The 400,691-nt window shown below is 61.6% G+C and carries 346 protein-coding genes, 1 tRNA gene, 1 pseudogene and 4 riboswitches (1 of these 352 only partly in view); of the genes and pseudogenes, 106 read left to right on the top strand and 242 right to left on the bottom strand.

All coding sequences use genetic code 11. The annotated features are described in order from the left end of the window. Positions 1-223: hypothetical protein (locus tag H7688_RS22515; RefSeq protein WP_209006548.1), on the top strand; the 223-nt coding region annotated here is incomplete at its 5' end. On the opposite strand, the gene H7688_RS14670 is transcribed toward H7688_RS22515, so the two are convergent. From H7688_RS14670 to H7688_RS14590, 17 genes are all read right to left on the bottom strand, one after another. Continuing rightward, positions 202-450: a hypothetical protein gene (locus H7688_RS14670; protein WP_183361913.1), complete on the bottom strand. Its 249-nt coding sequence runs from the start codon at positions 448-450 to the stop codon at positions 202-204. The genes H7688_RS22515 and H7688_RS14670 overlap by 22 nt on opposite strands. Positions 451-557: 107 nt before the next feature. After that, positions 558-1,499, bottom strand: coding sequence for a class 1 fructose-bisphosphatase (locus H7688_RS14665; protein ID WP_371873183.1), 942 nt, complete (start codon positions 1,497-1,499; stop codon positions 558-560). Between the two features lie 445 nt (positions 1,500-1,944). Continuing rightward, the gene (gene pruA / locus H7688_RS14660; protein ID WP_183361912.1) at positions 1,945-4,953 is read right to left on the bottom strand and encodes an L-glutamate gamma-semialdehyde dehydrogenase; all 3,009 of its coding nucleotides are present in this window, start codon (positions 4,951-4,953) and stop codon (positions 1,945-1,947) included. Between the two features lie 255 nt (positions 4,954-5,208). Beyond that, complete coding sequence (locus tag H7688_RS14655) at positions 5,209-6,660, bottom strand: sigma-54 interaction domain-containing protein (protein WP_183361911.1); 1,452 nt, start codon at positions 6,658-6,660, stop codon at positions 5,209-5,211. 169 nt (positions 6,661-6,829) lie between these two features. Further along, positions 6,830-7,756 carry an EamA family transporter RarD gene (gene rarD / locus H7688_RS14650; RefSeq protein ID WP_183361910.1) on the bottom strand — a complete coding sequence of 309 codons (927 nt, stop codon included), beginning with the start codon at positions 7,754-7,756 and terminating at the stop codon, positions 6,830-6,832. Positions 7,757-7,764: 8 nt separating this feature from the next. Further along, the gene (locus H7688_RS14645; RefSeq protein ID WP_183361909.1) at positions 7,765-9,126 is read right to left on the bottom strand and encodes a sodium-dependent transporter; all 1,362 of its coding nucleotides are present in this window, start codon (positions 9,124-9,126) and stop codon (positions 7,765-7,767) included. A 214-nt stretch (positions 9,127-9,340) separates the two neighbouring features. Then, positions 9,341-9,826, bottom strand: a complete 486-nt coding sequence (locus H7688_RS14640) for a YbaK/EbsC family protein (RefSeq protein WP_183361908.1) — start codon at positions 9,824-9,826, stop codon at positions 9,341-9,343. Positions 9,827-9,914: 88 nt separating this feature from the next. Further along, positions 9,915-10,811, bottom strand: coding sequence for a DMT family transporter (locus H7688_RS14635; RefSeq protein ID WP_183361907.1), 897 nt, complete (start codon positions 10,809-10,811; stop codon positions 9,915-9,917). A 1-nt stretch (position 10,812) separates the two neighbouring features. After that, positions 10,813-11,517 (bottom strand): ABC transporter ATP-binding protein, encoded by a 705-nt coding sequence (locus H7688_RS14630; RefSeq protein ID WP_183361906.1) that lies wholly within the window; start codon positions 11,515-11,517, stop codon positions 10,813-10,815. Further along, positions 11,510-12,286 carry an ABC transporter ATP-binding protein gene (locus tag H7688_RS14625; RefSeq protein WP_183361904.1) on the bottom strand — a complete coding sequence of 259 codons (777 nt, stop codon included), beginning with the start codon at positions 12,284-12,286 and terminating at the stop codon, positions 11,510-11,512. The genes H7688_RS14630 and H7688_RS14625 overlap by 8 nt, the downstream gene beginning before the upstream one ends. 24 nt (positions 12,287-12,310) lie before the next feature. Next, positions 12,311-13,234: a branched-chain amino acid ABC transporter permease gene (locus H7688_RS14620; RefSeq protein WP_183361902.1), complete on the bottom strand. Its 924-nt coding sequence runs from the start codon at positions 13,232-13,234 to the stop codon at positions 12,311-12,313. A gap of 5 nt (positions 13,235-13,239) precedes the next feature. After that, positions 13,240-14,115 (bottom strand): branched-chain amino acid ABC transporter permease, encoded by an 876-nt coding sequence (locus tag H7688_RS14615; RefSeq protein ID WP_183361900.1) that lies wholly within the window; start codon positions 14,113-14,115, stop codon positions 13,240-13,242. A gap of 610 nt (positions 14,116-14,725) precedes the next feature. Further along, positions 14,726-15,919 (bottom strand): ABC transporter substrate-binding protein, encoded by a 1,194-nt coding sequence (locus H7688_RS14610; protein WP_183361898.1) that lies wholly within the window; start codon positions 15,917-15,919, stop codon positions 14,726-14,728. Between the two features lie 159 nt (positions 15,920-16,078). Continuing rightward, a complete protein-coding gene (locus tag H7688_RS14605) occupies positions 16,079-17,455 on the bottom strand; it encodes a porin (protein ID WP_183361896.1) in 1,377 nt (458 codons plus the stop codon). 145 nt (positions 17,456-17,600) lie between these two features. Beyond that, positions 17,601-18,344: an amino acid ABC transporter ATP-binding protein gene (locus H7688_RS14600; protein WP_443093455.1), complete on the bottom strand. Its 744-nt coding sequence runs from the start codon at positions 18,342-18,344 to the stop codon at positions 17,601-17,603. Further along, positions 18,331-19,116 (bottom strand): amino acid ABC transporter permease, encoded by a 786-nt coding sequence (locus H7688_RS14595; protein WP_183361892.1) that lies wholly within the window; start codon positions 19,114-19,116, stop codon positions 18,331-18,333. The genes H7688_RS14600 and H7688_RS14595 overlap by 14 nt, the downstream gene beginning before the upstream one ends. Before the next feature lie 138 nt (positions 19,117-19,254). Beyond that, on the bottom strand, positions 19,255-19,995 hold the full coding sequence (locus tag H7688_RS14590; RefSeq protein WP_183361890.1) for a basic amino acid ABC transporter substrate-binding protein: 741 nt from the start codon (positions 19,993-19,995) through the stop codon (positions 19,255-19,257). Between the two features lie 195 nt (positions 19,996-20,190). On the opposite strand from H7688_RS14590, the gene H7688_RS14585 reads away from it, so the two are divergent. Further along, the gene (locus H7688_RS14585; RefSeq protein WP_183361889.1) at positions 20,191-21,087 is read left to right on the top strand and encodes a DMT family transporter; all 897 of its coding nucleotides are present in this window, start codon (positions 20,191-20,193) and stop codon (positions 21,085-21,087) included. A 197-nt stretch (positions 21,088-21,284) separates the two neighbouring features. After that, entirely contained in the window at positions 21,285-22,349 is a 1,065-nt protein-coding gene (locus H7688_RS14580; RefSeq protein WP_246329818.1) for a threonine aldolase family protein, read from the top strand. A 113-nt stretch (positions 22,350-22,462) separates the two neighbouring features. On the opposite strand, the gene H7688_RS14575 is transcribed toward H7688_RS14580, so the two are convergent. From H7688_RS14575 to pyrR, 11 genes are all read right to left on the bottom strand, one after another. Then, the gene (locus H7688_RS14575) at positions 22,463-23,629 is read right to left on the bottom strand and encodes a PQQ-dependent sugar dehydrogenase (protein ID WP_183361888.1); all 1,167 of its coding nucleotides are present in this window, start codon (positions 23,627-23,629) and stop codon (positions 22,463-22,465) included. A gap of 215 nt (positions 23,630-23,844) precedes the next feature. Further along, positions 23,845-24,900: a PQQ-dependent sugar dehydrogenase gene (locus H7688_RS14570; protein ID WP_246329817.1), complete on the bottom strand. Its 1,056-nt coding sequence runs from the start codon at positions 24,898-24,900 to the stop codon at positions 23,845-23,847. A 522-nt stretch (positions 24,901-25,422) separates the two neighbouring features. Beyond that, positions 25,423-27,852 carry an ATP-dependent DNA helicase RecG gene (recG, locus tag H7688_RS14565; protein WP_183361886.1) on the bottom strand — a complete coding sequence of 810 codons (2,430 nt, stop codon included), beginning with the start codon at positions 27,850-27,852 and terminating at the stop codon, positions 25,423-25,425. 54 nt (positions 27,853-27,906) lie between these two features. After that, positions 27,907-28,104, bottom strand: a complete 198-nt coding sequence (locus H7688_RS14560) for a DUF1858 domain-containing protein (RefSeq protein ID WP_183361885.1) — start codon at positions 28,102-28,104, stop codon at positions 27,907-27,909. 229 nt (positions 28,105-28,333) lie between these two features. Further along, positions 28,334-28,810 carry a transcription elongation factor GreA gene (gene greA, locus H7688_RS14555; protein WP_183361884.1) on the bottom strand — a complete coding sequence of 159 codons (477 nt, stop codon included), beginning with the start codon at positions 28,808-28,810 and terminating at the stop codon, positions 28,334-28,336. Between the two features lie 109 nt (positions 28,811-28,919). After that, a complete protein-coding gene (gene carB / locus H7688_RS14550) occupies positions 28,920-32,168 on the bottom strand; it encodes a carbamoyl-phosphate synthase large subunit (RefSeq protein WP_183361883.1) in 3,249 nt (1,082 codons plus the stop codon). Between the two features lie 183 nt (positions 32,169-32,351). Then, positions 32,352-33,269: a radical SAM protein gene (locus H7688_RS14545; protein WP_183361882.1), complete on the bottom strand. Its 918-nt coding sequence runs from the start codon at positions 33,267-33,269 to the stop codon at positions 32,352-32,354. Between the two features lie 199 nt (positions 33,270-33,468). Next, positions 33,469-34,593, bottom strand: coding sequence for a glutamine-hydrolyzing carbamoyl-phosphate synthase small subunit (gene carA / locus H7688_RS14540; protein WP_183361881.1), 1,125 nt, complete (start codon positions 34,591-34,593; stop codon positions 33,469-33,471). 61 nt (positions 34,594-34,654) lie between these two features. Further along, positions 34,655-35,932 carry a dihydroorotase gene (locus H7688_RS14535; RefSeq protein WP_183361880.1) on the bottom strand — a complete coding sequence of 426 codons (1,278 nt, stop codon included), beginning with the start codon at positions 35,930-35,932 and terminating at the stop codon, positions 34,655-34,657. 104 nt (positions 35,933-36,036) lie between these two features. Further along, the gene (locus H7688_RS14530; protein WP_183361879.1) at positions 36,037-36,972 is read right to left on the bottom strand and encodes an aspartate carbamoyltransferase catalytic subunit; all 936 of its coding nucleotides are present in this window, start codon (positions 36,970-36,972) and stop codon (positions 36,037-36,039) included. A 196-nt stretch (positions 36,973-37,168) separates the two neighbouring features. Further along, positions 37,169-37,702 (bottom strand): bifunctional pyr operon transcriptional regulator/uracil phosphoribosyltransferase PyrR, encoded by a 534-nt coding sequence (gene pyrR, locus H7688_RS14525; RefSeq protein WP_183361878.1) that lies wholly within the window; start codon positions 37,700-37,702, stop codon positions 37,169-37,171. A gap of 580 nt (positions 37,703-38,282) precedes the next feature. On the opposite strand from pyrR, the gene yhbY reads away from it, so the two are divergent. Then, positions 38,283-38,576 (top strand): ribosome assembly RNA-binding protein YhbY, encoded by a 294-nt coding sequence (gene yhbY, locus H7688_RS14520; protein ID WP_183361877.1) that lies wholly within the window; start codon positions 38,283-38,285, stop codon positions 38,574-38,576. Positions 38,577-38,689: 113 nt separating this feature from the next. Here yhbY and H7688_RS14515 read toward each other — a convergent pair whose 3' ends face one another. Further along, on the bottom strand, positions 38,690-39,838 hold the full coding sequence (locus H7688_RS14515) for a deoxyguanosinetriphosphate triphosphohydrolase (RefSeq protein WP_183361876.1): 1,149 nt from the start codon (positions 39,836-39,838) through the stop codon (positions 38,690-38,692). A gap of 291 nt (positions 39,839-40,129) precedes the next feature. Between H7688_RS14515 and rsmD the strand changes: the two genes are divergently transcribed. The 4 genes from rsmD (at position 40,130) to H7688_RS14495 (ending at position 42,219) form a co-directional block, all read left to right on the top strand. Beyond that, positions 40,130-40,711 carry a 16S rRNA (guanine(966)-N(2))-methyltransferase RsmD gene (gene rsmD, locus H7688_RS14510; RefSeq protein ID WP_183361875.1) on the top strand — a complete coding sequence of 194 codons (582 nt, stop codon included), beginning with the start codon at positions 40,130-40,132 and terminating at the stop codon, positions 40,709-40,711. Continuing rightward, positions 40,702-41,190 (top strand): pantetheine-phosphate adenylyltransferase, encoded by a 489-nt coding sequence (gene coaD, locus H7688_RS14505; RefSeq protein ID WP_183361874.1) that lies wholly within the window; start codon positions 40,702-40,704, stop codon positions 41,188-41,190. The genes rsmD and coaD overlap by 10 nt, the downstream gene beginning before the upstream one ends. A 99-nt stretch (positions 41,191-41,289) precedes the next feature. Then, complete coding sequence (locus H7688_RS14500; protein WP_183361873.1) at positions 41,290-41,484, top strand: DUF1858 domain-containing protein; 195 nt, start codon at positions 41,290-41,292, stop codon at positions 41,482-41,484. 237 nt (positions 41,485-41,721) lie between these two features. Continuing rightward, complete coding sequence (locus H7688_RS14495; protein ID WP_183361872.1) at positions 41,722-42,219, top strand: chemotaxis protein CheW; 498 nt, start codon at positions 41,722-41,724, stop codon at positions 42,217-42,219. Between the two features lie 92 nt (positions 42,220-42,311). Here the strand turns inward: H7688_RS14495 and rocF are convergent, their stop codons facing one another. The 6 genes from rocF to H7688_RS14465 form a co-directional block, all read right to left on the bottom strand. Beyond that, positions 42,312-43,220 (bottom strand): arginase, encoded by a 909-nt coding sequence (gene rocF / locus H7688_RS14490; RefSeq protein ID WP_183361871.1) that lies wholly within the window; start codon positions 43,218-43,220, stop codon positions 42,312-42,314. Positions 43,221-43,254: 34 nt separating this feature from the next. Beyond that, positions 43,255-46,878, bottom strand: a complete 3,624-nt coding sequence (locus tag H7688_RS14485) for a chemotaxis protein CheB (protein ID WP_183361870.1) — start codon at positions 46,876-46,878, stop codon at positions 43,255-43,257. A 34-nt stretch (positions 46,879-46,912) separates the two neighbouring features. Next, on the bottom strand, positions 46,913-48,934 hold the full coding sequence (locus tag H7688_RS14480; protein WP_183361869.1) for a hybrid sensor histidine kinase/response regulator: 2,022 nt from the start codon (positions 48,932-48,934) through the stop codon (positions 46,913-46,915). Positions 48,935-48,969: 35 nt separating this feature from the next. After that, positions 48,970-49,359: an ATP-binding protein gene (locus tag H7688_RS14475; protein WP_183361868.1), complete on the bottom strand. Its 390-nt coding sequence runs from the start codon at positions 49,357-49,359 to the stop codon at positions 48,970-48,972. 430 nt (positions 49,360-49,789) lie between these two features. Next, positions 49,790-50,893, bottom strand: a complete 1,104-nt coding sequence (locus tag H7688_RS14470; RefSeq protein WP_183361867.1) for a putative NPN-dependent ornithine cyclodeaminase — start codon at positions 50,891-50,893, stop codon at positions 49,790-49,792. A 374-nt stretch (positions 50,894-51,267) separates the two neighbouring features. Further along, complete coding sequence (locus H7688_RS14465; RefSeq protein ID WP_183361866.1) at positions 51,268-51,492, bottom strand: hypothetical protein; 225 nt, start codon at positions 51,490-51,492, stop codon at positions 51,268-51,270. 576 nt (positions 51,493-52,068) lie between these two features. On the opposite strand from H7688_RS14465, the gene lepA reads away from it, so the two are divergent. Beyond that, complete coding sequence (gene lepA / locus H7688_RS14460) at positions 52,069-53,868, top strand: translation elongation factor 4 (protein WP_183361865.1); 1,800 nt, start codon at positions 52,069-52,071, stop codon at positions 53,866-53,868. Between the two features lie 53 nt (positions 53,869-53,921). After that, a complete protein-coding gene (lepB, locus tag H7688_RS14455) occupies positions 53,922-54,587 on the top strand; it encodes a signal peptidase I (RefSeq protein WP_183361864.1) in 666 nt (221 codons plus the stop codon). Positions 54,588-54,845: 258 nt separating this feature from the next. Here lepB and H7688_RS14450 read toward each other — a convergent pair whose 3' ends face one another. From H7688_RS14450 to nadB, 7 genes are all read right to left on the bottom strand, one after another. Then, the gene (locus H7688_RS14450) at positions 54,846-56,150 is read right to left on the bottom strand and encodes an aminotransferase class I/II-fold pyridoxal phosphate-dependent enzyme (RefSeq protein ID WP_183361863.1); all 1,305 of its coding nucleotides are present in this window, start codon (positions 56,148-56,150) and stop codon (positions 54,846-54,848) included. Positions 56,151-56,280: 130 nt separating this feature from the next. Further along, positions 56,281-57,480: a cofactor-independent phosphoglycerate mutase gene (locus tag H7688_RS14445; RefSeq protein WP_183361862.1), complete on the bottom strand. Its 1,200-nt coding sequence runs from the start codon at positions 57,478-57,480 to the stop codon at positions 56,281-56,283. A gap of 286 nt (positions 57,481-57,766) precedes the next feature. After that, a complete protein-coding gene (xerD, locus tag H7688_RS14440) occupies positions 57,767-58,645 on the bottom strand; it encodes a site-specific tyrosine recombinase XerD (RefSeq protein WP_183361861.1) in 879 nt (292 codons plus the stop codon). Beyond that, positions 58,645-61,335 carry a [protein-PII] uridylyltransferase gene (gene glnD, locus H7688_RS14435; protein WP_183361860.1) on the bottom strand — a complete coding sequence of 897 codons (2,691 nt, stop codon included), beginning with the start codon at positions 61,333-61,335 and terminating at the stop codon, positions 58,645-58,647. The genes xerD and glnD overlap by 1 nt, the downstream gene beginning before the upstream one ends. Continuing rightward, a complete protein-coding gene (locus H7688_RS14430) occupies positions 61,336-61,545 on the bottom strand; it encodes a hypothetical protein (RefSeq protein ID WP_183361859.1) in 210 nt (69 codons plus the stop codon). Between the two features lie 14 nt (positions 61,546-61,559). Continuing rightward, positions 61,560-61,835, bottom strand: a complete 276-nt coding sequence (locus H7688_RS14425; RefSeq protein ID WP_183361858.1) for a chorismate mutase — start codon at positions 61,833-61,835, stop codon at positions 61,560-61,562. A gap of 8 nt (positions 61,836-61,843) precedes the next feature. Next, positions 61,844-63,439 carry an L-aspartate oxidase gene (gene nadB, locus H7688_RS14420; RefSeq protein WP_183361857.1) on the bottom strand — a complete coding sequence of 532 codons (1,596 nt, stop codon included), beginning with the start codon at positions 63,437-63,439 and terminating at the stop codon, positions 61,844-61,846. Between the two features lie 197 nt (positions 63,440-63,636). On the opposite strand from nadB, the gene H7688_RS14415 reads away from it, so the two are divergent. From H7688_RS14415 to H7688_RS14405, 3 genes are all read left to right on the top strand, one after another. Next, positions 63,637-64,233: a lytic transglycosylase domain-containing protein gene (locus H7688_RS14415; RefSeq protein WP_371873182.1), complete on the top strand. Its 597-nt coding sequence runs from the start codon at positions 63,637-63,639 to the stop codon at positions 64,231-64,233. 41 nt (positions 64,234-64,274) lie between these two features. Continuing rightward, the gene (gene pgsA, locus H7688_RS14410; RefSeq protein WP_371873181.1) at positions 64,275-64,841 is read left to right on the top strand and encodes a CDP-diacylglycerol--glycerol-3-phosphate 3-phosphatidyltransferase; all 567 of its coding nucleotides are present in this window, start codon (positions 64,275-64,277) and stop codon (positions 64,839-64,841) included. A 94-nt stretch (positions 64,842-64,935) separates the two neighbouring features. Further along, positions 64,936-65,010 (top strand) — tRNA-Cys (locus H7688_RS14405). A gap of 215 nt (positions 65,011-65,225) precedes the next feature. Here the strand turns inward: H7688_RS14405 and H7688_RS14400 are convergent. After that, the gene (locus H7688_RS14400) at positions 65,226-65,852 is read right to left on the bottom strand and encodes a TetR/AcrR family transcriptional regulator (RefSeq protein ID WP_183361854.1); all 627 of its coding nucleotides are present in this window, start codon (positions 65,850-65,852) and stop codon (positions 65,226-65,228) included. Between the two features lie 139 nt (positions 65,853-65,991). Between H7688_RS14400 and H7688_RS14395 the strand changes: the two genes are divergently transcribed. The 3 genes from H7688_RS14395 (at position 65,992) to H7688_RS14385 (ending at position 69,843) form a co-directional block, all read left to right on the top strand. Then, entirely contained in the window at positions 65,992-67,974 is a 1,983-nt protein-coding gene (locus tag H7688_RS14395; protein ID WP_281379484.1) for a PAS domain-containing hybrid sensor histidine kinase/response regulator, read from the top strand. Between the two features lie 52 nt (positions 67,975-68,026). Next, positions 68,027-68,647 (top strand): TetR/AcrR family transcriptional regulator, encoded by a 621-nt coding sequence (locus H7688_RS14390; RefSeq protein ID WP_183361853.1) that lies wholly within the window; start codon positions 68,027-68,029, stop codon positions 68,645-68,647. 287 nt (positions 68,648-68,934) lie between these two features. Beyond that, positions 68,935-69,843, top strand: a complete 909-nt coding sequence (locus H7688_RS14385; protein WP_183361852.1) for an MCP four helix bundle domain-containing protein — start codon at positions 68,935-68,937, stop codon at positions 69,841-69,843. 10 nt (positions 69,844-69,853) lie between these two features. Here H7688_RS14385 and extS read toward each other — a convergent pair whose 3' ends face one another. The 8 genes from extS to extH form a co-directional block, all read right to left on the bottom strand. Beyond that, positions 69,854-70,651 (bottom strand): selenite/tellurite reduction operon c-type cytochrome lipoprotein ExtS, encoded by a 798-nt coding sequence (gene extS / locus H7688_RS14380; protein WP_246329815.1) that lies wholly within the window; start codon positions 70,649-70,651, stop codon positions 69,854-69,856. Beyond that, positions 70,627-71,043, bottom strand: a complete 417-nt coding sequence (extQ, locus tag H7688_RS14375; RefSeq protein ID WP_183361851.1) for a selenite/tellurite reduction operon b-type cytochrome membrane protein ExtQ — start codon at positions 71,041-71,043, stop codon at positions 70,627-70,629. Before extQ ends, extS begins: the two co-directional genes overlap by 25 nt. Further along, positions 71,040-71,660, bottom strand: coding sequence for a cytochrome b N-terminal domain-containing protein (locus H7688_RS14370; protein WP_183361850.1), 621 nt, complete (start codon positions 71,658-71,660; stop codon positions 71,040-71,042). Before H7688_RS14370 ends, extQ begins: the two co-directional genes overlap by 4 nt. Before the next feature lie 30 nt (positions 71,661-71,690). After that, positions 71,691-72,083 (bottom strand): QcrA and Rieske domain-containing protein, encoded by a 393-nt coding sequence (locus H7688_RS14365; protein WP_183361849.1) that lies wholly within the window; start codon positions 72,081-72,083, stop codon positions 71,691-71,693. Beyond that, complete coding sequence (gene extO, locus H7688_RS14360) at positions 72,038-73,315, bottom strand: selenite/tellurite reduction operon b-type cytochrome iron-sulfur cluster-binding subunit ExtO (RefSeq protein WP_183361848.1); 1,278 nt, start codon at positions 73,313-73,315, stop codon at positions 72,038-72,040. The genes H7688_RS14365 and extO overlap by 46 nt, the downstream gene beginning before the upstream one ends. Then, a complete protein-coding gene (extM, locus tag H7688_RS14355; RefSeq protein WP_183361847.1) occupies positions 73,269-75,128 on the bottom strand; it encodes a selenite/tellurite reduction operon c-type cytochrome ExtM in 1,860 nt (619 codons plus the stop codon). Before extM ends, extO begins: the two co-directional genes overlap by 47 nt. A gap of 208 nt (positions 75,129-75,336) precedes the next feature. After that, positions 75,337-76,551: a selenite/tellurite reduction operon porin ExtI gene (extI, locus tag H7688_RS14350; protein WP_183361846.1), complete on the bottom strand. Its 1,215-nt coding sequence runs from the start codon at positions 76,549-76,551 to the stop codon at positions 75,337-75,339. A 65-nt stretch (positions 76,552-76,616) separates the two neighbouring features. After that, positions 76,617-77,888, bottom strand: a complete 1,272-nt coding sequence (extH, locus tag H7688_RS14345; RefSeq protein ID WP_183361845.1) for a selenite/tellurite reduction operon rhodanese-like protein ExtH — start codon at positions 77,886-77,888, stop codon at positions 76,617-76,619. A 296-nt stretch (positions 77,889-78,184) separates the two neighbouring features. Here extH and H7688_RS14340 point away from each other — a divergent pair, with 296 nt between their 5' ends. Beyond that, positions 78,185-79,102, top strand: a complete 918-nt coding sequence (locus H7688_RS14340) for a LysR family transcriptional regulator (RefSeq protein WP_183361844.1) — start codon at positions 78,185-78,187, stop codon at positions 79,100-79,102. Positions 79,103-79,188: 86 nt separating this feature from the next. Here the strand turns inward: H7688_RS14340 and H7688_RS14335 are convergent, their stop codons facing one another. Beyond that, entirely contained in the window at positions 79,189-79,683 is a 495-nt protein-coding gene (locus H7688_RS14335) for a cytochrome P460 family protein (RefSeq protein ID WP_183361843.1), read from the bottom strand. Positions 79,684-80,051: 368 nt separating this feature from the next. Here H7688_RS14335 and H7688_RS14330 point away from each other — a divergent pair, with 368 nt between their 5' ends. From H7688_RS14330 to H7688_RS14300, 7 genes and pseudogenes are all read left to right on the top strand, one after another. Continuing rightward, positions 80,052-80,360 carry a rhodanese-like domain-containing protein gene (locus H7688_RS14330; protein ID WP_183361842.1) on the top strand — a complete coding sequence of 103 codons (309 nt, stop codon included), beginning with the start codon at positions 80,052-80,054 and terminating at the stop codon, positions 80,358-80,360. A gap of 15 nt (positions 80,361-80,375) precedes the next feature. Next, positions 80,376-81,050 carry a cation efflux transmembrane domain-containing protein gene (locus H7688_RS14325; protein WP_183361841.1) on the top strand — a complete coding sequence of 225 codons (675 nt, stop codon included), beginning with the start codon at positions 80,376-80,378 and terminating at the stop codon, positions 81,048-81,050. A gap of 71 nt (positions 81,051-81,121) precedes the next feature. Continuing rightward, a pseudogene (locus H7688_RS22675) lies at positions 81,122-81,334 on the top strand (Rdx family protein); the annotation flags it as partial. A 247-nt stretch (positions 81,335-81,581) separates the two neighbouring features. Then, positions 81,582-82,082, top strand: a complete 501-nt coding sequence (locus H7688_RS14315) for a hypothetical protein (RefSeq protein ID WP_183361839.1) — start codon at positions 81,582-81,584, stop codon at positions 82,080-82,082. A 100-nt stretch (positions 82,083-82,182) separates the two neighbouring features. Further along, positions 82,183-82,932 (top strand): energy transducer TonB, encoded by a 750-nt coding sequence (locus H7688_RS14310; protein ID WP_183361838.1) that lies wholly within the window; start codon positions 82,183-82,185, stop codon positions 82,930-82,932. Positions 82,933-82,967: 35 nt separating this feature from the next. Next, a complete protein-coding gene (locus H7688_RS14305; RefSeq protein ID WP_183361837.1) occupies positions 82,968-84,992 on the top strand; it encodes a TonB-dependent receptor domain-containing protein in 2,025 nt (674 codons plus the stop codon). A gap of 167 nt (positions 84,993-85,159) precedes the next feature. Beyond that, positions 85,160-86,437: a rhodanese-like domain-containing protein gene (locus H7688_RS14300; RefSeq protein WP_183361836.1), complete on the top strand. Its 1,278-nt coding sequence runs from the start codon at positions 85,160-85,162 to the stop codon at positions 86,435-86,437. A 107-nt stretch (positions 86,438-86,544) separates the two neighbouring features. Here the strand turns inward: H7688_RS14300 and H7688_RS14295 are convergent, their stop codons facing one another. The 4 genes from H7688_RS14295 to H7688_RS14280 all read right to left on the bottom strand — a co-directional run bounded on the left by H7688_RS14295 (position 86,545) and on the right by H7688_RS14280 (position 90,676). Continuing rightward, a complete protein-coding gene (locus tag H7688_RS14295; RefSeq protein WP_183361835.1) occupies positions 86,545-86,769 on the bottom strand; it encodes a hypothetical protein in 225 nt (74 codons plus the stop codon). Between the two features lie 178 nt (positions 86,770-86,947). Next, positions 86,948-87,916, bottom strand: a complete 969-nt coding sequence (nrfD, locus tag H7688_RS14290) for an NrfD/PsrC family molybdoenzyme membrane anchor subunit (RefSeq protein ID WP_183361834.1) — start codon at positions 87,914-87,916, stop codon at positions 86,948-86,950. A gap of 11 nt (positions 87,917-87,927) precedes the next feature. Beyond that, entirely contained in the window at positions 87,928-88,485 is a 558-nt protein-coding gene (locus tag H7688_RS14285) for a 4Fe-4S dicluster domain-containing protein (protein ID WP_183361833.1), read from the bottom strand. Next, a complete protein-coding gene (locus H7688_RS14280; RefSeq protein WP_183361832.1) occupies positions 88,478-90,676 on the bottom strand; it encodes a molybdopterin-dependent oxidoreductase in 2,199 nt (732 codons plus the stop codon). The genes H7688_RS14285 and H7688_RS14280 overlap by 8 nt, the downstream gene beginning before the upstream one ends. 471 nt (positions 90,677-91,147) lie before the next feature. Between H7688_RS14280 and H7688_RS14275 the strand changes: the two genes are divergently transcribed. Continuing rightward, positions 91,148-92,623 carry an Ada metal-binding domain-containing protein gene (locus H7688_RS14275; RefSeq protein WP_183361831.1) on the top strand — a complete coding sequence of 492 codons (1,476 nt, stop codon included), beginning with the start codon at positions 91,148-91,150 and terminating at the stop codon, positions 92,621-92,623. Then, positions 92,620-93,117, top strand: coding sequence for a methylated-DNA--[protein]-cysteine S-methyltransferase (locus H7688_RS14270; protein WP_183361830.1), 498 nt, complete (start codon positions 92,620-92,622; stop codon positions 93,115-93,117). The genes H7688_RS14275 and H7688_RS14270 overlap by 4 nt, the downstream gene beginning before the upstream one ends. On the opposite strand, the gene H7688_RS14265 is transcribed toward H7688_RS14270, so the two are convergent. The 7 genes from H7688_RS14265 to H7688_RS14235 all read right to left on the bottom strand — a co-directional run bounded on the left by H7688_RS14265 (position 93,114) and on the right by H7688_RS14235 (position 100,518). Continuing rightward, positions 93,114-93,653: a thermonuclease family protein gene (locus tag H7688_RS14265; RefSeq protein WP_246329813.1), complete on the bottom strand. Its 540-nt coding sequence runs from the start codon at positions 93,651-93,653 to the stop codon at positions 93,114-93,116. The two genes, H7688_RS14270 and H7688_RS14265, sit on opposite strands and share 4 nt — an antisense overlap. 104 nt (positions 93,654-93,757) lie before the next feature. Continuing rightward, a complete protein-coding gene (hybB, locus tag H7688_RS14260; protein WP_183361829.1) occupies positions 93,758-95,029 on the bottom strand; it encodes a Ni/Fe-hydrogenase cytochrome b subunit in 1,272 nt (423 codons plus the stop codon). Between the two features lie 208 nt (positions 95,030-95,237). Then, the gene (cysK, locus tag H7688_RS14255) at positions 95,238-96,191 is read right to left on the bottom strand and encodes a cysteine synthase A (protein ID WP_183361828.1); all 954 of its coding nucleotides are present in this window, start codon (positions 96,189-96,191) and stop codon (positions 95,238-95,240) included. 156 nt (positions 96,192-96,347) lie between these two features. Continuing rightward, entirely contained in the window at positions 96,348-97,415 is a 1,068-nt protein-coding gene (locus tag H7688_RS14250; RefSeq protein ID WP_183361827.1) for a sulfate/molybdate ABC transporter ATP-binding protein, read from the bottom strand. Between the two features lie 5 nt (positions 97,416-97,420). Continuing rightward, the gene (cysW, locus tag H7688_RS14245) at positions 97,421-98,284 is read right to left on the bottom strand and encodes a sulfate ABC transporter permease subunit CysW (RefSeq protein WP_183361826.1); all 864 of its coding nucleotides are present in this window, start codon (positions 98,282-98,284) and stop codon (positions 97,421-97,423) included. Positions 98,285-98,532: 248 nt separating this feature from the next. Further along, positions 98,533-99,366 carry a sulfate ABC transporter permease subunit CysT gene (cysT, locus tag H7688_RS14240; protein WP_183361825.1) on the bottom strand — a complete coding sequence of 278 codons (834 nt, stop codon included), beginning with the start codon at positions 99,364-99,366 and terminating at the stop codon, positions 98,533-98,535. Positions 99,367-99,495: 129 nt separating this feature from the next. Further along, positions 99,496-100,518, bottom strand: a complete 1,023-nt coding sequence (locus tag H7688_RS14235; RefSeq protein WP_183361824.1) for a sulfate ABC transporter substrate-binding protein — start codon at positions 100,516-100,518, stop codon at positions 99,496-99,498. A gap of 572 nt (positions 100,519-101,090) precedes the next feature. Here H7688_RS14235 and H7688_RS14230 point away from each other — a divergent pair. From H7688_RS14230 to mnmA, 7 genes are all read left to right on the top strand, one after another. Further along, positions 101,091-102,344, top strand: a complete 1,254-nt coding sequence (locus H7688_RS14230) for an O-acetylhomoserine aminocarboxypropyltransferase/cysteine synthase family protein (RefSeq protein WP_183361823.1) — start codon at positions 101,091-101,093, stop codon at positions 102,342-102,344. 36 nt (positions 102,345-102,380) lie between these two features. Continuing rightward, the gene (gene thiS, locus H7688_RS14225) at positions 102,381-102,596 is read left to right on the top strand and encodes a sulfur carrier protein ThiS (RefSeq protein ID WP_183361822.1); all 216 of its coding nucleotides are present in this window, start codon (positions 102,381-102,383) and stop codon (positions 102,594-102,596) included. Further along, on the top strand, positions 102,593-103,405 hold the full coding sequence (locus H7688_RS14220) for a HesA/MoeB/ThiF family protein (RefSeq protein WP_183361821.1): 813 nt from the start codon (positions 102,593-102,595) through the stop codon (positions 103,403-103,405). The genes thiS and H7688_RS14220 overlap by 4 nt, the downstream gene beginning before the upstream one ends. 1 nt (position 103,406) lies before the next feature. Beyond that, entirely contained in the window at positions 103,407-103,811 is a 405-nt protein-coding gene (locus H7688_RS14215; RefSeq protein WP_183361820.1) for a M67 family metallopeptidase, read from the top strand. A gap of 101 nt (positions 103,812-103,912) precedes the next feature. Continuing rightward, positions 103,913-104,854: a ferredoxin-like domain-containing protein gene (locus H7688_RS14210; protein ID WP_183361819.1), complete on the top strand. Its 942-nt coding sequence runs from the start codon at positions 103,913-103,915 to the stop codon at positions 104,852-104,854. Positions 104,855-104,869: 15 nt separating this feature from the next. Beyond that, complete coding sequence (locus tag H7688_RS14205; RefSeq protein ID WP_183361818.1) at positions 104,870-105,091, top strand: sulfurtransferase TusA family protein; 222 nt, start codon at positions 104,870-104,872, stop codon at positions 105,089-105,091. Positions 105,092-105,136: 45 nt separating this feature from the next. Further along, positions 105,137-106,264 (top strand): tRNA 2-thiouridine(34) synthase MnmA, encoded by a 1,128-nt coding sequence (mnmA, locus tag H7688_RS14200; RefSeq protein WP_281379487.1) that lies wholly within the window; start codon positions 105,137-105,139, stop codon positions 106,262-106,264. A gap of 76 nt (positions 106,265-106,340) precedes the next feature. On the opposite strand, the gene modC is transcribed toward mnmA, so the two are convergent. From modC to H7688_RS14185, 3 genes are all read right to left on the bottom strand, one after another. Further along, positions 106,341-107,396, bottom strand: coding sequence for a molybdenum ABC transporter ATP-binding protein (gene modC, locus H7688_RS14195; RefSeq protein ID WP_183361816.1), 1,056 nt, complete (start codon positions 107,394-107,396; stop codon positions 106,341-106,343). Position 107,397: 1 nt separating this feature from the next. After that, positions 107,398-108,081, bottom strand: coding sequence for a molybdate ABC transporter permease subunit (modB, locus tag H7688_RS14190; protein WP_183361815.1), 684 nt, complete (start codon positions 108,079-108,081; stop codon positions 107,398-107,400). Positions 108,082-108,226: 145 nt separating this feature from the next. Continuing rightward, on the bottom strand, positions 108,227-109,030 hold the full coding sequence (locus H7688_RS14185) for a hypothetical protein (protein ID WP_183361814.1): 804 nt from the start codon (positions 109,028-109,030) through the stop codon (positions 108,227-108,229). Between the two features lie 578 nt (positions 109,031-109,608). On the opposite strand from H7688_RS14185, the gene H7688_RS14180 reads away from it, so the two are divergent. From H7688_RS14180 to H7688_RS14165, 4 genes are all read left to right on the top strand, one after another. Next, positions 109,609-112,197 carry a PAS domain S-box protein gene (locus tag H7688_RS14180; protein ID WP_183361813.1) on the top strand — a complete coding sequence of 863 codons (2,589 nt, stop codon included), beginning with the start codon at positions 109,609-109,611 and terminating at the stop codon, positions 112,195-112,197. A gap of 87 nt (positions 112,198-112,284) precedes the next feature. After that, the gene (locus H7688_RS14175; protein WP_183361812.1) at positions 112,285-112,611 is read left to right on the top strand and encodes a type II toxin-antitoxin system RelB/DinJ family antitoxin; all 327 of its coding nucleotides are present in this window, start codon (positions 112,285-112,287) and stop codon (positions 112,609-112,611) included. A gap of 369 nt (positions 112,612-112,980) precedes the next feature. Continuing rightward, positions 112,981-113,451 (top strand): cache domain-containing protein, encoded by a 471-nt coding sequence (locus H7688_RS14170; protein WP_183361811.1) that lies wholly within the window; start codon positions 112,981-112,983, stop codon positions 113,449-113,451. 88 nt (positions 113,452-113,539) lie between these two features. Beyond that, a complete protein-coding gene (locus tag H7688_RS14165; RefSeq protein WP_246329812.1) occupies positions 113,540-115,117 on the top strand; it encodes a methyl-accepting chemotaxis protein in 1,578 nt (525 codons plus the stop codon). Between the two features lie 428 nt (positions 115,118-115,545). Here the strand turns inward: H7688_RS14165 and H7688_RS14160 are convergent, their stop codons facing one another. Continuing rightward, positions 115,546-116,184, bottom strand: coding sequence for a carbohydrate binding domain-containing protein (locus H7688_RS14160; RefSeq protein ID WP_183361925.1), 639 nt, complete (start codon positions 116,182-116,184; stop codon positions 115,546-115,548). Positions 116,185-116,753: 569 nt separating this feature from the next. Between H7688_RS14160 and H7688_RS14155 the strand changes: the two genes are divergently transcribed. From H7688_RS14155 to H7688_RS14145, 3 genes are all read left to right on the top strand, one after another. Continuing rightward, positions 116,754-118,349: a methyl-accepting chemotaxis protein gene (locus H7688_RS14155; RefSeq protein WP_183361810.1), complete on the top strand. Its 1,596-nt coding sequence runs from the start codon at positions 116,754-116,756 to the stop codon at positions 118,347-118,349. A gap of 1,139 nt (positions 118,350-119,488) precedes the next feature. Further along, positions 119,489-119,866: a hypothetical protein gene (locus H7688_RS14150; RefSeq protein ID WP_183361809.1), complete on the top strand. Its 378-nt coding sequence runs from the start codon at positions 119,489-119,491 to the stop codon at positions 119,864-119,866. Positions 119,867-121,111: 1,245 nt separating this feature from the next. Next, entirely contained in the window at positions 121,112-121,342 is a 231-nt protein-coding gene (locus H7688_RS14145; protein ID WP_183361808.1) for a hypothetical protein, read from the top strand. 88 nt (positions 121,343-121,430) lie between these two features. Here the strand turns inward: H7688_RS14145 and H7688_RS14140 are convergent, their stop codons facing one another. The 23 genes from H7688_RS14140 to H7688_RS14030 all read right to left on the bottom strand — a co-directional run bounded on the left by H7688_RS14140 (position 121,431) and on the right by H7688_RS14030 (position 152,956). Further along, positions 121,431-123,095, bottom strand: a complete 1,665-nt coding sequence (locus H7688_RS14140; protein WP_183361807.1) for an MraY family glycosyltransferase — start codon at positions 123,093-123,095, stop codon at positions 121,431-121,433. A gap of 262 nt (positions 123,096-123,357) precedes the next feature. Next, a complete protein-coding gene (locus tag H7688_RS14135) occupies positions 123,358-124,035 on the bottom strand; it encodes a sugar transferase (RefSeq protein WP_183361806.1) in 678 nt (225 codons plus the stop codon). A gap of 3 nt (positions 124,036-124,038) precedes the next feature. Then, positions 124,039-125,226: a UDP-N-acetylglucosamine 4,6-dehydratase gene (locus H7688_RS14130; RefSeq protein WP_183361805.1), complete on the bottom strand. Its 1,188-nt coding sequence runs from the start codon at positions 125,224-125,226 to the stop codon at positions 124,039-124,041. Positions 125,227-125,293: 67 nt separating this feature from the next. Next, entirely contained in the window at positions 125,294-126,463 is a 1,170-nt protein-coding gene (locus tag H7688_RS14125; protein WP_183361804.1) for a LegC family aminotransferase, read from the bottom strand. 25 nt (positions 126,464-126,488) lie between these two features. Beyond that, entirely contained in the window at positions 126,489-127,133 is a 645-nt protein-coding gene (locus tag H7688_RS14120; RefSeq protein ID WP_183361803.1) for an HAD family hydrolase, read from the bottom strand. 1 nt (position 127,134) lies between these two features. Further along, positions 127,135-128,334, bottom strand: a complete 1,200-nt coding sequence (locus H7688_RS14115; RefSeq protein WP_183361801.1) for a carboxylate--amine ligase — start codon at positions 128,332-128,334, stop codon at positions 127,135-127,137. A 37-nt stretch (positions 128,335-128,371) separates the two neighbouring features. Beyond that, on the bottom strand, positions 128,372-129,544 hold the full coding sequence (locus H7688_RS14110) for a glycosyltransferase family 4 protein (protein WP_183361799.1): 1,173 nt from the start codon (positions 129,542-129,544) through the stop codon (positions 128,372-128,374). 47 nt (positions 129,545-129,591) lie between these two features. Then, positions 129,592-130,773 carry a phosphotransferase gene (locus H7688_RS14105; RefSeq protein ID WP_183361797.1) on the bottom strand — a complete coding sequence of 394 codons (1,182 nt, stop codon included), beginning with the start codon at positions 130,771-130,773 and terminating at the stop codon, positions 129,592-129,594. A gap of 14 nt (positions 130,774-130,787) precedes the next feature. Then, complete coding sequence (locus H7688_RS14100) at positions 130,788-131,456, bottom strand: dTMP kinase (RefSeq protein ID WP_183361796.1); 669 nt, start codon at positions 131,454-131,456, stop codon at positions 130,788-130,790. Beyond that, the gene (locus H7688_RS14095; protein ID WP_183361795.1) at positions 131,453-132,631 is read right to left on the bottom strand and encodes a nucleotidyltransferase family protein; all 1,179 of its coding nucleotides are present in this window, start codon (positions 132,629-132,631) and stop codon (positions 131,453-131,455) included. Before H7688_RS14095 ends, H7688_RS14100 begins: the two co-directional genes overlap by 4 nt. Further along, positions 132,628-133,788: a glycosyltransferase family 4 protein gene (locus H7688_RS14090; RefSeq protein WP_183361794.1), complete on the bottom strand. Its 1,161-nt coding sequence runs from the start codon at positions 133,786-133,788 to the stop codon at positions 132,628-132,630. Before H7688_RS14090 ends, H7688_RS14095 begins: the two co-directional genes overlap by 4 nt. 50 nt (positions 133,789-133,838) lie before the next feature. Continuing rightward, positions 133,839-134,618 carry a glycosyltransferase gene (locus H7688_RS14085; RefSeq protein WP_183361793.1) on the bottom strand — a complete coding sequence of 260 codons (780 nt, stop codon included), beginning with the start codon at positions 134,616-134,618 and terminating at the stop codon, positions 133,839-133,841. Next, positions 134,619-135,680: an O-antigen ligase family protein gene (locus H7688_RS14080; RefSeq protein ID WP_183361792.1), complete on the bottom strand. Its 1,062-nt coding sequence runs from the start codon at positions 135,678-135,680 to the stop codon at positions 134,619-134,621. Positions 135,681-135,859: 179 nt separating this feature from the next. Further along, positions 135,860-137,035 (bottom strand): glycosyltransferase family 4 protein, encoded by a 1,176-nt coding sequence (locus H7688_RS14075; protein WP_183361791.1) that lies wholly within the window; start codon positions 137,033-137,035, stop codon positions 135,860-135,862. Then, on the bottom strand, positions 137,032-138,483 hold the full coding sequence (locus H7688_RS14070) for a lipopolysaccharide biosynthesis protein (RefSeq protein WP_183361790.1): 1,452 nt from the start codon (positions 138,481-138,483) through the stop codon (positions 137,032-137,034). The genes H7688_RS14075 and H7688_RS14070 overlap by 4 nt, the downstream gene beginning before the upstream one ends. Positions 138,484-138,499: 16 nt before the next feature. After that, on the bottom strand, positions 138,500-139,354 hold the full coding sequence (locus H7688_RS14065) for a glycoside hydrolase family 2 TIM barrel-domain containing protein (protein WP_183361789.1): 855 nt from the start codon (positions 139,352-139,354) through the stop codon (positions 138,500-138,502). A gap of 312 nt (positions 139,355-139,666) precedes the next feature. After that, the gene (locus tag H7688_RS14060) at positions 139,667-143,947 is read right to left on the bottom strand and encodes a putative Ig domain-containing protein (RefSeq protein ID WP_183361788.1); all 4,281 of its coding nucleotides are present in this window, start codon (positions 143,945-143,947) and stop codon (positions 139,667-139,669) included. A 239-nt stretch (positions 143,948-144,186) separates the two neighbouring features. Next, positions 144,187-144,909 (bottom strand): FKBP-type peptidyl-prolyl cis-trans isomerase, encoded by a 723-nt coding sequence (locus tag H7688_RS14055; protein ID WP_183361787.1) that lies wholly within the window; start codon positions 144,907-144,909, stop codon positions 144,187-144,189. A gap of 508 nt (positions 144,910-145,417) precedes the next feature. Continuing rightward, positions 145,418-146,365, bottom strand: coding sequence for a DUF6242 domain-containing protein (locus H7688_RS14050; protein WP_183361786.1), 948 nt, complete (start codon positions 146,363-146,365; stop codon positions 145,418-145,420). A 636-nt stretch (positions 146,366-147,001) separates the two neighbouring features. After that, complete coding sequence (locus H7688_RS14045; protein ID WP_183361785.1) at positions 147,002-149,311, bottom strand: GumC family protein; 2,310 nt, start codon at positions 149,309-149,311, stop codon at positions 147,002-147,004. A 143-nt stretch (positions 149,312-149,454) separates the two neighbouring features. Next, positions 149,455-150,507 (bottom strand): polysaccharide biosynthesis/export family protein, encoded by a 1,053-nt coding sequence (locus H7688_RS14040; protein ID WP_183361784.1) that lies wholly within the window; start codon positions 150,505-150,507, stop codon positions 149,455-149,457. Between the two features lie 386 nt (positions 150,508-150,893). Continuing rightward, a complete protein-coding gene (locus tag H7688_RS14035) occupies positions 150,894-151,919 on the bottom strand; it encodes an SDR family oxidoreductase (RefSeq protein WP_183361783.1) in 1,026 nt (341 codons plus the stop codon). A gap of 263 nt (positions 151,920-152,182) precedes the next feature. Continuing rightward, positions 152,183-152,956: a tyrosine-protein phosphatase gene (locus tag H7688_RS14030; protein ID WP_183361782.1), complete on the bottom strand. Its 774-nt coding sequence runs from the start codon at positions 152,954-152,956 to the stop codon at positions 152,183-152,185. Positions 152,957-153,257: 301 nt separating this feature from the next. On the opposite strand from H7688_RS14030, the gene H7688_RS14025 reads away from it, so the two are divergent. From H7688_RS14025 to H7688_RS14010, 4 genes are read left to right on the top strand one after another with little or no spacing between them, the layout of a single operon-like run. Next, positions 153,258-154,232 (top strand): 4Fe-4S dicluster domain-containing protein, encoded by a 975-nt coding sequence (locus H7688_RS14025; RefSeq protein ID WP_183361781.1) that lies wholly within the window; start codon positions 153,258-153,260, stop codon positions 154,230-154,232. Next, positions 154,229-155,080, top strand: a complete 852-nt coding sequence (locus H7688_RS14020; protein WP_183361780.1) for an FAD/NAD(P)-binding protein — start codon at positions 154,229-154,231, stop codon at positions 155,078-155,080. Before H7688_RS14025 ends, H7688_RS14020 begins: the two co-directional genes overlap by 4 nt. Next, entirely contained in the window at positions 155,077-155,835 is a 759-nt protein-coding gene (locus H7688_RS14015; protein ID WP_183361779.1) for an NADH-quinone oxidoreductase subunit B family protein, read from the top strand. The genes H7688_RS14020 and H7688_RS14015 overlap by 4 nt, the downstream gene beginning before the upstream one ends. Further along, a complete protein-coding gene (locus H7688_RS14010; protein ID WP_183361778.1) occupies positions 155,819-157,090 on the top strand; it encodes a Ni/Fe hydrogenase subunit alpha in 1,272 nt (423 codons plus the stop codon). Before H7688_RS14015 ends, H7688_RS14010 begins: the two co-directional genes overlap by 17 nt. Before the next feature lie 878 nt (positions 157,091-157,968). Here H7688_RS14010 and H7688_RS14005 read toward each other — a convergent pair. After that, positions 157,969-158,832, bottom strand: coding sequence for an SDR family oxidoreductase (locus H7688_RS14005; protein ID WP_183361777.1), 864 nt, complete (start codon positions 158,830-158,832; stop codon positions 157,969-157,971). Between the two features lie 159 nt (positions 158,833-158,991). Here H7688_RS14005 and H7688_RS14000 point away from each other — a divergent pair, with 159 nt between their 5' ends. The 4 genes from H7688_RS14000 (at position 158,992) to H7688_RS13985 (ending at position 163,032) form a co-directional block, all read left to right on the top strand. Further along, positions 158,992-159,558, top strand: a complete 567-nt coding sequence (locus tag H7688_RS14000; protein WP_183361776.1) for a tetratricopeptide repeat protein — start codon at positions 158,992-158,994, stop codon at positions 159,556-159,558. 19 nt (positions 159,559-159,577) lie between these two features. Beyond that, positions 159,578-161,017 carry a nicotinate phosphoribosyltransferase gene (locus H7688_RS13995; protein ID WP_183361775.1) on the top strand — a complete coding sequence of 480 codons (1,440 nt, stop codon included), beginning with the start codon at positions 159,578-159,580 and terminating at the stop codon, positions 161,015-161,017. A 26-nt stretch (positions 161,018-161,043) separates the two neighbouring features. Beyond that, positions 161,044-161,682 carry a nicotinamidase gene (locus H7688_RS13990; RefSeq protein ID WP_183361774.1) on the top strand — a complete coding sequence of 213 codons (639 nt, stop codon included), beginning with the start codon at positions 161,044-161,046 and terminating at the stop codon, positions 161,680-161,682. Between the two features lie 282 nt (positions 161,683-161,964). Beyond that, positions 161,965-163,032: a 3-deoxy-7-phosphoheptulonate synthase gene (locus tag H7688_RS13985; RefSeq protein ID WP_183361773.1), complete on the top strand. Its 1,068-nt coding sequence runs from the start codon at positions 161,965-161,967 to the stop codon at positions 163,030-163,032. Positions 163,033-163,212: 180 nt separating this feature from the next. Here the strand turns inward: H7688_RS13985 and serA are convergent, their stop codons facing one another. From serA to trpE, 7 genes are all read right to left on the bottom strand, one after another. Further along, on the bottom strand, positions 163,213-164,811 hold the full coding sequence (gene serA / locus H7688_RS13980; protein ID WP_183361772.1) for a phosphoglycerate dehydrogenase: 1,599 nt from the start codon (positions 164,809-164,811) through the stop codon (positions 163,213-163,215). A gap of 91 nt (positions 164,812-164,902) precedes the next feature. Beyond that, positions 164,903-165,514: a phosphoribosylanthranilate isomerase gene (locus tag H7688_RS13975; protein WP_183361771.1), complete on the bottom strand. Its 612-nt coding sequence runs from the start codon at positions 165,512-165,514 to the stop codon at positions 164,903-164,905. 314 nt (positions 165,515-165,828) lie between these two features. Continuing rightward, positions 165,829-167,184: a TrpB-like pyridoxal phosphate-dependent enzyme gene (locus tag H7688_RS13970; RefSeq protein WP_183361770.1), complete on the bottom strand. Its 1,356-nt coding sequence runs from the start codon at positions 167,182-167,184 to the stop codon at positions 165,829-165,831. A gap of 59 nt (positions 167,185-167,243) precedes the next feature. After that, positions 167,244-168,044 (bottom strand): indole-3-glycerol phosphate synthase TrpC, encoded by an 801-nt coding sequence (gene trpC, locus H7688_RS13965; protein ID WP_183361769.1) that lies wholly within the window; start codon positions 168,042-168,044, stop codon positions 167,244-167,246. Positions 168,045-168,152: 108 nt separating this feature from the next. Beyond that, positions 168,153-169,211 (bottom strand): anthranilate phosphoribosyltransferase, encoded by a 1,059-nt coding sequence (gene trpD / locus H7688_RS13960; protein WP_183361768.1) that lies wholly within the window; start codon positions 169,209-169,211, stop codon positions 168,153-168,155. Between the two features lie 173 nt (positions 169,212-169,384). Continuing rightward, a complete protein-coding gene (locus tag H7688_RS13955; protein ID WP_183361767.1) occupies positions 169,385-169,963 on the bottom strand; it encodes an anthranilate synthase component II in 579 nt (192 codons plus the stop codon). A 19-nt stretch (positions 169,964-169,982) separates the two neighbouring features. Next, positions 169,983-171,458 (bottom strand): anthranilate synthase component I, encoded by a 1,476-nt coding sequence (gene trpE / locus H7688_RS13950; protein WP_183361766.1) that lies wholly within the window; start codon positions 171,456-171,458, stop codon positions 169,983-169,985. Between the two features lie 240 nt (positions 171,459-171,698). Here trpE and H7688_RS13945 point away from each other — a divergent pair, with 240 nt between their 5' ends. Continuing rightward, a complete protein-coding gene (locus H7688_RS13945) occupies positions 171,699-172,742 on the top strand; it encodes a 3'-5' exoribonuclease (protein ID WP_183361765.1) in 1,044 nt (347 codons plus the stop codon). 170 nt (positions 172,743-172,912) lie between these two features. Beyond that, positions 172,913-174,847 (top strand): molecular chaperone HtpG, encoded by a 1,935-nt coding sequence (gene htpG / locus H7688_RS13940; RefSeq protein WP_183361764.1) that lies wholly within the window; start codon positions 172,913-172,915, stop codon positions 174,845-174,847. Between the two features lie 356 nt (positions 174,848-175,203). Here the strand turns inward: htpG and H7688_RS13935 are convergent, their stop codons facing one another. The 7 genes from H7688_RS13935 to H7688_RS13905 form a co-directional block, all read right to left on the bottom strand. Beyond that, complete coding sequence (locus H7688_RS13935) at positions 175,204-178,218, bottom strand: PAS domain-containing protein (protein ID WP_246329811.1); 3,015 nt, start codon at positions 178,216-178,218, stop codon at positions 175,204-175,206. A gap of 224 nt (positions 178,219-178,442) precedes the next feature. Then, positions 178,443-179,327 (bottom strand): response regulator, encoded by an 885-nt coding sequence (locus tag H7688_RS13930; protein WP_183361762.1) that lies wholly within the window; start codon positions 179,325-179,327, stop codon positions 178,443-178,445. Between the two features lie 197 nt (positions 179,328-179,524). Next, entirely contained in the window at positions 179,525-180,160 is a 636-nt protein-coding gene (locus H7688_RS13925) for a TPM domain-containing protein (protein ID WP_183361761.1), read from the bottom strand. An 8-nt stretch (positions 180,161-180,168) separates the two neighbouring features. Next, positions 180,169-181,050, bottom strand: coding sequence for a TPM domain-containing protein (locus tag H7688_RS13920; RefSeq protein ID WP_183361760.1), 882 nt, complete (start codon positions 181,048-181,050; stop codon positions 180,169-180,171). Positions 181,051-181,276: 226 nt separating this feature from the next. Continuing rightward, positions 181,277-181,840 carry a LemA family protein gene (locus H7688_RS13915; RefSeq protein WP_371873186.1) on the bottom strand — a complete coding sequence of 188 codons (564 nt, stop codon included), beginning with the start codon at positions 181,838-181,840 and terminating at the stop codon, positions 181,277-181,279. 122 nt (positions 181,841-181,962) lie between these two features. Beyond that, positions 181,963-183,135, bottom strand: coding sequence for an amylo-alpha-1,6-glucosidase (locus tag H7688_RS13910; RefSeq protein WP_183361758.1), 1,173 nt, complete (start codon positions 183,133-183,135; stop codon positions 181,963-181,965). Positions 183,136-183,345: 210 nt separating this feature from the next. Beyond that, positions 183,346-185,022, bottom strand: coding sequence for a serine hydrolase domain-containing protein (locus tag H7688_RS13905; RefSeq protein ID WP_246329810.1), 1,677 nt, complete (start codon positions 185,020-185,022; stop codon positions 183,346-183,348). 578 nt (positions 185,023-185,600) lie between these two features. Between H7688_RS13905 and H7688_RS13900 the strand changes: the two genes are divergently transcribed. After that, positions 185,601-187,070 carry a lipopolysaccharide biosynthesis protein gene (locus H7688_RS13900; RefSeq protein WP_183361757.1) on the top strand — a complete coding sequence of 490 codons (1,470 nt, stop codon included), beginning with the start codon at positions 185,601-185,603 and terminating at the stop codon, positions 187,068-187,070. 89 nt (positions 187,071-187,159) lie between these two features. Here the strand turns inward: H7688_RS13900 and H7688_RS13895 are convergent, their stop codons facing one another. The 10 genes from H7688_RS13895 to H7688_RS13850 form a co-directional block, all read right to left on the bottom strand. Then, the gene (locus H7688_RS13895; protein ID WP_183361756.1) at positions 187,160-188,020 is read right to left on the bottom strand and encodes a cytochrome C; all 861 of its coding nucleotides are present in this window, start codon (positions 188,018-188,020) and stop codon (positions 187,160-187,162) included. A 90-nt stretch (positions 188,021-188,110) separates the two neighbouring features. Then, positions 188,111-189,010: a cation diffusion facilitator family transporter gene (locus H7688_RS13890; RefSeq protein ID WP_183361755.1), complete on the bottom strand. Its 900-nt coding sequence runs from the start codon at positions 189,008-189,010 to the stop codon at positions 188,111-188,113. 4 nt (positions 189,011-189,014) lie between these two features. After that, positions 189,015-190,724 (bottom strand): single-stranded-DNA-specific exonuclease RecJ, encoded by a 1,710-nt coding sequence (gene recJ, locus H7688_RS13885; RefSeq protein ID WP_183361754.1) that lies wholly within the window; start codon positions 190,722-190,724, stop codon positions 189,015-189,017. 200 nt (positions 190,725-190,924) lie between these two features. After that, entirely contained in the window at positions 190,925-191,482 is a 558-nt protein-coding gene (locus H7688_RS13880; RefSeq protein WP_183361753.1) for a tetratricopeptide repeat protein, read from the bottom strand. 13 nt (positions 191,483-191,495) lie between these two features. After that, the gene (gene secF / locus H7688_RS13875; protein ID WP_183361752.1) at positions 191,496-192,404 is read right to left on the bottom strand and encodes a protein translocase subunit SecF; all 909 of its coding nucleotides are present in this window, start codon (positions 192,402-192,404) and stop codon (positions 191,496-191,498) included. A 15-nt stretch (positions 192,405-192,419) separates the two neighbouring features. Next, positions 192,420-194,021 carry a protein translocase subunit SecD gene (secD, locus tag H7688_RS13870; protein WP_183361751.1) on the bottom strand — a complete coding sequence of 534 codons (1,602 nt, stop codon included), beginning with the start codon at positions 194,019-194,021 and terminating at the stop codon, positions 192,420-192,422. 33 nt (positions 194,022-194,054) lie between these two features. Next, positions 194,055-194,375, bottom strand: a complete 321-nt coding sequence (yajC, locus tag H7688_RS13865) for a preprotein translocase subunit YajC (RefSeq protein WP_183361750.1) — start codon at positions 194,373-194,375, stop codon at positions 194,055-194,057. 124 nt (positions 194,376-194,499) lie between these two features. Continuing rightward, a complete protein-coding gene (gene tgt / locus H7688_RS13860; protein WP_183361749.1) occupies positions 194,500-195,636 on the bottom strand; it encodes a tRNA guanosine(34) transglycosylase Tgt in 1,137 nt (378 codons plus the stop codon). 191 nt (positions 195,637-195,827) lie between these two features. Further along, positions 195,828-196,853 carry a tRNA preQ1(34) S-adenosylmethionine ribosyltransferase-isomerase QueA gene (gene queA / locus H7688_RS13855; RefSeq protein ID WP_183361748.1) on the bottom strand — a complete coding sequence of 342 codons (1,026 nt, stop codon included), beginning with the start codon at positions 196,851-196,853 and terminating at the stop codon, positions 195,828-195,830. Positions 196,854-196,855: 2 nt separating this feature from the next. Next, entirely contained in the window at positions 196,856-197,965 is a 1,110-nt protein-coding gene (locus tag H7688_RS13850) for a SpoIID/LytB domain-containing protein (RefSeq protein ID WP_183361747.1), read from the bottom strand. 331 nt (positions 197,966-198,296) lie between these two features. On the opposite strand from H7688_RS13850, the gene H7688_RS13845 reads away from it, so the two are divergent. The 4 genes from H7688_RS13845 to H7688_RS13830 all read left to right on the top strand — a co-directional run bounded on the left by H7688_RS13845 (position 198,297) and on the right by H7688_RS13830 (position 202,916). Beyond that, positions 198,297-200,354, top strand: a complete 2,058-nt coding sequence (locus tag H7688_RS13845; protein ID WP_183361746.1) for an HD domain-containing phosphohydrolase — start codon at positions 198,297-198,299, stop codon at positions 200,352-200,354. 168 nt (positions 200,355-200,522) lie between these two features. Beyond that, entirely contained in the window at positions 200,523-201,485 is a 963-nt protein-coding gene (locus H7688_RS13840) for an ABC transporter ATP-binding protein (RefSeq protein ID WP_183361745.1), read from the top strand. After that, positions 201,482-202,462 carry an ABC transporter ATP-binding protein gene (locus H7688_RS13835; protein WP_183361744.1) on the top strand — a complete coding sequence of 327 codons (981 nt, stop codon included), beginning with the start codon at positions 201,482-201,484 and terminating at the stop codon, positions 202,460-202,462. Before H7688_RS13840 ends, H7688_RS13835 begins: the two co-directional genes overlap by 4 nt. Before the next feature lie 172 nt (positions 202,463-202,634). Next, positions 202,635-202,916 carry an ArsR/SmtB family transcription factor gene (locus tag H7688_RS13830; protein ID WP_183355192.1) on the top strand — a complete coding sequence of 94 codons (282 nt, stop codon included), beginning with the start codon at positions 202,635-202,637 and terminating at the stop codon, positions 202,914-202,916. A gap of 15 nt (positions 202,917-202,931) precedes the next feature. On the opposite strand, the gene H7688_RS13825 is transcribed toward H7688_RS13830, so the two are convergent. From H7688_RS13825 to H7688_RS13810, 4 genes are read right to left on the bottom strand one after another with little or no spacing between them, the layout of a single operon-like run. Further along, positions 202,932-204,278 (bottom strand): TldD/PmbA family protein, encoded by a 1,347-nt coding sequence (locus tag H7688_RS13825; protein ID WP_183361743.1) that lies wholly within the window; start codon positions 204,276-204,278, stop codon positions 202,932-202,934. 55 nt (positions 204,279-204,333) lie between these two features. After that, entirely contained in the window at positions 204,334-204,783 is a 450-nt protein-coding gene (locus H7688_RS13820) for an N-acetyltransferase (protein ID WP_183361742.1), read from the bottom strand. After that, positions 204,777-206,441 carry a DNA repair protein RecN gene (gene recN / locus H7688_RS13815; protein WP_183361741.1) on the bottom strand — a complete coding sequence of 555 codons (1,665 nt, stop codon included), beginning with the start codon at positions 206,439-206,441 and terminating at the stop codon, positions 204,777-204,779. Before recN ends, H7688_RS13820 begins: the two co-directional genes overlap by 7 nt. After that, on the bottom strand, positions 206,441-207,307 hold the full coding sequence (locus H7688_RS13810) for an NAD(+)/NADH kinase (protein WP_183361740.1): 867 nt from the start codon (positions 207,305-207,307) through the stop codon (positions 206,441-206,443). The genes recN and H7688_RS13810 overlap by 1 nt, the downstream gene beginning before the upstream one ends. Before the next feature lie 194 nt (positions 207,308-207,501). On the opposite strand from H7688_RS13810, the gene H7688_RS13805 reads away from it, so the two are divergent. The 3 genes from H7688_RS13805 to pfkA all read left to right on the top strand — a co-directional run bounded on the left by H7688_RS13805 (position 207,502) and on the right by pfkA (position 212,614). Continuing rightward, positions 207,502-209,952: a glycogen/starch/alpha-glucan phosphorylase gene (locus tag H7688_RS13805; protein WP_443093456.1), complete on the top strand. Its 2,451-nt coding sequence runs from the start codon at positions 207,502-207,504 to the stop codon at positions 209,950-209,952. Further along, complete coding sequence (locus tag H7688_RS13800) at positions 209,952-211,265, top strand: replication-associated recombination protein A (RefSeq protein ID WP_183361738.1); 1,314 nt, start codon at positions 209,952-209,954, stop codon at positions 211,263-211,265. Before H7688_RS13805 ends, H7688_RS13800 begins: the two co-directional genes overlap by 1 nt. Positions 211,266-211,654: 389 nt before the next feature. Continuing rightward, positions 211,655-212,614: a 6-phosphofructokinase gene (gene pfkA, locus H7688_RS13795; RefSeq protein ID WP_183361737.1), complete on the top strand. Its 960-nt coding sequence runs from the start codon at positions 211,655-211,657 to the stop codon at positions 212,612-212,614. Positions 212,615-212,720: 106 nt separating this feature from the next. On the opposite strand, the gene H7688_RS13790 is transcribed toward pfkA, so the two are convergent. The 7 genes from H7688_RS13790 to amrS form a co-directional block, all read right to left on the bottom strand. Further along, positions 212,721-213,101, bottom strand: coding sequence for a VOC family protein (locus H7688_RS13790; protein WP_183361736.1), 381 nt, complete (start codon positions 213,099-213,101; stop codon positions 212,721-212,723). A 223-nt stretch (positions 213,102-213,324) separates the two neighbouring features. Beyond that, positions 213,325-213,744: a tetratricopeptide repeat protein gene (locus tag H7688_RS13785; protein ID WP_246329808.1), complete on the bottom strand. Its 420-nt coding sequence runs from the start codon at positions 213,742-213,744 to the stop codon at positions 213,325-213,327. Between the two features lie 207 nt (positions 213,745-213,951). Further along, the gene (locus tag H7688_RS13780) at positions 213,952-214,569 is read right to left on the bottom strand and encodes an HAD family hydrolase (RefSeq protein WP_183361734.1); all 618 of its coding nucleotides are present in this window, start codon (positions 214,567-214,569) and stop codon (positions 213,952-213,954) included. Positions 214,570-214,596: 27 nt separating this feature from the next. After that, on the bottom strand, positions 214,597-214,902 hold the full coding sequence (locus H7688_RS13775) for an HNH endonuclease (protein ID WP_183361733.1): 306 nt from the start codon (positions 214,900-214,902) through the stop codon (positions 214,597-214,599). A gap of 8 nt (positions 214,903-214,910) precedes the next feature. Further along, entirely contained in the window at positions 214,911-215,348 is a 438-nt protein-coding gene (gene rnhA / locus H7688_RS13770; RefSeq protein ID WP_183361732.1) for a ribonuclease HI, read from the bottom strand. After that, positions 215,345-215,992, bottom strand: a complete 648-nt coding sequence (locus H7688_RS13765) for a lysophospholipid acyltransferase family protein (RefSeq protein WP_183361731.1) — start codon at positions 215,990-215,992, stop codon at positions 215,345-215,347. Before H7688_RS13765 ends, rnhA begins: the two co-directional genes overlap by 4 nt. Before the next feature lie 85 nt (positions 215,993-216,077). Continuing rightward, positions 216,078-217,091, bottom strand: coding sequence for an AmmeMemoRadiSam system radical SAM enzyme (gene amrS, locus H7688_RS13760; RefSeq protein ID WP_183361730.1), 1,014 nt, complete (start codon positions 217,089-217,091; stop codon positions 216,078-216,080). A gap of 605 nt (positions 217,092-217,696) precedes the next feature. Here amrS and H7688_RS13755 point away from each other — a divergent pair. Continuing rightward, positions 217,697-217,852 carry a TFIIB-type zinc ribbon-containing protein gene (locus H7688_RS13755; protein ID WP_183355208.1) on the top strand — a complete coding sequence of 52 codons (156 nt, stop codon included), beginning with the start codon at positions 217,697-217,699 and terminating at the stop codon, positions 217,850-217,852. Positions 217,853-218,199: 347 nt separating this feature from the next. Here H7688_RS13755 and H7688_RS13750 read toward each other — a convergent pair whose 3' ends face one another. From H7688_RS13750 to H7688_RS13715, 8 genes are all read right to left on the bottom strand, one after another. Further along, complete coding sequence (locus tag H7688_RS13750; protein WP_183361729.1) at positions 218,200-219,336, bottom strand: tRNA-queuosine alpha-mannosyltransferase domain-containing protein; 1,137 nt, start codon at positions 219,334-219,336, stop codon at positions 218,200-218,202. A gap of 68 nt (positions 219,337-219,404) precedes the next feature. Continuing rightward, the gene (rodA, locus tag H7688_RS13745) at positions 219,405-220,505 is read right to left on the bottom strand and encodes a rod shape-determining protein RodA (protein WP_183361728.1); all 1,101 of its coding nucleotides are present in this window, start codon (positions 220,503-220,505) and stop codon (positions 219,405-219,407) included. A gap of 70 nt (positions 220,506-220,575) precedes the next feature. Next, positions 220,576-222,486 carry a penicillin-binding protein 2 gene (gene mrdA, locus H7688_RS13740; RefSeq protein WP_183361727.1) on the bottom strand — a complete coding sequence of 637 codons (1,911 nt, stop codon included), beginning with the start codon at positions 222,484-222,486 and terminating at the stop codon, positions 220,576-220,578. After that, positions 222,483-222,968, bottom strand: a complete 486-nt coding sequence (gene mreD, locus H7688_RS13735; RefSeq protein WP_183361923.1) for a rod shape-determining protein MreD — start codon at positions 222,966-222,968, stop codon at positions 222,483-222,485. Before mreD ends, mrdA begins: the two co-directional genes overlap by 4 nt. A gap of 19 nt (positions 222,969-222,987) precedes the next feature. Then, on the bottom strand, positions 222,988-223,812 hold the full coding sequence (gene mreC / locus H7688_RS13730) for a rod shape-determining protein MreC (RefSeq protein ID WP_183361726.1): 825 nt from the start codon (positions 223,810-223,812) through the stop codon (positions 222,988-222,990). A gap of 83 nt (positions 223,813-223,895) precedes the next feature. Beyond that, positions 223,896-224,384, bottom strand: coding sequence for a dTDP-4-dehydrorhamnose 3,5-epimerase family protein (locus H7688_RS13725; RefSeq protein ID WP_183361725.1), 489 nt, complete (start codon positions 224,382-224,384; stop codon positions 223,896-223,898). Then, a complete protein-coding gene (gene rfbA / locus H7688_RS13720; RefSeq protein WP_183361724.1) occupies positions 224,381-225,286 on the bottom strand; it encodes a glucose-1-phosphate thymidylyltransferase RfbA in 906 nt (301 codons plus the stop codon). The genes H7688_RS13725 and rfbA overlap by 4 nt, the downstream gene beginning before the upstream one ends. Before the next feature lie 201 nt (positions 225,287-225,487). After that, a complete protein-coding gene (locus tag H7688_RS13715; protein ID WP_183361723.1) occupies positions 225,488-225,865 on the bottom strand; it encodes a hypothetical protein in 378 nt (125 codons plus the stop codon). Between the two features lie 214 nt (positions 225,866-226,079). On the opposite strand from H7688_RS13715, the gene sfsA reads away from it, so the two are divergent. The 3 genes from sfsA to H7688_RS13700 all read left to right on the top strand — a co-directional run bounded on the left by sfsA (position 226,080) and on the right by H7688_RS13700 (position 227,835). Then, positions 226,080-226,775, top strand: coding sequence for a DNA/RNA nuclease SfsA (gene sfsA / locus H7688_RS13710; RefSeq protein ID WP_183361722.1), 696 nt, complete (start codon positions 226,080-226,082; stop codon positions 226,773-226,775). A gap of 68 nt (positions 226,776-226,843) precedes the next feature. Continuing rightward, a complete protein-coding gene (locus tag H7688_RS13705) occupies positions 226,844-227,281 on the top strand; it encodes a hypothetical protein (RefSeq protein WP_183361721.1) in 438 nt (145 codons plus the stop codon). After that, positions 227,278-227,835: an ATP-binding protein gene (locus tag H7688_RS13700; RefSeq protein WP_183361720.1), complete on the top strand. Its 558-nt coding sequence runs from the start codon at positions 227,278-227,280 to the stop codon at positions 227,833-227,835. Before H7688_RS13705 ends, H7688_RS13700 begins: the two co-directional genes overlap by 4 nt. Before the next feature lie 237 nt (positions 227,836-228,072). Here H7688_RS13700 and H7688_RS13695 read toward each other — a convergent pair whose 3' ends face one another. The 3 genes from H7688_RS13695 to H7688_RS13685 form a co-directional block, all read right to left on the bottom strand. Next, positions 228,073-231,456 carry a DEAD/DEAH box helicase gene (locus H7688_RS13695; protein WP_246329807.1) on the bottom strand — a complete coding sequence of 1,128 codons (3,384 nt, stop codon included), beginning with the start codon at positions 231,454-231,456 and terminating at the stop codon, positions 228,073-228,075. Between the two features lie 349 nt (positions 231,457-231,805). After that, positions 231,806-232,723: an NAD(+) diphosphatase gene (gene nudC / locus H7688_RS13690; protein ID WP_183361719.1), complete on the bottom strand. Its 918-nt coding sequence runs from the start codon at positions 232,721-232,723 to the stop codon at positions 231,806-231,808. A 120-nt stretch (positions 232,724-232,843) separates the two neighbouring features. Beyond that, a complete protein-coding gene (locus tag H7688_RS13685) occupies positions 232,844-232,984 on the bottom strand; it encodes a hypothetical protein (protein ID WP_183361718.1) in 141 nt (46 codons plus the stop codon). 317 nt (positions 232,985-233,301) lie between these two features. Between H7688_RS13685 and H7688_RS13680 the strand changes: the two genes are divergently transcribed. From H7688_RS13680 to H7688_RS13625, 12 genes are all read left to right on the top strand, one after another. Further along, the gene (locus H7688_RS13680; protein ID WP_183361717.1) at positions 233,302-234,333 is read left to right on the top strand and encodes an agmatine deiminase family protein; all 1,032 of its coding nucleotides are present in this window, start codon (positions 233,302-233,304) and stop codon (positions 234,331-234,333) included. Between the two features lie 282 nt (positions 234,334-234,615). Then, the gene (locus tag H7688_RS13675; protein ID WP_183361716.1) at positions 234,616-235,497 is read left to right on the top strand and encodes a carbon-nitrogen hydrolase; all 882 of its coding nucleotides are present in this window, start codon (positions 234,616-234,618) and stop codon (positions 235,495-235,497) included. A 12-nt stretch (positions 235,498-235,509) separates the two neighbouring features. Beyond that, a complete protein-coding gene (locus H7688_RS13670; protein ID WP_183361715.1) occupies positions 235,510-239,661 on the top strand; it encodes a DEAD/DEAH box helicase in 4,152 nt (1,383 codons plus the stop codon). A gap of 238 nt (positions 239,662-239,899) precedes the next feature. Beyond that, positions 239,900-240,307, top strand: coding sequence for a bacteriohemerythrin (locus tag H7688_RS13665; protein WP_183361714.1), 408 nt, complete (start codon positions 239,900-239,902; stop codon positions 240,305-240,307). Positions 240,308-240,583: 276 nt separating this feature from the next. Continuing rightward, positions 240,584-241,270, top strand: coding sequence for a haloacid dehalogenase type II (locus H7688_RS13660; protein WP_183361713.1), 687 nt, complete (start codon positions 240,584-240,586; stop codon positions 241,268-241,270). A gap of 45 nt (positions 241,271-241,315) precedes the next feature. After that, positions 241,316-242,233, top strand: a complete 918-nt coding sequence (locus H7688_RS13655; protein WP_183361712.1) for a DUF6268 family outer membrane beta-barrel protein — start codon at positions 241,316-241,318, stop codon at positions 242,231-242,233. Between the two features lie 31 nt (positions 242,234-242,264). Next, complete coding sequence (locus tag H7688_RS13650) at positions 242,265-243,926, top strand: mucoidy inhibitor MuiA family protein (protein ID WP_183361711.1); 1,662 nt, start codon at positions 242,265-242,267, stop codon at positions 243,924-243,926. Positions 243,927-244,062: 136 nt separating this feature from the next. After that, the gene (locus H7688_RS13645; RefSeq protein ID WP_183361710.1) at positions 244,063-244,476 is read left to right on the top strand and encodes a thioesterase family protein; all 414 of its coding nucleotides are present in this window, start codon (positions 244,063-244,065) and stop codon (positions 244,474-244,476) included. Positions 244,477-244,883: 407 nt separating this feature from the next. Continuing rightward, on the top strand, positions 244,884-247,898 hold the full coding sequence (locus tag H7688_RS13640; RefSeq protein WP_183361709.1) for a BamA/TamA family outer membrane protein: 3,015 nt from the start codon (positions 244,884-244,886) through the stop codon (positions 247,896-247,898). A 50-nt stretch (positions 247,899-247,948) separates the two neighbouring features. Further along, positions 247,949-248,551, top strand: a complete 603-nt coding sequence (locus tag H7688_RS13635; RefSeq protein ID WP_183361708.1) for a short chain dehydrogenase — start codon at positions 247,949-247,951, stop codon at positions 248,549-248,551. Between the two features lie 16 nt (positions 248,552-248,567). Then, positions 248,568-249,056 (top strand): glutathione peroxidase, encoded by a 489-nt coding sequence (locus tag H7688_RS13630; protein WP_183361707.1) that lies wholly within the window; start codon positions 248,568-248,570, stop codon positions 249,054-249,056. Positions 249,057-249,305: 249 nt separating this feature from the next. Continuing rightward, positions 249,306-249,797 carry a PAS domain-containing protein gene (locus H7688_RS13625; protein ID WP_183361706.1) on the top strand — a complete coding sequence of 164 codons (492 nt, stop codon included), beginning with the start codon at positions 249,306-249,308 and terminating at the stop codon, positions 249,795-249,797. A 110-nt stretch (positions 249,798-249,907) separates the two neighbouring features. Here H7688_RS13625 and H7688_RS13620 read toward each other — a convergent pair whose 3' ends face one another. From H7688_RS13620 to H7688_RS13605, 4 genes are all read right to left on the bottom strand, one after another. Beyond that, positions 249,908-251,026 (bottom strand): methyl-accepting chemotaxis protein, encoded by a 1,119-nt coding sequence (locus H7688_RS13620; RefSeq protein WP_183361705.1) that lies wholly within the window; start codon positions 251,024-251,026, stop codon positions 249,908-249,910. 213 nt (positions 251,027-251,239) lie between these two features. After that, entirely contained in the window at positions 251,240-252,256 is a 1,017-nt protein-coding gene (locus H7688_RS13615; RefSeq protein WP_183361704.1) for a diguanylate cyclase domain-containing protein, read from the bottom strand. 241 nt (positions 252,257-252,497) lie between these two features. Then, a complete protein-coding gene (locus tag H7688_RS13610; RefSeq protein WP_183361703.1) occupies positions 252,498-252,713 on the bottom strand; it encodes a DUF1653 domain-containing protein in 216 nt (71 codons plus the stop codon). Positions 252,714-252,780: 67 nt separating this feature from the next. Continuing rightward, positions 252,781-253,740, bottom strand: a complete 960-nt coding sequence (locus H7688_RS13605; protein ID WP_183361702.1) for a homocysteine S-methyltransferase family protein — start codon at positions 253,738-253,740, stop codon at positions 252,781-252,783. A gap of 127 nt (positions 253,741-253,867) precedes the next feature. Here H7688_RS13605 and H7688_RS13600 point away from each other — a divergent pair, with 127 nt between their 5' ends. Continuing rightward, positions 253,868-254,326 (top strand): bacteriohemerythrin, encoded by a 459-nt coding sequence (locus tag H7688_RS13600; RefSeq protein WP_183361701.1) that lies wholly within the window; start codon positions 253,868-253,870, stop codon positions 254,324-254,326. A 156-nt stretch (positions 254,327-254,482) separates the two neighbouring features. Here H7688_RS13600 and hypD read toward each other — a convergent pair whose 3' ends face one another. The 4 genes from hypD to H7688_RS13580 all read right to left on the bottom strand — a co-directional run bounded on the left by hypD (position 254,483) and on the right by H7688_RS13580 (position 259,066). Continuing rightward, positions 254,483-256,843, bottom strand: a complete 2,361-nt coding sequence (gene hypD, locus H7688_RS13595) for a trans-4-hydroxy-L-proline dehydratase (RefSeq protein WP_183361700.1) — start codon at positions 256,841-256,843, stop codon at positions 254,483-254,485. Positions 256,844-256,847: 4 nt separating this feature from the next. Next, entirely contained in the window at positions 256,848-257,735 is an 888-nt protein-coding gene (locus tag H7688_RS13590) for a glycyl-radical enzyme activating protein (RefSeq protein WP_183361699.1), read from the bottom strand. Between the two features lie 164 nt (positions 257,736-257,899). Beyond that, positions 257,900-258,850, bottom strand: coding sequence for an aldo/keto reductase (locus H7688_RS13585; protein ID WP_183361698.1), 951 nt, complete (start codon positions 258,848-258,850; stop codon positions 257,900-257,902). Positions 258,851-258,862: 12 nt separating this feature from the next. After that, positions 258,863-259,066, bottom strand: a complete 204-nt coding sequence (locus H7688_RS13580) for a SlyX family protein (RefSeq protein WP_183361697.1) — start codon at positions 259,064-259,066, stop codon at positions 258,863-258,865. Positions 259,067-259,291: 225 nt separating this feature from the next. Here H7688_RS13580 and H7688_RS13575 point away from each other — a divergent pair, with 225 nt between their 5' ends. After that, positions 259,292-259,960, top strand: coding sequence for a hypothetical protein (locus H7688_RS13575; protein WP_183361696.1), 669 nt, complete (start codon positions 259,292-259,294; stop codon positions 259,958-259,960). Between the two features lie 111 nt (positions 259,961-260,071). Here the strand turns inward: H7688_RS13575 and H7688_RS13570 are convergent, their stop codons facing one another. From H7688_RS13570 to H7688_RS13550, 5 genes are all read right to left on the bottom strand, one after another. Next, positions 260,072-260,848, bottom strand: coding sequence for a TSUP family transporter (locus H7688_RS13570; RefSeq protein ID WP_183361695.1), 777 nt, complete (start codon positions 260,846-260,848; stop codon positions 260,072-260,074). 137 nt (positions 260,849-260,985) lie between these two features. Then, complete coding sequence (gene gmhB, locus H7688_RS13565; protein WP_183361694.1) at positions 260,986-261,570, bottom strand: D-glycero-beta-D-manno-heptose 1,7-bisphosphate 7-phosphatase; 585 nt, start codon at positions 261,568-261,570, stop codon at positions 260,986-260,988. 85 nt (positions 261,571-261,655) lie between these two features. Beyond that, the gene (gene gmhA / locus H7688_RS13560) at positions 261,656-262,228 is read right to left on the bottom strand and encodes a D-sedoheptulose 7-phosphate isomerase (protein WP_183361693.1); all 573 of its coding nucleotides are present in this window, start codon (positions 262,226-262,228) and stop codon (positions 261,656-261,658) included. Positions 262,229-262,285: 57 nt separating this feature from the next. Beyond that, positions 262,286-263,302, bottom strand: a complete 1,017-nt coding sequence (locus tag H7688_RS13555; protein WP_183361692.1) for a glycosyltransferase family 2 protein — start codon at positions 263,300-263,302, stop codon at positions 262,286-262,288. 186 nt (positions 263,303-263,488) lie between these two features. Continuing rightward, on the bottom strand, positions 263,489-264,532 hold the full coding sequence (locus tag H7688_RS13550; RefSeq protein ID WP_183361691.1) for a rod shape-determining protein: 1,044 nt from the start codon (positions 264,530-264,532) through the stop codon (positions 263,489-263,491). A gap of 230 nt (positions 264,533-264,762) precedes the next feature. On the opposite strand from H7688_RS13550, the gene H7688_RS13545 reads away from it, so the two are divergent. The 3 genes from H7688_RS13545 to H7688_RS13535 all read left to right on the top strand — a co-directional run bounded on the left by H7688_RS13545 (position 264,763) and on the right by H7688_RS13535 (position 268,047). Beyond that, positions 264,763-266,340: a peptidylprolyl isomerase gene (locus H7688_RS13545; RefSeq protein ID WP_183361690.1), complete on the top strand. Its 1,578-nt coding sequence runs from the start codon at positions 264,763-264,765 to the stop codon at positions 266,338-266,340. A gap of 114 nt (positions 266,341-266,454) precedes the next feature. Then, a complete protein-coding gene (locus H7688_RS13540) occupies positions 266,455-267,345 on the top strand; it encodes a phosphoribosylaminoimidazolesuccinocarboxamide synthase (RefSeq protein WP_183361689.1) in 891 nt (296 codons plus the stop codon). A gap of 78 nt (positions 267,346-267,423) precedes the next feature. Further along, entirely contained in the window at positions 267,424-268,047 is a 624-nt protein-coding gene (locus H7688_RS13535; protein WP_183361688.1) for a DUF3047 domain-containing protein, read from the top strand. Between the two features lie 3 nt (positions 268,048-268,050). On the opposite strand, the gene H7688_RS13530 is transcribed toward H7688_RS13535, so the two are convergent. Beyond that, the gene (locus H7688_RS13530; protein WP_183361687.1) at positions 268,051-268,413 is read right to left on the bottom strand and encodes a YtxH domain-containing protein; all 363 of its coding nucleotides are present in this window, start codon (positions 268,411-268,413) and stop codon (positions 268,051-268,053) included. Positions 268,414-268,662: 249 nt separating this feature from the next. On the opposite strand from H7688_RS13530, the gene H7688_RS13525 reads away from it, so the two are divergent. Next, on the top strand, positions 268,663-269,766 hold the full coding sequence (locus H7688_RS13525; RefSeq protein WP_183361686.1) for an NAD(P)-binding domain-containing protein: 1,104 nt from the start codon (positions 268,663-268,665) through the stop codon (positions 269,764-269,766). Between the two features lie 239 nt (positions 269,767-270,005). Here the strand turns inward: H7688_RS13525 and H7688_RS13520 are convergent, their stop codons facing one another. Beyond that, a complete protein-coding gene (locus H7688_RS13520) occupies positions 270,006-270,803 on the bottom strand; it encodes a tetratricopeptide repeat protein (protein ID WP_183361685.1) in 798 nt (265 codons plus the stop codon). Between the two features lie 153 nt (positions 270,804-270,956). Here H7688_RS13520 and ptsP point away from each other — a divergent pair, with 153 nt between their 5' ends. Then, a complete protein-coding gene (ptsP, locus tag H7688_RS13515; RefSeq protein WP_183361684.1) occupies positions 270,957-273,305 on the top strand; it encodes a phosphoenolpyruvate--protein phosphotransferase in 2,349 nt (782 codons plus the stop codon). On the opposite strand, the gene H7688_RS13510 is transcribed toward ptsP, so the two are convergent. Next, positions 273,302-273,538 carry a YtxH domain-containing protein gene (locus tag H7688_RS13510; RefSeq protein WP_183361683.1) on the bottom strand — a complete coding sequence of 79 codons (237 nt, stop codon included), beginning with the start codon at positions 273,536-273,538 and terminating at the stop codon, positions 273,302-273,304. The two genes, ptsP and H7688_RS13510, sit on opposite strands and share 4 nt — an antisense overlap. Before the next feature lie 190 nt (positions 273,539-273,728). Between H7688_RS13510 and H7688_RS13505 the strand changes: the two genes are divergently transcribed. Then, complete coding sequence (locus H7688_RS13505) at positions 273,729-274,766, top strand: peptidylprolyl isomerase (RefSeq protein ID WP_183361682.1); 1,038 nt, start codon at positions 273,729-273,731, stop codon at positions 274,764-274,766. A 217-nt stretch (positions 274,767-274,983) separates the two neighbouring features. Here the strand turns inward: H7688_RS13505 and H7688_RS13500 are convergent, their stop codons facing one another. Further along, a complete protein-coding gene (locus H7688_RS13500; protein WP_183361681.1) occupies positions 274,984-275,496 on the bottom strand; it encodes a ferritin in 513 nt (170 codons plus the stop codon). Positions 275,497-275,640: 144 nt separating this feature from the next. Next, complete coding sequence (locus H7688_RS13495) at positions 275,641-276,426, bottom strand: slipin family protein (protein WP_183361680.1); 786 nt, start codon at positions 276,424-276,426, stop codon at positions 275,641-275,643. 134 nt (positions 276,427-276,560) lie between these two features. On the opposite strand from H7688_RS13495, the gene H7688_RS13490 reads away from it, so the two are divergent. After that, positions 276,561-277,940 (top strand): sigma-54-dependent transcriptional regulator, encoded by a 1,380-nt coding sequence (locus tag H7688_RS13490; RefSeq protein ID WP_183361679.1) that lies wholly within the window; start codon positions 276,561-276,563, stop codon positions 277,938-277,940. 91 nt (positions 277,941-278,031) lie between these two features. On the opposite strand, the gene H7688_RS13485 is transcribed toward H7688_RS13490, so the two are convergent. The 3 genes from H7688_RS13485 to H7688_RS22990 are packed head-to-tail and all read right to left on the bottom strand — an operon-like array spanning position 278,032 to position 282,343. After that, a complete protein-coding gene (locus H7688_RS13485) occupies positions 278,032-280,110 on the bottom strand; it encodes a response regulator (RefSeq protein WP_183361678.1) in 2,079 nt (692 codons plus the stop codon). After that, on the bottom strand, positions 280,107-280,565 hold the full coding sequence (locus H7688_RS13480) for a response regulator (RefSeq protein WP_183361677.1): 459 nt from the start codon (positions 280,563-280,565) through the stop codon (positions 280,107-280,109). The genes H7688_RS13485 and H7688_RS13480 overlap by 4 nt, the downstream gene beginning before the upstream one ends. Further along, on the bottom strand, positions 280,562-282,343 hold the full coding sequence (locus H7688_RS22990; protein ID WP_183361676.1) for a sensor histidine kinase: 1,782 nt from the start codon (positions 282,341-282,343) through the stop codon (positions 280,562-280,564). The genes H7688_RS13480 and H7688_RS22990 overlap by 4 nt, the downstream gene beginning before the upstream one ends. 520 nt (positions 282,344-282,863) lie before the next feature. Here H7688_RS22990 and H7688_RS13470 point away from each other — a divergent pair. Beyond that, positions 282,864-283,370 (top strand): chemotaxis protein CheX, encoded by a 507-nt coding sequence (locus H7688_RS13470; protein WP_183361675.1) that lies wholly within the window; start codon positions 282,864-282,866, stop codon positions 283,368-283,370. Between the two features lie 96 nt (positions 283,371-283,466). Continuing rightward, positions 283,467-283,543, top strand: a riboswitch (cyclic di-GMP riboswitch). Between the two features lie 104 nt (positions 283,544-283,647). Then, the gene (locus tag H7688_RS13465) at positions 283,648-284,079 is read left to right on the top strand and encodes a bacteriohemerythrin (RefSeq protein WP_183361674.1); all 432 of its coding nucleotides are present in this window, start codon (positions 283,648-283,650) and stop codon (positions 284,077-284,079) included. Positions 284,080-284,104: 25 nt separating this feature from the next. On the opposite strand, the gene H7688_RS13460 is transcribed toward H7688_RS13465, so the two are convergent. From H7688_RS13460 to H7688_RS13435, 6 genes are all read right to left on the bottom strand, one after another. After that, a complete protein-coding gene (locus tag H7688_RS13460) occupies positions 284,105-284,536 on the bottom strand; it encodes a fibronectin type III domain-containing protein (protein ID WP_183361673.1) in 432 nt (143 codons plus the stop codon). A 61-nt stretch (positions 284,537-284,597) separates the two neighbouring features. Then, a riboswitch (cyclic di-GMP riboswitch) is annotated at positions 284,598-284,673 on the bottom strand. 203 nt (positions 284,674-284,876) lie between these two features. After that, complete coding sequence (mscL, locus tag H7688_RS13455; protein WP_183361672.1) at positions 284,877-285,284, bottom strand: large conductance mechanosensitive channel protein MscL; 408 nt, start codon at positions 285,282-285,284, stop codon at positions 284,877-284,879. Positions 285,285-285,309: 25 nt separating this feature from the next. After that, on the bottom strand, positions 285,310-286,287 hold the full coding sequence (locus H7688_RS13450; protein WP_246329806.1) for an OmpA family protein: 978 nt from the start codon (positions 286,285-286,287) through the stop codon (positions 285,310-285,312). 334 nt (positions 286,288-286,621) lie between these two features. Then, positions 286,622-287,716, bottom strand: coding sequence for an ABC transporter ATP-binding protein (locus H7688_RS13445; RefSeq protein WP_183361670.1), 1,095 nt, complete (start codon positions 287,714-287,716; stop codon positions 286,622-286,624). Further along, positions 287,713-288,411 carry an ABC transporter permease gene (locus H7688_RS13440; RefSeq protein WP_183361669.1) on the bottom strand — a complete coding sequence of 233 codons (699 nt, stop codon included), beginning with the start codon at positions 288,409-288,411 and terminating at the stop codon, positions 287,713-287,715. Before H7688_RS13440 ends, H7688_RS13445 begins: the two co-directional genes overlap by 4 nt. Further along, positions 288,412-289,278, bottom strand: a complete 867-nt coding sequence (locus H7688_RS13435) for an ABC transporter substrate-binding protein (RefSeq protein ID WP_183361668.1) — start codon at positions 289,276-289,278, stop codon at positions 288,412-288,414. It lies immediately after the preceding gene. Positions 289,279-289,606: 328 nt separating this feature from the next. Here H7688_RS13435 and treZ point away from each other — a divergent pair, with 328 nt between their 5' ends. Both treZ and H7688_RS13425 read left to right on the top strand, forming a co-directional pair. Next, positions 289,607-291,493, top strand: coding sequence for a malto-oligosyltrehalose trehalohydrolase (gene treZ, locus H7688_RS13430; protein WP_183361667.1), 1,887 nt, complete (start codon positions 289,607-289,609; stop codon positions 291,491-291,493). Continuing rightward, a complete protein-coding gene (locus H7688_RS13425; protein WP_183361666.1) occupies positions 291,490-293,547 on the top strand; it encodes an amylo-alpha-1,6-glucosidase in 2,058 nt (685 codons plus the stop codon). The genes treZ and H7688_RS13425 overlap by 4 nt, the downstream gene beginning before the upstream one ends. Before the next feature lie 63 nt (positions 293,548-293,610). On the opposite strand, the gene H7688_RS13420 is transcribed toward H7688_RS13425, so the two are convergent. From H7688_RS13420 to H7688_RS13410, 3 genes are all read right to left on the bottom strand, one after another. Further along, the gene (locus H7688_RS13420; protein ID WP_183361665.1) at positions 293,611-294,405 is read right to left on the bottom strand and encodes an MlaA family lipoprotein; all 795 of its coding nucleotides are present in this window, start codon (positions 294,403-294,405) and stop codon (positions 293,611-293,613) included. Positions 294,406-294,415: 10 nt separating this feature from the next. Next, a complete protein-coding gene (locus H7688_RS13415) occupies positions 294,416-295,768 on the bottom strand; it encodes an alpha/beta hydrolase (protein ID WP_183361664.1) in 1,353 nt (450 codons plus the stop codon). Between the two features lie 141 nt (positions 295,769-295,909). Beyond that, positions 295,910-296,230 (bottom strand): BON domain-containing protein, encoded by a 321-nt coding sequence (locus H7688_RS13410; RefSeq protein ID WP_183361663.1) that lies wholly within the window; start codon positions 296,228-296,230, stop codon positions 295,910-295,912. A gap of 165 nt (positions 296,231-296,395) precedes the next feature. Here H7688_RS13410 and H7688_RS13405 point away from each other — a divergent pair, with 165 nt between their 5' ends. Then, on the top strand, positions 296,396-296,815 hold the full coding sequence (locus H7688_RS13405) for a hypothetical protein (protein ID WP_183361662.1): 420 nt from the start codon (positions 296,396-296,398) through the stop codon (positions 296,813-296,815). 176 nt (positions 296,816-296,991) lie between these two features. Here H7688_RS13405 and H7688_RS13400 read toward each other — a convergent pair whose 3' ends face one another. Then, on the bottom strand, positions 296,992-297,735 hold the full coding sequence (locus H7688_RS13400; RefSeq protein ID WP_183361661.1) for a uracil-DNA glycosylase family protein: 744 nt from the start codon (positions 297,733-297,735) through the stop codon (positions 296,992-296,994). A gap of 35 nt (positions 297,736-297,770) precedes the next feature. On the opposite strand from H7688_RS13400, the gene H7688_RS13395 reads away from it, so the two are divergent. Continuing rightward, positions 297,771-298,691 carry a zinc dependent phospholipase C family protein gene (locus H7688_RS13395; protein WP_183361660.1) on the top strand — a complete coding sequence of 307 codons (921 nt, stop codon included), beginning with the start codon at positions 297,771-297,773 and terminating at the stop codon, positions 298,689-298,691. 45 nt (positions 298,692-298,736) lie between these two features. Here H7688_RS13395 and coaBC read toward each other — a convergent pair whose 3' ends face one another. The 15 genes from coaBC to H7688_RS13320 form a co-directional block, all read right to left on the bottom strand. Further along, positions 298,737-299,933, bottom strand: coding sequence for a bifunctional phosphopantothenoylcysteine decarboxylase/phosphopantothenate--cysteine ligase CoaBC (gene coaBC / locus H7688_RS13390; RefSeq protein WP_183361659.1), 1,197 nt, complete (start codon positions 299,931-299,933; stop codon positions 298,737-298,739). Positions 299,934-299,942: 9 nt separating this feature from the next. After that, positions 299,943-300,572, bottom strand: a complete 630-nt coding sequence (locus H7688_RS13385) for an MBL fold metallo-hydrolase (protein WP_183361658.1) — start codon at positions 300,570-300,572, stop codon at positions 299,943-299,945. Positions 300,573-300,605: 33 nt separating this feature from the next. Continuing rightward, positions 300,606-301,769 carry a 3'-5' exoribonuclease YhaM family protein gene (locus H7688_RS13380; RefSeq protein ID WP_183361657.1) on the bottom strand — a complete coding sequence of 388 codons (1,164 nt, stop codon included), beginning with the start codon at positions 301,767-301,769 and terminating at the stop codon, positions 300,606-300,608. A gap of 121 nt (positions 301,770-301,890) precedes the next feature. After that, positions 301,891-303,468 carry an NAD(P)/FAD-dependent oxidoreductase gene (locus tag H7688_RS13375; protein WP_183361656.1) on the bottom strand — a complete coding sequence of 526 codons (1,578 nt, stop codon included), beginning with the start codon at positions 303,466-303,468 and terminating at the stop codon, positions 301,891-301,893. 11 nt (positions 303,469-303,479) lie between these two features. Then, the gene (locus H7688_RS13370) at positions 303,480-303,884 is read right to left on the bottom strand and encodes a response regulator (RefSeq protein ID WP_183361655.1); all 405 of its coding nucleotides are present in this window, start codon (positions 303,882-303,884) and stop codon (positions 303,480-303,482) included. 79 nt (positions 303,885-303,963) lie between these two features. Then, a complete protein-coding gene (locus tag H7688_RS13365) occupies positions 303,964-305,154 on the bottom strand; it encodes a hybrid sensor histidine kinase/response regulator (RefSeq protein WP_183361653.1) in 1,191 nt (396 codons plus the stop codon). Positions 305,155-305,318: 164 nt separating this feature from the next. Continuing rightward, entirely contained in the window at positions 305,319-305,762 is a 444-nt protein-coding gene (locus tag H7688_RS13360; protein WP_183361651.1) for a universal stress protein, read from the bottom strand. A 28-nt stretch (positions 305,763-305,790) separates the two neighbouring features. After that, complete coding sequence (locus H7688_RS13355; RefSeq protein WP_183361649.1) at positions 305,791-306,171, bottom strand: response regulator; 381 nt, start codon at positions 306,169-306,171, stop codon at positions 305,791-305,793. A gap of 111 nt (positions 306,172-306,282) precedes the next feature. Next, the gene (locus H7688_RS13350; protein ID WP_183361647.1) at positions 306,283-307,155 is read right to left on the bottom strand and encodes a helix-turn-helix domain-containing protein; all 873 of its coding nucleotides are present in this window, start codon (positions 307,153-307,155) and stop codon (positions 306,283-306,285) included. 7 nt (positions 307,156-307,162) lie between these two features. Then, a complete protein-coding gene (locus H7688_RS13345) occupies positions 307,163-307,906 on the bottom strand; it encodes a tetratricopeptide repeat protein (RefSeq protein WP_183361645.1) in 744 nt (247 codons plus the stop codon). Between the two features lie 95 nt (positions 307,907-308,001). Continuing rightward, complete coding sequence (locus H7688_RS13340; RefSeq protein WP_183361643.1) at positions 308,002-308,919, bottom strand: PfkB family carbohydrate kinase; 918 nt, start codon at positions 308,917-308,919, stop codon at positions 308,002-308,004. 63 nt (positions 308,920-308,982) lie between these two features. Continuing rightward, on the bottom strand, positions 308,983-309,846 hold the full coding sequence (gene mtnP, locus H7688_RS13335) for an S-methyl-5'-thioadenosine phosphorylase (RefSeq protein WP_183361641.1): 864 nt from the start codon (positions 309,844-309,846) through the stop codon (positions 308,983-308,985). Positions 309,847-309,931: 85 nt separating this feature from the next. Continuing rightward, on the bottom strand, positions 309,932-310,969 hold the full coding sequence (gene rlmN / locus H7688_RS13330) for a dual-specificity RNA methyltransferase RlmN (protein ID WP_183361639.1): 1,038 nt from the start codon (positions 310,967-310,969) through the stop codon (positions 309,932-309,934). Positions 310,970-311,032: 63 nt separating this feature from the next. Beyond that, complete coding sequence (gene ndk / locus H7688_RS13325) at positions 311,033-311,446, bottom strand: nucleoside-diphosphate kinase (RefSeq protein ID WP_183361637.1); 414 nt, start codon at positions 311,444-311,446, stop codon at positions 311,033-311,035. A gap of 155 nt (positions 311,447-311,601) precedes the next feature. Next, a complete protein-coding gene (locus H7688_RS13320) occupies positions 311,602-311,808 on the bottom strand; it encodes a hypothetical protein (RefSeq protein WP_183361635.1) in 207 nt (68 codons plus the stop codon). Positions 311,809-312,386: 578 nt separating this feature from the next. On the opposite strand from H7688_RS13320, the gene amrA reads away from it, so the two are divergent. Beyond that, positions 312,387-312,935 carry an AmmeMemoRadiSam system protein A gene (amrA, locus tag H7688_RS13315; protein ID WP_183361633.1) on the top strand — a complete coding sequence of 183 codons (549 nt, stop codon included), beginning with the start codon at positions 312,387-312,389 and terminating at the stop codon, positions 312,933-312,935. 294 nt (positions 312,936-313,229) lie between these two features. On the opposite strand, the gene H7688_RS13310 is transcribed toward amrA, so the two are convergent. The 3 genes from H7688_RS13310 to H7688_RS13300 form a co-directional block, all read right to left on the bottom strand. Further along, a complete protein-coding gene (locus H7688_RS13310) occupies positions 313,230-314,555 on the bottom strand; it encodes a citrate (Si)-synthase (protein WP_183361631.1) in 1,326 nt (441 codons plus the stop codon). 224 nt (positions 314,556-314,779) lie between these two features. Then, positions 314,780-315,970 (bottom strand): M24 family metallopeptidase, encoded by a 1,191-nt coding sequence (locus H7688_RS13305; protein ID WP_183361629.1) that lies wholly within the window; start codon positions 315,968-315,970, stop codon positions 314,780-314,782. 104 nt (positions 315,971-316,074) lie between these two features. Further along, entirely contained in the window at positions 316,075-317,727 is a 1,653-nt protein-coding gene (locus tag H7688_RS13300; protein WP_183361627.1) for an AMP-binding protein, read from the bottom strand. 660 nt (positions 317,728-318,387) lie between these two features. Between H7688_RS13300 and H7688_RS13295 the strand changes: the two genes are divergently transcribed. From H7688_RS13295 to H7688_RS13275, 5 genes are all read left to right on the top strand, one after another. After that, the gene (locus tag H7688_RS13295; RefSeq protein WP_183361625.1) at positions 318,388-319,068 is read left to right on the top strand and encodes a response regulator; all 681 of its coding nucleotides are present in this window, start codon (positions 318,388-318,390) and stop codon (positions 319,066-319,068) included. Further along, complete coding sequence (gene pnpS / locus H7688_RS13290; RefSeq protein ID WP_183361623.1) at positions 319,065-320,828, top strand: two-component system histidine kinase PnpS; 1,764 nt, start codon at positions 319,065-319,067, stop codon at positions 320,826-320,828. Before H7688_RS13295 ends, pnpS begins: the two co-directional genes overlap by 4 nt. A 551-nt stretch (positions 320,829-321,379) precedes the next feature. Beyond that, positions 321,380-322,717: a hypothetical protein gene (locus tag H7688_RS13285; protein ID WP_183361621.1), complete on the top strand. Its 1,338-nt coding sequence runs from the start codon at positions 321,380-321,382 to the stop codon at positions 322,715-322,717. Beyond that, the gene (locus H7688_RS13280) at positions 322,714-323,190 is read left to right on the top strand and encodes a cytochrome C (protein ID WP_183361619.1); all 477 of its coding nucleotides are present in this window, start codon (positions 322,714-322,716) and stop codon (positions 323,188-323,190) included. The genes H7688_RS13285 and H7688_RS13280 overlap by 4 nt, the downstream gene beginning before the upstream one ends. A gap of 11 nt (positions 323,191-323,201) precedes the next feature. Then, entirely contained in the window at positions 323,202-325,394 is a 2,193-nt protein-coding gene (locus H7688_RS13275) for a CxxxxCH/CxxCH domain c-type cytochrome (protein ID WP_183361617.1), read from the top strand. Positions 325,395-325,667: 273 nt separating this feature from the next. Here the strand turns inward: H7688_RS13275 and can are convergent, their stop codons facing one another. The 4 genes from can to H7688_RS13255 form a co-directional block, all read right to left on the bottom strand. Further along, positions 325,668-326,294, bottom strand: a complete 627-nt coding sequence (gene can / locus H7688_RS13270) for a carbonate dehydratase (RefSeq protein ID WP_183361615.1) — start codon at positions 326,292-326,294, stop codon at positions 325,668-325,670. Between the two features lie 111 nt (positions 326,295-326,405). Beyond that, entirely contained in the window at positions 326,406-327,650 is a 1,245-nt protein-coding gene (locus H7688_RS13265) for an MFS transporter (RefSeq protein WP_183361613.1), read from the bottom strand. Positions 327,651-327,659: 9 nt separating this feature from the next. Beyond that, on the bottom strand, positions 327,660-328,091 hold the full coding sequence (locus H7688_RS13260) for a hypothetical protein (protein WP_183361611.1): 432 nt from the start codon (positions 328,089-328,091) through the stop codon (positions 327,660-327,662). A gap of 40 nt (positions 328,092-328,131) precedes the next feature. Then, a complete protein-coding gene (locus H7688_RS13255; RefSeq protein WP_183361609.1) occupies positions 328,132-328,593 on the bottom strand; it encodes a hypothetical protein in 462 nt (153 codons plus the stop codon). A gap of 202 nt (positions 328,594-328,795) precedes the next feature. Between H7688_RS13255 and H7688_RS13250 the strand changes: the two genes are divergently transcribed. Further along, complete coding sequence (locus tag H7688_RS13250) at positions 328,796-330,424, top strand: methyl-accepting chemotaxis protein (protein ID WP_183361607.1); 1,629 nt, start codon at positions 328,796-328,798, stop codon at positions 330,422-330,424. Positions 330,425-330,554: 130 nt separating this feature from the next. Here H7688_RS13250 and H7688_RS13245 read toward each other — a convergent pair whose 3' ends face one another. The 17 genes from H7688_RS13245 to H7688_RS13165 form a co-directional block, all read right to left on the bottom strand. Next, positions 330,555-331,406: a metal-dependent hydrolase gene (locus tag H7688_RS13245; RefSeq protein ID WP_183361605.1), complete on the bottom strand. Its 852-nt coding sequence runs from the start codon at positions 331,404-331,406 to the stop codon at positions 330,555-330,557. Between the two features lie 224 nt (positions 331,407-331,630). Then, positions 331,631-332,005 (bottom strand): Rid family detoxifying hydrolase, encoded by a 375-nt coding sequence (locus H7688_RS13240; RefSeq protein WP_183361603.1) that lies wholly within the window; start codon positions 332,003-332,005, stop codon positions 331,631-331,633. A 35-nt stretch (positions 332,006-332,040) separates the two neighbouring features. Continuing rightward, on the bottom strand, positions 332,041-332,775 hold the full coding sequence (locus tag H7688_RS13235; RefSeq protein WP_183361601.1) for a suppressor of fused domain protein: 735 nt from the start codon (positions 332,773-332,775) through the stop codon (positions 332,041-332,043). Between the two features lie 380 nt (positions 332,776-333,155). Further along, a complete protein-coding gene (locus H7688_RS13230) occupies positions 333,156-333,497 on the bottom strand; it encodes a hypothetical protein (RefSeq protein ID WP_183361599.1) in 342 nt (113 codons plus the stop codon). Positions 333,498-333,737: 240 nt separating this feature from the next. After that, on the bottom strand, positions 333,738-334,394 hold the full coding sequence (locus H7688_RS13225) for a response regulator (RefSeq protein WP_183361597.1): 657 nt from the start codon (positions 334,392-334,394) through the stop codon (positions 333,738-333,740). Continuing rightward, positions 334,391-335,764, bottom strand: coding sequence for a PAS domain-containing sensor histidine kinase (locus tag H7688_RS13220; RefSeq protein ID WP_183361596.1), 1,374 nt, complete (start codon positions 335,762-335,764; stop codon positions 334,391-334,393). Before H7688_RS13220 ends, H7688_RS13225 begins: the two co-directional genes overlap by 4 nt. A 590-nt stretch (positions 335,765-336,354) precedes the next feature. After that, positions 336,355-337,206, bottom strand: coding sequence for an ABC transporter substrate-binding protein (locus H7688_RS13215; protein WP_183361595.1), 852 nt, complete (start codon positions 337,204-337,206; stop codon positions 336,355-336,357). Between the two features lie 232 nt (positions 337,207-337,438). Further along, positions 337,439-337,831: a hypothetical protein gene (locus H7688_RS13210; protein WP_183361594.1), complete on the bottom strand. Its 393-nt coding sequence runs from the start codon at positions 337,829-337,831 to the stop codon at positions 337,439-337,441. A gap of 22 nt (positions 337,832-337,853) precedes the next feature. After that, positions 337,854-339,287: a fibronectin type III domain-containing protein gene (locus H7688_RS13205; protein ID WP_183361593.1), complete on the bottom strand. Its 1,434-nt coding sequence runs from the start codon at positions 339,285-339,287 to the stop codon at positions 337,854-337,856. 52 nt (positions 339,288-339,339) lie between these two features. Next, a complete protein-coding gene (locus H7688_RS13200) occupies positions 339,340-341,301 on the bottom strand; it encodes a TonB-dependent receptor plug domain-containing protein (protein ID WP_183361592.1) in 1,962 nt (653 codons plus the stop codon). A gap of 76 nt (positions 341,302-341,377) precedes the next feature. Then, positions 341,378-342,613: a fibronectin type III domain-containing protein gene (locus tag H7688_RS13195; protein WP_183361591.1), complete on the bottom strand. Its 1,236-nt coding sequence runs from the start codon at positions 342,611-342,613 to the stop codon at positions 341,378-341,380. 233 nt (positions 342,614-342,846) lie between these two features. Further along, positions 342,847-343,761, bottom strand: a complete 915-nt coding sequence (locus H7688_RS13190) for an energy transducer TonB (RefSeq protein ID WP_183361590.1) — start codon at positions 343,759-343,761, stop codon at positions 342,847-342,849. Next, positions 343,751-344,329: a hypothetical protein gene (locus H7688_RS13185; RefSeq protein ID WP_183361589.1), complete on the bottom strand. Its 579-nt coding sequence runs from the start codon at positions 344,327-344,329 to the stop codon at positions 343,751-343,753. The genes H7688_RS13190 and H7688_RS13185 overlap by 11 nt, the downstream gene beginning before the upstream one ends. Before the next feature lie 21 nt (positions 344,330-344,350). Continuing rightward, positions 344,351-345,154: an energy-coupling factor transporter transmembrane component T family protein gene (locus H7688_RS13180; RefSeq protein ID WP_246329805.1), complete on the bottom strand. Its 804-nt coding sequence runs from the start codon at positions 345,152-345,154 to the stop codon at positions 344,351-344,353. Continuing rightward, entirely contained in the window at positions 345,135-346,526 is a 1,392-nt protein-coding gene (locus tag H7688_RS13175; RefSeq protein WP_183361588.1) for an ABC transporter ATP-binding protein, read from the bottom strand. The genes H7688_RS13180 and H7688_RS13175 overlap by 20 nt, the downstream gene beginning before the upstream one ends. An 82-nt stretch (positions 346,527-346,608) precedes the next feature. After that, a riboswitch (molybdenum cofactor riboswitch) is annotated at positions 346,609-346,728 on the bottom strand. 94 nt (positions 346,729-346,822) lie between these two features. Beyond that, positions 346,823-347,035, bottom strand: coding sequence for a hypothetical protein (locus H7688_RS13170; RefSeq protein ID WP_183361587.1), 213 nt, complete (start codon positions 347,033-347,035; stop codon positions 346,823-346,825). A 2-nt stretch (positions 347,036-347,037) separates the two neighbouring features. Then, positions 347,038-347,769, bottom strand: a complete 732-nt coding sequence (locus tag H7688_RS13165) for a hypothetical protein (RefSeq protein WP_183361586.1) — start codon at positions 347,767-347,769, stop codon at positions 347,038-347,040. 100 nt (positions 347,770-347,869) lie between these two features. Further along, positions 347,870-347,985: riboswitch (molybdenum cofactor riboswitch) on the bottom strand. 209 nt (positions 347,986-348,194) lie between these two features. On the opposite strand from H7688_RS13165, the gene H7688_RS13160 reads away from it, so the two are divergent. The 6 genes from H7688_RS13160 (at position 348,195) to phoU (ending at position 353,477) form a co-directional block, all read left to right on the top strand. Next, positions 348,195-348,638 (top strand): phosphate-starvation-inducible PsiE family protein, encoded by a 444-nt coding sequence (locus H7688_RS13160; protein ID WP_183361585.1) that lies wholly within the window; start codon positions 348,195-348,197, stop codon positions 348,636-348,638. Between the two features lie 110 nt (positions 348,639-348,748). Continuing rightward, positions 348,749-349,777 carry a phosphate ABC transporter substrate-binding protein PstS gene (gene pstS, locus H7688_RS13155; RefSeq protein ID WP_183361584.1) on the top strand — a complete coding sequence of 343 codons (1,029 nt, stop codon included), beginning with the start codon at positions 348,749-348,751 and terminating at the stop codon, positions 349,775-349,777. Between the two features lie 217 nt (positions 349,778-349,994). Further along, the gene (gene pstC, locus H7688_RS13150; RefSeq protein WP_246329804.1) at positions 349,995-350,957 is read left to right on the top strand and encodes a phosphate ABC transporter permease subunit PstC; all 963 of its coding nucleotides are present in this window, start codon (positions 349,995-349,997) and stop codon (positions 350,955-350,957) included. Beyond that, complete coding sequence (gene pstA / locus H7688_RS13145; protein WP_371873184.1) at positions 350,957-351,796, top strand: phosphate ABC transporter permease PstA; 840 nt, start codon at positions 350,957-350,959, stop codon at positions 351,794-351,796. The genes pstC and pstA overlap by 1 nt, the downstream gene beginning before the upstream one ends. A gap of 119 nt (positions 351,797-351,915) precedes the next feature. Continuing rightward, complete coding sequence (gene pstB / locus H7688_RS13140; RefSeq protein WP_183361582.1) at positions 351,916-352,677, top strand: phosphate ABC transporter ATP-binding protein PstB; 762 nt, start codon at positions 351,916-351,918, stop codon at positions 352,675-352,677. A 128-nt stretch (positions 352,678-352,805) separates the two neighbouring features. After that, positions 352,806-353,477, top strand: coding sequence for a phosphate signaling complex protein PhoU (gene phoU, locus H7688_RS13135; RefSeq protein WP_183361581.1), 672 nt, complete (start codon positions 352,806-352,808; stop codon positions 353,475-353,477). A 145-nt stretch (positions 353,478-353,622) separates the two neighbouring features. Here phoU and H7688_RS13130 read toward each other — a convergent pair whose 3' ends face one another. The 3 genes from H7688_RS13130 to H7688_RS13120 form a co-directional block, all read right to left on the bottom strand. Beyond that, on the bottom strand, positions 353,623-353,808 hold the full coding sequence (locus tag H7688_RS13130) for a hypothetical protein (RefSeq protein ID WP_183361580.1): 186 nt from the start codon (positions 353,806-353,808) through the stop codon (positions 353,623-353,625). A 94-nt stretch (positions 353,809-353,902) separates the two neighbouring features. Further along, complete coding sequence (locus H7688_RS13125) at positions 353,903-354,865, bottom strand: D-2-hydroxyacid dehydrogenase (RefSeq protein WP_183361579.1); 963 nt, start codon at positions 354,863-354,865, stop codon at positions 353,903-353,905. Between the two features lie 13 nt (positions 354,866-354,878). Then, on the bottom strand, positions 354,879-355,472 hold the full coding sequence (locus H7688_RS13120) for a DUF502 domain-containing protein (protein ID WP_183361578.1): 594 nt from the start codon (positions 355,470-355,472) through the stop codon (positions 354,879-354,881). Positions 355,473-355,773: 301 nt separating this feature from the next. Here H7688_RS13120 and H7688_RS13115 point away from each other — a divergent pair, with 301 nt between their 5' ends. The 4 genes from H7688_RS13115 (at position 355,774) to mtaB (ending at position 360,438) form a co-directional block, all read left to right on the top strand. Beyond that, a complete protein-coding gene (locus H7688_RS13115; RefSeq protein WP_183361577.1) occupies positions 355,774-357,108 on the top strand; it encodes a S41 family peptidase in 1,335 nt (444 codons plus the stop codon). Continuing rightward, a complete protein-coding gene (miaA, locus tag H7688_RS13110; RefSeq protein WP_183361576.1) occupies positions 357,105-358,061 on the top strand; it encodes a tRNA (adenosine(37)-N6)-dimethylallyltransferase MiaA in 957 nt (318 codons plus the stop codon). Before H7688_RS13115 ends, miaA begins: the two co-directional genes overlap by 4 nt. A gap of 277 nt (positions 358,062-358,338) precedes the next feature. Next, positions 358,339-359,010: a serine O-acetyltransferase gene (cysE, locus tag H7688_RS13105; protein ID WP_183361575.1), complete on the top strand. Its 672-nt coding sequence runs from the start codon at positions 358,339-358,341 to the stop codon at positions 359,008-359,010. A 138-nt stretch (positions 359,011-359,148) separates the two neighbouring features. Continuing rightward, positions 359,149-360,438, top strand: coding sequence for a tRNA (N(6)-L-threonylcarbamoyladenosine(37)-C(2))-methylthiotransferase MtaB (gene mtaB, locus H7688_RS13100; RefSeq protein ID WP_183361574.1), 1,290 nt, complete (start codon positions 359,149-359,151; stop codon positions 360,436-360,438). A gap of 150 nt (positions 360,439-360,588) precedes the next feature. On the opposite strand, the gene H7688_RS13095 is transcribed toward mtaB, so the two are convergent. From H7688_RS13095 to kdsA, 32 genes are all read right to left on the bottom strand, one after another. After that, a complete protein-coding gene (locus H7688_RS13095) occupies positions 360,589-361,812 on the bottom strand; it encodes an ATP-binding protein (RefSeq protein WP_183361573.1) in 1,224 nt (407 codons plus the stop codon). A 243-nt stretch (positions 361,813-362,055) separates the two neighbouring features. After that, positions 362,056-363,315, bottom strand: a complete 1,260-nt coding sequence (locus H7688_RS13090) for a DUF6178 family protein (RefSeq protein ID WP_183361572.1) — start codon at positions 363,313-363,315, stop codon at positions 362,056-362,058. Positions 363,316-363,641: 326 nt separating this feature from the next. After that, positions 363,642-363,923, bottom strand: coding sequence for a YcgN family cysteine cluster protein (locus tag H7688_RS13085; RefSeq protein ID WP_183361571.1), 282 nt, complete (start codon positions 363,921-363,923; stop codon positions 363,642-363,644). A gap of 45 nt (positions 363,924-363,968) precedes the next feature. After that, complete coding sequence (locus H7688_RS13080) at positions 363,969-364,748, bottom strand: hypothetical protein (RefSeq protein WP_183361570.1); 780 nt, start codon at positions 364,746-364,748, stop codon at positions 363,969-363,971. Positions 364,749-364,932: 184 nt separating this feature from the next. Further along, entirely contained in the window at positions 364,933-365,796 is an 864-nt protein-coding gene (locus tag H7688_RS13075) for an ExeA family protein (protein ID WP_183361569.1), read from the bottom strand. A 118-nt stretch (positions 365,797-365,914) separates the two neighbouring features. After that, positions 365,915-367,687, bottom strand: a complete 1,773-nt coding sequence (locus H7688_RS13070; protein WP_246329803.1) for a GTP-binding protein — start codon at positions 367,685-367,687, stop codon at positions 365,915-365,917. Continuing rightward, a complete protein-coding gene (gene cysC / locus H7688_RS13065; protein WP_183361568.1) occupies positions 367,684-368,325 on the bottom strand; it encodes an adenylyl-sulfate kinase in 642 nt (213 codons plus the stop codon). Before cysC ends, H7688_RS13070 begins: the two co-directional genes overlap by 4 nt. A 206-nt stretch (positions 368,326-368,531) precedes the next feature. Next, positions 368,532-370,166: a capsule assembly Wzi family protein gene (locus H7688_RS13060; RefSeq protein WP_183361567.1), complete on the bottom strand. Its 1,635-nt coding sequence runs from the start codon at positions 370,164-370,166 to the stop codon at positions 368,532-368,534. A gap of 103 nt (positions 370,167-370,269) precedes the next feature. Then, complete coding sequence (locus tag H7688_RS13055; RefSeq protein ID WP_183361566.1) at positions 370,270-372,210, bottom strand: polysaccharide biosynthesis protein; 1,941 nt, start codon at positions 372,208-372,210, stop codon at positions 370,270-370,272. 361 nt (positions 372,211-372,571) lie between these two features. Then, complete coding sequence (locus H7688_RS13050; protein WP_183361565.1) at positions 372,572-373,132, bottom strand: sugar transferase; 561 nt, start codon at positions 373,130-373,132, stop codon at positions 372,572-372,574. Beyond that, the gene (locus H7688_RS13045) at positions 373,129-374,130 is read right to left on the bottom strand and encodes a UDP-glucose 4-epimerase family protein (protein ID WP_246329802.1); all 1,002 of its coding nucleotides are present in this window, start codon (positions 374,128-374,130) and stop codon (positions 373,129-373,131) included. The genes H7688_RS13050 and H7688_RS13045 overlap by 4 nt, the downstream gene beginning before the upstream one ends. Before the next feature lie 41 nt (positions 374,131-374,171). Next, complete coding sequence (locus tag H7688_RS13040; RefSeq protein WP_183361563.1) at positions 374,172-375,302, bottom strand: glycosyltransferase family 4 protein; 1,131 nt, start codon at positions 375,300-375,302, stop codon at positions 374,172-374,174. Beyond that, positions 375,299-377,305: an asparagine synthase (glutamine-hydrolyzing) gene (gene asnB / locus H7688_RS13035; protein WP_183361562.1), complete on the bottom strand. Its 2,007-nt coding sequence runs from the start codon at positions 377,303-377,305 to the stop codon at positions 375,299-375,301. Before asnB (H7688_RS13035) ends, H7688_RS13040 begins: the two co-directional genes overlap by 4 nt. A gap of 113 nt (positions 377,306-377,418) precedes the next feature. Continuing rightward, positions 377,419-378,819 (bottom strand): hypothetical protein, encoded by a 1,401-nt coding sequence (locus tag H7688_RS13030; RefSeq protein ID WP_183361561.1) that lies wholly within the window; start codon positions 378,817-378,819, stop codon positions 377,419-377,421. A gap of 16 nt (positions 378,820-378,835) precedes the next feature. Then, positions 378,836-379,561 carry an NTP transferase domain-containing protein gene (locus H7688_RS13025; RefSeq protein ID WP_183361560.1) on the bottom strand — a complete coding sequence of 242 codons (726 nt, stop codon included), beginning with the start codon at positions 379,559-379,561 and terminating at the stop codon, positions 378,836-378,838. After that, entirely contained in the window at positions 379,554-380,474 is a 921-nt protein-coding gene (locus H7688_RS13020) for a glycosyltransferase (RefSeq protein WP_183361559.1), read from the bottom strand. The genes H7688_RS13025 and H7688_RS13020 overlap by 8 nt, the downstream gene beginning before the upstream one ends. 141 nt (positions 380,475-380,615) lie before the next feature. Then, a complete protein-coding gene (locus H7688_RS13015; RefSeq protein WP_183361558.1) occupies positions 380,616-381,299 on the bottom strand; it encodes an HAD family hydrolase in 684 nt (227 codons plus the stop codon). Continuing rightward, the gene (locus H7688_RS13010) at positions 381,277-382,497 is read right to left on the bottom strand and encodes a 2-phospho-L-lactate transferase CofD family protein (protein WP_183361557.1); all 1,221 of its coding nucleotides are present in this window, start codon (positions 382,495-382,497) and stop codon (positions 381,277-381,279) included. Before H7688_RS13010 ends, H7688_RS13015 begins: the two co-directional genes overlap by 23 nt. A 6-nt stretch (positions 382,498-382,503) precedes the next feature. Further along, on the bottom strand, positions 382,504-383,730 hold the full coding sequence (locus H7688_RS13005) for a glycosyltransferase (RefSeq protein WP_183361556.1): 1,227 nt from the start codon (positions 383,728-383,730) through the stop codon (positions 382,504-382,506). A gap of 279 nt (positions 383,731-384,009) precedes the next feature. Further along, positions 384,010-385,926 (bottom strand): asparagine synthase (glutamine-hydrolyzing), encoded by a 1,917-nt coding sequence (gene asnB / locus H7688_RS13000; RefSeq protein ID WP_183361555.1) that lies wholly within the window; start codon positions 385,924-385,926, stop codon positions 384,010-384,012. A gap of 155 nt (positions 385,927-386,081) precedes the next feature. Next, positions 386,082-387,242: a glycosyltransferase gene (locus tag H7688_RS12995; RefSeq protein ID WP_183361554.1), complete on the bottom strand. Its 1,161-nt coding sequence runs from the start codon at positions 387,240-387,242 to the stop codon at positions 386,082-386,084. Beyond that, entirely contained in the window at positions 387,242-388,228 is a 987-nt protein-coding gene (locus H7688_RS12990) for a glycosyltransferase (RefSeq protein WP_183361553.1), read from the bottom strand. Before H7688_RS12990 ends, H7688_RS12995 begins: the two co-directional genes overlap by 1 nt. A gap of 11 nt (positions 388,229-388,239) precedes the next feature. Further along, the gene (locus tag H7688_RS12985; RefSeq protein ID WP_183361552.1) at positions 388,240-389,223 is read right to left on the bottom strand and encodes a glycosyltransferase family 2 protein; all 984 of its coding nucleotides are present in this window, start codon (positions 389,221-389,223) and stop codon (positions 388,240-388,242) included. Between the two features lie 12 nt (positions 389,224-389,235). Beyond that, positions 389,236-390,762, bottom strand: a complete 1,527-nt coding sequence (locus tag H7688_RS12980; RefSeq protein WP_183361551.1) for an O-antigen translocase — start codon at positions 390,760-390,762, stop codon at positions 389,236-389,238. After that, complete coding sequence (locus H7688_RS12975) at positions 390,759-391,349, bottom strand: acyltransferase (protein ID WP_198424496.1); 591 nt, start codon at positions 391,347-391,349, stop codon at positions 390,759-390,761. The genes H7688_RS12980 and H7688_RS12975 overlap by 4 nt, the downstream gene beginning before the upstream one ends. Then, positions 391,336-392,439 (bottom strand): DegT/DnrJ/EryC1/StrS family aminotransferase, encoded by a 1,104-nt coding sequence (locus H7688_RS12970; protein WP_183361550.1) that lies wholly within the window; start codon positions 392,437-392,439, stop codon positions 391,336-391,338. The genes H7688_RS12975 and H7688_RS12970 overlap by 14 nt, the downstream gene beginning before the upstream one ends. Then, complete coding sequence (locus H7688_RS22820; RefSeq protein ID WP_183361549.1) at positions 392,436-393,374, bottom strand: WxcM-like domain-containing protein; 939 nt, start codon at positions 393,372-393,374, stop codon at positions 392,436-392,438. Before H7688_RS22820 ends, H7688_RS12970 begins: the two co-directional genes overlap by 4 nt. A gap of 39 nt (positions 393,375-393,413) precedes the next feature. Continuing rightward, positions 393,414-394,598, bottom strand: coding sequence for a GumC family protein (locus H7688_RS12960; RefSeq protein ID WP_183361548.1), 1,185 nt, complete (start codon positions 394,596-394,598; stop codon positions 393,414-393,416). A 10-nt stretch (positions 394,599-394,608) separates the two neighbouring features. After that, positions 394,609-397,584, bottom strand: coding sequence for an SLBB domain-containing protein (locus H7688_RS12955; RefSeq protein ID WP_246329801.1), 2,976 nt, complete (start codon positions 397,582-397,584; stop codon positions 394,609-394,611). 524 nt (positions 397,585-398,108) lie between these two features. Continuing rightward, positions 398,109-398,624 carry a KdsC family phosphatase gene (locus H7688_RS12950; RefSeq protein WP_183361547.1) on the bottom strand — a complete coding sequence of 172 codons (516 nt, stop codon included), beginning with the start codon at positions 398,622-398,624 and terminating at the stop codon, positions 398,109-398,111. A 147-nt stretch (positions 398,625-398,771) separates the two neighbouring features. Then, on the bottom strand, positions 398,772-399,737 hold the full coding sequence (locus H7688_RS12945) for a KpsF/GutQ family sugar-phosphate isomerase (RefSeq protein ID WP_183361546.1): 966 nt from the start codon (positions 399,735-399,737) through the stop codon (positions 398,772-398,774). A gap of 260 nt (positions 399,738-399,997) precedes the next feature. Further along, positions 399,998-400,691 carry the 3' portion of a 3-deoxy-8-phosphooctulonate synthase gene (gene kdsA, locus H7688_RS12940; protein ID WP_183361545.1) on the bottom strand. The gene runs 125 nt beyond the window's last position, so 694 of the gene's 819 nt are visible here — the last part of the coding sequence; its start codon lies beyond the right edge, outside the window — the gene reads right to left on this strand; it ends in the stop codon at positions 399,998-400,000.

The raw sequence follows: 400,691 nt of genomic DNA, 5'->3' as shown, positions 1-400,691 counted from the left end.
GGCCTTGAAAGCTGAGTTCAAAATCCTTGGGAAGATATTTTCCGAAGAAAAACAAAAACTCCCACCTTCCTTAACATCAGGAATAGTGGGAGTTTTTGTTTCTTTACAGGGTCACCGTTTCAACACTTTAAGCAAGGGCGTTGCCCCGGTGGGGGGCGGTTTTTCTGGTGACGCAGGGCGGAGGTCCGCGGAAAGCTCGGGCTACATGTCATCGTCCTCGTAGCTGTCCTCGTCGAAAGAATCTTCGTCTTCGCCCTCTTCCTCATCGTCGAACTCCTCGCCCAGGTACTGCTGCGGCGAGCGCTCGTCTTCTTCCTTGATTGCCTCAAACCGCTCCAGGACTTCCGGGTTCGTGCAGTAGCGGCCGTCCTTTTGACAGCAGGTGTCCAGATCGCACAGATCGAAGAGCTGGATTTCGCTGCAGAGTCGTTGCGGCTTCTGTGTTTCCATACCTTTCCCCTAAACTAGTTGCTTGTTACCGGTTATGCCACTATCGACAAAACTGCAGGACACCTTTAATAAAAGGTGCCCCGCTCGTTTCCGTCATACTACTCTTTTTACCCCGCGTTGACAAACTTCATCGCCTGCTCCACGTCGGCCTTGCAGCCGATATAGATGGGGGCGCGCTGGTCCAGCGATTCCGGGACGAGGTCCAGGATGGGGATCTGGCCGTTACTTGCCGAACCGCCGGCATGCTCGATGATGAAGGCCATCGGGTTCAGTTCGAACAGGACGCGCAGTTTTCCGTTGGGGGAGCCGTTGAGGGCGGGGTACATGAAGAGCCCCTTCCCTTTCATGAGCACCTGGTTGATATCCGGCACGAAGCCGCCCGAGTAACGCAGCTTGCACCCTTTGGCCTCGAGGTGCTGGATGAACTTTTCGGTGCCCGGGGTGTACTTGTTGCGCAGCCCACCCGGAGCGTAGATGTTCCCTTCCGGCTGCATCCTGATGTTCTCGCGGGTCAGGGTGAACTCCATGAGGTTGTTCATGGTGAACTCGTGGACGCCGTCACCTACCGTGTACACCAGCGAAACGCGCGGTCCGTACAGGATGTACATCGCGCAGACCTGGTTGCGGCCGGGCTGCAAGAGGTCGCACCCTTCGTAGATGGAAACGATGGTGCCGACCGCCAGGTTCACGTCGACCAGCGAGGAGCCGTCCAAGGGATCGTAGGCGACCGAGTAGAGCCCGTCGGCCTGTGCCTGGCACTGGTAGATCTCGTCCATCTCTTCGGAGGCGATGTTGCAGACCACACCCGAGTGGATCAGGCGCTTGCGCATGATGCGGTCGGAGAGGACGTCCAGCGCCAACTGCTCCTCGCCGTACAGGTTGGAGGTACCCGCCACGCCCAGGTCACCGGTGCGCACCGCGTTGATCACGTACTTGCTGGCCTCGGCTATCTCGCAGATAAGGTGAATGAGATTGTCGCTGATATTCTGACCGCGCAGGTGACGACGCAGATCGATCTGAAACTTGGACTGTCCGGGTGCAGTAGACATGATCCCCTCCCATCATTAAATTAAAATTATTTTACCGCCCGTAGAGTATGTCAAATCACCTGACAAATCAAGGAAAAAAAGTCCGAGCATTTCCATGAATTCCCTCTTCAATTGATTTTCATGGGTGCGTCAAGATACCTGGGTACGCAGCTGCGGCATCCGGGGCCCAAACCGGAAAAAACCCGCAGCTACCGCGGGTTGGCTAAGTTTCAGAGATGACGCGCCAAACTACCGGACAGTAGCAGGCGGTGCGCAACGACTCCGTCCCACGTCCGGCAATCGGCGCAAAAAAGAGAGGGTCGTACCAGGCACGACCCTCTCAGATTTATTGCATTTCATTTATGAAAGAACCGCCGCTGGCAGCAGAGCCGGAGGGACGGCGGTCAGCCGTGAACTGGCAAGGTGAAGCGGCACACGCGATGCCGTTCCACCCTGCCGTTTCGTCTTAGGCGACCCAGTCGTCGTCCTCCTCGACCGGGGCGAAGCCGCGGCGCATGGTGTTCTCGGTGACCACGCGCGGATCCATGAAGTGCAAGAGGTAGTCGGGACCGCCCGCCTTGGTGCCGACGCCGGACATCGCGGAGCCGCCGAAGGGCTGACGGCCGACCAGGGCGCCGGTGTTGTTGCGGTTCAGGTACAGGTTGCCGACCCGGAATTCGCGGCGCGCCTGGGCCAGGTGCTCGGGGCTCCTGGAGAAGACGCCGCCGGTCAGGGCGAACTGGGTAGAGTTAGCCCACTCGATCGCCTGGTCGAAGTCTTTCGCGCGCATCACAGCCAGCACCGGTCCGAAGATCTCCTCCTGAGCCAGGCGGTGCTCCGGCTTGATGCCGCCGATGATGGTCATTGGCACAAAGTACCCCTCGGAAGGCACCTTGCTCTCGTAGAGGACGTGCCCTTCCTTCTTGCCGATCTCGACGTACTCGAGGATGGTCTTCATGGCCTTGTCGTCAGCCACGGCACCCATGTAGTTGGCCGGGTCCTCGGAGGGGCCGACCAGGGTTGCCTTGGCCATGGAGGTGAGGCGCTCGATGAACTTGTCGTACACGGCATCCAGGACGATGACGCGGGAGCAGGCCGAGCACTTCTGCCCCTGGAAGCCGAAGGCGGAGTAGAGCACATGCGGTACCGCTTCGTCCAGATCGGCGTCGTCGTCGATGATGATGGCGTTCTTGCCACCCATCTCGCAGACGATCTTCTTGACGTTGCGTTGGCCCGGGTAGACCTTGGCAGCGCGGTCGATGATCCTGAGGCCGATCTCCATGGAACCGGTGAAGGCGATCAGGCTGACATCCGGGCTGTCCACCAGGAAGTCGCCCATTACCGAGCCACGGCCCGGGGTGTAGTTGAAGACGCCAGCGGGGAGACCCGCTTCGCGGAAGATCTCGACCATGTGGTAGCCGATCACCGAGGTAATGCCGGAGGGCTTGAACACCACGCAGTTACCGGCCACGATGGCAGCCGATGCCATCCCCAGGCCGATGGCCAGCGGGAAGTTCCAGGGAGCGATGACCGCGGCCACCCCCTTGGGCTCGTAGAAGTAGTGGTTCAATTCGCCCGGGGCGTTGCCCACGCGCTTGGGCTTACCGAGCTTGATCATTTCACGGGCATAGTACTCGAGGAAGTCGATCGCTTCGGTGACGTCGGCGTAGGCCTGGTCCCACTGCTTGCCGATCTCGAGCACCTGCCAGGCGGAGAGCTCGAACGCGCGGCGGCGCGCGACGGCGGCGGCCTTGATCAGGTACTGGGCGCGGTCGGCAGGAGTGGTGTCGCGCCAGGCCGGGAAGGCGCTCTTGGCGGCGGCGATGGCGTCACCCACTTCCTTGGTGCCTGCCTGGCAGATCACGCCGACCACCTCGGAGGGCTTGGCCGGGTTCACGCTGGGGATGGTGTCGGCGGTCTTCACTTCCTTGCCACCGATGAACAGCGGGTAGTTCTTGCCCAATTGCGCGCGCACCGCGGCGATCTGCTTCGGGAACTCCGCACGGTGGTCGGCGCGGGTGAAGTCGACCATCGCCTCGTTGTAGAACGGCTTGAGCCCCCCCGGGCCCTTCTCTTCCGTTTTCTGCTTGGCGGCGCGTGCCGCCTTCTCGCGCTCTACGGTGAGGTTCGGGTCTTCCAGCAGTTTCTCGATCTGGGCGTCCTCGGCGAAGCTCTGACGCAGGAAGGACTCGTTCGCGGTGTTCTCCAGCAGGCGGCGCACCAGGTAGCCCATGCCCGGGACCATGTCGCCGTACGGGCAGTAGAGGCGGATGCGGCCGGCTACCTTCAGGATCCCCTTGCGCACCGGCTCGGCCATGCCGTAGAGCACCTGGAACTCGTAGCGGTCCTCGGTGACGTTCAGCTCGCGGGCCATTTCCATGACGGCCGAGATGGTGCGGATGTTGTGCGAGGCGCAGGCGAAGTGGCAGATGTCGGCGTTCTCAAGAATCATACGGGCCTGGCGCTCGTAAGCGGCGTCAGACTCGGCCTTGATGGTCCAGACCGGGATCTTCCAGTCGTTCTGCTTGGCCTTGACAGTCTCGTAGTCCCAGTAGGCGCCCTTCACGAGGCGGATGGAGATCTTCACCTTGTTGTCACGGGACCACTTGAGCAGAGCCGGCAGGTCCTGGTCGGTGTCTACCAGGTAGGCCTGCAGTACGATTCCCAGCTGGTCGTAGTTCGGGTACTCAAGCTTGAGCCGTTTGTACACCTCGAGGATGATGTCCTTGTGGCGGTAGGACTCCATGTCGATGCACAGGAAGCCGTCCAGCTCGATGACCTTCTTGGCGATGATGCGTACCCTTTTCAGGATCGCTTCGACGGACCCTTCGAAGTCCTGCGGGTTAGCCAGGCAGAAAAGAGCGGTCGGCTTGATGGCGACGTTGACCTTGGGAGCGTGCCCCCAGTCGAGGTTGGCGTTGCCGTAGTTCCCCAGCGGCTTCCAGTCCTGGTACTGGCTCTTCAGCGAGTCGAGCAGTTCCAGGTAGGTGTTCATGTAGAGGTCTGCCTCGTGCTCGGAAAGGGTTGCCTCGCCAAGGACGTCGACAACAAAGGCGAAGCCGTCTTTACGGAGCTTCTCCATGTTCTTGATGGCTTCCTTGGTGTTCTCGCCGACCACGAACTGGCGGGCCATCTCCTGGATGTTGGTGGTGAGGACCTTGTTGAGCACGGCACCGCCGAAGGAGCCGAGCATGCCGGCCACTTTCGCACCGGTGGAGAGGACCGGCGGCATGTCCTTCTCTTCGCCGAAGTATTCGCGGATGTGGTCGGTGAGGAGCTTGCCGGTGGTCAGAGAGGGGAAAACGTCAACGAACCGGAACATCTGGATCTTGAAGGTTTCGTTCTTCATACTCCAGTCCATCACCTTGCCCATCCAGGCTCCCTTGTTGAAGAGGGACGGCTTCTCGCCGGAGATGGTGGAGAAGAACTCCTTGCCACGTGCTACGACCTTGTTGTTCAATTCACTGTTCATCAAAAGCTCCTTGTCCTATGGTTTGCCACGAGGTGCACTAAATTGATAACCAGGGGATATCTTAGCACAAGGCATGCCACGACGAGGAAGCGGCGACGACAGTTCCCCTCACGGGGCGGTTTCCAGCGATACGTATACGGGATTTCAGCTAGTTAGCGAATCGATGAAATAATGAGGGGTAGACGCGCTCGTGCGCATCTGAAGGGATTACCGGAATTTCCGGGAAAAGGCTATGCATTTGCGCATAACGGCAGTGACTCAGGCTCCCCCGAGGCCGTGCCGCTTCAACTTGCGGGCGACGGTTGACTGGTTCACCCCCAGCGCGTCAGCCATTTTCACCTGACTGCCGTACTTGACCAGGGCCTTTTGCAGTACCGCACGTTCGACACTGTCCAGGGTCTCCTGGAGCGTCATCTCTTCTGGCCAGACCGCGTTGGGGCCCGGGGGGGCACTGCCGCCGGCGGCGATCTCGGCCGGGAGGTCCTTGAGATCGATCAGGTTCCCTTCGGTCATCACCACCAGTCGCTCACAGATATTCATGAGTTGGCGCACGTTGCCCGGATAATCGTAGGAAAGGAGGGCGTCCTGTGCGGCGCGGGTCAGGCGTTTGTGGATGGAGTCGCGCTCGCCGAAGAGGTCCATGTAGTGCCGGATCAGCGGCAGGATACAGTCCTTGCGGTCGCGCAGGGCCGGGACGTGGATCGGGATCACGTTGAGGCGGTAGTACAGATCGAGCCGGAAGCTCCCCTGCTTGACCATCTCCTCGAGGTTACGGTGCGTCGCGGCGAGGATCCTTACGTCCAGGTGCCGCGCCTTGGTCCCGCCCAGGCGGATCACCCGGCCGTTTTCCAGGAAGCGCAACAGCTTCACCTGGGCCGCCGGTGGCAGTTCGGCGATCTCGTCCAGGAACAGGATGCCGCCGTCGGCAAGCTCCAGGTAACCAGGTTTGCCTCCTGACTGCGCGCCGGTAAAGGCCCCCTTCTCGTAGCCGAACAGTTCGGATTCGATGAGGGATTCCGGGATGGCGCCGCAGTTGATCTCGATGAGCGGCTTTTCGGCGCGGCTCGAGTTCTTCTGGATCAAGTCGGCGATGAGCCCCTTCCCTACTCCGGATTCCCCGAGGATCAGCACCGTCGAGTTCACGGCACTCACCTTGAGCGCCTGGCGCAGCGCCTTCAGCATGGCCGGGCTCCGGGCAATGACCCGACGCGACTCCAGGTCCGCCTGGCGCATCTCCAGCATGTGGCTACGGAACTGGTCGCGGATGGCCTCCTGCTCCTCCAGTTCACGCTGCAAGTTGTCGATTTCCGTGATATCCCGCTCGCTCACCACCACGCGGATCACCTGGCCGTTCTCGTCCAACACCGGGGTGCCGGTGGAGATCAACTTGCGCCCTTCCCTATTTTGCAACTGGCTCACCACGGTTCGGGAGGTAAGGGCCTCGAGCGCGGCGGAGCGGTCGATAAAGCCCTGTTCCAGCAACTCCCGCATGTTTTTGCCGACCACCTCGCCGGCGCGGATGTTGTTGATGCGCTCGGAGGCCGGGTTGATACGGATCACCCGTGCCTCGGCGTCGCAGATCCACAGCCCGTCAGAGGAAGAGTCGATGATGGCATCAAGTTCGCGGGTCTGTTCCTGAAAGGCCCGCATCTGACGGGCAAGTTCCTCGACGGTAAGCGAATTTGAGTCGTTGTTCAGCTGATCGGCCATGCGCAAAAACCTCAGGTGAGTTTACCAGCCGCCTCATTATGCACAAATGCATGGGTTATGCAAGAGGGGATAGTTGCAGGCGGGAGAAAAGCGTCGCCGGGTTAACTTGTCGAGCGGGCACGGTGAAACCAGAGGAAAGAGGCGGCAGAACAACCCGACGGATCGACGGTTACACCGCTTTTCCCCTGACGCTGCGGTAGGCGTTGAAGGAGTACAGGGCGAGGCCGCACCAGATGAAGGAAAAGCTCACCAGGTGGGCGTGGGTGAAGGTCTCCCCGTAGGCAAGGACCGCCAGGAGGAAATGCAGGGTCGGCGTGATGTACTGCAGGAATCCGACGGTGGCCAGGCGCAGCCGCTTGGTGGCCCCGATGAAGAGGAGCAGCGGCACTGCGGTGACTACACCGGACAGCGAGATGAGCAGGTCGAGCCGGGAGGAACCCGAGAGAAATGCGGCGCTCCCGCTTTCATGCAACCGGAACAGGTAGGCGAAGGCGATCGGCGCCAACAGCAGGGTTTCGACGGTGAGCCCTACCAGCGGATCGACCTTGAGGGATTTACGGATCAGCCCGTAGAGTCCGAAGGAAGCGGCCAGAAGCAGCGAGATCCAGGGCATCACCCCGAAGGAGACGGCGAGATAGACCACGCCGACGGCCGCCAGCACGATGCTCAGCCACTGCACCCGCACCAGGCGCTCTTTCAGGAAGAGGAAGCCGAGCAGTACGCTCACCAGGGGATTTATGAAGTAGCCGAGACTGGACTGCAGCACCTCGCCCGCGTTGATGGCATAGATGAAAACCAACCAGTTGGCGGCGATGAGCAGGGTGGAGAGGCAGAGGACGGCAAGGGATTTGGGCCTGGCGAACAGTTGCAGCATGTCGCGCCAGGCCCCTTTGCCAAGAACCAGGATGAGTAAAAATGCCAGGGACCAGCAGATGCGGTGCGAGACCATCTCGAGCGGCGCCACGACGTGCACCGATTTGAAGTAGACCGGGAAGAATCCCCAGCAGAGGTAGGCCGCCAATCCGAAAAAAACTCCCTGGCGCTGCGCCGCCTCCCCTCCTGCCCTACTCTCCCCGCTCTCGACAGCCTCTGACACGACACCTCCTAGATGATCTTCAATCCGCGCAGCAGGATGACCAGGATGGTCACCGGTGCCACGTAACGCACAATGAACAGGAATATAGAGATTACGGCCGAATTATGCAAGGCTCCATCGTTGGTCAATACCGCGACGACCTTCTCCTTGCCCCAGACCCATCCGACGAAGATGCAGATGAACAGGCCACCCAGCGGCATCAGCAGGTTCGACGTGATGAAGTCGTAGAGATCGAACATGGTCATCCCGAAGACTTTGAAGTTCGCCAGGAGGCTGTTGGAGAGTGCTGCGGTGGAACCGATCAGCGCGAGGAGCACCACGGTGAGGATGGTGGCCTTGACCCGCGAGACGCCGAAGCGCTGGTGCAGGTAGGCAACCGGGACCTCCATGATGGAGAGCATGGCGCCGGTAGCGGCGATGGCGCCCAGCACGAAGAAGGCTACGACGAAGACGCTACCAAAGGGCATCTGGGAGAAAACCGCCGGAATGGTGATGAAGAGCAGCGAGGGGCCTGCTTCCGGCTTGAAACCGTAGGTAAAGACGGCCGGGAAGATGGCGATGCCGGCCAGGATGGAAACGGTGAGATCGGCGAGCATGACGCGCACGGCGGTCATCGGGATGTTCTGGTCGTCCCTGAAGTAGCTGCCGTAGGTGATCATGGTCCCCATGCCGACGGAGAGCTTGAAGAAGGCAAGCCCCATGGCGGTCAAAACGACAGCGCCGGTGACCTTGGAGAAGTCCGGGTGAAACAGGAAGTTGAGACCTGCGGCAGCACCGGGGAGGGTCAGGTTCCTGATGCCGATGATGACCAGGATCAGGAAGAGCACCGGCATGAGCTTCTTGGTGGTGCTTTCGATCCCTTTGGAAACACCCAGGATGATGATAATGCCCACGTAGACCAGAACCACGCACTGCCACAGGATGGACTGGTACGGGTCGGTGATCAGCCTCTCGAAAGCGGCACCGGTCACCTTGGGGTCACTGGAGAGGATGTTGCCGGAGAGTGCCTTGAAGACGTAGGCTACCACCCAGCCGGCCACTTCGGTGTAAAACGCGAGGATCAGGAAGGCGGAGACGACACCGGCGGCACCGATAAGCGCCCAGGATTCCCGCTTCGGGTAGAGCACACGGAACGTGGTGAGGGCGTCGGACTTGGAGCGCCTCCCCAGCAGCAGCTCGGAAATCATGACCGGGAGTCCGGCCATGAGCGTCGAGAGGAGGTAGATGATGATGAAAGCCGCCCCGCCGTTCAACCCGGTCAAGGCCGGGAACTTCCAGATGTTGCCCAGGCCCACTGCCGAGCCGAGGGTCGCGGCGATGACGCCAAGACCGGTGGTGAAGGTGTCGCGTTTTACCTTGGTAGTTTCCATGTGCAGGTACGTCCTTTTCTAAGGCAGAATGTCTCCTGGTTGGAGAGTGAATAACGTAAACAAAAGTCTGTTCTTATCAAACAAAACACATAAACGGGGGCGCAACGCGGCCCGCTCCCGAGGGACTTGACCGAGTGCCACCAACCTGGAACCAAGAAAGCGTCCCCTGGCGCGTTCCCACCTAGGTGCGTGGGAACCATGAAGGAACAGCCGCCTAGGCTTTTCTGATGGTAACCACCTCTCCGGAGGTGATCTGGCAGAGCTGCTTAGGTGTCAGCGAAAACAGGGCATTGGGAGTACCGGCCGCCGCCCAGATCTCGGCATACTGCAAGAGGTCCTCGTCGATGAAGGTCTTCAGCGGCACGGGATGCCCCACCGGCGGCACCCCACCGATGGCAAAACCGGTCTGCTCGCGGGCGAAGTCGGCGTCCGCCTTCTCGATCTTTTCCCCGACCAACCGGGCCAAGGCCTTCTCGTCCACGCGGTTGGCGCCGCTGGCCACCACGAAAACGGCAGCGCCACTGACCTTTGCGCGAAACACCAGCGACTTGACGATCTGGCCGACGTTGCAGCCAACGGCCTGGGCGGCATCCTGGGCGGTACGGGTACTTTCGGTGAGTTCCTTCACCTGCAGATCAAGCCCGAACCCGGCCAGGGCCTGCTGCACCTTGAGAGCACTGGGGCTAAGAATAGTGGTCATGCATCCCTCCGAAGTAGCGTTTTCCTAAACTGACAACGAAACCTTCTCGAAGCGCCCCCTCCCCCCTTCGGGAGTGGGTAACACGGTCTCAACCGCCGCTGCGCGCCGTTGCCCGGGTGAAGAGATACAACCCGGTGAAGATGAGCGCTCCGCCACCGATCTGGCGCAGCGTCGGGTTCTCCCCGAGAAACACGGCCGCCCAAAGAATCGCCCCCAGCGGTTCGCCGAGGATGCTCACCGAGACCACCGAGGCCTGCACGTAGCGCAGTACCCAGTTGAACACGGTATGCCCAAGGACCGTACAGACCAGGGCAAGCGCCGCGAAGATCAGCCAATCCTGCCCCGGATACGGGTAGAAGGGAAGCTCGGCAACCAGCGCACTCCCGGCAAGGGCAACAGCACTGACACCGTAGGTTACAAAGGTGTACCCGGAAATCTCGACATCGCCGCGCAACCTGCGCCCGAGGAGCATGTACCCTGCCACCATCACCGCCGAGAAGAGCGCCAGCAGATCCCCGAGAAACGCTAGTTCGCCGACCTGGAAGTCGGTAGCGCCGATGACCAGGCTCCCCAGCATGGCGAGAAAGCCGCCCCACAAGGCCACGCGCGGCACCCGTTCCTTGAAGAACAGGAACGAGCCGAGCACCACGAAGAGCGGCTGGGTGGTGACCAGGACCACGGAGCTGGCGATGGAGGTGTATTTGAGGGAGGTGAACCAGGTGACGAAATGCAGGGCCAGGAAGATGCCGCTACCAGCTGCCAGCGCTACCTGACGGCCGGTCATCTTCTTCAGGGCGACCGCGCCGCCGTACAGAGTAAAGGGCGCAAGGATGCAGAAGGTGAAGATCAGCCGGTAGGCCGCAATGATGAGCGGAGGGGCCGTGGCGAGCCGCACGAAGATGGAGGAGAAGGAAACAGCAAAAACCCCTACCAGGATGGCCAGGTAGGGGTTTATCCAGGGTTTGCTTGTCGCTACTGCGGGCACGCTACTCTCCCAGGTACGCCTTTCTTACCTCGGGGCTGCGGGCGAGTTCCTTGGCGTCGCCCTGCATGACAACTTCACCGGTCTCAAGTACGTAGGCGCGGTGCGCGATGGAGAGCGCCATGTTGGCGTTCTGCTCGACCAGGAGGATGGTGGTGCCGCTTTTGTTGATCTCCTGGATGATCTGGAAGATCTGCTCCACCAGCATCGGGGCGAGACCCATGGAGGGCTCGTCCAGAAGCAGCAGTTTCGGACGGCTCATCAGCGCGCGCCCCATAGCAAGCATCTGCTGCTCTCCGCCGGAGAGGGTCTTGGCGGGCTGCTTCTTGCGCTCGTTCAGGCGCGGGAAACGCTGGAAGATTTTCTCGATGTCCGCGGCGATCTCGGCCTTGTCGGACCGGGTATAGGCGCCCATCTCCAGGTTCTCGAGCACGCTCATCTTGGCGAAGACGCGACGCCCTTCAGGGACCTGGGAGATACCTACCTTCACGATATCGTGCGGCGGGGTCTTGGTGATGTCCTTCCCTTCGTAGCTAATCTTGCCGGATACCGAGGGAACGATGTTCGAGATGGTGTTGAGGATGGTGGTCTTGCCGGCGCCGTTGGCACCGATCAGCGCCACGATCTCGCCGGTGTTGATCTCGAAGGAGACATTCTGCAACGCCTTGATGGCGCCGTAGTTCACGTAGACATTTTCAACCTTAAGCATCGGCAGCAGCTCCTTTACCGAGGTAGGCCTCGATGACCTTCGGATTGGCCCGGATTTCTTCCGGAGTCCCTTCCGCGATCTTCACGCCGTAGTCCAGGACGTGGATCCGGTCCGAGATACCCATGACGAATTTCATGTCGTGCTCGACCAGGAAGACGGTGACGCCGGTCTTGCTGATGGCCTGCACCATCTCGGAGAGCACCTGCTTTTCCTGCGGGTTCATGCCGGCAGCCGGCTCGTCCAACAGGATGATCTGCGGTTCGATGGCCAGCGCACGGGCGATCTCGAGGCGGCGCTGCTCGCCGTACGGGAGGTTGCCAGCGAGCTCGTAGGCCTTGTAGGTCAGGTCGACCTGCTTCAGGCACCTGATGGCCAGGTCGTGCAGCTTGCCTTCCTCGCGACGCACCCAGGGCATGAACTTGAGGCAGGCACCGGTCAGGTCCTGGCTGCCACGGGTGTGCGCACCGATCAGCACGTTCTCAAGCACGGTCAGCTGGCTGAACAGCCTGATGTTCTGGAAGGTACGGCCGATGCCGCCGGCGGCAATCAGGTTCGGAGCCTTGCCGGAGATGGTCTCGCCGTTGAAGGTGATGGTCCCCTCGGTCGGCTTGTAGATCCCGGTGATCAGGTTGAACATGGTGCTCTTGCCTGCACCGTTGGGGCCGATCAGCGCGACGATGGTCCCCTTGTCTACCGACAGGTTAACCTTATCGACGGCCACCAGGCCGCCGAAGCGGATGGTGACGTCTTCGAGTTTAAGAATAGACATGCTGGCTCTCGCTATCGTGAAGTATTAAGTAGTAGATTTCTCTTTAAAGGCAACCCCGGCCGGTTTCTTGCCAACCGCGCGCAGCAGGAGGTCCATGACGTTCACCCCGCCCATCAGGCCGTTGGGGCGGAACACCATCAGGAACACCAGGAGGGCGCCGTAGACCAGCATGCGGTACTGGGACATGAAGCGCAGGAACTCGGGGGCGCTGGCGAGCACCGCGGAGCCGAAGACGGTACCCGGGACGCTCCCCAGGCCGCCCAGCACCACCATGCTGAGGATATCCACCGACTTGAGGAAACCGAAGTCGGAAGGGTTGATGTAGCTCAGGAAGTGGGCATAGAGACCACCGCCGACGCCGGCCATGAAGGAGCCCAGCGCGAATGCCTGGATCTTGTAGCGGGTCAGGTTGATCCCCATCGCCTCGGCTGCGATCTCGTCCTCACGGATCGCCTTCAACGCGCGCCCGAAGCGGGAGGTCTGCACGAAGCTGACCAGCACGACGGAGAGAACGGCGACTAGAAAGACCCAGATCGGCACCGGGATATCGGTCTTGGCGTTCTGAACCGTGAGCCCGAGCGCCTTGTTGGACGGCTCGAAGTTCAGGAAGAAGACCTTGACGATCTCGGCGAAGCCCAGGGTGCAGATGGCCAGGTAGTCGCCGGTCAGTCGCAGGATCGGGAAACCGATGATGGCCGCGATCACCGCGGTGATCACCCCGGTAAGGATCAGGTTCGGACCGAAGGCCAGCCCCAACTTGTTGGTGATCAGCGCACTGGCAAAGGCGCCGATGCTCATGAAGGCCGCGTGTCCCAGGGAAAGCTGTCCGGTAAGGCCGACGATCACGTTGAGTCCCAATGCCAGGACGATCGCGATCCCGATGTTCACCAGGATCTGCAGCAGATAGGGGTCAAATCCGGCGAGAAAGCTCTGTAAAATAGCACCCATTGAATCTACACCTTCTTCGTTATTTTTTGTCCCAAGAGGCCGGTAGGCTTCAAGAGGAGCACGAGCACCAGGATCGAGAACGCGATGGCGTCACGGTAGGAAGAGTAGCCGATCGCCACACCGAAGACTTCGGAGACGCCGAGCAAGAGGCCGCCCAGCATCGCGCCGGGGATGGAGCCGATACCGCCCAGAACTGCAGCGGCGAAGGCCTTGAGGCCAGCCATGAGGCCCATGTTGAAGGAGACCGCGTTAAACAGCACGCCTACCAGCACCCCACCGGCGGCTGCCAGGGCGGAGCCGAGGGCGAAGGTAAAGGAGATGACGCGGTTTACGTTGATGCCCATGAGAGCGGAGGTGTTGTAGTCCTCGGAGGTGGCGCGCATTGCTTTGCCGATCTTGGTCTTCTGGACGATGAACTCGAGCGCCAACATGAGCAGCGCGGAGACGCCGATGATGACCAGCTGCAGGGTGGAGACATCGGCGTTGCCGATGTGCAACTGGGTGACCGGGAAGGCGTTGTCCGGGAAGCCTTTGGCATCCGCGCCAAAGACCATGAGGGCCAGCGAGGAGAGGAAGATCGAGACGCCGATGGCGGAAATCAGTGCCGACAGGCGGGAAGACTTGCGCAGCGCCCGGTAGGCAATCAGTTCCACCACCACTCCCAGTACCATGCAGAACACCATGGCACCGATGATGGCGAAAAAGATATTTACCTTGACGACGGATATCAGCAGCAGGCCGATGAAGGCCCCTACCATGAAGATCTCGCCGTGGGCAAAGTTGATCAGCGTGATGATGCCGTAGACCATGGTGTAGCCCAGTGCAATCAGTGAATACACGCTGCCGAGGGCTATTCCATTGATAAGCTGTTGCAGGAACATGTCGACTTCCTTCGGACTATAGGATTTTACAAATCAGAAGACTTCAAGGGATGAAGAGGCGCTCAGAAGATTCATTCCATAAAAGTATTCATTGCATTGCGGAGAAGAAACAATAAAACAAGGATACGTCGCAGCTGTATACCATAAAACACGCTAAGCATGCAAGCTTTTGGTGATTTTGTGTATACAGCACATACTGTACGGTCTGTTTGGAAATAAAACACCGAAACAGCGAACAGCACCCTGCAGCAGAAGACCTCTATAGGTACAGTTGGTGATATCGGTATAACGTCTACAGCCGCGCCACTTTACACTACGAGATGCAGTTTAGTAAAGTTAAACTTTTGATTGGCTTGAAATTTTTCCCTATCAACCTAAAGCATTTCTAAGCAAATCGGTTGCGGATCAAGGGATATAACAATGAAGTTATCTGTACCCTGATTACGCTGTTTCTGATGGTCCACCAGCCGAGAGGAGACTATCGGCAGCAGCCATGCCCAAACAGTGGTTCACCCCCCTCCCCTGCCGTTTTAAAACACCCGCTCCAAAAGCAAAAAAAAAACGGCCCCGCGAGTTGCGGGGCCGTTCGGGTACTGCCAGTGTCAAGCAATTAGTCCATCTTGACGGGTACTTTTGCCTTCAGGACGAACTTGCCGTCCTTCACGTAGAGCAGGCTCAGCGGCGATTTGATCGGCTCGCGGTTAGCCTGCATGCTGATGGTACCGGAAACGCCTGCGAAGCCCTTGGTTTTGGCCAGGGTGTCTTTGAAGGCTTTCGGGTCGATGCTGTTAGCACGCTTCATAGCGTCGGCGAGCAGCATCACGGCGTCGTAGCCCTGGGCGTCGAACAGGCCCGGCAGTTCGCCGTTGTGCTTGGCTTTGAAGCTCTCGATGAACTTGGCGGTCTCCGGGGTAGCCTGCTCGGTGGAGAAGCCCAGAGCGGACATGGAGCCTTCCACTGCCTGGCCGCCCAGTTCGATGAACTTCGGCGAGAAGAGGCCGTCGCCGCCGAACATCGGAGCCTTGAGGCCCTGTTTGCGGGCTTCTTTCATGATCAGAGCGCCTTCGGTGTAGTAACCGGAGAACAGGATGACGTCCGGCTTCTTGCCCTTGATGTTGGTGATCTGGGCGGAGAAGTCCTTGTCGCCGTCTTTGACTTTCTCGTCAGCAACGATGGAGATCTCGGGCACCTTCTTGGCGGCATCGCGGAAGGTCTGGGAGAGACCGACCGAGTAGTCGTTGTTGTCGGAGGTGATGATGGCAACTTTCTTGAACTTAAGGTCTTTCGCGAAGAACTCGATGCAGGCCGGGATGGCGATGGAGTCGAGCAGGGTGTCGCGGAAGATGTAGTCGCCGATCTCGACAACGCCCGGGCCGGTAGCGCCAGCGGAGAGCAGCACCACGCCTGCCTTCTGGGCAACCGGAGCAGCAACCTTGGTGATGCCGGTGGTCGGGTCGCCAACGATGGCTACAACCTTGTCGCGGGATACGAACTTCTGGGTTACCGAAGCGCCTTCCTGCTTGTCGCCACGGTCGTCAGCTTCAACGATCTCGATCTTCTTGCCGAGCACGCCACCGGCTGCGTTGATCTCTTCGGCAGCCATCTTCATGCCTTCCAGGGTCGGCTTGCCGAACATGGCGACGTCGCCGGTAAGGGCGCCCAGGAAGCCGATTTTCACGGTGTCACCAGCCGCAGCGGCCGGAGCGGCAGCCTCTTTCGAAGCCTCTTCCTTCTTCTTGCAGCCGAACACGCCGACTGCCAGCATCGCGACCAGCAGCAATGCACTCATCTTCTTAAAGCTCATGCAGACTACCTCCTCTTGATTGATTGGATCACATGAATTGTCAACGGGGCTAACTAACTACATAAAACCGTTACTGTCAAGCGCAAACAAGCGTTTTGCAGATCCTGTTTACAAAAAACCCGCCTCTCCGGGTGGTGCAGGAGAGGCGGGTCGCGTCAACTAGAATGCGAAGTTGGCGAGGACTTTGACGTCGTACGGGTTGTCTGCGTCAAGACCTTTGAAGTAGTCGCCGAGGAAGAGGTAGCCAGCGCGCACACCGATGGTGGTGTTGGCGTTGAGCTTGTAGTTGGACTCGACGTTAACCTCGGTGCCGAGGTAGTCGCTGGTGCCGCGCTTGTTCACGTTGTTGGCAACGGCGGCGAAGCCGGCGTTGATGCTCGAGGTGATCTTGTCGGTGCAGGCGTGGTCATAGCCGACCGAACCCATGATGACGCCCTGGTTGACGTTGTTGGCGTCATACACGATAGCGGTATCGATGGTCTTGGCGTTCTTGTCGCGGTTCAGCATGATCATTTCGGCATCGTAGAAGCCGCCGCCCTCGGTGCCGCCAGCGCCACCCGGGTTGTAGAAGGCATCTTTGCCGCCGGAGACGTAGAGGAACTCGGAACGCAGGGTGCCGCCGAGCAGGGCCATTTTGCCGCCCAGGTTAAGAGCGTAGCCTTTGGCATCTACAGTTTTGGAGAGATCGCCGAACTGCTTCAGAGCGAAGCCGGTCAGGGTGACCGGGCCGACCACACCTTCGAAGTTAAGGCCGAGGTTATGGATCTTGGCATCGTTATTGGGGACCGCAGTAATGGTCACGTCGGCCGGGTCAAAAATCTTGGTACCGTTGGAGGTATACCCGATCGGAGTAGCATTGGCTGCGACGGTCACCTGGTCGGGGTTGGTGCGGTGGTCGCCGATGTAGTAGTAAGCACCGCCGACTTTGAACTCCTTGTTGACGTTGTACTTGGCGTCGAGGGAGATCATGTCGTAGGCGTTTTTGCCCAGGGTAGCGCCGTTGTCGCCGAAGCGGAAGAAGCCGGCTGCCACGCTGGCGTTAGCATAGTCTTTGGAGAACAGAAGACCGGCCATGTCGGCGTCGAACAGGATCCCTTTGAAGGAGTCGTTGTAGGGCATCATACCGATTTTGGCAGAGAGTGCCGGGTAGTTCAGCTCGAGGAAGACGTTCTTGGTCTCCATCTGCACAGAGTCGGCACCGATTGCACCGCCCTGGTTACGGCCGGTGGAGTAGGAGCTATTGCCCCAGAAGGTGTAGTCGAGTTCGAACTTGGTGTTCAACTTGACCTGGTCGCTCACCTTGGCGGTGTAGCCCAGGCGTGCACGCTGCACGAAGTAGTTCTCGGTCGGAGCGCTCTTCTGGATCCCCTGCAGGGTGTTGCCGCCGTCGTTACCGGCCGCGCTGAAGTTGGACAGGTCGTAGTAGGCGGTGAAGGAGCCGTGGAACTCGTTCTCCAGGGCGAAGGCGGGTACTGCGGCTGCGACGGTCAGCGCACCTGCGGCGGCTGCTACAAGAAGCTTCTTGTTACGTTTCATTCTTTCCTCCTCGTTCAGTGTTGTAGTAAATTGCAAGACTGCATTTGCCAACATACTGCGGGTCCAACTGAAGGGAACAACCACCACCTTTCTTTAAGGAAATAAACCGCACAAAAAAAAGCGCACGCCGTTGTACGCCTGGAAACTACAGGATCTGGCTGAGGAACAACTTGGCCCGGTCGTGGGTGGGCGCCGTAAAGAAATGCTCCGGAGTCCCCTCCTCGACGATGCGGCCGGCATCCATGAAGATGACACGGTCGGCGACCTCGCGGGCAAACCCCATCTCGTGGGTAACCACCGCCATAGTCATCCCTTCCCGGGCAACACCCTTCATAACGTCCAAGACCTCGCCGATCATCTCCGGGTCGAGTGCCGAGGTCGGCTCATCGAACAGGAGCATCTTGGGATCCATGGCGAGCGAGCGGGCAATCGCCACGCGCTGCTGCTGACCTCCGGAGAGTTTCCCCGGATAGGCCTTCGCCTTCTCGGCAAGCCCTACCCTCTCCAGTAGCGCCATGGCGCGCTCCTCGGCCTCCTGCCGCGAGCGCTTGCGCACCACGACCTGGGCCAGGGTCAGGTTCTCCAGCACGGTCTTGTGCGGGAAGAGGTTGAAGGACTGGAACACCATCCCGACCTCTTCGCGGATCTTGGTGATGTCGGTCTTTTGATCGTTGATGTCGATGCCGTCCACCAGAATGCGCCCGCGGTCGATGACCTCGAGCCGGTTGATGGAGCGCAACAGGGTCGATTTTCCCGAACCCGACGGACCGATGATGACGACCTTCTCGCCGTCGAACACGTCGAAGGAGACCCGATCCAGTGCCTTGAAGGAGCCATAGATCTTGACGATCTCGGTGGCCTCTACCATTTTCCGTTTATTTGTTGACACTGACACGCTCCTCCAGTACGCCGATGATCTTCGAGAAGAACAACGTGATGATCAGGTACACCAGCGCAATGACCGTGTAGGTCTCGAAATAGGTAAAGGATTCGGAGGCGAATTCGCGGCCGCGGCGCAGCAGGTCGGCGACGGCGATGATCGACACCAGCGAGGAGTCCTTCAAAAGTGCGATGAACTCGTTACCCACCGGCGGCAGGATCACCTTGACGGCCTGCGGCAAAATGACATGAAGCATGGTCTGACGACCGTTCATGCCGAGCGAGAGAGCGGCCTCGGTCTGCCCCTTGGCGATCGATTCGATGCCCGCGCGCACCACCTCGCCCATGTACGCGCCATAGCACACGGCCATGGCGATAATGGCGGAAAGGATTGCGGGAACCTTCACCACGCGACCGAGCGCGTAGTAAATGTAGAAGATCTGCACGAGGAGCGGGATGCCGCGGATGATCTCGACGTAGAGCGACGCGAGACCGTTGAAGATCCGGTTCTTGGAGATCCTGCCCAGGCCGGTGATGAGGCCGAGCACGATCGCCAGGCAGATCGCCCCGAGGGTCACCTGGAAGGTCACCAGGATGCCGTCGGGAACGAACTTGAGAATGTTGAAGTAGGGGTCGGGTTTGCTGTACGCGAGATAGCCGAGGCCGCCTATGGCTCCGAAAAAGGCGATCCGCCAGGCGGTAAAGAGGCCCAAGTCACTTTTGCGCGGGATGGCTGCGCCGTCTCCCACATCGATAATTTGCTTCTTTGCTTCGTTAGTCATCAGTTTCTATTGCCATCCCCACAGGTTACGATGAATTTCGAGGTATCGATACTGAAACCGGATATACAAGTGCGGTACGGCTCAGTATCGTACTGAACCGCACCGCATTTGATTCACACGGTCAGTCGAAGCTAAGGACTACTTGAGCCATTTCTTCCTGAGCTGCTCGTCGATTTTCTTTTTCTTGACTGCGTCGATCCCTTTGTTGATCAGGGCAACCAGATCCTTGTTGCCTTTCTTCACCACGATGCCATAGGCCTCTTTGGTGAACGGCTTGCCAACGATCTTGAACTTCTGGTTGTACTCTTTTTTCTGCAGAGCGTAGATGATGGCGGTCGGCTCGTCGCAGACCACGCCGGACACGCGGCCAGCAGCCATGTCCTCGAAGGCCAGACCGACTTCGTCATAGGTCTTCAGTTCCACGCCAGCGACTTTCTTGACTTCCAGGGCACCGGTGGTGCCGATCTGGGCGCCGACTTTCTTCCCTTTCAGGTCAGCGACCTTGGACCCCTTCTCGGTTTTGGGAACGATCAGGACCTGGCCAGCGTTGATGTAGGGCTTGGAGAAGTCGTACTTGGCTTTGCGCTCGTCGGTGATGGTGACGGAGGAGATGATGGCGTCGTACTGACCAGCCTCAACGCCGGCGAAGATGCCATCCCAAGCGGTATTCTTGAAGGTCACCTTGAAACCGGCTTCCTTGGCTACTGCGTTCATGAAGTCGATGTCGAAGCCGACGATCTGCTTGTTGGCGTCGACCATCTCCATCGGCGGCCAGGTGGCATCGGTTGCCACGGTCACTTCTTTGGGGGCGGCCAGGGCCCCAGTTGCGAAAATGCCGGTCAGCGCCAGCACAGCTGCCATGATACGGAACGATTTCATGCTTCCCCCTTGCACGTTTTTAGATTAGGCAGAACACACCTGTTTACATTTTGCGGGATACTATTAAAGAAATTTCCTGCAGTTGTCAACTAACTAATCAGAATAGTTCTTGCAACTAAATTTAGAATATGTTAACCATATGGTCACAATTGTGTGAATTCAAGGTCTTGTAACGTCAAATTTAGGTTGTGGCAGATGAAAAAATTTCGGGCTGCGTTGTTTTTGTTGATCACGACATTCTTCTGGGGTGTCGGCTTTACCATTGTGAAGGATGCGATCAATCGGGTTGACGTTTTTATCTTCCTTTCCCAGAGGTTTTTATTAGCATCACTCCTAATGCTTCCTTGGTTTACTTTAAGACTAAATAGATTTAACGTATCAACATTAATCAGCGGCACTGTCCTCGGAACCCTGCTGTTCGGTGCCTATGCCTTCCAAACCGTCGGTCTCAAGTACACCTCTGCTTCCAATGCCGCCTTTCTAACCGGGCTCAATGTGGTACTGGTTCCGGTTTTCGATGCCTTCTTCTTCCGAACGCCGATCGGCCGTAGTATCAAGTGGGGAGTTTCCTTGGCGCTGGTGGGCCTCTTTCTGCTCTGCGGCAACGGCCAGCTCAGTTTCAACGTCGGCGACGTCCTGGGTGCCACCTGCGGTGCCTGTGTCGCGCTCCACGTTATCCTCACCGGCAGGTTCGCCCGTAAGGCCGATAGCGACGTTTACCTGTTGACCACGGTGCAGCTCACCACCGTGGGCCTCTGGAGTTTGGCCTGCGCTGGTGGCAAGGCGCCCCAGGCCTTTGTCTGGTATCCTGAGCTGTTCTGGACCCTGGTAATCTGTGTCGTGATCGCAACCGTCTTCGCCTTTTTGGTACAAACCTCGATGCAACGCTACATCAGCCCTTCCCACACCGCTCTCATCTTTTGCACGGAACCGGTATTCGGCGCAGCCTACGCGTACTTCGCCGCCGGCGAGCGCCTCGGCCCCTACGGATACCTCGGTGCAGCCCTTATCCTGGTAGGGATGATCGTGTCCGAGTTGCTGACGGACGAACCTGCTGGCGCCCCGGAGCTTGCAGCTGTTCCTGAAGGCTAACGCCCCTACCCCGCCACTTTGTACATTCCCCACACCGGAATTTTTCCCTCTTCTTGACCAGACGATGCATGGCGCACGCTCAAGTGATGCTTCAAAGGTGCGCTGGCAAGCATATTTATCCCGCCTAAACAAATGATTGTTAGCCAGGGTCATTCATGCTAATAAAGTTGGGACCACGGCTATGACAGGAGGGATGCGTGAAAGAGAGAGTTAATGCTGCGGGGCAACCGCTGAAGTACCATTTTGCCAGTGACAACTATGCCGGAATCTGCGCCGAAGCATGGCAGGCGATGGAAGAGGCTAATCGCGGTCTGGCCTGTTCCTACGGCGACGACGCCTGGACCGAGAAAGCCTGCGAGCAGATCCGCGAACTTTTCGAGACTGACTGCGAGATCTATTTCGTCTTTAACGGCACCGCCGCAAATTCCCTGGCGCTTGCCTCTATGTGCAAGTCGTACCACTCCATCGTCTGCCACGAAATGGCACACGTGGAAACGGATGAGTGCGGTGCCCCGGAGTTCTTCTCCAACGGCACCAAAATGCTCCTCGTACCGGGACAAAACGGCAAGATCGATCTGGATGCGGTCGAGCACACCATCACCAAGCGCAGCGACATCCACTACCCGAAACCCCGGGTGTTGAGCGTGACCCAGGCAACCGAACTGGGCACCGTGTACAGCGTGGCAGAATTGCAGGCGGTAGGTGAGATGGCGCGCAAGCACGCGCTGCACGTCCACATGGACGGGGCGCGTTTTGGCAATGCAGTCGCCTCGCTGGGGGTGGAACCCAAGGAAATCACCTGGCAGGCTGGTGTTGACGTCCTAACCTTCGGCGGCACCAAGAACGGCTTTGCCGTCGGCGAGGCGGTGGTATTTTTCAACAAGGAATTGGCCTACGAGTTCGACTATCGCTGTAAGCAAGCCGGCCAACTCGCCAGCAAAATGCGGTTTTTGACTGCCCCGTGGATCAACATGCTGCAAAGCGGCGCCTGGCTTCGCAATGCCACCCAGGCCAACAACTGCGCCCGCTTGCTGGAAACCGAGGTGAAGAAGATTCCGGGGGTGAGCATCATGTTCCCCAGCCAGGCGAACTCGGTGTTCCTCGAGATGCCGCCGCAAGCCCTCGAGGCGTTGCGTGCCAAGGGATGGCACTTCTACACCTTTATCGGTGCCGGTGGCGGCAGGTTCATGTGTTCCTGGGACACCAAGGTGGAAGAAGTGGCCGCTCTGGTGCAGGACATCAGGAGTGCGATACTGGGATAGCTGTGAGGCGGCCTTGGATATAATCCTGGCCGCCTCGCTTGTTTCATCCTTCCAAACGAACGTGTGAAAGCTTAAAGAGGAACAAGCCCAGATCTCTGCAAGCGTCCCCGCACTCACGGCGCACTGATCCGGTAAATATCCCCTTTACCGTAGTCTGCGACGTACAGTTCTCCAGACTCGTCTTCACCGAAGGTCGATATAGCAAGCCCGCTTTCCTTGACGAGCCGGGTCTTCCAGGCGCCGTCCTCGCGCTTGAGCCCCCAGATACGTCCGCTGCAGAAATCCCCGTAGAAGTAGGTTCCCTGCAACGCCTTGTGCTTCCCGCGATAGACATAGCCACCGGTAACCGAACAGTCACCTTCACCGTGACGGTACTCGGCAATCGGCATGGTCAGGCCATCTTCCTTACACCCTGGATGCCTGAAACAGCGACTTCCTTCCATGATGCTCCATCCATAATTGGCACCGGCCCCTTTACCTGCCGGCTGATAGTCAATCTCCTCTACGAGATCCTGTCCCACATCGGCGATATAGAGATCCCCGGTGCCGCGGTCGAACGAGAACCGCCACGGGTTGCGCAATCCGTAGGCCCAGATCTCGTTACCGAACGGATTTCCGGCAGGAACGGCATACGGTGCGGTAGCTCCCAAAACATCGATACGCAGCAATTTGCCGAAAAGCGTCTTAGTACTTTGCCCGTTGCGCTTGGGGTCGCCAGAACTGCCGCCATCGCCCATGCCGATGTAGAGCATCTTGTCGGGTCCAAAGACGATCTCGCCTCCGTTGTGGTTTGCGTAGGGTTGTTTGATGGTCAGAAGCCGGGTAAGGCTGTGGGCATCGGCGCGATTGGCATCTCCGCTCATCAGGCCGATACGTGCTAGGACCGTGTTGCCAATCCCTTCCTTGTTGGTGTAGTCGACGAAGAACTGCTTCCGGTGGCCGAAATCGGGCGGGAAGGCCACCCCCAAGAGGCCCTGTTCCCCGCCGTCGCGGGTGACCAGGTGGGAGATATCCAGAAACGGTGGGGAAAGCACTTGGCCGCCGTGCAGGATTCTGATCCGCCCCCCCTGTTCGACGATGAAGAGTCGGCCGCTACCGTCGGCTGCGTTGGTGATGGTGGTTGGATGCCTGAAGCCGCCGGCTACCTTGGTGAGCACCACGGTTTCTGTGCCTTTCGCGGAGGCAGATGAACCAACAATGGGTGATTCGCATGCGCTGAGAAAGCAGCCGATGACAAGAGCTCCCAGTACAGACAGCGTTGTGGGTAGTTCAGCTTTCATGGTCGCACCTCGAAGTAATCTTAAAGTAGTGGAGCAATAGGCCTGGCATAACTCTCCTGCTTTAGGACAGATGTATTGCCTTAACTATCTCTCATCATATCAGGTTTGAGTGTGCCCGACCCTTGCTGATTGTCAAACTCCAGCGCCTCAAACGAAAAAGAGCCAGACATCAAGATGCCTGGCCCTTCCCTATTCTCCCTACTGTCCCCGCAATGTCAGGGGGTAACGACGTGATAGATGCTGCCGCCGTTGTAATCGGCAAGATAAACCTCACCTGTCTCATCCTCGCCGAATGTGGAGATCCCCAGCGTGCTGTCGTTGAGCAACGCAGTGTGCCAGGTAGTACCGGTATGCTGGGCACCCCAGATCCTACCACTGCAGAAATCGCCATAGAGGTAGGTTCCTTGTAACGCAGACGTATTGCCACGGTACACGTATCCGCCGGTGATCGCGCAGTCACCGCTGCCATGCAGGTATTCCACGACCGGCAGGGTAATGCCGGCACTGCTGCAGGAAGGATCGGCAAAACAGCGATCACCCTCCATGATGTTCCAGCCGTAGTTCGCACCACTGCCGGCCCCGGCAGGTTGGAAATTCAGCTCTTCCACGGTATTTTCCCCGACATCCGGGAGATAGAGATCACCGGTACTTCTGTCGAAGGAGAAACGCCAGGGATTGCGCAAACCGTAGCCCCAGATTTCGTTACCGAACGGATTGCCCGCGGGGATTGCATAGGGAGCGGTGCCGGACAGCACATCGAGGCGCAAGATCTTGCCGAGAAGAACCGAACGGTTCTGCCCATTCCCCAGAGGGTCCCCACTACTGCCGCCGTCGCCACTGCCGATGTACAGCAATCCATCCGGGCCGAAGGCGAGTTGGCCCCCATTGTGGTTGGCGAAGGGTTGGGGGAAGGTCAGCACCTGGCTCCTGGTGGCGGGATCTGCGCGGTCAGGGTCGGAACTGAGGGAAAAGCGGGCGATGACCGTGTTACCGAGGCCGTTACGATCGGTGTAGTTGACGTAGAAACTGTTGCGCGTGGGGAATCCTGGAGGAAATGCCAGCCCCAGGAGGCCTTCCTCTCCGCCGGACTGGTTGACAAGGTTGGATATGTCGAGAAACGGCGTGGAGGCCAGCGCCCCATTGCGGATGAACCTGATGGTGCCGCCTTGCTCCACGACGAAGAGACGACCACTGCTATCTCCCGCATTGGTGATAGTAAGCGGCCGGTTCAGGCCAGAGGCTACCTGGACCAAAGAAACGCTGGCAGGCAAGACCGGAGCAGTTACACCTGTCCCACCTGAACTGCCAGTTCCACCTGTTCCGCTGGTGCCACCCGTACCCCCTCCAGTTCCAGTTCCAGTGCCGGATCCGCCGCTGTCGGTCCCGCCCGTTCCGCCGTTACTCGAGACGGTCGTGCCGCCGCCCCCACCACCTCCGCAGGCGACGAGAGTCAGGCAAAGAAACAAAATGCCTATCAATCTAGTTGTGATACACCTGCTATCTCCCCTTTCCTCTTTCATAGTCTCACCTCATAAAGGTCGAGCCTGTAATAATCTCGATTCCTCTCCACTGAACAAAAACCAACTACTGTACAGTTTCCTCCCACAGCGAGAAATTTGTCAATGTGGTACCTACATCAATGGTTATAGTTGCACTTGAAAGAGAGAAAGCAAATAAATTGATAATAGCAGGGAGACTAATTAGTCTGCTATCAGAAATAGAAAGTGAGATGGTTTGTGGAGGTAGTTGCGAGGAGGAAATTATTCAAGAAAGGGTTTCAGTCAATCAGTAAATCATGCGATACCGGCGAGTTCGAGCCGTCCACCCCAGCGTACGATCAGCTCGGAGCGCAACCTTTGGCTTTCGGTACTGGTGAGTTCCGGATCACGTTCAACCACGGCAAACGCCTCGCGACGGGCAAGTTCCAGGACCCCGCCGTCGCGCAGGACGTCGGCAACCTTGAGGTCGGGAAGTCCCGCCTGTCGCGTGCCGAGGAAGTCACCCGGGCCGCGGATACTGAGATCAGCCTCGGCGATGACAAAACCGTCGTTACTCTGAACCATGACGTCGAGGCGCCGCGCCCCGTCTTCGGAGAGGCGGTCTCCGGCAATCAGGATGCAGCGCGAGCGTGCGCTGCCGCGCCCCACCCGGCCACGCAGCTGGTGCAGTTGCGAGAGGCCGAAACGTTCGGCGTGCTCGATAACCATCACAGTGGCGTTGGGGACATCGATGCCGACCTCGATGACCGTGGTGGAAACCAGGATGTCGGTTTCCTGCGCCTTGAAGGCGATCATGACTGCCTCTTTCTCAGCCGAACTCATACGCCCGTGCAGCACCGCCACCTTGAACTCGGGGAAGATCTCCTGCGCCAGGTGCTCCGCCATCTGTACAGCGGCCTTCAGGTCGCTCTTCTCGGTCTCCTCCACCAGCGGGTAGATAACGTAGGCCTGCCTCCCCTTCCCTATCTCTTCGCGGATGGTGGCATACACCTCGCCGCGGCGTTTTTCGCGTACCACTCGCGTTTCGATGGGAGTGCGTCCCGGCGGGAGTTCGTCAATAACCGAAAGCGAGAGATCGCCAAAGACTGTCATGGACAGGGTGCGCGGAATGGGTGTTGCGGTCATGACCAGGATGTCCGGGTTGACACCTTTGCGCTTCAGGAGCGAGCGCTGCACCACGCCGAAACGGTGCTGCTCGTCGATGATGCCGAGGCCCAGCTTTTTGAACTCGACCTTTTCCTGGATAACCGCATGGGTGCCGACCACGATCTGGGTGGCACCGGTGGCAATTTTCTCGAGCGTGTCGTTTTTACCCTTCACGCTGGCGGTCAACAAAGCCACGGAAATCCCCAGCTTCTCGCAGTACCCGTGGATATTCAGGAAGTGCTGTTCCGCCAGAAGTTCGGTCGGGGCCATGATGGCCACCTGGTAGTCATTTTCGACGCAGATGAGGGCAGCCATGAGCGCCACCAGCGTCTTGCCGCACCCCACGTCTCCCTGCACCAGCCGATGCATCGGGTGCGGGGCCATCATGTCTTCCTTGATCTCGGAGAGCACGCGCCTTTGGGCGTTGGTGAGACTGAAAGGAAGCAGCTTGAGCAACTCCTTGGTGTAGCGGTGCGTGACGTTGAAACTGATGCCGTCTTCAACGGCGACGCCGCGCTTCTTCAAGGCCAATCCCAGCTGCAGGAAGAAGAACTCGTCGAAGGCGAGCGAGCGGTGCGCCTCGCCGCGCCCGGCGTTCAACTCTTCAACCAGGCTGTCTGGGTCGGGTGCGTGTGCCTCGCGCAGTGCGACGGGAAGCGAGAGCAGATGGTGGCGCGTCAGGACGTCTTCAGCCAGCGTGGCGGTAAGGAAGCGGCTGTAGTGCTGCACCACGTCGCGCATGATGCGCCGCATCACCTTCTGGCTCACCCCCTCGGTGAGCGGGTACACCGGCAGGATGCGCCCGAAGTTCTCAGGGTCGCGAGCCATCACCTGCGCGAGGTCCTCGCCCTCCCCGGCCCATTCCACCTCGGGATGGTGCATCTCCCGTTGCAGGCCAAACTGGGAGATTTCCCCGATGAAGATGCCGCTGCGTCCGGTGGCCCAGTTCTTCTTCATAAAGGCCGGGTGATAGTGGAACCACTTGAGGATCAGTGACCCCGTCGCGTCGCGCACCACCACTTCGAAGTAGTTGCGCCCACCCTTGCTGACCTGCGGCCCTGCCGAGACCACCGTGGCGAAGAAAGCCTCGGTCCCTCCGGGGCGCAAGCGGGCGATCTCCTTGAGCTGCCGGCGATCCTCGTACCGGTTCGGCAGTACGTAGAGTGCATCCTCGACCGTGGTGATCCCCTTCTTGCTCAAAGCTTCGGCAAGTTTGGGGCCGACCCCCTTGATAAAACGCATCGAGGTCTGCAGCTCTGGACGCCGCAGGGAGGGCGCAGGTGCTCCCGCCGCACCCGTACCAGGAGCCGGAAGTGGACTGGCTCCGCAGGTGCCTGTCCCCTTAGCCGAAGGCACGTCCGGCCTGGCTGCAGTTTGGCGACCAGCCGCCTTTTCAGCAGCGGCAGTCTTTTTATCAGTCGGTTTTTTCGGAGATTGCGGGCGAGACGTGGGTGAAATGCGCAGGGTGCCGTCCACCACCTCGAGACTCAGTTCGTCCCCGGGCTTAAGCGCCAGAGACTCCCTCAGTTCGGCCGGGAGAGTGATGGTCCCGTCTGGGGCAAGCTTGATGGTCGGCATGGGAGGAAAGAAACGGCCGGGTCAGTTGAGAACCGGACCCGGCCATAGTGGGAATTATTCGAAGAGTGCGTTCAGGTCGGTAAGGATCTCGTCGACCTTGATACCGTGGGCGTTGCAGCCCTGCTCCAGGGACTCGTTCTGAGCGCCCATGCAGCCGATGCAGCCGAGGTTGTACTTGGCGAGCACCTTCACGACATCCGGGTGCATCCTCATGACCGAAGCAAACGTCATATCTTTGGTAATCTGGCTCATCTAAAACCTCCTGTTGGTGGTGAAGCGGAAATTATCGAGCCACGGAATCACCAAGAGCACGGAGTAAATCTAAAAGATCTGCTGAAAGAAACATCCTGATGAACAACGGCCAAAAGCAAAGACTTTAGGTGTAACCCTAAAGACATTCTCGGAAGACGTTGCGGGGCCCCACCAGTATGTTGCTCTTCTCCGTGGGCTTGGTGACTCCGTGGCCATACCTGCTGCTATATTACTCGTAGCGGATCTCGAGGATCTCGTACTCTTTCAGACCGGAGGGAACGCTCACCTTCACGGTGTCGTCCAGCTTGTGACCGATCAGCGCCTTGCCTACCGGGGAGGTGCAGGAGATCTTCCCCAACTTGATGTCGGCTTCGTCCTCGCCAACGATCTTGTAGGTGATCTCTTCGTCGGTACCCGTGTCGTACACGGTAACCGTGGCACCGAAAACCACCTTGTCCGGCTTCAGGTTGGACAGGTCCACCACGTAGGCACGTGCCAGTTTGTCGCTCAGTTCGAGGATGCGGCCTTCGATGAACCCCTGACGGTTCTTGGCGGCATCGTATTCGGCGTTCTCGGACAGATCGCCATGCGACCTCGCTTCAGCGATATCCTGAATGACCTTGGGACGCTCCTCTTTGATCAGGCGTCTCAGGTCTTCCTGAAGGGCCTCATAGCTCTCCTTCGTCAACGGAACGGATTGCGACATCGGACTTACTCCTTCTTGAACTTAGTGGGGGGGCCGTGGTGCTGGCCCCCCCAGGATTTTGCATTGAATTATAGGTAAAGATACTGCGGTAATTATCGACTAAAAGCTCTTACTTCAGGTATTCCTGGATCGGTTTCACTTCCAGTTTTGACTGGGACATCGCCACAATACCATCGACTGCGGCGCGAGCGCCAGCTGCTGTTGTGTAGTAGGCAATGTTACTGATCAAGGTGTTCCTGCGGATCGAGAAGGAATCTGCTACAGCCTGTGCACCAAGCGTGGTGTTGATCACCATGCAGATCTCGTTGTTCTTGATGGCATCCACAATGTGCGGACGCCCTTCCGCTACCTTGTTAACAACCTGGACCGGTATCCCTTTTTCCTGAAGATACGTTGCGGTACCGCGAGTTGCAAGCAATTCGAAGCCCTGAGCATACAGTCTTTTTGCTGCGCTGACAATATGTTTTTTGTCAGCGTCTTTCACGCTGATGAAGACTTTTCCGGACACCGGAAGCCGTACACCGGCGCCCGCCTGGGCCTTGGCAAAGGCCTGGGCGAAGGTGGCCCCGATCCCCATGACCTCGCCGGTGGACTTCATTTCGGGTCCCAGGATGGTATCCACGCCGGGGAACTTGGCGAACGGGAAGACAGACTCTTTCACCGAGATGTGCTCGGGCACGATCTCTTCGGTGACGCCGAGTTCGGCCAGGGTCTTGCCGGCCATGACGCGGGCGGCGATCTTGGCGAGCGGCCTGCCGGTCGCCTTGGAGACGAAGGGCGAGGTGCGGGAAGCGCGCGGGTTCACCTCGAGGATGTAGATGTCCTTCCCTTTCACGGCGAACTGCACGTTCATGAGCCCTTTGACGCCCAACTCTAGCGCCATCACCTTGGTCTGGCGGCGGATCTCGTCGATGATCTCCGGGTCGATGGAGTACGGCGGCAGCGAGCAGGCCGAGTCGCCGGAGTGGATGCCGGCTTCCTCGATGTGCTCCATGATCCCGCCGATCACCGCGACCTGGCCGTCGCACAGGGCGTCGACATCGATCTCGATCGCCTCGTCGAGGAACTTGTCGATCAGGATCGGGTGTTCCGGCGAGGCCTGCACTGCGGTGTGCATGTAGCGGCGCAGGTTATCCACGTCGTAGACGATCTCCATGGCCCGGCCGCCGAGAACGTAGGAGGGGCGTACCACCACGGGGTAACCGATGCGCTGGGCGACGGCCTCGGCCTCCTCGAAGGAGCGTGCGGTGCCGTTTTCGGGCTGGCGCAGGTTGAGTTTCTGCAGCATCTCCTGGAAGCGCTCGCGGTCCTCGGCGCGGTCGATCGCGTCGGGCGAGGTGCCGATGATGGGTACCCCGGCCTTCTCAAGCGCCACGGCGAGTTTCAGCGGGGTCTGCCCGCCGAACTGGACGATGACGCCGGTCGGCTTTTCTACTTCGACGATGTTCAGCACGTCCTCGTAGGTGAGCGGTTCGAAGTAGAGGCGGTCCGAGGTGTCGTAGTCGGTGGAGACGGTCTCCGGGTTGCAGTTGACCATGATGGTCTCGTAGCCGTCATCGGCAAGCGCGAACACGCCGTGCACGCAGCAGTAGTCAAATTCGATCCCCTGGCCGATACGGTTCGGGCCGCCACCTAAAATCATGATCTTCTTCTTGTTGGTCGGCTCGGCCTCGCACTCCTCCTCGTAGGTCGAGTAGAGGTACGGGGTGTGCGCCACGAACTCGGCGGCGCAGGTGTCGACCCGCTTGAAGACCGGCTTGATGCCGGCGCCCTGGCGCAGTGCGCGCACCTTCACCTCGGAGAGGTTCCAGAGCTGGCCCAGGTACTTGTCGGAGAAGCCGAAACGCTTGGCGTCCCAGAAGATCTCTTTCTGGCTCTCGTTGCTCTCAGCCTCGATCTGGAGCTGCTTCAGCTCCTCTTCCTTCTCGATGATCTGGCGGATGTTGTGCAGGAACCACTGGTCGATGCCGGTGAGGGCGAAGATCTCGTCCACGGTCATGCCGCAGCGGAAGGCGTCGCCCACGTACCAGACGCGGTCGCAGTTGGGGGTTCTCAGCTTGTCGTTGAGGAGCGCGCGTTCTTTTTCGCTCAGCCCGCGGCGGGTGTCGCCGCCCACGCCGAAGAAGCGGGACTCGAAACCGCAGGAGCCGATTTCCAGCGAGCGGAGCGCCTTCTGGAAGGACTCCTTGAAGGTGCGGCCGATGGACATCACCTCACCCACCGATTTCATCTGGGTGGTGAGCGTCGCGTCGGCTGCCGGGAACTTCTCGAAGGTGAAGCGCGGAATCTTGGTCACCACGTAGTCGATGGTCGGCTCGAAGCAGGCCGGGGTTTCCTTGGTGATGTCGTTGGTGATCTCGTCCAGGGTGTAGCCGACGGCGAGCTTCGCGGCGATCTTCGCGATCGGGAAACCGGTGGCCTTGGAGGCGAGCGCCGAGGAGCGCGAGACGCGCGGGTTCATCTCGATGACCACCAGGCGGCCGTTTTTCGGGTTGATGCCGAACTGGATGTTGGAACCGCCGGTGTCGACGCCGATCTCGCGGATGATCTTAAGCGAGGCGTCGCGCAGGATCTGGTATTCCTTATCGGTCAGCGTCTGGGCAGGTGCGACAGTGATGGAGTCACCGGTATGCACCCCCATCGGGTCGAAGTTCTCGATGGAGCAGATGATCACCACGTTGTCGGCGGTGTCGCGCATCACCTCGAGCTCGTACTCCTTCCAGCCGATCAGCGACTCTTCGACCAGGATCTCGTTGGTCGGCGAGGCGTCGATGCCCGCCATGGACATGCGCTCCCACTCTTCCATGTTGTAGGCGATGCCGCCGCCGGTGCCCCCCAGGGTGAAGGAGGGGCGGATGATCGCCGGGAAGCCGACGTGCTTGATCACCTCCATCGCCTCAGCGTAGTTGTGGGCGAGGCCAGAGCGCGGAATGCCGAGGCCGATCTTCTGCATGGCCTCCTTGAACAGGGTGCGGTCCTCGGCCTTCTTGATGGCCGGCAGCTTGGCGCCGATGAGCTCCACGCCGAACTTCTCCAGCGTGCCGTTCTCGGCCACGGCAACGGCCGTGTTCAGGGCGGTCTGGCCGCCCAGCGTGGGGAGCACCGCGTCCGGGCGTTCCTTCTCGATGATGGCTGCGAGGATTTCCGGCGTCACCGGTTCGATATAGGTGCGGTCTGCGAAGTCCGGGTCCGTCATGATGGTGGCCGGGTTCGAGTTCAAAAGCACCACCTGGTAGCCCTCTTCCTTGAGCGCCTTGCAGGCCTGGGTACCCGAGTAGTCGAACTCGCAGGCCTGCCCGATGACGATCGGACCTGCGCCGATGATGAGGATCTTCTGGATGTCTGTACGTTTGGGCATTCAACTATCTCCTTCAGTAGGGCGGCGAACCGCCTTTAAAAACTTTAAAATGCATTTAGACGCGGAAGTGGCCGGGAACCAAGGCAAAAAAGCCTTATAAAACCGAGTATTTGGGGTAACCATAACTCTTTGTCTGATCCGGCAGTTTTGCCCTGGTTTCCGGAATTTTCCGCGTGCCGATTATCAGGTTTCTTCCGGCTCGTCCTGCACCCAGCCGTTTTCCAGTCCCGCTTCTTCCAGCGCCTCGACGGCTTCCCCGTACTCTTCGTTGGTGACCCGCCGCTCGATGCCGGGGGTCTGGGTCGCCTGGTGGGCCGGGAAGTACTGACTCATCAACGCGATATGGGTCTCGGACCCGAAGTTGTCGGCGATGTAGCGCAGCGTTTCCGGGCTCCCCGCCCTCCCCTCGGGCAGCACCAGGTGGCGGATGATGAGCCCCTTTACCCCGATGCCGTCCTCGTCGCACTCGAGATGACCAACCTGGCGCAGCATCTCGGCGACCGCCAGCCGGTTCGCACCGGTGTAGCCGGGAGCGCCGGAGAGCTGGCGCGCCTGTTCTTCCTCGGTGTACTTCATGTCCGGCAGGTAGATGTCCACCACGCCGTCCAGAAGCTCCAGGGTATCCACCCTCTCGTAGCCGCTCGTGTTCCAGACCAGGGGGATACTGAACCCCATCGGGATCGCCAGGTAGAGCGCCGCGAGAATCTGCGGGGTCAAGTGGGTCGGCGTCACGAAGTTTATGTTGTGCGCCCCGCGCTTTTGCAACCCAACCATCTTCTCGGCCAGTTGCAGCGTGGTGAGCGTGGTGCCGTTGTGCTGCTGGCTGATCGGGAAGTTCTGGCAGAACCGGCACTTCAAGGTGCAGCCCGACAAAAAGATCGTTCCCGAACCGCGGTTGCCCGAGATGGGCGGTTCCTCGCCGCGGTGGATGTTGGCCGAGGCGATGCGCGGCCGGTACCCCGCGCCGCAGATGCCAAGCTTGCCAGCCAGACGGTTCACACCGCAGGCATGCGGGCAGATGTCACAAGACTTAAGCCGGGCATAGGCGGTCTTGACCCGCTTCAGCAACTCGCCGCTTTCGTACAGTTTTTTGAAGTGCATGCTTCCTATGACCTCCCCCTCACCTAAGTGAAGGGGGGCGGGGGGCTACAACATCAGCACACGGTAAAGCCAGGAAATCAAATCAAACCAACCGGATCAGGTCAAGAAGCGGGTTTTGCCCAAGCCTTCTTTTATCGAGCAGTTTTGCTTTGGTTTCCGGCTCCTTCCGTGTGCCATGTCTTTAAACATTCTGAACCTGTTATTTCTTGAACTTCTCCATCATCTCCACGAACCGGTCGAAAAGGTAGTGCGAGTCGTGGGGACCCGGGGAAGCCTCGGGGTGGTGCTGCACCGAGAAGATCGGGAGTTCCTTGTGCCCCATACCCTCCACGGTCTGGTCGTTCAGGTTCTCGTGCCCCAACTTACAGGCGTGGGAGAGCGACAGGATGTCCACCGAGAAGCCGTGGTTCTGGGCGGTGATCTCCACCTTGCGGGTCGCCATGTCCATGACCGGGAGGTTGGAGCCGTGGTTACCGAACTTGAGCTTGATGGTGCGGCCACCCAGGGCAAGGCCCAGGAGCTGGTGCCCGAGGCAGATGCCGAAGATCGGTTTCTTGCCGACGAACTGCTTGATGTTCTCGATGACCTCTTTCATCGGCTCCGGGTCGCCCGGGCCGTTGGAGAGGAAGATGCCGTCCGGGTTCATGGCAAGCGCCGCTTCGGCCGGGAAGGTCGCCGGCACCACGGTGACGTCGCAGCCGGCGGAGACCAGGCAGCGCAGGATGTTCAGCTTGATCCCGAAGTCGTAGGCGACCACCTTGTACTTGAGATCCTTCCGGTCCACCTGCGGGTAACCGCTCTCCAGGTCCCAGAGCCCCTCGGTCCAGTGGTAGGGAGCAGCGCAGGTGACGCCAGTGGCGAGATCGAGGCCCGACATCGAGGGGATGGCGCGCGCCTTCTTGACGAGGCTCTCCGGATCGAAGTCGATGGTGGAGATGATGCCGTTCTGGGCACCCTTGTCGCGCAGGTGACGGGTCAGGGCGCGGGTGTCGATCCCCTGGATCCCCACCACGCCGTGCTCCTTCAGGTAGGCGTCCAGGCTCATGGTGGCGCGCCAGTTGGAGTAGCAATCAAGATACTCCCTGACGATGAAGCCCGAGAGGTAGAGCTGGTTGCTCTCGATATCCTCCGGGTTGATCCCGGTGTTGCCGATCTGCGTATAGGTCATGGTGACCATCTGCCCCTTGTACGAGGGGTCGGTCAGCACTTCCTGGTATCCCGACATGGCGGTGTTGAAGACAACCTCGCCCGAAGTTTCGCCCGTTGCACCGAAGGCCTTTCCCATAAAGATCCGGCCATCTGCCAGAGCAAGTACTGCTTTCATGTAGTTCTCCCGATCGTATATTGCTTGCGCCGCCCCTAGAGAGGCGACTGTCACCTAAATACTAAATCCCTTTGTGTACGACCTGCCCCTTCACGATGGTGTAGGCCGCGGCACCCTTCATCTGCCAGCCGATAAACGGCGAGTTCTTCGACTTGGTCTCCAGCTTCTCGGCCAGCACCGTCCACTGCTTGTTCGGATCGATGACCGTCACGTCGCCGACCGCACCCGGCTTCAAAGTCCCGCGATCGATACCGAGGATCTTCGCGGGGTTGCAAGACATGGCTGCAACCAGTTGCTGAAGGTCGAGCACCCCTTCTTCGACCAGCTTGAGCGAGAGCGGCAGCGAGGTCTCCAGGCCGACGATGCCGTTCATGGCCAGGTTGAACTCGACGTCCTTCTCGTCCAGGTGGTGCGGAGCGTGGTCGGTTGCGATGGCGTCGATGGTCCCGTCGGCAAGAGCTGCCTTCATGGCGGCCTTGTCGGCCTCGCCCCTCAGCGGCGGATTCATCTTGGCGTTGGTGTTGTAGCCGCGCACCGCCTCGTCGGTCAGGGTGAAGTAGTGCGGAGCGGTCTCGCAGGTCACCTGCACCCCGCGCGCCTTGGCGTTGCGGATGATGCGGGCGGAACCCTCGGTGGAGATGTGGGCGATGTGCACCGGGGAACCGGTGAACTCGGCCAGGTACACGTCGCGCGCCACGGCGATGTCTTCGGCAGCCCAGGGGATCCCTTTCAGGCCGAGCTCGGTGGAGACGTACCCTTCGTTCATCACCCCCTCGCCTACCAGCGAGAGGTCCTCGGAGTGGCAGATCACCGCAATGCCCACGCCTTTGGCGTATTCCAGGGCGCGGCGCATCAGTTCGGTGTTGCAGACCGGCTTGCCGTCGTCGGAGACCGCCACGCAGCCGGCTTCCTTCATCTCGCCCATCTCGGCCAGGGTATCTCCCTTGCTCCCCTGGGTGATGGCACCGACCGGGAAGATGTTGACGAGCGCCTCGTTGCGCGCCTTGTTCAGGATGTAGGAGGTGACCGCCTTGTTGTCGATGACCGGCTTGGTGTTCGGCATGCAGGCGAGCGAGGTGAAGCCGCCGGCCGCGGCAGCGCGGCTGCCGGTGGCGATGTCTTCCTTGTACTCGAGGCCGGGATCGCGCAGATGCACGTGCATGTCGATGAGCCCCGGAGTCACGACAAGTCCGGCGGCGTCGATGGTCTCGGTCCCTTCCGGAGCGGCCAAGCCGGTGCCGAGTTCCAGCACCACGCCATCGGCGATGAGAACGTCCATTATTGCATCAATCCCCTGGGAGGGGTCAACCACGCGCCCGCCTTTTATCAACACATTCATCTCGAAGCACCTCGCTAAGAACCGGATAAATCCGTTCTAGGGTCTATGTTCTAGGTTCTAAGTTGAAAAGCACCAAGCCCGATTTACCACGCAGAACTTAGCTTTTAGCCTTCCGCCGGCTCGCCGCCGCAAACGTGGTAGAGCATGGCCATCCTGATGGCGACGCCGTTTGAGACCTGCTTCAGGATATAGGACTGGTCGCAGTCAGCCACGTACGAGGACAACTCGACGCCGCGGTTGATCGGCCCGGGGTGCATGACCATGGCGCCAGGCTTGGCCAGTTTGAGAACCTCGGGGTTCAGGCCGAAGTAACGGGCGTACTCGCGCATGCTGGGAAGCAGCGTCTTCCCCTGGCGCTCCAGCTGGATTCTCAGCATCATCACCACGTCGGCCTGGTCCACCGCCTCGCGCATGTCCTTGCAGACGGTGACGTTACCCAGGCGTTCGATCCCGACCGGCATCATGGTCGGCGGGCCGGCCAGAAAGACCTGGGCGCCCATGGTGGTGAGGCCGTAGATGTTGGAGCGCGCCACCCGGGAGTGGGTAATGTCGCCCACGATGGCGACCTTGAGTCCCGCAAGCTTGCCGTACTTCTGGCGCATGGTGAGCATGTCGAGAAGCCCCTGGGAGGGGTGCTCGTGCGCGCCGTCGCCCGCATTGATCACCGAGCAGGAGACCCGCTTGGCGAGGTATTCGTGGGCGCCCGAGATGGAGTGGCGCATCACGATGATGTCCGGCTTCATGGCCAGGATGTTGTTGGCGGTATCGGAGAGCGTTTCGCCCTTGGTGACCGAGCTCGTCGACGCGGTGATATTGACCGTGTCGCAGGAGAGCCGTTTTGCAGCAATTTCAAAGGAGGTTCGGGTACGGGTGGATGCCTCGTAGAAGAGGTTGACGACCGTTTTGCCGCGCAAGGTCGGAACCTTCTTGATGTCGCGGCGGTTGATTTCGTCAAGGCTGTCTGCCGTATTGAGGAGCAGTTCGATCTCCTCTTTGGTCAGATCCTTGAGGGCAATGATGTCTTTGTGCCTGAACCCCATGGTTCCCCCCTTGAAACTCGTAGTGTCAGCAACAAAACTTCAATTCGAACAGGGATGAATGGGATAAACGGGATAAAACCTTCTCTACGAAGTTTTGGTTATGTCTTTCCCCTAACGTCTTTCGGTTTCAGGGTTTATCCCCTGTATCCCATTCATCCCTGTTAGGTAGTTAATCCCATTCATCCCTGTCAGTGGTTTATTTCTGCAGCAGAACTTCAGTCGGCTTATTATCCCCGTCGAAGACGACCATGATGTTTTCGCTGCGGCTGGTCGGGACGTTGCGCCCTACGAAGTCGGCGCGAATCGGCAGGTCGCGGTGGCCGCGGTCCACCAGCACGGCGAGCTGGATGCAGGAGGGGCGCCCCTGGTCGATGATGGCATCCATGGCGGCGCGAATGGTGCGCCCGGTGAAGAGCACGTCGTCCACCAGGACCACTTTTTTCCCTTCCACCGAGAACGGCAGTTCGGTCTTGCCCACCGGCAGGTGCTCGGCGTGCCCCTTGATGTCGTCGCGGTACATGGTGATGTCCACCGCCCCCACCGGGACCTCGACACCCTCGATCTCGGAGAGACGGCTCCCCAGGTCGTGGGCCAGGTGCACGCCGCCGGTCCTGATGCCGACCAGGACCAGTCCTTCTACACCTTTGTTCTTCTCCAGCACCTCATGGGCAATCCTCGTCAGGGCCCTTTTGACGCCGGTGCCGTCCAGGATTACGGTATTTTCTGCCATGTCGAATCTCCTTAGGCGCTCAAGCGCCATTAGTGGGTCGTAGCGGATCAGTACGAAACTGTTGTTTTTCGATCATTTAGCCGGCCCAGACAAGGGCCCATCCTGCTAATAAAAAGAGCCTCTCCGCGCGTAGGCTGAAAGGCTCTTACAGATAGACTGAGAGTGTGACTTTCTGCACCTTTGCTAACCTCACGGGGCTAATTTAAAAGGCATGCTAAAAATTTCGCTAAAAGTACCATTGCCTCCAGAGAGAGTCAAGGCGAAACTGCACCCTAAAGCACCGAGAAAAATTAGGTTTCCCTAAACATCCAGCCCGGCATGGTCCCGGCGCAACCTGCAGCAAACACTGGGGAGGATGGCCACACCGGTGGGTGAGTAGGTAACGTCCTTTGTCGCGAGCTGACGAGCCATTCCCGCGCATTTCACAGCTCTGAATCGGGCGGTATCGGCGGCCTTACTTGCTATCTGTGCGGCAAGATGCTATACACTCAGGCTGGTTTAAGAAACATAACGAAGGTTTTTGCAGGGGCGGCCATCGAATGGGTCGCACTCGAGCTGCAGAAGTCGCAAAGGAAGAACGATGCTATCGGGAAAACAAAAGAGATTTCTCCGGGCCCTGGGACATGGGCTTAAACCGGTCATCACGGTCGGCAAGAGTGATGTGAGCGAGGCGGTGATCCGCGAGACAAACGAGGCGCTGGAAAGCCATGAACTCATCAAGGTGAAGATCCTGGAGAGCTGCCTGATCGACCGCCACGAGGTGGCCGAGGAGCTCTGCACTGCCGCTGGTGCCGAACTGGCCCAGGTGCTGGGCAGAACGCTGCTGTTGTACCGGGCGGCCAAAGAGCCCAGGCTGGAGCTTCCCAAGAAGTAAACGGGCAAGCGCAGGGTGAGGTAAAAAAGCGGGGGCAAATAGCCCCCGCTTTTTGTTTATCTGGTGCCGTAAGTTCGGGTTCGGGCCGATCCGCGCGGGAAACACCTGCCCCCCTACACCCTCTCGTACGGCTCAAACAACTTCTTGAACTCATCGAGCGCAAACCGGTCGGTCATGCCGGCGATGTAGTCGCAGATTACCCGCTCGCGCCCCTCGCGTTCCATCTTCATCTGGTGCTTCAAGGGGAGCAGCGTGGGGTGCTTCACGTACACATCGAAGAGCTCGGCCAGGTAGCGCTCGGCCTTCACCCGCATGCGCTCGACCTTGTAGTGCCGGTAGAGGTTCTGGAACAGGAAACGTTTCAACTGGGCGTTACGCCTGGCCATCTCCGGGCTGAAGGCGACCACCGGCAGGTTCACCCGGCGCAGGTCCTCCTGGGTCTCTATGTTAAGGGACTCGAGGTTGGCGGCGGTGGTCACCACGAGGTCGGTGATCAACACGCCGATGAGCGCACTCACGGTCTGGCAGACGGCACGGTCGGGATCGATCCCCGGGTACTTGCGCAGGATCCCCTCGTGGACCTCCTCCCACAACTCCACGCTGCGCAGTTGCGCCAGGTTGATGTAGCCGGACTTGAGCCCGTCGTCGATGTCGTGGTTATTGTAGGCGATCTCGTCGGCCAGGTTGATGAGCTGGGCCTCTATGGAGGGGACGACCCCGGGCAGGAACTCGGCGAAGGCGGTCGTGGGGAGATCGTAGGGGGTGGAATGCTTGGCGATCCCCTCGCGCACCTCCCAGGAGAGGTTCAGGCCGTTGAAGTTGGGGTAGCGCTCCTCAAGCTCGTCCACGACGCGCAGCGACTGCAGGTTGTGCTCGAAGCCGCCAAACCCCTCCATGAGCCGGTTCAGCACCTCCTCCCCGGTATGGCCGAAGGGGGTGTGCCCCAGGTCGTGGGCAAGTGCCAGGGTCTCGGTGAGCTCCTCGTTGAGCCCCAGGCGGCGGGCGATCCCCTTCCCAATCTGCGCCACCTCGAGCGAGTGGGTGAGCCGGGTGCGGTAGTAGTCCCCCTCGTGGTTTACGAAGACCTGGGTCTTGTACTCGAGACGGCGAAAGGCGGCACAATGGATGATGCGGTCGCGGTCCCTCTCGAACGCCGGCCGGTTGTCGCGGAACTCCTCCTGGTACTTGCGCCCGCGGGAACTGTCACTGCGGGCCGCATACCCTGCCAGGTCGTTTCGCTCCATCATCTCCCCATCTCTCATCCACTCCCCCTTCCTGAAGAACGAGACGTTTCAGCACGAGTCCAAACGACTGTCGATCGTCATTATCCAGAAAAACACCGGTGAAAAAAGAATCCGCAGCAGCTAAAGACGCTTCTTATCCAGGCTGCGGCGCTAAAGCACATAATATTCCCGCTATTTATATACGGCCCTGATACACTGTCAACTTTAAAGTTGCCATTGACGCCATGGGTGCATCGTGGTAATAGAGCAGGCTACAACGCGAGAAGCATGAAAAGCCGGTAATATCGACCGGATGAAGGAATAGATTCTATGCGGGTGATCGCAGGCTCAGCGCGGGGGCGCAGGCTCACCGCTCCCAAGAACATGCGGGTACGCCCGACCGCCGACCGCGTCAAGGAGGCGCTCTTCAGCATCCTGGTGAGCCGCCTGGGCGAGTTCGACGAGATGCGGGTACTGGACCTTTTTGCCGGCACCGGGAACCTCGGGATCGAGGCGCTGAGCCGCGGCGCAGGCTATGCCGTCTTCGTCGACGCGCACCGCGACTCGGTGCAACTCATCCAGAAAAACCTGGAGCTCACCCGGTTGAACGCTCAGGCCAAGGTGCTGCACCAGGATGCGCCGGCCGCGCTTAGCTGGCTGGCGCGCAGCGAGGCCCCCTTTCACCTGATCATTCTCGACCCTCCCTACCACGAGGGGCTGGCGGTTCGGGTACTGGAGCTGCTGGGCGAATCGCCCTTGGTCGATGCCGGGACCACCGTAGTGGCGGAGTTCGCTGTACAGGAAGAGATCCCCCGCAGCTTCGGCAAGCTGCAGGAGAGCGAGCGCAGGATCTACGGTGATACCGCCCTCTCCTTTCTAACCATCGCAGACCGAGGTGCACAGTGCCCCTGAAACTCGCCGTCTACCCGGGTTCCTTCGACCCGGTCACCTTTGGACACCTGGACATCATCGAGCGCGCCCTGCAGATCTTCGACGGCGTGGTGGTGGCCGTGGCCCGCAACTCCGAGAAGAACTCGCTGTTCAGCGTCCCCGAGCGGCTGACGCTGTTGTCCGAGATCCTCGCCGACAAGCCGAACTGTTACGTGGAGACCTTCGACGGCCTCCTGGTGGACTTTGTCCAGAAACGGGGCGCCTCGGTGGTAATCCGCGGCCTGCGCGCGGTCTCGGACTTCGAGTTCGAGTTCCAGCTGGCCCAGATGAACCGCTCCATCACCAAGCAGGTGGAAACACTGTTCATGATGACCTCGGTCCCCTACAGCTACCTCTCCTCCTCCATCGTGAAGGAGGTGAGCTCGCTGAACGGCCCGGTGGACAAACTGGTCCCGCCGCTGGTCAAGGCGGCGCTCAACGCCAAGTTCAACCGTTCCTAGCGCTCTACTTGCTACGGCAAGCGGCGTCTGTTACTGTTGCAAGCCAGCACGCGCTGAGATGTCGAGTAAACGCAGCCAACCCAGCATCGGGAGGTTCCAGTGATCACCAAGACCATGACCATTTCGGAGATACTCAGGCGTCACCCGGAAACCCTCCCCATCTTCGAACGCTACGGGCTGGACTGTTTCGACTGCCAGATCGCGGACTACGAAGAACTTGAGCACGGGGCCTCGGTTCACAAGGTCGACATCGACACCCTGCTCGCCGAACTGAACCGCAGCATCACCGTCTAAGCACCCAGTACGACGCAGCCCGCTTCTGCGCCCGCGCCGCTCTCCCCACGACGGGGAGACGGTCCGGGCGTTTCTTTTCTCCTCTCCAAAGTGCCTTGCGACAGCCTGTCGCGTTATTCCTCCCGGTAAACCGTCTGCACCCTCATTTTTTTCTCAAGCAGCGCCTCACGTCGTCGATATTCTTACAGAACGTTCCGCGATCGACGAAGCGACAACCGACAGGAGGACCCCAGCGCGATGAGCAATCTGCCAGCAACCCAGAAAACGGATACGGAAACCCACGACGAGATCCAGTTGGTCAGTTTCAGCCTGGACCAGGAGGAATACGGCATCAACGTGCTCTTGGTACGCGAGATAATCCGCATGCTCAACATCACCCGGGTGCCCAATACCCCGCACTACGTCGAGGGGGTCATCAACCTGCGCGGCAAGGTGATCCCGATCATCTCGCTCAGGCGCAAGTTCAACCTTCCGGAGGCGGACTGGGACAAGCGCACCCGCATCATGGTCATGGAGATCATCGGCGAACTGATGGGATTCATCGTGGACGAGGTTTCCGAGGTGATCCGCATCTCGGAGAAGGAGATCCAGCCGCCCCCACCGGCTGCTTCGGCGGGGCTCGAACAAGAGTGCATGGCCGGGGTGATCAACCAGGCCGAGCGCCTGCTGGTACTTCTGGACCTGGACCGGATGCTGAGTGACGAAGAGCGCCGCCTGTTAAGCGGGGTGGCCTAAGGCGGAAAGGTTCCCAAAAGCAAACGAGGGCACCGGTTGACACCGGTGCCCTCGTCATTTCAGGTCCCTGGGCCTGAGCGCCCCCTCTCCCGTTACAAGATCCTGCTGCCGAGCAGCGAGGCCGCCAGTTCGACGGCGATCTTGGCGGTCTGGTTACGCTGGTCCAGGATGGGGTTGATCTCCACGATGTCCAGGGAGGCCAGGCGCCGGGAATCGGCGATGATCTCCATCAAAAGCTGGGCCTCCCGATAGGTGAGACCGCCCGGCGAAGTGGTACCGACCCCGGGGACCTCGAGGGGATCCAGGGCATCCAGGTCGAGGCTTACATGCAGACGGCTCACGTGTTCGAGCCGCTCTACCGCCTCACGGGCCACGGTCCCCATGCCGCGCTCGTCGATCTCGCGCATGGTGTAGGTGGCGATCCCGCTCTCCTTGAGGCGCTGGCGCTCCTGGGGGTCCAGCTCCCGGATCCCGATCATCACCACGTCGCTCACCTGGAGTTTGGGACCGATGCGCCCAAGCTGCACCAGTTCCGGAAACCCCTGCCCCATGAGAGCGGCGAGCACCATGCCGTGGATGTTCCCCGACGGCGAAGTCTGCGGCGTATTGAAGTCGCCATGGGCGTCGATCCAGATCACGCCGACCGGTTCGTGGTGGGTCACCCCGCCGATCGACCCGAGCGCCATGGAATGGTCTCCGCCCATGAACAGCGGCAGGAAGCCGTCCTCTACCGCCCGCCGCCCCGCCTGGTACACCGCATCGCAGACCCGCCGGATGGAAGGGAGGTAGTGCATTTCGCGCTCCCCGCCCAGGACGTCGCGCACCGGCACGTCGAGGTTCCCCTGGTCCTCGACCTGGTACCCCAGACCGCTCAGGCGGTCGGCGATCCCCGCATAGCGCAAGGCACCAGGACCCAAGTCGACGCCGCGCTGGGCCTGCCCCAGGTCGACCGGCACCCCGATGATGCGAACCTTTTTCCCGCTGCCCACCTCGTCCGTCATGCGTCCTCCTGAGCCGCTGCAGCAGCCGAACGCCCTACCCCGCCGAGCCACCCACCGCGCTCATCATCACGGATACCAGCTGCTCCAACTCGAGCGGCTTGGTCACCAGGCCGTCGAACCCTTCCCTGCGGTAGCGCTCACTCTCGTCGCCTACGAAACTGCCGGTCAGCGCCACCACCGGCAGCCGCCCGTCGCTCCCCGCCTCGCGCCGGCGGATCTCCTGCAAGGCCTCCCGCCCGTCCATGACCGGCATCTGGATGTCCATCAGCACCAGGTCGAAGCGCTCCCGCTCGAGCAGTTCGAGGCACTCCTTGCCGTTCGTCGCGCAGCGTACCCGGTGTCCCAACTCCTTCAGGATGGCGCTGCCGATGGTGAGGTTGATGGCGTTGTCCTCGACGAACAGGATGTCGAGGGGGGTGCCGCTCCAGTTGGGGAGCCGCACCTCCACCGGGTCGGCGGCACTGGCGCCGGTACCCGGCGCGCCGCTGCGCAGGGTGGTGATGGCCCGGTTGGCGGCCTGGTTCTGCTCGCGCGCCTTCTCCAGCTCGACCTCGCCCAGGCGACGCTCGTGGATCAGCCCCTCGAGGCGCTGCTGCTTGGCCAGTAGTTCCAGCTCGACCCGCTTGCGCTCGGTGACCTCCTCGTGGGAGACCAGCGCGTAGGTGGCCCCCGCCACGCTGAAGCGGCTCACCCGGCACAGGAACCAGTGCTGCTCGCCGGTATCCCCCTGGGCGTACTCCTTGACGAACTCGGGGAGCGCGCCGTCGATGACGCTCCAGATCCCGACGATGAACTCCTCAACCGAACCGGAGTCCTTGCCGGTGAGCACCCGACAGACCTCGAGGTAGCTCGACCCGGAACCGACTGCGGGTTCGCCGGTGCCCGGTGGCGGGGTGAACCTGGCTTGCCAGGCGCGGTTGGTGATCACCACGCGCCCCTGGGCGTCGATGACGCAGAGGTTCTGATGCAGACCGTCCAGCGTGGAATGGATGAACTGCTCCTGCTGGCGCATTCCCGCTTCGGCCCGGCGCCGCTCCTCGACCTCGCGCTTGAGCTCCTGGGTGCGCTCCTGGATGCGCTGTTCCAGTTGTTCGTTCAACTGCAACACGTCCTGCTCGGCCTTCTTGATGCGGGTGATGTCGGTAAAGGTGATCACCACCCCCTCGATCTGCCCGGTCTCGGTGCGAAACGGCGAGACCCGGTGCAGCACCCAGCGGTCGTCCCGTGCCTGTTCCTCCTTCTCGATGGGGACACCGCTTATCAGCACGCTGTTGATGTCGTCGAGCATCTGGTCCTGCCCCGACAGGTGGTAGGCGATGTGGTCGATGGGACGGCCGATGTCCTGGGGGATCAGCTTGTAGAAACCGGCGACGGCCGGGTTGTACTTGCGGATCCTCAATTGCCGGTCCAGGAAGATGGTGCCCGCCTCGGTGCTGTTCAACAGATTGTCGTGGTCGGTGTTGAGCTGCTTCAGTTCAAAGTTCTTGCGCTCGAACTCGGAGTTCACCGAGTAGAGTTCCTCGTTCACCGAGTGCAGCTCCTCGTTGGTGCTCTGCAGCTCCTCGTTGGAAGCGAGGAGCTCCTCGTTGGTGGCCTGCAGTTCCTCGTTGCTGGTCTGCAGCTCCTCGACGGTTGCCTGCAGGTTCTCGCGGGTGGACTGCAACTCCAGCTTCAGGTCGGCCAGGTACTGCCGGAAATGCTCGCCGGGCTCGAATGCCTCGCCGGCGGCCTCGGCCTGCTCCGGTTCGGGTGGCTCCAGCCTGCGCACCCTGTTGAAGTAGACGTGGTAGTGGCAGGCGCGCGACTTGGGCTCGGGCAAGGGGGTCACCGTGAGGTCCACCAGCTGTTCCTGCCCCCCCAGGCGCACCCTCAGGTTCTGGGCCGCCACCGTCTGCCCCTCCTTCTGGGCTCGCGGTAAAAGCGTGCTGAGCGCCAGGTGCAGGTTCCCGTCGGTCAGGGCCAGGATGTTGTACTCCATGCGCCCCTCGAGCATGCGCAGGTATTCTGACACGTTACCGAAGTAGTGCAGGATCTGGAACTGCTCGTCGACGAGCACCCCGGGGGGGAGGTGCTTGCGCAAAAGCGCGTCGTAGTCGGCGAGCACCTGGCGGTCCAGGCTCACCAGGCGCCCCGCGCCGGGCTGGGAGAGGGCGACCGGGATCCGCCCCTGCGCCTTGTCCAGGCCGGCCAGGTCCATGTCGATGGCCAGTTTCAGGTGCCGGATCTTGCGAAACATCTTGTGCTGGCTTGCCAGGGTCTCGAATTCGCCGGAGAAGCTCCCCAGCCCCTCGCTGCTCCCGAGGAAGAGCACCCCGCTTTTGCGCAGGGCGAAGTGAAAGTGGGAGATCACCTTCTCCTGGACCTCGGGCTGGAAGTAGATCAACAGGTTGCGGCAGCAGACCAGGCTTAGCTTGGTGAAGGGGGGATCGCTCAGAAGGTTGTGCGGTGCGAACACCACCAGCTTGCGCAGGTCCGAGTTGATCCGGAACTGGTCGTGGCCGTCCATCTTGAAAAAGCGCGCCAGCCGCTCGGGGCTCACGTTGGCGAGCTTGCCGCGCTCGTAGATCCCCTGGGAGCCGGCCTCCAGCGAGGATTTGTGCACGTCGGTGGCAAAGACGGTGATCTTCCCCCGGAAGCCGAGGTGCTCGGCATGCTCGGTGAGCAGGATGGCGAGCGAGTAGGCCTCCTCGCCGGTCGCGCAACCGGCGGACCAGACCCTCAGGTCTTCGCCGCGGCGCAGGTTCACGAAGAGCCGCGGCAGCACTTCCTGGTCCAGGTACTGGAAGGCCTGCGGGTCGCGGAAGAACTCGGTGACCCCGATGAGCAGATCCTTGTAGAGCAGGTCGAGCTCGACCTGGTCCCCCGAGAGGATGGAGAGGTAATCGGAGACGTCGCCTATCTGGCGGAAATCCATGCGCCGCCGGATGCGCCGGCTCACGGTGCTGTCCTTGTACTTGGCGAAATCGAGGTTGTAGGTGCGCCGCAACTGGGCGAAGATGCCGGCGAACTCGCCGTCCTCGGCGAATACCTCCAGCTCGCTGTGCGCCAGGTTGCGCACCGCGGCGGCGTTCACCAGGTAATCGAGCAGCACCTTGGGGATGCGCTGGGGTGCCAGGATCAGGTCGCAGGCCCCGGTGGCGATGGCGCTTCGCGGCATGCCGTCGAACTGCGCGGTCTCCGGCGCCTGCACCACGACGAGTCCCCCCTGCTGGTGCACCGAGACCACGCCGTGGGAGCCATCCGACCCGGTACCCGAGAGGACCACGGCGATGGCGCGGCTGCCGACGTCCTCGGCGAGCGAGTTGAAGAAGAGGTCGATGGGGAGCTCGACGTGCTGGCTCTTGGTACGCTCGGTGAGATACAGGGCCTGGTCGCGCACCGTCAGGTGGCTCTTGGGAGGGATCAGGTAGATGCTGTTGGCCTCGAGCTTCACCCCGTCGATGACCCGGTGGATGGACATCTCGGTGTGGCGCGCCAGGAGGTCATCCATCAGGCTCTTGAAGTCCGGTGAGAGATGCTGGATCACCACGAAGGCCATGCCGGAATCGGGAGGCATGTTGTCGAAGAACTGCTCGAGGGCGTTGAGTCCTCCCGCAGAGGCACCGATCCCCACGATGTGGGTCGGCGTCCCTTCTGGCTGAACTGGCGTAGTGGTCATGGTGATCTCCGGTGCTGGAATGGATACCGTTTTACTAAAGGGAGTGCCGAGCCGGGGCCTGGCCGATAAGTTCGCGAACCTTGTCGGTGAGTTCGCGCACCGAGGGGGGCTTGGGCAGGAAGTGGAACTCCCCGGCAATCACCCCCTGCTCGTCGATGAGGGCATCGGTGTAACCGCTGGTGAACAGGAGCGGCACTTCCGGGTCCATGCTGCGGATCGCCTCCCCCGCGCGCCGGCCGTTGAGCCTGGGCATGATGACGTCCAGGATCACCAGGTCGATCTGGCCGCGGTGTACCTTGAAGGTGGCTACCGCATCCTCGCCGTCCACCGCAGGGATGACCCGGTAGCCGCTGCGCTCCAGGATAGAGGTGGTGGTCTGGCGCACCGGGGCGTCGTCCTCGGCCAAGAGGATGGTGCCGCTGCCGGTGCGCAAAACCGGGCCCGGCGCCGGAGCCGCCTCGCCCAGCTGTTCGCCCAGCGGGAGGAAGATGCGGAAGGTGGTGCCGCGCCCCAGTTCGCTGCTGGTGTGGATCACCCCGCCGTGCTGCTTCACGATGCCGTACACCGTGGAGAGCCCCAAGCCGGTCCCCTTCCCTTTTCCCTTGGTGGTGAAGAAGGGGTCGAAGATGCGCTCTTTGGTGCGCACATCCATGCCGCAACCGGTGTCCGAGACGGTGATCCCCACGTAGCGACCCGGGGGGCAGCCGTTCACCTCGGCCTGGGCAGGTTCCAGGGTGACCGGAGCCAGGTAGATGATCAGCATCCCCCCCTCGGGCATGGCGTCCTTGGCGTTCACCACCAGGTTCATGAACACCTGTTCCAGTTGCGAGGAGTCGCCCAGCACCGTGAACTCCCCCTTGGCGCAGGAGACCACCAGCTGGATGTGCTCACCGATCAGGCGGTGCAGGAAGAGGTCCATCTGACTCACCACGCGCCCCACGTCCACCAGCCGGGGATTGACGACCTGCCGGCGGCTGAAGGTCAAGAGGTTGCGGGTGAGCGCGGCGGCCCGCTCGGCCGCTTCTGCAACGGTGCACAGCTCTTGGGCGATCGGGTCCTCTTCCCCCAGCTTGAACTGGAGCAGCGCGCAGGTACCCAGGATGACGGTAAGGATGTTGTTGAAGTCGTGAGCCACACCGCCCGCCAGGGTGCCCAGCGACTCCATCTTCTGGGCATGCAGCAGCTGGGCCTCCAGGCGCCGGTAGTCGCTCAGGTCGCGCACCAGCCGGGTGCTGCCGACAAATTCGCCGTCGGCGTCGAAGCGGGGGAGCACGGTGAACTCCAGGGAGCGTCCCTGCTCTTCCTGGCGGCATTCCAGCTGGACCGGCCCGCGCTTGGCGACCGCATCCTGGACCAGGCAGGACTCGTTCGAACAAAAGCCCTGGTAGAGGCAGGTGGCGCACAGCTGGTCGCCGGGACCGCGCTCGCAGAGTTGGAACCGCTCCCGGGCGGCGCGGTTGGCGCGCAGCAGGCGCCCCTGGGCGTCGTTCAGGGTGATGGCGTCCGGAAAGACGTCGAAGGTCTCCTCCCAGTCGCGGCGCGCCTGCAGGCTCTCGCGCTCGAGTTCCTGCAGGGCACCTAAGTCCCGGCAGAGCAGGAACCCCTGCACCCGGTTCTTGTAGGGGAAGCTCCCCTCCACCACCTCGACCGGAAACAGGGTGCCGTCGCGCTTGCGGTGCACCCGCCGGCCCCGGTGCCCCTGCACCGGAATACCCACGTGCGCCGGCCCGGGGGCGGAACCCGAGGGACCCAGGTGAGTCACCGGCATTCCCAACAGTTCGGGAAAGTCGTAGCCGTAGAGCTGGCGGGCCAGGTCGTTGGTCTCGGTGATGAACTGGGTCTCGCGGTCGAAGATGAACAACGCCTGGTCCAGGTTGCTGAAGAGCAGCAGGTACTTCTCCTCGCTCTCCTGGTAGTGGGCCAGAAGTTCCTGGGAGTGGACCAGTTGGTGGCGCAACTGGATGAGTTCGGCATCCTTGTGGTCGTCGCCGTAGAGGGGGTCAGGGGCGTTGCCGGCCGGTTGGGTACCCACGGAGTGTTGGGGGGAAGAAGTCATGGGCTCCTCGTGAGCGGCCCTGCTACCGGGCAGGTTCATAACCAGAAGTAAAGGGTAAGGGACCCGGCCGTCCCGGGGCAACCGCTCACCTCGATGCGGTCGGCCAGCTGTGCCACGCCGGGGAGCCCCGGTTCTACCGGCTCGTGCACCAGCTGGGCCAGGGCATCCGCCGTACCGGGGTAGCCGCTGTAGACCAGCCGCAGGCCGCTTTGGGCACCGAAACAGCGGAAGACCCGCAGGGTACCGGCGGCGCCGGTAACGACCAGCCGGCGCCCCAGCCCCGCGGTGGCGGTCACCAGGCGGGTCTGGTCGGCGACCTGCAGCCCGAGCCTCAGGGCGAGGCCGCGCACTTTCTGGCGCGCCAGGACCACGTCGGCGAGCGACTCCAGGGGAGCTTCGGCCAGGTGCTGCTGGCTGTCGTTCATAGGAGCCCTCCGGAGCGTGTATCGGGAAGCGCGCAGCCGGAACCTGAACCGGAGGGGGTGCAGCGGAGAAATGCAAGGGAGGGTTGCGGCCGAGCCGGGTGGCATGCCCGGTGCTGAGCACGAGGTACCGTACCAGGGACAGTTGCTGATTCAGCCAGAGAACGGACAGAACTCACGCGAGGAACCTTTTCCAGAATAGAATGGGCTACCTGCTGCAAGAAATACAGTATTTCAATGTCTAAATATGCAGTAAAAGGACTCGGTAGACATTCCTATTCGCGCCCTGACAATAACTAACAAATGTCGGAAAACTTTGCAATGTAAACTTACCCTACCCATGTAGGACGTTATCCCATACTAGTTCTTTATTCCCGGAACTAACTGCTGTCACCTGCCCCGCCCCACCTGCCCCCGGGAAACCCGGATAACCCTACATCTTCAGGTTGTTCCAGAGATTTACCATGAAGTCCTGGGCGTTGGTCAGGATGGCGACCGCCTGTGCCGAGCCCCGGTTGGCGAGTTTGTCGACGCAGAATTCGGTCATGTCCACCACGTAGAAGAAGACCGGCCGCACCGTGCCGTCATCCAGTACCTGGTAGCTCGGGACCATGTTGCCGAAGGCGATGGAGTGCAGCTGGGTCGCCATGGCGATCACCGTGGTGGCCTTTTTGGCGTGCACACGCATGGCGTCCTGGGCCTGGTAGGTATCGCGCACCACCTCGGGTAGCGGCCCGTCGTCGCGGATCGAGCCGGCCAGGACGTATGGTATCCCCTTTTTCTCGCAGGCGTACATGATGCCGTCGCAAAGGGCGAGCTCCTCGATGGCCCGGGTGATGCTCCCGCGCTGGCGCACCTCGTTGATGATATCCAGGTGGTTGTAGTGTCCCATGGGCTGGAAGGCCTGGGTGTAAATGTCCTGGCCCAGCCCGGTCCTGAAGCGAGCCGCCTCCAGGTCGTGGGTGGCCAGCGCGTTGCCGGCCAAAAGGGCATGGCAGAAGCCGGCTTCGATGAGCCCCTGCATGGCGCTTCGGCTGTCCATGTCGAAGGCGACCGCCGGTCCCAGCACCCAGACGATGTAGCCGTGCTCCCGGTCGTGCCTGAGTACCTGGTACAGCTCGTCATAACTGCGGGAGAACGGGGTTTCCCGGGTGCCACGGTTTCTGAAGGAGAACTTGTCGGCTAGGTGTTCGGTGAGCGGCTCGAACCCGGAGATGTGCAGGTAGATCCCCTCTTCGCCGTTTTCGGTGCGCCCCACGACCACCGGGTCCCCGGCCCGGACCCGGCGCGGCTCCACCACCTCGAGTTCCCGGCCGCGCAGCACCATCACCGAGTCCATGCGGCTGTGCCGGGCAAGGATCCACTCGCCGCTCCCCAGGTGCACGTACTCGGGATGGTTCGAGGTGGCATGGTAGTTTTTCGGGAGCACACCGTCCCCGGGAGCGGGAGCCGTCTGGGCCACCGGTGCATGGGCGAGCCCCAGCCGGCTGAAATCCGGTGCGGTATATTCCGGTATCACCTCGTTGATGGCGGACACGGTCCCCTCCTGTACTCTCAGTGCCGACGCAGGTGCCTGCCAGACGGCCCTCACTACTCTAGCACGGCCAAGGCTGGATACAACGGGACTGGTTGTAGCAGCGACTCCTACGCCGGATCAGCGGTGCAGTGTCGGTTCTGACCGACCCCAGGCTTCAAGCAGGGTCAGTACCTGAGGCAGGTCACGCTGTGCGTGCGGTTTCGATGTGGTTGGAGCCACGATGCGGGGGGGGCTTGAGGTAGGCAATGCGCAGGGACGGGTTAGTAACCACCGTCAGGCGACGCGCCGCTTCCCGCTGTGCCGGCCCCCCTGAACCCACCCGGAGTAAGGTCTGGTCCAGGCCCTGCGCGTCGTTTACGGGGTCACCGGTCGAATCACGCGGAGTGGCTCAACACCAGTTCCAGGACCCGCGTCATTTCGACGGCACTGTACGGTTTGGCGAGGAAGCCGCTGAACCGGTAGTGGCTCCAGTCGGCAATGGAGAGATCGCTGGTATACCCGGTGGAGACGATGAGCCGCGCCTGCGGGTCGAGGGTCAAAAGCTGGCGGGCGGCCTCCCTCCCCCCCATCCCTCCCGGAACGGTCAGGTCGAGAATCACTGCCGCGAAAGGCTCGCTCCCCGCCTAGGCCTCCCGGTAGTGGTCCACGGCGGTAGCGCTGTCCGCGCAGGTGGTGACCCGGTAACCGCATTCGGTCAGAAGCCTTCCTGCCAGTTCCCGGATCATCTCCTCATACACGTAGGTTAAACATTATTACAGCCATCTCGGTATCCAATAAGGGTTTGAGATAGAGTGTGTCGCTAAAGTTTCCCCTGCCGAGGCCGAAAAGAGACGACAGAGCGGCGCACGTACCCGGAACCTCCCGCGCCCCCCGGTTATTCTCGATACAGGGGAAGCAAAGCATGCGACTACAGTGGATCATCATAGGCTACGCGATCCTGGTCACCGGGCGCTTTTTCTGGCGCGCGCTGAGGGTAAGTCTGCAGGAATGGCTGTTAAGAACCGAACCCACCCCGAATTCATGGGAGGAAGACCTCCTTTTAGCGCACGGCATGCACGGCCCACACTCCGCGAAAACCACCCCACCAGCCCCCCTGAAGCGGTGAGAAATCCCTTTACTTTAGCCTGTTGCTCCTATATCATTCATTAGTTAACCTCCCCTTGATAAAGGACAATATGGTACTATCGCACATTCGCAACTTCTCCATCATCGCCCATATCGACCATGGTAAATCCACCATCGCCGACCGCCTCCTCGAGTTCACCGGCACGCTGAGCGCCCGGGACAAGCAGGACCAGTTCCTCGACAAGATGGACCTGGAGCGCGAGCGCGGCATCACCATTAAGGCGCAAACCGTCCGACTCAACTACCGCGCCGATGATGGCAAGGATTACGTCCTGAACCTCATCGACACCCCGGGCCATGTTGACTTCACCTACGAGGTCTCCCGTTCGCTGACCGCCTGCGAGGGTGGCCTTTTGGTCGTGGACGCCTCCCAAGGTGTCGAGGCGCAGACGCTTGCCAACGTCTACCTCGCCCTCGACGCCGACCTCGAGGTATTCGTCGTTCTGAACAAGATCGACCTCCCCGCCGCGGAACCCGAACGCGTCAAGCAGGAGATCGAGGAAATCATCGGCCTCGACACGCACGACGCGGTGCTCGCCAGCGCAAAAGAAGGGATCGGCACCAAGGAGATCCTCGAAGAGATCGTGAAAAAGATCCCGCCGCCCAAGGGGGAGCCGGACAAGCCCTTGAAAGCGCTCCTCTTCGATTCGTGGTACGACCAGTACCAGGGGGTCATCATCCTGGTGCGCATCGTGGACGGCACGGTGAAAAAAGGTGACAAGATCCAGCTCATGTCGAACCGGCGCAGCTACGAGGTCCTGAAGGCCGGTGTCTTCGCCCCGGACATGCGCGAGGTCCCGGCCCTTACCGCGGGCGAGGTCGGTTTCATCATCGCCGGCATCCGCGAAGTGGCCGACGCCAAGGTCGGCGACACCGTGACGCTCCTGCACAACCCCTGCGATGCCGCCCTCCCCGGCTACAAGGAAGTGAAGCCGATGGTGTTCTCGGGGCTCTACCCGATTGACACCTCGCAGTACGAGCAGCTGCGCGACGCGCTCGCCAAGCTGAAACTGAACGACTCTTCCTTCTCCTACGATCCCGAGACCTCGCTCGCGCTTGGCTTCGGCTTCCGCTGCGGCTTTTTGGGCCTCTTGCATATGGAGATCATCCAGGAGCGCCTGGAGCGCGAGTTCAACCTGGAGCTCATCACCACCGCACCGACGGTTGTCTACAACGTGCACCGCCCCGACGGCAGCATGACCCAGATCCAGAGCGCGAACCAGCTCCCGCCGGTCCAGGAGATCGGCTACCTGGAGGAGCCCTTCATCCTCGCCTCCATCCACGTCCCCAACGACTTCGTCGGCGGGATCCTGGCCCTGTGCGAGGAAAAGCGCGGGGTGCAGCGCGAGATCAAGTACCTGACCCCGACCCGCGTCATGGTGGTCTACGAACTTCCCTTGAACGAGGTGGTGCTCGACTTCTACGACCGCTTGAAGTCGATCACCAAGGGGTACGCCTCCCTCGATTACGAGATGCTCGACTACCGCCAAAGCGACCTGGTGCGCCTCAACATCATGATCAACGGCGAGGTGGTGGACGCCCTGTCGCTCATCATTCACAAGGACAAGGCCTACTACCGCGGCCGCGAGCTGGTCTCCAAGATGAAGGAGCTCATCCCGCGCCAGATGTTCGAGATCGCCATCCAGGCGGCAGTCGGCGCCAAGGTCATCGCGCGCGAGACCGTGAAGGCCTTGAGGAAAGACGTCCTCGCCAAGTGCTACGGCGGCGATATCACCCGTAAGCGGAAGTTGTTGGAAAAGCAGAAAGAAGGCAAGAAGCGCATGAAGAACGTTGGCAACGTGGAACTCCCCCAAGAGGCGTTCCTGGCAATCCTGAAGGTTGAAGGGTAGCCTACTTTTGGATGGCTTTTGCCTTCCCAACTTACAAAGGGGAACAACTGGTAATGGAAGATTTGAAGAACGTGGCAAACGAAAACGAGACTGAAAAGGCGCCCAAGCCCGTACAGGGGAAGCATATCGTTCGGGAGTACGCGGAATCGATCTGCATAGCGATACTGCTCGCCCTGGTGATCCGTACCTTCATCGTGCAGGCATTCAAGATTCCCTCCGGTTCCATGGAGGACACCCTGGCCATTGGTGACCACATCCTGGTCAACAAGTTCATCTACGGCGCGAAGCTCCCCTTCAGCACCACGCGCATCGTGAAACTGCGCGACCCGCGCCAGGGTGACGTGATCGTTTTCGAGTACCCGGAAGATCCCTCCAAGGATTTCATCAAGCGTGTGGTCGGCGTTCCCGGCGATACCGTCGAGGTGAAGCACAAGCGGGTCTACGTGAACGGCAAGCTCTACGCGAACCCGCACGAGATCCACAAGGAGAGCGAAGAGATCCCCAAGGAGGCCAACCCGCGGGACAACAAGGACGCCGTGGTGGTGCCGCCCAACTCCTACTTCGTGATGGGCGACAATCGTGACCGCTCCTACGACAGCCGTTTCTGGGGCTTCGTAGGGAAGGACGCCATCAAGGGGCTCGCCTTCATCAAGTACTGGTCCTGGGACAAGGACAGGTTCCGCGTCCGCTTCGGCTCCATCGGGAAGCTCATCGACTAGCAGCAGGTTGAGGTTAAGGCTGAGGCTGAGAAGCCTCCGCACGAAAAGGCCCATCGGGAGATCCGATGGGCCTTTTTTGTCACGGGTAACGGCACGCTTCTCTACCAGGCAGCAAGGCACTCGTAGGGGCGAATAACCATTCCCTACAGATCAGCCGGGTGCATGACAGAATGAGTCCCCGAAAGTTCCTCACACGGCATAAAAAAAGCCCCTGGTCCGAGGTCGGACAGGGGCTTTTCCTTTTCTGAGCGCGGGACCTTACGCCAGGTCCTGAACCGCCTTGTAGATGATGTCGAACAGCTCCGGGATGTCCTTCTCGGCGATGCAGGAGAAGGCAATCCTCAGGTCGGTCTTGCTGGTCGAGATGGCACCGACGCCGTACTTGTCCAGCAGGTGCAGACGCAGCTTCTCGGCCTCGACGGTCTTGAGCTTCAGGCACATGAAGTAGCCGGAGTTGAACGGGTAGTAGTCCCAGGCCTTCTCGAACTTGCCGGCATTCAGCACTTCCTTGGTCTTCAGCGCACGACCCTTCATGACCTGGAACTTCTCTTCTTTCTGCTTCAGGAAGTCGGGCGAGCGCAGCGCCTCGATGACGAAGGTCTGCGAGGGGTGCGGACAGTTGGAGATGCGGGCGCGGATGATACCCATGGCCTTTTTCTCCAGCGCGGACATCACCGGTGCGTTCTCGTAGTTGTTGCCGTCGGCGAAGGTGATGAAGCCGGTGCGGAAGCCCCAGACGAACTCTTCCTTGGTGGCGCCATCAAGCTTGATGGCCAGGATGCGCGGGTGCAGGTTGGCCAGTTTGCCGAACAGGGACTCCTTCAGGCTGTCCTCGTAGAAGAGGCCGAAGTAGGCGTCATCGGTGATGGCGACCACGTTGCAGCCCGCTTCTGCCACTTCCTTGATGGCAGCGACCAAGGCGTCTCCCTCGGCAACCGTCGGGGTGTAGCCGCTGGGGTTGTTCGGGAAGTTAAGGAGTACGACCGCTTTCCCCTTCTCTTCCGCGGTGTTCTGCAGGGTGGTCTTGAAGGCGTCGATGTCGTAGCCGCCGGTCACGGTGAAGGTCGGGTGCTTCTTCACGATGGCGCCGCAGCAGGTGGTGAAGGTCAGGTTGTAGTTGCCCCAGAGCATGTCCGGCAGGATCAGGTGATCGCCCTTGTCGATGAACATGTCGGCGACGATGGAGAGACCGTGGGTCAGGGCGTTGGTCACGATCGGGTTGCTGAAGTGCTTGCCGACCTGGCTCGGGTTCTCGCGCAGCTGCTTCTCCCTCCAGAGGCTCCTGAGTTCCGGCTTGCCCGCCGGCGGCGCGTAGGGGTAGATGTCCTTGGGATCGAAGGCGGACAGCTTGTCCTGGATGCAGGAGAGGTACATCGGGCCGCCGTTTTCGGTAGCGATGCCGATGGTGGCGTTGAATTTGTGGGCCTTTTCCTTGGCTTCCGCCGACTGGGTCAGAATACCCTTGGGGAAGAAGAGGTTTTTACCGAGATCGGACAGCATTTCCAGCACGTGCGGGCTGTGCTGGGCAAGAGCCTCGTTCAGTTCTGCGGCCAACGGGTTCATGTAGTTCCTCCTGGTGAAGTGGTTGTTTATTGCGAAGGTTAGTACCTAGATCGACAGGCTTTTAATTGAAAACGCCATTTAAACGTGTCGTAGACAACTTGTCAACGGTAATATGGGACGGCGGGGACGGCTACCTCCCGAGCAGTTGCTCCATGAGGCGGAACCCTTCGGCGACATGAACGCCGGTGGCCTTGGCGGAGATCTCGTCGTAGCCGGCAACCCCTCCCTTCTCAACTTGTTCGCCGCTGTAGATGATGAACGGTACCGGGTCCGAGGTGTGGGTCATGAGCGCAAGCGGCGTCGGGTGGTCCGGGGCACAGAGCACGCGGTACTCGCCGTACTGTTTGATCCCTTCCAGCACCGGCCCCACGATCAGCTCGTCGAAGAGTTCGATGGCCTTGAGCTTGTCGGCAAGCTTCCCGGAGTGCGAGGCCTCGTCGGGCGCCTCCACGTGCACGAACACGAAGTCACGCTCTTTCAAGGCTTCAACTGCAGCAGAGGCCTTGCCTTGGAAGTTGGTATCCAGGTAGCCGGTGGCACCGGGAACCTCGATGACATCGAGCCCTGCGTAGACGCCGATCCCCTTGATGAGGTCGACGGCGGAGATCACCGCGCCGGTCAGCCCGAACTTGTCCCGGTAGTTCTCCATGGCGGGCGCCTTGCCGAGCCCCCAGGGCCAGATCGAGTTGGCAGGGGTTTCGCCGGCCGCGATGCGCCGCTTGAACTGCGGGTGGTTGTTGAAGATGAGCTGCGAGCTGTTCATGAGGTCGATGAGCTTTTCGGCCCCCTCCCCTTTCGGGAAGTGCACGATGACGTCCTGGCCGGTGATGTCGTGCGGCGGGGTTGCCTTTATCTGGGTGTTGCCGCCGTGCCAGACCAGGAGGTGCCGGTAGCTCACCCCGGGGTGGAAGGAGAACTCCTCGTTACCCAGTTGGCGCTGCAGCTCTTCCACCAGTTCGCGGCCGTCGGCGGTGGAGATGTGGCCGGCGGAGTAGTCGTTCATGGTGAGTCGACCGGCGCGGGCGTCCAGGTGCACCAGGTTGATCCGGAAGGCGACGTCGTCAGGTCCCAGCGAGACACCCATGCTGGCAGCTTCCAGCGGGGAGCGCCCCGTGTAGCAGTCCACCGGGTTGTAGCCGAACATCGAGAGGTTGGCGACGTCGGAGCCCGGCGGGTAGCCCGGGGGAACCGTCTGCGCCAGGCCGAGCGTGCCGCGGCGTGCCATGAAGTCCATATTCGGGGTTTTTGCCGCTTGCAGCGGAGTTTTCCCGTCCAGAGTTTTGATCGGCTGGTCCGACATGCCGTCGCCCAGCAGTACAACGTACTTCATGAATCGGGTCCTCTTGTCCTGGTAAGTTATGGGTAAGCGTGGATAGCTTTATGAGTTTTTAGTCACCCGGGTTGGTATAGCATGAAAAAGAGCAGTAACACAAGAAACGGTGCCGAAAAAGGTGGCTGTCGGGTGAAGAATAATCTGACCCGGCATGCCTGCCGTTACCTGCGCCCCCAACCGATACCGATCTCCCCCCCGCCGTGGGGCGGAAGGTCATTTGTCCCTAGTCCCTAGTCCCTAGCCCCTAGCCCCTAGCCCCTAGCCCCTAGCCCCTGCCTCACACCTACCCTCGCGGGTGGAACTCCCCATGCAACCGCTTGAGTCTCTCCCTGGTCACGTGGGTGTAGATCTGGGTCGAGGAGAGATCGGCGTGACCCAGCATGATCTGCACGCTGCGCAGGTCCGCGCCGTTCTCCAGAAGATGGGTGGCAAAGGAGTGGCGCAGGGTGTGCGGGGATATCGCCGCGTTGATGCCGGCCTGCAGGGCGCGCTTCTTGATGATGTTCCAGAAGGCCTGGCGGGTCATCCCCTCCCCCAACCGGCTCACGAACAGGTTGGCGCTCCCCTTGCCGCGCAAAAGCTCCTCGCGCGCCTCCTCGAGGTAACAGCGGACCGCTTGGCAGGCGCTCTCACCAATCGGGACCAGCCGTTCCTTGCTCCCCTTCCCCAGGGTCATCAGGTACCCGGCCGAAAGGTTCACTTCGGAAAACAACAGCCCCACCAGTTCGGAGACCCTGAGCCCCGTGGCGTAGAGCAGCTCGAGCATGGCGGTGTCGCGCAACTCGATGGCTCCGGGCCCCCGGGCGGCGGCGAGGAGCGCTTCGACCTGCCGGTTATTCAACACGGCGGGGAGCTTGTGCACCCCCTTGGGCGCCTCGATGATGGAGCTGGGATTAAGCTCGCTGTACCCCTCGACCACCAGGAAGCGGTGCAGCATGCGCAGGGCGGAAAGGGCGCGGGCCCGAGAGCGCGGCGCCATCCCCTGGTTCTTCAGGTGGGCCAGGTAACCCGCCACGTCGCTGGGGCGGATCTGATCGGGCGTGCGGTTACCGAGATAGGAAAGGTAGCGGGCGAGGTCGCGGCTGTAGGCGGCCACGGTGTTGGCCGCGGCCCCCTTCTCCACCAGGAGGTAGTTTAAAAAAAGGTCGAGGTACTGATCCACTAGTTGTCGATGGCTGCCAAGAGCTCCCGGCGGATCTCGTTGAGCTTCTCTTCATCGCTGATCTTCTGCCCGAAGATGTTCTTCACGTAGAAGACGTCGGCCACCTGGTCGACCTTGGTGGAGATCTTGGAGACGCCGATGTAGAGCCCGAGCCGGGTCAGGGTACTGGTGATCGCATAGAGCAGCCCCACCTTGTCGTGGGCGTAGATGTCGATGACGGTGTAATCGCCGGAAACCTCGTTGTCGATCTCCACCCGTGCCGGCATGGTCGGCTTCGCCTTCTCGGAGAGGATGCTGGGGCGGTGCCGTTTTGCGACCAAGGCATCCACCTTGACCTCGCCTCTGAGCACCTGGCGCAGGTCGGACTCCAGGCGCGACCAGCGCCCCTCGTCGGTGATCACGAAACCCTGCGGAGAGTTGACCTGCAGGATGTCCAGCACCTTGCCGTTTTTGTTGGTGTGGATCTGGGCACCCAGGATGTTCATGCCGTTGGCGGCCATCACCCCGGTGATCATGGAGAAGAGCCCCGGGATATCGTAGGTGCAGATGGTGCAGTTGGTGTACCCCTTGTCCACCTCGTGACCGAGTTTGACCTCCAGGGTATGTTCGCTGGAGAGGCCGAGCAGGATCCTCATGTGACCGGCGATGATCTCCGGAGCATAGGAGAGCAGGTGCCTCGTGGAGAGCGCCTGCAGCTCGTCCTTGATCGGCTGGGCGGGAAAGTCGCTAATGAGCAGGTCGTAGACCGCGCGCTTGACGCGGCGCACCCGGTCGCCGGAGGCCTCCAGCTTGAAGTCGCCGCGCTCCAGTACCTGGAAGGCCTTCTCGTAGAGCTCCTGCAACAAAAGCCCCTTCCACTCGGTCCAGACGTCCGGCCCGACCGCCTTGATGTCGGAATAGGTCAAGAGGTAGAGCATCTTCAGGTTTTCGCTCTTCTCCATCTGGCGGGCGAACTGGATGATCATCCCTTCGTCGTGCAGGTCGCGGCGCTGGGCGATGTGGGCCATCAGGAGGTGCTGGCGCACCAGGAACTGCAGGCGCTCGCTGTCCTCCTTGGTGAGCCCCATGCGCCGCGCGATGGTCTTGCTGAGCTCGGCGCCGAGTTCCGCGTGGCCGCCCCCGCCCCCCTTGCCGATATCGTGCAGCATGACCGCCAAAAGGAGCAGCCAGCGCTTGTCGATCTCCTTGGCAAGCTGGGTCAACAGCGGCAGGTCGTCCTTGTGCTCCCCCTGCCAGAGCTTGGTGATCTCCTCTACGGCAAAAAGGGTATGGGTGTCGACGGTGTAGATGTGGTAGGCGTCGTGCTGGACCTTGCAGTTGATCCGCTCGAACTCGGGGATGTAGCGGTTCAAAAAGCCCAGGTGATGCATCTGCTGCAGCGTTTCATAGACGCTCTTGTCGGACTGCAGGATGTTGCAGAAGGAGGTGTGGGCTTCCTTGGAGCGGCGGAACTTGTCGTTGACCAGGTCCAGGTTGTCGCGGACCAGCCCCTTGGTGGAAACGGAGATCTCCACCCCCTGTTTCTGGGCGAACTCGAAGATCCGCATGAGCCGGATGGGATCCTTCTGGATCACCGCCTCGTCGGGAACCACCAGTTCCCCCTTCATGACGTAAAACCCCTCGCCGACCGGCCGCCGGGTGAAGTAGCCCAGGAACTTGCGGGCCCCCTCCTCGCGCTGGCTGCACTTGGTGATCAAGACCGAAGCGAAATGCTCGACCCGGTTGGCGTGCAGGTAGAAGTCCTGCATGAACTGCTCGACGGCGAGCACCTTGCCGCGGTCCTCGTAGCCGAAGAAGCGCGCCAGCGAGATCTGGGCGTCGAAGGTGAGTTGGTCGTTCTTGCGGCCGGCCAGGTAGTGCAACTCGTTCCTGATGCGCCACAGGTAGTTGAGCGACGAGTAGTAGATGGCGATGTCCTCCTCGGAGAGCACCCCCTTGATGACCAGCTCGCGCGGTTCGTCCACCTTGTACTTCACCTTGGCGACCCACATCGCGGTATGCAGGTCGCGCAGACACCCCTCCCCTTCCTTGAGGTTCGGTTCCAGGATGTAGACGCTCGAGCCGTACTTTTCGCGCCGTTTCTTCAGCTCGGTTATCTTCTCCGCGATGAAGGCGTCACTTCTCTTGGCGAGCACCTGGCTCACCATCACCTTCTTCAGCTCGGCGAAGAGGTTCTCGCTGCCGTGCAGGAGCCTGGCATCCAAAAGGGCCGTCTTTACCGTCACGTCGCCGTTGGCCATCTCGACGCAGTCGGGAATGGTGCGCACCGAGTAGCCCACGTCCAGACGGAGGTCCCACAGGAAGTAGAGCAGGCGGTTCGCCACCTCCTCGACCCGCTTGGAATCCTTCCCCTTGTAGAGGAACATGAGGTCCAGGTCCGAGTACGGGTTCAACTCGCCGCGCCCGTAACCGCCTACCGCGACGAGGGCCAGTTCGCCCGTTTTCCCGTTGATCTGGAAGTCGTCGGAGAGCGCCGTGAAGAGTCGCACCACCAGGGCGTCGGTCATCGCGGTGATGGCCTGCACCACGTGGATGCCGTCGTCCCCCTCCCGGTGGCTGCGCTTCATCTCCTCGCGGTAGTGCTCGAGGAACTCGCGTGCAGCGGCCAGGTAAGCGCCGCGTTTCTCTTCGAAGCTTTTGCCGTCACCTTTGAGCGACTCGCTGAGGTACCCGTTGATGTTGAGCCGCATTCACTCTTCCTTTGCGATCCTTACCACCTGCAACACGCCGGAGAACTTCTCGATGTCGGCCACGTCCAGGCTCTCGGTATCGCCGATCACCCCGATGATGACCCGGTTGGCGCCCGTAGATTGATGGATGTCGAAACCCCGGTCGATGAGGTAGGCCTTGATCTCTTCCTGGTCCACCATATCGGCCGTCTTGCGCATGACAATCAGCACGTAACTATCCTCCTTTAGTGATCGCCGCGGGTCATGATGCGCTCCAGGCGGCGCGACTCGTCGATGACCCTCTCGAAGAGTCTCACGATGGCCTGGTCGTCCAGTGGCCCTCCGTTTTCCGAGGCCATGCGCTGGAAGATGCGCTTTTCGCGGGTCGGGTCGTACACCGGCAGATCGAGCCCCTTCTTGATCTCCCCGATCTTAAGTGCGAGCGAAGCGCGTTCGTTGAAGATGCGCAACAATTCGGAGTCCAACCGGTCGATCTCTGCCCTGATCTCGTCGATGGTCATGAAAACCTCTAGAACCCTTTCTTTAAGTAGGTGTCGCGACGCCAATTGACATCATCCACACCCGGGTGATCGATGTTGTAGTTGAGGCCGCGCGACTCCTTCCTCAACTGCGCACAGGATACGATCAGCTTCGCGACGGTAGCGATGTTCCTCAACTCGATGAGGTCGCTGGTCACGATGAAGTTCCAGTAGTACTCCTCGATCTCGCGCTGGATCAGGTCAATGCGGTGCATGGCGCGCTCCAGCCGCTTGTCGGTGCGCACGATCCCCACGTAGTTCCACATGAAGCGCCGGATCTCGTCCCAGTTCTGGGAGACCACCACCATCTCGTCGGAGTTGGTCGCCGTGCCGCAGTCCCAGTCCGGGGTTTCCGGGGTGTCAAAACTCGCGCTCTTCAGCACCTCGATGGAGTGCTTGAAGGCGCGACCGGCGTAGACCGCCGCCTCTAAAAGCGAGTTGGAGGCCAGGCGGTTCCCGCCGTGCAGGCCGGTGAAGGCGACCTCGCCGATGGCGTAGAGATGCTTCACGTCGGTCTCGGCGTCGTCGTTGACCGCCACCCCGCCGCAGAGGTAGTGGGCCGCCGGCACCACCGGGATCATATCGCGGGTCATGTCGATGCCGAACTCGAGGCAGGTCTGGTAGATATTGGGGAAGCGCTGGGTGATGTACTCGGCGCCCCGGTGCCGGATGTCCAGGTAGACGCAGTCGTCGCCGTGGGTCTTCATCTCGTTGTCGATGGCGCGGGCCACGATGTCGCGCGGCGCCAGGTCTTTCAGGTGATGGTAGCGCTCCATGAAGGCGGTGCCGTCGCGCCGTCTGAGGATGGCCCCCTCGCCGCGCACCGCCTCCGAGATCAGGAAGCTGCGGGCGGTCGGGTGGTACAGGGTCGTCGGGTGGAACTGCATGAATTCCATGTTGGCGACCGTGGCCCCGGCGCGGTAAGCCATGGCGACGCCGTCGCCGGTCGCCACGTCCGGGTTGCAGGTGTAGAGGTACACCTTGCCAGCGCCCCCCGAGGCGAGCAGCGTGATGCGCGCGTTAAAGGTCTTCACCTTCTCCGCGTCGATGTCCAGCACGTGGGCACCCAGGCAGCGGTTCTCCTTGAGCGGCTTTTTGAGAACCTTTGCCTCGGTGATCAGGTCGATGGCGATGTGATTTTCGTAGATGGTGATGTTGGGGTGCTTCCGAACCGCCGCCACCAGGGCGCGCTCGATCTCGCGGCCGGTGACGTCCTCGGCGTGCAGGATGCGCCGGGCACTGTGACCACCCTCACGGGTCAGGTCGTAGCCCCCCTCGTTCATGGTGAACTGGACCCCCCACTCGATCAGGTTCCTGATCACCTGGGGACCTTCCTCGACCACCATGCGCACCACGTCTTCGTGGCAGATACCGGCTCCGGCCACCAGGGTATCCTGCACGTGGGCATCGAAGGTATCTTCATCCGAGGAGACCGTGGCGATCCCGCCCTGGGCGTAGTTGGTTGCCGATTCGGCTATCTCACGTTTGGTGACCACGGCGACGCTGCCGTGGGCTGCAGCCTGCAGGGCGAAGGAGAGCCCGGCAATACCACTACCGATCACCAGAAAATCGCTTTCAAGCTTCATGCATCCCCCGATCTAAACCGTATACATAACGGTTGTGGCGTTCAGAAAATTGGCAAATTATTGATCTCCCCCGGATTTTTGTCAAGGCATTTCGGGCCAAACTGACACAATAGGCCTTGAATAAATCCGGCAATTCGTCTATATGTCTTCAGGGCGTCACTGCTTTTTGCCCGATGCCAAAGGAAGGTTTTTGCAACTTGAGAGCACACCTCGTCACCCACGTGCTGATACTGGCGCTGCTGACGTTTTCAGTACAAGCGCACGCCGATATTTACCGCTATGAGGATCCCGACGGGACCCTTCATTTCACCGATGCCCCCACGGACAAGCGGTTCAAAGTGTTCATGCGGGACATCAAGAAGGACAAGAAGTTACGGACCGCCTTCAAGCTCCCCGGCTACGCCCGTGACCCGGCGCAGTTCGAGCCGATCATCCTGGCCTGCTCCCGCGAGTTCGGGGTGGACAGCTCGCTCGTGAAGGCGGTGATCCACGCCGAGTCGGGGTACAACCCGACTGCCGTCTCCTCCAAGGGTGCCCAGGGTCTCATGCAGCTCATGCCGAGTACCGCGAAGGGGCTCAAGGTCGCCGACAGCATGGATCCCGGGGACAACATCCGGGGCGGCGTACGCTACCTCCGTTTTCTATTGGACACCTTCAAGGGGAATGAGTCCCTGGCGCTCGCCGCCTACAACTCGGGACTTTCCAAGGTGGCCAAATACGGCGGCATCCCCCCCTACCCCGAAACCCAGCAGTACGTAGCGAAGGTGCTGAGCTACCGAAATAACTACCGTTAAAGGCCTACTATTCCATGTCGAATCCGGCACCACCGCAAGTCATGAACCTGCCCAACATCCTCACCATGGGGAGGATCGCGGCCATACCCCTTCTCTGCCTCCTGCTCCTCTCACCGGAGCGCACCCCCTGTTTCTGGGCGGCTGCCCTCTTCGCCGCCGCTTCGGTCACCGACTGGCTCGATGGCTACCTGGCCCGCCGCATGGGGATCGTCACCGTCTTCGGGAAGTTCCTGGATCCCATTGCCGACAAGCTCATCGTCATGGCGGCGCTCATCATGATCCTCCCCTTCGACCGGGTCCCGGCCTGGATGGTGCTGGTAATCCTTGGGCGCGAGATGATCATCACCGGTCTGCGCGGCATCGCCTCCACCGAGGGGATCGTGATTCCCGCTTCGAATCTCGGCAAGTTCAAGACCATCTTCCAGCTGGTTGCCATCATCGGTCTTCTCTTGCACTACGACTACCGCTGGTTCTTTTCCGTGGACCATCCTCTGCTAGTAGTGAACATGCACAACGTCGGGATGTTCTACCTCTGGATCGCCACCATCATAACTATCTGGTCCGGCGTCGATTACCTGTACAAGTTCATGCGGGTGATCGTGAAGTAGGTTGGTACGCGGCGGGGTTTGCGGCAGATAGTCAAATTTTGAGGTTGACAGCTGCTCCGAATCGGGTTATAAACGCGGCTCCACTGAAGGAAACGGCGGCATGGCCAAGTGGTAAGGCAAAGGACTGCAAATCCTTTATTCCCCGGTTCGAATCCGGGTGCCGCCTCCAAAAATATAAGGGCTTACAGGTGATTCCTGTAAGCCCTTTTGTTTTGCCGTATCCCCTGCTGCGGCATCTACTGCCAGGCGTATCCGGCGCCTAGAGCCCCCTCGCCAAGCCCAGTGCTGGAGCGTCCTCCCCCTGCCCTGTCGATCCGATCCAAGACTAACGCGCCCTACCCGAATCCCCCTGATAGTCAGAGCTTGATATGAAGCCGGAACTGATCAGTCGTCCTTTCCACGCACCGGCGCCGCACCGTACCCTCCCATGAAAACCTCGACGGCCCGCCTGGTCCCCTCCCGGATCACCTCGTTACTCAACACCTCCGGCGAGTCTAACAGCAGCAGGTGGCGAAACTCCGTCTCCAGGAGACTGATCAGGTGGCTTGCAGCGATCAGCGGATCCGCCGGACGGAGCCGGCCCGCCGCCATCAACGGCTCAAGAAACTGGGCTATCAGCTGTTGGGACCGCAAAGCCCCCTGCTCGTACAGTTCGTGCACCGCCTTGGAATGCTTCGCCTGGGCGATCATCATGTGCCGCGTCACCACGATCTTGGGCGAGTAGATCAGGGCGATGAACCGCTCCCCGTAGCACCGCAGAGCCTCACCGACATCTTCAACCTGCTCCTCGAACGGTTGATGCACGGCTTCGTACTCAGCAGCAACCGACTCAATCACCACCGCGATGAACAGCTCCTGTTTCGAGGGGAAATAGTTATAGACGGTGGTCCGGGACCCTCCCACCCTGGTGCAGATCTCCGCCATGGAAGCCCTCTCGAAACCGACCGCGTTAAAGACCTTCCCCGCCTCTTCTATAATGGCCCGTCGCTTGGCGTCCGTCTTTACCCTCATTGCGGCTCATCCTCCCACCGAAATTTTGTTTGCATTTTTATATCAAGGTGGTTTAGTTTTGTCGAGCTTAAATCAATAACGTAACATACGTTACTCTTAAGCAGATTTCACGGGAACCAAGCGGAAACGGGTACACCAGATGAATGCGATTACCATAGCCCCCCTACTCCTCGGCCTGGCGGCTTTCGGCGTTGTGCGTTACGCAGCAAAAGTAAAAAAACCCAGCCTGGAACGGGCCAGGGGGCTCGAAACGATCTTTGAGAACGCCTCAGATGCTGCGATCATGAACGACATCTCGGGCTTCGTCAGGACTGCGAACAAGGCCTTTTGCAGGCTTACCGGTTACCTGCCGGCGAAGCTCATCGAGCGCTCGATCTTTGAACTTGCCCACGGTTGTACCCCTGAAGAGCTCGCGCGGCGCTGGCGCACCGCCGACCACGGTGAGTCCATTGTCAGTGCTTTCCAAGTGCGGCTCCAGGATGGCAGCACTATCCCCATCGAAATGGTGTCCACCCCGCTTCGGCAGGCCGGCGAGCCACTGATCCACTCCGTGTTCCGGGATCTGTCCAACCGCCAAAAGATGGGCCACGGCCCGGGCGCCTGGTCTTTTGCTGACGACCTGATCAATATCATGCCCATCCCGGTCTTTTATAAGAACACCCAGGGACTGTACATCGGATGCAACCGGGCCTACGAGGAGTTCAAAGGCATCACCCGGCAGGAAATGGTCGGGAAAACCGTGTACGAAATGGCACCTCCCGAGATCGCCAGGAAATATGACGAGATGGACCGTGCCTTACTGCAGACCAGGGGCATTCAGATTTACGACTGGGTGATGCCGGATGCCAAGGGGATCGAACGTAGTGTGATCTTTCACAAGACCGTGTTCACCCAGGCCAGCGGAGAAATCGGGGGAATCATCGGCGTCATGCTCGACGTCACCGAGCGCAAGCAAGCCATGGCGGAACGCATAAAGCACGAGCAACAGATCCAGCAGGTGCAGAAACTGGAAAGCCTGGGCGTTCTTGCCGGCGGCATCGCGCATGACTTCAACAACATCCTGATGGCGATCATAGGTAACGCCGACCTGGCCCAGGCACGCCTCCCCATCGAGTCGCCGGTCCGGCACAACCTGCAGAAAATCCACGCGGCAGCCTTTCGGGCGGCGGACCTGTCACGCCAGATGCTGGCCTACTCCGGCAGAGGGAAGTTCGTGTTGGAGCTTCTTGACTTAAACCGCCTCATCGAAGAGATGATCCACATGCTCGAAGTATCCATCTCTAAGAAGGCGGTCTTACGTTTCAACCAGTTCAACCCGCTGCCGATGTTCGAGGGCGACGCCACCCAGATCAGCCAGATCATCATGAATCTGGTGATCAACGCCTCGGAGGCTATCGGAGAAAAAAGCGGCGTAATTGCGATTACCACGGGATGCATGGACTGCACCCGCCAGTACCTCCAGGACCTTTGCCTCGATCAGAGTATCCCGGAAGGCCTCTGCGTGTACCTGGAGGTCGCCGATACCGGCTGCGGCATGGACGAGGAGACCAAGGCAAAGATCTTCGACCCTTTCTTTACCACCAAGTTCACCGGGAGAGGCCTGGGGATGTCCGCCGTGTTGGGGATCATCCGGGGACATAACGGGGGGATCAAGATCTACAGCGAGCAAGGCAAGGGGAGCAGCTTCAAAGTCATCTTCCCGGCCAGTTCCAAGCAGCTGGAACTTCTTGACCGGGCCCAGATGTCCAGCACCTGGACTGCCACCGGTAAAGTACTGCTGGTAGACGATGAGGAATCCGTCCGGGCCATCGGCTCAGACATGCTGAGGGAGCTCGGGTTCGAGGTGGTGACGGCCTGCGACGGCAAGGATGCGCTGCTTCGTTTCCAGGAACAGCCGGGTTTCAGGTTCGTCATCCTCGACCTCACCATGCCGCACATGGACGGCGAACAGTGCTACCGCGAGCTGCAGCAACTGAAACCGGGGACGCGGGTGATCATGTCCAGTGGCTTCAACGAACACGAAGTTTCGCAACGGTTCATCGGCAAGGGGCTGGCCGGTTTCATCCAGAAGCCCTATACCCTCACGGCCCTGAAGGAAATCGTCAGCAAAAGCTGCATGTGAAACGGGATTTAGCCGCGGTTTCATCGATACATCTCGCGTAAAGGAGGGCGCAATGGCTCCCCAGACAACCAAGGAAATGCTCCTCGCCGCGGCGACCGAAATGTTTGCGGAGTACGGCTACAACCAGGTGAGTGTCCGGGACATCTGCCGGAAATGCAATACGAGCATCTCGATGATCACCTACCATTTCGGTGGCAAAGAAGGGTTGTACCAGAAGGTTTTACGAAAGCAGTTTTCCTGTTATTCAGCGATCCGACGACTGGCGGCAGACAAGTCAAGCCCACTGGTACGGCTGGAAAAGTACGTCATCTGGGCACTCGACAGGCACAGGACCTCCCCGCATTTCTCGAAAATCTACCTGAGAGAGCTGATGTCGCCCAGCGGGTATTATGAAACCCACCTGAAACCCCTCGTCCTGAAATCAAAACAGTGCCTGATGAAAATTCTCGATGACGGGATGAGGCAGGGGGACATAACTGACAAAATCGACCCTGAGGCCATGGCGCACATCATTTCCACGACGATTAACTGCATAGGTATTTACTCGGACATCCATTCCCAGCAGAGCCCGGTGCTTGGAAGTAGAGATCCTATAGATGCCAGGGATATCCTCGCCCTGCTTAGACCGGGAATCAAGGCGAGGACCTGCACGGAACCTTGTCATAGCACCTGATCCCCACCAGGTAGGTACAGTTATTTCCCACCCGCCCTCCATTTCCCCCTAACACTTCTACGAATTTCTTCGCCCACAGCGACTGATTCACCTTAAGCCCACCCTCCCGTAACCGATCAAAAGCCCATAATTTGACGATGCCCACCTCAGGTAACTGCCGCAAATTCGACCAAGGGAACATACCTCGCGCAGTACAACGGCAGTCCAACCCAATCGTTTTGCATCGCGTGACCGTACAGGCAACGGACACCTGCTGCTTATACGGCAAATTCAACGGAGGGATGCGCATGAACTTCTGGGGCGATCTAAAAGTAAGAACGAAGATGATGACACTGGTAATGATAAGTTGCTTGGGACTGGTACTGGTTGGCAGCATCGGGATGATCAACCTCTCGAGGATGAACCAGGAGGAGCAGACCCTGAGTGACGGCATAACCCAGACTGCCGTGCTGCAGGATTTGAAAAACGAATTCTTGACCATGCGGCTGGATCTGGTCTACCTCCTGTCCTTGAAAGATACCGCCAAGGCAAAAGAAAAAACCGAGGATTTCGAAAGCCGCGCAGCTGCGGTCCGAAAAGGCGTCCAATTCTACGAAAAATGCGATATCGAGCCTTCGGAGCGCCGCAAGATACAAGATTTTCGTGCGCTCTTTGAGAAGTACGTCGACCAGGGAAAGATACTGGCCGAAAAGGCAGCTGCGATCCAGCGCGCCGTGAGTGCAGAGGCGCTCGATGAAGCTGTCAGTTTTGCCACCGGACAGCTCGCACCGCTCTACCAAAAGCCTGCGAAGTTGGTTGCAGAGCTGGTGGATGCCCACCTGAAAGAAGGTGTCGATGTTCGCAAGGCCAGCGCAGCGGATTTTCAGCACACGCGAAGGATCATGCTCGCCATCATCCTCTTTGTGGCGCTTGGCACCTTCGTTGGTGGCTTTCTCATCACCAATTCGGTGGTGGGTCCACTTAAAGAGGTCTTCGCCACCCTGCGCAGAGTTGCCGACGGGTTCCTTGGCGCCCGGTGTACGGTAGTGAGCAAAGAAAAACGAGTCCCCTCTCCCCTTGCGGGAGAGGGGCAGGGTGAGGGGGAAGTCGCCTACTCCGAGCTCATGGCAGCTTCACCCACCCTCCTGCCCCCTCCCGTCAAGGGAGGGGGGATGCTACCTTCCCGGAATTGCGGGATGAACCTATGTAAAGCCTAAAACAGTGCCCTCACCTGCCGGGTTGCATTTCTGCCAGCAGCCGCTCGATTTCATCCTTCTTCACTAGAAGCGGCTGCATCTGGGTGACCGGCCGGTGAGCACGCGGATTTTCCAGCCATTTTCTGAGGGAATCCGGCGTCCAGCGCTCTCCTTGCTGCCAGGTCTTCGGATAGAACTTGCTCAAGAGCCCGGAGAGGTTTGGGCCGATATTTCCTCTCCCCAAGCCGCCCCATGTTGCGGTCAGTGCCTTATGGCAAGGGCCGCACTGTTTTTGAAAAACACTCTGCTCGCCCCGTTTCCGCTCGAAGTGCACTAGCTGGGGTGCTTCTTTCCCTCCCCTATCCCCTTTCCGCGCGCCGGCGAGAATGGCGACCACGAGGTCATCGACCTGCTGCTCGGGGACCTGGAAATCCGGCATGAAAAAGGCGGGGCTCCGGATGGCCCGCACCAGTTGCCCGGTGGTCGCCGATTTTCCCAGCCGGTCCAGATCGCCTGCCAGATGGTTCCCTTTTCCGGCAAGGGTGTGGCAGCGGCGGCAGGCGAAGAGTTCCAGGAGCTTTTCGCCGCGCACCAGCGGTGGCGAACCGGCCAGGGCGGACCAGGCGTACCTGCCGCGTACCAGGTCGCGGTGCGCGATGGAGAGGCGGTCGGAGCGCCCATCACCCCGATGGCACGTTTCACAGCTGCCGAGGTGGGTGTAGTGCGCCCTGTGGCACCTAAGACAACTGGGCCGGGCAGCCTCCACCGCAGCGGGGACCAGGACCAGCAGCGCGCCTATCAGGCCTAAAACGGCAGAACGAAAGCCCAATTCTCACCTCTGAAGTACCCGGCGATGACCGTCAGGAGCAGCACGGCGGCGAAGGTGACCAGGGAAGCGACAGCAATGCGAAGGTGCCCCGTACCGAGCCAGGAGGCCTGGTCGCTCTTTTGCTGACCGGGGAGCCACGGGAGCAGGATCATCCCGAGCGCCACAGCGAGGACGGCGTAGATGAGGTACTTCGAATAGCTCACCACTTCCTGGATCCAGAGTAAAAACCAGGCTGACTTGACAGGGTTCGGGACGCGCGCCAGGTCCGCCGGTTCCTGCAGTGGCGCCGGCCAAAGGGCGGCCAGGACCAGCAACAGGATAGTTGCGAGCAGCCAGGCGATCTTGATGATCCGGAAGAAGTACGGGGAGCTTTTCAAGTAGCCGCGGGTCATAGGTAGGGAAGTACCCCCTTATTTTTCCGGATCCGGTAAAAATGCAGGAAGCTCAGCCCCAGCACGGACAGTGGGACCAGCATGATGTGCAGCGCGTAGAAACGCAACAGCGACATGGGATGCCCTATGCCGTCGGGCACCAGGATGCCGCGTAAAAGGGGCCCAAAGGGAAAGGTAGCCAGAAGCTCCATCCCGGTCTGGGTCGCCCAGAGCGCCAGCTGGTCCATGGGGAGCAGGTATCCGGTGTAGGCCTCGAAGACGCAGAGCAGCAACAGCAGGCAACCGATGACCCAGTTCAGCTGGCGCGGTTTCTGGTAGGCGCCGGTTAAAACCACGCGCAGGGTGTGCAGCATGAGCAGGACGAGGAGCAGGTGGGAGCAGAGCCGGTGCAGGCTGCGCAGGTAGCGCCCGCCCCAGACCGAGCTTTCCAATAGAAGAATCGAACCGTAGGCCTTCTCGGGTCCGGGCTGGTAATAGAAGAGCAACAGCATCCCGGAGCAAAGGAGCAAAAGGAAGGCGCTGAAGGCGAGGCCGCCCAGACAGAAGGTATAGGAGATGGTGAGGTTGCGCTTTAAAACGACCCGCGGAAAGAGATGGCTGAGAAATTCGTTGAGCAAGAAACCTCCGGTTGGATCCCGCTTCGGGCCTTACACCAGCACGTGGAAAAAATCACCACGGTCTTCCACCACCAGCCGCTGCAGCGCTCGGTCGGCCGGCCCCTTGAGGACGCGCCCCTCGCGATCGAAACTGCTGCCGTGACAGGGGCAGACGATGTCCCCCGGCGTCACCGCGACGGTGCACCCCAGGTGGGTACAGACGAGGCTCAGCGCATAGACGCGCTCCCCGTCCCTCATGAGGGCCACCCGCTCCTCGCGGTAAACCAGTGCCCCCTGGGGCGGCAGATCCGCCTTGGCCACCTTGAGCAGTTCCCGTTTCTGCCGCAACGCTGGGCTCAGGTAGCGCCCCAGGGCAGCGGCTCCCGCCAGGGCCGCGATCAGGGTGACGAGGAAGCCTCGACGTGTGTGATCAGTTGTTGCCATTTTTCCAGGTACGCCCTCTGGTATTCCTTGGTTCTGGCCGTTACCCGCTGGTAGCGCGCCATGGGGAGAAAGTCCCCGTTCACCACCCGCTGCCCGGAGCGCTCCCAAAAGGACGCCAGGGTCATCCCGTCAGCCTGCAGCTGGTAGATCCGGTCCTGTGGCGGTTCGAGCAGGTAGCGGCGCGGGGTATCGTGACACCCTTCGCACATGACCGTGCCCCGCCGGATGGTGTGCGGGAAAAAGGCCTTCCACTGCGCGGCCAGCAGGCGGTTTTCCAGGAGGTCAGCACTCCCCCTGGACCACGAGCCGACCGGGCGGTCATTGAGGATCTCGGAAAAATAGAGCAGGAACTGGGGACGGATCGGGCTCACCTTGCCGGCGGCATTGATCCCCAGGGGCGGCGCGTCCTGCTTGCGCAGGTAGGCACTCTTCACGTAGTTCCCAGCGTTCTCCTTGACCTCGAAATCCTCCTGGATGCTGCTGTCGGTGAAACGGAGCCAGAAGGTGCCGTACTCCTGGGCGGCCCAGGCGGAGTGGCAGGCGTAGCATTCCATCTTCTCGAGATGCGCCGCGATCCGGTGCTCCACCACCTTGGTGTTGACCCGGTGGCAGTCGAGGCACCCCTTGGAGGACTTTGCACCGGCGACGAGGCTCGCCATGCTGTGGCAGGCGGCACAGCTAAGACCGGCCTCGGCATGGACGTCGGGGGTCATCTTCAGGAAGCTCTGCCCGTAGGCCTGCTCACCGCGCTGGTAGCGCAGGCTGTCCTCGCGCGGCGCCATGCCGTAGTAGTCGGTCCCGACGAAGTAGCCGCGGTGGCAGGCAAAGCAGCTGCGGTCGCTGGCCCGCGCCACCCGGTGACCGCTGCCGCCGTGGCAGTCGGTGCAGCCGGCGAGGTGGCAGGAGCCGCAGCGGTTTTCGAAGAAACCGGCGTCGAACCTGCCGATGCTTCCCTCCACGAAGCGCCGCTCCTTGTCCCTGGTCCCCATGGCGTGCTCGAAGAGCCGAGCGTACCCCTTGTGGCAACCGGCGCAGCCGACGGCACCTCCGGCGGCCGCAGCGGGGTTTGCCAGCGTGGCGCTCTCGCTCAGGTGGCAGGAGAGGCAGGAAAGCCGCGCGTGCACCCCCTCGAGGGTCACCCGGTGGCAGACCTTGCAGTTCTCCCCGGCCCGGCTTGGCGTCGCGCTAAGGGCGAGCCAGCAGGCGGCGATGCACAGCATCATCCAACGCACGATAGTTAAGTTCCTTTCGATAGATCGGGTCACTCGCCGTGCCGTGGCAGACCAGGCAGGTATTGACCGCCAGGGTGCGCCGCACCTCGCGCCCGTTCAGGGGGCGCGAGTTTTCCCGGGTGATTGCCGAATAGGCCCGCACCCTGCCGTCCTGCAGGGTGAGAAAGCCGTCCAGCGGCTTGTCGGCCGACTGCTCGCAGATGAGCGTCCCGTAGATGTCGCCGCCGGCAACCACGTGCTGACCGAAGCCGAGGAAGGCGGGGTTGCCGTGACACTCCACGCACCCCACCGCCCTCTTCCCGGTGTTGTGCGAGAAGAACGGGGCGAAGCGCAGTTGCTGCTTTCCTTTGAAGCGGGCCACGTACTCGTTCTTGGACAGGGTCCCGTCAGGTTCCACCACCGTGACGAAGGTCTGGCAGCCGGGGGTCACGGTGGAGACCTTGCCGCGCTGGTTCAGGGCCAGCGGGAAGGGGTAGAGCATCCGGTAGTCCTCGGTCTCGCTGAAACGCCCCGGGGTCTCGCGCCCCTTGATGAAGTCCATACCCTTGACCGTCTTGTCGTAGCGGGTGTGGCAGCCGTAGCACTGCACCACCGTGCGCGAGTGGCAGGCGTAGCACTCCAGGCGACCATGCCCGACGATGCTATGCTCGGCGGTGCCGGTGATCACCTTGCTCTTGAACAGCTTGCCGCTACGCTTGCCCAAAACGTACACGGTGCCGTCCTTATAGAAGACGTTGGAATAGCTGCGTCCCTTGGCGGTCAGCACCAGCTTCATCCCCGGCCGCATCTGCATCCGGTAGTTCTTGGACTCCCTGAGCGCCTCGTCGTTTTCGCGAACCACCTCGCGGTAGCGCGGCGGCCGGGCCCCCCCGTGGCAGTCCTCGCAAGCGATCTCGGTCTGCAGGTTCATGTTCTGGTAGGCGTAGCCGTCCCCCATCAGGTCCCGGGAGGTATGGCAGTCGATGCAGTCCATGCCGGCGGCGGCGTGGACGTCCGGGGCGATGTGCACCGCGTTGCGCAGGCCGCTTAGGAGCACGGGACCCGGCGAGCCGTGGCGGGTCGGCACCAGCGAGTTGTTACCGTCGTAGAGCCCCTGGTAGGAGAGCGCGATGCGGCCGCTGCGGTTGTGGCAGCGTGCGCAGACCTGGTTCCCCGGCAAGGGCTCCAGGGCGTGACTCGCCGAGTAGGGGCTCTTGCCCCTCATGGTGGGATCCTTCCCCTGGTAGCTCGCCTCGTCGTTGAAGGGAAAATGGCAGGCGGCGCACCCGGAGCCGTGGCTTGAGGCGTAGACGTCGCCGGTCCCCTGCCCCACGTGGCACTGCGAGCAGAACTTCCGGTAGAGCTCACCCGAGAGGTTGTCGAGTTCGGCCACCGGTTTGAGGGCGAGCTTGTTCCCCTTCGGATCGTAGACCACCCCCCCCCTGCTGCTGTAGAGCTTTTCGTCCCACCCCTCCCAGGTGAGCTGGGTGTTTTTGATCATCCCCGTCGCGGTGTACATCAGGTTCGCCTGCATCCGCCCCAGTTGGTAGCGGTGGCAGGCGCCGCAGGTCTTCTCCCAGTGCTCGGGGCTCGCCGGGTTCTTCGGGCCGAACATCCCCTGGTGGGCAACGGCGGCCTCGCCCGCCTTCGGGTTCCCGCCGTGACAGGAGATGCAGCCGGGATGGCTCGCCGAGACCCGCTCGATCCGGCTGTGGCAGCGCTCGCACCCCGTTGTATCGGTACCCCGGACCTGGCAGCCGGACAGGGACAGTGCCAGCACGACTCCCAGCCAGAGTAATAACGCGCGGTTCTTGATGAGGTTCGCTGGACGCATGGTCTCCGGGACTGTCTTGAGGTGCGGCTACTATAGTAAAAAACTTCACGTTAACCAAGCTCTTTCATTCACATTCCGGAATATATACAGACAAAAAAGTGGCCGACGGCGGGCTCCGTCGGCCATGACATGGAAGGAGGTGATACAGGGAGCTTCAATTCCTGTACCTGCTGCAATTAAAAAGTACCGGCACCCTGCCGGACCTGGATCAGAAGATGAGCTGCAATTGGGCGATGAAGGTGTTGAAGTCCTTGCTTCTCAGGTTGCTCCCCTGCAGGCCGCTCGCGGTCGCTTCCTTGTCGAAGTCGGTATGGCTGAACTCGGCGGTAAGCTTCAGGTTCTGGCCCCGCAGGTAGTAGTTGGCGCCGATACCGTACCAGTCGACCTGCTGGTCGTAGATGTTGTTCAACTGGGCGAAGCGCCACTTCTCGAAACGGCCGAAGAACTGCAGCGGCAGGTTCGGCAGCAGGTAGCCCCCTTTCACGTACCAGCCGTTTTTCTGGCCGTTCAACCCAACGGAGAGGAGATCCGGGTTGTTCCCCTTGTAGGCGTCGTCAAGGTCGACGTCCTCGTAGGCCGCCGAGGCGGTGACGGTGCCCATGCCGGCTACCGGGTATTCGAAGTAGCCGTCCACCGTCCAACCGCGGTAATCGCTCTTGCCGGTCCGTGCCACGGTGTCCGCATAGGCGACGTTCGGCTCGAACTGGTAGGCGCCACCTACCGTCAGCACCTTCTTCTCGCCCAGGTAGGTCCCCTTGTAGCCGTACTCCTTTTCCGGATCGAGCAGGGTTACGTGAGCGCGCGCCGAGTAGCGGAAGTCGCTGGCCGGAGCGGTGTTGCCGGAGACCGCCTTGCGCCCTTCCATGACATCCACCCGGTACTGGAAGATGTCCTGGAAAAGGTTCCCCCAGACCGCCACGCCGGTGTCGCGGGTGGTGACATAGGGGGCGCGGATGAAGAGCGAGCGATCCAGGGTAAGCGGCATCTCGCAGGCTTCCAGGTTCTCGCGGTTGAAGTTGTACTTGAACTTGCCGACGTTGACCTTGAAGCTGTCGTTAAGGTTGAAGCGCATCACCGCGTCCAGCAACTGGAACTCCGCCCCTTGGTTGGTGTCCGCGACCCCCAGGGTGTTGATGTTCTGGTCTTCGGCGAACTCGGTCTGCACGTACAGGCTGAAGTTCTCGCCCCAGCGCCCCATGAGGGCCAGGCGGTTGCGCCGGAAGTTGAAGTTGGTGGTGGTATCGTCGTTGTTGGCGCCCGAACCCGTGTCGCGCACCGTCATCTGGAACTGCCCCTTGTAATCGAGCTGCAGCACCCCTTTGTCATCGGGGCCGAAGGTCATCTGGGGACCCGCTATCGCAGTACCCGACAGCAGCACAAGCGCAGCCGCCGACAGGGTCATGGTCTTTATCAATCCGCTCATAGTGCCAACTCCTTTTGATAGGAAAAGATCGCGTCCTTTGCTGGACTGGTGCATTCAGACCGGGGTCAGCAGCCGCCGCCGGAAGTCCCCGAAGAGCTCCCGGAACCGCCGCTGGTCGAGCCGCCACTCGTGGTGCCGGTGCTGATGTACTGGGTGTCCTCGACCTTGATCTGGTTGGCCCGCGGATCGGTTACCGACGAGAAGAGTGCGTTGGATACCGGGTCGAGCGCCAAGGTGCCGGCGGCGAGGGTCCCGGTGGTCCTGTTAATCGCGGTGGTCGGCGTCACCACGTCGACGCGCCAGATGGCCGAGACGTTGTTGGCGGTCACATAGGCGGACCACTGGTTCCAGGAACCGTCGTACAGGGTGACCGGCCAGCCGACCACGCCGTCCAGCACCAGGAAGAGCGTCGAGGCGCGCATACCGGAGGCGCAGTAGACGTAGTTCATGGTGCGGGCCTGGGTGATCCCCTGGGCGTTCAGCCGGGTTACCAGGTCGCTGCTCGCCGGGAACACCTTGGTCTTCGTGGTGACGCCGCCCGGGAAGTCGGCATAGCGGTTGAAGTCGTCCACGATGGCGTTGGCGACGTAGGTGGCGGGGCTGCCGCCGCGCAGGTCGACGATCGAGACGTTGGTCGTGCTGATGGTCCCCTTGTTGATGTCGTCGACGAGCTTGATCATGTCGCCCACCGGGGCCCTGAGCGACGAGTTGAGCCCGGTAGTGCGCACGCTGTAGCTGGAGCGGGTAACCGCGGGGACGTCGGTCACCAGGGTGTTGCCGGCATCTTCCCAGGCGTTGTCGCCGCCGTTTAACACCTTCAGGCGGTCTTTCGAGAAGCCCCAGTAGCGGAAGGTGAAGTAGGCCCGGGCGGTGTTCAGGAAGCTCCCCCCCTTGCTGACCGAGAAGACCACGGTGGTCTTACTGTCGATACCGGTGCGCTGGATGATGTCGTCCATCACCGAACCGGTCGGGACCATGGTGGAGATCGGTGCGACCCCTTCGAGGCGGGTCATGGTGAGATCCACGTTGTTGGTGGAGTCAAGCAAAAGCGATCCCGGGATGTGGGACGTCGCATAGGCCGCCGGACTGGTTACCTCCAGCACCACGACCTTGTCAACCGGGGAGCTGTTCTGGTTGATGAAGCCGTTGTCGCTCCAGGTTTTCAGGGTGGCCGCATCGATCAGGGCCGTGGGAGTCTGCTTGGTTACCGACACCGGTTGGGTCGGGGTGTCATACCCTTTGGTGCCGCAGCCGTACAAGGCAAGTACCGCAACGGTGAGCACGGTGAGCAGTCCGGCCATAAGCCACCTGCTCGCGACCTTCGTTCTTTCCGACATAACGCCTCCTCAAAACAATGTAGTGAACAAGTTCCTGCGCTGCAGCGGATGAGAATTCCTGGCGTCGCACCTCCTTCTGGGTCGCACACCGCACCGGGCCCGCGAGCCTGACCTCTCCTGGCACTGCAAGAGGTCCCCCCGATACCGGATCGGTGGTTCGATCAGCTCCTCATTAGGATGTTCTCTGGGCTTTTTTAATTGCAATCTTACAAAGTTTTTGACATAAGCAATAAATGAATAATTTGCATAATTGGAATGCTAAATCCGCATGAGGAACTGCAGCAGGGGGCGTCAGCGTGGATCTTCTACTTCTGAAAACCTTCTTGAAGGTTGCGGCACTTGGCAACATCACCAAGGCGTCAAGCGTACTGTTCGTCACCCAATCGGCGGTCTCGCGCCGCATCAAGCAGCTGGAAGAGGTCATCGGCCACCCTCTTTTGGAGCGTAACGGCAGCGCACTCACCCCCACCCCGGCCGGCCGTCTCCTGATCGAGAAAGGGCGCAAGATGCTGGACCTGGAGCAGGAGTTCCTGCGCGGTCTGGATCCCGCCAAGGCCAAGCGCAAGATCTCCTTCTGTTCCACCCCCTCCGTCGGCGTCGACCGGCTCCCCAAGGCTCTGGCCTCCTTTACCTCCGCACACGCCGAAACCGTCGATCTCAACTGCGTCTTCGCCATGCCTGAGGTTGCCCTGGCGGGGATCGACAACCGCCGCTTCGACCTCGCGCTCATCGAGCACTGCGACGAGATCGACCTCATGGGGCGCATCTGCTACCCGCTCCCCGACGACGAGGTGGTCTTCATCAGTGCGCCTGACCTGGGCATCCCCTCCGGCCAGACCCCGCTCGACGCGCTGCGTGGCCAGCGTCTCTACCTGAAAACCGAGAACGGCTGCGCCCGGCGCTTCATCGACAAGAACCTCCGGTTGTCGGGGCGCGACTGGTCCGAATTCTCCGGCATCGTGTACTTCGACGACTTCTCCTTCATCGTCGGCGAAGTGGCGGCCGGCAAGGGGATCAGCTTCGTCTCGAAGGCGCTGGTCAAACGCGAGCTTGCCTCCGGAGAACTTCGCTGCCACTACATCGAGAACTTCCTGCACCAGCGCCCGCGTACCATGATCCTGGCCCACCAGGAGCTCAGCGAACAGCACCGCGCCCTGCTCAAATCCCTGTTCGCCGAGTTCGGCCTGGAGCCCCCGAACGGGGCCGGCGCGTAACCACAGCGCCTCCGGACGCAAAAAAGCCCGCAATCTGCGGGCTTTTTTTATTTCACACTGCAACAGGGTTCGGGTGCGGGAGGTGCCTAAGGAACGGACGGCAGGGAGGTGAACAGGTAGTCCTTGGCGGCGACCGGCGTGTGGCAGCCAAAGCACTCGGCCACGAAGCCGGGATCCTTGCCATATGGTTTCAGGTCCTTGCCGACGAAGCGGGCGAAGCCCCAACCGCCGGTGGCCGCGTACTTCTTGGCATCCTTCACCATGAACTCCACCTGGACGAACTCGCCAGGCTCCGTGGCCACCGGGAAGGCCGGGTGTTTCACCGCTTTCCAGGCCACCTTGGCGAGGACGCTGCCATCGGGGAGCGGGTTCTTCCCGGCACGCATCCCTGCCAGGGCAACCTCGTTTCCGGTAATCAGCCGAATGTGCCCCTTATCCTCCCGGTAAGAGGGAGCGACCGCCTTCCAGGACATGTAGTCCGGGTACAACGCGATCCCGTTGGGAGCAACCGGCAGATTGGCGGCAGGCGCCCATCCTGCCAGCAGCACCAGGGCTAGTACAGTCAGTAACGCTTTCGGCATAGCATCCTCCTTGTTCTGGGCAAATGTCATGGTGGAGTGTTCTCTCAAAGTCAGGCCGGTTTACTTTAGCAGAGAATATGTGAACCGCAATGAGAGGATGCCAAAGTTTCGCCTATGACAGTAACTGTTATCTTTCGCCCAATCAGGCTTATACTGTTGCACGTGTTGATTCAGGAATCCGCGACGGGAAGATGAATGAAGTCCTCCCATTGTCTCGCACCCCTGGGTTGGCACCGGCAGCTTCCGGCACTTTTGGTTCGGGAGATTAACCATTGACATATAATTATTTGCATGTATGTTGTGGCCTGACGCGGCCAGCTGCTGCCCCTGCAGGCGGTCGCCCGAAAGCTCGCCCACGAGGAGTAGCCATGCACGCAAAAGAACTGGCAGGGAAACTAAAAACCGGCAGCGCCCCCGTCGTCATCGATGTCCGGACCGGGTTCGAATTCGACCGCGGTCACATCCCCGGCGCCCTCCATGCCCCCACCTGGAAGATCCTGCTCTTCATGGCCAAGCTCCCCTCCGACAAGAACACCGCGCTGGTCATCACCTGCGAGCACGGCCCGCGGGCCCAGATCGCCAAGGGGATACTCGGTACGCTCGGGTACCGCAACCTCGATCTTTTGGAGGGACACATGCACGGCTGGCGCAAGGCGGGTCTGCCGACCGAGAAGTGACACGGGGAGTACCGCATGTTCTGTAACAAAATGCTGGAATTGCAGCGGCTCTACCGCCAGGCGAGCCTGCTGGCACTGATCACCATCTACTACAACCTTGGAGAAGGGGTCGTCTCGGTCTGGTTCGGTGCCGGGGACGAGACCATCGCCCTGTTCGGTTTCGGGGTCGACTCCTTTGTCGAGGTGATCTCGGGTGTCGGCATCTGGCACCTGGTGCGCCGGTTGGGGCGTGGCGAGACGGCCGACCGCGACACCTTCGAGCGCCAGGCCCTGCGTGTCACCGGCGGCGCCTTCTACCTGCTCACCGCCGGTCTGCTGGCGACCGCCGTACTATCCCTGCTCCAGGGACACCAGCCCCAGACCACGCGCTGGGGGATCATCGTCTCGCTGGTCTCCATCGTCTCCATGCAGGTGCTCATCCACTTCAAGACGAAGGTCGGAACGGCCCTCAATTCCCCCGCCATCCTGGCCGACGCGGCCTGCACCCGCACCTGCCTGCGCCTTTCGGTGGTGCTCCTTCTCGCGAGCCTCGGCTACCAGTTGACCGGCATCGGCTCCCTGGACGCCATCGGCTCCCTGGTCATCGCCGTCTTTTCCTTCCTGGAAGGACGCGAGGCATTCCAGAAGGCGCGCGGCCTGGGGTGCGGTTGTTCCTGCGCCTGCGGCACCGGTTTGAAGAGCGAGCACTGACCCGACCTAGCGGAGGAGCCATGCTGCTGAGAATCGAGTTCTGTAACCTCTGAGCGCAGTACACCGAGACGGCGGCCGGTCTGGCTCGCCTCATCGAGGGAAAGGGATGGCAGGTAGCGGTGCAGTTGGACCGGGAAGGACCGCGTGGCGAGTTCGCGGTGTACCTCGACGAGGAGCGGATCTTTTCCCGCATCGTGGCAGGCAGGATGCCGGTGCTCGACGACATAGCCCCCCTCGTGCAGCTGCGTCTGACACCGGCAGCGCCAGTCCCCGACACTATCTGAGCGCTCCATACTGTCACAGCTGAGGGCAGCCTTACTCTGCAACACGCAGCTTACAATAAGTAACACCTAAAAAGCATCACCTCATAAGTCAAAGCACATAAAAAACACTATACAAACAAAAAAAACCTGCTAGGCTATGTGGCAATCTGCACCAGAAGAGACATTGAGCCCGATACCTTAGTGTCTAACCCTCAGGCGATAGTGCCTGAACAGGCTTTCGAGCCTGATGCAATGAGCTCACGTGCCTATGTCGGTGTCATCCCGCCCCACCTTCAAGCTCTCGCTGCGCACCGTCATCGCCCTGCCGATGCTGCTGATCTACCTGTGTCTCTCGCTGAGCCCCCTGCTCTCCCCTACCCTGCGCTCCAAGGTGGTGCTGCACGCCTTGACCGGAGAATGTACCGGATCCTGCGACACCTGCGGTTGCTCGCCAGAAAGCAGCGCCCGCGGCACCTGCTGCTGTGCCAAGAAGCGCCAACTGGCGAAGCTGCAGCTCAACGACAACATCCCTGAATGCTGTAAGAAAGCGGCCCCGGCCGCCGGCCCCACGATAATTTCCTGCGCCTGCCCCTGCGGCAAGACCACCTCGCTGCTTGCTTCTGCTGCCAAGGCAGGCGAGGTGCTCCCCTTCTACTTCCGGCCGAGTTTTATCCTTCCCCCCTCGGACACCAAGCACCTCGAAGTGCCCCGCGTGCCGGTTTCCCGCCTCCCCGAACCTCCCGACCCACCCCCCGACGACCTGAGCTGACCCACCACAACCAGACCCACGATGTGCGCGCACGGCCCGGGCTGCAATGCCCAAGCTGCGCCCGTACTCGCCCAAAGATTCGCCATGCAGGAGGTTGCCCATGTATCACCTGACCAAATGCTGCGGCTTGTCTTTCACGTTGCACCTGGTCCTGGCCCTGGCATTGATCCTGGCCGTCTCGCGGCAGGGAACTCCGGTTCACCCGATCACCGTCTCGCTCGAGTACCTTGATCTGCCGGATTTACCGCGTCCCAAGACGGCACCTACGGCGGAGCGGCCGGAGCTGCGTCCACCGGTCCCCGTCAGGACGAGCGCCCCGGTGCCGGTCAGGGAACCGGTTTCGGCTCCGGTGCAGGCCAGGGTCCCGGTGTCACAGACGCCCGTGTTGACGCCGGTACCGACCCAGGTCCTGCCGCTGGCAGCGGAACGTGTCCCGGTACCGGGCGCTGCGCGCGAGACTCAGCGCCTGACGCCGGCTGCCGCCTCAGTCGCCAGTGCCGCGGTGCCGAGCTCACTGCCAGTCGCGCCCCCGTCGCCGGCACCGGCTGCCAGCCGGGAAACGGCACAGCAGCGCTACGTGAAAGAGCATTTCGCCTACATTCGAGACCTTGTCACCCGGAGACTCGCCTATCCACCCCTGGCGCGCCGCATGAACTGGAGCGGCAAGACGGTGGTGAGCTTCATTATCCAGGAGGACGGCAGCATCACCGGCCTGAAGGTCGCCGAGAGCTCGCGCCACACGATCCTGGATCAAAGCGCCCTGGACACGGTGCGCTCGGTAGCGCCGTTTCCCAAACCGCCGGTGCGCGCCGAAATCGTGCTGCCGGTGCATTTTGCGCTGCACCCCTAAATCATTTTTCAAGGAGCTGTCCTGTCATGAAAACTATGTCCAGATATCCCCTGTCAGCGCTCGTCATCGGCCTGGCACTGTACGCCCCCCAGGCCCGCGCCGAGAGCCAGATCCTCGACGAGATCACGGTGCGCGGCCAGAAGCAGTCACCCATCGAAGAAAACCTCTCGATCCGCGAAGTGCGCGAAAGCCCGGCACGAGACCTCGGCGAAGCCCTGAAACAGGTCGAGGGTGTCAGCTACGTGCACAAGGGAGCCATTGCCAACGACGTGGTGTTGCGCGGCTTCCAGAGGGACAACATCAACGTCCTGGTGGACGGGGTGCGCCTGCACGGCGCCTGCCCTTCCCGGATGGACCCGCCCTCGTTCCACCTCGATTTCGCCGAAGTCGAGCAGGTCTCCATCACCAAGGGCCCCTACGACCTCAGTAACCCCGGCGGCCTGGGCGGCATGATCGACGCCCAGACCAAGCGCCCCGGCACCGGCTTGGGTGCCGACCTGAACCTCAGCTACGGCAGCTGGAACAGCCTGAACGCCGCCGCTACCGGCTCCTACGCCACCGAAAAGTACGACCTGCTGTTGGGCTACGCCTACAAGTACTCCGACGTTCCCGAGTCCGGTGACGGCAGGCGCTTGACCGAGATCTACCCCGCCACCAGCCCGAACCGCTACCGCCCCGGCTCGGTGGACTCCAAGGCCTACGAGATCAACACCGGATGGCTCAAGGTCGGCGTCAACCCGACCTCCAACGCGCGCAGCGAGCTCTCCTACAGCTACCAGGACGCCGACCACGTCCTCTACCCGTACCTCAAGATGGACGCCGACTACGACCGGACCCACCTCCTGAACTGGAACTACCGGATCGAGAAGGTCTCCCCCCTGGTGCGCGAATTGAAGCTGCAGGCCTACTGGGACAAGGTGAACCACCTGATGGACGACCGGGAGCGTGCCAGTTCCCTCACCACCTCGCGCTTTTACTCCATGCAGACCGACGCCCGCACCCAGGTCTACGGGGTAAAGCTGCAAGGGACCCTTGCCACCGGCCCGGGCTCGCTGAAAACCGGGGTCGATTACTACAACCGCAACTGGGACGCCGAGAACCGCCGCGCCGGCTACTTCGCCTACCGTAACCTTGCCATGGTTCCCGATGCGAGCGTCGACAACCTGGGGCTCTTCGGGGAGTACCAGCTCCCCCTGGGCGAGAGGCTGCGGCTTACCGGCGGCCTGCGCGGCGACCTCACCTGGGTGGAGGCCGACAAGAGCAACACCCGGGTAGCCGCCGGGACTACCCGGGACTTCACCAACCTGAACGCGAATCTGCAGCTCAACTACACCCCCGTGCAGGGGCTCGACCTTTTCGTCGGCATCGCGCGCGGCACGCGGACCCCGGACCAGCAGGAGCTCTTTCTCGACGTACCGCTGGCAGGCGCCCCCACGCTCAATTCACCGTACTGGCACGGCAACTCCGGGTTGAAGTCGACCGTGAACCACCAGGCCGACCTCGGCGCCAAGTACGCCACCGACCGTTTCTACCTGAACGCCTCGCTCTTCTACTCGGACCTCCAGGACTACATCAACTTCTACCAGGTCCCCGGCCTGTTCGAGAAGAGCTACCAGAACGTCCATGCCACCATGTGGGGCGCCGAACTGGGAAGCCAGCTCGCCCTGGACTACAACATCTTTTTGAGGGGAACGCTCTCCTACGTCGAGGGGCAAAACGAGACCGGCAACCGGCCGCTCTCCGAGATACCGCCGCTTAAAGGGACCCTGTCGGTGCGCTACGACGACGGACACCTGTTCGTCGAGGCTCTGGAAAACCTGACCCGCGAACAGGACCGGGTCGATACCGGGCTGCTCGAGCAGCGCACCTCGGGGTGGGCCACCACCGACCTCAAGGCGGGCTACACCATCGAGCGTTTCACCGTCAGCGTCGGGGTGAGTAACCTTTTGGACAAGCAGTACTTCAGCCATCTCTCCTACGCCCGGGATCCCTTCCAAAGCGGCGTGCGGGTTCCGGAAAACGGCAGGAACATCTACGGCTCGCTCAGCTACCGTTTCTGATTCGCTGCTATGCAGCTTGTGGAATATATGATATAGAGGATGCCCATGACGTAGCTTCCCCTTCCGCGGCGGGGGCGACAGCACGAGTCGCTCCCGCCGCAGTTGACCGCAGGCTCCGATTTTTCGGTTCCGGCGGGAAATTATCAGGTGAACAGGAGGTTGACAGCATGAGCAGATCGGCAGGAAGGGTGGCACGGCTTGCGCTCGTTGCGTTTTTGTGCGGCGGCAGTATCGCCTGGGCCGGCGAGATGTTGAGTGTTACGGGACCGGTGAGGGCTCTGGCCAACAAGTCGAAGACCATCGCACTGGATCAGGCCAACAAGAAGGCGCTGGTCCTGCGGTTCGACGACAAGACCAGCTTCGTCAACGCTGCAGGTACCAAGGACATCCTCCCCGGCGAGAACGTCTCCATCGATTACCAGCGCGATGGTGACGACCTCGTGGCGACCAGGATCACCAAGATGATCCCGAAGCTCCCGGAGGGGGTCCAGGAAGTGCCGCTCAAGGAGATGGAAGCGCTCCTGGAGCGCCCGGCCCCTGACGCTGTCATCATCGATGCGCGGCCGGTCACGAAGTACGCCAGTGGGCACCTGCCGCACGCGATCTCCATCCCGCTCCCCACCCTCGAACTGGAGGGGACCAAGCTGCTGCCGGCGGTTAAGGAGACCCCGTTGATCTTTTACTGTGGCGGCGTTTCCTGCGGCCTGAGCCACAAATCGGCACAGATCGCCCACAGTCTCGGTTACCTTAACGTGAGCGTCTTCACTGCAGGTGAACCGGGGTGGAAGAAGGCCGAGCACTACACCATCCCCAGCGCCGCATTCCTCAGCGACGGTAACGCGGTGATCATCGACCTGCGCGATGCGAAAGCGGTAGCGGCTGGCCACATTCCCGGGGCGATAAACGTCCCCCTGGCCCAGCTGGAGCAGTGGGAAAATCGTTTCCCGAGCACCAAAAGCGCGCAGCTGGTTTTCTATGGCACCGCTGAAAAAGACGTGGAAGCCGCAGTTTCCACGGCGCGCGACTGGGGTTACTCCAACGTGACCGGTTTCCCCGGCGGGATCGAGGAGTGGCGCAAGGCAGGTTTCCAGCTCCAGGGCGGCTCGACCCCGGACCGCATCGTGTACCGCAAAAAGCTCGGCCCCAACGAACTCGGCTCCAACGACTTCTTAAAGGGGCTCCCCGCCGGTACCGTCCTGGTCGATGTGCGGACTCCCGAGGAGTTCAAAAAGGAGCGGCTGCCCAACGCGATCAACATTCCCACCGAGCAGATAGCCAAGCGCTTTGCCGAACTCCCCAAGGGGAAACCGGTGGTCTTCTACTGCAACACCGGCACCCGCGCCGAAATGGCCTACGACATGGTGCAGGGCAAGGAGTACGCGGTGAAATTCCTGAACGCCAACGTCGAGTTCAAGGAAGACGGCAGCTACAAGGTGAGCGAGTAAGAGCGGCCCGGCTGCGCGCCACGCCCGCCAACGAAAAAAGGCACCCCGTTTCAGGGGTGCCTTTCTTTTTGGCTCCAGTGCAGCCAGATCTGGGTAGTCGCAAGCGACTAGCAGCCGGCCATCTCTTTCTTCTTCTTGGCAGGTTTCCCCTCTTTCTTGGCGTCAGCTGCCTCGTCCTTCTTCTCTTTCTTGGCCTTCTTGGCTTTCTTTTCCGGCTTGGCCTCGGTGGTCTCCTTCTTCTCCGCCGCCGGCTTGGTCTCTTCAGCAAAAGCCAGACCGGACAGGCTCAGCGCCACCAGTGCCGCTACCAACAGGGTTGCCATACGCTTCATCGGATACTCCTCCTTACATGGAATAACGACCCGTGTGGGCCGGAAAAACTTTAGAAGCAATTGACGATGGATAATTGACGACTGACCCGCACAAGCAACTGGCAACGGACGGCTCACCCGGAAAGTCACTGACCCTAGGACAGGTACGGTGGAGGCCGACCGTCCAGTTGGCCGACTCCTAGCTCAGGCGGCTTAATTGGCCGGCGTAGACGAAGGAAAGCCGGATGATGAGACCACCCAAGAGCACCATCAGGGCACTCAGGTTCATCCGCATCAGCTCCTGCCCGGTCAATTCGTCGCCATGGTCCTCACGCACCTCCAGGAACTTGAGCACCACGGCGATGGGAAAGATCACCACCAGGAGCAACAGCCCCAGACCGTACCAGAAATAGTCGTGGCTCAGGGTGAAAAAGGGCATGATCGAGTCACGGTGCGCACCCGAAGAGGTGTACTGGCCGTAGAAGAACAAGGGGAGCATCACCATCTCGGCCAGGATGAGCCAGATATCCACCTTGGTGAAGAAGAGCTTCACCTTCTTCTGATCGGCAATCATGATCATGAAGGCAGCCCCGGCGGAAAGCGCGGAGGTCAAAAACAGGATCGGCAGGATCGCAGAGTTCCACAAGGGGCGTGCCACGAAGGAGCTCAGCAGCACCCCGGTGTAGACACCGATGAAGATCCCCATCCCGAAATTGGCGGCGGCAAGCTGCAGGCGCCAGGCACTCAACCACTCCGAGAGCCGGATCAGGACCGGGAGCCGCAACTGCGGGCGGCGCTCCTCGGGAAAGGCGGCCAGAGCATAGAGGATGCTCACCGGGTAGAAGACCAGGAGCCCCCAGGAACCCCAGGACATGGGGGAAAGGGGCTGCACCGTCAGGTAGAACCAGAAGACGTTCAGCTTGCGCTCCAGGTCAAGGAAGATGAAGAGCATCCCGATACTCAGGATGAACGGCACCAAAAGCCCGGCAGTCGATGCGGCTCGTTCACCGGTTGCCAACGCGCCACCCTTGCGCACGTGCAGTACCGAGGTCATCACCGCAAGCCCCGCCGAAAGCCCTCCCAAGAACAGGTACAAAGAGACCCGCCAGTCCCAGACGTGCAGGTGGGGAGAAACCAGCGCATTCACTCCGGTAACCGTGATTTCCATTGAGGAGCCTCCTATTCCGGCTTGCCGAATTTCTTGATGTAGAAGACCCGCGGATTGGTACCCGCGCTGGCCAGGAGCACGTCGTGGTGGTTGTCGCGCAGCGCGGCGCTTACCGCACTGGCCGGGTCCTCCAGGTCGCCGAAGATGCGCGACTTCCCGATGCAGGTGGAGACGCAGGCCGGCTGCTTACCCTCGGCGATACGCTGCGAGCAGAAGGTGCACTTGTCGGCGAAGCCCTTCTCCTCGTTGATGTAACGGGCATCGTAGGGGCAGGAGGCGACGCACGCCTTGCACCCCACGCAGCGGTTCTTTTTCAGAAGCACCATCCCGTCCGGGGACTTGTACGAGGCACCGGTCGGGCAGTTGTAGACGCAGGGGGGATTGTCGCAGTGGTTGCAAAGTTCGGAACGCAATTCCATGCGCAGCTTGGGGAACTCCCCCTCGACCTGTTCCACCACCCGGGTGCGGAACTGTCCGGGCGGAACCTCGTTCTCCTTCTTGCAGGCGACCACGCAGGCCATGCAGGCAACACAGCGCCTCTGATCGACCACCATGGCGTACTTAGGCATGGACGCCCTCCTTTTCCACGCGCACGAAGTTGACGTGCATCCCGGTGCTGCCACAGATCGGATCCACCGCGTACCTGGTGATCATCCCCTGGTCGTCGGCCCCCTTGGCAAAGGCGCGCGAGAGGCTCTTGCTGGCGGCACCGAAACCGTGCACCACGTAGACGCAGTCGGTGCGGATGCGCTGGGTGACCTTCGCCTTGATCCGGTTCGAGCGCACCCCGTCCTGGTTTACCAGCACCACGTATTCGCCGTTTATGACGCCGAGGTCCTTCGCTTTCCCGCTGTTGATCCAGACCTCGTTCTCCGGGTAGAGTTCGTGCAGTTCCGGGTTGTTCGCGGTGCGGCTGAAGGTATGCACCGGGCTGCGCCCGTAGACCAGGCGGAATTCCCCTTGCCGTGGCACCGGATGCCTGGTGTAGCGCGGCACCGGATCGAACCCTTTCTCCTTGAGCTCCTTGCTGTACAGCTCGATCTTGCCGGAGCCGGTCTTGAACTCGGCCGGTGCCTCCGCGGTAATGTAGGGGTTGGCACTGTTGGGAATCGTGATGGTGCCGACCTTCTTGAGCTCCTGGTAGTTGACGCCCCACAGCGCGCACTGGGCCTGGATCTTCTCCTCCAGGTTCTGCCAGGGGAAGTAGTCCGCCAGGTCGAGCCGGTTGGCGATCTGCTTGGCGATCCACCACCCCGGTTTCGAGTCGTAAAGCGGCTGAACCACCGGCTGGCGCAGCGAAATGCTGAGCGAGCGCCCCTTCCCCACCGCCAAAGCATCGTGACGCTCCAGGTAGCTGCACTCCGGGAGGATGACGTCGGCCATCATCGCCGTGTCGGTCGGCATCACGTCGACCACCACCAGGAGGTCCAGCTTGTTGATCGCCTCGATAGTCTCCTTCTGGTTGGGCATCGCCTTCATCAGGTTGGTGCCCGTAACGATCCACCCCTTGATGGGATAAGGTGTGCCGGAAATAGTGGCGCGGCGGATCTCCTGGGTGACCCCTTCAGCCCCGGCAAAGGGGAAGTTCCCCAGGTTGAGCGGCGCCTTGGCCGGCTCGGGGAACGGCTTCGATTCGGGTTTGGGGAGCGAGGTGCGGGTGGCCAGGAAATACCCCCCTTCCCTCCCCCAGCTCCCCAACAGCGCCGCCAGGATACCGATGGCGCGGGAGCGCTGCACGTCGTCGCCATACCAGGTGGCGTGGCGCCCGGGATGGAGACAGACATTGGGGGCGTTGTGGCCGAGCAGACGCGCCGTCTCCACGATACTTTCGGCCGACAGGTCGGTCTCGTGCGCGGCCCATTCGGGGGTGCAGTCGGCAACGGCCGCGGCGAGTTCGGTAAAGCCGTTGGCGTAGGCGTCGAGGTACGCCTTGTCGTAGAGCTGTTCCTTGATGATCACGTGGATCCAGGCGAGCATGAGGGCCAGGTCGGTGGCGGGACGGATCGGGAGCCAGCTGTGCGCCTTGCCGGCCGCGATGGAGAAGCGGGGATCGACCACGATCAGCTTGGTCCCCATGGCAAGGGCATCGGCGAAGTCCTGCACCTGGGAGTTGTGCATGTTCTCGCCCAGGTGCGAGCCGAAGAGGACCAGCACCTTGGAGCGGGTCAGGTCGACGCGCTCGGGAGACCCGATCCCCTCGCCGAAGGTGAGTTCGAGCCCTACGTCGCGGGGGCCGCGGCACTGGGCAAAGGAGGGCATCCCGACGTTGGGGGAGCCGTAGGCGGAAAGCAGCGGCAGGAAATGATCGGTCGGCGTGCCGTGGGTGAAGAGCGCCACGGATTCGGGGCCGAACTCGGACTTGATGTGCTTCATTTTTGAGGCGATCAGGTCGAGGGCCTCGTCCCAGGTCGCCTTGCGGTACTTCTGCTCCCCACGGGCACCGGTACGGATCAGCGGCGTCTTCAGGCGGTTGGGATCATAGAGGAGCCCCGCTCCGGCGTTGCCGCGGGCGCAGAGCTTGCCGCGCGCACCCGGATGGGCCGGGTTCCCCTCCAGTTTTACCACGCGGCCGTTGAGGACCTTGGCAACCGCTCCGCACTTCCAGAAGCAGATCTCGCAAAAGGTAGGGACGTAGCTCGCCTTGAGCATCCCCTGTTCTTCGGCCCAGAGCAGGAACTTCTCGGGAAGCGCGGCGTAGGCGGCCAGACTGCACCCCGCTGCACCGCTGGCCTTCAGAAAGGTCCGACGCGAGAATTTCACGGTGATCCTCCTTTACGAGCTGAACTGACAGTTGCTCCAACACCACCACATGGCTCCTACCGGACCCTTCGAGCCCACACGGCGCCTCGAGTTAGCAGAGACTCAGGCAAGGACATGCCACCAGCGATATATCACACCGACCGGGATATATCAATATTTAAATACGTGAAGATGGTTAGCTAAGTTACTAAGGACAGTAGGTTTTTTCCAGAACCAGAACAAGTAACTGGTCAAGAACACAAGCATTTCCGCACAATTCGTGTGCCTTTTACAGTGGAACCGAAACAGTTTTTTACACAAACGGATGGAATTTAAATATCCCTCCTGTCCCCAGCCCCAGCCCCAGCGCCCAGCGCCCAGCCCCCAGCGCCCAGCCCCCAGCCCCCAGCCCCCAGCCCCTAGCCCCTGCCCTCCCTCGATGAAGTCCGAAAATGGCTGGCGGCTGAGGAGGAAATCCCGTATGCTGCGGTCATGGATGAACTTTTCGCAACAGCACTGCACCAAGCGCTCACTGCACGGGACCCCCGCCACGACGGGCGTTTCTACTACGGGGTCACCACGACCGGCATCTACTGTCGCCCGGTCTGCCCGGCACGCCCCAAACCGGAGCACGTGCGCTTTTTCAAGAGCAAGGCCGAGGCGGAACGGGCCGGCTACCGCCCGTGCCTGAGATGCCGGCCTGACCTCTCCCCCAGTTGCAGCCAGTGGCAGGGAACCGCAGCGGTGGTCGCCCGGGCGCTTACCATCATGGAACGCGAAGCGACTGAGAGCGACTCTCTGGGAGTTCTCGCGGAGCGCCTTGGGATCAGCGACCGTCACCTTCGGCGGCTTTTCCGCGAGCACCTGGGTGCCTCACCGATCGAAGTAGCCATCTCGCGCCGCTTGCACCTGGCCCGCCAGCTCTTGAGCCAGACCTCGCTGAGCGTCACCGACATCGCCCTCGCCTCCGGTTTCAATTCGCTCAGGCGCTTCAACGACGCCTTTACCGGAACCTACCAGCGGACTCCCAGCGAATTCCGTAAAGCCTCGCCCCAGCAACCGGGATGTCCCGAAACCATCACCCTGCACCTCCCCTATCTCCCCCCTTACGACTGGAACACCCTGCTGCGCTACTACGCACGCCACGAGGTCTTCGGCACGGATGTCGTGGAGGACGGCTGGTACCTGCGCCAACTAGGTACGCCACAGGGACCGAGCCTGGTCAGGGTCCGGCACCTGCCGGAAAAGGCCTGTCTCGAGGTATCCCTCACCTTGCACAGCTTCTCCGACCTGCGCCCCACGGTGGCCGCGGTGCGAGACGCCTTCGACCTGGACCACAACCCGCTCCTGATCGTTCCCGGCTCAGCTGAGGCATCGGTTCCGGCCCTCGCAGCACTTGCCGGAGGTATCCGCATTCCTGGTGCCTTCGATCCACTGGAGATCGCGGTTTCCGTGATCCTCGGGCAGCTGGTCTCGACGGTCCAGGGGCGACGCAACCTGCAGAAATTGGTGGAGCGCTTCGGAACGCCGGTGCCGAACCCGCTGCATCCCCGGTTGACGCACCGGTTCCCAACGGCCGAGATACTGGCCCGCGAGGACCTGAGCGTTCTCGGTTTCACCAAGGTACGCGCTGCGGCCATCAACGAGCTGGCCCGCGCGTTCCTCGAGGGGCGCCTCACCCTCTCGCGCAGCTGCGATCTCGCCGCGACGCGCCAGGCGCTGGCCCGGATCCGGGGGATCGGCCCCTGGACGGTAGAGATGATCGCGCTACGCTGCCTGGGCGACCCCGACGCCTTCCCGGCCACCGACCTGGTGCTGGCACGGGCACTGGCAGCCTCCCCGTTTCGTCCTGATGAGCTGCGTCCCTGGCGCGGTTATTTCGCCCTCGCCCTCTGGAAAGCCCAGACAGCCGGCGACGCACACGATACCACCTCGCCGGCCAGCGGGCCGGAAAGGAGTCTGACATGAACCTCTATCGCACCACCTGGCTGAGCCCGGTCGGACCGCTGCACCTTTTGGCCGACGACGACCACCTTCTCTGCCTGGCATTCGACCAGAACCTGGAAGCGATCCTGCTGCGCCTGAACGGTTCACTGGCGCGCCTGGAGGAGAACCCGATATTGACACTGGCGTGCGGGGAGTTGACTGAATACTTCGCGGGGAGTCGTACGACCTTCACGGTGCCGATAGCGCCGAAGGGGACCGAGTTCCAACTCAGGGCCTGGGAGGCACTACGCCGGATACCCTACGGGACGACCGTAAGCTACCAGGCCCAGGCCCGGGAAGTCGGTACGGCAGGTGCAGTACGCGCAACCGGCAGCGCCAACGGGCGCAACCCGATCGCCATCATCGTCCCCTGCCACCGCGTGGTGCGCAGCGACGGGGGCATCGGGGGGTACGCCGGGGGGATTTCGGTCAAGGTACAGCTGCTCGAATTGGAGGCTTGCTCGAGAAAGAGCTAGGGGGAGTAGTGACGGGGGTTGATGCGCAGCTTGGGCTGGTACTCCCAGGGAGGCTGCGGAGATTCCTGGCTCCAGAGGCCGAGCTTGCGGGTCCGGGCACGGCGTTCGGCGAAGAGATAGGCATGGAAATCATTACGGGTGATCAGCTTCTTGTAGGCCCAGGCCCACCCTTCGGTGACCATTTCCAGGTTGATGTTGCGCCCTTCCAGGTAGACCACCGCGAGGGCGTACTGGCGCTGTTCCCGGTCCTGCTGCAGGGCCACGGTACGCCGGATGTCGATCTTCACCTGCTGGTGCAGCACCTTGAGTGAAAGGGCCCGGAAGGCTTCATCGGCGTAGGGCTGGCCGGGTTTGGACCACCCGGTGAACTTGTCGACCTTGCCGGTTTGGGGGGCGGCGATACCGTAGAGACGGACCTTGATCTCGTTTCCGTAGGAGTTGACCGTAATGAGGTCCCCCTCGGAGATACCGACCACCAGACCTTCCAGGACGGAAGTGGGAGGAGCCTCAGGCTGGGCGAAAACCGGAACGGCCACGGCGAGAACAAGGCAGAGAAGAAGAATTGTCCGACAAAACCCCAATATCAAAAACCCCTCCACCTGAATGCCACCCGCATAGAAACGAGGCCCATCCTAACAAATCACCTGCGGCAATGCAATGCTTCACGCGCCTGCCGTTCGATCTCGCGCTGAGCTGCGGGATACTCGGGAAACTCCGGCAACATCTTGATCAGCAACTGGTACCCGAGCACCTCGAGGGAAACGATCCCCACCGGGATCATCACCTCGGCGAAGGACGGGAAGTAGTGCCATCCGGCCCCGGGATCGAAACCGATCAGGTAGACGTTGAAACGGTAGAGCCCGCCACCCAAAAGGATGAGTGCCGCGGAGATGAAGAGCCAGCGCGGCGAACGCCGGTATTCGCCACTGAACAGCGGAGCCGCCCCCACCAGGAGCAGGAAAAACTCGGCCAGGAAGAATCCCGAGTAGAAATCCCCGTGAAAGACTGCCGAGACCTGGTCGCGCTGTACCAGGTCCCCGACGCGAATCATCAACCAGATGCCGGTGAGCCAGGGTACCAGGCGTGCCAGTTGGGCCAACTCGTCGGTGTCGTAGTCGCGCTCGAGCACCAGGGAGGCGACCAGCGATTCGAGGACCACCATCCCGTACCCCAGGTAGATGCAGTTGATCAGGAACAACAGCGGCAGAAAGGCGGTGTGCCAGATGGGATGCAGCTTGGTGGATGCGATCAGCATCAAGGAGCCGAGCGCCGACTGGTGGATGGTCGGCAGGATGATCCCCACCGCCACCACGCCGATCAGCAGGTGGTTCAGCCGGACCAGCGCCCGGCCGGGGACTGCGGGGTGCTCGGACCGCTCGATCAGCACGCGGGACAACAGGCGGTGCCACAGGCTCTCGCGATTGCCCTGTTCCAGCAGTTGGAGCAGGCCGGGGAAGTATTCGAGGCATTGTGCCACCAGAAAACCGAGCATACCGATGGCCAACTGGAACAGCGCCGAGGTCGGCTGCGAATGCGTCGGCACGAAGAAACCGTAGGCGTTCCAGGGGCGGCCGATGTCGACGATGACCGAACTGGCGGCGAGGCAGGAACCGAAGAGACTGATCAAAATTGCGGACTTGATGAGCGGATGGAAGCGCCAGCTGTTGCGGATGTAGAGCAGTACGGCAACCGCGTAGCCTCCACAGGTGATAGCGGTACCGATGGCGACGTCGTAGGCGACCCAGATCCCCCAAGGGTAGCCGTCGCTTAGGTTCGAGACGGCACCGATGCCCTTGGTGAAGCGGACACCCATGAAGTACAGGCCGAGCAGCGCCAGGCAGAGCAGCACGAAAAACGGCCTGGTCAGGATGCGCCTGTTCCTCCGGGAATTTCCCTTGTTCCGCCCCAGCATGAATCCTCCTTGACTCCGGCGCATATTACCCGCGGAAAGGACATACTGTCAACACTACCTGTCAGGAAATCACCGAAATAACTCGGCTGCACTCCCCTCCCCCGCCGGAGCCGCAGGTTAACCGGTCTACGCCGTATCCTGTCCGGGAACCGAAAAAAAAAGCCCCGGCAGTGCCAGGGCTTTTTGCGCATCAGTTTACCGCCTCGGTTCAGGCTTCGTCGAACAGCGCCGTGGAGAGGTAGCGCTCGGCCAGGTCGGGGAGGATCACCACGATGGTCTTGCCGGCGAACTCAGGCAGGTTCGCGAGGCGCACCGCGGCGGCCGCTGCAGCACCGCTGGAGATCCCCACCAGGAGCCCCTCCTCGCGGGTCAGGCGACGGGCGAACTCGAGGGCTTCGTTGCTGTCGACCTGTTCGACGCGATCCACCAGCGAGAGGTCGAGGGTATCCGGGATGAAGCCGGCGCCGATCCCCTGGATCTTGTGCGGGCCGGGCTTCAGTTCCTGGCCGGCCAGCTTCTGGGTGATCACCGGGCTCTCCTTCGGCTCGACGGCGACCGCGATGATCTGTTTCCCCTTTTCCTTTTTGAGGTAGCGGGCGATGCCACTGATGGTGCCGCCGGTGCCGACCCCGGAAACGATGACGTCGACCGCGCCCTCGGTGTCGTTCCAGATCTCGGGACCGGTGGTTTTCTCGTGGATGGCCGGGTTAGCCGGGTTCTTGAACTGCTGCGGTAGGAAGTAGCGCTGCGGGTCGGAGGCGACAATCTCCTCGGCCTTGGCAACGGCCCCTTTCATGCCGGCGGAGCCCGGAGTCAGGATGAGCTGCGCACCCAGGGCAGCCAACACCCGACGCCGCTCGATGCTCATGGTCTCGGGCATGGTCAGGGTGAGCTTATAGCCGCGTGCCGCGGCCACGTAGGCCAGCGCGATGCCGGTGTTGCCGCTGGTCGGCTCGACGATCTCGACCCCGGGTTTCAACACGCCGCGCGCCTCGGCATCCCAGATCATGTTGGCACCGATGCGGCACTTAACCGAGTAGGCAGGATTGCGCCCTTCGATCTTGGCGAGCACCGTCGCCTGGGCTCCCTTGGTGACGTGGTTCAGTTTCACCAGCGGGGTGTTGCCGATAGATTGGGAATTGTCTTCGAAAATGCGGGACATGGCGTGTTCTCCTTTCAGATGTGGGTCTCAACCGCGCAAATAGCGAGCCTGGTCGGCAGTTTTAACGAGAGATGTTCTGTATCTTTATATTTATCCTGTGGAGTTGTCAAGTAGAATTAGGTTTTTACTTGACCTGTCTACTGTGTTTTACAATTTCTAGATCTGATAGTCCTCCGTAAAGACCCGGACCTTGCGCGGACGCGCATAGACCCGCTCTCCCACGCTGAGGCTCAACCGGTCGGCAACGTCCCGCGCAAGATCCACCTCGATGCCGTGGCCATCGGTCAAGGCCAGGTTCACCCGCACCAGCGGGCCCACCGAAAGTACGTAACGTACCTCGGCCTCCAGGGCACTCACGTCCAGGGCATCGCGCTCGATCTCGATGTCGTGCGAGCGGACGTAGCCCACCGCCGGTGCATTTCTGGCCGCGGCATGTTCCGGCGTGGCCAGTTCCAATCCCGCAACCCGCGCCTTGCCTTCGTGTACCCTCCCCTGGAACAGGTTCACGTTCCCCAGGAAATCGAAGACAAAAGGGGTGGCTGGATGATCGTACACCTCGGATGGTGTCCCCTGTTGTTCGATGCGTCCCTGGTTCATTACCACGATCCGATCGGCAACTTCGAGCGCCTCCTCTTGATCGTGGGTGACGAAGACGCTGGTGACGTGGATCTCGTCGTGCAGACGCCTGAGCCAGCGTCGAAGCTCCAGGCGCACTTTGGCATCGAGAGCGCCAAACGGCTCGTCCAGCAGAAGTACCTGGGGCTCCACCGCCAAGGCGCGGGCCAACGCGACCCTTTGGCGCTGCCCCCCCGAAAGTTGTGCCGGGTAGCGATCCGCCAGCTGTTCCAGCTGGATCAGCTTCAAGAGGTTGAACACCTTGTCCCTGATGTCCAGTTTCGAGGGGCGCGTTTTCTTCGGCTTTACCGTGAGCCCGAAGGCAATGTTGTCATAGACCGTCATGTGGCGAAACAGTGCGTAGTGCTGAAACACGAAGCCCACCTTGCGTTCCTGGACCTGGCGCGCCGTCGCCTCCTCGCCATTAAAGAGGATGTGGCCGCTGTCCGGGGTTTCCAGGCCGGCGATGATGCGCAGCAGCGAGGTCTTGCCGGATCCGGAAGGACCCAAAAGCGCCACCAGTTCACCGGAGGGCACCGTGAGACTCACCTGGTCTAGAGCGGTGAAACTCCCGAAATTCTTGCTGATACCAACGATATCGATGCTCATGTCTTTTACCTTTCGGAGCCCGGCGTGACCAGGGTTTGGTTAATCTTCCACTCGGCAACCGACTTGACCGCCAGGGTCACCAGGGCCAGAAGTGCGAGGAGCGAGGCGACGGCAAAGGCCGCAGCGTAGCTGTACTCGTTGTAAAGGATCTCGACCTGCAGTGGGATGGTATTGGTCGCACCGCGCACGTGGCCGGAGACCACCGAGACGGCGCCGAACTCCCCCATGGCGCGGGCGTTACAGAGGATCACGCCGTAGAGCACCCCCCACTTGATGTTGGGAAAGGTGACCCGGAAAAAGGTCTGCAATCCGCCGGCACCCAGGGTGAGCGCCGCCTCCTCCTCGTCGCGCCCCTGCGATTCCATGAGGGGGATCAGCTCACGGGCCACAAAGGGAAAGGTCACGAAGACGGTTGCCAGCACGATTCCGGGGACCGCGAAGATGATCTTGATATCGTGGGCCTGCAGCCAGGGTCCCAGCCACCCCTGCAGGCCGAAGATCAGCACGTAGATGAGGCCCGAGACCACCGGCGACACCGAGAACGGGAGGTCGATCAGGGTGACCAGGAAGCTCTTGCCGGGGAAACTGAACTTGGCGATGGCCCAAGCTGCGATGATGCCAAAAAGGAGGTTCACCGGCACGCAGAGGACAGCGGTTATCAGGGTTAGCCGGATGGCGGACAGGGTATCCGGTTCCTTCAGGGCAGCCAGGTAAGCGTCCCACCCTTTCTCCAGCGCCTGGGCGAACACGGCTCCCAGCGGCAGCAGCAGAAACAGCGCGATGAATCCCAGCGCCACCGCCGTCAGCAGCACCCGCACCCAGGCCGGTTCAGAGACATTCGAGCCGTTCTTGCCGTTCGTTCTGTTCATGTTCGCAGCTACGTTCATAAAAACCTCGCATAAACCAATTGGCGATTGACAGTTATTTAACTGGCTGAAAATTGACGGTGGACATTTGACAGTTAACAGCAGAAAAGACTGGTTTGACCGGTGCGGTGCATATCTTTAATCAAAGGTGTCATGCTTCTCGTTGTCAATCGTCAACTGTCCATTGTCAATTGTCTTGTGGCGTTCTTCTCATCGTCAATTGTCAATTGTCAATCGTCCATTGTGTTCCGTCAATTGTCTGCAAACCTGCGGCTCCACTTCTGCAGCATATTGATGGACAGCAGCAGTAAGAAGGAGACCAGCAGCATGACAGTCGCAATTGCCGTGGCACCGGCGTAATCGTACTGCTCCAGCTTGGTGATGATCAAAAGCGGCGTGATCTCGGATTCCATCGGCATATTACCGGCGATGAAGATGATCGAGCCGTATTCGCCGACCGCGCGGGCAAAGGCAAGCGCAAACCCGGTCAGGATTGCCGGCAACATTGTCGGGAACAACACTCGGTAAAAGGTCTGCCAGCGGCTGGCTCCCAGGCAACTCGCAGCCTCCTCGATCTCCTGGTCCAACTCTTCAAGAACCGGTTGCACCGTGCGCACCACGAAAGGAAGGCCGATGAAGATCATGGCAACCATGATCCCCACGGGAGTAAATGCCACCTTGATGCCGAGTGGCTCCAGACGGGAGCCGAGCCAGCCGTTGGCCGAGTAGATGCTCGCCAGGGTGATGCCGGCGACAGCGGTTGGAAGGGCAAAGGGGAGATCGACCAAAGCATCGATTAGCTTTTTGCCGGGGAACCGGTAGCGGACCAGCACCCAGGCCACCAAGACGCCGAACACCCCATTCACCGCCGCGGCAACCAGCGCCGAGCCGAAGGTCACCCGGTAGGAAGCGAGCACCCGAGGTGCTGCCACGGCGGTGACAAACTGATCCCAGCTCAAGGTCGCCGTTTTGAAAAAGAGCGCCGACAGGGGAATCAGCACGACGACACTCAAATAAAAGATGGTGTAGCCGAGCGACGGCCCGAAACCAGGCAGTACCGCATGTTTTCTTCGAAACAGTCCCATAGTCCTTCCTCTAACAACACGCGCCCGTTCCAGCGCCCCCGTCTACTATTCAATAGCCTTCAATCGTCTCGCATCATTTCGTCGTCATTCAACTGCTTCACGGCATTTCATCGTCAACTGTCAATTGCTTCACCTCTTCAATTGCTTCACAAAGATCTGATCAAAGATGCCACCATCGGCGAAGTGGTGCTTTTGGGCCTTGGACCAACCGCCAAAAATGTCGTCGATGGTCACCAGGTTCAGCTTGGCAAACCGCTCGGCATACTTGGCAGCCACCTTCTTGTCGAACGGACGGTAGTAGTGCCGGGCCGCAATTTCCTGTCCCTCGGCTGAATAGAGGAATTTCAAGTACTCCTCCGCCGCCTTGCGCGTCCCCTTCCTGTCCACCACCTTGTCGACCAGCGCCACGGGAGGTTCGGCAAGGATGCTGATCGAGGGAACCACGATCTGGAAGCGATCCTTACCCAGTTCGTTCACCGCGAGGTAGGCTTCATTCTCCCAGGCAATCAGCACATCCCCCATGCCGCGCTGTACGAAGGTCGTGGTTGCCCCGCGTGCCCCGGAATCCAGTACCGGCACATTGCCGTAGAGTCGGGTAACAAACTCCCTGGCGCGGGCATCATTCCCACCCTGCTGCCTCAGGGCGTAGGCCCACGCCGCCAGGTAGTTCCAGCGTGCACCGCCGGAGGTTTTCGGGTTGGGAGTGATCACCTTCACCCCGGGGCGCACCAGGTCGTTCCAGTCGTGGATCCGTTGCGGATTCCCCTTGCGAACCAGGAAGACGATGGTCGAGGTGTACGGAGCACTGTTGCCGGGCAAGCGCCGCTGCCAGTGTTCCGGAAGCAGCCGAGCCTTCATCCGGATCTCGTCAACGTCATAGGCCAGGGCCAGCGTCACCACATCTGCCTCGAGCCCATCGATGACTGCCCTCGCCTGCTTTCCCGACCCGCCATGCGACTGCTTGATCACCAGCGTCTGGGAGGTTTTCTGTTTCCACTGTTTGGAAAAGGACTTGTTGATCTCCTGGTACAGCTCGCGCGTCGGATCGTACGAGACGTTCAGCAGTTCCATCTGCGCCCCAGCCATGGCTGGCAACAGGACCAGCAACGCTACCACGGTGATTGTCCTGATAAGTGCTACCCCTTTATTCATCAGCAGCCCCTTGACGTTCGCTAGTCTATAGTTTTTATAGTCTGAAGCTTCAAAAAAATTAGCGTCTTCCAACGATGAGAGAGTATACCGGATTTTTCGAGGTATACCGCGTCCCGCCTACCTTTGTGCAACCCTCCATTTTTACAAGGATTATCGTACAGCCACCTTGAAGATCAAGGTTGTGAGCCCGACCCTGACTTCTCTTTACCCATTAGCCGACAGACTTTGTGGGCTAACAACTAACATTACACCATTTACGTGTCAAGTTTATTTTTTACTTTCACGACCTTTAAAGTAGGCTTTACCGCATCATCCCTTATATGCCAGTATCTTAGAGGCCGGTACCGGTTATCTCCCCTCGGATACCAATTACCAGCAGGACAGCAATCATGTAGGTACTCTCAGGAGGCCTTTGCACACCACATCAATGTGTTTTAGCTTTTTATTTCTTGACAATATTACTCATTGTATCTAATCTCAGCCCCATTCCAGGTCCAGACGAGGCTGTTTGACTGACAGAGACACGCTGCATCGACTGGTAGTTGGCTGCTGAATGCTTAACAGGAGGGGTTGTGGCAGAAACCAGAAGTGCAGTTAAGTTGGACACCTTGCTGGTCCATGGAGGGAGCGTCCCCGGTCCGGCCGGCGCCACCAAGGCCGCCATCGTGCAGGCCTCCGCATTTGCCTATCAAAGTGCCGAGGAACTGGAAGACATTTTCAAGGGACGGGCTATCGGCCAGGTTTACACCAGGATCGGGAACCCGACGTTGGAGAGTTTGGAGAAGCGGCTCACTGCAGTGGAGGGCGGCATCGGCGGCATCGTCACCTCCTCCGGAATGGCAGCCATCTCAACTGCCGTACTCGCCATCGTCAGAAGCGGCGACGAAATTCTTTCCTCCTCGTCGCTGTTTGGCGGGACCTACTCCCTTTTCAAGGACACCTTTGAGAACTACGGCATCCTTTCGCGCTTCGTAGATCCCGTCGATCTGGACGCGGTGGCAGCCGCGGTCAACGAAAAGACCCGCCTGATCTTCGTGGAAACCATCGGCAACCCGAAGCTCGACGTCCCCGATATCGCCGCCCTCGCCGCTATCGCACGGCGTCACGGCATCCCGCTCATGGTGGACGCCACCGTCTCGACCCCCTACCTGGCGCGGATGAAGGAGTTTGGCGCCGATATCGTCATCCACTCCACCAGCAAATACATAAACGGCACCGCCAACTCCATCGGCGGGGCGATCATCGACTGCGGCAGTTTCGACTGGAACAGCGACAAGTTCCCGCACTTCGCGCAGTTCTACCGCAAGTACCGCAACTTCGCCTTCACCGCCCGCACCCGGAAGCTGATCCACAAGGATATAGGCGCCTGCGCCGCACCGCTCAACGCCTTCCTGCACGGCGAGGGACTCGACACCCTGGGGCTCCGGATGGAGCGCCACTGCACCAGCGCCCTGAAACTCGCACGGTTCCTCAAAGGTCATGAAAAGGTGCAGTGGGTGAACTATCCCGGTCTTCCCGACTCCCCCTTTCACGAGGTGGCGGCGCGCCAGTTCCAGGGGCGCTTCGGCGGTCTCCTCACCTTCGGGCTGGCCGACAAGGCCGCGGCATTCAGGGTCATCAACGCCCTGCAGTTGGCCAAGAACCTCGCCAACATCGGCGACACCAAGACGCTGGTGATCCACCCGGCGAGCACCATCTGTGCGGATTACGACGCGCCGACCAAGGCCCTCATGGGAGTAAGCGAGGAACAGGTTCGCGTGTCGGTGGGGATTGAAGACATCGAGGACATCCTGGAAGACTTTGCCGCGGCACTCGCTAAGGCTTAATTTACTGCACGAGCACCAGACGAATCAGGAGAAGACATGAACCTTACCGTGAACGGAAAAGCAGCGAGCGTCGCCGAGACAGCGACCCTCTCGGTGAACGGGTTGCTGGACGCTTTGAACGTGGCCCAGAAAGAGTACGTAACCGTCGAAGTAAACGGCGACATCGTCGAACGCGAGCTTTTCTCGACAACCACCGTGAAGGACGGCGACACCGTCGAGTTCCTCTACTTCATGGGCGGGGGCGCCCAATGAAGCTGACCGAGGACCAGATCACCCGCTACTCGCGTCACATCCTGCTCAAGGAGGTGGGGGGCAAAGGGCAGCAAAAGCTGTTGAACGGCCGCGTGCTCATCATCGGCGCCGGCGGACTGGGCGCTCCGATCGCCCTCTACCTCGCGGCAGCCGGCGTCGGCACCATCGGCATAGCGGACGCGGACAACGTGGATCTCTCCAACCTGCAGCGCCAGGTGATCCACTTCACCCCGGATATCGGCAAGCCCAAGGTACTCTCGGCCCGCGAAAAGATGATCGCCATCAACCCGGAGCTCAACGTCGTCACCTACGACACCTGGGTCACCGCCGAGAACATCGCCGGGATGATCGCCGAGTACGACTTCGTCATCGACGGCACCGACAACTTCGCCGCCAAGTTCCTGATCAACGACGCCTGCGTCCTGGCCGGCAAACCCTACTCCCACGGCGGGATCCTCCAGTTCGACGGCCAGACCATGACGGTGCTGCCGGGTCAATCCCCCTGTTACCGCTGCATCTTCCCGGAACCGCCCCCCAAGGACGCCATCCCGACCTGTTCGCAGGCTGGCGTCATCGGGGTGCTGCCGGGTGTCCTGGGCACCCTGCAGGCGACCGAGGCGATCAAGTACCTGTTGGGAGCCGGCGACCTCTTGACCGGGCGCCTGCTTACCTACAGCGCGCTGCGCATGAAGTTCCGGGAGATCCCGATCAAGCAGAGCGCCAAGTGCCCGATCTGCGGCGAGCACCCCAGCATCAGCGAACTTAAGGACGAGGTCGACGCCCTGACCGTGTGCGACCTGGGGCACTGACATGCTGACCATACCAGAAGCGATCCACCGCGCGGTCCTCGAGCACGCGCGTCAGGGGTTTCCCCTGGAAGTCTGCGGCATCCTGGGTGGAACCGATGGCTGCGTCAAGAGCCACTTCCCGATGACCAATACCGATGCCAGCAACGAACACTTCACCATGGAACCCAGGGAACAGTTCTCCGTGGTGAAGGCGCTGCGCGCCGAGGGTCAGGAGATGGTCGCCATCTACCACTCGCACCCGGAGTCTCCGGCCCGCCCCTCCGAGGAGGACATCCGGCTGGCGTTCACCCCCAACGTCTACCACCTGATCGTGTCGCTTTTGGACCGGGAGCAACCGGTCGCCAAGGCCTTCTCCATCAGTGACGGGGTGGTCGAAGCGGCGGAAATCACTATCGCTGCGGGGTAAGTTGGGAAACGCTGAGGTGACGCCAAAACCAGGGGGACCGGCACCTGCGAGCCAGTCCCCCCAGAAATGACCATTATCTTTCATGACCAGGAGGGCACCACGTGGCCAACCCGAAAATCGATCTGAAAAACCTGAAAGCCGGCGGCTTCATCAAGGAGCGCGGCAAGGACCTCTTCACGGTCCGCCTGCGCGTCCCGGGCGGCCGGCTCGCGGTGGACCGGCTGGCGAAAATCGCCGAGGTCGCCCAGAAGTACGGCAAGGGGTACGTGCACCTGTCGGTGCGCCAGTCCATCGAGCTCATCAACATCAACTTCGCCGACTTCGACCAGGTGGTCGCCGAACTGGGCGAGGAGCAGCAGAAGGTTGCCTCCTGCGGCGCCCGGGTGCGCGTCCCTACCGCCTGCGGCGGCTGCGAGTACAACCCCAACGGCCTGGTGGACACCCAGGCCTCGGCCCTCGAGGTGGACGCGAAGCTCTTCGGCACCGCCACCGGCCACCACAAGTTCAAGGTCTGCTTTGCCGGCTGCCCCTTCGACTGCCCCAAGTCGGCCATCAACGACGTCGGTTTCCAGGGTGCCATCTGGCCCACGCTCGACGCCGATGCCTGCATCAGCTGCGGTCTGTGCGCCAAGTCCTGCACCGAGGGGGCGCTCGCCATGGGCGAGGACGGCAAACCGGTGTTCAGCGCAGAAAACTGCATCTACTGCGGCGACTGCGTCAAGGTCTGCCCCACCTCGGCCTGGCAGGTGGCCAAGCGCGGCTACTCGGTGCGCATCGGCGGCAAGTGGGGGCGCCGCCCCCTGATCGGCACCCTCTACGCGACCTTCCTCCCCGAGGAGAAGGCGGTAGATTTCATCGCCACCGTACTCGCCTGGTACCAGGAGAAGGCCGAAGGCGCGGGCCGGGTCCGCCTGGGCGACATCATCCACAAGGAGGGGACCGCGTCCCTGCTCGAGAGGCTGCGCGTGGATTTCCCGGAGTACATCCTGGCGAGCACCATCCCGCCGCAGATCGTCGACACCCAACTCCCGCTCAAGGGGTAAGGATAAGGAGAACAGATGGAAACGGTAGACCTGCGTGGGGTGACCTGCCCTACCAATTTTGTGAAGGCAAAGCTGGCGCTGGAGGACATCGAGGTGGGAGAGACGGTGGAGTTCCTGCTGGATGACGGCGAACCGGTGAAAAACGTGCCGAGAAGCCTCAAGGCCGACGGGCACAAGCTCCTCGGTCTGAAAGAAACTGACGGCTACTACGTGTTGACCCTGGAAAAGGGAGAGTAGCCCCTCCCCTTTCCCGAACGGCTGTTCCCTTGGGTCCAGGTGACCCTGAAGGCGGCGGCAGCAGCGAAGGAAGCAGTAGCCATGTCAGTCACAGCTGAAAAAAAGCGGGTTCTGGTAGCCATGAGCGGCGGCGTCGACTCCTCGGTCAGCGCCGCGCTTTTAAAAGAACAGGGACACGAGGTGATGGGGGTGTCGCTGCAGCTCTACGAGCGCCCCGAGTCGGCACCGACCGGCGGGCGCACCTGCTGCTCGCTTACCGACGTGCTGGACGCGGCCCGGGTCGCCAAGCGTCTCGGCATCCCCTTCGAGGTGATCGATCTTCGCCAGCGCTTCAAGGAACTGGTGATGGACAACTTTGTCGAGGAATACCGCGCCGGCCGCACCCCCAACCCCTGCGCCCGTTGCAACGAGAGGATCAAGTTCGGCATCCTCTTCGAGATGCTCGCCGGGCTGGGCGCCGACCTCCTGGCCACCGGCCACTACGCCCGCATCGAGCGGGATCCCCGGGGAATCTTTCAGCTCAGAAAGGGGCTCGACCCCGGCAAGGACCAGACCTACTTCCTCTTCGGGATGCAGCAGGAGCACCTGGCCCGCACCATCTTCCCGGTGGGTCACCTGGAGAAACCCCGGGTGCGCGAACTGGCCGAGCGTTTCAACCTCCCCACCGCCCGCAAGCAGGAAAGCCAGGAGATCTGCTTCATCCCCGACGACGACTACGTCCGCTTCCTGGAAGATAACGGGATTCCCGCGCGTGCCGGAGAGATCGTGGACGCCGCCGGCACCCGCCTGGGGAGCCACGACGGCATCCACCACTTCACGGTGGGGCAGCGCCGCGGCCTGGGGATCGCCTGGCGCGAGCCGCTCTACGTCACCTCGCTCGACGCCGGGACGGCCCGCGTCACGGTCGGAGCGCGCCCGGAACTCCTGCGCAGCTCCCTTCTTGCCGACCAGTGCACCTGGACTGCCGGCCCGTTGTCCGGCGTCTTCGAGGGGAGTTGCGCCATCCGCTACCGGCAGAAGCCCTTCCCCTGCACGGCAGAGCTTTTGGCGGACGGCCGGCTCAAGGTCGAGTTCCGGGAACCCCAGCACTCGGTGACCCCGGGTCAAGCCGTGGTACTCTACGACGGCGACCGCGTAGTCGGCGGAGCCTGGATCCTCCCGGGTGCACCCTAGCCTCGGTGTTGCGTAAGCCTCGGCCCGGTGGCCTTTGCGAAGGCTCGCCCCGGTTGACCGTAGCCTTTAAAGAGATTCAACCCAGCCGCCTAAACGAGGCGGCCTTGACCACCGCGTAGATCTCGCTGCGCGCCTGGATGGCCAATTCGTCGGCCGCCTGCACCACCACCTCGGCCACCAGTTTGCGGCCGCCGCAGCCAAGTTCCACCCCGACCTTGTTCCCCGAGGGAAAGGTGTCCAGCACGGTGCACTTCAAGAGGTTCCGCGCGCTGATCGCCTCGGGGTGCTTCTTGAAGAGGATGATGTCCCGCGAGGAAAGCTCGAAGACGGCACGCGGGGCATCGTCCCCCGCGGAAACGAAGAGTTCCGTATCACCCCACCGGTAGGCGTACAGCCCCCCCAGCCTCCGCTTCAACTCCACGTCCAGGAGATTTATGTACCCCACCTGACTCTGCCCCATGCGCTGCCGGGCGAGCTGTTCCGGCGTCATCTGGCCGGTAATGCGCCCCCCCGCCACCGCCAGCACCTTTTCCGTCATGAGGCGGACCTCGATGAGCGAGTGCGAGATGAACAGGTAGGGGATGCGAAACTCCTCGCTGGCGCTCTTCAGGTAGGTGATGATCTGAAACTTGAGCGAGTCGTCCAGCGCCGAGAGCGGCTCGTCCATCAAGAGCAGCCGGGGGTTGGCGAGGATGGCACGCCCCAGGGCCACCCGCTGGCGCTCACCGCCGGAGAGCCGGTTCACCCCTCGCTTCAAAAGCTCCTCCAGCCTCAGCACGCCGATCAGGGTCTTGAAGTCGATGCTGCGGTTTTCCGGGGCACAGCGCCGGTAGCCGTAGAGCAGGTTCGCCTCCACGTCGAGGTGCGGGAAAAGACAGGCGTTCTGGAACACGATCCCCACCCGGCGCCGCTGCGGCGGGAGGTCGATGCGCCGGCTCGAGCTGTAAAGGCACTCGCCGTCCAGCCAGATCTCCCCGGCGTCGGGCTGGGCCAGCCCCGCCAAGAGACTCACCAGGGTCGACTTGCCGCTGCCGGACTGGCCGAAAACGCCGATCGCCTCGCCGCTCGTCGTGAAGTCGGTTTCAAGGTCGAAGGCACCGAAGCGCTTGGTTACCGCCATCCTGAGTTCCATCTCAATCCCTCCGGGAAAGTCTGCTCCCCAGCGCCTCGTGGCAGAAGAGGACCAGGACGGAGAGCGCCACGGCCACCAGGCAGAGTGCCAGCGCGGCACGCTCGCTGCCGGGGGAACTCGCGTAGTCGTAGATGGCCAGGGGAATGGTCTGGGTGACACCGGGGATGTTGCCGGCGATGATGATGGTGGCGCCGAACTCCCCCAGGCTGCGGGCCAGCATGAGCGAGGACCCCGCCAGGATGCCGCGCACCGAAAGCGGCAGGATCACGGTGAACAGGGTGTCGATGCCGCCTGCCCCCAGGGTGCGGGAGGCCTGGATCAACTGCGGGTCGATCCCCTCCATGCCGATCCGGATCGAGCGCACCAAAAGCGGAAAGCCGACCACCGCCGAAGCGAGCACCGCCGCCTTCCAGGTAAAGATGAGCCTCAGGCCAAAAAGGTCGCACAGGGGCGCCAGGAAACCGTTTCTCCCCAGGGAGATCAGGAGCAGGTAGCCGATCACCACCGGCGGCAGGGTGAGCGGCAGGTTGACCAGCACCTCGAGGATGACCTTCCCCCGAAAGGTGCGATAGGTGAGCAGGTAGGCATAGAGAAAGCCCAGGGGAAGGCTCAGCGCGGTGGCTACCACGGCGACCTTGATGGAAAGCGCAATGGCGCCGAAATCTGCAGGGGTGAGTGTCAGCATCGAGGAAGATCCGCCTTTGCCTGGCAAAGCGTTGTCCGTGCCGGTCGGCAGGAAACTCGTTGATATCACAATCGGAGCAGAAACACAAAAAAACCGGCACCACGAAAGCGGGATGCCGGTTCTTTTTTCGGAGTCAGCCGGTGAATCAGAAGCTGTAGGCCAGTTTCAGGGAGAAAAGGTGCGCCTCGGAGTCGGGCTGGAAGGCCTGGTTGTTCTGGATCACGGCACCGGGATTGCCGGCCAGCCGGGAGGTCGGGACCTTGTCGGATTCGCCGAAGCGCATCCCTTCGTATTCGACACTCAGCGCGAACGCCCCCCGTTTCACCCCCGCCTCGGCAAACGCGGAGGGGAGCGACTTGGGCTCGGTCACCACGTCGCTGTACCCTGCAGAGGCCAGGCTCACGTGGTTCCTCGTGTACAGCGGCATCAAGAGCCCGGCCTTGGCGAATACCGTGCTCTCCCCGATGGCGACGTCGGAGCCTACCCCCACCTTGGCGTAAATGGTGTTCCAATCCTCCCCGGAGCGGGTGCGGATCCAGAACTTGTGCCCCATCCCCACGAAGGGTTCGACGGAGAAGCCGGCAGGCAACGGGAGCCGGATCCCCAGGGAGCCCTCCTCGCGGGTCCCGAGGTAGGAAGTATCGGAATCTATCTTGGTGGTATTGGTGAGATCGTGACCGTCGTAGTTCAGATTGCCACCCCAGACCTCTGCCAGTTCGGCAAGCTTCAGCCCAGCGACCTCCCCCTGGTGCGCGACACCAGCCCCGAACATAGCGCCGGTCTCCTTGACGAAGCTGGCACCGTTCAGCTTCTCGTCCCAGGTAAAATAGCCGGACTTGAGATACACCGAAACCTCCCCGGCCTGCGCCACCGTGGATCCACCTATCAGCACCAGGAAAAGTGCTACGGCAAAAAGCAGCGAACTGAAGCGTGTATCGGAAGCGTTCATGACTGTCCCCCTTGTCGGCAGTTACCCGGGGGACTTCAACTTCCACTCCAATTCCGAACATTTTCCTGCAAAGAGCGCTAACCCAGTGTGATGCCGGTCCTTTTCACCTCCGTAGCGGGGTTGTCTTGAAAACCTCTATCAGAACCCTCCTGCCGTCTGCCTGCACACCCGCCGCCCCTCGCCGCGGCCCTACCATACGAAATTCCAGAGACTTACCCCCGCTCGTCCCAATCCGGGCCACCGCCAGATTTTGCACAGAGCGCCCCACGCACCAGGCCATGGACGCACCTTAAAATGGTTGACAAGGTATTGGCGCATCTATATCTTTGCATTAGTTAATATGCCACTGTTTATGTATGTTGTGTAACTGAGAGGTTACTGTACTGGCAGAGGCAGGGTCTTGAGGCAACCAGAGAGAGTTGCCGCCAGGGGGATTGTTACCGTTATGAGAGAAGCGCCACCGATGGGAACACCGTCGACATATGCGCCTGCACGCAGACTACTGCCGCATCGCATCGGGACCGGTACGCCTTTTCTCCCGTGTTCCCCTGCTGAGGTGTGTTCTTTGGAGGGGCACCATGGGTAAAGGGGTGATGTCCAGGCTGCTGGCGCTCTCCATCGGTGCGCAGATCAGCCTCATGGCCCTGATTCTGGTTCTGCCGACAGCCGGCATCATCCTCGTCTCGGGTCTCAGACTCCGCGAAGCCGCCATGAACGCCGCCGCGCAAGAAATTCGCAGCATCACCAACGTCATCGCCAACGAGCAGCAGCAGGCCGCCGATTCCGCCGAACAGCTTTTGAAGACCCTCGCGCAACTCCCGGATATCCGAAGGCACCGGGGCGAGAAGACCCGAGCGATCCTGCGCGATATCCTCAGCACCAACCCTGCCTACCTGAACATCTCCGCGCTGGACCTGGACGGTACCGTCTGGGCCTCGGCCATCACCAACCAGCAGGTCTCGGTAGCCGACCGGCGCTACTTCCGCAACGCCCTGGCCAGCGGGCAGTTCTCCTCGGGTGAGTACATCGTAAGCCGGATGGCAGGGCGCCCCACCCTCAACCTGTGCTACCCCTACCAGGATGCCACCGGGACCCTTTTGGGTGCCCTCACCATCGCCTTCGACCTGGACCGGTTGGCTCACGCGGTGCCCCAGCCACAGGGAGACTCCTGCCGCTACGTCCTTTTGGATCACCGCGGTGTCGTTCTGGCACGCAGCTATCCCCCCGAGGGGAAGCTCGGCACCTCCGACCCGCCGGGAGCCCTGGCGCGCATGCAGGGGACCGAGGACCAGGGGTTCTTCATCGCCACGGGTGCCGACCATGCCGAGCGCGCCTTTTCCTACCGGCGGCTCACCCTGAAGGGAGAGTCCCGTCCCTACCTCTATGTCCGCACCGGCGTCCCGGTAGCGACCACCCTCGCCCAGGTGAACGCCATGCTGGGACGCAACCTGATCCTGTTCATCTCAAGCCTCACCTGCGCCCTGGGGGTGGCCTGGCTCATCGGCAAGCACTCCATTGTGAACCGGGTCGCGGTACTGCGTGCCGCGTCGCAACGCCTGGCCGATGGCGACCTGAAGGTCCGGGTTTCCAATCTGCTGGTCGGGGGGGACCTGGGGCAGCTGGGGAGGAGCTTCGACGAGATGGCGCAACAACTCGAGGCGCGCGAACGGGAGCGGGACCTGGCCGAGCAGGCGCAGCGCCGCTCCGAGAACCGCTACCGGTCATTATTCGAGAACTCCCTGTTCGGGATGGTGGCGGTGGGGCCCGACAACCGGTTTGTCCGGGTCAACGATACCTTTTGCCAGCTCCTGGGCTACCAGGCCGACGAACTGGTCGGCGTGATGGATTTTCTCCAGGTCACCCACCCCGACGACCTACCGCTCAGCCAGCAGATGCATTCGGCCATGGTGTGCGGAGAGGTGCCGCGCTACACCCTCGAGAAGCGCTACCTCACCAAGGGGGGGGACGTGGTGCACGTGGTTCTCTTCGTCGAGCGGATCCCCAGCGAGCCGGGACACTGGGACGGCAATACCGCCTGCATCCTCGACATCACCGAGCGCAAGGAGAACCAGGAACGCATGCGGCTCTTCTTCGAGCGCCAGGTGGTGGGGATGGCGATCACCGGCCCCGACAAACGCTGGCTCCAGACCAACGCCAGGCTGCAGCACCTCTTGGGGTACAGCGCCCAGGAACTCTCCGAGAAGTCCTGGGAGGATCTCACCCACCCCGACGACCTGGAGAAGAGCCGGGAATACTTCGACCTGATGCTTACCGGGGAGATCGACGAGTACGTGATCGAAAAGCGCTACCTGCGCCGCGACGGGTCCACCTTGTTTTTCATCATGTCCATCGGCTGCGTGCGCCGCTACGACGGCAGCGTCGACTACGTCCTGGCGCTCTACGACGACATCACCGACCGCACCAGGGCCGAACAGGAGATCCTGCTGTTGCAGTCCTGCCTCGAGCAGCGCGTCCAGGAGCGCACCGCGCAGCTCGAGCGGGCGGTCGCCGAGCAGGAGGCCTTCAGCTACTCGGTCTCCCACGACCTCAGGAGCCCGTTGCGCCATATCAACAGCTACCTCGCCCTGTTGCAGGAGGAGTCCGGCCAGCAGCTCCCCGAGGCGGCGCTCGACTTCCTGCGGCGCTCGCGCCAGGCGAGCATCAAGATGGGGCACCTGATCGACGACCTTTTGGAGCTTTCCCGGGTAAGCCGCTCCAAGCTCGTGAAGCAGACCGTGAACCTCAGCGCACTGGCAGCGGACATAACAGCGTCGCTGCGCGAGAGCGACCCGGCGCGCCGGGTCGAGGTCGAGATCACCCCCGGCATCAAGGCGCTGGGAGACAAGATCCTCTTGGGGCAGGTGCTGGAGAACCTTTTGGGGAATGCCTGGAAGTACACCGCGCGCCGCGAGGGGGCCAGGCTCAGCTTCGGCACCACCCTGACAGGCTCCGGCCGCACCTTCTACGTCCGGGACAACGGTGCCGGTTTCGACATGGCCTACCGCGACAAGCTCTTCGGGGCCTTCCAGCGCCTGCACGGCGAGGAGTACGAAGGGACCGGCATCGGGCTTGCCACCGTGAAGCGGATCATCGACCGCCACGGCGGCGAGGTCTGGGCCGAGGCCGCCCCGGAGGCCGGTGCCACCTTCTACTTCACCCTCCCCTGATGGGCGCACAGGTGATTCAACCTTCCAGCCAATGGTAACTACTTGCTGTAGCCTTAGTGTGCTACAATCGGTCAGCGGAGGTGTGAGATGAAAGAGGCGATTGTTCGTTCAAGAATCGATGCGGCTAAAAAGGTGGAAGTTGAGGCAATTCTTGGTGCACTGGGTTTATCGACAAGTGACGCAATCCGGTTGTTCATCAACCAGGTCATCCTGGAAAAGGGGCTTCCTTTCAAAGTAAAACTTCCCGAGGAGGCTTCCGAAGCTCATGACGCGTGGTTCAGGCGACAAGTGGAGAGCGCTGTCGCCAAAGCGGACGATCCGGAGACCGTCTTTACTCCACACGGTGACGTGATGAAACGCTTCAACAGTGAGCAAGGGGACAGGCGCACCAAGAAGAAGGGGATTGTTTCTTGAATGTCGAATGGCTCCCCCGTCTATCGAGTAGTTCACGGCAGGTACCAGGTCCTCAGAATACCTCACTCTTCGCTCAATTGGCCCACCACGTTTAAATAGCTGCGTCATCCATTCAATTTCCATACTCGTTTCCTACCGGCTTCCCAGGTTTTTCGGGCAGCTACGGCCGTTCTGTTGCTAGCTCTTGCCGGCAGCACCCGGTCATGCCCTCCTTGCTTCCCACACTCGCCGCGTAGGATTGGATCTCCTTTCGATTTTCCTTAGTTTCTGTAGGAGTGTAAGATTTATCCTAAAGCACTTTACCCCTTCTGCCGAATTGCAACTCAACAAAGGCACCCGGTGCCGGCACATTCAACAAGGGGGTTTCACATGCGTTATCTGATTCTGCTTTTCACTCTCCTGGTCTTCTCCGCTTCCACCGTCCTCGCGAGCGAGGCGCCCACCAAGGCAGACGCCAAGGCCATGGTCAAACAGGCCGTAAGCTTCTACAAGGCCAACGGTAAGGAGAAATTCTTCTCCGAGGTACGCGGCTCCACCGGCAAGTTCCACTTCCAGGAAGGGACCAAGAAAGGGCTCTACATCTTCGTCTACGACGAGAAAGGTACCGTGTTGGCCCACGGGGTGCGTCTCGAGCTGACCGGCAAAAACCGCTGGAACGACAAGGACCCGGACGGCAAGCACTGGGTGCGCGACTGGACCGAACTGGTGCAGAAAAGCGGCAGCGGCTGGACCACCTACAAGGAATACAACCCCGCCGACAAGAACAAGATTCTGGACAAATCCTCCTTCGTCGAACTGGTCGATGGCATGGTCATCGGCTGCGGCATCTACGGCAAGTAGCCCGCAGGCCCCCGAAGCCCTCAGCTTCGGGGGCCCCGGTGCCGGGTGAGCAAGGCTCGCAGCCTGCCGAGGAACAAAGGAGAAGCCCGTGAAGATAAACCACAAGATAACGTTGTGTATCGTTGCCATTTCGGTGGTGCTGACCGTCGCGCTCACCATCAGCTCCATTCTCGAGGTACGCACCCTGGGGTCCCGCTCCCTCAAGGACAAGGGATCCAGCCTCGCCATGATGACCGCCGAGGTGCTCAAGCCCGCAGTACAGTACAGCGTCAAGGAAGATGCCGAAAAGGTGCTCGGCCAGTTGGTGGGAACCGATGCCGATGTCAGTGCCGTGGCGGTGGTGGTCCAGCCGCCTAAAGGGGACCTGGCCGTCATTGCGCAGAAATCCGCCAAGGGGTACGAGTCCCTCAAGCTGGATCCCCAGCTAAAACGCCTGGCGGCTCACCCGCCGGCCCAGAAGACGGACACCGCCTATCTCGAAACGGGCTCCCTGAGCTACCTGGCCGTCAAGGTGGATGTGACCGCCAACGACCAGCTGCAGAACGCCTACCTGCTATTGGCGGTGAACGACACCCGCATCTCGCAGGTCCTCGCACGCAATGTGGGGGTCATGGTGGGGTTGGGACTGATCCTTTTGGTGGTCGGCGCTCTGGCCGCGCTGGTGGCCTCCAAGGCGCTCACCAAACCGCTCAAGGAGGCAGTCAGCGTGGCTCACGCACTTTCCGAGGGTGACCTGCGCATCCAGGTGGTAGCCAAGAGCAGCGACGAAGTCGGCCAGTTGATGGTAGCCATGGCGGAGATGGTGACGAACCTGCGCCTGGTGATCTCCCAGACCGTGCAGATCTCCAACGAGATTGCCGAGGCGTCCTGCCAGTTGCACGGCACCTCGGCCCAGATCGCCCAGGGTGCCGAGAGCGTGGCGAGCCAGACCGAAGTGGTCGCCACGGCCAGCGAAGAGATGTCCGCCACCAGTTCCGAGATTGCCAGCAACTGCACCTTGGCGGCCGACGCTTCCCAGAACTCCACCAACGCAGCGAGCGCGGGGGCACGCGTGGTTCAGGAGACCATCGCCGGCATGAGCATCATCGCCGAGCGGGTCACCCAGACCTCCCAGACCATCCAGGCTCTCGGTTCGCGCTCCCAGCAGATCGGCGAGATCGTGGGGACCATCGAGGACATCGCGGACCAGACCAACCTGCTCGCCTTGAACGCTGCCATCGAGGCGGCCCGTGCCGGCGAGCAAGGGCGTGGTTTTGCCGTGGTTGCCGACGAGGTGCGGGCCTTGGCCGAGCGCACCACCAAGGCGACCCGCGAGATCAGCGAGATGATCCGGGCCATCCAGAACGAAACCGCCGAGGCGGTGAAAGCCATGGAGGACGGAGTGCGCGAGGTGGAACGCGGAGCCGTTTCCTCGCAGCGTTCCGGCCAGGCCCTGGACGACATCCTGAGCAAGATCAACGAAGTTGCCAACCAGATCCACCAGATTGCCACCGCCGCCGAGGAGCAGACCGCGACCACCTGCGAGGTGACCACCAAGGTGCAGCAGATTACCGATGTAGTGGCCCAGACCGCAACCGGCGCCGTAGCCACCGCCGAAGCGGCCGCCCAGCTCTCGCGGCAGGCCCAGGATCTCCAGGGCCTGGTAAAGCGCTTCCAGCTCCCCTAGCCTGTCGTTGCAGCGACGGAGATCAAAAAAAAGAGGCGGCCCCACAGCGGGGTCGCCTCTTTTTTCCTTTGAGTCCCCAACATTCAGTCCACGAAGCGCCACAGCCCGTCGCACGTCCCCCACGTCGCACAAGGGGGAACAGGGCCCAGGCTGCCAGGCGACACACGCCAACAGGGCCAGGCTGCCACGTGACACCCGCCACGCCTGGACGAAAGTCAAAGAGAACCTGATTAACGTCCATGTCCCGCTCGCCCCAAAGCCCCCTCCCCTTCAAGGGGAGGGTCGGGGTGGGGATGGGTCAAACACAGGCACGGCGTATATCCAACCCCGTCATCCCCAGGTGAGAGGCGCACTCGCAGAATGGCAGAGAAAAAAAGAGGCGGCCCCGCTAGTGGGGTCGCCTCTTGTCATTCATTCCGGTGCCGGTGTCACCTTTCCCGGCGCCTCTTAGTATAGACCGCCAGGGCCAGGACACCCGAACCCAAGAGCAGCATGGAGCCAGGTTCCGGGACCGGTGCGGGAGCCGGGGGGGGCGGCGGGGTCAAGTCGCAGACCGATACCTCGTCCAGGTACTCGTACCCCGGGTCATCCCGGAAGGAGAACTCCAGCAGCGAGGTGGTGGAGGTCGCGGTGATCTCGTACACGTACTCGATCCAGGCGGGGGAAGTGTTCCTGGTGTTGCGACGGGTCAGCAGGTGCTCACCCTCGAAACTCGCGGTGAACAGGTTGGCGGCAGGCGCGGACCGGTGAAAAGGATTGAATTTGTCGCTCTTAGGTTCCAGGAACCAGAAGGAAATCTGATAGGTATCGCCGACGATGGTGTTCAGAACCTGGGAAAGCGTTCCGTTCGACCCCACCGGCCCGAGGGCCGCCGCGAAGTTGCCGTCGTGCAGCACCGTCGATTCGACCACGGTAGCGCCGGAGTTCCCGGAGTGCGTCCAACCGGCAAAACTGCCGTTTTCGAAACCGCCGTTGGTAACCAGGTTGGGGAGCGCCAGAGACGCAGGGACGCCGAGCGCTAAAAGCCAGGCCATCGTCATTACCAGGATTATCAGATGTTTTCGCATAAATACTCCGCTGCCACCCGATCTGCTGCGTTATCACCTGACATAAATAAAGCAATATACTTGCCAGAGTTTTTTAACTGTGAATTCAGTAAGTTCCAGCACAGTGTGTCATCGGCGTCACACCGATAAATGTAAAGGAATCCGTCAACTGTCGGGATTATTTACAGTGTCGCCGCTCCAGAAAAACGCGGCACCCCCTCCCCTTTAGCCACAGGGATCGAACCTTTCACACCTATCGTAGCTTTCGACTGCCCCATCATGACCGGGGCAGCACCATCCGGGTTCCCTCCCTCGACAAAGGCGGCCAAACTCGTACGACTCTCACCTACAACGCCTTGCGCGACGGACGGAGGAAGCCGGCTCTTCCCCTGAGGCAACCTTTACTCATTAATCATTCCGGAAAGACCGAAAAAAAGGGTACTTTTGTGTATTTTTGACTCAAGATTACCGCAGAGAAACCGATAGCCTCATTGAAGCACGACGTAGAAACCGCTCGATCTCCGGAAGACGGCTTCAGCGAGCCTCCGCTTCAGCTCGCAATGAAGGCGCCCCCACGAAAGGAAGCAGAAATGAACATAAGCAAGAAGATCTTCACTGCCAACGTCGCCATCGTCCTCGCCGCAACCTTCGTCACCTCGACCATCACCCTGCATGTGACCAAGCGGGAAATAGCGCGCCAAGTGAACAACTCGCTTACCTCGCGCAGCAAGGCGTTCCGTGAGCTGGTGGGGAGCAAGGGGCCCATCCGGGTCGTGAACGGCAAACTGATGGCCGGCGATCTCCCCCTGCAAGGGAACAACGACCTGGCCGACAAGATGAAGGAGCTCTTCGGCGGCGAGGCGACAATATTTCAGAAAGACGTGCGGGTCGCAACCACCATCAAGAAGGGGGACGGCAGCCGTGCCGTCGGGACCACCCTGCAGGGCCCGGCCTACGAGCCGGTGATCACCCGCGGCGTCCCCTATTCCGGCGAGGCTCCCATTCTGGGTACGCCGCACTTCACGAGCTACCTCCCCCTCAAGGACGACAAGAACGAGGTCATCGGCGTGTTGTTCGTGGGCGAGAAGAAGTCGGAATACCTGGCCGTGTTCGACAGCATGGAGAACTGGGCCATGTTCATCTCCTTTGTCCTGGCCGGGGTACTCTCCCTGGTCGCCTACCTGGTGTTGCAAAGGGCACTGGTGCCGCTGCGCAAGCTGATCGCGACCCTGGAGAACGTGGCCGAGGGTGACGGTGACCTCACCCACCGTCTCGAGGTGAGCCCCGACGAAATCGGGGTAGCGAGCCGGCTCTTCAACGTGTTTATCGAGCGGGTTCAGGCGATCGTGGTCAGCGTGGCGCACAGCAGCGACCAGGTGGCCATTGCCAGCGGTGAGCTCAAGTCGAGCGCCGGCCGGGTGGCCCAGACCACCGAGGACGTCGCCGAGCAGACCGTGACCGTCTCGACGGCCGGCGAAGAGATGGCCGCCACCTCGTCAGACATCTCCCTTTCCTGCCAGCGCGCGGTGAGCAGCGCCGAGCACGCCTGCGAGCTGGCGAGCCTGGGTGTGACCGACGTGGAGCGCAGCATCCGCGACATGCAGCGCATCAACGGCAAGGTCGACGCCACCTACCAGAGCATCTCCGGGTTGGGAGCCAAGTCCGAGGAGATCGGTGCCATCATCGGCACCATCCAGGACATCGCCGACCAGACCAACCTGCTCGCCCTGAACGCCGCCATCGAGGCGGCGCGCGCCGGCGAACAGGGACGCGGCTTCGCCGTGGTGGCCGACGAGGTGCGCCGGCTGGCCGAGCGTACCACCGAGGCGACCAAGGAGGTCGAGGCCACCATCCGCTTCATCCAGGCCGAGACCGCGCGATCCGTAGTCATCATGCAGGAGAGCGCCGAGGGTGTGCATCGCGGCACCGCAGATGCCGAGAAATCCGGCGCGAGCCTCAAGGAGATCCTGAACCAGATCAATTCCGTGACCATGCAGATCGGGCAGATCGCCACCGCGGCCGAGGAGCAGAGTGCGACCAGTCGCGAGATCAGCAACAACGTGCACCAGATCACCGGCAGCATGCAGGGTGCCGCCCAGGCGAACCGCGAGTCCATGGCGGCCGTCGACCGTTTGAACCAGCTGGCAGGGAGCCTCAGGGAGCAGATCAGCAAGTTTCATTTCTAGCAGTTCAACCAGTACCAGCCCCGGTGCGCCGGGGCCAAGGGGGAGCCGGCACCAGCCGCCTCCCCCTTTTTTATACCCAAAACAGCTAACCACAGTGGACACAGAGCTTCACAGAGGACAAACGGCGGAGGAAACCGCTAAACCTTAGCTGGCTAACGCCAGTCATCCGCTCGAAGAAACTCCCCCTCCCATTCAAGGGGAGGGCCAGGGTGGGGATGGGCAAAGCATCCAGCCTCAGCTGCTCCCACATAGCTTGGCAAACCTAACCCGCTCACCAACAAAGGTTCGCAAAGGAAAACCACCGGCGGTGGAAACAGCTAGAACCTTAGCTGATTAACGCCAGCCATCCGCTCGAAAAGACTCCCCCTCCCCTTCAAGGGGAGGGCCAGGGTGGGATGGGCAAAGCTTCCAGCCTCAGCTGCTCCCACATAGCCTGGCAAACCTAACCCGCTCACCACAGAGGTTCGCAAAGGAAGAGCAACGGCGGAGTAAACCGCTGAAACCTTGGCTGATTAACGCCAGTCATCCGCTCGAAGAAACTCCCCCTCCCCTTCAAGGGGAGGGGCGGGGTGGGGATGGGGCAAAGGTTCGAGCCTCAGCTGCTCCCACATAGCTTGGCAAACCTAACCCGCTCACCACAGAGGTTCGCAGAGGAAGACCAACAGCGAGGAAAGACTCCCTCAAGACTGGTCTCCGCCTTGTACCGCTAGCATTAGGGCCGGAACCCGTTGTGGTGGTTTCGTCTCCTTTCCTCTCCTTTCCTCTCTGCCGGCGACCGCTCCAGAGCAGCGCCTTTCTTCGTGCCCTTGGTCGCTCCGTGGCAAATCCCACTTTTTATGTTTCCCCGCCTTTGATTTTCCTCTGGGGTGACAGCGTGGAGCACCCTTGATCACGCTGTTCAAACCTTGCATGTTAATTATTTCCAACCATATAGCCAATCGTGTGGTGAAAAGATGTTCAGGCAAGGTGCAACAGAGGGTAGAACAGACATCGTGTCCCATCTGGGCAGAAAACAGTAAAGGATAAACAAAACCGCGGCACTACGACGCTCTGGCATGCCTTACGGGGGAATTGGCACCGTTATTGGATTAGGCGTTTCCAACGATACAAATTCACACCCACCTAAAAGGAGGTACGTCATGGACGCGTACAAGTTTGACACAACCGGGACCGACGCAAAAATTCTCGCCAACAGCAACGTCTTTTTAACGACCTTGTTCACCCTGGGTATCTTCAAAAACAGCTGGCGCGACGAACTCGGATCGCAGAGCGCGTTGCAAAATGCTTACGACGGGTACCGCCGTTCCTTCGAAGGGGGTATCACGGGCAACCGAATCGACATAGCGTCTCGCAAGGAGGCGCGCAAGGCGCTCAACGTCATGATCCAGAAGATCCTCTCCTACCTGGCGATCTTTGCCGACCAAAGCGATATCCAGTTGTTGCTGAATACCGGCGTGGTAACCAAAAAGTCCAAGACCCGTGCGCGTAGAACCCTGAAGCCCGCTCCGGCCACCTAGCCGCAGGAACCTTGCCTCCCCCTGCCCCACCTGCCCTCGTAGTTTCTTGCTCCATGCCTCTCTCTCCGGCAGTTCCACCCCTTGATTAGGGGACTGGACTGCCGGATCTTTTTCGTCCCGGCTTTGAACCCCGCCCTTCCCCGAGCTACTTCTTTAATCTTCCCGATTTAAGCTATTCATGACCTGCTTATTCTTAAGTAAGGGGTGCGTTAACTAATGTGAGGGTCACGTTAAGCTAAGTGGCCTCGATGTTAGCTTAAAAAAGCGCTTCACAGCCGAGCGTGAGGTGCAGATAAGCCGATGCGAGCCTCGTTGCTCCAAATCGTCCCCTGATTCAGCATAAAAAACCGGAGAATAAGCATTTTCACCCCACGATATTTCTTCCGATCCCCTCACTTAGTGAAAAACCAGGTCGGTTTTGCTTACCCAACGCGACTCCTCCCTCAAATGAAAGGCGCGTATTGCTTAAACACGGTCGCAGTTAGCTTAACTACGATCTTACTTAGCTTAACTGCCACCACACTTAGCTTATCTTCCCCTGCGTTAGCTTAGCTAAGCCCCTGCGAAACGAAACTCCACCCCGTGCGAGCTTACGCAGGCGTCACCTTGGCTAATTTCACGCCGGGTAGCTTACCTACGGGCGAAGCTAGGTTAAGGACGCCCCCTTTCAGCTTACCCGGGAGAATCTTAGTTTAAGGACGACCTCGTGCAGCCTACCAGCGCCGATTTTAGCTTGATGACGATCACGTATAGCTTTTACCGGCGAGGGGTTCAGCTTAACAATAGGACCAACAAGCATAACCTTGAGGATTTCTGCCTGAACACCTCGGCAACAGCCTGGTCGCGGGTTTTATGAAATGGCCTGGAGGAGGTTTGGTGAGAACGTGGAGATCTTCGTAGAAAAACAGGGGCGGGTTCTCTCAGGTCCCTGGACGGAACCCCAGCGCACCGGCCGAAAAACTAATTGTCAGCGATCGCTGTTCAACATCTAAACACTGCGCAAGTTCCGAACAGCCCATTTCACTCCATTCGGAGTCTCGGCATACCCTACCGTGCCAGATTTAATTCGCGTTATTCTACAGTTAGGAAATTCCTGAATAAGGCGCCAAAGAGGTGCGCATTTTGAATGGGTGGTTATACTTGCTCCAAAAGGGGGCGAGTGACGTGGATCTAAAAAAACTGTTCAAGTTTTTCCACGCCGGGCCGAAGAAGGACCGGGACAATCACAATCCAAGGAGCCACCCCATGAAGGATACGACGACCATCGCACCGACCACCGCTTCGGCACTAAACCTCAGCATGGCGAACCTGCCGATCTGGTGCCTGTTGATCCTGGCGAGCCTGCTTGCGCTGGCCGGGGGTATCGCTACCTCGGTCCTCTTCTTCGGGCTGTTGCTACTCTTCTCGCTGCTGCTCATGAGCAGTCGTCATCTGAGCGCACGTACGGTGCTGATCTCGGTCCCTCCTGGGGATTAGACTCCGCAACCACGACAGTACCACGAAAAGAAAAACGGCAAGGCCTCTATGGCCTTGCCGTTTTTCTTTTGTGCAGGATTTGAACAGCCTACAGAAAACTTTTCACCGCCAAGGAAAACAGGCTCAATATGGTCGCGGCAAGGATTTTCCGGTTGCGCCGAGCCTCGAGGAGCACCACCATCTTGAGCCCCAGGAAGAGAATCATCGACTTCCCGGCCACACTCAGAAGGTGCACCGGCGCAATGAACGAGGTAGGCAGCAGGGGAATGGTGACTGCGATAAACAGGATGAAGTACTCCAACGGCGAGTCCATCAGGAACTTGGTCTTTTTCCGCAGCATGAGCAGAATGAGCACGCAGACCAGGACCATGGCAAACAGGAAGTTCGAGACGAACGTCACCGGGACATCGAGCAGCTCGACCTCGCGCCCGCTGTTTTCCACCACGTAAATGAGAAAGGCTCCGTTGAAGTAGATGAGGATCTGCAGGAAGAAGTTTCCCTGATCAGCCGTCTGCAGGAAAAGAACCACGGTCGCAACGATCAGGAGCCAGGCCACCGAGGAATTGGCAAGATTGGAGGGACCGGTGATGATGAAAAGCGGCAGCAACAGGATAACGAGAATCAGGTAGCGTACCGTAAGCAGGAAGTAATGGGAGTACTTTACCATCCAGCGGTAGGAGAAGGCATTTATCAAGGCGTGGTCGTCGCGCAGGAACCGGTGGTCTTTCCCTTCCAGGAGCTTGGCGAGGGCCCAGTTGGCCAGGCAGAAGAACACCAGGAGCAGGACCAGGTTGATCAGTTGCACACGGTCCGGCAGCAGGCGGAACATGACGGCGTAGGTCGCCAGGAAATAGCTCAACCCGTAGACCAGGATCACCGTCGTCTTGTGTCCTAGGCCCAGGTCCATGAAGCGGTGGTGGATGTGAGAGCGGTCCGGGCTGAACATCTTCTTGCCGTTGACCAGTCGCTTCCCCATGACGAACAGGGTATCGAATACCGGCACGGCCAGGATGATCAAGGGGGTCAGTTCCGACCCCACCCCCGACATATAGTTGTGCTGCACCAGGTGCACCGACAGTACGGCGAGGCAGTAGCCAAGAAAGAGGCTTCCGCCGTCCCCCATGAAAATGCGGGCCGGGTAGCTGTTGAACTTCAAGAACCCCACCACCGCACCAAGCAGCGCCGCACTCACGCCGACCATCATGTTATCCCCTGCGATGTACGACAGGAATCCAAAGGCCGCCGCGGCAATGGCGGTAACTCCTCCGGCCAGGCCATCGAGCCCGTCCAGGAGGTTGATGGAGTTGATCACCCCCACGATGACAAAGATGGTGAAAGGTATTGAAAAGAAGCCGAGGAGGATCTCCCCGTTGCCAAAAAGGTCGCCGATGCTGGTGACGCGGATGTCACCGACAACGGTAACGATGAGGGCAGCCATCACCTCGCCGAGGAATTTCTTTTCCGCGGTAATCTGCTCCAGATCGTCAGTGAGGCCAGTGAGGAAGACGACGAGGCCGCCAGCCAGGAACCCCCGCATCCCGCGGTCAATCTCGGTGAAGAGAATGACCCCCAGAAGGAGCGCAAAGAAAATAGCAATCCCCCCCAGACGCGGCACGGCCCCAGTGTGGGTCTTCCGCTCGTTGATCTCGTCGAAGATACCAATGGAGACGGCAAGACGCGAGATGTTGGGGATCAAAACGAGCGAGGTAAATAATGACGTGAGAAATATGTAAAAGACGTAGATGGATGGCATTTCATACCAAGGTGCTGCACGATCGGTAGAGGCTGGTTTTGGTGCATTATAATGTCAGCACACTGAGAATACCATATTTTTCTAGGTCAACTGACAAATCATTTAACTCGTTCACATGTATTGAGAGAAGATGGGATTGTCCTGACTGGCGCGGTAGGAGATAACTGTCAAAGCAACGCGGTTGGTACGACAGTGGCTGGCGGGCAGGTGTCTCCTGACCATTAGAATGGAGACGGACAAAGCGGTAGCTCGCAGGTGCGGCCTATTCTGTTGCCAACAGACATTTTAGTTCAGAGGGAGGGTCCGGTAAGTCCTTGAGAATTTTTTGAAAGAGATTGCTGGACGGCGCCAACACAGCAGCAACCGTCAACGCAATGAGGAGCAGATCAAGAAAAACTGTTTGTCTCTCGATGTACCACTGTTCAAGAGCACCCTTGTATGGGGTGATGTCTTCTTTAAAGCACCGCAAGTATCCCTTCGGGCTCTTGGTAAGGATAGCTTCCTCGTCGCGGAAGACGATGGATCCGATACCCGAGAGACCCGGGCGTACCCGGCTAAGGTCCGCACGCACCTCGGGCGCGTACATGGCAAACTGGGAAGGAACCAGAGGACGGGGACCAATGATGCTCATATCCCCAATTGCGATATTGAGGAGTTGGGGCAACTCGTTGATCTTCGTGGCACGAAGAAACCGTCCAAAAGGAAGAATGCGCGGGTCACCTTCGGTGGTGAAGAGCCCTTTTCCCAAGTTCGGACTGTCCTTCAACATCGTGGCAAACTTGTAGAGCCCAAAGGGCTTGCCGCCCAAGCCGATCCGCTCCTGGCGGTAGAAGATCTCGCCCTCCCCGGTGCAACGCAGGATGATCATAACCGGGATGAACAGAGGTGAGAGGACCAAAAGTGCAGCCAGCGAACAAGCAAGATCGACTAATCGTTTCATGGTTTACATCCGTCCGTCGAGGTATTTCCCCGTCTCTTTGTGGCCAAACTCAGGGATCATGACAGTGAAGAGTTGCACCATCTCTTCCTTGGTCCACATCCCGCGTTTTTTTAGAAGTGCAATCTTCTCTACGAAAAGGTCAAGCAACGCCGGATCGAAAAGCGCCTCGTTCTTCACGATTCCGATAGACTGGAAGCGCTGTAGGTCGAGATGCTCATCAGCCATGAAAAACTCCTCAAAATCCTTTTCGCCAGTGGTATCGCTGTCGAAAAAGTAGCAAGGCCACTTTCCTTGCACGGAAAGCTCGGTGACGCGTTCGCGTGCCTCGTCCTCGGTCGAACAAAGGAAAGGGGTATAGCCTCTTTGTTCCAGGTACTTCACAGCGATTTCCGCGAAGGTTATCAGGTGCAGCCGTTCGCTCAGTTTTGGGAAAAAAATGTCCCGGTTCTCCCCCAGCAAACAGGAGAGCAGGCAAAGCTCACCAGACTCTTCTGGAGTAACGAAGTAGCGCTTCACGTCCTGTGGGGCCGACAACGGCTGGCGCTTCATGATGCGCTGATTGAAGCCATGCAGAAGGCTGCCATCCGAGAAAGCAACGTTGGCAAACCGCGCCGTGGAAACCGGGATTTCCAGGCTGCGCCTCATCAGGAACATCTCCATGATCCGTTTCGAGGCACCCATCATGTTAACGGGATTGGCAGCCTTGTCGGTGGAGACGCAGAAATATTTTTTGGCTCCCATGCGGATAGCCTGCTGCAGTGAGGTATCGGTGTTGAAGATATTCACATTCACAAGGCGCATCAGAGTGAAGGGGTCCTTCTCGCTCCGCACGTGCTTGAGAGCAGAGAGGTTCAGGACGTAATCGTAGCTATTTTGGGTGGCGAGAAAGGCCTCAAATTCCGGGGACCCCGAGTCCAGAGCGAGGGTTTGGAAGTCTCCGGGGATATATCCAAGGGAACTGCGCACATCCCGGACAAGTTCCACCATGTTGTTTTCGCTGATATCAACGACATGCAGCCGCTGCGGACTCCGTCTGAAGATCTGCTTGACCACCTCTTGGCCGATGGATCCGGCGCCGCCGAGGATAAGGAAGGAAGATTGTTGTACGAGTGAAGTAAGCTCGGCTTCGTGGCTGGCGATATCTTGAACGAAAAGCTCCTCACGTCTGCCGATAAGATCTAGGATGTCCATGTTCCCTCTCCGGTAAGGCCCCGCATGGCGCGGTACCCGATAGCAAGTTTTGGTCCCCTCTCCCCCGTCAGGCTCCGGCAAGGTAGGCGCTGCTCGGAATGTTCACCAAGCGACGCTCCAGACTTTCAGCAACAAAGAGATCCATTCGAGGATTCTTGGAAAACATCGGGAGCCGGTGCATCAGAGTCCAGGCCGGTCGGGTCATCAAGCCGCGTTCGTTGGTCTGCTCCAAGAGGCAATCCCGCAACTCGGCGCGCTCTTCCTCGAGAACCAGGGCGTTAAGCCAGTAATTGCTGGTCGCGAAGCCGGGCTCCGTGAAAAACCTGACACCATTGATCCCAGCGAACTGTTCCTGGTACTTGGCGGCCAGCACTCGCTTACGAGCGAGGAATCCGGGGACCTGTTCGAGCTGGGCACAACCAAGGGCAGCGTTAAGCGCGGGCATCCGGTAGTTGAAGCCGACCCGGTCGTGGTTGAACTCCCAGCGGTGCGGCACCTTCGCCGTGGTAGTGACGTGCTTGGCGAGCCGGCCGAGTTCCTCGTCGTTGGTCAGAATAGCCCCGCCGCCTCCGGTGGTGATGATCTTGTTGCCGTTGAAACTAAGAGCTGCGCAGGCCCCGAAGCTGCCGGTGTGAACGCCTTTGTAGTAGGAGCCGAGAGATTCTGCTGCGTCTTCGATGAGCACCAACTGGAACTCTTCGCACAGCTGCACCAAAGGATCGAGGTCGACCGGGTGCCCGAAACTGTGCATGGGGACGACGGCGCGGATACGTGCACCAGTCTTCCTGTTGCGACAGACGCCACCCTGCACTTGGGCAATCTCTTCAAGGTAGGTTCTGAGCCGGAACGGGTCCAGCCCCAGGGTCTCCTCACTCACATCGACGAAATGCGAGGTGGCGCCGCAGTACCAGACGGCGTTCGCGGTGGCGATAAAGGTGAAGGTCGGTACCATCACCTCATCGCCCGGCTCCACACCCGCCAGGTGCAGGCAGGCATGCAGGGCGGCCGTACCGTTGACCGTGACGATCGCCTTCTTCACACCAGTGAACTCCGCAAGCATCTCCTCGAACCGGTCGACGTAGGCCCCGACGGAGGAGACGAAATTGGAGTCGATACAATCGGCGAGGTAAGCCTTCTCGTTTCCGGAGAACTCTGGGATATGAAGCGGTACGAAGTTGGCCGGGTTCTCAAGAACTGCGGCCAGAGCGGCTACGATAGTATCAACAAGGGGATTCATGCGGGGACTCCGGCAATTTCAAAATTCAGGGGCTGATCACGAAGTTACCTTCGGGGTCCGCCTGGCGCATCTTCTGCGCGTGGTCCGCTGAGCAATACCACACCCGGTCGCGGGCCAATAGCATGACCGGCAAATCGGTTATTGAATCAGACCAGGCAGCAGCAACTTCCCTATCGCCTGTGCTATGAAGGTAGTTACGAACCGCTTCAGCCTTTGCCTCCCCAAAGCAGGAAGAACCGATGGTTCGCCCGGTAAAGATGCCGTTTCGGCACTCGAACTCGGTAGCAATAACGGTCAGGCCATATTCGGCAAAAAGCGGCCGGAGTGCGAAGCCAGGAGAGGCGCTGGCGAGAATGACCTCGCCCCCCGCCTCCCGGTGCTGCTCAATGGTCTTTATCAGTTCCGGCCTAAAAAGCGCACGGACCCTGCTCGCGAAACGATCCAAGGCAGAAGAGAGCTGCTGTTCTGTTGTACCACGAATGGCCTCCCCGATGCAGCGCAGCTTGCATGACTGAATGGCATCAGTTGACCTGCCAGCAATGAGCGGGGCCAACTGAGCGGCGACCACCGGAGTTTTCCAAGGGCGGGCACGCAGAAGTTCAGCAACCAGGAACCTGGTAGTGTCCCGCGAAGTTATCGTTCCGTCAAAATCAAAAATAAGGCGCTGCATCCTAACCAACCATTCCTTTTTCTGCTGGATTAAGGCTGCGCGAGGCGACAAAACGGCTCCCATAGTGAAGTATTTCACCCACAAAGGCAAGGGGATCATCGAGAAAAAGATCGTCAAATGCGTCTGTTTTACCGGAGCACACTGTACTCAATGCTTGTAGCGGCTTTCCTTGGAGCGTCTGCGTCGCTGCTAGCATAAGATCACCAAGAAACCAGCGACCTCGCCAGTGCATGAGAACCCTGTCGTCTTGGTGGTACTTCAGCGCAGCATCCGGTCCCTCTGTAGCGCAGAGCCAAGCCAAGTAGGGGAATTCGGCCCCTGCGCTGATGGCGAGAGGGATGGAACCCCACAGTCGCGGGTTAACCTCTATGAACCATATCTTTCCGGTTATTGGGCAAACCTTGTACTCGACCATGGCAAGTCCGTGCCAGCCAATTTTGCCGAGCAGCGCCGCGGTGAATTGAACCAACTGTTCGTTATGAGCCGACTCCCTGAAGGTGCTGGTACCACCGGTGGCAATTTTTTCACGAAGTCTGCGGTGGCAGAAAAAGGTGATCGGCTGACCGTGCCAGTAAAGCGCAGAGCAGCCCCACCCCTCTCCGTAGATACGCTCCTCGACCTGTGGGTACCGGGAAGGTTCCAGGTCGTACTCCCGGATCAGCCTCTGGACGGTCCGTTGAGCTTCCTCAGGAGTCTCGGCATAGAAGACGCCCTTGGCCGAGTTGCCGGTCAGCAGCTTGATCACAGTTTTTCCGATGCCGGCAGCTTTGATTGAGCCGGCAAGTTCGGCCGGATCCAGGTAACTAATGCGTGCGGCGGTGCTGAGGCCTGCGGAGTCGGCGAGGTCGTAGGAGCGAGCCTTGTTGTTGAAAATGGCGCAGTGCCGGGCATCCGGGAGCAGCGAGCCGAGCACACCCGGGAACCGCTCCCGGTGGCGCGCCAGAACCTCTGTCTCGTTGTGCGATGGCATCAACAGGCGGACGTTCAACTCTTTGCAGTGCCCAGCGATGGCATCTACAAAGGCTTCTTCATCCTCGTAGTGCGAGGGGTAGTTCACGAAACCGCTTTTTAACCGGGAACTTTGACACATGCCGAAGCGGTGGCTGTCCGAGACGGTGACTCTGAGACCATGCGCGGCAAGATTCCTCAGCGCAGCATAAGAGGAACGCACCCAACCATACGTTATCAAAACATCATTCATAGTCTGTCTCGGTAAAACTTGGCAAGAAGTTCATTCGTCATTGAGGCCGTTGCAAACCGGAAAAGTGAATCCTGAAAAAGTTTTCAAGGCTTTCCTTCACCCGATCTAGATCTAGTTCAGACTCAAAAAAGGTTGCTACGTTCCGCCTCAGGAATTGGCTATCTCCCTCAGTCAAATTTGCCACAGCCTTCGCAAGGGATGCGACGTCACCAGAATTATAGTTGAATCCTAGTCCCTGCTCAGCCACGAGTGTCTCAAGGTCCCCGGTCATGGAGTTCAAAATTGGAAGCCCTGCTGCAAAATAGGAATTGGCCTTATAAGAGAATGCTGCGCTGGTATTCTTATATCCGTTAAACCCAGCGTCACACTGAGCAAAAATCTCTGACAACAGAGACGGGTCATAGACCGGACCGAAATATTTATGGGGTAACTGGTGTTCTTGCAGCCGAGTAATCAGCCACTCACGTCGGTCCCCATCACCGACGATAAATAGCCTCATTGAACCTTTTTTTTCAATCATCACGTCCAAAAGTGTTTCGAAGTCGTAGACATGGCCTATGTTACCAATGTAGGCAAGCGTTAGCAGATCACCGCCCAACCGCTTCCCCTTGGGAAGCCCCTCGCAGCCGATATACACTCTCGCCGCACAGGAAGCGGGAGCTCTGAAAAAAGGAAGAGAGTCCGCAAGAAACCGGTCGGAGACCGAAAGAAGCAGATCGGCCTTAGACACGGCACCGATGAAAAATGTTTTCCAAAGCCGGAACAAAGGTCCAAGCAGCTTGCGATGTACTTCCTTGAAGGGCAAAACATCAGGCCAGATGTCTACCACATCCACTATTCGTAGTTGCTGCCGGTGTGACCTGAATACCAGCCACGCAATGAGATTGAGTGGCAAAGAAGCATAGATGACATCGTACGTGTGACGCGATCTGACTGAAAAAAGCCAAGCTCTAATTGAAAAGCAGAAATGGGAAACGAACCTCGCGATACTTACGTTATGGTAATAAGGCAAGGTCGGAAGACGGTGTAAAAAGCGGGAATCCTTGTACTCGAGGGGGAGCGATCTCCGCTTGGTAAGATGGTCAAAGTCGGTAGTGACAATATCAACATCACCGAACTTGGCCAGGACCTCGGCAACGATACGGGGACGATTGGCGCTGGATTCATGGTAGAACGGTGCTAGCACCAGGATTTTAAGGCCTGAAATCATTTCTGCCCTCATCGGGTGTCCGGCTATAGAGCATGGTTGAAAAACATTTAGTGAAGCAGTTCCAGGACCGGCAGCAGGTTGTCCATGAACAGCCTCAAGCCTTGTTCAAGTGAGGTAAAGTTACGATTGTCGTTCTCCAGCAATTTCCCCTCGAGTTCTTCAAGAAGAAATAAAGCAAGGTTTGCCGGGCGTTTTGAGCCATCCTTCCAGTCTGTGGGCGGCCAACCTGCCAGTATCCCATCATCTGGTAGCATCCCGTCTAGAGCCTGCTTCACCCTCAGGGGCAAACCTATGGGCTGGCGGGTTCGTAACCCCAGAACCAAGGCATCGTAGCCGGCCTGCCGTCGGCAGGTATATTCCCAATCAATCAACCAAGGCCCTCCCTCTCCAACTAGGATGTTGGCCGGTTGGAAATCACCGTGCGCCTGAGTTGTGGCGATTATGCCGTGCCCCCCTACTTTGGCGAAGAGTCGCGGTAAGGCGTTGGCTAGGAGATCCCGTGTCGAGCCATCCAAGAGGGTGTTCTTTTTTATAAGCCCTGCGATCCTGTCCATTAATTCTGTTCTATACCAGTCCCTGGGGCAGAGTTCCTGGGTTTCTGTGTACATGGTAAACAAGGGATCCATCACCTGTTGAATAGCACGAGCAGCTATCTGTCGATTCCGCAACCGGTTAATCGGGGTACCCAAAATGAGTCTTTCGCTGTACCAGCCATTGTCAGCATCGGACTCTAGGATGTCTGGGATCGGCAAGTAACTGAAGCGGTGACGAACGGCCAGTTCATTGGTCAGAAAGACTGTAGGTGCTCCACATTTAGCCACTACAAAACAACGATTCAGGCCGTAATCCAGCAGCCTTAGGTGGTGATTCCCACCAATGATGATCATCTGCTCAGCATTGGCAAGAGGCGGTTCGATTTCGACGATAGCAGTAGCCAGCAGTCGCGAGGAGAGCCGATTCGTCGCCAGCAACGAGTAGACATAGTTAAGCGGCGTACGCCAAGGGCGTGTGGACCTAGAAAACTCATATCGAGCGGGCAACAGCGGTTCTTTTTCGACATCAGGCCTGAAAATGATATTGAGGTACGGATTACACAGCCACTTCTGTCCCGCAGCTTCTTGTCGAATGTCTCGTGAGCACCAAGTGACGTGATGCACCCTCCCCTGCCGAACCGTGAAAAAGTGTGTAAGGGTGCTTTCGAGGATGGAACCAAATGGTTCACGTTGCATTAGGTCACTAATTCTCATTGTTCACCGGCAAAGACTGTCTGGCGAATCTCATCCGAGATATCTTCAATGGAGCGTAGACAGTTGATTGTCCTCCAGGCCTCGTTCTGCTTCAGTTTATGATAGAGGGTAAGCCGCTGAAGCAGGGTTTCTTCGGAGTCCGGAAAAGGCTCGAACTTCTGTCGCGAGCGAACGAGAGAGTCCTCGACCGGAATGAGTAGCAGAAAGGAGTGATCTGGAGATGGAGTCACCCACGTTACAAACTTCCAGAGCAGCCACTCCTGAAACCTGGAATTCGGGAAGTTAAGCGTGAAATCGATCCAGGTGTCGTACAGGTACCTGTCGGCTATCACAACTCGTCCAGACAAGCGAAGCCAGCGAACGTAAATGCCATAGAGCAGCGCCAGGTCGGCCAGGGCAAGGATGAGCCAAACGGTCTGAACCCATCCCTTGCCCAAGGTCTTGGACCGCGCTTCGGTTCTCCCGGTCGGGATAACTTTTTTCCCAAGAACCCTCCGTGCAAAAACTTTGGCCGCGTGGAAAACCGGGGTATAACCTCCCCGGGACCATAGGCACACCGGTCTTTTACCTCTCTCGGAGAGAGTGGAAGAGAGGTTCGCAATCTGAGTAGACTTGCCGGCACCGTCGATACCTGAGAAAACTATGAGGGTTGGAAATTTTTTCATCTGGTGTGCCCCCCCCTGAGGTAGTGCTTGAAGAGAAACTTAGCTCGCGAACCGCCCGGAGTCAGGCCGCAACAGGATAAAAGATGCTCGCGTGTCGGGATCACCGATTTTGCAAGGGAGGCTAGATCATCGTGCAACAGAAGATTGAAAAGGATAAATGACGATTTGTGGAATTGCCTTTTCTGCGGTGCGAGTAGATCTCCCTTACTCAGAATCTTCGCAAGCACGACTCCCTTAACGCGTCCAGGAGCAAGCGCTGTGAGAACCACTTGCGGTACCGGACTCCCCAAAATAACCTGAGGAATCAACAGTGAGAGATAGACGACAGTTTTCAATTTTAATGCAGTCGCCATCACGATGAAATTATCCCAGTTCACTTCTTCGCCCACACACCGAAGGTACCAGTCAACGTCAAGGTGGAGTCTGATCCCTGGATTGCGCAGGTAGCTGTGAGCAGCATTGTGTACGCACAACTGAAGCAAGAAGTCCTCGCGCCCGAGGATCCGTACGCCACCCGGATGCGGGCCAAGAGATCTTTGTAGCAACATGGCAAAGTCAGGCTCATTGCCGGAGAATAACCACCTTCTGGCCACAAAGGTAGTCTGTATGTTGAGGCTCAATGATAATCCAGTGGCGATATCACGCTTATATTGCACCCGACCACTGCTCATATTAAAACCTGTCGAATTATCTGCATCAAAAGCAGTCAGGCAACGGTAACCGCGCTGAACCAAGATTTCGTGAGCGCGACGTAGGTCCGAGATGGCCAGCAATAGATCAAAGTCTCCGAAACTGTAGTTTGTGGAGACAGGATGTACACCAAAGGCTAGGCCGCCATTCTCCAAAACAATCAACGAAACGGTTTCTTCTTGAAAAACAAGGGAAAGGCCGTGTAACTCGTTCAGGTACAGATTAAGTTTCGCACCCTGTTCTTCCATGGCAGTACGTTGTGCTGTCGTGACAAGGTTGCCTGATATCCTCAACAGGCTCTCAGCGAGTAGAGGCGCCAGCTTGTTTTTTTGGGCGATCTCCCAAAAATCTGTTATCGACATTGCACTGTCGGCTATAGCCGGATCTTTGCGAAGCGGCCGATTGAAAAGCGGCAGAAAAGGTGATAGCTCCTTTCGGACGATCTGGGAAATGAGAGTTCTGATTGCCTGGGTGTGTTTACTCATACACAGCGATCGCAAGACATATCTGCAGTCAGGAGAGAATGGTATTGTTGTGCTGCTTTTTGCCATGAGAACTGGGAGCTCTGTTCAAGTCCTGATGAAATCAGTTGTCTGCGTCTGTCCTCGTTATTAAGTATGTTTGCAATAGCCTCAGCCATGTCCTCAACATTAAACGGATCGAAGTACTCAGCGGCACTGCCACAAATTTCGGGGAGCGCACTGAAACGAGATACGGCGCACGGGACTCCACAGGCCATTGCCTCCAGTGGTGTAAACCCGAACGAATCGTATAAGGACGCATATACGTATGCGCGCGCCCGTTGATATACCGCAGGGAGCAGTTTGTTATCCAACTTATCAAATAGATGCACGTACTCAGAAATCCCTGCAGTTTCTATGAGCTGTTGAATCCGTTTTTCTTCACTCGCCCACACCGGACTTCCAATCAATACGAGATGTTCATTGATCTTGCCCTGACTTCGCAACAGCGCGTACGCCTTGACCACCCGATAGTAGTTCTTGTGTGGGTTCCTAGTCGAGACAGATAAAATAAAGGAAGATGGAAGATTTTTGGGCTCTTCATCTCCGGCATCAGCCAAAAGCTGCGACGTCCGGCAGTGAAACTTACTAACATCAATGCCATGGTAAATAACACGTGTTTTTCTGAAGACCTTGCCGTTGCCACGTGCTAATTCCCCCTTCTCGCAATAAGACATGGCAACGGGAACGCTTGCCCATTTCAAGGCAAGGCTTTTGAGAAGGCGCCAGTAGCCCAGCTTCAACATGCTATCACCGGCAAGTTTTGGCAGCAGCAAGGTGAGCGTTTCGTGGAATACGGCTATGGACTTTCGCGCCAAGGGATAAATGAGTGGAGGGAGGGTGTCATCCGCCTGAAAATAGCAGTCGCACCGATGTTGAGCGTACAAAAGAGGTACCCGAAGATGTTCGTAAAATAGCCTCCGGACGCCTATAACATTCTCAGAATGCAGAACGGTGACATTGGATGGCAATGGAACAGGGAAATAGGTTGCCTCCGATTCAGGTAAGATGACCAGGATCTGGAGTTCAGAGTCGAGTGCAGCCAAGGCGGGTACAAGATTTGTGACAAAGACCCTTGAACCGCCACGACGAGCGCTAAGTGCATTGAGCAATACTTTCAAGATAGATTACCTTAAACTGTGGAACCACTTAACACGGCAGCCTCCCTGAGTCATCGCTGCCCGTCTGAATAGAGTTGCAGAAGATCTCCTCCTTGGTTCCGACCTGACCTGACCAACCGGGAATACAGAGAGGAAATATGAAAAACGACCCGACACATTCCCCTATCGTTATTTTTAATGCAAAAGTTCCTTTCAATCAGATGTCGGTCACGACTTCTATCAGCCAAGGACGCTCCATATTTCAAAAAAATGGAGGCGTCAACAGGAAGATATCTAAAACGTGCCTGGGTTAAGGCCATTCTCTGAAAAAGATCACGATCACCGATTATTCTGAACGTTTCGTGATTGAAGCCGCCCACCTCTTCGTAGAGTTCCCTTGTGTACATCGAACTTGGTTGCACGAAAGGCATTACCCCGTTTTTAAGAAGGAATTTTCCGAAGTGCTTCCCGTGAAAACGTTGCAATCGTCGTTCATTCTTAAAGTAAAGTATCGAATCTCCGTAAACGAAATCGCAACGTTCAGAGGTAATCTCGGCATACATAGCTATATAGCCGTCGGATAACGGACGGTCATCAGCATTCACATAGGTGATGTATTTCCCCTTTGCACATTTGAAACCCTCGTCTATGGCCCCATACATGCCGTTGTTTTTCGACTGGCTGAGTAGCCGAATATTTGTTCGATGATTATCCAGAATTTCCAGTGTACCGTCTGTCGATCCTCCATCAACAATGATGTGTTCATGTTCAAAAGGCAGTTTGGAAATGGCCCTGATGTTTTCTTCGATGTACTCGGCTGAGTTCAAAACAGGAGTGATTATACTGAGCATTCAATTACCACCGTTCCGATAAGCTAGAACACAGGGTTCTGTGCCATGCGCAAGGATTTCAAGTCTTGAGATAACGCCGAAAAAGAAGCTGTTAAGAGCGAAAAAAATCGGCGAAGCCTGGATGACGGGCTCAAAAAAATAACTGGCTAGCGTTGACGCCCAAATTACGAAAATAAAAAGGGTCACGAGGTTCGGTAAGTTGCTCCGGAATACAGTGAAAACTGACCTGCAGTGGGCTAGATAGAATCCAAGCAGGAGAAGAAATGGAACGATTCCGGCGTCATAAGAAACATCAAGCCACAAATTGTGGGCATACTTCAGTTTTCCAAGGTCCGCAGTTCTGCCCCCGAATACATTAAATAATCCACCGGACAGCATGGTGAACCAGGCAGAGTAGCGCGGGTTGTCGAACTTTTCCTCCTTGAAGCGGTTCATGATGGAAAAGTCCTGAATATAGTCTTGAAAATAGTAGTATACCGTCGCGCTGATCAAGAAAAGAGACAGGGCATAAAAAACGGTCCGATAGTTCTTCCGGTCAGTGAAAATGTAATAAACAAAAGCTAGAATAATGACAAAGGCCATCGTCACGAGAGGCATCCTGTTCTGCAGAATCAAATTAACATAGATTCCAACAAGACTAAAAATGCCGCAAAAAAACATCAACTTATATTTGTCTGTTTTTGAAGATTCCTTGAATCCGAGCAGCGTAACTGACAGAAGGCAGCACGCTGGAGCTGTCATTGTACCGAAAATTGTTGTGGTGATTTTGCCAGCATCTAGCCAATACCCGGGAATCTCGCGGTCGAATGTTTCAAATGAGCTATAGTAATCAAGTGAAGTCTGAGTACTGAGCAGAGAAAAAATGGTAGGGCCCATTATCATGGCAAGGAAAACCCAGCATAAACCATGTGGCCATGATGCGATGGTATCGTCTCCCGAATTAAACCCAATGAGGTAAGCAAGATTTATAGCCAGCACACACTGAATAGCAGGGAAAGGTTCAATAAAACCGTGAACTAGCAAGATTGTATAGTAGCTGATTGAAAACAGTGACAGTACCAAAAACTTTTTATCACCAAAGACAAGGCCTCTTTTTCGAACGCAAATTTGTGCAAAAAGTGAAAACCCGAACAAAAACAAGACCAAGTATGAGTACAGAGGCACACTCAGCCCAAACAAGGCTAATACGGAACAAAGTAATATCGTAGCTATAAAACTGTTAGAGAAAAGCCCTGTATTCTTCACCTTACCCCCAACAGTAACTCCAGCCTTGCTTTGTTGGCTTCATAGCCAAGATCCTTCTCGTAAAGTTTATAAGCACGCGCCGCAATACTCTCTCCGAGTTCGGGATTCTCAATAAGTGCAACTAGCGAATCAACAAAACTTTGGACAGAATTCGCGATGAGGATACTTTGACCGTTTTCAAAAGGAAGTCCTTCGGCTCCGATTGTGGTACTCACTACAGGAACACCACAGGCGACACTTTCAACAACCTTTGTACGAGTACCACTCCCGTCAAAGATTGGCACTACCGAAGCTATAGCTCCTTTTACATAGGGAATGGTCGAATCGACCTCCCCTGTCATGATTACACCAGGAGAACCGGTTGCCAAATCCCGCAACGCAGTTGCCTGTGGCGTGTCCTGTCGCGGTGGCGCCCCTACTATGTACAGTAAAAGTTCAGGATAGCGAAGTTTGAGACGAGGCCATACCGATTGGACAAAATAGACAACACCCTGATAGTTTTGGAAAGCACCAAGACTCCCTACAATGCACAAATAGGGACTTGGCGCTTCTAATTTTGGCACCGCACCGAAGTCGTTGATTCTGAAATTTGGAACGACAGACAGTCGCCCTTCGGGTATGAAATGCCGGTAGTACATGCAGTCTTTTTCGCTTATCGCTACAACCTTGTCAGCCAGTCTGAAGAAGTACCGTTCGTGGAACCGGTTCAAAGCCAGGAAGGGCAGTCGCACGATCCTCTGAAACGCGGAAAAGGACTTTAGCCACTCCATCTGGTAAAGATAGGATTCAACATTGTGGGTTGACATAACGACAGGAATCTCTTTCCGTCGTATCATCGGGATCAGGTGCCCAAGGAACCCAAATTCAAGCCATACCACGTCGGGTGTTACCAGATCTATAAGTTGGTTTATGGCCTTTCGTTCTGAGGCATAAGGCATCAACCGACGCCACAGGTTAGCAAAGCTCTTGAGTAACTTGGGACGCTGCAGTCGCACATGGTGTAATTCACATTTGATGTCGAGTTCGCAGCTAGACGGTTCGACGGCCTCAAGCGAGACACAGTGCAATTGCACGGATCCCTCTAGGCACCTGAGTAGATTGAAGATGCGGACCCTGTGACCGGCATTCTGCCTGAAAGGAATTTGCTCTGATATGAAGAGTACTTTTTTCAATGTACTGGTCTTTTTTTGACAGCGCTTGAGTAGCGTACAAATAACGCAAGCGCAAGAGACAGAAACGCAACGGTAATCGTAACAACGTATATATGAAGGTTTTTAGCCACAAGTGTTAAAATAACGACAGGGAGACTGAATACAAAAGACTTGGCTATCTGGAGCAACCCGGCATAGAGGGAGTTGCCGGAAATTTTGATCAGCCAACCTACTTTAACCGCCATACACAAAGAACCTGCTCCACTGATGAGTGCAATTAGCGCATACGCGCCATCCAGTTGTTTTGCTACAAAAAATGAGGCAACCATGAGCAGCAGAAAGGAAATCTGAAAGACAAGTTCAACACCTTGCTTTTGCAGGACACTAACCAACATCGAAAGTGGGGTTGAGATGAATACAAGAAACATCCAGGGCAGTAAAATCTGTCCGTAAACGCCGGCGTCACCCCACTTTGGCCCAAAGCAGATTGCGAAAAGTTCCGGTGCAACAAGTCCTAGGACAAGAAAAACTGGAACACTGTACTGCACCATCTCCCCAAAAACGTTTCGCGTAATTTCGTCAACCTTACCATCTCGGTGCGCCTGGGCTGTGGAATTGAAGAAGACCTGTGAGATGGATTGCCCCAGAAGCCGCAATGGAATCTGCAAGACCCGGTACCCTAAGGCGTAGTAGCCAGTAACATGACTTCCATAGAGGTAATTCAAAATAAAAACTGGTGCCTGCGAATTTACGGCATTTACTAGGCTTGACCAAGAAGCGTACAAAGGAAATTTTCGATACTGGTAGCCTACCGATCTCAGCTTATCCAGACTAACGGAGCGGTACAGCCTCTTTTCGTCGTTCCAGGCGAACCGGGCCAGCACACCTGCACCAAGCACCTGCCCAAAAACCTGCCCCAATATCAGGCCGAAAGGACCTGATTTGAAAAAACTCAACCCTACCTGGATACCAACCTGACCAAAACCTTGGCTCACTTTAGTTTTCGAGGTAAGCGAATAGTTGTTTTTTCGTATGGCCCAGTAACTAAAAACCTGATATATGCCGGTACCCAGAAGAGTTAAGGGAAATAGCCATTGAAATCCGCGCAACATCGGGGCATGCATAAGTTCAAAGAACTGTTGCCCGAAAAGAATGAGGCCAACCGAAACCCCTACGGAGAGGACGGCAACAATTCCGAGGGCCAAGATAACGACATTAAACGCAGACTCATCGTCTTTAGGAAGTGGTATGGCGAGTTCGTAATGCAGGGAGGCGATCACGGAGATAACGGAGATCACCGCGACATAGGAGGCCTGAACGCCAAAATCATCCGGTGAGTAAAGCCGGGTTAGCACGGGGGAGCTTATGATGACAAGCCCCTGCCCAAGCAGAGTTCCACCAGCCATGACCAGTACATTTTTCAGGAATAAATTGTTGTTGGTTATCCGGTTTAGGATTTTCCTCAACATTACGATGAAGGCTTGTCTACTTGTTGACAACCTGTGGAACCTTCCTTACGGCCTGCCACAGATTGGGATCGTCCACCGGTAGGTTCCATCTTTTGTAGGTCGGATTGTCTTTGGCGGCGTACAAACTGTACACCAAAATACCATCTACTTTTTCATCAATAGCCATTTTCAGCATAGCATTAAATTCCTCAGGAGTAGGTTTTCTATAAGGAGGAACAACGTCCGAGTCCTTCGGCTGAAGATCAAAAGCACCAAGGACAGACCACACCCGCTTCCTCAGTTTAAGCTTATTCAGATCAGACTTAAGCTTTTTGAGAACAGTGGCTACCACTTCAGGTTTTTCATAGTCGCCTCTACGAGTGAGCTTTAAATAAGGGTCAACACCGATTATGTCAAAGTACGAAAGGTAATTACCCCATCTGGTCGAGTCGTAAACTACGGTCATAATTGGGTGACTGGTATCAACAGAGCGGATGATATTTACCATCTCCTTGATCTTTGCAGGAGAGATCCTTTGGCCGTCAGGTTCGTCGACCGGATACCACGCATAGATTGCTGGATGAGATTTAAGCTCTGTCACCTTGGACCTTAACAAATTCAGGAAAGCTTTCCATTGGGTCTCGTCAGAGGCCATTGATGCGGATACGTTGAAGTTGACCAAGCACTTGAGGCCGTAAGTCTGTGCCTTGTTAAGCGAAGCAATATCGTAACCCGAGTAGATGAGACCGAAGCCGTTACTCTTAGTTATCTGCATGAACTCGTCGGCACTGTCGGCAACCGTCAGTCCGTACATGCCGACATTTACAGCATGAGCGTTTACTACCGTACCGAAGACGAAGGCTGTGCAAATAGCAAGAACGATCCTTCTCATAACCCCTCCCTAGGTCCCCCTCCGACTGATTGCCGGCCTGACCCATTACGGCTACAAATCCCGACATTGCAGCAGTCAAGCTTCAACGTCCAATCAACACAAAAACCCTATCAGCAGCAGACACAGAGCGCCATTTGGAACTTAGGCAGTCTTAACATGTTGCCCCAATTTAGTCAACATAACTGCCGCACATTTGAAGCTTTTTGTGTTGTAAGACAACCTACCTCAACAGCCAAAAAAAACCCCCGGCCTGAAACTGCACCGGGGGGGATTATCTTCAACAAAAGTTACAATTAGCGAATCATTATCTCATTATTGAGCAGTAACACTAACAACGTTGGAGAAACTGGTCGAGAAGAGCACCGTGTTATAGGTGCGTACCCTGTAGAAATAGACCGTTCCTGCGATAACCGACTTGTCGGTGTAGGTACTGAGGGTAGGCCCAAAAGCCTGTACCTTGGTCAATCCAGTCGTGAACGTGTTGTTGGTTGCTCGCTGAATCTCGACACCAACAGCGTTGTTCGCAGTGTTAGTCCAGGTCAGGAGTACCTGCCCAGTCGAAGGAGTTGCTGCCAAGCCAGTAGGTGCAGCCGGAGCAGTTTGGTTGACCTTCAGATTCAACGTAGTGCTGGCTGTCGCCTGCGGCAATGCACTATCATTCACGGTTATGCTGACGGCAAAGGTGGCCGAAGTTGCGGCAAGGGGCACGACGTTAGCAGGAGTTCCGCTGATTACACCCGTAGAAGCGTTGATCGACAGACCTGAGGGCAGCCCGGTTGCAGACCAAGTATAGGGTGCCAAACCAGCTACCGCAGTGACGGCCTGACTGTAGGGGGTATTAACACCTGCGTCAGCAAGGGCGGCGGTGGTAATTCCAAGTGCCGCTGAAGTGGTTACCGTTACGGTGTTGGAGAAAGAGGACACCAACACGGTGTTGTAGGTTCTGACCCTGTAGTAGTAAATTTTTCCAGGAGTAACCGTGGTGTCAGTGTAGGTGGATAATGTCGGGCCATAGACCTGTACTTTGGTAAGTCCCGAGGTGAAGGTGCTGTTGGTAGCCCGCTGGATCTCTACACCTAAAGCATTGTTCGCATTGTTCACCCAGTTAAGGGTCACCTTGACCTGCGTAGCAGAAGCCGTAAGAGAGGTAGGGGCCGCAGGTGCGGTCTGGTTAATCTTCAGGGTGAAGTTTTTAATCACCGAGGTCGAGACTGCATCCGTTACCGTCACCGATACAGAATAGTTCTGGCTGGTAAGGGAAGGAGTAATATTGCCCGGTGTGCCGCTGATAACACCCGTGGTGGAGTTAATGCTGAGACCACTGGGCAGGCCGGTTGCCGACCAGCTGTAGCCAGGAATACCACCAAAAGCAACGACACCAAAGTTATAAGGGGTGTTGACCCCACCTGCGGGCAGACTCGTCGTAGAGACAGTAAGCGGTGCAACCGTAATGCTGGCAGTACCGTTGCCGCCTGCGCTGACTGCGATGACGTTGTACCGATAGATGCCACCAGCTGCAGCGGTGGTGTCGGTAAAGGTGGTTGCATTGGCAAGTGCAGTGCCGATCTGCGCGAAGCTGCCGCCAGTAAGGCCGGTTGCACGCTGGATGATGTAGCTGTACTCGTTGATTGCCGCGTCAGTCCACTTCAGCTGAACCTGCGCGCCGATGTAGCTGTAGGTGAGGTTGGTCGGTGCAGCAGCAGCCGGCTCGGTGACCTTGAAGATGAACGGACGCATGAAGTCGTTCTCTTCGTGGCCCAGGATGTGGCAATGCCACACGTACTCCCAACCGAAGTCGGTCATGACGTTCTTCACGGCCTGTGCCGCAGGGAAGGCGTTACCGGTCAAGGGATCCAGGTTGCTGAAGCCCATGGTGGAGTTCACCGGCTGGGTCGGGTCGAGCAGACGCTGGCTGGTCGGCAGGCCGAAACCAGGCAAGGTCGGCTTCTTGGCGCGCACGATGACGACGATGTCTTCCAGCGGGTTCATCCTGACGGTCTCTTTCCAACCTACTTCAAAGTCTGCCGGCGGCTTCACGGTGCCGTCCCAACCAATGCGGTTTACTACCTGCACGTTGACCAGGTGGAAGTGTACCGGGTGGGTGTCAACGCCGTTGTGGGTGATCTTCCATACCTGGGTCTCGCCGTCACCGATGCTCTCGGTAGCCGGATCGATGTAGCCCAACGGTACGGTGGTCTGGATGTTAGCACCGGTGAAGGGGATCTCGACACCCAGGGTAGCGTTCATACGGCCACGCGGGTCGAAGAGTTCCTGGATCGCTTTGTTGAGTACCGGTACCTGGGCGACCTGACCCGGGTTGACGGTTACCATGGAGGTGGAGTTTTCCGGATAGTAGCTGAAGGTGTCGGCGGCCACGAAGTTGAAGGTGTGCTGGTTCGCGGAACCGGTGAAGATCTTAGCGTACTGCCCTTTGGTGGTGTTGGTCCCCAATGCTGCGTTGAATGCAGGCTCAGCCACGATCGGCTTGGGCTGGGTAGCGGCAAAGACTGCCGGCAGTGCCGCGGTGAGGGCTGCCTCGTCGTACGGGGTGCCGTTAACACCCGGGGTGCCGCTCACGTTGATCTGCATCAGGGTACGGGTATTCGGGCCATAACCGGCCAGGGTGGTGAACCAGCCGCCATTCGCGGTCTGATCCGGATCGTCGGTGTAGTAATCGATACGAGCGTCAAACGCCGGTACCGGAGCTGCCATGTCGTTGTACAGGATGAGGGTCTGACCAGCGTACTGCGAGAAGTCCACCACCACGTCGGCACGCTCGGCCGGAGCCAGGTACAGGGCGTGGTCGAGGACGTTCAGTACAGTCACGCTGCGACGCATGTACTCGTAGTTGGTCGGGTTGGCCGGAATGACGGACACCTGCGGGGCAAGACCCGCCTCGGTGCCGATGTGCAGCATCTTCGGACCGGCAGCGCGCGGATCGGGTACGCCGCCGTCACGACCGTCGGTGGGCCAGGTGGCCGGCCAGCAAGCGGTGCCAGCAGGAACCAGCACGCCGCCGATGGTTTCGTCGATAGCGGATACCTGCAGACCGGTTGCCGGGTTGACCGGATCGGTAGACTTGCAGGCACGCGGGACGGAGGTCGAGGTCGGCGGCGCGGAGGGCACCATGCGCACCTCGGTATTGGTCCGGTTGTCGTCGGTCACGACGGTCGGATCAGCCACGAACAGGCTCAGGTTGAACATGCGGTCGTTGCTCGCGTTCAGGACGCGGAAACGGTACGCTGTCGGATCGACGTTCAGGACCGGATAGGCGGAACCGTTGATGATCGGGGTGTCGCCGAAGGCCTCCGGAGTGGTGGTTACGTCGCCGTAGGCACCGGTGGGGAGGTCGAGGCTGACCGGGAAGATGGGCCAGAACCAGGGACCGTAATCCCAACGGCCAACCGGGTTGGTGCCGTCAAAGGAAGTCGGATCCTGGTTGGTCTCGTACACGTGCGGGAACCACAGGTCGCCCGGCTGACCCCAGTGCGTGGTATCCCACAGGGCATCCTGGGTTGCGATGTCGGTCGGCACGAAGGTACGCTCCTGGATAACCAGGGGGATCTGGGTGGTCGGCAGCGGCAAGGTGTGCTCGCCGGTCCCGGCGGGATCGGTCAACAGGTAACCGGCAGCCTCACCGGCATAGACGTTGAGACGGGTAAGGCCGGCTACGTGGTCGTGGTAGAACATGAGACGCGCGCTGTCACCGTTAGGGTAGTACAGGGTGCCGGAACCCGGACCCGGATCGGGCATATCCGGGACATTGACGAAGGAGGCGCCCTGGGTGTAGGGGGTGTTCTCGCCGGCCGGGGTTATCCACTGGTGCGGGGTACCGTCGGAGATCCAGGGGTTGTCGCCGCCGTGCAGGTGGATCTCGGCGCGGTTTTCGGTGTAGCTGTTGATACCGTCGGGGCCGATGCCGGCACCCATAAGGGTCTTGTCAACCGGAAGGAACAGGTCGCCGTTACGCTGACCGGTGGTCGCGTTGAAGCCACCGGTAGGGAGCAGGTTGGAGTACTTGATGCGCACCGCTACGTTGCGGGTAGCAACGATGATCGGTCCCAGGTAGTGCGGGTTGTCGACCGCGTAGACCAGCTGCCCCTTGTTATCCTTGATCGGGGTTTTGTCGGGGTAAAAGAGCTGGATGTGGGCGCTCTTGCCGGCAGCCAAAAGACCCGGGGTCTCAAGCTGCACGTAGCCACGCAGGGTGGTCGGCTTGGGCAGGTCGCGGTGCATCTGCTCGGTGTACTCAACGATGCCGATCTCGTAGTAATCGTCGTTGGTGGTCACACCGTTGCCGTTCACCCACTTCTCGGCTACCGCCACGGGGAGGTACTGGCCGAGCGTGTTGGCGTTCGCGGAGCCGAGCCCGGGCAGGGTATCGACGAACTTCCTCATGTACTGGGCGCTTTTGCCGGTGGCGTCGGGGATGCTGACACTGTTGGCGTAGTAGGTCGGGACGACCTTGGTGGATCCGCTGCTGTACGTGCTGTAGCCGATACCGGCCCCGGCATGGGCCAGGTGGGCGCCCAAGGGGATCGAGGCTAACAGCAGCAGCAGACGCATGAGGTTAAACATACTGCGTCTTTTCATGATGGGTCTCCTTTTATTGCAACTTGCATTACACGGTTGCTGCGATGACGTTCCAAAAAACGGTGCTCTACGATCACACCTCCTTTTCTGAAATTGTTTTTCCGTCACTATCACAGTATTCAATTACGACATAACTACGACATTTCAGTTAATTCACACACTGCTGTAGATGAAAGCGGCTCTGGGCTCAGCCGCCAATAGGCGAAGTTAAGAGGAAGCTTCTGCGCTACCTATAACGGTTACTTGGAGTTTCCAGTAACCTCTTTTCTGTGTGGATTTACGGCAGTGAGCTCAACGTCGAAGAGCAAGGTCTCGTTGGGACCGATCTCCTTGCCCGCCCCGCGCGCCCCGTAAGCGAGGTGCGGGGGGATGAAGAGCTGCCACTTGGAACCGACAGGCATGTTTCTGAGCGCCTCGCGCCACCCGGGGATGGTGGATTTCATGGCGAGAAGGGCCGGTTTTCCCTCCTGGGAGGCATCGAATTCGGTACCGTCCAGAAGCGTGCCGCGGTAGTTCACTTCGATCATGTCCTGATCCAGCGGCTTGGCACCAGACCCCGCACGCAGGATACGGTACTGAAGACCCGAGGGGAGTGCTACCACGCCTTCTTTCGCCTTGTTTGCCGCCAGGAAGGCCTCGCCTCGTTTCTTGTTGTCCTCGCCACGCTCTTTCCTGCTTACCTGCTGCTTGCGCCGCACGTCGGTCTGCAGGTCGGTCATGGTCTTTTTCAGAACCTTTTCGGGGATCAGGATTTTTTCTCCGGACAGGCCATCCTTCATCCCCTTCATGATCATCTCGAGGTTGATGTCAACGCCTTGCTTCTTCAGATTGCGAGCAGTCTCGACACCGATACTGTAATTGAGAACATCTGACTTGCTGCTCAGCTGAGCAGCCTCCTCCGCCTGCACACTGGCAGTGGAAATGACCAACATTGCACAAATCAGGGTAATCTTCAGTCGCATTGCGTCTCCTTTCGGGGTGGATGGGTGTGCTTTCTTTACTGAGTCAGTACTCAGCGTCCGTCGCACGTCATTGCCTTAACAAGATCTGTACCATATCGCTCAATTACCGGTAATTGCCGGTATTACTGAGATTACCAGGCACCCGGGCAGTATCGCTAAGCCAGCGGGGGTGCGAAATATTACCAACCTGGTGGTTGTTTCAGTGCTAAGTAGCCTTTTTTACATGATTTAACATTTTGGTAGGTTTTTCACTCGAAGGGAATTTCGGGCACCGATCGCCAGTGCACTCCTAAGCATCACAAAAATAAGAAAAGAACCGGTTCCATTGTGACACATTTCACATAAATTAAAAGTAAATATGTATCAATTTGTCGACTAATCTCACCAGCGTTGCCGGCTACCTCTTCTCCATGACATAAACGGCGAGTTTCAGTATGTTTATGTTCCTCTACAACAAAAAAGGCCTGGTCAAATGACCAGGCCCTCTTCCACCTCTATGAGTTAAAGCTTATATTCCAACAGTAATGACGGTTCCTGAACCAACGGCCGCCCCGTAGAGCCAGTCACTGCCGGAGTTCGTTCCTGCCGCCCAGGAAACACCATTGACAGAGGTAAGGATAGTTCCCCCCTCACCAAGAGCCAGGAATTCATTGCCGTCGAACGCCACACACATCAGGGCCTGATCTACGCCAGAAGCAACCCCCTGCCAGGTAAGACCGTCAGCGGAGATACGCACCGTGCCCCCCTCGCCCACCGCCACGAAGAGGCCGTTGGCGTAGCAAACCGAAAAGAGCCAGGTAGTAACACCGGAGTTGACTGCGGACCAGGTGCTGCCGTCGCTCGAAGCAAAAAGTGCCCCACCCTCTCCCGTCGCCAGGAAGCGGTCCTTGCACCAAGAAACACTGTAGATCCAGTTGCTGGTCGGGGAAGTAGCCGCGGTCCAGGTGACCCCGTCGCTCGAGTTCAGGATGGTACCGTTGGTACCGGTTACCACGAACCGCCCGTTGCCGTAGGCTGCGCCATAGAGCATCTCGCTGTTTCCCGAGTCGACCTTCTGCCAGGTGCTTGCATTGGAGGAGACCAGGATGCTGCCATCGGCGCCGACGGCGAGGAATTTGCCCTGCCCGTAAGTCACCCCGTAGAGCGCCGCATCGCTGCCGGAACTGGCCGCGGTCCAGGTCAGCTGATCTGAGGTCATCAGGACCTTGCCGGCATCGCCAACGGCCACGTGGTAGCCATTGCCGAAGCAGACCGCGTTGAGCAGTTCACCCTGCTTGATGCTGAGCTTTGCTGAAACGTGTGTCGAGGGAGGTGTGCTTCCCTGGGAGGAACTTACTGCGGTCGGAGCACCCGCGCCACCGCCACCGCCGCACCCGGGAAGCAGAGCCAGGGAGAGTGCCAGGACGGCAACCAAAGTGGTACGCGAAGTCTTGTTGATCCGATGTATGTTGAGCATGTTCGTTGCCTCCCGTGTGAGCGACCTGCTGACCACACGGTTACAACGTCAATGCCAGAGTTTGAATTTCATTAAAACAGCATTCAATGCTTTGTATCTACGTCACTTTTACCAGGATCACGTTTGATAGTGAAAATGGTTTTCCGGCTGGTAATGTGCAGCCACTGACCAGTCACTGTGGGAGGATTGAACTGCGGGTACCCGTGAGGAAAGCTGAGAGGCCCCAATCATGAGGAGTTTACCGGGGGCGTTCGCCGTGCGGAGAGAGTGAACCAGACGGATGACTACTATGAGCCTGAACAGCAGTGGGCAGGATGCAGCGCATATCGGGATAACCGGCAGCTAAGTTGTCGGCTGTCGACCGGACTTCAGGTCTAAATAGGGTGATAAAGGCGAATCCCCCTGTCCCCCCTTTTCCAAAGGGGGGGACGTGAGGGCACCTTTGCCGATTATGGGCGGCGAAATCTGACCATCCGCAGAAGATTCTGAATGGGGGACCAGAGGTTCGTCGTGAGCGCGGGAATGGCGTTGAGGGAGGAGTGCAGGGCGAAGGGGAATCGGAAAGGCAAAAAAACGCCGGGATACCTGTTAGGTACCTCGGCGTTTTCAGGAATCGTCACTGAGTGTTCGAGCTGGCTACTTCTTGCCGAATTTCCACCACGGCTTGGGAGCCTCGTCTTCCAGTCCGTAACCGTAGCCATAGCCGTAACCATAGCCGTAGCCGTAACCGGCCGCCCGGCTGGAACGGTCGGAGACCACGAGTCCGGCGACCGGTGCCGAAACCGCAATGAGGGTATCCCTGGTGCGCTGGGCAGCTTTGACCGGCACCCGCCCGACCTCAACCACCATGACGACCAGGTCGGCAAGCCTGGTAAGCAGCGGTGCGTCGGTCACGGCAAGGACCGGTGGGGCGTCGATGACGACATGGGTGTACTTCTCGCGCATCTGCTGAATGAAACGCCCCATGGCCTCGGACCCAAGGAGTTCGGAAGGGTTGGGGGGGACAATCCCGGCCGTCACGATGTCGAGTCCCTCGACGGCGGTGCGCTGCACCACCCGTTTGGCCTCGAGGTCGCCGGCCAGCAGACCGGTGAGCCCCTCGCCGCGCTCCAGCCCGAACTTTTCGTGCAGCGTGGAGCGGCGCAGGTCGCAGTCGATGATCAGTACGGGAACCCCGGTCTGGGCCAGGGTGATGGCGAGGTTGGAAGCGACGGTCGACTTCCCCTCCCCGGAGAAGGTACTGGTTACCAGGAGTACCTTGTTGTCCTTGTTGACGGCACAGAAGTGCAGCGCGGTGCGCAGCGAGCGGAAGGCCTCGGAGGCCGGTGCCTTCGGCAGATTGTGGGCGATGAGGGCAGCCTGCCCCCCTTCCTTGTCCTGGATGAAGGGGATGACCGACAAAAGCGGCAAGGCAAGCGTCTTGCGGGCGGCTTCGGGGTCCTTCAGCGTGTCGTCCAGGTATTCGCGGAAGAAGCAGAGCCCCATGCCGCACATAAGGCCGACCACGACTCCCAGGAGGAGGTTCTTGGCCTTCTTCGGGGTGACCGGCCTCTCGGCTGCAATTGCGGGGTCCACCACGCTGATGTTGTTGATGGTGGAAGCCTTGGCGATCCGGGCCTCCTCGTGCTTTTGCAACAGGAAGGTGTAGATGCTCGCGTTAACCTTGGTCACCCGCATCAGGCGCGCCAGGTCCCGCTCGGCGGCGGGGAGCTTTTTGAGCTGCGCATCGCTCTGGGCGATCTGCGCCGCCAGCGCCCGTTCCTGAGCCTGGGCGTTTTTGATGGTGGTTTCGTAGGTGCTCTGGATCTTGCGCTCGGTCTCGTCAATCTGCGCCTGGATCGCCTGCACCGCGGGGTGGTTCTCGGTACTCTCGGAAAGCCGCGACTTCTTGAGCACCTGCAGGTCGGCAAGTTTTCCGGCCAGACCGGCGAGGACCGGGTCGTCGCGCAACACCGAGGGAGCATAGGCAACTCCCCTGCGCCGGGCATCCTTCAAGGAGGCGAGCGCGAACTCGGCCTGCTTGCGCTGCAGTCCAGCCTCGGCCTTCTGCTTTTCCACGTCGATCAGGTTCTGAATGAGGGCCTGCCCCTCGGTGTCCAGGTCGATGACGCCGGTGGCACTCTTGTACCCTTCCAGGTTCTTCTCAGCGCGCTCCAGCTCGTCCTTGGTCCCCTTCAACTGGTCCTGGACGAAAGACACCGTGCGGGTCGCCTCTTCGGCCCGCAGCGCCACCCCCTGGTCCAGGTAAGTCTGCACCAGGGTGTTCACCACGTCGCGCGCCCTCAGCGGATCCCGGCTTCTATAGGAGATCGACATGACGTTGGTCTTCTTTCCGACCTCGCCAACTTTGATCGCCCTCATCAGTCCTTCGACGGTTTCGTAAAACGGGTGCAGGGTAAGGCGGAAGGAGTCACCCTTGCTTCCCTGGATGTCCCGGATCAGCAGCGTGATCCCCTTGCCGTGCAAGAGGACGCCGTTCGACCCGGTCCCCAACAGGTTGCCGTCGGCATCGTGCACCGTGTAGGCGCCGCCCCCCTGGAGCTCGACCCGATAGCTGCGGTCCTCGGAGCGTGGTGCCTGCGCGGCGAACTCCACCAGCTTGAAGCTGACCCCCTCGGAGCGCTTGTCGACACCCCAGTCGAGGTGCATTGCCGACACGACCTTCTCGGCGTTACTGCGCGACTTGAGGATCTCGATCTCGGAGTCGATCGGGGTGGCGTTGTTGAGCAAAAGGTCGCCCATCTGCCCCACCTTCCCCTTGTCGTCTTTCACGAACAGGGTTGCCGTCGATTCGTAGGTAGGGGGTACCAGGAAGGTATAGAGTGCCACTGCCGACAAAACGGCCAGGAAGGTGACGAAAAAGGTGGTTCTGCGCCGGATGATGACCTGAAGGTAATCCTGAAGATGGATCTCTTCCTGCTGAGGCATGGGCAACTGCTGATTCATGACAAGTCCTGGTAGATAGTGTGTGATTCGAACTGCAACAGTTACGCGAAATTTGCGCTGTCAGGCATCTCGATGAGCGCCGGCAGGAGAGACTCCTACCCGCCGCCTCGCTGAGCACCTTTTCGACAGGAGAACCGGATACTTTACTGGCTCAAGAACTTGATGGAGACAAACGGCTGCAAAATGGCACTTACGGTCTGCAGCGAGGGGAGGATGTCGGCGATCACGTCGTTCCAGGTGCCAAAGCCGCTCTTGGGCACGTAGACGATGTCCCCGTCCACAAGCGGCATGGGGAGGGCCTCGCCGCGCAGCACCAGGTCGTAATCGACCACCAGCAGCTCGCCCCGGGTGGCCGAGAGCGATCGGATGATGCGCACGTGGTGGAAGTCGAAGCCGGCATCGCGCAGTTCGGCGCTCGCTATGGCCTGCGCCAGGTTCATCCCCCCCGGCGGTATGGCAACCGACCCGGGCTTCTTGACGGCACCGAAGATGAACACCAGCTGGTTGCGGCTGTCGGGGATGTAGATGCTGTCCCCACCCTTGAGCCAGATGTTTTGCCGCGCGTCGCCGTGGGTGAGCAGACCGTAGAAATCGACCGGGACCACCTTCCCCTCCCGGGTCAGCCGCGCACCTTTAAGGTTCGCGCTGGCATCGAAGCCGTTGCCCAGCGCAAGCCCCTGCAAAAGCGTAAGCGGGCGGTCCATGTAGTAGGTCCCGGAGGCGCGGAACTGCCCGAGCAGGTAGAGCGGCAGGCTCTTGTACTCGGCGACCTCGACAATCACCCAGGGGTCCTGCAGGTACTTTTTCAGAAGCCCGGTCAGCTTCTGCTCCACCTGGGCCAGGGTGAGCCCGGCAACCTGGACGGGGCCGAGCATCGGGACGTGCAGCATGCCGGCGCCGTCGACCCGGCTCCCCTGCACCTTGCCGCTGGTGGTAGGGCTCACCACGGTGAACTCGGGGCGACCGCTCACGTTCAAGAGGAGCACGTCCCCTACCCCCACCTGGTAGTTCGTGGAGGGGGGCGCTTCGGCAGAAAGCGCTCCGGTAACCGCGACTTCTTCGCGGGAAACCACCGGCGAATGGATCTCGCGCTTGGTCCCCGGGGCCAGGTCGGAATAGGTTGCGCATCCCGAAAGGGTAAGAGTCAACGTGGAAACTGCCAAGGCCAAGGTGCAGAGAAAGGGACGAAGCTTCATCGAATACCATCCTGACAAAGAGCGCGCCGACTTTCGTCATTGCGCAATAAGAACATGAAAAGCTTGGGTGGCGGGGCGTGTCGACTTTCAAGGTAAGTCACTGTTACAGCCGACGCTATCTGAGGAAACTTTTAACATTTGGAATGACTTAAGTCAATGATTTACCACTATTTTAATCTTAACCAACATTAACACCACTATAAGACAACGTAGTAGTGACAGAGATGCTTCACTCCGATCTACGTAAATAAAGAGCCCGACAGGGTTTTTGTCGGGCTCATTCACGGCGTTGACAGTTGGCGTCTCGTCTTGTTCAGGATCCAGAAAGGCAACATCCTCACAGGCGCTGACACAACCTGCCAGAATTCCTACAATATTTTGCCCGATTAACGGAGTTTGCGGTACCAGTCGAGCGCGACATCCAGTCCCTGGCCGATAGTGTGGGTGGGGCAGTAGCCAAGGAGCGTGCACGCCTTGTCGATATCGGCCTGCGAGTGCATGACGTCGCCGGCCCGGAAGTTCCGGTAGATCGGGGCAAACTGCTCAAGGTGCGGGTAATGGGAAGCGAGGCGGCTGCGCAACAGCTCAAAGAGCTGGGTCAGGCTGGTCCGGTCGTTGAGGGCGACGTTGTAGGCACGGTTCACGGCATCCGGGTTCTGGCCGGTCGCCGCCAGGAGGTTCACCTGCACCACGTTTTCCACGAAACAGAAATCGCGGCTGGTCTCGCCGGTGCCGTTTATGTAGACCGGTTCCCCCGCGATCATGGCGGCCACCCACTTGGGGATCACCGCGGCGTAGGGGCCGTCGGGGTCCTGGCGGGGCCCGAAGACGTTGAAGTAGCGCAGCCCGACGCACTCGAGGCCGTAGTGGCTGGCAACCTGGTGCGCGTAGAGTTCGCAGACGTGCTTGGAGACGGCGTAGGGGGAGAGCGAACGCCCGATGTGCTCCTCGACCTTGGGGAGCGCCGGGTGATCGCCGTACACCGCGGAGCTCGAGGCGTAGACGAAGCGGCGCACCTTGGCGTCGCGGGCCGCCAGCATCATGTTGAGCGTGCCGGTGACGTTGTTATCGTTAGTGTTGTACGGGTTGTCGATGGAGCGCGGCACCGACCCCAGGGCCGCCTGGTGCAGCACGTAGTCGGCCCCTTGAGAGGCTGCGGCGCAGGCAGCCGGATCCCTGATGTCCCCTTCGATGAACCGGAAGCGGGACCAGACGTCCTCGCCCACCAGGATACGTACCTCGTCGAGGTTCGCGCGACTGCCGGTAGAGAAGTTATCCAGCCCCACGACCCGCTGGTCCAGGCGCAACAGGTGCTCGAGAAGGTTTGACCCGATGAAGCCCGCCACCCCGGTTACCAGCCAGCAGCGCGGTTCCGCTCTCAGCTGCCGCTTGAGATCTTCGTATGCTGTCACGCCTTTCCTCCTGTCGTAGGTAAGTTCTTGTCGAGCCGATCCACCAGCGGAAAACGAATCCCCCCTGCCCCCGTTTTTCAAAGGATCTTTCGGGAATTTCGGGGATAACGTGGGTAGGGGTGAATCATCATTCGCCCCGACAGAAACGCTCCGGACCTTGATGGCTAGCTGATCTCGTTCCCGACACGGAGCAGGGGAGCGAGCGAGGCTAATCTCCTCTGCTCCCGCTCTTTCAGAGCGAACTCGGGTTCGGCCGCAACGCGTCAGTCGTACACCAGTTCACCGGTCAGGAGCTGGCGGGCGGCGGTTTCGCCGACGGTTGCCCTCACGGTGTCGAGCCCGCTCTCCAGGATGGCCGCAAGCCCCTGCGAGGTGTGGGCATCGCTTCCCAGGCAGGAGTAGATGCCGTTTTTCAAAAGGATGATGGATCTCTGGCGCACCACGGCGCCGTACACTCCCGCAAAACTCCCGATGTTACCCTGGAACTTGCATCCTGACTGCTTGAGATCCAGGACCAGGGATCCCTCCAGGCTCGTTTCCTTGCGCATCCCGAAAACGGAGCCCAGGGCACCGAAGAGACCGGCGTCCTGGCGGGGAGGAGCGAAGGCTGCGCAGCGCTCGGGATGGGCGAAGAGCGGCAGCACCCCCTGCCTGCGCAGTTGCACTACCATGGCCGGCACCAGGTCGCCCGGGGCCCTGAACGGGATCTCGACCAAGAGGTAGCGCGAGCCCCCGACGGTTAAGGCGGCGGGAACCAGGTCCAACAGGTATTCGTCGAAGTAGTGCTCCGTCCCGGCCACCAGGCGAACCGGGATGCCGGCGTCGGAGATCTCCTCCTGCAGGGCAGCCACGCCGCTGCGCACCCCGTCGGGCCGGTTTTCGAAGCCGCCGGTGATGAGGTGCGGCGTACAGTGCACCGTACCGAAGCCGTAACTCGCCAGGGTGCGTGCCATCTCGAGCGAGTCGATGCTGTCGACGGCACCGTCGTCGATTCCGGGAACCAGGTGGCTGTGAAAATCTACGAAGCAGGTATCCATGGATCAGGTTCTCGAGGTTATGGGTGGCAAGCGACGAACCAATGGCACAAGGGGCGGCCACAATCGTTCCGGGAACTGTGCACCGGTTGCCGCGCTGGGACAAGATCCGAACCTGGAAGGTTAATGACTTTTCCTCAGCCGCTTCTTCTTAAGTAACATGTTGCCCACATCAAGTCAAACGCCGCGACTTAAGCCCGGGTATTACCTGAGACCGGGCCAGATCCATCCGACGTTGCTCACTGGTGCTGCTGTTGCCAACCCAGGCGCGACAGGTATACTACAATCGGCCCAGGAGATGCTCATGGAGAACAGCGCGTATCTGGCACAGGAGAGTTTGCAGCAGTTTCTCGACACCCTCGGTGGCTTCGGCACCCTGCACGCCCCGACCTGGTCCGAGAGCGGCGTCTCGCTCTTTGCACCGGTGCGCTCGCTGGATGAGATCGACCTCGGCTATCGACGCACCCAGATCCCTCCCAAGAAGTACCTCTTCCCGTTTCGCGACACCTTCCTCGAATACCGCGAGGGGCACTACCGCTTTCCTGACGGCACGAGCCCTGCCACCGTGCTTTTCGGCGTGCACGCCTGCGACCTGGAGGCGATCGCCTACCTGGACCTGGTCTTTCTGAGCGAACCGCGGGATCCCAGGTACGCCGAACGGCGCGCGAAACTCCTTCTGGTCGGCATCTCCTGCACCCCCGACGAGTACTGTTTCTGCAGCGAACCGCAAGGCTCGGCACGCTGCGACCTGTTCCTGGAGGCACGCGAGGGAGGCTTCCGGGTACATGCCGGGACTGCGGCCGGTGCGGCGATGCTCGGGGCCGCGTCTGAACTTTTGCAGGAGGCGGATGCCGCCCCCTCGGGCAGAGCCCCTTCCTGCCTGATCCCCGCCCAAGACCCCGCACGGGCCTATTCCCGTGACCCGCTCTGGGATGAGTTCGCCCGCAGGTGTGTCGGCTGCGGCGCCTGTTCGGCCTGCTGCCCCACCTGCTACTGCTTCGACGTCCGGGAGACTCCGGGATTATCCGGGGACGGCTCCCGGGTAAGAGAGTGGGATAACTGCCTCTTTCCAAGCCACGGCGCCGTCGCCGGAGGGAACTTCCGCCCCACCCGACTGGATCGCCTGAGATACCGGTTCCTGCACAAGTACTGCGGCTTCTCGCCCCTGGAGGGGAGATCCTCCTGCGTGGGGTGCGGCCGTTGCAAAGAGCTCTGCCCGGTGGACATCGACCTGCGCGAACTGGTCGCGATGCCCAGGGGCGAAACGGAGCAGCCATGACGGCCCAAGCGCTTGAGCCCTACCTCCCGTTCGCGGCGACGCTCGTGGAGCGCCGGGAGCTCTCGCCGGACACGGCGCTGTTCCGGGTGGCCCCCGAGCCGGCTGCGCGTAGCGCCTTATCCGGGTTCCTGCCGGGGCAGTTCATGCAACTCTCCGTCCCGGGTGCGGGCGAAGTCCCCATTTCTCCCGCTGATCTCCCCGGCGCTGATGGTACCCTCGAACTCTGCGTGCGCCGCGTCGGGCAGGTGACCACCCTGCTGCACCAGGCGCGTCCCGGTCAGCCGCTCGGCCTGCGGGGGCCCTTCGGCACCGGCTTTCCCGTGGAGGAGATGACCGGCTGTCCGGTGGTGCTCCTGGCCGGTGGACTGGGGATCGCCCCGCTGCGCTCGCTCCTGCTGCACCTGGTGCGCAACCGGGAGCGCTACGGCGAGGTGACCCTCATGTACGGGGCGCGGGAGCCGGCGCTCATGCTGTTTCGCGAGGAACTGGTCGGGCTTGCGGCAGCGCACGGGCTGAGGCTCTACCTCACCGTCGACTTCGCGCCCGAGCAGGCGGCTGGCGAGTACGCCTGCGCGGTGGGACTGCTCCCCGACCTCCTCAAGGGGTTTCGTTTCGACGCGGGTCAAAGCTATACCGCGGTCTGCGGCCCTCCCCCGCTCTACCGCTGCCTGATCGGGGAGTTGACCGCAGCAGGTGTCGCCCCCGACCGGGTGCTTTTGAGCCTGGAGCGCAGGATGCGCTGCGGCATCGGGCGCTGCTGCCACTGCGCCATCGGGACCAAGCTCTGCTGCACCGACGGCCCGGTCTTTCGCCTAAGCGAGCTCGCCGGCATCCCGGAGGCGTTATGAACAAGCCGAGCCTTGCCATTGCCGGGCTCACCGCCTGCTCGGGGTGCCAGCTCACCCTGCTTAACTGCGAGGGGGAACTACAGGAGATCCTGGAGCGGTTCCAGGTCGCCTATTTCCCGATGGGGCAGAGCGACCCGGACCGGCAGGCGCGCTACGACCTGGCGCTCGTGGAAGGAGCGGTTTCCACGCCCGGGGACTTGGCCACCCTCTTCCACTTCAGAAACGCAAGCCGCCTCCTGGTCGCCTTCGGCACCTGTGCCCTTTTCGGTGGGATCGCCGCCCAGCACAACCGCACGACCCCGCGCCCCAAGCTGCTCGAGGCGGTCTACGGAAATGGAGAGTCCCGGCCGGAAAGCTTCCCCCCAGCCCCGTTCAAAAACTTCGTCAGCGTCGACGCCGGCATCACCGGCTGCCCCCCCGAGAAAGGCGAACTTCTGCAGCTTCTGGGAGCCGTGCTCGCCGGCACCCTCCCCGCCTTCCCGCATTACCCGGTCTGCCTCGAGTGCCGCAGCCGCGAAACCCTCTGCCTGCTTCTGGAAAGAAACCAGCTCTGCCTGGGGCCCGTCATCCAGGCGGGATGCAACGCCCGCTGCCCGGCTACCGGAATCCCCTGCGAGGGGTGTCGCGGGCCGGTCGCTGAGGCAAACGTGGCCCAGGAGCTGGAACTCTTGCTGGAGCGCGGTTTTTCCAGGGAAGAGATCGAGCGCCGGATGAGCCGTTTCACCGTGGAGTGGGATTATGGGCAGCGTCGTTGAGGTGAACCCGCTCAGCCGGGTGGAGGGGCACGGGAGTGTCAAGGTGTACCTTGAGGGGGGACGCGCCGAACGGGTGGAGCTCTGCCTGACGGAGTCGCCCCGGCTCTTCGAGGCTCTGCTCCGGGGTCGCAGTTACGCGGAGGTTCCCGAGATCGTCTGCCGCATCTGCTCGCTCTGCTCGACCGTCCACAAGGTGGCTGCACTTCGTGCGGTGGAAGATGCCTTTAAGCTCACGGTTTCGCGGACCACGCAACTCACCAGGGAACTCATCCTGCACGGCGGGCAGCTGCAAAGCCATGCCTTGCACCTTTACTGCCTGCTGCTTCCCGACCTTTTGGAGGTGAAGGGGGTGGCCGACCTGGCACGAGAGGCACCGGATCTTCTCAAGACCGGCCTCAAGCTGAAACAGGTAGGGAACCTGATCCAGGAGGAGTTGGGCGGCAGGTTGATCCACCCGGTGAACATCACCCTGGGCGGGCTGGGACGGCGGACCTCGCGGGACACCCTGCAGCGGCTGGCGGATGGGATCGAGGAAATCCTGCCAAGCTGCCTCCAGGCCCTCCAGCTGTTCCGGCGCAGCCTCCCCTTCCCTCCCCTGCCGACGCCGCACTATCTGGCCCTTGCCACCGCCCCCCACAGCTTCACCGGGGAAGAGTTCCAGCTGGACGCCCTGCCGGGAATGCCGGTCAGTCGCTACCGGGAAGTGGTCTCGGAGTGGACCGTCCCACACTCCCACGCGAAAAGCGCCCGGGTGGCCGGGATGGTCCCGACCGTGGGGGCACTGGCCCGCCTGAATCTCTCCCAAGCGGCGCTCCCCGGGGAGGAACCGTTACGGGAGGCGCTCGTCGAGGTTCAGGGACAGGACATCCGGGCCAACGCGCTGGCCCAGGCCATCGAACTCTGCCGCTCCGCACTGGCCGCCCGTCTGCTCGTCGAGGAACTTTTAGAGCACGACCCGGCAGACACCGGGAGGCCGCCCCATCTTACCCCCGCGGCGGGAAGCGGAACCGCCGCCTACGAAGCGCCCCGGGGCGTCCTGATCCACAGCTACAGCTTCGACGCCTCGGGTAGCTGCACGGCCGCCGACGTGATCACCCCGACCTCGTTGAACCACCTGGCACTGGAGGAAAATCTCTGGGCGCTGGCTCAAGCCCTGGACGGAAGTGAACCGGCTCTCCTGACCGGCTCGCTCGAGCGCCTGGTACGCTGTTTTGACCCCTGTATTTCCTGCGCCGTGCATCTGGTTCAGCTCTAAGTTTCGAAGGTCACTGAGGAATAGCCAAACGGAGTGCCACGAGGCAGAAAAATTACGCTAAAACAAAGGGATACGGCAGGAAAAAAATTGAATTGGCGCGCTTGACAGCAAAACGGAGGTTGCTAGACTTGGGCTGGCAACGCAAGGCAATTGCGAAGCAAGCTCTGGAATACTCGTTGCGTGCGGTTGAGTTCCCTGACTACCTTATCGAACCATGTCATCCCGGGTACAGCCGTGGTGAGCAGGCCCCCGCGCAGCAGGGGGAAGCCTAAAACGCCTTCTCGGGGTATATTGCGACAGCGGTCAGCAAACCCAAACCCAGCGTGTACGGTATTCCGGAGCACCAAAGAAATTGGCGTTAGAGGCAACGCGGAAAGCGACTTTTCTCATCCGCCAGGCGGCCAGCACCACCGCTTGAAAAAGGGGAGCAGCACCGGTCCGGCAGCAACCCTGGTCGACTTCGAGCAGGATCCCCGCCCTCCGGAACAACTCCACCGACGGATTAGCAGAAAGTGCCCTCCTAACGCCAATCCCACCTAAAGGTCCATGACGCCCGTCATGGACCTTTTTTAGTTTTCCCCCGCTCATTACTGTCAACAGATTGGCGCATGTCAAAAACATCCTGAAAAGTGGATAACTTATGGAGGGGGTGGCGACGAAACCACGCTGGTAGCGGATCGTCTTCCACAAATGCTGTGGATAACCATGTGGAAAGGAGCCTATCGAGGCTCGTTCAGCGAGGTATTTTCCGCCGAAATTGGCATTTTGCACAAAAAATGGGCAGCAAATCGTGACTGCTCCGGAAGGGGAGCTTCGGGGGCGGGCCTGCCCGAAAAGGGTTCAGGTTGCCGGGAATGGACCGTGCCCGCCCCCTCGCCTTAACGGTGCTCCGGTTGCGCTTTGCTGAGGCCGGAAGCCAGGTCTGGGTAGCGCAGGGTAACGCCGAGTTCCCGCAGCATGCGGCTGTTGTCGAGGATGCGCGCCTCCGAGAAGTAGGTCAGCATCAAGGGGGTCATGATCTTCCGGGCCTCGTCCCAGTCTACCTGGGGCGGCCTGGGCAGACCCAGGAAATCGGCGGCACGGTTGAAGTAGTCGGCCATGGTCGTGGGGTGGCCATCGCTTACGTTGTAGATCGCGCCGTCCGTGCCGCGCTCCAGGGCAGCCAGGCAGATGCGGGCCAGGTCCTCGGCGTGGATCCGGTTGGTGGGGCGACAGAGGTCTTCGCGCAGGACCGGCAGCTGGTTTTGCAGCTGCGTGAAGGGAAGGCGGTCCGGGGCATAGATCGCCCCCACGCGCAGAACGACCACCGGTACCCCGTGCGCCCTCCCCCAGGAAAGCGCCTGCTCTTCGCCGTCCAGGCGCCGTTTGCCCCGGCTGGTCTGGGGCTGGGCCGGGCTCTCCTCGGTGACCACCTCACCCTGGCAGTCTCCGTACACGGCACTGGTGCTCAGGTAGACCAGTTTCGCCGGCTCCCCCCCCGGATGGATGGACGCGAGGAAGTTGCGCATCCGCGTCTCGTGGTTCCCCCCTCCCGGCGGCGGCGCCAGGTAGATGATCCCCGCCCCTGGTACCGGCAGGCCGGCAAGCGAAGCCGGATCGTCCAGGTCCGCCGTGTTGAGCTCGCCCCCCTCCATGCTGGTCCCCTTGCGGTTCAACGCATCGATCCGAACCCCGTCCTCTTTGGCAAGCGTCGCGATGCGCTGCCCCACATAACCGAACCCAATGATGAAAAGATGTTCCACATGCCACCTCTTTAGTCACTTTTGTTGCGGCAAACCTGCGTGCGCCGCCCACCTATCTAGCAGAAACTTCTAGCGACTGCCAGCAAAAACCCACCGAAGGACCGCGTAGAAATTGCAATTCGACATGTTACAGTTAAACGGTTGACGAGGAGGACCCTGATGAGGCACTCTACTTGCACTCACCTGATGGTGCTTTTGTTGGCAGGCCTGGCGGGGAGCATCGCCGAAGAAGTGCACCCGCAGCCCCTACCGCTTGGCCAGGAAGAGTACCTGGATGCCGAGGACTGGTTCCTGTCCGGGCTCGCGCTGAACAGCGCCGGCCGTTACCAGGATGCCGCCCTCGCCTTCGCGCGCAGCCTGGACATCAATCCGGAAAGTGCGGCGGCCTGGCTCAACCTGGGGACCGTGGAGGCCCTGAACGGCGATTTCCAGCAGGCCATCAAGGACCTGAAAAAGGCGCTGAGTCTCGCGCCGAAACTCTCCCTGGGCTACTCGAACCTCGCCGAGGTGTACTTCCGGGTGCAACAGTACCCCGAGGCCGCCGAGGCCTACCGCTCACTCCTCGAACTCACCCCTGAGGACAGCAACGGGCACTACAAGCTGGGCCTGTGCTATCTCTACCTGGGGGAGGCGGGCAAGGCGCAGGGCGAGTACCTGGCGTTGAAACTTCTCGACCCGGACCTGGCGGGGAAGCTGATCCGGGCCATAAACCAGCGCGGCACCTAGCCGTGGAGTACAACCTACCATGCATATCAGCCCCCTGCTCACCGATCTCTACGAACTCACCATGCTGGCTGGATACCTCGAGCGAGGGATGCATGAGCGTCCCGCGGTATTCGACCTCTTCTTCCGGAGCAACCCCTACCAGGGTGGGTACGCGGTATTCGCCGGGCTGGAAACCGCCCTGGAATACCTGGAGGAGCTGCGCTTCACGGCGACCGACCTCGAGTACCTGGAGAGCCTGAACCTCTTTTCCCCCGCGTTTCTCGCCTACCTGGAGAGCTTCCGCTTCAGGGGACGCGTCAGCGCACCGCCGGAAGGGAGCGTGGTTTTTGCCCGCGAGCCCCTTTTGACCGTGGAAGGGGGGCTCGCCGAAGCGCAGTTCGTGGAGACGGCGCTACTCAACGTGATCAACTTCCAGACCCTGGTGGCCAGCAAGGGGGCGCGCATCAACCACGCGGCCGGCGGCGCCCAGGTCATGGAGTTCGGCCTGCGCCGCGCCCAGGGGCCCGACGGGGGGTTGAGCGTGGCCCGCGCCGCCTACATCGGAGGGGTGCGCAGCACGAGTAACGTCCAGGCGGGCCAGGTGTTCGGCATCCCGGTGAAGGGAACCCACGCCCACAGCTGGATCATGGCCTTTGCCGACGAGCTCACCGCCTTTCGCCGCTATGCCGAGGTGTTCCCCCAGGGGTGCATCCTGCTCATCGACACCTACGACACCCTGAAAAGCGGGCTTCCCAACGCGCTCACCGTGGCGGCGGAGTTGCGCGAGCGTGGCCACGAGCTCTTCGGGGTGCGCATCGACTCCGGGGACCTGGCCTACCTCTCGCGGCAGGTGCGCGCGGCCTTCGACGAGGCCGGTTTCCCCGGGGTGAAGGTGGTTGCCTCCAACGAACTTGACGAGCACGTGATCGAGTCGATCCGGGCCGAAGGCGGGCGGGTGGACATCTACGGCGTGGGGACCCGGCTCGCCACCTGCGCCGGCGAAGGGGGTGGCGCCCTTGGAGGGGTCTACAAGCTGGTACAGGTCGACCACTCCCCCAAGCTGAAACTCACCAGCGATGTCTCCAAGGCGACCCTTCCCGACCACAAGACCGTGCTGCGGGTCGTGGACCGCCAGGGGAACTTCATCCAGGACGTCATCACGCTGCGCGGCGAGGCACTCTCCCCCGGCGACCTGGTCTACGATCCCGGCAACCCGCTGCAGCAGGTGCGCATCCCGGATGCGGCGAACTTCGTGGAGTTGCGCAGTCTCGTCATGGAAGGAGGCCGGCGCTGCCGACCGCCGGAAACCCTCGATGCCGCGGCGGACCGCTCCCAGGAGCAACTCTCCCGGTTGCCGGCAGGCTGCCTGCGCCTCATCAACCCGCACACCTACAAGGTTTCCATCAGTGCGGGGCTGAACCAGCTGAGGCTCAGCCTGATCACCGAGGTCAAAGACAAATTCAAGACGAGGCACACGTGAGACCACGATCCGCAAAGGAGACCGATATGCAGCGCAGAGCGGCCCTACTTATCGTCGATGTCCAGCTCGATTTCTGTCCGGGGGGGTCCTTGGCCGTAGCCGAGGGAGATGCCGTGGTCCCCGTGCTGAACCGCTACATCTCGCTTTTTTGGAAGCGGGGCACCCCCATCTTCGCCTCGCGGGACTGGCACCCGGCACAGAGCGCCCATTTCAAGGAAAACGGCGGCAGCTGGCCGGTGCACTGCGTCCAGGACACCCCGGGGGCCGAGTTTCACCCCAAGCTCCTGCTCCCCGAGGGGACCATCGTCATCTCCAAGGGGCTCACCCGCTGGGACGAAGGGTACTCCGCCCTGCAGGGGTTGACCGAGAACGGTACCCCCTTCCCGATGCTGCTGCGCCACATGGGGCTGGACCGGCTCTACGTGGGGGGGCTGGCTACCGACTACTGCGTGAAGGAGAGCGTCCTCGAGGGGCTCAAGGAAGGGTTCGCGGTGACGCTTCTGGCCGACGCGGTGCGTGCGGTAGATCTTACCGCCGGTGACGGCGCCCGTGCCGTCGACGAGATGCGCGCAGCCGGCGCCAGCCTGGTGACCCTGGATACGGTAACGGAGCTGCTCACGAGCGACGCCGGCGGTCCCCACCACCGGCGGGCCTTGCGTTCCTGAACGCGCCCCCGGGTCGTTGCTGCAGCTAACCCGTCGGTCCCAATGCTTCCCCTCCCCTTGTCGGGTGGGGGGACGCCGAGGTAAGGTCGGAACCTCCTTCTGGCACCCTCCCCGCAAGAGGAGCGCCCCGCCACCCTCAGCTAACCTGCGGTTTTCTTTCCAGTCATACAAAAATATGCTCCCCTCAAAATAACGTTGAGGCGGGGCATTTTTTTTTGACAGCAGGTTGGAAACAGGCTAGATTACGGCACATTAAAAATTGTTCCGCCGAGGAGCCCCAGCATGATCAAGACGAACAACCTTAAGATCAAGAGCATCACCCCCATCATCGCGCCTACCGACCTGAGGCAGGTGTTCCCCATCTCCGACGAGTCGAGCGCCTGCGTGAGCGCAAGCCGCGCCGCGATCATCCGGATCCTGCGTGGCGAGGACCGGCGCCTGATGGTGGTGGTCGGGCCCTGCTCGATCCACGATCCCAAGGGGGCCCTGGAGTATGCCGAGAAACTGGCGGCCCTGTCGCGCGAGGTCTCCGAGGAGCTCTTGCTGATCATGCGGGTTTACTTCGAGAAGCCGCGCACCACGGTCGGATGGAAAGGGCTCATCAACGACCCGGACATGAACGGGAGCCACCTGATCTCCAAGGGGCTCGGGATTGCCCGTAGCCTCTTGTGCAAGATCACCGAGATGGGGCTTCCGGTCGCCACCGAGATGCTCGATCCCATCACCCCCGAGTACCTGGCCGACCTGCTCTCCTGGGGAGCCATCGGCGCCCGCACCACCGAGTCCCAGACCCACCGCGAGATGGCAAGCGGACTCTCCTTCCCGATCGGGTTCAAAAACGGCACCGACGGGAACCTGCAGATCGCCTTCGACGCCATGAAAGCGGCGCTGCATTCGCACAGCTTTTTGGGTGTGAATCGCGACGGCCTTACCTCCATCGTGCAGACCACCGGGAACCCGGACGTACACATCGTGTTGCGTGGCGGCAACAAGCGCCCCAACTACTACCCGGAAGACATTACCAAGGCCGAGCAGATGCTCGTCAAGGCCGGACTGCTGCCGACCATGATGGTGGACTGCAGCCACGGCAATTCCGAGAAAAAGTTCGAGCTGCAGCCCCAGGTGCTGAAGAGCGTGGTGGACCAGATCGAGGCCGGCAACCGGAGCATCTCGGGGGTCATGATCGAGAGCTACCTGAAGGAAGGGAACCAGCCGCTTCCCAAGGACCTCTCCACCCTGGAGTACGGGGTTTCCATCACGGACAGCTGCATCAACTGGGAGACCACGGAGGCGACGCTGCGCGAGGCGTACGCAAGGCTCAAGGCGTGCGGCGGCAGGCGGGCTTCGTAGGCTGCGACTGTAGCGGCTGAGGTTTTATAAAGGACAAGAAGGACTGCAGGTACGGAGGGGATTTCAGGGACACCAGGGACCTGGGCCCTGATTGCTGAGAACGAGAACAGAGCAGAACAGAACGAGAAAGGCCCCGACAGTTGCTGTCGGGGCCTTCTTTTTCGGCAATGACGTGAGGTTTTACTTCGCGGTCACCAGGTAGAGCTGCTTGATGAAGGTGGCGTCGGTTGCGGCCTTCACCTTCTCGAGCACCTCGGGTGCCACCTGGGAATCCAGGGAGAGGATAACCATGGCCTCCCCCTTCTTCTCGCGACGACCGAGGTTCATGGAGGCGATGTTGATTTCGTGCTCGCCCAGGATGGTGCCGATCTTGCCGATGATGCCCGGACGATCGCCGTAGGCCATGAGCAGCATGTGCTCCTCGGGACGGAAGTCCATCTGGTAGTCGCGCAGCTTGACGATGCGCGGGATTCCCTCGAACAGGGTACCGGAGATGAGCCGCTTCTCGCCGGACCCCTCGATGGTCAGGGTGATCATGTTGGAGAAGGCCTCGGACTGGCTGCTCTTCACCTCTTCCACGACGATCCCCATCCGGTCGGCGACCAGCTGGGCGTTCACCATGTTGACCTCCTGCTCGACGCGACGGTTCAAAAGGGCCGCCAGGCCGGAGACGGTGATCGGGGTGCAGTCGTGCTGGGCCAGGTTCCCCGAGTAGGAGAAGGTGATCTTGTTCAGGTTGGTTTCCACCAGCTGGATGGCGAAGTCCGCCAGCGCGTTCATGAGGTTCAGGTAGGGACGCATCTGATCCATGAGCGAGGCGTCGAAACGCGGGATGTTGAGGGCGTTGTCGACCGGCTGCTCGTTGAGGTAATGGATGATCTCGCGGGAGACGTCCACCGCCACGTTCACCTGGGCCTCGAAGGTGTTGGCACCCAGGTGCGGGGTTACCACCATCTTCTCGTGGCCGATCAGCTTCTTGAGGATCTCGCTGTCGGGGGGTTCCTGGCTCCAGACGTCGAAGGCGGCACCGGCCACTTTGCCGGAGTCGAGCGCCTCGAGCATCGCTTCTTCGTTGATGATGCCGCCGCGCGCCGCGTTGATGACGATCACCCCCTCCTTCATGGCGGCCAGTTCCTTCTTGCCGATCATGTTGCGGGTCTCATCGGTGAGCGGGGTGTGCACGGTGATGATGTCGCAGGTCTTGACGACCTCCTCAAGGGTCACCAGGCGAACGCCCAGGTCGTGCGCCCTTTTCTCGGCGATGTAGGGGTCGCAGGCGATCACGTCGCACTCGAAGGCCTTCAGGCGGGTGGCCACCCGGCCGCCGACCTTGCCCAGGCCGATGACGCCGGCCTTGCGCCCTTTCAGCTCGTAGCCGGTGAAGGGAGCGCGCTTCCAGGCGCCGCCTTTGAGCGAGGAGTTCGCCTTGGTGACGTTGCGGCAAAACGAGAGCAAGAGCGCCATGGCGTGCTCGGCCGCGGAGTTGGTGTTGCCGAAGGGGGCGTTGACCACGATGACCCCCTTGGAGGAGGCGTAATCCACGTCGACGTTGTCCACGCCGACACCGGCGCGGGCCACCATCTTCAGCTTGGTCGCGGCGTCGAGCAGGGGCTTGTCGACCGTGGTGCCGCTACGGGTGATGATAACGTCGTAATCGCCAATGATAGAGTAGAGCTCTTCCTTCTTAAGTCCCAGCCGCACATCCAGCTGCACGCGTGGATCCTGCTGCAAAAGCGCCAGTCCTTCCTGAGCCACCTCATCGGTTACGATAATCTTCATTGCCACTCCTTTTGGGTTTTGAGTTCACTTTGTGCCGGGCGTTGTGGGGTGCTGGGGCAACCAGCGCCGGCGGTTTCAGCATCGTTTTGGGTCACCGGGTCTTGGCGTTGCGGACAAAGGCCCTCACCTTCTCGGGATCCTTGCGCCCCGGCGCCGCCTCGACTCCACTGGAGACGTCGACCGCGTACGGGGAGACGGAGGAAACGGCCAGGGCCACGTTGTCGGGGGTAAGACCACCCGCCAGGATTATCGGGCCGTGCCCTTTGGCGGCGCTGGCCAGGTCCCAGTCGAAGCGTTCGCCGGTGCCGCCGTATGAGTTGGGAGAGTAAGCGTCGAGCAGGTAGCCGGCGACCCGGTAGTCGCTCAGGGCGGCGAGGCTTTCCGCGCCGCGCACCCTGAATGCCTTCATCACGCGCCTGGTCACCGCATCACAGTAGGAGGGGCTCTCCTCACCGTGCAACTGGATCAGGTCCAGTCGGCAGCGCTCGGCGGTGGCATTGACATATTCCAGAGGAGCGTTGACGAAGAGACCGACCACCTGCACAAAGGGAGGAAGTCCTGATACGATAGTCGCCGCCTGCTCGGAAGTGACGCAGCGCGGCGATTTTTCGAAGAAGACCAGGCCCAGGGCATCGGCCCCGGACTGAACTGCCATGAGGGCATCGTCAAGCGTTGTTATACCGCAAATCTTAACTTTTGTCATCGCCGTATACCCTTAAAATTGCTCAACATGCACCGGGCGCCTTGAGAGAATCGCCGTCGTACTTCCGGAACCTCATCCTGTCAGACACAGGCTCCCCCTCGCCTTTTGGGAGAGGGTCGGGTGAGGGCTCCGGTACCGGTAAGGACCTCGCAGCGAGGAAAAAACCCGCCTTCGTGGCAGCCTCCCCCACCCCCCTGCCCCCTCCCGCAAGGGGCGGGGGTGAGTTGAGGCGAGCCGGTAGAGCTTACTCGAGAGCAAGCCCAAGGGGACAGGCACCTGCGGAGCCAGTCCCCTGCCGGTCAGCCGGGATTAAGCTACAGCGAGACCTTGGGGAGCCGCTCCAGGGCTTCGCGGATCTTCTCCTCGGGGTACTCGAAGTCCTCGAGGTTGCCGGAGAGGAAGGAGTCGTAGGCACCCATGTCGAGCTGGCCATGGCCGGAGAGCCCGAAGAGGATGGTCTTCTCTTTCCCCTCCTCCTTGGCCAGCACCGCCTCGTCGATGGCGGCGCGCACCGCGTGGGACGATTCGGGTGCCGGGACGATCCCCTCGCAGCGCGAGAAGAGCAGCGCTCCCTCGAAGCAGGCGGTCTGACGGTAGGCCTTCGCCTCGATCTCACCGGCGTGGTAGAGCTGAGAGACCAGCGCTGAGTCGCCGTGGTAGCGCAGCCCGCCGGCATGGATCCCCGGAGGCATGAAGTCGTGCCCCAAGGTGTACATCATGGTAATGGGGGCAAGCTTCGCGGTGTCGCCGAAATCGAAGGCGTAAACCCCCTTGGTGAGCGTCGGACAGGAGGCCGGCTCGACGGCGAGGCAGCGCACCTTCTTGCCGTTGGCACGATCGGCCAGGAACGGGAACGAAAGGCCGGCAAAGTTGGAACCGCCGCCGCAGCAGGCAATGACCACGTCGGGATAGGCGCCGGCCAAGGCCATCTGCTCCTTGGCCTCCAGGCCGATCACCGTCTGGTGCAGGCAGACGTGGTTCAAGACGCTCCCTAGGGCGTAGTTGGTGTCCTCGTGGGTGGCGGCGTCCTCCACCGCTTCGGAGATGGCGATGCCGAGGCTTCCCAGGTTGTCCGGGTCGTGTGCCAGGATCGTGCGTCCCGCGTTGGTGAACTCGGACGGCGACGGGTGCACGGTGGCCCCCCAGAGCTGCATCATGCTCTTGCGGTAGGGTTTCTGGGTGCAGGAGACCTTCACCATGTAGATGGTGCACTCGAGGCCGAACATCGAGCAGGCGAGTGCCAGCGAACTCCCCCACTGCCCCGCGCCGGTCTCGGTAGCCAGTCGACGGATGCCGGCCTGCTTGTTGTAGTAGGCCTGGGGAATGGCGCTGTTCGGCTTGTGCGAACCGGCCGGGGAGACACCCTCGTACTTGTAGAAGATCTTCGCCGGGGTGCCGAGCGCCTCTTCCAGGCGCCGGGCCCGGAAAAGCGGCGAGGGACGCCACAGTTTGTAAATTTCGCGAACCGGGTCGGGGATGTCGATCCAGCGCTGGCTGGACATCTCCTGCTCGATGAGCGACATCGGGAAGATGACACTCATGTCTTCAGGCGTCACCGGCTTCATGGTCTGCGGGTTGATCACCGGGAACAGCGGCCCCGGCATGTCGGGGATGATGTTGTACCACTGCTTCGGGATGCGGGACTCGTCAAGTATGTACTTGGTGTTCATAGGCCACTCCTTTTCAGCATTGATAGCACAGCAAAGATCCAGGGGAAGCAGGCGCCTCCCTACCCCAGCAACTCCTGGAGTTTGGCGCCGATGTCGGGCTCGCGCATGAGCGATTCACCGATCAGGAAGGCGTGCACCCGCTGTCCGCTCAGGCGCTCGATTTCCTGTCGGGTGGTGATGCCGCTTTCGGCAACCACCAGGCGCCCCGGCGGGACCAGCTTGGCCAGCCGCTCCGAGGTTTCGATGTCCACCACAAAGCTCCTGAGGTCGCGGTTGTTGATGCCGATCAGGTTGCAGTCGGTCAGCAGCGCGACTTCCATTTCTGCCTCGTCGTGCACCTCGAGAAGCACATCGAGCGACAGTTCCCGCGCCAGGGCGCTGAACTCGCGCAACTGCGAGAGCTCCAGCATCGCCGCGATGAGCAGGATGGCGTCGGCGCCGGCCGCACGGGCCTGGTAGATCTGGTAGGGGTCGAAGATGAAGTCCTTGCGCAGCAAGGGGAGGCTCACCTGTTCGCGGATCAGCGCCAAGTACCCGAGGTGCCCCAGGAAGAAGTGCTCGTCGGTGAGTACGGAGAGGCAGGTGGCGCCGTTGTCCTGGTAGGTCAATGCGACCTCCAGCGGATCGAAGTCGGGCCGGATCACCCCTTTGGAGGGGGACCCTTTTTTCACCTCGGCGATGATCGGGGTCCAACCGGAGCCGCAGGCGTTGACGATGGCCGCTTCGAAGCCGCGCGGCTGGTCTTCGAGGTCGGCGATACGCGCCTGCACCTCGGCTAGCGGCATGTCGGCCTTGGTGCGAGCCAGTTCACCGGTCTTGTAGTCGACGATCTTCTTGAGGATATCGGGTATTTCACTCATGGAACATTTTCCTTAATAGTATCAGCGTAAGGACCTTAAGGACCTAAGGGACCTGATAGCCTGGTACCCGAATTTTGGCAGGGTCCGGGCCTCTTGCTTCTGAAGGCCTTACTCTACCTCGTTGGTCAGCGCTACCAGATTCTCCAACTGCGCCGCGGCACGGCCACTGTCGATGGCGTCGACGGCCATCTTAAGCCCCTGGCTGGCATCGGCAGCCTTGCCGGCCGCTACCAGGGCAAAGGCGGCGTTCAACAGCACGATGCGCCGCTTCGGCCCATCGACGCCGGCCAGAACGTCCTTCACGATGGTCGCATTCCCCTTGGCATCGCCACCGTAGAGGTCGGATGGCGTGCAAGAGGCCAGGCCGAAGTCCTCAGGCTTGATCACCCGCAGTGCAACACCTTCCGTAGTCACCTCGGCAAGGCGCGTCGGCCCCACCAGGGTGATCTCGTCCATGCCGTCGGACCCGTGCACCACGAAGCCACGCTTGCAGCCGAGTTTGTGCAGCACGTGCCCCAGTTTCTCGACCAGGTCCTCGCGGTAGACGCCGAGCACCTGGCAGTCCGCACCGGCGGGGTTGGTGAGCGGTCCCAGGATGTTGAAAATGGTGCGGATGCCGATCTCCCGGCGCGGCCCGATGGCATGTTTCATGGCACCGTGCAGGGCGGGCGCGAAGAGGAAGCCGATGCCGATCTCGGCGATGCTGCGCTCGACGGCTTCCGGAGTGATGTTCAGATTGACCCCGAGCGCCTCGAGAACGTCGGCACTGCCGCACGACGATGAGACGGCGCGGTTGCCGTGCTTGGCCACCTTGACGCCGCAGGCGGAAACTACGAAAGCGACCGTAGTGGAGATGTTGAAGCTGTTGGTGCCGCTGCCTCCGGTACCGCAGGTATCCAGGATCGTTTCCCGGTCGATGTTGATGTCGTCGCGGTCGATGTCGAGGACACTCTTGCCGACCCGAATGGGAAGGGCCCGCTCGCGCATGACCCGCGCGGCACCGGTGATCTCGTCGACGGTCTCACCCTTCATGCGCAGCGCCGTGATGAAGGCGGCGATCTGGGCCGGGGTGGCAGCACCGGACATGATCTGGTCCATCACCTCGATCATCTCGGGTTCGCTCAGATTCTCCCGCTCGACTACCCGCGCTATGGCCTTGCGTATCATTTCTGCTCCTCTTAAAGGCAGGGACTAGGGACTAGGGGCTGGGGACCAGGGAAAACCTGAACGGTCGCTTATCCTCAGACACCTTTTGTTCCCCTCGTCCCTACTATCAAATTCCCAGTCCCTGTCTCATCTCCTCGTCCCTAATCCCCAGTCCCTAGTCCCTGCCTCATCCCCTAGTCCCTGCCTTTGGACATATCCAGGAAGTTCTGCAGCATCTCGCGCCCGCCTTCGGTGAGGATCGACTCGGGGTGAAACTGGACGCCCCAGATCGGGAGGGTCTTGTGCTGCATCCCCATGATCTCCCCCTCGGCGACCCAGGCGGTCACTTCCAACTCCGCAGGAAGCGTCTCGCGTTCGACGATGAGCGAATGGTAGCGGGTCGCCTGGAAGGGGTTGGGGAGTCCGGCAAAGAGTCCCTTGCCATCGTGCAGGATCGGCGAGGTCTTGCCGTGCATGAGGGTCGCGCTCTTGATGACCTTGCCGCCGAAGGCGTAGCCGATGGACTGGTGCCCGAGACAGACGCCGAGAATGGGGATCTTGCCGGCAAAGTGACGGATCACCTCGACCGAGATGCCGGCCTCTTCGGGAGAACAGGGCCCCGGCGAGACCACGATGCGCTCCGGATTGAGCGCCTCGATCTCCTCGATGGTGATCTTGTCGTTGCGGAAAACTTTTACCTCTTCACCCAGCTCGCCCAGGTACTGCACGATGTTGTAGGTGAAAGAGTCGTAGTTATCTATCATCAGAAGCATTGCGTACCCCTCTTCGCCTCTAGTCCAATCCTTTTTCAGCCATCTCGATGGCCTTTACCACCGCCCTGGCCTTGTTCACCGTCTCCATATACTCGGCGGCGGGATCGGAGTCGGCAACGATGCCGGCTCCCGCCTGCAGATGAACCTTGCCGTCCTTCACCACCAGGGTCCGGATGGCGATCGCCATGTCCATGTTGCCGGAGAAGGAGAAGTAACCGACGGCACCGCCGTAGACCTCGCGACGCACCCCCTCGAGCTCTTCGATGATCTCCATGGCCCGCACCTTCGGGGCGCCGGAAAGGGTCCCCGCCGGGAAGGTCGCCCGCACCACGTCGAAGGCGTCCTGCCCCGGTGCAAGTTCCCCCTGCACGTTGGAAACGATGTGCATCACGTGGGAGTAGCGCTCGACCACCATCAGCTCGGAAACCTTGACGCTGCCGATCTCGCAGACCCGACCCAGGTCGTTTCTCCCCAGGTCGACCAGCATGACGTGCTCGGCCCTTTCCTTGGGATCGGCCAGGAGCTCGTCGGCAAGGGCCGCGTCGGCCGCTGCGGTCTTGCCACGCGGCCGGGTGCCGGCGATGGGACGCAGCTCCACGCGGTCCCCTTCCTTGCGCACCATGACCTCCGGAGAGGCCCCGACGACGACGGTGTCGTCCAGGCGCAGGAAGAACATGTACGGCGAGGGGTTCAGGGTTCGCAGCACGCGGTAGATGTCGAAGGGGTCGACGGTGAGCTCGCCGGAGAAGCGCTGCGAGAGGACCACCTGGATGATGTCCCCGCTGCGCACGTATTCCTTGGCCCGGGTCACCGAGGATTCGAAATCCTCGCGGCGCACGTTGGAGGTGAGGTTGACCTTCCCCGAGGCGGGTCGCCGTTCTTCGGCCGCCAGCGGCGCCTTCAAGCGGGCGATCAGACCGTCGATCTTGGCCACCGCATCGGCGTAGGCCTGCTCGGGAGTCAGCGAGCCGTCCAGGTGGGCGTTCGATACCACCTTAATCTTCTGGCTCAAACTGTCGAAGATCACCATAGTGTCGGTGATGATGAAGTAGGCGTCGTAGGCGTCGATCTCGCGGCGGTTCTGATCGGGAAGCTTCTCGAAGTGACGTACCGCGTCGTAGCCCAAGTACCCTACCGCGCCACCGAAGAAGCGGGGGATACCGGGGACTTCCACGGGGGTGTAGCGCGCCATGTACTCGCGCACGAAGTCAAGCGGGGAGACCTCCTCGACACGACGCACCGTTCCGGCTTCGACGACCTCGACCCAGTTGTCCTTGCCGCGGATAACGACCGCCGGCGACGACCCCAGAAAGGTGTAGCGCCCCCATTTCTCGCCACCCTCGATACTCTCGAGCAAAAAGCCGAAACGGCCGTCGTCGATCTTCTTGAAGGCGCCTACCGGGGTGTCGAGATCGGCGAGGATCTCGCGGTACACCGGAATCAGATTACCTGCGCTGGAAAGGGACTTAAATGTCGGGAAGTCTGGATGATACATGGGACTCCTTGGTTGGCGGCCGGGGTTGCTTCGGGAGGGAGCCATTCCCTGGTCAAGAAAGGAAATAGACCAACTTTAGTAGCATAGGCGGCTTAAAGAGTCAAGGAAACTGGGGGTTTCAGCCCATTTCCGGGTCAAGAAAGGGACGAAGTTTACCTCAGCTTGACTTTTGTTGCGGCATGATAAATAGTGACCGACGACGGCACACATTAAACGATCCAGCACTACAGAGAGACAGCCTTGCCACTGCTGACAGAGTTAAAAACCTGCTTCGGAAAGTTCGCGCTCAGCGTCGTCGAGTGGATCGTCGCCTTCAAGCGTTCCACGGAACGTTTGCTGCCGGGAACCTGGCGCATCAAGCCGGAAGGGAATATCGCGCTCGAGCGGCTCATCGGCCGTTTCCCCCGCTACCTTGCCGCTCCCCAGGGGGGGGTCGTCTGCGGCGAGGGGTGGTACCCGGTGGTCTGGGACCTCTGCACGGCGATCGAGGCGCTGGAGCACCTGGGGATGCCGCGGGTGGCCGGGGTGCACGCCGAGGAGCGCCTGGGGGGGCTTTTCCTGCGCGCCGCATCCAGTTCGTTCATCGTCACCGAGCTTACCCGGGAAGCCGAACTGAAGGCTGCCGCTACCTGCGAGACCTGTGGCAAGCCGGGATCCCTGAAGGTCGGGCACGGCTTCGCCAAGACGCTCTGCAGCGAACATGGCAGTGCCAGGCAGCGCCCCCGCCAACGCAGGTCGAGCAGCACCGGCCTTAACGCCACCCCGAAGCTCATCTTCCTGGACACGGAATTCACCGATCTCGACTACCCGCAGCTGATCAGCATCGGCCTGGTCTCGGACACCGGCGAGCGTTTTTACGCCGAGCTCAGTAACGGCTGGAGCCGGGAAGGGTGCTCGGCGTTCGTGCGCGAGCACATCCTCCCGCAGCTCACCGCCGGCGAATTCCTCCAAGAGCGCTACTTCGCCGGGTGCCGCCTGGCCGACTGGATCGTGGAATTCGGGGGGCCGGTACGGGTGGTAACCGACGCCCCCGGTTACGACTGGGTGCTCATGCTTGACCTGTTGGAGGGGAACCTGCCGGACAACCTCTGCCCTGAGGCGCTCGCCTTTTACTGCGAGAGTTTCCCCGCGTTGGTTCCGCTGCTGCAGGAGGCCCGCCAGAAGGCGTTCGCCAGCGCGCCGGCGCACCACGCGCTGAACGACGCCGAGGCGCTGAGGGAGGCCTGGGAGGTGATGACGGTCAACCTGCACCCGGCCATTTTGGATCAGTACCTGCGGATGTAACTCCCCTCCCCTTTTTTCAGCGACACCGGCGCGCCCGGCAGCTGCTGGAACCTCATCTCCCGGCACCACTCCCCCGCTCACTTTTTCTTCCCGCCCCTCTTGAAAAACCTCTCCCCAGTGATTAGCTTCCCCTCCGGCTTACTACAACCTCACAAAGGAGACCATACCGAATGGGCAAAACCACCAAGAAGTTCGAGACCGAGGTCCAGCAGCTTTTGGACCTGGTGATCCACTCCCTCTACTCCAACAAGGAGATCTTTCTCAGGGAGCTGATTTCCAACGCCTCCGACGCCATCGACAAGGTGCGCTTCGAGTCTCACTCCAACATGGAACTTCTCGAGGGGAACGCCGAGTGGAAGATCAAGCTCCACGCCGACAAGGAAGCCGGCACCCTCACCATCAGCGATAACGGCATTGGCATGAGCATGGACGAGGTCGCCGAGAACATCGGTACCATCGCCAAGTCGGGCACCAAGAACTTCATGGCGAGCCTCAAGGAGAAAAACCTGGCCGACAACCCGGAGCTGATCGGCCAGTTCGGCGTCGGCTTCTACGCCTCCTTCATGGTGGCCGACAAGGTTACCCTCACCACCCGCAAGGCCGGCGAGAAGCAGTTCGGCTGCCGCTGGGAGTCAACCGGCGACGGCAGCTACACCATCGAGGAGTGCGAGAAAGAGACCCGCGGCACCGACATCGTCTTGCACCTTAAGGACGAGATGAAGGAGTTCATCGAGGAGTGGCGCATCCGCGCCATCGTGAAGAAGTACTCCGACTACGTGCAGTACCCGGTCGTCATGGACATCACCCGCTCCGAGCCGGTGAAGGACCAGGACGGCAACGTGATCGAGGGTGGCGGCACCATCGACAAAACCACGGAAGAGACCCTGAACTCGATGAAGGCGATCTGGACCCGCCCGAAGAGCGAGATCACCGAGGAGGAGTACGAGGAGTTCTACAAGCACATCTCGCACGACTACGACAAGCCGCTTTCCACCATTCACTACTCCGCCGAAGGTGTGAGCGAATTCAAGGCGATCGCCTACATCCCCTCGCACAAGCCCTACGACCTGTTCCTGCGCGACCACAAAAAGGGGGTGCACCTCTACGTCAAGCGGGTCTACATCACCGACAACTGCGAGGCGCTTTTGCCCGACTACCTGCGCTTCATCAAGGGTGTGGTGGATTCCAGCGACCTGCCGCTCAACGTCTCCCGTGAGATCCTCCAGGAAGACGTGCAGATCAAGCGCATCCAAAAGAGCCTGGTCGGCAAGATCCTCTCTACCCTGGCAGAGATGAAGGAGAAGGACTTCGACACCTATCTCAAGTTCTACCAGGAGTTCGGCCCGGTCCTCAAAGAAGGGGTCCACTTCGACTTCGCAAACCGCGAGAAGATCCAGGACCTGCTCCTGTACGAGAGCTCCAAGACCGAGAACGGCAAATACGTTTCCCTCAAAGAGTACGTCGAGCGCATGCCCGAGGCACAGAAGGAGATCTACTTCATCACCGGCATGTCGCGCGCCGCGGTGGAGAACTCCCCCTACATGGAGGTCTTCCGCAAGAAGGACTTCGAGGTCCTCTACATGACCGACCCGGTCGACGAGTGGGTGGTGCAGGCGATCCACCAGTACCAGGAGAAGCACCTGAAGGCGATCGACCGCGGCGACCTGGAACTGGAGAGCGAAGAGGAGAAGCAGGAGGCCGAAGCCAAGAAGGAGGAGGCGAAGAAAGAGTACGCCGGGGTGATCTCCTTCATCCAGGAGACCCTGAAGGAGCAGGTGAAAGAGGTGCGCCTCTCCTCGCGCCTCACCGAGAGCGCCTGCTGCCTGGTAGCCGAGGAGATGGGTCTCAACGCCAACATGGAGAAGATCCTCAAGTCGATGAACCAGGAGGTCCCCGAGGCCAAGCGCATCCTCGAGCTCAACCCGGATCACCAGATCATGCAGGTGATGACCACCATGTACGACCAGGACAAGGCGAACCCGAAACTGGCCGACTACTGCGAGCTCCTCTTCGACCAGGCACTTTTGACCGAAGGGACCCCGATCAAGAACCCGCTGCGCTTCGCCAAGCTGGTGAGCGAGCTGATGGTGGCCGGCGGCAGGTAAGCCGGTACGATCCGCAGCAAAAAAATAAGGGCGGTTCCCTCACGGGGAGCCGCCCTTGTGCGTTTGTTGCCGGAGATGAATCTGGCTCTGGTACACAAAGATACGGTCCGACCCTCGTTCCCTCCTTTCCGAGCGAAGGAGGGAACGAGGGGATTTAGCACATGGCAATGTGGAGTTGGAAGCTACCTGGGTCAAATCCCCTCTGTCTCCCCTTCGCAAAGGGGAGGACGTGACGCCACCTGTGTTGCCTGGATTTTCCGGTACGGCGAATCCTTACTCGCCCCACCATCCCTCGATGCCATAGACGCGTCCGGGAAAGTGCCCCCGGCCTCCCTGAACCGTCACACAGGCTTCCCCTAGCCCGCCAGCACCTCGCTCAGCTTGCGGCTCATCTCAGTTACCTTGTACGGCTTCTGGATCACACCGGCCAACCCCTGACCCTGGAACTTCTGGGCGACCTCCTGCTCGTGATATCCGCTGGAGATCACCACCCGTACCCCGGGATCTATGCGCCTGAGCTCCTGGAAGGTCTGCTCGCCGTCCAGGGTCGGCATGGTAAGGTCCAGCAACACGCAGACGATGGTTTCCCGGTTTTCTGCATAGACCCGCAGCGCTTCCTGCCCGTCACACGCCGTCAGCACCTGGAAGCCGAGCGCCATGAGCATCTCCCGCCCGAGCTTGCGAATGGTCTCCTCGTCGTCCACCAACAGTACCGTCCCCCTCCCCTGCCAGAGCGTGGCCGGTGCCATGGTTACGGCAGGACGCTCCGCTTCCGCACCTTGTGCAACCGGGAGGAGCACGGTGAAGGTGGTCCCGCTTCCCGGCACGCTGCGCAGCTTGATCGCACCGTGGTGCCCGCGCACGATACCGAGAACGGCAGCCATGCCGAGGCCGCGGCCGGTGAACTTGGTGGTGAAAAAGGGGTCGAAGATCTTGGAGACGATCTCGGGCCTGATGCCGCACCCGCTGTCCGAGACGTCGATGCTCACGTAGGCTCCTTCCGGGAGCTGGTCATCGACACAGGAGTCGCCGAGATAGGCGCGGTCGCACTGCTTGAGCCCCGTTGCCACGACGATAAGACCGCGGTCCTCTCCGATGGCTTCGGAGGCGTTCAGGACCAGGTTCAGGATCACCTGGCGCAACTGCGTGGCGTCGCCGTTGACGGCGGGGAGCCGCTCGGCGAACTGGTAGCGCAACACGACCTTCTTGGAGATGGAGACCTCGAGCATGTGGGCCATCTCCTCGACGACGGAGTTCACCTCGAGCCGCTCGATCACGAAGCGCCCTTTTCCCGAGTAGGCGAGCATCTGCTTGGCCAGCTCGGCGGCGCGTCCGGCAGCCACCTCGATCTGGCGCAGGTTCTCCCGGGCCGGTGACTCGGCGGGGATGCGCATCTGGGCCAGGTCGGCATTGCCCAGCACCACCATGAGGATGTTGTTGAAGTCGTGGGCGATGCCGCCGGCCAGGACACCCAGGCTCTCCAGCTTCTGGACGTGGAGCATCTGGGCCTCGATCACCTTGTTCTCCTGCTCCAGCCGTTTCTTTTCGGAGATATCGATCCCGACGAACATCAGGTGGGGTTTTCCGGCGACATCGCAGCGGGACAGGAAGCAGTCCATAAGGACCCGCTTGTTGAACGAGGAGCGGATGGTGGCCTCGAGGTGTTGGGTCGGGCCGTGCTCCAGGACGGATTCGGCCACCCGGTCGAGGCCGACCGCCTGCCAGGAGGAGAGCTGGCGGAAACTCTGCCGGCAGAGTTCGTCGATACTGCCGCCGATCAGGGTTGCCGCCGCCTGGTTCGCCATGACACAGCGGCCGCTTTCCCCATCGTAGACCAAGATGGCGGCAGGCGATGCCTTCAGGAGGGACTCGGAGAAGGCGAGCGCCTGGTTGCGGGCATCCTCCGCAGCGCGCCGGGCGGTGATATCCTCGGTGACGCCGAGCACCCCGTAAACGGCGCCGCGCTCGTCGCACAGGGGAACCTTGGTCGTATCCATCCAGTGCACGCCACGGCCGGGTTGGGACATCCTTTCGACATGGTGGTACCGGGGGCGGCTTGTTTCCATGACCTCCCGGTCCGCCGCACGATACCCCTCAGACTCGGTCTCGCTCCAGGCGAGGTCGAAGTCGGTTTTGCCCAGCACCGCCTCCGGATTGGCCAGTCCGGCCAACTCGGCAAACCGCGCGTTGCACCCCAGGTAGACGCTGTGGCGATCCTTCCAGAACACCGACTGGGGGATGGTATCGATCACCTGCGCCAGCATGTTGCGTCCTTCCCGTAACCGCTGTTCGGCCAGTTCGCGTTCGCGCAACTCGTCGGTAAGCTGCTGGTTCGCCTGGTACAGCTCCGCCGTGCGTTGCACCACGCGGTGTTCGAGTTCCTGCTTCGATTGCAAGAGCGCCGCTTCGGCCTCGCGGTCCCGCACCCAGCGCTGGTAAACCAGCCGCGAGACCAGGACACTCGCCGCGAGAAAAAGCAGGACCAGCACGGAGAGCTTGAAAACATCGCGCCACCACTGCGCCAGGAAGTCTCTGGCGGCCAAGCCGACGATGATATAGAGGGGATGCTGGGCGACCTTGTGAAAGGTCACCATCTTGGCGACGTTGTCCCAACCGGTTGGGGTGTAGAAGGTCCCGGAGGCCTGGCCCGCGCTGACCAGCCGGTTCAGCTCCGGAGACATCACCCGTTTGCCGACGATGCTGCCGAAATCGCCCGACCAGGGGTGGCGCACGATGGTCCCCATGTCGGCGTCACGCAGGCTGATGCCGCCACCGATACCTATCTGCATGCTGGAGAAGATCTTCAGGATTTCTTCGAGGGGGAGCGTGCCACAGACGATGCCGGCAAAGGAGCCATCGGGGGCGGAGATGCGCCGGGCCAGGATGAGCGCCCACCTGCCGGTGAAGCGGCCTACCACCGGCTTGGAGATAACCAGACCCAGTTTGGGGTTGTCACGCAGCTGCTTGAAGTAGTCGCGGTCCGCGAGGCTGACATCGGGGGCGGCGTCCTCGGTCCCGTAGTGCACGACCCCGCGGGCATCGGCCGCCCGCATGCTCCCCATCTCGGCAAGGCGCCCCTTTTGACGCACCATGAAGGCGTTCAGGCTGGCGGCGTCCAGCCCACCCTGGGCGCGCTGCCGGTAGATCTCGTCGATGACGGAGAGCACGGCGAGATCGGCCTGGTCGATGAGACGCGCGAGGCTCGATTCCAGGGCCAGGGAGAGGTTCTGGGTCTGCACCGCGACACGCTCGCAGTACTGGGCCCGACTTTGCTGCAGCGAAAAGGCGGCCAGGGCGACCACGCACAGGTCGACGAGCAGTACCAGCGCAACCAGGCGGTACCGAAATCTTTTGGTGCTTCTCTTGTCCAATATATCCGGCATCATCGCGTGGTGCGGGTCCTCGTTAAAAGGCCTCAGCGGGGTGGATCACAGGCAGTATTGCCGCGCGAAAAGAGTTCCGGGCTCCTCATCGGCGCGGCCAGAATCATCGTAAGGAATGGTGGGCACCCAAGCGATCGGGCGCCGCCAGCGATTACCGGAACAGGCATCGGCACCCTGGCCGAACACCTGAGGGGTGGCAGGCCGAACGGGGCCTAAGCTATCTTGCCGTAGAGGCTTTCGCTGCTTTGGAAGGCGCGCTGCACGCGGGTCAGGAGACCGATCTCTTTCACCGGCTTCAGGACGAAGTCGAAGAACCCCTTCTCCAGGGCCTCCTTCTCTTCATCCGGAGTGGCAGCTGCAGTCATCAGGATGACCGGCATGAAGCGGAATTCGGGGATATTGCGGATGGCGAACAGGAACTCGTACCCGCCCAACTTGGGCATGACCTTGTCGGTGATGACCAGCTTCGGTTTCAAGGTGAAGATTTTGCTGAAGGCATCCATGCCGTCGACGGCGGTCTCCACCGTGTACCCCTTGCGGGACAGAGTCTTGGCCACCATCTCGCGTACCAGGAGATCGTCCTCCACCAGCAGGATGGTTTTCAGGTTCGGCTCACCCATCACCTGCCCCAGGTAGTGACGGGCGATGGCCCGGTTGATCTCCGAGCGGGTCGCAACGTAGAGGATGATCTTCAGGTTGTTCTGGGCGGCGATTTCCTGCAGGGCCCCGTCGATGGTCGGATCGGCTACCGCAACAGCCAGCCGGTCGCCATCCATCTTGAGCGGGAAGATGGTGTTCTTGACGGCGATTTCCAGGGAGATGAGACGCAGCAGGTTGGCGGGATAGGAGAACTTGGCGAAGTCGGCGATCTTGCGGCAGCGGTACTGGGTGGCGAGCGCCTCGGCCAGTTCGTCGGGGGTGATCAACCCGATAACCTCGAGGAGTTCGCCCAGGCGGATGCTCTTCTGCCGGGCGTGTGCGATCAGGCGCTGCACCGAAACCTCGGTGAGCAGGCCGCGCTCCACGAAGATCTGTCCCAGCGGTTTGCGCGGTTGCCCCTGGTTCGCTACGGAAATGGTGGTAATTTCGGCGCTCATGCCTCTCTCCTGCTGCAACCCGGCCGCCTCACTGCGCCGGCTACCAGACGCATCGGCAGAAAACGAAAATAATGAACCGACAAATTCCTGACGCGGCGATTTTTTATAATGAGAGGGATCGCGACGCAAGTCAAGCAAATTGCTGATCACAGGTAAGACAGACGCAGGATGTCAGGAAACACGATTCATTTCGGGTATCACGAGGTGATCGGGGCATCGGGGAGTTCGTTCCGGTCATCGGACCGGCGCGGGAAGTGCTGAGCAAGCTGCTCTCCGCAAGCGGTCACCACGGTGCAGAGGCTTTCCGCAGCGCGCCCGTCCCGGATGCCGCTCGCCAGTTGGTCGGCAAGGCTTTGCCAGGAACCGGGGGGAATCTTGCGGTCGATGCCGCGGTCACCGAGTATCCAGACCTTGTGTTCCAGAAGGGAGATGAAGATGAGGATGCCGGTCTCCTCGCGGGTCCGGTAGAGTCCGTGCTCGTAGAAGGCCCGCAGAGCCCGCTCGCGCACCGCCTCTTGCTGCCGGCGACCTCCCACAAAGGAGAGCTTCAGCCGTGGCGCCAGGCGGAACACCCCCAGCATGGGGAAGAACAGCAGACAGACCACCGGGATGTAGGTCCAGATGGTGACGTGGTGCGTCCAGACGCTGATGGCGATGGCGACAAAACCGGAGAGCAGCAGCGCCCCCAAGAACTCCGCCTCGCGGTAGCGGTCGCTTTCCTGCACCACCATGGTGGCGATCTCGCCGGAGGAGTGCGACTCGGCACGTGCCACCGCCTGCTCGATCCGCTTCATTTCCTCGTCGCTGAAAAAGGGAGTCTGTGCCGCTGCCATGGCGCCTCCTACCAGTCGCCGGAGGCGCCGCCGCCCCCGAAGCTGCCGCCCCCGCCGGAGAACCCTCCGCCGCCGCCACCGAAACCGCCACCGAAACCGCCCCCGAACCCGCCACCGCCGAAGCCGCCGAAGAAGGGGCCGCCGAAACCGCCCCTGCCACCGGTACCGAAGAGGAAGGAGAGGAAGAGCCCGGCAAAGAAGCCGAGGGCTGCCAGGCCGGCCAGGGCCAGGAGGGGCAATCCCGCAAAGGAGAGCAAGGCGGCCATGGGGAGCCCGATGGCCCCGGCGAGCCCGCCGAGTAGCCGCGAGATCCCGCCCAGGAAGACGCTGGCGACCAGGACGAACACGAGCAGGGTGAAGATGGGGTTCGCCCCACGCTTGCCGTGGCGCAGATCGCGGGGCTGCTCGGCCTGGTACTCGCCGCGCACGGTGGCCATGATGGCATGCACGCCGGCCAGCGTACCCCCGTCGAAGTCGCCCCGTTTGAAGGCGGGGGAGATCTCGTTGCGCACGATGCGTCCCGAGACGAGGTCGGTGAGTTTCCCCTCCAGTCCCCGCCCCACTTCGATGCGTACCTTGCGTTCCTGGGCCGCTACCAACAGCAGGGCACCGTTATCCTTCCCCTTCTGACCGATCTGCCACTGTTCCACTACCTTGATGGAGTACTCCTCCAGGTTCTCCCCTTGTAGCGAGGGAATGGTGAGCACCACGATCTGGGTGGAATCGGAGGACTCGAAGGCGCTGAGTTCCTGTTCCAGTTGGGTGGTGGCCTGGGGCGACAGCAGTTGCGCGTAGTCGTTCACGTGGGCGCGCAGCTGCGGCACCTGCGCCGCCTGAACCGGCAGCACCAGGAGCAGCAGGACTATGGGGAGGAGCAGAAACTTCCTCATGACGGATCCTTTAACGGCCGTTCTACGTGGTAAGTTGGCAGGTTGCATCCGGCTTTTTACCGTGATTTCCGCGTCATCCGGGTCTAAAAGCTTAGAGGCGGCACGCTGAAAAGGCCGGAAACCCAAGCAAAAAATCCGGGTTGTGTATTAACCGAGGCTTTGTGCCGTACCCGGTTTATTTGCCTTGGTTTCCGCGTCATCCGCGTGCCAGATTGTTTCTGTTGGTTTAGAACTTCACCTTCGGCGCCTGCTTGGCACCCTCTTCCGCCTTGAACGGCTCTTTGCGCGACAGGTGCAAGAGCAGTGAGTTGGTGAGCGAGTTCGGGAAGGTCCGGATGCTCACGTTGAAGTCCTGGACCGCCTGGTTGTAACGCACCCGCGCCACGTTGATCCGGTTCTCGGTCCCCTCCAGCTGGTTTTGCAGATCCATGAAGTTCTGGTTGGCCTTCAGGTCCGGATAGCGTTCCACGACGACCATGAGCCGGGAGAGCGCCCCGGATAGTTGGGACTGGGCCTGCTGGAACTGCTGCAAGGCCTGCGGGCTGTTGATGGCGTCCTTGCCGGCCTGGACGGAGCCGACCTTGGCACGGGCCTCGGTCACCGCGGTCAGCGTCTCCTGCTCGTGCTTGGCATACCCCTTCACCACCTCGACGAGGTTGGGAATCAGATCGGCACGGCGCTGGTAGGCAGCCTCGACATCCCCCCACGAAGCCAACACCGCTTCTTCCTTGGCCTGCATGGTGTTGTATCCGCAGCCGGAAATGCCGACCGCCAGGAATATTCCGAGCATAAGTCCTGCAACTTTTCTGGTCAGATTGATCATCGGTTTCCCTCCTGATAGTTCACGACTGAGCTAATGATAATCATGCTAACGCCCAATGTCATCCCCTTAGTCCTACAAATCGTCAAACTTCAGAAGAAATAGTTGGAACGATCAGCCAGTGACCGGTAGGCCAGGAGAAAAAGTGCGGCGTTCCAGGACTGACGCACCATCCCCTGGGGCGTTCCCGTCTGTCCCTGCAGCCACTCGTTGAACTCCCAGTCGTTGAGGCGATTCACCTCGGCCAAACGCTCCAGTTCCAGCCAGGCAAGCTTCTCGCGCCCCAGGCGCCCGAGCAGCATGACCCAGAAACCGCCCACGAAGGGCCAGATGCCGCCGTTGTGGTACTGCCAGGGGAGGTTTTGCCGGTGCCGCTGCATGTAGAGACGCCACAACGGGTGGCTCGGCTCGATGGGGAAGCCTACCACCCTGAGCGGATGCGGCTCGTTGACCTTGAGCGCCAGCAGCGCATTGACCGACCTCCCCGCCTCGGACGGCTCGCTCACCCGCACCAGGTGGGCAAGCACATTGCCAAAGACGTCGAGTTCCTCGCCCCAGCTGGAGAAGTTCACGAAGCTCAGGTAGAACGGGGTCGGTTTGCAGCGCTTGCGGATGTAGTGCATGAGCAGCCGGACCCGGCGCTGCTCGGGGACGGCGTTGCCGAAGGGGAGAAAGAGGAGGTTCAGGTAGTCGCGGGTCTGCTGCCTGGCAGGGAGGTCGTAGAGCCTTTTGACCCAGTACCAGAGGACCTTGGTGTAGAGTACGAAACCCGAGCGGGGCATGATGTCGGCCCAGTCGCTCGCCTCGTTTTGCTGCAAAAGATACCAGCGCTGGTGTTCCTGGCACCTGAGCCAGTCCAGCGCCTTGACGGCCTTGGGGGTGAGTTCGGGGCCGAGCCGACTCGGGTACATGCGCTCCACAACGTGCAGTGCGATGAGCCACCAGAGCGTCGCGTCGATACAGCCGGTGTACCAGAAATCCGCCTCGTCGAGATCCGGCTTCACGAACTTGGGGATCTGGCCGTTGTCGGCCTGGTGCCGGGCCAGTGTCAAAAGCCCTTCCCGCGCGCACTCGATCAGGTCCGGCTCGCCCGAGGCGGCCATCCCGAGCGCACAGATCGAGGCATCCCGACCGAAGATGCTGGTATAGGCGCGCCCGGCAGCCTTGGGGTTGGGCGCAGAGGCGAGCACCCCCTGGGGCGTTGCGTTGTCGCGCAGCACCCTCAGCGACCTGCGGTAACACTCTTCCAGCACCTCGCTGCTCATAGCCCCACCCACTCTTGGCCTCGCCATGCTCATCCACAACGGGACACTCTATCACAGAGGGGGAAGCTCGGCGAGCGCAGGGCCGCAGATCCTGCCGACACGGGAATCGATACGCGTTGAGCCAGGATTCCCTCGCCGCAAAAAGAAAAGGCAGCTGCTGCAAAGAGCACCTGCCTTGGATGGCATTGTATTACAACGAGAACTGAGTTTTCAGGCGCGACGGCCGCCCTTCTTTTTCTTGGCGGCGTTCGCCGACTTTCCGGTGGCGGTGCGGGAGGAGGCCGTCCTGGCGGTACGAGCGGCGGCGGTCTTGGCGGTGCGGGAGGCACGGCTCACGGCGGCACTGCGCACGCCGCGCCGGCCGCTGCGGGCCAGGATCCGGTCACTCTTGCAGGCGCGCTTGCCGCGTGCCAGGTGTTTGCCGCCCCGGCCGGACCAGGAGGCCGTCTTCACCAGGCGCGGCGTCGACTGCATGGCGCGGGTCACCTCGTGCAGCACGTCGGTGCTCAGGCTGGCCAGCTGGAGCGCGCCCCCCCCGCCGGCCCGATAGGTGGCGGCAGCCATCGTGGAGACGTCGCGGCGCAACTGGTTGAAGGCATGGGTGTTGTGGTAATCGATCCGGTTGGTCAGGAGGATCACGAAGAGGTCCTGCTTGGGATCGATCCAGATCGAGGAGCCGCTGTAGCCGGTGTGACCGAAGGAGCCCGCGGAAAAGAGGCTGCCGCGCGGTGCGGAGTACGGCGAGCTGATGTCCCAGCCCAGCCCGCGCAGGACCGCACCGTTGTTGGCGAGGTACGGCGAGGTCATCTGGGTCACTACCTGCTCGGAGAGGATGCGGCGCTCGTCCAGCATGCCGCCATTAAGCATCATCCGGGCGAATCTGGACAGGTCCAGGGCGGTGCTGAAGAGCCCCGCATGGCCGGCGACTCCGCCCAGCCGGCGTGCATTGGGATCCTGCACGTTACCGACTCCCCCGCCCCAGGTCGGCGCGATGCTGGCCGCGAGGGTCTTCGGGGGGAGGAACATGGTGTTGGTTGCGTTGAGCGGGCCGTAGATCTGCTCCTGGCAGAACTGGTTGAGCGGCTCGCCGGAGACCCGGTGTACCAGTTCGCCCAACAGGATGAAGTTGATGTCGGCGTAGTGGAACCGGCTGTTGGGGCGGGCGCGCAACTTCTGGGCCGCCGCCTTGTGGACGGCGCTCTCCATCGGCTGGTCCGGGCTCACCCCCACGTCGTCGAGACCGGAGGTGTGGGTGAGCAGGCTCAGCACGGTGAGCTCCTCGTGCCCTGGGTTGGCGAACTCGGGGAACCAGCGCGAGATGGGATCGGCAAGTGCGATTTTTCCCTGATCCAACAGTTTCATCACGGCCGGAGCGGTGGCGATCACCTTGGTGAGCGAGGCCAGGTCGAAGATGGTACGGTCGTCGATGGCAGGGGCTCCGGAGGCGCCGGAGATCCGGCCGCGTGCCACGCTGGAGAGGACGCCGCTGCGGTTGCCGACCAGGGCAACGCCGCCGTCGATGAGGCGATAGGCGATGGCGCGTTCCAGGAGCCGCTCGATGCTGAAAGGGAGGCTTCCGGCGGCAGGGGCGTCGCCACTCTTGCCAGCACCGGGAAGGCTGGAGTTGTCGAAATACAGGACGTCGGAGGCGCCGCCGGTGGCATTGCCCTCGGCTTCGGCGTCCGCCAGGGTTGGCACCCTGCTGCCGTCGATGGTGACCGAGACGGCCTCGTCGGTGTGATCGATGATGACGGCGCTGCCGGATTCGGTCCGCCCGTGGCTCAAGGAATGAGCCGGCACCGTACGATCCAGGGTGGCCACCTGTGCCGTGTCCGTTGCAGAGCCCGAGGCAAAGCAATAGGAGCCGACCAGCAACTGGCACAACACGAGAGTAATTGAAGTAAGGCGCACGAAGTACCTATGAGATTCGGAGAACAAACAGTGGTCGGAACCCTCGAACGAGGGATGGAAGCAGCGAAAAGAGTTGCAGCTAACGGTACGGCCAGTAACGTGACACTGGGGTAAGTATCGGCACCATACCGGAAAAGTGAAGAAGTTTCTGTGACCAGCATCACCAATAACGGCGAAGTGGCGTAGTCAGTAAGTGGGCGGGTTGACCTGTCGTGAAGCAGTCGACGGACAGCCGATCTGCCAAACGCCTCGTAGTGTAACGGAACTTCCCTTAAAAGTGCAAGCGAAGAAAACTAATGAAGTACCCGGTAGGTGCGGGAGAAGCGCGCAATTGCGCGCCCGCCGCCGAAACTCCGCAGGCTGGGCCCCGCCCTCCCCGCCGGGAAAAAACCGTGAGGAGGCAACCCGGCAGCCGGTGCCCCCGCAAGGTGAGCCACCCCGTTGACGTTAGCATGTTTTAATATACCCTTAACCGGGGCCAACGAAGCGCTCCCGCCCTACCCGGCCATGGTAACCATCTTGCGGACCGCACGGTGCCGCCAACGGAAACAGACGTGAAAACAACCGACAAACATCTCGCCGTCAAGGGGATCGGGTACGCCACCGCGGCAAAGCTGATCACCTACCTCTTCTCCGCAGCATCCAGCGTGGTCCTGGGCAGGTGCCTGGTCGCGCACGATTACGGGATCGCCAGCTTCGCGTTCATGTTTGTGGCCTTCATGGAGAAGTTCGCTGACATCGGCATCGGCAGCGCCATCATCCAGCGCAACCGGCTCGACGACGAGATCATCGATACCGCCTTCACCCTCAAGTTCGTGATCGGCAGCGCGATCGCCCTGGTCACCATCTTTGCCTCGGGGGTCGTCGAATACCTGATGCCCAACGGCAACGCCTCCCGTGCCGTCCAGATGCTCGCCCTCTCCTTTTTGTTCAACAACATCTACTTCCTCCCCAACGCCCTCTTGAGCCGGGACATGGACTTCAAGAGGATCTCGCTGGCCGAAACCGGCGTCAACTTCGTCAACTCTGCGGTCGCCATCACCATGGCGCTGCTTGGTTTCGGCTACTGGAGCATCATCGTGGCCTACCTGGCCTCGAGCTTTTTGGGGGCGTTGGTGCAGAGTCTGATGAGGCCGGTACGGATCACCTTCCGGATGAACCTGGTCGTCGCGAAGGAGTTGGTGAACTTCGGGGGCTACCTTTTCCTCACCGGGCTCTTCGCCTTCCTCATTGCCAACCTGGCCAACTTCATCATCGGCTCGGTCAAGGGTGCCGCCGAGCTCGGCTACTTCACCATTGCCTTCACCTGGGGATCCATGATCTGTCTCATCATGTATTCCATCGTCCTCAGGGTGACCTTCCCGCTCATGTCGAAGCTGCAGAGCGACCTGGCGGAGCTGAAAAGCTCCTACCTGAAGACGGTCGAGTACTCGGGTCACGCCATCGTACTCGCCAACTGCGTGCTCTTCGTGGTCTCCCGGGAGTTCCTGGTCCTCGTGCTCGGTCACGGCAGCGGGAAATGGCTCCCCGCCCTGGCCGCGCTGAGGATCATCTGCGCCTACGGCATCATCCGCGGGCTTTTGGAACCGGTGGGGCAGGTTATGGTCGCGCTGGGGGCGACCCGGGTCCTCTTCAAGGCGAACCTGATAGCCTGCCTGGTCGGCTTGATCACCATCTATCCTGCGCTCAAGTATTTCGGCATCGAGGGGGTCGCCTGGTCGGTTACGGTTGCCTACCTCTCCCAGTACCTCACCTTCTACCGGTTCCTGAAGCTCAACCTGAAGATCGGCCCGGCCGAACTCTGGAGTGCGGTAAAACCCTCCTTCGTGGCCGCAGTACCGGTGTTCCTCCTGTTCCTCGCCTTCTCGGGCAGCTACGCTTCCACCATCCCCCTTTTGGCGGGGAAGGCGCTGCTCGCGGTGGTCATCTACCTGGTGACGCTCGGGCTGGTTACCCGCTGGGAGATCCTCCAGGTGGTGCGGGAATACCTGGTGGAACGAAAAAAGCTCAGCCAACCTACCTGAGCCCCCGGCTCCCCGATACAAAAAAAGGGCGGCCCCGTTATGGGCCGCCCTTCTCGTTGTTACGGCGAGGTCACTACCTCAAGCCGCCCCTACTTCTTCATCGCAGGGAGGTCATGCACGTCGAGGTGGCAGGTGAGGCATTTCGGGAAGCGATCCAGGATGTTCTTCGGATGCGGAGCCTTGTGGCACTCGGTGCACTGCGGGATGTAGCCGTGCTTGTCCTTGTGGCAGGTAGCGCAGTTCACCTTGGCGTGGCGGCTCGGCGTCGCTTTCCACTTGTTGAAGATCTGGGTGTGGCAGGAACCGCAGGTCGCTGCCGGCTCGTTGCTCTGGTAGGTGACCTGTTTCGGGCGGTGCACCGGGTGGCACTTCAAGCAGGTGGAGTACTCCTGGCCCTGGTAGTGCGGCTTGTGGCACTCGGCGCAGGACGGCTTGTAGCCGTGCTTGGTGTGGTGGCACTTGTCGCAGGAGAAGGTGCCGTGCTTGCTCGGGAACTTGACGAGCTCGTCCTTCTGAGCCGCATGGCAGGTGGCGCAGGAGTTGGTCAGGCGCGGGGTGGTCACCACGACGCGCGGGGTGTGCGGGTTGGTGTGGCAGGAGGAGCAGTCCTTGTTGGCCGGGCCGTGGATGTCCGTGTGGCAGGAGGCGCACTTGGGCATCAGCTCGTCGTAGTTCCCCTTCTTCGGGTTGTAGGCGTGGAATGCCTTGTGGCAGTCCTGGCAGGCGAAACGGTGCTTGCCCCCCTTCTCCTTCAGGTTTCCGAACTGGGCATTGTGGCACTGGGCGCACTGCGCAGCGGTGAGCGGAGCCGGAGCCGTCGCGTACATCTCGGTATTCACCGGGATATCGACCGTGGCAACCTTGGCCGCAAAGGACGTGGCAGCAACCAGCATCAGGGCCACCACTAACAGGGACAGACGCCCCAGCGCGAGACACTCTTTCTTCTTCATCTCTCCTCCAGGTTAATGACAGAATTCATTGCAACTCGATCGACCTTAATACTACCTAACCCAAGCTTCTGTCAAGAGAGATGTGTAAACTTAGAGACGATTCAGGTCTTCGTGTGGTTCGTCGGAGGGATTGATGTGGATCATCACGTCCCCCACGTTCAGGAAGCGCTCGAAGATGCGCTCTTTGACGCGGGTGGCGATGTCGTGGGAACGCCTCACGGTCATCTCGGGATCCATGTCGAGCTTCAGATCGACGATGAGGAACTGTCCGGAACGCCGCGCCCTGATCTCGTGCACCCGGTCCACCCCCTCGGTCGCCGCGGCGAGTGCGGCGATCTCGGCCACCTCTTCGGTCGCAGGTTGGCCGTCCATCAGTTCGTGCGCCGAAATCTTGAAGCCCTGGAAACCGATGTGGAGGATGAAGAACGAGGTGAGCCCGGCGGCGATGGGGTCCATGATCCCGATGCCGAAGAAGGCGCACCCAACCCCCACCAGGGTGGCGATGGAGGTGAGGGCGTCCTTGCGGTGGTCCTTGGCGATGGCGAGCAGCGCGGGACTCCCCAGGGCACCCCCGACCCGTATGGAGTAGCGGTAGAGCCCCTCCTTGATCACGATGGTCAGGGCGGCGGCGAGGACCGCCATGAACCGGGGGGGCTGGTACTCGGCGTGCAGGATGGTGTCGGCCGCTCCGTAGAGAATCCAGAGGCCGGTAGCGCAGATGATGACCGCGACGAATACCGCCGCGAGGCTCTCCACCTTGCCGTGCCCGTAGGGGTGATCGGCGTCGAACGGTTTGCGCCCCATCTTGAGGGCGATCAGGGTGAGCAGGATCCCGACGAAGTCGCAGGCGCTCTCCACCCCGTCGGCGAAGACCGCCTCGGAATTCCCGAAGTGGCCCGCGGCAAGCTTTAACACCATGAGCCAGGCGTTGATCCAGAAGCCGATCTTGATGACCCGGTCCGCCCTATTGAAACGCTCCCCTCTCTGCACGAATTTATCCCTCCAGGCGCAGGTCCTTGATCGTGAGCTGCAGCGAGCTCTTCCCGTTCCACACGTTGATCCCCGGCGTGCACAAGAGATCCACCCGTCCCCCGGCGACCTCTTTTTCGGCAAGGCCGAAGCCGATGGCGTCGAAGCTCCGTCCGCCCAGGCTGATCTGGAGCTTCAGGTGTCCCCCCTTGAGCACCCGGCTCGAGGTGACCGTGGCCCCCTTGAGCAGGAAGAGCGGCTCCGGGTTTCCCATGCCGAAGGGCTTCATCCGGTCCACCTCCTCGACCAGCGCCTCGCTGACATCGGCGGCACGGAGCTCCGCATCGTAGGCGAGAGAGGGGGTCAGGGCATCCGCGTCGAGTACGCTCGAGGCCGCCTCGTCGAACTTGAGGGCGAAGCGCTCCAGCTCTTCCTCGAGGATGGAGAGCCCGGCGGCGTGACTGTGGCCGCCAAAACGCACGAGATGATCGGCACAGCCCTTGATGGCGTCGAGCAGGTGGAACTTCGAGATGCTGCGCCCCGAGCCGCGCCCGTTGCCGTCCTCGAAGGCGAACAGGATGACCGGGCGGTGGAAGAGCTCGACGATGCGCGAGGCGACGATCCCGATCACCCCGGGGTGCCAGAGCTGCGACCCGAGGACGATACTTTTGCGCCCCCGGCAGGCCCCCTCTTCCAGCATGGCGCGGGCTTCCTCAAGCGTCGCCCGCTCCAGTGCCTGGCGCTCCGCATTGGCGTCGTCGAGCTCGCGGGCGATCTGGCGGGCCCGGTCGGGGTCGGAGGTAAGCAGCAGTTCGAGCCCGAGCGCGGCATCTTCCAGCCGGCCCGCCGCGTTGATGCGCGGAGCCAGCCGGAAGCCGACCGCACCGCAGCCGACCTCGCCGGTCACCCCGGCAACATCCTTCAGCGCGTCGATGCCGGGACGTTTCGAGGAGCTGAGCTGCTTCAGGCCATAGCTTGCCAGGACCCGGTTCACCCCCAGGAGGGGGACCACGTCGGCGATGGTGCCGAGGGCCACCAGGTCGAGGTAGTCGCGCAAGTCGGGCTCGGGGGTGGGGAGGCGCCCCTCGGCGCGCAGCCGGGACCTGAGGGCGATCAGCAGGTGGAAGGCCACGCCGACCCCGGCGAGCGACTTGAAGGGGTAGCGGCAGCCGGGCAAGAGCGGGTTTATGATGGCGCAGGCGTCGGGGAGTTCCTCGGGGGGCGAGTGGTGGTCGGTGACGATGAGGTCGAGCCCCAGCTCCCGGCAAAGGCGCGCCTCGGCCACGGCGGTGATGCCGCAGTCGACGGTGATGAGGACCGCCGCACCGCGCTCCAGGGCGGCCTGGACCCCCTGCTCGGAGAGCCCGTACCCTTCGGTGAGCCGCTTCGGGATATAGTGGCAGCAGTCGAGACCGATGGCCCGGAAAAAGGAGATGAGGAGCGCCGTCGAGGTGACGCCGTCCACGTCGTAGTCGCCGTGCACGCAGACCCGCTCGCCGCGCGTAAGGGCAAGAAAGAGCCGCTCGACGCTTTCCGGAATGCCGCTTAGCAGCAGCGGGTCGTGCAGGCTGGCAAGGGTGGGGTTCAGGTAGTTGTGGGCGGCAGCGGGGTCGTCCAGGCCGCGGTTCGCGATGAGCCGGGCGGTAAGGGGCGCGATGCCCGCCTGGCAGAGCGCCTGAAGGGCAGTAGGTTCCGCGCGGCGCTCGCGCCAGGTGCGTTCGGTGACAGGTTGCATCAAGCCCTCGACATCATTTGGAAAGTAAGGCAACGAGGCCCCTAACGGCCGGGCCCGGAGCAAATAATACCACCTCGGGCCCAAGTTCCTAAGGGAAAAGTGGTTTCCGCACCGCCCGCTTGCGCCACAAAAAAAGAGAACCCGCCAAAGCGGGTTCTCCAGGTCACTGCGTGTATCCCTGACGGCTTGCTGCCTCGCAGCTATTTCCCCTTGGGCATGGAGGCGAGGTCCGACTTGATCTGCTGTGCGGTCGGGCTGGTGGAATCGAACTGGAGATACTTGGTCCAGATCTCCCGCGCCTTATCCAGCTGTTTCAGATCCTGGAAGTAAACGACCCCCAGGTTGTAGAGGCTCTGCAGGTGCTTGGGATCGATCTGCTGGGCCTTCTCGAAGTTGGCGATCGCCTTGTCGTACCAGCCGACCTTGCGGTACATGATCCCCTGGTCGGTAAGCACGTTCACGTTGCGCGGCTCGAGCTCGATCACCTTGGTGTAGGCGTTGATCGCCTTCTGGGCCTGGTCGGTATCGAAGTAGTCGTTACCGAGCTGGGTCCAGACCTGGGCGTTCTTGGGATCGCGGGCCACGATCTTCTCGGCCTCCGCGATGCGCCGCTGGTAGTCGGTCGGGGTACCGGCACCCTGCGGTACGGCGACGTTGGCGGGCAGTTCTTTGTTGCCGGCGATATTGAAGATCAGGTATCCGCCCAGCAGACCCACGATCAGTGCAACCACTACGGTGAGGACATTCTCCTTGCTCAAATTGAAGCCTCCTTTATGCCTTTACTTCAGCAGGAATTTTTTCCCAGAGAGCCACGATGGGGCTCGCGACGAAGATCGAGGAGTAGGTACCGACCACCACGCCGACCACGAGGGCGAAGGCGAAATCGTGGATCACCTCGCCGCCGAAGGCGTACAGCGAGCAGGAGGCGAGGAAGGTGGTGAGCGAGGTCACGATGGTACGCGAAAGCACCTCGTTGATGGAACGGTTGAAGATCGGGATGACCGGATCCTTCAGGCTCTTGTGCAGGTTCTCCCTGATACGGTCGAAGACGACGACGGTATCGGTGAGCGAGTAACCGGCAATGGTGAGCACGGCGGTGACCAGCAAGAGGTTCACCTCCTTGTGCATCACGTAGAAGACCGCGATGATCGCCAGCACGTCGTGCAGGGTGGCGAGCACCGCCCCCACGCCGAACTTGAAGTCGAAGCGCCAGGCGATGTAGAGCACGATCCCCAGGAGCGAGAGGGCAACCGCCATCAGGGTATCGCTCTTCAGCTTTTCACCGATGGAGGGACCGATCTCGGTGGAGCTTTCCACCACGAAGGGGTTGGAGGCGAACTCTTTCTTCAGGGCCTCCTGGACGTGGTCGGCGACCTTCTCGGAGCCGGTGGAGCTTTTGCGCATCTTGATCAACAGCTTGTTGCCGTCCTTGATCTCCTGCAGGTCGACTTCCTTGATCCCCTCGCGGGCCAGCGCGTCGCGCGCCGCCTGGGTGGTGACTGGCTGGTTGAACTTGAGCTGCATCGAGGTACCGCCGGAGAAGTCGATTCCCAGGTTGGCGGCGCCGCGGCTGATCTGGACGATGCCGATGATCCCGATGATGGCTATGATGCCGGAGATGATGAACGAGAGCTTCCTCATCCCGATGAAATCTATGTTGGTTTTTCCCAGAAGTTCCATTGTCTCCCCCCTCCCTTAAATGCTGAGTCTCTTCACGTGGACGCGATCAAGGAAGGCATCGAAGAGCACCCTCGTAGCCAACAGCGACGTGAACAGGTTGATGATGATACCAAGGCTCAAGGAGACGGCGAAGCCCTTGACCGGACCGGTGCCGAACTGGAACAGCACGGCCGCGGTGATGAGCGCCGTCACGTGCGAGTCCATGATGGTCAAAAACGCCTTGTCGTAGCCGGCGTCCAGTGCGGCGTGCGGTGTCTTGCCGAGTCTCAGCTCCTCGCGGATCCTCTCGAAGATGAGCACGTTGGAGTCGACGGACATACCGACCAGGAGGACGATAGCGGCGATGCCGGGGAGGGTAAGGGTTGCGCCGAGGGCAGCCAGGGCACCCATCAGGTAGACGATGTTCAGCACCATGCCGAGGTTCGCCACCATGCCGGAGAGCTTGTAGTAGATCGCCATGAAGATGACGACCAGCACCACGCCGATGAGACCGGCCACGAGACCCTTCTTGATGGAATCGGCACCCAGGGAAGGACCGACGGTGACGTTCTGCAGGATCTTGACCGGAGCCGGCAGCGATCCGGCACGCAGTACGATGGCGAGGTCAGAGGACTCCTTCTCGGTGAAGGAACCGGAGATCTGGGCCGAACCGCCCGAGATCCTCTCCCGGATCACCGGGGCGGAGTAGACGTTGCTGTCCAGGACGATGGCGAAGCGCTTGCCGACGTTGGCGGCGGTCACCTGGTCGAAGAGACGGGCGCCGGTCGAGTTGAACTCGATGGCGACGTAGGGCTGGTTGTACTGGGAGTCGATGCGCACCTGGGCGTCGGTCAAAAGATCGCCGGTGATCATCGCCTTCTTCTTGGTGACGATCGGGGTCTCGGAGACGGCGCCGGTCTGCGGGTCGGTGCGCTTCTCGAAGAGCAGCTCGTCGTCCTCGGGGATGTTGCCGGCGCTCGCGGTGGCGGCGTTCACGTTCTCGTCCACCAGCTTGAACTCGAGTCGGGCGGTCTTGCCGATCAACTCGATGGCGCGCTTGGGATCCTTGATGCCGGGGAGCTGCACCACGATGTGGTTGATCCCCTCGCGGGCGATGATCGGCTCGGAGACGCCGAACTGGTCGATCCTGTTGCGGATGGTCTCCAGGGCCTGGGCGACGGCGCGGTCCTTACGCACCTGGGCCTCTTTCTCGTTGACCCTCAGCTGCAGGTTCACGAAGCCACCCTCGTCGAACAGCGGGAGGGTCTCGAGGTCCGGGTACTTCTTCTTGACCAGCTTGACCACCTCGTCGGCCGAGGAGCGATCGTACAGGGTGAGCTGCACCTTGTCGCCACCCAGCTTGCCGATCTTCTTGAAGCGCAGGTTCTTCTGGGTAAGCGAGTCCTCAAGATCGGTGGCGATCAGGTCCAGCGAACCTTCCACGGCCTTCTGGGTCTCTACCTCCATCACCAGATGAGTACCCCCCTGAAGGTCGAGACCCAGGTGGATCTTGTCCTTGGGAAGCACACCGCCCCACCAGGAGGGGAGCGACGAAACCAGCGTCGGCGTCAGGTAGACCGCCGAGGCGACAATGAACAGTATAATCAGTGTGATGCGCCAGGTATAACCCTTGCTCATAAGAAGCTCCTTTTCAGGGATAAAAAATCGAAACTAGTCCTGCTTTACCGAGGCGATGAACCCCTTGTTGTACTTGACGTTGACACCAGGTGCGATCTCCAGGGTCACCGACTGGTCGTCAATGGAGGTGATCTTGCCGTGCATGCCGCCGGCGGTCACGACCTGGTCCCCCTTCTTGAGGGCCTCGAGCAGGGCGCGGTGCTCCTTCGCCTTTTTCTGCTGGGGGCGGATGAGCAGGAAGTAAAAGATGGCGAACATCAAGATGAGGGGGATCATCCCCTGGAACTGGGCCATCATGCCACCGCCGGCAGCACCGGCTGCGGGGGCCCCTTCTGCAAACGCCAAACTGAACATGGTGTTACCTCCTGTTGTGGTTTCCCTGATATTGCATGTAAAGCTCTATCGCGATCCGGCTTGCAGCTGCCGGTTTGCGTTTTCAGGTGCTGTCGCGGGCAAAGACGTCCGCCCTACCCCGTCCCTACCCCTTTGAGAATACCGGCTCCGCCATCGCCCGCCGGGCGTAGAACTCCTTGCGGAACTGGGCGAAGCGCCCCTCGGCGATGGCCCGCCGCACCTCACCCATCAGGTTCAGGTAAAAGTGCAGGTTGTGCCAGGTGTTCAGCCGGGATGCCAGGATCTCCTGGCTGCGGTACAGGTGCCGCAGGTACGCCCGCGAGTAGTTGCGGCAGACGTAGCAGTCGCAGGCCGGGTCGATCGGCCCCTCGTCCTCGGCGAAGATCGCGGACTTGATGTTGATCCTGCCGGTCGAGGTGAAGAGCGCGCCGTTACGGGCGTTCCGGGTCGGCATCACGCAGTCGAACATGTCGAAGCCGGCGTTTATCCCTTCGATGAGATCCTCGGGGGCCCCGATCCCCATGATGTAACGCGGGCTGCTCTCGGGGAGGATGTCGGAGCAGGCCTGCATCATGTCGTACATGATCTCGCGTTCCTCGCCCACGGAGAGCCCACCGAGCGCGTAGCCGTCGAAGCCGATGTCGATGATCTGCCGGGCACTCTCGCGCCGGAGTTCGGGATGCATCCCCCCCTGCACGATGCCGAAGAGCGCCTGGTCCGGGCGGCGGTGCGCCTCCTTGCAGCGCCTGGCCCACCGAGTGGTGAGCTCGAGCGACTTCTTCACGTAGTCGTACTCGGCGGGGTACGGCGGGCACTCGTCGAAGCACATGGCGATGTCCGAGCCGAGCGCCTCCTGGATGGCCACCGAGACCTCGGGGGAGATGAAGTGCTTGGAGCCGTCGATGTGGGAGCGGAACTGCACCCCCTCTTCGCTTATCTTGCGCAACTCCCCCAGGGAGAAGACCTGAAACCCGCCCGAGTCGGTGAGGATGGGCCGGTCCCAGTGCATGAAGCGGTGCAGCCCTCCAAGACGTGCCACCAGGTCATGCCCCGGGCGCAGGTAGAGGTGGTAGGTGTTCGCCAGGATGATCTGGGAGCCTACCTCGACCAGTTCCTCCGGGGTCATCGCCTTCACCGTCGCCTGGGTGCCGACCGGCATGAAGATCGGGGTCTCGATCTTGCCGTGCGTGGTTGTCAGAGAACCTAACCGGGCTTGGGATCCCGGATCTTTCGCGATAAGTTCGAACGTGAGAGCTGCCAAACACACTTCCCGTGCTGCGTAGTTGTTGGTAACACCGAGCTGCCGTTTCTGGCGGCACAGGGCCGCACTATATAACGGGCGGCTCACACAGTGTCAATGCTGTAGACATAATTGATTCGCGCCAGGCCGCGCCGTGCCCTCACCTGTCGTTTCAGGACTCCGGCTCCATCGGCCGTTAAGCTACCTTCTTGTCAGCCGATGAACATGGCGTCGCCGTAGCTGAAGAACCGGAAGCGGCGCTGAACCGCCTCGCGGTAGGCTTCGAGCATCCGTTCCTTGCCGGCAAAGGCGCACACTAACATAAACAGGGTCGATTTGGGGAGATGAAAATTCGTTATCAGTGCATCGACCACCCGGAAACGGTAACCGGGGAGGATAAAGATATCCGCCTCGCGCTCCCCCGCCGCAAGCTCTCCCGAGGCCGCGGCATGCTCCAGGGCCCTCAAAGCGGTGGTCCCCAGGGCGATGACCCGCCCCCCCTGCTCCCGGGTGCGCCGGATCGCCTCGGCGGTCTGTTCCGGGATACGGTACCACTCGCGGTGCATGGTGTGCTGCGAGAGGTCCTCGACCCGGACCGGCATGAAGGTTCCAAGCCCCACGTGCAGGGTGAGCGACTCGATCCCGGCCCCGGCGGCACGGATCTCCTCAAGAAGCCCGGGGGTGAAGTGCAGCCCAGCGGTAGGGGCCGCCACGGCACCTTTCTCCCGGGCGAACACCGTCTGGTATCGCTCGCGGTCCTCGCCCTGCGGTTCGCGCTTGATGTAGGGGGGGAGCGGCAGGCGCCCCACCTGGTCGAGCCAGCCCCAGAAGTCCTGGTGGCCGGTGAACTGGACCCGCCATTCGCCGTCGCCACGCTCCAGGACGGTCGCCAGCACCCCCTCCTCCATCAGGATCCGGCAGCCGGCGCCGGGGCTCTTGGAGGCCTTCACCAGGCAGCTCCAGGTTTCCCCGTCCCCCGGCACCCGGCGCACCAGGAAGATCTCCACGGCCCCTCCGGTCTCCTTGCGACCGAAGAGCCGGGCCGGGATGACCCGGGTATCGTTGACGACCAAAAGGTCCCCCGGGCGGATCAGGGAGGCAATGCCCGCGATCCCCAACTCGCTCAGGGCGCCGCTCACGCGGTCCAGGGCCAAAAGCCGCGAGGCGTCGCGGCGCTCCGCCGGATGCTGGGCGATGAGCTCGGGGGGAAGTTCGTAGTCGAAATCGGAAAGCAGCATGGTCAGCGAGCGTCCCCTTTGCTGAGCGTCACGCCGGGGTAGTAGTAGGAGAGGATCTCGCGATAGCTGAAGCCGTCACCGGCGCGCTGCTTGGCGCCCCACTGACACAGGCCGACTCCGTGACCGCTCCCTACCCCGCTCACCACGACGTCGTCACCGAAGCTCCTGATCTCGAAATTGGTGCTCTTCACCGCGCCGTAGCCAAGCGCCTTGCGGAAGGCTACCCCCGGTACCGCGATGCGCCCCCGCGCCGCGTAGACCGCCACGTCCTGGACCCGGCCGCTGTCGTTGCGGCTGCCGACCCGCAGCTCCTTGAGTCCGGCTACCTGGAAACCGGCCGCACGTAAAGCCCCCTCGACCTTTTTCAGGGTCAGGTTGAGCTCCCAGCGCACCGGGTTGGCCTGTTGGCAGTATTGGCAGGGAACGCCGCGCAGGTAGGGGATCGAAAGACCCCAGACCCGCTCCGAGGACTCGGTGTGGCCGGCGCAATTGGAGTGGTAGAAGGCCTGGATCACCTTCCCGTCGTAGGTCAAAAGTTCACCGGCGGTTTCCGCGACCCCGCGGGCCGCCCGGCTGTCCTCGAGGTCGCACCCTTCGTAGACCTGGTCCATCACGGTCGATTCGAGCTGGTACGGGGCGCCCCGGCGGGCCTGTTTCTGGTACACGGCATAGGTGCGGGCGATCACCGCCTGGGCCTTGATCGCCTCCATGGGCCATGCCGAAGAGATCTCGCAGTTGATGAGTCCCACCAGGTACTCTTCCAGGGGGAGTTCGTTCACCACCAAAAGACCGCGCTCGCCCGGGGTCACCTCGAGAAGGCCACGGTACCCCTTGCCGTTCACGGTGACCCGCGCCGGCGCCGAGGCGATGAGCCCCGGAAGACTCCTGCCGTTGACCAGGATGCCGTCCCGGACCCGCTTCACTTCGAGGGGCATCTCGAGCCTGAGCGGATACCCCTTGGTGTCGGTCAAAAGGATCCCGGTGCCGTCGATGCGCAGGGTCTCGGCGCCCTTAACCAGGGCGACCCTGATAGTCTCAGGACGCAGCGCCGCTGAACTTACCGCAGCGACCAGACACATAACCACTATGAGTAACAACCTGAAACAGTTCATCGATCCCGCGAGCACCAGTTCCCTTCCCTAAAGCCTCAACTATAAACCATGGAACACCGTGCAAAGTCAATAATTTTATCATTCTAACTTCGCGCAAATCCGTGTATTATTGGCAAGTCTATTGCTTCAGCTCTCATTAGAATATCGCCGACTGCCACTGCGCACACCCCCGAATCGGGGCCCGCTGCGGCATAAAACCCACGCCACAGCGTGACGGCGGCCACCACCGTTCTCTGGGTTGCTGTCAAATGGCGGAGCGAGCGCCCGCCAGGCTCCGCCATTGCGCAGAAGCCTCTGGCCAAATCACGTACATCTTCGCCCCGGAAGGTCTATGCTTAATTCGCTGAAAATAAAAATCCTCACCCTGGTCACCCTGATCATGATGCTGATCATCGGCACCGTCGCCTTCCTGAACTTCCGCCACCAGAAGGAAATGCTGCACGAGATCGCCAACCGCAACACCCAGGTGCTCATCGAGACCATCAAGAGCTCCATCGGCAACGCCATGCTTTCCGGCCATGCCGAGGAGATCGGCAGCGTCTTCGCCCGCATCCGGACCCGGGAATTCGTGAAGTCACTGCGCATCCTGGACGCCAACGGCAAGATCCTGGTCTCCGCCTCCCGAAACGAGGTGGGCAAACAGGTCCCCGGCTTTGGCCCCGAACAGGCGCCCGGCACCAAGGGGACCCTGGGCGAGGATGGCTCGTTCGTCTCCTTTGCCCGGATCTCCAATGCCCCCGCCTGCTTCAAGTGTCACGCTGCCGGACAGGATACCCTCGGATTCCTGGAGATACGGCTCTCCCTCGACTACCTGCAGGAGTACATCGCCCACGAGCGCGACACCGCGGTCTTCTCGAGCCTGCTTTTGGTAACCCTCATCTTCTGCACCATCGGTATCTTCCTCATCGTCTACGTGGACAAGCCGATCCACCGGCTTATCGCCTTCATGAGGGACGTGGAGCGCGGGGACTTCGAACAGAAAATCGAGCTTTCCTCAAGCTACGAGATGCGCACCCTGGGCGAGAGTTTCAACCGGATGGTGCAGCGGGTGAAGGCCCTCATGCAGTCGACCGTGGCCCACGAGCGTGAACTGGCGCGGGCCCAGGAGAAACTTAACCACCACCGCGAAACCCACCAGATGAACGGTCGGCTCGAGGAGCAGATCCGCGAGATCGAGACCCTGAACGTGACCCTCGAGGAGCGCATCGAGGAGATCGAGGAGGCGAACTACAAGATCGCCGACCTGGCCGGCGAGCTCGAGGACAAGAACACCAACCTGGAAAAGGCGGTTGCCAAGCTCTCCACCCTGTACAAGCTGGGGCTCGCCATCAACTCCACCATCGAGGTGGAGAGCCTCTACCACCTGGTGGTCCAGACCACCATGGAGACCCTGCAGGCCCAGATCGGCTACATCATGCTCTACGACGCCGAGGTGGGCGAGCTCAAGGTGACCAACCTGATCGGCACCGGCAACGACGCCCAGCTCCAGGAGGCGCGCATCCAGATGAAGGAGTCGGGCGTCTCCACCTGGGTGATCAGAAACGGCCGCCCGCTGCTCATCGCCGACATGGAGCAGGCCCCAGAGTTCGACCGGTTGAGCGTCCTGGGCTACGAGAGAAAGACCCTGATCTGCGCACCTTTGCAGGTGAAAGACGAGATCATCGGCACCCTCACCGTGGTCAACAAGCAGAACAACAGTACCTATAACCACGAAGAGCTCGAGCTCCTGAGCACCATCGCCGCGCAGGCCTCCATCGCCATCAAGAACGCCAAGCTCTACGACGAGCAGCAGAAGACCTACCTGAATACCATCCAGGCGCTGGTCTCCGCCATCGAGGCAAGCGACTCCTACACCCGGGGACACTCCGAGCGGGTGACCCGGCTCTCGCTCGCCCTGGCCCGCCGGCTCGACCTGCCGCAAAACCGCCTCAAGGTGATCGAGCGTGCCGCCATCCTGCACGACATCGGCAAGATCGGCATCGACCTGTCGCTTCTGCACAAGGAGGAGCAGCTGACCAGCGCCGACGTGGCCGAACTGCAGCTGCACCCGACCATCGGCATGAAGATCCTCGAGCCGATCGAGTTCCTCTACGACGTGCGGCTGTGCATCGGTCAGCACCACGAACGCTACGACGGGCTGGGCTACCCGAACAACCTAGCCGCCGAGGAACTCCTGCTGGAGTCGCGCATCCTCGCCATCGCGGACTCCTTCGACGCCATGACCTCGGATCGCCCCTACCGCAAGGCGCTGGACGTCGAGGTGGCCATCCAGGAGCTCTCGGAGAATGCCGGTACCCAGTTCGACCCGGAACTGGTCCCCATCTTCATCGACCTTTTAATGACCCCCAATTTCCTGCCGCACCGCGTGCTGGAGGCGGCAGAGGCCTGAGAATCGTCTTAAGTCCCCAGAAACCGTAACGATTGCCCCTGTCGGCAATACATGGTATAAAAGGCAGGTCCATTCCGGCCCGCGCCCAGGCGACGGGCCGGCTCACGTTGGGCCGGCCGGGTCTGCCAGGCAGCCGGGCCCGCAACAGAGCATGCTTCGGGAGATTTCGTGGCAGCACTACTGGAAATAACGGGACTGAGCACCCGCTTCAAGCTGCCGGGAGGCGAGCTGAGGGCGGTCGAGGGGGTCGACCTTACCCTGGAGCCGGGAGAAACCCTGGCACTGGTGGGGGAATCGGGGTGCGGCAAGAGCATGACCGCCGCCTCCATCATGCGCCTGGTGCCGCCGCCGGGACGCATCGTCTCGGGGAGCATCCGCTTCAAGGGGGAGGACCTGCTCCAGCTCCCCGAGGACCAGATGCGCAACGTGCGCGGCAACCGGATCGCCATGGTCTTCCAGGATCCGATGACCTCCCTGAACCCGGTGTTCACCATAGGGAACCAGATCGCCGAGGGGCTGCGCCTGCACCGCGGCTTGTCCAAGAAACTGGCCGAGGACGAAGCGGTTGAGATGCTCTCCCTGGTCGGGATCCCGGCCCCGCGCGAGCGCCTCAAGGATTACCCGCACCAGCTCTCCGGCGGGATGCGCCAGCGGGTCATGATCGCCATGGCCCTTACCTGCCGCCCGGAGCTGGTGATCGCCGACGAGCCGACCACCGCCTTGGACGTCACCATCCAGGCCCAGATCCTCGAGCTTTTGGACCGGCTCAAGGAGGAGACCGGGATGGGGCTCATCCTGATCACCCACAACCTGGGGATCGTCGCCGAGCGCGCGCACCGCACCGCCATCATGTACGCGGGGGAGATTGTGGAATCGGCCCCGACGGACGAACTGTTCGGCAACCCGCTGCACCCCTACACGCGCGGGCTCTTGGCCTCGCTGCCGGAAAATGCCCAGCCCGGCGAGCGGCTGGCGACCATCGCGGGGAGCGTGCCGGACCTGAAAATGGCTCTTGCCGGCTGCCCCTTCAGGGAGCGCTGCCCGATCTGCGAGGAGGTCTGCGCGACCCATCACCCCGGAATGAAGGAGGCAGGCCCCGGACACCTGGTCCGCTGCCTGATGGTGCCATGAAGCCCCTTTTGAACGCTCAAAACCTGGTCAAGCAGTTCCCGGTACAGGCCGGCCCGTTCGAACCCAGGCGCATCCTCACCGCCGTCGCGGGGATCGACCTGGAGCTCTACCCGGGCGAGACCCTGGGGCTTGCCGGCGAGTCCGGCTGCGGCAAGTCGACGGTGGCGCGCCTTTTGACCGGGCTTATGCCTGCCAGCTCAGGGTCGATCAGCTTCGACGGCCGGGAGCTGGGCTCCCTGGACGCCCCCGGCCTCGTCCGTTTCCGCAAGGAAGTCCAGATGATTTTCCAGGACCCCTTCTCCTCGCTCAACCCGAGGATGCGGGTGGAGGAGATCATCGGCGAGCCGCTGGCGATCCACGGCATCGGGACGCCGGCCGAGCGGCGCGACCGGGTGGCGACCCTGGCGACCCGGGTGGGGCTCTCGCCGGACCACCTCAAGCGCTTTCCCCACGAATTCTCCGGCGGGCAGCGCCAAAGAATCGGCATCGCCCGTGCCCTCGCCGTCTCGCCCCGGCTCATCATCGCAGACGAGCCGGTCTCGGCGCTGGACCTCTCGATCCAGGCCCAGATCATCAACCTTCTGCAGGATCTCAAGGCCGAACTCGACCTCGGCTTTTTGTTCATCACCCACGACCTCTCGGTGCTTCGGCACCTAAGCGACCGGGTCGCCATCATGTACCTGGGGCGCATCGTCGAGACCGGCAGCCGCGAGGCAGTGCTCGACCGGTTCCTGCACCCCTACACCGAGGTGCTCTTGAGCGCGATCCCCCGGATCGACGGCGCCAAGGAGCACCGGGTCATCGCCCGGGGCGAGCTCCCCTCCCCGCTGGCACCCCCCTCGGGCTGCCCGTTCCACACCCGCTGCCCCTATGCGCAGCCGGTATGCGCCAGCGAGCCCCCGCCCCTGGAGGAGAAGGAACCGGGGCACGCGGCGGCCTGTCATTTTAGTAAAGATATCTATCGCTCGAAACGATAGCTTTTCGATTGACAAGATAGCTTTCGTACTACATATAGATAATCAAGAACTACGGGAGATGGCAGCGACCCGTTCCGGGGCCGCGACCCCGAAGCCGGCAGGAAGAGCAGACCGCCTTCTTCCGGCACCGTGCCTTAGGCGCCAGGATCATATCGAAGCGGAGGAAAGAAAGTTGGCATTTGACAAGACGAAGGATTTCACCAAGGAAGCGGAGATGCTCAAGGTGCTCGGGCACCCGATCCGGCTTAAGATAGTGGCGGGACTCTGCACCAAGGAGTGCAACGTAAAGCACATCTGGGAGTGCCTGGGGTTGCCGCAGGCCACGGTATCGCAGCACCTGGCGCTTTTGAAGAACAAGGGGATCATCGAAGGGACCCGGGACGGGGTCGAGGTGCACTACGCGGTGGTGAGCCCCTTCGCCCGCAGGCTCATCGAGATCCTGGACCAGCCGTAAGGAGCTGAAGCGGCCTCAGGAGCCGCTGACATCGAGCTCGCCGATCCTGAGCGAAGGCGAGCCGACCGTACCGAAGAAGCGCAGGTCGTTCCCCACCAGTTCTACGTTATTGAAGAGCTCGAAGAGGTTGCCGGCGATGGCGATCCCCTTGACCGGGTGCACGGGCTCCCCACCCTCCAGGTAGTATCCGGCAGCACCCACCGAAAAATCCCCCGAAATGGCGTTGGCGGTATGCATGCCGAGCACCTCGGTGATCAGGACACCACGGCCGATTCCCGCACGCAGTTCCTCAGGGGTACTCGTCCCGTTTTCCAGGTGCAGGTTGTGCACGGCAAGCCGTGGTGGGCCCTTCACCCCGCCGCGTACCGAGTTGCCGGTAGAGGTGGCCCCCAGCCGGCTTCCCCAGTAGCTGTCGTAGAGAAAGCCCTGCAGTACCCCCGAGGTCACCAGCGGGGTATCCTGCTGCGGCACCCCTTCGCCATCACACGGGGCGCTCCCCGGACCGTTTTCCAGGAGCCCGTTGTCGCGCACGCTGACGATACCCGAGAAGATCCGCTCGCCGGTGCGGCCGGCCAGCCCCGACTTCCCCTTGTGCACATTTTCCCCGAGGAAAGAGCCCGAGAGCACATCCAGCAGTTGCGCGGCCACGTGCCGGTCGAGCACTACCGGGCAGCGCATGGTGGCAAGCGAGCGTGCACCCAGCAGGGCCACGGCCTTGCCGGCGGCGCCGGCCGCCACCAGTTCCGGGTCGACACCGTCGAAGCGGTGCGAGAAACCGTAATCCCACCCCATCTGGGCGCCGCCGTCGGCTTCGGCGACCGCCGAGGCGCTCAGGCTCAGCTGGCTTCCCTGGTACTGTGCCGCGATCCCCAGCGAGTTCTGGATCAGCACCTGGTAGACCGACTCGCTGTAGCTGCACTTGCGCACCCGCTTCACCCGCGAGTCCTGGGCGAGCACCCGGCGTTCCAGTTCGAGCGCCCGCTCCACCTTGTCCTCATCCGGAGTCGCGGCGAAGGCGGGATCGTACAGCCCGGGGAGAACCGGGTAGCCGCCAGGTGCCGGCGCCGGAAGCACGCAGGAAGGGTCCGGGGTCTGCATGGTAGCGGCGACCACGGCGCCTTCCACCATGCGTTCCAGGGCAGTTTTCTCGAGCGAGGTGGAAAAGGAGAACCCCAGCCCCGGGCCGATCTTGACCCTTACCGCGACACCGAGGGGTTCGGCGCAGCGGAAGGCATCAACCTGGCCGTTTCTCGCCTCGACCGAAAGGTCCCGGGAGCGGGTCAGCATCACCTCGAAGGCATCGGGCTTCTTGGCCTCGAGTAGCGCGGCTACCTGGCTGGCGTAGGGGGTAAGGTCGGTCATGGTGCCTCTTCGTTGGGTTCAACGTGATCGGACCGGTGGGACAATCGGGGATCGCCTACAGGTCCAGGATCATGGCAATTTCGTCGCAGTCGGGAAACTTCACGCACTTGATGCAGTCGCCCCAGACCTTGTGCGGCAACTCCGACTTGTCCACCACCTTAAAGCCGAATTTGGCGAAGAAATCCGGTTTGTAGGTCAGGCAAAAAAGGCGTTTCAGGCCGATCTCGCGGGCCTCCTCGAGGCAGGCTCCCACCACCTTGGAGCCGATACCGCGGCGGCCGGCATCCTCGGCGACCGCCACCGAGCGCACCTCGGCCAGGTCTTCCCAGACGATGTGCAGGGCGGAGGCGCCGAGCACCCGCCCCTCTTCTTCCCAGATGTAGAAATCGCGTATGGCATCGTAGAGTTCGGAAAGCGAGCGGGAAAGCATCTCGCCGCGGCTCGCGTAGTTGGTGAGCAGTTTCTGGATATCTTTTACGTCGCTGATCTTGGCCTTTCTCAACATGTCGCTGCCTCCTGAATCAATTCCCGGGCGTGCTCCAGGGTCTTCTCGGTAATCTTCGCTCCGCCCAACATCCGCGCCACTTCTGCCACCCTCCCCTCGCCTTCCAGGCGCTGGACGCAGGTGGAGGTGCGGCCGTCGCTGACCGCCTTTTCGACCCGCAGGTGCTGGTCCGCGAAAGCGGCCACCTGGGGGAGATGGGTGATGGCCAGCACCTGCTGTGCTCCGGCCACCTTCTTCAGTTTCACGCCGACCAGTGCCGAGGTGGCCCCGCCGATACCGGTGTCGACCTCGTCGAAGATCAGCGTCGGCACCTCGCTCTCCGGGTGGAGCTGCTTCAGGGCCAGCATGAGCCGGGAGAGCTCTCCGCCGGAAGCTACCTTGGCCAAGGGGCGGGGGGGCTCGCCGGGGTTGGGCGAGAAGAGGAACTCGGCCCGCTCGAAACCGTAGGCACGCGGCTCCGCCAGGGGCTCGAAGCTCGTCTCGAACACGGCGTGCTTCATGGCAAGCTCGGCAAGCTCGCGCTCCATCCCTTCCTTGAGGCCGGCCGCACCTTTGCGTCGTGCATCGGTCAGCCGCTTCCCGAGCCGGGTCAGTTCGTCCTTCAGGGACGCGATCTCCGCCGTCAGGTGGTCGCGGGTCTCTTCCCGCCCGGTAAGCCCGGCGAGTTCGGCTGCGATCCCTTCCTGGTAGCTGAGGATCTCGGCGATGTCTGCGCCGTACTTGCGCTTCAGCTTGTTGATGGCATCGATCCGGTCGTCCAGCTGCTCCAGTCGCCCGGGATCCGCCTCCACCCCCGCCGCGTAGTCGCGCAGGGTAAGCGAGGCGTCTTCCAACTGTGCGTAGGCCCCCTCGAGGTTATCGCAGACCGGAGCGAGGTTGCGGTCGATGGCGCTCACCTCGGCAATGCTGCCGATCACCCGGCGCAGCCTCCCCAAGAGAGCGGCATCGTCGCCGTAGAGGGCGTCGAAGGCCTGCTGGCTCGCGGAGAGGAGCTTCTCGCCGTGCGCCAGGCGCCCGCGCTCTTCGGCAAGCTCTTCCTCTTCCCCGAGGTACAGCTTGGCAGCGACGATCTCCTCGTTCTGGAAGGAGAGCAGGTCCAGGCGGCGCGCAGCCTCGCGCTCCCCCTGCTCCAGCGCCTCGAGTTCCCCCCTCGCCTTCTGGTACGCCTCGAAACGCGCCTGGAACTCCTCGCGCATCTTGAGCGAACCGGCAAAACCGTCCAAAAGGCGCAGGTGCTGGTCGATCTTCAAGAGTGTCTGGGAATCGTGCTGGCCGTAGATGTTGATGAGGCCGCGGGAGATTTCGGCGAGCATGGCAGTGGTTGCCAGTCCGCCGGAGATGAAGACGCGGTTCTTGCCGCCGCGGGAGACCACCCGGCGCACCAGGAGTTCACCGTCGCACTCGATGCCGCTTTCGGCGAGGCTTTTGGCCAGTGCGGGGCGCTCGGTCAGGTCGAAGAGCGCCTCAACCGAGGCCTCCTCGGCACCGGAACGGATCAGCTCGGAGCTCGCCCGGCCGCCCAGGATCAGGTTCACCGCGTCGATGATGATCGATTTACCGGCACCGGTTTCGCCGGTAAGGATATTGAGGCCGGGCTGGAACTCCACGTGCAGCTTGTCGATGATGGCGAGATTGCTTATCTGCAGTTCTCTCAGCACTACCGCTCCCCCCACTTGAGCTTGGCCCGGAGCACGGAAAAGTAGTCCTTGCTGCGCGACTGGACCAGGCGGGCCACGTGGTCGGACTTCCTGATGTGCACCTGGTCGCCACAGATGAGCTTGACACCGACCTGACCGTCCAGGGTCAGGAACACCGCCTCGTCCTCCTGCGCGTCGATGCGGATGGCGATGCTCGCCTCGGCACCCACCACGAGCGGGCGGTTGGTCAGGGTGTGCGGGCAGATCGGGGTGATCGAGATGCAGTTAAGCCCCGGGTGGATGATGGGGCCGTTCGCGGAGAGCGAGTAGCCGGTCGAGCCGGTAGGAGTGCAGACGATCAGGCCGTCGGCCTTGAAGGTGGTCAGGTGACGCCCGTCCACCGAGGTCTCCATGTCGACGATGCGCGCGAGCGCCCCCTTGTTGATGACGGCGTCGTTCAAGACGCGGTGGCGCTCGATCTGCTCGCCGCCCCGTAGCACCTGGGCCAAAAGCATCATGCGCTGGCTCACCTCGAAGTCGCCAGCCAGGCAGCGCTCCATGGCAGGGTACATCTCGTCCAGGGTGATCTCGGTGAGAAAGCCGAGGCTCCCCAGGTTCACCCCCAGGATGGGGACCTCCCGCGAGCCGACCATGCGGCAGGCGGCGATCAGCGTCCCGTCGCCCCCAAGGACCACCACCAGGTCGGCGCCGGTGGCAACCTCGGAGCTCTCGGCGCTCTCGGCGAGACCCGGATGCCTGAGCTGTTTGGAGAGGTGTTCCTCTACCCGGGGGACGATTTCGCGCTGGGTCAGCCAGTCGATCAGTTCCTCGGCAACGCCCAGACAACGGGGGTCGTGCACTTTCGCTATGATGGCGATTTTTTTCATCAGACCCCCTTTACTTGTATTGTAATCTAGGATTTACTAGCATATAAGTTGTACCATGTCCAATGGAAACTAGATCTGGCGCGGCTCCGCGGGGAGGGGTTCCAGCCTGGGAAATCGGGCTCGGAACAGGGTGACTAATGAGTGAACCGGTGATAGAAGAATCAAACGGCATCGTCGAACAGCTCGATCAGGAAATGGCCATCATCAAATCCTTCCTGGAGCACCTCGAATACACCCTCGGCAAGGACAAATACTCCGCAACCAGGTACGACGGTTTCAACGCTTTGGCCTACGCGGTCCGCGACCACCTGGTGGAGCGCTGGCTGGACACCCAGCAGGCCTACTACAATTCCGACGACAAGAGGGTCTACTACATCTCCATGGAATTCCTGATGGGGCGCGCCCTGGGTAACAGCCTCATCAACCTCGGGATGTACGAGGACTTCCAGGAGGCGGTCACCTCGCTGGGTTACGATTTCGAGGCGATCCTCGCCGAGGAGCAGGACGCCGGGCTCGGTAACGGGGGCTTGGGGCGTCTCGCCGCCTGCTTCCTCGACTCCATGGCCACCATGTCGATCCCCGCCTACGGCTACGGCATCCGCTACGAGTACGGCATCTTCCGCCAGCACCTGGTGGACGGCGCCCAGCTCGAGATCCCCGACAACTGGCTGCGCTACCGAAACCCCTGGGAGTTGGACCGCCAGGAGCACCTGCACACCGTGAAGTTCTACGGCCGGGTCATCACCACCATCAACTCGCAGGGACAGCTGGTGCGCGAGTGGGTTGATACCGAGGACGTCATGGCGATGGCCTACGACACCCCGATCCCCGGCTACCAGACCCACTCGGTCAACACGCTCAGGCTCTGGAGCGCCAAGTCGAGCCGCGAGTTCGACCTCAAGTTCTTCAACGAGGGGAACTACATCCGCGCGGTGGAAAAGAAGATGCAGTCCGAGACCATCTCGAAGGTCCTCTACCCCGCCGACAACGTCATCGAGGGGAAGGAGCTCCGCTTCAAGCAGGAGTACTTCCTCGCCTCGGCGACGGTGCACGACGTCTTGTACCGCTTCAAGAAAAAGCACAACGACCTGAAGCTCCTCCCGGACAAGGTCGCCATCCAGTTGAACGACACCCACCCGGCCCTCGCGATCCCCGAACTGATGCGGGTGCTCATCGACCTGAACGGCATGAGCTTCGACGAGGCCTGGGAGATCACCCGCAAGGTTTTCGGCTACACCAACCACACCATCCTCCCCGAGGCTTTGGAGCAGTGGCCGGTCTGGTTCTTCGAGCAGATCCTGCCGCGCCACCTGCAGATCGTCTACGACATCAACGACCGCTTCATCAAGGACATCCAAGCCCGCTTCCCGGACGACCCGGAGCGCATCGCCCGCATGTCCATCGTCGAGGAGCACTGGGAGCGCAAGATCCGCATGGCGCACCTGGCCATCGTGGGGAGCCACTCGGTGAACGGCGTGGCCGCCCTGCACACCGAGATCCTGAAACACGAACTGTTCCGCGACTTTTTCGAGATGTACCCGGAGCGCTTCAACAACAAGACCAACGGCATCACCCAGCGGCGCTGGCTCAAGATGTCCAACCCGCTACTCTCCGGCTTGATCGACGAGTACATCGGCGACGCCTGGACCCGCGACCTCTACGAACTGGAGAAGCTGCGCGCGGTGGCGGGGGACCCGGAATTCGCCGGGCGCTGGAAAGAGGTGAAGCGCGCCAACAAGGAAGCGCTCTGCGCCTACATCCTGAAACACAGCGGCATCGTGGTCGATCCGGACTCCATGTTCGACGTGCAGGTGAAACGGATCCACGAGTACAAGCGCCAGCTTTTGAACGTCCTGCACATCATCACCCTCTTCAACCGGATCAAGGACAACCCGCAGGCCCGCGTGGTGCCGCGTACCTTCATCTTTGCCGGCAAGGCGGCCCCCTCCTACGCCATCGCGAAGCTGATCATCCGGCTGATCACCTCGGTTGCCGAGGTGGTGAACCGCGACCCGGACGTCGCCGGGCGGATCAAGGTGGTCTTCCTGGCAAACTACGGCGTGTCGCTGGCCGAGAAGATCTTCCCCGCCTCGGACCTCTCCGAACAGATCTCCACCGCTGGGACCGAGGCCTCGGGGACCGGCAACATGAAGTTCGCCCTGAACGGCGCGCTCACCATCGGCACCCTGGACGGCGCCAACATCGAGATCATGGAAGAGGTCGGCCGGGACAACATCTTCATCTTCGGTCTCACCGCCGCCGAAGTTGCCGAACTGAAAGGGCGCGGCTACAACCCGAAGGAATACTACAACAGCAACCTGGAGCTCAGACGCGTTTTGGACATGATATCTTCCGGCTTCTTCTCACCCGGAACCCCCGAACTGTTTCACCCCATCACGGATTCCCTTTTGAACCTGGGCGACCACTACATGCTCCTGGCCGACTACGCCTCGTACCTTACCTGCCAGGAGCAGGTAGGCGAAGTCTTCCTGAACCAGGACGAGTGGACCCGCCGCGCCATCCTGAACACTGCCGGCATGGGGAAATTCTCCAGCGACCGGACCATAGAAGAGTACGCCCGGGAGATCTGGGGCATCAAGCCGCTGGACATCCGCCCGGGTGCCGTCGAGTTGCAGAGGCACTGATGACCGATCTCTTCAGCGCCGCCCACACCGAAGTCGCCCCCCTTGCGGAGCGCATGCGACCGCGCTCGCTTGCCGAATACCTGGGACAGGAGCACCTGCTCGGCCCCGGCAAGATGCTGCGCCGCCTCATTGAAACCGACCGGCTCACCTCGCTCATTTTCTGGGGTCCTCCCGGTTCCGGCAAAACCACCCTGGGACGCGTCATCGCCAACGCCACCGAGAGCCACTTCATCTTCTTCTCCGCCATCATGTCCGGCATCAAGGAGATCCGCGAGGTGGTGAAAGAGGCCGAGGACACCCTCAAGTACCGCGGCAAGCGGACCATCCTTTTCGTCGACGAGATCCACCGTTTCAACAAGTCGCAGCAGGACGCCTTCCTCCCCTATGTGGAGCGTGGCACCTTCACCATGATCGGCGCCACGACGGAAAACCCCTCCTTTGAGGTGATCGCGCCGCTTTTGTCGCGCTGCAAGGTGCTGGTACTGAACCCCTTGGACGACGAGGTCGTGGTACAGATCCTGGAGCAGGCGCTTACCGACGCCGAGCGCGGCCTGGGCGAACTCCAGCTGAGCGCGACACCGGAGGCCCTGCAGCAGGTGGCGGCCTTGGCCGGCGGCGACGCGCGCGTGGCGCTCAACACCCTGGAGACCGCGTCGCGCCTGGCGCTCGAGGCGACCATCACCCCGGAAACCGTGCAGGAGGCGGTGCAGAAGAAGGCGCTCCTTTACGACAAGGGGGGCGAGGAACACTACAACGTGATCTCCGCCTTCATCAAGTCGATGCGCGGCTCGGATCCGGATGCCGCACTCTACTGGCTCGCGCGCATGATCGAGTCCGGCGAGGATCCCATCTTCATCCTGCGCCGCATGGTGATCTTCGCCTCAGAGGACGTCGGCAACGCCGATCCCCGCGCCCTGCAGATGGCGGTGTCGGCCCTGCAAGCCTTCCAACTGGTCGGCATGCCCGAGGGGCGCATCATCCTGGGGCAGGCCGTGACCTACCTGGCAACGGCGCCCAAGTCGAACGCCTCGTACCTGGGGATCAACCAGGCACTTTCCGAGGTGAGAAAGAGCGGGGCTCTGCCAGTCCCGATGCAGATCCGAAACGCACCGACAAAGCTCATGAAGAACCTCGGCTACGGGCAGGGGTACCTCTATCCTCACGACTACGACGACGGGAAGGCGGCGCAGGACTACCTCCCCGACCAGTTACAGGGACGACGCTTCTACGAGCCGAAGGCCAGCGGCTACGAAAAAAGCATCAAGGAGCGCATGGAATGGCTCAAGGCGGAGAAGGAGAAGGCGGGGCGCTGATCGGCTGACCGCCTTCCCCCGCCATCCCCGTTTCCGAAGCAAAGGCGAAGGCAGGTTCGGCCCCCGTTATCAGGCCCAGCGCACGGAAGTCGCCAATCTCCAGGCGCCTGTCACCTTGTTGCCTCGCTGCCGCGCTCTTTTCTGCCGCACCACCTGACCAGCCCTTCCCAGAACGTCCCCATCCTGCCACGCTAACCGTCGCCCTTCAGGCCGCCCCCACCGCCAACCTTACACCCTTCTAATCATCTTGAATCATTGGACATTTTTGCGCCAGTTCCCGCCCGGGACTGTTGTAATACAAGGACTCCATGATATATTCAATCTGGCCCTGAAGGGGAACGACCTACGGGTGCACCATTTGGTGCCCCTACACCATATCTGGAGCAGACATGAAGAAAATCGGGATCATCACCAGCGGCGGCGACTGTTCGGGCATGAATGCCGCCATAAGAAGTGCCACCCGTACCGCACTGAGTCACGGGGTGCAGGTTATCGGGTTCCGTAAAGGGTATGTCGGCCTCTTGAAGGGGGAATACCTCGAGATGGGGACCAAGGACGTGGCGGGCATCCTGCACCGCGGCGGTACCTTTCTCCAGTCGGCACGCAGCGAAGAGTTCAGGACGGTTCTGGGACGGGAAAAGGCCGTGCGCCACCTCGAAGAGTTGGGCGTCGACGGGTTGGTGGTCATCGGCGGGGACGGCTCCCTGAACGGGGCGCTTGCCCTGCACCGGATGGGCGTGCCGGTGGTCGGCATTCCGGCCAGCATCGACAACGACATCGCCTTCACCGACATGGCCCTGGGCGTGGACACCGCGCTCAACAACATCATCTACGCCGTCGACTGCATCAAGGACACGGCAAGCTCCCACGACCGCGCCTTCGTCATCGAGGTGATGGGGCGAAACTCCGGTTACCTGGCCGGCACCGCGGCGATCGCCACCGGCGCCGAGTATGCTATCGTACCGGAAATCGAGTGCGACATCACCGACCTGTGCAACCAGTTGCGGCAGCGCTACGAGGAAGGACGCAGCAATGCCATCATCATCCTCGCCGAAGGAGCCGGACGGGCCCAGAACATCGCCGACACCATCAAGGACGCCATCGGCTTCGAGACCAGGGTGACCGTCCTCGGTCACTACCAGCGCGGCGGTGCGCCGTCGGTATTCGACCGGCTTCTGGGGAGCCGTTTCGGGCACGCAGCGGTCGAGTTGCTGCTCTCCGGAGACAAGGGAAAGATGGTCGGGCTCTGCTGCAACGCGATCGTGCCGACCCTCTTGGAAACGGTGGTGGTGAGTGAGAAGCGGCCCCAGGACGACCTGCACGGCATGTCGCAAATCCTCGGTATTTAATAGATAGCTTCAAGCTGCACCGTGAACCGGTTGCAGGAGCGGAAATCAAAAAAGGCGCGGACCGAAGGTACGCGCCTTTTCGTTTTTCCTCGATACCACCTGCTGCTCAGCTGCGGCTGTAGGCGATGGCGGTTATGGTGTGCCCCAGCGGGTCCCGGATCACGCAGTAGCGGCCGATCTTAGGGATGTTGGTCGGTTCCACAAGTATCGTGCCGCCGTATTCGGGCACCCGGGCAGCTGTCTCGTCGACATCGGTCACCGTTACGTAGATCCCCCACCCAAGCCGCGGGTCTTCCGGTTCGCTGGTCGCCACCATGCCACCCACGTCCTTGCCATCCACCTTGATCAACGTGTAGGCTCCCTCCCCTACCCACGGCTCGGTATTCCAGCCAAAAAGCCTGCTGTAAAAGGCTTCCGCCGCATGAACATCGGTGGTGGTCAACTCGAACCAGCTGAAGGCACCCTGCACCCGGAAATGATCCCCCATGATCCCCCATGATCCGCCCTCCTTACGACAAATATCTTCTAATTATATTTTATTTATATTAACTAGCAAGGGGGCAGTTAGGCTAGGGAAGGAACTGCAGTTATATTGGAGGTTTCGACTGGCAGGACGGAGGGGATCGCAGGGCTACCGGGGAAAGAAGCGGCAGCGGGGGCTAACTCATGGGAAAGGCAGCGAGGATCAGCTTTGGAGAGAGGCAGGAAGCTCAGCGCAATTTGAGGCGATCCAGCACCAGCCCCACCACCCGGTTCAAGGCATGGTTGCGAGGGAGAAAGGAAAACACCGGGGGCTTTCGGGTACCGATCTTTTCCAGAAGTGACAGGATCTCGGCGTTCCCGCCGCAGTTCATCCCCTCGCGCAGGGCCTGCAAGGCCTCCACCTTTTTCCCGGCTACCAGGTGGACCCTGGCGAGATTGAGAAAGTGGATCGGATTTTCAGGCTCCTGCTGGAGCGCGCTTCCACACAGTTCTACCCCTTTCCTCACCTGGCCCCGCTCCTTGGCGACGCAGTAACCGAGATAAGAGTACCAGCAGGCGTTGTCGAAGATCTTCAGGGCACGCTCCAGGAAGGCGAGCGCCGAGGAGGTCTCACCGGCGTCCAAAGCAGCGACGGCTCGATCATACAACTTTACAGCCTCTTCGGAGTTGACCTGCATTGCCATCCCCCTTGCACCACGACTCCCCTCGGTGAGTTCCCTGCACAACCTGCTGCTCGGCGCACTTCCAAGGCCGCACAGCTTTTTACCGTTTCTGATAATAGGGCATCTTATGAAACGATTTCAATCCTTATTTAAGGCAGAAGATCAACTGCGCGGAAAACTCAAGAGCGCCCTTTAAAGAAGGGACAGAAGGTCAGTGTGACGGTCGATGCGCGCCAGGGCGGCCATGTCACCACGGTAGGCGACAAACGGGACACCAGCAGCCTCGGCCGCCTGACGGTCCACCTCGGAATCCCCCACAAAAAGGGCCTGAGCCGGGGAGATGCCGTAGTGGTCGAGCACCTTGAAAAGCGGCTCAGGGTGCGGCTTCGGGTTGGTGACCTTGGCGGCGGTCATGACGCAGCTGAAAAAGCCGTTGAGTCCGAAGGATTCGAGGAGCAGGTCCATGGAGTTTGCCCGGTTGGTGCAGACGGCAAGTTCCACACGCCCCTTGAGGGCGCTGAGCGTTTCGTGCAACCCCTCTTCCACCACCATGAGCGGAAAGAGCTTGCGGTAGTCCAGGGAGGCGGAAAACTGGCGCACCTCCGTTAGCCGCGGGTCGCCCTTGAACAGGTAGGCGAGCACATCCTTGTTGCAGTAGGTGTGCAGCACCCTCATGGTCTCTCGGTCGTTGCGGTCCAAGGGGGGCATGCCGAAGTGGTCCATCACCTGAACATAAAAGTTGAGATTAGCCTCGAAGGAGTCGAAGAGCACACCATCGCAGTCGTAGATTACAGCCTTGATATCGTTCAAACCAGTTGTTCTCCAGGAGCAGCGCTGCTAGCTCTCCTCCGTCCCGGCATGGGCGGTAAGATACTCTTCCCATTCGATGGGAAGCATGTGTTTCTTGCGATTGTTGCAGTCCTTGCAGCAGGGGACCACGTTGCCCCGGCTGCTGCTGCCGCCTCGGATCACCGGGACGATGTGGTCCATGGAGAGTTCATCCGGTGGGAAGCTGCCGCGGCAGTAGTGGCAGATCCCCTTGGCGACCCTGTTTTTCCACCACTGGCTCTTGCGCAGCTCGCGCGCCTTGTTGCGCTCGCGCTTGATCTCCTCCTCGCTCACGGTGACGATGAAGTAATCCACCCCGCCCCCTAGCTGTTCCGGAAGTTGACGATAGCGGCCCGGGCCAATTCGTCGCAGCGCTCGTTTTCCGGGTGGCCGTTGTGGCCACGCACCCAGACCCAGCGCACCTTGTGCACCTTGGTCAGCGCCACCAGACGCTCCCAGAGGTCGCGGTTCACTACCGGCTCCTTCTTGCTGTTCACCCAGCCCCGTTTCTGCCACCCCGAAAGCCACTCGGTCATCCCCTTGACCAGGTACTGAGAGTCCGTGGTCACGACCACCTCGCAGGGGCGGTTCAGCGCCTCCAGGCCCGCGATGGCGGCACTCATCTCCATCCGGTTGTTGGTGGTGGCCCCGTCAGCCCCGGAGATTTCCTTCACCTTGTCGCCGCAGCGCAGGATGCTGCCATACCCGCCGACACCGGGATTACCGCTGCAGGCCCCATCACAAAAGATCTCGACGATCATGACGGAATCCTCCCCAGGTCGGGAAGCATGGCGGCAATGGCGTCCATGACCCGGTCGACGATCAACTGGTGGGTTTCCTTGCAATCCGGCAAGGCAAAGAGGTCCGCGAAATCCAGCGGCGCGCCAAAACTCACCGCCCCGTGCGCTCCCAGGCTCGGGAAACGCCAGCGGTTGATGCCGGTGAGCGCGGTGGGGATGACCACCGGACGGGTGTCGTAGATGATCTTGCCGACGCCGCGGTTCCCTTTCCCCAGCACACCATCCTTGTGGCGGGTTCCTTCGGGGAAGAGCATCACCTTTTGATCGAGCAACAGGTCGTTTATGTGCTTGCCCGCCCGCACGTCGCGACCGCGCTTCACCGGGAAAGCTCCCCAGGAGCCGTACAAGGTCCCCAAGAACCAGTTCTTAAAGAGTTCCTCCTTGGCAGGAGCCCAAAGCATCTGTAGCGGATTGCGCCGGATCACGGCCCAGGGGAGAAAAACGGTATCGTAGGCGGAGATGTGATTGGAGGCGATGAGCACCCCACCGCTGGCGGGGATCTGCTCCCCACCTTTCACGGTGAACCGGTTCAGGCCGGACGCATAACAGCCAATTACCCAAATAGAAAACGTCACCCAGAAGCGACGCACAAAAGAGACCTTCAAAGCTACCCCTCTAAGGCAGGATTTTTACCGCAAGTCAGCTGAATCTATACCATGAACTCGCGATGCGGGGCAACCGTTTACATCCTCATTTCCAGATTCCGTCCACAGGGGTGCCACAGCCGGGACACTTGCCGCGGTCCAGCAGGTTCTTTTCGATGAGGTAACCATAGCGCCTGATCAGCAGTCCTCCGCAGGCCGGGCAGACGGTATTTTCGCCCCCCTCGCCGGGAACGTTTCCCTCGTACACGTAGCGCAGCCCGGCTTCCTGGCCGAAGCGCCGGGCAGTACGCAGCGTGCTCACCGGGGTACGCGGCTCGTCGGTAAGCTGGAACGTCGGATAGAACTGGCTGACATGCCACGGAGTCTGCGGCCCGAGTTCCTTGGCTATGAACTCGGCAATGCCCCGCAACTCGGCCTCGGAATCGTTTCGATGCGGAATAATGAGGGTGGTGAGCTCCAGCCAGATCCCCAGTCGATGGTATTCGCGGATGCAGTCGAGCACCTGGTCGAGCGAAGCGCCGACCACCTTGCGGTAGAACTCCGGGGAAAACCCCTTGAGGTCGATGTTGGCAGCGTCCAGGTACGGTGCAATGGTGACCAGCGCGTCGCTGGTTATGTACCCGTTGGTCACAAAAACGTTCTTGAGCCCAGCGGCGTGCGCCAGCTTTGCGGTTTCGTAGGCGTACTCAAAGAAGATGGTTGGCTCGGTGTAGGTGTAGGCAATGGAGTTGCACCCCGCCTCGATGGCCCGTTCCACGATGGTCTCCGGGGCCACAAAGCTTCCCGAGTTTTCGACCCGGGCAGGCTCCGGCTGCGAGATGCTGAAATTCTGGCAGTGCAGGCAGCGAAAATTGCAGCCCACCGTGGCAACCGAATAGCAGCGGCTGCCGGGGAGCAGATGAAAGAGCGGTTTTTTTTCGATGGGATCGATATTCTCGGCCACCGCCCGACCGTACACCAGGGAGTAGAGTACCCCTTCCCGGTTCTCCCGCACCAAGCAATGACCACGTTTCCCCGGTTCGATGAGACAGTAAAAACGGCAGAGCCCGCAACGGACCCGGCCGGCATCGAGCTTTTCGTAAAACATCGCTTCCTTCATGGCACGACCTCCCAGCATGATCGCTTTAGGTAGAACAGCAAAGAGGCCGGTGTCCCGGCACAGGAAAGGCTCCAGGGGGATGACTCATTCCGGGCAGCCCCGGGTTTCAAACAGCACTGGAAACAGGCGTGACCGGCGAGTCGAGCAGGAATGCTGGGGGGCTCCTCTTTGCAGGATACCAGGTTGAGGAGCACGAGGGTAAAGCGGTTAAGGACCCGAAATTGTGATGAACTGGGCCTAACATTCCCTGACTGAAGATACCATTGGGTAAACAGAAATTCAAACCAATGTTTCGGTTTAGCCAGACAAAAAATAATTTTGCAGGCATCCTCCGCACCCCCGCCTTCGCCGGCGATTTCTCAAAAATAAAAATACTCGTGTTCTATTATTCGCATTCCTATGAATAACAATTACTTGCACAGAAGCTACCGGCAAGAGGTCACCGGCAGACTCCAGGTGTTATAAAATAGAAGCTCAAAAACACTACCTCACAAATCTCGTAAACAGCTGTTTTATGACACTTTTCGGTAAAAATTACACTTGCACCTGTAATTCCCGTTCTATATATTTAACCTACCATTACCCCTGTGACAGGAGAAAAAAACATGCATTGCCCGAAATGTAACAGCAAGAAAGGTATCGAAATCGACATGCACTCCGACGGCTACGCCAAAGACCTCCTCGAGTGCACCTCGTGCGGAACTATCTGGCTGGAGAAGTACAACGAAATCATTACCATCAACGAGCAGGCTGCTGCCTAACCGGGAAAAGGGGCGCCCCCGGGCGCCCCTCCTCTACACTTTGAATTCCTCTTTCCCAGGAAGCCCCCACTGCACCCTCTGCACCCTTCCCCCGATACACCGTCAGCTGACTGCTTGCCCCGCACCTCGCCATTTCTTCATTGTTCAGCGCCTTGCACGATACGGCCCCTCCTACTTATTAGTTTCTAAAACAAAGCGTCACGCTGCTGAAAGTATGACCTTCCCCGAAAGGAGTCCCTAGAATCGTTCAGCTTCCTGCGAAGAGGCTTACGCGCACAAAAAAACGCTTTTAACGCCCTTGAACGAGTGGGTGTAAAGGCCGTGAAGGATCGTCGAAGCGGAGGGTACTACCAGGCAGGTACTTCAGGGATACTGCGCGGATTTGCAGCGAGTGCTTCCAGGAAGGAGTCGTAAACCGGGGCGAGATTGCTCCAATCGTAGCGAGATACAAAGGCAGCAGACCCGGCAGGTGCCTGCGTTCTAGAGTCAAGCATCGCGCGCAAACGAGCCACGAGGTTCTCCTCCCTTCCGTACACCACTTGCTCGCGCAACGTTTCTGCGACGTGTTCGGGATAGGCAAGACGCTCGGGGAGCAGGGCCTGACAGCCGCAATACATCGCCTGCACCACGCTCGCCCCGAAAAACTCCTGGCGCGAGGTAACCGGCAGGATATCGGCACGCCAGAGCCACTGTGCGTACTGCGCAAAGCTCTCCAGGTAGCCCCACTGCACGACCCGGGTCTCTAGCCGCTTGCGCGCTTCCTCAAAGATGGCGGGCGAACGACCGAAGGACTCGCCGAGGACCGCCACCTGGAAGTCATGCCCCTCTTCAGCCAAGAGGTAGAGTGCGGCAAAGAACTCTTCGGGGTTCTTGTCGTACTCCCAGCGATGATTCCAAAGGATGAGCGGTACGCCAGAGCCGGCCTCTGCAGGGCGGTGCCTGTCCAACTTTCCCAGGTCAAGCCCCAGGGGCAGGACCCGACTCTTGCGACTCAGCTCCTGCACGGACTGCGGCTCGTTGTGGTCGGGAAAGGCGTGCAGGAAACCGGGGAGCGCCCCCAGGAAGCTGTCGCGGTGATAGCGCGAGTTGAAAAGCACCGCATCGGCTGCCAAAGCACTGGTGTAGTTGATGAAAGCGTAGTGCAGGTCCCGTTTGCTGCCAGGATCGGGATCGCCGGGGGACCAGGGATAGGTGAGCTGGTTTTCGTGGAAGTAGATGGCACAGGGGCAGTTCCCGGCTACCCTCCGGGTAAGTCCCAGAAAGGTTCCCAGGTCGAGCATATCCGTCGCCAGGATGAGGTCGGGACGTAAGCCCGAGGCGAGAAAGCGGTTGGCCAGGGTGACGGCGCCGCCGTGCATGCGCCACTTCCAATTGCGCCCGGGCAGGGTGAATAGCTCCACCTCGTGCCGACTGTGGTTGGCGTACTCCTGGAGCCAGGCAGCATGCGAGCCGGTGCAGTAGGGCTCGACGAGGGCGATGCGCATCGGGGATCCTTGTGGAGGTGCGGATCAGGCGGCAGGGAGCGGGTGCGCCCCTTCCCTCCTGAGACCGGCTAAAACATGAAACGCCGCATGCTGATGTTGAGCAGGATGCCGACCCCGACCATCGAGGTTACCATCGAGGTCCCGCCGTAGGAAAAGAAGGGAAGCGGTACCCCTACCACCGGAAACAGCCCGATCACCATCCCCATGTTGATGACGATGTGCCAGAAGAGCATCGCGGAGACGCCGACCGCCATCAGCGAGCCGAAACGGTCGTTACAGCGCTTGGCGATACCGAGCCCCCAGAAGATCAGGAACAGGTACAGGGTAAGCATGACCAGGCAGCCCACGAAGCCCCACTCCTCTGCGAAGACCGAGAAGGCGAAGTCGGTGTGCTGCTCGGGGAGAAAGCGCAGCTGCGACTGGGTACCGTGCATGAACCCCTTGCCGAAGGTACCGCCCGAACCAACCGCGATCTTGCTCTGGATGATGTGGTAGCCGCTCCCCTGGGGATCGAGGTCGGGGTTCAAAAAGTTGTAGATGCGCTTTTTCTGGTAGTCGTGCAGGGCAAAGCGCCACCCCAGGAAGATGGTCGGAATGGCGGCAGCAGCCATGGTGGCAAGCGCCGACCAGCGCACCCCGACGAAGAGCAGCATGGTGCCGGCGATGAGCGAGACCAGGATGGCGGTCCCCAGGTCAGGCTGTTTCATGATGAGGAGCGCCGGGGCGCCCAGAAGCGCCAGCGGGTAGAGCAGGTCCCTCAGGGTGAGTCCCTGGAAGACGGGGTAGCGACTGAAAAACCGCGCGAAGGTCATGATGATGACGATCTTCATTGGCTCGGAGGGCTGGACGGTGAAAAAGCCAAGGTGGATCCACCGAGTGGCCCCCATGGAGGTCTTGCCGGCCACCAGTACCAGGACCAAGAGAATCAGCACTGCCCCGTAGAGCCAGTAGGCGAAGTCCTCCAGCATATGGTAGTCGATACTGCAGACGGTGAGGCAGAGCAGGATACCGGCCACGGTCCAGTAGATCTGCTTCAAAAAGTACGGCGTACCGATCTCCCGGTACGACGAGGAAGCGCTGTAGATGTTGATCACCCCAAACCCGGTGATGAGCAGCACCAGGGCCAGAAGGGTCCAGTCGAAGTTGGTGAAAAGCCTGCGGTCAAACATGAAATCCCCAGGAATCGGGTGCCAGGCACCGCGCTGTGGTCAGGGCCCGCCGCAAAGACGGGCTGTGTCGCTATTCGGTTTCTTCCTCTGCCGCCGGTGTCGTTCCGGAATTGCCGGCATCCCCTGCCTGCTCTCCCTTGGCTTCCTGCTTGGAAACCGGCTTCTTGATGACACCTTTCCCCTCGAAGTAGGCGCGCAGAAGTTTCCCGGCAATGGGGGCCGCGGCGGAGCCGCCGTGTTCGCCGTGCTCGACGATGACAGCCACGGCGATCTCGGGTTTCTCGAGCGGAGCAAAGGCCACGAAGAGCGCGTGATCCCGGAACTGGTAGGGGACCTCGCCCTTGCTGTCGCGCATCTTGACGACCTGCGAAGATCCGGTCTTGCCGGCCACCTTCACCTCGGCAAGCCGGGCCATACCGCCGGTGCCGTGCGGCTCGTTGACCACTGCGAAGAGCCCCTCCTTGATGAGCTTGAAGGTCGAGGGCTTGATGTTGGCCCGCCCTACCTGCTGCGCCGGAAACTCCTTGATCGGCTTGCCGTCCAGGTCGACGATGCGCTTCACCAGGTGCGGCTGGTAGATCACCCCGTCGTTGGCGACGGTGGCGATCATCGAAGCGAGTTGTACCGGGGTGGCCAGCACGTAGCCCTGGCCGATCCCGACCGAGAGCGTCTCGCCGGAGAACCACTTGGTGCCAAAGCGCTTTCTCTTCCACTCCTCGGTGGGGATCACGCCCCCCTTCTCGTTGTCCAGCCCGATCCCCATCGGGGCACCCAGGCCGAACTTCTTGGCGTAGGCGGCGATCCGGTTCACCCCGAGCCTTTCGGCGAGTTTGTAGAAGTAGACGTCGCAGGACTCCCTCAAGGCCTTTCTCAGCTCGACGTGGCCGTGCCCCTTCTTGTCCCAGCACTTGAAGGTCGCGTTGCCGAACTTGTAGTAGCCCGGGCAGTCCACCGAGCTGTGGGCGTCGATGAGCCCCTCCTCGATCCCGGCGATGGCCGTGATGATCTTGAAGGTGGAGCCCGGCGGGTACATACCCTTGAGCGCCTTGTTTTCCAGCGGGTGGCGCTTGTCCTCGAGGTACTCCTTCCACTTGTCGGGGGGGAGCCGCCCGGTGAAGAGCGCCGGGTCGAAGCCGGGATTGCTGGCAAAGGCGAGCACCTCGCCGGTGTTGACGTCGATGGCGACCGCCGCACCCGCCTTGTCGCCAAAGGCCTGCTCGGCGATCTTCTGCATATCGAGGTCAATGGTGAGCATGACGGAGTTCCCCACCGTGGAGGCGGTCTCCTCGACGGTGCGCAGGAAGCGGCCGCGTGCGTCCACCTCTATCTGGCGCCCGCCGTCGGTGCCGTGCAGGAAGGTTTCCCAGCTCTTCTCGATGCCGCTTTTACCGGTGTAGTCCCCGGCGTTGTAGTCCTTGTAGCGCTCGTTCCCGAGTTCCTCCTCGGAAACCTCGCCCAGGTACCCCAAAAGATGCGAGGCGAGTTCGCCGTTGGGGTAGGCGCGCACCGGCTTCATCTCGATGTTCACGCCGGAGAGGGAGAGGCGGTTTTCCTCGAGGTACTCCATCTGGTCGCGGCTTATGTTGGAGGCGACCACCAGCGGGTAGTACTTCGCCCTCCCCTGCCCCTTGTTCCACTTGTCCTGGATCTCCTTGGGATCGAGCTTCAAAAGCCGGGCGAGACTGGAGACCAGCTGTTCGCGGTCCTTGACGTCCTTGGGGATCACCGCAACCGAGAACGAGGGGGTGTTGGAAACCAGTACCTTGCCGTTGCGGTCCAGGATGGCACCGCGCGGTGCGGCTACCGGGACGAAGCGCAGCCGGTTGTTCTCGGACTGGTCCAGGAGGTTATCGGTGTCGATCATCTGCAGGTACCAGAGCCGGGACAAGAGCAGGAAGAACATGGCGAAGGCGCCAAAGGAGATCCAGATGATGCGGCGGGAACCGTCGCCGTCGGGGATGATGCCGCTGTGTGCTTTCATCGCGCCTCCTCAACGGCAGCGCGCCGAAACATGAAGAACAGCGAGGCGGCGAGCGCGTTCACCAGCGCCTGGGGAACCAGGACCGGCAACAGCGAGGCGTAGACCCCTTTGGAGACTGAGAAGATCACCAGCATGACCAGGTTCAACAGCGCGCAGAAGAAGGTCCCCAGAAAGACCACCAGGACCAGGAGTGCACGGTTGTCGGTGTAGAGCCGGTCGGCGACCTGGGAGAGGAGTGTGTAGAGACAGAGGTAGCTGAAGGCGTGCAGCCCGAGGTAGATACCGCTGAAACTGTCCTGCAGAAGACCCAGGGAAAAAGCCGCCAGCGCCGCAAAACGGTGCTGCAGCTTGAGTCCCAGGTACACCACCAGGATAATGAGCAGGTTAGGTTGGAAAGGGTCCTGCAGGTAGCGTGGCAGCAGAGTCATCTGCAGCAGCAACGCGGCCAGGACCAGGCCGACAATCTTGAGGTAACGCATCAGCTTTTACCGCCTGTGGGGTCTAGTCATGAGGTTGTTTAAGCAGCACCAGCATCTCTTCGAGTCTGCCGATGTTCACCGTGGGGCGCACCTCGATGGTCTGAAATACGCCGTACTCCCCCTTCTTCACCATGGTCACCTCGCCGATCGGCACCCCTTTCGGGAACACCCCGCCGATACCGGAGCAGATGACCGCATCCCCCACTTTAACATCTTCATCTTTAACCGTGAACTCCATTGAGCAGCGGCCGCCCCCCATGCCGCGCACTACGCCGCGCGCCCGGGAGCGCTGCACCATGGCGGCGATCGCCGAGGCGTGGTCGGTCAAGAGCAGCACCCGCGAGCTGTGCGGCGCCACCTTCACCAACCGTCCCACGGCGCCCCCCGCGGCCAGCACCGGCATCCCCTCGGCGAGGCCGTCGGCACTGCCGCGATCGACCACCAGGGTCTTGAACCAGGCAGAGGAGTCCTCGCCGATCACCGAGACCGCAACCGATGGCGTCTCCTGGGTCCCCTTCAGGCTCAACAGGGCCTGCAGCCGGGCGTTGGCCACCACCGCCTCGTTCCCGGCCAGGATACGCTCGTTGAGGCGCTTCACGCTCTTTCTCAGGGCGATGTTTTCCTGGCGCACCTGGACCAGGTCGAGGTAGTCACGCCAGATCCCCTCCACGAAGTTGTCCGCGGAGGCCACCGCGTTGGCGAACGGGGCGGTCACGGCCATCACCGAGCGTTCCACCGGGTTGGCGTGTTCCTTGTTGCGCAGGTTGAGTGCGTAGATCAAAAAGGCGGTCACCAGGAAGGTGGCGGTGATCAGGAAGCGTTTGTAGCGCAGTAGCAGCTCTTTCATTCGGTCTCAAAAATGGCTTAGGGGGCCGCCGAGCCCCCTATGAAAATATCCTCGCAAGTACTGTGGATCCGTGGACTGGCGCCCTACTCCAGACGAAACGGGGAATCCGCCTCGTCCTCGTGCCGGATCTCGTCGACCTTCTCGTGCTTCCCCGATCCCGCGTAGAGCCGGTTCGGTCCGTTGAAGACGATACCGTTTTCGTGGCTCACGTTCTTGTAGGCGTGCACCACCCCCGGCGGCACGATCAGCATGGTCGGGGCGTCGACCCCGGCAAAGAAGAACTGTTTGACGCCGAAGGTCGGCGAATCCTCGCGGGCGTCCCAGAGGTACACCTTGAAGTTGGCCGGGCCGATAAAGCAGAAGTAGTCGGTCTGGTCCACGTGCTCGTGAGGACCGCGGGCCACACCGGGCTGGGTCATCGAGATGTAAGCCATGGTCGGCAGGTGCTCCGGCGCCAGCTCATCGGAGCGGAACAGTTCGGAAAGCCAGCCACGCTCGTCGAGAAACTTGGTCAAAGGGCGAGTCATCACGTCGTGGATGCGCCCCTTCTGGTAGGTTACGGGTTTGCTCATGCTCGGGTCCCTCCCCCGCAGAGTTCGGTCTCGTTATAGACCCGCTGCAGGTAGTCACGGTAGGATGATTTCGGGGTGTTGGCAATGACGGCTGCCATGCCCTTGCAGTCCAGGTACCCCATACGCAGGGCGATTTCTTCGAGGCAGGCGATCTTGAGCCCCTGACGGGCCTCCAGTGTGCCGATGAAGTGCGAGGCCTCCAGCAGGCTTTGGTGGGTGCCGGTGTCCAGCCAGGCGATGCCGCGTCCCAGCTTCTGCACCGAGAGTTCGCCGCGCCTGAGGTATTCGAGGTTCACGTCGGTGATCTCCAGTTCGCCGCGAGGCGAGGGCTTAAGCGCCTTGGCGATCTCGACCACCTTGCCGTCGTACAGATAGAGCCCGGGAACCGCGTAGTTCGACCTGGGGCTTGCGGGTTTTTCTTCGATGCTCAGCACCTTGCCGTCGTTGTCAAAGTCGACCACGCCGTAGCGCTCCGGATCCTGCACGTAGTAGCCGAAGATCTTGGCGCCCTGCTCGAACTGGGCGATCAACCGGTCGAGCTCCATCTTCCCGTAGAATATGTTGTCGCCCAAAATCAGGCAGACCGGCTGCCCGGCCAGGAACTCCTCGCCGATCACAAAGGCCTGGGCGATCCCTTTCGGTTCGGGCTGTACCGCGTAGCTCAGCTTGATGCCCCAGCGGGAGCCGTCACCCAACAGGGCCTGAAAGCGCGGCGTGTCCTGGGGGGTGGAAATAATCAGGATATCCGAGATGCCGGCCATCATCAGGGTGGCCAGCGGGTAGTAGATCATCGGCTTGTCGTACACCGGCTGCAACTGCTTGCTCGCCACCATGGTGAGTGGATAGAGCCTGCTTCCGGCCCCACCTGCGAGCAATATTCCCTTCTTGATACCTGCCACCATAATCGCCGCTCCAGACGCTAAAAATCACATTAAGAAACTATTTTTTCTACCATAGGGTTGCATCCGGAGTCAAACAGTAAACAGGGAATCTACCGGGTAAAGATCCCCTTCCCATGCGGATTGCGCCAACGGGACCGGGGAATAGGCGGGAAAAGCCGGTCTGGCCCCGGGAACGAGCGGCTGAGGCAGCGGACGCGACGGTCAGGAAATCAGGCGTTCCTTGAGCTTCTCGTCGATGAAACTCTCTTCGATCGCCTCGCGTGCCCAGGATTCCTTGCAGCGGGCCAGCACCAGCGCGGCACCTTCGGCGACCGCGGGGATGTCGCTCCAAAGGGCGTTGCGGATTGCGCGCAACCGGTGCGTGTCGCTTTCGCGGGAGCCGGCCAAGGTACGGCAGGGATCGCACAAAAGCGCCAGGTTCTCCTCGGCGGGTTCGTCGTCCGGGCGGTATTCCCAAAGCTTCAGGCCGTCGTTTCCCGCGCACCACTCGCAGCGAAAGCCGGCACGCTTGCCGACGTTTTTCCCGAAACGCTGCACCGCCTCGAGGTGTTCCTGGTGCACCTGCTGTCCCTTTGCCATGCATCCCTCCTCAGACCAGCGCGCCCCTGCCGGCCACAGCCACCCAGTTTAGCAGATTTGACAGCTACATCAACGATTTTCATGGGTAAGGCCGATCCCGGTCCGGTAACGAGTTTTGGCTGGACAATACCCCTAACACTATGATTCCATGGGCGCCCGGGTGCAGCACCTCGTCAAGGGGGGCGACACCTTGAACAGTCAACCGGGAGGATTCATGAAGTTACCGCAGCCGCTCGTCTCCGGCACCCTGATACGCCGCTACCATCGTTTCCTGGCCGACGTCGAGCTGGAGGACGGCAGCGTCATCACCGCGCACACCCCGAATACCGGGAGCATGATGGGGTGCGCCATCCCGGGGAGCCGCGTCGCCCTGTCGCTGAGCCCCAACACCGCCCGCAAGTACCGGCACAGCTGGGAACTCGTCGAGGCCAACGGCATCTGGATCGGCATCAACACCCAGCTTCCCAACCTCCTGGCCCGCGAAGCCATCGAAAACGGCACAATCTCGGAACTCTCCGGCTACCAGTCGATCCGCGGCGAGGTCGCCTACGGCGAGGGGAGCCGCATCGACCTTTTCCTTTCCGGCCCGCAGGGGTACTGCTACGTCGAGGTGAAGAACGTGACCCTGGTGGAGCAGGGGCGCGCCCTCTTTCCGGATGCGGTGAGCGCCCGGGGGCAAAAACACCTGAGAGAACTCATGGAGATGGTGCGCCAGGGGCATCGTGCGGTGAATCTCTTCGTGGTGCAACGTGCGGACGGCGACTCGCTGGCACCGGCAGATCACATCGACCCGGTCTACGGGAAGCTGTTGCGCGAGGCGGCGCGCTCCGGGGTGGAGCTGCTCGCCTACCGGGCGGCGGTAAGTCCTGTGGAGATCCGCCTGGAGCGCCGGCTCGCGGTCGAGCTCTAGGAGCAGCTCCACGTTGACAAGGTAGCAGTTGGGCGCTACAGTTGAGCGTATTTTTTTCCGGAGGTCACATGAGAATCCCCAGGTTCACCGTCTACGCCAAGGAGAGCGGGGTCGAGATCTCGGCGACCGAGAAACGCCAGACTGGAAAACCGGACGAGGGGCGTATCGCGCTGCGTTTCTTCCGGCTGGCCAGCGGCAGCCACCAGATCCGCTTCGTGGTAGAGCCCTGGGAGGCCTTCGAGCTGCATCGCAAGATCCTGGCGGTGCACGCCACTCCGGGCAAAGAGGGGCTGACCCACAAGTTCGACGGCAGCGAAGGTGAAACCGTTACCAAACTTTTTGTCGAGGGGTACGAGCGAAACGGCAAGAAGGGGTACGCATTCTCCATCCAGCGTGCCGAGGAGAGCATCAACGTGGCGGCGCCGCAGGGGGAGTTCCTGTTCGCGGCGGAGTTTTTGAGGCAGCTTTCAGTGGCCCAATCCTGGGTTGAGCAGGCGGAACGATGACAGCGACGGTATCAGCGGCAGCAAAAGGCACCAACCTCGGCACAACACACGGCATCTCCCGGATCGCCCACCCTCTTCCCTGCAGCAAGACCCTTCATCTGAGCATCGACAGCAAGCTAAGCGACGTCGCCCTGGTCGGCCACGCCGTGCGCGGGGTATGTGCCTGTTCCCCCTTGAGCGAGGAGGCCTACGGCGAGATGGAAGTCTGTGTCGTCGAGGCCGTGAACAACGCGATCACCCATGCCTACCGGCGCCAGGACGGCTTCAAGGTGGAAACCGCCATCACCCTGCACCCAGACCGGATCGCCTTCGAGGTCAGCGATTTCGGGACCTCGATCATCGACTTCGCCCCGCGTACCCTGGAATTCGACCCCGAAGACATCGGCTCACTTCCCGAGAACGGCATGGGGCTCTTCATCATCGAGACCATCATGGACGAGGTGAGCTACCGCACCGAAGACGGCCGCAACACCCTCTCCTTCTGCCGGTACTTCACCCAATCGAGCGCTCAGCCCGTCCCGTCAAGAGCCCCCGACCTCCAGGTCACGCAGTAAGCCGCCGGAAACGTCCGCCCTCCCCTGTCACCCCACTCTGGTTCCCCGTCCAGGCGCCCCAACCAAGCCAGTTGAAATAGCCCAGCAGGTCCCGCTCCCGGAGTTTTTCGAAAGTTTTTTCCGTGCCTGCAGTACAGGAAAAACCGTGTTCAGATGAGCTGTTGCCCACCCTCCTCTCAAGCGTTTCTTTCAGGGGCTCATCGTCAATCGTCAACTGTCAATCGTCCCTTGTCTTTCTCAGGTTCCCAGCAAGAACTCGAAGTCTTCCCGTCCCAGAGACTGTCCGGCGTCGCTTTCCGCGTCTTCCAGAAGAGCCCGGTACAGTTTCAGCTTCCGCTTTTTGAGCTCCATCATCTTCTCTTCGATGCTGTGGCGCATCAGGAGTCGGGTGATAGTCACCTGGCGCTGCTGGCCGATGCGGTGCGCCCGGTCCGAGGCCTGGTTTTCCACCGCGGGGTTCCACCAGGGATCCAGGTGAAAGACGTAGGAAGCGCGGGTCAGGTTGAGTCCCCGCCCGCCCGCCTTGAGACTCAGCAGAAAGACCGCCGGCTCGGCCGAATCCTGGAAGTTCTCCACCAGCGCCTTTCTGCGCGACACCGGGGTGGAGCCGTCCAGCCGAAAGTTCTGGATCCGCTCACCGTTGAGCGCCTCCTGCACCAGGTCGAGAAACGAGGTGAACTGCGAGAAGACCAGGACGCTGTGCCCTTCGGCGAAGAGTTCCTGCACCTGCTCGATGAGAAACTCGATCTTCGGCGAGGCGTCGTGCGCATCGGTCAACATGAGGCGGGAAGAGAGACAGATCTGGCGCAGCTTGAGAATGGCGGTAAGCGCGATGATGCGGGCCTGCCCCGGCGCCTTCGAGGCGTAGGCCTCGGCGACGGTGGCCTTCACCTGCGCCACGGTGCGGGCGTAGAGCGCCTTCTGGCGAGGGCTCATCTCGAGGTAGAGATCGGTCTCCACCTTGGGCGGGAGCTCGGCCGCGATCATGTCCTTGGTCCGCCGCAGGATAAAGGGACGGGTGCGCCGTACCAGGAGGTCCAAAAAGGCGCTCCCCTCGCGCCCCATGCCGCGACGGAACAGCTCGTAGTTCCCGAGGAGCCCCGGCAGCGCCAGATCCATCACCGAGTAGTACTCACCCAGATGGTTCTCTACCGGGGTACCGGTGAGGGTGACCTTGAAACGCCCCTTGAGCCGGCGTACCGCCCCGGTGGTCTCGGCGTGGATGTTCTTCACCGCCTGCGCCTCGTCGAAAACGACGACGTGGAAGTTCAACTTGGCGAGCTGCTCGACGTCGCGCTGGATCACGCCGTAGCTGGTCAGCACCAGGTCGAAGCCGTGGAATTCAGCCTTCCTCCCCTGCCCCCGGTACACTCCTACCTTGAAGCCTGGATAGAACCGGGCGATCTCGCTCTCCCAGTTGAAAATGAGGCTCGGGGGGACCACGACCAGGTGCGGCACATCTCCTGACACCTCGGACGGGATGATCCCTTCCTTCAAACCGGCCATGAGGGCAATGGCCTGGATGGTCTTGCCAAGCCCCATGTCGTCGGCCAGGCAGGCGCCGAAGCGGTGCTGGTAGAGAAAGGCGAGCCAGCTGTACCCTTCGACCTGGTAGTTGCGCAGGGTTGCCTTGAGCCCAGCAGGGACCGCAGTCCGCTCGATGCTCTGGAAGTTAAGCAGGCTGTCGATGATCCGCTCTTCCTGGGGGGCGAGAAGGACACGCACGCCGCTGCGCCTGAGCACGATCCAGTCGAGGATCTGCAGCCGGGGCACCCGCACCACTTCGCGCTTGGCGTGACCTGCAAAGAGCGTGAGGGCGCGGCTGCTCTCTTCGTCCAAAAGCACCATCTGCTCGCCCTTGCGGAACAGGCCGCCCCCCTTGACCGCCTCCTGGAACTCGCGTTCGTCGACCAATTCCCCCTCGAAGCGGATCTCGGGTCGCAGTTCGAACCAGTCGATGGAGCTGCGGGTGGCGTCCAGGGTGAAGGACCAGGTCACCGTCTCCAGCTCCTCGCCGCCGATGGCCAGACCGAAACTGCCCGCCACGCACTGCTCGCGCAGCCGGGAGAGCCCCTTCAGGAAGGTCTTGCGGTCCAGGTACATCTCGCCGGGTTCGGTCGCACCACTGAAGATCTCGGCACCGAAGAGCTGATAGGGGATCTCGAGCAGTTGGGCCTGGCGTACCCCGTCCACGGCAAGCCCCAGCCAGCCAACCTCGGAGAGCTGCAGCAGGGTATGCGGCTCCCCGGCGGTCTCCCAGAAACCGTTCACGATCTGGCGTGCCTCGGCTCGTACCCCGCGTTTGGAGAACTCGGGGGTATCGAGGGCAAGCCGCGCGATCCGCTCGCGCTCGGATCGGGTGTGCCCGGCCAGCGCGCTGAAGCAGGCGTCGAAGATGGCGGCCACCCTCTTCTTGGCCCGCAGCGGCTGGGGATGGTGCTGCCGTCCCGCGGCAGGGAAGAACCAGAAGAGCTCCCGGGAGAGCGGGAACCTGACCTCTTCGGCAACCCCTTCGGCCATCAGGTGCACCGTGTCGCCCAACTCCTCGATGTTCAGGCGGTACAGGGGGTGGAAGCTGCGCAGCTGGCAGCGTGCGCCGTCGCGGGTCAGCACCGCCCGTTTCAAGAAGGCGGAGAGTTCGGCATCTTTCAGGGTGAACTGCAACCGGTTGAAATCCTCGGCACTGGCAATAAAGCCCTGCGGGTCGTCGGTGCAGGAACTCTCCGGAAGCGCCGCGAGTGCCCCGGAAAGCCTCTGGTAGTAGCGCTCGTGCCCGGCCTCGGCGAGCTTCTGGATGCGGCCCTGGCGCAGGTCGAAGTAGTAGTGCTCGGACACGAAGGACTCGTCGTCGAAGAGAGTGCCGTCGTCGAGGCTCTGCGAACCGCGCAGTTCTCCGCGGCGCAGGTCGAGGTGCACCAGCACCGAACGCAGCGCCGTGCTGTCCAGACGCAAGGGGACGAGCCCCTGGTCGCCCGCATAGCAGATCGGGTAGCGCCCCTGGAAGCGGGTCACGAACTCCTCGATGCAGCGCCCCCCCAGAGCCGGAGAGGACAACAGGCGCAGAAAATCCTTGAGCGAGGCGGGAAGTCCGCTGTCGGCAAGCGTCACCGGTACCCCTTCCTGGAACAGGCGCAGCTGGACCTCCCCGGCACAGCGCTCCACGATGAGGGCGTACGGGGCGTTCAGATCCGCCTTGACGACGGGGCTCTCGGTGGCAGGTGCGACCTGGGTCAGTTCGCGGCGGATCCCGTCCAGGTACTTGGAGGGGAGCTGCAGCATGGGAAACGAGGTGGGGGATACCGCCTTTTTCAGGGTTGCGAGGGAGGCGACCAGGTGGGGACAGCGCCCCTCGGGGCTCCAGACGCCGCAGTCGCAGGAACCGGATAGTTCCCCCTGCTCCAGCGAGAACGAGACGTTGAAATCGTTGTGGACGGCGAAGGTGAGGTTGAGCACGGCGCCGTCTTCGCTCCAGGCAAGCCGGGAGATGGGGCGCTGTTTGCAGAGTTCGAAGCCGTTGAAGAGCTGTCCCTTGGCCGCCAGAGCGTACACGGCCGAGGCGGGCATCTCCAGGAGATGCCGCAAAAGCGCGCTGCTCTTTCTATTAGGCGTGAGTTCTCCCAAGGGTCACCTCGTCAACGAACCGCCTATGCTATCAAAAAGCTGTCCTCATTACAACAGGCCCTGTCGTCGATTCCGGTACAGTGCCTGCGGGGTCACCCGTGGCGGGATACAGGCCCGGCTCAGCTGCCGTTTCAGCCGGTCGTGGCGCGTGGTTGCCAAGGGTTCAATGAGAGGAAAAGAGAAATGAAGAAGGTGCGGGTGGTGCGGCGAGGCCCTGAAAATAAAAAGAGGGACGGCGCGTACCGTCCCCAAAAAGGAGACCCTGGAGATTTCGAGGTGATTTCTCTGTGGGTTACTTAAAGGTATCGGCCCCGGCTGCGGCAACTTTAGAAATATTTTGTAAGGTACCTCAAGGAGGTGCCGACCCGCACACTGGCGCACCGGATCCCGGGATTCGGCACTCCGGGGTGGGCGGGGCCGCGGGCTCGCCGCAGCCAAGGGCGAAACTATCGATGATCCAGCGGGCGATGCTGCGCTCCGGCGGCAGCGAGTCGGGCATCCTGTCGGCAGTGAACCACTGCGCGTCTTCCAGTTCGTCGCCATCCACGGTGATCTCCCCGGAGGCGTAGTCGGCCACAAAGCCGGCCATCATCTGGCTCGGGAAGGGCCAGTTCTGGCTCCCCACGTAGCGGATGTTACTGACACTCAGGCCGGTTTCTTCGAACACCTCGCGCTCCACGCACTCTTCGAGCGACTCGCCAAAATCGAGAAAGCCGGCCACCAGGCTGTAACGCCCCTGGGGCCATTCCGGCTTGCGGGCCAAGAGGAACTTCTCGCCGCGCCTGATCAGCACGATGACGCAGGGGTGGATATGGGGGAAGTGTTCGTGGCCGCAGCCGGTACAGCGCTTGCCCCAGGTGAGCCGGATGCGCTTCATGGTGGCGCCGCACTTCGAGCAGTGCCGGCTCATGCGCTCCCAGTAAAGGATCTGGCGCGCCAGGCCGTAGAGGGTCATCAGGTCGAACGGGAGCTCGGCGGAGGAGACTGCCTGGAATTCGGGGGTGAGCACCTGGTCGGGTGCCACGGTCATCAACCGGACCGGCTCGCCGTCCCACTCGCCAAAGAGCAGCGGCGTCCCCTGCATGGTAAAGCTGGCGGGGAGGTCGCCCCGATAGAGGGCGCCGTTGTCGAGGATCAGCGCATCCCCCTGCAGAAAGACCCAGTACCCCGCGGCAGTCTCGTCCAACTCGCCGGGTTTGCGCTGGGTGAAGCGTTTTTTGATGATCTCGCCGTTGAAGGGGAGATGGACAGCGTCGGGAAATGCCATATGCAACTCCTGTCGGTGCGTTTCGGGTAGTAGGCCATCATACAGAAACGGACGAGGGAATCAATGCCATTTCGGGGCTGCCGGCGGCGAGCCAGTGAGATGCATTACGGCAGGTGAGGGTCAGTAGTCGAACGATCCCTTGCGCTCGGCGAGGTATCTCGCCTTGTTCAGCGCTCCCGCCCGACATTCCAGCAGGAAACCTTCCAGCACCTTGAGCAGCTCGTTGGTTAACGTTTCGATTTCCCTCAGTTCCTCGTCCATAGCACACCCTCCCACCGGGTCCCGGGCGGCGGTTCCGTCGAGGCCGCCACATACCCACCTCATGAAATAGACCACATGTTGTCATATATCGGCAGGGCTGGATGGTACTTTAGAGTTTTTTCAGGGAAGTTCGCCACCTTGGGGACCACTGATTGCCCCCCCTTTTAGCTTGCATTGCCAAGCCTCGATATGCTAACTCTTTTTCCTTTAAGCAGGCCAGCGCAGCACACCGGAAAAGTATTTGATTCTGCGGTGCTAGGCGCAGGCCGCGGGTGGCCCCGGGTCACCGTCGAAACCTTACCTTGCAGGAGAACCGTGTGAACAGTGAACGTCGATTGCCGGCGGAGTGGGAACCCCAGGACGGGGTGCTTTTGGCCTGGCCGCATGAGGAGAGCGACTGGCACCCCTACCTGGAGCTGGTGGAGCCGGTATTTGTCGAGATTGTGAAAGAGATCAGCCGCTTCGAGCAGGCGGTGATCGCCGCCCCCGACCCGGAACGGGTACGTGGACTTCTGGAAGCAGCCCAGGCGAACCTGGAACGGGTTCGGGTCTTCCAGGTGGAGACCAACGACACCTGGGCCCGGGACTTCGGCCCGATTGCCGTTGAGGAGGGCGCAGCCCCTCGGCTCCTCAACTTCGGCTTCAACGGCTGGGGGCTCAAGTTCCCCTCGGACCTCGACAACCGGATCAACAAGAAGCTGCAATTCCACTCGGTCTGGAAGGCGCCACTGGAAACCGTCGGGCTCATCCTCGAGGGGGGGAGTATCGAAAGCGACGGCAGGGGGACCATCCTCACCACCGAGGAGTGCCTGTTAAACGACAACCGCAACCCGCACCTGACCCGCGAAGAGCTGGAGCAGGAGCTGCACGGCCTGTTCGGTAGCGATCGCTTCCTCTGGCTTGCCAACGGCTACCTGGCCGGCGACGATACCGATTCCCACGTCGACACCCTGGCGAGGCTCTGCCCGGACGACACCATCGCCTACGTCCGCTGCGACGACCCCGATGACGAGCACTACCGTGCGCTCGCGGCGATGGAGGCCGAGATCGCCGTCTTCCGCACCAGGGACGGCAGACCGTACCGGATGATCCCCCTCCCCTGGCCCCTGGCCCGCTTCGACGAGGAAGGAACACGGCTTCCGGCCACCTACGCGAACTTCCTGGTGATAAACGGCGCGGTACTGGTGCCGACCTACCAGGACCCGAACGACCAGGCGGCTTTACAGGCGATCGGCCAGGCCTTCCCGGGGCGGGAGATCGTGGGGATCGACTGCCTGCCGCTCATCCTGCAGCACGGCTCCCTGCACTGCGTCACCATGCAGCTCCCCAAGGGAACCCTGATCAGGTAGGCTGGGAGACAGGAGGTCCGGGAACCACAGCCCCCCTACCTCGACGGGAGGGGGCCGGGAGGTGGGTGAAGCTGCCACCGGCAATGAAGTGACACTTTCCCCCTTCACCCTGTCCCTCTCCCGCAGGGGGAGAGGGGACCAGCCGGGCGGCTTCCCGAATTTTCGGAGGAACCACAAAGCCAGCCGGCGGGGCCGATCGAACACATCTGCACGGGCTTACGCCCTTATACCGGTTGCGCGCTGCAACAAACGCGAAAGCCGGCAGTTAGCACGGAGGTATTCATGAACAAGTTAAAGGTTGCCCTGGTACAGCAGAGCCTGCGTTCAAGCCGCGAGGAGACCATCGCCGCGACGGTCGCCGCGATCCGCGAGGCCGCAAACCAGGGGGCTCAGCTCGTCGCGCTGCAGGAGCTGCATACTGGCAGCTACTTCTGCCAGACCGAGGACACCGAGTGCTTCGAGATGGCCGAAAGCATCCCCGGTCCCTCCACCGAGCTCTTCGGAGCCCTCGCCCGCGAACTCGGTATCGTGCTGGTGACCTCGCTCTTCGAGCGCCGCGCTCCCGGCCTGTACCACAACACCGCAGTCATCATGGACCGCGACGGCAGCATCGCCGGCAAGTACCGCAAGATGCACATCCCGGACGACCCCGCCTTCTACGAGAAGTTCTACTTCACCCCGGGCGACCTCGGCTTCGAACCGGTGCAGACCTCGCTCGGCAAGCTGGGGGTGCTGGTCTGCTGGGACCAGTGGTACCCCGAGGCCGCGCGCCTGATGGCGCTCGCCGGGGCAGAACTCCTCATCTACCCGACCGCCATCGGTTGGGACCCGCGCGACAGCGACGCGGAAAAACAGCGCCAGCAGGATGCCTGGATCACCATCCAGCGCGCCCACGCGGTCGCCAACGGGATTCCGGTCCTCTCGGTGAACCGGGTCGGTTTCGAGGCGGACCCAAGCGGCGTGGGAGCCGGCATCCAGTTCTGGGGCTCGAGCTTCGTGGCCGGGCCGCAGGGTGAATTCCTGGCGCACGCCGGCCAGGAAGAGGAACTCCTGGTGGTCGAGGTGGACCGCAGGCGCAGCGAGGACGTGCGCCGCATCTGGCCCTTCCTGCGCGACCGCCGCATCGACGCCTACCAGGATCTGGTGCGCCGCTACCGCGACTAAACGGGGATCCCTGTGCCCTCTCCTTTCGCCCCCTCTGCCGCGCTGCTGGCTAGGCTTGCCGGCCTCGAGCCCGCCGAGCGTGTCCTCGTGCAGCTCCTGTCGGTTGCCTACGCGCCGATCTCCAAGAACGTCCTTTTGAACCTCGCCCGGCGCTTCAACCCGAGGCTGCCGGGCGACCTGAAGCTCAACGCCGTGAGCCTTGGGGAACTCTTAGAGGGGCTGAGCCAGGCAAAGCTCGTCGAGGTGTCCCGCGAGGGGGTGCGCTGCAACCGGCAGATCGCGCACCAGGCGACCCTGAGTGCCGTGCGCAGCGGCAGCTTCGAGGGGATGGTCCTCGCGGTGCAGATCGAGGTCCCCATGGTGAGCGAGTGGGGGAGCAGCTACTACCGGGCTCCCCAGCACGCCCTGCGCGACATCAGGATCGGCTTTTACCGCCAGGATCCCAACTTCGTCTTCGAGAAACTGGCCCGTTTCGAGCGCCAGTTTCCCTACGAAGCCCTTACCTGCCACCCCTTCGTCCTGATCTGCAGCTTCCCCTTCGATGCGCAGTGGTTCGCCACCCTCCCCCGCCAGCTCTTCGACCCAGCCCTAGCCGAGATCCTCAACTACGCCCTCACCACCTTTGTACCGGTACGCGAGGCGTTCGAGGTCCTGGAACGGCGTGTGGACCAGGGTGAACTCCCCCAGGCGCTCCACGACCTCTACTGCAGGGAACTCATGCTGCGCGGCCGCCCCGATGAGGCGAGATCCGCGGCCCGGGCCGGCGTCTCCTCGCGCGAGGTTGCCGTCCTGGCCTGGGAGGCGCTGACCCGAAACGCCCTGGACGAGGCCCTGACCGGCTTCGAGCAGGCACTTGCCCTGTTTCGCAAGGAAACCGGCAAGCGCAGGACCTTCTTCAGCGACCTCTCCGGCCCGCTCTACCTGGTCACCCTCATCGCCTCCGGCGACCCCTCCCTCTTGGAGCGCGCCGACGAGTTCTGTTCGTTGGTGCTCGCCAAACGGGACTGGCCCCTCCAGGACCTCTACCGGATGCTCAGCCTGGTGGTCGAGGAGCGCCGCGGTGCGCGGGGAGCCGGTGCCCTCTTGGAAACACTGATCCCGCGGCTTTCCAACTCGCCGCTCGTGGGGCTCTTCGCGGCGCTCACCCTGTCCTGGAGCGGCGCTACGGTGAACGAGGTGCAGGCCACGCTGGTTGCCGATCTCTCGCAGCCGGCGCGCGAGGCAGGGTACCTCTGGCTTGCGGACGAGTTCGAGCTGGCGGCCCGGGCCTGCGGCCACGCCCCGGCTGAGGCGGAAGCGCTGCACCTGCGCTACCGGGAGGCCGGACGCATCCCCCTGATCGAGGCGATCCACCGCACCGAGTTCTGGGAGCACGCGCTGAAGGCGCTCGGCAGCCTGAACCGTCCCGAGGAGGCGCGCGGAGCGGAGCCCACCACCTCGCGCCTGATCTGGCACTTCCAGGACCACGGCCGCTACGTAGAGCTACAGCCGCGCGAGCAGAAGCTTTCCCCCACCGGCAAGTGGAGTGCCGGCAAAAATATCGCGCTGCGCAGGCTCGCCGGAGAGCATCCCGAACTCGATTTCCTGAGCGAGCAGGACCTGCAGGTCTGCCGCTTTATCAAGAAGGAACGCGAATCGGGATACTACGGCCGCGAGGTCTACCGTCTCGACCTGGACCGCGCCCTGCCGCTTTTGACCGGACACCCGCAGGTCTACCTCGATGCCGCGGCCGCGGTACGCCTGGAGCTCGTCGCTGGAGAGCCCGAGCTGCAGCTGCTAAACGAGGGTGACCACCTGGTGATGTCCCTCTCCCCCCCATTCGAGGCCGACCAGCGCATCTACCTGCAGAAGGAGAGCCCAACAAGGATCAAGGTGTTCCAGATCAAGGAGGAACACCGCAAGATCGCGACCATCGTGGGGAACGGCCTCAAGATCCCGGCGCACGCACGCGAGAAGACGCTCGAGGCGATCAAGTCGCTCTCCGGCATCCTCACGGTGCACTCGGACATCGGCTCCAGCGAGGCGGAACTGCTGGTGGGGGATCCCACTCCCTGCTTCCACCTGCTCCCCTACCAGGAGGGGGTGAAACTCGAGCAGCTGGTCCGTCCGTTCGGTGAGGCCGGCCCGTATCTTAAGCCGGGAACCGGTGGCGAGACCATCATGGCCGTTCTCGAGGGGCAGCGGGTGCAGGCGCGCCGCGACCTGCGGCTGGAACTGCGCCGGGGCGCCGAGGCGCTCGCCGCCCTGCCGGTCCTCGCTGAGCGCGAAGAGGAGGACGGCCAGTGGCTGCTGCCCGCACCGGAGAGCGCCCTCGAACTCCTGGTGCAGTTGCAGGCGCTGGGCGAGAGCATCCGGGTCGCCTGGCCCCAGGGGGCGCGCTTCACGGTACGCGAGCAGGTGGGGATCCGGCAGGCCAAGGTGAACATCAGGCAGGCGAAGGACTGGTTCGAGCTGGAGGGGACGCTCACGGTGAACGAGGGGCTCACCCTCGACCTGCAGGAGCTCGTGAAGCTCATGAAGGATTCCAGCGGCCGTTTCGTCGCCGTAGGCGATAACGAGTACCTGGCGCTCTCCGCCGAACTCAGAAAGCGCCTCGAGGAGCTTGCGAACTACGCGGAGCCCCACGGCAAGGGATTCCGTTTCCATCCGCTGGCGGCCGGCATCTTCGAAGATCTCACCCGGGAGGCCGGTGAGTGCAGCACGGACCAGCACTGGAAGGACCAGCTCAAGCGGCTGCGCGGTGTGCAAAGCTTTGAGCCGGTGCTCCCGAGCACGCTGCAGGCTGAGTTGCGCGGCTACCAGGAGGAGGGTTTCCGCTGGCTGAACCGGCTGGCCCACTGGGGGGTCGGAGCCTGCCTGGCCGACGACATGGGGCTCGGCAAGACGGTGCAGACCCTGGCGCAGCTCCTCAGCATGGCGAGCCAGGGTCCGTCCCTGGTGGTGGCGCCGACCTCGGTCTGCCTGAACTGGGAGAGCGAGGCCGCCCGGTTCGCCCCCACCCTCAAGGTGACCATCTTCGGCCCCGGGGATCGTGCCCGGACCTTGCAGCGCCTCAAGCCCTTCGACCTGGTTATCTGCAGTTACGGACTCTTGCAGCAGGAGGCCGAGCTCCTGGCGGCGGTTTCCTGGCAGGGGATCGTGCTCGACGAGGCGCAGGCGATCAAGAACCTCGCTACCAAAAGGAGCCAGGCGGCCATGGGGCTCAGCGGCGCCTTCAAGATGGTGGCTACCGGCACCCCGATCGAAAACCACCTGGGCGAGCTGTGGAACGTGTTCCGCTTCATCAACCCGGGGCTGCTCGGCTCGCTCAAGCAGTTCAACGTGAAGTACGCCGCCCCCATCGAGAAAGGTGAGGAGAAGAAGGCACGGGGGAGGCTCAAAAAGCTGATCCAGCCCTTCATCCTGCGCCGCACCAAGAACCAGGTGCTGGAGGAGCTCCCCTCGCGCACCGAGATCACCATCAAGGTGGAGCAAAGCGCAGAGGAGGCGGCATTCTACGAGGCGCTGCGGCGCAGTGCGCTGGAGAACCTGGCGGGGGTCGGCAAGGTGGAGGGGAAGGCCGAACTCCACATGAAGATACTGGCCGAGATCATGCGGTTGCGCCGGGCCTGCTGCAACCCGCGCCTGGTGCTGCCGGAAAGCCCGGTCCCCAGCAGCAAGCTCGCCGCCTTCACCGAGATCGTGGAGGAACTCAGGGAAAACCGGCACAAGGCGCTGGTGTTCAGCCAGTTCGTCGGGCACCTGGCCATCATCCGGGAGAACCTCGACCGGGCCGGCATTCCCTACCAGTACCTGGACGGCAGTACCCCGGCGCGCCAGCGCAAAGAGCGGGTCGATGCCTTCCAGGCCGGCGAGGGGGAACTCTTCCTGATCAGCTTGAAGGCGGGGGGTGTCGGCCTCAACCTCACCGCAGCCGATTACGTGATCCACATGGACCCCTGGTGGAACCCGGCAGTCGAGGACCAGGCCTCGGACCGGGCGCACCGGATCGGCCAGCAGCGTCCGGTGACCATCTACCGGCTGGTTGCCAAGGGGACCATCGAGGAGAAGATCGTCGGGCTGCACCAGCACAAGCGCGGCCTGGCCGACAGCCTCCTCGAGGAAAGCGATCTGAGCGGCAAGGTGAGTGCCGACGAACTCCTGGAACTTTTGCGCCAGGGATAACAGGCGGCGTTATAAAACCGCGCAACCAGCGGCGGAAACCCCTCAAGAAAATGACCATGCTCCCGAAGAGACAGGTGACTGATCCGTAAGATCGGCGCCCGTCTCTTTTTTTTGTATCGACGGGCCTGGGAGTCGGGCAGATTCCGACACACATGATACACTAGCGGCTGGGCCGCAGTTCCTAACGCACCTTTCGTGACACCGTAGCGTGGGGGCACGTCATAAGGAGACCGAGACCATGGCAGAAATCGAATGGAGTTCCGACCTGAGCGTCGGCATAGAAACGATCGACGAGCAACACCTCAAGCTGATCGAACTGCTGCAGGGGCTGGAAGATGCAGTGCGTATCGGCAAGGATGCCGGACTCATCGAGGACACCATCACCAACCTCTTCAACTACGCCAAGGTTCACTTTGCAACGGAAGAGGATCTGCTGAAAAAGCACAAGTATCCGGAAGAGAAACTGCACCAGATGGAACACAACAAGTTCATCACCAAGGCCTTCGAGTTCAGGGAGAACTTCGATGCGCGCAAGCCGGGGCTGAACATTGAAGTGGTGAATTTCCTCTCCAGTTGGATCCTGAGCCACATCCAGATCACCGACCAGCGCTATACCCGGTACCTGAAGAAGCACGGCCACTCCTGACACCCCTTTCCGCCTCACTCCACCGCCCCACGATGCAGACGCAGATACCTGTTCGTGGGGCGTCGCTGTTTCTCCCCTTGGCACCACCCGGCAACACCACCCCCTCCATTCTCTGAGTGCACGTTTTTAAACTTGTAATCATGCAGCGTCACAGGTAGAACTGGCCATCGGCCGCTTGCCTGTGAGGTGCCTTCAGTTACAATTGTGCGATCCTGCTTCCTTATAGGAAGCCATGGTGATCGATCTTCCTGAAGCAGTACCAGAGGAGAAAGTCCAATGACTGTCACACTCGCCTTTGATGTCTACGGCACACTCATCGATACCCACGGAGTGGTGGTCATGTTGCAGCAGTACCTGGGTGACCGGGCTGCGGAGTTTTCGCGCTGCTGGCGCGACAAACAGCTCGAGTACTCCTTCAGGCGCGCCGTGATGCAGAACTACCAGACCTTTGCGGTCTGCACGAGCCAAGCCCTCGACTACACCCTGACCTGTTACAAGGTGGCACTGAGCCCGCAGCAGAAGCAGGAACTCCTGGAGGCCTACCAGGTGCTCCCCGCCTTCAGCGACGTCGAACAGGGGCTGCGCCTGGCGCAACAGCAGGGCTATAGGCTCTACGCCTTTTCCAACGGCAGCCGCGAGGCGGTGGAAAAACTCCTGACGACTGCCAAAATCCGCGACTTCTTCCTCGACGTGGTCAGCGTGGACGAAATCAAGTCCTTCAAGCCGAACCCCGGCGTCTACTGTCACTTCCTGCGCCGGGCCGGGAGTATCGGCGCCGAGACCTGGCTCATCTCGTCAAACCCCTTCGACGTGCTCGGTGCCGATTCGGCCGGGCTGCGCACCGCCTGGCTGCAACGCTCGCCGGACGCGCTCTTCGACCCGTGGGGGAGCGAACCGACCGTCACCATCACCACGCTCGCCGAGTTGGCCTCCGCCGTGGAGCGCCAGCCGCGGTCGGGGTGACTCCACTTAGATCCTGAACCGCCTTCTTTGGAGGTACTGCTCCGCATGAATCGCACCCCCCTCTTTATCGTGTTGTTCCTGACACTTCTCTGCTACGTCGAGCCCAGCCGTGCCGAGGAGGACTCTCCCGCCCAATCGGCCGGCGAGCTGATGACGGTTCCCGCACCCCGGCCAGTCCCGCGCCCCTGGGAGTTGAACATCGATACCGGCTGGTGGCCCAAAAGCGACAGCAGGGACGCCGGCGGCCAGGTGGGACTCGGCGAGTTTCGCGTCAAACTCGGCCGCTCCATCAAGATTGAGCGCCGGTTCCGGTTCACCCCGGAATTGAGCTACACCCAGGTCGAGGTGAGCGCACCTGCTGCTGCCCGCCTACCGGGGAGCCTGTACAGCACGACGCTGGGGCTGCGCCTCGATCACCAGCTCGACCAGAGCCTCGGCTACTCTGCCTTTATCGCTCCAAGCATCGCCGGCGACTACCGCGCCATCGGCAGCGACGATGTGCGGGTGCGTCTCGGTGTGATCGGGCGGTTTGTCTCGTCGCAGCGCCTCACCCTGCTTGCCGGACTCCTCTACACCCCGGGTTACCACGTCCTTCCGGTGCTGCCGATTATCGGCCTGGTGTACCGCCCCGACGAGCGCTGGACCATCAGCATCGCAGCACCGCGCCCCTCGGTGAGCTACGCCGTAACGCCGGAGCTGAAGCTTAACCTGAACGGGGAATACAACGGAACCGAGTACCAGCTGCACCAGGACAGCCTGGGGGCACGGGTGGTGCGCTACCGCGACTTTCGGTTCACCGGCGGCGCCGAGTGGAACCTGGCCGACCGGCTGACCGGCGAAGTGGCCGCGGGGTACGCCTTCTACCGCAAGTTTCTCTTCTATGAGCAGATTGGCGCAGGGCACCCGGACCTCTCGATCGATAACGGCCCCTTCGCCCGGGCCTCGTTGAACCTGCGCTGGTAATTGATATGAACCGTCACTGGAGGGTCTCACCATGCAGCTCCGCCCGTTTTTGATCTCCCTGCTGATCACACTTCTCGCCGCCTCCGCCGCGACTGGCGAGCCAGTCCCCGTCGTTTCCCAGATACGATCCGTCACCGTCTATGCGGACCAGGCGCAGGTAACCCGGACGGGAACCGTCAACCTGAAGGCCGGTCTCAACCTGGTGAGCATCGACAACCTGCCGCTGTTACTGAACCAGGATTCGCTGCGGGTATCCGGAAAGGGGAGCGCAGGGGCACGTATCGCCGGTCTCACCGTGAAGCCGGTCTTCCTCGAGCAGCTGCAGGAAAAGCACATCCAGGAGCTGGAGGAGCAGATCGAGGGGGGGCAGCACAAGCTTGCCGCGCTCGACGCCCGGCACAAGGGGCTCGCTGCCCAGAAGGCCTTTCTCGAGTCGATCCGGGTCGGCTGGGGCGAGCGGATCTCCAAGGAGCTTGGTCAGGGGAAGCCGACGACCGGAGAACTGGGTGATGCTGCCAAGTTCGTGGGTGAGGGTGTCGGCAAGGTGGAAGAGAGCATCTACGAAACCGAGGCCGCCAAGAGGCCGCTGCAAAGCCGCATCAACGCGCTCAGGCAGGAGCTGGAGCAGGCCAAGGGGAACCGCAGCAAGGAGGTGCGCAGCGTCGAGGTCGCGATCGAAGCGGAACGTCAGATGAGCTTCGATCTCGAGCTGAGCTACCTGGTTGCCGGAGCGCACTGGGTCCCGACCTACGACCTGCGCCTCAATGCCGAGGGGACGGCCGCGGAGCTCACCTACCGGGCCCAGGTCTGGCAGCAGACGGGAGAAGCCTGGCCCAAGGTCCGGCTCGCGCTCTCCAGCGCGCGTCCCGAGGCAGGCGGCGCCCCCCCGGAGCTCTTCCCGTGGCACGTCGGATTCTACCAGCCCCCCATGCCGCTGACCCCGCGCCGGGCTGCCAAGGCAACGGGAGCGTTTGCCCTCGGTGCGGCGCCGGCCCCCGAGGCGCAGGCATTGGATGTTCTTGAGGGCGCCGCTCCCAGCTCGGTTTCGGCACGCCCGGTGGAGGCTGAACTCGCCGAGGGGCAGACCTCGGTCCTTTTCAGCGTACCTCAGCCGGTGGACATTCCCGCCGACGGCAGCCGCACCGGCAGCGTCATCGCCGTCGCCACGCTTCCGGTGAACGCCGAATACCAGAGCGTACCCAAACTCGCACCGCGGGTCTTCCTGAAGTCCGAGGTGACCAACGCCTCGAGCTACCCGCTCTTGGCCGGCGAGGTGAATATCTTCAACGACGCGGTATTCACCGGGAAGAGCTTCCTGAAGACGATTGCCGCCGGGGAGAAGTTCGATCTCTACTTCGGCGCCGACGAGCGGGTGAAGGTGAAGCGCGAGGTCGCCCGGGTCAGCAAGCAGGGAGGCCTTTTGGGCGGCAACCGGATCAGTTACCGGGTCAGCGTCGAGCTGGACAACTTCAAGAAGCAACCGATCCGTCTGTCGCTGGTGGACCAGTTGCCGTTGGCGGGGAGCGAAGAGATCAAGGTAAAGCTGGAGGAGGAAAAGCCCGCGCCGGACGAGCGCAAGCCAGACGGCACCCTGACCTGGAAGCTCAACCTGGCCCCTGGCGAGAAGAAGAAGCTGAGCTACGACATCGTGATCGAGTACCCCAAAGGGCGCACACTCACAGGTGCTGAGTAACGGGAGATTGTTAGACAATGCTGGACGGTGCTGTACACTAACTGGGCCTCCGATGGGGAGCATCAGGAAGGTTGCCGCACACCGTCACAGGGGCTGTAGTAGAGAAAGAAAGGTCGCTTGAGTCAGGGAGGTCGACATGAAAGACACTCTTGCCGCTGGCATTACCCATACCCACACATTCCGCGTCCCGGTTGAGAAGACCGTGCCGCGGCTCTATCCCGAGTCCGCACTGTTCCGGGAGATGCCGGAAGTCTTCGCCACCGGCTACCTGGTCGGGTTCATCGAGTGGGCCTGCATGGAGGCGTTGCAACCGTTTCTCGACGAGGGGGAACGCTCCGTGGGCACCATGATCAACGTGAGTCATTCCGCGGCGACGCCGCCGGGGATGGAGGTCACCGCGCAGGTGCGTTTGGTGGAGGTCACCGGGAAACGAACCTTGTGGGAGATCGAAGTCCACGACGAAAAGGACCTGATCAGCAAGGGGAGCCACGAGCGCTTCACCATCAACAGGGAACAGTTCAAGGAACGCCTGAAAAAGAAACTGGGATAAACGAAATAACCAGACTAACAGGGATGAATGAGATGAATGGGATAAATCAAAATCTTTAAAACAACAGGGATGAAAGGGATAAATGGGATAGATGCAAATCCTTAAACGCAACAGGGATAAAAACGACAGGTGGGATACATCCAAATCTTTAAACTCAACAATAATGAATGGTATTAATGTTGTAGATACAGCGCACGTTGCTGGAATCTGTTGGCTTCATGTTACCTATTGCAATTTAGTACTGTTTTTTTGTATTTTCATCCCTTGCATCCCATTCACCCCTGTTAGTATATGTTTTATCCCTTGTATCCAATTCATCCCTGTTAGTTTAGGTTTTTATCCCGTTTATCCCCTTCATCCCTGTTCGTTATAGTTTTATATATTTCTCCCTGTTCGCGAAGGAGCCTATGAGATCATCTGTTATCGCTGTTCTGGCTGCACTGGTGTTGGTATGCCTGGCCTCTGTTTCCCACGCCGCGCACCTCGATACCTCATTTGTCTTTTCCACCATTGAGACTCCCAACTTCTCGGTCCACTACCACCAGGGCCTGGAACCGGTCGCCAAAAAAGCTGCCCGCATCGCCGAAGAGGTGCGCAATTCGCTCGGCGACCAGTTCGGCTGGCGCCCGGTCGAGAAAACTCAACTGGTGCTGATCGACAACTCCGACTTCACCAACGGACTCACCACCGCCCTCCCCTACAACGCCATCCTGATCCAGGTGGTGCCGCCGGCCCTGGACTCGACGATCGGCGAGTACGACGACTGGCTCAAGGTCCTGATCACCCACGAGTACACCCACATCGTGAACCTGGACCCCTCGCGCGGCTTCTGGCGCACCACCCGCGGCATCTTCGGCAAGCCGATCCCCGGGGCCGATCCCCTTTCCGAGCTGGTCTTCTTCCTCTCGGCTCCTCCCAACATCTTCCTCCCCCGCTGGTGGCACGAAGGTATGGCGACCTGGGCCGAAACGGAGTTCAACGGCCAGGGACGCGGCACCGGCAGCTACTACGACATGGTCTTCCGCATGGCGGTGGCGCAGAACACGCTCCCCCGGGTGGACCAGGTAAACGGCGACGTCCCCTTCTGGCCCTCCGGAAACCTGCGCTACCTGTACGGCTACCGGTTCCAGAAATTTATGGCTGACCGCTACGGCAAGGATGCCCTCGGCGTCCTGAACCTGAGCCACGCCGGCCGCTTCCCCTACTTCATCAACGGTGCGCCGCGCCAGTTCTTCGGCCGGAGCTACGACCAGCTCTACAACGACATGCTGCTCGACCTGCGTGCGGAACAACAGAAAAAGATCGCGACGCTCTCCAGCAAGCCGTTCACCCCCACGATCATCCTCAGCAACCGGGGGGAGCGACTCACCAACCCGAGGTTCTCCCCCGACGGCAGCCGGCTCGCCTACACCCGGCGCGACCCGCATGACCACACCACGGTGGTCATTACCGACCGCAGCGGAACAAACCAGCTCGCCGAGTTCCGGCGCCTCCCCTCGGACGGCTCTCTGAGCTGGTCGCGGGACGGATCCAGGCTCTACTTCACCCAGGCCGAGATCAACCGCGGCTTCGATGTCTACCAGGACCTCTACCGGTACGAGGTAGCCCTGGACCGGGTGACCCGGCTCACCCGCGGCGAGCGGCTCTCGGGGGTGGACGTAAGCCCCGACGGTAGCCGGTTCGTGGCGGTGACAAGCGACCGCGGCAGCCAGAACCTGGTCCTCTTGGAGCGCGACCTGAAACCGCGCCAGCTCACCAGCTACCGCGAGGAGCGCGTCTCCAACCCGCGCTGGTCCCCCGATGGCTCAAGCGTCTGCTATGCCCTGCGCGACAATGCCGGCCACAGCTCGCTGCACCTCTACCGTGTGGCCAGCGGCGAGGACACCACCCTGTTCAGCGCCCCCTTCAGCGTCGACCAGCCGAGCTGGGCTCCCGACGGCTCCTTCATCGCCTACGTCTCAGACGAAACCGGGGTCTTCAACCTCTTCGCCTTCCGGCTCAGCGACCGGAAGAGCTACCAGGTGAGCCATCTCCTGGGCGGTGCGCTCCAGCCGGACCTCGCCCCCGACGGCAAGGCCGCGGTGTTCTCAAGCTACCAGAGTCGCGGCTTCCTGATTGCTGAGCTCGCCCTCGATCCCGCCAGCTTCAGCACCGAGCGCGGCCCTGCCCTGCCGCTTACCCGCAAACGCCCTGTCGACCTGGCCGATCCGGCAACCGCCCCATCGGGGAACCCGCAGGAACCAGCAGCCCCGGCGGCACCCGCGGCAACGCCCCACGCGCCGAGCGCTGCGGCTGCGGCCGCCGCTGCGTCGCTGACTCCCGAGCCGGCCCTTCCGGCGATGAACGGCACGCCCTACCGCGCCTGGCCCACGCTGCTGCCCCATTTCTGGCTCCCCCGGTTGACCGGTGACGGCTCCGATACACCGGTCCTCGGTGTCTTCACCGCGGGTGCCGACGTGCTCGGCTACCAGTCCTATGCCCTGAGCGCCGATTACAGCTTTGGCAGGGATCGTGGCTATTTCGACCTTATCTACCGCAACGACTACTGCTACCCGACCTATTCGCTACTTGCCCACGTGCAGCCGGTCCTCTACGACAACCTGCAGCAGCGCGGCGACTACTGGGAACTCGACCAGGGGTTCACCGCCCAAGTCTCCTACCCGATCAACTTTCTGGAATCGCGCTACCTCTTAACCGGCGGCTACCAGTTCGAGGATCAGAGCGCATTGACCACCCTGAGTCTGTCCGGGAGGTTCAACGGCCTCACCATCTTCCGGGGCAGGCGCACCAACCTGTTCGCCGAGGTAAGCTTCGACAATGCCCTGAGCTACCCCTACTCGATCTCTGCCGAGGAAGGGCGCACCGTCTCGCTCACCTACCGCCGCTTCGCCGAGGCCTTCGGGGGCGATCTCGACTACTCCCAACTCGAGGCACGCTACCAGGAGTTCCTGCGGCTCCCCTTCGGCGGTGACCGGCACCAGGTGCTCTACCTGCGCCTCTCCGGTGGCCTTGCGGACCTGAGCCAGAAGTACGGGCAGCAGGCGTTCCAGATCGGCGGCATCCCCTCCGACCTGAACCCCTACCCGGTGCGCGGCTACCCGTCCCGCTCGCAGACCGGCAAGTTCGTGACCACCGGTACCCTGGAATACCGGGCTCCCCTCTTCTACCCGATGGCCGGACCCGGCACCGGGCCGGTGTTCGCCGAGAAGCTGCACGGTGCGCTCTTCGTGGACGCGGGCGAGGTCTGGGACGACCAGAACCACTTCGACAGCGACCGGCTCAAGGTCGGCATCGGTGCCGAGGCACGCCTCGATGTCACCCTGGGCTACTGGCTCAAGATAACGCCGGCCCTCGGCGTCGCACATGGATTCCGCGCCGGAGGGGAAAACCAAGTATACTTTACGATATACGTCAACCTGTAGGGCGACCCAACTGTCAAAGCCGTCGCCCTCAAACAGAGGAGGATAAGGCTATGAGAGTAATCGTTGTGGGAGCGACCGGAACCATCGGCAAGGCAGTCGTCAAGCTCCTGAGCGCCGAACACGAAGTAGTGAAGGTTGCCTCGAAAAGCGGTGACTTCCGCGCCGACATCACCAACAGGGAATCGCTGCAGAACCTGTTCAAAGAGGTAGGACCGTTCGAGGCGCTGATCTGCGCAGCAGGCGTGGCGCGCTTTGCACCGCTCAACGAACTGAGCGACGCCGACTTCCAGCTCGGTCTCGACAGCAAACTCATGGGCCAGGTGAACCTGGTACGGGTCGCCTTGAACCACATCAAGGACCAAGGCTCCATCACCCTGACCAGCGGCATCCTGAGCCAGCAGCCGATGCCGGGAAGCAGTTCGATCAGCATGATCAACGCCGGCATCGAGGGGTTCGTCCGGGCAGCGGCACTCGAGATGCCGCGCGGCATCCGCATCAACGTGGTGAGCCCACCCTGGGTGAAGGAAACCCTGCTGGCGCTGGGGATGGATACGGCAATCGGTATGCCGTCGGAACGGGTCGCCGAGGCCTATCGCTCCAGCATATCCGGCGCGCGCAGCGGCATCGTCATCAACGCGAGAGACTTCGCCTGATCGGGAGGCAGTTTTCATGCAGGAATCGCAGAGCATTTACGATATGGAAGTCACCACCCTCGAAGGCGAACGCCAGACCCTGGAGCCGTACCGCGGCAAGGTACTGCTCATCGTCAACGTGGCGAGCAAGTGCGGCTTCACACCGCAGTACGCGGGACTGGAGGCGCTCTACCGCAGCTACCACGACCGGGGCCTGGCGGTGCTCGGCTTCCCCTGTGACCAGTTCGGACACCAGGAACCGGGGAACGCCGAGGAGATCCGCTCCTTCTGCTCGCTAACCTACCAGGTAAGCTTCCCGATGTTTGCGAAGGTGGAGGTGAACGGGCCGGAGACCCACCCGCTCTACCGGCTGCTCAAGTCGGCACAGAAAGGTCTTCTGGGAAGCGAAGCTATCAAGTGGAATTTCACCAAGTTCCTGGTGAACCGTACCGGAGAGGTAGTGCAGCGCTACGCCCCGACTACCACACCGGAAAGCATCGCGCAGGATGTTGAGCCCCTGCTCTAGAGTTCAGGTGACCACGCAGGGGCGAACATTATTTTTCTTGCATTGAGTTTATGACTGATCTAATCTCAAACATTAAGACTCGTCTTACATAGTCTTCAGGTTTGTACTCATCGGCAAAAGAGAGACAGCAAAGCCACCAGGGCTTCTCGTCACAGTGCCGCACTGTCCACGGCACAGTGATTTCTCTACAACAGATCAGCGAGGTCATCGCGTAACATGAAACAGATTTGTGCGTGGTGCGGTAAGAAGTTGAGCGAAACCGATAGCTCGGGTAAAGGCATCTCCTATGGCATCTGTCTTCCCTGTGCCAATGCAGTCATCATCAACATACCCAACGATCTCCGGAAATTCCTGGACCAGATTTCCATACCGGTACTGCTGGTGAGTTACGAGGGGATCGTGAAGACGGCAAACGACAAGGCCCTGAACCTGCTCGGCAAGGATGCCACCCAGTTTGCCGGGCACCGGACAGGCGAAGTCTTCGAGTGTGCCTATTCACGGCTACCAGGCGGTTGCGGCAACACCTACCACTGCTCCGGCTGCGTAATCAGGCGCTCCATCCTGGAGACGCACGCGACGGGAACGCCACAGGTCCGGGTGCCTGCCACCCTCAAACAGAACTCGCCGGACCACCCCCAAGAGGTCCGCTTCCTCATCTCTACCGAGAAGTTCAGCGACTACGTACTGTTGAAGATTCATGGAGACGAGCCGATTTCCGGTCCCACGCTCGCCTGCCAGTAAGGCCGTTGCAGTAAGTAGCGCCTCCAGATATTCCGGGGCAGCTCATCAAAAAAAAGACGGCACATCCTGACTGGATGCGTCGTCTTGTCATTTCCGCTTTGTCGGTCGTATTAACTGCGGGAGATCTGCTCCAGGTTGCTGGCGATGATCGAAGCGGTGGCGGCCTGTTCTTCGGAAGCGGTCGCGATCTGGGAGATGACGGTCTCGATCAATTCGATGGAGCCCACGATATTGGTGAGCGCGGTATCGGCCTGGTGCGACAGGCTTTCGCCGATTTCCGCCTCTGCTTTCCCCTTCTCGATCGATTCCACCGCAAGTCCGGTTTCCTTCTGGATTTCGTTCACCATCAGGCGGATCTCCTTGGTGGAGGCGACGGTGCGGTCAGCCAGGCTGCGCACCTCGTCGGCCACGACCGCAAAGCCCCGTCCCTGCTCGCCGGCGCGTGCCGCCTCGATGGCCGCGTTGAGAGCAAGGAGGTTGGTCTGGTCGGCGATGTCGTTGATCACGCTGACAAACTCGCCGATCTTCTCGGACTTGGCCCCGAGGCTTCTGACGATCACCGCCGAACTGCGCACGATCTCCGCCACCTTCTGCATCTCAAGGACCGCCTGGCTCACCACCTGCTGCCCTTCCCGTGCGCTGTTGGCGACGGTGCTTGCCGAATCCGAGGCGTTGGTGGTGTTGTGGGCGACCTCGTTGACGGTGGCGCTCATCTCTTCCATGGCCGTCGCGATCTGGGCCACCTGGGACTCCAGGTACTCCTTGCGCTGCTTCTGCTCCTCCGTCATCGCCTGGATGAGCTTTTCCGCAGTGATGTCGCTCCAGCAGGCCATGTAGCAGATCACCTTGTTCGGGTTGAGCTGGTCCCAGATGGGATATGCAGTGGTGCGCAGGGTAAGTTCCCCAATGGGAATCTCGGCACGGTGCGGCATGTCGTTGCGTGGCGCAGCAAAGATCTTTCTGATGCGGCCCGGATCCTTGTGGAACTGGTGGATTGAATTGCCGGCCGCCTGGGCTACGTCAGCCCCGCGCAACCCGGAGTTGAGCTCCCCGCGGTGCTGGCCGAACAGTTCCTTGGCGCGGCTGTTCATGTAGAAAATCTTGTTCTCGGGCGTGGTATCGCACAGCATCACGATGTTGTCGACGTTGTCGAACATCTGCAGGTACTTTGCAACCTCAGCTTTTTTGTCTTCCAACTCCTGCCAGTTGAACCCTCCGAAAAGTCCCATCGCTTTCTCCTTGATCGGTTTGGATGGTCTCTCAGCTAAAAGAGGCCGCGGTCTCTCAGGAGGCCTGCTCCGGAATCCAGCGTCCCTGATGCAGGATACCTCCTACAAACACTTTTCGGCATCATTAAACGAAACTTGAGCGTTTCCTGCAGGGGTCATCGTGACGCAGATCAAAACTGCTCTGACACAGCAGGACTGACAGTGCATACCCCGTCAGGAAACCAGAAAAGAATCTGCCCGAACCGCCAATTCGCTCCCCGGTGTCGCTCCACTGCGGCTTAGGCGCCGAGCTGCGTCACTGGAGGCCGGATCGGGGCTAAAGAACTGGAAGCTGCTGCGTCCGAGCTGCTTGCTGCGGTACCTCGCGGTATCCGCCTTGAGGAGCTGCTGCTCCTTGGTCTCACCGTCCTCGGGAAACAGGCTGATGCCAATACTGGCACCCAGCGCGCAGACATGCCCCTGCAGGTCGAAGGGTTCGCGGAGAGCCAGGGCGATGCGTTGGGCTATCTTGGCAGCGTCCTGGCGGTCGGCGATCCTGGAAAGGAGCACCAGGAACTTGTCTCCCTCCAGCCGCGCGACCGTATCGGTCTCCCGCAGACACAACCTCAAGCGCACCGCGACCTCCTTGAGGACCAGATCCCCGAAGTAGTGACCGAGCTGCTCGTTCACCTCCCTGAAACGGTCCAGGTCGATGAACAGCAGGGCAAACCTCGCGGCGTCCCGCTTCCCCTGCAGAATGAGCTGGTTCAGACGGTCGAAGAAGAAACTGCGGCTCGGCAGCGCAGTCAACTCGTCGTAGTTCGCCATCCGCTCCAGGCGCTGTTCCGCGGCCTTGCGCTCAGTAATGTCGCGGAAGAGGATCTGGAAGCCGTCCTGGCCGAAGGGGAGCGCCGTAATCTCGACGTCGACCGGTAGCCCGTCCAGGCGGAGAAACTTCTCCTCCATCCAGGGGACCTCGACGTTACGCTCCTCAAGAAGCCTCAACCGTTCCAGGAACACCTGGTGGTAGTGCGGGTGGACAAAGTCGAGGATCTCCCTCCCCACCAGCTCCTGTTCGGACGCTGCACCAAGGATCCTGACTCCGGCGGCGTTCACGAACTCAAAGCACCCGTCTCGATAGAGCGAAATGCCGAATGGTGAGAGATCTACGAGGTTTTGGTAGGGGTCTTCCAGGGAGCGGGAACCCGGCACGAGAACGTTCGGATCCCTGCGCGCATTCTCTTGAAGCATCTGATTCTCCAACTGTGGGACTGCTGCAGGCGGGGTAATGCCGGGCCTTGCTCGATCGTGAAGACCCGCCGTCCATGTATGCTTTTCATCGGCAGATTCTGTCAGAGCTTGAGCGGATCTGGTCGGGAAAAACCTTAGAAAACCTTACAGATGGTCGATTGGGATGGGGTTTGTCTGGGGGGAGGTTGAACGCAGAACGGGGTACTGCGAGGAGACAAGGAGGGTCAGCACGCCCCCTGTTTCAGTCGGGGGCGCAGAATTGGAATCTCGCGACGGCACGTCCTTCAACGAGCACCGTTTCGAGGAACATCTCGAGGGGACGGACCCAGAGCTCCTGGTTTCCGTAGAGCTGGCGGTAGACCACCATCGGTTCTTCAGTCTCGCTGTGGCGAGCGACGCCGATCACCTGGTAAAAATTCCCTTTGTAGTGCCGATACCGGCCGGGTTGTACGAACATGTACTTTGATCCTTATCGTTGTTGGTCTGAGTACTCCCCATCAAGCACCCAATCGGCAAGGCAGACCTCAGCTCACCCCATCCTCTTCGACCAGGTGGCGCGCCAGGCTTTCGATGTGCCGTTCGTCGGTGCCGCAACAGCCGCCCAGCACCTGCATCCCCAGTTCCCGACGCAGCGCGGCGACGGAGCGCCCGAACACCTCCGGATCCTCCTCGATAAGTTCTTCACTGTTGTCGAGTTCTTCCGGAGACAGTGCTGCCGTGTTCGCCAAGAGGCCAACAACCCGCGTACGTACCAGATCCGACGAGTTCCGGGGATCGAGGAGGGCTGGGCGGAAAACGCTTGCATGGGTGCAGTTGACCAGGTAGGCCAGCGGTTTCTGCGGCGAGGCGGCGTCTATCGAGCGGATCGCCTCGGTGAGCGGTGTGCCGTCCAAAAGGGTCCCCGTGGGGCGCGCCACGAAACTCACGATGTAGGGGAGCCCGGTTGCCGCCATTGCCTGCGCCAGTCCGGTCGCCTCGCTCAGCGCCGGCAGTGTCGAGGCGAGCAGGAAATCCACGCCGGATGCCGACAACCGCGCAGCCTGCCAGCCGTGGAAATCGCGTGCATCTGCCGTCGAGAGCGCCTCCTCGGGGCGGTAGGCATCACCGGAGCAGCTCAAGAGCCCGCAGATATAAACGCGAGCTCCGAACGCGCCGTACCCTTTCCTCAACTGGTCCAGAAACCTGAAGTTGTCGCCGTTCACATCCCGGTCAGCCAGGCCGGCCGCGGCGATCCGCTCGCGGGAGGCACGCCAGGTGGGGGTGGAGAGCAAAAGCGGCAGGTCGAAGCGACGTGCGATCTCCAGGTACCCGCCACAGATCGCTGCCAGAGCCTGTCTCCCCGGTTCGAGGTACACGAGGTGGGAGTTCACCAGGTACGGATCGAGCTCGATGGCGGGATCGCGCCTGAGCCGCTCTATCACCGCACCTTCCCCCAGTATGCACTTCCCCTGGTGCAGCATCTCGCTGAAACTCGCTGCCGGCATACAACCTCCGATTCAGAAAGAAATTGTAAGAACGATTGCGCCGAAGTCTCTGAAAACTATTGCTTAATTATTAGAAACTCGCGCCGAAAAGTCCTTCGAAGCAGCAAGTTCAGTCACGGAGGCACCTATGTCTGCCATTGCATGGAACAATTCGTTCGCTTTAGGCTTACCCGAAATCGACGAGCATCACCGGCACCTCTTGGACCTGTTCGCCAAGACCTACCAGCTCTTCCTGGAAAAGAGAGACAAGGCGGAACTGGAAGAGGTTATCGACGAACTGATCAACTATGCGACCTACCATTTCGCCGTGGAAGAACGGCTGATGGCAGAGTACCGCTACCCGCAACGCTCGGAGCACCAGCGCCTCCATGCGTCCTTCATCGACAGGATCACCACGCAGCAGATAGATTTCTACTCGGGGAGAACCACCCTCGCCCTCGAGTTGGTGGTCATGCTGCGCGACTGGATCGTCAGCCACATCCTCCAAGCAGACCGCGCCTTCGCGGATCAGATCCAGGTGAGGGAAGACGCCCCTGCAGCAGAGGACGGTTCCCCGAAAACCGCCGGCGTGGTCCTCACCCTGTAACACAGACGGACCAACCTTGAACCACGTGTAGGGGCGAATAATCATTCGCCGGCGCGTAACCTGCCGTCACCGCCTAACACCCTGCTCCGGCCTCCGGCCGCCTCTCCCGTCCGGGAGAGGTGGGATATTTATCCCAACCTCAGCGTCCCAGCCTTCTTAAAGCGCGGTGTGCTCGGTCCTTTCGATGATCTCGTTTTGCAGCGCGGTGCTCAGGTCGCAGAAGTAGTCGCTGTACCCGGCGACCCTGACGATCAGGTCGCGGTGTTCGCTGGGGCGCTCCTGCGCCCTGCGCAGCGTCTGGACGTTGACCACGTTGAACTGCACGTGGTGCCCGTCCATCTTGAAGTAGCTGCGCACCAATCCCGCCAACGCATCGATCCCCCCCTCCCCTGCCAGCATCCCCGGCGAGAACTTCAGGTTGAGAAGCGTACCGCCACTGCGGATGTGGTCCATCTTCCCTGCGGAGCGGATCACCGCCGTCGGCCCGTTGCGGTCGGCCCCCTGCACCGGCGAAATCCCTTCGGAGAGCGGCGTGCCGCTTAAGCGCCCGTCCGAGGTGGCGCCGGTCACCGAGCCGAAGTAGACGTGGCAGGTGGTCGGCAGCATCTCGATGCGGTAGACCCCCTCCTTGGTGTTGGGCTTGCCGTCCACCTCGTTGAAGAAGGCGTCGAAAACGCGGCGCATGATGTCGTCGGCGTAGTCGTCGTCGTTACCGTACTTGTGGGTCTTGTGCAAAAGACGCTGGCGCAGCGGCTCGTCGCTGGCAAAGTTGCGGTCCAGTACCGCGGCCAACTCGGAGAGGGAGAACTGCCCCTCGTCGTAGACCAGCTGGGCGATTGCCGACAGTGCATCGGTGATGCTGCCGATCCCGACCCCCTGGATGAAGCTGTTGTTGTAGCGCGCGCCGCCGGCGTTGTAGTCGATGCCGCGGCTGATGCAGTCGTCGGTGAGTACCGACAGAAACGGCGCCGGCATAAGCCGCGTGTAGATCATCTCGATGAGCCGGTTCCCGCGGATCTTGATGCCGATAAAGTGCGCAAGCTGCTGCCGGAAGGCCTCGAAGAGCTGGTCGAAGCTGGTGAAGCTGGCGGGATCCCCGGTGTGCGGCCCCAGCTGCTCGCCGCTTGCCGGATCGAGACCGTCGTGCAGGGCCAATTCCAGAAGCTTCACCAGGTTGAAGTAGCCGGTGAGGATGTAGGCCTCTTTTCCGAAGGCACCGACCTCGACGCAGCCGCTGCAGCCGCCGGCGCGGGCGTCCACCAGGGTTTTTCCCTGGCGCAGCTGTTCCTCGACGACACTGTCGGCGTTGAAGATGGAGGGGAAACCGTACCCCTTGCGCACCACCCTCAGGGTATGTTTCAGGAAGGCGTCGGGCGACTTGCGGGAGAGCTGGATGTTGCTCGAGGGCTGCAACAGGTGCATCTCGTCGATGATATCCAACAACAGGTGCGAGACCTCGTTACTGCCGTCGGAGCCGTCGGGTAAGAGGCCACCCAGGTTGATGTTGGCAAAATCGGTGTAGGTGCCGCTCTCGGCGGCAGTAACGCCTACCTTGGGCGGCGATGGATGGTTGTTGAACTTGACGAAGAAGCACTCCAAAAGCTCGCGAGCCCCCTCGCGGGAAAGCGTCCCCTCGGCAAGCCCGCGCTCGAAGAACGAGATGAGGTGCTGGTCCAGGTGCCCCGGGCTGAAGGCGTCCCAGCCGTTCAACTCGGTGATCACGGCGAGGTGGCAGAACCAGTAGGACTGCAGCGCCTCCCAGAAATCGGTCGGGGCATGGGCCGGCACCCAGCGGCAGTTAGCGGCTATCTTCATAAGCTCCCGCTTGCGCACCGGATCGCTCGTGGCCGCCGCGGTACTCTCGGCGAGCTTCGCGTGACGCTCGGCAAAGAGGACCACCGCATCGCAGGAGATGTCCATCGCCTTCAACTCTTCGGCCTTGTCGTAGGCCAGCGGATCGTTCTCGAAATCGAGGTCGGCCAGGCTGCGGGCGATGTCCTTTTTGAAATCGAGCATCCCCTTCTGGTAGATCTTGTCGTCCAAAACGGTATGCCCCGGAGCGCGCTGTTCCATGAACTCGGTGAAGATACCGAGCCGATAGGCCTGGTGCCACTCCGCCGGGAGCGCTTCGAAGATCTTCTCCCTGAGCGAGCGGCCGCTCCAGTACGGGATGACGGTATCGGCGTAGGCGGCCAGGCAGGCGTCGTCCACGCGGTAGCTCGTCTTGGGGCGCGAGTTGAGGATCTTCAGGTCTTCCACCGAGTGGCAGGTAAGTTCGGGATAGGTAGGCACCAGCTTGGGAGCGGGCCCGCGCTCTCCGACGATGAGCTCCCCCTCTCCCAGGTAGATGGTCTTTTTCTCGCAGAGGTAGTAAAACGACTTGGCCCTGAGGACCGGAACCGACCAGCGTCCCTCGTTTTCCCGGTAGAATTCCGTCAGCAGGATTGCGCGCTCGGCAGAGATCGCCGGTTCCGCGGCCAGGCTTTCCTCGCGCAGTCGACTGGTTCTTCCTGTCATCGTATTACCCTCCGATACTCGTGGTACAGCCGTGATCCCTAAAGATCCGGGCGAAGTTCTCCAGTTCTTCCGGTGCCGGCGGCGTCACGCCGGTCCGCGCCTTGATGGGCAGTTCCTTGCCATAACGCTCCGGTTTCCCGGCCCAGGTTTCGTGGTAGGGAAGCAGCCAGACCTGGCGCACCGCGTGGCGCCCGGCCACGGCCCGGGCCAGCCGCTCCATCTCCTCGTTGTCGTCGTTAAATCCGGGGACTACCGGTATCCGGATCCAGATGTTGTGGTGCACCGTGCTCAGCCGCTCCAGGTTTTCCAGGATCTGGCGGTTGTCCACGCCGGTCCCCTCGAGGTGCCGGGCGGGATCGATGCATTTGAGATCGTAGAGGAAGAGATCGACCAGCGGGGCGACCTCGAGAAGCGCATCGCTGCAGCACAGGCCGGCGGTGTCGACGCAGGTGTGGATCTCGTGGGAGCGGAAAGCGGCGAGCAGCGCCTTGAGGAAATGCGGCTGGGAGAGCGGTTCGCCGCCCGAGAAGGTGACCCCGCCGCCCGAGTCCTCGAAGAACATCCGGTCCCGCAGCACCTGCGAGACCACGTCGTCCACCGTCATGGTGCTCCCCACCACGCTGCGCGCCCCGGTTGGACAGGTCGAGGAGCAGTCGCCGCACAGGACGCACTGTTCCCTCGGCTTGAGCCCTTCGTGGCAGGCAAGCAGGCAGGCATCGCAGGCGATGCAGTATGAGGAGGAAATGGCGATTTCGGGATGGGGATCCTGGCTCTCGGGGTTGTGGCACCACCAACAGCGTGCAGGACAGCCTTTTAAAAAGACGGTGGTCCTGATGCCGGGACCGTCGTGCAGGGAGTAGCGCTGCAGGTTGAACACCGTACCGGTTGCCACTGGAGTTGCCTGACTGCCGTAGACCAAGGGACACCTATCGTGGGAAGCGTAAGTCGGTTAAAGGCGTTACGTCGATTAAAGGCGTTGGGTGGTTGAGTCGTCGGGTCTGGGTCCGCTGCTCCCCTTAACGACCCAACGGTTTATTTCGTTGTTCCCGCGTCTCCCTACACCACGCGGATCATGAATTCGGGGCAGGCGGCGCCGCAGTAGCCGCACAGGATGCAGGTCTCGTCGTCCACCTCGGCATGCCCGTCCACCATGGCGAGCGCGTTGTTGGTGCAGGCAGGGACGCAGGCTCCACACCCTTTGCAGAACGCCTGCATGATCTGCAGCTTGCGGCGCCTCCCTTCGAGCTTTTCCCAAAGCCGCTCGTCGGCCTCGCCACGTTCGAAGAGCGCCAGGTTGCCGTCGATCTCGGCCTCGGAGAGCATGCCGAGCGCGATGCCGTGCACCCCCTGAAGCCCCAGCACGTAGCGGATACTCTCGCGGGCCGAAGAGATCAGGTTGCCGCCCGCCAGGGCCTTCATGGCATAGACCCCCTTGCCTGCCGCCGCGCAGGCGGCAATGGCGTCGGCCATCTCGGCGGCGGATCCGTCGATGATCCCCATGCCGGTTCGGTTGATGAGCGGGTGCACCACCTCGATCTCGGGGTGCGTCACCGATTTGCGGAGGGCGCTTACGAAGTGCGAGGAGAGGCCGACGTGGCCGATCTTCCCCTCCCCTTTCAGCTTGACGAGTTCCTCGATTACCTCGCCGCGCTCCACGAAGGGATCGGCGACCCGGGCCCCGTGCAGGTGCACGATGTCCAGGCGCTCGCGCCCCAGCTCGCTCAGTGCACGCTCCACGTGGGCGCGGGTGGCGGCAGCAGTGTTCGCATGGCTCTTGGTGGCGATGCAGACGTCACCGGAAAAGCCGTCGAGCGCCGCGCGGATGTGCCCGTAGGTCTGGTACAGTTCGGCGCTGTCCAGGAGGTTCACCCCCCGTTCCAGGGCGTAGCGGATCAGTCGTCCCCCCTCCTGCGGGCTCACGTTCGCCTGCAGCGGCCCCAAGGGGAGGGTCCCATACACCAACGGGTTGACCGACAATCCGGTTTTACCCAGGATGACACGCTTCATCAAGGATCCTTTCTAGTAGTGCGGCGGGGGTTCTTCTTCGGAGAGCGGCCTGAGCTCGGAGGACTGCAGGCCACGCAGGTGTTCCTTGATGACTTTCACGTCCAGCATCAGCCGGTCGATACTGTTCTGCTGAGCGGTCACCACCTCGTTGAGCTGTTCTATGACATGCCCCTGGTGCATGATCAGCATCTCCATATCTGTCAGGCGCTGCTCCATCTAGTATCTCCTCGACGCCCACCCGAATCTTCTCGGAGGGCATCTGTCATTGGGTGGTGGTGCACCGGCAACCCTTGAGAAACCTGTCTCACCGGGGCCTAAGGAGCAAAGTCTAACCTGAATCTCACCGATAGCCAAGACAAAAAAACTTCAAAAAGAGAATGCATTCTGCTAAGTTCCCAGTACCGGCACCGCTGAGAGGTCCGGACAGGAGGATGCACCACAATGCCGGATACACCTAAGTCGAGTGGCGAGCGCCACATCGAGCAGATCATGGAACAACTCGAGCCGGGTTCGGACCGCTATGTCGTGCTGGACAAGGCCAAACAGTTCAAATCGTCCTGGGTTGAGCTGGGTGAAAAGCTCTTGCAGGTGAACAGCAAGTCCCGCTTCCGCGAGTGGGGGTACGGCAGTTTCGAGGAGTACTGCGTGCAGGAGATCCGGATCAAGCGCGGTACGGCGGAGAAACTCACCATGGCCTACCGCTTCATGGAAAAGGAGGAGCCGCAGCTTCTGGCGCCGCGCCAGGAGCTGAAGCCGCTCCCCGACTACCGTTCGGTCGACCTGTTGCGCCAGGCCAAGGAGGAAAAGGGGTTCACGGAGGAGGAGTACGGCGAGCTCAGAAAGAGCATCGTGGAGGAGGAGCGCAGCCACCCGACGGTCCTGAAAAAGTTTAAGGAAGTGGCGGCACTGCGCGAAGAGCCGAACCCGCTGGCCCCCCTCAAGGCGACGCTCTCGGCAGCGCGCCGGCTGGAGTCGGCGCTGCGCTCGCTCGACGAGGTGCCCGGAGGGTTCCTCCCCCAGCTGGGCGAGCTGATCACCCACCTGGAAAACCAGGTGGAAGCGGCAGGAAGCGACCCGCAGGGTGAAGCGGGAAACCTGAGGGAGATCTAGCAGAAAACCTGGGAATTACCGGTGAAGAGCGCGCCGATCCCCCTCCTGTCGAGGGAGGGGGAGGACTTTGGTCCTTTTACTGGTAGTTGTCGTAGAAGACTTATAGTCGTCCTACTTGTAGTTGTCGTAGAAGAGTTTCGCCGTCACCGCCAGAACCGAGCAGATGAAGACGGGCCGGACGAAGCTGGTCCCCTTCTTGATCACCAGCCGCGCCCCGATCCGGGCTCCCACCGCCTGCCCCGCCCCCATCACCAGCCCCGCCCACAAAAGGACGTGCCCGCCCCAGACGAACACCACCAGCGAGACGATGTTGCTGACGAAGTTGAAGAGCTTGGTATAGCCGGTCCCCTTGCGCATGTCGAAGCCGAGCCCGAGCATGATGGAGACCACCCAGAAGGAACCGGTCCCCGGTCCGAGGAAACCGTCGTAGAAGCCGAGCGTCAGTCCGGCCAGGAGATAGAACCAGAGCCTGGGCAGTCGCGGATGCACCTCTTCGGCTCCAAGCCGGGGGGTGAAGATGGTGTAGCAGAGAATGCCGAGGAGCAGAAACGGGATGAACTTTTTCAGGAATCCGGGATCGATCTGCTGCACGGTGTAGGAGCCGAGGATCGCCCCCACGGTGGTCCAGACGACACCGGGGCGGGCGTCCCTCAGGTTCACGGTCCCGGCTTTTACGAAGTGGAACATGGCACTCGCCGAGCCGAAACTGGCCTGCAGCTTGTTGGTGCCGAGGGCATACTGCGGTGGCAAACCGAGCCCCAAAAGAACCGGGATCGTGATGAGTCCGCCGCCACCGGCAATGGAGTCGATGAGTCCGGCGATCGCACCGGTCAGAAAGAGGATGGGGAACAAGACGGGAGAAATGGCTACTGTTGCAGCTGACGTCATGGCACTTCCTTGTACGTGGTACCACCTGCCGGCAACGCATCGTGCAGCCAGGTGGGTGAAGCGGTCCTTGCGAAAAAAAGAATCCCCCTGAAAGCCAGGGGGATTCCGGGTTCGTTATGCCTGGAGCTGAAAATCGGTTAGCCGGGGATGTCGGTCCCCCGACCGTCGAGCTTCAAGATGGCCTCCGCAGCAGCGAGCAGGTCCGGAAAGACTGCCACCCCCGCGGGGAGTTTCGCCACCTCCTTGTTCCCGTAGCCGGTCAGCACCAGTATCGAGGTGCATCCGGCGGCAATGCCCGCCTCGATGTCGCCCAGTTTGTCGCCGATCATGAAGGAGGCGGCCAGGTCGATGTCCAGATCCTCCGCTGCCTGTTCCAGCATACCGGGGAGCGGCTTGCGGCAGCCGCACTCGGTACGGTAATCGCCGGTACCGTGTTCCGGGTGGTGCGGGCAGAAGTAGCAGGCATCCAGCGACGCTCCGAAGCTGGCAAGGTCCTGGTGCATGTGCTCGTGGATGCTCTCGAGGGCGGCCTCGTCGTAGTAGCCCCGAGCGATACCCGACTGGTTGGTCACCACCACCAGGAGATAGCCCGCCTCCTTGAGACATTTCAGGGCCCAGGGGACACCCGGGATAAACTGAAAATCATCCACCTGGCTTAAGTACTCGACCTCGACGTTGATGGTACCGTCGCGATCCAGAAATACCGCCCTGTTCTTTGCCATCCGGTAAACCTGCTGCGCCTTAAAAACTACTCGGACGCCGGTTATGCCGGTAATGCACCGGCCGTTGAAAAGCTCGTACTACCAGCTACTTCCCGAAGAGCCGCCGCTCGACCAGATCGCACATAATATGGATGATGGTGATGTGGCCTTCCTGGATACGCGGTGTGTCGCAACTCGGCACGATGAGCGAGAGTTCGGCTACCTCCTTGATGCTGCCACCGTCCTTGCCGAGCAGCGCAACGGTGCGGCAACCGTAGCGGGCCGCAGTCTCGAGCGCCTGTTGCACGTTGGGGGAGTTGCCGCTGGTGGAGATGCCAAAGACAACGTCGCCGGCCTGGGCGTGGGCCTCCACCTGCCGCGCGAAGACCCGATCGAAGCCGTAGTCGTTGCCAAGGGCGGTAAGCGCCGAGGTGTCGGTAGAAAGGGCGACAGCGGGTAAAGCCTTGCGCTCGAGCAGGAAACGCCCGACCATCTCTGCCGCAAAGTGCTGGGCGTCAGCAGCGGAACCGCCGTTACCCATGACCAGCAGCTTCTTCCCGTCACGGAAAGCGGCGCAGAGCAGTTCGACCGCCTCTTCCATCTTCGGCAACAGCTCACGCTCGATGGCGGCCATCACCTCAACATGTTTCTGCAACTGAACCCGGATTTCCTCTTTCAACCTGCCTCCTACGGGACCTCGGGTCCCTTTTCCTGGTGCTGCACACTGCCTCGCCTGTTACGGGTACCCTGCCCTGATCCGTTCGGTAAGTTCGGTGAAGGGGAGATAGGGGATCTCCCAGGGGAACGGTATCCCGTCCACCGCGGCGATGGCGCGGATACCGGGATGCTCCACCGTGAGGTGCTCGTAGACCTTGCGCCTGCCGGACTCGGTAGCGATAAGCGGCAGTCCTATCAGTTTGATGTTCTCGTGCAGGTAGCCGAAGCGCTCCTGCTTGGCCGCCTTGTAGAGCGCCGCGGGGAGCAGCACGAAATAGCTGTCGCCATGGCGCGCCCCCTTCAGGAGCCAGTCGAACTTCTGGTGCAGCAGCGAGAGGTCGACCCCCTTGGGAACGTGCAGCACGTAGCTGTGCCCTACGCCCCAGCGTTCCCGGAAGACCTCCTGGCTGTGGTGGAGGATCTCCTCACGGCGCCGCTCGGAGCCAAGTTGCACCTCCTCCTGGCAGGTCACCGACGGTCCCGGCACCAGCCAGGTGTAGTACCCCTTGGCACAGGCGCGGCGCGTAAAGTCCTTGAGGCACAAGGCAGCGCCATCCAGGGTTTCGTCTAAACCGCCGATCTCCCTGAACAACTCACGCCGGATCACCATGGCCGAGAAGCACCCCGAGACGATCTCCAGCGGTTCGGCGTACTCGGTGGCACGCGGGGACTGCTGCGGCACCAGGATCCCCGCATCGGGGTGCGCCGCGGCAAAGTTCAACAGCGGTTCGAGCCAGCCGGCGCTCACCAGGGAAGTGCTCTTCAAAAGCGCGATGTAGGGCGCTTCGGAGCGTTCCAGCCCGCGGTTGGCCGCACGCACGAAGCCGATGTTGCTGTCGTCGCGCATCAAAAGAGCCCGCTCGTCCAGACTGTCGGCGATCTCCTGCAACAGGCGTTCGGTCTCCCGCTCGCTGCCGCAATCCATCATGACGAAGCGGGCTTCGGGCGTGAAGTTGATCAGGTTGACCAGGCAGTTACGGGTATCGGCGGGCTTGTTCCAGACCGGGACAACTATGTCTATGGTGGCAGCTGGCATGATGGGCCCTCAGAGTGCCAAAACCGGTATGGGAAAACGGAAAAGAAAGGACACCCGCCGGCAAGGCAAAGTGTCCTCAGCTCTATCGAGGTACCTTGAAGTATCAAGCCCCCCTGGACCTAGGCCCCGGGCAGCGGCTGGGTCTCGGGTTTCGCTCTACCTCAACCTTAACCTCAACCTTCCTTTCTAGGTGCTGACGGCTACGTTACGCAGCAGGGTCAGCTCGTCCAGCACCTTCCCGGAACCGAGAACGACGCAGGAGAGCGGGTCTTCAGCGGTGACCACCGGAAGGCCGGTCTCTTCGCGCAAAAGGGTGTCCAGGTTGCGCAAAAGCGCGCCGCCACCGGCCAGGACGATCCCCTTGTCCACCAGGTCGGCGGCCAGTTCGGGCGGGGTGCGCTCCAGGCAGTTGCGCACGGCGTCGACGATGGCGGTCACCGGCTCGGAGAGCGCCTCGCGGATCTCGTTGGAATCGATCTCGGTGGTCTTGGGGATCCCGGAAACCAGGTCGCGCCCCTTCACCTCCATGTGCAGCACCTCGGTGCCCGGGTACGCCTCGCCGATCTCGATCTTGATCAGTTCGGCCATGCGGTCGCCGATCAGCAGGTTGTACTTGCGCTTTATGTACTGGACGATCGCCTCGTCCATCTTGTCGCCGCCCACGCGCACGCTCTTGGTGTACACGATGCCGGCCAGGGAGATCACGGCCACCTCGGTGGTGCCGCCGCCGATGTCGACGATCATGTTGCCGGAGGCCTCGGTGATGGGGAGGCCGGCGCCGATCGCGGCCGCCATCGGCTCCTCGATCAGGTACACCTCGCGGGCACCGGCACTCTCGGCCGATTCCTTGACGGCGCGCTTTTCCACCTGGGTGATCCCTGAAGGGACGCAGATGACGATCCGCGGGCGCACCAGGGTCTTTCTGTTGTGCACCTTGTGGATGAAGTAGCGCAGCATCTCTTCGGTGATGTCGAAGTCGGCGATGACCCCGTCCTTCATGGGACGGATGGCGGTAATGGTACCCGGGGTGCGGCCCAGCATCTTCTTGGCCTCCATCCCGACGGCAAGCACCTTCTGCTGCCCGTTTTGCATCTTCTGGACCGCGACCACCGAAGGCTCGCGCACCACGATCCCCTTACCTTTCAGGTAAACGAGGGTATTTGCCGTGCCAAGGTCAATGGCCAGGTCGTTAGAAAACATGCCGAAAAGGGCATCGAAAATCTTGAGCATCGTTGACTCCTTTGAGTATCTTCCGGGCACTCACCCGATAAAGGACGAAATATAGCAAAAACTCCGCACCCTTGCAACAAAGAAAACCCCATCTGACGCGGAGACTCCTACACGCCGCGTGCCAGCCTAACCTCAATCTTCTCTTGCTTTTACCGATCAGTTCCCTTATTATTCGCAACTATTCTTTAATGGTCCCGTCCATACTTTCGGTCTAAAGGAGTCGAACTGCAATGCTGGGTATAATGAGAAAGTATCAACAGTCCATCTTGATCAAACTGGTCTTCGGCATCATCGTGCTCTCCTTCATCGGCACGATTTTCCTGGTCTGGGGTCGAGGCAGTGACAAGGCGGGCGGACCGGTCGGCTACGCAGCAAAAGTCGACGGCACCAAGATCAGTCTCGACGAGTTCCAGAAGACCTACTACCGCACCCGCGGCATCTATGAGCAGATTTACGGCCGCTCCCTCACCCCCGAACTTGAGAAGACCATGGGGATCAAGAAGATGGCCGTCGACACCCTGGTCGATGCCGTCCTGATCCGCAAGGCCGCCAAGGACATGGGGATGAAGGTCTCCAAGGACGAGGTTGCCGCGGAGATAGCCAAGATCCCGGCCTTCCAGAAAAACGGCGCCTTCGACTTCCAGCAGTACCAGCAGACCCTTAAGATGAACCGGATGACCCCGGAGCAGTTCGAGGACGCCCAGCAAGAAGAGCTCCTGATCCAGAAGACCCGCAACAAGATCAAGGACCAGGCGACGGTCTCCGACCAGGAGATCCTCCAGGCCTTCAAAAAGCAAAACGACAAGCTCGACCTGCAGTACGTCTCCTTCTCCCCCGCCGAGGTCAAGGGCGAGGTGAAGCTGACCGACAAAGACCTGGAGGGCTACCTGCAGGAGCACCAGAACGAATTCAAGACCCCCGAGCAGATCTCCATCGCCTATGCCGTAGTCTCCCCGGCACAGTTCGCAGCCAAGGCGAGCGTCACCCCGGAAGAGGCGCAGGGCTACTATCAGAAGAACATCGACCGTTACCAGGGCAAGGGCGGCATCCTCCCGTTTGCCGAGGTGAAAGACCAGGCAACCGCCGACGCACTGAAGGCCAAGGCCGCCAAGGAGGCCTACGAGAAGGCCGCCGACGCTGCCAACAAGTTCCGCACCCAGGGCGATATCGATGCCGCGGCAGCCGCCGTGGGCGCCAAGGTCGAGAAGACCGGCCTCTTTACCCTGCAAGCCCCCCCCGCACAGCTGGCCGGCGAGAAGGACCTGGTGCCCCGGGCTTTTGCCCTGAAGCAGAACGAGCTCGGCAGCCCGGTGGAAACCCCGAAAGGGATCTACCTGGTGAAGGTGACCGAACGCAAGCCCGCCGCCGTTCCGCCGCTGGCCCAGATCAAGGGTGCCGTGGAGCAGAAGGTGCGTGAGGTGAAGGCTTCCGAACTCGCCAAGAAGAAGGCCGAGGAAGCCCTGACCCAGCTCGCCAAGGGGGGTGCGAACCTGAAGGAGACCGGCAACTTCGGCTATGCGGCCACCGGCGTGGTTCCCAACCTGGGCACCTCGCAGGAGCTCATGGAAGCCGCCTTTACCCTGAGCAACGCAGCACCGGTTGCCAAGCAGCCCTTCAAGATCGGCGACCGCTGGTACGCCGTGAAACTCAAGTCCCGTATCGATGCACCGACCGCAGACCTCGCCAAGCAGTCCGGGACCATCAAGCAGAGCCTGCTCCCCAAGAAGCAGCAGGAGGCACTTGATACCTGGCTCAAGGGGCTCAGGGCCAAGGCGAAGATCGAGATCAACCCGGCACTGGTCGATTAAGCCGGCATTTTCTTACCCCACAAAACGGAAGTCACAGCAAGGTGAAGGGTGCCCAGGCATCCTTCACCTTTCACTTTTAGGCCCAGCCACGATGGACGCAAAAGGAGACACAGCATGACGACACCGGTACTCACCACCGATTTTCCTGGACTGAAACTCGCCGCCCGCGGCAAGGTGCGCGACATCTACGACCTGGGCGAGCAACTGCTCATCGTCACCACGGACCGAATTTCCGCCTTCGACGTCATCATGAACGAGGGGATTCCCAACAAGGGGTTCGTGCTCACCCAGATCTCGGCCTTCTGGTTCCGCCAGATGGAAGGGATCATCAAGAACCACATCATCTCGACTGACGTGAAGGACTTCCCGGCCGAGTGCCAGCCCTACGCGGACGTCCTGGCCGGCCGCTCCATGCTGGTCAAGAAGGCTCAGCCGCTGGCCGCCGAGTGCATCGTGCGCGGCTACATCTCCGGTTCGGGCTGGAAGGACTACCAGAAGACCGGCGCCATCTGCGGCATCACCCTTCCGGCAGGCCTCAAGGAGTCCGACCGTCTCCCCGAGCCGATCTTCACCCCCTCGACCAAGGCCGAACTCGGCACCCACGACGAAAACATCTCCTTCGAGCAGATGTGCGAGATCTGCGGCAAAGAGATCACCGAAAAGGTGCGCGCGGTAACCCTCGCGATCTACCAGAAGGCGCGCGACATCGCCGACACCAAGGGGATCATCATCGCGGACACCAAGTTCGAGTACGGCATCTACGAGGGCGAGCTCATCATCATCGACGAGTGCATGACCCCGGATTCCAGCCGCTTCTGGCCCAAGGACAGCTACCAGCCGGGCGGCCCCCAGCCCTCCTTCGACAAGCAGTTCCTGCGCGACTACCTGGAGACCCTGGACTGGGACAAGACCGCCCCGGCCCCGCCGCTGCCGGCCGAGATCGTTCAGAAGACCGGCGAGAAGTACATGGAGGCCCTGGTCAAACTGACCGGCAAAGGGATCTAACACCCTCTCCGCACGTCCTAAAAGCCCCGCTTTAACCGGCGGGGCTTTTTTTTAAACACCGTCCGCCGCGGAGGCACCATGCTCAACAACCTGATCCTGGCAGTCGCCATCCTCGCCGCCAGCGCCAGCCCCGTCTCCGAGATCGCCGTCGGGCGCTTCAGCCAGGGGGAACTCTCCGGATGGACCGACCAGCCTTTCAAGGGGAAGACCAGCTACACCCTGGACAACGGGTACCTCAAGGCCCACAGCGTGAACGCCGGCTCCGGTCTCATCAAGAAGTTCAGCGCAGACACCAAACAGCTGCAGAAACTCTCCTGGAGCTGGAAGATCGATCACACCCTGCAGCGCGAAGACATCGCCACCAAGAAGGGGGACGACTTCGCCGCGCGCATCTACGTGGTGTTCCCGCGCACCTTCTTCTGGCGCATGCGGGCCATCAACTACGTCTGGGCGCACAAACTCCCCAAGGGGGGCGAGGCGCCCAGCCCGTACACGGCGAACTCGCGGATTATCGCGGTGGAAAGCGGGGATGAAAAGGCGGGAAGCTGGGTTCACGAGGAGCGGAACATCTACGAGGACTACCGGAGGATCTTTGGGGAAGAGCCCCCCCTCTTGGGGGGGGTTGCCATCATGACCGACACCGACGACACCCACGATGAAGCCACCGCCTGGTACGGTGACATCACCCTGAGCGCGCCCTGACACCTACCCTATCATCTTGGAGAGCCGGGAGCGCTCCCGCTCGAGGCGGTGCTCGCCGTCCTGGATCGCCTTCAGGAGCCCTTTCTTGGCGCTGTAGGCCATGTCTTTGCCCTTATCCAGTATCTCCGAGGCGCGCTCGCCAACCGCTTCGGCCATGTCCGTCACCTGCTCGGTGAAGTCCTCAACGGCGTCCATGGCATTCTGGGTTTTACGACGCGCCTTCTTGGCCATGCGGGCCACGTCCTTGCGGGTCTTGTCGCCGCTTTGCGGGGCATACAGAAGCGCTACCCCTGCTCCGATCAGGCCGCCTACCACGAGCATGAGCGCACCGACCATTGCACTGCTGCTTTCCTCTCTCTCCGACATGGCGGATCCTCCTTTCTCATTGTTGGGGGTGAAATTTCCTGCCCACCAATAGTACCGTATGTCCACTTTTTGCCAAGTCGGGGTTTTTCCTCACTACCGATTGAACCAGGCGGTTTTTCGCGGTACTGCCAGGCAGGACCGGGAGTGCCGGCTCGCAGGCAGCCGGCCCGGGCTTTTAATGATTTGAATCCCCCGGCTATCCGTGTATAGTTAAGTCGTTGGTATCTCTCATAGTCCCCGAGGTTTTCCATGATGATATACGACGTACTGATTGTAGGTGGCGGCCCCGGTGGTGTAGCCGCGGCGTACCTCTGTCACAAGCGGGGCCTTTCGCACATATTGATCGAATCGGGCAAGGCGATCTTCCAGGGCATAGCCAACACCTATCCCGAAGGGAAGAACGTCTACCCCTCCAAACCCAAGGACAACCCCGAACCGTTCCTGGTCGAAGAGCTGCGGCCACCCGACAAGCCGGTGGCGGTTGAGAAATACATCCAGTACGTGCAGCACTTCGTCCAGCACGAGGGGCTCAACGTGCAGACCGAAACCCAGTTCGAGGGGATCGAGGAGAGCCGCGATTTCCTCAAGGTAAGCACCTCGCGCGGGGTCTACCAGGCGCGCAAGGTCCTGCTCGCCTTCGGCAGCAACATCCCCCGCGAGCTCTCGGTCTACGGCGACGCCAAGATGGTGGCCAAGACGCTGGACGATCCCAAGAAGTACCTGGGAGTGCGCACCCTGGTGATCGGCGGCGGCAACTCGGCGGCGGACGTGATCATCTCGATTCTCAAGGAGAAGCGTAACGCCGGCGACAAGGAACCGATCTACTGGGCTCACGTGGCCGAGACCTTCGACGTGAACAAGGAAACCGCCCAGCGGCTGGGCGAGGAGATCCTCCTGGGCGGCAACATCCGGCTCATGCCGGGGGCGACCCCGAGGATCGGCGAGGTGGACGACGAGGGGGTGGATCGCCTGGTGATCCGGGTGAGCGAGGACAAACTCCCCGGCGGGATCGAGCGCTACAACGCGATGAGCTTCCCGATGAAGAACGTGATCGCCTGCATCGGCAGCCAGGGGCCGGTCTCCATCTTCGACAGCATCGGTGTGCAGACCATCGCCTGCGCCGAGGGTGTCTGCCAGGTGGCCAAGGAAGGCGACCGGTTGCTGCTGCTCACCGCCGACTTCGAGTCGACCAGAAAGGGTGTCTACGTGATCGGCGGGGCCATCTCCCCTTCGTACATGCGCATCAGCAAGGGGGCCATCCAGGAAGAAAGGCACCCCAACCTGATCTACACGGCGATCAACGACGCCCACCATGTCATCGACGCCATCACCTCGAAACTGCAGAAGGGGTAAACCACCGGCTACGGCAGGAGAACGCGGAGGCGGGTTGTTGGGTAACGCGGATTAGCCGTAAGCTGCAGATAACGACCGCGACAAAAAAGGGATGACGCTGAACCGGCAGCACGAGCTGTTGACGGTCGGCGTCATCCCTTTTGTTTTCTGGTCTTTCCTTTTGAGGCTGCTTATTTCTGACTTCGGATCCGCGGGAATCCAGTAGGCCCCGCGTCATCCGCGTTTTGGTGAAGCCAGGCTTACTGGTTTTTCATCTCTTCCTTGAGCCCTTCGATCACCGCCTTCACTTCGGCGATCATCTCCTGGGCCTGCGGAGAGCGTTCTTTTTTCAGGTACTGCTCGAAGTAGCCGATGGCATCTGCCATGCGCTCCTGGTCGATACAGATGTTCCCCAGGGTGAGGTAGCTCATGGTGAACTCCGGGTCGAGCCGGATCGCCTCGAGGGTCTCACGCTCGGCGGACTCCAGATCCTCCATGTCGTAGTAGAGTTCGCCGAGGTTGAACCGCGCGGTGGCGTCGGTCGGGTCGATCTCGATCCCCTTCTGATAGGCGGCGATCGCCTTCTCGTTGTCCCCCAGCCCGTAGTAGAGATCCCCCATGGCGTTCAGGGCGAAGACGTTCTTCGGATCGATCTTCAGGGCCTGTTCGAAGGACTTGAGCGCCTCCTCGGCACGTTCCATGGCGTTGTAGACGAGTCCCATGCTGACATAGCCGTCGCACTCCTCGGGTTTGAGCTCGGTCACCTTGCGGTAGCAGGCGAGCGCGTCCTTGTGCTTGCCCGACTCGAAGTAGACGTCACCCAGCGCGGTGAAGCCGTCGAGGTCGTTGGGAGCCAGTTCCAGCCCCTTTTTCAGTGCGGCGATGGCATCGTCGGTCTTCCCCAGTTCGGAAAGCGCCTCGCCCAAGTAGAAGTACCCTTCGGCGTTTTCGGGCTCGAGCGCCATGCACTGCCTGAACATTTCGGCAGCCTTGGCATAGGCTCCCGACTCGAGCTGTGCAATACCCGTTGCCATGGTCTCGTCAAAACTTGTTTTCATGCCCACCTCCGCCTTGCCTCATTATCATTGGCGCACACTATAACAGAGAAGTGCGCTGTTTGCCAACAGTTAGCGGTTAAAATATGATTAAAATACTTCACATTCCGGCTACGTCATCTATACTGCCAGAATCATACTACAAGGGGTGCACCCATGCCGGAGGAAACCGGTGCGCAACTGGGACTGAGGACGCTGGAAGATATCAGCGCGCTCATCCTGCAGTCGCACGACCTTCAGGAAACCCTCGCCAATATAGTGAACCTGGTGGCAAAGAGAATGGCCACCGACGTCTGTTCCATCTACCTTCTGGAAGCAGACGGCGAAACACTGAGACTGCATGCCACGCGCGGCCTGTCGCGCCTGTCGGTCGGCATCACCATGAAGATCTCCGAAGGCCTCACCGGCCTGGCCGTCGAGACCCGGGGGGTGGTTGCTACCGACAACGCACCGCTGCATCCCCGCTACAAGTACTTCCGCCAGACCAAGGAGGAGAAGGTCCTCTCCTTCCTGGGTGTCCCCTTCTTCGAACGCAACAACCCGATCGGCGTCATCGTCGTCCAAAACCGCGAGGCACGCACCTTCACCCCCACCGAGGTAAGCGCCCTCTCCACCATCGCCTGGCAGATCTCCTCCATCGTGTCGAACGCGAAGCTCCTCGATTCGGTGCGCAAGAAGGAAGAGGAGCGCGCCTTCTACGCGGCCGAGGTAGAGCGTCTCAAACAGTCCGGGGTGCTCAAGGACGCGGCCCCGGTCAAGCAGACCAGCACCAAGCAGGCCATGCTGAGCGGCATCGGCATCGCCGCCGGTTTTGCAGCCGGCAAGGTCACCATACTGAACCGGGGCACCAGCGCGGAGCCGGTGGTGGAGCGGGCCCGTCCCCGCGCCGAGGAGCACAAGCGCCTCAAGATCGCGCTGGAGAAGGCACGCATCCAGACCATCTACCTGGAGAAACGGGTGGGCGAGATGCTCTCCGAGGCCGATGCCGCCATCTTCCACAGCCACCTGATGATCCTCGAGGACCGCGGCTTCATCGGCAAGATCGGCTCGTTGATCGACGAGGGGCTCGGGGCGCAGCGCGCGGTCACCGAGGTGGTCGGCCAGTACGTGACGGCATTCTCGCAGATGGCCGACCCCTACCTGCGCGAACGCTCCGCGGACATGGAGGACATCGGCCGCCGCCTGGTGGACGCCCTGAACGGCCACCAACGCAGCCCGGACAAGATGCCGGGGAACCGCATCATCATCGCCCGGGAACTGCTCCCTTCCGACCTCGCCACCATGGATCCCGGCAAGGTGCTCGGCATCGCCACCGAAAAGGGGAACCTGAACGCCCATGCCGCCATCATGGCGCGGGCCTTGGGCATACCGGCCGTCTTCGGCGTCGAGGGGCTCCTCAAACAGGTGGGGGTGCGCAGCTTCGTCATCGTGGACGGCACCTCGGGGTGCGTCTACCTGAACCCCGACGAGAGCGTGAAGCTCGAGTACCAGCGCCTGCAGGGCGAGTTCGACCAGAAGCAGCGCGCCCTGGAGGGGATCCGCGAGCTCCCCGCCGAGACTCCGGACGGCTGCCGGGTGAAGCTTTTGGCCAACATCGGCCTGTTAAGCGATGTCCAGGTCGCGCACCTGCACGGCGCCGAGGGTGTGGGCCTGTACCGCACCGAGTTCCCCTTCATGACCCGGCGAAACTTCCCGGACCGCCAGGTGCAGGCAACGGTGTACCAGAAGGTCCTGGAAGGGTTCCCCGGCATGCCGGTCACCATCCGGACCCTGGACATAGGGGGCGACAAGGGACTTTCCTACTTTCCGCACCCCAAAGAGGACAACCCGTTTTTAGGATGGCGCTCGATCCGGGTATCCCTGGAGCGCCAGGACATCTTCCGCGAGCAGTTGGCGGGGATCCTCCTTGCCTCGCCGTACGGCAGTTGCAACCTGATGTTCCCGCTCATCTCGGGAGTTGACGAGGTGCGCACCATCAAGGGGATCCTCGAGGAGGTGAAAGAGGAGCTCAGGCGCGACGGCAAGCCGTTTGACCAGGAGGTCAAGGTGGGGATCATGGTGGAACTCCCTGCGGCCGTCCTGGTGGCGGACCTGCTGGCCAAGGAGGTGGACTACTTCAGCATCGGCACCAACGACCTGATCCAGTACACCCTGGCCTGCGACCGGAACAACCAGAAGATCAGGAAGTGGTACGATCCCTACCACCCGGCGGTCCTCAAGGCGATCAAGCGGGTGGCCGACGCCGCGGCGCACGCGGGGATACCCGCGACACTGTGCGGGGAGATGGCCGCCGAGCCGATCAACGCTATTTTGCTCATGGGAATGGGGGTGCGCAGCTTCAGCCTTTCGGCGCCCTGCCTGCCGCAGGTAAAAGAAGCGATCCGCCGCATCCCGCTGTCACGGGCGCAACGGATCGCTGATCGGGTTCTCGCCATGGAGACTGCCCAGGCGATCAGGGTGTATCTGGAGGGGGTGCAACAAGAGCTGGGAGCGGAAGGCTGCTAGATCCAGCAGTCACCACCGTCGTACCCCATGGAGTCGCCGCCGTTCTTCTTGCCGCGTAGCTTGGAGCTGCACTCCTTGAGCTTCTCCAGTGCGTCCTCTTTGGCCTCGCCCAGCTTTTCGCGGACCTCGCGCCCGGTCTTCGGAGTGAAGAGCAGTGCAGCACCCGCAGCTACTGCGGCACCTGCGATGAACGCCAAAATTGCCGCCTGTTCGTTTCCGCATTTCTTCGACATGTGGGGCTCCTTGTTATAATGAAGAGTGTCAGCTCAAAAAGTTTGCTGTATTCTTTACCATATTCTTTCCCGCATTAAAACCCCCCTGTTGATTTTTGTCCGTCATTCCACCGGTTCTCAGCCATTTGTGCTTTGATTGCCCCTCAAACGGTGCTATCATCCCCCAAAATTTTCCTTGAAGGAGACGTGCATGTCCTTGAGAAAGACGGTTGTACCTCTTTATGCCGCACTGTGTCTTGCCCTGTCCGCCGCAGCCGCGTTTGCCCAGGATGCCCCCGCTCCGGCCGCCGAACCGGCCAAAACCGTAGCCGCTCCTGCCGCCAAGGCAGAGACCAAATCACCCAGCGATCCCGTGGCCCGCGTTAACGGCACCACCATCACCCGGCTCGAGCTGGACCGCGCCATGAAGGTCATGCTGGCCCAGAACCAGGTAGATGCGGCACAGCTCACTCCCGAGCAGTTGAAACAGGGCCAGGATGTTGCCCTGGACCAGCTGATCGCCGCGGAACTCCTGCTCCAGGAAGCCTCCAAGCACGCCGTGAAGGATCTCGACAAGCTGGTCGACGACAAGATCGCCGTGAACCGCGCCAAGTTTTCCAGCGATGCCGACTTCCAGAAGGCCCTCTCCACGGTGGACATGTCGGTAAACGACATGAAGGATTTTACCCGTAAGGACATCGTCATCAGCAGCTTCATCGAGAGCCAGTACGCCGCCAAGGTGGTGGTCAGCGACGCCGATGCCAAGAAGTTCTACGACGAGAACCTCGAGAAGTACTTCAGCAAGCCGGAGTCCGCGCGGGCCAGCCACATCCTGATCGGTGTCGACGACAAGGCTTCCGCCGAGGACCGCAAGAAGGCCAAGGAGAAGGCGCAGGCCCTGCTGAAGCGCGTGAAGGATGGCGAGGATTTTGCCACCGTCGCCAAGGCCGAATCGAGCTGCCCGAGCGCCAGCCAGGGCGGAGACCTCGGGACCTTCGGGCACGGCCAGATGGTGGCCCCTTTCGAAGAGGCAGCCTTCGCCCTGAAACCGGGACAGATCAGCGACGTGGTGGAGACCCAGTTCGGCTACCACATCATCAAGCTCACCGAAAAGCAGGAAGGCGGCAAGGAGAGCTTCGAATCGGTGAAGGAGAAGATCACCGAGTTCCTCAAACGCGAAAAGACGCAGAAGAGCGTGGTCGACCTGGTAAGCAAGCTCAGGGAAACCGGCAAGATCGAGAAACTGTAGCCGCACGCCCTCCCCTGCCGGACCTCATCGGCGCCGGGGCACGGCAACTCAAGCGCAGATTAATAAGAACGATAATTAACGCCAATCTTTGCTCGCAAAACATCCCCTCCCTTGAAGGGGGAGGGACCTACTGGCGGAAGATCAAAGCTCATCAGGAAAAGAAAAGGGCCCGGTTACCACCGGGCCCTTTTCGTATCTAATTTCTCGGCGCTTCCCCTTAGGCTGCGGTCGGCGGCGGCACGAAGACCCGCGTCGCCATTTCGGCATCCAGCATGAGCAGCCCCTGCCCGTTGTCCCCGATCAGCTTCAGCTTCCCGATGAGGTCGCGGTCGTTCTCCTCTTCCTCCACCTGTTCGGTAACGAACCACTGCAGGAAGATGTAGGTGGCGTGGTCCTTCTCGGTCAGCGCGAGATCGGTGAGGTCGTTGATGGATGAGGTGATGAACTGCTCATGGGTCAGGGTCTTCTCCATCATCTCCAGAAGGTTCTTGAACTCGACCGGAGGCGCGGCAATGGCGCCCAGTTCCACATGTTCGCCGCGGCTGTTTATGAAGTTGAAGAACTTCATGGCATGAACCGTCTCCTCCTGATACTGCACCATGAACCAGTTGGCAGCACCCTTGAGGCCGAGCGTGCCTGCATAGGAGGACATGGAAAGGTACAGGTAGGCGGAATAGATTTCATTGTTCAGCTGCTTGTTCAGTGCGTCCTTGAGCTTCTTGGTGAGCATCGTGATATTCCCCCTTGTGATTGCATGACGACATGCACGGATCTACCATCCGTTTCTGCGTTCTGTTTTCTAAGTATCTCTTCCGAGACTGCCGGCACTTACGGGTATCCCGCGATCGCCTAAGACCTGCCCCGCGTCTGACGGCTATTTCTCCGGCGCTTTCTTTCTCGGCAGCTCCCCTTCCAGGAACATCTTGATCATGTCGATCGGCACCGGGAAGATGGTCGTGGAATTCTTCTCGGCGGCAATCTCGGTCAGGGTCTGCAGGTAGCGCAGCTGCAGCGACATCGGCTCCGCCCCCATGATCTGCGCAGCCTGGGCCAGTTTTTCCGAGGCCTGCAGTTCGCCTTCGGCGTGGATCACCTTGGCCCGGCGCTCGCGCTCGGCCTCGGCCTGGCGTGCGATTGCGCGCTGCATCTCCTGCGGCAGGTCGATATTTTTCACCTCGACCAGGGTGACCTTCACACCCCAGGGCTCGGTCTGCCGATCGAGGATCTCCTGCAGTTCCCGGTTGATCTTCTCCCGGTTGGCCAGAAGTTCGTCCAGGTCGACCTGCCCCAGGACGCTCCTCAAGGTGGTCTGGGAGAGCTGGCTCGTCGCGTAGAGGAAGTTCTCCACCTCGACCACCGCCCGCACGGCATCCACCACCCTGAAGTAGATCACCGCGGAGACCTTGACCGTCACGTTGTCGTGGGTGATCACGTCCTGCGACGGGACGTCCATGGCGACGATACGCAGCGAGACCCGGACCAGTCGGTCGACACCGGGGATGATGAAGATGAGCCCCGGACCGCGCACCGATTTGACGCGACCCAGTCGGAACAACACGCCGCGCTCGTATTCCGGCAGCACCCGAACTGCGTTGGCGAGCAGCAGGACCAGCAGACCGGCCAGGACAAGAAAGGGAAACAGTCCGAAGACGTCCAGCATGAGGCCTCCTCAGGGGCTGCGCCAGATTCAGAGCCCGGACAAGTATACACGCAAAGCTGCCGCCGTCAATTTGATACCTTGCCAAAACAGCGCATCCATGTTATCAACAAAATCTAACAATAGGACCGCCTGATATGAAACCAGCCACCAAAATCCTCCTCATAGAAGACGACCCGGGCAGCCGCGACGCCCTGATGGCCCTTTTGAAGGGGAGCGGTTTTGCCATGACCGAGAGCTCGAGCGGCAAGGAAGGACTGCAGCTTTTAACCGGCGAGCGTTTCGACATCGTCATCTGCGACCTCTTCCTCCCCGACATGAGCGGCATCGAGATTCTCACCCAGGTGAAGGTCGACTCGCCGCGTACCGAGGTCATCCTGATCACCGGTCACGCCTCCGCCGAAACCGCCGTCAAGGCGATGAAGGAAGGGGCCTACGACTACATCACCAAGCCCCTCAACTTCGACGAGTTGCGCATCATCATCGACAAGGCCGTCGAGAAGGGGCAGCTCTTAAGCGAGAACGTCTACCTCAAGAAGCAGTTGCAGGACAAGTACGAGTTCTCCAACATCATCGGGAACTCGCAGGCCATGCAGGCGCTCTTCTCCCGGATGAAGCGGATCATCAAGACCGACTCCACGGTGCTCATCCTGGGGGAATCCGGCACCGGCAAGGAACTGGTGGCGAAGGCGATCCACTTCAACGGCAACCGCAAGGACCGCCCCTTCATCGCCGTGAACTGCTCCGCGATCCCGGAAAACCTCCTGGAGAGCGAACTGTTCGGGCACGTGAAGGGTGCCTTCACCGGGGCCATCAAGGAGAAGGTGGGGAAATTCGAGGCCGCCCACCTGGGAACCATCTTCCTCGACGAGATCGGCACCCTCCCCATGCACCTGCAGACCAAGCTGTTGCGCGTGTTGCAGGAGCAGGAGATCGAGCGGGTCGGCTCGAACCGCCAGATCAAGCTGGACGTCCGGGTCATCTCGGCCACCAACGTGAACCTCGAGGAGGAGGTGAAACGCGGCAACTTCCGCGAGGACCTCTTCTACCGCCTCAACGTGATTCCGCTGTTGCTCCCCCCCTTGCGCGAGCGCATCGAGGACATCCTGCCGCTCACCCGCCACTTCCTGGAGAAAAACTGCCGCGCCATGCAGCGCCCCATCATGCACCTGGAGAAGGAGGCGCTCGAGGCACTCGAAGCGTATCCCTGGAACGGCAACGTGCGCGAACTCGAGAACATCATGGAGCGCGTGGTGGCGCTTACCGAAGGGGATACCATCACGCTGCGCGACCTCCCCGGCAACATCGTGAAGGCGTACCTCGAGCGTGCCGGTTCCCCGACCAGCGTCACCCCCCAGGGGATCGACATGGTGCAGACCATCAACGACATCGAGAAGAAGATGATCAGCGAGGCCCTGCAGTTGTCCGGGGGAGTGAAGGCGCGCGCCGCCCTCATGCTGAGCATCAACCGCACCACCCTGGTAGAGAAGATGCGCCGGCTGGGGATGCCGTTGTAACAGGATTTTTTTCCGGTCTCCGGCCTGACTGCGAAAAAAAAGGGGGCCTCAAACCGAGGTCCCCTTTGCTTTTTTCTTTAGGAATCAGATATCAAGTGTCCTGACGAAACGCCTTCAAGGTCTCGCTGATGACCTGCAGGCATTCCTTGAAGTCGATCGGCTTCGAGAGGTAGGCGTCCATGCCGGCCTGCAGGCAACGGGCCTCGTCCTCCTTCAGGGCGTGGGCGGTCATGGCGACGATCGGGATGTGCCCGCCGCGCTCGCGCTCCCGTGCGCGAATGGCGGCGGTCGCCTCGAAACCGTTCAGGCGGGGCATCTGCACATCCATCAGGATCAACTGGTAGGGCTCCGCTTCCCACAACTCCACCACCCTCTCCCCATTCTCTGCAAAGACGACCTGGTACCCGGAACGTTCCAGCATGGCCACCAGGACCTGGCGGATTACCTGGTCGTCCTCGGCCACCAACAGCCTCAGCTTGCCGACAGTCGCGGCCGGTGCCACGGGTGCCGGGGAGGCCGCCGGTGCCGCCGCAGCCAGCGCATCCTCGGAACCGGTCGCCGCGCCGAAGGGAATCCGGCAGGTGAAGGTGCTCCCCTCCCCTTCCACGCTCACAAAGGAGATGGCCCCCCCCATCCGCTCCACGATTTCCTTGCTGATGGCAAGCCCCAGACCGGTCCCGCCGTACCTGCGCGAATGCGACTCGTCCACCTGGCTGAAGACCAGGAACAGCAGGTCCTCCTTGTTGCTCGGGATGCCGATACCGGTGTCGGTGACCACGAAGTGGATCTCGTGCCTGCCGTCGCCACGCTCCGCTCCCGCAGTCACCCTGAGCCCCACCCGGCCCCGTTCGGTGAACTTCACCGCGTTACCCACCAGGTTGGTCAATACCTGGTTCAACCGGATCTGGTCGCCCACGAGCATCCCGGGCACCGCGTCGCCCACGGAAAACTCCAGCGTGAGCCCCTTATTGCGGGCCACGGGGAGCAGCAGGTTGAAGGTGTTCTCCACGCAGGTAAGCACGGAAAAGGGCTTCTCCTCCAGGGTGAGCTTGCCCATCTCGATCTTGGTGAGGTCGAGGATATCGTTGAGGATGCGCACCAGCGCCCGCGCCGAACTGTGCGCGGTTTCGATGTAGCTGCGCTGTTCGGGGTTGAGCTGCCCGGAGAGCGCCAGGTCCAGCATGCCGAGTACCCCGGCCATCGGGGTGCGCAGTTCGTGGCTCATGTTGGCCAGGAACTGGCTCTTGGTCCGGGCAGCGGTCTCGGCCACCTCCTTGGCCTCCCTGAGTCCCTGTTCGAAGATCTTGCGCTCGGTGATGTCGTGGGCGATGTGCACCGAGCCGAGATGCTCGCCGTCCTCGTCGAGAAGCGGCGTCGTGGTGACCAGGAAGTCGCCGCCGAACCTTTCCAGGTGTAACTCGGCCGCGTGACTCAAGCCGTCTTCCAGGCTCAGGGAGTGCGGACAGCTCATGGGCGGGCATTGGGAGCCGTGCACCACCTCGTGACACGCAAGCCCCACGCACTCCTCGGGGGTGCGCCCCAGGCGGCCGGCCATGGCATCGTTTACCCGAAGCACGCGGTGCTGGTGGTCCAGGATGGCAATGAGATCCGGGACGCTCGCAAAGGTGCGCTCCCACTGTTCCTTGATGCGCCGCATGGCGTCTTCGGCACGCTGCCGCTCGGCGATCTCCACCCTGAGTGCCTCGTTGGCAGTGGTGAGTTCGACGGTGCGCTCGGCGATACGTTCCTCGAGGCTGTTGTTGAGCTCGAGCAGCGCGTTTTCGGTGCGGCCGCGCTCGATGGCGTAGCGCACCGCGCGCAATAGGACATCGCTCCCCGCCTCCCCCTTGACCAGGTAGTCCTGCGCCCCTTCGCGAATCGCCTCGAGGCCGACCCTTTCGTCCTGGTTGCCGGTAAGGACGATGATGGGCAGCTTGGCCGCCTGAAAGCGCATGGCACGGAAGGTCTCCATGCCGCTGCTGTCGGGTAGTCCCAGGTCGAGGAGCACGATGTCGAAGTACTCGCGGCTCACCCGGTCCAGCGCCTCGAAGAGACGCCCAACGCAGACCACCTCCCACTGCGTGGCCCCCTGCTCCGGCAACTGGAACAGCAAGAGATCCGCGTCCCCCGGGTTGTCCTCGACCAGAAGCACCCGCAGCGATTCCTTCATCGTCTGTCCCCGTTGGGCGGCAGCACCACGATGCTCAGCCAGAAGTTCTCGATCGAGCGCACCACGTTCAAGAACTGGTTGAGGTCGATCGGTTTGGTGATGTAACAGTTGGCGTGCAGGTTATAGGAGCGGTAGACGTCCTCCTCGGCCTGCGAGGTGGTCAGGATCACCACGGGGATGCTCCTGAGCTCGGGGTCGGACTTGATCTCGGAGAGGACCTCGCGGCCGTCCTTGCGTGGCAGGTTCAGGTCGAGCAGGATGAGATCCGGGCGCGGGGCGTCCTGGTAACCCGCCTGGCGGCGCAGAAAGGCCATGGCCTTCTCGCCGTCGTCCACGACGTGCAGGTTGTTGGAGAGCTTGCCGCTGTCCAGCGCCTCGCGCGCCAGGTCGGCGTCCCCGGGATTGTCCTCGACGAGCAGTATGGTGATCGGTTTTACCAGGTGGTTGGGCGTCATGGTGCCTCCCGTTTCGGCAGGGTGAAATAAAAGGTGGAGCCCCTGCCCGGCTCCGATTTGAACCAGATCCGGCCGCCGTGGCGTTCCACGATCCGCTTGCAGATGGCAAGCCCGATTCCGGTTCCCGGATACTCCTGGCGCGAGTGCAGCCTCTGGAAGATGACGAAGACCTTTTCCGCGTACTGGGCCTCGACGCCGATGCCGTTATCCCGCACCGCAAAGCGCCATTCGTCCCCCAGGTCCCGCGCCGCCACCTCGATGCGCGGGGCAACCGGACCGCGGAACTTGAGGGCGTTGCCCACCAGGTTCTGGAACAGCTGGACCAGTTGGGTCGGGTCTGCGGGGACCTGCGGGAGCAACTCGCAGTGGATCTCCGCCCCGCTCTCCTCGATGGCCGTATCCAGGTTACGCAACGCCTCGTCCAGCGCCGCCTGAGAGTCGCTCAGCTCGAACTCCTTGCCGCGGGTGCTGACCCGGGAATAGGCCAACAGGTCGTTGATGAGCCGCTGCATGCGCACGGCACCGTCGACGGCGTAGTCGATGAACTTGTGCGCCTTCTCGTCGAGCTCCCCCTGGTAGCGCTGGGCCAGGAGCTGGGTGTAGCTCGAGACCATCCTGAGCGGCTCCTGCAGGTCGTGGGAGGCCACGTAGGCGAACTGCTCCAGCTCGCGGTTGGAACGCTCCAGTTCGTCGAGCGAGTGGTTCAGTTCGGCCTGGCGTATCTGCAAGAGGTCCGAGGCCTGCACCAGGGCCTGTGCCACCGCCTCGCTCTCCCGGACGCCGAAGGTGTCGAAATGGGTCACCTGTTCGCCGCGGCCGATGGCGAGTGCCGGATCCACCAGGGCCTGGATCCCCTGGGTGATGCGGCGGGCAAACCCGAGGGCGAGGGTGATGCCGAAGAGCGAGATCAGGGTGGAGCCTGCCACGGCCCAGCCGGTCCACTGGTAGATGGCATCCATCACCACCGACTTCGGCACCCCCACCACCACGTTCCAGCGCGAGAAGGTGGAACGGCAGAAACTCACCATCGCCTTGTGCCCCTCGACGTTGACGTACTCTGCGCTCCCCTCCTTGAGGTGCGCCAGCTTCTGGTGCAGGACGTTGGCGCGTTTGCCGACGAAGCGCTCCGGGTTGCGCGAGCGGGCCACCACCACGTTCTTGCTGTCCAGGATGACGGAGTACCAGTTCGCGGGGAGCTCATGCTGGCGCAGCACGGCATCCAGGCGGTCCGAGGGGAAGGTCATGGCCAGATCGTAGGCCACCTTCCCCTGGTCGAGCACCGGGACGTCGATACTAACCAGGGCTCTTTTGGTGACGGCCCCCATGAAGAGATCGCTGATGATGGGCTTGCCGTCCTGGAAGATGCGGCGCACGGTATCCGGGTTGTTGCGCTTGGGAAGCTTGGTTCCATAGGGGCGGGCGGAATTCACCAGCTGCTGGCCGGTGGCGTCGGCCACGATGATGTCGGCCCCGGGGAAGGCCTTGAGCAATTCTTTGACCTGGAGATGGACCGCATGAAAATCGCCGGTATCGAAGCTGGGAGAGGTGGACAGGGCCACCAGGGCGGACTGCACCGAGGAGAGATCGCGGTCTACCACCATGGCGAGCGCCCGCGCCGACTCCTGCATGGTGCGGCTCACCTCGTCGCGCTTCACGGTGTAGGCGTGGTAGACCAGGAGGCCGGAAACCAGCCATACCGGCAACACGGCGGCCAACACCAGGCAGGCCAGCTGGTAGCGGATGGTCGACGATCTTTTGAAACCCGGTAAAGGAATCATGTCGCGCTCGTTACTGGTTCCAGCACTCTCGGCAGAATTAGAGATGCCTGGGTTTAGCCGGCTCCCTGGAACCTGCCCCAGGCCAGAAAACCGAGCTCTGAGACACGTATCGGCAGGTTGACTCGGTACATGAAGACTTCTTGCCGGAGCATAGGGTAAGAGAGGTCGCACAGTGAAATACACGCTTCACTGACAAGTTTAGAAGCAACTATAGTAAAAACTCTGCTTCGGCCTCTCAGTTTACCATGTAGCGCTGGTGGAATACTGACAACAAGGGGCTGATTGTCGAGATAGTACTGGTTTGTCCGCAGTATTTCAAGCGTAGAGACAGTCGGTCAGCATTTGTTTGAGCCAACTCAAGCGCATGTGGCACACGACACCGTGAGAGGGAAGTACGCTGGTTGGCCGGCACCGCCATCACGGAGAAATAACTTTTCCCTTTAGAACTGGCCGGTTCAACCGATGTATAAGGTAAGAAAGAACTGTCAGCGGCTTGTACTGGGCAGCAGGAGGGGCACGAATGCCAATCAACCAAGAGGTTCTCGCTCAGCTCAATACCACTCAGACCGAGCTGGTAAGCCTGCTGGCACAAGACGTCCGGGAGATTTTCAGCATGATGGTCGGCATGGAGCTCCCCCTGTGCGATTCGCTTACCTTGGCCGATGCACGGTTCAAGGGGTGCGTGAGCGCAATGATTCTGCTGAGCGGAAGTTACCAGGGGGTGGTCAGCTTTCATGCCACGCCCCGGGCGGCAATGGACATCGCGGGGCAGATGCTCGGCATGGAGTTGACCGAGGTCGACGCCGACGTGACCGACGCCGTGGGTGAGATCGCCAATATGGTCGGGGGATCCTTCAAACACCACTTCGTCAACGATGGCCACGAAGTGCGCCTCCTGCCGCCGACGGTCATCGAGCGCAACGAAAAATTCCGCCCTCCCGGCAGCAACGACGACCTTTTGGCGCTGCTCTTCGAGGCGGGGCAGGAACACGTCCTGGTTACCGTGCACCTGGAGACCTGGAACTGAGATTCGTTTCGGGCAACTGGAACTACCAAAAAGTTACATTGACATAGCCAGGTGCTTGCGCTATCGTTCCTGCACATAATCTGGTCCGACGCAGATACACGACAATACTAAACCATCCGCGAGGATGGGACGGAAAGCCTACAGGGTCTCACCGAGACAGCCGGGTCGCCGAAATATCAACCGATATTGGCGACCTGGCTTTTTTTGTGCTTTTTATCCTTAGGGATTGCAGCAACTGTTGAGTTCATTGTCAATACTGCACCACCGGAGAAGTCGTATGCCGATTATTGAATGGAATGCAGGTTTCATGCTGGGCATTGGCGAGATCGACCAGCATCACAAGCAGCTGGTTCAACTGCTCAACGACACGTACGACGAGTTCCGTGCCGGGGCGCGGATCGGCCTGCCGGTGATCGAACAGTTGATCGACCACGCCGAACGGATCTTCACCCTTGAAGAACAGCTGATGCGTGAGGTCTGCTATCCGCAGTTGGGCGAACACCTGAACGAGCACGAAGGGTTCACCAGCAGGATCGGGGGGTTCAAGGCCAACTACACCAACAGCGAAGGGACTTCGATCGAACTGCTCTGGTTTCTGTGCAACTGGGTCACCCACCACCTGCGCGAGACCGACGCCGAGCTTGCCCAGTTCATCGAGGTGCACAAGATCCAGAAACGCCTCAGGAAGCCGGTCCAGCCGCGGCGTTGATCCTCCCCGCGGCTGGTCGGTGTCTCTAGTTGATGGTCTTATAGAGCTCGTTGGAGCGCGGACTTTCGTACCCCGTAGCATCGTAGGTGGTGACGCAGAAGTAGTAGGTTCCCGGCGCCAGGCCGCTCACCGTGTATCCCTGTACCAACCCGACATCGAGTACCGTGCCGTAGGAACCCGGGGCGCTGCCGTAGTAGACCTTGAAACCTGCCGCCCCCTCCTGCGGCGGGTTCCAGGACAGCTTGGCAACGCCGCTTTGCTGCGTCGCACCGCCAGCCGCCGGTGCGGTAGCGGTTGAGCTGGTACCCGTTGCGGAACCGTTCGAAGCACCGGTGCTCACCGAACTGGTAACCTCCCCCGAACCACTGGCAGTAGCCCCCCCGCCCCCGCCGCATCCCTGACAGGCAAGTGCAAGAATAAGCGCCGTTCCTGCCAACATCATGCTCCTTTTACTCATAGCAACCCCCTTCACTTGATTTTGAAACGCAAAAAAGCCGGGTCGGAGTATCGTCAGATAACTCGGCGACCCGGCTGTCTCGGTGAGACCCGTGGGCTTTCCGTCCCACCCTCGCGGATGGTTTAGTATTGTCGTCTATCTCAGGCCCGGCAATGTTGCCTGACAGTACCCCAAATGCCGCCTTCAGTCAGTGACCACCGTCACCGGAAGCCTCATTGCCAAAAAAGACCAAACTGGTCCATTATTATCAAAAAAACTGCGCCTAATTGACAGAAACATCATCAATCAGGCGCAGCTGTGTCAGCAAACGAAAACCAGGTTCAGTTGTACAGCTACCTTCCTAGGACTGCTGCGTACCGCAGGCCTTGCACCTGCGCGCCTCAAGCGGGATGTTCTCCAGGCACTCGGGACAACTCTTGCTCGGAGGAGGCGGCGCGGCAGGTTTGAGCAGCATCTTGGTGACCAGGAAGACCACGAAGGCGATCAGGGCGAAGTCGATAAGGGTCCCCAAAAGATGCCCGTAGGCGATGGCGCTCTCGGAGACCTTCCCCTTGGCGTCCACCACCGTGCGCAGCACCAGTTTGGCCTCGCGCCAGTCTCCGGCCGGCAGCAGGATCCCGATGACCGGCATGAGCAGATCATCGACGATCCCCGACACTACCTTGCCGGTGGCCGCACCGATGATGACACCTACCGCGAGGGCAAGTGCGTTCGACTTGGTGAGGAATGCCTTGAATTCCTGCAGCATGAACGATCCTCCCTACCCGACGGGGCTAGTCGCAGATGAAGTTGGCTTCGATACGCCGGTTCTGCGCCTTGCCTTCGGCGGTCTTGTTGGTGGCGCGGGGCCTGGTGGGGCCGTACCCTTTGGCCTGCAGACGCTCGGGAGCAACCCCGAAGTTCTTGATCAGGTAGTTGCGCACGCTGTCGGCGCGGCGCTGGGAGAGCTTCATGTTGCTTGCCTGGTCGCCCACACTGTCGGTATGCCCTTCGATGACACCGTGCGCCTTGGGGAACTCGGCGAGGAAATCCGCCAGCTTCTTGAGCTCGGCGTGGTACTTCGCTTTGATGTCGAACTTGTTGGTGTCGAACTGGACATCGACGACGGTCGGGCTGCACAACTTGGGAGCCGGAACCACGACAGGAGCGGGCTGGGTTACCGCAATCTCGGTCGTGCTGACGGCGCTACCGCCGGCACCGCTGCAGCTCAGCTCGTAACGGGTCGCTTCCGCAGGGGTGATCTTCAGGGAGCCGCTGGTCTCGACCGCGCCGATTCCCGGAGCTATCTGGCAACGAGTGGCGTTCTGGGAGTTCCAGGTGAGGGTCGCCGACTCGCCTTTCACGATGCTGGCCGGTGCGACACTGAGCGTGTCGGTAGGTGCCGGGGCGGGAGGCGGGGCTACGGGAGCCGGTGCCACCGGGGCCGGTTTCGGTGCGGGGGGCTCGACCGGCGGGGGAACAACCTTGGGAGCCTGCGGCGGGCAAAGCGCCTGTGCCTTGGCGGTCGCCTCATTGGCAAGGGCGACACCCTCTTCGGTGTGGCAGGCCCGGTAGACATCGTAGGCCTTGTCACGGGCGGCCTCGGCGGCCTTGAACTCTGCAGGGCAGGTCTGATTCTTGCCAGCCTGACGGGCAGCTTCTACCGCACGGTCAGCCTGCTGCAGTTCCTGCCTGATGTAGAGTCCGGGGATGTTGCCGCGTTGCGTATTGATCTCGTAGCTCGCACAACCACTAAGAGAAACGGCAGACACTACTAAGAAAATTACGGGCAAAGCTTTTCCTGTTTTAGACATTCTTTTCCTCCTATGACATTGAATCAAGCAATAACACCACGATAAACATACTATTAGAAATCCCCTAGTCAAGTACAAACGAGCACTTCAACTAATCTTCAGCATATAGCTTGTCTGTTAATATGCCCTGCCTAATCCATCATCCTCGTAGCAAGATACTGTAAGCTGAAAGCAGAGACAAAAAAAGGCGGCTTCGGAAAAGAAGTCGCCTCATCGGGCGTCGATGTGGTGAGGTCAAGGAAGGTGGCAGAGGCCCGGTGCGGAGCGTGGCAGCTGGCGCGACCTGCCGTTCTTACCGTTTGGTTATGGGGTGTACCGAGCTCGCCTTGAAGGAGGCGAAGACCGTCCCCCCCTGGACCAGCCCGAGTTTTGCGAAGGATTCGCGGGTCACGTAGGAGGTAAGCGGGAAACCGCAGTCCAGCCTGAGGCGCAAAAGCGGCCCCAGGGAGGCGGTCTCCACGATACGCGCCTTAAAGACGTTGCGCGCGCTGCTGGAGTACGGCGGGTCGATGCTCACCGTCACGTTTTCGGGGCGGATGCAGCAGTAGGCCTGCTCGCCCGGCGCCTGTTCGCCGACGGCGTCCAGTTCCAGATCCCCCACCTTGAGGGTCATCTGCTGTTCGCGGTTCACCAGCACCACCCCCTCGAGGATGGTCTCCATGCCGACGAAGTTCGCGACGAACTCGTTGACCGGGGCGTTCATCACCGCAGCCGGAGTGCCGTCCTGCACGATGGAACCGCCGTTTAGCACCACCACCCGGTTCGAGAGTCTCAGTGCCTCGGACTGGTCGTGGGTCACCAGAATAGCCGCAATCCCCCGCTCCCGGATCACCCGGTCCATGTCATCGGTAAGCGACTGACGGGTCGGCGGGTCAAGGTTGGCGAACGGCTCATCGAAGAAGATGAGTTCCGGTTCCACCGCAAAGGCGCGTGCGAGGCTCACCCGACGCGCCTCGCCGCCGGAGAGTTTGCGCGCCGAGCGCTTGGCCATCTCCGCCAGCTTGAAGCGCTCCAGGTAGGCGTAGACGCGCTCCTTCAGTTCCTGCCCCCCTACCCCGCGGATCTTGAGCCCGCTCGCCACGTTCTCGTAGACCGTGGCATCGAAGAGCAGCGGTTCCTGCAGCACCATGGCTATCCTGCGCCGGAAGGCGAGTTGCGCGGCGGCCGAGTCGACCGGCGTACCGCGGTAGCTCAGCGAGCATCCCTTTCCCGCCTCGACAAGCCCCATGATGGCAAGCAGCAGGGTAGTTTTTCCCGCACCGTTGGGGCCGATCAACGAGACGAAGTCGTTCTCCCCGAGCGAGAACGACGGTATGTCGAGGATCGCGGCACCGCCACGCCGCACGGTGAGCCCGGAGAGTTCCAATACCTGTGCCGGAGTGGTCATCGTGGCCTCTCCCGCTGCTGGATCAGGGTCAATAGGTAATTGATCAGGAAACAGAAGAGTAAAAGGATCACCGAGAGGGCGATGGCGATATCGAAGTTGCCGCGCCCGGTCTCCATGACGGTCGCGGTGGTGAGCACCCGGGTGTAACCCTTGACGTTGCCCCCCACCATGATCGAGGCGCCCACCTCGGAGATCACCCCGCCGAACCCGGCCATCACCCCGGCCATGAGCGGCAGTCGGGCCTCCTTGATCAGCATCCAGACCAGCTGGGTGCGCGTGGCTCCCAGGGCGAGTATCTGCAGCCTCAGGTTAGCCGGGAGGTTCTGCATGGCGGCGATGGTGATCCCCATGACGATCGGGGTAGCGATCACCGACTGGGCGATGACGATGGCGCTCGGGGTATAGAGGAGTTCCAGGAAACCAAGGGGGCCGTTACGCCAGAGCAGGATGGAGACAAAGAGCCCCACCACCACGGGGGGAAGCCCCATCCCGGTATTGACCAGGCTCACCAGCACCTTGCGGCCGGGGAAGCTGGTGAGCGCGATCAGGGTTCCCAGCCCGATGCCGAGCACCAGGCTTATGAGCGTGGCGAGGCCGGACACCTTGAGCGAGAGCCAGGCGATCCCCAAGACCTCCCGGTCCAGGGTGAACAGGAGCCGGAAGGCCTGGAGTATGCCGTCGAAAATCAGATCCATCTACAGCCCCAGCGACTCCGGTTTCTTGCCGGCATCCGGGAAGAACAGCGGCGCGCCGAACTCCTTGGTGCCGAAGCTGCCGACGATGCCCTGGGTCGCGGGGGCCACCATGAAGTCGCCAAACGCCCTGGCGCCGGCGTGGTTCACCTTGGGCCACTTGGCCGGGTTCACCTCGATCACGTGGTAGATGTTGAGGAGTTTCGGCTCGCCGGCGACCAGGATCTCGAGACCCAGGTGCCGCTTCTTGTTGAGTGCCAGGTAGGTGCCGCGGTCGGCAAGCAGGTAGCCGTGCTTTTCGGCGGCGACGTTGAGGGTCTCGCCCATCCCCAGGCCGGTCTGCTGGAACCACTTCTGCCCCTCGGGCGCGATGCCTGCCGCCTTCCAGAGCCCCTTCTCCTTGGCGTGGGTGCCGGAGTTGTCACCGCGGGAGAGGAACAGCGCGCCGGCCTGGGCGATCTTCTTGAACGCCTCGGCCGCGGTTTTCAAGCCGCGGATCTTGGCGGGGTCGTTGGCCGGTCCCAGGATCAGGAAGTCGTTGTGCATCACGAGCCTGCGGTTCACGCCGAAGCCCTGCGCCATGAAGGTCTTCTCGGCCTCCGGCGAATGCACCAAGAGTACGTCAGCCTCCCCTTTCTCCCCCATCTTCATCGCCTGCCCGGAACCAACCGAAATGGTCTTCACGAAGTAGCCGGTCTGTTTCTCGAACATCGGCACCAGGACGTCCAAGAGGCCGGAATCCTGGGTGCTGGTGGTGGTGGCCAGAATCAGGTTCTTCTGTGCCGGTGCGGCACCTGCCGGCGACAAGATCAACAGCGTCAGCATCAGGCAGGTCATAAGGCCGGTTGCCAGCTTCAAAATGCGGTTCATGGTACGTCCTCCTCGATCGATGGAAATTGCCGCGCGAGGTCGGCTCGGGCGACAGGTAAGCAGCCACTCGTTATATCACATACGTTACAGCGAGTGGTCTAAAAAGTGAGTGAGTTGACCCTACCTGAAGTCGTTGGCAGAAGCCGACCTCGGTAGTGAGATCGAAGTCTGCAGCGACGGCCGGCACGTGCGCGCGTCGTGACTGCTGGACAGCTTCCCCTTACTAACCCCTTGTTTTCCCGCTCCTGCTCCCTGGCCCGCTCCGGTTTAAAAGCCCGCAGAGTATGCTATCTTAGATCAGTCCAATTAAAGAGAGGAGGAAACACCGATGGCTGAGCCGCAAAGAAGACTACCTATTGGAGCAGAACCGGTGGAGGGCGGGGTGAGTTTCCGGGTCTGGGCTCCCGACCACCAGAAGGTCGAGGCTGTCGTACATAACGCAGGTGACGAGAACCCCTACGAATCAGCCTATGAGCTGGAGAGCGAGGGGAACGGCTATTTCTCGGGGATCTGCCCCAAGGCTTCGGCAGGGTCTCTGTACCGCTACCGGATCGACGACGGCGAGGCCTTCCCCGACCCGGCCTCGCGTTACCAGCCCGACGGTCCCCACGGCCCGTCCCGGGTGGAGGGGTCCCGGTTCGAGTGGACCGACCAGGACTGGCGCGGCATAGGGCGCGAGGGGCACGTCATCTACGAGATGCATATCGGCACCTACACCAAACCGGGGACCTGGAGTGCGGCTGCCGAGCAGCTGCCGGCCCTGGTGGAGCTCGGCATCACCGTGGTCGAGGTCATGCCGGTGGCCGATTTCCCGGGGAGGTTCGGCTGGGGGTACGACGGGGTAAACCACTTCGCCCCGTGCCGGCTCTACGGCGAGCCGGACGACTTCCGGCGCTTCGTGGACCGGGCCCACGGTCTGGGGCTCGGGGTGCTGCTCGACGTGGTCTACAACCATTTCGGCCCCGAGGGGAACTACCTCGAGCGCTTCTCCACCTATTACTACGGTCCGAAGTCCAACGAATGGGGGCGGGCCATCAACTTCGACTCCGAGAATTCCCAGCCGGTACGCGAGTTCTTCATTGCCAATGCCGCATACTGGATCGAGGAGTTCCACCTGGACGGGCTGCGATTCGACGCGACGCACGCCATCAAGGACGAGTCGCAGGTGCACATCCTCGGCCTGATCACCGAACGCGCCCGCCAGGTTGCCGGCAACCGGTCGCTTTTGCTGGTGGCCGAGAACGAGAGCCAGGAAACGGCCTGCCTGCGCCCCAAGGAGGAACGCGGTTTCGGCATGGACGCGGTCTGGAACGACGACTTCCACCACTGCGCCCACGTGGCCCTCACCGGCTACCACGACGCCTACTACTCCGAGTACTACGGTTCGCCACAGGAGCTGGTTTCCACCGCGAAGTGGGGTTACCTGTACCAGGGGCAGCGCTTCTTCTGGCAGGGAAAACGCCGCGGATCCCCGACGATTGGCATCAGCCCGAGCTGTTTCATCAACTACACCCAAAACCACGACCAGATCGGCAACTCGGCCTGGGGGATCCGGCTGCACAAGCTCACCAACCCCGCGTCCCTTCGGGCCATCACCACCCTGCTCATGCTCGCCCCCCAGACCCCGATGCTCTTCCAGGGACAGGAGTTCTCGGCATCGAGTCCCTTTCTGTACTTCTCGGATCTCAATCCGGAGACCTCCCGGCAGGTCCACGACGGGCGCATCGATTTTCTCAAGCAGTTCACCAACATCGACTCCCCCGAGGTGATCAGCACCATCGACAAGCCCTACGAGCTCGACACCTTCGTGCAGTCCAGGCTGGATCTCTCGCAGCGCGAGCGGCACTTCAAGGTGTACAGCCTGTACCGCGACCTGATCAGGCTGCGCCGGGAGGACCCGGTGTTCCGCAAGGGGTACCTCTGCCGCATCGAAGGGGCGGTGCTGGGACAGTTCGGCTTCCTGCTGCGCTACTTCCTGGGCGACGAACAGCGCCTCATCATTGTGAACCTGGGGCGCGAGATGCACCTGGCACCGATGCCCGAACCGCTTCTGGCACCTCCCCTTGGGTGTCGCTGGGAACCCTTGTGGTCCAGCGAGAAGGTCGAGTACGGCGGGTCGGGGACCCCGGCGCACCTTGAGACCGAGCGGTTCTGGCGGGTGCAGGGGAATGCCGCGGTGGTACTGCAGCCAGTACCCGAAGGAGATGAGTCATGATAACGGTGACCCGCGAAGTTACGATCGAGGCTCCCGACGAGGCGACCCGTACCCGGCAGCTCTTGGAGCGGGAGTGGCTGGTGACCAACGGCCTGGGCGGCTACGCCTCGGGTACCGTGTGTGGCGCCCCGACCCGGCGCTACCACGGCCTCCTGGTGGCAGCCTTCCCCTCACCCTTGGGGCGCACCCTGGTACTGAACCGGCTCACCGAGGTGGTCCGTTTCGAGGACGGCCGCACCGTCCATTTCGGAGGTGATCAGAAGGAGGGGGGCACGCTGGACTTCCGGGGGCTCGAGTACCTGGTCGGGTTCCGGCTGGAGGATGGGCTCCCGGTCTGGCGCTACCAGATGCAGGGGGCGCTCATCGAAAAGCGCCTGGTGCTGGTGCACGACCAGAACACCGTGCACCTGATCTACCGGCTCATCTCCGGCGCGCCGCGGGTGCGCCTCAAGTTGCAGCCGTCGATCCATTTCAGGCCCCACGACGCGCCGGTAAACCTGAAGCTCGAGGAGCCCTACATCTTCTCGGCAGTGGAAAACAGCTACCAGATCTCGGCCGGGGCGCACCAGCCGCACCTGCGCCTGGTGATTTCCGGCGGCCGGGGCACCTTCACACTGGAAGAGAAGACCGTCTCCAACGTCTTCTATGCCGTTGAGCATGCCCGCGGCTACGAAGACCTGGGAAGCCTCTGGAGCCCGGGATATTTCGCCGTCGACTTGGCCGAGGGGGAGGATGCCTCCCTGAGAGCCTCGACCGAGAGCTGGGAGACCATCCGCGCCCTTCCCCCGGCGGATGCCCTTGCCATGGAGCGGGAGCGCCGCGCCATGATGGTTGCGGCCGCCGCCCCCCCGATGCGCAAAGGTATCCCCGCCGAATTGGTGCTGGCGGCGAACCAGTTCATCATCACCCCGGCCGGGCGTTTCGAGGACCGGGTGCGCGCCCACGCCCGCGGCGACGAGATCCGCACGGTGATCGCCGGATACCACTGGTTCACCGACTGGGGGCGCGACACCATGATCTCCCTGGAAGGGCTCACCCTGGTGACCGGACGGCACACCGAGGCCGGCTGGATCCTGCGCACCTTCGCGCAGTACGTACAAGACGGGTTGATCCCCAACCTGTTCCCCGAGGGGCACAACGAAGGGCTCTACCACACCGCCGACGCCACCCTCTGGTTCTTCCACGCCCTGGGGCGCTACCTCGACTACACCGACGACCGCACAACCTTGCGCCTCATGCTCCCCCAGATGCGCGAGATCGTGGAGCGCCACCTCGCCGGCACCAGCTTCGGGATCGGAGTGGACCCGGAGGACGGGTTGTTGCGCCAGGGAGCCGCAGGCTACCAGCTCACCTGGATGGACGCCAAGGTGGGGAACTGGGTGGTAACCCCGCGGCGCGGCAAGGCGGTGGAGATCAACGCGCTCTGGTACAACGCGCTCAAGCTCCTTGCTAGGTGGCTTGCCGACGAGGGGGACCAGGAGGCTGCCGAGCGCCTGGAACGCCAGGCGGAGCGCACCTTCGCCTCCTTCAACAGGCGGTTCTGGTACGAGGCGGGGGGCTACCTGTACGACGTGGTGGACGGCGAGTCCGGCGCGGACCCCTCCTTACGCCCGAACCAGCTTTTCGCCGTTGCCCTCCCCTACCCGGTGCTCGCCCCGGAACGCTGGGAGCCGGTCCTGGAGACCGTTCGTCAGCGACTTTTGACCCCCTTCGGGCTGCGCACCCTGGCCCCGGGACATCCCGACTACAAGACCAGCTACCACGGGGACCTTTTGGCGCGTGACGCCGCCTACCACCAGGGGACCGTCTGGCCCTGGCTGATCGGCCCCTTCGTCGACGCCTGGCTCAAGGTGCACCCCGATCAGCACCGGGTGGCGCGCGGCTACCTGGAGAGCATCGCGGCACAATTGAACGAACAGTGCATCGGCACCATCGGCGAGATCTCCGACGCCGATTACCCGCACACCCCGCGCGGCTGCGTGGCCCAGGCCTGGAGTGTCGCGGAGCTATTGCGCTGCTGGCTTAAGACCGACCCGGAGACCTCCGGTTCCTAAAGGCACAAAAAAGGGGATGGCTTTTTGCCATCCCCTTGGAACTTCCCACTCCCGCCGACCTCCCTACTGCGGACCCGACTGGTCCTTCCCCGCTTTGCCCGATTCAATTTCCCGCTTCTCGTGGTAGATGAACCTGACCAGGTAGTACTCGAAGGGGAACCCGCTCTCGTAGTAGCGGAAACTCTGCTGGTGCCTGGTATCGACCGCGTTCAGTGTCTCGATTCCGGCAGTTACCGCAAACTCGTTGTCTGCCCCACGGAACGGGTCGACGAGCGTATAGATCCCGTAGGTGATGCCGCTGTCCACCAGGAGTCCGCCGGTGTCGCGCACCGAGGAGGGTCCGAAGATGGGGAGCACCAGGTACGGGCCGGAATCTACGCCCCAGTAGCCGAGGGTTTTCCCGAAATCCTGGTAGTTCCGCTCGAGTCCGAGCTTGCTTGCCGGATCGAACAGCCCTCCCAACCCGATGGTGCTGTTGGTAACAAAGCGCCCCAAGGTCTTGACGGAATCCTTCCCCTTGAGCTGAAAGGCGCTGTTGGTGAAATTGCGGACCTCGGCGATGTTGTTGTAGAAGTTCGAGATGCGGTCCTGCAGGAACACCGGGGTGACGAATTCGTAACCGCGCACGGCCGGCAGGAAAAGGTATTTGTCGAAGTAGTAATCGAACTTGTACATGTGCCGGTTGAAACTCTCCCAGGGGTCGTGCACCACGGCGAACGGCTCGTCCTTGAGCTCGGCTATGCTGTGGCGCGGAGGGAGCTCGCTGCGGGTGTGGGCCCCGGAGCCGGCACAGGCGGTGAGCGTCGCCAGGACGCAGACGGTCAGGATCGCGCAGCACGTTATTCTGAGGTTTCTCACGAGCCCCCTCCTACTTGAAGAAATCGACCATGTAGGCCAGGTTTTCCTTGTACTCCAGGTTACCCAGGTGGCCGCCGCGCGGGTAGAACTTGGCCCGCTCGCCGAAGATCCCCTTCAGGTAGTCGCGGTCCTCGGCGGTGAGGATGAAGTCGTTGTCGTTTGCCATGACCCCGAACTGGGGGGAGGACTTCAGGTACCCTTCGATGCTGCGCAGGTCGAAATAGGAAATCACCTGTTCCCTGGTCACCCCCGGGTGGCTCTCCTGGTAGTACGGGAAGAAGTACTCGTTGAAGTAGTCGAAGAAACTCAGGTGGCTGGAGACCATCAGGTAGTCGAAGAGCGAGTCGCCCACCTTGAGCACCTTGTTCTTGGGGACCACGTAGCCGCTGTTGGTCATCACATCGGAGGCGAAGATCATCCCGGCCAGGTTGATCCGGAAGGTAAGACCGATGAGCCCCGCCGCCTCGTCCGGAGAAAAGATCTTCTCCTGGTACACCGCGTAGAGGAAGTTGTTGTCGATGCCGACGAAATTCCCGTAGTTGTAGAACTCGCTGAACTTGTAGAGCATGCGGTTGAAGAAGGCACCCAGCTTGCCCGAGCCTCCCGGAATCTGGCCCAGGAGTTCCTCGATGCGCGCCGCGGAGTGAAACACGCTCACCGCGGGATCGATCAGGAGCACCTTTTTGAAGTTGAACACCTTCCGTTCCCGGTCCAGGCGCGCCACGAAGGCGGCCTCGGTCCCGCCCAGGCTGTAGCCCCCCAGATTGAACGAGGTCACCTCGATGTCACCCTTGACCTTGTTCCAGGCGACCTCCATGGCCCGGTAGAGGTCCTCCGAGTCCTGGTAGAGATCGCCCGGAATCCGGGTGCGCGAACCGGAGATGACGAAGTTGGCATTGGTGGGAGACGGCAGGGTGATGACGTGGAACCCCGCCTGGTAGAGCGCCTTGAGCATGGTGATCTGGACGGTGGCTCGGTCGCTCGCGCCGGTCCCCGCGATCAGGAAGACCAGCGGTGCCGGCTTTTTCTGGTAGGCGAAGGTGCAGCGCAGGCCGTCGTCGTAGAAGAAAATCGGAGGACGTTCACGGTCCGGGAAGATGTCGAGTACCAGGTTGCGCACCCGCATCTTGGTGGGGAGTTCCGGCTTGAGGTTTCCCGGCGTCCCCAGGATGGTGGCCTCGTAGGCACCAGGGATCGGGTAGCCGTACTCGCCGGCAGCCCAGAGTTTGAGGGGGGCGCAGAAAAGGCTCGCGAGTAGCAGACCAAGAACGAGGCGGCCAGAGGCTGCGGGAACCCGTTCTGCAGCGCGGGGCCTGGGAGAAAAGGTGTCGGGTAACCCGTGTGCCGTAGTGCTTCGTTGCATGGTGCTCCCTCGATGTTGGTGGTTGCCCGCTACCCGGGTCCCGTGCCGGAAAGGGCGTGGTACCGGCCAAAAAAAGGGCGTAGCTGGCTACGCCCTGTGTCCGGATCCAGAATCCGCGGCGTGCCGCGGCTTGGCAACAGGCTATTGCCCCTTCACGATCAGATCGTTGTGTACCTCGGTGACACCCTGTACGCCGCGGGCCAACTCCTCGGCCCTGCTCGCGTTGGCGGTGGAATTGACAAAGCCGCTCAACTGTACCACTCCCTGGTAGGTTTTCACGTTGATCTGGAGTCCCTTCAAAGCCATGTCATTCACAATGGCAGCTTTTACCTTACTGGTGACCACAGAGTCATCAACATACTGGCCGGTACTCTCATGGCTCTGCGTTGTGCTGCACCCTTGGAACGCGACAAAGATTGCCAGAACAGCCAGAAGTCGTGCGAAGCCGAAGATTGTACGCATGGTTTCTCTCCTCTCCTGCATAGTTGGGATCTGAAGCAGATTAAAGATAACCAATATACCTCTTGTGTCAAGCAGTACCTACTGGCCCGTTGAATTGCGGTTTTTCGCCAGTATACTGGCAACGGCATCGGACAGCCTGACTACAACAGCACCAGGAGGAGCGATATGAGAAAGCTGATGGTGGCACTCAGTGTGGCACTGCTCATCGGTAGCACCGGTTGGGCAGCGGGGATCGATCTCCCCCTCTGCAAGCCGGGCTCGTCTGTGAGCTACTTTCCCGACGGCAAGGTGCAAAGTTGTCCCATGAGCGACGACACGGTGATCGACAGCGTTAACTGTGCCCAGTACATGCCGGCAACGGTCTATCAAAACGGCAAGCTGCGCAGCTGCACGACGCGCGACTATTTCGTGTACAACAACGTCACCTGCAACCAGTACACGGTGGTCAGCTTCTATCCCACCGGCAAGCTGGAAACCTGCACGCTGTTCGACCAGGCGACCTTCGGGGAACGGGTCTGTGCCGAGTACCAACCGATCTTTCTCTACGAGAACGGAAACCTCAAGGCATGCGGGACACCACCCTGATTGGGGGAAGGAGCAGCGGGACTACGTAAGAGAGGAAGAGCGGCTCGGGGTGGAGTTGAGAATGTGGCTGGTCGGTTAGTAAGGACGCGGGGACGAAATAGGAAAGGGACGGGATGCCAGGTTTGGTTCGGTTGGAGAAGCCGGACCGGCGGACCGGGGCCTCGGCGGGATGCGCCTTAGCGCGAGTTCTCCGCCAGGCGCTTCATCACCTGCTGCATCTCGTTCCAGACCTGCCGTTTCAGCGAGACGTCGACGACCAGGTCCTCGGCGTGCAGCGTCGGCATGAGCGGGATGCCACCCAGGTTGTGGAACCGCCCGCGCAGCTTGGCCAGGGGATCGCGGGTACCGAGTGCTACCTGGGCCGCCGGTTCGCCGAAGGCCACCACCGCCTCGGGCGCCACGGCCGCTATCCGATGCAAAAGCTCCTTGCGCAGCGGCCCCAACTCCCCCGGCGAAGCGGCAGTAAAGGTGATGAGGCACACCTGGTCGCGCTCAAAGCCCATCGCCTTGACGATATTGGCCAGTAGCTCGCCGGCCTCCCCCTGGAACCCGTCGCCGGTCGTCACCACCAGCAGTCGGGTCTGCGGGTCGCCAGTTACGGAGCACAATTCGGCGGCGGCTTCGGCCGGGTGCTCGGAAGCGGCAACGGCACCCGCCGCAGTCGGCGTCGCGGCAGTTCCTACCTCAGCCAACGCATTCGGTACCGGGGCAGGCGGCAGACTTTCAGCGGGAGTCTGGACCCTGGAGAGTTCGACAGTCTCTGCGGCGGGAGCGGATTGGGACTTCGGGCTCACCAAGGGGGCAGCCGAGACCTCGCCGTACTCAAGTGCGTCCACGCCGGTGTCACGGAGCTCCTCGAGGTACCCCTTGAGTGCCTGCAGCAGAAACTCCCTCTCGTCCACACCGTGTGCCTGATCCATTTGCAAACCCCTTTACTTTTCGGCAGCCATTCACTATGCTTTTCGGCATGTTTATACTTCTCAGCGCCGCCCTGTTACTCGTCCTTGCTGTTCCCGACCATGCCTTCGCCTGGGGTGCCGGTATCCACCTGCAGCTCGGAATGCACGTGCTGTCCCACCTGGAGGCCCTCGAGCCGAGCGTCGCCGCCGTTATCCGCAGCCACCCTTACGACTTCCTCTACGGCACCATCGCAGCCGACATCACCATCGGGAAAAAATTCACCCACTACCTGCAGCACTGCCACCGCTGGAGGATAGGTCACAAGGTCCTCGACAAGGCCGGCGATCAGTCGCAGATGGCCTGCGCCTACGGCTACTTAAGCCATCTGGCGGCGGATTGCATCGCGCATAACTACTTCGTCCCGTTCAAGGTGATGCGCAGTTTCTCGTCGCTCACCTTGAAGCACGCCTACTGGGAAATGCGTTTCGAGAACTACGTGGACAAGGAGATCTGGGAGACCGGCAAGAAGGTCTCGCGGGAGCACTTCAGCAAGAACGACCAGCTGTTGCGCAGGGTCCTCTCGGACACCATCTTCTCCTTCACCACCAACAAGCGGATCTTCAACTCGATCCTTCTGGTAAGCCGCATGGAGAAGTGGCAAAGCCTCCTGCAGACCCTGTCCGATTCCTCCCGCTACGCCCTGGAGGACAGCGACCGTGACGAGTACATGCAACTGGCGCAGGAAGCGGTCTTCGACTTTCTCAACAACGGGACCGAGTCGCGCTACTTCCACGCCGACCCCACCGGGGAGAAGGCCCTCGCGGTAGCGGAGGCGGTGCGCAAGAACCTGCGGCTGCTCTACCGCAGCGGCAAGCTCACCAAGGCCCAGGCCTACGCCGAACTCGAAGAGATCAAGGTAAAACTGAGGGAAGCCATCTGCCAGCCGGAGCTGTTGGGGCAGATTCTGTCGAGCTGAGTATCCCTGCATCGTTGCAGGTCACCTCGCCCTCCCCTCTTCCCCTTAACCTGCCTTTCTCAGCTGCTCGACCCGGTCCAGGATGATTCCGGCCAGCTCCTGCTTGCCGGTAAGCGGCACATCCTCGATACGGCCGTCCGCGAAGAGGAGCTTCGCGATGTTGGTGTCGACGTTGAAGCCGGCGCCTTCCTGCGAAACATCGTTGGCGACGATGAGATCGAGGTTCTTCCTGGCAAGCTTCGCCTTTGCGTTCGCCACCAGGTCGTCGGTTTCCGCCGCGAACCCCACCAGCAGCTGCTTCCCTTTCAAACGCCCCACCTCGCCCAGTATGTCGGGATTCTTCTCCAGTTCGATAGCGAGTTCCTCGGCTACCTTCTTCACCTTCTGCCCGGCACGGGCCTTGGGGCGGTAGTCGGCAACCGCGGCGGCCTTGATCACGACATCGGTCGTTTCCAGCCGCGCCAGTACCGCCTCGCGCATCGCGGCCGCACTCTGCACCCGCACGACCTCGACCCCATAGGGGGGCACGATGGCGCAGGGACCGGTTACCAGGGTCACCTCGGCGCCGCGCAGGCGGGCCTGCCGGGCGATGGCGTACCCCATCTTCCCCGAGGAGTGGTTGGAGATGAAGCGAACCGGGTCGATCTCTTCCTGCGTCGGCCCTGCCGTCACCAGGATGCGGGTCTTGGCGAGCTTCTTCGGGGTGAGAGCGGCCAGGGCCTCCTCGAACAGGTGCTCCGGCTCGGGGAGTTTCCCTTCCCCTTCGTAGCCGCAGGCGAGCATCCCGCTGGCGGGGGGGACGATCAGGTAACCGTGCCGCTTGAGCTTTTCCTCGTTCTCCCGGTAGATCGGGTTCTGGTACATGTGCACGTTCATGGCCGGCGCGAGAAGCACCGGGGCCCTGGTCGCCATCACGGTGGTGGTCAGGAGGTCGTCGGCGATGCCGTTCGCTACCTTGCCGATGAAGTTCGCGGTGGCAGGCGCGATGATAAACAGGTCGGCACGCTCGGCGAGCGAGATGTGGCCGATCTGCTGCTCGGAGATCAGGTTGAAGAGCTCGAGATGCACGGGGTTCCCCGAGAGGGTCTGGAAGGTGAGCGGCGTCACGAACTCGGTGGCTCCCCGGGTCATCACCACGTGCACCGCGGTCCCCGCCTTGGTCAAAAGGCGCAAGAGCTCCACCGCCTTGTACACCGCGATTCCCCCGGTCACCCCGAGGACGATGGTCTTGCCTCGCAGCATGGCTCCCCCCTACTCGTTGAGGTACGGGTTGTAGCGCCGCTCCTGCCCGATGGTGCTGGAAGGACCATGTCCCGGCCAGACCACGACGGCGTCGTCGAGCGGCAGCAGTTTCTCGTTGATGGAGCGGATCAGCTGTTCGTGAGATCCGCCGGGGAGGTCGGTACGCCCGACGGAATCGGCAAAGAGGGTATCGCCGGTGATCACCACCCCTTCGTGTCTCAAGAAGAGGCAGCACCCCCCCTGGGTATGCCCCGGGGTATGCAGCACCTCGATGGTCCTCGTACCGTAGCTAAGCTGCATGCCGTCGGTCAGGTAGCGGTCCGGAAGCGGCGAGTTTTCCACCACCAGCCCGTAGTTCTGGGCAGAGCGCGCCGCCATCTCGAGCAGCCGCACGTCGCTTTGGTGGATCAGGAATTCCGCACCGGTTGCCTCCTTGACCTGCCGGTTGCCGCCGACATGGTCGAAGTGACCGTGGGTGTTGATGAGGTACTTGATCTTGAGCCCGAGGCGGTTCACCGCGGCGAGCACCATGTCGCTGTCCGCACCGGGGTCGACCACCACCCCTTCCTTGCTCTTTTTGTCTCCCAGGATGAAACAGTTAACGCCCAAGGGGCCTACTACGATTGTTTCCAGAAGCATCTAATCCTCCTTCACGGGGTCCGGGGGACCCGATCAAAACAGGTCGAAATCGTCTTTCAAAGCGGCGAACGGGTTGTTGCTGAAGTTCTTGCGCTCGCCGCGAGACTGTTGGGGACGCGCAGCCGGCTGGTTCCCGGCAGGCCCCTGTGGCGTGTGCACTCCGGGCTCGGCCACGGCAGGTTCGGGACAGGGCGCCGGTTCTGCCGGTTCCGACTCCTCGGGGCACTCCTCCTGGACCGCAACCGGAAGGCAGTTCTCCTTGAAGAAGTAGCGGTCGTAGAGCCGGTGGTAGGAGGTCCAGCGTGACGGGTTGTCCGGCTCCTTCTTGATGTGGGTCCTGATCCCGTTGATCTTGGAGTCCAGGTCGTCCAGGTAGTTGAGGATGGTGGCCTCGACGGTCTTCGGGCGCTTCGGCGAGCCGTACTCGTACTGGCCGTGGTGCGACAACAGCATGTGCTTTAAAAGCATTCCGAGCTCGAAGGGGAACCCCGGCAGCGCGGCGATGCGCTCCTGCAGCATCTCGACCCCGATGGTGATGTGCCCGATCAATTTCCCCTCGTCCGAGTAGTCGAAGGCGCGCAGGTAGGTCATCTCGCGCACCTTGCCGATGTCGTGCAGGAGCGCTCCGGCGATCAGAAGGTCCCGGTTCAACCCCACATAGAGCGGCATGATGGCATCGACCAGCTTGGCGACCGACAGGGAGTGCTCCAAAAGCCCGCCCAGGTAGACGTGGTGCATCCCCTTGGCGGCAGGGGCGACGCGGTACTGGGCCAGCAGTTCGGCATCGGAGAAGAAGGCGCTCAACAGGCGCTTCAGCTCGGGGTCGCCCAAGGAGTCGATCAGCGTCCAGAGCTCCTCGACCATCTGGTTGATGTCGCGTTCGGTCTCGGGGAGGAAGTCGGCGAGTTCCACCGACTCTTCGGGGACCAGCTTCAGCTCCGAGAGGATGAGCTGCATCTTCCCAAGGTAGACCGACGCCTTGGCGCGCACCGCCAGGAAATCATTCTTGTCGAACAGCTCGGCGATCTGGTCGGCGTTGTCCCAGACCTTGGCATCCACCTCGCCGGTCTTGTCCATGAGCTTCAGGGTAAGGTAGGGCTTGCCGTTCTTCGCCATGGCCATGATCTTGTCCTTGACCAGGTAGACCGACTCGACGACGTCGCGGTCCTTGATGTCGGCAATATATTTCTTTTTCAAAGGAAGCTCCTTGTAATTATCATGTGGGGCGGCGGGCGTCACTTCTCATTGTAACAGCAACTGTTCCCACCGCTCAATGGCTGCGCGCCTTTCTCTTCGTGAAACAGGCGCGGGTGCTGGGTCAGGGGACTTCCTGCCCCAAGCTGGCTGCGATGGCGTCGGCCACCCGGATGCCGTCCAGGGCGGCACTCATGATACCGCCGGCGTACCCGGCCCCTTCCCCGGTCGGGTAGAGCCCGCGGTGGCTGAGCGACTGGAGGTCGTCGCCGCGCGGGATGCGCACCGGGGACGAGGTCCTGGTCTCCACCCCGATGAGCGTCGCCTCGGCGCTGATGAAGCCGCGCATCCGGTTCTCGAAATCCCGGATCCCCTCGCGCAGGGTCGCCGATACCTGCGCCGGGAAGAGTTCGGCGAGTTCGCTTTCGGTGCAGCCGGGCCGGTAACTGCTGGTTAGCGCCCCGGTTCCCTGCCCCAGGAAGGCGAGAAGGTTCTGCGCGGGAGCCCGGTAACCGCCGGCGCCGGCGGCAAAGGCCCGCCGCTCCAGGAGACGCTGAAACTCCACGCCGGCAAGCGGTTCCGCGCTGCCGAAATCCGCGCGTCCCACCGTGGCGACCAGGGCGCTGTTCGCGTAGGGGGAATTGCGCCGGTAGCCGCTCATGCCGTTCACCACCACCCCGCCGGGCTCGCTGGCGGCGGCGACCACCACCCCGCCCGGACACATGCAGAAGGAGTAGGCGGAGCGTCCGGTCGCGCGGTTGTTGTAGGTAAGGGCGTATTCCGCGGGGGGGAGCGCCGGGTGCGGGTTGCGCCCGTACTGGATCTCGTCGATCAGCTTTTGTGGGTGCTCCACCCTGAGCCCCACGGCAAAGGGCTTCTGCTCGATCCCCACCCCAGCCTCGAGGAGCATCGCGTAGGTGTCGCGGGCGCTGTGGCCGGGAGCCAGCACCAGGAACTCGCAGGGAGACTCCTCGCGGCCGTTGACCTGGACGCCGGCCACCCGCCCCTTGCGGAGGGCGACCCCGCTCAAAAGGCTCTCGAAGCGGATCTCGAACCCCGCCGCCCCGAGCCGCTCCCTGATGCCGCGCACCACGGCGCGCAACCGGTCGGTGCCGATGTGCGGCTTGGCGGCGTAGAGGATCTCCTCCGGTGCCCCGAAGCGCACCAGCTGTTCCAGGACGTAGCGGGTGTTGGGGTCCTTGACCCGGCAGGTGAGTTTTCCGTCCGAAAAGGTCCCGGCGCCACCCTCGCCGAACTGCACGTTGCTCTCCGGGTCGAGCTCGCCCAGGCGCCAGAAGCGCGCCACGTCGCGGGAGCGCTCGTCGACCGGGCGGCCGCGCTCCAGGATGGTCGCGCTGAGCCCGTATTCGGCCAGGCGCAGCGCGGCAAAGAGCCCGGCCGGCCCCATGCCGACGATGACGATCCCGGCCCGGGGGCTAAGGCGCGGAAAACGCGGTGCAGCTTGCGGCTCCAGCCGGGTCAGGTCCCCCCCGGTTTTCACCTTCTGCTCGTGTTTCACCGAGAACTGCACCGTGTAGACCAGCTTGATGCGCCCCTTCTTGCGGGCGTCCACCCCTTTGCGCACCAGGGAAAGCGAAGTGATCTCGGACTCGGGGACGCGGGCGGCCCGGGCGATCAGGGGACGCAGCAGGGCTTCCTCGTCACCGGGGTTCAAGGTGAGGTTACGCAACAGAAATGGCATGAGGGTATCCGTCAGGCGGCGCCGGCGCCGCGGCGCTTCCGATCCAGGAGCTGCTCGACGATGATGACGATGTCCAGGGGCTTGGTGGATTTGGGGATGTGCACCTTGGCGCCCATCTCGGGCTCCTGGTGTTCGTGCGGGGCTCCCTGGAACATCGAGGTAAGCAGGACGATGACCGGGTCGCGGTCTCCCGCCAGCCGGGAGATCTCCAGGCAGGTGCTGACCCCGCCCATGCGGGGCATGACGAGGTCCGAGATCACCGCGTCGGGGAGGTGCTCACTGAAAGCCTGCACCCCGGCCAGACCGTCCGGCGCAGTGACCACCTCGAAACCGGCGTCGCGGAAGGCGTCGGAGAGGACTTTCAGGAAGAATTTATCGTCGTCGACGAGGAGAATTTTTCCCCGATGATCAGTCATTTCGACCTCTAAGCCGCTAAAGATGGGCCATCATACAAAAATGCGGTCGAAAAGAAAAGGGGAAACGCCCTCACATGAACTACTGAGGGGTAAGCGGTAGACGCACCGAAAAGGTGGTACCCGAGGAGTCGCTCTTCTCCACCTCGATCTTTCCCTTGTAGGTCTTTACGATGCGCAGCACCACCGAGAGCCCCAGTCCGGTACCGCGGCTGTTGGTGGTGAAAAAGGGGTCGAAGATGTTGGGGAGGTTCTCGGGAGGGATTCCCGGACCGGTGTCCGAGACCCGCATGTTGATGTACTGCTCGTCCTGGTCCAGCTGTACCCCGAGGGTCCCCTCCTCTTCCATGACGTGGATCGAGTTCAAAAAGAGGTTGGTGAAGATCTGCTCGATCTCCATGGGGTCGGCCTTGATGGCGGGGGGGATGCTCTTGAAGTCGGTGATCACCTTGATCTTCTTCTGGCGCAGCTGCGGCGTGAAGGCCTCCAGGGTGTTCTCGAGGATACGGTCCACCCGCACCTCGCTGATCTCGAAGCGCGGACGCTTGGCGGCGTCTAGGAGTTTTCTCAGGATGCCGTCGATCCGGTCCACCTCTTTGAGGATCTTGTCCACGTAATCCAGGCGCTCGGGGTCCTCGAGGCCGCTTCGGATGAGCTGCACGAAGAGCGCGATGGAGTTGAGCGGGTTACGGATCTCGTGGGCCATGCCGGCGGAAAGGTAGCCCAGGGTGGCGAGCTTCTCGGACTGCACGATCTCGGCCTGGGCGCGGCGCAGCGCCTCGCTCTTCTCCTGCACCCGCGCCTCGAGGTCACGGTTCCACTGGGCGATCTCGGCCAGAAGGCGCTCGCGCTCGCTCAGAAGGGCGCGGTTTTGCAGCTCGACGGCGCGCAGCTTCAAGACGCTCTCGATGCGCTCCACCATGTCCTGGTTGTTGAAGGGCTTCAGGATGTAGTCGGAGGCGCCGGCCTTCATGAGCTCGACGGCGATCTCCTCGCTCCCCTTCCCCGTGAACATGATGACGTAGGTCTCGGGGAAACGCCGGCGGATCTCCTTCAAGGCGGTGAGGCCGTCCATGTCCGGCATCATGTAGTCGAGCAGCACCAGTTCGGGACGCTCGGCCTCGATAGTCGCCAGGCCTTCGCGGGCGTTCAGCGCGGTGAAGATCTGGTAGCCGCGGTTTTTCAGGATGATGGCGGTCAGGTCGAGGATGACCTTCTCGTCGTCGACGATCAGCACCCTGCCGCGCGACTGTTTCTCTAGGCTCATGGTCATTATGTGGTTCTCTCCTGGGTTCGGAGTATCCGGAACGTTTCAGTAGTCCTACTATGCAAGAAGGTGTAAGTCAAGCGTTCATCGAACGGGACGATTCCACCCAGGTTCGGCAAAAAAAAGGGGCAGCTCTATGCCGCCCCTTGAACCTTTTCCTGCCTTTCACCTTAGGGGAGTCTGACAGTCACCACCGGGCAGAGCGCCTTGCGTACCACGCGCTCGGCAGTCGAGCCGAACAGGAGGTGGTCGATACCGCTTCTCCCCTGGGTCCCCAGCACAATGAAGGCAACCTGGTGCGTCTCGGAGTACTTGAGGATCTCCTCGAAGGGGATCCCGGTGGCGATGACCGACTCGTAGTTGGCGAACTCGGCTAGGTGGCTTTTGCAGAACTTCTCCATCATCTGCTGCGCCCCCTCTTCGATCTCCTTTTCCAGGTTCTCGAAGGAGACGTGCGGGACGTAGAAGCCGCGCAGGTCCACCGGCTCGTTGATCACGTGCAAAACGGTGAGCCGGCTGCCAAACTTCTGGGCCAGTTCCAGGGCGTACCTGAAGGCGTGTTCGGAACTTTCGGAAAAATCGGTGGCAAAGAGAATCTTGTCGAAGCTGCGCATCTGAACTTCCCCCTTTCGCGGGCCGTGGTCAGTGGCTCGTTTCCTTGAATATCTTTTTCAGGATTGACTTCAACTCGTCTATCTTCACCGGCTTGTTGATGTACTCGAAGGCGCCCAGGTTCATCGCTTCGATGTACGATTCGACACCGCCGTAGGCCGTGATCATGATGACATTGCTGCGGGGGTAGCTGCGGTTCAACTCTTTTAAAAAGGTGATGCCATTCATCTCCGGCATGTTGATGTCGGTGACGATAAGGTTCACCTCCTGTTCTCGCAGGTAGTTGAGGGCTTCGAAACCGTTTGCCACACTATCGACGTGAAAACCCTCCTTGGCAAGCAGGCGGGACAGTCCAATACGTGCGTTTTCTTCGTCATCCACAACCAGTATACGTTTGGGCTGCTTTGGCAAGTGTGACTCCGGCCTTTGTAGTAATTTTGAACTGTTTGATTCTAGCACCGGCAGTTCACCTGTCAAGCTACCGCCCCGTTTCATAGAGCACCCCTTATGACAGCTCGACAGCTACTCGACCTTGAGTTCCACGTGGGCAGGCTTGCCCGGTTCTCCCAATTTAAGGGGGCGTCCGTTGAAGTCACCCTCGGCAGCGGCACCGTCACCCAGGTCGACCACGAAGGAGCGTTTCCCCTTCCACTCGATGATGTCGCCGGCCTTCAGGTCGTAGCGCTGCGAGATGCTGTCGTCGATGGTGATGCTGAGCCAGCTGTCCTGGTTGAACTTGAGCCGCAGGACGCCGCCGTCGCGACGCGCAGGGGTGCCGGCAGCGGTTGCGGCCGGTGCCGGTGCGGGCTGGGGAGTCTGGGCCTGGGCCGGCGTCTGGGGGGCTGCCGGGGTCCCCGGAGCGGAAAGGTGTGCAGAGCTGCGGGGGGGTGTCACCGGAGCGGCTGCCGGTGCCGGAGCGGGTGCGGGTGCCGCTGGAGCCGGGGCGGTCTTCACCACCTGCGGTGCCGGCTTTTCGTCGGAGTCCCTGAAGAAGAAGGCGGCCAAGATCACCAGGCCGAGCAGCACGACCGGCACCACCCAGCGCCCACCCCCCTCGAGGCGGGTACGCTCCACCACGCGGCTCGGGCGTTCCGGCGCCGGCTTGGCCTCCACCTGCGCCTGGGGACGCGCGGCGGGAAGTCCCTGTTCGTAGCGACGCACCACCTCGTCGCCGGAGAGACCGAGGAACTGGGCGTAGAGCCTCAAAAATCCCTTGATGTAGGCCTGGTTGGGGAGTTTGTCGAACTGCCCCTGTTCGATGGCGACCAGGTAGCTCTTGCCGATCTTGGTGGTCCTGGAGGCCTCATCCAACTGGAGGCCACGCGACTCGCGCACGCCGCGCAGGTACTCCCCTACCGGGAGTTCTGCGACCTGTTCTGCATCTGGCTCGGACACGTTCGCCTCACTTCAGCAGGTCCAGGTACTCCCTGGAGAGCTGCCCGATCTCGGAATCTGGAGCTATGCGGATCACTTCCTTGAAGGAGTGCTTGGCGCCGGCGCTGTCCTTGAGCTTCACCTGGGCCAGCGCCAGGTAGTAGTGCGCGTTGGCGTAGGAAGCGTTCAGCTGCAGGGACTTGCGGTACTCAGCGACGGCAAGGTCGGGCTTGTCCATCGCGAAGTAGACCCGCCCCAGGTACACCCTGACGCGCGGATCGAGCGGGTTTTTCCCCACCGCCCCGCGCAACAGGGCAAGCGACTGCTGGTAGTCACCCTTTCCCAGGTAGGCGAGCCCGAGGTTGATCGAGGCGTTGTCCTGTCCCTGGTAGAAGATGTCGTCCTGCACCTTCTTGAACTGGACAATGGCGTCGTCCCAGCGCTTCATCTCGAGGTAGTTGACCCCGAGGTTATTGCGCGCCTCGGAATAGTCCGCCTTCAGATCGATGGCACGCAGGTACTTTACCTCGGCAAGATCGTAGCGCCCCTTGCGGAAGTAGGTGAGCCCCAGATCGTTCAGGAGGGCCGGATCCTTCGGGGTGAGCTTCTCCGCCTCACTGTATTCCACGAGTGCGGCGGTGAAGTTGTTCTCCGCGTAGAAGGACTGCCCCATCTGATAATGATAGAGCGATTTGTTCCTGACGGCCTGATTGACAGTGCAACCGGAGGCTGAAAGCAAACAGACGACGATGAAGATGAATAAACGGGGCATGGCGCCTCACCTGAAAGATTCCCGCAAGTTCCCGTCAAAAACTAACAGATCGGCAAAGTATTGTCAATGAAACCGCCGGAGTCCGTTTGCCGCTGCTACAGCTCGGAAACACCTTCGAAGTGGGTCATCCGCTTGAAGCTGCGGTAGCGCGCCTCGATCTCCGGGTAGCTCAGGGTCTTCAGGCGATCCAGACTGAAGGCCTCGACGTTGAAGGAGGCCATCACGCTGCCGAAGACCACCGCCTGGCGGATCCCCTCATCGGTCACGTTGCCGGTGTTGGCGAGGTAGCCCATGAAGCCGCCGGCAAAGGTGTCGCCTGCGCCGGTCGGGTCGAAGACCTCCTCGAGCGGGAAGGCGGGAGCCGCGAAGACGGTGCTGCCGTTGAACATCAGGACGCCGTACTCGCCGCGCTTGACGATCAGGTTCTTGGCACCCATGTCGAGGATCTTTCTGGCGGCCCTGACCAGGTTCACCTCGCCGGAGAGCTGGCGCGCCTCACCTTCGTTGATGATGAAGAAATCGACCCGGCTGATCACCTTCTTGAGCGCCTCGGGCTTGGAGGAGATCCAGAAGTTCATGGTGTCGCAGGCGACGACCTTGGGTCTTTTGACCTGGTTCAGCACCTCCATCTGCAGTTCGGGATCGATGTTAGCAAGGATCAGGTACTCGGCGTCCACGTACTGCTCCGGGATCACCGGTTTGAAGCTCGCGAAGACGTTCAGGTGGGTCTCCAGGGTCTGAGCCTCGTTGAGGTCGTAGCCGTAGCGCCCCTTCCAGTGGAAGGTTTCACCCGGGACCTTGGAGAGCCCGGTCAGGTCGATGTTGCGGGAGGTGAGGAAATCGGTGTGCTCCTGGGGAAAATCCTCCCCCACCACCCCCACCAGGTTTACGTCGGTGAAAAAGCTCGCCGAGGTGGCGAAGTAGGTCGCGGAGCCGCCCAGAACGCGCTCGCGCACGCCGAAGGGGGTTTCCACGGAGTCCAGTGCTACGGAACCGACGACGAGTATGCTCATGTATCCTCCCGGAAAGACAGGTTCAGGTTTAAGGTTCTGGTTGCGAAAGGGCAAGGCCCGCGGCTACTTCAGGTACTTGCCGAGCAAGAGGTCCAGGTTTTCCCTGGTCTCCACCGGAATGACCGAGGTGTCGCTGATAACGGCGTACTGCAGCGACGAGGCGCAGGGGCAGCTGCGTTCGGCCGGGATCTGCCCCACCACCTGCTTGATGATCTGCTTCGCCATGGCGACGTTTGCCTTGATGATGGCGATGATCGCCTCCACCGAGACGTCCTCGTGGGCCTGGTGCCAGCAGTCGTAGTCGGTGGAGAGCGCGATCACCCCGTAGCAGAGCTCCGCCTCGCGGGCGAGTTTCGCCTCGGTTAAGTTGGTCATGCCGATGATCGAGGCCCCGAAGGAGCGGTACAGGTGACTCTCGGCCCGGGTCGAGAAGGCCGGTCCTTCCATGCAGACGTAGGTGCCGCCCTTGTGCACCGTGGCCCCGGCCGCCTGGGCCGCCTGGTAGAGCTTCTCGGAGAGTTCGGCACAGACCGGGTCAGCGAACTGCACGTGCCCCACGATGCCGTTACCGAAGAAGGTGTCCTTGCGGTGCCCGCGGGTGCGATCGATGAACTGGTCCGGGATCACGATGTGCCCGGGGACGATCTCCTCCTGCAGGCTCCCCACCGCGGAGACCGAGATAATCCGGGTGACCCCGAGCTTCTTCATCCCGTAGATGTTGGCGCGGTAGTTCACCTCGCTCGGGGTGAAGCGGTGCCCCTTGCCGTGCCGGGGGAGAAACACCATGGGGACCCCGTCCAGCATCCCGGTGATGTACTCGTCGCTGGGCCTGCCGAAGGGGGTGTCGACCGTTACCTGCTTGATATCGGTCATACCCTCCATTTCATAAAGCCCGCTGCCGCCGATGACGCCGATTACCTCTGCCATGCCAAGCCTCCTGAATCAGGTAATAAAATAGATAGTAGTAAGCGTTTGCCGTGCGATCGACACTGCGACCGCGCCGCGTCCCCGGTTACTCCCCCTGCCCGACAAGCTCGTCGAGGCGTCCCTTCAACTGCCCGCAGGCAGCCGAGATGTCCGAGCCGCGGCTCGAGCGGGTGATCACCGTGACGTTTTTGTCCAAGAGGTACTTGTGGAAGCGGTCGATGGAGTCCTGGGTGGGACTTTTGAAGCTGCACCCCTCGTGCTCGTTGAAGGGGATCAGGTTCACCTTGGACGGTATGTTGCTGATGAGCCGCACCAGGCGCTTGGCATCGTCCAGCGTGTCGTTCAGGTCCTGGATCATGACGTACTCGATGGTGATCCAGCGCCGGGAGGGGAGCGGAAATGCCTTGCAGGCTGCCAGGAGCTCCTGGAGGGGATAGCGGCGGTTCACCGGCATGATCTGCGAGCGTACCTCGTCGGTGGTCGCGTTGAGGGAGACCGCGAGGTTCACGGTGACCGCGCGGCCAAGCTCCGCCATCTGCGGCACGAGACCGGAGGTGGAGACCGTCACCTTGCGGGTCGAAAACTGGAAGCCGTCCGGGTCGGTCAGGATCTCGACCGCCGGGATCACGGCGTCCAGGTTCGCCAGCGGCTCACCCATCCCCATGAAGACGATGTTTCTGACCGGATCGTCACGCTTCACGGCGCAGACCTGGTTCACGATCTCGGCGGTGGTCAGGTTCCGGGTCAGGCCGAAACAGCCGGTGAGGCAGAAGGCGCACCCCATGGCACAGCCGACCTGGCTCGAGATGCACAGCGTGTTGCGCCCCTCGTCGGGGATCAGCACGCTCTCCACGCTCATGCCGTCGGAGAGCCTGAACAGGTACTTCTTGGTACCGTCGTCGGAGGCCTCGACCACCTCGGGGACCAGGTTCGAGATGCAGGCCGTCTCTTCCAGGTGCGTCCGGAATTCCTTGGAGACGTTGGTCATCTCCGCGAAACTGGTCGCGTCCATCTGGTAGAGCCACTTGAAGATCTGCTTGGCCCTGAAGCGTTCCTTGCCCAACCCGGCGATGTAGCTCTCCAGGTCCTTCAGGGTGAAATTCTTGATGTCTATTTTTTCCATGCCTTGAATATAGAAAAGGCCCTCCGCGAAGAAGGGCCTTTGGTACCTCGTTACGTGCCGGTCTTAGACCAGTTCGAGCTGGCTGAAGAAGTAGGGAATTTCGTACGCGGCCGATTCCGGGGAGTCGGAGCCGTGCACGGTGTTTTCCTCGATGCTCACGCCCAGTTCCTTGCGGATGGTGCCCGCGTCGGCGTTGGCCGGGTTGGTGGCGCCCATCAGGCTGCGCCAGTCGGCGATGGCGTTATCCTTCTCGAGCGCCAGCACGATCACCGGGCTGCGGGACATGAAGCTGCACAGGTCGCCGAAAAAGGGACGTTCCTTGTGCACGTAGTAGAAACCTTCAGCCTCGCACTTGGAGAGGTGGATCTTCTTCATGCCCACGATGTTGAAACCGGCCTCTTCGATCATGGCCAGTACCTTGCCGCTAACCTTACGCTCCACTGCATCGGGCTTGATGATTGCGAATGTTCTTTCCATTCTTTGCCTCCAGGCTCAAATATAAATGTAAACGACCGCTTTATGTAGCATCTCGCCTTGCTTACTGTCAAGGCAAAACAGGAAGTTCCGTCCACGAAAAAAGCCCACAGATCGCTCTGTGGGCTTTTTTTGAATCAGGGCATGCCTGCTTCGAATTACTTCTTCTCAGCCGGTGCAGCCGGAGCAGCCGGGGCAGCCGGAGCAGCTTTAGCAGAAGACATCGGAGCCTGAGCCGGAGCAGCCGGTGCAGCCGGAGCAGCCTGCTCAGCAGCCGGAGCCGGAGCTTCTTCTTTCTTTTTGCAGCCAGCAGCGAATGCGGTAGCCAGTGCCAAGCAGAGAGCCAGAGAGATCAGTTTTTTCATTGATGTTTTCCTCTTTTCCTTTGGAATTTACCATTACTGCGCACAGCGCATTTGGTTTTTGTGACGTAACAAAGGGCGAATATACTAGCTTTCGAGATAAAGTCAATACTTTTTAAAGATATTTCCTGCTTTTCTTTCGCTAAAAATCTCCCATCCCCCACCCCCGGCAGGATTTTGTTAGCTGTGACGCGCAATTGCGCGGATCATTGCCTGGCGTGGGGAAAGTCCTCCCAAGCCTTGCTGTATACGGCGCGGCGCTGTGCGACCTGCAACCTAGCCAGCAGCATCAGTTTTTCGTCTTCACCGGGAGTCCGGATCCGGGTGTTTCTGGCATGTGTTTCGCTTTATGAAGTGTCGAGAGTTCACCGACCGACCGGGAGAAAAGGTTGCGTAAAAGGGGTCGCATCCGTGTGTCCAACCTCCAGTTCATTAATTCCCAGCCAGAATGGTGCACTGATGTAGGCGATTTCCGGCCGATCACATCCTGCTTTCCCTCTTGTAAACGGATCGCAAATATATTACCTTTGGTCCATTAAAGAACCACTACCCATTAGAATGGCACCGATCAGGGGGAGCTTGTGAGCCAATCACTGAGTACTGAAGATCGTAAACTTTTACTGGAGCTGGCACGTGAGGCTGTAACGAGCACCGTGCGTTCCGGAAGACTCGCCAGCCGCGAGATCAGCGCGAACGCACTGCAGGTGCAGCAGGGGTGCTTTGTAACCATTAAACAGCACGGGGCGCTGCGCGGTTGCATCGGCAATTTCACCTCCGAAAAGCCCCTGTACCAACTCGTGCAGGAGATGGCCGCCTCGGCCGCCATCCACGATCCGCGCTTCTACCCGATGAAAGAGGAGGACCTGGGGGCCTTCGACCTGGAGATCTCGGTCCTCTCCCCCCTGGCAAAGATCGAAAACCCCGAGGAGGTTGAGGTGGGCCGGCACGGGCTGTACCTGGAAAAGAACTTCTCGCGCGGCGTCTTACTCCCCCAGGTGGCCGTCGAACACGGCTGGGACCGGGAAACCTTCCTGAGCAAGACCGCCCTCAAGGCCGGACTCAAGCAGGACGACTGGAAAGAAGGCGCCGACATCTACGTCTTCACCGCCGAGGTTTTCGGCGAGAAATAGCGCAAGGCGTCGCACGGGGTCGAGGAGCACCCCTCACGGTAGGTACCTCATATATGTCTGCCCCCAAAGCCCAGGGACGAGTCCTCGGGCTTTTTTCTTTTTCAAGGCGCCGATTCCGGCAACTGAGCGAGCCGGGGTCGGCGCCTCCCCTCCCCTCCCCTGCCCCCCACGCTCCCACCGTTTCTTCAGCCAGGCGCAACGGCGGGACCGTGTCGAGCGCCAGATACGCCGTGCAGAACAAAAAAAGGGGGACGCCAATAGCGTCCCCCTTTTGTCAGGCCGAGGCCCAACTTCTTACATCTTGCGACCGCCTTCGGCAGCCCACTTCTCGAGCATGTCGGTGGTGACGGACTTCGGACGCTCGATGGCGTAGCCAAGACCGCGGTCCCAGGTGATGTTCGCCATGCAGCCCAGTGCGCGACCCACGCCGAAGAGGACGGTGTAGAAGTCCCACTCCTTGACGCCGTAGTACCACTGGATGACGCCGGACTGTGCGTCGACGTTCGGCCAGGGGTTCTTGGTCTTGCCGTGCTCGGTGAGGACGCCCGGGGCGGTCTCGAAGATCATGGCGACCAGCTTGAACAGCGGGTCTTCCTTGAGGCCCGGGGTCTTCAGGCAGAACTCGCGCTGAGCGGTGTAGCGCGGGTCGGTCTTACGCAGAACGGCGTGGCCGTAGCCCGGAACGACCTGCCCTGCGTTGAGGGTATCCCAGAGAGCCTTGGTGACGTTCTCTTTGGTCGGCTCGGCGCCGTTGAGTTTCTTCTGGAAGTCCATGATCCAGCCGAGCACTTCCTGGTTGGCAAGGCCGTGCAGCGGGCCGGCGAGGCCGTTGAGGCCTGCGGCGTAGGCGTAGTACGGGTCGGAAAGCGCGGAGTGCACCAGGTGGGTGGTGTGGGCCGAGACGTTGCCGGACTCGTGGTCGGAGTGCAGGATGAAGTACATCCTGGCCACATCCTTGTACTGCTCGCTCTGGCCGATCATGTGGGCGAAGTTGGCGCCCATGTCGAGGTTCTGGTCGATGGCAACCTGCTTGTCGCCGCGATACTTAAGGTTGTAGATGAAGGCTGCGACGACCGGGATACGGGCAACGATGTCGCTGGCATCTTCGTAGACGTATTCCCAGGCATCCATCTTGTTGAACTTGCCGGAGTTGTAGAAGCCGCAGAACTTGGACTCTTTCTGCATGGTCATGATGGCGACCGAGAGCATCACCATCGGGTGGCTGTCCCTGGGGAGAGCGCGCAGAGCCGTGAAGACATACTCGGGAACCTGCTGGCGAACCTTGAACTCAGCTTCCACCGCCTTGACCTGATCCGGGGTCGGGACGTCGCCGGTAAGCAGGAAGTACCAGAAGCTCTCGACGGTCGGATACTCGGAGCCGGCAGCTTTCGGGAGCGCCTCGAAGGTCTCGGGAATGGTCTTACCCCTGAAGCGGATACCTTCCTGCGGGTCGAGATAGGAGATGTCGGTCACCAGGCAGCGGATGTCGCGGGCGCCGCCGATGCACTGGCCGATGTCGACCTTGTCGATTACCACGGAGCCGAACTCCTTGGTCAGACGGGTAACGCGGGGGCGGTGAGCTTGAATCTTCTCCTGCAGTTTCTCTTTCAATTGACTCATCTCGGTTCTCCTTTTCGGTTGGGGGTTAAGTGCTAACTGAAGAAATTAGGATCTTTAACTGCCACCCTCTTCGACACCGTGCCGGGCCGACTCCCGTTGTGCGACCGGTTGCGTTCAAGGAAGTATACTGTATACACAGATTTTTCAAATGTATACCATTGCCTCGAACCAATTTCAATATAAAAAAATCGCGTTTTACCCTTTTGTTTACAATTTCTTCATTTTTAAAGGATTACGAGATCCTGGCTCGAGAAGGTGAGCCGTTTTATGCCTTGTTCGGAGAGGTAGAAAGTATCCTCTATGCCAACGGCGCCCTCTCCCGGAAAGACCAGCTTCGGTTCCAGGGCAAAAACCATCCCTACCTCGAGGCGCTCCTGAGCAAAACCGCGGGCGATGAAAGGATACTCGTCGATCTCGATGCCGACCCCGTGGCCGATGAAGGGGACCTGGCACTCCGCCATACCCATGAAGTTTTCCGCGTACCCGAGGCGGCAGGCCTCCAAGCAGCCGGCCTCGTAGATCTCGCTCCAAGTGGCTCCCTCCCCGGCACGGGCGATCATCAACTCCTGGAGGCGCAGCATGTCGTCGTAGCCCTGCCGCATCCGGTCCGAGAGTTCACCAACCGCGAAGACGCGCGCCTGGTCCACCAGGTAGCCGTCCAGGTAGCTCGCGAAGTCGACGATGACCGGCTCGCCCCGCCCTACCCGGTTGAAACCGGCCCCCTGGCCGAACGCCGGAGTGAGCCCCATCCCACCCAGGGGGGTGTTGGAGAAGGCGGGAGCCGCCGCGTCGGGGCCGGCCAGCACGTGGTTCCAGGCCACTTCTCCGTTGAAGGCGCGCATCCTGAGGTACCCCTGGTGCCCCTCGAGCCGGGCCACGCGCTCCAGTTCGGCGGCAAGCTCCACCTCGCTCACCCCCTCCCTGATCACCTCGGTGCTGCGCCGGTACACCTTGTCGGCCTGCAGCGCCGCATCCTGCAGGATGTGGATCTCGTAGTGGCTCTTCACCGCGCGCACCCGGCGGATCAGCGGGCTCGCATCGACGAAGCGGGCGTTGGGGTACAGGGAGCGGTACTTCTCGTAGAGGTTTACCGGCAGGACGTCGAGCTCCAGCCCGATTCGGGAGGGGGCCTGGTGGCCGTAGCCGGCCACGATGCCGGGGAGTTCATTGGGGGAGGTGAAGGGAATCAGCTCGGCAAGCGCGCTCTCCATCCGGGCCCGCAGGAAGCTGCGCTTGACCAGGTAGAGCGGGACGCCGCTGGCGGGTACGTAGAGGTTGCCGGTCTGGGTGGTGCCGGTGAAGTAGAAGAGATCCGCGTTCTGCAGGATGATGACGGCGTCGAGGCCGGCCTTGGTCATCTCGAGCTGCAGCCTGCGGTAGCGGTATTCCAGTTCGTTTTTCGGGGTAAGACGCACAATCCCTCCTGCCCCTCTTCCTCATGAGTTCCGGAAGAGGAGCAGGAAAGATAGCGCGAAACGTGAGGGACGTCAATATGACGTATACGGGATGCGCCGTGGGGTCAGGCGCCTTCCCCTTCCAGCTGCAGTTCCCGGATCGCCATCTCGCGCAGCTTGAACTTCTGGATCTTTCCGGAGGCGGTCATCGGGTAGCAATCGACGAAGCGGACGTAGCGCGGGATCTTGTAGTTGGCGATCTTGCCGCGGCAGAACGCCTTCACCTCTTCCTCGTCCATCTCCACACCCTTCTTGAGCACGATGGCGGCCATGACCTGCTCGCCCCACTTGCGGTCGGGTACGCCGTAGACCTGGACGTCCGAGATCTTCTGGTGGGTGTAGAGGAACTCCTCGATCTCGCGGGGGTAGATGTTCTCGCCGCCGCGGATGATCATGTTCTTGATGCGGCCGGTGATCTTGCAGTAACCGTTTTCGTCCATGACGGCGAGGTCGCCGGTGTGCAGCCACCCCTCGGCGTCGATGGCCTTGGCGGTCTCCTCGGGCATCTTGTAGTACCCCTTCATGACCAGGTAGCCGCGGGTGCAGAGTTCCCCCTGCTTCCCCGGCGGCAGTTCGGCGCCGGTCTCGATGTCCACGATCTTAAGCTCTACGTTGGGGAGCACGCGCCCAACGGTTGCGACCTTCAGCTCGATGGGGTCGTCGGTGCGGGTCTGGGTGATCACCGGGGAGGACTCGGTCTGCCCGTAGGCGATGGTGATCTCCGAGGCGTGCATGTCGCGGATCACCCGGCGCATCACCTCGATGGGGCAGTTGGAGCCGGCCATGATCCCGGTGCGCAGGGAGGTAAGGTCGAAGCGGGAGAACTCGGGGTGCTCCAGTTCGGCGATGAACATGGTGGGGACGCCGTGCACCGCGGTGCAGCGCTCCTGCTCGATGGCCTGCAAAACCTTCAGGGGGTCGAAGATCTCCACCGGTACCATGGTGGAGCCGTGGGTGACGCAGGCCATGACCCCCAGGACGCAGCCGAAGCAGTGGAAGAAGGGGACCGGGATGCAGAGCCGGTCCTTCTCGGTGAAGCGCATGCACTCGCCGATGTTGAAGCCGTTGTTCACCACGTTGAAGTGGGTCAGCATGACACCCTTGGGGAACCCGGTGGTGCCGGAGGTGTACTGCATGTTGATGACGTCGTCCTTGTCGAGGCTCGCCTCGACCTCGGCAAGCCTCGAGTCCGGCACGCTCCTCCCCAACTCGACCACCTGTTCGAAACCGAACATCCCGGGATGCCCCCCTTCCCCAAGGAAGATGACGTTCTTCAGGCACGGGAGCTTCGTGCTTTCGAGGGTTCCCGGGGTGCTCTGGGCGAGTTCCGGCACCACCTCGTTCAGGGTAGCAACGTAATCGGTATCCTTGAAGGACTGCACGAGGAAGAGCGTGTTGGAATCGGACTGCTTGAGGATGTACTCGAGCTCCGCGGATTTGTAGTTGGTGTTGACGGTAACGAGGACCGCACCGATCTTCGCGGTGGCAAACTGCAGCACCACCCACTCCGGCACGTTGTAGGCCCAGATGGAGAGGTGGTCTCCCTTTTTGATGCCCAGGGCCAGGAGTCCTTTGGCTACCTGGCGGCAGCGCTCGTTGAACTCCCGGTAACTGTAACGGAGCCCGCGTTCGACATAGACCAGCGCCTCGTGATCGGGAAAGCGCGCGGCGACGTCGTCCAGCAGAGCACCGACAGTAAAATCAAGTTGTTGCGACATGGGCACCCTCCTTGTTTCAATTCATCAAACATTTCATCGGTGGTAATTAACTTGTTGAAAATAAAGGAGTTTACCACTTACCATAGCCCCCAGGGCATGTCAAGAATTATGGCAGCCGGCACCCGCGAACCGAAAAGCTGCAAAACCGTTGTGAAACAGGAAGCTTGTCTTCTTCACTAAGGTACTTTATAAAGCGGGTCAGGGAAAAGAGGCCGTGCCGGCCCTCAGGGAGGGGCGATTGCCCAACTCCTGCCGTCGCCTTACTCCCGCTCGGCCCTGCCACATTAAAAGGGCATCGCCTTTTGCCGATAGGTGGTGTGAGGCGAACCGGTCCGGCACAAACGTAAACACGATCCGGCCAGAAAATGCTTGACAGATTTTCTCGCGGAGAATCGGCACCTTCCGGTAACTAATTGTTTTTAAAGCTTTTACCCGTCACCAGGCGCCGTTTTTCCCCTGATTAAATTTTAGGCAATCTGCTAATCCGCCCAATCTGAAAGCGCTTTTGAATTCGATTCACATCTTTTCCACAACGCTTTCCACAGCGCGTGTGGATCGGAGCAAAACCAGACACATTTCCGCCTATTTTCAGATTGTTACCAGAACACCCACAGTGAATCGGCAGAAACCGGGAGCGATCCCGGTCCGAGGGGGCACCCGGTGCAGACCGTACTTATTATCGAAGACGAAAGAGACCTGGCGGAACTGGTCTCGTTCCACCTGGAACAGGAGGGTTTCCGCAGCATCATCGCGAGCGACGGGGCCACCGGCCTGAGCGAGGCGAAGCGCCTGCACCCGGACCTGGTGCTCCTCGACCTGATGCTGCCGGGCATGATGGGAACCGAGATCTGCCGCATTTTGAAGGGCTCCGAACAGACCGCCGGCATCCCGGTCATCATGCTGACCGCCAAGGGGGAGGAGATCGACCGGGTGGTCGGGTTCGAGATGGGGGCCGACGACTACGTGGTGAAACCGTTTTCCACCCGCGAGCTGATGCTGAGGGTGCGCGCCGTGCTGCGCCGCAAGGGGGACGCAAGCCCCGCCAGCACGGTGATCACCCTGGGCGAACTGTCGATCGACACCCTGCGCCATCTGGTCACCGTGGCCGGCGCGGAGGTGGTGCTCACCTCCACCGAGTACAAGCTGCTCATGAACCTCGCCGAGCGGGTAGGCAGGGTGCAAAGCCGCGAGATCCTCCTGCAGAACGTCTGGGGCTACAACTATTTCGGCGACACCCGCACCGTGGACACCCACCTGACCCGGCTGCGCACCAAGCTGGGGCCCGCGGGCGACCTGATCCGGACGGTGCGCGGCTTCGGCTACAAGCTGGAGTTGTCATGAAGGGGACCTTCCGGCTCAAGCTGATGGCCTCCTACCTCTTCCTGGTGCTCTTTCTGGGCGCCGGGCTCTACGTCTACCTCTCCATCACCCTGGAAAGATCGCTCGTCTCCGGGATCCGGGACCACCTGAAAGACCAGGCCCAGGTAGCGGCGCTCATGGCTGCCAAGGAGATCCAGGACCCGCGCCGCGATGCGCCGCAGCTGACCCAGGCGGTAGCCCGGGTGGTGCGGGCCCGGGTAACGGTGATCGCCCCGGACGGGCAGGTGCTGGGGGATTCCCAGGTGCAGCCTGCCGAGCTCCCGCTTTTGGAGAACCATGCGAACCGCCCCGAGGTGCGCGATGCGCTCGCCGAGGGATCCGGCAGCGCCATCCGCTACTCTGCCACCCTGCACACCGACATGCTCTACCTGGCGGTCCCCTTCGCCAACCACGGCGTGATCCGCCTGGCGCTGCCGCTCTCCGAGGTGGAGAAGACCCGGCACGGCCTGAAGCAGAGCCTGGCTGCGGCGTTCGCGGTTGCCGTTTTCCTCTCGCTCATCCTGAGCTACCTGTTGTCGCACCTCACCTCGCGCACCCTGCGCGGAATCGCCGCAACCGCGGGACGCATCGGGCGGGGCGAGCCGGGGGTGCGCTTCCCGGTACAGAGTGCGGACGAACTGGGGGAACTGGCCCAGGTCATGAACGAGATGGCCCAGCGCATCGAGACCCAGATGGAGCGGATCTCCTCCGAGAAGAACCGCCTGGATGCGATTCTCTCCGGCATGGGCGAAGGGGTCATGGTGACCGACGCCGAGGCGGTGATTACCCTGGTGAATCCCGCCTTTGGCGCCCTGTTCGGCAGCGACGCCTCGGTGCAGGGGCGCAAGCTCATCGAGATCAGCCGGCATCCCGACCTCTACGCGGCCTGCCGCGAGGTCCTCAGCGAGCGCCGGGAACGGCACCAGGAGATCACGCTCTCCGGCGGCAAGAGCACCCGGGTGCACTGGGTCCCCCTCGTCAACGCCGGCGAACTCAGAGGGGTGGTTGCGGTCTTCCACGATATCAGCGCTCTGAAGAGGGTGGAAAAGATCCGCCGCGACTTCGTGGCCAACGTCTCCCACGAACTGCGCACACCGGTTACCGTCATCAAGGGGTACGCGGAGACCCTGTTAACCGGTGCGCTTGCCGACGACCCCCAGCGCAGCCAGCACTTCCTCACCATCATCGACAACCATGCCAGCCGGCTTTCCACCCTGATCGCCGACCTTTTGGCGCTCTCGGAACTGGAAAGCGGCGACAACCTCCTGAAGCTGGAGAGCGTGCGACTGGAGAGCGCCGTGCGGCAGTCGCTGCAGCTTCTCGAACTAAAAGCCGAGGAGAAGGCGCTGGTGATGCGCTGCGAGGGGCTGGGCCAGGTGCTGCCGGTCTTTGCCGACCGCAAGCGCCTGGACCAGGTGCTGATGAACCTGCTGGACAACGCGATCAAGTACAGCAAAATCGGCGGCACCGTGACCGTTTCGGCGCGCGAGGTAGAAGACCAGGTCCAGATCGAGGTGCGCGACACCGGCATCGGCATCCCGGAAAGCGACCTGCCGCGCCTTTTCGAGCGTTTCTACCGCGTGGACGAAGCCCGCAGCCGCGAACGCGGCGGCACGGGGCTTGGGCTCTCCATCGTGAAACACATCGTGCAGGCCCACGGCGGCAGCGTCGCGGTGACCAGCACCCTGGGCGAAGGGGCGACCTTCTCCTTCACCCTTCCCACGGCAGAAAGGCTCCCCTGACCCAGAAATGTCCCGGCGGGAATGCCCGTCGGGATCCCCTCCCCTGCAGCTCCCGCCTTGGTCTTCGCACTACCTCATTCGACGCTGTTCTCTTTCTTGACAGCTCTTCCCAACCTCCCCACTGTCAGGAGCGTTGCACCCGCCAGGGTCTGCCACCTGATACGTTTTTCTGCTTCGCCATAATGCCGAGCCACAACCAACAGGGCCCTTTCCTTGAGACAGCTGTCGTATCCGTTTCTCTGGATCGGCAGGAAACAAAAAAAGTAAGAAAATCTTTCAATGATTGACAGCAAATCTGGAAAGAGTATACTAGTATGCGATAACTTTAGTCCTATTGTAACAGCGCGTTTTTTCGTGACTGTCACTCATAAGTCCCGTCAATCAGCCAAGACGATCGTTATAGAGATAGCTGGCCCAAACCAAGGTTTTCCCCCACTAGCCAAGAGATGTACCGAGCACGCAGTGCCAGGTTTCGTACTGTGCCTCGGATTATGTTGACAGTGCTGCACTGTTTTTTGTCTGTCTTACTTTCCCACAATAGGAGCGCATGTATGAAAAGGACCCTGTGTCGCGTCTTTTCAGCCGTCTCACTCCTTGGTCTGCCCGCCCTGGCCGGAGCGGCGGAGACCTCGGTAGATTCCACCACGATCTTGAGGATCGAGCAGCGCGACAACGGAGCGCACAAGGACACCCTGCTCCCGGCCACGGAGTTCTTAAGCCTGGACGCCACCCGGCTTGCCGACGGCAACCTCTCCTTCCACTTCTACGGCTGGGGGAGGGTCGACCTGGTCGACAAGAGCTTCAACGAAGACCGGGCCGCCGGCAGCCTCAGCTACGGGTACCTGCAGTACCGGTTCAAGCAGGCCAACGGCGACATCCGCCTGGGACGCCAGTTCATCCACGACGGGATCAACAACGAGCAGATCGACGGTCTGAGCCTGCACAGCGACCTCCCCTACGGGTTCGGGATCTCGGCCTTCGGCGGCGCCAACGTGCACACGACTCACATCTTCGGGGAGAACAGCGACGGCAAGGGTGACGGCATCGGCGGCGGGCGGATCAACTACCGCTACGGCGGCATGCTCGAACTGGGTGCCTCGGCGGTCTACGAGAGCAAGGCGCCGACGCTTCTCCAGCACACCAACGGCAACCACCGCCTGGTCGGCGGAGACGTCTGGTTCAGCCCGCACAAGGTGCTCGAGGTCCTGGGGCACACCACCTATAACACCGAAACAAGCCACATTGCCGAGCACAGCTACCTGCTCAACCTGAAGCCGGTACAGCGCCTGGTACTGTCGGGCGAGTTCAACGAGCAAAACGATCGCAGCTACCAGTACTCCTGGGCCATGTTCTCGGGTACTACCTCTCCGGCCGCGCACGGGCCGCTGGCAAGCTCCGGCAACACCTCGCGCAACTACGGCGGGCGTGCCTCCTACCAGGTCGCCAAGCTGGTGGAACTCTCCGGCGACTACAAGCACTACCAGCGCGCCATCGGCCACGCCAACCGCTACGGCGGCGACCTCAAGATGGGCTTCTCCGACAACCAGATACGTGCCGGTGCAAGCTACCACTACCTCGACGCCGGTCCCGGTTTCGCCATCACCCCGAACCCGTCGGGCTCCTACCACGAGATGCGGGCCTGGGGGATGTACGACTCCAAGAGCTTCACCGGCGCCGTGGACTTCATAAACTACCTGTTCAAGGAGCGGGTCTTCAACGAGAAGCAGGCCTGGGAAGTCGTCGGTTCGCTGGGCTACCACCTCACCCCGCAGCTTTTCCTCTCCGGCGACGTAAGCTACGGGCGTAACCCCGACTTCAGCGAAGAAACCCGGGGGCTGATCCGCCTCACCTACAACACCACATTCTCCACCGCAGGAGGGAAAAAATGACCACGATGAAAGCACTCAGCACCGCCCTCGCCCTGGCGGCAAGCGCACTCACCATTGCCGCCTGCGCCCAGATGAAGGCCCTCCCCTCCCTGCCAGAGTCCCACCCCGAGGCGCTTGCCGTGGGGCAGCAGGTGGAATGTTCGGAATGCCACGAGGATCAGCAGAAGGGAACCCTCAAGAACATCAACGCGTTCAGCCACACCCGGGCGTTTGTCAAGAACCACCGTTTCTACGCCGCCACCGACACGAGGCTTTGCGAGACCTGCCACAAGGTCTCCTTCTGCGCCGACTGCCACACCAACCAGGTGGAGATGAAGCCGTCGGTCAAGTGGGGCAACCGCCCGGACCGCGAGATGCCCCACCGCGGCGATTACCTCACCCTGCACAAGATCGAGGGGAAGGTCGACCCGGCAAGCTGCTACCGCTGCCACGGCAGGGGTAACAACGAGCGCTGCGTACAGTGTCACCACTAGGGGGAAGGACTATGAAACGCCTGTTGTTGGCAGTAGTGGTGTTGGCGGCGCTCAGCGCCTGCAGTAAGGCTACCCAGGAGGGAGTGGTGATCGACAGCTCCGGCCACCACGCGGCGGGCTGGACCACGGTGACCGGCGGCGCCCATCCGGCGGCGTACCTCGCCAACCGGACCCTGTGCACCCAGTGCCACGGCGACCCGCTCGACCCGAACGGGACCGGCGGGATCAGCGGCGTGAGTTGCTTCTCCGCCAGTTTTGCAGGGCTCACCTGCCATCCCCAGGGACCCAGCGGGCACCCGCAGGGGTTCGCCTCGGCAGATTCACACGGTCCGCGGGTAAAAGCGGTCGCCGGCGGCGCCAACGGCATGGCCTTCTGCAAGAGCTGCCACGGGTCCGACTACCGCGGCTCCGGTGCGGCGGTAAGCTGCATCGCCTGTCACCAATTGGCCCACCCCGGCACCAACGCACCGCACTCGCCGGCCCCCTGGCGTGGCAGTGCACGCACCCATACCAACGTCGACCCCAGTAACGCCGCGGCCTGCGCCCAGTGCCACACCGCCGGCGCGAACCTCTCCCCGGCGTCGGTCACGCTGACGAGCTACCAAAGCGGCACCCCGGGGTGCTTCAACGGGACGCTGTGCCATGCCCAGGTCGGTCACTCCGATACCTCGACCTTCCCAAGCCCCACCCTCCCCTGGACCAACCCGGCGAACCACGGGGCACGGGCGCGCTACCAGCCCAACCAGAACAACGGGCTTATCAACTGCGAGACCTGCCACGGCAGCAACCTGACCGGCGGCACCGCCCAGGTCGGATGCCTGAGCACCACCGGCTGCCACGGTGTCGCCGCGCCGCATCCGGCCAAGGCCGACTGGACACTCGCTGCGGGGCCCCTGAGCCACGTGCGGGTAGACCAAGTGGATCCTGCCCTAACCAACGTCGGCACCAGCAACGCGCCGGTCTGCAGCACCTGTCACAACTCGAGCGCGAGCAACCTGAGCGCCCCGTACCTGGCGCGTTTCGCAGCGTCGCCAGCCGGCTCCTTCAAGGCGGGGACTCCCGGCTGCTTCAACGCGACCATGTGCCACGGCGACCCGCGCAGCGACTGCAGCGTCTGCCACGGCGCCTCGAACGTCGGTAACAGCGTCCCCTTCAACTCCACGGCCGGCGCCACCGCCCCGACCGACGCCAAGGTGGGCGCCCACGTGAAGCACCTGAAGGCCTCCACCCAGGCTGCGCCGTTTGTCACGGCCATCGCCTCGGATGTCGCCTGCAGCCAGTGCCACAGCGTGCCCGGTTCGCCGGCCATCTCCGGCACGCATCGCGACGGCACGGTCGAGTTCAGCTTCGGGAGCCTCGCCACCGCGGCCGGAACCCTGACGCCGGCCCTCACCCGCAACGGCTCCGGTGCGCTTTCCTGCGCCAATACCTACTGCCACGGCGCGACCCTTGTCGGCGGCAGCAACACCGCGCCGACCTGGAACGACACCGGCTACCTGAGCGCCTCGGGATGCGGCACCTGCCACGGCTTCCCGCCGGCCATCTCGGCCCACACCGGCGTCACCTCCGCCACGGCCTGCTCGGGATGCCATCCGCACGTGAACGCCACCAACAACGGCTTCAGCGATCCGACCAAACACATTAACGGGACGATCGAGGCCTCGGGCGGCACCGCACACTCCTTCCCGTACGCTGGAGCCCTGCACCGCCCCGGCGGCACCGGGACGGTAACCGCCAACAGCCGCTCCCCGTACACCAACTGCAGCGCCTGCCACGACACCACCACGACCGGCGGGACCTATCCCGTAACCGCAGGGGTGAGACCCTTGTGCTCGGCCTGCCACCTCAACATGACCAACTTCCTGGGTACCAGCCCCGGTTGTGCAGACTGCCACGGCGACTCTACCGGCCGACCCAACGGGACCAGTTTCCCCAACCGCGGAGGCAGGCACAGTGACCACACCTTCGCCTCCTGCAACTTCTGCCACTTCGGCGGCGGAACCGGCACGCTTACCCATGGCAACTCGAACCGGATCAAAAAAGCGGTGCAGAACGTGGTCATCGGCAAGAACACGGCGCTCTACCTCAACACCGACACCATCGTGATCACCCAAAATCCGACCACCGGAGCGGTGACCTGTACCGGTCTCTGCCACAACCCCCTCAACACCAGCAACTCGAAAAACCACAGTAACTCCTGGTAGCGCACCTTCACCAGGCTGGACACGACAAAGGGCCAAGCAGCAACTGCTTGGCCCTTTTCTTTGGGGAGGTTCCTGAAGGGCAGCTCTCGCATGAGGGAGAGACGCCCCACAGTAGAGTTCTGCCATCGGGGACAGCGAAGATTAATGGTGCCCCTTTTTTTCCTCCGTGGCAACGTCCTCACCCTGACCCTCTCCCGGGCGAGGGAGTGACCGCAGAGTTTACCACCTTCCATCCTCTGGCCAACTAACCCACCAGCACTACCTCAACCTATCCTACCGGCTCTCGATCTTCGCCAGGTCCTCGCTCGACGAGATGCAGACATCCATGTCCTTCAAAAGCCCGTCGACGATCCCGTAGATCCAGCCGTGGATGGTCACCTGCTGGCCGCGCCGCCAGGCCTCACGCACGATGGTAGTGTTCCCCACGTTTTTCACCTGTTCGACCACGTTGAGCTCGCACAGGCGGTCCACCCGCTCCTCGACTGTGGAGAAGCGGTTCAACTCGTGGGCCTGGCGCTGGTCCAGGTCGCGGATCAGGCGCAGCCAGTTGTCGATCAGCCCGTGCGGCCTGCTGTCGAGGGCGGCGCGCACCCCGCCGCAACCGTAGTGACCGCAGACGATGATGTGCTTGATCTTCAGGATGTCCACCGCGTACTGCAACACCGACAGGCAGTTCATGTCCGAGTGGATCACCAGGTTGGCGACGTTGCGGTGCACGAAGAGCTCGCCCGGCAAAAGCCCGATGATCTCGTTGGCGGGAACCCGGCTGTCCGAGCAGCCGATCCAGAGAAACTCGGGATTTTGCTGCTTGGCGAGCTTGGTGAAGAATTCCGGGTCGCTCTGGGAGATTTCGGCGGCCCATTTCTTGTTGTTCTCGAAAAGAGGCGGGAGTGCTTTCATAGGTATCCTTCCTGGTTCTCGAAAGTGGTGTGATGGAGAGGGTCACGCGCCGGTACCAGCCCAGAACCACCGGCCCTGCCGCGTTGTGCAGCGGCTCCTGGTGCGGATATCTCAGAGGTACTCTTCGAAGTAGTCGAGGTCCTTGTGGAAGGTCTCCTCGAGCCGGTACCAGGAGATCACGGCGACGGCCAGGCACACCGCCCCGACGGCGATGGCGCCCGCGGTAAGTCCCAATTGGCCCCGTGCCCACTGAAACGAGAGGGTAATGGGGACCACCATGCCGCGCACGAAGTTGGGGACCGTGGTGGCGACCGTTGCCCTCAGGTTGGTGCCGAACTGCTCCGCCGCCACGGTGACGAAGATAGCCCAGTAGCCGCTGGCGAAACCGAGGAACCCGCAGATGGCGTAGAAGGAGGCGGGCGAAACTCCCGAGGCCAGGAAGTAGCCGACGCACCCTGCCAGGGTGAGCCCCAGGAAGATGAGGATCACCTTTTTCCGGCTCTTGAGGAGCTGGCTCAACAGCCCGCTGGCAACGTCGCCAAAGACCAGCCCCAGGTAGCAGTACATCACGGCGTTTCCCGCCGAGACGGCTCCGGTCACCTGGAGCGCCTTGGCGAACTCGGGGGAGAAGGTGATCAGGATCCCGACCACGAACCAGGTGGGGACCCCGATCAGGATCGAATCGAGATAGCGCCCAAAGCGCCTGCGCTCGGTAAACAGGGCAAGGAAGTTCCCCTTGGAGACCTCCTTTTGTTCCATGTTTCTGAACATCCCGGATTCGGCCACCGAGATGCGCAGGATCAGGAGCAAAAGCCCGAGCACGCCGCCGATGATGAAGGCGCGCCGCCAGTCGAAGTGGGCGGCGACGGCGTTGGCCAGGATGGCGCCCGAAACACCTACGGAGGCGACCATCATGGTACCGTAGCCGCGCGCGTCCTTGTGCAGCACCTCGGCTACCAGGGTGATGCCGGCACCGAGTTCACCGGCAAGCCCCACCCCCGCCAGGAAGCGCAGCAGGGAGTAGGCCGGCAGCGTATCGACCAGGCCGTTGGCGAGGTTCGCAATCGAGTAGAGGAAGATCGACCCGAACATGATCTTCAAACGTCCCCGGCGGTCGCCCAAAACACCCCAGAGGATCCCCCCGACCAGCATCCCCACCATCTGCATGTTGAGCAGGAACACCCCCCGGTCGATGAGCTGCTGCCCTGAGAGCCCCAGGGATTTCAGGCTCGGTACCCGCACGATGCTGAAGAGCACCAGGTCGTAAATATCCACGAAGTACCCCAGTGCGGCGACGATCACCGGCAGGCTGAAGAGTGCCTGCCAGCGCGAGCCGTTTTCCGCGACAGTCGCCATCGCCCCCCCCTAGCCCGTCTTGCGCGGCGCCGTGCAGCGCTTCAGCTTCTTCACCTGGACGCGGTCGAGATTCTTCGGGCCGAAGCTGAGCGTCTTGGCGTTGTGGGCGTTCGTGTAGACCACGTCGCTGAAACCGTGGCTGAAGGCGTACTTGTTCACCCCACCCGGCAGCACCTTGCGGTAGACCATGTTCCCCTTGGCGAGCGCCTCCTGGGAGGGTTTCCCCAGGTTGGTGAAGGACTCCACGTGCAGCACCTCGCAGTTATCGCCGCGGGCGACGAACTTTAGTTGCCACCCCTTCAGGATGGAGTGGTCGAAGGTCTCCTGGAGTTCGTGCGCGGCAGCCACGCATTGCTGGGCCTGCTCCGCGGCCTGGGCCGGCTGGGCGGCGAGCCCGGCCAAAAGGATCACGGCAGCTGCACTGTTGCGAAATCTGAACATCGCGTCTCCTTTTCAGTCCTCATGTGCACCAGGGAGCGATCTACTTGTCGTGCCCCTTCCCCTTACCTTTGCCGTGCCCCTTACCATGCCCCTTGCCGGGGTGATCATCGGAGCCGGCATCTCCGGTCAGCGCGAAGTCGCCGCGTTTGAGCCGGTGGAATTCGGCGGAGCCGGGCTTGATCCCCAGGCTCTTGGCGATGACGCCCCACCCCTTGCCGCGGTTTTTCTGATAGACCTGCACCACGGAGTCGGCAGGCTGGTGTGCCATCTGACCGAGCTGGAAGACCATGAAGGCGTCCGCCGGCTCGCGCACCGTGCCGATGACCGCCTGCACCTGGGCCTGGGGCACGCCGAACTGCACCCCGACTTTGGCGGAGAAACCGCTCAGGTCGGCACGTGCCTGGATGTTCAGGTTCTTGAGAAAACTGTCCAACCCTCCCTGCGCGAACGCCGAAGCGTAGCACAGCACCAACACCACGATTGCACCTATGAGCTTTCTCACCGCTGTCTCCTCCTTCCGGGCATTTCGGCTCTCTGCGAGCCGTCACATGAGGTCCTATTGATACAACAGCTCATGATAAATTTCAATTGGGGAAGCTCCCCTCAACGCGGTCAGCGCGCCGACTGCCAGAAAAGGTTCAAGCCCCGACAGCGGCAACCCGATAGGCAAGAAAACGAACACCCTGCAAACCGGAGACGACACGATGTTCACCAAGCTCAAACTTTCCCACAAGCTCCTCGGCGCGATGCTGGTCCTCAACCTGGTTACCGCCGCCGCGTTCACGGTGTACACCTACTCCGGCCAAAAAGAGACCATCCTCAGGAGCATCGACGCCCGCCTGCTGGCCTGCGCCGAAGGGGTCCGGTTGAGCGCCGACGGGATGCACGGCAGATTGGCCGGCGCGACACCGCTTTCCCCCGCCGAGCACCAGGCCTTCCAGGACGGTCTCTCGCGCTACGCCGACACGGTCGGGGTCAAGTACCTCTACACCGTTCAACAAAAAGGGGGGAAGATCGTCTTCACCTCGTCGAGCTACACCAAGGAGGAGAAGGAAAAAGGGACCGCCACCAAGCTCTACGACCCCTATGACGACGCGAGCGCCGGGCTCAAGGCCGCCCTGGCCGACCACCGGCTGCACTACGACGAGTACCGCGACAAGTGGGGCAACTTCCGCTCCATCTTCCTGCCGGCCCAGACCCCCTCGGGCCAGGAGTACCTGATCGGAGCCGACATCTCGACGGACGAGATCGCCAAGGTACTGAACCAGAGCCTGCGCAACTGCCTGCTCATCGCCCTGGCGGTCTTCGTGCTCAGCATGTCGGCCGTGCTCGTCCTGATCAGGTCGCTCAAGAAGGTGGTCGGAACCATCGCCCAAGGGATCAACCGGATCGCCGCCGGGCACCTGGACACCGTGATCCGCTACCAGGGCGCCGACGAGTTCGGAGAACTGGCAGCCGACATGAACGAAATGGCGAGCAAGCTGCGGATGGTGATCGGCGACGTGAAGCACTCGGCGCAGCGCATGACCTCGGCCTCGGCCCACTTCCGGGAGACCTCGGGGCAGATGGCTTCCGGGGCGAACCTCGTATCGGACCAGGTGCAGTCGCTGGCGGCGGCCGGCGAAGAGTTGGCCAGCACCTCGACGGAGATCGCCCAAAGCTGCAGCAACGTGGCCGAGGTGGCCCACCAGGCGAGCGGCACCGCGGCAACCGGGGCAGCCGTCGTGGCCAACGCCATAGCTGCCATGAACCGGATCGCGGACCGGGTGCAGGCATCGGCCCAAACGGTGGAAGGACTCGGGATGCGCTCCGACCAGATCGGCGAGATCGTGAACACCATCGAGGACATCGCCGACCAGACCAACCTGCTCGCTCTCAACGCGGCCATCGAGGCGGCACGCGCCGGGGAACAGGGACGCGGCTTCGCCGTGGTGGCGGACGAGGTGCGCGCCCTGGCCGAACGCACCACGAAGGCCACCCGGGAGATCTCGCAGATGATCAAGCTGATCCAGGACGAGACAAGGGATGCGGTCGGCTCCATGGAAGCAGGGGTTGCCGAGGTGCAAAACGGCACCCAGGAGGCCACCAAATCTGGGGATGCCTTGCGCGAGATCATCGAGCGGATCGACGAGGTGACCCAGCAGATCAACCAGGTGGCGCTCGCCGCCAAGGAGCAGACTGCCACGACCCGCGAGATCTCGGCGAACCTGGTGCAGATCACCGACGTGGTGCAGAACAGCTCCTCCAGTGCCAGCCAGTCGGCCCACGAGGCGGATCAGTTAAGCACCAACGCCGGAGAACTGGAAAAAATGGTGGGGCAGTTCTCCTTGTAAGTAACCGAGGCGATGCCTCAGGGCGCAGCCCTCCCCCAATCCTCACCCACAGCGCGCCGGCATTCCCGGCGCGTCCCCCCTCTCCTCCCGAGCTATGGCCGGAACAAGATGCCGCCTCTCCCGTCGCCGGCTACCGTCCGGACAATAGCAGCGTTTCCCCGACCTTCATCTCCCGAACCACCGGACGCGGGCCGTCAAAAGGAAGCTCCGCCAAGGCAGCGCCGAACTCCTTGGGCGTCCCGGTCAAGAGCGGGTTGCTGCCGAAATGCATCGGTACCACCTCGGCCGGATGCACCAGTTTCACGGCGAGGGCGGCGCGGGACGGCCCCATGGTGAAGTGCCCGCCGATGCAGGCGAGCATCAGGTCGATCCTGTTCAGGTTGCCGATCATCGACATGTCCCAGAAGACGTCGGTATCGCCGGTGTGGTAGATGGTCGGGCCCCCCTTCACGCTGATCACGAAGCCGACCGGCGTCCCGGCGTAGACCACCTTGCCGGCCACGGGATTCCCGGCGACCGCCTCGAGGGTCGAACTGTGCACGGCCTGCACCAGGAGGATCTTCACCTCGCCATCCAAAAGGTTCAGCTCGCCGCCGGGGAACCCCAGGTTAGTGCGTTCGGCGAGCTTCTCGGGGAAGCCGCCGTACTGCACCAGCGCGCGCCCCAGGTCGTAGTTCGCCACCAGCTTCGCCCCGGTCTTCTTGGCGATCTCCACGGCATTGCCGACATGGTCGCCGTGACCATGGGTGATCAGGATGAAGTCCACCTTGTTCAAAGCTGCCAGGTCCTGGGCGCCGTTCTTGTTCACCGGGTTCACGATCCAGGGATCGATGAGCAGCACCTTGCCGGAAGGTGTGGTGAGTTTGAAGGCCGATTGCCCGTACCAGGTAAGGGCTGTCCCGGTTTCGGCAAATCCCAGGGAAGGAGCCGCAAAGAGCAGAGCGAGGGAGAAAAGAAGTGCCAGGCGCAGCGCGCGTATCATGGTCATCCTCCTGGTGGGATAAAGGGGAGCGCCCCCCGTGTCGTGTCACAGGAATTCGGTGCGAGACAGAAAAGCGCGCTGATTATACCCAGAGAAGGGTCTATCTCATAGAGAATTCTTAAGAGAAACTACTTTGGGAGAAGCGTACAGAGGAGGCAGGGGGGAAAACCTGGGGGAGCAAAAAGGAACACACAGGGAAGGCGGCTCCGCCCTCCCCTGCCGGTTTACCTGCGTGCGATCATTTCCATCTCGATCCGGGCTCCCAGCGGCAGGGACGCCACGCCGATGGTGGTGCGGGCCGGGTACGGTTTTGCGAACTGCCGCTCGTAGACGGCGTTCATGGCGGCGAAATCGGTCATGTCCACCAGAAACACGTTCACCTTGACCACCTGGTCGGGGCTCAGCCCGCCTGCCTTCAGCACCGCAAAGAGGTTGGCGAAGCACTGCTCGGCCTGCCGGGCGATATCCCCCTCGACCAGGTTTCCGGTGGCGGGATCGATGGGGGTCTGACCGGAGAGGTAGACGGTGTCGCCGCTCTCGACGGCATGGGAGTACGGTCCGACGGCAACCGCGCTGTCGGCCTGGATCGCTTTTCTCATGCTGCTCCTTTCAGGGTGCACAATGGTGCCCGAGGTCAGGCGGTGTTCCTGCGCTGCGGATCGATGATGTCGGAGACCTGCGAGTGGGCCAACCGCTCCAGCAGCTCCGTGGTGCCGCAGGAGCGCCTGAGTTCCATCTCTTCCTGGTAGAGCGGGACCACGGTGAAGAAGCGGATCTCCTTCTCGGCATCGATGCGCAGGGCCTCGAACTTCTCGGGAACGCACAATAGGATGATCGAGCCGCAGAGCTTGGTATTGTCGGCGTAGGGCTCGACGGGGTTACCGTTGGGGATGGCGTGCCCCCACCCCAGCCAGGCTTGATGGCTGTGCGGAAGCCGGGCGAGCTGCTTCAACAGGCGCAGGGGCCAGTACCAGTTTTCGTCCTTGAGCGACTCGTTATCGAAGCGCCAGTAAGCCGGCAGGGTGATCATCAGTTCGGCGTACCTGGGGTCGTCCGAGCCGCTCAACGTACTCATCGGGAGATCGCTCATCCCTGAGGTGATCAGACGCCAGAACGGGAACTCCTCGGTCGGCCCGACCTGCAGGACGTCGATATGGATGGTATCGGAAACGATCTCGTGGAAGATGGTTTCCACCTCCCCCAAGGTACTCTCGACGTGGGCTGAGATCTGCTCCAGGCACTGCTCAATCGCCGGAGGCCCGGAGGAGTTCCTCCTGGCGCCCCGCGAGATGGCTCGGCCCGTGGAAATCACGCACTTTTTGTCAACTTCCACCACGCCGCCCCCCGCAGCACTCGCGACATATGCCATGTAGCTATTCTCCATTACCCACTCGGGCGGGCGGCCGGTAACGAACTCCACCCAAAACCGGCATTACCAGGTAGCCGCCGGACGCGCTCCGGTCCCGGAATTATGCCTTGCCCAAGGCTACAAGTGAACGCGCGGCACGGCAATAGCTATTTCCCTGATTTGCCGGCAAAAAGAAACTCTCAATCCGGGGCTTCGGAGCCGGTATCCGACCGTTCCGCCCGGGTGGCGGACCGTCCATCGTTACTCTTCGGCGTGAAGGTGCAGTTACCTTAAAGAAGTCGTGGATTACGGCGGCGGGGCTTGCAGGAAGGCGGGAGGGCCGGCACAAGGGCGGCAGGTACGGTGAGAGATGCTACGCTGAGCCGCGTGAGCGAAGCTCATCATCCCGGGTCTTTGCCCAGCAGGGAACCGGAATCGGCTCCTGCGGCAATACCAGGTTGCCGCTCCACAAGGGATCTCAGGCGGGCCACCGACTCGATCAGGTCGTCGATCGCCTGGCCAAGCTCCGGCGCCTTGCCCAGCCTCGAGAAGGCCCCGTACAGGGCGAGAAACCAATCCTCGCTCTCGGCGTTGCTGATCAGGGAGGCAGCGACGTCTTCATCCAACAGGAGCCGTTTCAACTGGATGATCACGATCTCCAGACGGATCTTGTGCAAGCCGTGGTGCCGCAGCTTGGCCAGCTCCGCAAGGCACATGTTCAACAGGTGGTAGTGCAACAACATGGGACAACCCCCTCGAGCCCTGGCGCATCAGATGTGGCACACGCTCCAGGATGCACGTGGTAATTTCCGGCGGCACCCGGCACAAGGGGGGCTGCCGGGCCTGTTTCAGCCAGCTCACATTATCGACGATTCCAGCGGTCTCTCAATACGGTCATTTCCCGTGGAGATTGCCCGGACAGGCGCCCCGGAAAGGCACCGCGAGGGCACCCGGATAGCGGATGCCGACCTCAGCCGAATCCGTCAATCGGCATCGACGATCCCTTCCCTGATGGCGTAGCGCACCAGGTTCGCCATGTTGACGATGTTGAGCTTCTTCATCAGGTTGAGACGGTAACTCTCCACGGTCTTGGCGGAGATCCCCAGGCGGGCGGCAACTTCCTTGGTGCAATTCCCTTCCGCGAGCAGGCGCAGCACCTCGTTTTCCCGGCGGGAGAGTTGGTTGTCGGTCTTGCTGGGCACCGGCAACGGCTCGGCCGCAGGGTTGGTGATCAGTTCGATGAGAGAGGAGCTGATGGTGGGGCTTAGGTAGTGTTTGCCGCAGACCACATCGTGAATCGCCTGGATCAGGTCGGTATGGGTACAGCTTTTGGAGAGAAAGCCGCTGGCTCCCGCCACCAGGGCGGCCGAAACGTACTCCTTGGTGGTATGCATGGAAAGGATGATGACCCGGGTCGCCGGGCTTTGCGAGGTGATCCCGCGTGCCGCCTCGATCCCGGTAAGGGTCGGCATGGAGATATCAAGGATTGCCACGTTGGGGACCAGGGAAACGGCGAGTTCGACTGCATCGGCACCGTCGTCGGTCTCGGCAATGACCTCCAGGTCTTCCTCCTGGCTCAGCAGATTTTTCAGGCCGGTCCGGAAGATGTTGTGGTCGTCGGCGAGCAACAGGCTGATCATAGGGTCTCCTTGGCGGATTGCTTGGCGAGCCAGAGGGTTATCTCGGTTGTTGTCCCGGCGCCCGCTTTGGATTTTACGGTAAGGGTTCCGCCGAGGTAGTTGACCCGCTGCCGGATGCTGGGGAGACCGAAACCCTCCTGGTACCGCTCCGGATCAAACCCTTTGCCGTCGTCCTGCAGGTTCAAAATCAGGCGTTGCTCGTCCTGGTACAGCAGACAGGTCACCTGGGAGGCCTGGGCGTGCTTGCCCGCGTTGATCAACAGTTCGCGACAGAACTGGTACATCGCCACGGCGATCTCCTCGCCGAGCGGCTTCTTGTCACGGGCCCAGGTGTTGAAAATGAAATGGTAGCCGAACTTCTGCTCCAGTTTCTCTCCCAGAAACCCGATGGCCGATTCCAGCCCCAGGTCGTAGAGCAGCGGTGAGCTCAGGTCGAAACAGAGATCGCGCAGATCCTGGATCGAATACTCCAGGATCGATTTCAGTTCCTGCAGCACAGGATGATCGGCGATCTCCCCCTTCAAGAGAACCGTCTCCAGGTTCAGTTTCCCGAGGGCGAGCCCCTGCACCACCTGGTCGTGCAGCGCCTGCGCGATGCGGCGCCGCTCCCGTTCTTCGGAGAGGTTCAGCTCCTCGGTGAGTTTTTTCAGCTCCTCGACCGACTGTTCCAGCTGCTGGCGCAACTGCCGCTCGTGGGTCACCTCGCGGTTGTTCCCCTTGAGCCCCAGGATGCCCTGGTCCGGACCGGTGACCAGCTGCCCTTCGTACCGCATCCAGAGGACGCTGCCGTCGCGGTGCACGATCCGGTACTCGCGCGGCAGCGGTTCCGGCCGGTACTGCACGAGGTCGGACGGAAAAAAAGGGGGCGTATCCTCGGGGTGGACGATGCGCACGAAGAGCTCGGGATCAGCCAGGAATTCCTCTGCCGGGTAGCCGGTAAGGGCCTGGCAGGCAGGCGACACGTAGATGAACCTGCCGTCGGGACCGACCCAGAACTCCCAGGCAAGCGCGTGGTCGGCAGCAGTCTCGAAGGTCGGGCTGGCGCGCAGCGAGCTCACATCGGTCAGGGTCACCAGGCAGATGTTGCCGGGATCACGTACCTGCGCCTGCAGCTGCACCTGGAGCGGCTGTTGCGCCGCGGTGCACAGGACGAGCTCGCAGGTAACCGGCGCCCCTGGTTCCGCGAAAATTTGCCTGATCAGGGCGAGAAACAGCGGTCGGCACTCTTCGAGGACGAAGTCGCTGAAAGGAACCTGGACCAGGTGCAGGCGATGCACCCCCAACAGCTCGGCGGTCGCATAGCTGCTCTTGAGGACCTTCCCCTCGGTATCGAGAACCAGGTAGCTGATCGGGACGTGGTGGCACAGCATGGCGTAGTCTTCCAGCGTAGTCTCCCGGGGTTACCGGAGCCACGCAAGGCAGCGTTCTTCTCTTGAGCTCAGCTGACCGAATCCGGAGCCGGTACCTTTGCTTCCCGGCTGCGCAGGCGCAGCTTACGGCGGCCTCAGACACGGTTCTGCGACGCTCCCGGACAGGTCCCCTCAGCCAGGAAAACCGGTGCCACTTGGCCTAACCAAGCACCTTTACCCGACCCGGCCGTGAGACCCCATGGCGTCTTCGAGCCTTTGTAGCCTGTTCTGCATTCTTTTACCAGTGATTTCGTTACCTTGGCAAAAAAACGGCGCAACCATCCGCCAACTATGCACCAGTTAGGGCCAATCTCTTATACAGAGAATTCCTTAGAACACCGGTAAATCCCTGTAGCGGCTTACACAGGGGACGCGTCACCACATGAAAATTGCACAGTTCCAGGCGGGGTGCAGAAATAATGTCCTTAGGTAGCGGGAGAGACAAACCAAAAAGCCGCATCCTGTCGCTGGGACAGGATACGGCTTTTTTTGCGTTGCAGTTCTCGCAGGCAAGGTGCGAGTCCTCAATCAATATCAACGGTCACCAGGCATCACCGATGGGTGGCATGCCACTGCCTGGAGTCCGGAAAGAACAGTGGAGCACCGTATTTTTCCCTACCGAATTCGGCTATGATCCGCTGCCCCTTCGCGGGGTCGGTCAACCAGGCCACAAACTGCAGAGCCTCCGCGTGATGAACCGCGGGGAATTTCTTCGGACTCACGGGAATGAGCGAGATGCGGTTCAGGAGGACCTCGTCGCCCTCCACCAGCACCACCAGTTTGATGGCGTCTCTGAGGGAGAGGTAGGTCGCCCGGTCGATGACCGTATAGGCCTGGCGTTGGTCGGTATAGCGCAGGGTCGGGACGTTTCCTTCGTTTCCCTTCTCGTAGACGGTGTACCAGGGCGAGGCGGGAGTAACGCCGGTCCCTTTCCAGAGTTCCAGTTCCGCCACGTGGGTTCCGGACTTGTCGCCGCGGCTCACGAAGAGCGCCTGGCAGGAGGCCAGCTGCTTCAGGGCGTCCTTGGCGCTCTTCATCCCCTTGATGCCTGCCGGATCGTCGACCGGCCCAACGATGACGAAATCGTTGTACATGAGGGGCACCCGCTCCGTACCAAAACCTTCCTTTACGAAGGCTTCTTCGAGCGATTTGGCGTGAACCAGCGCCAGGTCCACGCTCCCCTTTTTGGCGATCTGCAGGGCCTCGCCGGTACCGGCTCCGACGTGGCGCACCCTGATGCCCGTCTCCTTCTCGAAGGCCTCCTCCAGTGCCGGGACGATGCCGGCATCGATGGGGCCGATGGTGCTCGCCATGAGCAGGAACCCCTGATCGGCCCGGGCCTGCGGGGCCCCAAGCGCCACGGCCAACAGTACTAACGCGACTCCCGTCAGCAGCAGTTTCATAGCAACCCTCCTTTTTTACCTACCTGATGAACGCCAATCATCGGCTCGCAAGATTTCCCCCTCCCCTTCAAGGGGAGGGCTGGGGTGGGGATGGGGCAAACCATGGCACGGAGTCGATCCCCTCCCCCTCCTGTCCTCTCTTGAAGGGGGAGGGACCCACTGGCGAAAAGATCAGCGCTCATCACCGTGGCTGAGGTCAGGGGCCCCTCTGCCGAGCCTCACGCCCTACCCTTCAGTCAACCCGCTCGCCGTGAAGCACCGACCAGTGGCGCAGATTTCCCGGCAGGTTACTGCCGAGGAAACCGCAGAGCAAGACCGCGGTGAGCACCGGCAGCACCCAGTCGTGCTGGAAATGCACCAGGGCCAAGAGCCCCACGTGCGTGAACGCCAGCAGTCCGCGCACCTGGTAGGACCAGTGTCGGCTCTGGCAGATGCCGGAGAGGACGAGGCTTCCGCCCGTGACGATGGCCAGGGTGTGCCAGACACCGAGGCGTTCGAAGGGGATTCCCAGCACCATACCGCCGAAGAGGACGCTGGAAGTACCGACGTGCCAGTAGCGCAGCACGAGGTCGATGGTTTTGGATAGTTTGGACCGCTTTTTCTTGCGCGGGGCTTCGCTTTCCATGGCGACCCTCTCTCTTTTGTCGTTAGTTGTTCCGTTTCACGGAGATGCTCAGGTACCCAGCCCCGCCAGCCCCGGTGCCGGTGGCCACCACCAGATCCTTCGCATAGGAAAACTGGCCGTGAAACGTGGTATCTGCGCCGGAGGTGACTTTACCCTGTGCGTCGAGTCCCAGGGCGAAGGGGGCCGGTGCCGTGGTGCTCCCCTCCGAGGTAAGGTACCCGGTAAACGAGGCGTTGCCGACGCTTCCCACGGTCTCGGTTGCCAAGGCCCACCCCGGGTTCGTTCCGCCGAGGGCGGCGAGGTAGGTGTAACTTCCGGCAAGATCGGCAAGCTGGTAGCTCGTCGCGGTGAGGGCAACGGTGGGCGGATGCACCAGCTGGATGATCCGCAAAAGGTAGGCACCCTGGTTGTCGGTCGCCGTCCCCACGATGGTCATCTTGTCCGCAGACATCACCGCATCGGTCAAAAGAGCCGCCGGCTGCGGGGTGACACCTGCCTTGGGGGCCTCCGAGACCAGGCCGTCGGCGCTGATGGTCATGCCGACCACCTTGGAACCGGCACCGGGAAGCAGCTTAGCGCTCTGCGCCGCGATCGCGCTGTAGGTTTCGGCCTGATCGCGACCGACCTGGAAGGCACCCCACTCCCACTCGCCGACCGCGCCGCTGGAGAGCTGGTGATAGACCATGAGCAGCGGCCCGGCTCCGGACTGGCCGGTCCCTTGAATATCGGTGGAGGCGAAGCTGATCCCCGGCACCACCTTCTGCAGCACCACGGTGAGCTGCCCCGACGTGGTTGTGCCGGCGCCGACCAAAAGGTCGCGGTAGATGTTCTCGGAGAGGGTGCCGTGGAAACCGGCAGCCGCGCCATCCTGCGAGACGATCCCGTCGGGAAGGATGCTCATGGTGCTGAAAAGCTCGGCTGGGGCCGTCGTGCCTCCTGCACTGTCGAGATAGGAGCCGACCGTCACCACGCCCAAGGCGTCGATCGTCACGCTGCCGCGCATCCATTTCGCTCCGGCGCCCGAGACCAGGGCGTTGAAGCGCCAGGTTCCCACCAGGTCGGTCGACAGGAAGATCCCGGCTGGTGACGGCGTGGCGGATACCTCGTTGGATAGCGGGCTGGAGCCTTTGGAGTTGTGGGCAACCACGCGGAAGTAGTAGGGAGTGCCGTTTTGCAGCCCCGTCACATCGGCGAAGGATCCGCCAAGGTTCAGCATGCTGCTGCTGGATGTGGACACGCCGGGCGAGCTTGCGAAATACACGTCGTAGCCGGTAGCGTTGGACAGCTGACTCCAGCTCACGCGGACTACCCCGTTCCCCGCGGTAGCAACCACGGTGGCGGGGGGAGCCGGGACGCCGGGATCGAAACGCCAGGGAGAGGCGCCGCAGCCTCCAAGACCCAGGGCGAGCAGTACCAGGATAAGTATCTGGGCGATGATTTTTCCGCCGTGCTTCATCGGGATGTTCCTCCAGGGGTGGTACCTGCCGCTGCATTTCGGCAGCGCGTGTTTAGAGACGGAACTCCACGCCGCCGTAGACGAACCTGCCCGGCTGGGGGAAGCCGTAGCTGGTCTCGTAGTTCTGATCGAAGAGGTTGTCGGCCCCGACGTAGAGGTTCGCCCTGCCGCCCCAGACCTGCTGGTTCAGCTTGAGGTTCACCAGGGTGTAGTCGTTCAGTTTCGCCTTCTGCACGGGTTGCACGTTGTTCTTGGTGTAGAGGTACTGGTTACCGACGTAGCGCACCGAGGCATAGGGGGCAAAACCGCAGGCGAAGTCGTACTTCCCCTCCAAAACGATCACGTGCTCCGGGGTGTACTGCTGCTCCTCCCGGCCGGTCCGCGAACGGTCCTCGGAGTGCAGGAACGAATAGCTGCCGCGCAGCAGGAGGTTCTTCACGGCGCCGTTGGCGACGGCGAGCTCCGCCCCGGTAAAGCGCACCTCGGGGAGGTTCACCTTCCTGCCGACCACCTGGTCGTTCTGCACCAGGTTCTCGGCCGTGGTGTAGAAACCGGTGAGTGCAGCCGTGGTCTCCCGGGGGAGTTTCTGCTCGACTCCCGCTTCGTAGGTGTGGGAGCGTTCCGGCAAGAGCTGTTTGTTGCCGTTGTTGAAGGTATCGTAGAGGTCCCCAAGAGACGGGAAGCGCACGTTGCGCTTGAAGGAGGCCTTCAGGCGCGTCGCCGCAGTGAAATCGTAGCTGGCCCCGAAGAGGGCGCTGTAATCATCGAGGGTCGCCTCGCTTCTGGCCTGCCAGTAGTGACCGTACCCGGCAACCAGGTTGAGCCCGGACAGCGGCGAGAACTCGTACTCGATCCCCGCGGAGTAGACCTGTTGTTCGTGGTGCTCGTCGGTTGCCGTCCCGGTGACGGTGTAGGTGTCCCAGGCGTCGTCTTCGACCGAGAGCGCCAGGGCGAGCGAACCGGCGCGCCCGAAATCGTACTTGGGCTGCAGCGTGACACCGCTGATGGTCGACTTCACCTTTTGCTGCAGGTTCGTGGTGGCGTAATCAGACTGGCTGTACTGGTTCTGCAGCTCGTCATGGTGGGTGAACCAGGCCCAGCCCCTCAGGTTGAGGTGCTGGGTGGCGGCGGACTCGACCGCAAGCTGGACGGAGGCGGTCGAATAGTCGGGAATGCGCTGGTACTTCGGGGTGCTGGCAAAGAGGTCGGCGTCATCCCTGATGGTACCGGCCGGCTTGCCGTAGCTCCCCTGGGCGTAGTTGACCGTGAGCCCCAGGGCGAGGTCCTGGTTCGGGGTGAACCCGACGGTCCCCAAGAGGCTGTTGCGTTCGCGGTCGCTGTTTTTCCGGTAACCGGAGCCCTGCTCCCCAGTCGGCCGGAAGGCGCCGGAAAGCGGGAAGGCATCCACCTTTTGGGCATTACCGCTGAAGAAGTAGTTGAAGCGCTCGGTGGCACCGGACACGGCGGCCTTTGCCTGGTACGGCTCGTGATCGCCCACCTCGACGCCGACCATCCCCTGGGTGCGCTGCCCCCCCTTTTTAGTGATGATGTTGATGACGCCACCCAATCCTCCCTGCCCGTAGAGGATCGAACTGGCGCCGGAAGTCATTTTGATCTCGGCGATGTTTTCCGTGGAGATCGTCGTCGGGTCGAACTGCTGGTCGAACGCCGAGTTCATCGGGATGCCGTCCAACAGCAGCACCACGTGCCGGGTCTTGAAGCCCCTGATATCGATGCGCGGCACCCCTTCCCCGCCGTTACGGATGTTGACGCCGAGCAAGAGGGCGATGGCTTCGTCAAGGGTTCGGGCACCGCGGGCCTCGATATCCTTGGCGGTTACCGTGCGCACCGTTTCGGTTGCCTGGACCCCTTCGCCAGGCGCGGAAACCACGATCTCCCCCAGGTTGTAGCGCTCTGAGGTCGAGTCTGCGGGCTGCGCGGCTAAGGCGGAGTGGCCTGCCAGAGGAAGGGCGCAGAGTATGGTGAGCGCCGGCCAGATAGTTCTTTGCTTCATGTCGTTGCACCAATGACAGAACCGGTGCTGCAGGGTGAGGGAGAGTCGTCCCTGAGCACCGGTGGGTGGAGGTTGATTACTGGATCAGGGCTGCCTTCGGATTGTTCTGTGGTGCGCCTTCGCCTGCGGAGTTGGAGGCGGTGACGACAAACCAGTAGTTAAGACCGGAAGTGAGACCGGTCACGACCGAGGGCGAAGTAGCGTTGGTAATGGCGTTGTTAGTAGCTTTGACGGTCGTGCCGGAAATCAGGGGAGACGCAGGTGCCTGCAGATAGTAAATGGTGTAGGACGTTGCGTTGGCAACGGAACCCCAGGTGATGGTTGCCTGTCCGACACCAGCAGAGGCATTGAGGGCGGAAGGGTTGGTCGGGATCTGGACCTGCGTTGCGGGGGTGGCCGTCTTGATGGTCGAAAGCTGGCTCTCGCCACCGAGGTTCTGCGCGGTAACCGCAAAATAGTAAGCGGTTCCGTTAGTAAGTCCGGTAACGGCCTGTCCGTTAGCAGCGCCGGTAATTTTGTTGACTCCGTTACTGGTAGTGGTGAAGGTCGAGGATGTCGAGTAGTAGATGTTGTACGACGTGGCGGCACTATCGTTCGTCCAGGAAACAGTCACCTGGGTGTCGCCTCCCGACAGCGACAGGCCCGTCGGTTTTGCAGGAACTGCCGGTACCGGCATCGCGCTGACTTCGTTGGAAACCGGGCTTTCACCGCCACCGTTTATCGCGGTCACCACGAAGTAGTAGGTGGTACCGTTGAGAAGGCCGGTAACCGTGCTCGGGCCGGCGACATTCAGCACCTTGTCCACAGCAGCGGTAGTCACGTTAGGGGTGGTGCTGTAGTAGATGTTGTAACCAGTGGCGTTGCTCACCGTGGCCCAGTTCACGGCGACCTGCAGGTTACCGGCAGTGGCGGTCACCCCGGCCAGGGCTGCGGGTGCCGGCGGTTCGGGGGTCGCGCTTACTTCGTTGGACACCGTGCTCTCGCCACCGGCATTCACGGCGGTCACCACGAAATGGTAGGTGGTGCCGTTGGTGAGACCGGTGACGTTGTAGGGAGTGGTCGCGTTGACCACTTTGGAGCCGGTCGACGTGGAGACGCTGGCAGAGGTGCTGTAGTAGATGTTGTAGCTGGTTGCGTTACTTACCGGTGTCCAGGTTACCGTCGCCTGCTGGTCGCCGGCCCCGGCAGTTACGCCCGTGAGGGCTGCAGGTGCCGGGGTATTGCTCGAGCTGCCGCAACCGGCGAGCGCCAGTACCAGCATGGCCAAGCAGAGCCCCGCCAGAATTCCATTCCATTTTTGCAGGTGCTTCATGGTTCCTCCTAAAGATAGGCAGGTTAAGGTTGAGGTTAAGGAGAAAAAAACAGCCCCTCGATTAGCCTGCCGTTGGTTACAGTTACATATCCCCTCTCCCCTTGCGGGAGAGGGTTAGGGTGAGGGGGGAATTGCCACAGAGGTAACAGGCCAGTATTCTCGATGGCGGATCCCTCCACCCCCTCCTGCAAGGGGAGGAGGCGAGGGGGTCTGTGCCACCAGCTATGACAACCTCACCTGCCGTCGCTCAACGAGAAGCTCAGGGTGACGGTAAAGCTTTCCTGGGGAGCGCCGAACTCCTCCGGGAGCGGCGGAAAGGTTCCCACCTCGGTAATGGCCCGGGTCGCCGCGGCATCCAGAAAGGGGTGACCGCAGGAGCTCACCGAATCGACCTGCTTCAAAGAGCCGTCGCGGGCCAGGACCAGCCGCCGGTCACATCTCCCCTCCCTCCCCAGCTTGCGCGCCGCCACCGGGTACTTCTTGTGCGCCTCGATGAGTGCCTTGATCCGTCCCTGGTAGGATCCGCGCCGGACAGCTCCGGAGTTTCCTGCTCCGCCACCCCCCGCCTGGGCCCCCTGCCCTGCCCCGGCCTTTGACGCTGCTCCGGAGGCACCAGCGCCGGCAGCTCCGGGACCTGCGGCGTGTGGAGCTCCCAAAGCAGCTTGTTGCGGTGTCGCAGCGGCGTGCGGTTCTGTCCGTGTGGTTGACGAGCCGGGCACCGTTCCGGCAGTAGCCGCGGATACGCCTTTACTTGCCGGCAGAGGGTCTGCCAGCGCCGCGGCAACCGGCGCAGCCGCTGGCGACAGGATGCCCTTGCGATCCGTGGCTGCCGCCATCGGCCTGGCCGGCGCGACAACCACCGGCAGTATCGCCGTTTGCTTAGCCGCTGCCTCAGCAGCCGGCGGACGCGTGGCAACCCCAACAAAGGAGGTACTCCCGACACCAGGCAGCGGCAACGAGGAAAGGTCGACCTGCACTGCAACCGCGAGCGGGTCCTTGTGGAGCACCGAGTCCTCCGGGGCTCCCTTGGGAACCTGCTGCATAGACCAACGCACCCCGGTCACCGCAAGGAGCAGCACCAGGTGCAGCGCCAGTGAAACGAGCAGCGGTCCGCCGAAGCGCGGCATGCCGTGCAGGTCATGCGTCAAGGCTGCCTTCCGTGCCGTCGTCGATGAGACCATTGAGCCGCAAACGGCGGATGATCGCCGGGACGGCAAGTGAACCGAGTCCTCCCCACAACCCGCTGAAACCGGCGGAGATGAGGGCTTTGCCGATGATGATCTCCTCCTCCATTCCTATCAGGTATTCGACACCGGTGCTCACTCCGGCGCGGGTAATCGAGGCGAAAACGCCGACCGCCAGGCAACCGAGCACGCTGGTGACGAAGCCCGGCGCCAGGAAACCGGCGAGGTCCACCAGCACCGCGGGGAGCAGGAACTTCACCAGCACGATGGGGCCGCTTACCCCCATGCCGAGGAGCACGCTGGTCAGACTGGTGAGGAGGCCAACCAAGGTGACGGATCCCAGCTTGGGCACGAAGCCGCGTGCCAGGAGCAAAAAGAACATGGTGAAGAACATCACGTGCCCCGGCATGTGCAGGTGCAGTCTCAACCCTGCCCTGGTGAGCACGATAAAGGTGGCGCAAAAGCACAACAGCACGGCCTCCCTGAGCGTGAAGCGGCGCCAGAGAAAGATTGGTTCGGACCTGGTTTCCATACTGACTGGTTCTCCTTGCTGCTATGAGCTAACCGTTGAATTCGATGCTGCTGTTCTTATTGTCGGGGCCGAAGGTTCACCTTGCTGCGCTGTTCCGGTGTCACCCGCCCTTCGGATCAGTTGGTCGGCCGAGAAAAAGGTCCGCTCGGGGTACATCCCGAAGCCGCGGGACTCCGCCGAGCGCGCTACCTCGTCCGCCGTCTTCAAGGCCCTGACCATGAGCGGTAAGATCAGGCAGTTGAAGAGGTCCGGCCAGTTGCGCGGGTTAAGCTTCTGGCGCGGCAGGAGCCGGGCGCCCCGCAGGCGCTGTGCGGCGGTGATGTCGGCGATCTCCCGGAAAAAGAACGGCACGAAGCGCACGCTGACGAACACCAGGAAAGAGACCCGGTACGGGAGCACGCGCCTGAGCCCCCGCATCACCTCGGAACTGCGCGTGGTGCGCAGGAACACCGCCCCCGGCAGGTAAAAAAGGATGATCTGGGTCGAGATCCGGATACCGGGCCAGAGCCCCTTGGCCGGGCCGTGCACCAGGCAGTACAGGGGAATGACCAGGGCCGCCTGGAACATGAAGAGCCTGATGTCGCGCCACAGATCTGCCAGGGTAAGCCGCGCAGCAAGGTAGTAGCAGAGCGTGACCAACACCAGCGCCCCCAGGGTTGCCGGGGTGCGCCCGCCGGCAGCCGAGGCGCTTAAAAGCATCCCGATGCCAAGCTTCATACCCGCGCTCAGCCGGTGCACCGGCGAATCGTGGGCCACGAACTGGCAGCCATACTCGCAGCTGCGCAAGGTCCGGCGCAGCCCCCCTTTACCAGGAGCGCTCGCCAAGGGCTCCTCCGGAAAGGATCAGGCTGCGGTCGGCCCAACGCGGGTCGGGGAGTTCGTCGTGCGAAACGATGAGCACCGTGGTTCCCAGCCGACCCGGCAACTCGCCCAGGATATCGAGCAGCGCCAGGCGCTGGGGAAAATCGAGCCCTGCGAAGGGTTCGTCGAGGAGCAAGAGTTCAGGACGCGGCGCCAGCACGGCCGCAAGGGCCACACGGTGCTGTTCGCCGAAACTCAGGGTGAGCGGCGCGCGCTCGACCAGGTGCGCGATCCGGCAGATCTCCAGGGCCTCGGCGACCCGCAGCTCCCACTCGGGGCGCGTAAGCCCCAGCCGCTGCAGGGTGAAGGCCACCTCTTCCCGTACCGTCTCCCCGAAAAGCTGCCGCGCCGGATTCTGGAAGAGCACCCCGACCTTCCCCGGGAGCTGTTCGGGCTGCGGATTTTTCAGTCCGCAGAGCATCACCTCGCCGCGGTCCGGGCGCTCCAGCCCCGACAGGCAGCGCAACAGGGTCGATTTCCCGGCACCGTTGTGGCCAAAGAGATGCAGCCTCTCGCCGCGGGGAACCGTCAGGCTCACCCCGTTGAGCACCGTCCCGGTTTCCGGGTAGGCGAGCTCTATTCCGGCCACCTCGAGAGAACTCCCCGCCGCCGCCCAGCAGCAGGCCACGGGCTCGGTGCGACGGTTGCGAAAGTACTCGACACCCGGAGCACTCTTTTGCTCGGCAATCAGCGAACCGAGCTCCAGCATCAGGTAGCGGTCGATCAGCCCGGCAAAGGGACGCGGATCGTGCTCTGCGATGATCAGGGTGTACCCCAGGCGTTTCAACCGGGTCAGGATGCCGGCCAGTTCCGCTTTACCCACGGCATCGAGCTGGGACGTCGGCTCATCCAAAAGCAGAAGTTTAGGCTGCATGGCCAGCACCGAGGCGATGGCCACCCGCTGTTTCTGTCCCGCCGAAAACCGTTCCGGGTTGCGCCCGAGATGATCCTCCATGCCGACCGCGGCGAGCGCCTCCAGGACCCGTGGACCGATCTCCTCAGGGGGGACGCAGAGGTTTTCCGGTCCAAAGGCGACCTCCTCGGCCACGCTGGTGCAGATCAGTTGCGATTCGGCATTCTGGAACACCATGCCGGCGGGACAGGACCCGCTCCCTGCGCCCATCCCTCGGGCGATGCTCACCCGTCCGGACAATCGACCACCCCGCAAAAGCCCCATGACGGCACTAAGGAGCGTGGACTTACCGCAGCCGGAATGCCCGGTGAGGCAGATGCACTCCCCCGCGCTGACCGTACAGCAGATCTCGTTCAGTGCGGGCTGCGCGGCTCCGGGGTAGCGGTAGCTTAGGCGATCGATATCGAGCAGCAGGTCATTCAAACGCAGAAATCCTTTATCTATCGCGAGTTAGGGCACAAAAAAGGGGCCGCCCTTTTTAAGTACAAGGGAGCCCCTCACCGGCCGCGGCCGGTTGGTCTCTCCTTTTCAAAAGGAAGGCGCTGCCGTTTCCGGCAGGACCCGTTAGCTGCGCGCCGTGGAGGACGACCTCGGTAGGCGGGACAGCTCGGAGATGCACAACTATTTGAAAAGCCAACAGGGTTACAGGGGATCAAGGGGATACAAGGGACCTGGCGAAACCTTGATGTGTGATGGGGTTGCTACCCCCTTAATCCCTTCTAGCCCTGTTGGAAGCGCCACTGGCAGGTGAACGAAGCGGCACTCCAGCGCCGATAACGGCAGTTGTAGCAGGAGCGTTCTTCGTCGGCGATCACCTCTTCATCGACGTCGAGCAGAAACCCGGGACAGTCGAGCGCCGCGAGGGCCGCGGCCGCCCAGTTCTCCTTGCCGGGGAGAAATTCCCTCGTACCGTTTTCCAGGGTGCGCCACATCGCTAGTAATCCTTCAGCTGCCTGCGGTGCAGGGTCTGCCAGGCAACATCGGCGGACTCTGCGGCAGACACCAGCAAGACGGACGCACCGCCGATCAGCACGGTTTTCGGCTTCTCGCCCAAGCGCACCAGGTCCCGCGCGCTTACCTGGACACCGGTGACGCAGCGCACCTCGTCCACGTTCGGGTGTGCCAGCAGTTCGGTGACCGATACCGTTTCGCGCGCAAACGTGAGACTCCCCTTCATCCTGCCGTCGTTGCCCCACAGGCGCAGTCCCGCCCCGGCCAGGGCGCCGATGATCCCCTGCCCGGTCCCGCCGTGCTCCGAAAGATGCACACCGAGCCGTTCGGCAAGCTGGTAAGCCTCCGGCATGGCGATCACCTCCCGTTTGGCGCGACGCCCGAACTCGACCAGCTCCGGGGTGTGCCTGAGGCCCGGCAGGCTCACCACGCAGAGCCCCGGATCGGAGCCCTCGGCAGACTCCCGCCTGAGGAACTCCCCGGCAAAGCCGATGACCTGCTCCCAAGCCCCCTCGTCGATCTCCGCCGCGAAGCACATGGCGCTGTTGTGCGAGGTGTAGGGGATATCGGGATGTACCAGCAGCTGGTGCCGGGTGACCAGGCTGGCAGTCCCCCACCCTTTTTCGGTCAGCCCCTCGGCGATGAGCGAGGCGATCTCACCCGTGCCGCGGCTTTCGAGGTTATCGGTATCATCGATGGAAATCACGATCTGCATGGCAGCTCCAGCTAGCGTTGTATAGCCAAGGAAATAACGATGGTGAAAAAAAAGGCCTCTTTTCGCATAGAAAGAGGCCTTTCAGCGGTCGACGCAAATCGAGCGCTTACAAGGCTCCCCTTTCCAAAAGAGAGGCACCGCCGTTTCCAGCTGCACCCATAGGCTTTGCACCGTGGGCGTACCGGTAGGTGACAAAGCTCGGAGAGGCGTTAATTTTTGCGCTTGGATACCACAGTCTCGGCGAAGACGCCAGCACTATTTCAAGAAAGGTTATTAATGTCGCGCAACGGGGAGCACCGTTATTCAGACATAGAGATTATTGACTGAAAGCCCCCCAATGCCAGTACATCTAAAGATCATACGATCTTAACAGGACTGTAACACGCACCGGATATGCTTCGCCTGACTATATAAGGAGGATAGCAATGTGGGGAACTGACGCTGAAAGCTTCGATGCACGCCTGAACCTGTTTTTCGAAAAGAGCGCCCGGGGGCTGTTAAGCCTGCTGATCATCGCCATACTGTTGGCGATACTCTCGGGGGTGATCTACACCTTCTACGACCTGAGACTGATACTGCAGCTTTCCTTTCACGCCGCCTTCAAGGCGCTCCTGGTGGATATCCTGACCGTGCTGGCGGTGGTCGAGATCCTGCGCACCGCGCTCGCCTACTTCAGCGAGGGGCGGGTGAAGGTGACCTACATCATCGACACGGTGATGGTGACCGTGCTCACCGAGGTGATGGCCTTCTGGTACAAGGAGATGCCCTGGCAAAGCCTCGCCATGGTGATCCTGCTCACCCTGTCGCTTGCCCTGGTGCGGGTGGTGGCGGTGCGCTACTCGCCGCGCAGCCACCGGGCCGAGCTGTAGCGCTTTGCTCTACTTGCGCGGCCGTATTCACCAAAACTTACACAAACCGTAACAGCTTTGTAACAAAGGACAGGCATCTTGTTACACAGATTACACAAAAGGAGAACGAGATGATGTTCGCACTACGCAAATCGATACTGACTGTAGCGGTCCTGGCTGCACTGGCACTGGCGGGTAACGCTTCGGCGGAGACCCTGATCAACGGCGCGGGTGCCACTTTCCCGTACCCGCTCTACTCCAAGTGGTTCGCCGAGTATGCCAAGATCGACAAGAGCGTGAAATTCAACTACCAGTCCATCGGCTCCGGCGGCGGGATCAAGCAGATCACCGCTCAGACCGTTGACTTTGGCGCCTCGGACAAGTTTCTCAGCGACGAGGAACTCAAGGCGGCCCCGGGCAAGCTGCTGCACCTCCCGACCGTGATGGGTGCGGTGGTGGTTACCTACAACGTGCCGGGGGTAGGCAAAGGGCTCAAGCTCTCCCCGGAGACCCTGGCCCAGATCTACGAAGGGAAGATCACCTCCTGGAGCGACCCGAAGCTCATGCACGACAACGCGGGGCTCAAGCTTCCCAACAAGCCGATCATCGTGGTGCACCGCTCCGACGGCTCCGGCACGACCAGCATCTTCACCGATTACCTGACGGCAGTGAGCCCGGAGTGGGCCAAGAAGGTCGGCAAGGGTACCTCGGTCAAGTGGCCGGTCGGGTTGGGCGGCAAGGGTAATGAAGGTGTTGCCGGCCAGATCAAGACCACCCCGTACACCATCGGCTACGTGGAACTCGCCTACGCCTTCGAGAACAAACTCCCCTACGCCTCGCTGAAAAACAGCGCCGGCAGCTTCGTCGAGCCCTCCATCGCCTCGACCACGGCAGCGGCACGCGGAGCGGCCAAGTCGATGCCGGCCGATTTCCGGATCTCGCTGGTGAACCAGCCCGGCAAGGACGCCTACCCCATCGTCGGTTTCACCTGGTTGTTGGTCTACCAGGACCAGAAGGACAAGGCCAAAGGGAAGAAACTGGTGGACTTCCTGAAGTGGGAATTGCACCAGGGACAGAAGATGGCGGACAAACTTCTCTATGCCCCGCTCCCCGCCAACGTCGCCAAGATGGTCGAGAAGACGGTGCTGAGCATCAGGTGAGGCAGGGATGAGGCAGGGGCTAGGGACTGGGGACTACAGGATGCATCGGAGAGGCCCGCTCACCCAACCTTAGACCCTGCAACTTAGAAGGTAGAACTTCGATTCAAGAGGATTTCACGTGGAAACCACGGACGTATCGACATCGGGCTCTGTACCAGGGTCGTACCCTGCCGCAGGTCCGAAGATTCCAGCTTCCCAGCCGGAAACGGAGCAGACCTTGCCAGCCACCCAAACCACGGCGCCCCCCGGACCGGCAGATAAGCGCATCAGCGGCGACCTGATCTTCAGGCTGGTAACCACCGTTTTCGCTTTCAGCATCCTGATCATCCTGGCGCTCATGCTCGCCGAGATGACCTCGGAGAGCCTGCCGGCAATCCGGCAGTTCGGCCGCAAGTTCCTCACCAGCAGCGAGTGGGATGCGGTGCAGGGGAACTTCGGCGCCCTCCCCTACCTCTACGGGTCGGTGATCTCCTCGGTCCTGGCGCTGGCACTGGCGACACCGCTCAGCATCGGAGCCGCCATCTTCATTACCGAGATCTGCCCGAAGAAGGTAGGCACCTGGATCGCCCCCCTGGTTGAGTTGCTGGCGGCGATCCCCTCGGTCATCTACGGTCTGTGGGGAGTCCTCGTCATGGCCCCCTGGCTGCAGTCCACGGTGCAGCCCTTCCTCATCGAGCACTTCGGGTTTCTCCCCTTCTTCCAGGGTGCGCCCTACGGTGTCAGCATGCTCGCCGCGGTGTTCATCCTGATGATCATGGTGGTGCCGATCATCACCTCGATCACCCGGGAGGTCTTGCTCACCGTCCCCTTGAGCCAGAAGGAGGCGGCCATAGCGCTCGGCGCCACCCACTGGGAAACCATCAGGATGGCGGTCCTCCCCTACGGCAGGTCGGGGATCCTGGGCGCAGCGATCCTGGGGCTGGGACGCGCGGTGGGTGAAACCATGGCGGTCACCATGGTGATCGGCAACTCGCCCCAGATCTCGCTGTCGCTTATGTCGCCGGCCTACACCATGCCGAGCGTCATCGCCAACGAGTTCGCCGAGGCAACCTCCAAACTGCACAGCGCGGCGCTCATGGAGATCGGTCTTATCCTTTTGCTGGTCACCCTGGTGATCAACGCGCTGGCAAGGCTCCTGATCTGGAGCGTCACCCGCAGCGCAGGCGGAGGTGCGGCATGATGAAGAGCGTCTTTCTGCGCAACGCCAAGAACTACCTGATGACCGGGCTCATGCTGACCGCGACGCTCGCGGTACTGATCCCCCTGGGGCTCATTTTCTTCCACATCATGAAGATGGGGATGAGCTCGGTCAATCTCGACTTTTTCACCCAGATCCCCAAACCGACCGGCGAAACCGGCGGCGGCATGGCCAACGGAATGCTGGGCTCGCTGATGATGATCGCCATGGCCTCGCTGATCGGCCTGCCGGTTGGCATCTTCGGCGCCATCTACCTGGCGGAATTCGGCGGTTCGAAGGTATCCACCGCGATCCGCTTCGCTGCCGACGTCCTCTCCGGGACCCCGTCGATCATCACCGGCATGGTGGCCTACACGCTCCTGGTGGTGCCGATGAAAGGCTTTTCCGCGCTGGCGGGATCCGTGGCGCTGGCCATGATCATGATCCCGATCGTCTTGCGCACCACCGAGGAGCAGCTGAAGCTCGTGCCGGGGTCCCTGCGCGAGGCCTCGCTGGCCCTGGGGGTGCCGATGTGGCGCACCACCTTGAAGGTGACCCTGCGCAGCGCACTCTCCGGCGTGATGACCGGGGTGCTTCTGGCGATAGCCCGCGTGGCGGGCGAGACCGCACCGCTGCTCTTCACCGCCTTGGGGAACCAGTTCTGGGGCAAGGACCTCACCCAACCGATGGCCGCCCTGCCGCTGCAAATCTTCAGCTTCGCCATCGCCCCCTACGAGGACTGGCACCGGCTGGCCTGGGCGGGAGCCCTGGTACTGGTGGTCGTGATGTTCGGGCTGAGCCTCACGGCGCGCTACTTCGGCAGGACCAGGACCGGGGAATAGTGGTTTGCCACGGGTCACGGTCATCTAAGGTACGACAGACCGGGGATCGTGACTGAACGCTTACACAGGGAAAACGAGACGGCAGGCCTGAGCGTCATTTACTGCGTTACGAGGGAAACATGAACAACATCAAGGTACATCTGGACAACCTCAACATACACTTCGGCAAGACCCACGCGGTGAAGGACATCAGCATGGACTTCCCCGAGAACAGCGTGACCGCCATCATCGGACCTTCCGGGTGCGGCAAGTCGACCATGCTGCGCTCCTTGAACCGGATGCATGACCTGGTCCCTTCGGCGCGGGTTTCCGGCAAGGTGCTTTTGGACAGCGACGACGTCTACGGCAGGGGAATCGACCCGGTCGCCATCCGGCGCCGCGTAGGGATGGTGTTCCAGAAGCCGAACCCCTTCCCGGCCATGTCGATCTACGACAACGTGGTAGCCGGCTACAAGCTGAACAGCCGCATGGTTCGCAGTGAGGCCGACGAGATCGTGGAGAGCTGTTTAAAGCGCGTCGCGCTGTGGGACGAGGTGAAGGACCGGCTCAAGGCCAACGCCATGACCCTCTCGGGCGGTCAGCAGCAGCGTCTGTGCATCGCCCGCACCATCGCCGTGAAGCCCGAAGTGATCCTGATGGATGAGCCGGCCTCGGCACTGGACCCTATCTCCACGTTGAAGATCGAGGAGCTGATCGAGGAACTCAAGGAGCGCTACACCATCATCATCGTCACCCACAACATGCAGCAAGCCGCCCGCGTCTCTGACTACACGGCGTTCTTGTACATGGGTGACCTGATCGAGTGCGGCGAGACCAAGAAGATCTTCACCACTCCGGAGCAGAAGCAGACCGAGGACTACATTACCGGCCGCTTCGGCTAGGGCATCAGGCGAGTCTCATCGCTCCGGTCAGTCGGATCGGTCGGACTTGAGTTGACGACAACAGGCCCGGCACCCCCCGAGGGTGCAACCGGCACACCTTTTCTATTAATCACGCAGGAGAGAATGTAATGGAAAGAGAACACTTCAGCAGGCAGTTCGACGCGGAGCTGAACGACATACGGGAAAAGCTCCTGGAGATGGGGGGCAAGGTTGAACTGATGATCGCAAACGCCCTGCTGGCACTGGTCGAGCGCAACACCGAACTGGCGGTGCAGACCATCGCCTTCGACCACGAGATCAACCGACTCGAGATGGAGATCGACGAGAAGTGCCTCGAGGTGCTGGCCCGCCGCCAACCCGCGGCGCGCGACCTGCGCTTCATCACCCTGGCGCTTAAGATCGTGACCGACCTGGAGCGGATCGGCGACCAGTGCGCCAACATCGCCAAAAGGGTCAAGGAGCTGAACCTCGAGCCGGCACTCAAGCCGTACATCGACCTCCCCCGCATGGCCCAGGCCGCCTCGACCATGGTGAAAGAGGCGCTCGACGCCTTCGTGCGCGGCGACGAGAACCTGGCCATCAAGGTCTGCCAGGACGACCAGGTGGTGGACGATTTAAACGAGCAGATCCAGCGCGAGCTGTTGACCTTCATGATGTCCGACCCGAGTGCCATCACCCGCGCCATGCGCATCAACTACATCTCCAAATGCCTGGAGCGCATCGCCGACCACGCCACCAACGTGGCCGAGATGGTGATCTTCATGGTCAAGGGAAAAGACATAAGACATACCATAGCTTAGGGATCGTTTCCTCAAGTTGAACATCAGCTGGATATGAGAGGGGTTCACTACGGTGCGCCCCTTTTTCATTGGTAGCAGCGCCACGAAAAAAGGCGAACCAAGGTTCGCCCGAAACAGATGCCGAATCAGCCAACACAGGCCGTCCCTAAAAAAATGCCTGGCGCAGCTGCGGGATGCGCTCGCTGCACTGATGGCCGTTGACCGGAAACTCCTTCTTGCAGCAGCCGCAGTAGACCGTACCGCCGACCGTGCTGGTCCAGGGGGTCAGGTTCCTCGAATCACACCACTCACAGTACCACACGTAAAACTCTCCCATTGCCATGGTTCTCATGCGCTTTCTCCTTTTCTCGTTGTCGCATGGGAGCATAGCGCAGCTTTGTCACAGCGAGGTGGCGGCGGTATGGAGTTTTTGGAAATTCTTTCCGCTAGATGCCGTTCACCACGTTTTGCGGAGCGCCTGCCAGGAAGGCTGCGATGTTCTCCGCAGTGGTGGCCATGAGCCGGCTCCGGGCAGCCAGGGTGGCCCAGGCGATGTGCGGCGTGATCAGGCAGTTCTTGAGCCCCAATAGCGGGCTGTCGGACGGGATCGGTTCCCGGGCGGTCACGTCGAGTGCGGCCCCCGCGATGGTACCTGCCTGCAGCGCCTGCACCAGGTCGGGCTCCCGGACCAGCGGCCCGCGTGCCGTGTTGATAAGGAGCGCATGCGGCTTCATAAGCCCCAACCGCCCCGCGTGCACCATACCCTCGTTCTCAGCGGTGAGGGGACAGTGCAGACTCACCACGTCGGCCTGCCGGAACAGCTCGTCAAGTTCCAGCCAGCGGACCGGGATGCCCGGCAACTCCATCCGGCTTCTCGGGTTGTAGGCGAGGATCTCCATCCCCAGGGCGTGCGCCACGGCGGCGACCCGCGCCCCGATGCGCCCCAGCCCGACGATCCCCAGCTTCTGGCCGCACAGCTCGGCAAGCGGCTCGGTCATTAGGGTGAAGTCGCGCGATTTGGACCACTCGCCGCGCTGGACCACCGCGTCGTAGAGTGCCACCCGGTTAGTGAGCTCCAGCAAAAGCGCGATGGTATGCTGGGCCACCGAAAAGCTGCCGTACTCCGGAACGTTGACCACCGGAATTCCACGCTGCCGCGCCGCCTCGATGTCGATCACGTTGAACCCGGTGGCCAGCACACAGATCAGCTTGAGTTCGGGAAGTGCCGAGATGGTTTCGGCACGTAACGGGGTCTTGTTGGTGAGCAGAATCTGGGCGCCACGCGAGCGCTCCACGATAAGATCGGCCGGGGTGCGGTCGTACACGGTGAACTTGCCGAAGGCGGCCACCTGGTCCCAGGGATTGTCGCCCGGGTTCAGGGTATAGCCGTCCAGTACCACGAGGTTCATAGCCACTCCTTAGTTAATGCACCACGGCCCCGCCCGAGACCACGAACTTGACCGCCTCCTCGACGGTCATGCCGCTGTCGTAGACCTCGGACTCGCGGAAGAACAGGGCAAACCCGGAGGTCGGGTTGGGCATGGTCGGGACGTACACCACAACGAGTCGCTCGCCGTCGCGCTCGACCTCACCGGTCACGAAACCGACCGCGCGCACCCCTACCCGGGGCCACTCGACGAAGACGGCCCGGCGGTAGGAGGTCTTCCCCTCCTTGAACACCTGGGTGAGCTGCTTGCTCGAGTTGTAGATCGACTTGACCAGCGGGATGCGCGAAAGCAGTTCGTCCCACCACTTGAGGAGCCGGGTCCCCATGACGTTGGTAGCCAGGATGCCGGAAAGGTAGATGACGATGGCGCCGGTCAGCATCCCTAAGCCCGGAACATGGTACTCGCGGTGCACCACGAAGTTGCTGAAGATGGAGTCGAGGTAGCTTCCCAGGATGCCGTCGGCGAAGTTGAAGAGGAACTTCAGGATGAAGAGGGTGATCCCCACCGGCACCACCACGAAAAGCCCGGTAATGAATTTACTCTTTAAATGTCTGACCAGGTTTTCCATGGCACCTCCCTGCGCTAGACCTGCCTTATCCTACAAAGCCCGCGTGAAGTCAACAGATTACCGCACTACTAAGAGCGGCTGCCCACGCGAATCCGGGGCTTTTGGTGCCAGGCAACACCCTTTGCCATGGTGACCTGATAGTGCAACAGGAGACTCATCTATGCTCAGTGGCCGGCACCGATTCCGCTTCAGTTTCTCCCACATTCTCGGGGCGATAGCAGTTGACAATACGGTCGCCAGAATTTAGAGTGCTAATTTGCCCGTGCTGCCTCCTGACACTCCACCAGATAGGTTCCCTGATATGTTCAAGACTCGCATAATCCTCACTGCTGTCATACTCCTTGCCCTGGTCGGCGTGCTGCTGGCCAACATGGTCCAACGCATGGCGCACTTCCAACAGAGTGACGCCGCTTACCTGCGCCTGTTCAAGGAAGTCGTGGCGTTCACCAAGCAGAGCTACGTGGAGAAGGTGGACGACAAGAAGCTTATGACCGGCGCCATCAACGGGATGCTGGCGGCGCTCGATCCGCACAGCACCTACATGCCGGTGACCAGCTACAACGAGATGAAGGTGCACATGGCCGGAGAGTTCGGCGGTCTGGGGATCCAGCTGGGTACCAAGGACGGCAAGCTCATGGTCGAGGCCCCGATCGAGGACACCCCTGCCTTCAGGGCGGGGATCCAGTCCGGCGACCACATCTGGACCATCGACGGCAAGCCGACCCAGGGGGTCTCGATAAACGACTGCGTGAGCCGGATGCGCGGCACCCCCGGCACCAGCGTGACCCTCGGGATCCTGCGCGAAGGGACCAAGGAGCCGCTCTCCTTCAAGCTGGTGCGGGCCATCATCAAGACCAAGAGCGTGAAGGCGAAGCTTCTGGAGCCGGGCTACGCCTACCTGGGCATCTCCGAGTTCCAGGAACGCACCGGCGAAGACTTCGAGCGCGCCCTGCAGACGCTCGCCGCGGACAACGGGGGGCCGCTCAAGGGGCTCATCCTCGACCTGCGTTACAATCCCGGCGGTCTCCTGGATCAGGCTATCCGGGTCACCAACCGCTTCGTCGGCGAAGGTCTCAGCAACGGGCTCATCGTCTCCACCAAGGGGCGCAGCGCCGGGTCGGACCGCCAGATGCTGGCGAACATCGGCGAGAAGGAGCCGCACTACCCCATCGTCGTCCTGATCAACGGCGGCAGCGCCAGTGCCTCGGAGATCGTGGCTGGCGCACTGCAGGACCACAAGCGTGCGGTAATCATGGGGACCCAGAGCTTCGGCAAGGGGAGCGTCCAGTCGCTGATCACCCTGCCGAACGGCGACGGCCTCAAGCTCACCACGGCGCGTTACTACACCCCGAGCGGCCGTTCCATCCAGGCCAAGGGGATCACCCCGGACATCACCGTCGAGTTCGCCAAGAAGCCTGCGCAGCCCGATAAGAAAAAGATGCCGGAGATCCGCGAGCAGGATCTCGACGGTCACATGCAGCAGGTAGGCGCTCCGAAAGAGGCCCCGGCTGCTTCCGAGCCGCCTGCCGCGCCGCTGGATCCCAAGGCGCAGGAGCAGCTCAGCAAGGACAACCAACTGGCCCGCGCCCTCGACCTCCTCAAGGGGGTCAACCTGCTGAAGGCCGGACTTAAGTGAGCAAATTCCCCGCAGCTTCGGGGCGTCCCAACGGGCGCCCCAACCTGCTCGTCGTCCTCGGCCCCACTGCCTCAGGCAAGACCAGCCTCGGGGTCGGGTTGGCCCGCAGGCTGGGCGGCGAGATCATCTCCGCCGATTCACGCCAGGTTTTTCGCGGCATGGACCTGGGTACCGGCAAGGACCTGCACGAGTACGAAGAGGTCCCCTACCACCTGATCGACGTCGCCCCTCCCGGCACCGAGTTCAATCTCTTCCAGTTCCAACGCCTCTTCCTGGCAGCCTTCCGCGACATAGCCGCACGGGGTCGCCTGCCGATCCTGGTGGGCGGTACCGGAATGTACCTCGATTCGGTGCTGCGCGGTTACTGGCTGGCCGAGGTTCCCGAGAACCCCGGGTTGCGCCGGGAGCTCGAGTCGCTCTCCATGGAAGAACTCGTCGAGCGCCTGAAGCGCGCCAACCCGCGGCTGCACAACACCACCGATCTCACCGAGCGCAGCCGGTTGGTGCGTGCCCTGGAGATCGCCTCTGCCGAGGCTGACGGGGTGCGCCCCCCGCCGGCCCCTGAGCTGGTACCGGTTACTCTCGGGCTGCGCTGGGATCGCGCGGAACTGCGCGAGCGGATTACCCGGCGCCTCAAGGAGCGGCTGGACGCGGGGATGATCGAGGAGGCACGGGCGCTGGTCGAGGCGGGGGTTCCCTACGAGAGCCTGGACTACTACGGGCTGGAGTACCGTTACCTGGCGCGTCACCTGAAGGGAGAGCTCTCCCGCAATGACCTGTTCCAAAAACTCAACAGTGCGATCCACGACTTCGCCAAGAAGCAGGAGCACTGGTTTCGGCGCATGCAGGGCCACGGCACCGAAATCCACTGGATCGACGGCTCCGGTGCACCCCTGGATGAGGCGCTAAAGTACCTGGCGGATTTCGAGATGAGGCCTTTGGGGCAAAACTGAAAACTTTTACCACAGAGGACCACAGAGGGAAAAACGAGGAACACCGGGGAAGGCAAAAACCTTAAAAGTTCGTCCTCATCCCCCCCGGGGACCTCTGAATTTTCCCTCTGAGTCCACTGTGTTCAAGAGTTTGCTCAGTGATTCTTCCTGAACCTGCTTCGCATGATACAGAATCCGGCCACTTAATAATTGACGAAAACGGTAGGGTTATGCTACCACAAAACCAGCGGTCGCTTTGCGGTACCGTGGTAGTTACCACCATAAAGGGAGGGAAGCCATGTTTGCCAGGTTCAAATCAGACATCCAGGCAGTCTTTGACAGAGACCCCGCAGCCAGAAGCACGCTCGAGGTGATCTTCTGTTATCCCGGCCTGCACGCTGTCTGGTTCCACCGGGTGTCTCACTGGCTTTGGAAGCGGGAGTTCTTTTTCCTGGGGCGCCTGGTCTCGCACATGGCCCGGTTCCTGACGGGGATCGAGATTCACCCTGGCGCCACCATCGGCAAGGGGTTCTTCATCGACCACGGCATGGGGGTCGTCATCGGGGAGACCGCCGAGATCGGCGACAACGTCACCCTGTACCACGGCGTCACCCTGGGCGGCGTGAGCTGGGAAAAGATCAAGCGTCACCCCACCCTGCAGGACAACGTGGTGATCGGCTCGGGGGCCAAGATCCTCGGCCCGTTCACCGTGGGCAAGGACTCCAAGGTCGGTTCCAACTCGGTGGTGGTGAAGGAAGTCCCGCCCAACTCGACCGTGGTCGGCATCCCGGGTCGCGTGGTAATGGCGACCGAGAAGCCGCAGGAGCGCCTCGACCTGGAGCACGGCAAGATGCCGGACCCGGAAGCCAAGGCGATCTCCTGCCTGTTCGACCAGATCCGCGAACTGGAGCGCAAGTACAACGCCCTGGCCTCGGAACACGAGCAACTCAAGAAGAGTCTCAAGGGCTGATCTATCTAGCGGCGCGCTTCAGGGTGAACCTGTAGCGCGCCTTTCTCCTCGCACCAGCAGGCTCCGCACAGCTCACCTCACCTCGTGGAAACCCCAAGCGGTTGCACCCAAGGTAATCAAAAGAACGGTTCTCTCTGCATGAAAAAAGTCGCCATCACCACACTTGGTTGCAAGATCAACCAATTCGAATCTGCCGCCATGACCGAGGCCTTGGGCCAGGAAGGTTTCTGCATCGTCCCCTTCGGCGAGACGGCGGACATCTATGTCATCAACAGCTGCACCGTGACCGCCAAGACCGACGCCGAGTCGCGACGTCTGATCAGGCGTGCCGGCCGCCAGAACCCTGACGCGAAGGTCGTGGTAACCGGTTGCTACGCCCAGATGTCCAGCAGCGAGATTCTGGAGTTGCCGGGTGTGCACCTGGTGCTGGGCAACAGCGAGAAGCGCGACATCGTGTCGCTGCTCAAAGAGGTGGAGGAGACGCCCAAGGCGGTGGTTTCCGACATCATGCAGGTGCGCAGCGGCGAGAGTGCCCCGCTGGAGAGCTTCGCCGAGCATACCCGGGCCTTCCTCCAGGTACAAAACGGCTGCGACGCGCGGTGCGCCTACTGCATCGTTCCGTATGCCCGGGGTGCCAGCCGCAGCGTCTCCCCCGAGGAGGCATTGGAAGGGATGGCGGGCTTCGTGGCGCAGGGTTTCAAGGAGGTCGTACTTACCGGCATCCACCTGGGAGGCTACGGGCTCGATCTCAACCCGTCCACCGATCTCCTGAGCCTGCTCAAGATGGCAGAGGAGCGCATCCCGGTGCCGCGCCTGCGGGTCGGCTCCATCGAACCGACCGAAGTACCACCCGAGATGATCGCGTTTCTGGCGCAGTCGCAGAAGGTCTGCCCGCACCTGCACCTGCCGCTGCAAAGCGGCAGCGACGGCGTGCTCGACAGGATGAACCGGGGCTACACGACCGCCCTGTTCCGCGAGGTTGCCGAGGCGCTGGTAGGGGCCGTTCCCGGCATCTGCCTGGGTACCGATATCATCGCCGGCTTCCCCGGAGAGACCGACGCGGAATTCGAGGAAACCTATCGTTTCCTCGAAGAGGTTCCCCTCGCCTACCTGCACGTCTTCCCCTACTCGCAGCGCCCCGGAACCCCCGCGGCGACCATGCCGGGCCAGGTGCACTCAAAGACCGTCAAGGAGCGCGCCGAGGCGCTACGCCGACTCTCCGAGGCGAAGAGCGCCGCGTACGCCCAGAGCTTCGTGGGACAGACTCTGCAGGTCCTGGTACAAAAGGATGCCGACGGCAAAAAGGGACTCGCCCGCAACTACCTGCCGGTCCTGGTGAACGGGGGGAGCGATCTGGTAAATCGAGAAGTGAGCGTGCTCATTACCGAGGCAAAGGGCGGTGAGCTGGTGGGGAATTTGGTGGAGTAATCGTCAGGTTAGCCAGACTCTCTCAATCAATGATTTAAGTACAGTAACGACCTCGATACGGTTCGTTACAGATCTACGCGGGTTCTCTTTCTTGTCTTCCTCAGTGTTCCTCGCTTGTTTCTCAGTGTCATCTTTGGCGAGTCTTGCGCCTCAAACAGTAAAGGTGAAGGCGGCTCCCTGACCGGGTTCCGCCTCGGCCTTGATCTTGCCGCCATGCCGGTTGATGATCCTGCGCACGATGGCAAGCCCCACTCCCCTACCCTGGAATTCCTCCTGGCTGTGCAGGCGCTGGAACGGCGTGAAGAGCTTATCTGCGTAGGTCATATCGAACCCGACCCCGTTGTCACGCACCACGAAGGCGAGGCGATCGTCCCACTCGGTGGCGGAGAATTCGATGACCGCGTCGGAGCGATCCGTGGTGAACTTCCAGGCGTTGTTAAGCAGGTGCTCCAGCACCACCTTGATCAACGGTGCGTCGGCACGTACCACCAGCCCGTCGGCGATCCGGAACTCGACGGAGCGCTCCGGGTGGGCCTGCACCAGTTGCGCCGCGATGGCACGCACCAGCGAGCTCAGGTCCACGTTTTCGCGCTGCAGCTTGCCGCGTGCGAACCGTGACAGCTCCAGGATCGCGTCGATCATCTCCAGCATGCGCCGGCTTGATTTCTTGATCCGCTCCAGGTAGTCGCGCCCGGTATGGTTCAGCTTGGCGGCGTACTCCTCGATGAGCGCCTGGCTGAACCCTTCCAGGTGGCGCAACGGCGCGCGCATGTCGTGCGATACGGAGTAGCTCAGCTGCTCGAGTTCCTGGTTGGCCGCTTCCAGCTGTATAGTCCGCTCCACCACCCGGCGTTCCAGTTCGCTGTTCAGGCGCAACAGGCTCTCGTTCTCCTCGCTGAGCACCCGCACCTTTTCCTCCAGCTTTCCGGCTACCAGTTCGCCGTAATCCCTGAGAAACTTTTCCTCGTCCAGCGGCTGTTCCGGCTCCGGTGGCATCCCGTTCGCCGTGATCGAGGCCAGCACCCGTCCCACCTCTTCCCAAAGCTCTTCGGGCTCTTTGGGCTTCTCGATGAAGGCCTGCGCGCCAAGCGTACGCGCCAGTTCTGCCTCCTTGCTGCCGGTGTAGACCGCAGAATAGAAAATGAAGGGGATGTCCTTGAGTTCACTGAGGGTTTTCATCTGATGCAGGAAGTGAAACCCGTCCAGAACGGGCATCAGACAGTCGGAGAGAATGAGGTCGGGCTTTTCCTTGACCGCCACCTCGAGTCCTTGCCGGCCGTTGCCCGCTTCGCAGACCTGCCAGCCATGCCACTCGAAGTTGTAACGGATGACCTTGCGATCGTTGCGAGAATCATCGACGAGCAGCACCTTCATCACTACCCCCTGGCACTTCGGTTCTTCTCAAAGAGAGGCTGCCGGCACGACAAAGGCGGATGCGGGAGAGGCAAAGCCAACAAATGATATCAACGGCAGGTAAGTTTGCAAGAATTCGACAGAGTTGCCGCAGCCGACACGAGGTTGTGGAGGATGTTCCAGCCTCTGGGCTCTGTGACCGGCAAAAAAAAGAGCCCCGGCTGGTTGAACCGGGGCTCGAAAGTACTTGGTGTGCTGACTTGCTTAGCCTGCGAACTGCGCCAGCAGGGATGCCACCTTCCTGACATCGTCCAGGGTGGCAAATTCGCGATATCCATCGATACCGTCGGCATCCATCCCGCGATAGAAACGGGGCCGTTTCGATTTGAGGCCGGCCAGCAGCTTTCCGGATGCGTAATCCGCGGTCTGGGTGTGCTGCGCGGCAAACTTAAGCTCCATCACGATGCTGAAACCGAGTTGGAACAGGTGTTTCAAAGGCTCGCCGGTCAGCACTTCCGCTGCCTTCATTTCGTCACTGCCGCAGAGCTTTTCCAAGGCGATGTTCAGATAGCCGCAGACCCGGTACAGGATACCGAGCATGTTTTCCTGTTCTCCAAGGCTGCTTCCTTCGACAACCAGGGCGCTGTTCACCAGGTAGTTGAGCTCCTGCCAGACTGGCTCGGAACCGGCGCGGGCCAAGGCACGGAACAGCAGGGTGTCCTCTTCGGTAATGGGTATCAGCGCGTGACATTCCCCTGCCGAAACCTGTGCCTCCTTACCCCCCTCCAGCTGGAAGCTGGCAGGATTGATCCGGGCGTAGATGGAGAGTGCCTCGTCGAACGGCGGGAACCCCAGGTCCTCGAGACGTCCCGTACGAAAGCGCTGGCACTGTTCCTCAAGCTCGAGATCGACGTCCCCTTTGATTCCTTCCATGAGCGCCACGTAGAGCGGGTTGTCCAGCCTGTAGATCATGCCCAAGAAGCTGCCGATCACCTGGCTGTGCTTGGGGTTCTTGAAAGAAAGCATAAAGACGTCGTCAAAGGTGTGGTCGTAGTCCCCAAGGCGCTCCTCGTCATCAGCCAGGTCGCCGATGCCACCGCCGACGGTCAGCTCACGGCTGAGTAACAGGTGCAGGAATTCGAAATCGAGCTGTTTGAGCAGGGCGTGGATGCTCGGCTCGCCACCTTCCATGAAATAGGCCAGCCAGTGGCACGCCTTATCCTCGGAGAAGCTGTAGCCGTCCCACAACTCCATGTCCAAAATGAAGACCCGCTGTTCAGCGGAGGAATGCTGCAACAGCTCGAGCGTATCGGCCTCCCCTACTTCCTTCACCAGCCAAAAAAACTCCTGGGGATCCAGTGCCTGGATGAGCCGTTTGGCATCCGCATCTTCTAGCATCAGGTCCAGGCGCTGTTTCGCACCGACCGTCTTCAGGTAGCTGTTCTTCTCGGCAAGAGTGAGAGCCGCGAAACGCTTGTGAGAGAGTTCTTCTGTTACTGCAACGTCTTTTCCTGCTTTGGCCAAAATTTCACCTCGTGTAGTTTACCTGCGCATGCTGCTGTAATGAGTGGTCTTAATTTTTCAACTGATTAGCGCCAATTTCCCGCTCGTAAAGAATCCCCTTGGGCAAACACTGGCCCGGAGCCTTTCCCCATCCCCCTCCTGTCCTCCCCCTTGAAGGGGGAGGGACGCACTGGCGGAAGATCAAAGCTAATCAGGATTATTATGGAAACCCTGTGAGCTGTGAGCTGTGAGCTGTGAGCTGTGAGCTATGAGCTATGAGCTATGAGCTATGAGCTATGAGGAGACAAGGTAATAAGCCGGTCTCTCCGTGTCAATTGCGGAGAGGATTATTCTTCCTTCTGGCGGCGCAGAGCTTTCTTGTAGCCACAACTGCGGTGCAACCACTTAAGGTCCTTGACCAGCTCCGGAGTCAGCTGAACGCAGTCCGGGCAGATCTTGAAACGCTTTTCGTAGATCTTGCACTGCCTGGTGTCGATATCGAGATAGCGGCAAGGTGTCGAGGTGAAAAAGATGCGCCCGTCTTCGTCCTCTATCTTCTCAAAGCAGCAGAGGCCACACTGCTCGCAGATGGCCTCCCATTGTTCCTTATCCAATTCTTCGAATGCCATGCAATCTCCGCTTGATGGGCTGCTGTGCCTAAGGCACCTGAAGCCCTACTTCCCCTCATCCACCGGAACCTCGAAGGCGCCGTTGCTTCCCTGGAAGCGGACCCGGTCCTGGCGAATTTCCAAGATCTTGTAACCGTCTACGGTGGCGCCTTGCAGAACCCCGCGACCGTTCACCACGGCGAAACTCGACTCGCCATTGCCCTGCCAGGCAACTCCCGAAACCTTCAGTTCGGCATGACCGGATACGGCAGCCGGTGCTTGAGCGGCGGCCACCGGTGCGGCCGAGGGCGCAACCGGTACTGCCTGCACCGCCGCTGGTTGCTGGACGGCCGCTTGCTGATGTTTCTGTACCGAGGTCTTGGTGCCCTGCCCTCCCTTGATAGCACCTGGTACGGCAGCAACCGCCTTGCCGGCCGGTGCAGCGCTACCAGCGGCTTTGACCGGTGCAGCGGCTACAGGAGCTGCAGCACTGTTGCCAGTAACGGGAACCGGAGAAACGACTGGAGCCGCGACTACCGGCGCGGGAGCGGCCGGTGCGGTACCTGCGGGAGCAGACGCCGGGGAAGCTGGGCTGGCGGCCGGTGCCGGTGCAGACACTGCAGGTGGCGTCGGGACCGAGGCGGTCTGCGGAGCGCTGTGCCGGCTGAAGCCGCCCATCGCTACAAAGGTGAGTAGCGCAGCAACCGCGGCTCCACCGATAACCGCACTGGGCAGGATCCAGACCGGCCGAGCTCGCCGGGCGCGGATCATGTCGTGCTCGGCAGCTATCCGTTTCCCGCTGTTACTTTCTTCAGCTTTTTCGAGAGCCTTCAGTATCGAACTCATAGCACTCCTTTAACGAGCGATCGGGCTTTGCGAAAAGTCATCAGGGAATTTCGGGATAACGGGCAGGTAGGGGCGAATGATCATTCGCTCCTACCACGTCAATACCCCCTGGACCGATGGTACCCCTACAGCCAGTTCTGCATCCCGGGTGCCCTGAAGAACCTTTGCAAAGGGAAGACTGTTTTTACCGCCAAAAGCCGAGCAGGCGTCCCACCACTCCTCGTGCGTTCGCTAACGCACCTCGCCCCCTGATCTCGCTGATGGCCTGGGCTGCCATTTTCCCCGTGATAACCCGGTCTTCTTCGGTGAAACCGATCAAGAGCGCGCGGTCGCAGGCGATGTTGACCAGGCGGGGGACGCCGCCGGAGAAGCGGAATATCCGTTTCAGCGCCCCCTTGGTGAACTCCGCGGCCCGGAAGCGCCCCGCCAACTCCATCCGGTGGTCGATGTAGCGGCACATGCTTTCGAATTCCATGGGGAGCAGGTGGTAGCGCACGGTGATGCGTTGGTTCAGCTGGCGCAGCTCTTCGCGAGCCAGCACGGCCAGCAGCTCCGGCTGCCCGGCGAGAACGATCTGGATCAGTTTGTCCGTCTCGGTCTCCAGGTTCGAGATGAGCCGGATCTGCTCCAGCACCTCCGGGGCCAGGTTCTGGGCCTCGTCCATGACCAGCACCACGCTGCGCCCGGCAGCTTTTTGCTCCAACAGGAAGCTGTTCAGCACCTGCAAAAGTTCCGCCCGGCTGCCGCTTTCCCAGGGGAGGCCGAACTCCTTGTTGATGCTCGCCAAAAGCTCCAGCGAGGAAAGGCACGGATTGAAGATGAGCGCGGTGCGGTGCCCCTCGGAGTCGAGCCTGCTCAGAAAGGTGCGCAAAAGCGTGGTCTTTCCGGTACCCACTTCGCCGGTCAACTCGATGAAACCTGCCCGGTTCTCGACCGCGTAGATCAGATGGGCAAAGGCCTCCCGATGCTGGACGCTCATGAAGAGGAAGCGGGGGTTCGGCGTTATGGTGAAGGGGCTTTCCCTGAATCCGTAAAAGGTACAGTACATGGTGGGCACGGTCCTTGGGCGGGGCTATTACCATCCGAGCGGTGAACTATAGCGCGAATCTGCCGGGAAATAAAGGAGAAAGGACGATTCACCGGGTCGCAGACAACCGACAGAGCGGTCAGGAGAGGATGGCGAGTTCCGTCATCTTCTGAAGGATGCACTCCACGGCGGGAGTGAGATCGTTCATGGTCACCAGCCCCAGGTCGGTCTGCTCGGGGAGTTCCTCCTCGCACGAGGAAATATGGACGGTGAGGACCGGGTGGGGGTGCACCAGGGTACGGATGATCTGGTGCTCGGAGACGCTGAAGGTATTGGTGGTGGAAACCACGATGAGTCCGGCGCGCAGCAGCACCTGGGCCACCTCGCCGAAGCGGCGCACCATCTCCGCGCCGTTCCAGTCGCTCAGGTCGCTGCACAGCCCCATCTGCAGGTTCTTGCCATCCAGGAGGTACACCTGGCGGCCGTCGCTGAACAGACGCCGCTCCAGCAGCCGGGCCAGCCGGGCCTTGCCGCTGCCGCGCTCCCCGGTAAAGAGGATGATCCCCGGGTGGTGGCCGTTTCGTTCGCCGCGCTCGGCAAGCCCCACCTCCCCTGCGCGCCACTGCAGGTCCCGCAGCCGTGCCTCGCGCCGGAAGGGTTCCTGGGCATCCTTGAGCGGTTCCATCACGATGCCGCCGCCCCAGATGTCGCAGCCGTCCACGATGACGAAACGCCCGGTGACGTCGATATCGGCAAAACGGTCCAAGGCAAGGGGCTTGCGGGTTTTGATCACCACCTGGGCCACGTCGTTTTTTTCCAGGTGCTCGCTGCGCGTGATCCGGGCCAGGCTCACCGCATCGGTTACCGAGAGGATCTCCTCAAGCTCCATCTCCACCTCTGCCGTGGTGAGCCGCAGCCGATAGGTGGAGCCGCGTCGGAGAGGGTTACTGCCCATCCAGAAGACGTTGGCCCGAAACCGGGTACAGACTTCCGGTGGTGTCTCCTGGCGGGAGACGATCTCACCGCGTTCGATGAAGATCTGTTCGTTTAGGGTAAAGCCGGTGCAGCGGCCGGCGCCGGCCGTTTGTGGCGGCTCGGCGTTGAAGGCTTCGATGCTGCGCACCACCGAACTCTTGTTGGAGGGCGAAAAGACCACGGTATCGCCCACACGCAGTTCGCCGGTTTCCACCCGTCCGGCAATGATGCGTCGTGCGTCGAACTTGTAGACGTCCTGCACGGGGAAACGCAGGGGTTGATCGCTACGGACTGGCAGCTTGCCGAAGGCAGCCAGGCTCTCGAGAAGCGTCGGTCCGTGGTACCAGGGCATCGCGGAGCTGGCGCAGGCGACGTTGTCCCCCTCTCGGGCACTGGCCGGGATGATGTGGGCAGGCTCCAGGTGCAATTCCCGGAGAAAGCGCTGGTATGACCTGGCGATTTCCTCGAAGGCGGCCTGCCGGTACTGGACCAGGTCCATCTTGTTGACGACCACCGTCAACTGCCGGATGCCCAAGAGGCTCAACAGGTAACCGTGGCGCCGGGACTGTTCCTGAACACCTTCCAGGGCATCGATGATAAGGACGGCAGCCTCGGCCCGGGCGGCTCCCGAGACCATATTCTTCAGGAACTCCTTGTGCCCCGGGGCGTCCAGGATCAGGTACTGGCGGTTATGCCACCTGAAGAAGGTACGCGCTGTGTCGATGGTAATCCCCTGCTCCTGTTCCTCGAGAAAGGCATCGAAGAGAAAGGCGTACTCGAAGGGTTTCCCCTGCCGGATGCAGATCTGGCGCACCTTTTCCAGGTGCCCGTCCGGCAGCGACCCGGTGTCGGCGTAGAGTCGGCCAAGAAGCGTGGATTTGCCGTGGTCCACGTGCCCGACGAACACCACCTGCAGACGCTCGCTCGCCTCCGTCACGCGGCCACCCCGGGGAGCGCCAAACTGCGCTTGCGCCAGCAGGCGGAGTGCTGCCTCAAGTGGGAGATGATCCGCGCGACGCACTCTTCAACCCCGTGAAGACCGGTGTTGATGGTGATTTCTGGAGCGAGCGGTGCTTCGTAGGGGCTGTCGATGCCGGTGAATTGGGGGAGCTCCCCGGCGCGGGCCTTGCGGTAGAGCCCTTTGGGATCGCGCTGTTCGCAGATCTCCAGCGGGCAGTCGAGGAAGATTTCGATGAAATCGTCGTTTCCGAAGAGTGCGCGGACCCGGTCACGGTCTTCGCGATAGGGAGAGATGAGTGCGGTGAGGACGACGACCCCGGCATCGACGAACAGGCGGGAGACCTCGCCGACGCGCCTGATGTTCTCGCGCCGGTCAGCCTCGGAGAACCCCAGGTCGCCGTTGAGGCCATGGCGCACGTTGTCGCCGTCTAACAGGTAGGTGTACCACCCCTGCTGGAAGAGTTGCTCCTCGACCAGGTGGGCCAGGGTCGATTTTCCCGAGCCGGAGAGCCCGGTGAACCAAAGTACCAGGGAGCCGTGACCGTTGCGGCGTTGGTAATCTTCCCGGGTGAGCTGGCGCTCGTGCCACGTCACATTGCTGCTGCGGGTCTCCATGATCCCCTCCCCTGCCTAATCTGTTTGCGATGACAGCAAACAGCAGGACACAGATTAGCCAAAGCTAACAATATAGCCAAGGATCCGGGAAAATAAAGAGGAGGAGTCAATAAAAGTGACAGCGGGAAAGCAGGAGGAGTATCTGAAAAGAGCAGGTACCTTGATTGTGTGAATGGGCGGCAATCCCAGATAAAGCCGCCGCCGGTTCAATACCTATAACGCAGTTCGGCACGCAGCAGTTGATTGCTGCGGAAGACACCGGAGCGGAGTTCGAAGTTGTCGATCCACTCCCGGCCGTACATGACGAGCGCACTCAACTCGCCTTTGACCGGAAAACTCCAGAAGCCGCGCACGGCGTACTTCCGCTCGACCGCCTGCACCACCCCGTTGGGATCGAAGCTGCCACTAGGGTTGACGGTGATCCGACCGTAATCGCCGCGCGAGGTGCGGAAGGCTTCCAGTGCCAGGTTATTGCGGACCGAGAACCAGTGGCTGTAACGCAGGAAGAATTCCTGGGTACCGCCACCCTGGGAATGGCCGATAGGGAGGTTGTAGCGCAGGTAGCCTTCGGGGAAGGTGGAATTGGTGTAGAGAATCTGGTTGCCGCGCAGATACTCGAAGCGCAGGTCGTCCTTGCCGCTGGCGGAAAGCCTGGGGATGTAAAAGCCGGCGAGGTAGCTCTCGACGATGGGCCAGAAGGCGGCGGAATCTTCACCGGAGTACTCGCCGTAGATCTCGGCGTTGCGCAGCCAGGGAATCCGGTAGCGCAGGTCGATGCCGGCCACCGAGTTCGAGTTGTCCGAGCTGGTCCCGCCGACCAGGCCGCGCAGCGTATCGGCCGGACCATTGGGGACACCGGGACCGCCGGCCTGGCGTCCCAGGTTGATGCCGAACTCGAAGTTCTCGGTCGGTTTCATGGAGAGCTTGAAGCCGATGAAAAAGGGCTGGCGACGGGCCGTTCCGGTGGTCGTCTTCTCGAAACGGGAGAAGATCAGGTCGTACTTGAGATCCCACAGGTAGCGGGTCTTGACCGGCTCGGGGCTGGAGAGCTTCACCTCATCAAAATTTTTTGCGTTGTTGGTGAGGGTAAGGGTGCCGCGGTAGCCGGGTCCGAGCCAGTTCTCGTCGCGCCCCAACTCCAGCTCCAGCCCCTTGCCGCCCAGCTTCAGGTACCCCTTGTTGAGCCTCAGGCGCGTGTCGTCGTCCTTCTCGGACCAAAGGAGCATCGGCTCGACCAGCAGTGCGGTCTGGGCACCGTAGTACGCCTCGCCGCTCGCGCGCAGGTCGAGATTGCTCCCCGAGTGGTAGATCACCCCTTCGTTGTTCTCGAAGAGCGGTGTTCCCTCGCTGCCGCGCTGCTGCGTCGGGGAGGGATACGGAGTCGGTGGCCTGAGTCCCGAGCCGATGCCGAAGACACCCTCGTTGCCGGGGTCGTTGACGGCGCGGAAGAAACTGCGCGGCTGGCCGTCCAGGTAGACGTAGCGCAGCTTGGCGGTGCCCATGGCGGTATCGAAGCGGGGGGCCTGCTGCTCATTGGCGTACAGCTCGGCCTCGCGGGGCAGGAGTTCCCGCAAACGGAGCACGAGTTCTCCCGCTAGTTCGGGGTAAGTCCCGGAGGCGAGGTTGGCCTCGGCCTCCTTCAAGAGCCTGGCAGCCTCGCTGCGTGAAAAAGGGCGGATACCGCGGAAATCGGAGGTTATCAAACCGTAGCCGGAGAGTTTTTCCAGGTAGAGGTAGATCGGGCTGTCCAGGGGGACGTTGGGAGAAGAAAGCGCGAAGGCACTGCCGGCAAATAAGAGGCAAAAAATTGCGATGATGGCGAGGCGAAGCGTCAGAGTCATAGGTATCCAGGGCAGAGCAGGGATAGTTTACGCTGGGTACTTCTTATATAACAACCTCCCATTTTTTAACAGGGATATATGGGATGTAATCAACCTGCAGGCCTCATGCTTGCTCTTTCGGGGTGGCAACCCGCAGGTTCCTAACGAAAGCGGGTTTCTGTGGCGGGAAGAGGTCCGGGCGCACCCGCTGGAAGGCTGGCGGCGGTGCCACGTCGAACTCGTAGCGCGGCGCGAACTCGGGCACGATCGCCTTGAGCGCATCCACCAGCGCGGCGATGTTCCCACCGCGTGCTATCGCAAAGAGTTCCTCCAGGCACTGGCTCACCTGCTTCAACTCGGTCTCCACCGGTGCCATCACCCGGATCTTGCGGTGGGTGGTCGGCCGCATCCCCTCGCCGTTGATCAGTAGCTCCTCGAAGAGCTTCTCCCCGGGCTTGAGACCCGTGAAGGTGATGTCGATGTCCTTGTAGGGAACAAGGCCTGAGAGACGGATCAGCTCCTCGGCCAAGGCGAGGATGCGCACGGGCTCTCCCATGTCCAGCACGAAGATCTCGCCCCCCTTGCCGATGCAGCCGGCCTGCAGGACGAGTTGGGACGCCTCGGGGATGGTCATGAAGTAGCGCACCACGTTACGATCGGTGACGGTGACCGGACCACCGGACCTGATCTGCTCCTTGAAGAGCGGAATCACACTACCGTTGGATCCCAGGACATTACCGAAACGCACCGTGGTGAATTTGGTCTTGCTGACCGCCGCCAGCCCCTGAACGTAGACCTCGGCGCTGCGCTTGGTGGCACCCATGATGTTGGTGGGGTTCACGGCCTTGTCGGTGGAGACCATCACGAAGTTGCGCACCCGGTATCTGTGGGCCGCATCGGCCACCACCTTGCTCCCGAGTACGTTGTTCAGGACGGCCTCCGTCGGGTTGTACTCCATCATGGCGACATGTTTGTACGCCGCGGCGTGAAAGACCACCTCGGGGAAAAAATCGTCGAACAGGGTCTCCACCTTCTCCTGGTTCTTCACGTCCCCCACCACCGGAATGATGCGCAGGTCTGGGTAGCTCGCCGCCAGCTCCTTCTCGATATAGAACAGCGGAGTCTCGGCATGATCGAAGAGGATCAGCTTCGCCGGCTTGAAGAGCGCCACCTGGCGGCAGATCTCGGAGCCGATGCTCCCTGCCGCTCCGGTTACCAGCACCTTCTTGTCGGTGAGGTAGTTGCGAATGGCGCTTTGATCCAGGACGACCGGCTCACGCCCCAAAAGATCCTCGATCTCCACGTCCTTGATCTGGGATACCGACACCTTGCCGTCGATGATCGCGGTAATGGCCGGCAGGGTCTTGAACCGGGCCCGGGCCCGTTGGCAGCTCGCGATAACCCGACGCATCAGGGCTCCGTCGCCCGAGGGGATGGCGAAGATCACCTCCTCGACCCGGTGGATCCGCACCAGGGCGCGCAACCGGTTGGTGCCCCCCAGTACCCGCACACCGGAGAGACGCAGCCCTCGCTTGGCGGGATCGTCGTCGACGAAACCGACGACGTTGTAGGGGGAGCTGGTCTGCTTGCGGATCTCGCGCAGCAGCAGGTTGCCGGCATCCCCTGCCCCGATGATGAGGGTGCGCTTCCCTTTGCGCAGCGAGGGGATCACCCGGGTCTCGCGGTAGATGCGCCAGACCAGACGGCTGCCGGCCACCGCGGCAAAAAGCAGGAACCAATCGAGGAAATAGATGGAACGCGGCAGGGCGAACGGTCCGCGCAGGAGCACCAGCAGGAAACTGGCCGCCAGCGACGACACCGTCACCACCTTGAAGATCTGGTAACCGTCCTGCAGCGAGGCGTAGCGCCAGATGCTGCGGTACATGCCTGAGGCGATAAAGAGTGCCGGTTTGACCAGCAACACGACCGCAAGCCCCTGGGCGAGACTATGCAGCTGCTCGGGGGGAATAGCGAAATCGAAGCGCAACAGGAATGCCCCTGCCAGCGCCACCGCCATCAACGCGATATCCAGGATAAAGACCAGGAACCTTCTGGCATGAAACATAGGAATCCCCCACCAGCACCGTCTTAATTTATGAGTTTATTTGTGTGTGTTTTTTAATTTGTCAAATATAACATTCACAACTGAATTAGCAACTTGTCTTGCTGACTCCTCCACGACGTGGCCCACCGGCCGAGAAGGTGCAAATGTCAATACTTATAAGGGCTTGAAAGCAGGAGTGAGATCAGCGGAGCAGCTAAGAGGAGGGAAAATCACCCACCATCGATGAAGGGCGAATCTTGAGACACGGCGAGTACACGCAATGAGACAACGGAGGAGTAGCTCAATCATTAGAACTTAGGGTATGACAGAGAGTACGGACGAGGGATCGACCGGAAACCTCGCAGCCCGAGGATACCTAAGGTCAGTGCTGTACCCCTTCGCGACGCAGCACCTTCACGAAGGTGAGCACCAGCACGTAGAGATCGAAGAGCGGGGTCCGGTGCTGGAGGTAGTAGGTGTCGAAGTCGACCTTGATCGGAATGGGGAGCTCGTCGCGGCCGTTTATCTGCGCCCAGCCGGTGAGCCCGGGGGTGAGCCGGTGCACCCCGCGCTCGGTGCGTAGCGCGATCAGGTCGTCCTGGTTGTAGAGAGCCGGCCGTGGTCCTACGAAGCTCATGTCCCCCTTGAGGATGCTGTAGAGTTGGGGGAGTTCATCGAGGCTCGTCTTGCGCAGGAACTTACCGACCGGCGTCAGGTAGCGTTCGGGGTTGTCGAGCAGATGGGTCGCCACCGCGGGGGTATCGGTGCGCATGGTGCGGAACTTGGGCATCCGGTAGAGCACGTTGTGCCGCCCCACCCGCTGCGACCAGTAGAGGACCGGCCCGGGCGAGGTGATTCTCACCAAGAGCGCCACCGCGGGCAAGACGGGAAGACAGAACGGCAGCGCCACCAGGGCGAGCGCCAGGTCGAACAGTCGTTTCATGGCTCCTCCTTGCGCGCCTCGCGGTACCAGCGGGCCGTGGCCTGCAGGGCGTCGGCAACCGTCACGGGTGGCCGCCAGCCGAGGCGCTCCCTGATGAGGGTACTGTCGACGGCCAACGAACCGGTGAGGCGCTGCAGCGCCGCTCCCTTGCCGGTGAGCCGGCCAGCCAACCGCAAGAGCGTCTTGGGAAAGGGAACAAGCCGGACCGGCACCCCGAGGGAATCTGCCGCCCGGCGCAACAGCTGCGGCGTGGAGAGATCCTCGCCGTCGCTCACCAGGAACGTGCCGCCGGCGGCCTTCGGGTGGCGCAGGCATACCAAAAGCGCGTCCACTAGGTTGTCGAGGTAAATCAGGCTGCGCCGGTTCTCGATCCCTGAAAATGGGAGCGGGAAGCCGCACTCGAGAGCCCGGAACATCCGGTAGAAGTTGGCCCGCACGCCGGGTCCGTAGACAAGCGGTGGCCGCAGCACCACCACCTCGAGCCCGGTCTCCGCCGCCACCCGTGACAAGGCCTGTTCAGCCTCCCATTTGCTGACCCCGTAGGGGTCGAGCGGCGCGGGTGACGTCAGTTCGCGGTACGGGTCCGCCCCACCCTCTCCGTGCACCTTCACCGAGCTCGCAAAGACCAGGCGACGTACCCCGGCGCGAGCGGCTTCCCGTGCCAGCCGCTCGGTCCCTTGCAGGTTCACCTCCCGGTATGCCGTCAGCGGGTCGGCTGCCGCATCCTTCAGCTGGTGTACCCGCGCCGCCAGGTGCACGACCGCCTCAACCCCGGAAAGCGCCTCGCTCCACGGCGTATCCGGTCCCAGCGGGGGGAGCGTTACCGGCTGCACCCCGGCGGGGAGCTGGGTGTTTCCCCCCTCGCGCAGGGCAGCCCGGACCCGGTACCCCTCGGCGAGCAGTCTCCTGCACAGGGCCCGCCCCACAAATCCCGTAGCGCCGGTGACCAGGATCACATTGCACGGAGCCGCCCCCGGGGAAGGTTCTGCCTGCGTCACCGTCCGGCCCTGCCTCTGTTTTTTTGGGGACCGACCGCGTTTCATAGCAAACCTCTGTACACGGCCAACGTCTCCGCGAGGACCTTTTCCACCGAGAACTCCTGCTCGGCGAGTGCCCGTCCCCGGTGGGCCATGGAGCGGCGCAACTCGTCCTCCCTCGCCAACCGCTCGATTGCCTCGGCCAAGGCCCTGCCGTCACGCACCGGGACCACGAGGCCGGTCAGGCCATGCTGCACGATCTCCCGGCAGCCGGGAACGTCACTGGTGACGATGGCGCGCCCGCAGGCTGCTGCCTCGATGAGCACCTTGGGGAGCCCTTCTCGATAGGAGGGTAGGCAGACGATGTGAGCCTGGGCGAAGACGTCGGCGATCTCGCTGGAATGCCCGAGCCACTGCACCACCCCCTCCCGGTGCCACTGGGTGAGCTGGTCTACCGGGACGCTGGCGCGGTTGCCGGGGTCGTGGTCCCCGATCAAGAGGCACTGCACTGGAACGCTGCGGCGTTTGAGCTCCCGCGCCGCTTCGACGAAGTCCCCTACCCCCTTGTCCCAGAGCATCCGGGAAACCAGGACGGCCCGGATCTCACCCGGAGGTTCGGGCGCGGGGCAGAACTCGGCCAGATCGACCCCCGAGCCGCGGATCACCACCACCTCTTCGGGCGGGACCACCTTCGCGTCGATGAAGAGGCGCGGGTCGTCGTGGTTCTGCATGATGAGCCGGTGCCGGCGTTGCCGGAACGCGAGGCGCAGTCCGGCCATGATCAGCGTGCGCAAGAGGCGGGCCCGCCCGTGCCGGGCGATGAAAACGAAACCCAGGCCGGTAAGCGCGTTCACCACCGCATGAGTCCGCGCCAGTCGCGCACCGAGGCTTCCGTAGAAGACCGCCTTGAGCGCCACGTTGTGCAGGATGGCAGGCTGGAGCCGGCCTAGCAGTCGGTAGATCCGCCAAAAGGTGGCGAGCTCCTGGACCGGATGCACCCCGCTTCTGGTCATGGGGATTTCGTGGAAGACGAATCCCTCTGCCTCGAGCCTCGCCACGGCCGGCGAGCGCGGTCCGGCAACGTGGACCCGGTAGCCGGCATTTTGGGCGGCGCGGGCCAGCGGCAGCCGGTGCGAGAGGAAGAACTCCAGCTGGTTCACGAAGTAGAGGACGGTATGGGCCGCGGCGCTCACCGGTGCAGCTCCGCAGCCTCTGGCGCACTCGCCCCCTGCGCCTCCAGCCAGGCCTGGAACATGAGGACGTTCCAGAGGGGATACTGCCAGTCGTAGCCTCCCGAAAGGTGCTCGCGCCACTTGGACTCGATCGGGGCCGGATTCAGGTACCCTTCGTGCTCCAGGCGGCGCGCGTTCAATAGCTCCTCGGCCCAGGGGCGCAAGGGCCCCCTGAGCCAGTGTTCCAGCGGGACGGCGAAACCGGCCTTCGGGCGCTCGACGAGTTCCCTCGGGACGTAGCGGTAGAGCACCTGGCGCAAGAGCCACTTTCCCTGGGCGCCGCGCAGTTTCAGGGAGAGCGGCAGCTGCCAGGCGAACTCGACCACTCGGTGGTCAAGAAACGGCGTACGCGACTCGAGCCCGGCCCCCATGCTGGCCCGGTCCACCTTGACCAGGATGTCCCCCGGCAGGTAGCTGAGCGCGTCGAGGTACATCATCTGCTCGGCCAGGGAGCCGCGAGAGAGGCCGGCGCGGGGATCGTCGACGAGAGCAGCATGCTCGTCCCCCCCTTGGACCAGCCCGCTTGGATCGTGCCAATGCGAGACCAGGCGGCGGTACATCCCCAGGGGATCGTCCGCGTCGAGGACCGACGCCAGCTTGTGCAGTTTCCCCCCCGGGTTGGTCTGCCTCAGGCGCTCAGGAAGCGTCGCCCCCAGCTGCGTAAAGAGCCGGTCCCAGGCAGCGGGGCTCAACGAGGTCGCCAGGCGGGCGGCCAGCCGGCGCAGCGGCTTGGGGAACAGGGCGATGCGGTCCCAGATCGCCTCGACCCAGAGATAGCGGTTGTAGCCACCGAAGAGTTCGTCGCCACCGTCCCCGGAGAGGCTCACCGTGACGTGACGCCTGGTGAGCCGGGACAAGAGGTGCGTGGGGATCTGAGAGGCATCGGCAAAGGGCTCGTCGTAGAGTTCGGGGAGTCGGGGGATCAGCTCCAGGGCGTCGCGCGAGGTAACCATAAGCTCGTTGTGCCGGGTCCCCAGGTGTCGAGCCACCTCGCTCGCGTAGGCGGCCTCGTTGTACCCTTGGTCTTCGAACCCGATGGTGAAGGTGCGCACCGGGCTACCCGACTGGGCCTGCATGAGTGCCACCACCGTCGAGGAGTCGACGCCGCCGGAAAGAAAGGCCCCCAACGGTACGTCGGCCACCATCTGCTGCCGCACGGCCCGGCGCAGCAGGGTATCCAGACGCTCAACCGCCTGCTCAGTGCTGCCGCGGAAAAGATTACGCGATCCAGCTTCGACGACCTGGAGAAGCGACCAGTAGGGGTGCGGTTCGGGGATTTGGCGCGTGGCATCCGGGCGGCAGTCCAGCACCAGGAGGTTTCCCGGCACGAGGGAGTGGATGTCGGAGTAGATGGACTGCGGAGCCGGCAGATAGCCAAAGCGCAGGAAGGCGCTGAGGGAGCTGCGGGAGACCTCCCCCTGCCAGGCCGGGTGCGCCCGCAGGGCCTTCAGCTGGGAACCGAACAGGAAGTGCTCACCCTGAAAGCCGTAGTAAAGCGGCTTCTCGCCCAGCCGGTCGCGTCCCAGGTAGAGTCGGCGCTCGCGGCGGTCCCAGAGGGCGAAGGCGAACATGCCGACCGCCTTGGCGAGGGTCCGGGTGACACCCCAGACCGCGAAGCCCGCCAGCAGCACCTCGGTGTCCGAATGCCCACGCCACCGGGAATCGCCCGTAGCCGGGACCACCTCGAGCTCCCGGCGCAGCTCGGCAAAATTGTAGATCTCGCCGTTGAAGGTGATCACGTAGCGGCCGCAGGCCGAATGCATCGGCTGGTGCCCCTCCTGGGAGAGGTCGAGGATGGCGAGCCTCGTGTGCCCCAGCGCGACCCCGGCCTCGGCATCGCACCAGTGGCCGCGGCCGTCCGGCCCGCGCTCCTCGAGGGTGCCCACCATGGCCGCGACCCTACGGATAAGCTCTGCCGGTGCAGAGGAACGGCTGAAATCGAGACATCCGGCAATACCGCACATACGCTCACCATACCGGTTGGGGCCCCTATGGGGGGCGGAATCGGGGAGGATGGAGTTGGACTGCCACATCAGTGAGGGAAAGCTGTTTCTGCCAGGTACGGCGTGGACTACGGTTACGACGAGAGGTCGGGGGATGGACCGGGTGACGCTCCCGCGTCGGGGCCCGCCAGGTACGCCGCTCGGGCGGAGGCGGATTGCAGCCGGGCGTGCGGAACCTTCCTGCGCCGGGCGAGGTACATGAGGAGCCCCAGCAAAAGCGGCAACACCTGGAGCTTGTAGCGCACCCCGACGCCGAAATTGGCCGAGGATACGATGCCATTCAAGAGGGCCCAGATCACCAGGAAGAGCAGGCACCACTGCACCAGCGGCTCCTTGAGGTCCCGCAGGCGGCTGCGCTTCAGGGAGAGGAGCAAAAGGCCGAGGAGAAGCGCGCTCTCCAGACCGGCCAGCAGGCCAAACGGGTTCATGATCTCCCCCGGCAAGGGACGAAACAGCGCAGTGAAGGCCGCCTTGGGAAGAAAGGCGAGTACCGCACGGGGGTTGGTCAGGTCGACATCCAGTTCCTGGGTAGAACCGCCCGCCGTGCTGACGAACCCCTTGGTGGTCGAGTCGGCCACGGTGAGAAGGTCGGTGATCGCCTCGATCTTGAAGCGTTGCAAAAAGGGTCCGGCACTAACCACCAGTGCTGCCGCAACAAATACGGTGAACACGCTTTTGGCGGCGAAGCCGCGCACCCCCCGGAGAACCAGCAGGCACAAGGGGACCAGCATGATGATCCCCAGCCACTGCCGGATGAAGACGGCAGCCGCCACACCAGCGGCAATGGCCACGAGGTAGCGCGCCTGCCGGCGCCGGGTCCACCCCACCACCCCGAAGCTGTAGAGCGCAATTCCCATGAAGACCAGCGGGTCCTTCCCCAGGATCGAAGACCAGAAGAGTATCCCCGGGAAGAAGCAGAGCAGGTAGAAGATCCGACGTTCCTCGCGCCCCAGGAAGAGGACCCCGGCGCGGTAGAAAAAGTAGATCCCGACCAGCCCCAGCATGGCGAAACTCACCTTCATGGCGTGATAGGAATCCGGGATCAAAAGGTTGTGCATGCGGGCCAGGTTGATCAGGTTCGCAGTGCCGTCGGTGAAGCTGTAGGCGGAGAACTGGAAATCCCCCCGCGACTCGTCGAAGTACATGTAGGCGTCAAGACCATACCGGTTCTCGTAGGCCAGCATCGCCCCCAGGGCCACGGCTACCTTGGCGCACCACCCGATGAGCAGCAGCCGCTTGTCCTGCCCGCCGACCGGCCAGAACAGGATGCCGAGACCGAGCACCCCGGCCCAGACGAGCGCCTTCAGGTAGTCCGCGGAGAGTTCGGGCTGGGGGATGTCGTGGCCGCAGCCGCGCACCAGCTCCAGAAATAGCGGCACCGCCAGGACGCACCCCGAAACGAGGAACGCTGCGAGCACCAGGGGAAACGGCACTTCGCGCAGCACGGAAATTGGGGTATGGTCAGGTTTACTCATGACTTAAGGTAACAGTTCAAAGATATGCCTGGATGTCTCTGAGAGAGTTGAGGGACACCAGATCCAGATCGTGGGCAACCGGCAGTCCTTCCACCCGGAAACCGAGCCGGGAGAGGTGGCCGATCAGGTAGAGGAAGCCGTGCTCGCCGGTCTTCTTGCCGTACTTGCCGGGAAGCTCCCGGGGCAACAGGTCGAGCACCGGTGCGGTCCGCATCAGGAAGAGCCCGATGTCCCGCTCGCCCGGCCCCGGTTCCAGTCCGGCCTCCCGGGTCTCGATGACGTCGGTGATGGTCCCCTCTGCGTCACGTCGCACCACGGTGTAGGCGGTATCCACGAGCTTGGTGACCAGGGTGAAGTCGTTGCCGTCCTCCCGGTGCGCCTGGACCAGGGCCCGCACCGTCTCCGGCTGCACCATGGGGATGTCACCCCAGATCAAGAGGAGCTGCCGAGCCTCCGGAAAGGCCGGGGAGTCGCGGAAGCGCAGCACGGCATCCCCCATCCCCAGCGGCTCGGGCTGCAGCACCAGGTGTGCCTTCAGGCCGTGGGCGGACAGACACTCGGCAATCTGGTCCCGCCCCGATGGACTTACCACGACCGTGGGAGAGGGATCGATCTCCCGCATCAGGTTCAGGATGCGCACCAGGATGGGCTCGCCCAGGATCGGAAAGAGCGTTTTCGGGTACGGCAAACCGGCCCGTGACCCGGTTCCCGCCGCAGCTATCAAGACCTTGATATCAGCCATGGAAATCCTTTCCCACTTCGCCCCGTAGCCCACGGGCCACCGCCCGATAGAGCGCCGGCGCCTGCCGCCCGACCAGGTAGGAGAGCGCCTCCCCTACCCCGTTGCGCCAGGCGGTGCGCCCAAGGGCCGCGGCGACCGTGAGCAGGTTGCGCTGCAGGGGGCGGTTCAGGTAGCGTCGGTTGATGACCAGCGTATTTTTCACGTAGTAGTAGATCTTCTGCGCGGTATAGGGTCTGCCGCTCACATCCGGGTGATAGTGACGGGCGCCCAGAACCGAACAGACCTCCCCCGCCTCCCTGAGCCGGAAAAAGTAATCCACCTCCTCGCCGAAGATGAAATAGTCCCGGTTCACGTTTCCCACCCTCCGGATTGCAGCGCAGGAGATAAGGGCTCCGTTGAAAAAGTGGGCGAAGGGATAGGTCTCTCCCTTGGCGTAGCGGGCCAGGTCGTTCACGGTGTAGAGCTTACGCCGGGGTGCGAAGAGCACCGGGAGCCCGGTGCGGTCCAGGACCGGATGGGGAAATACGAAGCGTTCCGGGTCGTCCTCGCGGACCACCAGCGAGGCGGCACAGGCTACCCCGGGGCGCAGCACCTCTTCGAGTCGGGCCAGCGCCTGGCGGTCCGGAAAGCCGTCGTCGTCCATGAGCCAGACGGCGTCGAACCCTTCGTCGAGGGCCACCGAGATCCCCCGGTGCCAGCCGCCGGCCGAGCCGAGGTTCTCTTGGGTGAGGCAGCGCACCCCGCGGATGGCCAGCATCGATTCGGTGCCGTCGGTACTCGCGTTGTTGATGACCAGGGTCTGGTCCGGTCGGCGCGCCTGCAGGTTCAGGTGGTCCAGGCAGCGCTCCAGCAGCGCACGGCGGTTGTGGGTCACCACCACGGTCAGGATTTTCAGGTTTGCGGTTTGGGCCACGTCAGCCTCCGTTGGAAAAGTTCTGAGGGCCGGTGATGTTCACCGTGGTGATTGCGGTGCCCCGCGATCTACCTGCCCGGCCCTCGGCCGCCTCTCCCCGCGGGAGAGGTTGGGCGAATGATTATTCGCCCCTGCACCGTCTCACGGCTGCCACCGGTACCCGGCGGCCGGTGTCTGTTCCGGGGGGAGCCCCAGGATGAAGCTGTAGTCGAAGGGGGGCCTCACATCCACGGCCGTGATCCCGGCCCGTGCGGCCGCCTGCAGTCCCGCGTCGGAGTCCTCGAAGACCAGCGCCCGCCCTGGTGCCACCCCGGTGAGCTGCAGCACCTTGAGATACCCCTCGGGATCGGGCTTGGCGGCAGTCACGTCGTCGGCACAGATAAGCGGGTCGAACCACCTGGAAAACCCGAGCTTTTCAAGTGACTGGGTCACGGTTCCCCGGGACCCGGAACTGTAGAGCGCCAACCGGTAGCGCGGCCGGACCCAGGAGAGAAAATCAGCCACTCCCGGCAGCGGAACCAGCCGCTCTTCGATAAGCCGGCGCACCCGCCACTGTTTCTCGACACTCAACTTCTCAAGCCCCTCGGAATCCAGCCGCACCCCGTTTTGGCGCACCACTTTTTCCATTGCGTCGCGGGTCTTCATCCCGGCGATGGCGGGGTAATCCACCCGGACCCCCAAGGGGGCCAGCACCTGGTTGAAGGCCTGCGCGTGCAGCGGACTCGTGTCGGCCAAGGTGCCGTCGAAATCGAAGATGAGCAGGCTCCGGTCCTGCAGGAGCTGCAAGGCGCCGAGCGCCCCTTCAGCAGAAATCGAGCGCGCCATCGTAGAGTCCCAGTACGGTCTGCACCACCTTGGGTCCGTCATGCTTCCCCAGGTCGGCGGCTGATTCGAAGGTGTCGACGAGGTAGCGCACCGGGAGCTCGCGGAAGGAATCCTCGTCGAAGACCACGTAGGTGTCGTCTGCTTTCAGGTGCGTCTTGTTGACCAGCACCGCGTCGAAAAGCTCCTGCATGGTGTAGCTCCGCTTGTCGGAAAGCCCCAGGTAACGGAAAGCTCCCACCAGGTAATCGGAGGCCTTGTAGGTGGGGGTCTCGTAATCGGCCCCGATGTTGGTGATGAAAATCTTCAGCGCGGTTTTGTTGTCGGCGATGGTCGAAGCAAGCCCGGTGGAGAGGTAGGTCGGATACAGGGAGGAATGCTGGGTCCCCGCCGAGTAGATGATGATGTCGGCGTGCTGCAGGGCGTGCTTCACTCCCTGGGATACCGCCACGAAGCTGTGGTTGCGCGCCAGGTAGTAGCGCTTCTCCTCGAGGCTCAGCATCTCGAAGAAATCCGGGTTGAGGGTCGCGTCCAGAAGGTAGATCCGCTCGATGAGTACGTTGGAGCGGAGTTCCACGATATCGGCCTCGCTGTAGAGCATCTCGCCGTTTTCTCTGAGCGCCACCAGTTTCTTGTCCTCGATGCTGGTGGGGAGCACGGTTCCCTTCAGTTTGAAGAGCCGGTCGATATAGCGCGTGGCGGTCTCGATGTTGCGGTCCATGGCGAGAAAAGCCCCGGCATAGATGCAGTTCATCACCGAGCAGTCCGAGAAGTCGAAGCGCTCGCAGCGCGCCTTCTCGCTCACCTCGAGGCCGCTTAAAAACTCGCGCACGAAGTAGCGCAGGGCGTTCGACACCTTCTGGCTCTCGAAACGGACCCCTGCGAGGAAATCGTTCACCCCCGCTCCGAACTCCTCCAGTTCCTTCATGACCTCGGCACGGGAGACACCGACCGGGTAGCGGTAACGGAACAGGTGCAGGTTGGCCTGGTAGTCGGGATCGTTTTCCGGAAGCATGAGCTCCTGGACCTTGCGGATGTCCGAGGGGCCGAGCATCCCGAAGAAGCGCCGGATCTCCCCGGTGGACTTCCCGTCGTCGTAGGCGTTGACCACCGAGGTGACGTTGAGCCCCTGCTGTTTCAGCAGCGCCGGGATGATTGCCGCCGCCCCGCGCCCTCCGTTGATGACCACCACGTTCAGCATGATTTTCTACTCCTGGACAGGGTGATGTGCCAGTAACTCCCGGTAGACCTCGGTGTAGCGCCGTACCCCCTCTTCGAGGGAAAATTCCCGGCTGCGGGAGCGGATATCGAGCGGCGGTCCTGCCTTGCGGGCGAGCACCGCCTGTAGTGCAGCCAGCAGGGTTTCCTCGTGGAAATCGCTCACCACCGCGGAGCCGTTAACCTCAAGGTCGATGATCTGGTCCAGATCCCCCACGTGGGTGTTTGCGATGACCGGCACGTTGCAGGCGAAGAGCTCGGCAAGCTTCGTCGGTGAGCAGCCGGCCTTGGAGAGACTAGGCCTGATGAACACCACGGAGAGGTCAGCCAGGGCCAGGTAGGCCGGCACCTCGCTGCGATCCGCCGAGACGAACCGGATCCGCTCGAAAGAAATCCCCTGCTCCCGGCAGCCGGCCTCCACGAGCTCGCGCCCGTTGTTGGAGACGAAGAGAAAGCAGGCATCGGGTCTAAGCTTGAGCAGCTGGCGAAACAGCGTGAGCATCTGGTCCAAAAGGTAGTCGGGACCCAGGCTCCCCAGGTAGAGCAGCACGCAGCGCCCCGGTTCCAGGCCGGCCTGGCGGCGCGCTTTCTCGCGGTCCTGCGCCGTCACCCGGGAAAGGTCGAAGTGGTCGAAGTCGGCGCAGCAGGGAATCACCTGGAAGCGCGCCTGGGGTACCGCCTCGGTGGTCAGGTACCAGTCGATGAGCAGCGAACGGGCCCGCGCAGTGAGGCACACTATCTTGTCCGCACAGCGCACCAGGTCCGGCTCGAGCGACTTAATGTAGCGATAGGGAAGTTTGAACCTGCGGGTATCCAGCCGTGTATCGGGCCAGAAGTCCCTGAAATCGAAGACCAGCTTTACTGAGAATTTTTTGATTAAATATTTCCCAATGATAGTAGCAGGGAAGCAACGACAATGCAATATGTGAATCCGTTCATTTTTTATCATCTCAGCAGCTGCGCGGTAAAGACGCACCAGTTCGCCTATGAAAGAGAATAACGAGAAGCGATTGGAGTACCTGACAGTGGTCCAGGAAATCCCGGCGGCCAGAAAGATAGCGTGGTACTGTGCTGACAGTTCCTCCCGCCCCGGCTTCTCGGCACTGAGTACGTGGATCCGGAACCCCTGCCCCGCAAGCCCCAAGAGGTAGGGAGCGATCTGCGAGCGCCCGATGTGGTCGGTGATGCCGTCATGAGTCAGGTACAGCACAGTCATCTTCCCCTCCCCCCTGTTATTACCGCGCCCCTATCCAATATGGATGGAGTAACGGAACCTGCTGCGTCCAGCCAGCCGCTCTTAGTTCATTGTCCAAAGGCCGAGCCGTGCAGGCTACGCGCCTTACGGCGCACCGGGCGAATGATTATTCCCCCTACAAGTGCCTTCGCAGCCTCCGCGCAAGGTAGAACGGAAAAGTTAAAACCTGGAACTTGGAACTTTGCATGCAGTTGTTCGAAGCCTCATGACCGCAGTTCACTGTCAATCGTCAATTGTCAATTATCCATTGTCTTCCAACCACGCCTGGAACATGAGCACCGGCCAGAGTTCGAAGGTCCGGTCGCGGGCGCCGGAGAGGTGCTCCTGCCAGGTACGGCGGATTGGTCCGGGCACCAGCAGCCCGCTGCGCTGCAGCGCCGCCTCGCTGAGCAGGCTCTCTCCCCATTCCTTGAGCGGCCCCTTAAGCCAGAGCCCCACCGGGATGCCGAAGCCGCATTTGGGACGCTCCACCAGGTTGCGCGGCACGTGCTGGTAAAGTACCTGGCGCAAGAGCCACTTCCCTTGTCCCTCGCGCCACTTGAAATGCCGCGGCAGGCGCCAGGAAAGTTCAATCACCTCGGGATCCAGCAGCGGGATCCGGGTCTCCAGGCTCACGGCCATGGCAGCACGGTCCACCTTCACCAGGATGTCGTCCGGCAGGTAGCGCTGAAAATCGAGCAGCATCAGGTGCTCCAGGGTCTCCGGGTGCGCCTCCCAGAGTTCCCGGTTCGCCAGCGGCAGGGCCGGCAGCGCGGCCTGGCCGGTGGCTGCTTCCGCCCAGCGGTCATAGCAGGTCAGCAGCTCGTTCAACTCGGGGACCGAACCGGCGGCCGCCAGGCGGGCCAGGCGCCTGAGGCGGTCCAGGTCCAAGCTCCCCGTAAGACGGCCCAGAGCCCTCTCGGCAAGCGGGAGCGCCTGTTCAATGCCACGAAAGGCTGCACGGCGCAGCGACCCCGGAACGCGCGAAATCCTGCGCCAGTGCCGCTCGATCAGGGCGTAGCGCCGGTAGCCTCCGAAGAGCTCGTCGCCACCGTCGCCGGAAAGCGAGACCGTGACGTGGCGCCGGGCCAGTTGGGCCAGCAAAAAGGTGGGGATCTGCGATGAGTCGGCAAACGGCTCGTCGTAGAACTGCGGCAGCTTGGGGATCACCTCCAGCGCCTCGCGGTCGGTGACGTAGAGTTCGGTATGGTCGGTTCCCAGGTGGCTCGCTACGGCGCGTGCTTGGGCCGCCTCGTCGTACCCCTTTTCGTAAAAGCCGATGGTGAAGGTCTTGACCGGTCGCGGGCTCTGCGCCTGCATGAGGGCCACCACGGTGGATGAATCGATCCCGCCCGAAAGAAAGGCTCCCAGCGGGACATCAGAAACCATCTGCCGCTTGACCGCGCGGGAGAGTGCCGCGCCGAGGGCCTGCCGCGCCTCGAGATCGCCACCGGTAAAAGGCTCGGCACGCTGCAGGTTTTCCAGAAGCGACCAGTAGGGGACGATCCGTTCGCTGCCGCTGCTGCCCCCCGAGCTGAGCGTCAAGAGGCTTCCGGCGGGAAGCTTCGATATCCCCGGGTGGATGCAGTGTGGTGCCGGCAGGTAGGTGTAGCGCAACAGAAGGTGCAGGGAATGTGGGTCCACCCCACCCTTCCAATCCGGGTGCCGGCGCAGCGCCTTCAGCTCCGAGCCGAACAGGAAGCTGCCGCCGCACCAGCCGTAGTAGAGCGGCTTCTCGCCGGCCCGGTCCCGCGCCAGGTACAGGGTGTCGCGCTGCCGGTCCCACAGGGCGAAGGCGAACATCCCGATAAAGCGGGTCAGCGCCGCGGCCACTCCCCACTCCTCGAACGCGGCCAGCATCACCTCGGTGTCCGAGTGCCCGCGGAAGCGGCGCCCCAACTCGCCCAACTCCCGCTGCAACTCCTGAAAGTTGTAGACCTCCCCGTTGAAGGCGAGGACGTAGCGGCCGCTTGCGGCATGCATGGGCTGGTGACCCGCGCTGGAGAGGTCCAGGATCGCCAGGCGCCGGTGCGCCAGCCCCACCCCCTTCTCTGCGTCGTACCAGATCCCGCCGTCGTCCGGTCCCCGGTGCCTGAGCGTCTCGGCCATCGCGCTCAGGGTCTCGCTGAAGCGTCCCATCTTCCCATTAGGAGCCAGATACCCCGCAATGCCGCACATGTGGTCTCCTTGATGGGTCTCCCGGCTACGAGGGGAAGCCCGTCTGGATATTGTTGCCAAGCAACATCTGCTGCGGCCTTGCGCTCCACCCTTTGCGAAGGGGGGACAGAGGGGATTTGCCTTACGGCTGGATGAATATCGAGCTGGCGGCTCTTTCACCCCTGCCCTCTCCCGGAGGGCGAGGGAGAGCTTGCGTACTCCGGGAGCAACAGTTCGAGGTAGCGCTCCGCCGCCTGGTCGATGCCGAAGTCAGCTGCCCGGGCTCGCAGAGGCGCCGGGTCGTGCCGCTCGGATAGTGCCGCCAGGATCGCCTCGGCCAACGCTTCGGGATCCCCCACCGGAACCAACCGCCCGAAACGACCATCGCAGAGGATCTCCCGGGGGCCGCAGGGGCAGTCGGTACTCACCACCGGAGTCCCCGCCTGAAGCGCCTCGATGATCACGGTCGGAAGCCCTTCGCCGCGCGAAGAGAGCACGTGCAGTTCGGCCCGCAGGTAGAACGGCGCGGGGTCGGGGACCTGGCCGTGCCAGAAAACCGCACCGCTTAAGCCAAACTCGGCCGTCAGCGCCTCCAACAGACCCCGGCACTCCCCTTCCCCGAGCACGAGCAGACGCGCGTCGCAACGCTCACGCACCCGGAGCAGCGCCCGCAAGAGGGTCGGATAGTCCTTGATGTCGGTCAGCGTACCCACCGCAAGGAGGCGCCGGTGTTTCCCTTCCCACCACCCCCGCGGGAGTACCGCGTCGGGGAGTGCGGCAGGCACGGCAACGGCAACCGGATTGTAGATGGTCTCGATCAGCTGCGGCGCTACGCCGGCAAGGGATGCCAGGTCGTCTGCGGCACCCCGGGACACCGTGACGGCGCCGCTCGCCCGGGGGAGCGTGAACCGCATGCTCAGGCGAAATGCCAGGCGCCGCAGGGGATTTTCTAAAAGCGGCGAGGTGGACCAGGTGGTGTGTTCCGCTACCACCACCCGGGTCCCCGCTCCCGAGAGAAAGCCCGCCCAGATACCGATCAGGCTCAAGGGCCACATGCAGGCGAGCAACGCCGCCGGACGTCGGCGGCGCAGGTAGGCGATGAGCGGGACCAGGACCTGCCGGATGCGCTGCGCCCCCAGGTCGACCAGGTGTACCCCGGGGTCGAGCCTGTTCAGCAGCGGCCCCTGACAGGACATCAGCACCAGGTCAACCTCGAAGCCCCTAGCCCGATACGCATTCGCCAGGTTCACCGCAACCCGCTCGGCGCCGCCACACCCGAGATCCGGGAGGAGCAGTGCCAGGGGGCGGGCGGGGTCTGCACCACGTCCCGCTCCCATCAGGCAGCTCTCCCGTAACGAAAGCGATAGTACGCGGCAAAGAGCGGCAGGAAGCGGAACTTGAGGTAGTGCTTGAAAAGCGGCTTGACCTGGGCTCCCTTGAAGGCCCACTTCACCAGGTGCGCCTCGTGGGCCAGTCCGTAGCTACCCGCAAAATCGAGAATCGCCTCGGCGTCGGCAAGCGTCCCCTCGCAGAGGTGGCGCAGCCTGCGCTCGGCCGGCAGCAGTGCCACGGTGTCGATGAGCCGCTGACAGGCATCGGGTAAGGTGCGCTGGGCAAGGCGCGCACAGCGGGTGCGCAGGTACTCCTCCGGCCCCACCTCCCGGTGCCGCGAAAGCCCGCCCTCCACCCGGTAGCGCAGCAGACGCCGGTTCACGTAGGCCACGCAACCGCCGACCAGCAGCGCCCGGTACGGGAAGACCCGGTCCTCATGGATCACGCTGGCCAGCACGGGGGGGAAATCGATCACCAGGTTCCGGGTCAGGGCGCAAGTCGCCCCCAGCACCCCCACCCTCCCCTGCGCCATCCTCTCCAGGGTATGAGGGCCCGGGTAGACCTTCTCGCATGGCAGCGGGCTCGGCCGCGAATCGGCGCCGACCGGCTCAAAGTCGGAGTAGAGCACCGCGGGAGGAGATCCCAGGCCGACCCAGCACTCGGCCAGGGCTTGGGTCCGCTCCGGCAGCGCTACATCGTCGCCGGCCGCCACCACGACCAGCTCTCCGAGCGCCTCGTTCACCAGGTCCTGCAGGTGCCCGGTGAGGCCGCGGTTCACGGGAGAACGGCGTACCCGTACCTGGTGCGGCCCCCGGTACTCAGCAGCGAGCTCACGGAGCACCTCGAAGGTCCGGTCGGTGGAGCAGTCGTCCGAGATGATGATCTCCAGCGGGGTGTAGGTCTGGTCGAAGGCCGCCTGCACGGCTTCGCGTACCAGCTGTTCCTGGTTGTAGGCGAGTACCACGAAGGTCACCAAGGGAGACTGGTCCATATCCACATCCTTCACGGGTGTTCGCCCCCGACGGCGCTGGCATCCGGGGAGCGGCGAAATCCAGGTAGTGTCGGCGCACAGGTAGCCGTGAGCAGGGCGAGCTTCGCCAAGGACTTGGGGCGACGGAGAAGCTGGCGTGACAGTGCCCCGCGGTGCACCAGTTGTGCTAGAAAACCAGCGATCTTGGCCCGGGTCGCCGCCGGGCCGAGTGCCGCACGACGCTGGTAGAGCCACCAGGCCTGCCAGATGGCGTTCGCCGTCACTTCCTCAAGCGGAGCCCCGGGCAGTTCACGACAGAAGTCGATGAGCCAGAGCGCCGCATCGAGCGAACTCAACATGCGCGGGTGAACGTTGATGGTCACCGAGGCGGGATTCACCCGGTAGTAGTAGCGGCTCTTGCACGCGCTCACCCGTTGCGCCTGCCTGAACACCAGCCGGGTCAAGAGTTCGTCGGCGGTGTGACAGGATTCCCGGAACTCCCCGTAGGCCTTCAGATACAGCGAGCGGCGCGATACCCCGAAACTGTGGATGCGCCAGTTTCCCAGGGTGAGCAGCAGCGCTTCGTGCCCCGTTACCGGAAAGCGCTCCGGCAGGTTTTCCAGCATGGCCCAGCTGCGCTCTCCGTCGAAGCGCCAGAGTTCCCAGATGCAGATGTCGGCATGCGCCGCCTGGGCGCCTCGGTAGGCATCGGCCAAGGCCCCCGGTTCCAGGAGATCGTCGGTATCCACGAAGGCGACCCATTTCTGGGTGGCGGCATGGACACCGTCGCGGCGCGCCTCGATCGCCCCGCCGTTTATCTCCCGGGCCAGCACCCGGACGTTCGGGTAGCGTAGCCCTAACTCCCGGGCCATCTGTAAGGAGCCGTCGGTCGAACAGTCGTCGACGATGAGGATTTCGGCGGGCGGCGTACCGGCCTCCACGGCACTCAGGCAGGCTTCCAGGTAGCACGCGGCGTTGAAACTGGGGATTATCACCGATACCGGAACGTTGCGCATATGGGGGTACCTTCAGGCCGAACGGGGAAGCAGCCGGAATTTTTCCAGGATCCGGCGCACCCCCAGGTCGGACATTCGCGAGATGAGCCGGAAGCAGACCAGGAAGACCGTCCCGGTCACCAGCAGGCTCAACAGCCAGCCGACCGGCTCGTTATCGTTAAAACTGCAGTTGGCAAAGAGCAGCCCCAGGGTGACCGTGCCGACCAGGGCGAACTGTCGAGTACGCTGGTCCCATGCCCCCCCGAGGCAGCGCCGGGTGAGCCAGAGCATGAGGCTTACGTGGAACAGGTAGAGCAGCACGAAGGCAACCCCGGCGCCGTCGAGGCCCCAGAGCCTGGTGCAGCCGTAGACGAGCCCCACCTGCAGGACATCGACGGCTATCTCGGAACCGAGGTAGCTGCGCCCCTGCCCCTTGGCGAGCAGCACGTAACCGAGGGGCCAGGAGAGCACCCGCCCCAGCATGCTCAGGATGAACCAGCGCAGGAGTTGGGTCGCGCCGGAGAAACTCGCGGAGTAGAAGAGCCTGAGCACCAGGGGGGCGGCGACCAGGAGCAGCGAGAGTGCCGGCAGCGCCAGTAAAAGGGCCACCTGGCACTGTTCGTTCACCATCTCCACGATCCTCTTGTCGTCGTGGGCCGCCGCGCTAAGTCGCGGGTAATAGTCGGTCCCCAGCGCGGAGAGTACGAAGCCGATCAGGATCCCCGAGAGGCTCAGGGCTGCCTGGTAGATGCCGAAACCGGCCATCCCGAAGGCCCGGCTCAAGAGGACCTGGATCAGGTAGGTTGCCGCACTTCCCGCGAGCCCCGCCCCCATGAAGCTCGCCCCGAGCAGCACCAGGCGGCGTGCCTCGCCGCAACTCTCGCGCCAGGGGAGCTCGATCCTGGGAAGCGGCACGCGGCGCGCGTAGTACCAGGAGATGGCCAGGTTCGCCGCGGCGAACAGCAAAAGGCTCGGGACAATCCCGTCGGTCCCCCAGAAGTAGTAACAGGGGAGACTCAGCGCCGTCCCTGCCAGGGAGCCGAGCACGCTGATACGCGCCAGGTCGGCGATGCGCCGGGTTCCCGTTAACAGCGATCCCTGCGCCGCAGCGAGAGACCCGGCCCAAAGGGTAAGGCCCAGGGCCGCGACGGAGCCCGCGTAGCGCGGGGTGCCGAAGCTCACTCGGGAAAGCGGCAGGCTGAAGGCGGCAAGTGCCAGGAAGCCAACGAGTCCGGTGAGCCAGGCCACCCGGCGCAGGGTGATCACGGTGCGGGCAAGTTTCAGCTCATCGTCGCCGGCAGCAGCCTCGGCGACCTGGCGCACCCCGCTGTTGCCGATCCCGAGCCCGGTCAGGGTGCCGACCAGGGTGATCAGCTGGGCAAAGAGGCCCAAGAGGCCGACGCCGCTTGGGCCCAAAAGGAGCGCCACCGCCTTGGTGCGCACCATGCCGATCAGGATGTTGAACAAGGACGCCGCGCCGATCAGCGAGGAGGACTTCAGGATCTCCCTGAAACGCCCGGCAGCCGGCGCCGGGCCGGTGGCAGCCTCCGGAGCAGTCACAGCTGTTTCAGGACCCGGGCCGGGTTCCCCCCCGCCACCACCCGGGCGGGGAGGCTGCGGGTCACCAGGGAGCCGTTGGCTATCACCGAGTCGCGCCCCACGGTAACGCCGCGCAGGATCTTTACGTTGGAGCCGATGAATACGTTGTCCTCCACTACCACGGGGGCCGCCTCGTCGGGGGAACTCACCCGCCGGCGCTCGGGCTCCAGGCCGTGGAAGTTGCTGTCAAAGATCTCCACGAAGGTGCCGATCAGGACGTTTTTGCCGATGGTGATGCTTTTGTGCTCGCTGATGGCGACGAAGTTGTTGTTGATCCAGGTGCCGTCGCCGATGCTGATGCGCGCGTCGGGGTTACGCGCCTCGAGGTAGGCGTAACCGTTGAAGAAGTAGGGAGAGGGGAAGACCCCGATCTTCACCCTCCCCTCGAAACAGACCTCCCCCCGCCCCACCGACTGCAAGGGCTGCAGGAGCTCGGGGAACCCAAGCATCCTGCAGTCCGAGAGCAGGCGGTACTTGAGGATGCGTGGTGCCTGGGCCGCGGCCACCAGCCCTGCCACCAGGCGCGCCCTCAACCTATTCCAGGGCACGCCGCACCTCGGCGACCACGTGGTCCTGGTCGGCCTCGCTCAGGTGCGGTCCCATCGGGAGACTCAGCACCTGGTCCGCCAGTTCCTCCGAGATGGGGAAGTTGCCGCGCTGGTAGCCGAGCGCCGCGTAGGCGGGCTGCAGGTGCGGCGGCACCGGGTAGTGGATCAGGGTGCCGACCCCGGCTTCGGCGAGTTTCTTCTGCAACTGCTCGCGCTTTGCCGTACGCACCACGAACAGGTGCCAGACCGGCTCGGCCCAGGTGGGAACGCTCGGGAGCACGAGCCCGGGCACGCCGGCGAGCTTTTCCAGGTAGCGGCGGGCCAGCTTGCGGCGCCGCTCGTTCCAGTCGTCGAGCTTCGCCAGCTTCACGCGCAGGAGAGCCGCCTGCAGCTCGTCCAGGCGCGAGTTGAAGCCCAGGGATTCGTTGTGGTACTTCACGTGCGAGCCGTAGTTGCGTAGCACCTTGACGCGCCGGGCGAGTTCCGGGTCGTTGGTGGTGACCGCGCCGCCGTCCCCGCAGGCCCCGAGATTCTTGCCGGGGTAGAAACTGAAACCGGCGGCGTCGCCAAGCGAGCCGGCGCGGCGCCCGTGGTAGCGGGCACCGTGGGCCTGGGCGCTGTCCTCGATGACCTTCAGCTTGTGGCGCCTTGCCACGGCGAGGATCGGGTCGATGTCGGTGGTCTGGCCGTAGAGGTGCACCGCCAGGATCGCCTTGGTGCGGGGGGTGATCGCCGCCTCGACACGCGCCGGATCCATGTTGTTGGTGGCCGGGTCGGGCTCCACCGGCACCGGTTTGGCGCCGGTATGGGTGATGGCGAGCCAGCTCGCGATGTAGGTGTTGGTGGGGACCAGCACCTCGTCGCCGGGCCCCAGGTCGAGGGCGCGCAGGATCAGGTGCAGGGCCTCCAGGCCGTTCCCCACACCGACGGCGTGTTCGGTGCCGCAGTAGGCGGCAAACTCCGTCTCGAAGGCCTCCAGTTCATGGCCCATGATGTGGTAGCCGGACTCCATGACTTTCCGGTAGGCGGTGTCGAGTTCGTTTTTGAGTTCTACGTAGGGGCTTTTGAGATCGAGAAAGGGTACGTTCATGGTTGGGTCACCTCGGTGAGGTACTCATCGTAGTCACGGATGTAGTCCTCTGCGTTGTAGATGTCGGAAGCAAGCACGAGTAGTACGGCATCGGGAGAGTACTTGTACTGCACCGCCCAGACCAAAGGCGGGATGTGCAGTCCGGCGCCGGGGGTATCCAGCAGGTATTCCTCGCGGAGCCTGCCGTTGTCCACCAGCACCGAACAGGAGCCCTTGACGCAGACCAAAAACTGGTGCAGTCCGCGGTGGGCGTGTTCGCCGCGTACCTCGCGGCTTTTTACGTCGTAGACCAGGAAATAGCGCTTCGGGGTAAAGGGGAGGTACTGGTCGATCTCGGCGAAGGAGAGGCTGCCGCGCAGGTCGGGGATGATCGGCAGGTGCACGAACTGGACTCCGGGAATCGCCGAGTTCCCGAAGGGTCCGGTGTTGCGCCGGGTGGCGACGGCGTCCTTCTGGCGCGCGGGGATCGCCGAGACGTAACCGGTGATGCGCGCCGGGCTCCCCACCACGATGGCGTTGGGTGGGACGTTGCGGGTCACCACTGCGCCGGCCCCGACCATCGCCTTGCGCCCGATGGTGATCCCCGGCAAGAGCGTCGCGTTGGCACCGATGGAGGCCCCCTGTTGCACCACGGTGCGGGCGAAGCTTTCCGGAAACTGCTTGCTGCGCGGGAAATTGTCGTTGGTGAAGGTGGCGTTGGGGCCGATGAAGACGTCGTCCTCGATGCGGGTGCCGTCCCAGAGCTGCACGCCGCACTTCAGGGTGACCCGGTCCCCCACCACCACGTCGTTTTCCAGGAAGACGTGATCGCAGATGTTGCAGTCCGCGCCCACCTGGGCACCCGGGAGGATGTGGGCGAAGGCCCAGACCCGGGTGTTGGCGCCGATCCGCTCGCTCTCCACCAGCGCCTGCGGATGTGCGAAGTACTGCTTCATGGTTCCTCCGTTTGAAAGGTTCACGCGGGTTGGGTGAAGCTACTTGAAACTCAGCGCCTGATGCTTGAGATGCTGGAGCGCCTCGCGCTCCTCGTGGGGGAGGCGTTCCAGGAACTCGAGTCCCAGGACCAAGAGGACCGAACCGAGAAACGCCACCAGGGTGCTCATCAAAACCAGGACCGAACGCCGGGGCCGGCTGCGCAGGTCCGGTACCACCGCCTCGTCCAGGATCTGCAGGGACGAGGAATCCTTCGCATAGTTCAACTTGGCGAGTTCGTACTGCTTGGAGAGCTGCTCGAAGATCGCCTCCTGCACCTTCAGCTCGCGCAGCTTCCTGGCGTACTCGAGCCCCACCTGTGGGACGCTCCCGATGGCCGGAACCGGTTCTCCACCCGAGCTGCTGCCGGCAGCGCGGGAGAGCTCGGCCCTGAGTCGGTTCACCCCGGCCTGCAGCGCCTGCACATCGGGGCTCGCGTCGGTCTGCGAGTGGCGCAGGACGGCAAGCTGCACCTCCTTGTTGGCGATCTCGGCCTTGAGCCGTACCACCCCGGAGACCGAGGCACCTGCCTGGGCCTCCAGGCGCACGATCTTGCTCTGCTGCGAGAAGTTCTTCAGGTCGTCTTCCGCTCGTTTCAGGTCCTGCTTCACCACCTCGAGCCGCTTCTCCAGAAAGAGCTTCTCCGAACCCGCCTTGGAGATGTTCAGGCGCACCAGGGTCCGCCCCAGCTCGTCGGCGTAGGTGTTGGCGAGCTGGGCGGAGAGCCTTGCCTCCGGCGCTTCGGCGGTGATGGCGATGATGCCGTCTTTCCCCACCTGCGCCTTCACCGAGTGTTCCAGCCGCGCCCAGGCCTGTTTCACCGAACCGACACCGTAGACCCGGGTGAGTCCGAGTCGCTGGATTACCGATTCGCCGACCGAGCGGCTCTTCAGGATCCCCAGGTAGAGTTCGCTGTCGATGCCGCCGCGCCCGGCGCCGGCCAGCATGGCGAGGCCGCCCATCTGGCTCAGCATCGAGCTGATCCCCCCCGTCTCCTTCTGAGGCGGGAGCACCTTCACCGTCGCGCTGTAGACGCTGGGGAGCGTCAGGCTGTAGAGCGCCGAGAGGAGAGCGGTGGCAAGGCAGATCGCCGCGATCAGTTTCTTACGCCTGGTCACCACCCTCAGGTAGCCGAGCACCTGGAGCAGCAGCTTCTCTTCGCCTGGCTGGATCGGCTGTTCGCTCATGACCGGCACCTTAGAACTTGAGCCCGGCGGCCACCAGGACGCCCGCGGTCACCGCTATGTTCCCGAGCACCTGGGCGATGTCCTTGATGTCCCTAAGCCAGGCGGTCTTCTCGTACTGGCGCGGCACGATGACGGTGTCGCCCGAGTCGAGGTGCTTGCGCCAGAACGAGTTGAAGAAGAGGAAGTGCCCGGAGTTCTTGCGGCTTATCACCGATCCGTTCACCTTGACCACGTAGACCTCGCTTAAGTCGGCGTCCCCGGTGGCGCCACCTACCTGGTCCAGGTACCACTCGACGCTCTTCTCCCGCTGGCTCACGATGGAGTTCTGGTTGTAGACGTCGCCGATCACGTTGACCGTGCCGGGATCGCTGGGGACCGTGAGCCGGTCGCCCCCCTGCAGCTCTACGTCGTAGACGCTCCCCTTAAGATCCTCGAGCGAAGCTATCTCGATGAGCACCCGCCCCTCGGCCCTCTTGGTCTTCAGGACCTCGACGCTCTGCATCAGGGTCTCCAGGGTGGTCTTGGTGGAGGCGACCTCTTCGGGGGAGGCCGCGGTCTGGGTGATCTTGGTCTGCAGCTTAATGATGTCCTCCTGGGCCTTGCTGAGCGCCTCGTCCATGCGCTGCTGCTGCAGGCGGCGGGCGATCTCGCGGGTAAACTTGGCACCTTTCAGGTAGGCGAGATCGGTGAAGCCACCAGCCCGCTCGATAACCGAGCTTAAGCGCTCCCCCTTGAAGATCGGGTAGACTCCGGGGAAGCGGAACTCCCCCTTCAAAAGGACGTAGCGTTCGGTCGACTCGGACCAGTTCGGAATGCGCCTGACCGAGAGCTCGTCGAAAGGCTGCAGCTTGATGTTTTCCGCCCCGCCGGCCAGCGCCTTTTCCAGGTCGACCTGGATCGAGTAGGAACTCACCGAATCGCCGCTGCGCTTAAGCCGCGTGACCTCGGCGTTTTTCAGGTAGGCGTCCATCTTCACGTTGCCGCCGGCCATCAGCAGGTCGCGCACCGTCATGTTCTGGAAGTAGCGCTTCTGCCCGGGGCGCTGCACCTCGCCGTTGATGCGCACGAAGGGGAGCTCCTCCATCTCCTTGCGCGAGAAGACCCGCACCCGGTCGAACTCCTTCAGCTCGAGATCGTTGCCCGGATCCTGGGCGAGCGCCTTGCTGAGGTCGAAGAAGATCACCTCGGGGTGCTGGTCCGGCGGGCAGAGCCGGATAATCTGCCCGGCCTGGCCGTAGTACTCGGGGAGCAGGTTGTCTTTGGAAAGGAGCGCGCTCACCCGCATCCCGGGCTTCAAGGCGACGTCACCGGGGCGCAGCACATGGCCGGAGAGCCTCACGTAACCGTGCAGCACGCCGTCGATGGGGAGCACCTGCACCACGTCGTGATCCTGGACCGCGAAGCTGCCGGCCTGCTGGTCGATGTCGCGGTTCCCGTTCAGGTCGAGGTTTATGTCGGTGACCATCTTCTTGTCGTGGGCCTGGACCCGGTAGACCTGGACCCGCTGCAGGTAGCCGCTTGGGTTGATGCCGCCGGCCAGGTCGAGAAGCTCCTTCAGGGTCCGCTCCCCCTTGAGCTCGTAGATCGCCGGGCGCCGCACGTTCCCCGCCACCCCGGCCACCGGCCCGATCACCGGGACCAGCACCGTGTCGCCGGGCTGCAGGCGGATGTCCTTTCCCTTATCCCCCTTCAGGAAGAACTGGTAGAGGTCGACCGTTTCCACCACCTCCCCGCCGCGGTTGATCTGGATGCTGCGCAGGCTGCCGCTCTTGGTCGGTCCGCCCGCCAGCACCAGGGCGCTTAAAACCGTGGAAAGCGAGTTCACGTTGTAGTCGCCGGGGCGCTGCACCTCGCCCACCACGTAGACCTTGATGGAGCGCAACCGCCCCATGTTCACGTTGAGGTTGAAGTTCTTGTAGACCTTCCCGATCGCCGCCCGGAGCAGGATGGGCAGCTGGTCGAAGCGCTCGCCGGCCACCTTTACGGCGCCCACCCGGGGGAGCGTGATTTCACCGGCGCGGTTCACCTCGATGTTGTAGACCCCGTCAAAGCTTCCCCAGACGGTGAGTACCAGCCGGTCGCCGACGTTGACGCGGTAGTCCGGCCCGACCGGGATATCGGTAAGTGGCGAGAACTTCGGGTATTCCTGGCGAAAGAAGCTGTAGCCGAACTGGGTGAGTGCACCGGTTCCGTAGGGCTGCGACTTGGCCTTTTCGGCCGTGACCGGGGTTTCGCTGAGCGTACGCTCGATGCTGGAGAGCCCCCGCAGCGGGTCCCGCCGCGTCAGTTTTTTGAGGGCTTTCAGGTCCCCCGCAGCAGGCTTCTCCTTGGCGGTGTCAGGCGTCTTTTGTTGCGGAGCTTGCACCGGAGTCGCTTGGGTCGCGTCTTTCTTCTCCTTGGAGAGACTCAGCGGGCCGCGCGGCTGGTAATCGTCGTCCAGGTACGGCATGGGGAGGAAGTCCTCCTGGTCCATGGGGAGTTGGGAGGGCTGGAAATAGTTGCGCGAGCCGTTGGACCCGAGGAACTGCCCCTGGCTCCCAAACTGGCCGGTCCCCGGAAGGCCCGACTGGGCCTGGCCAACCGGGTACTGCTGCCCCTGCTGCGGCAGAGTCTGGCCGATCCCCTGCGGCAGTTGACCACCGAAAGACTGCTGCCCCTGGAGGTACTGCTGATAGAGCTGGTAGTCCTGTTGGAACTGCTGGTACGGGTTCGGCATCTGGCCCGACAGGTCAAGCGAATCCGAAGGGGAGAGGTCAGCCTGGGCATCGTACCCTTCGCCTTCCGATTCCGAGGGATAGGCAGAGCCGTACCCCTGGTCCGAACCGGGAGGCTGGTTGCCGGCGTCCGGAGAGCCTTCCAGGCCGGATCCGCCCTGCCGCTGGTTTTGGTAGGGGAAGAGCGCTCCCTGGTCGACAGAAGGATCTTCCGTGAAACTGCTCAGGAGATTTGCTGCCCAGGACACCGAGGCCGAAAGCAGAAAGGTCAAGACAATGAACGAAGTGAGATGTCTCTTCATGCTGTGTACGATCCCCAATAGACCACCAGACACCCCAGGGCATCCGCAACGTTTACCCTGCAGGCGACTCACTCCATAGAGCGGCAACCTATACAATTTGGTTTTTCAAATGTAAAGTATTTAACCTACCTTTTTCACAACTGCTGCTGCCTCAGTGGGATGAAATCGGTGTGGCCTCATGCCCTTGCACCGCAAACCACGTATTGGTGCCATTTTAACCACAGGCGCTTTCGACAAGGACTCACAAATCGCACATATCCTCAGTAGCCGGAACGAGGCTACATTAGCCTTTGTAAATTATCGGGTATTAATTTTGCCTCATTGTCTATAACACGTACTGAGACTAATGCAAGTGGCGGAGGTGAATTTCTGCTGAGTGTGGTCAGGCGGGTGAGAGAATTGCGGACGGGGCTATGAGTGAAGGGAGTCGGTTTAGAGACAGAGGGAAAAAAAAGGGGCCCTGCAGAGGGCCCCGGTTGATTGGCTGGATTTTCTTAGAGGTAGTAGCGGGAGGTTATGCTGTCCCAGGTCCCCTGCCCTTTCAGGATCAGGTCGCAGACCTCGCGGACCGCCCCCCAGCCGCCCCGGTTTTTTGAGACGAAATGGGCGAAGGGAAGCACCTCGGCCACCGCATCGGCAGGAGCGGCGGCAAAGCCGACACGCCTCAGGAGCGGAATGTCGATGACGTCGTCACCCATGAAGGCAACCTGCTCGTCGGTGAGCCCGGTGGTCTCCAGCATCTGCCGGTAGGGCACCAACTTGTCCAGGGATTTCTGGAAGACCTGGGCGATCCCCAGTTCCACCGCACGATTGGCCACCACCTGGGACTCGCGTCCCGAGATGATGCCGATCTCGATGCCGGAGCGCTGCAGCATCTTGATGCCGTGGCCGTCTTTTACGTTGAAAAACTTGCTCTCCACGCCATTGGAATCGAAGATGATGCGCCCATCGGTCATCACCCCGTCCACGTCCAGGATCAGCAGCTTGATCTTCTTGAGTCTCTCTTCCACGTGGTTCTCCATTTTAGGTGCCGTTAGGTGTGCAACAACTCGGGCGCGGGGCATCGACACCTGCAAGGCAAATCCCCCCTCAAAGGGGGGCCCGGTGCCCCAGAGGGCGGCGGGTGGCAACCTTCCTGGCTCTTCCCGGAAGCGGTGCTAGGCGATGCCTGCCTTCAGGAGGTCGTGCAGGTGCACGATTCCGACCGGTTTGGCGGTGTCGGCGCCGTCGAAAACGAACAGCGAGGTGATGGAGTACTGCTCCATCTGCTGCAGCGCACGGGCGGCCAGCTCGTCGCGGGAGATCCGCTTGGGCTTACCCGCCATGAGCGCCGAGGCCGGCAGGTTGATGATGTCGAGCCCGCGTCCCAAGGCGCGGCGCAGGTCGCCATCGGTGATCACCCCGATGAGCGCACCGTCGGCATCGGTCACCCCGGTAATACCCAGCCCCTTTGAGGTGATGGTGAAGAGCGCCTCGCCCATCAGGGTCTCGGAGCCGACCAGGGGGAGCGAATCGCCGGTGTGCATGATGTCTTCCACCTTCAGGAGCAAACGACGTCCCAGGGTTCCGCCCGGGTGGAACATGGCGAAGTCTTCCGCCTTGAAACCGCGCTGCACCAAAAGCGCCACGGCGAGCGCGTCGCCCATGGCCAGGGTGACCGTGGTCGAGGCAGTGGGGGCGAGCCCCAGCGGGCAGGCCTCCTCCTTGACCGAGATGTCCAGGAAGACGTCGCCGCTTTTGGCCAGCGAAGAGTTGGGGTTGCCGGCGACAGCAATGAGCGAAGCCCCCAGGCGCTTGATGATGGGAAGGATGCGCACCACCTCATCGGTCTCGCCCGAGTTGGAGATGGCGATCACCACGTCACCGCGCATGATCATGCCCAGGTCGCCGTGGATCCCTTCGGCCGGGTGCAGGAAGAAGGCCGGGGTGCCGGTGGAGGCCATGGTGGAGGCGATTTTCTGCCCGATCAGGCCGGATTTACCCATACCGGTGACCACGACGCGGCCGCTGGCGTTCAGGATCATCTGCACCGCGCGCTCGAATTCTCCGTTGATGGAGGCTGCCAGGTTCTTAAGTGCCTCGGCTTCGACCTCGATCACCCGTTTTGCTTCAGCTAGGATCATAACGTTTCCATTCTGTAGATAGATGTAATAACGACAGCGGGGACTGGCTCCGCAGGTGCCTGTCCCCTTTGCTAAACCTCCCTCCCCCCTGGCGGGGGAGGGTCGGGGTGAGGGGGAAGCCAAAAGAACTGACCAGGTCACTTCGTGGCAGCTTCACCTACCCCCCAACCCCCTCCCGTCAAGGGAGGGGGGAGTGGCAACAAGTCGGGACTAGGCAAGGGCGATTACTATGTGCCCCTACAGCCCCTCGGTTGATGTACCTACTTCACGATGGCGTCGATCGCCTTCAGTTTCTTCAACAGCACGGCCAGGTCGTTCAGTCGTACCGAGTTCGGGCCGTCGCACAGGGCCATCTCGGGCTCTTCGTGGACCTCCAGGAAGACGCCGTCGATGCCGGTCGCAACCGCTGCGCTCGCCAGGAACTCGACGTACTCGCGCTGGCCACCGGAAGAAGTCCCCTGCCCGCCCGGCAACTGGACGCTGTGGGTGGCATCGAAGATCACCGGGCAGCCGGTGGAGCGCATGATCGGGAAGCTCCTCATGTCGACCACCAGGTTGTTGTAGCCGAAGCTCGCACCGCGCTCGGTAAGGATGATGTTCTCGTTGTCGCAGGATTCCAGCTTGCCGACAACGTTCTTCATATCCCAGGGAGCGAGGAACTGCCCCTTCTTGACGTTGATGACCCGGCCGGTCTTGGCTGCTGCTGCCAACAAATCGGTCTGGCGGCAGAGGAACGCCGGAATCTGCAGCACGTCGAGGACGTCCGCCGCGGGAGCGACCTGCTCGATGGAGTGGATGTCCGAGAGAACCGGGACCCCCAAAGCCTCCTTCACCTTGGCCAGGATGCGCAGACCTTCGTGGAGACCGGGACCGCGGAAGGCGGTTACCGAGGTGCGGTTCGCCTTGTCGTAGGATGCCTTGAAGATGAGCGGGATCCCGACGCCGTTGCAGATG

The sequence above is a fragment of the Geomonas limicola genome, assembly GCF_014193675.1.
Lineage (GTDB): Bacteria > Desulfobacterota > Desulfuromonadia > Geobacterales > Geobacteraceae > Geomonas > Geomonas limicola.
The sequence above is the reverse complement of the archived record's forward strand: the minus strand, read 5'-3'. Positions and strand labels throughout refer to the sequence as shown.

Excerpts from the sequence above, each read along its gene's own strand:
- H7688_RS14100 (WP_183361796.1), bottom strand. The coding sequence starts at position 131,456 with ATGAAAAAATTTCCAACCCTCATAGTTTTCTCAGGTATCGACGGTGCC.
- H7688_RS13975 (WP_183361771.1), bottom strand. The coding sequence starts at position 165,514 with ATGACAAAAGTTAAGATTTGCGGTATAACAACGCTTGACGATGCCCTC.
- H7688_RS13205 (WP_183361593.1), bottom strand. The coding sequence starts at position 339,287 with ATGAAGCACGGCGGAAAAATCATCGCCCAGATACTTATCCTGGTACTG.
- H7688_RS14365 (WP_183361849.1), bottom strand. The coding sequence starts at position 72,083 with ATGGCAACAACTGATCACACACGTCGAGGCTTCCTCGTCACCCTGATC.
- mreC (WP_183361726.1), bottom strand. The coding sequence starts at position 223,812 with ATGAAAGAGCTGCTACTGCGCTACAAACGCTTCCTGATCACCGCCACC.
- phoU (WP_183361581.1), top strand. The coding sequence starts at position 352,806 with ATGGAAAGAGAACACTTCAGCAGGCAGTTCGACGCGGAGCTGAACGAC.
- H7688_RS13545 (WP_183361690.1), top strand. The coding sequence starts at position 264,763 with ATGCTGGGTATAATGAGAAAGTATCAACAGTCCATCTTGATCAAACTG.
- H7688_RS14160 (WP_183361925.1), bottom strand. The coding sequence starts at position 116,184 with ATGCGAAAACATCTGATAATCCTGGTAATGACGATGGCCTGGCTTTTA.
- carA (WP_183361881.1), bottom strand. The coding sequence starts at position 34,593 with ATGAAAGCAGTACTTGCTCTGGCAGATGGCCGGATCTTTATGGGAAAG.
- H7688_RS13620 (WP_183361705.1), bottom strand. The coding sequence starts at position 251,026 with ATGGGACTTTTCGGAGGGTTCAACTGGCAGGAGTTGGAAGACAAAAAA.
- H7688_RS13095 (WP_183361573.1), bottom strand. The coding sequence starts at position 361,812 with ATGAAGGTGCTGCTCGTCGATGATTCTCGCAACGATCGCAAGGTCATC.
- H7688_RS14535 (WP_183361880.1), bottom strand. The coding sequence starts at position 35,932 with ATGAATGTGTTGATAAAAGGCGGGCGCGTGGTTGACCCCTCCCAGGGG.
- H7688_RS14115 (WP_183361801.1), bottom strand. The coding sequence starts at position 128,334 with ATGAATGATGTTTTGATAACGTATGGTTGGGTGCGTTCCTCTTATGCT.
- H7688_RS13340 (WP_183361643.1), bottom strand. The coding sequence starts at position 308,919 with ATGAGCATACTCGTCGTCGGTTCCGTAGCACTGGACTCCGTGGAAACC.
- H7688_RS13540 (WP_183361689.1), top strand. The coding sequence starts at position 266,455 with ATGACGACACCGGTACTCACCACCGATTTTCCTGGACTGAAACTCGCC.
- H7688_RS13725 (WP_183361725.1), bottom strand. The coding sequence starts at position 224,384 with ATGAGCAAACCCGTAACCTACCAGAAGGGGCGCATCCACGACGTGATG.
- H7688_RS12990 (WP_183361553.1), bottom strand. The coding sequence starts at position 388,228 with ATGGACCAGTCTCCCTTGGTGACCTTCGTGGTACTCGCCTACAACCAG.
- pstA (WP_371873184.1), top strand. The coding sequence starts at position 350,957 with ATGAAGAGCGTCTTTCTGCGCAACGCCAAGAACTACCTGATGACCGGG.
- hypD (WP_183361700.1), bottom strand. The coding sequence starts at position 256,843 with ATGACAGGAAGAACCAGTCGACTGCGCGAGGAAAGCCTGGCCGCGGAA.
- H7688_RS14560 (WP_183361885.1), bottom strand. The coding sequence starts at position 28,104 with ATGAGCCAGATTACCAAAGATATGACGTTTGCTTCGGTCATGAGGATG.
- H7688_RS13410 (WP_183361663.1), bottom strand. The coding sequence starts at position 296,230 with ATGCGTACAATCTTCGGCTTCGCACGACTTCTGGCTGTTCTGGCAATC.
- H7688_RS14495 (WP_183361872.1), top strand. The coding sequence starts at position 41,722 with ATGAGCAATCTGCCAGCAACCCAGAAAACGGATACGGAAACCCACGAC.
- H7688_RS14315 (WP_183361839.1), top strand. The coding sequence starts at position 81,582 with ATGTCGGTGTCATCCCGCCCCACCTTCAAGCTCTCGCTGCGCACCGTC.
- H7688_RS14285 (WP_183361833.1), bottom strand. The coding sequence starts at position 88,485 with ATGCCTAAGTACGCCATGGTGGTCGATCAGAGGCGCTGTGTTGCCTGC.
- H7688_RS13365 (WP_183361653.1), bottom strand. The coding sequence starts at position 305,154 with ATGACCATGAGCCTAGAGAAACAGTCGCGCGGCAGGGTGCTGATCGTC.
- H7688_RS13895 (WP_183361756.1), bottom strand. The coding sequence starts at position 188,020 with ATGAAGAAGAAAGAGTGTCTCGCGCTGGGGCGTCTGTCCCTGTTAGTG.
- H7688_RS13075 (WP_183361569.1), bottom strand. The coding sequence starts at position 365,796 with ATGTACTGTACCTTTTACGGATTCAGGGAAAGCCCCTTCACCATAACG.
- H7688_RS14595 (WP_183361892.1), bottom strand. The coding sequence starts at position 19,116 with ATGACTAACGAAGCAAAGAAGCAAATTATCGATGTGGGAGACGGCGCA.
- H7688_RS14630 (WP_183361906.1), bottom strand. The coding sequence starts at position 11,517 with ATGCTTAAGGTTGAAAATGTCTACGTGAACTACGGCGCCATCAAGGCG.
- H7688_RS13235 (WP_183361601.1), bottom strand. The coding sequence starts at position 332,775 with ATGGCATATGTCGCGAGTGCTGCGGGGGGCGGCGTGGTGGAAGTTGAC.
- H7688_RS13300 (WP_183361627.1), bottom strand. The coding sequence starts at position 317,727 with ATGTCGCAACAACTTGATTTTACTGTCGGTGCTCTGCTGGACGACGTC.
- cysW (WP_183361826.1), bottom strand. The coding sequence starts at position 98,284 with ATGAACAGAACGAACGGCAAGAACGGCTCGAATGTCTCTGAACCGGCC.
- H7688_RS13385 (WP_183361658.1), bottom strand. The coding sequence starts at position 300,572 with ATGCTTCTGGAAACAATCGTAGTAGGCCCCTTGGGCGTTAACTGTTTC.
- cysK (WP_183361828.1), bottom strand. The coding sequence starts at position 96,191 with ATGTCCCGCATTTTCGAAGACAATTCCCAATCTATCGGCAACACCCCG.
- H7688_RS14450 (WP_183361863.1), bottom strand. The coding sequence starts at position 56,150 with ATGAACCCGTTGGCCGCAGAACTGAACGAGGCTCTTGCCCAGCACAGC.
- H7688_RS13820 (WP_183361742.1), bottom strand. The coding sequence starts at position 204,783 with ATGTTGAGAAAGGCCAAGATCAGCGACGTAAAAGATATCCAGAAACTG.
- H7688_RS13275 (WP_183361617.1), top strand. The coding sequence starts at position 323,202 with ATGAAACGCCTGTTGTTGGCAGTAGTGGTGTTGGCGGCGCTCAGCGCC.
- H7688_RS14585 (WP_183361889.1), top strand. The coding sequence starts at position 20,191 with ATGAAAAAATTTCGGGCTGCGTTGTTTTTGTTGATCACGACATTCTTC.
- coaBC (WP_183361659.1), bottom strand. The coding sequence starts at position 299,933 with ATGCTGCGAGGCAAGACCATCGTCCTCGGGGTGACCGGGGGAATCGCG.
- mscL (WP_183361672.1), bottom strand. The coding sequence starts at position 285,284 with ATGCTGCAGGAATTCAAGGCATTCCTCACCAAGTCGAACGCACTTGCC.
- carB (WP_183361883.1), bottom strand. The coding sequence starts at position 32,168 with ATGCCCAAACGTACAGACATCCAGAAGATCCTCATCATCGGCGCAGGT.
- H7688_RS13495 (WP_183361680.1), bottom strand. The coding sequence starts at position 276,426 with ATGCTGGACGTCTTCGGACTGTTTCCCTTTCTTGTCCTGGCCGGTCTG.
- H7688_RS13215 (WP_183361595.1), bottom strand. The coding sequence starts at position 337,206 with ATGAAACTGCTGCTGACGGGAGTCGCGTTAGTACTGTTGGCCGTGGCG.
- H7688_RS13220 (WP_183361596.1), bottom strand. The coding sequence starts at position 335,764 with ATGCTGTGCCACCACGTCCCGATCAGCTACCTGGTTCTCGATACCGAG.
- H7688_RS14665 (WP_371873183.1), bottom strand. The coding sequence starts at position 1,499 with ATGTCTACTGCACCCGGACAGTCCAAGTTTCAGATCGATCTGCGTCGT.
- H7688_RS13265 (WP_183361613.1), bottom strand. The coding sequence starts at position 327,650 with ATGGCGACTGTCGCGGAAAACGGCTCGCGCTGGCAGGCACTCTTCAGC.
- H7688_RS13115 (WP_183361577.1), top strand. The coding sequence starts at position 355,774 with ATGTTCAAGACTCGCATAATCCTCACTGCTGTCATACTCCTTGCCCTG.
- htpG (WP_183361764.1), top strand. The coding sequence starts at position 172,913 with ATGGGCAAAACCACCAAGAAGTTCGAGACCGAGGTCCAGCAGCTTTTG.
- H7688_RS14385 (WP_183361852.1), top strand. The coding sequence starts at position 68,935 with ATGAACTTCTGGGGCGATCTAAAAGTAAGAACGAAGATGATGACACTG.
- H7688_RS14610 (WP_183361898.1), bottom strand. The coding sequence starts at position 15,919 with ATGAGCTTTAAGAAGATGAGTGCATTGCTGCTGGTCGCGATGCTGGCA.
- hybB (WP_183361829.1), bottom strand. The coding sequence starts at position 95,029 with ATGCTGGGGCGGAACAAGGGAAATTCCCGGAGGAACAGGCGCATCCTG.
- H7688_RS13675 (WP_183361716.1), top strand. The coding sequence starts at position 234,616 with ATGAACAAGTTAAAGGTTGCCCTGGTACAGCAGAGCCTGCGTTCAAGC.
- H7688_RS13995 (WP_183361775.1), top strand. The coding sequence starts at position 159,578 with ATGCATATCAGCCCCCTGCTCACCGATCTCTACGAACTCACCATGCTG.
- H7688_RS14330 (WP_183361842.1), top strand. The coding sequence starts at position 80,052 with ATGCACGCAAAAGAACTGGCAGGGAAACTAAAAACCGGCAGCGCCCCC.
- H7688_RS14335 (WP_183361843.1), bottom strand. The coding sequence starts at position 79,683 with ATGCCGAAAGCGTTACTGACTGTACTAGCCCTGGTGCTGCTGGCAGGA.
- H7688_RS14045 (WP_183361785.1), bottom strand. The coding sequence starts at position 149,311 with ATGAATCAGCAGTTGCCCATGCCTCAGCAGGAAGAGATCCATCTTCAG.
- H7688_RS13585 (WP_183361698.1), bottom strand. The coding sequence starts at position 258,850 with ATGAAGCGTGTCATCCTGGGTAAAACCGGATTGTCGGTCAACCCGTTG.
- H7688_RS13405 (WP_183361662.1), top strand. The coding sequence starts at position 296,396 with ATGAGAAAGCTGATGGTGGCACTCAGTGTGGCACTGCTCATCGGTAGC.
- H7688_RS13485 (WP_183361678.1), bottom strand. The coding sequence starts at position 280,110 with ATGAAGGAATCGCTGCGGGTGCTTCTGGTCGAGGACAACCCGGGGGAC.
- H7688_RS13580 (WP_183361697.1), bottom strand. The coding sequence starts at position 259,066 with ATGGAGCAGCGCCTGACAGATATGGAGATGCTGATCATGCACCAGGGG.
- H7688_RS14310 (WP_183361838.1), top strand. The coding sequence starts at position 82,183 with ATGTATCACCTGACCAAATGCTGCGGCTTGTCTTTCACGTTGCACCTG.
- pnpS (WP_183361623.1), top strand. The coding sequence starts at position 319,065 with ATGAAGGGGACCTTCCGGCTCAAGCTGATGGCCTCCTACCTCTTCCTG.
- H7688_RS13640 (WP_183361709.1), top strand. The coding sequence starts at position 244,884 with ATGAGATCATCTGTTATCGCTGTTCTGGCTGCACTGGTGTTGGTATGC.
- extI (WP_183361846.1), bottom strand. The coding sequence starts at position 76,551 with ATGAGCGGATTGATAAAGACCATGACCCTGTCGGCGGCTGCGCTTGTG.
- H7688_RS13810 (WP_183361740.1), bottom strand. The coding sequence starts at position 207,307 with ATGAAAAAAATCGCCATCATAGCGAAAGTGCACGACCCCCGTTGTCTG.
- H7688_RS12960 (WP_183361548.1), bottom strand. The coding sequence starts at position 394,598 with ATGAGCGAACAGCCGATCCAGCCAGGCGAAGAGAAGCTGCTGCTCCAG.
- H7688_RS13505 (WP_183361682.1), top strand. The coding sequence starts at position 273,729 with ATGTCCTTGAGAAAGACGGTTGTACCTCTTTATGCCGCACTGTGTCTT.
- H7688_RS13285 (WP_183361621.1), top strand. The coding sequence starts at position 321,380 with ATGAAAAGGACCCTGTGTCGCGTCTTTTCAGCCGTCTCACTCCTTGGT.
- H7688_RS13030 (WP_183361561.1), bottom strand. The coding sequence starts at position 378,819 with ATGAGTAAACCTGACCATACCCCAATTTCCGTGCTGCGCGAAGTGCCG.
- H7688_RS14105 (WP_183361797.1), bottom strand. The coding sequence starts at position 130,773 with ATGCAACGTGAACCATTTGGTTCCATCCTCGAAAGCACCCTTACACAC.
- cysT (WP_183361825.1), bottom strand. The coding sequence starts at position 99,366 with ATGGGACTGTTTCGAAGAAAACATGCGGTACTGCCTGGTTTCGGGCCG.
- H7688_RS14425 (WP_183361858.1), bottom strand. The coding sequence starts at position 61,835 with ATGACCATCGACGAGATCAGGGCAGAGATCGACCGGTTGGACTCCGAA.
- H7688_RS13015 (WP_183361558.1), bottom strand. The coding sequence starts at position 381,299 with ATGGCGCGCTCGATTTCTGCTGAAGGGGCGCTCGGCGCCTTGCAGCTC.
- H7688_RS13705 (WP_183361721.1), top strand. The coding sequence starts at position 226,844 with ATGAGAATCCCCAGGTTCACCGTCTACGCCAAGGAGAGCGGGGTCGAG.
- H7688_RS14015 (WP_183361779.1), top strand. The coding sequence starts at position 155,077 with ATGAACAAGCCGAGCCTTGCCATTGCCGGGCTCACCGCCTGCTCGGGG.
- H7688_RS13435 (WP_183361668.1), bottom strand. The coding sequence starts at position 289,278 with ATGAACCGCATTTTGAAGCTGGCAACCGGCCTTATGACCTGCCTGATG.
- H7688_RS13610 (WP_183361703.1), bottom strand. The coding sequence starts at position 252,713 with ATGTTCGTACAACCCGGCCGGTATCGGCACTACAAAGGGAATTTTTAC.
- H7688_RS14480 (WP_183361869.1), bottom strand. The coding sequence starts at position 48,934 with ATGACTTCTTCCCCCCAACACTCCGTGGGTACCCAACCGGCCGGCAAC.
- modC (WP_183361816.1), bottom strand. The coding sequence starts at position 107,396 with ATGGAACTCAGGATGGCGGTAACCAAGCGCTTCGGTGCCTTCGACCTT.
- H7688_RS14205 (WP_183361818.1), top strand. The coding sequence starts at position 104,870 with ATGGAAACGGTAGACCTGCGTGGGGTGACCTGCCCTACCAATTTTGTG.
- glnD (WP_183361860.1), bottom strand. The coding sequence starts at position 61,335 with ATGCGGCTCAACATCAACGGGTACCTCAGCGAGTCGCTCAAAGGTGAC.
- H7688_RS13480 (WP_183361677.1), bottom strand. The coding sequence starts at position 280,565 with ATGACGCCCAACCACCTGGTAAAACCGATCACCATACTGCTCGTCGAG.
- H7688_RS14575 (WP_183361888.1), bottom strand. The coding sequence starts at position 23,629 with ATGAAAGCTGAACTACCCACAACGCTGTCTGTACTGGGAGCTCTTGTC.
- H7688_RS14040 (WP_183361784.1), bottom strand. The coding sequence starts at position 150,507 with ATGAAGCTTCGTCCCTTTCTCTGCACCTTGGCCTTGGCAGTTTCCACG.
- H7688_RS13535 (WP_183361688.1), top strand. The coding sequence starts at position 267,424 with ATGCTCAACAACCTGATCCTGGCAGTCGCCATCCTCGCCGCCAGCGCC.
- pgsA (WP_371873181.1), top strand. The coding sequence starts at position 64,275 with ATGAACCTGCCCAACATCCTCACCATGGGGAGGATCGCGGCCATACCC.
- H7688_RS14640 (WP_183361908.1), bottom strand. The coding sequence starts at position 9,826 with ATGACCACTATTCTTAGCCCCAGTGCTCTCAAGGTGCAGCAGGCCCTG.
- recJ (WP_183361754.1), bottom strand. The coding sequence starts at position 190,724 with ATGCAACCTGTCACCGAACGCACCTGGCGCGAGCGCCGCGCGGAACCT.
- H7688_RS13600 (WP_183361701.1), top strand. The coding sequence starts at position 253,868 with ATGTCTGCCATTGCATGGAACAATTCGTTCGCTTTAGGCTTACCCGAA.
- H7688_RS14085 (WP_183361793.1), bottom strand. The coding sequence starts at position 134,618 with ATGCTCAGTATAATCACTCCTGTTTTGAACTCAGCCGAGTACATCGAA.
- H7688_RS13490 (WP_183361679.1), top strand. The coding sequence starts at position 276,561 with ATGAAACCAGCCACCAAAATCCTCCTCATAGAAGACGACCCGGGCAGC.
- H7688_RS13055 (WP_183361566.1), bottom strand. The coding sequence starts at position 372,210 with ATGTTTCATGCCAGAAGGTTCCTGGTCTTTATCCTGGATATCGCGTTG.
- H7688_RS13665 (WP_183361714.1), top strand. The coding sequence starts at position 239,900 with ATGGCAGAAATCGAATGGAGTTCCGACCTGAGCGTCGGCATAGAAACG.
- cysC (WP_183361568.1), bottom strand. The coding sequence starts at position 368,325 with ATGGAGACCCGCAGCAGCAATGTGACGTGGCACGAGCGCCAGCTCACC.
- rnhA (WP_183361732.1), bottom strand. The coding sequence starts at position 215,348 with ATGATCGTCGAGATCTTTTGTGATGGGGCCTGCAGCGGTAATCCCGGT.
- H7688_RS14475 (WP_183361868.1), bottom strand. The coding sequence starts at position 49,359 with ATGAACGACAGCCAGCAGCACCTGGCCGAAGCTCCCCTGGAGTCGCTC.
- H7688_RS13575 (WP_183361696.1), top strand. The coding sequence starts at position 259,292 with ATGCCGGATACACCTAAGTCGAGTGGCGAGCGCCACATCGAGCAGATC.
- H7688_RS14215 (WP_183361820.1), top strand. The coding sequence starts at position 103,407 with ATGCTGACCATACCAGAAGCGATCCACCGCGCGGTCCTCGAGCACGCG.
- H7688_RS13085 (WP_183361571.1), bottom strand. The coding sequence starts at position 363,923 with ATGGCATTCGAAGAATTGGATAAGGAACAATGGGAGGCCATCTGCGAG.
- H7688_RS14515 (WP_183361876.1), bottom strand. The coding sequence starts at position 39,838 with ATGAGAGATGGGGAGATGATGGAGCGAAACGACCTGGCAGGGTATGCG.
- H7688_RS13845 (WP_183361746.1), top strand. The coding sequence starts at position 198,297 with ATGCTTAATTCGCTGAAAATAAAAATCCTCACCCTGGTCACCCTGATC.
- H7688_RS13200 (WP_183361592.1), bottom strand. The coding sequence starts at position 341,301 with ATGAAGCAAAGAACTATCTGGCCGGCGCTCACCATACTCTGCGCCCTT.
- H7688_RS13460 (WP_183361673.1), bottom strand. The coding sequence starts at position 284,536 with ATGAGTAAAAGGAGCATGATGTTGGCAGGAACGGCGCTTATTCTTGCA.
- H7688_RS13005 (WP_183361556.1), bottom strand. The coding sequence starts at position 383,730 with ATGACTGTGCTGTACCTGACTCATGACGGCATCACCGACCACATCGGG.
- H7688_RS13825 (WP_183361743.1), bottom strand. The coding sequence starts at position 204,278 with ATGACCGACCTTACCCCCTACGCCAGCCAGGTAGCCGCGCTACTCGAG.
- H7688_RS14485 (WP_183361870.1), bottom strand. The coding sequence starts at position 46,878 with ATGACCACTACGCCAGTTCAGCCAGAAGGGACGCCGACCCACATCGTG.
- H7688_RS13195 (WP_183361591.1), bottom strand. The coding sequence starts at position 342,613 with ATGAAGCACCTGCAAAAATGGAATGGAATTCTGGCGGGGCTCTGCTTG.
- H7688_RS14065 (WP_183361789.1), bottom strand. The coding sequence starts at position 139,354 with ATGAGAAGGATCGTTCTTGCTATTTGCACAGCCTTCGTCTTCGGTACG.
- H7688_RS14645 (WP_183361909.1), bottom strand. The coding sequence starts at position 9,126 with ATGGAAACTACCAAGGTAAAACGCGACACCTTCACCACCGGTCTTGGC.
- lepB (WP_183361864.1), top strand. The coding sequence starts at position 53,922 with ATGGAAGATTTGAAGAACGTGGCAAACGAAAACGAGACTGAAAAGGCG.
- rsmD (WP_183361875.1), top strand. The coding sequence starts at position 40,130 with ATGCGGGTGATCGCAGGCTCAGCGCGGGGGCGCAGGCTCACCGCTCCC.
- H7688_RS13615 (WP_183361704.1), bottom strand. The coding sequence starts at position 252,256 with ATGCTTCAAGAGAATGCGCGCAGGGATCCGAACGTTCTCGTGCCGGGT.
- H7688_RS13250 (WP_183361607.1), top strand. The coding sequence starts at position 328,796 with ATGTTCACCAAGCTCAAACTTTCCCACAAGCTCCTCGGCGCGATGCTG.
- H7688_RS13635 (WP_183361708.1), top strand. The coding sequence starts at position 247,949 with ATGAGAGTAATCGTTGTGGGAGCGACCGGAACCATCGGCAAGGCAGTC.
- thiS (WP_183361822.1), top strand. The coding sequence starts at position 102,381 with ATGAACCTTACCGTGAACGGAAAAGCAGCGAGCGTCGCCGAGACAGCG.
- H7688_RS14615 (WP_183361900.1), bottom strand. The coding sequence starts at position 14,115 with ATGTTCCTGCAACAGCTTATCAATGGAATAGCCCTCGGCAGCGTGTAT.
- extH (WP_183361845.1), bottom strand. The coding sequence starts at position 77,888 with ATGTCGGAAAGAACGAAGGTCGCGAGCAGGTGGCTTATGGCCGGACTG.
- H7688_RS14620 (WP_183361902.1), bottom strand. The coding sequence starts at position 13,234 with ATGGGTGCTATTTTACAGAGCTTTCTCGCCGGATTTGACCCCTATCTG.
- H7688_RS13715 (WP_183361723.1), bottom strand. The coding sequence starts at position 225,865 with ATGGCAAAGGGACAGCAGGTGCACCAGGAACACCTCGAGGCGGTGCAG.
- H7688_RS14445 (WP_183361862.1), bottom strand. The coding sequence starts at position 57,480 with ATGAAGTACGTTGTACTGCTGGGCGACGGCATGTCGGACCAGCCGATC.
- mrdA (WP_183361727.1), bottom strand. The coding sequence starts at position 222,486 with ATGAAAGCACACAGCGGCATCATCCCCGACGGCGACGGTTCCCGCCGC.
- H7688_RS13630 (WP_183361707.1), top strand. The coding sequence starts at position 248,568 with ATGCAGGAATCGCAGAGCATTTACGATATGGAAGTCACCACCCTCGAA.
- H7688_RS14145 (WP_183361808.1), top strand. The coding sequence starts at position 121,112 with ATGAAGGATACGACGACCATCGCACCGACCACCGCTTCGGCACTAAAC.
- ptsP (WP_183361684.1), top strand. The coding sequence starts at position 270,957 with ATGCCGGAGGAAACCGGTGCGCAACTGGGACTGAGGACGCTGGAAGAT.
- mtaB (WP_183361574.1), top strand. The coding sequence starts at position 359,149 with ATGAAAAAAGTCGCCATCACCACACTTGGTTGCAAGATCAACCAATTC.
- rocF (WP_183361871.1), bottom strand. The coding sequence starts at position 43,220 with ATGACGGACGAGGTGGGCAGCGGGAAAAAGGTTCGCATCATCGGGGTG.
- H7688_RS13050 (WP_183361565.1), bottom strand. The coding sequence starts at position 373,132 with ATGAAACGACTGTTCGACCTGGCGCTCGCCCTGGTGGCGCTGCCGTTC.
- H7688_RS14300 (WP_183361836.1), top strand. The coding sequence starts at position 85,160 with ATGAGCAGATCGGCAGGAAGGGTGGCACGGCTTGCGCTCGTTGCGTTT.
- H7688_RS14135 (WP_183361806.1), bottom strand. The coding sequence starts at position 124,035 with ATGAAACGATTAGTCGATCTTGCTTGTTCGCTGGCTGCACTTTTGGTC.
- H7688_RS13805 (WP_443093456.1), top strand. The coding sequence starts at position 207,502 with ATGGCCATCATCAAATCCTTCCTGGAGCACCTCGAATACACCCTCGGC.
- trpE (WP_183361766.1), bottom strand. The coding sequence starts at position 171,458 with ATGTATCATCCAGACTTCCCGACATTTAAGTCCCTTTCCAGCGCAGGT.
- H7688_RS13320 (WP_183361635.1), bottom strand. The coding sequence starts at position 311,808 with ATGAAAAAACTGATCTCTCTGGCTCTCTGCTTGGCACTGGCTACCGCA.
- H7688_RS13525 (WP_183361686.1), top strand. The coding sequence starts at position 268,663 with ATGATGATATACGACGTACTGATTGTAGGTGGCGGCCCCGGTGGTGTA.
- H7688_RS13530 (WP_183361687.1), bottom strand. The coding sequence starts at position 268,413 with ATGTCGGAGAGAGAGGAAAGCAGCAGTGCAATGGTCGGTGCGCTCATG.
- H7688_RS13245 (WP_183361605.1), bottom strand. The coding sequence starts at position 331,406 with ATGATACGCGCGCTGCGCCTGGCACTTCTTTTCTCCCTCGCTCTGCTC.
- H7688_RS14130 (WP_183361805.1), bottom strand. The coding sequence starts at position 125,226 with ATGGACATCCTAGATCTTATCGGCAGACGTGAGGAGCTTTTCGTTCAA.
- H7688_RS14010 (WP_183361778.1), top strand. The coding sequence starts at position 155,819 with ATGGGCAGCGTCGTTGAGGTGAACCCGCTCAGCCGGGTGGAGGGGCAC.
- H7688_RS14655 (WP_183361911.1), bottom strand. The coding sequence starts at position 6,660 with ATGGCCGATCAGCTGAACAACGACTCAAATTCGCTTACCGTCGAGGAA.
- H7688_RS12985 (WP_183361552.1), bottom strand. The coding sequence starts at position 389,223 with ATGCGCAACGTTCCGGTATCGGTGATAATCCCCAGTTTCAACGCCGCG.
- nadB (WP_183361857.1), bottom strand. The coding sequence starts at position 63,439 with ATGAAGCTTGAAAGCGATTTTCTGGTGATCGGTAGTGGTATTGCCGGG.
- H7688_RS14120 (WP_183361803.1), bottom strand. The coding sequence starts at position 127,133 with ATGCAGCGCCTTATTTTTGATTTTGACGGAACGATAACTTCGCGGGAC.
- H7688_RS13925 (WP_183361761.1), bottom strand. The coding sequence starts at position 180,160 with ATGGCAGCGGCACAGACTCCCTTTTTCAGCGACGAGGAAATGAAGCGG.
- can (WP_183361615.1), bottom strand. The coding sequence starts at position 326,294 with ATGAAAGCACTCCCGCCTCTTTTCGAGAACAACAAGAAATGGGCCGCC.
- H7688_RS13165 (WP_183361586.1), bottom strand. The coding sequence starts at position 347,769 with ATGCAGATCGTGATTTCCATCGATGATACCGATAACCTCGAAAGCCGC.
- H7688_RS13570 (WP_183361695.1), bottom strand. The coding sequence starts at position 260,848 with ATGACGTCAGCTGCAACAGTAGCCATTTCTCCCGTCTTGTTCCCCATC.
- H7688_RS14180 (WP_183361813.1), top strand. The coding sequence starts at position 109,609 with ATGGGTAAAGGGGTGATGTCCAGGCTGCTGGCGCTCTCCATCGGTGCG.
- modB (WP_183361815.1), bottom strand. The coding sequence starts at position 108,081 with ATGCTGACACTCACCCCTGCAGATTTCGGCGCCATTGCGCTTTCCATC.
- trpC (WP_183361769.1), bottom strand. The coding sequence starts at position 168,044 with ATGAGTGAAATACCCGATATCCTCAAGAAGATCGTCGACTACAAGACC.
- H7688_RS13440 (WP_183361669.1), bottom strand. The coding sequence starts at position 288,411 with ATGGATCTGATTTTCGACGGCATACTCCAGGCCTTCCGGCTCCTGTTC.
- H7688_RS13970 (WP_183361770.1), bottom strand. The coding sequence starts at position 167,184 with ATGAACACCAAGTACATACTTGACGAGTCCCGCATCCCGAAGCAGTGG.
- H7688_RS13500 (WP_183361681.1), bottom strand. The coding sequence starts at position 275,496 with ATGCTCACCAAGAAGCTCAAGGACGCACTGAACAAGCAGCTGAACAAT.
- H7688_RS13930 (WP_183361762.1), bottom strand. The coding sequence starts at position 179,327 with ATGAGCGCCGAAATTACCACCATTTCCGTAGCGAACCAGGGGCAACCG.
- H7688_RS13360 (WP_183361651.1), bottom strand. The coding sequence starts at position 305,762 with ATGCGCAGCTTCGACAAGATTCTCTTTGCCACCGATTTTTCCGAAAGT.
- H7688_RS13985 (WP_183361773.1), top strand. The coding sequence starts at position 161,965 with ATGATCAAGACGAACAACCTTAAGATCAAGAGCATCACCCCCATCATC.
- H7688_RS13310 (WP_183361631.1), bottom strand. The coding sequence starts at position 314,555 with ATGAGTCAATTGAAAGAGAAACTGCAGGAGAAGATTCAAGCTCACCGC.
- H7688_RS14235 (WP_183361824.1), bottom strand. The coding sequence starts at position 100,518 with ATGAATAAAGGGGTAGCACTTATCAGGACAATCACCGTGGTAGCGTTG.
- H7688_RS13210 (WP_183361594.1), bottom strand. The coding sequence starts at position 337,831 with ATGGAAAGCGAAGCCCCGCGCAAGAAAAAGCGGTCCAAACTATCCAAA.
- H7688_RS14000 (WP_183361776.1), top strand. The coding sequence starts at position 158,992 with ATGAGGCACTCTACTTGCACTCACCTGATGGTGCTTTTGTTGGCAGGC.
- H7688_RS14140 (WP_183361807.1), bottom strand. The coding sequence starts at position 123,095 with ATGCCATCCATCTACGTCTTTTACATATTTCTCACGTCATTATTTACC.
- secF (WP_183361752.1), bottom strand. The coding sequence starts at position 192,404 with ATGGAACTTCTGGGAAAAACCAACATAGATTTCATCGGGATGAGGAAG.
- H7688_RS14155 (WP_183361810.1), top strand. The coding sequence starts at position 116,754 with ATGAACATAAGCAAGAAGATCTTCACTGCCAACGTCGCCATCGTCCTC.
- H7688_RS14175 (WP_183361812.1), top strand. The coding sequence starts at position 112,285 with ATGAAAGAGGCGATTGTTCGTTCAAGAATCGATGCGGCTAAAAAGGTG.
- H7688_RS13240 (WP_183361603.1), bottom strand. The coding sequence starts at position 332,005 with ATGAGAAAAGCGATCCAGGCCGACAGCGCGGTTGCCGTCGGACCGTAC.
- H7688_RS13645 (WP_183361710.1), top strand. The coding sequence starts at position 244,063 with ATGAAAGACACTCTTGCCGCTGGCATTACCCATACCCACACATTCCGC.
- H7688_RS13345 (WP_183361645.1), bottom strand. The coding sequence starts at position 307,906 with ATGCCCCGTTTATTCATCTTCATCGTCGTCTGTTTGCTTTCAGCCTCC.
- H7688_RS14625 (WP_183361904.1), bottom strand. The coding sequence starts at position 12,286 with ATGTCTATTCTTAAACTCGAAGACGTCACCATCCGCTTCGGCGGCCTG.
- H7688_RS13650 (WP_183361711.1), top strand. The coding sequence starts at position 242,265 with ATGCAGCTCCGCCCGTTTTTGATCTCCCTGCTGATCACACTTCTCGCC.
- H7688_RS14295 (WP_183361835.1), bottom strand. The coding sequence starts at position 86,769 with ATGAAGCGTATGGCAACCCTGTTGGTAGCGGCACTGGTGGCGCTGAGC.
- extQ (WP_183361851.1), bottom strand. The coding sequence starts at position 71,043 with ATGACCCGCGGCTACTTGAAAAGCTCCCCGTACTTCTTCCGGATCATC.
- cysE (WP_183361575.1), top strand. The coding sequence starts at position 358,339 with ATGTTTGCCAGGTTCAAATCAGACATCCAGGCAGTCTTTGACAGAGAC.
- yhbY (WP_183361877.1), top strand. The coding sequence starts at position 38,283 with ATGCTATCGGGAAAACAAAAGAGATTTCTCCGGGCCCTGGGACATGGG.
- H7688_RS13425 (WP_183361666.1), top strand. The coding sequence starts at position 291,490 with ATGATAACGGTGACCCGCGAAGTTACGATCGAGGCTCCCGACGAGGCG.
- H7688_RS13550 (WP_183361691.1), bottom strand. The coding sequence starts at position 264,532 with ATGCTCAAGATTTTCGATGCCCTTTTCGGCATGTTTTCTAACGACCTG.
- H7688_RS14395 (WP_281379484.1), top strand. The coding sequence starts at position 65,992 with ATGAATGCGATTACCATAGCCCCCCTACTCCTCGGCCTGGCGGCTTTC.
- H7688_RS13125 (WP_183361579.1), bottom strand. The coding sequence starts at position 354,865 with ATGAACCTCGTGGTACTGGACGGCTATACCCTGAACCCGGGCGACAAT.
- H7688_RS13915 (WP_371873186.1), bottom strand. The coding sequence starts at position 181,840 with ATGCTCGGAATATTCCTGGCGGTCGGCATTTCCGGCTGCGGATACAAC.
- rfbA (WP_183361724.1), bottom strand. The coding sequence starts at position 225,286 with ATGGTGGCAGGTATCAAGAAGGGAATATTGCTCGCAGGTGGGGCCGGA.
- H7688_RS14050 (WP_183361786.1), bottom strand. The coding sequence starts at position 146,365 with ATGCTCAACATACATCGGATCAACAAGACTTCGCGTACCACTTTGGTT.
- H7688_RS22990 (WP_183361676.1), bottom strand. The coding sequence starts at position 282,343 with ATGATTCCTTTACCGGGTTTCAAAAGATCGTCGACCATCCGCTACCAG.
- H7688_RS14030 (WP_183361782.1), bottom strand. The coding sequence starts at position 152,956 with ATGGATACCTGCTTCGTAGATTTTCACAGCCACCTGGTTCCCGGAATC.
- H7688_RS14060 (WP_183361788.1), bottom strand. The coding sequence starts at position 143,947 with ATGAAAAGACGCAGTATGTTTAACCTCATGCGTCTGCTGCTGCTGTTA.
- recG (WP_183361886.1), bottom strand. The coding sequence starts at position 27,852 with ATGCCGACCATCAAGCTTGCCCCAGACGGGACCATCACTCTCCCGGCC.
- H7688_RS13850 (WP_183361747.1), bottom strand. The coding sequence starts at position 197,965 with ATGAACTGTTTCAGGTTGTTACTCATAGTGGTTATGTGTCTGGTCGCT.
- H7688_RS13160 (WP_183361585.1), top strand. The coding sequence starts at position 348,195 with ATGTGGGGAACTGACGCTGAAAGCTTCGATGCACGCCTGAACCTGTTT.
- H7688_RS13010 (WP_183361557.1), bottom strand. The coding sequence starts at position 382,497 with ATGCTGAACGTGGTGGTCATCAACGGAGGGCGCGGGGCGGCGGCAATC.
- H7688_RS13370 (WP_183361655.1), bottom strand. The coding sequence starts at position 303,884 with ATGACTGATCATCGGGGAAAAATTCTCCTCGTCGACGACGATAAATTC.
- H7688_RS14150 (WP_183361809.1), top strand. The coding sequence starts at position 119,489 with ATGGACGCGTACAAGTTTGACACAACCGGGACCGACGCAAAAATTCTC.
- H7688_RS13835 (WP_183361744.1), top strand. The coding sequence starts at position 201,482 with ATGAAGCCCCTTTTGAACGCTCAAAACCTGGTCAAGCAGTTCCCGGTA.
- H7688_RS13990 (WP_183361774.1), top strand. The coding sequence starts at position 161,044 with ATGCAGCGCAGAGCGGCCCTACTTATCGTCGATGTCCAGCTCGATTTC.
- rlmN (WP_183361639.1), bottom strand. The coding sequence starts at position 310,969 with ATGGAAAAAATAGACATCAAGAATTTCACCCTGAAGGACCTGGAGAGC.
- H7688_RS14220 (WP_183361821.1), top strand. The coding sequence starts at position 102,593 with ATGAAGCTGACCGAGGACCAGATCACCCGCTACTCGCGTCACATCCTG.
- H7688_RS13750 (WP_183361729.1), bottom strand. The coding sequence starts at position 219,336 with ATGCGCATCGCCCTCGTCGAGCCCTACTGCACCGGCTCGCATGCTGCC.
- H7688_RS13660 (WP_183361713.1), top strand. The coding sequence starts at position 240,584 with ATGACTGTCACACTCGCCTTTGATGTCTACGGCACACTCATCGATACC.
- H7688_RS13800 (WP_183361738.1), top strand. The coding sequence starts at position 209,952 with ATGACCGATCTCTTCAGCGCCGCCCACACCGAAGTCGCCCCCCTTGCG.
- H7688_RS14125 (WP_183361804.1), bottom strand. The coding sequence starts at position 126,463 with ATGAATCCCCTTGTTGATACTATCGTAGCCGCTCTGGCCGCAGTTCTT.
- gmhB (WP_183361694.1), bottom strand. The coding sequence starts at position 261,570 with ATGGCAAAGAACAGGGCGGTATTTCTGGATCGCGACGGTACCATCAAC.
- H7688_RS13910 (WP_183361758.1), bottom strand. The coding sequence starts at position 183,135 with ATGAGCAGCGAGGTGCTGGAAGAGTGTTACCGCAGGTCGCTGAGGGTG.
- H7688_RS14400 (WP_183361854.1), bottom strand. The coding sequence starts at position 65,852 with ATGAGGGTAAAGACGGACGCCAAGCGACGGGCCATTATAGAAGAGGCG.
- ndk (WP_183361637.1), bottom strand. The coding sequence starts at position 311,446 with ATGGAAAGAACATTCGCAATCATCAAGCCCGATGCAGTGGAGCGTAAG.
- H7688_RS12970 (WP_183361550.1), bottom strand. The coding sequence starts at position 392,439 with ATGAACGTACCCTTTCTCGATCTCAAAAGCCCCTACGTAGAACTCAAA.
- H7688_RS13520 (WP_183361685.1), bottom strand. The coding sequence starts at position 270,803 with ATGAAAACAAGTTTTGACGAGACCATGGCAACGGGTATTGCACAGCTC.
- amrS (WP_183361730.1), bottom strand. The coding sequence starts at position 217,091 with ATGAAGGAAGCGATGTTTTACGAAAAGCTCGATGCCGGCCGGGTCCGT.
- H7688_RS13120 (WP_183361578.1), bottom strand. The coding sequence starts at position 355,472 with ATGGAAAACCTGGTCAGACATTTAAAGAGTAAATTCATTACCGGGCTT.
- H7688_RS14325 (WP_183361841.1), top strand. The coding sequence starts at position 80,376 with ATGTTCTGTAACAAAATGCTGGAATTGCAGCGGCTCTACCGCCAGGCG.
- H7688_RS14305 (WP_183361837.1), top strand. The coding sequence starts at position 82,968 with ATGTCCAGATATCCCCTGTCAGCGCTCGTCATCGGCCTGGCACTGTAC.
- mtnP (WP_183361641.1), bottom strand. The coding sequence starts at position 309,846 with ATGGCAGAGGTAATCGGCGTCATCGGCGGCAGCGGGCTTTATGAAATG.
- H7688_RS13790 (WP_183361736.1), bottom strand. The coding sequence starts at position 213,101 with ATGGGGGATCATTTCCGGGTGCAGGGTGCCTTCAGCTGGTTCGAGTTG.
- H7688_RS13230 (WP_183361599.1), bottom strand. The coding sequence starts at position 333,497 with ATGTTGTTGCACTACCACCTGTTGAACATGTGCCTTGCGGAGCTGGCC.
- H7688_RS13655 (WP_183361712.1), top strand. The coding sequence starts at position 241,316 with ATGAATCGCACCCCCCTCTTTATCGTGTTGTTCCTGACACTTCTCTGC.
- H7688_RS13470 (WP_183361675.1), top strand. The coding sequence starts at position 282,864 with ATGCCAATCAACCAAGAGGTTCTCGCTCAGCTCAATACCACTCAGACC.
- H7688_RS13280 (WP_183361619.1), top strand. The coding sequence starts at position 322,714 with ATGACCACGATGAAAGCACTCAGCACCGCCCTCGCCCTGGCGGCAAGC.
- H7688_RS14545 (WP_183361882.1), bottom strand. The coding sequence starts at position 33,269 with ATGCACTTCAAAAAACTGTACGAAAGCGGCGAGTTGCTGAAGCGGGTC.
- H7688_RS12945 (WP_183361546.1), bottom strand. The coding sequence starts at position 399,737 with ATGATCCTAGCTGAAGCAAAACGGGTGATCGAGGTCGAAGCCGAGGCA.
- serA (WP_183361772.1), bottom strand. The coding sequence starts at position 164,811 with ATGAAGATTATCGTAACCGATGAGGTGGCTCAGGAAGGACTGGCGCTT.
- H7688_RS13225 (WP_183361597.1), bottom strand. The coding sequence starts at position 334,394 with ATGATCAGCCTGTTGCTCGCCGACGACCACAACATCTTCCGGACCGGC.
- H7688_RS14530 (WP_183361879.1), bottom strand. The coding sequence starts at position 36,972 with ATGGGGTTCAGGCACAAAGACATCATTGCCCTCAAGGATCTGACCAAA.
- H7688_RS14110 (WP_183361799.1), bottom strand. The coding sequence starts at position 129,544 with ATGATTTCAGGCCTTAAAATCCTGGTGCTAGCACCGTTCTACCATGAA.
- H7688_RS14055 (WP_183361787.1), bottom strand. The coding sequence starts at position 144,909 with ATGCGACTGAAGATTACCCTGATTTGTGCAATGTTGGTCATTTCCACT.
- H7688_RS13445 (WP_183361670.1), bottom strand. The coding sequence starts at position 287,716 with ATGACCACTCCGGCACAGGTATTGGAACTCTCCGGGCTCACCGTGCGG.
- pstS (WP_183361584.1), top strand. The coding sequence starts at position 348,749 with ATGATGTTCGCACTACGCAAATCGATACTGACTGTAGCGGTCCTGGCT.
- H7688_RS13465 (WP_183361674.1), top strand. The coding sequence starts at position 283,648 with ATGCCGATTATTGAATGGAATGCAGGTTTCATGCTGGGCATTGGCGAG.
- H7688_RS14185 (WP_183361814.1), bottom strand. The coding sequence starts at position 109,030 with ATGAACGCTTCCGATACACGCTTCAGTTCGCTGCTTTTTGCCGTAGCA.
- H7688_RS14390 (WP_183361853.1), top strand. The coding sequence starts at position 68,027 with ATGGCTCCCCAGACAACCAAGGAAATGCTCCTCGCCGCGGCGACCGAA.
- pfkA (WP_183361737.1), top strand. The coding sequence starts at position 211,655 with ATGAAGAAAATCGGGATCATCACCAGCGGCGGCGACTGTTCGGGCATG.
- H7688_RS13025 (WP_183361560.1), bottom strand. The coding sequence starts at position 379,561 with ATGGCTGATATCAAGGTCTTGATAGCTGCGGCGGGAACCGGGTCACGG.
- H7688_RS13185 (WP_183361589.1), bottom strand. The coding sequence starts at position 344,329 with ATGGAAACCAGGTCCGAACCAATCTTTCTCTGGCGCCGCTTCACGCTC.
- H7688_RS13555 (WP_183361692.1), bottom strand. The coding sequence starts at position 263,302 with ATGCCAGCTGCCACCATAGACATAGTTGTCCCGGTCTGGAACAAGCCC.
- nrfD (WP_183361834.1), bottom strand. The coding sequence starts at position 87,916 with ATGGAAATCACGGTTACCGGAGTGAATGCGCTGGTTTCTCCCCACCTG.
- H7688_RS13685 (WP_183361718.1), bottom strand. The coding sequence starts at position 232,984 with ATGGACGAGGAACTGAGGGAAATCGAAACGTTAACCAACGAGCTGCTC.
- secD (WP_183361751.1), bottom strand. The coding sequence starts at position 194,021 with ATGAGCAAGGGTTATACCTGGCGCATCACACTGATTATACTGTTCATT.
- lepA (WP_183361865.1), top strand. The coding sequence starts at position 52,069 with ATGGTACTATCGCACATTCGCAACTTCTCCATCATCGCCCATATCGAC.
- sfsA (WP_183361722.1), top strand. The coding sequence starts at position 226,080 with ATGAAGTTACCGCAGCCGCTCGTCTCCGGCACCCTGATACGCCGCTAC.
- H7688_RS22820 (WP_183361549.1), bottom strand. The coding sequence starts at position 393,374 with ATGAAGCAGTACTTCGCACATCCGCAGGCGCTGGTGGAGAGCGAGCGG.
- H7688_RS14020 (WP_183361780.1), top strand. The coding sequence starts at position 154,229 with ATGACGGCCCAAGCGCTTGAGCCCTACCTCCCGTTCGCGGCGACGCTC.
- H7688_RS13605 (WP_183361702.1), bottom strand. The coding sequence starts at position 253,740 with ATGCCGGCAGCGAGTTTCAGCGAGATGCTGCACCAGGGGAAGTGCATA.
- H7688_RS14025 (WP_183361781.1), top strand. The coding sequence starts at position 153,258 with ATGGAGAACAGCGCGTATCTGGCACAGGAGAGTTTGCAGCAGTTTCTC.
- asnB (WP_183361555.1), bottom strand. The coding sequence starts at position 385,926 with ATGTGCGGCATTGCGGGGTATCTGGCTCCTAATGGGAAGATGGGACGC.
- H7688_RS14275 (WP_183361831.1), top strand. The coding sequence starts at position 91,148 with ATGGATGAACTTTTCGCAACAGCACTGCACCAAGCGCTCACTGCACGG.
- H7688_RS13415 (WP_183361664.1), bottom strand. The coding sequence starts at position 295,768 with ATGCAACGAAGCACTACGGCACACGGGTTACCCGACACCTTTTCTCCC.
- H7688_RS14095 (WP_183361795.1), bottom strand. The coding sequence starts at position 132,631 with ATGAGTAAACACACCCAGGCAATCAGAACTCTCATTTCCCAGATCGTC.
- H7688_RS14270 (WP_183361830.1), top strand. The coding sequence starts at position 92,620 with ATGAACCTCTATCGCACCACCTGGCTGAGCCCGGTCGGACCGCTGCAC.
- H7688_RS13170 (WP_183361587.1), bottom strand. The coding sequence starts at position 347,035 with ATGTGGCGCACCCTGGAAAACGGTACGAGGGAATTTCTCCCCGGCAAG.
- trpD (WP_183361768.1), bottom strand. The coding sequence starts at position 169,211 with ATGATACGCAAGGCCATAGCGCGGGTAGTCGAGCGGGAGAATCTGAGC.
- H7688_RS14590 (WP_183361890.1), bottom strand. The coding sequence starts at position 19,995 with ATGAAATCGTTCCGTATCATGGCAGCTGTGCTGGCGCTGACCGGCATT.
- H7688_RS14250 (WP_183361827.1), bottom strand. The coding sequence starts at position 97,415 with ATGAGCATCGATATCGTTGGTATCAGCAAGAATTTCGGGAGTTTCACC.
- pstB (WP_183361582.1), top strand. The coding sequence starts at position 351,916 with ATGAACAACATCAAGGTACATCTGGACAACCTCAACATACACTTCGGC.
- queA (WP_183361748.1), bottom strand. The coding sequence starts at position 196,853 with ATGCTGCTTTCCGATTTCGACTACGAACTTCCCCCCGAGCTCATCGCC.
- H7688_RS13955 (WP_183361767.1), bottom strand. The coding sequence starts at position 169,963 with ATGCTTCTGATGATAGATAACTACGACTCTTTCACCTACAACATCGTG.
- treZ (WP_183361667.1), top strand. The coding sequence starts at position 289,607 with ATGGCTGAGCCGCAAAGAAGACTACCTATTGGAGCAGAACCGGTGGAG.
- H7688_RS13920 (WP_183361760.1), bottom strand. The coding sequence starts at position 181,050 with ATGAGGAAGTTTCTGCTCCTCCCCATAGTCCTGCTGCTCCTGGTGCTG.
- H7688_RS13395 (WP_183361660.1), top strand. The coding sequence starts at position 297,771 with ATGCTTTTCGGCATGTTTATACTTCTCAGCGCCGCCCTGTTACTCGTC.
- H7688_RS13510 (WP_183361683.1), bottom strand. The coding sequence starts at position 273,538 with ATGTCGAAGAAATGCGGAAACGAACAGGCGGCAATTTTGGCGTTCATC.
- H7688_RS13700 (WP_183361720.1), top strand. The coding sequence starts at position 227,278 with ATGACAGCGACGGTATCAGCGGCAGCAAAAGGCACCAACCTCGGCACA.
- H7688_RS13755 (WP_183355208.1), top strand. The coding sequence starts at position 217,697 with ATGCATTGCCCGAAATGTAACAGCAAGAAAGGTATCGAAATCGACATG.
- H7688_RS14070 (WP_183361790.1), bottom strand. The coding sequence starts at position 138,483 with ATGTTGAGGAAAATCCTAAACCGGATAACCAACAACAATTTATTCCTG.
- H7688_RS13130 (WP_183361580.1), bottom strand. The coding sequence starts at position 353,808 with ATGAGAACCATGGCAATGGGAGAGTTTTACGTGTGGTACTGTGAGTGG.
- H7688_RS13080 (WP_183361570.1), bottom strand. The coding sequence starts at position 364,748 with ATGAGTTCGATACTGAAGGCTCTCGAAAAAGCTGAAGAAAGTAACAGC.
- H7688_RS13060 (WP_183361567.1), bottom strand. The coding sequence starts at position 370,166 with ATGACTCTGACGCTTCGCCTCGCCATCATCGCAATTTTTTGCCTCTTA.
- asnB (WP_183361562.1), bottom strand. The coding sequence starts at position 377,305 with ATGTGCGGTATTGCCGGATGTCTCGATTTCAGCCGTTCCTCTGCACCG.
- yajC (WP_183361750.1), bottom strand. The coding sequence starts at position 194,375 with ATGTTCAGTTTGGCGTTTGCAGAAGGGGCCCCCGCAGCCGGTGCTGCC.
- pyrR (WP_183361878.1), bottom strand. The coding sequence starts at position 37,702 with ATGGCAGAAAATACCGTAATCCTGGACGGCACCGGCGTCAAAAGGGCC.
- nudC (WP_183361719.1), bottom strand. The coding sequence starts at position 232,723 with ATGGCATTTCCCGACGCTGTCCATCTCCCCTTCAACGGCGAGATCATC.
- rodA (WP_183361728.1), bottom strand. The coding sequence starts at position 220,505 with ATGTTTGACCGCAGGCTTTTCACCAACTTCGACTGGACCCTTCTGGCC.
- greA (WP_183361884.1), bottom strand. The coding sequence starts at position 28,810 with ATGTCGCAATCCGTTCCGTTGACGAAGGAGAGCTATGAGGCCCTTCAG.
- H7688_RS13400 (WP_183361661.1), bottom strand. The coding sequence starts at position 297,735 with ATGGATCAGGCACACGGTGTGGACGAGAGGGAGTTTCTGCTGCAGGCA.
- H7688_RS12995 (WP_183361554.1), bottom strand. The coding sequence starts at position 387,242 with ATGGGAGCGGGACGTGGTGCAGACCCCGCCCGCCCCCTGGCACTGCTC.
- H7688_RS14605 (WP_183361896.1), bottom strand. The coding sequence starts at position 17,455 with ATGAAACGTAACAAGAAGCTTCTTGTAGCAGCCGCCGCAGGTGCGCTG.
- H7688_RS14670 (WP_183361913.1), bottom strand. The coding sequence starts at position 450 with ATGGAAACACAGAAGCCGCAACGACTCTGCAGCGAAATCCAGCTCTTC.
- H7688_RS13375 (WP_183361656.1), bottom strand. The coding sequence starts at position 303,468 with ATGCCATTTCTGTTGCGTAACCTCACCTTGAACCCCGGTGACGAGGAA.
- extM (WP_183361847.1), bottom strand. The coding sequence starts at position 75,128 with ATGCGTCCAGCGAACCTCATCAAGAACCGCGCGTTATTACTCTGGCTG.
- H7688_RS13260 (WP_183361611.1), bottom strand. The coding sequence starts at position 328,091 with ATGTTCAGATTTCGCAACAGTGCAGCTGCCGTGATCCTTTTGGCCGGG.
- H7688_RS14170 (WP_183361811.1), top strand. The coding sequence starts at position 112,981 with ATGCGTTATCTGATTCTGCTTTTCACTCTCCTGGTCTTCTCCGCTTCC.